At 33.4% G+C, this 461,373-nt stretch carries 398 protein-coding genes, 13 tRNA genes, 3 rRNA genes and 24 pseudogenes (2 of these 438 running past the window's edge); 190 read left to right on the top strand and 248 right to left on the bottom strand.

What is annotated here, in order from left to right; genetic code table 11:
* The 5 genes and pseudogenes from dnaB to tgt form a co-directional block, all read right to left on the bottom strand.
* A protein-coding gene (gene dnaB, locus P5P90_RS13530; protein ID WP_278035155.1) for a replicative DNA helicase crosses the window boundary here: on the bottom strand, window positions 1-617 show its start. The gene continues 928 nt to the left of window position 1, outside the view; 617 of the gene's 1,545 nt are visible here — the first part of the coding sequence; the start codon lies at window positions 615-617; its stop codon lies off the left edge, out of view.
* Window positions 618-760: 143 nt separating this feature from the next.
* Entirely contained in the window at window positions 761-1,714 is a 954-nt protein-coding gene (locus tag P5P90_RS13525) for an acetyl-CoA carboxylase carboxyltransferase subunit alpha (protein ID WP_278035154.1), read from the bottom strand.
* Window positions 1,715-1,931: 217 nt separating this feature from the next.
* A pseudogene (locus P5P90_RS13520) lies at window positions 1,932-2,818 on the bottom strand (DMT family transporter).
* Window positions 2,805-3,893 carry an LptF/LptG family permease gene (locus P5P90_RS13515; protein WP_278035153.1) on the bottom strand — a complete coding sequence of 363 codons (1,089 nt, stop codon included), beginning with the start codon at window positions 3,891-3,893 and terminating at the stop codon, window positions 2,805-2,807. The pseudogene P5P90_RS13520 and the gene P5P90_RS13515 overlap by 14 nt, the downstream one beginning before the upstream one ends.
* Window positions 3,894-3,966: 73 nt before the next feature.
* Window positions 3,967-5,097 carry a tRNA guanosine(34) transglycosylase Tgt gene (tgt, locus tag P5P90_RS13510; protein ID WP_278035152.1) on the bottom strand — a complete coding sequence of 377 codons (1,131 nt, stop codon included), beginning with the start codon at window positions 5,095-5,097 and terminating at the stop codon, window positions 3,967-3,969.
* A gap of 441 nt (window positions 5,098-5,538) precedes the next feature.
* On the opposite strand from tgt, the gene P5P90_RS13505 reads away from it, so the two are divergent.
* Entirely contained in the window at window positions 5,539-7,101 is a 1,563-nt protein-coding gene (locus tag P5P90_RS13505) for a protein adenylyltransferase SelO (RefSeq protein ID WP_278035151.1), read from the top strand.
* 27 nt (window positions 7,102-7,128) lie between these two features.
* Here P5P90_RS13505 and P5P90_RS13500 read toward each other — a convergent pair.
* Window positions 7,129-8,013, bottom strand: a pseudogene (locus tag P5P90_RS13500) (IS982 family transposase).
* A gap of 147 nt (window positions 8,014-8,160) precedes the next feature.
* Between P5P90_RS13500 and P5P90_RS13495 the strand changes: the two are divergent.
* The 7 genes and pseudogenes from P5P90_RS13495 to P5P90_RS13465 all read left to right on the top strand — a co-directional run bounded on the left by P5P90_RS13495 (window position 8,161) and on the right by P5P90_RS13465 (window position 13,869).
* The gene (locus P5P90_RS13495; protein WP_278035150.1) at window positions 8,161-8,721 is read left to right on the top strand and encodes an RBBP9/YdeN family alpha/beta hydrolase; all 561 of its coding nucleotides are present in this window, start codon (window positions 8,161-8,163) and stop codon (window positions 8,719-8,721) included.
* Window positions 8,722-8,906: 185 nt separating this feature from the next.
* Window positions 8,907-9,383, top strand: coding sequence for a serine protease (locus tag P5P90_RS13490; protein WP_340696411.1), 477 nt, complete (start codon window positions 8,907-8,909; stop codon window positions 9,381-9,383).
* A 9-nt stretch (window positions 9,384-9,392) separates the two neighbouring features.
* Window positions 9,393-10,907 (top strand): annotated as a pseudogene (locus tag P5P90_RS13485) (flotillin family protein).
* Window positions 10,908-11,029: 122 nt separating this feature from the next.
* Complete coding sequence (locus P5P90_RS13480; RefSeq protein WP_278035149.1) at window positions 11,030-11,311, top strand: rhodanese-like domain-containing protein; 282 nt, start codon at window positions 11,030-11,032, stop codon at window positions 11,309-11,311.
* 3 nt (window positions 11,312-11,314) lie between these two features.
* On the top strand, window positions 11,315-11,629 hold the full coding sequence (locus P5P90_RS13475; protein ID WP_278035148.1) for a rhodanese-like domain-containing protein: 315 nt from the start codon (window positions 11,315-11,317) through the stop codon (window positions 11,627-11,629).
* 379 nt (window positions 11,630-12,008) lie between these two features.
* Window positions 12,009-12,857: a transketolase gene (locus P5P90_RS13470; protein WP_278035147.1), complete on the top strand. Its 849-nt coding sequence runs from the start codon at window positions 12,009-12,011 to the stop codon at window positions 12,855-12,857.
* Window positions 12,858-12,912: 55 nt separating this feature from the next.
* A complete protein-coding gene (locus P5P90_RS13465; protein ID WP_278035146.1) occupies window positions 12,913-13,869 on the top strand; it encodes a transketolase family protein in 957 nt (318 codons plus the stop codon).
* 173 nt (window positions 13,870-14,042) lie between these two features.
* On the opposite strand, the gene P5P90_RS13460 is transcribed toward P5P90_RS13465, so the two are convergent.
* On the bottom strand, window positions 14,043-14,543 hold the full coding sequence (locus P5P90_RS13460; RefSeq protein WP_278035145.1) for a hypothetical protein: 501 nt from the start codon (window positions 14,541-14,543) through the stop codon (window positions 14,043-14,045).
* 10 nt (window positions 14,544-14,553) lie between these two features.
* On the bottom strand, window positions 14,554-15,318 hold the full coding sequence (locus tag P5P90_RS13455; RefSeq protein WP_278035144.1) for an MBL fold metallo-hydrolase: 765 nt from the start codon (window positions 15,316-15,318) through the stop codon (window positions 14,554-14,556).
* 102 nt (window positions 15,319-15,420) lie between these two features.
* Between P5P90_RS13455 and P5P90_RS13450 the strand changes: the two genes are divergently transcribed.
* Window positions 15,421-16,875, top strand: coding sequence for a TonB-dependent receptor (locus tag P5P90_RS13450; RefSeq protein ID WP_278035143.1), 1,455 nt, complete (start codon window positions 15,421-15,423; stop codon window positions 16,873-16,875).
* Between the two features lie 80 nt (window positions 16,876-16,955).
* On the opposite strand, the gene P5P90_RS13445 is transcribed toward P5P90_RS13450, so the two are convergent.
* The gene (locus P5P90_RS13445; protein WP_278035142.1) at window positions 16,956-17,420 is read right to left on the bottom strand and encodes a hypothetical protein; all 465 of its coding nucleotides are present in this window, start codon (window positions 17,418-17,420) and stop codon (window positions 16,956-16,958) included.
* Between the two features lie 178 nt (window positions 17,421-17,598).
* Between P5P90_RS13445 and P5P90_RS13440 the strand changes: the two genes are divergently transcribed.
* The 8 genes from P5P90_RS13440 (at window position 17,599) to P5P90_RS13405 (ending at window position 24,260) form a co-directional block, all read left to right on the top strand.
* Window positions 17,599-17,838, top strand: coding sequence for a hypothetical protein (locus tag P5P90_RS13440; RefSeq protein WP_278035141.1), 240 nt, complete (start codon window positions 17,599-17,601; stop codon window positions 17,836-17,838).
* 69 nt (window positions 17,839-17,907) lie between these two features.
* The gene (locus P5P90_RS13435) at window positions 17,908-18,990 is read left to right on the top strand and encodes a DUF1800 family protein (RefSeq protein ID WP_278035140.1); all 1,083 of its coding nucleotides are present in this window, start codon (window positions 17,908-17,910) and stop codon (window positions 18,988-18,990) included.
* A 23-nt stretch (window positions 18,991-19,013) separates the two neighbouring features.
* Window positions 19,014-20,180 carry a DUF1501 domain-containing protein gene (locus tag P5P90_RS13430; RefSeq protein WP_278035139.1) on the top strand — a complete coding sequence of 389 codons (1,167 nt, stop codon included), beginning with the start codon at window positions 19,014-19,016 and terminating at the stop codon, window positions 20,178-20,180.
* Between the two features lie 490 nt (window positions 20,181-20,670).
* Entirely contained in the window at window positions 20,671-20,949 is a 279-nt protein-coding gene (locus tag P5P90_RS13425; RefSeq protein WP_278035138.1) for a DUF2805 domain-containing protein, read from the top strand.
* Between the two features lie 91 nt (window positions 20,950-21,040).
* Complete coding sequence (locus P5P90_RS13420; RefSeq protein WP_278035137.1) at window positions 21,041-22,900, top strand: M61 family metallopeptidase; 1,860 nt, start codon at window positions 21,041-21,043, stop codon at window positions 22,898-22,900.
* A gap of 87 nt (window positions 22,901-22,987) precedes the next feature.
* Window positions 22,988-23,698 (top strand): DUF4369 domain-containing protein, encoded by a 711-nt coding sequence (locus P5P90_RS13415; protein ID WP_278035136.1) that lies wholly within the window; start codon window positions 22,988-22,990, stop codon window positions 23,696-23,698.
* Between the two features lie 100 nt (window positions 23,699-23,798).
* Window positions 23,799-24,035 carry an ATP-binding protein gene (locus P5P90_RS13410; RefSeq protein WP_278035135.1) on the top strand — a complete coding sequence of 79 codons (237 nt, stop codon included), beginning with the start codon at window positions 23,799-23,801 and terminating at the stop codon, window positions 24,033-24,035.
* Window positions 24,036-24,260 carry an ATP-binding protein gene (locus P5P90_RS13405; RefSeq protein ID WP_340696474.1) on the top strand — a complete coding sequence of 75 codons (225 nt, stop codon included), beginning with the start codon at window positions 24,036-24,038 and terminating at the stop codon, window positions 24,258-24,260.
* Window positions 24,261-24,303: 43 nt separating this feature from the next.
* Here the strand turns inward: P5P90_RS13405 and P5P90_RS13400 are convergent, their stop codons facing one another.
* The 4 genes from P5P90_RS13400 to gyrB all read right to left on the bottom strand — a co-directional run bounded on the left by P5P90_RS13400 (window position 24,304) and on the right by gyrB (window position 32,779).
* Complete coding sequence (locus P5P90_RS13400; protein WP_278035134.1) at window positions 24,304-26,433, bottom strand: T9SS type B sorting domain-containing protein; 2,130 nt, start codon at window positions 26,431-26,433, stop codon at window positions 24,304-24,306.
* 181 nt (window positions 26,434-26,614) lie between these two features.
* Window positions 26,615-29,587 (bottom strand): protein translocase subunit SecDF, encoded by a 2,973-nt coding sequence (secDF, locus tag P5P90_RS13395; protein WP_278035133.1) that lies wholly within the window; start codon window positions 29,585-29,587, stop codon window positions 26,615-26,617.
* A 221-nt stretch (window positions 29,588-29,808) separates the two neighbouring features.
* The gene (gene mdh, locus P5P90_RS13390) at window positions 29,809-30,744 is read right to left on the bottom strand and encodes a malate dehydrogenase (protein ID WP_278035132.1); all 936 of its coding nucleotides are present in this window, start codon (window positions 30,742-30,744) and stop codon (window positions 29,809-29,811) included.
* 94 nt (window positions 30,745-30,838) lie between these two features.
* Window positions 30,839-32,779: a DNA topoisomerase (ATP-hydrolyzing) subunit B gene (gene gyrB, locus P5P90_RS13385; RefSeq protein ID WP_278035131.1), complete on the bottom strand. Its 1,941-nt coding sequence runs from the start codon at window positions 32,777-32,779 to the stop codon at window positions 30,839-30,841.
* A 190-nt stretch (window positions 32,780-32,969) separates the two neighbouring features.
* On the opposite strand from gyrB, the gene P5P90_RS13380 reads away from it, so the two are divergent.
* Entirely contained in the window at window positions 32,970-33,428 is a 459-nt protein-coding gene (locus P5P90_RS13380) for an RNA methyltransferase (protein ID WP_278035130.1), read from the top strand.
* A 79-nt stretch (window positions 33,429-33,507) separates the two neighbouring features.
* Here the strand turns inward: P5P90_RS13380 and gatB/aspS are convergent, their stop codons facing one another.
* The 4 genes from gatB/aspS to P5P90_RS13360 form a co-directional block, all read right to left on the bottom strand.
* Entirely contained in the window at window positions 33,508-36,840 is a 3,333-nt protein-coding gene (gatB/aspS, locus tag P5P90_RS13375; protein ID WP_278035129.1) for a bifunctional amidotransferase subunit GatB/aspartate--tRNA ligase AspS, read from the bottom strand.
* Entirely contained in the window at window positions 36,840-38,237 is a 1,398-nt protein-coding gene (locus P5P90_RS13370) for an amidase family protein (protein ID WP_278035128.1), read from the bottom strand. The genes gatB/aspS and P5P90_RS13370 overlap by 1 nt, the downstream gene beginning before the upstream one ends.
* A gap of 1 nt (window position 38,238) precedes the next feature.
* Window positions 38,239-38,508, bottom strand: coding sequence for an Asp-tRNA(Asn)/Glu-tRNA(Gln) amidotransferase subunit GatC (locus tag P5P90_RS13365; RefSeq protein ID WP_278035127.1), 270 nt, complete (start codon window positions 38,506-38,508; stop codon window positions 38,239-38,241).
* Between the two features lie 398 nt (window positions 38,509-38,906).
* On the bottom strand, window positions 38,907-39,356 hold the full coding sequence (locus P5P90_RS13360) for a hypothetical protein (protein ID WP_278035126.1): 450 nt from the start codon (window positions 39,354-39,356) through the stop codon (window positions 38,907-38,909).
* Between the two features lie 173 nt (window positions 39,357-39,529).
* Here P5P90_RS13360 and P5P90_RS13355 point away from each other — a divergent pair, with 173 nt between their 5' ends.
* The gene (locus P5P90_RS13355) at window positions 39,530-40,075 is read left to right on the top strand and encodes a DUF2911 domain-containing protein (RefSeq protein ID WP_278035125.1); all 546 of its coding nucleotides are present in this window, start codon (window positions 39,530-39,532) and stop codon (window positions 40,073-40,075) included.
* Window positions 40,076-40,220: 145 nt separating this feature from the next.
* Here P5P90_RS13355 and P5P90_RS13350 read toward each other — a convergent pair whose 3' ends face one another.
* On the bottom strand, window positions 40,221-41,981 hold the full coding sequence (locus tag P5P90_RS13350) for a porin family protein (protein WP_278035124.1): 1,761 nt from the start codon (window positions 41,979-41,981) through the stop codon (window positions 40,221-40,223).
* A gap of 103 nt (window positions 41,982-42,084) precedes the next feature.
* A complete protein-coding gene (locus tag P5P90_RS13345) occupies window positions 42,085-45,084 on the bottom strand; it encodes a tetratricopeptide repeat protein (protein WP_278035123.1) in 3,000 nt (999 codons plus the stop codon).
* Window positions 45,085-45,264: 180 nt separating this feature from the next.
* On the opposite strand from P5P90_RS13345, the gene P5P90_RS13340 reads away from it, so the two are divergent.
* The 7 genes from P5P90_RS13340 to nudK all read left to right on the top strand — a co-directional run bounded on the left by P5P90_RS13340 (window position 45,265) and on the right by nudK (window position 52,780).
* Window positions 45,265-45,948 (top strand): cell division ATP-binding protein FtsE, encoded by a 684-nt coding sequence (locus P5P90_RS13340; RefSeq protein WP_278035122.1) that lies wholly within the window; start codon window positions 45,265-45,267, stop codon window positions 45,946-45,948.
* Window positions 45,949-45,979: 31 nt separating this feature from the next.
* A complete protein-coding gene (locus P5P90_RS13335) occupies window positions 45,980-46,765 on the top strand; it encodes a TrmH family RNA methyltransferase (RefSeq protein ID WP_278035121.1) in 786 nt (261 codons plus the stop codon).
* A 108-nt stretch (window positions 46,766-46,873) separates the two neighbouring features.
* Window positions 46,874-49,096 carry a RelA/SpoT family protein gene (locus P5P90_RS13330; RefSeq protein WP_278036534.1) on the top strand — a complete coding sequence of 741 codons (2,223 nt, stop codon included), beginning with the start codon at window positions 46,874-46,876 and terminating at the stop codon, window positions 49,094-49,096.
* A 125-nt stretch (window positions 49,097-49,221) separates the two neighbouring features.
* A complete protein-coding gene (locus tag P5P90_RS13325; RefSeq protein ID WP_278035120.1) occupies window positions 49,222-49,707 on the top strand; it encodes a Fur family transcriptional regulator in 486 nt (161 codons plus the stop codon).
* Between the two features lie 70 nt (window positions 49,708-49,777).
* A complete protein-coding gene (locus tag P5P90_RS13320) occupies window positions 49,778-51,049 on the top strand; it encodes an adenylosuccinate synthase (protein WP_278035119.1) in 1,272 nt (423 codons plus the stop codon).
* An 86-nt stretch (window positions 51,050-51,135) separates the two neighbouring features.
* Complete coding sequence (locus tag P5P90_RS13315; protein ID WP_278035118.1) at window positions 51,136-52,170, top strand: cellulase family glycosylhydrolase; 1,035 nt, start codon at window positions 51,136-51,138, stop codon at window positions 52,168-52,170.
* 28 nt (window positions 52,171-52,198) lie between these two features.
* Complete coding sequence (gene nudK, locus P5P90_RS13310; protein ID WP_278035117.1) at window positions 52,199-52,780, top strand: GDP-mannose pyrophosphatase NudK; 582 nt, start codon at window positions 52,199-52,201, stop codon at window positions 52,778-52,780.
* A 115-nt stretch (window positions 52,781-52,895) separates the two neighbouring features.
* Here nudK and P5P90_RS13305 read toward each other — a convergent pair whose 3' ends face one another.
* Window positions 52,896-53,534, bottom strand: coding sequence for a peroxiredoxin (locus tag P5P90_RS13305; RefSeq protein ID WP_278035116.1), 639 nt, complete (start codon window positions 53,532-53,534; stop codon window positions 52,896-52,898).
* A gap of 632 nt (window positions 53,535-54,166) precedes the next feature.
* Complete coding sequence (locus tag P5P90_RS13300; protein ID WP_340696410.1) at window positions 54,167-54,847, bottom strand: AEC family transporter; 681 nt, start codon at window positions 54,845-54,847, stop codon at window positions 54,167-54,169.
* Window positions 54,848-55,326: 479 nt separating this feature from the next.
* Here P5P90_RS13300 and meaB point away from each other — a divergent pair.
* Window positions 55,327-56,334, top strand: a pseudogene (gene meaB, locus P5P90_RS13295) (methylmalonyl Co-A mutase-associated GTPase MeaB); the annotation flags it as partial.
* Window positions 56,335-56,351: 17 nt separating this feature from the next.
* Here meaB and P5P90_RS13290 read toward each other — a convergent pair.
* The 3 genes from P5P90_RS13290 to P5P90_RS13280 form a co-directional block, all read right to left on the bottom strand.
* Window positions 56,352-57,095: a hypothetical protein gene (locus P5P90_RS13290; RefSeq protein ID WP_278035115.1), complete on the bottom strand. Its 744-nt coding sequence runs from the start codon at window positions 57,093-57,095 to the stop codon at window positions 56,352-56,354.
* A 139-nt stretch (window positions 57,096-57,234) separates the two neighbouring features.
* Window positions 57,235-57,465: a hypothetical protein gene (locus P5P90_RS13285; protein WP_026713350.1), complete on the bottom strand. Its 231-nt coding sequence runs from the start codon at window positions 57,463-57,465 to the stop codon at window positions 57,235-57,237.
* A gap of 66 nt (window positions 57,466-57,531) precedes the next feature.
* A complete protein-coding gene (locus P5P90_RS13280) occupies window positions 57,532-58,908 on the bottom strand; it encodes an MATE family efflux transporter (protein ID WP_278036533.1) in 1,377 nt (458 codons plus the stop codon).
* Window positions 58,909-59,193: 285 nt separating this feature from the next.
* On the opposite strand from P5P90_RS13280, the gene P5P90_RS13275 reads away from it, so the two are divergent.
* A complete protein-coding gene (locus P5P90_RS13275) occupies window positions 59,194-59,736 on the top strand; it encodes a hypothetical protein (protein ID WP_422851716.1) in 543 nt (180 codons plus the stop codon).
* A gap of 135 nt (window positions 59,737-59,871) precedes the next feature.
* On the opposite strand, the gene P5P90_RS13270 is transcribed toward P5P90_RS13275, so the two are convergent.
* Window positions 59,872-60,750 (bottom strand): PPK2 family polyphosphate kinase, encoded by an 879-nt coding sequence (locus tag P5P90_RS13270; protein WP_278035114.1) that lies wholly within the window; start codon window positions 60,748-60,750, stop codon window positions 59,872-59,874.
* Window positions 60,751-60,889: 139 nt separating this feature from the next.
* On the opposite strand from P5P90_RS13270, the gene P5P90_RS13265 reads away from it, so the two are divergent.
* Window positions 60,890-61,606: a 3-ketoacyl-ACP reductase gene (locus P5P90_RS13265; protein ID WP_278035113.1), complete on the top strand. Its 717-nt coding sequence runs from the start codon at window positions 60,890-60,892 to the stop codon at window positions 61,604-61,606.
* A gap of 178 nt (window positions 61,607-61,784) precedes the next feature.
* Here P5P90_RS13265 and mtaB read toward each other — a convergent pair whose 3' ends face one another.
* The gene (gene mtaB, locus P5P90_RS13260) at window positions 61,785-63,113 is read right to left on the bottom strand and encodes a tRNA (N(6)-L-threonylcarbamoyladenosine(37)-C(2))-methylthiotransferase MtaB (protein ID WP_278035112.1); all 1,329 of its coding nucleotides are present in this window, start codon (window positions 63,111-63,113) and stop codon (window positions 61,785-61,787) included.
* Between the two features lie 122 nt (window positions 63,114-63,235).
* On the opposite strand from mtaB, the gene P5P90_RS13255 reads away from it, so the two are divergent.
* Window positions 63,236-63,760, top strand: a complete 525-nt coding sequence (locus P5P90_RS13255; protein ID WP_278035111.1) for a type II toxin-antitoxin system RelE/ParE family toxin — start codon at window positions 63,236-63,238, stop codon at window positions 63,758-63,760.
* A gap of 230 nt (window positions 63,761-63,990) precedes the next feature.
* A complete protein-coding gene (locus P5P90_RS13250) occupies window positions 63,991-64,533 on the top strand; it encodes a hypothetical protein (protein ID WP_278035110.1) in 543 nt (180 codons plus the stop codon).
* 456 nt (window positions 64,534-64,989) lie between these two features.
* On the opposite strand, the gene P5P90_RS13245 is transcribed toward P5P90_RS13250, so the two are convergent.
* From P5P90_RS13245 to P5P90_RS13200, 10 genes and pseudogenes are all read right to left on the bottom strand, one after another.
* The gene (locus P5P90_RS13245) at window positions 64,990-65,787 is read right to left on the bottom strand and encodes a Cof-type HAD-IIB family hydrolase (protein ID WP_278035109.1); all 798 of its coding nucleotides are present in this window, start codon (window positions 65,785-65,787) and stop codon (window positions 64,990-64,992) included.
* Window positions 65,788-65,908: 121 nt separating this feature from the next.
* Entirely contained in the window at window positions 65,909-66,829 is a 921-nt protein-coding gene (locus tag P5P90_RS13240) for a glycerophosphodiester phosphodiesterase family protein (protein WP_278035108.1), read from the bottom strand.
* Between the two features lie 63 nt (window positions 66,830-66,892).
* Window positions 66,893-68,475: pseudogene (locus tag P5P90_RS13235) on the bottom strand (calcineurin-like phosphoesterase C-terminal domain-containing protein).
* A gap of 21 nt (window positions 68,476-68,496) precedes the next feature.
* Complete coding sequence (locus tag P5P90_RS13230) at window positions 68,497-70,476, bottom strand: calcineurin-like phosphoesterase family protein (RefSeq protein ID WP_278035107.1); 1,980 nt, start codon at window positions 70,474-70,476, stop codon at window positions 68,497-68,499.
* 7 nt (window positions 70,477-70,483) lie between these two features.
* Window positions 70,484-71,710, bottom strand: coding sequence for a BACON domain-containing protein (locus P5P90_RS13225; RefSeq protein WP_278035106.1), 1,227 nt, complete (start codon window positions 71,708-71,710; stop codon window positions 70,484-70,486).
* Window positions 71,711-71,723: 13 nt separating this feature from the next.
* On the bottom strand, window positions 71,724-73,292 hold the full coding sequence (locus tag P5P90_RS13220) for a SusD/RagB family nutrient-binding outer membrane lipoprotein (RefSeq protein WP_278035105.1): 1,569 nt from the start codon (window positions 73,290-73,292) through the stop codon (window positions 71,724-71,726).
* Between the two features lie 10 nt (window positions 73,293-73,302).
* On the bottom strand, window positions 73,303-76,827 hold the full coding sequence (locus P5P90_RS13215; RefSeq protein WP_278035104.1) for a SusC/RagA family TonB-linked outer membrane protein: 3,525 nt from the start codon (window positions 76,825-76,827) through the stop codon (window positions 73,303-73,305).
* Between the two features lie 171 nt (window positions 76,828-76,998).
* Entirely contained in the window at window positions 76,999-77,442 is a 444-nt protein-coding gene (locus P5P90_RS13210) for a FecR family protein (RefSeq protein WP_278035103.1), read from the bottom strand.
* A complete protein-coding gene (locus P5P90_RS13205; protein ID WP_278035102.1) occupies window positions 77,409-77,963 on the bottom strand; it encodes a FecR family protein in 555 nt (184 codons plus the stop codon). Before P5P90_RS13205 ends, P5P90_RS13210 begins: the two co-directional genes overlap by 34 nt.
* Before the next feature lie 82 nt (window positions 77,964-78,045).
* The gene (locus tag P5P90_RS13200; RefSeq protein ID WP_278035101.1) at window positions 78,046-78,612 is read right to left on the bottom strand and encodes an RNA polymerase sigma-70 factor; all 567 of its coding nucleotides are present in this window, start codon (window positions 78,610-78,612) and stop codon (window positions 78,046-78,048) included.
* 195 nt (window positions 78,613-78,807) lie between these two features.
* On the opposite strand from P5P90_RS13200, the gene P5P90_RS13195 reads away from it, so the two are divergent.
* Window positions 78,808-79,982, top strand: a protein-coding gene (locus P5P90_RS13195; RefSeq protein ID WP_278035100.1) for an IS3 family transposase whose coding sequence is annotated in 2 segments (ribosomal slippage) — window positions 78,808-79,075 and window positions 79,075-79,982 — 1,176 coding nt in all. Because the reading frame shifts where the segments join, the coding sequence is not laid out codon by codon here.
* A 288-nt stretch (window positions 79,983-80,270) separates the two neighbouring features.
* Here P5P90_RS13195 and P5P90_RS13190 read toward each other — a convergent pair.
* From P5P90_RS13190 to hisS, 8 genes and pseudogenes are all read right to left on the bottom strand, one after another.
* Window positions 80,271-80,489, bottom strand: coding sequence for a DUF2007 domain-containing protein (locus tag P5P90_RS13190; protein WP_278035099.1), 219 nt, complete (start codon window positions 80,487-80,489; stop codon window positions 80,271-80,273).
* Between the two features lie 11 nt (window positions 80,490-80,500).
* On the bottom strand, window positions 80,501-81,175 hold the full coding sequence (locus P5P90_RS13185; protein ID WP_278035098.1) for a DEAD/DEAH box helicase: 675 nt from the start codon (window positions 81,173-81,175) through the stop codon (window positions 80,501-80,503).
* Between the two features lie 85 nt (window positions 81,176-81,260).
* Window positions 81,261-82,424, bottom strand: a complete 1,164-nt coding sequence (locus P5P90_RS13180) for a sigma-54-dependent transcriptional regulator (protein WP_278035097.1) — start codon at window positions 82,422-82,424, stop codon at window positions 81,261-81,263.
* Between the two features lie 96 nt (window positions 82,425-82,520).
* Window positions 82,521-83,837, bottom strand: a complete 1,317-nt coding sequence (locus tag P5P90_RS13175) for an ABC transporter permease (RefSeq protein WP_278035096.1) — start codon at window positions 83,835-83,837, stop codon at window positions 82,521-82,523.
* Window positions 83,838-83,906: 69 nt separating this feature from the next.
* Window positions 83,907-84,833 (bottom strand): ABC transporter ATP-binding protein, encoded by a 927-nt coding sequence (locus P5P90_RS13170; RefSeq protein WP_278035095.1) that lies wholly within the window; start codon window positions 84,831-84,833, stop codon window positions 83,907-83,909.
* 159 nt (window positions 84,834-84,992) lie between these two features.
* Window positions 84,993-86,102 carry a molecular chaperone DnaJ gene (dnaJ, locus tag P5P90_RS13165; RefSeq protein ID WP_278035094.1) on the bottom strand — a complete coding sequence of 370 codons (1,110 nt, stop codon included), beginning with the start codon at window positions 86,100-86,102 and terminating at the stop codon, window positions 84,993-84,995.
* 54 nt (window positions 86,103-86,156) lie between these two features.
* Window positions 86,157-86,736: pseudogene (locus tag P5P90_RS13160) on the bottom strand (nucleotide exchange factor GrpE).
* A gap of 327 nt (window positions 86,737-87,063) precedes the next feature.
* Window positions 87,064-88,434, bottom strand: a complete 1,371-nt coding sequence (gene hisS, locus P5P90_RS13155; protein WP_278035093.1) for a histidine--tRNA ligase — start codon at window positions 88,432-88,434, stop codon at window positions 87,064-87,066.
* A 179-nt stretch (window positions 88,435-88,613) separates the two neighbouring features.
* On the opposite strand from hisS, the gene P5P90_RS13150 reads away from it, so the two are divergent.
* Window positions 88,614-89,855, top strand: a complete 1,242-nt coding sequence (locus P5P90_RS13150) for an ABC transporter permease (RefSeq protein ID WP_278035092.1) — start codon at window positions 88,614-88,616, stop codon at window positions 89,853-89,855.
* 112 nt (window positions 89,856-89,967) lie between these two features.
* A complete protein-coding gene (locus P5P90_RS13145; RefSeq protein WP_278035091.1) occupies window positions 89,968-90,327 on the top strand; it encodes a four helix bundle protein in 360 nt (119 codons plus the stop codon).
* Between the two features lie 105 nt (window positions 90,328-90,432).
* On the opposite strand, the gene prmC is transcribed toward P5P90_RS13145, so the two are convergent.
* Entirely contained in the window at window positions 90,433-91,317 is an 885-nt protein-coding gene (gene prmC / locus P5P90_RS13140) for a peptide chain release factor N(5)-glutamine methyltransferase (protein WP_278035090.1), read from the bottom strand.
* Window positions 91,318-91,516: 199 nt separating this feature from the next.
* On the opposite strand from prmC, the gene ribD reads away from it, so the two are divergent.
* The 3 genes from ribD (at window position 91,517) to P5P90_RS13125 (ending at window position 93,851) form a co-directional block, all read left to right on the top strand.
* Window positions 91,517-92,560: a bifunctional diaminohydroxyphosphoribosylaminopyrimidine deaminase/5-amino-6-(5-phosphoribosylamino)uracil reductase RibD gene (ribD, locus tag P5P90_RS13135; RefSeq protein ID WP_278035089.1), complete on the top strand. Its 1,044-nt coding sequence runs from the start codon at window positions 91,517-91,519 to the stop codon at window positions 92,558-92,560.
* Window positions 92,553-93,155, top strand: a complete 603-nt coding sequence (locus tag P5P90_RS13130; RefSeq protein WP_278035088.1) for an HAD family hydrolase — start codon at window positions 92,553-92,555, stop codon at window positions 93,153-93,155. Before ribD ends, P5P90_RS13130 begins: the two co-directional genes overlap by 8 nt.
* Window positions 93,156-93,245: 90 nt before the next feature.
* The gene (locus P5P90_RS13125; protein WP_422851715.1) at window positions 93,246-93,851 is read left to right on the top strand and encodes an IMPACT family protein; all 606 of its coding nucleotides are present in this window, start codon (window positions 93,246-93,248) and stop codon (window positions 93,849-93,851) included.
* A 21-nt stretch (window positions 93,852-93,872) separates the two neighbouring features.
* Here P5P90_RS13125 and P5P90_RS13120 read toward each other — a convergent pair whose 3' ends face one another.
* On the bottom strand, window positions 93,873-94,274 hold the full coding sequence (locus P5P90_RS13120; protein WP_278035087.1) for an acyl-CoA thioesterase: 402 nt from the start codon (window positions 94,272-94,274) through the stop codon (window positions 93,873-93,875).
* Window positions 94,275-94,462: 188 nt separating this feature from the next.
* Between P5P90_RS13120 and dnaA the strand changes: the two genes are divergently transcribed.
* The 13 genes from dnaA to scpA all read left to right on the top strand — a co-directional run bounded on the left by dnaA (window position 94,463) and on the right by scpA (window position 106,632).
* Window positions 94,463-95,890 (top strand): chromosomal replication initiator protein DnaA, encoded by a 1,428-nt coding sequence (gene dnaA, locus P5P90_RS13115; RefSeq protein ID WP_278035086.1) that lies wholly within the window; start codon window positions 94,463-94,465, stop codon window positions 95,888-95,890.
* 4 nt (window positions 95,891-95,894) lie between these two features.
* Entirely contained in the window at window positions 95,895-96,362 is a 468-nt protein-coding gene (locus P5P90_RS13110) for a low molecular weight protein-tyrosine-phosphatase (RefSeq protein ID WP_278035085.1), read from the top strand.
* 31 nt (window positions 96,363-96,393) lie between these two features.
* Window positions 96,394-97,116: an SAM-dependent methyltransferase gene (locus tag P5P90_RS13105; protein ID WP_278035084.1), complete on the top strand. Its 723-nt coding sequence runs from the start codon at window positions 96,394-96,396 to the stop codon at window positions 97,114-97,116.
* 237 nt (window positions 97,117-97,353) lie between these two features.
* Window positions 97,354-98,259, top strand: a complete 906-nt coding sequence (locus P5P90_RS13100; RefSeq protein ID WP_340696409.1) for an aminotransferase class I/II-fold pyridoxal phosphate-dependent enzyme — start codon at window positions 97,354-97,356, stop codon at window positions 98,257-98,259.
* The gene (locus P5P90_RS14260) at window positions 98,259-98,480 is read left to right on the top strand and encodes an aminotransferase class I/II-fold pyridoxal phosphate-dependent enzyme (RefSeq protein ID WP_340696408.1); all 222 of its coding nucleotides are present in this window, start codon (window positions 98,259-98,261) and stop codon (window positions 98,478-98,480) included. Before P5P90_RS13100 ends, P5P90_RS14260 begins: the two co-directional genes overlap by 1 nt.
* Before the next feature lie 247 nt (window positions 98,481-98,727).
* Window positions 98,728-99,609 (top strand): SDR family oxidoreductase, encoded by an 882-nt coding sequence (locus tag P5P90_RS13095; protein ID WP_278035083.1) that lies wholly within the window; start codon window positions 98,728-98,730, stop codon window positions 99,607-99,609.
* Window positions 99,610-100,095: 486 nt separating this feature from the next.
* Window positions 100,096-100,365, top strand: coding sequence for a DUF4304 domain-containing protein (locus P5P90_RS14380; protein WP_479724212.1), 270 nt, complete (start codon window positions 100,096-100,098; stop codon window positions 100,363-100,365).
* Window positions 100,278-100,706, top strand: a complete 429-nt coding sequence (locus P5P90_RS13090) for a hypothetical protein (protein ID WP_278035082.1) — start codon at window positions 100,278-100,280, stop codon at window positions 100,704-100,706. The genes P5P90_RS14380 and P5P90_RS13090 overlap by 88 nt, the downstream gene beginning before the upstream one ends.
* A gap of 408 nt (window positions 100,707-101,114) precedes the next feature.
* The gene (locus tag P5P90_RS13085; RefSeq protein WP_278035081.1) at window positions 101,115-101,495 is read left to right on the top strand and encodes a hypothetical protein; all 381 of its coding nucleotides are present in this window, start codon (window positions 101,115-101,117) and stop codon (window positions 101,493-101,495) included.
* A gap of 316 nt (window positions 101,496-101,811) precedes the next feature.
* Window positions 101,812-102,420, top strand: a complete 609-nt coding sequence (gene udk, locus P5P90_RS13080) for a uridine kinase (RefSeq protein ID WP_278035080.1) — start codon at window positions 101,812-101,814, stop codon at window positions 102,418-102,420.
* Window positions 102,421-102,563: 143 nt separating this feature from the next.
* Window positions 102,564-102,887: an FtsB family cell division protein gene (locus P5P90_RS13075; RefSeq protein ID WP_278035079.1), complete on the top strand. Its 324-nt coding sequence runs from the start codon at window positions 102,564-102,566 to the stop codon at window positions 102,885-102,887.
* 168 nt (window positions 102,888-103,055) lie between these two features.
* Complete coding sequence (locus P5P90_RS13070; protein WP_278035078.1) at window positions 103,056-104,426, top strand: methylmalonyl-CoA mutase subunit beta; 1,371 nt, start codon at window positions 103,056-103,058, stop codon at window positions 104,424-104,426.
* 40 nt (window positions 104,427-104,466) lie between these two features.
* A complete protein-coding gene (gene scpA, locus P5P90_RS13065; protein ID WP_278035077.1) occupies window positions 104,467-106,632 on the top strand; it encodes a methylmalonyl-CoA mutase in 2,166 nt (721 codons plus the stop codon).
* Between the two features lie 50 nt (window positions 106,633-106,682).
* Here scpA and P5P90_RS13060 read toward each other — a convergent pair whose 3' ends face one another.
* The 5 genes from P5P90_RS13060 to dapF all read right to left on the bottom strand — a co-directional run bounded on the left by P5P90_RS13060 (window position 106,683) and on the right by dapF (window position 110,727).
* Entirely contained in the window at window positions 106,683-107,321 is a 639-nt protein-coding gene (locus P5P90_RS13060; RefSeq protein WP_278035076.1) for a peptidoglycan-binding protein LysM, read from the bottom strand.
* A 96-nt stretch (window positions 107,322-107,417) separates the two neighbouring features.
* Window positions 107,418-108,332, bottom strand: a complete 915-nt coding sequence (locus P5P90_RS13055; RefSeq protein ID WP_278036530.1) for a DUF2279 domain-containing protein — start codon at window positions 108,330-108,332, stop codon at window positions 107,418-107,420.
* A gap of 1 nt (window position 108,333) precedes the next feature.
* Window positions 108,334-109,359, bottom strand: a complete 1,026-nt coding sequence (mltG, locus tag P5P90_RS13050; protein ID WP_422851714.1) for an endolytic transglycosylase MltG — start codon at window positions 109,357-109,359, stop codon at window positions 108,334-108,336.
* Window positions 109,360-109,385: 26 nt separating this feature from the next.
* Window positions 109,386-109,919, bottom strand: a complete 534-nt coding sequence (locus P5P90_RS13045; RefSeq protein ID WP_278035074.1) for a GNAT family N-acetyltransferase — start codon at window positions 109,917-109,919, stop codon at window positions 109,386-109,388.
* Between the two features lie 25 nt (window positions 109,920-109,944).
* Window positions 109,945-110,727: a diaminopimelate epimerase gene (gene dapF, locus P5P90_RS13040; protein WP_278035073.1), complete on the bottom strand. Its 783-nt coding sequence runs from the start codon at window positions 110,725-110,727 to the stop codon at window positions 109,945-109,947.
* A 135-nt stretch (window positions 110,728-110,862) separates the two neighbouring features.
* On the opposite strand from dapF, the gene P5P90_RS13035 reads away from it, so the two are divergent.
* Window positions 110,863-112,263, top strand: coding sequence for a Do family serine endopeptidase (locus tag P5P90_RS13035; protein WP_278035072.1), 1,401 nt, complete (start codon window positions 110,863-110,865; stop codon window positions 112,261-112,263).
* 320 nt (window positions 112,264-112,583) lie between these two features.
* Here the strand turns inward: P5P90_RS13035 and P5P90_RS13030 are convergent, their stop codons facing one another.
* The 5 genes and pseudogenes from P5P90_RS13030 to P5P90_RS13010 all read right to left on the bottom strand — a co-directional run bounded on the left by P5P90_RS13030 (window position 112,584) and on the right by P5P90_RS13010 (window position 122,218).
* Complete coding sequence (locus tag P5P90_RS13030; protein ID WP_278035071.1) at window positions 112,584-114,107, bottom strand: C40 family peptidase; 1,524 nt, start codon at window positions 114,105-114,107, stop codon at window positions 112,584-112,586.
* A 219-nt stretch (window positions 114,108-114,326) separates the two neighbouring features.
* Window positions 114,327-116,589 (bottom strand): annotated as a pseudogene (locus P5P90_RS13025) (aconitate hydratase).
* A gap of 113 nt (window positions 116,590-116,702) precedes the next feature.
* Window positions 116,703-119,474: a bifunctional aconitate hydratase 2/2-methylisocitrate dehydratase gene (locus P5P90_RS13020; RefSeq protein ID WP_278035070.1), complete on the bottom strand. Its 2,772-nt coding sequence runs from the start codon at window positions 119,472-119,474 to the stop codon at window positions 116,703-116,705.
* 317 nt (window positions 119,475-119,791) lie between these two features.
* The gene (locus tag P5P90_RS13015; protein ID WP_278035069.1) at window positions 119,792-120,745 is read right to left on the bottom strand and encodes an AAA family ATPase; all 954 of its coding nucleotides are present in this window, start codon (window positions 120,743-120,745) and stop codon (window positions 119,792-119,794) included.
* A 78-nt stretch (window positions 120,746-120,823) separates the two neighbouring features.
* Window positions 120,824-122,218 (bottom strand): peptidylprolyl isomerase, encoded by a 1,395-nt coding sequence (locus tag P5P90_RS13010; protein WP_422851743.1) that lies wholly within the window; start codon window positions 122,216-122,218, stop codon window positions 120,824-120,826.
* Window positions 122,219-122,582: 364 nt separating this feature from the next.
* Here P5P90_RS13010 and P5P90_RS13005 point away from each other — a divergent pair, with 364 nt between their 5' ends.
* A complete protein-coding gene (locus P5P90_RS13005) occupies window positions 122,583-124,172 on the top strand; it encodes a peptide chain release factor 3 (RefSeq protein ID WP_278035067.1) in 1,590 nt (529 codons plus the stop codon).
* Between the two features lie 76 nt (window positions 124,173-124,248).
* Here the strand turns inward: P5P90_RS13005 and P5P90_RS13000 are convergent, their stop codons facing one another.
* The 20 genes and pseudogenes from P5P90_RS13000 to P5P90_RS12905 form a co-directional block, all read right to left on the bottom strand.
* Complete coding sequence (locus P5P90_RS13000) at window positions 124,249-124,602, bottom strand: hypothetical protein (protein WP_278035066.1); 354 nt, start codon at window positions 124,600-124,602, stop codon at window positions 124,249-124,251.
* A 173-nt stretch (window positions 124,603-124,775) separates the two neighbouring features.
* Complete coding sequence (locus tag P5P90_RS12995; protein WP_278035065.1) at window positions 124,776-125,078, bottom strand: DUF3467 domain-containing protein; 303 nt, start codon at window positions 125,076-125,078, stop codon at window positions 124,776-124,778.
* Between the two features lie 90 nt (window positions 125,079-125,168).
* Window positions 125,169-129,476, bottom strand: coding sequence for a DNA-directed RNA polymerase subunit beta' (gene rpoC / locus P5P90_RS12990; protein ID WP_278035064.1), 4,308 nt, complete (start codon window positions 129,474-129,476; stop codon window positions 125,169-125,171).
* A 282-nt stretch (window positions 129,477-129,758) separates the two neighbouring features.
* Window positions 129,759-133,571, bottom strand: a complete 3,813-nt coding sequence (rpoB, locus tag P5P90_RS12985) for a DNA-directed RNA polymerase subunit beta (protein ID WP_278035063.1) — start codon at window positions 133,569-133,571, stop codon at window positions 129,759-129,761.
* A 263-nt stretch (window positions 133,572-133,834) separates the two neighbouring features.
* Window positions 133,835-134,206 (bottom strand): 50S ribosomal protein L7/L12, encoded by a 372-nt coding sequence (gene rplL, locus P5P90_RS12980; protein ID WP_066324984.1) that lies wholly within the window; start codon window positions 134,204-134,206, stop codon window positions 133,835-133,837.
* A gap of 87 nt (window positions 134,207-134,293) precedes the next feature.
* Window positions 134,294-134,791, bottom strand: coding sequence for a 50S ribosomal protein L10 (gene rplJ, locus P5P90_RS12975; protein ID WP_278035062.1), 498 nt, complete (start codon window positions 134,789-134,791; stop codon window positions 134,294-134,296).
* A 22-nt stretch (window positions 134,792-134,813) separates the two neighbouring features.
* Window positions 134,814-135,503, bottom strand: coding sequence for a 50S ribosomal protein L1 (rplA, locus tag P5P90_RS12970; RefSeq protein WP_278035061.1), 690 nt, complete (start codon window positions 135,501-135,503; stop codon window positions 134,814-134,816).
* A 13-nt stretch (window positions 135,504-135,516) separates the two neighbouring features.
* Entirely contained in the window at window positions 135,517-135,954 is a 438-nt protein-coding gene (gene rplK / locus P5P90_RS12965) for a 50S ribosomal protein L11 (RefSeq protein ID WP_066324992.1), read from the bottom strand.
* Between the two features lie 66 nt (window positions 135,955-136,020).
* Entirely contained in the window at window positions 136,021-136,572 is a 552-nt protein-coding gene (gene nusG / locus P5P90_RS12960; RefSeq protein ID WP_278035060.1) for a transcription termination/antitermination protein NusG, read from the bottom strand.
* Between the two features lie 9 nt (window positions 136,573-136,581).
* Window positions 136,582-136,779: a preprotein translocase subunit SecE gene (secE, locus tag P5P90_RS12955; protein WP_278035059.1), complete on the bottom strand. Its 198-nt coding sequence runs from the start codon at window positions 136,777-136,779 to the stop codon at window positions 136,582-136,584.
* Between the two features lie 15 nt (window positions 136,780-136,794).
* Window positions 136,795-136,865: transfer RNA gene (locus P5P90_RS12950), tRNA-Trp, on the bottom strand.
* A gap of 54 nt (window positions 136,866-136,919) precedes the next feature.
* Window positions 136,920-138,107 (bottom strand): elongation factor Tu, encoded by a 1,188-nt coding sequence (tuf, locus tag P5P90_RS12945; RefSeq protein WP_278035058.1) that lies wholly within the window; start codon window positions 138,105-138,107, stop codon window positions 136,920-136,922.
* Between the two features lie 54 nt (window positions 138,108-138,161).
* A tRNA-Thr gene (locus P5P90_RS12940) sits at window positions 138,162-138,233 on the bottom strand.
* A gap of 50 nt (window positions 138,234-138,283) precedes the next feature.
* Window positions 138,284-138,364 (bottom strand) — tRNA-Tyr (locus tag P5P90_RS12935).
* 28 nt (window positions 138,365-138,392) lie between these two features.
* Window positions 138,393-138,466 (bottom strand) — tRNA-Thr (locus tag P5P90_RS12930).
* A 93-nt stretch (window positions 138,467-138,559) separates the two neighbouring features.
* Entirely contained in the window at window positions 138,560-138,862 is a 303-nt protein-coding gene (gene hpf, locus P5P90_RS12925; protein ID WP_278035057.1) for a ribosome hibernation-promoting factor, HPF/YfiA family, read from the bottom strand.
* Window positions 138,863-138,880: 18 nt separating this feature from the next.
* Window positions 138,881-139,788, bottom strand: a pseudogene (locus P5P90_RS12920) (tyrosine-type recombinase/integrase).
* Window positions 139,789-139,861: 73 nt separating this feature from the next.
* Window positions 139,862-140,056 carry a 30S ribosomal protein S21 gene (rpsU, locus tag P5P90_RS12915; protein WP_026713289.1) on the bottom strand — a complete coding sequence of 65 codons (195 nt, stop codon included), beginning with the start codon at window positions 140,054-140,056 and terminating at the stop codon, window positions 139,862-139,864.
* 146 nt (window positions 140,057-140,202) lie between these two features.
* Window positions 140,203-141,345 carry an acyl-CoA dehydrogenase family protein gene (locus P5P90_RS12910; RefSeq protein WP_278036529.1) on the bottom strand — a complete coding sequence of 381 codons (1,143 nt, stop codon included), beginning with the start codon at window positions 141,343-141,345 and terminating at the stop codon, window positions 140,203-140,205.
* Window positions 141,346-141,363: 18 nt separating this feature from the next.
* Complete coding sequence (locus tag P5P90_RS12905; protein ID WP_340696407.1) at window positions 141,364-141,984, bottom strand: ComEA family DNA-binding protein; 621 nt, start codon at window positions 141,982-141,984, stop codon at window positions 141,364-141,366.
* Between the two features lie 403 nt (window positions 141,985-142,387).
* Between P5P90_RS12905 and P5P90_RS12900 the strand changes: the two genes are divergently transcribed.
* Window positions 142,388-143,869: an amino acid permease gene (locus P5P90_RS12900; RefSeq protein ID WP_278035056.1), complete on the top strand. Its 1,482-nt coding sequence runs from the start codon at window positions 142,388-142,390 to the stop codon at window positions 143,867-143,869.
* Window positions 143,870-143,925: 56 nt separating this feature from the next.
* On the opposite strand, the gene P5P90_RS12895 is transcribed toward P5P90_RS12900, so the two are convergent.
* The 4 genes from P5P90_RS12895 to P5P90_RS12880 form a co-directional block, all read right to left on the bottom strand.
* On the bottom strand, window positions 143,926-144,153 hold the full coding sequence (locus tag P5P90_RS12895; RefSeq protein WP_278035055.1) for a PspC domain-containing protein: 228 nt from the start codon (window positions 144,151-144,153) through the stop codon (window positions 143,926-143,928).
* A gap of 59 nt (window positions 144,154-144,212) precedes the next feature.
* Window positions 144,213-145,484, bottom strand: coding sequence for a DUF2851 family protein (locus tag P5P90_RS12890; RefSeq protein WP_278036528.1), 1,272 nt, complete (start codon window positions 145,482-145,484; stop codon window positions 144,213-144,215).
* Between the two features lie 75 nt (window positions 145,485-145,559).
* The gene (locus tag P5P90_RS12885) at window positions 145,560-146,042 is read right to left on the bottom strand and encodes a 3'-5' exonuclease (RefSeq protein ID WP_278035054.1); all 483 of its coding nucleotides are present in this window, start codon (window positions 146,040-146,042) and stop codon (window positions 145,560-145,562) included.
* A gap of 8 nt (window positions 146,043-146,050) precedes the next feature.
* Complete coding sequence (locus P5P90_RS12880; RefSeq protein WP_278035053.1) at window positions 146,051-147,964, bottom strand: putative porin; 1,914 nt, start codon at window positions 147,962-147,964, stop codon at window positions 146,051-146,053.
* 215 nt (window positions 147,965-148,179) lie between these two features.
* Here P5P90_RS12880 and P5P90_RS12875 point away from each other — a divergent pair, with 215 nt between their 5' ends.
* Complete coding sequence (locus P5P90_RS12875) at window positions 148,180-148,839, top strand: ribonuclease HII (RefSeq protein WP_278035052.1); 660 nt, start codon at window positions 148,180-148,182, stop codon at window positions 148,837-148,839.
* Window positions 148,840-148,974: 135 nt separating this feature from the next.
* On the opposite strand, the gene lipB is transcribed toward P5P90_RS12875, so the two are convergent.
* The 3 genes from lipB to P5P90_RS12860 form a co-directional block, all read right to left on the bottom strand.
* Entirely contained in the window at window positions 148,975-149,679 is a 705-nt protein-coding gene (gene lipB / locus P5P90_RS12870; protein ID WP_278035051.1) for a lipoyl(octanoyl) transferase LipB, read from the bottom strand.
* Between the two features lie 137 nt (window positions 149,680-149,816).
* On the bottom strand, window positions 149,817-150,572 hold the full coding sequence (locus tag P5P90_RS12865) for a hypothetical protein (RefSeq protein WP_278035050.1): 756 nt from the start codon (window positions 150,570-150,572) through the stop codon (window positions 149,817-149,819).
* A gap of 29 nt (window positions 150,573-150,601) precedes the next feature.
* Window positions 150,602-151,123: a hypothetical protein gene (locus P5P90_RS12860; protein ID WP_278035049.1), complete on the bottom strand. Its 522-nt coding sequence runs from the start codon at window positions 151,121-151,123 to the stop codon at window positions 150,602-150,604.
* A 307-nt stretch (window positions 151,124-151,430) separates the two neighbouring features.
* Here P5P90_RS12860 and lysS point away from each other — a divergent pair, with 307 nt between their 5' ends.
* Window positions 151,431-153,131 carry a lysine--tRNA ligase gene (gene lysS, locus P5P90_RS12855; protein WP_278035048.1) on the top strand — a complete coding sequence of 567 codons (1,701 nt, stop codon included), beginning with the start codon at window positions 151,431-151,433 and terminating at the stop codon, window positions 153,129-153,131.
* 103 nt (window positions 153,132-153,234) lie between these two features.
* On the opposite strand, the gene P5P90_RS12850 is transcribed toward lysS, so the two are convergent.
* Complete coding sequence (locus P5P90_RS12850) at window positions 153,235-154,260, bottom strand: 2-hydroxyacid dehydrogenase (protein ID WP_278035047.1); 1,026 nt, start codon at window positions 154,258-154,260, stop codon at window positions 153,235-153,237.
* 237 nt (window positions 154,261-154,497) lie between these two features.
* On the opposite strand from P5P90_RS12850, the gene P5P90_RS12845 reads away from it, so the two are divergent.
* From P5P90_RS12845 to P5P90_RS12835, 3 genes are all read left to right on the top strand, one after another.
* A complete protein-coding gene (locus tag P5P90_RS12845) occupies window positions 154,498-154,977 on the top strand; it encodes a hypothetical protein (protein WP_278035046.1) in 480 nt (159 codons plus the stop codon).
* A gap of 696 nt (window positions 154,978-155,673) precedes the next feature.
* The gene (locus P5P90_RS12840) at window positions 155,674-156,951 is read left to right on the top strand and encodes a TonB-dependent receptor (protein WP_278035045.1); all 1,278 of its coding nucleotides are present in this window, start codon (window positions 155,674-155,676) and stop codon (window positions 156,949-156,951) included.
* 76 nt (window positions 156,952-157,027) lie between these two features.
* On the top strand, window positions 157,028-157,525 hold the full coding sequence (locus P5P90_RS12835; protein ID WP_278035044.1) for a hypothetical protein: 498 nt from the start codon (window positions 157,028-157,030) through the stop codon (window positions 157,523-157,525).
* A 75-nt stretch (window positions 157,526-157,600) separates the two neighbouring features.
* Here P5P90_RS12835 and P5P90_RS12830 read toward each other — a convergent pair whose 3' ends face one another.
* The 20 genes and pseudogenes from P5P90_RS12830 to P5P90_RS12735 form a co-directional block, all read right to left on the bottom strand.
* The gene (locus P5P90_RS12830; protein WP_278035043.1) at window positions 157,601-157,855 is read right to left on the bottom strand and encodes a DUF6755 family protein; all 255 of its coding nucleotides are present in this window, start codon (window positions 157,853-157,855) and stop codon (window positions 157,601-157,603) included.
* A 19-nt stretch (window positions 157,856-157,874) separates the two neighbouring features.
* Window positions 157,875-158,396 (bottom strand): Rieske (2Fe-2S) protein, encoded by a 522-nt coding sequence (locus tag P5P90_RS12825; protein ID WP_278035042.1) that lies wholly within the window; start codon window positions 158,394-158,396, stop codon window positions 157,875-157,877.
* Window positions 158,397-158,482: 86 nt separating this feature from the next.
* Window positions 158,483-159,052 (bottom strand): 4Fe-4S dicluster domain-containing protein, encoded by a 570-nt coding sequence (locus tag P5P90_RS12820; RefSeq protein ID WP_140485015.1) that lies wholly within the window; start codon window positions 159,050-159,052, stop codon window positions 158,483-158,485.
* Between the two features lie 21 nt (window positions 159,053-159,073).
* Window positions 159,074-161,289 (bottom strand): annotated as a pseudogene (locus P5P90_RS12815) (molybdopterin oxidoreductase family protein).
* Window positions 161,290-161,368: 79 nt separating this feature from the next.
* Window positions 161,369-162,367, bottom strand: a complete 999-nt coding sequence (locus P5P90_RS12810) for an MFS transporter (RefSeq protein WP_340696406.1) — start codon at window positions 162,365-162,367, stop codon at window positions 161,369-161,371.
* A 523-nt stretch (window positions 162,368-162,890) separates the two neighbouring features.
* Entirely contained in the window at window positions 162,891-164,552 is a 1,662-nt protein-coding gene (locus P5P90_RS12805; protein WP_278035040.1) for an MFS transporter, read from the bottom strand.
* Between the two features lie 27 nt (window positions 164,553-164,579).
* Window positions 164,580-166,055, bottom strand: a complete 1,476-nt coding sequence (locus P5P90_RS12800; RefSeq protein WP_140485012.1) for an MFS transporter — start codon at window positions 166,053-166,055, stop codon at window positions 164,580-164,582.
* 190 nt (window positions 166,056-166,245) lie between these two features.
* Window positions 166,246-167,034 (bottom strand): alginate export family protein, encoded by a 789-nt coding sequence (locus P5P90_RS12795; protein ID WP_278035039.1) that lies wholly within the window; start codon window positions 167,032-167,034, stop codon window positions 166,246-166,248.
* Window positions 167,018-167,509, bottom strand: a complete 492-nt coding sequence (locus P5P90_RS12790; protein WP_278035038.1) for an alginate export family protein — start codon at window positions 167,507-167,509, stop codon at window positions 167,018-167,020. Before P5P90_RS12790 ends, P5P90_RS12795 begins: the two co-directional genes overlap by 17 nt.
* Before the next feature lie 7 nt (window positions 167,510-167,516).
* The gene (locus P5P90_RS12785; protein ID WP_422851742.1) at window positions 167,517-168,119 is read right to left on the bottom strand and encodes an SCO family protein; all 603 of its coding nucleotides are present in this window, start codon (window positions 168,117-168,119) and stop codon (window positions 167,517-167,519) included.
* A 26-nt stretch (window positions 168,120-168,145) separates the two neighbouring features.
* On the bottom strand, window positions 168,146-168,949 hold the full coding sequence (locus tag P5P90_RS12780) for a formylglycine-generating enzyme family protein (RefSeq protein WP_422851713.1): 804 nt from the start codon (window positions 168,947-168,949) through the stop codon (window positions 168,146-168,148).
* A gap of 26 nt (window positions 168,950-168,975) precedes the next feature.
* A pseudogene (locus tag P5P90_RS12775) lies at window positions 168,976-169,299 on the bottom strand (c-type cytochrome); the annotation flags it as partial.
* Window positions 169,300-169,377: 78 nt separating this feature from the next.
* Window positions 169,378-170,808 carry a copper-containing nitrite reductase gene (gene nirK, locus P5P90_RS12770; protein WP_422851741.1) on the bottom strand — a complete coding sequence of 477 codons (1,431 nt, stop codon included), beginning with the start codon at window positions 170,806-170,808 and terminating at the stop codon, window positions 169,378-169,380.
* Between the two features lie 205 nt (window positions 170,809-171,013).
* Complete coding sequence (locus P5P90_RS12765) at window positions 171,014-171,208, bottom strand: cytochrome C oxidase subunit IV family protein (RefSeq protein ID WP_278035035.1); 195 nt, start codon at window positions 171,206-171,208, stop codon at window positions 171,014-171,016.
* A gap of 3 nt (window positions 171,209-171,211) precedes the next feature.
* Window positions 171,212-171,793: a cytochrome c oxidase subunit 3 gene (locus tag P5P90_RS12760; protein WP_278035034.1), complete on the bottom strand. Its 582-nt coding sequence runs from the start codon at window positions 171,791-171,793 to the stop codon at window positions 171,212-171,214.
* Between the two features lie 117 nt (window positions 171,794-171,910).
* A complete protein-coding gene (locus P5P90_RS12755; protein ID WP_278035033.1) occupies window positions 171,911-172,876 on the bottom strand; it encodes a DUF438 domain-containing protein in 966 nt (321 codons plus the stop codon).
* A 108-nt stretch (window positions 172,877-172,984) separates the two neighbouring features.
* Window positions 172,985-174,619 carry a nitric oxide reductase activation protein NorD gene (locus tag P5P90_RS12750; protein WP_278035032.1) on the bottom strand — a complete coding sequence of 545 codons (1,635 nt, stop codon included), beginning with the start codon at window positions 174,617-174,619 and terminating at the stop codon, window positions 172,985-172,987.
* A gap of 247 nt (window positions 174,620-174,866) precedes the next feature.
* Window positions 174,867-175,658: a CbbQ/NirQ/NorQ/GpvN family protein gene (locus P5P90_RS12745; RefSeq protein ID WP_278035031.1), complete on the bottom strand. Its 792-nt coding sequence runs from the start codon at window positions 175,656-175,658 to the stop codon at window positions 174,867-174,869.
* A 115-nt stretch (window positions 175,659-175,773) separates the two neighbouring features.
* Window positions 175,774-177,108: a cbb3-type cytochrome c oxidase subunit I gene (locus P5P90_RS12740; protein ID WP_278035030.1), complete on the bottom strand. Its 1,335-nt coding sequence runs from the start codon at window positions 177,106-177,108 to the stop codon at window positions 175,774-175,776.
* Between the two features lie 11 nt (window positions 177,109-177,119).
* A complete protein-coding gene (locus tag P5P90_RS12735) occupies window positions 177,120-177,554 on the bottom strand; it encodes a c-type cytochrome (RefSeq protein ID WP_278035029.1) in 435 nt (144 codons plus the stop codon).
* Window positions 177,555-177,859: 305 nt separating this feature from the next.
* Between P5P90_RS12735 and ric the strand changes: the two genes are divergently transcribed.
* The 13 genes from ric to P5P90_RS12670 all read left to right on the top strand — a co-directional run bounded on the left by ric (window position 177,860) and on the right by P5P90_RS12670 (window position 189,451).
* On the top strand, window positions 177,860-178,588 hold the full coding sequence (gene ric, locus P5P90_RS12730) for an iron-sulfur cluster repair di-iron protein (protein WP_278035028.1): 729 nt from the start codon (window positions 177,860-177,862) through the stop codon (window positions 178,586-178,588).
* Between the two features lie 185 nt (window positions 178,589-178,773).
* Window positions 178,774-180,864 carry a ribonucleoside triphosphate reductase gene (locus P5P90_RS12725; protein WP_278035027.1) on the top strand — a complete coding sequence of 697 codons (2,091 nt, stop codon included), beginning with the start codon at window positions 178,774-178,776 and terminating at the stop codon, window positions 180,862-180,864.
* 102 nt (window positions 180,865-180,966) lie between these two features.
* Window positions 180,967-181,131 (top strand): anaerobic ribonucleoside-triphosphate reductase, encoded by a 165-nt coding sequence (nrdD, locus tag P5P90_RS12720; protein WP_155960748.1) that lies wholly within the window; start codon window positions 180,967-180,969, stop codon window positions 181,129-181,131.
* Complete coding sequence (locus P5P90_RS12715) at window positions 181,115-181,804, top strand: anaerobic ribonucleoside-triphosphate reductase activating protein (protein WP_278035026.1); 690 nt, start codon at window positions 181,115-181,117, stop codon at window positions 181,802-181,804. Before nrdD ends, P5P90_RS12715 begins: the two co-directional genes overlap by 17 nt.
* An 11-nt stretch (window positions 181,805-181,815) precedes the next feature.
* Window positions 181,816-182,265, top strand: coding sequence for a CopD family protein (locus P5P90_RS12710; protein ID WP_278035025.1), 450 nt, complete (start codon window positions 181,816-181,818; stop codon window positions 182,263-182,265).
* Between the two features lie 43 nt (window positions 182,266-182,308).
* Complete coding sequence (locus P5P90_RS12705; RefSeq protein WP_278035024.1) at window positions 182,309-183,520, top strand: hypothetical protein; 1,212 nt, start codon at window positions 182,309-182,311, stop codon at window positions 183,518-183,520.
* A 135-nt stretch (window positions 183,521-183,655) separates the two neighbouring features.
* The gene (locus tag P5P90_RS12700; RefSeq protein ID WP_278035023.1) at window positions 183,656-184,090 is read left to right on the top strand and encodes an RrF2 family transcriptional regulator; all 435 of its coding nucleotides are present in this window, start codon (window positions 183,656-183,658) and stop codon (window positions 184,088-184,090) included.
* Between the two features lie 202 nt (window positions 184,091-184,292).
* Window positions 184,293-185,438, top strand: a complete 1,146-nt coding sequence (locus tag P5P90_RS12695; RefSeq protein WP_278035022.1) for a GAF domain-containing protein — start codon at window positions 184,293-184,295, stop codon at window positions 185,436-185,438.
* Between the two features lie 453 nt (window positions 185,439-185,891).
* Window positions 185,892-186,326: an RrF2 family transcriptional regulator gene (locus tag P5P90_RS12690; RefSeq protein WP_278035021.1), complete on the top strand. Its 435-nt coding sequence runs from the start codon at window positions 185,892-185,894 to the stop codon at window positions 186,324-186,326.
* Between the two features lie 69 nt (window positions 186,327-186,395).
* Window positions 186,396-187,340: a quinolinate synthase NadA gene (nadA, locus tag P5P90_RS12685; protein ID WP_278035020.1), complete on the top strand. Its 945-nt coding sequence runs from the start codon at window positions 186,396-186,398 to the stop codon at window positions 187,338-187,340.
* Window positions 187,340-188,974 carry an L-aspartate oxidase gene (nadB, locus tag P5P90_RS12680; protein ID WP_278035019.1) on the top strand — a complete coding sequence of 545 codons (1,635 nt, stop codon included), beginning with the start codon at window positions 187,340-187,342 and terminating at the stop codon, window positions 188,972-188,974. The genes nadA and nadB overlap by 1 nt, the downstream gene beginning before the upstream one ends.
* Before the next feature lie 23 nt (window positions 188,975-188,997).
* On the top strand, window positions 188,998-189,195 hold the full coding sequence (locus P5P90_RS12675; RefSeq protein WP_278035018.1) for a hypothetical protein: 198 nt from the start codon (window positions 188,998-189,000) through the stop codon (window positions 189,193-189,195).
* A 25-nt stretch (window positions 189,196-189,220) separates the two neighbouring features.
* A complete protein-coding gene (locus tag P5P90_RS12670) occupies window positions 189,221-189,451 on the top strand; it encodes a hypothetical protein (RefSeq protein ID WP_278035017.1) in 231 nt (76 codons plus the stop codon).
* Between the two features lie 54 nt (window positions 189,452-189,505).
* On the opposite strand, the gene hemL is transcribed toward P5P90_RS12670, so the two are convergent.
* The 4 genes from hemL to P5P90_RS12650 form a co-directional block, all read right to left on the bottom strand.
* Entirely contained in the window at window positions 189,506-190,792 is a 1,287-nt protein-coding gene (gene hemL / locus P5P90_RS12665) for a glutamate-1-semialdehyde 2,1-aminomutase (RefSeq protein WP_278035016.1), read from the bottom strand.
* A gap of 101 nt (window positions 190,793-190,893) precedes the next feature.
* The gene (locus P5P90_RS12660) at window positions 190,894-191,712 is read right to left on the bottom strand and encodes a glucosaminidase domain-containing protein (RefSeq protein WP_278035015.1); all 819 of its coding nucleotides are present in this window, start codon (window positions 191,710-191,712) and stop codon (window positions 190,894-190,896) included.
* Window positions 191,705-192,601 (bottom strand): 1-aminocyclopropane-1-carboxylate deaminase/D-cysteine desulfhydrase, encoded by an 897-nt coding sequence (locus tag P5P90_RS12655; RefSeq protein WP_278035014.1) that lies wholly within the window; start codon window positions 192,599-192,601, stop codon window positions 191,705-191,707. The genes P5P90_RS12660 and P5P90_RS12655 overlap by 8 nt, the downstream gene beginning before the upstream one ends.
* Before the next feature lie 493 nt (window positions 192,602-193,094).
* Window positions 193,095-193,430, bottom strand: a complete 336-nt coding sequence (locus tag P5P90_RS12650; RefSeq protein ID WP_278035013.1) for a hypothetical protein — start codon at window positions 193,428-193,430, stop codon at window positions 193,095-193,097.
* A gap of 44 nt (window positions 193,431-193,474) precedes the next feature.
* Here P5P90_RS12650 and P5P90_RS12645 point away from each other — a divergent pair, with 44 nt between their 5' ends.
* The 4 genes from P5P90_RS12645 to P5P90_RS12630 all read left to right on the top strand — a co-directional run bounded on the left by P5P90_RS12645 (window position 193,475) and on the right by P5P90_RS12630 (window position 196,145).
* Entirely contained in the window at window positions 193,475-193,651 is a 177-nt protein-coding gene (locus P5P90_RS12645; RefSeq protein WP_278035012.1) for a C1orf53 family protein, read from the top strand.
* Window positions 193,652-193,736: 85 nt separating this feature from the next.
* Window positions 193,737-194,279 carry a DUF4136 domain-containing protein gene (locus P5P90_RS12640; protein ID WP_278035011.1) on the top strand — a complete coding sequence of 181 codons (543 nt, stop codon included), beginning with the start codon at window positions 193,737-193,739 and terminating at the stop codon, window positions 194,277-194,279.
* Window positions 194,280-194,467: 188 nt separating this feature from the next.
* The gene (gene ilvA, locus P5P90_RS12635; protein WP_278035010.1) at window positions 194,468-195,712 is read left to right on the top strand and encodes a threonine ammonia-lyase IlvA; all 1,245 of its coding nucleotides are present in this window, start codon (window positions 194,468-194,470) and stop codon (window positions 195,710-195,712) included.
* Window positions 195,713-195,746: 34 nt separating this feature from the next.
* Complete coding sequence (locus P5P90_RS12630; RefSeq protein ID WP_278035009.1) at window positions 195,747-196,145, top strand: group III truncated hemoglobin; 399 nt, start codon at window positions 195,747-195,749, stop codon at window positions 196,143-196,145.
* Window positions 196,146-196,148: 3 nt separating this feature from the next.
* Here P5P90_RS12630 and P5P90_RS12625 read toward each other — a convergent pair whose 3' ends face one another.
* The 12 genes from P5P90_RS12625 to P5P90_RS12570 form a co-directional block, all read right to left on the bottom strand.
* Window positions 196,149-196,772, bottom strand: coding sequence for a DUF4230 domain-containing protein (locus tag P5P90_RS12625; protein ID WP_278035008.1), 624 nt, complete (start codon window positions 196,770-196,772; stop codon window positions 196,149-196,151).
* A gap of 245 nt (window positions 196,773-197,017) precedes the next feature.
* The gene (locus tag P5P90_RS12620; protein ID WP_278035007.1) at window positions 197,018-197,527 is read right to left on the bottom strand and encodes a fibrobacter succinogenes major paralogous domain-containing protein; all 510 of its coding nucleotides are present in this window, start codon (window positions 197,525-197,527) and stop codon (window positions 197,018-197,020) included.
* 15 nt (window positions 197,528-197,542) lie between these two features.
* Window positions 197,543-198,850: a hypothetical protein gene (locus P5P90_RS12615; RefSeq protein ID WP_278035006.1), complete on the bottom strand. Its 1,308-nt coding sequence runs from the start codon at window positions 198,848-198,850 to the stop codon at window positions 197,543-197,545.
* Between the two features lie 12 nt (window positions 198,851-198,862).
* On the bottom strand, window positions 198,863-199,579 hold the full coding sequence (locus P5P90_RS12610) for a hypothetical protein (protein ID WP_278035005.1): 717 nt from the start codon (window positions 199,577-199,579) through the stop codon (window positions 198,863-198,865).
* Window positions 199,580-199,664: 85 nt separating this feature from the next.
* Window positions 199,665-200,312, bottom strand: a complete 648-nt coding sequence (locus tag P5P90_RS12605) for a response regulator (RefSeq protein WP_278035004.1) — start codon at window positions 200,310-200,312, stop codon at window positions 199,665-199,667.
* A 1-nt stretch (window position 200,313) separates the two neighbouring features.
* Window positions 200,314-202,239 carry a tetratricopeptide repeat-containing sensor histidine kinase gene (locus P5P90_RS12600; RefSeq protein WP_278035003.1) on the bottom strand — a complete coding sequence of 642 codons (1,926 nt, stop codon included), beginning with the start codon at window positions 202,237-202,239 and terminating at the stop codon, window positions 200,314-200,316.
* Window positions 202,240-202,593: 354 nt separating this feature from the next.
* Window positions 202,594-203,625: a hypothetical protein gene (locus tag P5P90_RS12595; RefSeq protein WP_278035002.1), complete on the bottom strand. Its 1,032-nt coding sequence runs from the start codon at window positions 203,623-203,625 to the stop codon at window positions 202,594-202,596.
* The gene (locus P5P90_RS12590) at window positions 203,567-204,022 is read right to left on the bottom strand and encodes a hypothetical protein (protein WP_278035001.1); all 456 of its coding nucleotides are present in this window, start codon (window positions 204,020-204,022) and stop codon (window positions 203,567-203,569) included. Before P5P90_RS12590 ends, P5P90_RS12595 begins: the two co-directional genes overlap by 59 nt.
* Before the next feature lie 67 nt (window positions 204,023-204,089).
* Window positions 204,090-205,913: an outer membrane protein assembly factor BamB family protein gene (locus P5P90_RS12585; protein ID WP_278035000.1), complete on the bottom strand. Its 1,824-nt coding sequence runs from the start codon at window positions 205,911-205,913 to the stop codon at window positions 204,090-204,092.
* A gap of 62 nt (window positions 205,914-205,975) precedes the next feature.
* Window positions 205,976-206,350, bottom strand: a complete 375-nt coding sequence (locus P5P90_RS12580) for a hypothetical protein (RefSeq protein ID WP_278034999.1) — start codon at window positions 206,348-206,350, stop codon at window positions 205,976-205,978.
* A 74-nt stretch (window positions 206,351-206,424) separates the two neighbouring features.
* Entirely contained in the window at window positions 206,425-207,387 is a 963-nt protein-coding gene (locus P5P90_RS12575) for a GSCFA domain-containing protein (RefSeq protein WP_278036526.1), read from the bottom strand.
* Window positions 207,388-207,419: 32 nt separating this feature from the next.
* Window positions 207,420-208,190, bottom strand: coding sequence for a hypothetical protein (locus P5P90_RS12570; protein ID WP_278034998.1), 771 nt, complete (start codon window positions 208,188-208,190; stop codon window positions 207,420-207,422).
* Between the two features lie 353 nt (window positions 208,191-208,543).
* On the opposite strand from P5P90_RS12570, the gene P5P90_RS12565 reads away from it, so the two are divergent.
* Window positions 208,544-208,924: a hypothetical protein gene (locus tag P5P90_RS12565; RefSeq protein ID WP_278034997.1), complete on the top strand. Its 381-nt coding sequence runs from the start codon at window positions 208,544-208,546 to the stop codon at window positions 208,922-208,924.
* Window positions 208,925-209,006: 82 nt separating this feature from the next.
* Here P5P90_RS12565 and alaS read toward each other — a convergent pair.
* Window positions 209,007-211,641 (bottom strand): annotated as a pseudogene (alaS, locus tag P5P90_RS12560) (alanine--tRNA ligase).
* A 219-nt stretch (window positions 211,642-211,860) separates the two neighbouring features.
* Here alaS and P5P90_RS12555 point away from each other — a divergent pair.
* The 7 genes from P5P90_RS12555 to P5P90_RS12525 all read left to right on the top strand — a co-directional run bounded on the left by P5P90_RS12555 (window position 211,861) and on the right by P5P90_RS12525 (window position 217,062).
* The gene (locus tag P5P90_RS12555; protein WP_278034996.1) at window positions 211,861-212,838 is read left to right on the top strand and encodes a M23 family metallopeptidase; all 978 of its coding nucleotides are present in this window, start codon (window positions 211,861-211,863) and stop codon (window positions 212,836-212,838) included.
* A gap of 120 nt (window positions 212,839-212,958) precedes the next feature.
* A complete protein-coding gene (locus P5P90_RS12550; protein ID WP_278034995.1) occupies window positions 212,959-213,291 on the top strand; it encodes a MerR family transcriptional regulator in 333 nt (110 codons plus the stop codon).
* An 80-nt stretch (window positions 213,292-213,371) separates the two neighbouring features.
* On the top strand, window positions 213,372-213,965 hold the full coding sequence (locus P5P90_RS12545) for a LemA family protein (protein WP_278034994.1): 594 nt from the start codon (window positions 213,372-213,374) through the stop codon (window positions 213,963-213,965).
* 91 nt (window positions 213,966-214,056) lie between these two features.
* The gene (locus P5P90_RS12540) at window positions 214,057-214,494 is read left to right on the top strand and encodes a TPM domain-containing protein (protein ID WP_278034993.1); all 438 of its coding nucleotides are present in this window, start codon (window positions 214,057-214,059) and stop codon (window positions 214,492-214,494) included.
* A gap of 3 nt (window positions 214,495-214,497) precedes the next feature.
* Complete coding sequence (locus P5P90_RS12535) at window positions 214,498-215,328, top strand: TPM domain-containing protein (RefSeq protein WP_278034992.1); 831 nt, start codon at window positions 214,498-214,500, stop codon at window positions 215,326-215,328.
* Between the two features lie 205 nt (window positions 215,329-215,533).
* Window positions 215,534-216,361, top strand: a complete 828-nt coding sequence (locus P5P90_RS12530; RefSeq protein WP_278034991.1) for a tetratricopeptide repeat protein — start codon at window positions 215,534-215,536, stop codon at window positions 216,359-216,361.
* Between the two features lie 98 nt (window positions 216,362-216,459).
* Window positions 216,460-217,062, top strand: a complete 603-nt coding sequence (locus P5P90_RS12525) for a hypothetical protein (RefSeq protein ID WP_278034990.1) — start codon at window positions 216,460-216,462, stop codon at window positions 217,060-217,062.
* Between the two features lie 39 nt (window positions 217,063-217,101).
* On the opposite strand, the gene P5P90_RS12520 is transcribed toward P5P90_RS12525, so the two are convergent.
* Window positions 217,102-217,986, bottom strand: coding sequence for an IS982 family transposase (locus P5P90_RS12520; protein ID WP_422851712.1), 885 nt, complete (start codon window positions 217,984-217,986; stop codon window positions 217,102-217,104).
* A 170-nt stretch (window positions 217,987-218,156) separates the two neighbouring features.
* A pseudogene (locus tag P5P90_RS12515) lies at window positions 218,157-218,309 on the bottom strand (IS256 family transposase); the annotation flags it as partial.
* A gap of 160 nt (window positions 218,310-218,469) precedes the next feature.
* Here P5P90_RS12515 and P5P90_RS12510 point away from each other — a divergent pair.
* The 3 genes from P5P90_RS12510 (at window position 218,470) to P5P90_RS12500 (ending at window position 222,033) form a co-directional block, all read left to right on the top strand.
* Window positions 218,470-218,883 (top strand): RrF2 family transcriptional regulator, encoded by a 414-nt coding sequence (locus P5P90_RS12510; RefSeq protein WP_278034989.1) that lies wholly within the window; start codon window positions 218,470-218,472, stop codon window positions 218,881-218,883.
* Between the two features lie 282 nt (window positions 218,884-219,165).
* Complete coding sequence (locus tag P5P90_RS12505) at window positions 219,166-221,709, top strand: TonB-dependent receptor (RefSeq protein ID WP_278034988.1); 2,544 nt, start codon at window positions 219,166-219,168, stop codon at window positions 221,707-221,709.
* Window positions 221,710-221,793: 84 nt separating this feature from the next.
* Window positions 221,794-222,033: a hypothetical protein gene (locus P5P90_RS12500; protein WP_278034987.1), complete on the top strand. Its 240-nt coding sequence runs from the start codon at window positions 221,794-221,796 to the stop codon at window positions 222,031-222,033.
* 64 nt (window positions 222,034-222,097) lie between these two features.
* On the opposite strand, the gene der is transcribed toward P5P90_RS12500, so the two are convergent.
* Complete coding sequence (der, locus tag P5P90_RS12495; protein WP_278034986.1) at window positions 222,098-223,408, bottom strand: ribosome biogenesis GTPase Der; 1,311 nt, start codon at window positions 223,406-223,408, stop codon at window positions 222,098-222,100.
* Between the two features lie 199 nt (window positions 223,409-223,607).
* The gene (era, locus tag P5P90_RS12490; RefSeq protein ID WP_278034985.1) at window positions 223,608-224,495 is read right to left on the bottom strand and encodes a GTPase Era; all 888 of its coding nucleotides are present in this window, start codon (window positions 224,493-224,495) and stop codon (window positions 223,608-223,610) included.
* A 118-nt stretch (window positions 224,496-224,613) separates the two neighbouring features.
* On the opposite strand from era, the gene P5P90_RS12485 reads away from it, so the two are divergent.
* The 5 genes from P5P90_RS12485 (at window position 224,614) to P5P90_RS14365 (ending at window position 228,197) form a co-directional block, all read left to right on the top strand.
* Window positions 224,614-224,686: transfer RNA gene (locus tag P5P90_RS12485), tRNA-Met, on the top strand.
* Between the two features lie 504 nt (window positions 224,687-225,190).
* Window positions 225,191-226,351 carry an acyltransferase family protein gene (locus P5P90_RS12480; protein ID WP_278034984.1) on the top strand — a complete coding sequence of 387 codons (1,161 nt, stop codon included), beginning with the start codon at window positions 225,191-225,193 and terminating at the stop codon, window positions 226,349-226,351.
* Between the two features lie 344 nt (window positions 226,352-226,695).
* Window positions 226,696-226,768, top strand: a tRNA-Met gene (locus tag P5P90_RS12475).
* Between the two features lie 227 nt (window positions 226,769-226,995).
* A complete protein-coding gene (locus P5P90_RS14255; protein WP_340696405.1) occupies window positions 226,996-227,475 on the top strand; it encodes an Arm DNA-binding domain-containing protein in 480 nt (159 codons plus the stop codon).
* The gene (locus P5P90_RS14365; RefSeq protein WP_422851740.1) at window positions 227,451-228,197 is read left to right on the top strand and encodes a tyrosine-type recombinase/integrase; all 747 of its coding nucleotides are present in this window, start codon (window positions 227,451-227,453) and stop codon (window positions 228,195-228,197) included. The genes P5P90_RS14255 and P5P90_RS14365 overlap by 25 nt, the downstream gene beginning before the upstream one ends.
* Window positions 228,198-228,207: 10 nt before the next feature.
* Here the strand turns inward: P5P90_RS14365 and P5P90_RS12465 are convergent, their stop codons facing one another.
* Both P5P90_RS12465 and P5P90_RS12460 read right to left on the bottom strand, forming a co-directional pair.
* On the bottom strand, window positions 228,208-228,810 hold the full coding sequence (locus tag P5P90_RS12465; protein ID WP_278034983.1) for a hypothetical protein: 603 nt from the start codon (window positions 228,808-228,810) through the stop codon (window positions 228,208-228,210).
* A 210-nt stretch (window positions 228,811-229,020) separates the two neighbouring features.
* A complete protein-coding gene (locus P5P90_RS12460; protein ID WP_278034982.1) occupies window positions 229,021-229,194 on the bottom strand; it encodes a helix-turn-helix domain-containing protein in 174 nt (57 codons plus the stop codon).
* A 154-nt stretch (window positions 229,195-229,348) separates the two neighbouring features.
* On the opposite strand from P5P90_RS12460, the gene P5P90_RS12455 reads away from it, so the two are divergent.
* The 9 genes from P5P90_RS12455 (at window position 229,349) to P5P90_RS12415 (ending at window position 237,160) form a co-directional block, all read left to right on the top strand.
* A complete protein-coding gene (locus P5P90_RS12455; protein ID WP_278034981.1) occupies window positions 229,349-230,005 on the top strand; it encodes a DUF4919 domain-containing protein in 657 nt (218 codons plus the stop codon).
* A 226-nt stretch (window positions 230,006-230,231) separates the two neighbouring features.
* Entirely contained in the window at window positions 230,232-231,209 is a 978-nt protein-coding gene (locus P5P90_RS12450) for a hypothetical protein (protein ID WP_278034980.1), read from the top strand.
* The gene (locus P5P90_RS12445; RefSeq protein ID WP_278034979.1) at window positions 231,190-231,606 is read left to right on the top strand and encodes a hypothetical protein; all 417 of its coding nucleotides are present in this window, start codon (window positions 231,190-231,192) and stop codon (window positions 231,604-231,606) included. Before P5P90_RS12450 ends, P5P90_RS12445 begins: the two co-directional genes overlap by 20 nt.
* A 226-nt stretch (window positions 231,607-231,832) precedes the next feature.
* Window positions 231,833-232,177 (top strand): hypothetical protein, encoded by a 345-nt coding sequence (locus P5P90_RS12440; protein ID WP_278034978.1) that lies wholly within the window; start codon window positions 231,833-231,835, stop codon window positions 232,175-232,177.
* A gap of 121 nt (window positions 232,178-232,298) precedes the next feature.
* On the top strand, window positions 232,299-232,754 hold the full coding sequence (locus tag P5P90_RS12435) for an AAA family ATPase (RefSeq protein ID WP_278034977.1): 456 nt from the start codon (window positions 232,299-232,301) through the stop codon (window positions 232,752-232,754).
* 202 nt (window positions 232,755-232,956) lie between these two features.
* Window positions 232,957-234,150 carry a DUF3871 family protein gene (locus P5P90_RS12430; protein WP_278034976.1) on the top strand — a complete coding sequence of 398 codons (1,194 nt, stop codon included), beginning with the start codon at window positions 232,957-232,959 and terminating at the stop codon, window positions 234,148-234,150.
* A gap of 56 nt (window positions 234,151-234,206) precedes the next feature.
* Window positions 234,207-234,455: a hypothetical protein gene (locus P5P90_RS12425; RefSeq protein WP_278034975.1), complete on the top strand. Its 249-nt coding sequence runs from the start codon at window positions 234,207-234,209 to the stop codon at window positions 234,453-234,455.
* Window positions 234,456-234,948: 493 nt separating this feature from the next.
* A complete protein-coding gene (locus P5P90_RS12420) occupies window positions 234,949-236,484 on the top strand; it encodes a hypothetical protein (RefSeq protein ID WP_278034974.1) in 1,536 nt (511 codons plus the stop codon).
* 16 nt (window positions 236,485-236,500) lie between these two features.
* Window positions 236,501-237,160 carry an NUMOD1 domain-containing DNA-binding protein gene (locus P5P90_RS12415; protein WP_278034973.1) on the top strand — a complete coding sequence of 220 codons (660 nt, stop codon included), beginning with the start codon at window positions 236,501-236,503 and terminating at the stop codon, window positions 237,158-237,160.
* A gap of 88 nt (window positions 237,161-237,248) precedes the next feature.
* Here the strand turns inward: P5P90_RS12415 and P5P90_RS12410 are convergent, their stop codons facing one another.
* From P5P90_RS12410 to P5P90_RS12395, 4 genes are all read right to left on the bottom strand, one after another.
* Window positions 237,249-240,419, bottom strand: a complete 3,171-nt coding sequence (locus P5P90_RS12410) for an SIR2 family protein (RefSeq protein ID WP_278034972.1) — start codon at window positions 240,417-240,419, stop codon at window positions 237,249-237,251.
* Window positions 240,420-240,597: 178 nt separating this feature from the next.
* Window positions 240,598-243,084 carry a DEAD/DEAH box helicase gene (locus P5P90_RS12405; protein WP_278034971.1) on the bottom strand — a complete coding sequence of 829 codons (2,487 nt, stop codon included), beginning with the start codon at window positions 243,082-243,084 and terminating at the stop codon, window positions 240,598-240,600.
* A gap of 9 nt (window positions 243,085-243,093) precedes the next feature.
* The gene (locus tag P5P90_RS12400) at window positions 243,094-244,671 is read right to left on the bottom strand and encodes a site-specific DNA-methyltransferase (protein WP_278034970.1); all 1,578 of its coding nucleotides are present in this window, start codon (window positions 244,669-244,671) and stop codon (window positions 243,094-243,096) included.
* Window positions 244,672-244,768: 97 nt separating this feature from the next.
* On the bottom strand, window positions 244,769-245,782 hold the full coding sequence (locus P5P90_RS12395; RefSeq protein WP_278034969.1) for an AAA family ATPase: 1,014 nt from the start codon (window positions 245,780-245,782) through the stop codon (window positions 244,769-244,771).
* A 452-nt stretch (window positions 245,783-246,234) separates the two neighbouring features.
* On the opposite strand from P5P90_RS12395, the gene P5P90_RS14240 reads away from it, so the two are divergent.
* The 7 genes from P5P90_RS14240 to P5P90_RS12365 all read left to right on the top strand — a co-directional run bounded on the left by P5P90_RS14240 (window position 246,235) and on the right by P5P90_RS12365 (window position 250,981).
* Window positions 246,235-246,837 carry an Arm DNA-binding domain-containing protein gene (locus tag P5P90_RS14240; protein ID WP_340696403.1) on the top strand — a complete coding sequence of 201 codons (603 nt, stop codon included), beginning with the start codon at window positions 246,235-246,237 and terminating at the stop codon, window positions 246,835-246,837.
* Between the two features lie 188 nt (window positions 246,838-247,025).
* A complete protein-coding gene (locus P5P90_RS14235; RefSeq protein WP_340696402.1) occupies window positions 247,026-247,442 on the top strand; it encodes a site-specific integrase in 417 nt (138 codons plus the stop codon).
* Between the two features lie 142 nt (window positions 247,443-247,584).
* Window positions 247,585-248,106 (top strand): hypothetical protein, encoded by a 522-nt coding sequence (locus P5P90_RS12385; protein WP_278034968.1) that lies wholly within the window; start codon window positions 247,585-247,587, stop codon window positions 248,104-248,106.
* Between the two features lie 8 nt (window positions 248,107-248,114).
* The gene (locus tag P5P90_RS12380) at window positions 248,115-248,564 is read left to right on the top strand and encodes a LexA family protein (protein ID WP_278034967.1); all 450 of its coding nucleotides are present in this window, start codon (window positions 248,115-248,117) and stop codon (window positions 248,562-248,564) included.
* Window positions 248,565-248,592: 28 nt separating this feature from the next.
* On the top strand, window positions 248,593-249,852 hold the full coding sequence (locus P5P90_RS12375; RefSeq protein ID WP_278034966.1) for a Y-family DNA polymerase: 1,260 nt from the start codon (window positions 248,593-248,595) through the stop codon (window positions 249,850-249,852).
* 6 nt (window positions 249,853-249,858) lie between these two features.
* On the top strand, window positions 249,859-250,293 hold the full coding sequence (locus P5P90_RS12370) for a DUF1810 domain-containing protein (protein WP_278034965.1): 435 nt from the start codon (window positions 249,859-249,861) through the stop codon (window positions 250,291-250,293).
* Between the two features lie 49 nt (window positions 250,294-250,342).
* Window positions 250,343-250,981: an SOS response-associated peptidase gene (locus tag P5P90_RS12365; protein WP_278034964.1), complete on the top strand. Its 639-nt coding sequence runs from the start codon at window positions 250,343-250,345 to the stop codon at window positions 250,979-250,981.
* 6 nt (window positions 250,982-250,987) lie between these two features.
* Here P5P90_RS12365 and P5P90_RS12360 read toward each other — a convergent pair whose 3' ends face one another.
* The gene (locus tag P5P90_RS12360) at window positions 250,988-251,224 is read right to left on the bottom strand and encodes a helix-turn-helix domain-containing protein (RefSeq protein ID WP_278034963.1); all 237 of its coding nucleotides are present in this window, start codon (window positions 251,222-251,224) and stop codon (window positions 250,988-250,990) included.
* A gap of 946 nt (window positions 251,225-252,170) precedes the next feature.
* On the opposite strand from P5P90_RS12360, the gene P5P90_RS12355 reads away from it, so the two are divergent.
* Genes P5P90_RS12355 through P5P90_RS12340 form a run of 4 tightly spaced genes read left to right on the top strand, consistent with a single transcriptional unit; the run spans window position 252,171 to window position 253,712 of the window.
* A complete protein-coding gene (locus P5P90_RS12355; protein ID WP_278034962.1) occupies window positions 252,171-252,929 on the top strand; it encodes a hypothetical protein in 759 nt (252 codons plus the stop codon).
* Entirely contained in the window at window positions 252,929-253,330 is a 402-nt protein-coding gene (locus P5P90_RS12350) for a DUF5675 family protein (RefSeq protein ID WP_278034961.1), read from the top strand. Before P5P90_RS12355 ends, P5P90_RS12350 begins: the two co-directional genes overlap by 1 nt.
* 3 nt (window positions 253,331-253,333) lie before the next feature.
* Window positions 253,334-253,549 (top strand): hypothetical protein, encoded by a 216-nt coding sequence (locus P5P90_RS12345; protein ID WP_278034960.1) that lies wholly within the window; start codon window positions 253,334-253,336, stop codon window positions 253,547-253,549.
* Complete coding sequence (locus P5P90_RS12340) at window positions 253,536-253,712, top strand: hypothetical protein (protein WP_278034959.1); 177 nt, start codon at window positions 253,536-253,538, stop codon at window positions 253,710-253,712. Before P5P90_RS12345 ends, P5P90_RS12340 begins: the two co-directional genes overlap by 14 nt.
* A 69-nt stretch (window positions 253,713-253,781) precedes the next feature.
* Here the strand turns inward: P5P90_RS12340 and P5P90_RS12335 are convergent, their stop codons facing one another.
* Both P5P90_RS12335 and P5P90_RS12330 read right to left on the bottom strand, forming a co-directional pair.
* The gene (locus P5P90_RS12335; RefSeq protein WP_278034958.1) at window positions 253,782-254,204 is read right to left on the bottom strand and encodes a DUF6943 family protein; all 423 of its coding nucleotides are present in this window, start codon (window positions 254,202-254,204) and stop codon (window positions 253,782-253,784) included.
* 968 nt (window positions 254,205-255,172) lie between these two features.
* Window positions 255,173-256,054: an IS982 family transposase gene (locus tag P5P90_RS12330; RefSeq protein ID WP_278036511.1), complete on the bottom strand. Its 882-nt coding sequence runs from the start codon at window positions 256,052-256,054 to the stop codon at window positions 255,173-255,175.
* Between the two features lie 530 nt (window positions 256,055-256,584).
* On the opposite strand from P5P90_RS12330, the gene P5P90_RS12325 reads away from it, so the two are divergent.
* Together P5P90_RS12325 and P5P90_RS12320 are read left to right on the top strand one after the other, a co-directional pair.
* On the top strand, window positions 256,585-256,737 hold the full coding sequence (locus P5P90_RS12325) for a DUF4172 domain-containing protein (protein WP_278034957.1): 153 nt from the start codon (window positions 256,585-256,587) through the stop codon (window positions 256,735-256,737).
* Complete coding sequence (locus P5P90_RS12320; RefSeq protein ID WP_278034956.1) at window positions 256,715-257,671, top strand: Fic family protein; 957 nt, start codon at window positions 256,715-256,717, stop codon at window positions 257,669-257,671. Before P5P90_RS12325 ends, P5P90_RS12320 begins: the two co-directional genes overlap by 23 nt.
* Before the next feature lie 36 nt (window positions 257,672-257,707).
* Here P5P90_RS12320 and P5P90_RS12315 read toward each other — a convergent pair whose 3' ends face one another.
* Both P5P90_RS12315 and P5P90_RS12310 read right to left on the bottom strand, forming a co-directional pair.
* Window positions 257,708-258,028: a hypothetical protein gene (locus P5P90_RS12315; RefSeq protein WP_278034955.1), complete on the bottom strand. Its 321-nt coding sequence runs from the start codon at window positions 258,026-258,028 to the stop codon at window positions 257,708-257,710.
* Window positions 258,029-258,041: 13 nt separating this feature from the next.
* Complete coding sequence (locus P5P90_RS12310) at window positions 258,042-259,334, bottom strand: 3'-5' exonuclease (protein WP_278036524.1); 1,293 nt, start codon at window positions 259,332-259,334, stop codon at window positions 258,042-258,044.
* Between the two features lie 89 nt (window positions 259,335-259,423).
* Here P5P90_RS12310 and P5P90_RS12305 point away from each other — a divergent pair, with 89 nt between their 5' ends.
* Complete coding sequence (locus P5P90_RS12305; protein WP_278034954.1) at window positions 259,424-259,705, top strand: hypothetical protein; 282 nt, start codon at window positions 259,424-259,426, stop codon at window positions 259,703-259,705.
* Window positions 259,706-259,797: 92 nt separating this feature from the next.
* On the opposite strand, the gene P5P90_RS12300 is transcribed toward P5P90_RS12305, so the two are convergent.
* From P5P90_RS12300 to P5P90_RS12255, 10 genes and pseudogenes are all read right to left on the bottom strand, one after another.
* Window positions 259,798-260,451 (bottom strand): P-loop NTPase family protein, encoded by a 654-nt coding sequence (locus tag P5P90_RS12300; RefSeq protein ID WP_278034953.1) that lies wholly within the window; start codon window positions 260,449-260,451, stop codon window positions 259,798-259,800.
* A 15-nt stretch (window positions 260,452-260,466) separates the two neighbouring features.
* Window positions 260,467-261,264: a transcriptional regulator gene (locus P5P90_RS12295; protein WP_278034952.1), complete on the bottom strand. Its 798-nt coding sequence runs from the start codon at window positions 261,262-261,264 to the stop codon at window positions 260,467-260,469.
* A gap of 35 nt (window positions 261,265-261,299) precedes the next feature.
* Window positions 261,300-261,599: a helix-turn-helix domain-containing protein gene (locus P5P90_RS12290; RefSeq protein ID WP_278034951.1), complete on the bottom strand. Its 300-nt coding sequence runs from the start codon at window positions 261,597-261,599 to the stop codon at window positions 261,300-261,302.
* A gap of 275 nt (window positions 261,600-261,874) precedes the next feature.
* Window positions 261,875-262,500 (bottom strand): annotated as a pseudogene (locus P5P90_RS12285) (RteC domain-containing protein).
* Window positions 262,501-262,806: 306 nt separating this feature from the next.
* A complete protein-coding gene (locus tag P5P90_RS12280; RefSeq protein ID WP_278034950.1) occupies window positions 262,807-264,054 on the bottom strand; it encodes a site-specific integrase in 1,248 nt (415 codons plus the stop codon).
* Window positions 264,055-264,305: 251 nt separating this feature from the next.
* Window positions 264,306-264,390: transfer RNA gene (locus tag P5P90_RS12275), tRNA-Ser, on the bottom strand.
* Window positions 264,391-264,555: 165 nt separating this feature from the next.
* Window positions 264,556-266,109: a glycerol-3-phosphate dehydrogenase/oxidase gene (locus P5P90_RS12270; RefSeq protein ID WP_278034949.1), complete on the bottom strand. Its 1,554-nt coding sequence runs from the start codon at window positions 266,107-266,109 to the stop codon at window positions 264,556-264,558.
* Window positions 266,110-266,224: 115 nt separating this feature from the next.
* Complete coding sequence (locus P5P90_RS12265; protein WP_278034948.1) at window positions 266,225-267,511, bottom strand: UDP-N-acetylmuramoyl-tripeptide--D-alanyl-D-alanine ligase; 1,287 nt, start codon at window positions 267,509-267,511, stop codon at window positions 266,225-266,227.
* Window positions 267,512-267,573: 62 nt separating this feature from the next.
* On the bottom strand, window positions 267,574-269,238 hold the full coding sequence (gene gldJ / locus P5P90_RS12260) for a gliding motility lipoprotein GldJ (protein WP_278034947.1): 1,665 nt from the start codon (window positions 269,236-269,238) through the stop codon (window positions 267,574-267,576).
* A 227-nt stretch (window positions 269,239-269,465) separates the two neighbouring features.
* Window positions 269,466-270,295 (bottom strand): annotated as a pseudogene (locus P5P90_RS12255) (IS982 family transposase).
* A gap of 303 nt (window positions 270,296-270,598) precedes the next feature.
* Here P5P90_RS12255 and porV point away from each other — a divergent pair.
* From porV to P5P90_RS12235, 4 genes are all read left to right on the top strand, one after another.
* On the top strand, window positions 270,599-271,768 hold the full coding sequence (porV, locus tag P5P90_RS12250; RefSeq protein ID WP_278034945.1) for a type IX secretion system outer membrane channel protein PorV: 1,170 nt from the start codon (window positions 270,599-270,601) through the stop codon (window positions 271,766-271,768).
* 75 nt (window positions 271,769-271,843) lie between these two features.
* Window positions 271,844-272,326 (top strand): cytidine deaminase, encoded by a 483-nt coding sequence (gene cdd, locus P5P90_RS12245; RefSeq protein WP_278034944.1) that lies wholly within the window; start codon window positions 271,844-271,846, stop codon window positions 272,324-272,326.
* A 143-nt stretch (window positions 272,327-272,469) separates the two neighbouring features.
* A complete protein-coding gene (gene pdhA, locus P5P90_RS12240; protein ID WP_278034943.1) occupies window positions 272,470-273,468 on the top strand; it encodes a pyruvate dehydrogenase (acetyl-transferring) E1 component subunit alpha in 999 nt (332 codons plus the stop codon).
* A gap of 7 nt (window positions 273,469-273,475) precedes the next feature.
* Window positions 273,476-275,113 carry a pyruvate dehydrogenase complex dihydrolipoamide acetyltransferase gene (locus tag P5P90_RS12235; protein WP_278034942.1) on the top strand — a complete coding sequence of 546 codons (1,638 nt, stop codon included), beginning with the start codon at window positions 273,476-273,478 and terminating at the stop codon, window positions 275,111-275,113.
* A 730-nt stretch (window positions 275,114-275,843) separates the two neighbouring features.
* On the opposite strand, the gene P5P90_RS12230 is transcribed toward P5P90_RS12235, so the two are convergent.
* Entirely contained in the window at window positions 275,844-277,085 is a 1,242-nt protein-coding gene (locus P5P90_RS12230; protein WP_278034941.1) for a glycosyltransferase, read from the bottom strand.
* A 108-nt stretch (window positions 277,086-277,193) separates the two neighbouring features.
* Here P5P90_RS12230 and P5P90_RS12225 point away from each other — a divergent pair, with 108 nt between their 5' ends.
* From P5P90_RS12225 to P5P90_RS12210, 4 genes are all read left to right on the top strand, one after another.
* Complete coding sequence (locus tag P5P90_RS12225; RefSeq protein ID WP_278034940.1) at window positions 277,194-277,775, top strand: MiaE family protein; 582 nt, start codon at window positions 277,194-277,196, stop codon at window positions 277,773-277,775.
* A 45-nt stretch (window positions 277,776-277,820) separates the two neighbouring features.
* Window positions 277,821-278,087, top strand: a complete 267-nt coding sequence (locus tag P5P90_RS12220; protein ID WP_278034939.1) for a hypothetical protein — start codon at window positions 277,821-277,823, stop codon at window positions 278,085-278,087.
* Between the two features lie 281 nt (window positions 278,088-278,368).
* A complete protein-coding gene (locus P5P90_RS12215) occupies window positions 278,369-279,550 on the top strand; it encodes a translocation/assembly module TamB domain-containing protein (RefSeq protein WP_278034938.1) in 1,182 nt (393 codons plus the stop codon).
* Between the two features lie 35 nt (window positions 279,551-279,585).
* Window positions 279,586-280,563, top strand: coding sequence for an AsmA-like C-terminal region-containing protein (locus tag P5P90_RS12210; protein WP_278034937.1), 978 nt, complete (start codon window positions 279,586-279,588; stop codon window positions 280,561-280,563).
* Between the two features lie 433 nt (window positions 280,564-280,996).
* On the opposite strand, the gene rrf is transcribed toward P5P90_RS12210, so the two are convergent.
* From rrf to P5P90_RS12175, 7 genes are all read right to left on the bottom strand, one after another.
* A 5S ribosomal RNA gene (gene rrf / locus P5P90_RS12205) occupies window positions 280,997-281,105 on the bottom strand.
* Between the two features lie 148 nt (window positions 281,106-281,253).
* Window positions 281,254-284,137, bottom strand: a 23S ribosomal RNA gene (locus P5P90_RS12200).
* A 159-nt stretch (window positions 284,138-284,296) separates the two neighbouring features.
* A tRNA-Ala gene (locus P5P90_RS12195) sits at window positions 284,297-284,373 on the bottom strand.
* A gap of 101 nt (window positions 284,374-284,474) precedes the next feature.
* A tRNA-Ile gene (locus P5P90_RS12190) sits at window positions 284,475-284,548 on the bottom strand.
* 129 nt (window positions 284,549-284,677) lie between these two features.
* Window positions 284,678-286,191 (bottom strand): 16S ribosomal RNA (locus P5P90_RS12185).
* The 16S, 23S and 5S rRNA genes sit together here with 2 tRNA genes alongside, the layout of an rRNA operon.
* An 887-nt stretch (window positions 286,192-287,078) precedes the next feature.
* Complete coding sequence (locus P5P90_RS12180) at window positions 287,079-288,314, bottom strand: ABC transporter permease (RefSeq protein WP_278034936.1); 1,236 nt, start codon at window positions 288,312-288,314, stop codon at window positions 287,079-287,081.
* A gap of 71 nt (window positions 288,315-288,385) precedes the next feature.
* A complete protein-coding gene (locus P5P90_RS12175) occupies window positions 288,386-288,880 on the bottom strand; it encodes a YkgJ family cysteine cluster protein (RefSeq protein ID WP_278034935.1) in 495 nt (164 codons plus the stop codon).
* A 74-nt stretch (window positions 288,881-288,954) separates the two neighbouring features.
* On the opposite strand from P5P90_RS12175, the gene P5P90_RS12170 reads away from it, so the two are divergent.
* Complete coding sequence (locus P5P90_RS12170) at window positions 288,955-289,659, top strand: class I SAM-dependent methyltransferase (RefSeq protein WP_278034934.1); 705 nt, start codon at window positions 288,955-288,957, stop codon at window positions 289,657-289,659.
* Between the two features lie 57 nt (window positions 289,660-289,716).
* Here the strand turns inward: P5P90_RS12170 and P5P90_RS12165 are convergent, their stop codons facing one another.
* The 7 genes from P5P90_RS12165 to P5P90_RS12130 form a co-directional block, all read right to left on the bottom strand.
* The gene (locus P5P90_RS12165; RefSeq protein ID WP_278034933.1) at window positions 289,717-290,349 is read right to left on the bottom strand and encodes a 7-carboxy-7-deazaguanine synthase QueE; all 633 of its coding nucleotides are present in this window, start codon (window positions 290,347-290,349) and stop codon (window positions 289,717-289,719) included.
* Window positions 290,350-290,473: 124 nt separating this feature from the next.
* Window positions 290,474-292,117, bottom strand: a complete 1,644-nt coding sequence (locus tag P5P90_RS12160) for a tetratricopeptide repeat protein (RefSeq protein WP_340696401.1) — start codon at window positions 292,115-292,117, stop codon at window positions 290,474-290,476.
* Window positions 292,118-292,189: 72 nt separating this feature from the next.
* The gene (locus P5P90_RS12155; RefSeq protein WP_278034932.1) at window positions 292,190-293,098 is read right to left on the bottom strand and encodes a PstS family phosphate ABC transporter substrate-binding protein; all 909 of its coding nucleotides are present in this window, start codon (window positions 293,096-293,098) and stop codon (window positions 292,190-292,192) included.
* A 232-nt stretch (window positions 293,099-293,330) separates the two neighbouring features.
* Window positions 293,331-294,143: an energy transducer TonB gene (locus P5P90_RS12145; RefSeq protein ID WP_278034930.1), complete on the bottom strand. Its 813-nt coding sequence runs from the start codon at window positions 294,141-294,143 to the stop codon at window positions 293,331-293,333.
* A gap of 40 nt (window positions 294,144-294,183) precedes the next feature.
* Window positions 294,184-294,732, bottom strand: coding sequence for an ExbD/TolR family protein (locus P5P90_RS12140; protein ID WP_278034929.1), 549 nt, complete (start codon window positions 294,730-294,732; stop codon window positions 294,184-294,186).
* Window positions 294,733-294,751: 19 nt separating this feature from the next.
* Window positions 294,752-295,390, bottom strand: a complete 639-nt coding sequence (locus tag P5P90_RS12135) for an ExbD/TolR family protein (RefSeq protein WP_278034928.1) — start codon at window positions 295,388-295,390, stop codon at window positions 294,752-294,754.
* A 40-nt stretch (window positions 295,391-295,430) separates the two neighbouring features.
* The gene (locus P5P90_RS12130; protein WP_278034927.1) at window positions 295,431-296,249 is read right to left on the bottom strand and encodes a MotA/TolQ/ExbB proton channel family protein; all 819 of its coding nucleotides are present in this window, start codon (window positions 296,247-296,249) and stop codon (window positions 295,431-295,433) included.
* Window positions 296,250-296,614: 365 nt separating this feature from the next.
* Here P5P90_RS12130 and P5P90_RS12125 point away from each other — a divergent pair.
* Window positions 296,615-298,139: pseudogene (locus tag P5P90_RS12125) on the top strand (helicase HerA-like domain-containing protein).
* A 70-nt stretch (window positions 298,140-298,209) separates the two neighbouring features.
* On the opposite strand, the gene P5P90_RS12120 reads toward P5P90_RS12125, so the two are convergent.
* Entirely contained in the window at window positions 298,210-299,547 is a 1,338-nt protein-coding gene (locus P5P90_RS12120) for an FAD-dependent oxidoreductase (RefSeq protein ID WP_278034926.1), read from the bottom strand.
* 243 nt (window positions 299,548-299,790) lie between these two features.
* On the opposite strand from P5P90_RS12120, the gene P5P90_RS12115 reads away from it, so the two are divergent.
* Window positions 299,791-301,614 carry a hypothetical protein gene (locus P5P90_RS12115; RefSeq protein WP_278034925.1) on the top strand — a complete coding sequence of 608 codons (1,824 nt, stop codon included), beginning with the start codon at window positions 299,791-299,793 and terminating at the stop codon, window positions 301,612-301,614.
* Between the two features lie 72 nt (window positions 301,615-301,686).
* Here P5P90_RS12115 and gldC read toward each other — a convergent pair whose 3' ends face one another.
* Window positions 301,687-302,022, bottom strand: a complete 336-nt coding sequence (gene gldC, locus P5P90_RS12110) for a gliding motility protein GldC (RefSeq protein ID WP_278034924.1) — start codon at window positions 302,020-302,022, stop codon at window positions 301,687-301,689.
* A complete protein-coding gene (gene gldB / locus P5P90_RS12105) occupies window positions 302,022-302,984 on the bottom strand; it encodes a gliding motility lipoprotein GldB (RefSeq protein ID WP_278034923.1) in 963 nt (320 codons plus the stop codon). The genes gldC and gldB overlap by 1 nt, the downstream gene beginning before the upstream one ends.
* Window positions 302,985-303,084: 100 nt before the next feature.
* Here gldB and nadE point away from each other — a divergent pair, with 100 nt between their 5' ends.
* Window positions 303,085-303,885, top strand: a complete 801-nt coding sequence (nadE, locus tag P5P90_RS12100; protein ID WP_278034922.1) for an NAD(+) synthase — start codon at window positions 303,085-303,087, stop codon at window positions 303,883-303,885.
* Window positions 303,886-303,977: 92 nt separating this feature from the next.
* Window positions 303,978-304,607 carry a response regulator transcription factor gene (locus tag P5P90_RS12095; RefSeq protein ID WP_278034921.1) on the top strand — a complete coding sequence of 210 codons (630 nt, stop codon included), beginning with the start codon at window positions 303,978-303,980 and terminating at the stop codon, window positions 304,605-304,607.
* A gap of 1 nt (window position 304,608) precedes the next feature.
* On the opposite strand, the gene dnaG is transcribed toward P5P90_RS12095, so the two are convergent.
* Both dnaG and P5P90_RS12085 read right to left on the bottom strand, forming a co-directional pair.
* A complete protein-coding gene (dnaG, locus tag P5P90_RS12090) occupies window positions 304,609-306,663 on the bottom strand; it encodes a DNA primase (RefSeq protein ID WP_278034920.1) in 2,055 nt (684 codons plus the stop codon).
* A gap of 79 nt (window positions 306,664-306,742) precedes the next feature.
* The gene (locus tag P5P90_RS12085; protein ID WP_278034919.1) at window positions 306,743-307,720 is read right to left on the bottom strand and encodes a polyprenyl synthetase family protein; all 978 of its coding nucleotides are present in this window, start codon (window positions 307,718-307,720) and stop codon (window positions 306,743-306,745) included.
* A gap of 206 nt (window positions 307,721-307,926) precedes the next feature.
* Between P5P90_RS12085 and P5P90_RS12080 the strand changes: the two genes are divergently transcribed.
* Window positions 307,927-309,009: a sulfatase-like hydrolase/transferase gene (locus P5P90_RS12080; RefSeq protein WP_278034918.1), complete on the top strand. Its 1,083-nt coding sequence runs from the start codon at window positions 307,927-307,929 to the stop codon at window positions 309,007-309,009.
* A 64-nt stretch (window positions 309,010-309,073) separates the two neighbouring features.
* Here P5P90_RS12080 and rlmN read toward each other — a convergent pair whose 3' ends face one another.
* Window positions 309,074-310,117, bottom strand: a complete 1,044-nt coding sequence (gene rlmN, locus P5P90_RS12075; RefSeq protein ID WP_278034917.1) for a dual-specificity RNA methyltransferase RlmN — start codon at window positions 310,115-310,117, stop codon at window positions 309,074-309,076.
* Between the two features lie 109 nt (window positions 310,118-310,226).
* Here rlmN and P5P90_RS12070 point away from each other — a divergent pair, with 109 nt between their 5' ends.
* Window positions 310,227-310,868, top strand: a complete 642-nt coding sequence (locus tag P5P90_RS12070; RefSeq protein WP_278034916.1) for an O-methyltransferase — start codon at window positions 310,227-310,229, stop codon at window positions 310,866-310,868.
* Between the two features lie 67 nt (window positions 310,869-310,935).
* Here the strand turns inward: P5P90_RS12070 and P5P90_RS12065 are convergent, their stop codons facing one another.
* The 3 genes from P5P90_RS12065 to P5P90_RS12055 form a co-directional block, all read right to left on the bottom strand.
* Entirely contained in the window at window positions 310,936-311,499 is a 564-nt protein-coding gene (locus P5P90_RS12065; RefSeq protein WP_278034915.1) for a phosphatase PAP2 family protein, read from the bottom strand.
* A complete protein-coding gene (locus P5P90_RS12060) occupies window positions 311,499-311,825 on the bottom strand; it encodes a Sec-independent protein translocase subunit TatA/TatB (protein ID WP_278034914.1) in 327 nt (108 codons plus the stop codon). The genes P5P90_RS12065 and P5P90_RS12060 overlap by 1 nt, the downstream gene beginning before the upstream one ends.
* 186 nt (window positions 311,826-312,011) lie before the next feature.
* Window positions 312,012-312,683, bottom strand: coding sequence for a hypothetical protein (locus P5P90_RS12055; RefSeq protein WP_278034913.1), 672 nt, complete (start codon window positions 312,681-312,683; stop codon window positions 312,012-312,014).
* A 202-nt stretch (window positions 312,684-312,885) separates the two neighbouring features.
* Between P5P90_RS12055 and pepE the strand changes: the two genes are divergently transcribed.
* Entirely contained in the window at window positions 312,886-313,593 is a 708-nt protein-coding gene (gene pepE / locus P5P90_RS12050; protein WP_278034912.1) for a dipeptidase PepE, read from the top strand.
* Between the two features lie 89 nt (window positions 313,594-313,682).
* Here pepE and P5P90_RS12045 read toward each other — a convergent pair.
* The 3 genes from P5P90_RS12045 to P5P90_RS12035 all read right to left on the bottom strand — a co-directional run bounded on the left by P5P90_RS12045 (window position 313,683) and on the right by P5P90_RS12035 (window position 314,673).
* Window positions 313,683-313,755, bottom strand: a tRNA-Gly gene (locus P5P90_RS12045).
* An 83-nt stretch (window positions 313,756-313,838) separates the two neighbouring features.
* A tRNA-Gly gene (locus tag P5P90_RS12040) sits at window positions 313,839-313,911 on the bottom strand.
* A gap of 141 nt (window positions 313,912-314,052) precedes the next feature.
* Window positions 314,053-314,673 carry a murein L,D-transpeptidase catalytic domain family protein gene (locus tag P5P90_RS12035; protein WP_278034911.1) on the bottom strand — a complete coding sequence of 207 codons (621 nt, stop codon included), beginning with the start codon at window positions 314,671-314,673 and terminating at the stop codon, window positions 314,053-314,055.
* A gap of 364 nt (window positions 314,674-315,037) precedes the next feature.
* On the opposite strand from P5P90_RS12035, the gene P5P90_RS12030 reads away from it, so the two are divergent.
* Both P5P90_RS12030 and gpmI read left to right on the top strand, forming a co-directional pair.
* The gene (locus P5P90_RS12030) at window positions 315,038-317,380 is read left to right on the top strand and encodes a DUF5916 domain-containing protein (RefSeq protein WP_340696472.1); all 2,343 of its coding nucleotides are present in this window, start codon (window positions 315,038-315,040) and stop codon (window positions 317,378-317,380) included.
* 141 nt (window positions 317,381-317,521) lie between these two features.
* Window positions 317,522-319,045 carry a 2,3-bisphosphoglycerate-independent phosphoglycerate mutase gene (gpmI, locus tag P5P90_RS12025; protein ID WP_278034910.1) on the top strand — a complete coding sequence of 508 codons (1,524 nt, stop codon included), beginning with the start codon at window positions 317,522-317,524 and terminating at the stop codon, window positions 319,043-319,045.
* Window positions 319,046-319,121: 76 nt separating this feature from the next.
* Here the strand turns inward: gpmI and P5P90_RS12020 are convergent.
* Window positions 319,122-320,044, bottom strand: a pseudogene (locus tag P5P90_RS12020) (LysR family transcriptional regulator).
* Window positions 320,045-320,169: 125 nt separating this feature from the next.
* Here P5P90_RS12020 and P5P90_RS12015 point away from each other — a divergent pair.
* The 9 genes and pseudogenes from P5P90_RS12015 (at window position 320,170) to pruA (ending at window position 331,047) form a co-directional block, all read left to right on the top strand.
* Window positions 320,170-321,132 (top strand): sodium-dependent bicarbonate transport family permease, encoded by a 963-nt coding sequence (locus P5P90_RS12015; RefSeq protein ID WP_278034909.1) that lies wholly within the window; start codon window positions 320,170-320,172, stop codon window positions 321,130-321,132.
* 171 nt (window positions 321,133-321,303) lie between these two features.
* Window positions 321,304-322,965, top strand: coding sequence for a peptidase domain-containing ABC transporter (locus P5P90_RS12010; protein WP_278034908.1), 1,662 nt, complete (start codon window positions 321,304-321,306; stop codon window positions 322,963-322,965).
* Between the two features lie 2 nt (window positions 322,966-322,967).
* Window positions 322,968-324,314, top strand: coding sequence for an HlyD family secretion protein (locus tag P5P90_RS12005; protein ID WP_278034907.1), 1,347 nt, complete (start codon window positions 322,968-322,970; stop codon window positions 324,312-324,314).
* Complete coding sequence (locus tag P5P90_RS12000; protein WP_278034906.1) at window positions 324,314-325,702, top strand: TolC family protein; 1,389 nt, start codon at window positions 324,314-324,316, stop codon at window positions 325,700-325,702. Before P5P90_RS12005 ends, P5P90_RS12000 begins: the two co-directional genes overlap by 1 nt.
* A gap of 44 nt (window positions 325,703-325,746) precedes the next feature.
* Complete coding sequence (gene map, locus P5P90_RS11995; protein ID WP_278034905.1) at window positions 325,747-326,565, top strand: type I methionyl aminopeptidase; 819 nt, start codon at window positions 325,747-325,749, stop codon at window positions 326,563-326,565.
* A gap of 121 nt (window positions 326,566-326,686) precedes the next feature.
* Window positions 326,687-327,451 carry a class I SAM-dependent methyltransferase gene (locus P5P90_RS11990; protein WP_278034904.1) on the top strand — a complete coding sequence of 255 codons (765 nt, stop codon included), beginning with the start codon at window positions 326,687-326,689 and terminating at the stop codon, window positions 327,449-327,451.
* Between the two features lie 78 nt (window positions 327,452-327,529).
* A complete protein-coding gene (locus P5P90_RS11985; RefSeq protein ID WP_278034903.1) occupies window positions 327,530-328,786 on the top strand; it encodes a type IX secretion system plug protein in 1,257 nt (418 codons plus the stop codon).
* Between the two features lie 79 nt (window positions 328,787-328,865).
* The gene (gene apaG / locus P5P90_RS11980) at window positions 328,866-329,252 is read left to right on the top strand and encodes a Co2+/Mg2+ efflux protein ApaG (RefSeq protein WP_278034902.1); all 387 of its coding nucleotides are present in this window, start codon (window positions 328,866-328,868) and stop codon (window positions 329,250-329,252) included.
* Window positions 329,253-329,417: 165 nt separating this feature from the next.
* A pseudogene (pruA, locus tag P5P90_RS11975) lies at window positions 329,418-331,047 on the top strand (L-glutamate gamma-semialdehyde dehydrogenase).
* A 97-nt stretch (window positions 331,048-331,144) separates the two neighbouring features.
* Here the strand turns inward: pruA and rsmG are convergent.
* Entirely contained in the window at window positions 331,145-331,774 is a 630-nt protein-coding gene (gene rsmG, locus P5P90_RS11970) for a 16S rRNA (guanine(527)-N(7))-methyltransferase RsmG (RefSeq protein ID WP_278034901.1), read from the bottom strand.
* Window positions 331,775-331,882: 108 nt separating this feature from the next.
* Here rsmG and P5P90_RS11965 point away from each other — a divergent pair, with 108 nt between their 5' ends.
* Both P5P90_RS11965 and P5P90_RS11960 read left to right on the top strand, forming a co-directional pair.
* A complete protein-coding gene (locus tag P5P90_RS11965; RefSeq protein WP_278034900.1) occupies window positions 331,883-332,977 on the top strand; it encodes a fatty acid desaturase family protein in 1,095 nt (364 codons plus the stop codon).
* Window positions 332,978-333,053: 76 nt separating this feature from the next.
* A complete protein-coding gene (locus P5P90_RS11960) occupies window positions 333,054-334,244 on the top strand; it encodes a pyridoxal phosphate-dependent aminotransferase (RefSeq protein ID WP_278034899.1) in 1,191 nt (396 codons plus the stop codon).
* 91 nt (window positions 334,245-334,335) lie between these two features.
* Here P5P90_RS11960 and P5P90_RS11955 read toward each other — a convergent pair whose 3' ends face one another.
* Window positions 334,336-334,590: a helix-turn-helix domain-containing protein gene (locus tag P5P90_RS11955; protein ID WP_278034898.1), complete on the bottom strand. Its 255-nt coding sequence runs from the start codon at window positions 334,588-334,590 to the stop codon at window positions 334,336-334,338.
* A 38-nt stretch (window positions 334,591-334,628) separates the two neighbouring features.
* On the opposite strand from P5P90_RS11955, the gene P5P90_RS11950 reads away from it, so the two are divergent.
* Window positions 334,629-334,868: a nitroreductase family protein gene (locus P5P90_RS11950; RefSeq protein ID WP_278034897.1), complete on the top strand. Its 240-nt coding sequence runs from the start codon at window positions 334,629-334,631 to the stop codon at window positions 334,866-334,868.
* A 147-nt stretch (window positions 334,869-335,015) separates the two neighbouring features.
* Here the strand turns inward: P5P90_RS11950 and P5P90_RS11945 are convergent, their stop codons facing one another.
* Window positions 335,016-335,879 carry a helix-turn-helix domain-containing protein gene (locus tag P5P90_RS11945; RefSeq protein ID WP_278034896.1) on the bottom strand — a complete coding sequence of 288 codons (864 nt, stop codon included), beginning with the start codon at window positions 335,877-335,879 and terminating at the stop codon, window positions 335,016-335,018.
* A gap of 94 nt (window positions 335,880-335,973) precedes the next feature.
* Between P5P90_RS11945 and P5P90_RS11940 the strand changes: the two genes are divergently transcribed.
* The 5 genes from P5P90_RS11940 (at window position 335,974) to P5P90_RS11920 (ending at window position 338,594) form a co-directional block, all read left to right on the top strand.
* Window positions 335,974-336,336: a DUF983 domain-containing protein gene (locus P5P90_RS11940; protein WP_278034895.1), complete on the top strand. Its 363-nt coding sequence runs from the start codon at window positions 335,974-335,976 to the stop codon at window positions 336,334-336,336.
* Between the two features lie 53 nt (window positions 336,337-336,389).
* Window positions 336,390-336,968 (top strand): Crp/Fnr family transcriptional regulator, encoded by a 579-nt coding sequence (locus P5P90_RS11935; protein ID WP_278034894.1) that lies wholly within the window; start codon window positions 336,390-336,392, stop codon window positions 336,966-336,968.
* A gap of 178 nt (window positions 336,969-337,146) precedes the next feature.
* On the top strand, window positions 337,147-337,863 hold the full coding sequence (locus tag P5P90_RS11930; protein WP_278034893.1) for a pirin family protein: 717 nt from the start codon (window positions 337,147-337,149) through the stop codon (window positions 337,861-337,863).
* A gap of 11 nt (window positions 337,864-337,874) precedes the next feature.
* Window positions 337,875-338,159 (top strand): GNAT family N-acetyltransferase, encoded by a 285-nt coding sequence (locus P5P90_RS11925; RefSeq protein ID WP_278034892.1) that lies wholly within the window; start codon window positions 337,875-337,877, stop codon window positions 338,157-338,159.
* A gap of 27 nt (window positions 338,160-338,186) precedes the next feature.
* On the top strand, window positions 338,187-338,594 hold the full coding sequence (locus tag P5P90_RS11920; RefSeq protein WP_278034891.1) for an OsmC family protein: 408 nt from the start codon (window positions 338,187-338,189) through the stop codon (window positions 338,592-338,594).
* 305 nt (window positions 338,595-338,899) lie between these two features.
* Here P5P90_RS11920 and P5P90_RS11915 read toward each other — a convergent pair whose 3' ends face one another.
* Window positions 338,900-339,403: a CAP domain-containing protein gene (locus P5P90_RS11915; protein ID WP_278034890.1), complete on the bottom strand. Its 504-nt coding sequence runs from the start codon at window positions 339,401-339,403 to the stop codon at window positions 338,900-338,902.
* A 539-nt stretch (window positions 339,404-339,942) separates the two neighbouring features.
* Window positions 339,943-340,446, bottom strand: coding sequence for a CAP domain-containing protein (locus tag P5P90_RS11910; protein ID WP_278034890.1), 504 nt, complete (start codon window positions 340,444-340,446; stop codon window positions 339,943-339,945).
* Between the two features lie 540 nt (window positions 340,447-340,986).
* Between P5P90_RS11910 and P5P90_RS11905 the strand changes: the two genes are divergently transcribed.
* The 7 genes from P5P90_RS11905 (at window position 340,987) to P5P90_RS11875 (ending at window position 346,073) form a co-directional block, all read left to right on the top strand.
* Window positions 340,987-341,661: a response regulator transcription factor gene (locus tag P5P90_RS11905; RefSeq protein WP_278034889.1), complete on the top strand. Its 675-nt coding sequence runs from the start codon at window positions 340,987-340,989 to the stop codon at window positions 341,659-341,661.
* Window positions 341,662-341,664: 3 nt separating this feature from the next.
* Window positions 341,665-342,186: a hypothetical protein gene (locus P5P90_RS11900; RefSeq protein WP_278034888.1), complete on the top strand. Its 522-nt coding sequence runs from the start codon at window positions 341,665-341,667 to the stop codon at window positions 342,184-342,186.
* Window positions 342,135-343,043, top strand: coding sequence for a HAMP domain-containing sensor histidine kinase (locus P5P90_RS11895; RefSeq protein WP_340696471.1), 909 nt, complete (start codon window positions 342,135-342,137; stop codon window positions 343,041-343,043). Before P5P90_RS11900 ends, P5P90_RS11895 begins: the two co-directional genes overlap by 52 nt.
* Before the next feature lie 145 nt (window positions 343,044-343,188).
* Window positions 343,189-343,716: a YceI family protein gene (locus P5P90_RS11890; RefSeq protein WP_278034887.1), complete on the top strand. Its 528-nt coding sequence runs from the start codon at window positions 343,189-343,191 to the stop codon at window positions 343,714-343,716.
* A gap of 175 nt (window positions 343,717-343,891) precedes the next feature.
* Window positions 343,892-344,764 carry an ACP S-malonyltransferase gene (gene fabD, locus P5P90_RS11885; protein WP_278034886.1) on the top strand — a complete coding sequence of 291 codons (873 nt, stop codon included), beginning with the start codon at window positions 343,892-343,894 and terminating at the stop codon, window positions 344,762-344,764.
* Between the two features lie 159 nt (window positions 344,765-344,923).
* On the top strand, window positions 344,924-345,712 hold the full coding sequence (locus P5P90_RS11880; protein WP_278034885.1) for a HipA family kinase: 789 nt from the start codon (window positions 344,924-344,926) through the stop codon (window positions 345,710-345,712).
* A complete protein-coding gene (locus tag P5P90_RS11875; RefSeq protein ID WP_278034884.1) occupies window positions 345,690-346,073 on the top strand; it encodes a DUF3037 domain-containing protein in 384 nt (127 codons plus the stop codon). Before P5P90_RS11880 ends, P5P90_RS11875 begins: the two co-directional genes overlap by 23 nt.
* Before the next feature lie 36 nt (window positions 346,074-346,109).
* Here P5P90_RS11875 and P5P90_RS11870 read toward each other — a convergent pair whose 3' ends face one another.
* From P5P90_RS11870 to P5P90_RS11855, 4 genes are all read right to left on the bottom strand, one after another.
* Window positions 346,110-346,430 (bottom strand): hypothetical protein, encoded by a 321-nt coding sequence (locus P5P90_RS11870; protein WP_278034883.1) that lies wholly within the window; start codon window positions 346,428-346,430, stop codon window positions 346,110-346,112.
* The gene (locus P5P90_RS11865) at window positions 346,418-346,615 is read right to left on the bottom strand and encodes a hypothetical protein (RefSeq protein ID WP_278034882.1); all 198 of its coding nucleotides are present in this window, start codon (window positions 346,613-346,615) and stop codon (window positions 346,418-346,420) included. Before P5P90_RS11865 ends, P5P90_RS11870 begins: the two co-directional genes overlap by 13 nt.
* A 105-nt stretch (window positions 346,616-346,720) precedes the next feature.
* Complete coding sequence (locus P5P90_RS11860; RefSeq protein WP_278034881.1) at window positions 346,721-347,164, bottom strand: nuclear transport factor 2 family protein; 444 nt, start codon at window positions 347,162-347,164, stop codon at window positions 346,721-346,723.
* Window positions 347,165-347,166: 2 nt separating this feature from the next.
* A complete protein-coding gene (locus P5P90_RS11855) occupies window positions 347,167-348,300 on the bottom strand; it encodes a DegT/DnrJ/EryC1/StrS family aminotransferase (protein ID WP_278034880.1) in 1,134 nt (377 codons plus the stop codon).
* Between the two features lie 155 nt (window positions 348,301-348,455).
* Between P5P90_RS11855 and P5P90_RS11850 the strand changes: the two genes are divergently transcribed.
* The 3 genes and pseudogenes from P5P90_RS11850 (at window position 348,456) to P5P90_RS11840 (ending at window position 352,287) form a co-directional block, all read left to right on the top strand.
* The gene (locus P5P90_RS11850; protein WP_278036521.1) at window positions 348,456-349,688 is read left to right on the top strand and encodes a 3-deoxy-D-manno-octulosonic acid transferase; all 1,233 of its coding nucleotides are present in this window, start codon (window positions 348,456-348,458) and stop codon (window positions 349,686-349,688) included.
* A 39-nt stretch (window positions 349,689-349,727) separates the two neighbouring features.
* A pseudogene (locus tag P5P90_RS14360) lies at window positions 349,728-351,901 on the top strand (S46 family peptidase).
* Between the two features lie 179 nt (window positions 351,902-352,080).
* Complete coding sequence (locus P5P90_RS11840) at window positions 352,081-352,287, top strand: hypothetical protein (RefSeq protein WP_278034879.1); 207 nt, start codon at window positions 352,081-352,083, stop codon at window positions 352,285-352,287.
* A gap of 99 nt (window positions 352,288-352,386) precedes the next feature.
* Here P5P90_RS11840 and P5P90_RS11835 read toward each other — a convergent pair whose 3' ends face one another.
* The 4 genes from P5P90_RS11835 to mutS all read right to left on the bottom strand — a co-directional run bounded on the left by P5P90_RS11835 (window position 352,387) and on the right by mutS (window position 355,818).
* Window positions 352,387-352,734 (bottom strand): YegP family protein, encoded by a 348-nt coding sequence (locus tag P5P90_RS11835; RefSeq protein ID WP_278034878.1) that lies wholly within the window; start codon window positions 352,732-352,734, stop codon window positions 352,387-352,389.
* A 161-nt stretch (window positions 352,735-352,895) separates the two neighbouring features.
* Window positions 352,896-352,981: transfer RNA gene (locus P5P90_RS11830), tRNA-Leu, on the bottom strand.
* 13 nt (window positions 352,982-352,994) lie between these two features.
* A tRNA-Gly gene (locus tag P5P90_RS11825) sits at window positions 352,995-353,067 on the bottom strand.
* 144 nt (window positions 353,068-353,211) lie between these two features.
* The gene (gene mutS / locus P5P90_RS11820; RefSeq protein ID WP_278034877.1) at window positions 353,212-355,818 is read right to left on the bottom strand and encodes a DNA mismatch repair protein MutS; all 2,607 of its coding nucleotides are present in this window, start codon (window positions 355,816-355,818) and stop codon (window positions 353,212-353,214) included.
* Between the two features lie 164 nt (window positions 355,819-355,982).
* Between mutS and P5P90_RS11815 the strand changes: the two genes are divergently transcribed.
* The 3 genes and pseudogenes from P5P90_RS11815 to P5P90_RS11805 all read left to right on the top strand — a co-directional run bounded on the left by P5P90_RS11815 (window position 355,983) and on the right by P5P90_RS11805 (window position 361,016).
* Window positions 355,983-356,411 (top strand): DUF1573 domain-containing protein, encoded by a 429-nt coding sequence (locus P5P90_RS11815; protein ID WP_278034876.1) that lies wholly within the window; start codon window positions 355,983-355,985, stop codon window positions 356,409-356,411.
* An 88-nt stretch (window positions 356,412-356,499) separates the two neighbouring features.
* Window positions 356,500-357,037: pseudogene (locus P5P90_RS11810) on the top strand (RNA methyltransferase).
* A gap of 274 nt (window positions 357,038-357,311) precedes the next feature.
* The gene (locus P5P90_RS11805; protein ID WP_278034875.1) at window positions 357,312-361,016 is read left to right on the top strand and encodes an Ig-like domain-containing protein; all 3,705 of its coding nucleotides are present in this window, start codon (window positions 357,312-357,314) and stop codon (window positions 361,014-361,016) included.
* A gap of 1 nt (window position 361,017) precedes the next feature.
* On the opposite strand, the gene folK is transcribed toward P5P90_RS11805, so the two are convergent.
* Complete coding sequence (gene folK, locus P5P90_RS11800; protein WP_278034874.1) at window positions 361,018-362,154, bottom strand: 2-amino-4-hydroxy-6-hydroxymethyldihydropteridine diphosphokinase; 1,137 nt, start codon at window positions 362,152-362,154, stop codon at window positions 361,018-361,020.
* 108 nt (window positions 362,155-362,262) lie between these two features.
* Between folK and sppA the strand changes: the two genes are divergently transcribed.
* The 11 genes from sppA to P5P90_RS11750 all read left to right on the top strand — a co-directional run bounded on the left by sppA (window position 362,263) and on the right by P5P90_RS11750 (window position 374,347).
* The gene (gene sppA / locus P5P90_RS11795; RefSeq protein WP_278034873.1) at window positions 362,263-364,023 is read left to right on the top strand and encodes a signal peptide peptidase SppA; all 1,761 of its coding nucleotides are present in this window, start codon (window positions 362,263-362,265) and stop codon (window positions 364,021-364,023) included.
* Between the two features lie 180 nt (window positions 364,024-364,203).
* Window positions 364,204-366,864 (top strand): AsmA family protein, encoded by a 2,661-nt coding sequence (locus P5P90_RS11790; protein ID WP_278034872.1) that lies wholly within the window; start codon window positions 364,204-364,206, stop codon window positions 366,862-366,864.
* Between the two features lie 217 nt (window positions 366,865-367,081).
* Window positions 367,082-367,966 carry an IS982 family transposase gene (locus P5P90_RS11785; protein WP_479724208.1) on the top strand — a complete coding sequence of 295 codons (885 nt, stop codon included), beginning with the start codon at window positions 367,082-367,084 and terminating at the stop codon, window positions 367,964-367,966.
* A gap of 104 nt (window positions 367,967-368,070) precedes the next feature.
* The gene (locus tag P5P90_RS11780) at window positions 368,071-368,409 is read left to right on the top strand and encodes a hypothetical protein (RefSeq protein ID WP_278034871.1); all 339 of its coding nucleotides are present in this window, start codon (window positions 368,071-368,073) and stop codon (window positions 368,407-368,409) included.
* Window positions 368,410-368,558: 149 nt separating this feature from the next.
* Window positions 368,559-369,578, top strand: coding sequence for a sensor histidine kinase (locus tag P5P90_RS11775; protein WP_278034870.1), 1,020 nt, complete (start codon window positions 368,559-368,561; stop codon window positions 369,576-369,578).
* Window positions 369,521-369,784 carry a sensor histidine kinase gene (locus P5P90_RS14355; protein ID WP_422851739.1) on the top strand — a complete coding sequence of 88 codons (264 nt, stop codon included), beginning with the start codon at window positions 369,521-369,523 and terminating at the stop codon, window positions 369,782-369,784. The genes P5P90_RS11775 and P5P90_RS14355 overlap by 58 nt, the downstream gene beginning before the upstream one ends.
* 680 nt (window positions 369,785-370,464) lie before the next feature.
* On the top strand, window positions 370,465-370,974 hold the full coding sequence (locus P5P90_RS11770) for a GAF domain-containing protein (protein WP_278034869.1): 510 nt from the start codon (window positions 370,465-370,467) through the stop codon (window positions 370,972-370,974).
* Window positions 370,896-372,851, top strand: a complete 1,956-nt coding sequence (locus P5P90_RS11765; protein ID WP_340696469.1) for a PAS domain S-box protein — start codon at window positions 370,896-370,898, stop codon at window positions 372,849-372,851. Before P5P90_RS11770 ends, P5P90_RS11765 begins: the two co-directional genes overlap by 79 nt.
* The gene (locus P5P90_RS11760; protein ID WP_278034868.1) at window positions 372,845-373,660 is read left to right on the top strand and encodes a PAS domain S-box protein; all 816 of its coding nucleotides are present in this window, start codon (window positions 372,845-372,847) and stop codon (window positions 373,658-373,660) included. Before P5P90_RS11765 ends, P5P90_RS11760 begins: the two co-directional genes overlap by 7 nt.
* Complete coding sequence (locus P5P90_RS11755; RefSeq protein ID WP_278034867.1) at window positions 373,660-373,986, top strand: sensor histidine kinase; 327 nt, start codon at window positions 373,660-373,662, stop codon at window positions 373,984-373,986. Before P5P90_RS11760 ends, P5P90_RS11755 begins: the two co-directional genes overlap by 1 nt.
* A gap of 1 nt (window position 373,987) precedes the next feature.
* Window positions 373,988-374,347: a response regulator transcription factor gene (locus P5P90_RS11750; protein WP_278034866.1), complete on the top strand. Its 360-nt coding sequence runs from the start codon at window positions 373,988-373,990 to the stop codon at window positions 374,345-374,347.
* An 11-nt stretch (window positions 374,348-374,358) separates the two neighbouring features.
* Here P5P90_RS11750 and P5P90_RS11745 read toward each other — a convergent pair whose 3' ends face one another.
* The 3 genes from P5P90_RS11745 to P5P90_RS11735 all read right to left on the bottom strand — a co-directional run bounded on the left by P5P90_RS11745 (window position 374,359) and on the right by P5P90_RS11735 (window position 376,115).
* Window positions 374,359-374,784: a hypothetical protein gene (locus P5P90_RS11745; protein ID WP_278034865.1), complete on the bottom strand. Its 426-nt coding sequence runs from the start codon at window positions 374,782-374,784 to the stop codon at window positions 374,359-374,361.
* 573 nt (window positions 374,785-375,357) lie between these two features.
* Entirely contained in the window at window positions 375,358-375,930 is a 573-nt protein-coding gene (locus P5P90_RS11740; RefSeq protein ID WP_278034864.1) for a response regulator transcription factor, read from the bottom strand.
* Window positions 375,931-375,953: 23 nt separating this feature from the next.
* Window positions 375,954-376,115, bottom strand: a complete 162-nt coding sequence (locus tag P5P90_RS11735; protein ID WP_278034863.1) for a response regulator — start codon at window positions 376,113-376,115, stop codon at window positions 375,954-375,956.
* A gap of 147 nt (window positions 376,116-376,262) precedes the next feature.
* Between P5P90_RS11735 and P5P90_RS11730 the strand changes: the two genes are divergently transcribed.
* From P5P90_RS11730 to P5P90_RS11720, 3 genes and pseudogenes are all read left to right on the top strand, one after another.
* The gene (locus P5P90_RS11730; RefSeq protein WP_278034862.1) at window positions 376,263-378,260 is read left to right on the top strand and encodes a sensor histidine kinase; all 1,998 of its coding nucleotides are present in this window, start codon (window positions 376,263-376,265) and stop codon (window positions 378,258-378,260) included.
* Entirely contained in the window at window positions 378,247-379,323 is a 1,077-nt protein-coding gene (locus P5P90_RS11725) for an ATP-binding response regulator (RefSeq protein ID WP_278034861.1), read from the top strand. Before P5P90_RS11730 ends, P5P90_RS11725 begins: the two co-directional genes overlap by 14 nt.
* A 261-nt stretch (window positions 379,324-379,584) precedes the next feature.
* A pseudogene (locus P5P90_RS11720) lies at window positions 379,585-380,526 on the top strand (IS256 family transposase, variant Zn-binding type); the annotation flags it as partial.
* Between the two features lie 218 nt (window positions 380,527-380,744).
* On the opposite strand, the gene P5P90_RS11715 reads toward P5P90_RS11720, so the two are convergent.
* The 3 genes and pseudogenes from P5P90_RS11715 to P5P90_RS11705 form a co-directional block, all read right to left on the bottom strand.
* Window positions 380,745-381,068, bottom strand: a complete 324-nt coding sequence (locus P5P90_RS11715; protein WP_278034859.1) for a HepT-like ribonuclease domain-containing protein — start codon at window positions 381,066-381,068, stop codon at window positions 380,745-380,747.
* Window positions 381,049-381,309 carry a nucleotidyltransferase family protein gene (locus tag P5P90_RS11710; protein ID WP_278034858.1) on the bottom strand — a complete coding sequence of 87 codons (261 nt, stop codon included), beginning with the start codon at window positions 381,307-381,309 and terminating at the stop codon, window positions 381,049-381,051. Before P5P90_RS11710 ends, P5P90_RS11715 begins: the two co-directional genes overlap by 20 nt.
* A 130-nt stretch (window positions 381,310-381,439) precedes the next feature.
* Window positions 381,440-382,235 (bottom strand): annotated as a pseudogene (locus P5P90_RS11705) (DUF2797 domain-containing protein).
* Between the two features lie 97 nt (window positions 382,236-382,332).
* Between P5P90_RS11705 and P5P90_RS11700 the strand changes: the two are divergent.
* A pseudogene (locus P5P90_RS11700) lies at window positions 382,333-383,867 on the top strand (GH3 auxin-responsive promoter family protein).
* Window positions 383,868-384,115: 248 nt separating this feature from the next.
* Here P5P90_RS11700 and P5P90_RS11695 read toward each other — a convergent pair.
* The 7 genes from P5P90_RS11695 to P5P90_RS11665 all read right to left on the bottom strand — a co-directional run bounded on the left by P5P90_RS11695 (window position 384,116) and on the right by P5P90_RS11665 (window position 390,444).
* Window positions 384,116-384,550 (bottom strand): VOC family protein, encoded by a 435-nt coding sequence (locus tag P5P90_RS11695; RefSeq protein WP_278034857.1) that lies wholly within the window; start codon window positions 384,548-384,550, stop codon window positions 384,116-384,118.
* A gap of 46 nt (window positions 384,551-384,596) precedes the next feature.
* Entirely contained in the window at window positions 384,597-385,004 is a 408-nt protein-coding gene (locus P5P90_RS11690; RefSeq protein WP_278034856.1) for a VOC family protein, read from the bottom strand.
* A gap of 10 nt (window positions 385,005-385,014) precedes the next feature.
* Window positions 385,015-385,428, bottom strand: a complete 414-nt coding sequence (locus P5P90_RS11685; protein ID WP_278034855.1) for an SRPBCC domain-containing protein — start codon at window positions 385,426-385,428, stop codon at window positions 385,015-385,017.
* A 112-nt stretch (window positions 385,429-385,540) separates the two neighbouring features.
* Complete coding sequence (serB, locus tag P5P90_RS11680) at window positions 385,541-386,779, bottom strand: phosphoserine phosphatase SerB (protein ID WP_278034854.1); 1,239 nt, start codon at window positions 386,777-386,779, stop codon at window positions 385,541-385,543.
* Window positions 386,780-386,931: 152 nt separating this feature from the next.
* Window positions 386,932-388,164: an ATP-dependent Clp protease ATP-binding subunit ClpX gene (gene clpX / locus P5P90_RS11675; RefSeq protein WP_278034853.1), complete on the bottom strand. Its 1,233-nt coding sequence runs from the start codon at window positions 388,162-388,164 to the stop codon at window positions 386,932-386,934.
* Between the two features lie 75 nt (window positions 388,165-388,239).
* Complete coding sequence (gene clpP, locus P5P90_RS11670; RefSeq protein ID WP_278034852.1) at window positions 388,240-388,917, bottom strand: ATP-dependent Clp endopeptidase proteolytic subunit ClpP; 678 nt, start codon at window positions 388,915-388,917, stop codon at window positions 388,240-388,242.
* A 201-nt stretch (window positions 388,918-389,118) separates the two neighbouring features.
* The gene (locus P5P90_RS11665) at window positions 389,119-390,444 is read right to left on the bottom strand and encodes a trigger factor (protein ID WP_278034851.1); all 1,326 of its coding nucleotides are present in this window, start codon (window positions 390,442-390,444) and stop codon (window positions 389,119-389,121) included.
* Between the two features lie 448 nt (window positions 390,445-390,892).
* Between P5P90_RS11665 and P5P90_RS11660 the strand changes: the two genes are divergently transcribed.
* The 3 genes from P5P90_RS11660 to P5P90_RS11650 all read left to right on the top strand — a co-directional run bounded on the left by P5P90_RS11660 (window position 390,893) and on the right by P5P90_RS11650 (window position 394,432).
* Complete coding sequence (locus P5P90_RS11660) at window positions 390,893-391,252, top strand: hypothetical protein (RefSeq protein WP_278034850.1); 360 nt, start codon at window positions 390,893-390,895, stop codon at window positions 391,250-391,252.
* Window positions 391,253-391,392: 140 nt separating this feature from the next.
* Window positions 391,393-394,044, top strand: a complete 2,652-nt coding sequence (locus P5P90_RS11655) for a PAS domain S-box protein (protein WP_278034849.1) — start codon at window positions 391,393-391,395, stop codon at window positions 394,042-394,044.
* A 52-nt stretch (window positions 394,045-394,096) separates the two neighbouring features.
* Window positions 394,097-394,432: a response regulator gene (locus P5P90_RS11650; RefSeq protein WP_278034848.1), complete on the top strand. Its 336-nt coding sequence runs from the start codon at window positions 394,097-394,099 to the stop codon at window positions 394,430-394,432.
* 22 nt (window positions 394,433-394,454) lie between these two features.
* Here the strand turns inward: P5P90_RS11650 and P5P90_RS11645 are convergent, their stop codons facing one another.
* The 14 genes from P5P90_RS11645 to P5P90_RS11580 all read right to left on the bottom strand — a co-directional run bounded on the left by P5P90_RS11645 (window position 394,455) and on the right by P5P90_RS11580 (window position 407,953).
* Entirely contained in the window at window positions 394,455-395,261 is an 807-nt protein-coding gene (locus tag P5P90_RS11645) for an MOSC domain-containing protein (protein ID WP_278034847.1), read from the bottom strand.
* A 36-nt stretch (window positions 395,262-395,297) separates the two neighbouring features.
* Window positions 395,298-397,796, bottom strand: coding sequence for a multicopper oxidase domain-containing protein (locus tag P5P90_RS11640; protein ID WP_278034846.1), 2,499 nt, complete (start codon window positions 397,794-397,796; stop codon window positions 395,298-395,300).
* Between the two features lie 5 nt (window positions 397,797-397,801).
* Entirely contained in the window at window positions 397,802-400,342 is a 2,541-nt protein-coding gene (locus P5P90_RS11635) for a heavy metal translocating P-type ATPase (RefSeq protein ID WP_278034845.1), read from the bottom strand.
* 87 nt (window positions 400,343-400,429) lie between these two features.
* A complete protein-coding gene (locus P5P90_RS11630) occupies window positions 400,430-400,990 on the bottom strand; it encodes a helix-turn-helix domain-containing protein (RefSeq protein ID WP_278034844.1) in 561 nt (186 codons plus the stop codon).
* A gap of 101 nt (window positions 400,991-401,091) precedes the next feature.
* Window positions 401,092-401,787, bottom strand: coding sequence for a DUF3347 domain-containing protein (locus P5P90_RS11625; RefSeq protein WP_278034843.1), 696 nt, complete (start codon window positions 401,785-401,787; stop codon window positions 401,092-401,094).
* A gap of 28 nt (window positions 401,788-401,815) precedes the next feature.
* Window positions 401,816-402,244 (bottom strand): heavy-metal-associated domain-containing protein, encoded by a 429-nt coding sequence (locus P5P90_RS11620; RefSeq protein ID WP_278034842.1) that lies wholly within the window; start codon window positions 402,242-402,244, stop codon window positions 401,816-401,818.
* 146 nt (window positions 402,245-402,390) lie between these two features.
* Window positions 402,391-402,729: a hypothetical protein gene (locus P5P90_RS11615; protein ID WP_278034841.1), complete on the bottom strand. Its 339-nt coding sequence runs from the start codon at window positions 402,727-402,729 to the stop codon at window positions 402,391-402,393.
* 112 nt (window positions 402,730-402,841) lie between these two features.
* Window positions 402,842-403,183: a phage holin family protein gene (locus P5P90_RS11610; protein ID WP_278034840.1), complete on the bottom strand. Its 342-nt coding sequence runs from the start codon at window positions 403,181-403,183 to the stop codon at window positions 402,842-402,844.
* Window positions 403,184-403,254: 71 nt separating this feature from the next.
* On the bottom strand, window positions 403,255-405,174 hold the full coding sequence (locus P5P90_RS11605; RefSeq protein WP_278034839.1) for a family 43 glycosylhydrolase: 1,920 nt from the start codon (window positions 405,172-405,174) through the stop codon (window positions 403,255-403,257).
* Between the two features lie 2 nt (window positions 405,175-405,176).
* Window positions 405,177-405,485, bottom strand: a complete 309-nt coding sequence (locus P5P90_RS11600) for a glycoside hydrolase family protein (protein WP_278034838.1) — start codon at window positions 405,483-405,485, stop codon at window positions 405,177-405,179.
* A 6-nt stretch (window positions 405,486-405,491) separates the two neighbouring features.
* The gene (locus P5P90_RS11595) at window positions 405,492-405,962 is read right to left on the bottom strand and encodes a glycoside hydrolase family protein (RefSeq protein ID WP_278034837.1); all 471 of its coding nucleotides are present in this window, start codon (window positions 405,960-405,962) and stop codon (window positions 405,492-405,494) included.
* On the bottom strand, window positions 405,953-406,279 hold the full coding sequence (locus P5P90_RS11590) for a hypothetical protein (protein WP_278034836.1): 327 nt from the start codon (window positions 406,277-406,279) through the stop codon (window positions 405,953-405,955). The genes P5P90_RS11595 and P5P90_RS11590 overlap by 10 nt, the downstream gene beginning before the upstream one ends.
* Before the next feature lie 123 nt (window positions 406,280-406,402).
* The gene (locus P5P90_RS11585) at window positions 406,403-407,164 is read right to left on the bottom strand and encodes an alpha/beta fold hydrolase (RefSeq protein WP_278034835.1); all 762 of its coding nucleotides are present in this window, start codon (window positions 407,162-407,164) and stop codon (window positions 406,403-406,405) included.
* Between the two features lie 75 nt (window positions 407,165-407,239).
* Window positions 407,240-407,953 carry a pyridoxine 5'-phosphate synthase gene (locus tag P5P90_RS11580; RefSeq protein WP_278034834.1) on the bottom strand — a complete coding sequence of 238 codons (714 nt, stop codon included), beginning with the start codon at window positions 407,951-407,953 and terminating at the stop codon, window positions 407,240-407,242.
* Between the two features lie 115 nt (window positions 407,954-408,068).
* On the opposite strand from P5P90_RS11580, the gene P5P90_RS11575 reads away from it, so the two are divergent.
* The 8 genes and pseudogenes from P5P90_RS11575 to murI all read left to right on the top strand — a co-directional run bounded on the left by P5P90_RS11575 (window position 408,069) and on the right by murI (window position 416,554).
* Window positions 408,069-408,725 (top strand): CBS domain-containing protein, encoded by a 657-nt coding sequence (locus P5P90_RS11575; RefSeq protein ID WP_278034833.1) that lies wholly within the window; start codon window positions 408,069-408,071, stop codon window positions 408,723-408,725.
* A gap of 5 nt (window positions 408,726-408,730) precedes the next feature.
* A pseudogene (locus P5P90_RS11570) lies at window positions 408,731-409,614 on the top strand (NAD kinase).
* A gap of 165 nt (window positions 409,615-409,779) precedes the next feature.
* Window positions 409,780-410,463 carry a type IX secretion system protein PorG gene (gene porG, locus P5P90_RS11565; protein WP_278034832.1) on the top strand — a complete coding sequence of 228 codons (684 nt, stop codon included), beginning with the start codon at window positions 409,780-409,782 and terminating at the stop codon, window positions 410,461-410,463.
* Window positions 410,464-410,467: 4 nt separating this feature from the next.
* Window positions 410,468-411,208, top strand: coding sequence for an isoprenyl transferase (locus tag P5P90_RS11560; RefSeq protein ID WP_278034831.1), 741 nt, complete (start codon window positions 410,468-410,470; stop codon window positions 411,206-411,208).
* Window positions 411,141-413,882 (top strand): outer membrane protein assembly factor BamA, encoded by a 2,742-nt coding sequence (bamA, locus tag P5P90_RS11555; RefSeq protein ID WP_278034830.1) that lies wholly within the window; start codon window positions 411,141-411,143, stop codon window positions 413,880-413,882. The genes P5P90_RS11560 and bamA overlap by 68 nt, the downstream gene beginning before the upstream one ends.
* A 35-nt stretch (window positions 413,883-413,917) precedes the next feature.
* A complete protein-coding gene (locus P5P90_RS11550; protein ID WP_278034829.1) occupies window positions 413,918-415,063 on the top strand; it encodes an OmpH/Skp family outer membrane protein in 1,146 nt (381 codons plus the stop codon).
* A gap of 101 nt (window positions 415,064-415,164) precedes the next feature.
* Entirely contained in the window at window positions 415,165-415,665 is a 501-nt protein-coding gene (locus tag P5P90_RS11545) for an OmpH/Skp family outer membrane protein (protein WP_278034828.1), read from the top strand.
* A 115-nt stretch (window positions 415,666-415,780) separates the two neighbouring features.
* Window positions 415,781-416,554, top strand: a complete 774-nt coding sequence (murI, locus tag P5P90_RS11540; protein WP_278034827.1) for a glutamate racemase — start codon at window positions 415,781-415,783, stop codon at window positions 416,552-416,554.
* Window positions 416,555-417,120: 566 nt separating this feature from the next.
* On the opposite strand, the gene P5P90_RS11535 is transcribed toward murI, so the two are convergent.
* Together P5P90_RS11535 and P5P90_RS11530 are read right to left on the bottom strand one after the other, a co-directional pair.
* Complete coding sequence (locus P5P90_RS11535; protein ID WP_278034826.1) at window positions 417,121-417,633, bottom strand: gamma carbonic anhydrase family protein; 513 nt, start codon at window positions 417,631-417,633, stop codon at window positions 417,121-417,123.
* Window positions 417,634-417,651: 18 nt separating this feature from the next.
* The gene (locus tag P5P90_RS11530) at window positions 417,652-418,650 is read right to left on the bottom strand and encodes a PorP/SprF family type IX secretion system membrane protein (RefSeq protein WP_278034825.1); all 999 of its coding nucleotides are present in this window, start codon (window positions 418,648-418,650) and stop codon (window positions 417,652-417,654) included.
* A 147-nt stretch (window positions 418,651-418,797) separates the two neighbouring features.
* Here P5P90_RS11530 and P5P90_RS11525 point away from each other — a divergent pair, with 147 nt between their 5' ends.
* Entirely contained in the window at window positions 418,798-419,697 is a 900-nt protein-coding gene (locus P5P90_RS11525) for a NifU family protein (protein ID WP_278034824.1), read from the top strand.
* A gap of 95 nt (window positions 419,698-419,792) precedes the next feature.
* Here the strand turns inward: P5P90_RS11525 and tsaB are convergent, their stop codons facing one another.
* The 3 genes and pseudogenes from tsaB to P5P90_RS11510 form a co-directional block, all read right to left on the bottom strand.
* The gene (tsaB, locus tag P5P90_RS11520) at window positions 419,793-420,461 is read right to left on the bottom strand and encodes a tRNA (adenosine(37)-N6)-threonylcarbamoyltransferase complex dimerization subunit type 1 TsaB (protein ID WP_278034823.1); all 669 of its coding nucleotides are present in this window, start codon (window positions 420,459-420,461) and stop codon (window positions 419,793-419,795) included.
* A gap of 64 nt (window positions 420,462-420,525) precedes the next feature.
* A pseudogene (locus P5P90_RS11515) lies at window positions 420,526-421,822 on the bottom strand (efflux RND transporter periplasmic adaptor subunit).
* A gap of 6 nt (window positions 421,823-421,828) precedes the next feature.
* Entirely contained in the window at window positions 421,829-423,202 is a 1,374-nt protein-coding gene (locus tag P5P90_RS11510) for a TolC family protein (RefSeq protein ID WP_278034822.1), read from the bottom strand.
* A 177-nt stretch (window positions 423,203-423,379) separates the two neighbouring features.
* Here P5P90_RS11510 and P5P90_RS11505 point away from each other — a divergent pair, with 177 nt between their 5' ends.
* Window positions 423,380-424,786 carry a DUF4403 family protein gene (locus P5P90_RS11505; RefSeq protein ID WP_278034821.1) on the top strand — a complete coding sequence of 469 codons (1,407 nt, stop codon included), beginning with the start codon at window positions 423,380-423,382 and terminating at the stop codon, window positions 424,784-424,786.
* Between the two features lie 8 nt (window positions 424,787-424,794).
* On the opposite strand, the gene P5P90_RS11500 is transcribed toward P5P90_RS11505, so the two are convergent.
* The 28 genes from P5P90_RS11500 to P5P90_RS11370 form a co-directional block, all read right to left on the bottom strand.
* On the bottom strand, window positions 424,795-425,007 hold the full coding sequence (locus P5P90_RS11500; RefSeq protein WP_278034820.1) for a hypothetical protein: 213 nt from the start codon (window positions 425,005-425,007) through the stop codon (window positions 424,795-424,797).
* 49 nt (window positions 425,008-425,056) lie between these two features.
* On the bottom strand, window positions 425,057-425,596 hold the full coding sequence (locus P5P90_RS11495) for a DUF420 domain-containing protein (protein ID WP_278034819.1): 540 nt from the start codon (window positions 425,594-425,596) through the stop codon (window positions 425,057-425,059).
* 3 nt (window positions 425,597-425,599) lie between these two features.
* Complete coding sequence (locus P5P90_RS11490) at window positions 425,600-426,286, bottom strand: SCO family protein (protein ID WP_278034818.1); 687 nt, start codon at window positions 426,284-426,286, stop codon at window positions 425,600-425,602.
* 11 nt (window positions 426,287-426,297) lie between these two features.
* Entirely contained in the window at window positions 426,298-426,939 is a 642-nt protein-coding gene (locus P5P90_RS11485) for a hypothetical protein (protein WP_278034817.1), read from the bottom strand.
* Window positions 426,940-427,017: 78 nt separating this feature from the next.
* Window positions 427,018-427,368, bottom strand: a complete 351-nt coding sequence (locus P5P90_RS11480) for a cytochrome C oxidase subunit IV family protein (protein ID WP_278034816.1) — start codon at window positions 427,366-427,368, stop codon at window positions 427,018-427,020.
* Between the two features lie 19 nt (window positions 427,369-427,387).
* Entirely contained in the window at window positions 427,388-428,362 is a 975-nt protein-coding gene (locus P5P90_RS11475; protein ID WP_278034815.1) for a cytochrome c oxidase subunit 3, read from the bottom strand.
* A 42-nt stretch (window positions 428,363-428,404) separates the two neighbouring features.
* A complete protein-coding gene (locus P5P90_RS11470; protein ID WP_278034814.1) occupies window positions 428,405-428,992 on the bottom strand; it encodes a cytochrome c oxidase subunit 3 in 588 nt (195 codons plus the stop codon).
* Window positions 428,993-428,994: 2 nt separating this feature from the next.
* Window positions 428,995-429,897: a heme o synthase gene (cyoE, locus tag P5P90_RS11465; RefSeq protein WP_278034813.1), complete on the bottom strand. Its 903-nt coding sequence runs from the start codon at window positions 429,895-429,897 to the stop codon at window positions 428,995-428,997.
* A 204-nt stretch (window positions 429,898-430,101) separates the two neighbouring features.
* A complete protein-coding gene (locus P5P90_RS11460; RefSeq protein ID WP_278034812.1) occupies window positions 430,102-430,551 on the bottom strand; it encodes a hypothetical protein in 450 nt (149 codons plus the stop codon).
* Between the two features lie 68 nt (window positions 430,552-430,619).
* Window positions 430,620-432,725, bottom strand: coding sequence for a gliding motility protein RemB (locus tag P5P90_RS11455; RefSeq protein WP_278034811.1), 2,106 nt, complete (start codon window positions 432,723-432,725; stop codon window positions 430,620-430,622).
* A gap of 18 nt (window positions 432,726-432,743) precedes the next feature.
* Window positions 432,744-433,487, bottom strand: a complete 744-nt coding sequence (gene deoC, locus P5P90_RS11450; protein ID WP_278034810.1) for a deoxyribose-phosphate aldolase — start codon at window positions 433,485-433,487, stop codon at window positions 432,744-432,746.
* A 135-nt stretch (window positions 433,488-433,622) separates the two neighbouring features.
* A complete protein-coding gene (locus P5P90_RS11445; RefSeq protein ID WP_278034809.1) occupies window positions 433,623-433,976 on the bottom strand; it encodes a VanZ family protein in 354 nt (117 codons plus the stop codon).
* 27 nt (window positions 433,977-434,003) lie between these two features.
* Complete coding sequence (gene gcvH / locus P5P90_RS11440; RefSeq protein WP_278034808.1) at window positions 434,004-434,384, bottom strand: glycine cleavage system protein GcvH; 381 nt, start codon at window positions 434,382-434,384, stop codon at window positions 434,004-434,006.
* 83 nt (window positions 434,385-434,467) lie between these two features.
* Window positions 434,468-441,439, bottom strand: coding sequence for a T9SS outer membrane translocon Sov/SprA (gene sov / locus P5P90_RS11435; protein ID WP_278036518.1), 6,972 nt, complete (start codon window positions 441,437-441,439; stop codon window positions 434,468-434,470).
* Between the two features lie 284 nt (window positions 441,440-441,723).
* Window positions 441,724-442,305 (bottom strand): Holliday junction branch migration protein RuvA, encoded by a 582-nt coding sequence (ruvA, locus tag P5P90_RS11430; RefSeq protein WP_278034807.1) that lies wholly within the window; start codon window positions 442,303-442,305, stop codon window positions 441,724-441,726.
* Window positions 442,306-442,626: 321 nt separating this feature from the next.
* Window positions 442,627-443,061: a CBS domain-containing protein gene (locus tag P5P90_RS11425; RefSeq protein WP_278034806.1), complete on the bottom strand. Its 435-nt coding sequence runs from the start codon at window positions 443,059-443,061 to the stop codon at window positions 442,627-442,629.
* A 74-nt stretch (window positions 443,062-443,135) separates the two neighbouring features.
* Window positions 443,136-445,004 (bottom strand): trehalase family glycosidase, encoded by a 1,869-nt coding sequence (locus P5P90_RS11420; RefSeq protein ID WP_278034805.1) that lies wholly within the window; start codon window positions 445,002-445,004, stop codon window positions 443,136-443,138.
* 19 nt (window positions 445,005-445,023) lie between these two features.
* The gene (locus P5P90_RS11415; RefSeq protein ID WP_278034804.1) at window positions 445,024-446,271 is read right to left on the bottom strand and encodes an MFS transporter; all 1,248 of its coding nucleotides are present in this window, start codon (window positions 446,269-446,271) and stop codon (window positions 445,024-445,026) included.
* A gap of 86 nt (window positions 446,272-446,357) precedes the next feature.
* Window positions 446,358-448,094, bottom strand: coding sequence for an alpha-amylase family protein (locus tag P5P90_RS11410; RefSeq protein ID WP_278034803.1), 1,737 nt, complete (start codon window positions 448,092-448,094; stop codon window positions 446,358-446,360).
* A gap of 6 nt (window positions 448,095-448,100) precedes the next feature.
* Window positions 448,101-448,436, bottom strand: coding sequence for a carbohydrate kinase family protein (locus P5P90_RS14220; protein ID WP_340696399.1), 336 nt, complete (start codon window positions 448,434-448,436; stop codon window positions 448,101-448,103).
* Window positions 448,437-448,456: 20 nt separating this feature from the next.
* Window positions 448,457-449,026: a carbohydrate kinase family protein gene (locus P5P90_RS14215; RefSeq protein ID WP_340696398.1), complete on the bottom strand. Its 570-nt coding sequence runs from the start codon at window positions 449,024-449,026 to the stop codon at window positions 448,457-448,459.
* 17 nt (window positions 449,027-449,043) lie between these two features.
* Window positions 449,044-450,351, bottom strand: coding sequence for an MFS transporter (locus P5P90_RS11400; RefSeq protein ID WP_278034802.1), 1,308 nt, complete (start codon window positions 450,349-450,351; stop codon window positions 449,044-449,046).
* 143 nt (window positions 450,352-450,494) lie between these two features.
* Window positions 450,495-451,409, bottom strand: coding sequence for a GyrI-like domain-containing protein (locus P5P90_RS11395; protein WP_278034801.1), 915 nt, complete (start codon window positions 451,407-451,409; stop codon window positions 450,495-450,497).
* Between the two features lie 15 nt (window positions 451,410-451,424).
* A complete protein-coding gene (locus P5P90_RS11390; RefSeq protein WP_278034800.1) occupies window positions 451,425-452,783 on the bottom strand; it encodes a vanadium-dependent haloperoxidase in 1,359 nt (452 codons plus the stop codon).
* 5 nt (window positions 452,784-452,788) lie between these two features.
* The gene (locus P5P90_RS11385) at window positions 452,789-456,058 is read right to left on the bottom strand and encodes a VCBS repeat-containing protein (RefSeq protein WP_278034799.1); all 3,270 of its coding nucleotides are present in this window, start codon (window positions 456,056-456,058) and stop codon (window positions 452,789-452,791) included.
* Window positions 456,051-459,353 (bottom strand): VCBS repeat-containing protein, encoded by a 3,303-nt coding sequence (locus P5P90_RS11380; RefSeq protein WP_278034798.1) that lies wholly within the window; start codon window positions 459,351-459,353, stop codon window positions 456,051-456,053. Before P5P90_RS11380 ends, P5P90_RS11385 begins: the two co-directional genes overlap by 8 nt.
* A gap of 186 nt (window positions 459,354-459,539) precedes the next feature.
* Window positions 459,540-461,105, bottom strand: coding sequence for a RagB/SusD family nutrient uptake outer membrane protein (locus P5P90_RS11375; protein ID WP_278034797.1), 1,566 nt, complete (start codon window positions 461,103-461,105; stop codon window positions 459,540-459,542).
* Window positions 461,106-461,116: 11 nt separating this feature from the next.
* Window positions 461,117-461,373, bottom strand: partial view of a SusC/RagA family TonB-linked outer membrane protein gene (locus P5P90_RS11370; RefSeq protein ID WP_278034796.1) — the final stretch only. The gene runs 2,698 nt beyond the window's last position; only the last 257 of its 2,955 coding nucleotides appear in the window; its start codon lies off the right edge, out of view; its stop codon occupies window positions 461,117-461,119.

Here is a 461,373-nt window from a genome sequence, read left to right as displayed (position 1 = left end):
GTAAACCCAGTTTCAACACCACTTAAACCTTCTTTTTTACTAATCTCTTCAATTTTCTTTTTTGCTTGTAAAACTAAACTTTGAGCTGTTTCAGAACTACGTTTGATATTCCCCTGAGTTACTTCATATAATTTAGATTCCGCTTTATCTAATAAATCAAATACATCAGTAGTTTCATCATAAGATTCTTCAATAATTTCGTTTGAAATTCGAATCAAACTTCGTTGGATAAATTTCTGAAGAATAATCCTTGAGTGAAATTCAATATGTGCAGAAGAGGAAATTTTTTGTGTAAGCTGAATTAAATAAAAATCACCACCCGCAACATCTAATTTTCCATTCTTCTTCAATTGGGCAGAAACAGTTAATAAGTCAATTGGTTGTGTTTCTGTAAACAATTGAACAATAGCCTCAAAAATATGTCTATGAGCATCTTTGTAAAATGCATCTGGTTGTAGAATATCAATTACATCATCTACTCCTTTTTTATCAATCATCATTGCTCCAAGCACAGCTTCCTCTAAATCAACAGCTTGCGGAGGTAACTTCCCTTTTTCCAGGTTTATTATTGTAGATTTATCGACCTTAACCGGTTTTACATTTTTGAAATTTTCCATACAACGAAAGTAACACAAATTTTAAAAAAAACACACTTTAGTTATTACTAGAACTTGTTTATAACTGAAGTTTTTTTGTTTATAACCCAAAAAAATCCGTCTCGTTCAGGAACGAGACGGATTGTATATTTAAAATGTAGTTGTTATTCTTTAAACTCCCCCATTTTAGTGTATTTATCCATTCTCTGAGCAATTAATTCAGCTGTTGATAAATCTTTCAATTCATTGTATCCTTTCAAGATATATTCTTCAACTGTTTTAAAAGTAGTTTCTCTATCATAGTGAGCACCTCCTAGTGGTTCTGGAATTACATCATCCACTAATTCTTGTTTTTTCATGTCGGCAGAAGTCAACTTTAAAGCTTCCGCAGCTTTCTCTTTGTATTCCCAGCTTTTCCATAAAATTGAAGAACAAGATTCTGGTGAAATTACAGAATACCAAGTGTTTTCTAACATATAAACGCGGTCTCCTACTCCAATTCCCAAAGCTCCACCCGAAGCACCTTCACCTACAATGATAGAGATAATAGGCACTTTAAGCAAAACCATTTCGTAAATATTTCTTGCAATAGCTTCACCTTGTCCACGCTCTTCAGCTTCTAATCCTGGGTATGCTCCTGGAGTATCAATTAAAGTCACTACTGGAATTCCAAACTTTTCTGCCATTTTCATCAATCGTAAAGCTTTACGATATCCTTCAGGATTAGCCATCCCGAAATTTCTATATTGACGTGTTTTAGTATTGTATCCTTTTTGTTGACCAATAATCATAAAAGATTGACCGCCAATTTTCCCTAAACCACCTACCATCGCTTTATCATCCTTGAAACCTCGATCTCCATGAAGCTCTAAAAAAGTATCACCGCAAAGACCTCTTATATGATCCAAAGTATAAGGACGACTTGGATGCCTTGATAATTGTACACGTTGCCAAGCGGTTAGATTTTCGTAAATCTTCTTTTTGGTTTCAATTAATTTATCATTAATCTGATTACATGTAGCAGTCACATCAACATCTGATTCTTGTCCAATAATTTGGCATTTTTCTAATTGCTCTTCTAGTTCTTTTATTGGAAGCTCAAAATCTAAATATTCCATAGGATTTGTGCGTTATTATTTTATTTGGAAGTGCAAATATAAAACTTTAAATCATTTACACCTGCTAATTTTTTTTTGTATTGGATGGCAAAGATACAAGCTGTTTAATAATCCTTAAATAAAAAAGTAAAAAACATTATTAGACTAATTTTCAAAGAATAACAAAAAATATCCATTTAATCATCTCATTTAACAACTAACTTTTTATGAAAAAAAGCTATTGTTTTTTACCCGAATTTTTATATTTTAAAATTCCATTCAAAATCACTACGGCTATTATTAGCAGCGCACCTCCATAGAAAGAAACACTCATCTTTTCTTTTTCACCAATAATGAAAAAAGCCAAAATAATACCATAAACGGGTTCCAAATTCGTTGTTAGCATTACTGTATATGGGCTTAATTGTTTCATCACCTTTACAGAGGCGGTAAAAGCGTATGCAGTACAAATGGACGACAAAAGAAACAACAATGACCAATTAGTCAGTGAAACATTAAAAAAATCAAGCGTAAACTTATTTTGAAAAACAAAATAGCAGCTAATAAATAAAACCCCAGCCAAAAACTCATAAAAAGTAATTACTGCCGAATCGTGTTTTTGAATCAATTTCCCATTAAATAAGGTAAATAGCACTCCTAAAACAATAGAAACAAATGCGTAAATCATTCCTTTTAAATACCCCATCTCAACTTGCATAATAATTGAAAGCGCTACTAATATAATGACACCAAAAAACACTTCGTACCACAATACTTTTCTACCATAAAACAAAGGTTCTAAGAGGGATGCTAAAAAAGCCCCTAATGAAAAGACAGACAAGGTTATTGAAACATTTGAAACATGAATAGCATGAAAGAAAAAATCCAATGCAAAGCGATTAATAAACCTACAAAAGTTAACTGCAACAGTGAAGTCCAAGTAATACGGAATGATTTTTTAGAAAAACCAATATAAAATCCTAAAAAAATAGAAGCCATAAGCATTCTATACCATACAATTTCATCGGCTGGAATAGAAATCAAAGCTCCCAAAACAGCTGTAAAACCCCAAATAAAAACGATTAAATGAAGGTGTAAATAACTTTTAAGTTTATCGTTTGGCATTGCGAAGTAAATAAACAGCCAGTATACTGAAAATGAAATTTGAAAACCATACGGCTACAAAAGGTGAAAATGTAGATTTTTCAGCCAATACTCCAAAAATTTTATCAAAAAACACAAATCCGAATGCTACGGCTATACCAATACTAAGGTTCATACCCATACCTCCTCGCCTTTTCATAGAAGAAACGGCAACGGCTATAATTGTCAAAATAAACGCCGATACAGGAACACTAAATTTTTTATATAAAACTACCATGTAGGTATTTATATTAGATGAACCACGCTTTTTTTCTTTATCAATAAAATCGAATAATTCATCCAAACGCAGCGTCTCGGCAATGTAAACTACCGGTGTTAAATCCTCTAATTCAAATTTAAATTTTACATTTTTTTCAGCTGCGGTTTCAAGTTTATCATCTACTTTACCTACTGTCCTTTTAGTATAATCAAACAAGGTGTAAGTACTATCTTTTTCATTCCATCTGATTCTGCTGGCCGTAATTTTGGAAACCATTTTTTCCTTCTCAAATTTTTCCAAAGCAAAATTAAAAGCCATCTTAGAAGCTGGATTAAAATTACTTACATACAAAAACTCTTTATCGTTGAGTCTTCTATACACATCCGTATTATCCCCTCTCATACGTTCTTTTCCATCTCTTCGCAGATAGGTGTAACGAAAATTATTAAAACCTTCGCTCGACACTGGAACTACATAAAATCCCATCAATAAGACAAAAATCGAAATTATGGTAGCGCCAATAAAATATGGTCTTAAAAATCGTGTAAACGAAATCCCTGAACTTAAAATTGCAATAATTTCGGTATTATTAGCCAATTTTGAAGTAAACCAAATTATCGATAAGAAAAGAAATATCGGAAATAAGGCATTTGCAAAATAAATGGTAAAATGATAATAATAAATAACAATGGCTAGAAATGGAACTTTATTCTCGATCATAAAGTTAATTTTCTCCGAGACATCAATGATAATTCCAATAGGAATAAACATCAACAACATAGCCGCAAACGTGGCTAAATATCTTTTTAAGATGTACTTATCTAGTATTGTTAACATATTTTCAAGTTAGAGGTTAGAGGTTAGAAGTTAGAAGTTAGAAAACCTCCAGCTCCAAGCTTCCAGCTTTGTTTTACAACCGTTGACTCATATTTTTCACCATCATTTCTTTCCATGGTCTAAAATCACCAGCTAAGATATGTTTTCTTGCCTCGCGAACTAGCCACATATAAAAACCTAAATTGTGAATGGTGGCAATTTGCTTTCCTAAAAATTCATTTGCAGCAAAAAGATGACGCAAATAAGCCTTAGTATATTCTGTATCTACAAATGTAATTCCCATTTCATCAATTGGCGAAAAATCATTTTCCCATTTTTTATTTTTGATATTAATGGTACCATTAGCAGTAAATAACATTCCGTTACGGGCATTACGTGTAGGCATTACACAATCAAACATATCAATTCCTAGAGCAATATTCTCTAAAATATTAATTGGTGTACCCACTCCCATCAAGTAACGAGGTTTGTCTTCTGGTAAAATTTCTGTAACCACTTCAGTCATAGCATACATTTCTTCGGCTGGTTCTCCTACAGAAAGACCTCCAATAGCATTTCCGACTTGACCTGAATTAGCAATATATTCTGCCGACTGACGTCTTAAATCTTTATAAGTACTTCCTTGAACGATAGGAAAAAAAGCTTGGTCATAACCATATTTCACGGGTACTTTTTCTAAATGATTAATACAACGATCCAACCATCGGTGCGTCATGTGCATCGAACGCTTTGCATAATTGTAATCACATGGATAAGGTGTACACTCGTCAAAGGCCATGATAATATCAGCCCCAATTGTGCGCTGAATTTCCATTACATTCTCTGGCGTAAAAGTGTGATAGGAACCATCAATATGCGATTTAAACTTTACTCCTTCTTCCTTAATTTTTCGGCTATTAGAAAGCGAATACACTTGATAACCTCCTGAATCAGTCAAAATATTACGATCCCAGTTCATGAATTTATGCAATCCGCCTGCTTCCTCTAAAATTTTAGTCTGCGGACGTAAATACAAATGATACGTATTCCCTAGAATAATATCTGGATTAATATCATTTTTTAATTCTCTTTGGTGCACTCCTTTTACCGAAGCAACGGTGCCCACTGGCATAAAAATAGGCGTTTCAATTACACCGTGATCTGTGGTAATACTTCCTGCTCTGGCTTTAGAAAGTGGGTCTTTTTGTAATAAATCAAACTTCATATTAAGGTTTTATCCCAATTGTTTTCCCGACTATTCGGGTGCGCAAAGATAGTCTAATTTATAAAAACATAATCATATTTAACAGCAAACTAAGACTTCTCAAAAAGCATTTGGGCGTATCCCTGCCTCCACTTCGTTCCTGTAGGGTCGGGCTATCCGTTTCAATCTTTTATTTTTCTTTTTTTCAAAGAAAAATAAAAGGATTTCCACTGCTATCCCTTACGCAAAAAAAGCAACGTTTTTTTCACCATTATAAAATTAAGCCTTCCCTAATCTTTCACAACTTATATTAACTTTTAAAAAACCTAATTCTTAAAATAAGCTTATATGACTCCTGTCTCGCCAAGAAGCGGATATATGATTTAAAAAAACTCTTAATCGCCTTAATTATTAATGATGAATATAAATGCTAACTTTGTAATACCAATAATTACAATCACAATGAAACTCAACATCCAAGATACCTTCAACAAAGAACTACCCGCCGACCCAATTACAGAAAACTACGTTCGTCAAGTCGAGCAGGCTTGTTTTTCATTTGTTACCCCAACACAAACTGCTAATCCTGAAATTATTCATATTTCTCCTGAGATGCTGGAAAATTTAGGATTATCTTCAGATGATGCTTTATCAGAGGAATTCAAAAAAATATTCACTGGAAACCTAGTTTTAGCCAATACTCAACCTTATGCGATGTGCTACGGCGGACATCAATTTGGCAACTGGGCCGGACAATTAGGCGATGGTCGCGCAATAAATTTAACCGAGATTGTTCACAATGATAAACGCTGGGCAATCCAACTTAAAGGAGCTGGAAAAACTCCCTATTCCAGAACTGCCGATGGTTTAGCCGTTTTGCGTTCTTCGATACGGGAATATTTATGCAGCGAAGCCATGTTTCATCTTGGCGTTCCTACTACCAGAGCTTTATCTCTGGCTTTATCAGGCGATGAAGTTTTAAGAGACGTACTATACAATGGTAATCCTGCATACGAAAAAGGAGCCATTGTTAGTCGCATTGCACCTAGTTTTTTACGTTTTGGAAACTACCAAATCCTAGCGGTTCGCAATGATATTGAAACTTTAAAAACATTGGTTAACTATACCATAAAACATTTCTATCTCGAAATTGAAGAACCATCCAAAGAAAATTATTTGAAATTTTTCAAAAAAGTGGCCGAAAATAGCCTTGAAATGGTCATTCACTGGCAACGCGTGGGTTTTGTACACGGCGTAATGAACACCGATAATATGTCTATTCTAGGCTTGACTATTGATTATGGTCCTTATGGCTGGCTGGAAGGTTACGATTATGGCTGGACTCCTAATACTACCGACTCCCAACACAAACGTTACCGTTATGGAAACCAACCCAATATAGTACTTTGGAATTTGTACCAATTAGCGAATGCTTTATATCCATTAATCGAAGAAACAGAAGGATTAGAGCAAGTTTTAGCTGATTTTGGTACTAATTTCGAAAACAAGTATTTAGACATGATGCGTTCTAAAATTGGCCTTTTCACTCAAGATGAAAACGATCAAAAACTCATTCAGGAATTAGAGAACAATTTGCATTTGACGGAAACTGACATGACAATTTTCTATAGAAACCTAAGTCGTTTCCAAAAAGAAAAACCAGAACAAGGTATCACGATTATTCAGGATGCTTTTTATAGTTCCATCGAAGAATTTCCTAAAATTACGGAAGCTTGGACAAAATGGTTTGAAAAATACAGCCTTCGTTTGCAATTAGAAAAAGAAACAGATACCGAACGTGCTGAAAAAATGAATCTTGTTAATCCAAAATATGTGCTTCGTAATTACATGGCGCAACTTGCTATTGATGCAGCCGACAAAGGAGATTACAGCCTGATTAACGAACTTTTCAATTTACTTAAAAATCCATATTCTGAACAAGAAGACCAGAAAAAATGGTTCGCTAAACGTCCTGATTGGGCAAGAAACAAAGTAGGTTGTTCGATGTTGTCGTGTAGTTCTTAATCTATTTCTATTACCCGTTGGGTGAAATTAAATAATTTGATTTTTAATATTATTTATAGGTCTATCAAATATGAATTTATTGATATATTGAATTAGAGTCATTGCTGTTATTTTTGCTAAAATTCTTGTTTTAAAACCAGCAAAAGATTTAGCATAATTTCTTCGAATTAAAAACTGGTCGCATAATTGTGAAAACTGGGTTTCAATTCTTTTTCTTGATTTTCTAAAAATATATGGTTGAGGCTTATAGTTTTTTTGATTGGATCTCATTGGTGTTTCTAATTGGATTTTTACTGTTCGAAATAGGTCTAGCCTAATCGATTCTGACAAATACCCTCTATCTCCAAGTAATACACAATCAGATAATTGTTGTTTTATATTCTTTAGAAAATGAACATCATGAACTTCTGCTTTTGTAATCTCTAAAGAATGGAAAACACCATCTACAGAAAAAACTCCATGTAATTTATATCCATAAAACCAATTGTTTTGTGAGGCACAAAAACCTTTGGAAGGAGCTGTTTAAAAATGCTCTTTACATATTTTAATTCGGCAATGACGAGAAAATTTACAGATTTCCAACGGCATACTGTCAACAATAAAATAATTCTCAAACTCAAGAAATCGACTCGCTAGTTTGCTTCGGACTTCTTCAGAAAACAAAAACAGTTTTCTTCTTCTTTTGTTGAATTGACTGCGTTCAATTAAGTTAGGAATTAAATCTGGACTAATTTGTTTGAAAAGTGAGTTTTCACTATCAATAGACATAAATTCAGCAGTTAAACTAAGTGCTACGACCTCTAAATCAGACATCTTGCCGCTTCTTCCAACTCTTGATTTAAATAATGAATCATAATTCAAAGAACTTATAACTTCTAAAACCTTAAAATAATTTTTAACTATATTTGACATGGATGTTGGTTGTTTAGCGACTTCAAGATACTGCTTTGCAGTGTCTTGACCAATATCTAATCAATTTAATTTACTTCAAATAATTTCACCCAACGGGTTTTCTATTAAGTAAATTCAAATCATTACCCTATTTTAGTTTCAATTTCTATGCAACACACCTTATTAATAGTCCCTGGATTAGGCGATTCAACAGTAGGACATTGGCAGGACAATTGGTTACAACATTTTCCAAATGCAAAAAAAGTAGTACAGAACAATTGGAACCAACCGCAATTAAAGGATTGGTTACACAATTTAGATACAACTATAAAAGCTATTGAAACTCCCATTGTAATTGTAGCACATAGTTTAGCCGTTTCTCTTGTAATGCATTGGTCGCAACAAAATGATACAACTAAAATTGCAGGGGCTTTACTAGTAGCTCCCGCCGATGTAGAATCATCCGAACATACTCCAGAAGAAATTTGGAACTTCGCTCCTATCCCTTTAGAACCATTAAAATATCCTTCTATTGTAATTACCAGTTCTAACGATCCTTATATTTCAGTTGAAAGAGCGGAATTTTTAGCTAAAAACTGGGGAAGCCTTTTTTATAATGTTGGTCCCAAAGGACATCTTAATTTAGCATCACAATTAGGACTTTGGGAAGAAGGACAAAAATTCCTTGAAATTTTACTTCAGGAAATCCAAGAAAGCGAACAAAATTAAAAATCATACTATTTTTTTTACACACATATACCGATTTGGTAAGTAATTTCATTATGTTTGTATAACTACTAATAAAACAATAAAAAGTTATACTCATGGAATTACTAGAATCCCTAGACCCTGTACTTAAAACCTTTTAGTATATTGCTATCCCGACAACCTTAATTTTTGCGATTTAAACTGTAATGACATTTTTAGGTGTTGATTCGACAGATGTCCTTCAAGCTGATTTTGATAGTGACCTTAGCGGTGGCGATACTACTTTTCAATTATTTTCTTTGCGAAACCTCATCAACTTTTTATTAGGTTTTAGTTGGACCGGTATATCATTTTTCAATATCATAAACAATACTATTGTATTGATTAGTGTTGCCTTTTTTGTCGGCTGCGTATTTGTTTTTTTATTTTTTATTATCATCAAACAAGTCCAAAAATTAGAAGAAGACAACTCCTTTAAAATCGAAAACACCCTAAATAAATCAGCGGAAGTATACCTAACAATTCCTGAAAAAAAAGCAGGAAAAGGGAAAATCATGATTAGCATCAATGGAAGCTTTCATGAGTTGGAAGCTATGACAGAACATACTGAGAAAATTACTTCAGGCAATGTGGTAAAAATCATAAAAATTGAAAACAATATTATAATCGTTCAACCTATTTAAACACAATCAATGACACCTATTTTTATTATTGCAGTAGCAGCTGTTGTCTTTTTTGCAACTATTTCAGCCCTAATATCCAGATACAAACGATGTCCATCGGATAAAATATTAGTTATTTACGGAAAAACTGGAGGAACTTCTGCCAAATGTGTTCACGGTGGAGGAGCTTTTATCTGGCCTGTGATTCAAGATTATGCTTTCTTGGATTTATAACCTTTATCTATTGAAGCTAATTTGACCAATGCTTTGAGTAGACAAAATATCCGTGTGAATGTTCCTTGTCGTTTTACCATTGCCATCTCTACAGAAGCCGATAGCATGAATACGGCAGCTGAACGATTATTAGGTTTAAGTTCTGAACAAATTCAAGAATTAGCTAAGGATATTTTATTCGGGCAATTACGTTTGGTTATCGCAACGATGACTATTGAAGAAATTAACTCTGACCGAGATAAATTTTTAGATAATATTTCGAAAAACGTAGATAGCGAGTTGCGCAAAATTGGTCTTAAACTGATTAACGTAAACGTAACCGATATCAAAGACGAATCAGGCTATATTGAAGCTCTTGGAAAAGAAGCTGCCGCAAAAGCCATCAATGAAGCTAAAATTTCTGTTGCTGAACAGGAAAAAATTGGGGAAACCGGAAAAGCTTTGGCCGATAGAGAAAAAGACACTCAAATTGCCGAAACGCACAGAGATCGTGACGTAAAAATTGCCATCACTCAAAAAGACCGAGAAATCAGTATTGCTGCAGCTTCAAAAGATGAAGCTATTGGAAAAGCCGAAGCCGAAAGAGATACCAGAGTTAAAACTTCGGAAGCGAATGCAATTGCTATCAAAGGAGAAAATCAAGCCAAAATTGCTATTGCTAATTCGGAAGCAATTCGTAGAGAAAAAGAGACTGAATCCCTACGTATTGCAATTGCTGCCGAAAAAGTACAACAAGCAAAAGCCTTAGAAGAATCTTACATTGCAGAACAAAAAGCCGAAACAGCTCGTTCTGAAAGAGAGCGCTCTACACAAATTGCCAATGTGGTAATTCCTGCCTAAATCGCAAAACAACGTGCTATTATTGAAGCACAAGCCGAAGCCGAAAGAATTAGAGAAAGTGCAAAAGGAGAAGCCGATGCGATTTATGCAAAAATGGAAGCCGAAGCAAAAGGATTATACGAAATCCTTACCAAACAAGCTGAAGGTTATGAACAAGTGGTAGAAGCCGCAGGTGGCGACCCTGGTCAAGCATTCCAATTACTATTAATTGAAAAATTACCTGAATTGGTTAAAACCCAAGTGGAAGCGGTTAAAAACATCAAAATTGACAAAATTACTGTTTGGGATTCAGGAAATGGAACCGACGGAAATGGCTCTACAGCAAATTTTGTTTCAGGAATGATGAAAACAGTTCCACCACTAAACGATTTATTCAATATGGCTGGATTAAATTTACCGAGCTACTTAAAAGGAGAAAATCAAGTAATCCCGGAAAACACCAATTTAGACAAAGAAGAAGAAATTAAATAAATCAAGAATTACAAAAACCAAAGCCTTGCTCAGTCAAGGCTTTTTCATTTATAACTCGTTTGTAACAAAAGTTACTGTTTAAGCTGTTTAGTTCAATTAGTTTTGCTCAAAAAATATAAATAATGAACTTAGAAAATATACTAAAGCAAAACCTAGGAACAATAGTGGATGTTCGCTCTTATGGAGAATTCATGGGAGGTCATGTCTCTGGCGCTATTAACATTAGCCTGAATCAAATAGCTGAAAAACTAGAAGAAATAAAGCAACTTAAAACACCTTTAATCTTATGTTGCGCCTCGGGTTACAGAAGCGGACAAGCACAAAATTTTCTCTCCCAACACAACATTGAATGCTACAATGGCGGTTCATGGTTAGAAGTAAACTATTATCAATCAAAACAATAAAAAATGATGCAATTCTTAAAAAAAATATTTGGTAATACTACCCAAATTAATTTTAGCGATTTACTCAAAGAAGGCGCAATTATATTAGATGTTCGAACAGCTGCCGAATTCAAACAAGGTCACATTAGTGGTGCCATAAACGTACCTCTAAATGAACTAGAAAATTATATTTTGAAACTAAAAAAAGATCAAACTATTATCACTTGTTGTGCATCTGGAATGAGAAGTGCATCGGCTGTAAAATTTTTAAAAGCAAATAATTTTTCACAAGTTCACAATGGTGGTGGATGGAATAATTTAGCAAAAAAACTAGCCTAAAGGTTTATTTTAACCAACGAAACCGATTGCATTTTGCAACAATAGTCAATTAAATTGTTAAAATATCACAAAAAAATCTACAAGAGATACTCACAAATAAATTTCATTTTTTTAAAAAGCGTTTCAAAAAAATAAAACATTCAAAAAATACCTTCTATTTCATCAATTCAGTAATTACAATTGTTAGCTGAGTATTCAATTAAAACAATTAGTGTGTTTTTTACATTTACAAATTAAAACTTCTCTATTTGTACTAAAAAAAAAAAACTAAACTTACCGATGTATTGCGAATACATTTGAAATCAAACTATTCCAAAAATCATTTGTCTTACGGCAAAATAAAAATTACATTTGCAGCAGTTTAACTTTTACGATCAAAATGAAACCTAACACTCAACAATTAAACGATTTAATTATCCAAGTAAGAAGAGACATCCTTCGAATGGTACACGCTGTTAACTCAGGTCACCCAGGAGGTTCTCTTGGTTGTACCGAATTTTTGGTAGCCTTGTATCAAAATATAATGCGCCGCAAAGAAGGTTGGGACATGGACGGTATTGGTGAAGATTTATTCTTCTTATCAAACGGTCATATCTCTCCAGTATTCTATAGTGTTCTTGCACGTAGTGGTTATTTTCCAGTATCAGAATTAGCGACTTTCCGTTTGTTAAATTCTAGATTACAAGGACACCCAACTACACATGAAAACTTACCTGGAGTACGTATTGCATCTGGATCTTTAGGTCAAGGGATGTCAGTTGCAATTGGAGCTGCTCAAGCCAAAAAATTAAACAACGACAATCACCTTGTTTATACACTTCATGGAGATGGTGAATTGCAAGAAGGTCAAAACTGGGAAGCTATCATGTATGCTTCTGCAAAAGGAGTTGACAATTTAATTGCCACTGTTGACCTTAACGGAAAACAAATCGACGGAACAACAGACGAAGTTTTATGTATGGGAAGTCTTCGCGCTAAATTTGAAGCATTTGATTGGGATGTTCTTGAAATTAAAGAAGGAAATAATCTTGAAGCAATTATTGCTGGAATGAATGAGGCAAAATCTAGAACAGGAAAAGGTAAACCAGTATGTGTTTTACTATACACTGAAATGGGTAATGGTGTAGATTACATGATGTACAGTCATGCATGGCACGGTAAAGCACCTAATGATGCTCAACTAGAAAATGCTTTAGCTCAAAATCCTGAAACTTTAGGAGATTACTAAAAAGTATCCAGTAATTAGTGTTCTGCAGAATGCTATCAAAAATCTAAATTAGAAAATGAAAAAATATATAAATACAGGAAGTAAAGATACTCGTTCAGGTTTTGGAGTGGGTATGACTGAATTAGGTCAAAAAAATGAAAACGTAGTAGCACTTTGTGCGGATTTAATTGGATCATTAAAATTTGATGATTTCAAAAAAAATCACCCAGAGCGTTTTTTCCAAATCGGAATCGCTGAAGCAAACATGATTGGAATTGCTGCTGGTTTAACTATCGGTGGAAAAATTCCGTTCACTGGAACTTTCGCTAGCTTCTCAACAGGAAGGGTTTACGACCAAATTCGTCAATCAGTTGCTTATTCAGATAAAAACGTAAAAATCTGTGCTTCTCACGCTGGTTTAACTTTAGGAGAAGACGGTGCAACTCACCAAATCCTTGAAGATATCGGTTTGATGAAAATGTTACCAGGAATGACTGTTATCAACACTTGTGACCACAACCAAACAAAAGCGGCTACAATTGCTCTTGCAGATCACCATGGTCCAGCATATTTGCGTTTTGGTCGTCCAGTAGTTCCTAACTTTACTCCTGCTGACGAACCTTTCATCATTGGAAAAGCAATCATGTTAAACGAAGGAACTGATGTAACAATTGTTGCTACTGGTCATTTAGTTTGGGAAGCTTTAATTGCTGCTGAAAAATTAGAAGAAAAAGGAATTTCTGCTGAAGTAATCAACATTCATACTATTAAACCATTAGACGAAGAAGCAATTTTAAAATCGGTGGCTAAAACAGGATGTATTGTTACTGCTGAAGAACACAACTACCTTGGAGGACTTGGAGAGAGCATTGCTGGTGTATTAGCCGTAAACAATCCAACTCCACAAGAATTTGTTGCTGTTAAAGATAGTTTCGGTGAATCTGGAACTCCAGAGCAATTAATGGAAAAATACAAATTAAACAATCAGGCAATTTTTGAAGCTGCTGAAAAAGTGTTAGCTAGAAAAAAATAGTTTGATTCAACCTATATCACAAAAAATCCCGTTCAGTTGATGAACGGGATTTTTTTGTATCAAATCAATTCTAAATTGTACTTATATTTTCTAAACTCAAAACCAATTAAAAACCAAGACTTAAAAAACTTATATGACTTATATGTTTTAAGAATCAAGAGCAGGAAAAGATTTTATTTCGCATATAAAAAAGACTGCATCACTTCAAAAGAAACACTTTCGTCTTCGTTTACAAAATATTTCAACAAAACTTCACCCCACATTTTTCCATCACTATAATCTGCAATAATCCATCGGTGGTTTAAAACTTTCACCTTATTGATAACAAACTTGTTCTCCCCTATTTGATCTTGCCCTACATAAGGATTCCCTTTAGGATTCGAATTCAAATCCATTAATTTTTCGGTTACTATAGGAATTAACTTCTCGTAAGCTATGGTTTTATTGGCTACAGCCGAATCAAAATAGTTTTGAGCATTTTCATTTTTTTCTAACGAAAAATAATTAGCATCATTTAATTTCAAAGTCAGCGAATTCAAACTATCTTTTAATCTCTTAGTTGTTCTTTTATAGCGTTCTTGTTCAAATTTGACTTCATTACTTAAAAACGAATACGTAAAAACATTAATTAGCACTAATAAAATAAAGGCATATATTAAAAATGATCTTTTCATTGTATAAAATTTATAGGTTGATTTCTAAATTATCGTAGGCAAGGAATACGTTTTCAGGAAGATTTTGCTGTACTTCTTCATGAAAACCCATAATATGACTTATATGAGTTAAATAAGCCTTTTCGGGCTTTACTAGAGCAATAAAGGCCAAAGCTTCTTCTAAATTAAAATGGGAAAAATGAGGTTCTTCGCGTAATGCATTTACCACCAAAACTTTTAAATTTTTAAGTTTATCTACCTCAGCGGTTTCGATAGTCTTTACATCCGTTAAATAAGCAAAATCATCAATACGATAACCAAAAACTTGTAAATCGCCATGCATCACATTAATAGGAACAGCTACTTTATCTCCAATTGAAAAAGGTTCATCATTACTTACCTCTATCGTTTTTACAGATGGTGCGCCTGGATATTTATTAACCGTTTCAAATACATAATCAAAACGACTTTTCATATTAGCAATTACTCTTTCGTGTGCATAAATAGGCATTTCACCTTGTCTAAAATTAAACGGTCTTATATCATCTAATCCAGCAGTATGATCTGCATGTTCATGGGTAAAAATAATACCATCTACTTTATGACAATTAGAAGCCAACATTTGTTGTCTAAAATCAGGACCACAATCAATTACATACGAATATTCATCCCAACGAATCAATACAGAAACCCGAAGACGTTTGTCTTTACTATCTGAACTTTTACATACGGGATGATCACTCCCAATAACTGGAATTCCCTGAGAAGTACCTGTACCTAAAAAATATACCTTCAAATCCTAAATTTTTCACAAAAATAGGATTATTTATCTTTTATTAGGCTAGCTATTTAATTAACTTTGTAACATCAGGCAAAAACATAAATTTAAACTAAAAAAATGGGTAGCGAAATAAAACTAAAAGGAGACCGAATTATAGCACAAGTCCCTTCGATAAAAGATAAGGCACTACGTATCAATTTAAACGAAAATATTTATGGAACATTTGCCGAAATTGGCGCTGGACAGGAAACCGTAAGACATTTTTTTAGAGCTGGAGGTTCTTCTGGTACTATAGCAAAAGCAATGTCGGCCTATGATAAAGACTTTAGTGATGCCGTTTATGGTGTTGAAAAAGACGGAAGATATGTGACAGAAAACAGACTAAAAAAAATGCTTTCGCACGAGGTTAGCCTTATTGAAAAGCGACTAAATCGTGACAAACATCCCAACAAATTATTTTTTAGCTACGCCAATACGGTTGCCACAATCGATTTTGCAAAACAATTTAAAGGACATGGATGGGTAGGAATCAGCTACCAACTAGACCCTAACGAAGATTACAACGAAATAATTCTTCATATTCGTTTTAAAGAAACAGATGCCCGATTACAACAAGAAACACTCGGTATTTTAGGGGTTAACCTAATTTACGGTGCTTTTTACAAATATGATGATCCTAAAAAATTATTACGCTATTTATACGACCATTTAGATAAAGACCAACTAGAAATAGACACTATCAATTTTTCGGGTCCTCGATTTGCAGAAGTAGACAATCGTTTAATCAGTTTACAATTAGTAAAAAATGGTATGACTGATGCCGTAATGTTCAATCCTAAAGGTAAAAACATTCTACCAGCTGCTGTATTATACAAAAAAAACATCTTAGCTATACGAGGAAGTTTCCGTCCTGTTACTAAAGTGAACATGGACATGTACGAGAAATCGCTGAAGATGTTCCTTGAAGAAAATAAGGTAGAAAAAGAAAATACCTTGGTTGTTTTTGAAATTACTTTATCAAACTTGCGTTCGGATGGTGAAATTGATGAAAGAGATTTTATGGATCGTGCCGAATTACTGTGCTCTCTGGGGCAAACTGTAATGATTTCTAATTTCCAGGAATACTATAAAGTAGTAGAATATTTTGCTAATTATACAAAAGCCCGCATGGGACTTGCCATGGGAGTTAACAACTTAGTAGATATTTTTGACGAAAAATACTATCGTCACCTAAGTGGGGGGATTTTGGAAGCTTTTGGTAAATTATTCTTCCGTGACATGAAAGTTTTATTGTACCCAATGCTAGATGAAAACGGAGAAGTAACCACTTCGGAAAATTTAAAAGTTCATCCTCGAATGAAAGAATTATACAAATTCTTCAAGTTTAACGGTAAAGTTATCGATGTAGAAGATTACAATCCAGAAAACCTTAAAATATTCTCTCGTGAAGTTCTTAAAATGATAAATAGAGGAAAAACAGGATGGGAACCAATGTTACCGAAAGGAGTTGCTGAAATTATCAAAGAGAAAAAACTATTTGGTTACGACCCAAATAAAGTTTATGTAGAATAAGCGTCAAATTAATAAACAAAGAAGCCGTCTTAAGCAATAATTTAAGACGGCTTCTTTTTTTGTTTACAAGATTAAAAATATTAAAGCCCTAATCGCAAACTAGGTGTTCCCACACTAATTCTTGTACTTACTGAGCTAGGACTACTATAGGTTCTTTGATAATAAGGTCTTTCATAACCATAGTAATAAAAACTCGCATGACTGTAAAACATAGAATCATGATTACAGTGCCCATTACAATGATCATAATGTTCGCTATAGGCTTCTTTTTTACTAGCAATATAAGCACGATAGGCTTTTCGATCTTTGGCTTTCAAGTTCTTTTCATATTCCTTTTGTTCTTTCCAAAAAGCTTTCTCATCAGCCTTTGTTTTTGCTGTAAATGTCAATTCGTATCGCGCATCTTCTGCACCACGTTTTTGATAATAACTCATTTTATCTGTGGAAATATTGGCTTTAGTTTCATTTTCTACGTTAACCTCTTGAGCTTCAACTGCAAATAATCCTAGAAAAATAAATGCAATTACTGTTTTTATTGTCTTCATAATAGTACTTTTTTAATGATTAATAAAACTACTTGTGATAATAAGACAACTAAAAACTCGTTTTCCCTACCCAAGTACTTCCGATTTTTATTAAAAAAACTCAATTAAACCTTTTGCGTTATTAATTATCTTAACCAAAACAACCATTAAAAAACCACAAATCTAAATGCAACTGCTTATGAATCCTAATTCACTTTGGTCTCTCCGTTTAGGTTTTTCAAACCAACAAGCTCAAAAAATTGAAAAAATGGGAATATCAAAATTCCTGCAGGCTTCTTTCGAAACAGAATATGAAAATAGTATCCCTGACTTTCTAAAAGACAGCCCAAAATCATTAGCTGATTTAAGAGCGCTCCGAAAAAAATCAATAGCACTTACTGAAGATAAAAAAAGGAATTTCTTAGACAGGAAGCGCTAACTTCATTAGCAATGAAATCATGGTGGATAGACAAAATGAAAAACGATAATTTCCCTCTTAGGGAAAAAAATGACCTTACTATTACACAATCATTTTGTGGCAACATTTCAAAAAGTAAAGGTTAATTATTGGGTTTTTGAACACAATCAATTACTAAGGAAACATGCTTTTGGGAACTTTAAAGAATTAACTAAAGCGATTATCAAAAATAATGCAATGCTTCGCTATTTAGATAATGTAGATAATAGAAAAGGGAAAATCAATGAAAATCTTAGCCGAGAATTACTCGAGCTTTTTACTCTAGGCATAGGTAATTATACCGAAGACGATATTAAAAATGGAGCAAAAGCTTTAGCAGGACTTGGACTTGGAGAAAATGGAGGTATTTATCGCGACCGAATTGCTGATAACGATGAAATTGTATATTTTGGCAAAAAAGGACATTTCAAAGCAGATGATTTAGTAGATATTATTTTCAAACAAAAAAACAGCCCCTATCTTTTTACTCGAAAAATTTTGGAATGGTTTATTTACGATACACCGAGTGAAACACTAGTAACCTACTATGGAGATTATTTCAGAAAGCAAAATTTTGAAATAAAACCCCTATTAGAAAAAATAGTCATGGAAGAATTTGATAAAAAAACGGCGGGTTCTAAAATCAAAAACCCTTTAGAATACAGCCTCCAAATACTTTCAGAATTACAAATAAACCCAAGGTCAAACCGTCCTCTGGTCGCTTTCCTGAAGGCACAAGGAATGGATTTATTTAACCAACCAAACGTAAAAGGCTGGGAAGGTGGTAAATCTTGGCTGACTTCTCAAATTTATTTTCAACGTAACAATCTGGCTGATTTGTATTGCAGTGGAAGAGAAATTTTCAACCAAAAAACCAAAGAAAATAGGATGGAAGAAAATAATAGTCCCAATTTTAGAAATACGATGGTCAATTTAAGTTGGAAAACAGGAACAAACAAACAAATTATCCGTGAATTATCAGATAGACTACTATTCCAAGTTGACAATGAAAGCCAAAAAGACTTTGAAACAATTTTAAAATACGATTTTGATTCACAAGCTCAAAATGCCAACCAAGCAGTTTTAAGACTATTCAATGCAATGGTAAAAGAACCTGAATTTCAATTGATTTAAAAACCTCCTAAAATAATCAATTTATGAACAGAAGAAATTTTCTATCACTTACAGGAACATTAACAGGAGGAACATTGTTACTTCCTAACTTTTTGTTCTCTTATGGTTGTCAAAAAAATTTAATGATTGGAGAACAATGTTTGGTTTTCATACAATTAAATGGAGGAAATGATGGTTTAAACACTTTTATTCCTTTTGAAGATCCATTGTATTATGATTTACGCCCCAATATTGCCATTTCCAAAAACGAAGTAATTTCGACTACTAAAGGAATGGGATTTCATCCTTCTTTGAAAGGATTTGCTCAAATGCAACAAAATGGTGATTTATCGGTAATTCAAAACGTAGGATATCCTGAACCTAATCGTTCCCATTTTAGAAGTCAAGAAATTTGGCAAACCGCTACCGACTTTAATCAATACCTTAATGAAGGATGGTTAGGACGTTATCTTGATTTACAATGTGTCACTCATAACCCAACTGCAGGAATTAATATTGACTCTATCGATAATCTTTCTTTAAAAGGAGACAACCCAAATTCAATAACCGTAAAAGATCCAGACCGCTTTAAAATAAAAAACAATAAAGAAGAAACCGATGTTTTATCTTCAAATCCTTCGTTGGATTTTGTTCGAAAAGTAGCCAATTCAGTTTTGGAAGGTTCCGAAGATATTCAAAAAGCACTGAGTAAATCGAGTACTCAAACCAGCTATCCTAAAAATGCTTTAGGGAAAAATTTAGAATGGATTGCGCGTTTAATAAAAGGAAATTTAAATTCAAAAGTATATTACACCTCTCAAAGTGGGTATGATACACATGACAACCAATTGGCCATCCAAAACAATAAATTCAAGGAATTAGACTCGGCATTATACAGTTTTTACCAAGATTTAAAACAAGGCAATTTATTGCAAAATGTAACAATCGTGGTGTTTTCGGAATTTGGAAGAAGAGTTAAAGACAATGGAAATGGAACAGATCACGGAACTGCCGCTCCAATGTTTGTCATTGGTGGACAAAACCGCGGAAAAGTAATAGGCAACAACCCAAATCTAAGCGATTTATCACAAGGAGATTTAAAATACCAAATCGATTTTAGATCCGTTTATGCTAGTCTATTGAAAGAAAAAATGGCTTTTGACTACCAAAAAATCGGGATTAAAAGTCCTCCTTTACAAGGATTGTTTTAACTTTTTTTTGCATTAGAACCACCCGATTGTAATTATTATGATTTATCTCTTTTGTTTTAAAAAGTTACAGTTTGGAAAATGGATATCGTTTTTTATACTTTTTTCTGTCATCAAAGTAGTGAATGTGCAACAAAAGAAGAGTCATTTTAAAGTAAAAAAAATCAAATCAAAACGTAAAAGAGACCATTTTACCATACAAAAACGTAAGAGTACGCTATAAAAGAAAGCGCACACATTTATTTTTCAAATAAAGAACTATACATCGCTATTTTTTATAGCTCCAAAAATTACAAAAAGCTTATTATTCAAAAGTTTAAACACCAATTATTCAAAAAATCATCTTTCTAAATACTCCATTTGCCAACTAAAAAAATCTCGACAAAAAAAAACATCGAAAATGTGAAGTAATTATTTTTTTTATTAATATTGAAATCTGTTACAAGATCATTTTTAATTTAAAAAAAACCTATTTAGAATAAATTTTCACGTGATGAAAAAGAGTAACCGTAAAGAACTGAGCTTTGAACAAACTGAAAAGCTTGTTACACTAGCCCTAGAGGAAAGAAATCCATTCGAAATTATAAAAAAAGAATTTGGATTGGCTGAAAAAGAAGTTCTGGAAATCATGAAAAAAAAGATGCCTCTAGAAAAATTTGAAATGTGGAAAAAGAAAGCTTCGGCTAGTAAACCTAAACCTAAACCTCTTAAAATTGATGATTTTGATGACGATTTAGATGGAAAATACTATATTAAAAATAAACTAGACTAACGCTACGAAACACTCTCAAGAACGGGTGTTTTTTTTATACCTTTTGCGCTGTTTAAAAACAAGGCTAAACCACTTAATTCCAAAACATTATATGAAAAAATTATTATTAGCATTTGCCTTCACTTCTTTGGTTTGGAGTTGTAAGTCTGTTCAAACTAGCAAAAACACACTAGCCACAATTGAGGCTACCATCAATTTAAATGAAGTAAAAAACGATCAAGTTTTAGTTACTATTAAAGCCCCTAAAATAAAAAGCACTGAAATCAGTTATCGAATACCAAAAACAGTTCCCGGAACCTACTCCGAGAGCAATTATGGAATATACATCGAAGATTTAAAGGCATATGATAAAAAAGGGAATTTATTGTTAGTCAAAAAAACAGATGAAAACACTTGGACAATATCAAATGCTAAATCTTTGAGTAAAATAACCTATTTAGTAAATGACACTTTTGACATTGAAAAAGGAACTAGTTTTGGCAACGAAGATGTTTTTTCACCAGCAGGTTCAAATATTATTGCTGGTGAAAATTTCATGATTAACACTCATTGTTTCATAGGTTATTTTGACAATTATCTTTCAAATCCTTACCAATTAAGTATAAATCATCCAAAAACATTATGGGGAGCAACATCATTGACAGACATCGATTCTAGCGATACCAATGATGTGTACACAACATCACGTTATGCGGATCTTGTAGAAAATCCTATCATGTATTCAAAACCGGATTATACTACTTTTACAGTTGATGGGATGGATATTCAAATTTGTGTGTATTCCCCAACAAGAAAATATACTGCCGAAAGCATTACTCCAGAAATGAAAACCATGATGATTGCCCAAAAGAAATTCTTAGGCAAAATCAATTCTACAAAAAAATACAGCGTTCTTTTATACTTATCAAGTCTAAAAGAGGATGATGCACATGGTTTTGGAGCACTTGAACACCCAACAGCAACTACAGTTGTTTTACCTGAAATAATGGATAAAGAAGAATTAGTAAAATCGATGATGGACGTAGTTTCTCATGAATTTTTCCATATAGTTACACCACTTACTATTCATTCGAAAGAAATTCAAGATTTTGATTATAATGCACCCAAAATGTCCGAACATTTATGGATGTATGAAGGTGTGACCGAATATTTTGCTAATCTTTTTCAAATCAACCAAGGTCTAATCTCTGAATCCGATTTTTACAATCGAATTGCAGAAAAAATAGAAGAATCGAAAGCACTCAACGACACAATGCCTTTTACAACAATGAGTGCTAATGTATTAAAAGAACCTTATAAAGAACAGTATTTAAATGTTTACCAAAAAGGAGCATTAATTGGAATGTGTATCGACATTATTATCAGAGAAAAAAGCAATGGTCAACGTGGAATTCTAGATTTAATGCAAAAATTATCAAATGAATACGGAGTTTTAAAAGCTTTTAATGATGAAGAACTTTTTGGCAAAATAACAGAACTAACTTATCCTGAAGTGGGTGACTTCCTTAAAACGTATGTAGCTGGCCCTACCCCTATTCCATATGATGTATTTTTGGGTAAAGTTGGTGTTGAAAAATATAAAACAGAGCAAGCAGCTGCCGTTTTTCTAAAAGACAATAACACGCCATACATTAATGTTAACCCTGCATCAAAAGAAATTTTTGTAGCTCCAAATATGGAATTAAATATTTTCTTTGACCATCTAGGGCTAAAAGGGAATGAAATACTTTTAAGCATTAACGATAAAAACTACAATCTAGACAACATCTATGATTTAATCAGTCAAAGTACTAAATGGAAGGAAAATGAAGCCATTACAATAAAAATAAAACGTAATGGTAAAGAAGAAACCATAAAAGGAATAGTAAAATTGCCTATGATTGAAAAAGAAACTTTGAAAGTTTTTGATGAATCTAAAAAACAATTAAAAGAAGCTTGGTTAAAAGGTTAATATTTTTTTAAACCTATTAAAACAGAATTGTATCAACTATTCGGTTTCTCAACTATTTTCTTTACTTTGCACAAAATATTTTAACTAATGAAAAAATCAATTCTTGCATTCGTTGCTTTACTAGCAATAGCGGCATGTGACAAAAAAGAACCAAAAGGAAATTTACACATTACAGGAAATGTAAAAGGACTAAAAGACGGAACTTTATACATTCAAAAATTTGTTGACACTTCACTAATTGCAATTGACACTATAATAATTGAAGGTGATTCGAAATTTGAAAGTTATTTAGATTTAAAATCTCCAGAAATGCTTTATTTATTTGTGGACAGAGGTGTTTCTAATTCATTAGACAACAACCTTATGTTTTTTGCCGAACCAGGCAAAATGACCTTAGAAACTAATCTGGATGCATTTCTCTCTGATGCAAAAATTACAGGTTCTAAAAACCACGAATTATATGAAGAGTATAAAAAAACAACTGAAAGATATAAAGATCAAAATTTAAGTCTTATTGAACAAAAATTTAAAGCAATTAAACGCAAAGACACTAAAGCAGTAGATAGTCTTAGTCAATTGCAGGAATTAAACATGAAACGCAAGTACCTATTTGCTGTTAACTATGCCATGAACAATAAAGACCATGAAATTGCTCCCTATATTGCCTTAGCAGAAGTTTACGATATCAACGTAAAATTTTTAGACACCATAGCAAAATCGATGAGTCCGAAAATAAAGGAATCCATGTATGGAAAAAAATTAACACAATACATCAAAGCTTTAAAAACTACTAACTAATATATTAAGAATAGCACATTAATACAAAAGCATTTCAGTTTATTTGAAATGCTTTTTTTATTTATAATTCAACTAAAATCATCATTTCTTTTTATACCATTTGTCAAAACAGAAAATCATCATTTCGATTAAAATCCTTAACAAAGTAAATACGGTTATCAAACTGATAAATCCAAACAGCGATATCAAAACAAACAAGCTTAACCTGAATAACCACATTAGTTTTCAAACGGTAGCATTCAAACAAATTATTCAAAATTTATTGTCGAATGCAATTAAATACAATGACAAAGAAATTACAGAAATAACCATTACCTACAACGAAACATTACAATAAATAGCTATCAGTGACAATGGTCCGGGAATTCCTAAAAGTCAGGCAGAAAAAATAGTCCAAATGTTCTATACATTAGGACAAAAATCTAGAGGAGAATCAGGAACAGGAATGGGATTAAATCTGGTTAGAAAACTAGCCGAAAGAAATGATGTAAAAGTTTTTTACAATACCAATTACAAGGAAGGTTCTGAATTTATAATAGGCGAAATTAAAACTGGAAATTAACACAAAAAAATTGAGGAATTACTATTAGCAATTCCTCAATTTTTTATCTCTTTAAAGCAAAATGGGATTTAAATTCCTTAACTACATCATTTTCCATATAATGAATAACAAACCAGTAATCATCAGCAGGTAAAAAATGTCCATTATAAGTTCCATTCCAGCCTGTACCATTAGGGCTTATTTGTTTTAAAAACTTTCCATAACGATCAAATATTCGGATATATGCATAAGGCTGTGAAGCCAATTCTTTTATGTTCCAATAATCATTATATCCATCATTATTTGGCGTGAAATACTTTGGATAATTAATAACCAAAATATCGGTTTTGGTTATCGGATTACTACATCCGGAATTTTCCACTACAGTAACCGAATGTAAACCTGAAGATACATATTCAAAAACCGGACTCGATTGCAAAGGACCATCATCCAATTGATAAGAATAATCTCCATTGGCAGCATCGGCAGTAATAGTAATTTTTTGATTTTCAACAAAAGCCTCTGTAACCGTCCAGCTAAAATCAGTCAAAGTATTAGAAGGTAAAACCGTTACATCAATTGTCTGCACTACGGCACATTGCCCTGGATCGGGAGTAAAAGTATAAGAATCACTATTCAAATTATCTACAGCTGACGGATTCCAGGTTCCTGTTACACCATAAGGAGAAGTTGTATCTAAATTAGGCGCTACACTTCCTGAACAAATAGTATAATCATTAAACCCCGGATTTATAGGCTGATTTACAATAATATTCATCGTTTGTACTATAGCACATTCATTTGAATTGGGAGTAAAAATATATGTCCCACTGGCCATATTGTCAACTACAGTTGGCGACCAACTACCTGATACTCCATTTGGAGATGTTGTTCCCAAAGTAGGCGCTGTACTTCCGGCACAAAATGGAGCAATTTGAGTAAAATTGGTTACCGTCTTTGGAGTTATGGTTACACTCAATGTTTGCTGTACCGCACACTGATTAGGATCGGGCGTAAAAGTATAAGAACTAGTTCCGGCAGCTGTAGTACTAATTGTTGAAGGTGACCAAGTACCCACAATTCCTGCTGGTGAAACCGTACTTAAAGTTGGAGGATTGCTTCCAATACAAATGGGTGAAATCGGAGCAAAATTGGGATTAACTGCATTAGGTAAAACGGTGATTGTAGCCGTTGTTGGAGTTACAACCACACATTGCCCTGCATTAGGAGTAAAAGTATAAGTTACAGGCCCTAAAATAGCTGTATTAACAGCGCTCGGTGTCCATGTTCCAGTAATAGGTGTTGCATTATCTGATGTCAAAGGCAATACCGGTGCTGTAGCACTCTGACAAACCGTTGATGGAATAGAATTAAATACAGGTGTTGCTTTAGCATTAATTGTAATATTCATCACTTGTTGATTGGCACAAGGAAAGCTAGTCGGATTGGGTGTAAATGTATAAGCTACTGTACCAGGAAGAGCGGTATTAATCGTAGCCGGGGACCAAGTACCTGAAATTCCATTGGGAGATGTCGGACCTAAAACGGGTGCCACCGAACCTTCACACAATGGACCGATAGCTGCAAAATTGGGTGTTGTAACGGTAGCTGAACAAATCGTTTTACAACTAGTTGTTTCTGGTGTTACACAAGCTTTGGCTCCTACCGCAGTAAGTGTAAACACAACTGTCTGACCTTCATTTAAGCCTGAAACCATTAAATTAGAAGGGGAATTATGTGTCCCCGTAATAGGAGTTCCCCCATCAATAGTATAACTATAAGTAAAGCTTGATTGACCTGTATTAGCAAAATCAAAAAAAATCGAATTTGTTCCTGCGACACAAAATAAAGACAAATGCTGTTCTACATAAACATCAATTTCAGTTCGAGGAGTACTTTCAACTCCTCCAATCACTTGGGTAACAAAATACTTAAGATGATTTGATCCTGTAGCTGCCACATTTGTAGGTGGCGTTGGTGCTGTAGTAGAAAAAGTTCCTCCTGTCAAGGTTGTGTACCATCTCAAGGTTCCTCCTCCTGATGGAGTTGCCGACAATGGAGCCGCTGTTTCATTGAGACAATAATACAAAAATGCAGGAGTTGGTGTAGGTGCTGGTGTTTGAGCCGACATTCGCGTAGCGAAGAACAAATCAATTAGACAGACAAAGACTAATACTATTATATTCTTTTTCATTGTATCGATTTTAAAAAAAGATTCGATTTGGGAAAATCTTAATATTTCGTAAATATATTAAAAAAGCAAGCTTTATAAAAGGGAAACACGAATATAAAAACTATTATTTGTAGTACTATCGATTACAAAAAAAAGACCCAACTAAAAGTTGGGTCTTTTCTAATATATGTAACAAACAGAATTAAGCTGCTTTATGTTGCTCTTCGATTTGCTTTTTATCTTCTATTGAAATAGTATCTACCAATACCGGAGTTGCGATAAATAATGAAGAATAAGTTCCCACTACAATACCTACCAACATAGCAAAGATAAATCCTCGGATAGACTCACCTCCAAAAATAAACATCGTTAATAACACAAGAATCATCATTAATGAAGTATTCAATGTTCTTGATAATGTTGTATTAATAGAAGCATTAACAATTTCTTCGAAAGTACCTTTACGGTTACCAATAATAAATTCTCTAATTCTATCAAATACAATTACTGTATCATTCATCGAATATCCAATTACAGTAAGTATTGCTGCGATAAAATGTTGGTCCATTTCCATGTGGAAAGGCATGAATTTATAACATAAAGAGTAGATACCCAATACAAAGATTACGTCATGAGCAACAGCTGCAACAGCACCTAATGAATACTGCCATTTACGGAATGAAATCATCAAGTATAAGAAAATAACAGCCATAGCACCTAAAACTGCCCAATAAGAGTTTGTTTTAATATCTTCTGAAATCGAAGCTCCTACTTTCGATGCTTGTAATACCCCTACTTTTTTACCATCAAACGTATTAGTGAATTTATCATAAGAAACATTAGTGTAATATTTAGATAATGCCTTGTATAATTTTTGATTCACTTCCTCGTCAACAGCAACACCGTCTTCTTTAATTTTATACTTAGTAGTAATTTTTAATTGATCAGCATCTCCTAAAACTTTAGCTTCAACTGGCGTACCAAATGCAGCTGATAATTCTTCAGAAACAACTGCCGCGTCTACAGGCTTTTCAAACTTAACTTGGAATGTTCTACCTCCAACAAAGTCTACACCTTCATCTAATCCATTTACAAAGAAGATAGAAATCAAACTCACGATTACTACTAATGAAGAGAAAACATAAGTGAATTTCTTAATCTTGATGAAATCGAAGTGGAAATTAGTAAACCAGTTTTTTGTAATATTCGTAGAGAACGTCAAAGTAGCTTTTCCTAAAATGTTTCTGTCGATGAATATTCTAGCAATGAAAATTGATGTAAATAACGAAGTAACGATACCAATAAGTAATGTTAAAGCGAAACCTTTAATTGGTCCTGTTCCAAAAATAAACAAGATAGCTCCAGTCAAAACGTGAGTCACGTTAGCATCAATGATTGAACGCATCGCTCCATGCCATCCGTAAGACGAAATTACAGCATCTGATAAAGATTTACCTTCACGCAATTCTTCTTTTGCTCTTTCATAGATAATGATGTTAGCATCTACCGCAGTACCTAATGTTAACACGATACCTGCAATACCTGGTAATGTTAATACAAAACCAAAACTTGCCATAATTCCGAATAAGAAAAGTAAGTTTAATAATAACGCTAAGTTAGCATACCAACCTGCTTTACCATAATAGAATACCATCCATAAACATACCAAAACAAATCCTACAATAGAAGAAATCATACCTGCATCAATAGAAGCCTGTCCTAAAGATGGTCCAACTACTGTAGATTGAATAATATCAGCAGAAGCTGGTAATTTACCTGCGTTTAATACGTTAGCTAAATCTTTAGTTTCTGTAATATCAAAAGAACCTGTAATTTCAGATCTACCACCTGCAATTGGTCCACTAGTAACACCAGGAGCAGAATAAACTACATTATCCAAAACGATAGCAATATAACTTTTTTGAGCAAAAGCTCTTCCTGTTAATTCCTCCCATACTTTAGCACCTTGTGGACTCATTTGCATAGAAACAGCAGGTTTACCCATTTGGTCAAAAGTATCATTTGCATCCGTAACTAGACCTCCGTTCATCGCTGGAACATTGTCTCTGTTACCTTTTAAAGCATATAATTCTACAGCTTCAATTTGTTTACCCTCTTTGTCAGTCAAATTTGTTGGTTTACTCCAAACAAATTTTGCATAACGTTGGTCAGCAGCTAATAAATTTCTAATTTCTGGTCTTTTGAAATAAGCATTGATTACCGCTGTATCTTTTGGTGCAAATAAACCTAATACAGGTCCACCACCTTGACCAATCATCTTGTCTAATAAAGGATTATTTCCTTTTTTAGCAGTAGCTGTATCTTTTGCATCCGTTAATAAAGCACTTAATGAATCTTTAACGACTGGTTTCGCTTCTTTTTTAGTAACCTCTGTTTTTTTCAAAGTTTCATTGGCAGCCATCAAGAAGTTACCAACTTCTTCTATTTTATAAGTTTCCCAGAACTCTAATTGTGCTTTTCCACCCAATAATTTTTTAATTCTATCCACATCTTTAGCACCTGGAAGCTCTACTAAGATTCTTCCTGATTCTCCTAATTTTTGGATATTTGGCTGAGTTACTCCAAATTTATCGATACGCTCTCTTAATACTTTGTAAGCACTTTCGATAGATTCACCAACTTTTCTTTTGATTACTTTTTGAACCTGAGCATCGGTCATTTGAAAATCAACACCACCTTCACCCTGCATACTTCTGTTTGCAAAAATATCTGGAGAAGCTAATTTTACTGTACCTTTTGAATTCGCTTCAAAAGCTTCAAAAAACTTATCTAAGTAATTTTTATTTCCTTCTAAATTAGCAGTTGCATCTGCCAATGACTTATTAAAAACTGGATTTTTAGAATTATTAGCTAATCCTTTCAATACATCTTTGATAGAAATTTGAAGAATTACATTGATTCCTCCTTCTAAGTCCAGACCTTTATTTAATTGTTTGTTTTTTACCTCATCATATGTAAATTCAGTAAAACCTAGATTCAACACAGGAACTTTACCTATAGAATCTAAATATTTTAACTCTTTATCAGGATTATCCCCTGCGAAAGCTTTAGCTTCACTCTTAACGCCATTAGCAACGAAAGTGAACGTGAGTTGGTAAATACTTACCAATGCAAATAGAATTGCGAAAAATTTAATAAGTCCTTTATTCTGCATTATTACTAAAAATTAATTATTTTAAATTTATTTTTTCATCAAGCCTTAATAACCAATACTTTAGCTATTACTATCTTTCCAAATTGAACAAAAATGGCTATAAATCTTTTTTTAAACCGAGCAAATATATAATTCTGGTTAAGATTAACCAATTTATTTATTAATTAATCTCAAAAAAAAGACTGCAAAATTGCAGTCTTCACTCTATTATGTGAAATTTGTTAAGCCAAAATACCTTTTAAAGCATCATTCATAGCTCTAACTGCATCAGCACTCTTCGCAAATAAAGCTTTTTCATTATCATCTAATTGAATATCGATAATCTCCTCAACTCCATTTTTCCCAATAATACATGGCACTCCAATACAAATATCATTTTGACCGTATTCGCCCTCAACATAAACAGAACAAGCAATCATTCTTTTTTGATCATTTAAAATACTGTCTACCAAAAACGCTACAGAAGCTCCCGGTGCATACCAAGCTGATGTCCCCAAAAGCCCTGTAAGAGTCGCTCCTCCTACCATGGTATCTGCAGCCACTTTTTGCAACACCTCTTTCGACAAAAACTGACTAACAGGTATTCCGTTATAAGCAGCCAAACGTGTTAAAGGAATCATCGTTGTATCACCATGACCACCTATTACCATTCCTGATATATCATTAGCTGGTTTATCCAAAGCAAGAGAGAGATAAGTTCTAAATCGAGAACTATCTAAAATACCTCCCATACCTATTATCCTATTTTTAGGAAGACCTGTTGACTTTAATGCTAAATAGGTCATTGTATCCATTGGATTTGAAACCATTACAATAATAGTGTCTGGAGAATAGGTTAAAATATTTTCCACAACCGATTTAACAATGCCTGCATTAATACCTATCAACTCCTCACGAGTCATTCCTGGTTTTCTAGGAATTCCAGAAGTTACAACCACCACATCACTGTTTGCGGTTTTTGAATAATCATTCGTAACTCCTATTACACGAGTATTGAACCCGGTATCTGTAGCACATTGCATGATATCTAGAGCCTTACCTTCGGCAAAACCTTCTTTGATATCCAACAAAACTACTTCACTAGCAATTCCACGATAAGATATAACGTCTGCACAGGTTGCGCCAACATTTCCTGCTCCTACAATAGTAACTTTCATATTAAAACGTTTATTCGGTTAAGTAAAAAAAATTGGTTAACTCTCGCTAATCTACAATTTATTACTCAAAATAACCACCGAAAAAACTATTTTTTTACGCATCAATATTAGCATAAACTGCATTTTTCTCGATAAATTCCCTACGTGGCGGTACTTCATCCCCCATTAACATAGAAAACACACGATCAGCTTCTGCTAAACTCTCTATAGTTACCTGACGTAACGTTCTGAAATTTGGATCCATTGTAGTTTCCCACAACTGCTCAGCATTCATCTCTCCAAGACCTTTATAACGTTGGATATTAGCACTTCCTCCCATTCTTTCATTTGCCTGATCACGTTGAACATCGTTCCAAGCATACTCTTTCTTATTTCCTTTTTTAACCAAGTATAAAGGCGGAGCAGCAATATAAACATGCCCTTCTTCGATCAATTCTTTCATAAAACGGAAGAAGAATGTCAAAATCAATGTAGAAATATGACTACCATCGACATCGGCATCACACATGATGATTACTTTATGGTAACGTAATTTTGAAATATTCAAAGCTTTACTATCTTCTTCTGTCCCAATAGTAACCCCTAAAGCAGTAAAGATGTTTCTAATCTCTTCGTTTTCGAAAACTTTGTGGTGCATTGCTTTTTCAACATTCAAAATCTTACCTCTTAATGGTAAAATCGCTTGAAAGTTACGGTCACGACCTTGTTTAGCCGTTCCACCCGCAGAATCTCCCTCGACAAGATACACCTCACATTTTGCAGGATCTTGCTCCGAACAATCGGATAATTTCCCTGGCAATCCACCGCCACCCATCACGGTTTTACGCTGCACCATTTCACGCGCTTTTTTAGCTGCGTGACGCGCCTGAGCTGCCAAAATTACTTTTTGAACGATGATTTTAGCATCATTTGGATTTTCTTCCAAATAAGTCTCCACCATCTCACTTACCGCCTGACTCACAGGAGAAACAACCTCTCTGTTACCCAATTTGGTTTTTGTTTGTCCTTCAAATTGTGGCTCAGAAACTTTTACCGAAATAATAGCGGTCAATCCCTCACGGAAATCATCTCCGGAAATGTCAAATTTTAATTTATCCAACATTCCAGAAGCATCGGCATATTTCTTCAAAGAACGAGTTAATCCCATTCTAAATCCTTGTAAATGCGTTCCTCCCTCGTGTGTGTTGATATTATTTACATAAGAAAAAATATTCTCTGAGTAACTCGTATTATAAATTAAAGCCACCTCAACCGGAATCTCGGCTTTTTGATTATCCATAGAAATTACATGACCAATAATAGGCTCACGGTTTCCATCCAAATAACGGATATATTCCTTTAATCCTTCCTGAGAATGAAACACTTCCCCAACAGGATTTCCATTTTCGTCTAATTGTCTTTTATCACAGAAATTAATTGTAATCCCTTTGTTCAAATAAGCCAACTCACGCATACGAGCCGACAAAGTATCATAAGAATACTCTGTTGTTTGCGTGAAAATTGTTGGATCTGGATAAAAAGTAACGATAGTACCTCTTTTTGAAGTATCTCCAATTTGTTTTACAGGATATAAAGCCTTACCTCTTTCATACTCTTGTTGATAAATTTTACCATCACTACTATGAACTGTAGCTGTTAAATGAGTTGACAATGCGTTCACACAAGATACACCTACCCCGTGTAAACCTCCAGAAACTTTATAGGAATCTTTATCAAATTTACCTCCAGCACCAATTTTAGTCATTACAACTTCCAATGCCGAAACACCTTCTTTTTTGTGAATTCCAACAGGAATACCACGTCCATTATCTTCTACTGTAATAGAACCATCTTCATTAATAGCAACACTGATGGTATCACAGTGACCACCCATTGCCTCATCAATAGAGTTATCAACAACTTCATATACTAAATGGTGAAGTCCACGAACTCCAACATCACCAATATACATCGATGGACGCATTCTTACGTGCTCCATTCCCTCTAATGCTTGAATACTATCCGCTGAATAATTGTTCTTGATTTCTTCGCTCATATGTTCTATTCTAAATGTATTTTTGTCTAACACGCAAATATATAAAAACGCAATTTATATAGCGTTAAAATTACCCTTATATAGTCTTAAGTTATCAACAAAATATGTCAATTTCAACAATGAAACCCTTATTTTTTTTCATTAGAATTTAAAATTTGACAATACTACTAACTGTTCGTATTTTTGCAGCATGAACGACAATTTTAAAAACGAATTTTTCGGAATCGGAATACAGAATGGTAAAACCCCTGAAAACTTAGGCGTTTTATGGAGAACAGCTCAAAATTTAGGAGCCAGTTATATATTCACCATTGGAAATAGATACGCTAAACAAGCCTGCGACACGCACAATGCCGTGAAGTCAATTCCCTATTTTCATTACGAAACCTTTGAAGATTTCTTCAACAATCTACCTAAAGGCGCACGATTGGTCGGTGTTGAATTAGACGACAGAGCCGTTGATTTAGAAACTTTTGAACATCCAAGACGCTGTGTGTATTTATTAGGCGCAGAAGATAATGGTCTATCCAAAAAAGCAATGGAAAAATGCCATTTTTTAGTCAAATTCAAATCAGAGAAAAGTTTAAATGTTTCTGTAGCAGGAAGCATCGTACTTTATGACAGAGGGCTTAACAAGCCTCGTTCCTAAACTTAAAAACAAAATCTTACATATAAAAAAGCGGATTGATACTTCTACCAATCCGCTTTCTTTTTATTATTATAGAAAACTATTTATTAATAATCCTCACATTCATTTCCTCTACCTTTTTATCAGAAAGTGGCGATGGAGCTCCAAATAATAAATCCTCACTGGTTCCTGTTTTAGGAAAAGCCATAACTTCACGAATAGAGGCTTTTTTCTCTAAAATCATCATTAAACGATCAATTCCCCAAGCGATTCCTCCATGTGGCGGCGCTCCATACTGGAAAGCCTTATACATCGTTCCTACACTCTTAATCATCTCTTCTTTGTTGTAACCCATATTTCTATAAGTTGCTTCCAAAATTTCCGATTTATGAGCACGAACAGAACCTCCTCCAATTTCGTATCCGTTCAGGATAATATCGTATTGCTGCGCAATGATTGTACCGATTTCTTCTTCCTTACCATCCATGTGTTTTTGCAAATCATAAATTGCCGGCATAGAGAATGGATTATGTGTAAAGGTCCATCGACCTTCATCTGTTTTTTCAAACATAGGGAAATCAACAACCCAAGCCGGACGCAATTCTTTAGCATTAATCAAATGAAGCATTCTACCCATTTCCTGACGCACTGCATCCAAAGCCTTATTTGCCGTAGCATAATCAGCCGCCGAGAAGAATACAATATCACCCACCTGAGCATTCGTAGCCTGAATGATTCCTGCTGCAATTTCCTCTCCTAAAAACTTAATAATTGGCGATTGCAATTCGTCTTCATTTACGATGATATATGCTAATCCTCCTAAACCGTGTTGTTGTGCAATAGCCGTCAAAGCTTCTATTTGACCTTTAGACATACGCTTGTTTCCTTGCTCTTGAGCCGAAACTTTGATACATTTTACAATTCCACCTTCTTCAATTGGTTTAGAGAAAACTTGGAATGTAGTTTCTTTTACAATTTCGGTAATGTCTTGCATTTTTAATCCAAAACGCAAATCAGGACGGTCACAACCGTAATAATCCATCGCTTCTTTATACGTAAGCACTTCAAACGGATGTAAAATCCATTTGTTACCATATACTTTTTTTACTACTTCATTGAACAATTTCGTATTCAAATCGATAATTTGTTGCATGCTCGCATACGCCATTTCCATATCCAACTGTGTAAACTCAGGCTGACGATCCCCTCGAGAATCCTCATCTCTAAAACAACGCGCTACTTGGAAATATTTCTCATAACCACTTACCATCAACATTTGTTTAAACTGTTGCGGCGCCTGTGGTAAGGTATAAAACGAACCTGCTTGTTTACGAGTAGGAACAATAAATTCACGTGCTCCCTCATCTGTTCCTGCACTCAAAATAGGTGTTTCAATTTCTAAAAACTCCTCTGCATCCAGAATATCACGGATTAACTTAATCACTTTATGACGGTTTACAATCGCACGACGTACCTCATCATTTCTGTGATCTAAGAACTTGTATTGGAAACGAGTTGCCTCATTGGTTTTTGCCGCTCTTTTAATTTCGAAAGGCAACGTTTTTGACAAGTTTAATATCTCTAATTCGGATGTTTCTAATTCAATTTTACCAGTACGCAATCCCGCATTATAATCATCTTCATTACGCCCAACAACCTTTCCTTTTACAGAAATAACCGTTTCAGGCTTCAATTTTACTAATTCATCGATATTAGGAAATGTTTCTCTACTGATATTAACCTGGAAAATTTCATAACTCGAATCACGTAAATCAATAAACATCAATTCTCCGTGGTCACGCACACTCGCTACCCATCCTGACAATAACACTTCTTCTCCAACATTCGCTTCAGATAATTGCGAAATCTTATGTGTTCTATAGATATCTTTTACAACGATTGGAATTTCCGGCAATGCTTCTTCCTGACTTTCTTTTTGTTCAGCAATAGCTTCTTTCGCCACTTTTTCCTGCGCTTCATTTTTCTCCGAAACCGCTGCAGCACCTAATTTGTCTAAGATAATCTGGCGAATTACTTTTCCGTTGGCACCTTTACCAATAACACCTAAAACTTTACCAACTAAAATACCTGCTTTTCCTTGGTCACCAGCCTTAATATCATTTGCAACAGCTTCATTTTCTGCAATAACCTTAGCAATTACTTCTTGAATTTTATCTTCAGAAATAGTATTCTCTTCAAAGTATTTTTTATAGTCAAAAGCAGCGTCTTTCAAATAACTCGCTAATGCATTTTGCACTAAAACCGCTGTAATTTTCTCTGCTTTAAACAACTGAAAAATGGCAATAATATCCTGAACATTATTGATTTTATCATAATCTTCCGCCTTGATATTATTAGCTAATGTTTTAGCCACAAACGAAGGATCATTGATTTCATGGTTTATTGCCACAAAAGTTCTGGAACGCAAACTATCTGCCGTGAAGAATTTAGCATCCTGAGGCAAAACACCTCCACCAATCAAAATAGATTCTACCGCAAAAGGCAAAGCAGAGGTATCCACTTTAATTCCTTCTACTTCTTTTTTGATGTTTACAAAAGGTAAATCCGGTTCAGAAATAAAACGATAATCTGCCTCAAATTCCTTTTTACGCATGGTTTTTGTTTGCTTCAAATCGGCATCCCATAAAACCGTAGTTTGATCAGGACGAAACTCTTTGTGCTCAATATAATAATTGAATTGTTTCTCTACCTCTTCTTTCAAAGCTTCCACCATAAACTTAAACGAGTTCAAGTTTTTGATTTCTGTTCTTGGATTCAAATCGTATGAATGTTTTTTACGCAAAGACACCGATACATCCGACTTAAATTCCCCTTTTTCTAAGTTAGCTTCAGAAATACCTAAATTCTGAACAATACGCTGAATGTATTGCGCATAGGTTGAAGCATCTTCGATATTACGAATACAAGGCTCCGTTACAATTTCGATCAACGGAACTCCTGCTTTATTAAAATCCACTAAGGAAATTTTCTTTTCGTGCATCAATTTCGCAGCATCCTCTTCGATATGTACCTGAGTCAAATTTACAGTAAACTGCGTACCATCATTTCGATAACATGAAACGTGACCATCAGGAATAATCGGATTGTGAAACTGCGTAATTTGGATATTTTTCGGGTTATCTGGATACTCATAGTGCTTTCTATCCCAAGAAATCACTTCATTACTAAAAGAAGAATCTACCGCTTTACCGAAATAAATAGCCTTCATTACCGCTTCTTTATTTACAGCTGGTAAAACTCCCATTTGTCCGGTACAAACCGAACATATATTTTGGTTAGGTGTTTCAATTTCTTGATTTGGACAAGAACAAAACAACTTGGTTTTGGTATTTAATCGAACGTGCGTTTCCAGTCCGATAACCAATTCTAAATCGTGGGCCTTAATAGCCGCTGTTAATTGTTCCAATTCCATTATAAAATATCTTTTAAGAAGTTAGCAAATTGCATCACTAATTCATCATTATTCTTTGCTGCTGTAATTTGCAGACCTGTACTTGTTCCTTGTGGCACGGTTAAAGTTGGTAATTGTCCTAAACTAAAACCAACTGTGTATGCATCTGATAAATACATCGCCAAAGGATCTTTTAAACTATCTCCGATTTTTGGTGGTGTACTAGGTGTTACCGGCGATAAAACAATATCCACTTCTTCAAAATCCTTACTGAAGTTTTCAGAAATTTGGTCTCTTAAAGCCAAACCTTTCAAATAGATTTCATCGGAGAAACCTTGAGATAACACTTGGTTTCCTCCCACAATTCTACGTTTGGTTTCTTCAGAGAAATTCTCAGAACGGGTAACCGCATAACTGTCAATCAAATTTTCTCCTTCAATTCGGTTTCCATAATTGGTTCCGTCCAGACGAGATAAGTTTGATGCTGTTTCGGCCATTGCCAAGGTATAATAAGTAGAAACTAAAATATCCGATTTGAAGAAATCTAATTCTTTTACTTCAATTCCTTTAGCTTTAATTTTTTCGATAGCAGCTAAGAAATCAGCTTTTATTTGTGCATCAATCGCTTCGCTATCGATGAAATTTTTAAAATACCCAATTGTTTTTACTGAAGAATTAGCAAGAGCTTCTTCCGTAATTTCGCTTGAGGCTACCGAAGTTTGATCTTTTGGATCCTTTCCGCTCATTACGTTCAACACGATACGAATATCCTCAATTGATTTAGCCAATGGACCAACACAATCCGTAGAAGAAGCATAAGCCATCAAACCGTATCTAGAAATTCTTCCGTAAGAAGGTTTCAAACCATAAATATGATTGTATCCCGCAGGCTGACGGATAGAACCTCCCGTATCTCCTCCAATAGAAAACACCGTATATTCTTTAGCCACGTTCACTGCAGAACCTCCACTTGAACCTCCACCCACTAATTCCGGATTGATTGCATTTTTTACCGCTCCAAAAATGGTATTTTCACTAGAAGAACCATGACCAAAACTATCACAGTTTTCTTTAACCAATGGAATAGCTCCCGCATCCAATAATTTTTGGATAGCCGTTGCTGTATAAGGCGCTTTGTAGTTTTTTAATAATTCAGAACTCGCAGTCGTGTACGTTCCTTGTACCATGTACACATCTTTAATTCCAAAAGGAATACCTTCAAGCAGGCCGATAGATTCTCCCTTTGCAATCTTAGCATCTACCTTAGCCGCTAATTCAAGCGCCATGGAATCCAGAGTACTATTTACTGAATTGTATTCATTTTGCTTCAATAAATCTAATTTTTCCTGAACTAAAGCGGTACAACTTATTTGTTTAGACACCAGTTGTTGGTGTATTTTTTTTATCTGAGAATCCATTTTATCCTTCTATAACTTTAGCAACAACTAAAAAACCATTTTTCTTGTTCGGGAAGTTTTCTAAAATAATTTGTTTTTCAATAGCCGAACTCTCTACCACAACATCTTCTCTTAAATCACTAACAGACACACAATTATGATTGACATTATTTAAGGAATTATTATTTGCTGGAATTGCATTTTTAATTACATCAAATAATTGGTTCACGCTCTCCGATGGCTGTGCTCCCTTAATACTCGACAAAACGTCGACTGTCATTATCTTACTCATAATTTTTAATATGTTTTAAAGTCAAACTTCTAAGCGGGCGAATTTACGAAAGTTTTTTTAGGGAATTCGATTTTTTTTAAATGAATTCAAATGCATAAAAACCAAAGCGATCAGGCTTAAGCTAACTTAAAATGTAAATCGGATTGGAAAAATACAAACAACACAGATTATAACTGATTTATATAAAATTCAGCCTATTGCTTTAAAAAAACAAACTATTCCCATAATTATAAGTATTATAATTCCCATCCATTTTTAAATTCCCAACTTTTACCTGAAACTTATAAAGCTTATCATTTTCAATAACATCCTTATACCAAAGCTTGTGAATTTTATAAAAAGCAAAAGCTGACACAAACCAAGAGAAACTACATATTAAATACCAATAATCCATAATATCAATTAATTTCTTCAATCAAATATTGAGTTCCATTAATTTCGAAAGTAAATCCAATGGTATTCCCCATTAATTTATTTCCCAAAGGTGATTGTGGAGAAAGCGCTATTACATTGATTCCGTCAATAGTTATTTTTGGCAAAGCCAAAGACAGGTACAAATAAATCCCATTGGCTTTCACCAAACTTCCTAAAGTAATCGATTTTGAACTTATTTCCGGATTTATTTTTTCCAAAATCGCTTTTTGGTTCAAAACTTCACGCAACTTCGTATTAAATTTTTCTTGTTCCAAATGCATCATCGATAAAGCGGTTTCGTGTTTATCACCTGCCGAACCTTTGGCATCATTTTTAGAATCTTCGGTCAAAGCCGAAATCATATCCCGAAAAGCATCTATTCGATCCTCTAGCATGCGAGAGTAGTATTGATGTATTTTTTGTTTAAAAGTCATTTTGCATTTTTATTTCATATTAATCCAAATGATGATTTGAACGGCTCACAAATTTAATTGATTATATTCATCTCACACTATTTTAATTGTATTTGACAAACCTATTTATCTGAAACAAGGATTTTTTATTTAACTTCGTAAACACTTTTATTAATCTTATTCTTTAAACTATTATGAAAAAAACAAAAATCTTATCTACAATTGCTTTTGGATTGTTATTATTTACAGCTACCAGCATTCAAGCTCAAAAATTCCCAGGAATTGACAAAAGCCCAATGGATGCTACTTCATACCCAAATGATTATAAAATCCCTGTAAAAATTGCCAAAGTAGTGTATAGTCGTCCACAACTTAAAGGACGTAGTTTAAACGAACTAGCTCCTAATGGAAAAGTTTGGAGAACAGGTGCTAACGAAGCAACCGAAATTACATTTTACAAAGATGTCTTTTTAGGAAAAACTAAAATTAAGGCTGGAACCTATTCTTTATTCACCATTCCTGGAGAAAAAGAATGGACAATCATTTTAAACAAAGACCTTAATGCTTGGGGATCTTATTCGTATAAAGAAGCTAATGATGTCGCTAGACTAAATGTTCCTACAACACAATCAGAAGAATCACTGGAAGCTTTTTCTATGGTTTTCACCAATGCTGAAAAAGGAATGATCTTAAATTTGGGTTGGGATAAAACAAGAGTAGCGATTCCTTTTACAGAGTAATTCTTTTCAACCACAAGGACTTTAGTTTAACCGCAAAGAGCGCTAAGTTTTTCGCCATGTTCGCAGAGTTTATGAATCTGCGTTGCCTTGGAAAACTTAGCGCTCTTTGCGTATACTTTGTTTTCTTTGCGGTTAAAAAAACTTCTTAGAAATCGAATTTAAAATTAGCACCTACTAACACCTGAAAACCTTGTACTGGATAGTTCATCCATTTTTGATAAGAGTTATTCGAAATATTATTCAACTTTAAAAATCCCGTTATTTGCGAATTATGTTTATAACCTAGATGTGCATTGACATCAAAATAACTTTTTAAAGTTGTTGGACCTGGTTGCACTACATAAACAACATTCGGATTTAATTGCATATCTTTTCTTTCCCCTACATAAAATACTTTTGCACCAGCAAACCATTTAGGTGTAATATTAAAATCTAAAGTTGAATTAACCTCTACTGTTGGTAAATTCCATACCTCTTGCTGGCTATTACTTTTATAATTACTAAATGTCCCGCCAATTCCAAAACTTACATTTTTAGAAAAATCAGCTTTTAAATCGCCTGACAAACTAAAAGTTCGCACATCATCATAGACCACCTGGAAAGAATTCCCAAAAGCATAGTCCTGATTAGTTTCATTTTCGGTATAGTTTTGACTTTTATACAAAGCTTTACCGCGTTCGTTCACATAAGAACCTTTGATATTATAACTTATACTTGAGGCTAACTTTCCTTTTAATCCTGCAAAAATATCATATTGTTGATCCGTTGGCGCAATAGTCAAAGTAGGCGACATAAAAGGATTTTCTTTTACAAAATCCATATAGGAGTTTTGCTCTAAACTTCCTTCAGCACCAGCGTAAAATATCATCAAATCCTTTACTACAGGATAAGAAACATTAATATTAGGATATACTAAAAACTTACTATCATTTCCTTGATTATCCACACTATAAAAAAGTTTTACCCCCAAGTTTACATCCCAACCCTTTTCGTTAATGTAAAAACTAGGTGCTAGCCCCACATTAGTAAAACCGTATTTTATAGATTCTAAGTTCGAATTTTCATAATTTTTTCGAAAAGTACCGCCTACATAATCTACAATAATATCTGTTTTAACGGTTTGTTCAGAGACATCAAACTTTAAAGAAGGATTAAAATAAAACCTATTTTCAGCCGAATCAAAACTATCGGTAAAATGACTAAATTTTGTCGCTAATTCTTTGAAAGCTCCTTCATTAAAACTCAATTTCCCTCCTAATGAAATACCATTATAGCTATGTTTAGAATCAACACTTCCAATCAAAGTATTTTGATCAGCGGCACTCAACGAACCCCCAAAACCCATTGGCAATCCATACCAATTGTATATTTGGTTTTGATAACCCAAATCAATATTCCATGACATACTATCATTATTTGCTCCATAAAAGGCATCCAAAGCCGTATCGTAAAACCAATTATCCAATTTCACATCATTTATTCCTCCTTGTGATGAAAAATGACGAAACATCCCTCCAACATAATCATTAGCTCCTAAATTTTGATTTATAAACAACTCGGCATTTAAATTACCATAGTTACCATAACCCAAAGTCACATAATTATTATAAAATTTTTCTTTTGCTTCTTTATCTACACCTTCTGCTTTTCCTTTTGCAGGCATAAAAGTAGAAGCAACAGGAAAGGAAAAAATGGTGTATTTTATTGTTTCCTTTTTTGCATTACCTTCATCATCCAGAACTGGGGCTTCTTGAATTTTAGAAGCATCCGAAACAGTTGGCGTATATGGTTTTACCACATTTACAACCTCTGAACCAATATTTTCATCTTTTTTCTGTGCCCAAGAAACCTGTAAAGCCATTAGAAACAGCCCTATTATTATTTTATTTTGGAAATTGAAATTCATATTTTATTTTTTACTCTGCTTTCTAAACCTTTAAACCAAAATGACTATAAGCAGATAATTAGTTTTTTTAATCTCTTCTCTTTATTCTTTTATCTATTTCTAATTAATTACCAATAGAAGAATTCGTTCTTGATTCCTCTGATTTCACTCGATTTAACTCCGTTTGTGCTTCTTGAACAACTTCTGGGAAATCTGAAAAATTTTGAATCACACTATCCAAAATATAGGTAGCCTGAAAACTATCTTTCAATCCATAGAAGTTTTTAGCCATTACGATCAAACCTTTTGCACCATAATAACGATAAGCAGCATAACTCTTTGCTAATTTTTGCACAACGGTATTTGAAGCGTCAAACTTCCCTTCTTGGTTTTTAAAATAAGCATCGTAGTACAGGGCTTCAGCTGCTAATTCTCCTTTTGCAATTGGCAGCACTTTTGCGTAAGCTGATTTTGCCTTAAGATCATCTCCTGTTTGCATAGCCGAACGAGCAATTATAATTTGCGCATCACTTTTTACACTATCATCCGTTTTAGGATTCGCCAATACTTTTTCGGCATAAACTACCGCATTAGCATATTCTTTACCCTCATAATAACATTTCATTAAATTGGATTGCGCAAAGACTTTATTCTGAAACAAATCAGCTTCATTTTCTAAACGAAGCAAAACAGGAATCGCTTTTTCTTTATTTCCACTCTCTAATAAAATCTGTCCTAATCGAGACAAAGATTGTTCGGTGTATTCATTCCTTGGTTCGTTAATTACATATTGGTAATTCGGTATTGCTTTGTCTTTTTGTCCTTCTGCATAATAAGCTTGTGCCAACTGGAAATTAGCTTTCAAAGCATGAATACCATTAGGAAAACTAGCTATATAAGCTCTGAATCCGGAAATTGCCTGAGCCGTATTATTTTGCTCATATTGCTTCATCGCCGATTCGAAAGTATCGTTATCCAAATCAGCATCGGTAACCGCTACAAAATCTAATGTTCTAACCCAATTAGAATATTCTGCTACCTTACCACTATCAACATAAATTAATCGCGCTGTCGCTACCGCTTCTAGAGCTTCTGGTGTTTTAGGATATTCGGCAGCTACTTTTTTGAATTTTACCAATGCTTCAGCATTTCTATCTGAATTGTAATACACTAAACCTTGACGCAAAATTGCTCTAGAAATAAAGGCACTATTTTTATATTCATTAATCAATCTGTCGTATGATTTTAATGCCGCATCTTGCTTGCTAGTAGCTACATAAGTATTACCTAATTCAAACATTGCATCATCACGGTAGCTTGATTTAGGATAAGCTTGTATAAAAGCATTCAAATCATCAATTTTCTTATCGTTTCGAGACACAAAACCATAACACATTGCTTTTTGAAAATAGGCATAATCAGCATCAACACTTTTTAATTCAATCACTTTATTGTAAGCATCCATAGCTGGCCAATATTTTGTGGTCACAAATCGGCAATCTGCCAATCGTAAATAAGCATCTGTAATTCTTGTTTTATCGTCTTTTACTTTTTCGATAAACTTTTGAAAAGCATCTCCAGCCGCTTCATATTCTTTTAATTTAAAATAAGCATAAGCAATATTATAACTACTGTTTTTATATTCTGGAGTTGAAGCCGCAGTAGTCATGCCTACAAATTGTTTAAAACTCAATAACGACTTATCATAATCTTCTAACACATATTCTGTTTCTCCTTTCCAGAAAGTAGCTCTGGCGGTAAATTGCGCATCTACTCCATTAGCTAATGATTTCTGAAACATTGGTAAAGCTTGAGTATAATTTCTATCTGTATACAATTCTAAACCTCTGTAAAATGTCACTTTTTGGTAAGCCAATTTATTCTCTGGACTTTTATTTTTTTCCAATAAAATCATCGCTTCTTTGTAGTTTTTTGAAGAGATGTAAGAATCTATCAAAAGTTTTTCTACTACTGAACGATTTGCGTTATTAGGATACTTATCCATAAAAGCTAACAAAACCGAAGGAACACTTTGATACGAATTCCCCAATTCATAACTTAGTTTTGCATAATTCAAATGAGCATCTTCCTGGATTGCTTCATCAAAAGACATTTCTGAAGCATTTTTAAAAGCATTTAATGCTTGTTGTTTTTGATTTAATTTCAAATAGCTTTCACCCAAATGATAATAAGCATTTTGAGCAACTCCGTCTTTTCCTCCTACGATTTTATTAAACTGAGCAATTGCTTTCTCATAATCGTCTTGCTTATAATAAGCGTAACCTAATTGGTAATAATCCGTATTACTCCATTTGCCATTTTTACCTTTGTAGGCTACTAAATGAGGAATAGCTTCATTGTATTTTTTTAAATTAAAATAACTCTCCCCAATTATCTTGTGTAATTCTGATTGTTCCGCAGGTGTTGATTTGGCCATTGCTTTTTGCCCCTGCTCTATTGCTTTTTCAAAATTACCCGACTTAAAGCTCATATCCGCTTGATAATAAGACAGTTTTTCGGAGTATTTTTCTTCTTTTGCCACTGCATCAAAATACTTGTTAGCTTCTTGATAATTATCGCCTTCATAAGCCATAAAACCCAGATAGTATTTAGCTTGCGAACCATACACTTCTGAATTTAAAACTTTATTAAAATATTTTGTTGCTTCTTTTTTATTTTTTGAACTGAAGAAACTATAGCCTTTTTGAAAGTTAAAACGATCTTTTTCGGTAGCATTTAACTGATTCTCATCTACTTTCTCAAACCAATTTAAGGCCTCCGAATAATTACCTTGATTGAAATAATAATGCGCTACTTCGGTGTAAGCTTGGTTGCTTTTTGAACTTGTTGGATAAGTTTCTAAAAAGGATTCCATCAACACATCAGCATTAGCATGTCCTAACCGAACGGCACAACTAGCATCGTAATACGCACAATCCGATTTGGTTTCCTCATCATGTGTCGCCATTTTTACTTTTTCAAAAAGGTATTGTGCCGATACATATTGATTATCCTTATACAAAGAAATGGCACGATCAAAATCTTTTAAATCAGTAGTATATATTGTTGATTTCTGTGCTGATAGCGTATTGGTTTTAACTAAAACCAACAAAAAAAGAGCCAAGAAAATTTACGCATTTTATCTGTTTTTTAATATCCAAATATATTATAATATAGGCTTTATAACGTGGCACAAACCGCTTTTATTATGAACAAATCTTTTAACAAACCACAAAAAACTATGAGATTGATATTGCTATTTCATAATTGATAATTACTTTTACACCATAAACAATCGTTAATTATGTCTCAAGCTGTACTGTCATTAAAAAACGCAACCATTTATCAAGGAGATAAAGTAATCTTATCAAACGTAAACCTAGAAGTAAACCAGGGCGAGTTTCTGTACATCATTGGAAAAACAGGTTCCGGAAAAAGTAGTTTTATGAAAACACTTTATGCCGATTTGCCTTTAACAGAAGGTCAAGGACATGTAGTAGACTTTGATTTAGAAACACTTAAAGAAAATGACATTCCGTTTTTAAGACGTAAAATTGGTATTGTTTTCCAAGATTTCAAACTCTTACCAGATCGTTCCATTCAAGACAACATGCTTTTTGTATTGAAAGCAACTGGCTGGACAGACAAAGACGAAATGGAGCGTAAAATTGAAGAAGTTTTAGACAAGGTAGGCATGAAAAACCATGCTTCAAAAATGCCTCATCAAATTTCAGGAGGAGAACAACAACGTGTTGCGATTGCTAGAGCACTTTTGAACGATCCAGAACTAATCTTAGCCGATGAACCTACAGGAAACTTAGATCCTCAAACCAGCGTTGAAGTTTTAGATGTTTTGAAAAAAATTAATGCCAATGGTAAAACCATTATCATGGCAACACACGACTATGCTCTATTGATGAAATTCCCTTCAAAGACCTTAAAATGCGAGGATTCTAAAATTTTTGAAGTAGTACAAAGAACTATTTAATTTTCATTACAATACTAAAATTTAGAATCGCTTGAAACAAATAACATCCATTCAAAACCCATTCATAAAATCTTTAGTATTATTACAAGAAAAAGCTAAAAACAGAAAACAAACAGGTACTTTTTTAATTGAAGGAGTGCGCGAAATTTCATTAGCTATAAAAGGCAATTATGAAATTGAAACGATACTGTTTTGTCCCGATATTTGTAGTGAAACAGAAGCCAAAAAACTGGCTCCTAAAACCGATTTCATTGAAATCAACACAGCCGTTTACCAAAAATTAAGCTATCGAGAAACAACCGAAGGAATTTTGGCTATAGCCAAATCCAAGTCATTACAACTTTCGGATTTACAACTTTCGGAAAACCCATTAATTTTAGTAGCCGAAGCCCCAGAAAAACCAGGAAACATTGGTGCACTTTTACGCACTGCTGATGCTGCCAATCTAGATGCCGTAATCATTGCTAATCCAAAAAGTGATTTATACAACCCAAACATTGTTCGTTCCAGCGTAGGTTGTTTATTTACCAATCAAATTGCAAGTGCAAGTACCTCAGAAATCATAGCTTTTTTAAAAGAAAAAAACATCAATTTCTATTGTGCTACCTTGCAAAATTCAACTAGTTACCACACTCAAGACTATACAAAACCTACAGCCTTAGTTGTTGGTACTGAAGCCACCGGACTTACTCAAGAATGGCGCGATGCCGCTACACAAAATATCATAATCCCTATGCAAGGAGAAATAGACAGTATGAATGTATCGGTTGCTGCAGCTATTTTAATTTTTGAAGCCAAAAGACAACGAGGTTTTTAGATTACAGAATCCGTTCTGAAATCTGAAATTTGCATTCTAAAATCTGAAATCCCAACTCTTGCATATATGCAAACTTATCTTTATTTTTAGAAAATGAACACTGGAAATATGACCGAAATAGAAATCGAAAAAGAAAATAAAGCAATTGCTCAAGAATATAAAGAATTACTTCGTATTAGTTACCAAACTTTAACTCCTGAAGACAAGAAACTAATCCGTAAGGCCTTTGATGTTGCCGTAGATGCCCATAAAGAACAAAGAAGAAAATCAGGAGAAGCCTATATTTTTCATCCAATTGCTGTTGCTAAAATTGTAGCATCAGAAATTGGTCTTGGCGCTACCTCAATTGCGGCAGCCTTATTACACGACGTAGTTGAAGACACACCAATAACTGTCAAAGATATTGAAAGCATGTTCAATCCTAAAGTTGCCCAACTGGTTGAAGGGTTGACTAAAATTTCTATCGTACAAAAAGACATGAATGTATCTATGCAAGCCGAAAACTTCCGTAAGATGCTTTTGACTTTGTACGATGATGTTCGTGTAATCTTAATAAAAATTGCCGACAGATTGCACAACATGCAAACAATGGAATCGATGGACGACCATAAGCAAATTAAAATTGCTTCGGAAACCTTGTATATTTATGCCCCATTAGCGCATCGATTAGGACTTTACAACATCAAAACTAAGCTAGAAGATTTAGGATTAAAATACACCGAGCCATCTGTTTACAATGATATTGCCAGTAAAATCAAAGAAACCAAGGAACAACAAGACGCTTATATCAAAGATATTTCGGATATATTAAAAGCTTCTCTGGATGCAGAAGGCATTGACTATATCATCAAAGGCCGCCCTAAATCAATCTACTCTATTCGTAGAAAAATGAAAACACAAAACGTAACTTTTGACGAGGTTTACGATAAATTCGCCCTCCGAATTGTTTATAAATCGGCCCCACACGACGAAAAATTCATCGCCTGGAAAATATACTCCATTGTTACAGACCATTATAGACCAAGCCCGAGCCGTTTAAGAGATTGGATTTCCTCGCCTAAATCAACAGGTTACGAAGCGCTCCACATTACCGTAATGGGACCAAAAGGGCGATGGGTTGAAATCCAAGTACGTAGTGAGCGTATGGATGAAATTGCCGAGAAAGGCTATGCAGCACACTATAAATACAAAAATGGAGATTCAGAAGAAGGTGGATTAGATGTTTGGCTTAACCTATTGAGGGAAGCTCTAGAAAACTCAGAGACCAATGCCATTGACTTTGTAGAAGATTTCAAAATGAATTTATATTCGAAAGAAATCTATGTGTTTACTCCAAAAGGAGATATTAAATCCCTACCTAAAGGAGCTACTTCTTTGGATTTTGCTTTCAGTATCCACTCTGAAATAGGAGTCAAAACCCGAGGAACCAGAGTGAATGGTAAATTAGTACCCTTGAACTACAAATTAAAAAGCGGTGATCAAGTAGAAATTATCACTTCGCCTAACCAAAAACCTACCGCTAACTGGTTAGACTATGTAACTACTTCGAGAGCAAAGAATAAAATAAAAAATGTTCTTAATGAGAACACGAAGAAAATCGCCGAAGAAGGAAAAGAATTACTGACACGTAAATTAAAACATTTAAAAATCACTTTGAATGAAACGGTTACTAATGAATTAGTTAACTTTTTCCATCTTAAAACCAGTTTGGATTTATTTTATCGAGTAGGTTTAGGTACGATTGACAACCAACAATTAAAAGATTTTGCCGCTCAAAAAAGCAACTCATTAATTAATTTCTTTAAAAACAAAATTAAACGAGGCGGAAATAATACTGCTGATGCCGACATTCACAAACCTATACTTCACAACAATTATGACTTGCTCGTTTTTGGAAAAGAACAAGACAAATTAGATTACAAACTAGCGAGCTGTTGTAACCCAATTCCAGGAGATCAGGTTTTTGGATTTGTAACCATCAACGAAGGAATAAAAGTACACAAAAAAGATTGTCCTAATGCCATTTCGCTACAATCGAATTATGCATACCGAATTATGCAGGCAAAATGGATTGATTCTTCACAACAAGAATTCAAAGCTACTTTGAACATAACCGGAATGGACAGTATTGGTTTAACAAACGAGCTTACCAAAGTTATTTCAAACAACATGAACGTCAACATCCAAAGTATTTCTTTGAGCGGAGAAGCCGGACTTTTTAAAGGACAATTAACCGTTGTTGTTCGAAACATCACAATTTTGAAAAAACTAATTGAAAACATTAAAAAAATTGACGGAATTGATCGAGTGACTCGAGTTTACAAAAATTAGAGACTTATAATTTCTAATCCTTTTTTTAGTTTGGCATCTGCAGTTCTAAAAAAAAGAACAAAATTATTCTCTTATAAGTACTTAAACTTGAAAACTATTAAAATAAAAAATTATCTTTGCCGAATATGACACTCATTTCAACAAATAACAATAAAAACCAAGAAATTGTAAAAAATGTTTTTACAATGTATCTTGAAAAAAATGGCCATAGAAAAACGCCTGAACGTTACTCTATACTTCAGGAAATCTATGAAAGCGAAGAACATTTTGATATAGAAAATCTATATATCAAAATGAAAAATAAAAACTACCGTGTCAGTAGAGCTACTTTATACAATACCATCGAATTGTTATTAGATTGTGCTTTAGTTCGTAAGCATCAGTTTGGACAAAATCAGGCGCATTATGAAAAATCCTATTTTGACAAACAACACGATCACATTATTATGACCGATACTGGTGAAGTGATCGAATTTTGTGACCCAAGAATACAAACCATCAAAAAAACAATTGAAGAGATTTTTGATGTAGAAATTAACAATCATTCCTTGTATTTCTATGGCACAAAGAAAAAAAGCAATACGGAAGAAAAACAACAAGAAAATCAATAAAAATTTTAGTTAAATAGGCGCAAAATCAAAATCGCCAAAACAAATTAAGGATTAAATAAATAAATTAAAAATGACCGTAGATTTATTACTAGGATTACAATGGGGAGATGAAGGAAAAGGAAAAATTGTTGACGTTCTTACCTCAAATTACGATATTATTGCCCGTTTTCAAGGTGGACCAAATGCTGGACATACTTTAGAATTTGACGGAATAAAACACGTACTTAGAACCATTCCTTCAGGAATTTTCCATAAATCAGCGGTAAATGTTATTGGAAACGGTGTTGTAATTGACCCTGTTGTATTTCAAAAAGAAATCGAAGGATTAGCTAAATTTGACATCGATATCAAAAAGAAATTAATTATATCTAGAAAAGCACACTTAATCTTACCTACGCACCGTTTATTAGACGCTGCTTCTGAAGCTTCTAAAGGTAAGGCTAAAATTGGTTCAACACTTAAAGGAATTGGACCAACTTACATGGACAAAACCGGAAGAAACGGTTTACGTGTAGGGGATATTGAATTAGAAGATTTCAAAGAAAGATACCGTTCTCTTGCAGACAAACACGAAGCGATGATTGCATTCTACGGAGTAGAATTACAATATAACTTAGCCGAACTTGAGACTGAATTTTTTGAAGCAATCGAAGAAATCAAAAAATTAGACTTTATTGACAGTGAAGAATACATGTACCAAGCTCAAAAAGCTGGAAAATCAATCTTATGTGAAGGCGCTCAAGGATCTTTACTAGATGTTGATTTTGGTACTTACCCATTCGTAACTTCTTCTAACACTACTGCAGCAGGAGCTTGTACAGGTTTAGGAATTGCTCCTAACAAAATCAAAGAAGTTTACGGAATTTTCAAAGCTTACACTACTCGTGTAGGAAGCGGCCCTTTCCCAACTGAACTTTTTGACGAAGTAGGTTCAACAATGGCAAAAGTAGGTAACGAATTTGGTTCGGTAACTGGTAGAGCAAGACGTTGTGGATGGTTAGACTTAGTAGCTTTAAAATACGCTGTACAAGTTAACGGAGTTACACAATTAATGATGATGAAAGGTGATGTACTTTCTGGTTTTGACACATTAAAAATTTGTACTGAATACAATTATAAAGGAAAAAACATTGCTCATTTCCCATACAATGTAGAAGAAGAAAATGTTTCTCCAATTTACAAAGAATTCAAAGGATGGAAACAAGATTTAACCGGAATGACTACTTATGAAGAACTTCCAGTCGAATTAAAAGAATATATCGAGTTTATTGAAAAAGAGCTTGAAGTGCCAATTAAAATTGTTTCTGTTGGTCCGGATAGAAAACAAACTATTACAAAATAATAATAGAATTAACGCTCTGATTTTTCAGAGCGTTCTTTTTTATATATTTAAGAAATAATAGAAAGGAATATTAATATTTAAAATCAATGGTGTTCAATCGAAAGGTACTTATTAAAAATGTAACTATCATTTCTATAGTATTACTATTATTTCTTTCTTGTAACTATGAAAAAACACTCCCAAAAAGTACTAATTCAGAAAACTACACCATTAAGGGTTCTAGAATTTACAAGAACAACACTAAAATACAACTCATAGGGGTTAATTCTCTTCAAGTTTTTGGTATAACACCAGACTTATTAAAAGAATGGAAAATTGATATCAATAGAGAATTCATTGGAAATAGTAAAGAAAATCCAATAACTGGAAACCCCATAAAAGATGCTAACGGATCCTATCTTTATTCTCTACAAAACATTGTAGATAGTAACCGAAAAGAAAATAAAATTACTATAATTTGCCCATTTGGGTGGGACGGAAAAAGCGCAACATTATTTACAGGAAAAACACCAAAACAAACCTATTGGTGGAATGAATACAAACTAATATTAGAACAATGGGCTAAGCATTTTAAAGATCAATCTGATGTATGGATTGAAGTTTGGAATGAGCCCTATCGATATGACAAAACAGACGGATATACAGATGATATTTGGTTCAATGATATGAGTGAACTGACCAATATCATTAGATCAACAGGGAACAATAATATCATACTCATTCCATGTGCTGAACAAGGACAAGATGAAAGTGTACTTTTGCAAAAGGGATTAATTTTCATTCAAAACAAATCAAATATTCTATTCGATATACATGCTTATGAAAAATGGTTGTTAGATAGTAATGACAATCTAAATAATCGCTTAAATCAACTCAATAAACTAAACATACCCTTTATTTTTGGAGAAACTGCCCCAATGAATGCAGGTGTCCTCATGGATCCAAGACCTTTTTTAAACAACATATACAATCGAAACCTATCAATTTGCGCCTGGGTTTGCAAAAAAGATGAAAACGACATAGATGCCCTTTTAACATCTGAAGGTTTACCAAACGATTTAAATAACAACAATTGGGGAAGTTTTTTTAAGAATTTAAGTTTACAAAATAGAAACCCATAAACCCAAAATAAATTCAAGTAAAAAATAAATGAAAAATCCCGAAATTAAAATTACTCAAACCGAATTACTTTCAAACAACTGGTATATCTTAAACAAAGTAACTTTTGACTATCAAAAGGCTGACGATAGTTTTATTACTCAAAAAAGAGAAGTCTATGACCGGGGGAATGGAGCTTGTATTTTATTATATAACAAAGAAACCAAAAACATTATTCTGACTCGTCAATTCCGTTTACCAACCTATTTAAATGGTAATGAAAGCGGAATGATGATTGAAGTTTGCGCAGGATTACTAGACAAAGACGAACCCGAACAATGCATTATTAGAGAAACTGAAGAAGAAACAGGTTATCGTATTTCTAAGGTTCAAAAAATAATGGAAACCTACATGTCTCCTGGAGCTATTACTGAAATCTTATATTTATTTATTGGCGAATACGATGCTTCGATGAAAGTGAGTGAAGGTGGTGGACTTGAAGAAGAGCAAGAGAACATAGAAGTAATTGAGATGTCCTTTAACCAAGCTTATAACATGATTGCTAGCGGTGAAATCAATGATGCCAAAACGATAATGTTGTTACAATATGCAAAGATTAATTTAGGGCTTTAACTATATAACACCTCATTACAAGCTCTTAAAAATAATTCATTTATTATAGATTAAATAAATAAAAAAGGGAATTCACTATTAACGAATTCCCTTTTTCTATATCAAAAACCAAATCTTATTTATTCGGTTGAGGAGTCATTCTTAAATAATATTTAATTCTCTTAAATCCTTTTGGAAATTTAGCAGGAATATCTTCATCTTTTATAGCAGGTGCAATTACTACATCCTGACCATCTTTCCAGTTAGCTGGTGTAGCAACACTATAATTAGCCGTTAATTGTAAACTGTCTATTACACGTAATAATTCGTCAAAATTTCGTCCTGTTGATGCTGGATACGTCAAAATTAGTTTTACTTTTTTTTCAGCACCAATAATAAACACTGAACGAACCGTAAAAGTATCATTTGCATTTGGATGAATCATATCATACAAATTAGCTACTTCTTTGTTCTCATCAGCAATTATAGGGTATTGTAACGTTACGTTTTGAGTTTCTTCAATATCTTTGATCCAGTTTAAGTGCGACTCTAAACTATCCACACTTAATGCGATTACCTTCGTATTTCTTTTTTGGAATTCAGGAAAATAATTAGCCACAGTTCCCAACTCTGTTGTACAAACAGGAGTAAAATCAGCAGGATGCGAAAATAAAACACCCCAAGAATCTCCTAACCATTCATGAAATTGAACCGTACCTTGAGTGGTTTCTGCTTTAAAATCTGGAGCGATATCGCCTAATCGAATTGTTGCCATGATATATCTATTTTATATAAGTTCTATAAAATTAGTCAAAAAAAGCAATTCTCGTTATTTAATTAGAATAAATATTTGTTAAAGAACATGAACTGATTTAACAATTACTATTCATTATTCTCCCTTAACTACAATTTCAATTTAACATTGAATAGAAAATAACATCAAAAAAAAGTACACAAAGGTAATTACTGGAATCAAAGACAGAATTAGTGCTGGTAATTTACTCTTTAAATCACTCTTAAAAATCAAAACCAATATTAGACTTGCAATTACACAAGAGAACAGTACCGGAATCATCAAAATCATTGGATAGTTAAGCCATCCAAGATCGATATTCAGTATATCTGTCATATACAAAAGTAATAGGATAAGAAAGGACACTAGAAAAATTTGTTTTGCTCGTTTGCGTAGTTTATCCATAAAAAATAAAATTGCTTCAAATTAATATCTAACTATCCTTTATCAAATTATCTATTTACAAAAAAATATCTTGAAACGAAGAAGTTCTTAATAGCCCTGATAGAAGTGAAAATCCTTGTTTTTCTGGGGTTCAGAAAACAAGATTGTAACGAATAGCAGGAGAAAAAGTTATTATGAAAAGTAATAGTTCTGCTTCTAAAAAATTTAGTTTATATATACTGCAAAACGAAATACCAAAAAGCTAAAGTAACAAACGAAATCGGAATACCAAATCCTATCATCATACTACTTAATCGAGGTTTTAAGCCGTGTGAAGTTGCCACAATACAAGCCATAATCATAGGTGCCATGGCAGCCTCAATCAAAACTACCTGAATCATCAATCCGTTTTGTTTTAAAACAACAACATATAGCAAAAACAATAGCGCTGGTGTGAGGAACAATTTGTAAGCCAATCCAATCCACAAAAATTTCCAATGCTTACTTCTACTATCAAAATGTAATTGTAAACCAACAGAAATTATAGCCAAAGGAGTTAATAAGCTTCCTAATTTGGTCAAACCAAATTGAATATAATCATGAAAGTCTAAACCAAGTATATTAGCCAAACAAGCCACTAAAAAACAAATAAACGGAGGAAACAATATTACTTTTTTAAAAATAGTTCCTCCACTAGTTGCATCTTTTGAATACATAGTAGCCACCACTACTGCAAGCGTAGAAACTACTACGAAAGTACCCGGCTGATCGACTAAAATAGCCATTTTTAAACCTTCGGAACCATATAGTGCATTCACTATTGGAAAACCTAAGAAAGACGTATTACCTAAACCTGCGGTGATTATCAAACAACCAATTAATTTTTTAGACCAACCGTATTTTTTTCCCAAAAAGCGAAATAAAAAAAGGAAACTGTAAAACCAATCCATGTTACACCAATGAGATACAGCAACTTATTATCCCAATGAATTTTAGGAATGTAGTAAAGAGCCAATGCCGGAAGGCATACGTTAATTACAAACTTATTGATTAATTTATAACTAGTAGTAGGAAACCATTTTACGTATTGCAAAGCAACTCCAATAAGTAAATAGACAAAAATCAGGATTATATTTATCATAATGCTGCAAAGATATTCACTAATTTGGAGCTATCATAAAGCTTGTTAGAATTATCACAATTATTTTATTATCTCATAAATAACAAAGTTTTTAGAAGTTTCTAATGTATTATTTGTTACGATTTGGATAAAAAAAAAACAAATATTATATCTTAAATTTACATAAAGCAATTGGTAAAGTAGAAAAGTGAAAGCAAACAAAGACTCAAAAGAAAACAGTCCTAAAAAATTCAATGCTGCGATTTTAAAAAAATTCAGCAAGCCAGAAGAATTCAGCCTAATACTGAGGAACTCGTATCCCTCATATTGGCAGGAGATACTGTGGCATTAAGTAGAGCCATCACTTTAATCGAAAGTACAAATCCAGAGCATTTTGAGAACGCCAATACAGTAATAAACTTATGCTTGCCACATGCCAATAAATCAATCCGAATAGGAATTACTGGTGTTCCAGGAGTAGGCAAAAGTACTTTAATTGAAGCTTTTGGAAAACATCTAACGCAAAAAGGTAAAAAAGTAGCTGTACTTACCATTGATCCCAGTAGTGCTATTTCACACGGAAGCATTTTAGGAGATAAAACCCGTATGGAAGAATTGGCTAAAGATCCAAACGCCTATGTACGACCATCAGCATCAGGGGAAACACTGGGCGGTGTAGCCCGAAAAACCCGAGAAACAATTACACTCTGCGAAGCAGCAGGTTTTGACACTATAATCATAGAAACCGTAGGTGTAGGACAAAGTGAAACTGCTGTGCATAGTATGGTGGATTTTTTTTTACTGTTGCAAATAGCGGGAGCTGGTGACGAACTACAAGGCATTAAACGAGGTATTATAGAAATGGCCGATGCTATTGTGATCAATAAAGCAGATGGAGATACTATCGCTAAAGCAAAAATTGTTCAGACAGAAATGAGTCGCGCTTTGCATTATTTTCCTAGTAAAAAATCAGGATGGAAACCTTGTGTAAGCACTTGTAGTGCGATTACGAAAGCTGGAATTTTAGAAATAGAGCAAATCATTTTGCAATATATCGATACCGTTAAAGACAACGGCTATTTTGAGCGTAAAAGAGCGGAACAAAATGAATATTGGCTACTAGAAACCATCAATAATCAACTTAAAGAAGATTTCTTCAATTATCCTCAAATTCAAGAATTAGTAGACAAAACAAAAAAAGCGGTGCAAAATAATGAGTCTTCCCCATTTGCAGCCGCTAGATTATTAGTAGAAACCTATTTTAAAAACAAATCTTAATAAGGTGATTTTATAACTTATCGAATATTAGAAACAGAATTTTTAGCGGTGTCATGCTTTGTTTTTAAAATACCACTTTCAACCGTAAAACCTATTCTAACTTGTGTTTTCAGCGTATCTTTTAACCCAGAAGTTACTTTTTGCAAAACAACGAAAACCAATTCGTACTCACCATCAGACAACTCCATTATAGCATCAGAATCTTGATCTGGTATCGAAAAAACTTTTTTTGCATTTTTAGCATACGATGCAGCGGCAGCTCCACCTCCTGCTCCACCTGATAAATTACCCACACTAGAAACTGCTGCAGAAATAATAGATCCTCCAGGTAAAGCACCACCTAACAAAGAGGCACCTTGCGACAATGAACTACCAGCTGCATGTAAGCCTTGATTCACTTTTTCACCAAATGTATTTCGCTCATTAGCCGTTAAAAAAACAATACTATTCGCTTTTAAATTCACCTTATATCCCGCGTTGTTAGGAAATAAAACGATACAAGAATTCTCCATCAATCTCACATTGATTTGAGAGGCGCTTACTTTTTCGCCAAATGTAGCTCCTTGGGTCTGTTTAGGAACTGTAACATTCATTGAAATCCTATTAGGCATCGAATTAGAAATGGAATTGATTCCTTTCATTGTCGAAGAGGTAGAAAAACTTCCTTTTTCTGCTCCTTCTTTCGCTTTATTTATTTGTGCATTTACGAAACAAAAGCATCCTAAAGCAAAAACAACAGTTATTTTTTTTAAAGTTCTCATGGCGTATCATTTTTTGATTTTATACTATATCAATTAGAATCTAATTTTGTTACCCCTATTGAATAAAAAAGCTGCAAAACAATTAAAATTAATCATTTTACAGCTATTAAACTATTATTTCATTGCTTTTCAGCAGGAGTTAGTCTTGCTCGTAGCGTTCCATTTCTCTGTCGTAAAAAGCATTTGCTTGCTCAATTAGACTTTCCATTTCGGCATTTAATTCGGCTTCATCTAAATCTTCTGGTTCTTCCATAATTTCAACCTCATCATCTTTTAGGTTGATAATAAATCTTGGATAATCTAAATGGATGATAAAAATATCATCTGGGAAATCGGTATTGTCGCCGAGTACAAATTTTGGTAATTCCATCCTAAAATTAATTTGATTATTTACTAATTGTCCTAATTTATACAAACTGAACAACTATCTTGGTTTTTAATGCTTTTCTAAAATTAATTGCTTTGTCAATTTTAGAAAGCGAATATACAAAAATAAAGCTGCCGTTGTAAGACCTGACAAAAGTCCTATCCAAATTCCAACTGCCTTTAAATTAGTATATAATCCTAAATAAATTGACACTGGGAATCCCACTATCCAATAGGCTACAAAAGTGATATACATAGGAACTTTAGCATCTTGTAAGCCGCGCAAAGCACCCAAAACAACTACCTGAATCCCATCTGAAATTTGAAAAACAGCTGCCACTAACAATAATTGTGATGCAATCGAAACCACTTCGGTATTCGCAGTCAAATCGGTTAGACTATCCATATTGACAAATATTTTAGGCATTTGCTCATGAAATAAAACAAAAATTAAAGCAAAACCTATTTCTAACAAAACCGCCAATAAGAAAATAGAATACGCTACAATTTTCATTTTTCTAAAATCACCCAAACCTTTTTGATTCCCTACTCTAATCGTAGCAGCAACACTCAGTCCCATGGCAAACATAAAAGTAAAAGAAGCCAAACTTAACGCAATTTGATTTGCTGCCTGATTCGCCACTCCTATAGTTCCCGAAAGCCAAACTGCCCCCGTAAACAAACCTACTTCGAAAAACATTTGCATCGAAGAAGGACCTCCCAATCGAATGATTTTAAGATTCATTTCTTTTTTAATTTCTTTAAGGGAGAAGCCTTCAAAAAAGGGATGAAACTTGGCTTTTCGTTGCATTTTATAATGCATGAAACCTAACATCACAAATCGTGAAGCTATCGTTCCAACAGCAGCACCCACAATACCTAATTTAGGAAAAATCCAAATCCCATATATAAACAAATAATTAAGTACCACATTGACCACATTACCTAAAATAGTAGCCCACATAGCATATTTGGTTTCACTCATTCCATCAGCAAATTGTTTATATCCCTGAAACATTATCAAGGGAATTAATGAAAAAGCGACAATATCCAGATATGGTTTGGACAACTCCACCACATGGTCAGGTTGCCCCATAAAAGTGATTAATTGTTTAGCAAAAAAGACCAATACAAAAAGAGAAAAACCTAAAACCGTACACAAATACAAACCATGATGAAAAACACTTCTCCCTTTTTCAATATTTTTTTCACCATCAGCTTCTGCGGCTAGTGGAGTGATCGCTGTAGAAAAACCAATTCCCAAGGACATGGCTATAAACACAAAACTATTAGCTAGAGAAACGGCAGCTAATTCGGTTGGCCCTAGCTTCCCTACCATTACATTATCTACAATTCCAACAATGGTATGCCCAAGCATTCCTAAAATAATTGGATATGCCAAACGGAGATTATAAGAGAACTCTTTGGTGTAAGTAGCTAAAGTCATTTTCATTTTTTTGGGCGACAAAGGTAAGCAGAAGCAAATCGATAGCAAGTTTATTTAACATTAATATTTAGAACACAATACTATTAACGGAGCAAAAATTAGCAAGTCACCTCAATAAATTAATCAACTGTAAATCAAACCTCTAACTAAATTATATTTTTTTTAACAGCCCTAAAAAGGTCTATTTTATACCAATAACAAAAGATCAAACGTTAATTAGCCTTAGTAAAAAAGCAAAAGTTTCAATTTGTAAAATCAATTTAGTAACGTTTACCCCCCCAAATTATGAAAACAACACAAAAATTTACGACAGCGATAATGCTTGCCCTAGCTTTATGCTCATTTAACGGAGTTAATGCTCAAGAAAAAGCTAAATACGATCAAGGATTTCGATTAGGCTTTGGTCTTAATGCTGGTTATGCTACCAAAAACCCCTACAAACTAACCCTTGGAGGTGATGCAAGATTGCAATACGATCTTAGTAAGCGGTATTCTATAACCCTAACAACAGGTTATACTAACTTATTTGTAAGTGAGAGTGATGGAAAAGATTTAGGTTTTATTCCAGCCAAAGCTGGTCTAAAAGCCTTTGTGTGGAATGATCAATTTTATCTAACGGGAGAGGCAGGAGCTGCTATTCCTGTAACAAATAATTACAAAAAAACTTCCTTATTACTCTCTCCAGGTATAGGTTATGCGAATAAATACATCGACATTTCTGCTCGTTACGAACATTATTCTGATTTTCCAACGATCAATACTGATGGTACTCCAGGAAAAGGCGCCGGACAGGTATCTCTGAGACTGGCATATGGCTTTAAATTGTAATAGCTATAAAAACTAACTGTTTTTTGAAACCTGTTAGTTTTAAAATCACCGCAAATTCGCAAATTACACTTATATAATTTGGGAATTTGCGGTAAAATAAAAATGTGACTATCCTGAAATATAGGGCTTAAAGCCTTATTCTTTTGCTAACTGTTCTTTATAACTATCAAAATTAGCTTTTACTTTTACATCTAAATCCGGTACTTTAATATCGGTTCGTTTTTGTAATTCCTCCCAAATAATTTTAGCGACAATATATCGTGCCATTTCTTTATCATCTGCTGGGACAATGTACCAAGGTGCATTTTCAGTTGCCGTTTTATTGATGGCTTCTTCGTAGTATTGCATATAAGTATCCCAATGTTCACGCTCTTTTAAATCCCCTGGCGAAAATTTCCAATGATGTTCCCTGTTTTCTAAACGGCGTAACAGACGTATTCGTTGTTCTTCTTTACTCAAATGAAAATAAAATTTGAACACAATAGTACCATTTTGAGAAATGTGTTTTTCAAAATTCCGAATTTGCTCCATTCGACTTTCCCAAAATTCAGGCGTAATATCTTCCACTTTTTCGATTCCGGGTAAATTTTCATTTAAAACATATTCGGGATGTACACGAGTAACCAAAACATTTTCATAATGTGTACGGTTAAAAACAGCAAACTTTCCTTTTTCCGGCAAAGCCAAATAATGCCTCCACAAATAATCATGTTCTAATTCGGTTGAATTAGGTGTTTTAAAACTATGTACCACTACCCCACGCGGATTGAATTCTTTAAAAACTTCACGAATCAAACTATCTTTACCTGAAGTATCCATTCCCTGCAAACAAATTAAAACCCCATAACGGTTATGCGCATACATCACATCCTGCAAAGCACTTAATTTTTCCTGAACTTTTTCTAGCTTTTCTTCCTTATCATCGTCACTCGCTTTGTTGTTTAAATTCGTAGGGATTTCAGATAGCTTAATAGGAACGGTTACTTTAAATTCTTCTGGATCAATTGATTTCATGGAGTGTGATTTAATAGATATTCTCAAATATAAGGATTATAAACAATAATTTAATTCTTTAATAAAGCATTAACAGCCATTTTGTCTTCTATTCTATTATCTTTAACGTTTATAAAAATTCAATCAATCTCAAAACATCATGACCGATTTAAAAAATAAAAATGCCCTGATTACAGGTGCTGGAAAAGGAATAGGAAAAGCAATCGCTTTGGCTTTAGCTAAAGAAGGTGCGAATGTTATTTTAATAGCTAGAACTCAGGAAGAAATTGATAATGTAGCAGCCAAAGCACGTTCGCTTAGGGTAAAAGCACTAGCCTTAACGGCTGATGTTGCCGATATCGATTCGGTAAATGCCGCCGTAGAAAAAGCATTAGCTGAATTTAAAACTATAGACATCGTAGTGAATAATGCTGGAATAGCTGCTTTTGGTAAATTTTTAGAATTAGAGCCTAAAGAATGGGAACGTATCATACAAGTAAACCTTATGGGGGCTTATTATGTAACTAGAGCCGTACTTCCTGGTATGATGGAAAGACAAACCGGAGACATTATTAATATTTCATCCACAGCTGGATTAGCCGGAAATGCGATGACTAGTGCTTATAGTGCCTCTAAATTTGCTTTGCTAGGCATGACTGATTCTTTAATGCAAGAAATGCGCAAATACAACATTCGTGTTACTGCATTAACTCCTAGTACCGTTGCAACTGATATGGCTAAAAACCTCAATCTAACGGATGGAAACCCTGAAAAAGTAATGCAATCTGAGGATATGGCCGAGTTAATTATAGCGCAACTCAAACTAAACCGACGCGTATTTATCAAAAACAGTAGCATTTGGTCTACTAATCCTTAAATTGTAATTAAACATATACCTGTCTGCCGACAGGCAGGAGTCATATAAGTTTTCTCTTTTGAAGACTTATATGACTTATTTGGTTAAAAATGATAAAACCATTAAGATATTAAGCAAATTAAGCAAAAAACTTAACTAAACTTAATCCCTTAATGGTTTAATTTTTTATCGTAATTGATTAAACTAAAGCCGCAACAAAATCCATTCGTACGCTTCCGTCTTCGTCAATATGTGTTAAGTTCACTTCGTGTAACGTATTCACTAATTCCGGATTCCAAGGCGTTTTTACCTTTACATAATTCTCAGTAAATCCGTGGATGTAACCTTCCTTGTTCTCTCCTTCAAAAAGTACTGTTCTGTTAGTACCTAACTGACTTTCATAGAAAGCACGACGTTTTTTTACCGATAAACTACGCAACATTTTGCTGCGTTTCGCGCGTACATTACCCGGAACCACTCCTTCCATTGCAGCAGCTTCCGTATTATCACGCTCCGAATACGTAAAAACGTGTAAATACGAAATATCCAAATCATTCAGGAAATGATAAGTTTCCAAGAAATGTTCGTCCGTTTCTCCGGGGAAACCAACAATCACATCTACACCAATACAAGCATGTGGCATCACTTCTCTTATTTTATTAACTCTTTCGGTATATACCTCACGCAAATAACGGCGTTTCATCAGTTTCAGAATATCATTGCTTCCTGATTGTAGCGGAATATGAAAATGCGGAACAAAAGTTCTACTTTTCGAAACAAACTCAATCGTTTCGTTCTTCAATAAATTAGGCTCGATGGACGAAATACGCAAACGCTCAATTCCTTCTACTTCATCCAAAGCCTGAACCAATTCTAGAAAAGTATGTTCGTGTTTTTTGTTACCAAATTCCCCCTTACCGTAATCCCCAATGTTCACTCCGGTAAGCACAATTTCTTTGATATTTTGCGCCGAAATTTCTTTGGCATTTTTTAGCACATTTTGCAATTCGTCACTACGCGAAATTCCACGAGCCAACGGAATCGTACAATAGGTACATTTATAATCGCAACCATCCTGCACCTTCAAGAAAGCACGGGTACGGTCGCCAATAGAATAACTGCCTACATAGAAATCGGCTTCGGCAATCTCGCAAGAGTGCACCTCACCCATATCATTTTTAGACAAATCATTGATGTAATCGTTCAGTTTGAATTTCTCGGTCGCTCCCAGAACCAAATCCACACCATCAACAGCGGCCAATTCTTCCGGTTTCAATTGGGCATAACAACCCACCGCAGCAACAAAAGCCTTATCATTGAGCTTCATTGCTTTGCGCACGACTTGTTTAAATTGTTTATCGGCATTTTCGGTTACCGAGCAAGTGTTGATAACATACATATCCGCCACTTCCTCAAAATCCACACGGTCAAAACCTTCGTCCTGTAAGTTACGGGCAATTGTCGAAGTTTCTGAAAAATTCAGTTTACAGCCTAAGGTATGGAAGGCCACTTTTTTTCTTTTTTCCATAAGTAAGCGCTATCTAATGAAATCGTTGTCAAAAAAATAGCGTGTGCAAATTTACAAACAAATACGGGAATTTAAAATACGATTATCATTATATTTGTAAATAGATTTTAAATTAAAAAATCATGCAATCACCTAATTTACAAAAGGATAAACTGGAGTTAATCGAAAAGATTATTCATATTGAAGATAAATCCGTTTTGGACTATATCAAAAGTATCTTAACCGAAGATTCTTCCGAATACGAATTGACCGATGAACAAAAGCAAATCGTAGAAGAAGCTACGACAAAATACTACTCCGGCGAAGAACCTTCTTTTACTTGGGAAGAGGTAAAAAACAATGCCAGAAAAAATTCAATGAAAAGAAATCTTAAATTTACTTTTCGGGCAAATATTGATACTATCGTAGCTTACGAATTCTACGAATCCAGACGTAAAAATCTGGGTGAACAATTCTTAGAAGAATTAGATAATTGTTACCAATCTATTGTTCTAAATTACACTACTTACAAAGTTGTTCACAGCATTTACCGACAAGCTGTCGTAAATAAATTCCCTTTTGTGGTTATCTACAGTGTTGATGAAAAAGACATTATCATCACAGCCATTTTCCACACCAGCAAAAATCCAAATAAAAAGTTGAAATAAGTTTTTTGGATATTTACCTGACAGCCACTGGCTGTCCTCCTTTTAATTTCAAATCTCACGCGGTCTCGTTTAGTAAGAAAAATTTGATTTTAAAAGAGCGTTTTGTAGTTGTTTATTGATATATTTGAATATTAAAAATCTGAATATTCTCAATTTGCACAAAAAACAATTATTTTATATAAAAAGATATAAACTCTTAAACCTCAACAGAACGTAAATTTCAAGTAACAATGAAACACATCAAAAAAAAATATTTATTTGAAAAACAACTTAAAGCATTAGACATTGAAAAAAGTTCAAACTATATAGCCGGAGAAAAAATCACTAAAGAGAAATTAAAAAATGTAATTAAATCTCATAATGTAATTTTAAACACTTCTGACCATGGTGCTCTATTTGCTTTTATATATAATGACAATGGACATCATATTACTATGCCTTTACCAGATTTCGCTCTTGTACATTTTGATTTTTCATATAGACAAAATATCGAAAGAAAAATTAGCAAAACTGAATTGCTATCAAAATTAAAAGATGTTGAAAAGTTTAATGAAATGAATAGTGAAGTACTTTATAAGTTTTATGGATATTCAAGTTCATGCATTATAAATCTGTTTACTTCTATTGAATGTTTTATAAATCATTTATTACCCGAAAATAAAGTTTATTCAGAGAAAAAAAATAACATAACTGAAATTTATAATAAAACCCAAATTCAAGAACATATCCCATTTTGGGATAAACTAAAAAAAATTTTTACCTCAATTTTATGACAATAAAAATTTCTTCTCAAAGTCAACACCAACAAACAATCATATAACCAAGTTAAAAGAATTGAGAGACAAAATAATTCATACAAAATCGGATAATACTGGAGAACTACAAATAGATTTATTCAAACAAATTCTCAACTTCAAATATGATGAAACATTTAATGCACTAAGTTAGCACGTCCAAATGATGGAAGAAAGAAAAAGGTATTTATGACTTTAGAATAATCCGCTCCACCTTGCGCATGCGTCACGCTCGTGCGTCTAAGATATTCATCAACATATAATAGATACTTCACTTAAATACTTTCTAGAAATACTTGATGAGATTGCTTCGTCCCGAAGTGTCGGGACTCGCAATGACCACAAATTGAAAAAAAAACATTAAGCAATTAAGTTTTAAGAATTACACTTAAATTCCCTTAATTCCTTAATGGTTTTAAAATAGAATATAAAATCTTAAGCCAGAATAAAACGTTGAATCACCTCAGCTACACCGTGGTCGTTGTTAGAAGCTACCACCACATCGCCTTTATCTCTTAAATGCGCATCCACATTATCTACCCAAACCCCCAAACCTGCATATTCAATCATCGATAAATCATTTCCGGCGTTTCCAACAGCAATAACCTCAGCCTGATCAATATTTAATTTTTCAGCTAAGAATTTCACACTCGCTCCTTTGTCAATTCCGGTTTGAGCTGCTTCTAAGAAGAATGGTTTTGACATACACACACTTAAATGCGGCATGGCTACTTTTAAATCGGCTTCTACTTCTTTTAGGTAACTTGGTTCTTCCAGCAAAATACATTTAATTGCCGAAGTTTGCACACGCTCTTTAAAATTAGGCACTACTTCGTGTTCCAAGCCCGTGATATTCACCTCAACATCAATATATTCTGAATGGGTTTCGCTCACCACTTTTCCGTCCAAATAGGTAATAATATGCGTTTTCTTTTCCTTGCTGTAATCATACAAGTTATGAATTTGCTCTTGAGTTAAACTTTGTTCGAAGATTACTTCGTCATTTTTTAAATCGGTAATTACGGCTCCGTTAAACGAAATCATATACGAATCCATTAATCCCAAATCCCTAGCATATTCAATCATTGCTGGCGTTGGTCGCCCAGAAGCCAAAATGATTTTCACTCCTTTTTCTTTTGCCTTTGCCAACATGGCTCTGTTTTCTTCCGAAATGATATGGTCGTCATTCAACAGGGTATCATCCATGTCCAGAACCAACATTTTGTATTTCATTCTTCTCTTTTAAATTATTAACAAATACTAAAAATCCCTAATAATTGGGTCATCGGTATTATAACGGCAAAACTAAGAAATAGTTGGAAAAAATTGGTCTAAAAACAATAAACTCTGTCCTTCAGAAGTCGTTTTTTATTTGAGTCATTACTCTTTCTGGATAATCGGTTATAATACCATCAACCCCCAATTGAATTTGTTGTTTTATATCCTGTTCTTCATTAACTGTCCATGGAATCAATTTTATATGCATCGATTTCAAAGAATCAACTGGTTGCTTATTTTTTATTAATTTAAAATTAGGACTGTAAATGTTGGGTTTAAAATCTAGCTGTTTTAAATTATTTTGAATACTGCCTTTTGAAACCAAATAAGCAATTTCGATAGTAGGATACTTTTGGTGCAAAATATTAAGAATCACGGGATCAAACGACTGAATATTGATTCGGTTCTCCATGTGATTATCCTTAACAAGCTGCATGACTAAATCAACAAATTCCTCTGGTTGTGGCTGATAAATTCCATACACCTCTTTCTCTGATTTTATTTCAATGTTGTATTTTATCTTATTTAACTTTTTAGTCTTAATTTCGGATTCAATTACCTTAAAAACTTCGCTTAAAAGCGGTTTGTAAGTCTTCCTTTTTTGCTGATTAGGGAATTTTAAGTTTCCTCTGGAACCTCCATCAAATGCCTTAATGCTATCATAAGTCATTTGATATAAATTGAAGTTTTTTTCCTCTTCTTTACTCACAGCTTCACCTGAAGGTTTCGACATATATTCCGAAGACATAAAAGGTTCGTGAGATACTACTACTTTTCGGTCCTTGGAAATTACAACATCTAATTCCAACACATCAACCCCTTTATGAAGTGCTCCAACAAATGCTTCGATAGTATTTTCAGGTAGATTCCCTCGTTCTCCACGATGTCCCTGAACTTCAATTTTTCGAGCTTTCTCAGATATTACTTTGTCATTTTTAGCTTTACAGGAAACGATTGTAATAACAACGCAAAGCAGTAGGATTTTAATACATTTCATAATTTCATAATTAAAAAAACTTGCCTTTCCAGAGGCAAGTTTTAGTTTGTATTGTTTTTATGTTTAATTTAAAGTCTCTTCAATTCTATAGCTGCTTTTTTGGGTAAATTCGTTACCAAACATATCTTTAGCCTTAACTTCAATAGTATGTTCTCCTGAATTTAATTTGGTTGGAATATTCCCTCTCCAAAGGTGGTTACTAATAATAGGATTAGAACCTCTCTTTCCTGGCAATAATTTTTCTGACGTATCCCATTGGTTAACTAAAGAAGCATAGGACGGATCATATTCCTCCACATGCGTCATGGATTTCCATTCTCCATCATCTATTCTGAATACTACTTTATCCTGTGCATTCCCCATAAAAAAATTAGCATAAATCCCGGACTTTGTTCGTTTCCCTTTGGCAACAACTTTTGGGGCAAAAATTTCCACTTGATATTCTTTTGGCTTTCCAGCTACTTTGTATTCAACAGTATATGTATTGCCTTTAAAATGAATAAAAGCATAACCTTTAGGTGTTCCATCACGCATGGTTGATACAGGAACCCCTAACTCATTTAATTGACCTGAATACCAGTCTCCAGAGGTCGTACCAACGTTATACTCATGGTGCGGTTTATCTCTTAACCAACCTTCTTTTTTAGCAAAAAATCCTGTTTTTGAATGTGAGTATGTGCCGAAAGAGATAAGGTATTAGGGTAGTCTTTAAGTAAACTAAATAATCGATCTCTGTCGTAATCTCTAAACGAATCATTTTCTGGTTCACTCAAAGGAATATGGAAAGCCAATACGATTAGATAATCTTTAGGAACAAACTTTAAATCGTTTTCTATAAAGGCGATTTGATCTTCACGAAAACCGCCCCAATATTGTGTCAATCCTCGCGGATCAGGGTATAAAATATCGTCTAAAACAATTAAATGCACTTTCCCATAATTAAATGCATAATTTGCCGGACCAAAATGCGCTTCATAAGTTTCATCACTCCATTTATCCGTAGTAGCATCAAAGTTCATGTCATGGTTCCCCATCACATTATACCAAAGCACTCCTACCGCTTTTACAGCTTCAATATAAGGATTGAATAGATCTAAATCGTTCCCTACTAAATCGCCCAAACTGATTCCGAAAGGAATATTTTTAATGTCTTTAACTTCCTCAACAATTCCCTTTTTAAAATATTCTACTTCCTCTAAAGTATAAGGTTGTGGGTCTCCAAAAACCAAGGTTGTGAAATCATAACTTTCTTCCTTTTTAATCAAAGCAAAATCGACTGATTTGGGTAATTTCCCTGTTGGACTAACTCCTTTAAATTTTAATTGTGGAGATCCTTTGGGTTTATAGTTGTAAAAGAACTTTGGCAAGTTATTCTTGTCTACTGCAACTTGGTATCCCGTAGGTTTTATTACAGAAATAATATTATCGATTCCTAATGGAAGTTCGTATTTACCATTACTATCAGTAAGTACAACCTGCTCTCCGTTAGACACTGCTACATTACTGATACCTTGTTCTGTTTTATCCTTTAAATCGTTTTGGTTAAGATCGTTATAAACATAGCCCACAACCTTATCCTGTGCTATTGCATTATAACTTAGTGTACCAAAAACAGCTAAGGCAAATTTTATTTTTACGTATTTCATTGTCTTTATTTTATTAAAACATTATTTCATCCCCAAGGTTAATGCCTTTGGTCTTTCCATAATTTCGGTATAAACATTACCAAATCTGTCCGTCACTTTTATTGTCAAAGTTGAATTAACCGTAGTAGCTTTCACTTTAAAAAAGTGAGGTGTTTTTTCGGTTTCAAAAGCATCTGTTGGGGTTGCACCCGCATTTAAGCGTAATGCTTCGTATGAAATAATATGTAAAGGATCTTTTTCTTTTACTCGGCTAACCTTTAATGGTTGATTGTTTTCAGTAACTTCAATTTTCCATTGTACATCATATCCCCAAACATTAATTAATACTTCGTTATTAGAACTTGGAGCAGCATAAACATCCGAATATGGAGCTAATAGAGCATCGGTTGAATTGGGTGCATATTTAGCCGATGTGATATGAACACTATTTAAATCGTAAGCACGAAACTGATAATCTTCAGTGTAACCAATACTCTTATACAGCCATTTGATATCGTTGCCATTCATTTTCCAAATGCCATAACCTCCAGGACTTCCATCTTTACAGATATGATTATTAGCATAACCACTTTTACCCGTCCACCACCAAGTGGCACAAATAGCTGCTGTGTTATGTTCCATAATATTACCTTCTTCAACTGTGTAATTAATATGCGTATGACCTGACAACACATGAACTTTTGTAAATTCGCTTACGATATTCTTTAAAACATCTCCGTTTAATAAATCAACCGTATTTATCTGATTACCGTTAGCATCTAATGATGGCTGCTTGTATAATGGCGTATGTATTGCCAAAACGATAGGCGTACTCTTATCAGTAATTGTTGCCAAATCCTTTTTTAGCCATTCTAACTGATTATTAGTTAGTCGCTCATTGTAATTACGACTCCCAATAGTTCCCTGTGTTCCACCAGTATTGATGTATTCCACACTATCTAGCACCACATAATGTACTTTCCCTAAATTGAAAGAATAATACGTTGGACCTAAGACATCTCTATACTTATTTTCAGCATCCCAGTCGTTAGCAAAGTAGGGATCATTATCATGATTCCCAATAAGATTAAATACTGGTGCGTTTATTTTATTCATATAAGGCACATATTCATTTAATCCAAAATTATTACTGTACCAATAGCCATCCCAAGTCAAATCACCCAATGTTAGAGCGTATACTTTTGTCCCATCTGACGAATATTTATTGATCGTTGCATTGATATCAGGCAATACTTTTGAAGTAAACTGCTCTAAATCGTTGTTTCTATTTGCCAAATGCCAATCAGCTAAGGATAACACAACATGTTTATCATTATCTACTTTTAACAACGAAAAATCTCGTTGCTCAATAACGTCTAAACTATTACTTACTCTTTTAAAAAACTGTGGAGCACTTCCTGTATTTGTAACTTCATAATTTCCTGGAACAGAAATAAAAACAAAACCTGCTTTTTTTAATGATGATAAATAATATCGGCCTTCTGAGTCAGTAACTGTAACTTCATAACCATCAGAAACCACTACTCCTGGAACACCTTTTCCATTACTGTAAACGACACCTTTGATATTCTTACCTGAAATATCAGGTATGTTCGTATTCGCTACAACATTAAAAAGTATATTCCCTAAAATAAGAGCTTGAGCGTTTCTTATAACTTTTACTTTGTAGTTTCCTGATTCAAAATCAGAAGGTACTGAAAACGTAAATGTATTCTCGGTTACAGAAACCACAGTTCCTTTGAAAATTATATTTTTATTAATTAACGATTCAAACTCCATTGTATCGCCAACTCTAAACCCTTTTCCTGTTAGCATGACCTCGCCAGCTTTTGCTACATTGATAGAAGATGGTATAGAAACTCCTGAAATATTTAAGCTATTATTTTCATCGATAATACTACTATCACTACTACAACTAAGTAAGGTAAACCCTAAACCACTAAATCCTGCTATTGTGGTTAATCCACCTATTTTTATAAATTTTCTTCTTGATTGATTCATGATTGTATTATTCTATTATTTCGACTTTTACGTCATCAATGAAAATTCTGTTTTTACCAGCGCCCACACCTACAAGGTTAAAATCGCCACCTAGAAAACTAAGTTGAGTTTGCGATGTCGCCCCACTGATTGTAAATGAATAGGTTGCCGATGGGGATTTCCATATGTTAATACAATCTGGATCCAAAGTATAATCTGGCCAGTTATCAATTGTAAATGACGAAACACTTACAGTTCCAGGACCTACTACTCCGACTTTTAAAATATTATCATCCTTTGTTCCTGCTTTAGTTTGATAGGGAACTGCTTTAAAAGTAACCTTAACAGTTGTTGGTTCTTCAAGCATTTCAAATTTTGGTGAAATGAAATCCCCACCATACCCCGTTTTGCCTAATTTTACAAAACCTGTTCTTGCATAAACCAATTGTTCATTGTTACTAAATACATTTGATGTACTAGTCCACCCTTTTGCTTTTTCCTCAGTAGTCCAAGCATTGTCTATTCTAGCCTCTGCTGTTGTAGTATAAAAAATAGTGCTTCCATAAGCTAACCAATCGAAATGTTCCTCTAAAACAACACTACCATCAGATTGTATTATTGAAATCGTTTTTGTTAATGACGGATAATCGGCTGAACTAATTGTGAGTATAGTAGAACGTTTAACTCCTTTATTTTTTAAAGCAGAAAATTTAATTGATGTAGCACTTGCCTCGACAACTGAAAGCCAATTCGCATTCGACAAGCTATAAGTCCAATTTACATTGGCACTTATTTTCACTCCAAACTCTCCTCCATTTGATGTTACGCTGACACCTTCATCAGCTTTATCAACAATAATAAAAGGGACATTGGCTTGCTGCTCAACACGGAATAAAGCAGGTTGCTCCTTTCCGTCATTTATAAAAGTAAAATTTAATATTCGGCTGTCAAACGTATTGTTTTTATTTACAATAATTTTGAAAATCCCATCATCATCTCCTTCTGCTGGAAATACTTTAACCCAACTAGCTTCACCTTGTGGAACAATTTTCCAATGTCCTTTAGCTCGCACAATATAACTTTTTGTTAGTCCATTAACATCAACAGCAAGTCCTGTTGGATTTTCTTCAATAGTAAAATAAGGTTCTACAGAAGTTTCATTGTCATTAGCACATGACACCGATAAAAAAAGTATTGTTAAGAAAGTAAATAATACAAATACTTTGCTTTTGTGTAATTGATTTAAACTTTTCATTTTTTTTAAAATTTTAGATTCCGCTTTCAATAGCTTGTTTACTCCACCAAACTGGGGTTTTCATATTGTTTTCACCACCCATACGGCTTAATGCTTCACGAGCATTCGTATTGTTAGTTGCCATTGTAGTATTGGGATAAGCAAAACGGGTAGGTAAAATATAATCGTTAAATACAGTACCACGCCCAATTGTTAATTTAGGATAACCCGTACGACGGTATTCATGATAGGCTTCCATTCCTATCCAAAAAAGTGCTAGATATTTTTGATTAGCGATTAACTCATTTTTATCAGTGGCTAAATCCCATGATGCCAAATTTGAGTTTAAAAAAACGGTGATATTCTCCTGAGAAATGGTCACAGGAATTCCACTAAATTGACCTAATTCTGCCCATTTTTCGACAGATGCGGTAACTGCATTTTCATAATATTGCTTTGCAGCTGATTGTCCTCCCGAAATAGCTCCTTTCAAAGCTGCTTCGGCAAGAATGAACTGAACTTCGGCATAATCCATATAACTTGCCGGCATTTCGGCTCTACAAAAAACGGCTGCATTTAACCAAGATGTACCGCGGTCTGCTACACTTTGTTCTGATTCTGTACAACCAGCTATTGTTCCTTTCCAAACAGTTGTATTGTTTACTAAATAATTTGGATTCTTTTTTCCATAAATGGCTAAACGTGGGTCTTCATAAACTTGATTCCCATTTACATCTGTCATGACCGTCATTTTAATTAGCTGTTCGGCTAATTTTCGGCCTGAACTTGTAAAGGAACTCTCATTAGTATTTGCAAATTGACTACGATAAGGATCCGATCCAGTAAACTTTACTGTTGCATTATCGGCGTTAGAAATAAATACTGGATATTTTGCTGAATTATTTATAATATCCATCATTTTAGCAGCAGAATTCATTTCGGGACGACCACTAACACGGCATAACAACCTTAAGTACAATGAATTATTAAATTTCTGCCATTTTACCATATTGCCACCATACATTCCATCTAGAGCAGGCTTTCTAAAAACAGGTTTTTCTGCATACATGCTGTTGGCTTTTTCTAAATCAGCAAACATTTGTTGGTAAACTTCTTTTTGGGAATCAAACTTTGGCTTTGTAGTTCCTCCAGAAGTAACTTGAAAGGCTTCAGAATAAGGAATATCACCAAACATATCGGTAAGATTAGACATATACAATACTTTTAAAGTCAAAGCAATTGCCTGTAATGACTTATCATTTTGCTTTACACTTAAATCGTACATATGCAATACATTGTTAGTATAGCGAGAATAAGTATTCCAAACATTTTGCCAGTCTTGATCACCAATAAAGTAGCGATGTTCCTGACGGGTTCCCCCACCAGTGAAAGCAGTAAATTGCATCAACTCATTATTCCAATACCAGCTATAATTTTGCCAAGCATTAATACCATTGTATAATATAGGTTCAAACATACCGCTTGCCCTAATATCGCCTACATTGGTTCTGTTAGGATTTGTATTTATTTCCTCAAAATCAGAAGTACAGCTAGCAAAAACACTAAGAAATCCGATTATTAAAATTTTTATTATTGTTTTCATTACGTTATTTTTAGAAAGAAAGTTGAACGTTTAATCCGTAAGTTCTAGTCATTGGAAAAGTCATCGCTTCAATACCTTTATAAATATTTGAACCGTTTAACATTCCTGTGTCAGGATCATATTGAGGAAAATTGGAAATACTAAATAGATTTGTAGCATAAGCACCAAAACTCACTTTTTGGAATACCCCAATTTTGCTAACTAATTTTGCAGGTAAGTCGTAATCTAATCGTAACTCTCTTAATTTTAAATAAGAAGTATCGAAAGTATTCATTTCTGTATTATTACGGTTCCAGATATAATTATTGTAATAGGTTTGAATATTATTAGTCACCGTATTATTTTTAGTATACGTAACTGTTCCATCCGTATTTTGAATGGCATTTACTCCAGGATGCACTAAACCATCGTATCTACCTTCAATAGAATTGTTAAGTTTTCCTTGGTAGGATAAAGCAAAGTTGGTTACTGAAAAAGCATTCCCACCCATCTGAGCCGCAAAAGTAGCCGACAATGATAGATTTTTATACTTAATTCGTTGTACCATACCCGCTCTCCAATCTGGATTAACTTTTCCAATTTTTCTATCTGGAGAATTATCCAGTACTGGATAACCTTCAGAATTTACGATGTGCATCCCTGAAGCATCAATTTCATTTCCATTTTCATCAATATATGTTGCTCCTTCGGGTGCTCTTTGAAATCCTCGCCCGTAGATAACGTGCATTTCTTGTCCTACATAGGAATACACATAAGTTCTACTACCTATAGTAGTTCCCATATCGGTTTGTAGTGGCACACTTGGATCCCAACCTTCTTGAAGACTTTTTAATTTATTTTTGTTTTTTGACCAAGTAATATCAAAATCCCATTTAAAATTTTTAGTTCTGATAGGGGTAAAACTTGCTGATATTTCTAGTCCTTGATTTGAAATTTCTCCAGCGTTAATTGTCATTCCTGTTGCTCCAGTAATCTGATCGACATCAACTGAAACGATTTGATTAGTAGTTGAAGAATAGTAGGTAGTAACATCAAAACTTATTCTGTTTCTGAATAATTTGGCTTCAATTCCAGCTTCCCAACTTTCAACATTTTCGGGTTTTATTAATGGATTTGGAATATCCCCTGGTAAAGTATAACCTCCAGGAAACGATGTGTTACTGTATACCTGATCTAATGAATAAGCTGATGTATCATTACCCACATTTGCCCATGAAAATCGGGTTTTTAGCATATCAATCCAAGCTGCATTTTCCTTAAAATTAAATGTCTTATCTAATAAAACACTCGCTGCAACAGATGGGTAAAAATAAGACCAATTTCCTCTAGATAATGTACTTGACCAGTCATTACGACCTGTAATATCTAAGAAATAAGCATCATCCCAACTTAATGACACTAAACCATATAAACTATTAACCACTTTTTTACTTCTGTAGTTGTATGGATCTGGGTTAACGCCTGTTGGTAAATTTGTAGTATGGAAGATTCCTTCCTCACCTAATTGACTCAATGCTATTTTGTTATTAAAATATTCGTTAACACGATTATTTCCTCCTAACATCGTTGAAAGACCAAAGCGACCATTCTTGGATTCTTTGTTATAACGAAGCATAAAATCGTTATTATTTTCTACAGACCTTACAGTTTGTTCTCTGTAAAATCCATTTTCATAACCTTCGGTATAAAAAGGCTTACGTTGTGTTCTAAATTCATCAGACCAATCTAAACCAGAACGCAAATCAAGTGTCAAACCTTTCAAAATGTCAAAAGTTAAACCAATACTTCCAAATACTCGATTTTTATCTTGGGTATTCAATGCTTCATAAAGCGTACGGTATGGATTAAAAGATCCTGAAGCAGGGAAAACAAGTCCCATTCCGTTTTGACCAGCAGCAGACCAGTTTGCATAATTATAACGTCCATTAAAATATTCATTTTTCCAATCTTGAATACTACTTACATTAAATCCCCAAGCTAGAGCATACATCGGATTTGTTTCATCATAACCACTCACTGGCATATTGTCACTCGTCTTTTTATAATAATTAACTTTAGTATTTAATTTAATTTTGTCTGAAACCGGAGTATTAATAGCTAGCGAAATGGTATTTCGATTAAAACCTGTATTAGGCATTATCCAATCGTTTTTAAAATCAGTTACCGAAAAACGCGTAGATGTTCCTTTCCCGTTATTACCATTTATACTAATCGTTTTATCTACTGTTAAACCAGTTTTAAAAAGCCCTGTATACCAATCATCTTGATACACCCAAGGTAACTTAGTAAAAGTATTGTCATCCCAATTTTTTGAAGCATATAAATACCTAAGCTTGTTTGCATCAAACTTTTCTCCGAAAGTATATCTGGAATAATTACGTGATTGAGCAACGCCATCAGAAGCCATTTCTGAAGAAATATCCCAAAGTGAATATTCACTGGCTCCCATATCAGCACCATTTCCATACTGGGTTTGAAAATCGGGAAAATATCCTGCTCTTTCAAAAGTTACCGAAGAGTTTACACTAACACCAAGACCTTTAGTTGTTTTACCAGCTTTAGTTGTTATAAGAATTGCTCCATTAGCTGCTCTTGATCCATACAATGCAGCTGCTGCTGGACCTTTTAACACTGAAACAGATTCGATGTCATCAGGATTAATATCACTCATACCATCACCATAATCTACAGGGGCATCGGATTGAGCATAGTTACTTACAGCATTTGTAGAAGTCATTCCTGAATTTACGGGTACTCCATCGATAACGAACAATGCTTCATTATTACCATAATTCAAAGACTGATCTCCACGTAAAGTCACACGAATAGAACTACTTGGACCTGAATTAGCCGTAGTAAATGACAATCCTGCAACTTTACCATTCAAACTATTCAGCCAGTTTCCAGAAACCGTTTTGGTAATTTCATCACTTTTAACTTTAGCAACCGAATAACCCAAGGATTTCTCCTCGCGAGAAATATTCAATGCAGTAACCACTACCTCATCCATTGCAACTACATCTTCTTGCATGGTTACTTTATAAGCACCACCCGCCTTGATTGACTGCTCAAAATTTTGCATTCCTAAATAGGAAAAAACCAGAGTACTGTTTTCAGGAGCTTCTAAATTAAATTTCCCATCAAAATCTGTCAGGACTACTGTATTAGTCCCTTTGACAAGAACATTTACAGCAATTAACGGTAAACCATTTACATCTTTTACTTCACCATACACCTTTACTTTTTTTAAAGCTGTGAATGTGATTGTCGAGCCATTAATCATATAACTCAAGTGAGCATCGCGACTAATTTGATTTAAAACGGTTCTTAATTTTTGATTATTAAAATTATAAGTAAACAGCTTTTTATTGCTCAGGACTTCATCTGAAAAACTGAACTGACAGTTTGCTTCTTTTTCTAATTGATTAAAAAGATGTGGTAATGTGGCGTTTTTTACATTAAAACTGATTGTTTTTTCGAGAGTACTTTGAGCCATTACAGATTGTGAAGTCATTCCCCACAACGCAAATAGCATGATAAAAAGCTTTAAAATTGTAAAGGACTCTAAATTCCTTTTTTTGTATAAATTTAATTTCATAATTTAGTGTTTTCTATTAAGCAAATAGGATTTAAAAAATTTAAGCTGACTGGAATTGTTGACGCAATTCCAGTTTTTTTTTCTAATTCTGGATTTTATTCATAGTGTTTATTTAATTAGTATCGAGTCGTTTTTAATTGTATATTGAATACCAATCATAAATTCCATACTTTTAAGTACCGATTCAATTGGTTCATTTTTATAAGAAGCACGAATCTTTCGATTTAAAATTCTTTCGGATTTACAATCTACTTTTACGTTATACCATTGTTCAATTCTGTTAAAAGCTTCTTTAGCTGTTATTGCATCAAAACGCAGTATGTTTTTATGCCAATCTGTATAGACCGCAGCATCTACAGCTTCTTCAACCAAATCGCCTTCCACTGAATTGAAAACAACCTGAGTATTTTTTTCTAAAATGAAATGTTTTTTTGTTAATGTGTTTTCAACCCTAACCTTTCCGGATTTCACAATTACTTGAAATTGCTGTTTTTTATTGATAACATTAAAAGAGGTTCCTAAAACTGTTGTTTTGAAATTTCCAGATTGCACAATAAATGGTTTATTAGGATTCCTTTTAACTTGAAAAAACCCTCTCCTTTTAATTCCACATTCCGTTTATCATCTACAAATTGTTTTGGATATTTTAGTGTAGCTCCAGAATTTAAAAAAACTAAAGAACTATCAGGAAGTACTATATTGATGCGTTCACCTGTTCTACTAGTAACTGATATATATTGAATTTCTTGAGGATTAAAAATGGTAGATTTTAAAAGAATTCCTAAACCTAACAAAGTGACAATAGTTGCTGCAACAGCCCAACTTTTACTAAATTTAATTAGCTTTCTTTTTTCAGATTGTTCAATTTTATAGCGTAGCATTTTTAATCCACGCTCTAAACTAAATTCATCTTCAAAGTTTATTGATTTACCTTGAAAAGTATCAAGTAATATATTATACTTCTTACTATATTCATCATTCAAAAGATAGTGTTCAAGCAAATACTTTTCTTCTTCTGAAGCGGTATTATTCAAATATCGTAATGCAATTTCGTAAAAAACTTCGTCTTTCATTTAATTTGATCTTTTACTGTAAAGACCCTTTTTTGGCAGTAGACCTACCATTGAAAGATGTTACTAAATAGTTACCAAAACATCATGAAAATAAAATCAAAAGAATTGAGGAAATAAATTGCGATTCGTATTGCGAAACATGCTTTATCGCTTCAAGCATTTGTTTTTGAACTGTATTTACTGAAATACCTAATTTATCAGCTATCTCTTTGTATTTTAAGCCATCAATTCGATTTAATTTGAAAATTATCCTTCGTTGAGGTGGCAACTCATTTATAATTAATTCAATACGGTTTTTAACCTCGTTATATTCTAAGGAATCACTACTATAATAAGGTGAAAGTTTTAAATGTAAATTACTTAGATCTTCGTCAAAAGAAGTTGATTGTGTGTTTCTAATCACTTTTAATGATTGATTCTTTGTTGCTACAAATAAATAGGCTTTTAACGAACTGCTAATAGTTAGTGTTTTGCGATTTTGCCAGATGTTGAAGAACACATCTGAAACGACTTCTTCTGCCAAACTTGAATCGACAACATACTTTTTAGAAAATAAGCACAGACTAAAGTAATATTTTTGAAACAACTGTTCTAAAGCCAATTGGCTATCTTTTTTAACAGATTCAAACAGGATTTCATCTGGTTTCATTTATTCAAAAAATAGTATTATTATTTTCAGTAAAACTATTTCTTCAATTTATAATCCCTGTTATAATAAAATTAAATTAACGTTACTTAATTTCAACTCGAAAATTCCAACACACTAAAGATTCATAATATTTCAAAACTGGACGTGCTAACTTAGCCATCACATAAAGTTAAGAAATAATCTTAATTTTAACCTATGAAACAAGTCCGCAAAATTTATGACAAAGCTTTTAAAGAAAAAGCCGTTCAATTGAGTTATGAGAGAACAAATGTATCAGAACTCGCCAGAGAGTTGGGAATCACAGCACCACAGTTGTATAAATGGCGTAAAGAGTTCGAGGAATTTGGAGAAGGAAGTTTTCCTGGGAAAGGAAATTTAAAACTCACTCCCGAGCAAGAAAAAATTCACGAACTAAAGAAAAGACTCAAAGATGCCGAGTTAGAACGTGATATATTAAAAAAAGCAATCGGCATTTTTTCCAAGAGCGGTCGATGATTTATAGTTTCATAAAAAGCAATGAACAACTATTCCCGATCGAAAAAATGTGCAAAGTTCTAAAAGTGAGCAGCGGAAGTTATTACCGATGGAAAAAACAAGCAGTCACAGCAAGACAACAACTAAAAATTGCCATAAAAGAACAGATAACATTGATTTATTTTGGAGCCAAACAAAGATATGGAAGTCCTAGAATAACATTGGAACTGCAGTATTTAGGTTATAAAGTTTCACGAATTACAGTTGCAAAATATATGAAAGAACTTGGCTTACGAAGCAAATTAAGCAAGAAGTTCAAAGTTACAACCAACTCAAATCATAATTATTTAGTTGTCGAAAATGTATTAAACAGAGAGTTTATTGTAAAAATGCCTTCAAAAGTTTGGGTTTCGGATATTACATATATCCAAACTAAAGAGGGTTTTGTATACCTGACCACTATTATGGATTTATACGACAGAAAAATTATCGGTTGGAGTTTGAGTGACGGAATGAGTACAGAAGAAACTACGCTTGGAGCTTGGAAAATGGCGGTTAAAAACCGAGATATTGATCAAGGTTTGATTTTTCATTCTGACAGAGGTGTTCAATATGCCAGTAAAAAGTTTGTAAATGTTCTTGATTCCTATAAAAAAATAACCCGCAATATGAGTCGTAAAGGAAATTGCTGGGATAATGCTGTGGCGGAAAGCTTCTTCAAATCTTTGAAAACGGAATTAATTTATGGGAACAAACTGATTTCTAAAGAACAGATGAAACTGGAAATCTTTGAATATATTGAAATTTGGTACAACAGAAAAAGGAGACATTCCACTTTGAATTATGCAACTATTGAAGAATTTAACAATCAAATTAATTACAAAAATGTAGCTTAACTTAATGTGCCGTTTTTGTTTGCATATCCAAACCTAATGTGCTTAAAAACAAAATCTTACCAAATAACTAGCATTCCCTTTTAAAAACTTTACAAAATATCATATCGTATTTAGCAACTCATTCAGATGAAATTTAAGGAATTAAAAAAGAGTTTTAAAATGACTAATCTAATCATCTTAAAACTCTTCATTGAAATTATTTACAATTGTAAATCTAATTTGTTTCTATAATCTACAGTTATAGAATCTGAAACAAAATTTTTATTTGCTCATTAACTAAAAGCATCATTAAATATTCAATCGAAAGGCCTCAATAACAGGATTTACCTTAGCAAATTCGGTTTCCTGAACAAACAATTCAACAGCAGCGCCCATGCTCCCAAAACCTGCTAATCGCGCCGATTGAATGTTGTCTTTCATCAATACTTCCACACCTATGGCTTCTATTTTTTCCTTCAAAGCCAAAGCCAAAACTTCACTCCCCGAAAACACTTTCATCAATCCCATCTTATTCTTATTTAGTTATTAGCATTTTCTTCGTCACCTTCTTCTTCTTCAAAATCGTCATCCTCTTCCTCTCCCTCCTCGAAGTCAAATTCGTAAGGTTCAATTAACATTTTATCGGCTAATATTGCCACTCTTTCTGTATATAAATCCGAAAAAATGATACGTTGCGTTTTAGCAATGCTATCAGAAATACGCATAATTTTAGTCTCATGACGCGCTCGTAACAACACATCGGCATCGTCTATAACAAACATTTTCAAACGGTTCACATTATAACCCGCTGTTGAAAACATATCGCTTAACTTGGTAGGTGTACCAATTAAAACATCAATTCCAGTAGAAACATAATTCTTATCGTAATCCATGTCGCCTTTTTCATGAACACCATAGACTTCCAAGCTGGTATGTTTTCCGTACTTTTCGAAAAGCACTTCCATTTCCAGAACTTTAGCCTTGTCTTCCACCATTATCAAAGCTCGTGGCGATTCTTCATTGCTGCCTGCTAATCGCTGAATCACATTCATCACAATTGCTGTGGTTTTCCCGCTTCCTTTAGGTGCAAAAATCACACAATCTGCCCCACTTTTTAAGGTTGAAAAAGTTTCTTTTTGGACTTCATTTGCCTCGGTTAATCCGTTTTCAACTAATCCTAGTTGTAACTTTTCGTTTATTTTTTTTAGTTTCATTCAGTTAAGATTGAAAGATTAAAAGATTGAATAATTAAAAATTAAATCAGGAATCTTTAAATCTTTAAATTTTTAAATCATTCAATTATTTAGAAGCAAATAGCTTTACATCTGTTTCAGATATTTGGCTTCCGCCAAGGATAATAAGGCGTTCCACCACATTTCGTAATTCACGGATATTTCCCGTCCAATCGTAAGCCTGTAATAATTTGATCGCTTCATCGGAGAATTTCTTAACGGCTGTTCCTTGCTCTGATGCAATTTTTTCAGCAAAATGACTCACCAATAAAGGAATATCATCTCGACGGTCATTCAATGAAGGAACCTTGATTAAGATGACTGCCAATCGGTGGTACAAATCTTCTCTGAAACGTCCTTCTTCGATTTCTTTTTTCAAATCCTTGTTCGTTGCTGCTACCACGCGAACATCTACTTTGATGTCTTTATCGGCACCTACTCGAGTAATGATATTTTCCTGTAAAGCACGCAACACTTTGGCCTGAGCCGAAAGACTCATATCTCCAATTTCATCCAAAAAAATAGTTCCTTTATCTGCTGCTTCAAATTTACCAGCTCTATCTTTTACCGCCGAGGTAAAAGCTCCTTTTACGTGACCAAACAATTCGCTCTCTATCAATTCAGATGGAATTGCAGCACAGTTTACTTCTATTAAAGGAAAAGAAGCACGCTCACTCTTTTCATGCAATTGGTGCGCTACTAACTCTTTTCCGGTTCCATTAGGTCCCGTAATCAATACACGAGCTTCGGTTTGCGCCACCTTATCAATCATCATTTTGATATGATTAATAGCTTCGCTCTCCCCAATCATTTCGTAATTTTTGCTCACTTTTTTCTTTAGAATTTTATTTTCAACTACCAGCTGTTTTCTATCTAAAGCATTACGAACGGTATTTAACAGACGATTCAAATCAGGTGGTTTTGAAATATAATCAAACGCCCCTAAACGCATCGCTTGTATAGCTGTTTCCATGTCGCCATGTCCTGAAATCATGACGATTGGAATTTCGGCTTTTATTTTTTTGACTTCTTCCAGCAATTCGACCCCATCCATTTTAGGCATCTTGATGTCGCATATTACCAAGTCGTAATCGTTATTTTTAATTTTTTCGTAACCCGATACACCATCTTCAGCTTCTTCGACTTCATAAGTATCATTCTCCTCCGTAAGGATTCTTGTTAGTACTCTTCGAATAGCTGATTCGTCTTCGATTATTAATATTTTACTCATACTTTTTAGATTCTAAAGTTCTAAGTTACTAAGATTATATTTTCTTTTCTTACTATTATAGAAAACTTAACAACTTTGACACTTAGTTACTTCAAATTAATATTTTAACCATCGTAATAATTCTTTCCAAGTTGGCTTTTTACCATACATCAAAATTCCTACTCGGTAAATTTTAGCAGCAAACCAAACCACCAATAAGAAGGTTCCAAACAACAATAAAATTGAAACGGCAATTTGCCAAAAAGGAACTCCAAAAGGGAGTCGCATTAACATTACAATAGGCGAGGTAAGCGGAATCAAGGAAAAAGCAACTGCAATGTCACTATGCGGATCGTTTACAACACTAAAAAAACCAACATAAACACTCAACACCAAAGGCATTACAATAGGAAGAAGAAACTGTTGCGAGTCGGTTTGATTGTCTACAGCAGCACCAATTGCCGCATAAAACGAACTGTATAAAAAGTAACCACCAATAAAATAAACTACAAAACCAAGTAATATACTAGCAATAGGCAAATTCCATAATTCTTTAATGTACAACTGCGCCGTTCCTGCTAATTCTGTTGGCAACTGCCCTTCCATTGTTGGCGCTATTGTTGTCGATGCCCCTACATTTACTCGAAAAAATACTGAAGCTGTAAACAAGAGACTAAGTCCAATAACTACCCAAATAGTAAATTGTAAAATTCCCGCCAAAGAGGTTCCAATAATTTTCCCAATCATTAACTGAAAAGGTTTTACAGAAGAAATAATAATTTCTATAATTCGGTTCGTTTTCTCTTCAATTACAGAGCGCATCACCATATTTCCATAAATAATGATAAACATCATGATCAAGTAACCAAAAGCACCACCTATGGCAATTTTAGCCTCATTTAATCCTTTTAGACCTTGCTCTCCTGAAGTTTTAGCAATAGTAATATTGACATTAGCTTGCGCTTTTTGTATGGCTAAAGTATCTAAATGCGCTTTCTCCAAATTAATTTTGGTTAATTTTTGAGCAATAATTCCCTGTGTGTTTTCGATAAAAGAAATACTCGGACTCGCATTAGAAACAAATTCAATTTTATTTTCTAAGGTTTTTACATCCTCTGTTTTAGGAATAATCAAAATTCCTTCATAACTATGATTTACAATACTATCTTTTAAATATTGACTGTCTATTTGCGACAAATCTAGGTATTGATACTCATTCTCTTCTGTATTTTGAGCTAAAAATTCAGAAACAAACAAACCTGTTTCATCATGAATTGCCACCCTTTTTACATCGGCTTTCATGGAACTCAAATAACCAACAAAAACAGCAATAGCAACAAACAATAAAGGACTTAAAAAAGTCATTACAATAAAAGATTTGTTACGCACTTTGGCAAAAAACTCTCTTTTTATAATTAGTGATATTATGCTCATAATTTAAAATATTCAAATCTTAAATTCCAAATTCCAATGTGTATTGGGATTTGGAATTTTAAATATTGGTTATTGCTTTTCTGTTACAGTTTTAATAAAAATATCGTTTACACTCGGAATTTTTTCTACAAAATGAGTGACTTGACCTCGTTGTGTAATAAGATGCAATAATTCATTAGGAAGTGCATTTCCTATCTGAATTTCGAGCTTTAACTCATTATTTAAAGATTTAAAATTCGCTGGGCTAACAGTGAATTTTTGTGTGATGTCAAACATTAAACCTTCTACATTATCCGTAAGAATACCCACTTCAAAACTATTGGACTTATGTTGCCTTTTTACATCTTCTAATTTTCCTTCGATTAATTTATTCGATTTATGTATCAAAGCAATATGATCGCATAATTCCTCTACACTTTCCATTCGATGCGTCGAAAAAATTATCGTAGCTCCTTGTTCTTTCAATGCTAAAATTTCGTCTTTAATAATAGTAGCATTTACAGGATCAAAACCTGAAAAAGGCTCATCAAAAATCAATAATTTCGGTTGGTGCAATACGCAAACCACAAACTGGATTTTTTGCGCCATACCTTTAGAAAGTTCTTGAATTTTTTTGTTCCACCATCCTTGAATGCCTAAACGATCAAACCAATAATCCAACTGCTTTTTGGCTTCTGCCTTTGTCAATCCTTTCATTTGAGCCAAATACAAACATTGCTCTCCTACCTTCATACTTTGGTACAAACCTCTTTCTTCAGGTAAATAACCAATATGCTGAACGTGTTTAGGCTGTAATTTTTCGCCATCCAAAATAACTTGACCGCTATCTGGCATGGTTATTTGATTAATGATACGAATAAGAGATGTTTTTCCGGCACCATTTGGACCTAAAAGTCCATATATACTGCCTTTAGGAACAGACAAAGAAACTTCGTTAAGCGCTACATAATCTCCATATTGCTTAACTATTTTATTGACTTCTAATAAGGTACTCATGCTGATTTTTTTGAATTTAGCTCACCAATTAAGCCATTATGGCCTAGCGGTTGTAAAAGTAAATAATTACAAGCGAAATAGACGATAATTGTGTTATAAAAAAACCCACTCGCCGCAGCGAATGGGTTATAATTATTGATTTTGATTCACTCAAAAAATTTAAGAAAACATGTCTTTTACTTTTTCAAAGAATGATTTATCTGATTTTTCAGGATTTGGTGAAAAATTATCATCTTCCAAATATTTCTCAAAGAATTGTCGTTGTTCTTTATTTAATGTTTTTGGTGTCCAAACATTAATATGAACTAATAAATCTCCATTACCATATCCGTTGATACTAGGAATACCTTTTCCTTTTAATCGAAGGATTTTTCCCGATTGGATTCCTTCTTCTAATTTGATTCTTACTTTTCCATTGATTGCTTCGATATCTTTAGAAACCCCAAGAACCGCTTCAGGGAAACTCACATACAAATCATAGTGCAAGTTCTCACCTTCACGCTTTAAGAATTCATGTTCTAATTCTTCAATAGCTACAATCAAATCACCTGGAATACTATTACCTGGAGCATCGTTTCCTTTGTTTGAAACTTTTAATTGCATTCCATCCACTACACCAGCAGGGATTTTGATAGAAACTGTTTCGTCTTCTACGATCATTCCTTGCGCATCAGCATTAGACGGTTTATGATCTAAAATCTGACCAGAACCACCGCAACTAGGACAAGTTGAAGCCGATTGCATTCTTCCTAAAATAGTATTCGTTACACGCATTACCTGACCTTGTCCATTACAAGTTGAACACGTTTTGTAAGTAACTCCAGGAGCCTGAACTTTACGCTTTACTTTTACTTTCTTCTCAACACCATTAGCAATTTCTTCCAAAGTTAATTTCACTTTGATTCGTAAATTACTTCCTTTTGCACGACGAGGACCTCCACCGCGACTTCCTCCGCCAAAGCCACCAAAGCCACCGCCAAAAATGTCTCCAAATTGGCTAAAGATATCATCCATATTCATATGGTGACCACCAAAACCTCCAGAACCATCAAAAGCTTGGTGCCCAAATTGGTCATACTTTGCTTTTTTGTCAGGATCTCCTAAAACTTCATAAGCTTCAGCTGCCTCTTTGAATTTTTCTTCTGCCGCTTTGTCGCCCGGATTTTTGTCAGGATGGAACTCAATAGCTTTCTTTCTGTAGGCTTTCTTGATCGCCGCAGCATCAGCATTTTTAGAAACACCTAATATCTCGTAAAAATCTTTTTTCATTTGTATCTATTTTTTAGAAAAGTACTGATTAGCACTAGTACAGAACCCTATTTATTATTGTCCAATGACAACTTTTGGGAAACGAATAATTTTATCGCCTAGTTTATATCCTTTTTCAAGTACATCCACAATTTTTCCTTTTAATTCGTCAGATGGAGCTGGAATTTGAGTAATTGCTTCGGCAAAATCAGCATTAAAAGCGTCACCTGTTTTCACATCTACTAACTCTAAACCTTTAGAAGATAGCGTGCTTTTTAATTTTTCATGGATTAACTCTACTCCTTTTGTAAAAGTTTCATCTTCTAATTTAGCAATTTCAACAATAGCTCTGTCAAAATCGTCTAAAACTGGTAACATTGCTAATAAAACTTCTTGATTAGCTGTTTTAAACAAATCGATTCGCTCTTTTTGAAGTTCTTCTTTTGTAGTTTTCAAATTCAGCAAATAATCGTAAATATTTATCCTTTTCATTCGCTAAGTCTTGCGCTAATTGCTCCTCAACACTTAACTCCTCAGTAACTGCTTGCTCTTCACTAGCCTTGTTCTCCATAGTTACTTCATCCATCTCTTTATCGATTTCTGTATTCTCAGTACTCATACTTCCTTTATTTTTAAAAATATTCTTAAACTTCATTTTTACACTTTCCTTTGGATAGCAAAAGTACTGCCAAACCGTATCAAATGCCAAATTGTCACTCTTTTTCCTAATAAGCATTTTACAGGGTGGTTTTTTCCTGAATTTATTTTTTTTAGCCTTAAATTAAAATTTTAATACAATTTTAATACATATTTCAAATAGATTGTATATGTTTGTTACTAGGTTCTAATCAGTCTCTAATTTTCGTTCTAAAAAAAGACTGAAAATTAGAATTGATTTCTAAACAATTATTAATTCACGATTATTATACCAAAAAAAAGCTTTGTCGTTTGACAAAGCTTTTTTTATTGCTACAAGTAAATTTTATAGTAAAGCATTCTTTAAACCTTCAAAATCCAAGGTAATTTGTTCTCCTGAAACCAAATTTTTTAAAGAATAGGTATTTGAACTCATTTCTTCACCACCTACAACTACCGCAAACGGTATATTTCGCTTATCAGCATATTGAAATTGCTTCCCTACTTTTGCCTTATCTGGATACAGTTCTACTTTTATACCCTGCGCTCTCAAATTCTTAATCGCTTGTAAAGCATAAAAAGCTTCATCGTCGCCATAATTAACAAACAAAGCCTTTGAAGAAGCAGTTACGGTTTCTGGGAACAAATTTAATTCTTCCAAAACCAAATAAATACGATCCAATCCAAATGAGATTCCTACACCACTCATGTTCTTCAAACCAAAAATCCCTGTCAAATCATCGTATCTACCGCCTCCTCCTATGGAACCCATGGCAACACCTTTTGGTGCACCAACTTCAAAAATAGCTCCAGTATAATAATTTAGACCACGTGCTAAAGTTACATCCAAATCCAAAATGGCAGTAGACAAACCTAATTGAGTCACCTTGTCACAAATGAAGCGCAATTCTTCCACCCCTTTCATTCCTTCTTCTGAAGTTGCTAATAAACCTGAAAGTTGCTCGATTTTCTCCGAAATACTTCCTGAAAAAGAAAACAAAGGCTGCACTTTTACTAAAGCTTCTTCCGAAATTCCTTTTTCAATCATTTCTTTCTTCACTCCGTCTTCACCAATTTTATCCAGTTTATCCAAAGCCACTGTAAAATCAATCAACTTATCCGAAGCACCAATTACCTCAGCAATTCCAGACAACACTTTACGATTGTTAATCTTAACCGTCGCTCCGTTCAACCCTAAAGCTGTAAAAACAGTATCGTACAATTGTACTAACTCTACTTCCTGCCACAATGATTTTGACCCAACCACATCAGCATCACACTGAAAAAATTCTCTAAAACGTCCTTTTTGTGGTCTATCGGCACGCCAAACCGGTTGGATTTGATATCTTTTAAATGGAAATTCTATTTCGTTTTGGTGTTGTACAACGTAACGAGCAAAAGGAACAGTCAAATCATAACGCAGAGCTTTTTCAGAAATACTTGACGTTAATTTAGTACTATCCTTAGCTTCCAAATGGGCAGCATTGGCTTTCGCCAAATAATCTCCCGAATTCAAAATTTTAAAAATCAAACGATCACCTTCTTCTCCATATTTACCCATTAAGGTTTCTGAATTTTCAAACGAAGGCGTTTCAATTGGTTGGAAACCAAATTTTTCAAAATTACTTTTTATAGTCTGAATAATATATTGCCGTTTTGCCACCTCTGCTGGTGAAAAATCTCTTGTCCCTTTAGGAATACTTGGTTTTGATGCCATTTTTAAAAGTTAGAAGTTAGAAGTTGGAAGTTAGAAGTTAAAAATCTCAAGTACTACCACTTCTTATTTCTAACTTCTAACCTCTTATTTCGCTGTGCAAATATCTAATTTTTAAAATAAATAACTTGCCTTGAAAACAAACTTCTAGCAAAAATTGTATTTTCGTACAAACTATCCTCATGAACAGTCTTTTAAAAGAAAATATAAAAATCGCTTTTGGATCTATCAAAACCCAAATTCTACGCACGACTTTAACCGTACTAATTATTGCTATAGGGATTACAGCATTGGTTGGAATTCTGACTGTCGTTTCGGCATTAGAAAACACAATTTCGTCTGACTTTGCTTCAATGGGCGCCAACACATTCAACATAAATCGATATGAAAACACGATTAAAAGACGAGGCGGTGAAGAACGAACCATTATCAATCCCGTTATTAGCTATCCAGAAGCCGTAACTTTTAAAAACAAATACAATTTCCCCTTAGCGCAGACTTCACTTTCTTTCAAAGCCACTTCAACTGCCGAGGTAAAATTTGACACCGAAAAAACAGATCCTGAAATTACAATAATGGGAGTTGATGAGTATTTTGTACCTAATTCGGGATTAGAAACCAGTGTAGGTCGCAACTTTAACAACTTCGATATTAGCAACAACAACTATGTTTGTGTGGTAGGCTCTGACTTTTTGAAAGGCTTACTAAAAGATGTTAATCCCATCAATAAAATCATTTCGATACGTGGTGCTCGTTTTAAAGTCATCGGTGTACTTAAAGAAAAAGGCTCCACCTTTGGCAACAGTCAAGACTTGAGAGTTTTAATTCCTATCCAAGTAGCGCGTTCCTTATTTACAGCAGCTAACATTAATTATAGCGTAAGTGTGATGGTGAATAACAAAGAATTTTTAGATCAAGCTATTGACAATGCTATTAGTTCGATGCGTAGCATTCGCAAATTAAGTCCCATCAAAGAAAATAATTTTGCTGTAGTAAGAAGTGACGATTTGATCAACCGAATTCTAAGTATTACTCAATATTTAGGTTGGGCGTCATGGGTAATCGGAATTATAACCATTCTAGGTTCTTCCATTGCTTTAATGAATATTATGATTGTATCGGTTACAGAACGAACGCGTGAAATTGGCGTTAGAAAGTCATTAGGGGCAAAACGTTCTACGGTAGCCATCCAATTTTTTATTGAAACCTTACTTATAGGACAAATAGGCGGATTAGCCGGAATTATTTTTGGCATCCTCATTGGCTACGGAATTGCATCTGCCCTTAGTTTTGTGTTTGTAATTCCTTGGCAAGCTATTATGGCTGCTTTCTTAACTAGTTTTGCTGTAGCCATTGTTTCTGGTTTATACCCAGCAATTAAAGCCGCAATGCTCGATCCTATTGAGGCGCTACGTTACGAATAGTTTTCAGAAAGCAGAAATCAGAAGGCAGAAATCAGAAGGCAGAAATCAGAAGGCAAAAGGCCGATGGCAGAAAGCAGAAATCAGAAGGCAGATTTAATAAAAAAATGAAAAAATGAAATTTCAAGATTTACTAGCTTACAAAAAATCTTTCGAATTGTCAATGTTGATTTTCAAGACAACCAAAACATTTCCAATTGAAGAAAAATATTCATTAACTGACCAAATTCGACGTTCGTCAAGAAGTGTATCAGCTAACATTGCCGAAGCTTCACGGAAAATAAGATATAAAAAACATTTTATATTAAAACTTACAGACTCTGACGCTGAAAATGCAGAAACCCAAGCTTGGTTAGAGTATTCATTTGCTTGTAAATACATCTCTGAAGAATTATTCTCAGAATTAACCACAAAAAGTTTAGAGATTGGTAAGCTTATTAATTACATGATAAATAACCCAGATAAATTCTCGTAAAACACACAATTATCTTTACATTCTAAAATCTGCTCTATACTAACAATTTCTGCAATATGCCTTCTATAGTCTGCTTTATGCATTCTCAAATCTAATTTCTGAATTCTAAATTCTCCCTAAGGTCATCCTATCATTACCATATATATCCTTTCTCAACTCAACATTCTTGAAATTCATATTTTCGAGTAATACAATCATTTCTTTCCCTAAATATTGATTAATTTCGAAAAATAATTGTCCGTTTGGAGCTAGATTTTTTTGAGCCAATTCAGCTATTTTTCGATAAAAAATTAAAGCATTATCATCCGCAACAAAAAGTGCCAAATGTGGTTCGTAGTCCAAAACATTTTTCTTGATTTCCTCTTTTTCTAAATTTCGTACATAAGGAGGATTTGATACAATAATATCAAATTGAGTTGGAAGCTGGAAGTTGGAAGTTGGAAGATTCTCCAAATCGTCCGTTTTTAAAATGTCGGTTTTTATAAAATGCACTTCCGTTTGATTCATTTCAGCATTTTTTTGGGCTGTAGCCAAAGCCTTTTCAGAAACATCAATGGCAAAAACCTGAGCATTCGGAATATTTTTAGCCAATGAAATCGCAATACAACCACTTCCTGTCCCGATATCCAGAATTCTTAAATTCTTACTTCTAACCTCTGACTTCTTAGTTTCAATAATCCAATCCACTAACTCTTCCGTTTCTGGTCTTGGAATCAAAACATTTTCATTCACTTCAAACTCCAATCCGTAAAAATGGGCTTTGCCTAGCAAATATTGAACAGGAATCTCTTTTTTTAATTCATTCAAAACGCTATTCCAATAGTCTAAATCGGAATCCGAAAAAACCAAATCTGAATTCAAAGCCAAATCAATTCGCTTCAATTGTTTTTGATTTTCTAAAATCAAATAGAAAAAACTTTCTGCTTCCTCCACTCCATATATAGGTGAAAGTTCCTGAATAAATTGGGCTCTGTATTCTTTAATTCTCATAGTCAGATTCAGTTTAGAAATAAAACTGTTAACGTGCAAAATAACTAAAATTATTTTTAGCAAATGAATTCAAAACCAGATAACATCAAAACTTATACTCCCTTTCGTAAGTAAATCCCTTTTTAAAAAAAATAAGAATGTAAACTTATATGACTTATATGGTTTTAAAAAACAACTCAAAAATACCTATTTTTGCCCCGTGAAGAAACATGAAAAATACCTAGCACGTTGCATTGAATTAGCTCAAAATGGGCTTGGAACCACCTATCCTAATCCGATGGTAGGCAGTGTAATTGTTTATAAAGACCAAATTATAGGTGAAGGTTGGCACAAAAAAGCGGGAGAACCGCATGCCGAAGTCAATGCCGTAAATTCTGTTAAAGACAAATCTTTACTTAAAGAAGCCACAATTTATGTAAGCTTAGAACCTTGCAGTCATTTTGGAAAAACACCACCTTGTTGTGATTTAATTATTCAGCATCAAATTCCGAATGTAGTTATTGGAACTGTTGACCCGAATGAAAAAGTAGCCGGAAAAGGCATCAAAAAATTAATTGAAGCAGGAAGCAATGTGACCGTTGGTGTACTTGAAAGCGAATGCAACGAACTCAACAAACGTTTTTTTACTTTTCATCAAAAACAACGTCCTTATATCATACTAAAATGGGCCGAAAGCGCAGATGGATTTATTGCTCCAAATGAAAGAGACGAACAAAAACCAGTCTGGATTAGTAATCCGTATTCCAGACAATTGGTACACAAATGGCGTACTGAAGAACAAGCAATTCTTGTTGGTACTCAAACCGCAATAGACGACAATCCTAAATTAGATGTTCGTGATTGGACAGGGAAATCACCCGTGAGGATTGTTTTAGACCAAAATAATCGCATTCCAAAAACAAATCACCTATTGGATAACCAACAAAAAACCATTGTTTTTTGCCAATCAAACCAAAATACAAACCAAGAAAACCTTATCTTTGAGGTAATTGATTTTAATCAAAATATTGCCTCTCAAATTGCGCGAACATTATTTAATCACCAAATCCAATCTGTGATTATAGAAGGAGGAGGTCAAACCTTGCAAACTTTCATTGATACAAATCTTTGGGACGAAGCACGAATTTTTAAAGGACAAAATACTTTTAAAAATGGAACAAAAGCACCTATTATAAAACCAACTACAAACCAAACCCAGCTAATCCTTAAGGATGAACTTTTAATTTTTAGAAACCATGATTAATACTATCATTTTTGATTTTGGAGATATCTTTATAAACCTAGATAAAAAAACCACTATGGATGGTTTTAAAAATTTAGGACTAAAAGAATGGAATGAAGATCTTGACCAATTGAATATTCAATTTGAAAAAGGAAATATTTCAAGGAACGAATTCTTAGCTGGTTTTCAAAAACACATGCCTAACGCTTCCATCGAAGAAATTCAAGATGTTTGGAATACGATTCTAGCCGATTTCCCTTTGTACCGATTGGAATTTTTACAAATGCTGTCTAAAAAATACCGCTTGTTTTTATTGAGCAATACCGATTCGATTCACATCGAAACTTTCGAACAAAGAGTTGGTTCGTCCTTCTATGGCGATTTTTACCAATGTTTTGAAAAAGTATATTTTTCATTTGAAATGGGAATGCGCAAGCCTGATGCCGAAATTTACCAAGCGCTTTTAAACCAACACGAATTACAACCAAAGCGCACTTTATTTGTTGATGACAAAAAAGAAAATACCGATGCAGCAGCTGCATTAGGCATACAAGTTTGGAATCTACAAGTAGGCAAAGAAGACGTTGTCGATCTATTTGAAAAAAACATACTCTAACAATGATAATTTCAAAAGTCAAAGGCAATGGCAATGTTTTTTTAAATTGACTTTTATAATTGAAATTGATTTTTGCCATTGCCATTGATTATGAAAGACACCTATAACACGATTGCTTTTCCCTCAGAAGAAATTCTTTTTAAAGAGAAAGGAAGTAAATTCTTTGGCTATGCCTATCCTATAACTTCAGAAGAAGAAGTCAAACCTATTATTGATTCGCTTCGAAAAAAACACCCAACCGCTTGTCATTATTGCTACGCGTACCAAATTGGCGCTGAAAAAATCAGTTACCGAGCCAATGACGACGGAGAACCAAGTAATTCGGCTGGAATGCCAATCTATGGGCAAATCCAATCTTTTTCTGTTACCAATATTCTTATCGTTATTGTTCGCATTTTCGGCGGAACCAAATTAGGTGTTGGCGGACTAATTACAGCTTACAAAACCGCCGCTCAACTTACATTAGAAAATGCTACAATTATCGAAAAAACAATCGACACGCATTTTTTAATTTCATTTGACTACAAGAACATGAACAAAATAATGCGCATTATCAAAGAAAAAAACTTAGATATTGTACATCAAAAAATGGAAATGAGCTGCGAAATTGAGGTAAAAACGCGTAAAAAAAATGCCTCCCAACTATTCGAAATTTTAAATTCTCTATACGAAATAGAGGCAAAAATTAAAGAATAATCAATATCAGATTCTTAGATTTTACATTCGCAAAAGTTGCGTTTTAACATAGTCTGGGGCAGCTATTGGACGACCCGTTTTCATATCAACAAACACCAAAACCGAGTGTCCAATTGTTAATAACTCATCCTCTTCATTATAGATTTCATAATCGAATTCAATCTTAACTGATTTCTGACTTTTGAAAATCGTTTTTACTCTCAATATATCGTCATAACGAGCTGGTTTTTTATAATTCATTGTCAAGGACACCACTGGAAGCATCACACCATTTTCTTCCATCCATTTATAAGAAATCCCAATGTTTCTAAGCCATTCCACACGTCCCATCTCAAAATACTGCGCGTAATTTCCATGATAAACTACCCCCATTTGATCGGTTTCTGCATACCTTACTCTTACCTTAAACTCGTATTCTCTCATAATCTAATTTTATATTTTTTAAAATAATTTTACTATTACTTACAACAATATTTTTACAAAATCAACGCCCTTAAATTTTTTTTTAAAGAAATTTGTTCACATATTTGTTACCCCAAGAAATAACATCTTTTTTTGCTGTTATTTACTTCAAACAACCAAATACAAAATATAATAATTTAACAGAATTTATGAACAAAACTGCTCAATCAGTATGGGATAACTGTTTGTCTTTCATAAAAGACAATATTCAAGACCAAGCATACAAAACTTGGTTTGAACCAATCAAGTCAGTTGAACTTACCGATAATGCTTTATACATTCAGGTTCCTAGTAAATTTTTCTACGAATGGTTAGAAGAACACTATGTTAAATTATTGAAGGTCGCCCTTACTAAAGAACTTGGCAAAAATGCAAAGTTACTTTATAAAATTAAAATGGAGAACACCTATGGCAACAAACAACCGTTTACAGAACAGTTACCAAGTGCCAGTCGTCCTCCTGTAAAACCACAAAACGTAGATGCTCCGTTAAAAAACCTTGATCCTGAATTAAAAAATCCGTTTGTAATTCCTGGAATTAGAAATTTAAAAATTGAATCGCAATTAAATGCCAATTACAGTTTTGACAATTTCCTAGAAGGAGATTCAAATAGATTAGCACGTTCGGCTGGTATGGCTGTGGCCAATAAACCTGGTGGAACATCTTTCAATCCATTATTAATCTTTGGAGGAGTAGGATTAGGAAAAACACACCTTGCACACGCTATTGGGGTTGAAATTAAAGACAAATATCCTGAAAAAACAGTACTGTATATTTCTGCTGAAATATTCACACAACAATATATAGATTCTGTTAAGAAAAATAATCGAAATGATTTTATTCATTTCTATCAACTAATCGATGTATTAATCATTGATGACGTGCAATTCTTATCTGGAAAATCCGGTACACAAGACGTATTTTTCCATATTTTTAATTATTTGCATCAAAACGGAAAACAAGTAATCCTGACTTCTGACAAGGCTCCTGTTGATATGCAAGATATTGAGCAACGCTTATTATCTCGTTTCAAATGGGGATTATCTGCCGAATTACACCAACCGGATTATGAAACTAGAATTTCAATTCTAAAAAATATCTTATTCCGTGATGGGGTAGAAATGCCAGACGAAATTATCGAATATGTAGCTCGTAACATCAAGACCAATGTTCGTGAATTAGAAGGAGCGATTATTTCATTAATTGCACAATCTTCTTTTAACAAAAAAGAAGTAACTATCGAACTAGCCAAAAGCGTCGTAGAGAAATTCGTTAAAAATGTAAAACGCGAAATCTCTATCGATTATATTCAAAAAATTGTTTCCGATTATTTCCAATTGGACGTTGAAACCTTACAGTCAAAAACAAGAAAAAGACACGTTGTTCAAGCGAGACAGTTAGCGATGTTTTTTGCCAAAAAATTCACGAAATCGTCTTTGGCTAACATCGGTTCTCAAATAGGAGATCGTGACCACGCAACAGTGCTACACGCTTGTAAAACAGTTGATAATCTCGTTGCTACTGATAAACAGTTCAAAAAATTTGTAGAGGATATCCACAAAAAACTAACGCTCTAAAGAAATGTCTGTTAAAATTTTAATGGTATGTTTGGGTAACATTTGTAGATCACCTTTGGCCGAAGGAATTTTAGCCTCGAAACTACCAAAAGATAAATTCTTCGTTGATTCTGCTGGCACAGGAGCTTGGCATTCAGGAAGCCAACCAGATTCTCGTTCTATTGCTGTTGCTAAACAACATCATTTAGACATTTCTTCACAAAGAGCCCGACTATTCAAAGTAGAGGATTTCGAAACTTTTGATTACATCTATGTGATGGATAAATCCAACTATAGAGACGTAATCCGTTTAGCTGAAAATGATACACAAAAAGAAAAAGTTGAAATCATTATGAACGAGTTGTATCCAGATGAAAACGTAGATGTTCCTGATCCTTATTATGGCATATCCAATGGATTCGAGATGGTTTACCAAATGCTGGACGAAGCCTGCGAAATCATAGCCTCAAAATTAAAAGCTAATCACAACTAATTTTTAGCTGAATACTCCAAACACAAACAAAATGAAATCAAGCACGCTTTTTGGTAAACTCTATTTAATCCCAACAACAATGGGAGAATGCGACCCAATGGATGTTTTACCTCAAACCGTAAAAAGAACAATTGATTTCATAGACCATTATATTGTAGAAAACGAAAAAACAGCTAGAAAATCCATCAAAGCCGTTCATCCAGAAAAAAAACAATCGGATTTAGTGCTTTTTGCATTGAACAAACACACCGATGCTAAAGAACATCTAGACTTCATCAAACCTTTATTAGAAGGAAAAAATGTAGGCTTAATGAGCGAAGCAGGTTGTCCAGGCGTAGCCGATCCTGGTGCGGTGATTGTAAAACTGGCACACGACAAAGGAATTCAAGTTGTTCCTTTAGTAGGACCTTCTTCCATTTTATTAGCCATGATGGCTTCGGGAATGAACGGACAAAGTTTTACTTTCCACGGTTATTTACCTATTGAAAAAGACGACAAAAGAGCCGCACTAAAAAGTTTAGAACGTATTTCATTCGAAAAAAATCAATCTCAGATTTTTATCGAAACACCCTATCGCAACAACAAATTAGTAGAAGATTTAATTCAGATACTACATCCTGAAACTCATTTATGTATCGCGACTGATATCACGCTACCAACGGAATACATCAAAACCAAGAAAATTTCGGCCTGGAAAAAAGAAAATGTAGATTTACACAAACGCCCTACTATTTTTATTATTCATAAAATATAGTTTTCTTTTTTTTAAACATATAAGTTTTTTAGTTCTGAGTTATCATTTTTCAGAACACATTAGTTGAAATAAAATATTTTTTTTACAATCTCTTTATCTTATATGAACTTAAACAATTAACTATTAGACAATAAGCTTCATTAATATCAAAAACTTATATGACTTATATGTTTATAATAAACTCTTGTTAATTTTCTCAAGAGCTTTACTTATTTTTAGACTTTCAAAAAATAAGTCATGTCCAAACTTCCCAATATCACCACCAGCATTTTCACAGTAATGTCAAAAATGGCAGCTGAATACAATGCCATAAATTTATCACAAGGATTCCCAAATTTTCCAGTTGATCAAAAACTTACTGATATCGTGGCTCAACTGACCAAAGAAGATGTACATCAATACACTCCGATGGCAGGTTTTCCGCCATTACTAAATAAAATTGCTAAGCTGGTTAAGCATTCGTACCAAAGAACAATTCAACCTGAAACCGAAATATTGGTAACAGCTGGAGCCACACAGGGCATTTTCAGCAGTATTCAGGCTTTGGTAGGTAGCGGAGACGAAGTCATCATTTTAGATCCCAGTTACGACTCTTACGAACCCAATGTTTTATTATCCGGCGGAATTCCTATCCGAATCCCATTAAATGACGATTACACCCCAAATTGGGATTTAATCGAAAAAGGCTGTAATGACAACACCAAAATAATTGTTATTACCAATCCGCACAATCCTACGGGAAAGATTCTGTCATTGAACGATATCGAAAGACTGGAAAGCATCTTAGTAAAATTCCCCAATATCATTTTGTTATCAGACGAAGTTTACGAATACATTACTTTCGAACAAAAACACATCTCCATCCATACCCGTTCAGCTCTTCGTAATCGAGCAATAATTACCGCTTCTTTTGGAAAAAGTTTTCACGTTACCGGTTGGAAAATTGGCTATGTCGTAGCGCCTGAATATTTAATGTATGAAATCAAAAAAGTACATCAATTTCTGGTTTTCAGCGTCAACAGTATTTCGCAGGCAGCTATTAGTGAATATTTAGATTCGGTTTCTGTGGAAGAAATCAGTCCGTTTTATCAGGAAAAAGAGATTATTTCCAAAAACTACTCACCAACAGTCGTTTCGAATTAATGCCTTGCGAAGGCACTTATTTTCAGGTAGTGTCTTATAAGGCCATTTCAGATGAAAATGATGTGGATTTTTGCAAACGCCTCATTATCGAACACGGAGTTGCCGCCATTCCTATTTCTACTTTCTATGAAAATGGGAAAGATTTACGATTGATTCGTTTTTGTTTTGCCAAGGATAATGCGACTTTGGAAGAAGCTGCGAGACGACTTTGTGCTATTTAAACAAAATATTCAGAACAAACGCAGCTAAAAAACAGCCACAAATCACACGAAATAACACCAATTTAAATGTTATTTTATTATACGAATCTGCTAAAGGCAGATATAAATTCGTATAATTCATTTTAGAATCATACTATTTGTGGCAATTTGTGCAATTCGTGGCAAACTAATTAAATCAAATTATAAACGAAAAAACCAATTAAAACAAATCTCTGATTTCGTATATTTACCATAAAACCTCATCAAAATGAACTTTAGCCAAAAAATGTTACGAGACGATGCCTTGCAGGGCAAAGTAATTGTTGTTACCGGTGGTGGTAGCGGACTAGGGAAAGCCATGACGAAATATTTCTTAGAACTAGGCGCTAAAGTAGCCATCACTTCCCGCGATTTAAGCAAACTTACCAGTACAGCCACCGAACTGGAAACGCTAACTGGCGGTACCTGCCTGCCACTGCAATGCGACGTCCGTCATTATGAGGAAGTCGAAAACATGCTGCAACAAGTTTTAAAAAGCTTTGGAAAAGTTGATGTGCTATTGAACAATGCTGCGGGTAACTTTATCTCGCCTACCGAGCGCCTTTCGGCTAATGCTTTTGACACCATTATTGATATCGTTTTAAAAGGCACCAAAAACTGTACGCTGGCTTTTGGAAAACACTGGATTGACTCTAAGCAAACTTCGGCGACGGTTTTAAATATTGTCACTACTTATGCTTGGACGGGCTCGGCTTATGTGGTTCCCAGCGCCACGGCAAAGGCGGGCGTGCTTGCTATGACCCGAAGTCTGGCCGTAGAATGGGCTAAATACGGTATTCGCACCAATGCCATTGCTCCCGGACCTTTCCCTACCAAGGGCGCTTGGGACCGATTATTGCCGGGCGATTTGGCGCAAAAATTCGATTTGGCACAAAAAGTACCACTCAAACGTGTGGGTGATCATCAGGAATTAGCTAATTTGGCTGCCTATCTGGTTTCCGATTTTTCCGCTTATATCAATGGCGAAGTCATCGTGATTGACGGTGGCGAATGGCTCAAAGGCGCTGGCCAATTCAACCTACTGGAAGCCATTCCTGAGGAACTTTGGGACCAACTCGAAATGATGATTAAAGCCAAAAAGAACCAATAATTCCTTATTCTTTTTTGGGCGTTCCCTTCCCCACTCCGCAAAGCTCCGTGGCTCAGGTCAGGCTGTACGCTATATTCCCGATAAAAACTTCGGCAAAAGGCCTCGTTTTTGTATCGGGAGATACCGCTTCCATCCTTAACGCAAACCCCAATCCTCATCAAGTTTGTCATTGCGAAAAGCGACTTGTCCTCCCTGGCGGAAGCACACGAACGCAGCAAATTAAGCTTTAGCTAATCGCATCCAGCATTTCAAAATCAATTAAACATTAAAACACACACTTACATTTGTAAATATTTATTGATATATTTGAAAAACAGAAATCGCAAAAAAATTGCGCCAATTCAGCCAAATTAGGCAGATTGCCGCAACTATATTGCGAACATTTATGAGTTAGTGGTAATTTAAGAGACAACCTCTACAAATAAAATGAACGCAAGCGAATTCAAAAAGCTATCAACAAAATTTTTAGCTCCATGACTTAGGGAAATAAGTTGGAAAGGAAGTGGTTTTAATTTTTATAGAACTACCGAGAATAACATTATACAAATTTTAGGTATTCAAAGTTCGTGGCATGGAGGCTCCGTTTACTGTGAGACTGCCATTCACTTTGACTTTATTCCTGATTTAGCAGGTAAAACTGACCCAAGTAAAGTTTCTTATGCAAGTTCTTGGTTAGACAAAGACTTAGCCCAAAGGGAGAAGGCGATTATCACTGGACATTCCGAGACAATGCAGATGACAATATCAAGTCTTTAAATCAAATATTTGAAGCATTAGAAAAATTTGGAGAAAAATTCTATCAAGACTTCAATAATTTCCCCAGCCCATTTGACAGAATAAAACCTAATGATTTTTTGACTAAAGAGAGAGTTGTTCTTCTAGACAAATACTATGTTTATAATGAGTTCAATTTTATTTGGTTACTAAAAGAGATAAACTTAAAAATTAATAAACCAGAAATTGCAAGACAGTTTTCTGAAATAGTAATTGACAAGGCTTCAAAATACTATAATAAACTAATTGACGAAACGAAAAGTAAAAAGCAAAAAGAATTGACGAAGGTATATTTGGGCAATTTAATTAAACAATTAAAATAGAATAAACTGCCACTAACAGCTAAGGGATTCGTTGCGTGCGTAGCACGAACAATGAAGCCCGTGTTGAACGGAACCTCTCAACATCCATCCCTATGGAGTTTTCGACAAGCGAGTTAGATGAATTTCAAGAGGCTATTGTGCCTCTTTTTAGGATAAATTTTAAGCCGATTTATGACCTTATTTTTAATCCTAGAATTAAAATTATTTTTGACTAATAAATAAATTCTGTAAGCTAAATCAGCTATATTTACAGTATAATCAACAAAAAAAAACGTGGTCCGGTGGTTTTTAGACTAACTGACGTTGCCGATAATACTGAAAAATACTATGAGAAAAATATTGTTTTTAATTCCATTATTTTTAGCAGCTTGCTCAAAAAGTGATTTATAAAGTGACTTTCGAAATGTCATGATTGATTATCAAAAAACTTATCCTGTCAAAAATCCAAGTAAAGGAAATATTTACATATATAGTGTTTATTTCTTTAAAGAGAAAGCCGATACCATTTTCACAATCACTCGAAGTGGAGCTGGAATACCTGAATATGTAGCTAAATATAATTATAGATTCGGTGTGTATTCGGATAAAGAAATAAAAAACTTTTTTATAACTGATAGTTTTAAATTGAGTTCTAAACTTGTATTAAACTATAAGAGAAATTTTCCTGACAGTTTAATTTGGAAAAGAGAATCATTTCCCGAAAGTATAACACCGTTGTCAACATACAAATTGAAAAATGGTGTTCCAGTCCACATTAAAACTTATACGATATGGAATCATTGGGATTAAGAGTACTACCGCCAACAGCTAGAGTTTCGTTGGGCTCGCAGAGCCAACAATGAAACTCGTGTTGAACGGAACCGCTCTACATCCATCCCTATGGGGTTTTCGATAAATTAGTTAGAAGAATTTCAAGAGGCTATTCTGCCTCTTTTTTTGTAGGCTTTTAAATGTGGTTTTTGGGTTTTCCTTCCCACGCTGCCGTACGAATCCTTTTATATGGCACAAAAAAACAATTAAGAACACCTCAACTTTTCCCCACAAAATCCAAAATTCCTTTATATAAAATACCTATTTTTGTTAGCAAATCAAACAAAACCCTTTTATGCTTATTATAGGAATTACAGGCGGTACAGGAAGTGGAAAAACCACGGTGGTGCAGCAAATTATGAATCAGTTACCGGATGCCGAAGTAGGCGTACTTTCTCAGGATTCCTACTATAAACCTACAGGTCATTTGAGTTATGACGAACGTGCTTTGATTAACTTTGACCATCCCAGAGCCATTGATTTTGATTTATTGGTGGAACATCTTAACCAACTCAAAGCTGGCAAAACGATTCAGCAGCCCGTCTATTCCTTTGTGACACACAACCGTACGGAAGATACCATTAGCACCCATCCCAGAAAAGTAATGCTAGTAGAAGGTATTTTGATTTTGGTGCATGCCGAATTAAGAGATTTATTTGATATCAAGATCTTTGTTCACGCCGATGCCGATGAACGTTTAATCCGTCGTTTAAAAAGAGACATCGCCGAACGTGGTCGTGATATGGACGAGGTGTTAAACCGCTATCAAAAAACCTTAAAACCAATGCACGAACAATTTATTGAGCCTACTAAAGCCTACGCGGATATCATTATTCCAAACAATCATTACAACACTGTAGCCATTGACATGCTTCGCAGCGTAATTAATCAAAAAATTCTATAATTTTATTGTAATTTTATGACGCCGTAACGCGAATATTAAAAACGTCAATTCGAGTGTTTCTTATAGAATCCTGACTCTTCAGGATTCTATAAGAAATGTATCGAGAATCGTTTTTAATCATAATAATACACAAAGAACAACTCATGACAAACCCCTATAAAGAAAAAGCTTGGTTCAAATTTTTAAGTAACAAATACATTTGGTCCTTATTATTTTTCGTCGTTTGGATGTTATTTCTGGACAATTATTCTTATTTTGATCATCGTGTTTTAGACAATCAAATTGAAGAATTAGAAGACAACAAAAACTATTATCAGGAGGAAATTAAAAAAGATGAGTCACAAATAAAACAACTCAAAAATCCTGACCAAGTTGAAAAATACGCCCGCGAAAAATACTATATGAAAAAAGACAGCGAGGATATCTATATCATTGAATTTGAAGGCGACACGATTGAGAAAAAATAAACAATCAGGTTTACAATAAATTAAAAAACACACCCCTAACCCCTCTCAAGAGGGGAATAATGCCAAAACATCGATAAAATTCCCTCCTTGAGGAGGGCTAGGGAGGTGTTAAAGCATTTTTATAGAAATAATAAATCTTTCAAAAGGAAAAATTAAACCCAAACTAAAATGGCTACTCCACTATTCGAAGAATTCGATGCTGTTTCATCCAAACAATGGAAACAAAAAATCCAATTCGAATTGGATGGAGCCGACTATAATGAAAGTTTAGTTTGGAATTCACCCGAAGACATTAAAGTCAGACCTTTTTATCATGGGGACGACTATAGCCAAATTGCTACTGCTCCTACCCATGCCACCGAATTTAAAATATGCCAAAACATCTTTGTTTTTGATATCCAAAAATCGATAGACCGAGCTTTAGATTCACTCAATAGAGGTGCTGAAAGTTTGCGTTTTACCATAACCGATGAATCGCTGGATATTGCACAACTGCTTGCAAGTTTGCCATTAGAAAACACTCCGATCTATTTTGATTTCAAATTTCTATCGGTAGAATCTATTTCGAAAATAAATTCTATTGTTGCACAAAAAAAAGCGAAGGTTTTTTACAATCTGGATCCTATCGGACAATTAGCCCATGAAGGAAATTGGTTCCAGACCAAAGAAAAAAACAATTTCGAAAGCCTGCAAATCCTTTCCAAAAACACTCAAGAAAGTTCGTTGATAAGCATCGATATGGGCTTGTACCAAAATGCGGGTGCCAATATGGTGCAACAACTGGCTTATGGTTTGGCGCATGCCAATGAATATTTCAACCGTGTTCCTACGATTCATCAATCGATTGTTTTTGAAGTGGCCGTAGGCAGCAATTATTTTTTCGAAATTGCCAAGCTTCGTGCTTTGCGCTTACTATTTCATTTAATCGCCAAGGAATACTACCATGACAAAGATTGCCATCTTTTGGTAACCCCAACTAAACGCAACAAAACCTTGTACGATTACAATATGAATATGTTGCGCACCACTACCGAATGCATGACGGCCATAATAGGTGGTGCGGATGCTGTTGCCAATTTGCCTTACGATGCGATTTATCATAAAAGCAATGAATTTGGCGACCGAATGGCACGTAACCAATTGTTGATCCTGAAAGACGAAAGTTATTTTGACAAAGTCAACAATCCCGCTAACGGCAGTTATTATATCGAAACTTTGACACAACAACTGGCTGAAAAAGGGTTGCAATTGTTTAAAGAAATTGAAGCCAACGGAGGTTTTTTAAAACAACTGAATGAAGGTATTATCAAAAGAAAAATTCAAGAAAGCGCCGACAAAGAACAACAGCTTTTTGATTCGGATAAGGAAATCTTAATTGGAACTAACAAATACCAGAATCCAAAAGACAAAATGAAAGACAAAATCGAGTTGTATCCTTTTGTAAAAATAAAACCCCGAAAAACCCTGATAACACCTATAATTGAAAAACGTTTGGCTGAGAAAATTGAACAGGAACGACTCGCAGCCGAAGAAAAATAAAATTCAATTAGTAATTATACATTGGTAAAAAAGCACCCAAATGATTCGAAAAGACCTCCGACATATTCAACTCAAAACTCAGCCATCCGAAGCTAATTCTAGTTTCGAATATTCTTTTGCAAAAGAAAATTCGGCAACTGAAAATTTTGTTACAGCCGAAGGAATTGAGTTGAAACAAAACTATAAAGAAGAGGATATTGAAGATTTAGAACATTTGGATTTTGGGGCGGGTTTTCCTCCCTATCTTCGTGGCCCACACACGACCATGTACGTTCAAAAGCCCTGGACAATCCGACAGTATTCAGGTTTTTCAACCGCAGAAGAAAGCAATGCTTTTTACAAACGAAATCTCAAAGCAGGTCAGGAAGCACTTTCCATTGCTTTTGATTTAGCCACACATCGGGGCTATGATTCCGACCATGAACGTGTGGTAGGCGATGTTGGTAAAGCAGGCGTGGCAATTGATACCGTAGAAGATTTCAAAATTTTATTTGACCAAATTCCTTTGGATAAAATGTCGGTTTCCATGACGATGAACGGAGCCGTTTTACCTATAATGGCTTTTTATATTGTTGCTGCAGAAGAACAAGGTGTTCCTCCAGAACAACTTTCGGGAACGATTCAAAATGACATCCTAAAAGAATTCATGGTGCGCAACACTTACATTTATCCACCAGAAGCATCGATGAAAATTATTGCATCCATTTTTGAATATTGCAGCAAAAAAATGCCCAAATTTCATTCGATTTCCATTTCGGGTTATCACATTCAGGAAGCAGGAGGAACGGCCGATATTGAATTAGCCTACACCCTCGCCGATGGTATAGAATACGTGAGAACTGGATTGTCCACTGGAATGAAAATTGACGAATTTGCACCCAGATTATCTTTCTTTTGGGGTATTGGAATGAATCATTTTATGGAAATTGCCAAAATGAGAGCTGCCAGAATGATTTGGACCAAACTCATGAAAAGTTTTCATCCTAAAAATCCAAAATCACTGATTTTAAGAACCCATTGCCAAACTAGCGGATGGAGCTTGACTGCCCAAGATCCTTTTAATAATGTGGCTCGAACCTGTATTGAAGCTGCAGCCGCTGTTTTAGGTGGCACTCAGTCTTTACACACTAATGCCTTAGACGAGGCTATGGCTTTGCCAAGTGATTTTTCGGCACGAATAGCCCGAAACACGCAATTGTATTTATTAGAAGAAACAAAGATTACTAAAACGGTTGACCCTTGGGCTGGAAGCTATTATGTGGAAAGTTTGACACATAAAATAGCCCAAAAAGCCTGGAAACATATTGAAGAAATCGAATCCCTTGGCGGAATGACCAAAGCCTTAACTACTGGAATTCCAAAAATGCGAATTGAAGAAGCCGCTGCCCGAAAACAAGCCCGCATTGATAGCGAACAGGATATAATTGTGGGGGTTAATAAATTTCAAGCCAAAAAAGAAGTATCTTTAAATATCTTAAATATTGATATTGAAAAAGTTCGCAACCAACAATTGGAACGATTACGTCAGGTTAAAGCCAAACGCGATGCTTCGAAAGTAAAGGAAGCTATAGAAAAAATAAGACTTTGCGCCGAAAATGGAATTGGTAATTTACTAGAATTTGCCGTTGAAGCTGCACGAGAAAGAGCCACATTGGGCGAAATTAGTCAGGCATTAGAAACGGTTTACGGAAGACATAAAGCACAAATTAAATCGTTTAGTGGAGTGTATAGTAAGGAAATAAAAAAGAACAAACATTTTGAAAAAGCAAAACACCTAGCCGATGTTTTTGCTAAACAAGAAGGTCGTCGCCCTAGGATTATGGTTGCCAAAATGGGGCAAGATGGTCATGACCGTGGCGCTAAAGTAGTAGCTACTGCCTTTGCCGATATTGGTTTTGATGTAGATATTGCTCCAGTTTTTCAAACACCATTTGAAGTAGCGAAACAAGCCGTGGAAAATGACGTTCATATCTTAGGTGTTTCTTCACTTGCGGCTGGACACAAAACACTGGTTCCACAAGTAATCGAAGAATTAAAAAAATTAGGCCGTGAAGACATTATGGTCGTTGTAGGCGGAGTAATCCCTAATCAGGATTATCAATACTTATTTGATGCTGGAACAGCTGCTATTTTTGGACCTGGCACGAATATCAGTAAAATAGCTTGTAGCATTTTAAGCCTTTTTATTGACGAAATTAACTCCTAAAAAAAGAGCCATTTATAAACAAATGACTCTTATCTTTTTTTGGTTTACTATTAAAGGGAAACAACCGCATTTACATTGGGTTGAATGAACGAAGTATCATAACCTCCAAAAGCGATTAAATAACTACGAATCGAAGTTCCGTACGCATCTCGAATTTGTCGTTTACCCTTATTTTTAAAATAACGTTTTACAGATCCTGCACCTCCTAAATGAGCAGCAGCCAAGATACCTGATTCTGTGATCAAAACACCGCCTACAACTTTTCCGTCGTATTTCTCAATAATGTCTTTTAAAATGGATTTGTTTTTAGATAATAAAGCAACAAAGGCTCTTTCTTGTAGTTTAGGACTTCTTAAGAATTTTTGAGTGTCATGAATTCCAATAGACCTTAAAGTTTCGTTACCAAATTGATATTTCCCCAAATATCCTAACGAATTTACTTTTTTGTACTTGTTTTCGGATTCTCTTAATCCGATAGCTTCTTTAAAACCGATAAATAAATTCCCAGTAAAAGGAATATTTGAACTGGTATAAGCTTCTTCTTTAAGTGAAGGAAATTGGTATTGCATTCCTTCAACATTTTTCTTCAAAAACCACTCGTTTTCTTCTGTTTTTTGTGGTTTAAAACTGTAACTAATAAAGACTATTATTACAGTCAGACTGGTGTAAAAATACCATTTTTTTATCATAAATTAAATTTCTTCTAAACCTGTCACATTCAGAAATTTCTACACGCAAAGATACATCTTTTTTCATAAATCTGAAAATCAAGCAATTAATCCAGCTTAGAAATACAAGAGATGTCCCTTAATCCCTTTACCAACAATGTATTCGAGCGTAGGGGCTGGAATTTTCAAAACAGAAAAAACAGAAAAAAAAGTCTTTAAAAAATGCGATTGCGTTTCGATTTTTGTCAAATCAACATCAAAACTCAGATATAATTGACGTGTTCTAGAAGGATTTTCAGTTGCTAAAAAAATAGGATTTTCGCTTCTTCCAGTAATCATCCCATCAGCTCCATAACCTATGGCAATATTCAAAACTTTTGGGATTTTTGAAGCTTTAAAAAAAGATCTCAAATTAGCCGACAACCAATAGGTTTGTCCGTTGTAATCTTTTAATATTTGTTCAGCAAAATTTGCCCCCAAAACTTCAGGTCTTAAAGCGGAAAATCGTGTAGTGTGAAAAGAAAATTTTGGTGTAATGCGTTGTTCATTCCAAAGCAATGCCTGAGAAACATACAAAGCCGTTCCTGTAGCATTGGCAATAACATCACCTGAAGAAGCTCCCCATTGCGAAGAGAAACCATCTAAAACTTCAACAGCGGTCAAAAAAGCAAAGCCTAATCCTGCACCATAAACCAATTGTTTATTAGGTGAGGAACCACTCCATTGCAACATTTCGCTTCCTAATCGGCCCAGATGATAAGAGGAATAGAGATGCCCTAACTTATCCATTTGCAACCATTCCTGATTATCATTGATAAAATGAAATTTAGATCGAGGATAATCAGCGTACCATAATTGGTTTAAACCCACTAAACTTATAGCCGAAAAGGCTGCTTCCGAAACGAAAACAGCCTTTTGCCTTTTATTGTTTAAAGTATCTGAAGGTTTTAAAAAAGAAGTTATTCCACTTTGCGCTTTGCAATTTGAAATTGCCAGCAACAAACAAAAGAATATAATACTTTTAAATTTCAAACTATCTTGTAACACCTTGTGAACTAATCCAATCCGAATATTTCTTTGCATTTACGTTATGCTCTGCTAAAGTTGCTGCAAATTCGTGGTATCCAAAACGTTCTACAGAAGCACAGAAATAAATATAATCGTGTTTTTCAGGATTCAAAACTGCTTCTAATGCCGTAATATCAGGCATAGCTATAGGTCCTGGAGGTAGTCCAACCACTTTATAAGTATTATAAGGTGAATTTAAAAATAGGTCGTTGTACAAAACACGTTTAATCGTTTGATTAAAATCATTGTCCTTTTTCTTTTTAGCATAAATCACTGTTGGATCTGCCTGAAGAGGCATTCCTGCTTTCAATCGGTTCAAATAAACCCCTGCAATTCGAGGTCTTTCATCCTTTTTAACCGATTCTTTGTGCACAATAGAAGCTAAAATCGTAGCTTCAGTAGGTGTTAAACCTTGTTTTTGAGCACTAGCCGCACGTTCTTTGTTCCAAAAGTTACGGTATTCCTTAATCATCTTATCTCTAAACTTATCTGCCGATGTATTCCAATACACCTCATACGTATTGGGGATAAACATGGTTAAAATATTCTCTTCGGTAAAACCATTTTCTTTTAAAAAGATAGAATCTTTAAAAGAATTCATCAAAGAAGTACTATCGGCTTCGATTTGAGAACCTACACGAGCTGCTAAATTCTCAATTCTTTCTTGATTATTGAAAGCTAATTTTACTGGAATATTGTTTCTCATTGCTTTTACTAACTCGTAACTATTCATTCCTTTAGTCAATAAAAAGCGTCCCGATTTCACATTAGCAGGATAACTCATTTTATTAGCAACCATTTCAAAACGATCTAAATGAGTAATATAAGGTTTTACAGAATCCAAGGCCTGAGCATAGGTAGCGTCTGTTGGGATATGTACATAAACTTCCTCTTCCGAAAACTTGGTATTATTAGAAAATATTTGTCCTATTAGAACAAATCCATAAATCATCAATCCCGAAATAACAACAATCGCGGCGATTGAAAACATTTTTTTTGTGCTCAAAGCTAAAAAATTTAAAATTGTTGATTGATTAACTGATATATAGCTTCGTCCTGATATTCTCCATTAATTAGAATCCAATCTTTTTTAAGTCCTATATATTGGAAGCCAAATTTAGTAAAAAGTGCTACACTTGCGTCGTTTTTTAAACTAATATTAGCATATAATTGATGTAAATTTAAATGCACGAAAGAATAGCGAATTAACAAGTCCAACGCTTCTGATCCTATCCTAGCATTTCGATTGGCTTTATCATGAATTAAAATCCCAACACCCGCTCGATTGTTTCTAGGATCAAAATCAAATAAATCAATTAATCCAATGGGTGGAAAGTCCTGATCTTTGCAAATGGCCAATCGTAATTGCTTGGCATCATAGATATCTTGATGCGCATTTTCAAGATATTGCCTAATTAAAAAACGACTATAAGGAGTTTGCGTATTGCTCACTTCCCAAATAGTTTCATCATTTTCTATAGTGTAGATAAATTCCAAATCTTCGGGCTCCAGCGCTCTTAAGTAAATAGAATCTCCTTTTAGTGTTACCATGAGAAGTGAGTCGTATTTTCAGTAATTATATTTCGATGGTTCCCTCAAAAACAAATTTTGCAGGACCATTCAGGAAGACATCTACATATTTATCTCCTTCTTTTTTGAAAGAAACTGATAATTTACCTCCTTCGACATCCATATTAATGGCTGTTAAATTGGTTTGTCCCGTTGCATACATTGCAATAGCTGCTGCTGTAGCACCCGTTCCACAAGCTAAAGTTTCATCTTCAACTCCACGTTCATAGGTACGAAGTGCAAAAGTGGCATCATCTATTTTTTTTACAAAATTGATATTACTTCCTGCTTGACCATACAATTCACCATATCGAATGGCGGCTCCATTGTCTTTTACATTAAAATTTCTCAAATCATCCACTAATTGAACATGATGAGGCGAACCTGTATTTAAAAAACTATAATCGGGAGTAATTTTTACCGCATCCACATCAATCATTTGTAAAGAAACAATTCCATCTTCATTGACTGAGGCGTGATGTAAACCATCAACAGCATTAAAAGAAGTGGTATTACCAATTACATTAATTTGTTTAGCAAAAGCCACCAAACATCTGCCCCCATTACCACACATAGTACTTTGATTTCCATCAGAATTATAATAAACCATTTTAAAATCCGTTTCAGGATCATTTTCAAGCAGCATCAAGCCATCAGCTCCAATTCCAAATCGCCTGTCACACAAACGTTCAATTAATTTTGTATCTTCTTTTGGAAAAAATCCAGAACGATTATCAATGATTACGAAATCATTTCCTGTACCTTGGTATTTGTAAAAATGTAATTGCATTATATTAAGTTAAGATTCACAAAAGTACGAACTATTAATGAAATGTTAATCATTGTTAAACAGCGTTAAAGTGTTTTTTAACATTCGTTTTTCGTTTTAAATTTACTTTACAAAAACAAAAAAACAATCTGTATTATGAAACAAATATCTAATTTATTTTTAGTGTCTTTGCTAAGTGGAGCAACTACTTTAGGCGCTTACAAATTATTTTTTGACGATAATGGTTATTTTTCAAATAACAGAAAAACATTAACAACACTTGCTTCGGACAATTATACAAAAAGAGTTGGTTTAAACTCAGAAGTACTTGATTTTACTGAAGCCGCTGATAAAACCATTCACACAGTCGTACACGTTAAAAATGTTTCTCGTCAAAAAATCAACGACCCTATGTTGGAATTTTTCTTTGGTTACAGAGGAGGACAATCTCAAGAACAAGTGGGTACAGGTTCAGGAGTTATCATTTCTGAAGATGGTTACATTGTAACCAACAATCACGTAATTAAAGACGCTTCAGAAATCGAAATTACGCTGAACAATAAAAAATCATATAAAGCGAAACTTGTTGGTACCGATTCTAAAATGGACATAGCTCTTTTAAAAATTGATGCCGATGAAAAATTACCTTATACGCCTTTTGCCAATTCAGACGATGTAAAAGTAGGTGAATGGGTATTAGCGGTAGGAAATCCATACAACCTTACATCTACGGTAACCGCTGGTATTGTTTCGGCTAAAGCCAGAAATTTAAGTAATGACGGTATTCAATCGTTCATACAAACCGATGCTGCTGTAAACCCAGGAAATAGTGGTGGTGCCCTAGTGAACACACGTGGCGATTTAATTGGAATCAACACTATGATTAGTTCGATGACGGGATCTTATGTAGGTTATTCTTTTGCGGTTCCTTCAAATATTGCACGCAAAATAATTGAGGACATCATGGAATATGGAAATGTACAACGTGGAATTTTAGGAGTAGAAGGAGGCGAATTAAATTCTAAAGTTTCTAAAGAATTTGGTGTAAAACAAACAGAAGGTTTCTATATCAATAATGTTAGAAAAAATACTGGTGCTGATAAGGCTGGCTTGAAAAAAGGCGATGTTATCGTAAAAATTGACAATCAAAACATCACTTCATTTGCCGATCTTTCAGGTTACATTAATACCAAACGTCCAAATGACAAAGTAAATGTGGTCATTATAAGAGATAATGCAACAAAAACAGTTCCTGTGACATTAAGCAAAAACGAATTTTTCAGTGCTGAATTCAAAGGAATCGAATTAGAAAATATGTCTTCTGAAGACAAAAAGAAATTCCGCGTTGATTATGGTGTAAAAATTAAATCCATAAACAATGAAAACTTAAATCAATATGCAGATGAATTTTTAGGAAATATCATCTTAAGTATTGACAATGTAAAAATTAAAGATATTGAAAGTGCTTCAAAACTTTTAAACAACAAAAATGAAAATCAAAGCGTTAGAATTGAAATGCTTAGCAAAAATGGAGAAATTATTCGATTTATTATTTAAATAAATCAACCAAATTAAAAATTAAAACAACATTTAATTATTTAAACCAGTGGATTTATTCACTGGTTTTTTTTATATATTCAATATCAAACAACCTAATGATTAGAAACCTTTTAACAATAAAAAATCAACTACTACAAAAGATTTTTTTAAAAAAAGACTGTTTCTATTAACTTCGGATAAGAATAAAATCGTTTCGCTAAACAGCAAGATATCCCTTTTAATTCCAATATATTTTTTATCAGCCGGAAAATTTGGAACAAAAAAAACGCTTAATGAAAAGCGCCAATTATACTATTTTTTTCAAAATCGAATACTACTTATAGTACTCGATTTATTTGAGTAACTCTCTTACTGTAATATTCCTCTTTTAGAGAAGAAATAATAACCCCACTACTAGTAGAAGCATGAATAAATTTAATTTCCCCATCATCTGCAACCTCAACCACCATTCCTACATGGTTAATTTGTCTCCTGCCATTCGTCCTAAAGAAAATTAAATCTCCTTTTTTTACATCTTGTGTATTTATTTTTGTACCATACTGTGCTTGTTCAAAAGAAGATCTTGGCAATTGAATATCAAACAAACCAAAGGTTGAATACATCAAACCAGAACAATCAAAACCGTCTTTTGAAGTTCCTCCCGGTCTATAACGAACACCAATATTTTCAGAGGCTGTACATATCAATTGATCAATTAAATCACCCCCTTTATAGGATTTCACATTAAAACTCAAACCTTCGTCTCCCTCGAATGTATCGTCTTTAAAATCAAATTTAGCAGGTGTTTTAACATTCGATTTGGCGGTACGAATCGTTAACTTCTCCCCAACTAATAACCTATTAACAATCTTAGGATTTTGTTTTTCTAATTCTTTCACCGTCAAACCAAAGGCTTTGGCAATACCATATTTAGTTTCTTTAGCTAGAACCTCATGAACAACTTCTACTTCAGAATCTGTTTCGGTAGTGTTATCTGGAACATTAATTTTTGACTCAACTACAGTAGCACCCTTTACATTTGATTGTGGCAATTCGTCTTTTTTGATGTGTGTATTAGCCTCAATTTGTGATTCTTGAGTTAGAGCTGCTTTGGCTGTAGGTATAACGATACTCTGTCCAACACGTAAAGCTTGAACGGCTAGTATAGGATTGGCTTTTTCAATATCAGCAACAGTAACACCATATTGCTTTGCTATTCCATACAATGTTTCTTTGGCTAAAACTTCTCTAACTATATTTCCATTGGAACTTATTTGTTCTAATTTCTGAATATCTTTTCTATCAGCGGTAACTTCAGACGTAATATTCTTAGAATCCAAATTAGCTTCTAACTTAACTTCTGGTTTATCTGCGACATCTACGGCTGACTTTACGATTTCATTTTTAGGCTTTTCCAAAACTTCTGTTTTGGTTTCTAGTATTGGAACATTAATAACATCGCCTACCTTTAAAGCTTTATTTTCTAAAGATGGATTTATAGTATACAAATCGGCAACTTTTACTCCATATTGTTTTGCTATTCCATAAACGGTTTCTTTGGCTAGCACTTGATGCTGTCCTTGTTTAGCCTCTGCAACGACAGACTCATTGGTTTTTGAAATGTTTTTTTGATTTTTTTGAGAAGTAGTCGAAACTGGTATCAACAATACATCTTTGAATTTAATTCCCTTTTTTGCATCTGGATTTAGTTCATAAATGGCTGTTGCTTTTATTTTATAATGTTCTGCTATTTTGGATATATTCTCTCCTTTAGCAACTATATGTTGAATGAATTTTTCCTGAGAAAAAACATTAAACATACTAAATAGAACCAATAACACAATCCAAAACTTAAACCTCATAAAACTTTTTTAAATTAACACAGTCCTTAATTAATCAAGACCTTGAAGAATAAAAACAAAACGATCCCATTTTCTAGCACGAAAAGTAGACAAAAGCGAATTTAACATTTTAATACAATAAAACCAACTTTCACAACACTTTAAGTTCATTTTTTGCAGAAATATAAAAAAATTGCGTTCTGTTTAAACAGAACGCAATTTTTTAAGCAAAAAGATAAATTATGCTTCGGCAGCAATTAAATTTAATGCAGAACCCGCAACAAACCAACCAATCTGACTTTCATTATATGTATGATTTGCTAAAATTATATCTTTTGATCCATCTGTATGCACAAACTCTAATGTAATTGGTTTCCCTGGAGCAAAATCCACTAAATCAAGGAAGTTAATTGTGTCATCTTCCTGAATTTTATTATAATCGGCTTCATTAGCAAATGTAAGCGCCAGCATTCCTTGTTTCTTGAGATTCGTTTCATGAATACGAGCAAATGATTTCACCAATACTGCTTTCACACCTAAGAGAACGAGGTTCCATAGCCGCATGTTCACGCGAAGAACCTTCGCCATAGTTTTGATCACCAACAACAATCGAAGGAACTGCCGCTGCTTTGTATGCTCTAGCTACTGCAGGAACTGCATCATATTCTCCTGTCAATTGATTTTTCACTGAATTGGTCTTTTGATTAAAAGCATTTACAGCTCCAATCAACATATTATTGGAAATATTATCCAAGTGACCACGAAAACGCAACCAAGGTCCCGCCATCGAAATATGATCGGTAGTACATTTTCCATAAGCCTTAATCAATAATTTAGCTCCTGTAATATTCTTTTTATCCCAAGGTTCAAAAGGAGCTAATAATTGCAATCGATCAGATGATGGATCTACTACAATTTGAACAGATGAACCATCTTCAGCAGGAGGTTGAAAACCAGCATCTTCAACGTCAAAACCTCGATTAGGCAATTCATCCCCTGTTGGTGCTATCAATTTGACTTCTTCTCCATTGTCATTCAACAACGTATCTGTTATTGGATTAAAATCCAATCTACCTGAAATTGCTAGTGCAGCCACCATTTCAGGTGAAGTTACAAAGGCATGTGTATTAGGATTACCGTCGGCTCTTTTAGAAAAATTACGATTAAAAGAGTGCACTATTGTATTCTTCTCACCTTTATCGGCTCCTGCTCTATCCCATTGCCCTATACAAGGCCCGCAAGCATTTGTAAATACTTTAGTTCCCATTTTCTCAAAATCGGCAATAATACCATCTCTTTCAATTGTATATCGAATTTGTTCCGAACCTGGATTAATACCAAACTCCGCTTTTGGAGTAATTCCATGTTCCACAGCCTGCCTAACAATCGAGGCTGCACGAGACATATCTTCATAAGAGGAATTGGTACAGGAACCAATTAATCCCCATTCCACTTTTATTGGCCAACCATTTGCTTTTGCCTCTTCTTTCATTTTTAAAACTGGAGTACCTCTATCTGGCGTAAAAGGACCATTTATGTGAGGTTCTAACTCTGATAAATTAATTTCGATTAACTGATCAAAATAGTCAGAAGGGTTTTCATACACCTCTGGATCTCCTGTTAAATAAGATGCTACCGTATCTGCTGCATCCACCACATCTTGACGACCTGTAGCCGATAAATACCTTCTCATTGAATCATCATACCCAAAAGTTGATGTTGTCGCTCCAATTTCAGCACCCATATTACATATAGTTCCCTTACCTGTACAAGACATATTAGTTGCTCCTTCTCCAAAATATTCCACTACCGCTCCAGTTCCTCCTTTTACAGTAAGAATATCTGCTACTTTTAAAATCACATCTTTAGGCGCTGTCCAACCAGACAATTTCCCAGTTAATTTTACTCCGATTAATTTAGGAAATTTCAATTCCCATGACATTCCTGACATTACGTCCACTGCATCAGCTCCACCAACACCAATAGCAAGCATCCCTAATCCACCAGCATTTACTGTATGAGAATCAGTTCCAATCATCATCCCTCCTGGAAAAGCATAATTTTCCAAAACAATCTGATGAATAATCCCTGAACCCGGTTTCCAGAAACCTATACCATATTTATTAGAAACCGATGACAAGAAATCAAATACTTCCTTCGATTGTTTATTGGCCATCTCTAAATCAGATTTAGCACCATTTTTAGCTAAGATTAAGTGATCACAATGCACTGTGGTTGGCACAGCCACGGTTTTCTTTCCTGCGTGCATAAATTGCAACAAGGCCATTTGTGCTGTTGCATCTTGACATGCCACTCTATCAGGAGCAAAATCAACATAATCAACTCCACGCTTATAAGCTTCTTTAGGAACTCCATCCCAAAGGTGACTATACAAAATTTTCTCTGTTAGGGTAAGTGGACGACCAACAATGTCTCGTGCTGCATCAACACGAGAAGCCATGTTTGCGTACACTTTTTTAATCATTTCAATATCAAAAGCCATACGTTCTATATTTAAAATTGTATTACACCACAAGTTACAAAAAAATAGTGAAGCAATAAAAAAAGCCTAAGTCAATTAACTTAGGCTTTTAATTTATTTAACTAATCTTATGATTATTTCACTAGTAATTTGTGAGAAGGAGCAAACTTAGTTAAGTTAATACCTTTAACAGCGGCTGTATATTCTTCAATATTTGGCGTTCTACCTAAAATGGTTGATAACACTACAACTGGAGTTGAAGAAAGTAATGATTCTCCTTTTTTCTCCGCTGAATCCTCAACTACCCTTCCTTGGAATAAACGAGTTGATGTTGCCATAACAGTATCTCCCTTAGAAGCTTTCTCTTGGTTACCCATACAAAGGTTACAACCTGGACGCTCTAAGTATAACATTTTTTCATATTCAGTACGAGCAGCTCCTTTTGGTGCATTATCATCGAATTCAAAACCTGAATATTTTTGCAATACTTCCCAGTCACCTTCGGCTTTCAATTCATCAACAATGTTATAAGTAGGAGGAGCCACTACAAGAGGTGCTTGGAATTCTACTTTACCATTTTGAGCTTCGATATTTTTAAGCATTTGAGCTAGGATTTTCATATCTCCTTTGTGAACCATACAAGAACCAATAAATCCAAGATCTACTTTTTTCTCACCACCATAGTAAGAAAGAGGTCTGATTGTATCGTGCGTATAACGTTTAGAAACGTCAGCGTTATTTACATCTGGATCAGCAATCATTGGCTCAGCAATAACATCAAGATCAACTACCACTTCTGCATAATATTTAGCATTTGCATCCGGAGTTAAAGCTGGTTTTTCACCAGATCTAATCTCTGCAATTCTCTTATCAGCTTTAGCAATTAAACCTTTCAATACTTGCTTAGCATTATCCATACCTTTATCAATCATGATTTGGATTCTACCTTTAGCAATTTCTAACGATTCGATTAATGTCTCATCTTCAGAAATACAGATAGAAGCTTTAGCTTTCATTTCAGCAGTCCAATCTGTAAATGTAAACGCTTGGTCAGCAGTAAGTGTTCCTATGTGAACCTCGATAATTCTACCTTGGAATACATTCTCTCCACCAAATTGTTTCAACATTTGCGCTTGTGTAGCGTGAACCACATCACGGAAATCCATGTATGATTTCATTTCTCCTTTGAAAGTTACTTTTACAGACTCTGGAATTGGCATAGAAGCCTCACCAGTAGCTAAAGCTAAAGCAACAGTTCCTGAGTCAGCACCAAAAGCAACCCCTTTTGACATACGAGTGTGAGAGTCTCCACCAATGATTATCGCCCACTCATCAATAGTAATATCATTAAGTACTTTGTGGATAACGTCAGTCATTGCATGATACACTCCTTTAGGGTCACGAGCAGTAATCAAACCGAAATCATTCATAAATTTCATCAATTTAGGAATGTTAGCTTGTGCTTTTTTATCCCAAACTGAAGCAGTGTGACATCCTGATTGGTAAGCACCATCAACGATTGGAGAAATTACTGTAGCAGCCATAGATTCTAGCTCTTGAGCAGTCATCAAACCTGTTGTATCTTGAGAACCAACTATGTTTACTTCTACACGAACGTCAGAACCAGCATGCAATACTTTTCCTGGAGTTGTTCCTACCGCATTTCTGTTGAAGATTTTCTCAACAGCAGTAAGACCTTGTCCTTCATGTGAAATTTCTTTTGATGGAGCAAATACAGCAAGAGCTTCAACTCCTAATGTTTTAGCAGCGAAAGTTTGTAATTTTTTACCAAATACAATCGCGTAAGATCCACCCGCTTTAATGAATTCCATTTTTTGAGGAGTGAATGATCTTGAAATATCAATCAACTCTTGGTCTCCATTATATAATTTTTTAGTTTTTGTATTGATTGTTAAAACAGTACCTGTAGCAACAGAATATTTTTGCTCTAATACTGGCTCTCCATTAGCATCACGTACAATTTCACCGTTAGCATCTGTTTTTTTAACCCAGTTTTTAAGGTCAATTCCAATACCTCCAGTTACATCAACCGTAGTTAAGAAAATTGGAGAAATACCATTAGTACCTCCTACAATTGGAGCAAAGTTAACGAATGGAATATAAGGACTAGCTTGTTTACCTGTCCAAAGAGCAACGTTATTTACACCTGACATACGAGAAGAACCAACTCCCATTGTTCCTTTTTCAGCAATTAACATTACTGATTTATCAGGATGCTGGGCTTGTAAAGCTTTGATTTCTTCTTGAGCTTCAGCACTAATCATACATTTTCCGTGTAATTCACGGTCAGAACGAGAGTGTGCTTGGTTTCCTGGAGAAAGTAAATCCGTTGAGATATCTCCTTCACCTGCGATAAAAGTAACCACTTTAATTTCTTCTGCAACATCTGGAAGTTTAGTAAAGAACTCAGCTTTAGCATAACTTTCGATAATTTCTTTTGCGATAGCATTACCATTTTCAAAAGCTTCTTTTAAACGGCTAGTATCTGCATCATAAAGATACACTTGCGTTTTAAGAACATCTGCGGCTTGTTGAGCGATAGCGGCATCATTACCCAAGGCTAAATCAAGTAAAACTTTGATTGAAGCCCCACCCTTCATGTGAGATAACAACTCAAATGCAAATGTTGGAGTGATTTCTTTCACTACAGATTCACCTAAAATAATCTCTTTTAAAAACTTAGCCTTTTCACCAGCTGCACTTGTTGTACCCGGCAAAGTGTTGTAAATAAAAAATTGAAGAGAATCTTCTCTGTTTTCGTTATCTAAATCTTTAATTTGCGCAATGATTTCGCTTAACAATTGAGCATCATCAATTGGCTTTGGGTGAAGTCCCTGAATTTTTCTTTCTTCGATCTCCTTGATGTAATCGCTATAAATGTTCATAATTGAATTATTTTCAATGTTAATGGCAAATTTCTTAAATTATAAAACCTAAATGCCATAATTTTAGGTGTTTTTTTATAAACGGAATGCAAATTTAGTTATTTAAGACGATATTAAAAAAAATTTAATAGCCTCAACTAGACGAAAAACACATTATTAAATAATCTGCCTTCAAAGGCCGTTAAATAAAGAAAAAAAGCATTTTTTGACTTATTTTATAAACAATCAATAAATAGGCTAAATAATTTCTAACAAACTTAAAACTTGTTGTTACATAGAAAGGCCTTAATTTCCCTTATTCGACCAATTTTAAAGCACTAAAGAAGCTTTTGTATAATCATTTCTTCTGTAATTCCTTCGGCATCAGCTTTGTAATTTTTAATAATTCGATGTCTTAAAATCGAAGTAGCAACCACTGCAACATCTTCAATATCCGGTGAAAATTTTCCATTAAATGCTGCATGCGCTTTAGCTGCCAAAATCAAGTTTTGAGAAGCACGAGGACCAGCTCCCCAATCCAAGTAATTTTTCACATAATCCGTTGCCAAATAACTATCTGGTCGTGTTTTACCTACTAATCGCACTGCATATTCTACAACATTATCTGCAACAGGAATTCTTCGAATCAAATGTTGAAAATCGATAATTTCTTGTGCTGTAAACAATGGATTAATAGTTTGACTCACATCCGAAGTTGTTCTTTTAACCACCTGAACTTCTTCTTCAAAAGTTGGATAAGCCAATTTAACCGCAAACATAAAACGGTCTAATTGTGCCTCAGGTAAAGGATAAGTCCCCTCCTGCTCGATTGGATTTTGCGTAGCTAAAACAAAATAAGGCAAGTCCAATTTATGATTCACACCTGCAATAGTTACTGAACGTTCCTGCATGGCTTCTAACAAAGCTGCCTGTGTTTTCGGCGGGGTTCTGTTAATTTCATCAGCTAAAATAATATTAGAAAAAACAGGCCCTTTTACAAACTTAAACTGACGATTTTCATCTAAAATTTCACTTCCTAAAATATCCGAAGGCATCAAATCAGGTGTAAACTGAATTCTTTTAAACTGTAGCCCTAATGCTTCTGAAATAGCATTTACCATTAATGTTTTGGCTAATCCTGGAACCCCAACTAACAAAGCGTGCCCCCCTGAAAAAATGCATAACAATAACTGATTGATAACATCTTCCTGACCAACTATCTTTTTTGCAATTTCATTTTTTAATTCTATGCGTTTTTGTACTAAATTTTGTATTGCTGCAACATCCGACATTTTAAAACTATTTTAAATTAAAAAAGAGTCAACTTTATGAATTCATAAAGCTAACTCTTTTTATTTATTTTGAACAAATTATTTTTTTAACCAATTATTAGTAAAGCTACAATCTCTATATTCGCTAATAATTTTAATATAGGTTTCTTTAATTTTCTCATCAAACCATTTCCCGATAGCTTTAATTTGTTTTTCTTTCAAAGCCAACTCTTTAATTTTCACATAATCCTGTGCATAATCAGCAGTATGTTCATTAATTCTATTCGTAACGGTTATTATCTTATAAAACTTTTTACCTGATTGGGTTTCATCGACAATAGGCATCGAAATTTCATTGTCTTTTAAATTTGAAACTTGTGAATACAATGAAGCGTCCATTTTAGTTAATTCAAAACGGGTATCTTGAGTATTTGGATTTATTAAAATTCCACCATTAGCACGAGTTTCTTTTTGATCAGACATTGTTCTAGCTGCATCTGCAAAAGAAATCTCTTTATCCATAATACGCTTTCTTATCAATTCTATTTTCTCTTTGGCTTCGTCCATGGATTCCTTACTAATTGCAGGAGTCAATAAAATATGACGCAGCTCTAGTTCCTGACCTTTAATCTTCTCCAAATAAATGATATGGTATCCATATTCGGTTTCGAATGGCTCAGAAATCTCACCTTCTTGCAAACTAAAAGCCACATCTTTAAACTCTTTGACAAATGGCGTTTTTCTGGTCATTTTATAAAAACCACCACTTGATCTCGATCCTGGATCTTGGGAATACAAAACTGCTTTTGTAGCAAAACTAGAACCTTCCTGAATGTCTTTTTTAAAACCATTCAATCGATCAATAACCTTTTGTTTTTCTGCTTGGGTAATTTTAGGTTCTACCACAATTTGCGCAACTTCCATTTCGGCTCCAAAAACTGGCAATTCATCTTTTCCTAGTTTTTTAAAGAAATTACGAACCTCTTCCGGAGTAATTTGAACCTCGTCAACAATCTTTTTTTGCATTTCAGAACTTAACTTGTTCTCCTTCAAAATATCAAAAAAATAGGTTCTAAATTCTTCTTCAGTATCTTTTTTATAATATTTGACTACTTTTTCCATCGAACCAAGTTGCTGTAGCATAAAACCAAGTCTCTCGTCCATCAACGATTTAATTTCTGCGTCTGTTACTTTAACACTATCCTGAACAGCCTGATGTGCATATAATTTATCTTCCAAAAGTTTCCCTAACATTTGGCATCTGGTAATATCTTTAACAGAACCTCCCTGACTTGTAATTTCTAAAAAAGCCTTATCAATATCTGAATCCAAAACAATATAATCCCCAACAGTTGCAATAATTCCATCGATTTTTTGTCTTTGACCTGATGATTTTTGTTGCTTATCAACAACTACACTGTCTTTTATTATTTCTTGCGCATTCATTGCAGTATTTAAAAGTAACGCAATAAAAAACAGTAATGTATTCTTCATAGTTATGGATTTCATTCTTATTTTCTTTATAAATGTATTGTTTTATGTTTCAACAAAAGGCAAATGTATTTTGCCTAAACTTTAGATTGGCAAGATAATAACTTAAAACCAAAATCTTTGTGTTTTGTCATAGTAAAAGCGAACAAAAATAACAATTCAATTACATTAAACAAGTTTAGCTTTGAGTATTAACAAAAAATTATCTTCGAAAAGAAAACCTATTTAATAAAAAACTAATTGTCTTTCAAATCATGCTAAATATCAAAAGAAACTAGACTATCAATTGAAAGTAAAAACTTGAAAACGTATTTATTTTCAAATCGCATTTATAAATAGTACTTTTGCAAACCATTTAGAATTAGCTATGAGTTTTTTAGAAGAAATACAAAAAAGAAGAACATTCGGAATCATCTCGCATCCTGATGCTGGAAAAACAACCTTAACAGAAAAATTACTGCTTTTTGGAGGTGCTATCCAAGAAGCTGGCGCTGTAAAAAGCAACAAAATAAAAAAAGGGGCAACAAGTGACTTTATGGAAATTGAACGCCAAAGAGGGATTTCGGTTTCTACTTCTGTTTTGGCATTTAACTATAAGGACAAAAAAATTAATATTCTGGATACACCAGGGCACAAAGATTTTGCCGAAGACACTTTTAGAACGCTTACTGCAGTTGACAGTGTTATTGTGGTAATTGACGTTGCTAAAGGGGTTGAGGAACAAACTGAAAAGTTGGTTGCCGTATGTAGAATGCGTAAAATTCCAATCATTGTTTTCATTAACAAATTGGACCGTGAAGGAAATGATGCATTCGACCTCATGGACGAAGTGGAACAAAAATTAGGATTAAAAGTGACACCTTTAAGTTTCCCTATTGGTATGGGGTATGATTTTCAAGGAATCTACAACCTTTGGGAACAAAACATCAACCTTTTTAGTGGTGATAGCCGTAAAAACATTGAAGAAACGATTGCTTTTGAAGATGTTCAAAACCCTGAATTAGAAAAAATAATTGGCCAAAAACCGGCTGAAAGACTTCGCGAAGAATTAGAATTAATTGATGAAGTGTATCCAAAATTCAACCGTGAAGATTATTTAGAAGGAAAATTACAACCTGTATTCTTCGGTTCAGCATTAAATAATTTTGGAGTTAGGGAATTATTAGATTGTTTCATTACTATCGCTCCTTCTCCAAGAGTAAAAGATTCTGATACGCGCCCCGTGAAACCAGAAGAAGAAAAATTATCAGGTTTTGTATTTAAAATCCATGCTAATATGGATCCTAAACACCGTGACCGTTTGGCCTTCATCAAGATTGTTTCTGGGACTTTTGAAAGAAACAAACCATACTATCATGTTCGCCAAAAGAAAAACCTAAAATTCTCTAGTCCGAATGCCTTTTTTGCAGAGAAAAAAGAGATTGTAGATATTTCATATCCAGGCGATATTGTAGGACTTCACGACACAGGAAATTTCAAAATTGGCGATACTTTAACCGAAGGAGAAATTATGAATTTTAAAGGAATTCCAAGTTTCTCTCCGGAACACTTTAGATACATTAATAATGCTGACCCAATGAAAGCAAAACAATTGGACAAAGGGGTTGACCAGTTAATGGACGAGGGTGTAGCGCAGTTATTTACTTTAGAAATGAACAATCGTAAAGTAATAGGTACCGTTGGAGCACTTCAATATGAGGTTATCCAATACCGTTTAGAGCACGAATACGGTGCTAAATGTACTTATGAAAACTTCCCTGTACATAAAGCTTGTTGGGTAAAGCCTGATGATCCTAAAAACGATGAATTCAAAGAATTTAAACGTATCAAACAAAAATTCTTAGCAAAAGACAAATACGATCAATTGGTTTTCCTTGCTGATTCAGATTTTACCATTCAAATGACACAAAATAAATACCCTAGTGTCAAGTTGTACTTTACTTCTGAATTAGATTAGCAATAAAATTTATCATAACACAAAAAAAACGTCCCGATTTCTCGAGACGTTTTTTTTATATTTTTAATTTTTAAAATTATGATAATGCGTTTTCGTAGCTAACTACTTTTTTCAAAAAGGCTTTAATTAAAACACGATTTGGAGCGATTCCTGAAGTAATAATTACTTTTTTCGCATTAGCACCTTCTGAAGATATATTTGAATTTGGATCTTGTTTAGTACCCATAAACCAAAGAGCAAATTCCATATTAGAGGTAGCTCTAGTACTTTCTAATTTAACATTAGTAGCCGTTTCATTTCCTTTAATTTCGATAGCCTTAGCAGGTTGTGATTGGCTATAGCCCGAAAATGAAAACACGAAAAAGAACATAAAAAACAAAATTGACATCATCAATTTAGATTTTGTACTATTTGTGTTTAAGTGATTCATGACCTTTGTTTCTACTGTTTGTATTTAATTATGAAACAAATCTATAGCAATACAAAAGCAGTAAAAAAAATTTCCGACAAACAACTCTAAAACTCGTTTAGCTACTAAAAATTCAAAATTAAACATAGGAAAAAGCATAAAAAAAGGCTTTCAAATAGAAAACCTTTTAAAAATTATGCTTGACCGGCAGGCCCAAAATTTAATGGTATTGGAGTATGCTCGGTATCTTTAATTTCTCCATGAGCCAACTCATAACGGTGGATATTATCGCCAATTGCTTTCAATAATCTTTTTGCATGTTGTGGAGTCAAGACTATCCTCGATTTTACTTTAGCCTTTGGAACACCGGGCATTATACTTATAAAGTCTAATACAAACTCAGAAGCTGAGTGGTTAATAATCGCTAAATTAGAATAAATTCCTTCCGCTGTTTGTTCGTCTAATTCAATATTGATTTGTTCTTGTTGATCTTTCATCTTTTTCAATTTTTAAAGTGACAATATAAAAAAAATAGAAAGACTACACGAGGTAATCTTCCTATTTTTAATATTAAAGTATATTATTTACTAGTAAATATATTCTTCTTTGTTTGCCATCATATCGTTGTAATCTTCTTTAGAACCTACGATAGCGTTATCATACTCTCTCATACCTGTACCTGCAGGGATTCTGTGTCCTACGATAACATTTTCTTTCAATCCTTCCAATAGATCCACTTTACCAGCAACAGCAGCCTCGTTTAATACTTTTGTTGTTTCTTGGAACGAAGCAGCAGAAATAAACGATTTTGTTTGAAGTGAAGCTCTTGTAATACCTTGTAATACTGGAGTTGCAGTTGCAGTAACTACATCACGAGCAATAACTAGGTTTTTATCAGAACGTTTCAATAAAGAATTCTCATCTCTCAATTGACGTGGCGTAACGATTTGACCTTCTTTTAAGTTAGTAGAGTCACCAGCGTTTTCAACTACTTTCATTCCGTACAACTTATCGTTTTCTACGATAAAGTCTTTAGTATGAATCAATTGATCTTCTAAGAACAATGTATCTCCTGGATCTTGAACTTGAACTTTACGCATCATTTGACGAATTACAACCTCAAAGTGCTTATCGTTAATTTTTACCCCTTGTAAACGGTAAACCTCTTGAATTTCATTTACCAAATACTGTTGTACAGCAGATGGCCCTTGAATTCTTAAGATATCATCTGGTGTAATAGCACCATCAGATAATGGAGATCCAGCTCTTACGAAGTCATTTTCTTGAACAAGAATTTGGCTAGATAATTTCACCAAGTATTTCTTAATTTCTCCAAACTTAGATTCGATAATGATCTCACGGTTACCTCTTTTAATTTTACCAAAAGAAACAACTCCATCAATTTCAGAAACTACAGCTGGGTTAGAAGGATTACGAGCCTCTAAAAGCTCCGTAATTCTTGGTAAACCTCCCGTGATATCTCCAGATTTAGAAGAACGACGAGGGATTTTTACTAATACTTTACCTGCTTTAATTTTCTCACCATCTTCTACCATAAGGTGTGCACCTACTGGTAAGTTGTAAGAACGGATTAATTCACCATCTTTACCATATACTAATAAAGTTGGTATTAATTTTTTATTTCTAGCCTCAGAAATTACTTTTTCTTGGAATCCTGTTTGCTCATCGATTTCAACCATGAACGTTTGTCCTTGCTCTAAATCTTCGTAAGCTATTTTTCCTGTAAATTCAGAAACAATTACCCCGTTATATGGATCCCATTTACAGATAACCTCTCCTTTTCCAATAGAATCTCCGTCTTTCACGTAGATACTAGATCCATAAGGTATGTTATGTGTATTTAATACGATTCCAGTTTTCTCATCAACTAATTTCAATTCAGTAGAACGTGAAATAACGATATCCACTTCGTTTCCTTCGTTATCTTCTCCTTTAACTGTTTTCAAGTCTTCTACTTCTAATCTTCCTGGGAATTTAGCAATGATGCTAGACTCTTCAGAGATACCTCCTGCAACCCCTCCAACGTGGAACGTACGAAGTGTTAACTGTGTACCTGGCTCTCCAATAGACTGTGCAGCAATAACACCTACAGCCTCACCTCTTTGAGTCATTTTTCCAGTAGCTAAGTTACGTCCGTAACATTTAGCACAAATTCCTTTTAATGCCTCACAAGTTAATGGAGAACGAACTTCTACACTTTCTAATGGAGAAGCTTCAATAGCTTTAACGATCGATTCTGTGATTTGTTCACCAGAAGCAACTAATACTTCATTAGTTAACGGATTAATTACGTCTTGTAACGCAACACGTCCTAAAATTCTTTCTCCTAATGACTCAACAATTTCTTCATTCTTTTTCAATGCCGAAACTTCAACTCCTCTAAGGGTTCCACAATCCTCAAGATTAACAATAACGTCTTGAGAAACGTCATGTAATCTTCTTGTTAAGTAACCAGCATCGGCTGTTTTAAGAGCGGTATCGGCAAGACCTTTACGAGCCCCGTGAGTAGAGATAAAGTACTCAAGGATCGATAGACCTTCCTTAAAGTTAGAAAGAATCGGGTTTTCAATAATTTCACCACCACCAGCAGTCGATTTTTTAGGCTTAGCCATCAAACCACGCATACCAGTTAACTGACGAATTTGCTCTTTAGATCCACGAGCTCCAGAATCAAGCATCATATACACAGAGTTGAATCCTTGCTGGTCTTCTCTAATGTTTTTCATAGCTAACTCTGTTAATTGAGCATTTGCAGAAGTCCATACGTCAATTACTTGATTATAACGTTCGTTATTCGTAATAAGACCCATGTTATAGTTCATAGAAATTCCTTCTACTTGCTCTCTTGCGTCAGCGATCAATTGTGTTTTTTGCTCTGGAATTCTAATATCACCTAATGAGAATGATAATCCTCCGCGGAATGCGAATTTATATCCCATATCTTTCATGTTATCCAAGAAGGCAGCCGTTTCAGGTACACTTGTTGAATTTAATACGTGACCGATAATATCTCTTAAGTTTTTCTTAGTTAATACATCATTGATATATCCTGCAGCTTCTGGTACTACTTCATTAAACAATACACGTCCAGCAGTTGTTTGGATAATTTTATATACTAACTCTCCATTTTCATTTAAATCTTTTGCTCTAATTTTCACACGAGCATTCAATTCTAATCTTCCTTCGTTTAACGCGATGTTAACCTCTTCAGCAGAATAGAAAGTTAATCCTTCTCCTAAAATTTTCTTTTCCGGAGTTGATAAACGCTCTTTGGTCATATAATAAAGACCCAAAACCATGTCCTGAGAAGGTACTGTAATAGGAGCACCATTAGCAGGGTTCAAGATATTGTGAGAAGCAAGCATCAATAATTGCGCTTCAAGGATTGCTTCAGGTCCTAATGGCAAGTGAACTGCCATCTGGTCACCATCGAAATCCGCGTTGAAAGCCGTACACGTTAATGGGTGTAACTGAATCGCTTTTCCTTCAATTAATTTTGGTTGGAAAGCTTGGATACCCAAACGGTGCAATGTAGGAGCACGGTTCAGTAATACTGGGTGTCCTTTGATTACATTTTCAAGAATATCCCAAACTACCGGCTCTTTTTTATCGATGATTTTCTTAGCTGATTTAACTGTTTTTACAATACCTCTTTCGATCAATTTACGGATTACAAAAGGTTTGTACAATTCAGCAGCCATATCTTTTGGAAGACCACATTCAAACATTTTTAACTCCGGTCCAACAACAATTACCGAACGAGCAGAATAATCCACACGTTTACCTAATAAGTTTTGACGGAAACGTCCTTGCTTACCTTTTAATGAGTCCGATAATGATTTTAATGGTCTGTTAGATTCTGTTTTAACAGCAGAAGCTTTACGTGTGTTGTCAAATAATGAATCTACAGATTCTTGTAACATACGTTTTTCGTTTCTCAAGATTACTTCAGGAGCTTTAATCTCCATTAATCTTTTCAAACGGTTGTTACGTATAATTACACGACGGTATAAGTCATTTAAATCTGAAGTTGCAAAACGACCTCCATCAAGTGGAACTAACGGACGCAATTCTGGTGGAATAACTGGAACCACTTTCATGATCATCCATTCAGGACGGTTTTCGCGGTTTTCGTTAGACTCACGGAAAGATTCAACAACTTGTAATCTTTTTAACGCTTCTGTTTTACGTTGTTTAGATGTTTCGTTGTTAGCACTGTGTCTTAATTCATATGACAATGCATCTAAGTCAATACGAGCTAACAAGTCCATAATACACTCTGCCCCCATTTTGGCAACAAATTTATTAGGATCAAAATCATCTAAATATTGATTATCCTGAGGAAGTGTATCTAAAATATTTAAGTACTCTTCTTCAGTTAAGAAATCTAATCTTTGTAATGATTCACCATCAGCATTTTTAGCGATACCTGGTTGAATTACTACGTATCTTTCATAATAGATAATCATATCTAATTTCTTAGACGGAAGACCTAAAATGTATCCAATTTTATTTGGAAGAGAACGGAAATACCAAATGTGAGCAATTGGCACTACCAAGTTGATGTGTCCAACTCTATCTCTACGCACTTTTTTCTCTGTAACTTCAACTCCACAACGGTCACAAATGATTCCTTTATAACGGATTCTTTTGTATTTACCACAAGCACATTCAAAATCTTTTACTGGACCGAAAATTCTTTCGCAGAAAAGACCGTCACGTTCCGGTTTGTGCGTTCTATAATTGATAGTTTCTGGCTTCAAAACCTCACCTCTTGATTCTTTCAAGATAGATTCAGGAGAAGCTAATCCTATCGAAATTTTGTCAAACCTTTTTACTTGGTTTTTCTCTTTATTGTTTCTATTGTTCATCATAGTTTTTACTATTGATTTATTTGCAATTAAAAATTGATTCTTGTTGCAACTGAAAGCTTGATGTTTTTAAACTAACAATTACAACACTACCACGAATTACTTCTCTAAACTTTAATTCTTTATTAAAGTGCTAGTTATTAAAACTTCTTAGTTTCAATAAAAAATCGGAACGGTTTACGGGTATAAATCTTGAAAACTAATTTAAAAAAAGTGTTCAGTATTCAGTTTTTAGTTTGCAGTTTATCACTGATTACTAAAATACTGAACACTGAATACTATATACTATTCTTCTAAACGAATATCAAGTCCAAGACCTTTCAATTCATGCATCAATACATTGAATGATTCTGGTAATCCAGGTTCTGGCATTGTTTCACCTTTTACGATAGCTTCGTAAGTTTTAGCTCTTCCGATTACGTCATCCGACTTCACGGTTAAGATTTCTCTAAGTGTACTAGAAGCACCATAAGCCTCAAGTGCCCAAACCTCCATCTCTCCAAAACGTTGACCTCCAAATTGAGCCTTACCTCCAAGTGGTTGTTGTGTAATCAACGAGTATGGACCGATAGAACGTGCGTGCATCTTATCATCAACCATGTGTCCTAATTTCAACATATAGATAACCCCTACTGTTGCTGGTTGGTGGAAACGCTCTCCAGTACCTCCGTCATATAAATACGTATGACCGAATCTTGGAATTCCTGCCTCATCTGTTAAAGCATTAATTTGATCTAAAGTAGCACCGTCAAAAATTGGAGTAGCATATTTTCTACCTAATTTTTGCCCAGCCCATCCAAGAACCGTTTCGTAAATCTGACCAATGTTCATACGTGATGGTACTCCAAGTGGGTTCAACACGATATCAACTGGTGTTCCATCTTCTAAGAAAGGCATATCTTCGTGACGAACGATACGAGCAACGATACCTTTGTTACCGTGACGTCCCGCCATCTTATCCCCTACTTTCAACTTACGTTTCTTAGCAATGTAAACTTTAGCTAATTTCAAGATTCCTGATGGTAATTCATCTCCAACAGTGATCGTGAATTTCTCTCTTCTTAATGCTCCTTGTAAATCGTTCAACTTAATTTTATAGTTATGAATCAAATCATTAACTAATTTATTAGTTGCATCATCAGCTACCCATTGACCTTTGCTTAAGTGAGCAAAATCTTCAACAGCGTAAAGCATTTTTTGGGTATATTTTTTACCTTTTGGTAAAACTTCTTCACCCAAATCGTTCATTACACCTTGCGATGTTTTTCCATTTACGATTAAGAAAAGTTTCTCAATTAATCTATCTTTTAACTCTGTAAATTTAACTTCGAACTCCATTTCAAGTGCTCCTAGAGCATCTTTATCTTGAGTACGTTTACGTTTATCTTTTACAGCTCTTGCAAATAATTTTTTGTCTAAAACTACACCATGTAAAGATGGAGAAGCTTTCAATGAAGCATCCTTAACATCACCCGCTTTATCCCCGAAGATCGCTCTTAACAATTTCTCTTCCGGAGTTGGATCAGATTCTCCTTTAGGTGTAATTTTTCCGATAAGAATATCACCAGGTTTTACCTCGGCACCAATTCTAATCATACCGTTTTCATCTAAGTCTTTAGTAGCCTCTTCAGAAACGTTAGGAATATCGTTCGTTAGCTCTTCATTTCCTAATTTAGTATCTCTTACTTCTAATGAGTAATCGTCTACGTGGATTGAAGTAAAGATGTCATCACGAACTACTTTCTCAGAAATTACGATCGCATCCTCGAAGTTATACCCTTTCCATGGCATGAACGCTACTTTTAAGTTTCTACCTAAAGCTAGTTCTCCATTTTCAGTAGCATAACCTTCTGACAATACTTGTCCAGGAACTACTCTATCCCCTTTTCTTACGATAGGTTTCAAGTTGATACTTGTTCCTTGGTTCGTTTTTCTGAATTTAATTAAGTTATATGTTTTTTCATCTGGATCAAAACTTACCATTCTTTCTTCTTCAGAACGATCGTATTTGATTGTAATGATATTAGCATCAACATATTCTACAGTACCATGCCCTTCAGCATTGATTAATACTCTAGAGTCAGAAGCAACTTGACGCTCTAAACCAGTACCTACAATTGGAGCTTCAGGACGAATCAATGGAACGGCCTGACGCATCATGTTAGATCCCATCAACGCTCGGTTCGCATCATCATGCTCCAAGAAAGGAATCAAAGATGCCGAAATCGAAGCAATTTGATTAGGAGCAACGTCTGTATAGTGAACGCTAGATGGATCAACAACTGGGAAATCTCCTTCTTCACGAGCAATTACGTTTTCAGCAGTAATTTTTCCAGAATCTTCCATCTCGATGTTTGCTTGCGCAATTAACATCCCTTCTTCTTCTTCAGCACTTAAGTAAGTTGGTTCAGAAACTAAATCAACTACTCCATTAGTTACTTTACGGTAAGGAGTTTCAATAAATCCCATTCCGTTTACTTTAGCATAAACTCCAAGAGAAGAAATCAAACCAATGTTTGGTCCCTCTGGTGTTTCAATAGGACATAAACGTCCGTAGTGCGTATAGTGAACGTCACGAACCTCAAATCCAGCTCTCTCTCTCGAAAGTCCACCTGGTCCAAGTGCAGATAATCTTCTTTTGTGTGTAATCTCAGCTAATGGATTCGTTTGATCCATAAATTGAGATAACTGGTTAGTACCAAAGAAAGAGTTGATAACTGATGATAATGTTTTAGCATTAATCAAATCAATTGGTGTAAACACCTCGTTATCTCTAACGTTCATTCTCTCACGAATAGTTCTAGCCATACGTGCTAAACCAACACCGAATTGTTGAGACAATTGTTCACCAACTGTTCTTACACGACGGTTTGATAAGTGGTCAATATCATCGATATCTGCTTTCGCATTAATCAACTCAATTAAATACTTCACGATAGTAATGATATCTTCTTTGGTCAAAACTTGTTTGTCCATTGGGATATCAAGACTTAATTTTTTGTTCATTCTGTAACGACCTACTTCACCTAAGTTGTAACGTTGGTCAGAGAAGAATAATTTATCTATAATACCACGAGCAGTTTCTTCATCAGGCGGTTCTGCGTTACGCAATTGTCTGTAGATATGCTCAACAGCTTCTTTTTCAGAGTTTGTTGGATCTTTTTGTAACGTATTGTGGATGATAGCGTAATCCGCTTGATTAGCATCCTCTTTGTGTAACAAAATAGATTTTACGTTAGACTCGATAATCTCTTCAACATTATCTTTGTCGATAATAGTATCACGATCAAGGATGATCTCGTTACGTTCGATAGAAACTACCTCACCAGTATCCTCATCTACGAAATCCTCATGCCATGTATTCAAAACACGTGCAGCAAGTTTTCTACCGATGTATTTTTTAAGTCCTGTTTTAGACACTTTAATTTCTTCAGCAAGATCGAATATTTCAAGGATATCCTTATCTCTTTCAAAACCAATAGCACGGAATAAAGTAGTTACAGGTAATTTTTTCTTTCTATCGATATACGCGTACATTACGCTGTTGATATCAGTAGAGAATTCTATCCAAGATCCTTTAAAAGGAATTACTCTGGCAGAATATAATTTTGTTCCATTAGCGTGGAATGATTGTCCGAAGAAAACACCTGGAGAACGGTGAAGTTGTGATACAACTACACGCTCAGCACCGTTAATAACAAAAGTTCCACTTGGAGTCATGTAAGGAATTGTACCAAGATATACGTCTTGAACAATTGTTTCAAAATCCTCGTGTTCTGGGTCAGTACAGTATAGTTTTAACCTTGCTTTTAAAGGTACACTATGCGTTAAACCTCTTTCTATACATTCTTGTATTGTATAACGTGGCGGATCAACAAAATAATCCAGGAATTCCAATACAAAGTTATTTCTTGTATCTGTAATTGGGAAGTTTTCCATGAAGGTGTTGTATAACCCTTCATTGCCTCTTTCGTCTGATTTCGTTTCTAATTGAAAAAAATCTTGGAAAGACTTAACCTGAACATCCAAGAAATCTGGATACTGAGGAATGTTCTTTGTAGAGGCAAAATTCAATCTTTCAGTCTGATTTGTTATCATCAATGGACAAAATTTTGATTAAAAAAAGTAATTTTTTGTGTAAAACACATTGTTTAATGGATACTTTCTTTTTTTAAAACCAACACATCTTTAAAAATAAACAAAGTATCAGTCTATTTTCTTTCTTCGTATTGATCAAAAACTTTTTCGTATTTTAAACTAATATCTATAATAAAATTTGAACTATTTCATTATACGAAAAATGGTTTAGGCATTGAGTGATTAACTCAAGACCTAAACCTAGTTTTTAAAACTGTTTAAACTTATTTAAGCTCAACTACAGCTCCAGCTTCTTCTAAAGATTTTTTAAGACCTTCAGCCTCTTCTTTAGAAACACCTTCTTTAACGTTAGAAGGAGCACCGTCAACTACATCTTTAGCTTCTTTAAGACCTAAACCAGTTAATTCTTTTACTAATTTAACTACAGCTAATTTAGAAGCTCCAGCCTCTTTTAATACTACAGTGAATTCAGTTTGCTCTTCAACAGCTGCACCACCATCAGCACCACCAGCTACAACTACAGCAGCAGCTGCAGGCTCGATACCATACTCATCTTTTAATATTGTTGCTAATTCGTTAACTTCTTTAACTGTTAAGTTAACTAATTGTTCTGCGAATTGTTTCAAATCTGCCATTTTTTCTATCTTTTAAAATGATTTGTGAAATTATAATTTATTTATTGTGCGCAATTTTATATAAAACGGAGCGTTAACTCCATTTTATTATGCTTCTGTTTCTTCTCCAGCGAACTGGTTTTGAAGAGCAGAAATAATTCTTTGTGCAGGAGATTGAAGTAATCCGATGATTTCTCCAATAAGTTCTTCTTTAGATTTAATTGTAGCTAAAGCATCTAATTGCTCATCACCAATATAAATTTCAGAATTAATATAAGCTCCTTTTAAAATAGGTTTTGCTGCTTTTTTTCTGAAATCCTTAATAATTTTTCCAGGTGCATTAGCAACATCTGCAATAAGAATAGCGCTGTTACCAGTCAATACTGATGGTAAATCACCATAATCATTTTCAGAAGCTTCCATAGCTTTAGCAAGCAACGTATTCTTTACAACCTCTAATTTAACACCTGCTTTAAAACAAGCTCTTCTTAAGTTTGAAGTTGTTTCTGCATCAAGTCCAGAAATATCAGATACATAAATAATATTTGTACCAGCTAACTGTGCAGTTAAATTTTCAATCGCGATTGATTTTTCTTCTCTAGTCATACTAAAAATTTTTAACTACCAATTATACTGCTTTTGGGTCTAATGCAATAGCAGGACTCATTGTGCTTGTAAGGTGAATACCTTTAATATAGGTACCTTTAGCAGCAGTTGGCTTAAGTTTGATTAATGTTTGAATAATTTCGTGTGCGTTTTCAACGATTTGTTCAGCCCCGAAAGAAACTTTACCAATTCCTGCATGCACGATACCAGTTTTATCAACTTTAAAGTCAATTTTACCAGCTTTTACCTCTGCAACAGCTTTAGCAACATCCATAGTTACTGTACCTGTTTTAGGGTTAGGCATTAAACCTCTAGGTCCTAAAATACGACCTAATGGACCTAATTTACCCATAACAGCTGGCATAGTGATGATAACATCAACATCAGTCCAACCATCTTTAATTTTTTGTAAGTAATCATCAAGACCAACATAATCTGCACCAGCTTCCTTAGCTTCCGCTTCTTTATCTGGAGTAACTAATGCCAATACTTTTACATCTTTACCTGTTCCATGAGGCAATGTTACCACACCTCTAACCATTTGATTCGCTTTTCTTGGATCTACACCCAAACGTACTGCGATATCAACAGACTCATCAAATTTTGCAGAAGCAACCACTTTAATTAATGCAGCAGCATCTTTTAAAGAGTATAATTTGTTCTTTTCAATTTTTGAAGCAGCCTCTTTTTGCTTTTTTGTCAATTTTGCCATGTCTTTCTCTTAATTAAAAAGGAGCGTCTCCTGATACAGTTATACCCATAGATCTAGCTGTTCCAGCAACCATACTCATAGCTTTCTCAATTGTGAATGCATTTAAGTCTGGCATTTTGTCTTCAGCAATAGCTCTAATTTGTTCCCAAGTAACACTTGCTACTTTTTTACGATTAGGCTCACCTGAACCAGATTTTAGCTTTGCAGCTTCCAATAACTGAACTGCTGCAGGAGGAGTCTTAACAACAAAATCGAATGATTTGTCTTTATACACAGTGATTTGCACTGGGCATATTTTGCCAGGTTTATCTTGTGTTCTAGCATTAAATTGCTTACAGAACTCCATGATATTAACCCCAGCAGCTCCTAAAGCAGGTCCAACCGGTGGCGACGGATTCGCAGCACCTCCCTTAACTTGTAGTTTAACTACCTTACTAATTTCTTTAGCCATTTTTTAAAAAATTTAACACAACAACTTACGGAAGCAATTGAAGTGATTATTATAGTGTAACGAAAATTATACTTTTTCAACTTGCATAAAACTCAACTCTAATGGTGTTTTTCTTCCGAAAATCTTAACCATAACTTCAAGTTTACGCTTTTCTTCATTAATTTTTTCAACTGAACCATTGAAACCGTTGAAAGGCCCATCGATAACCTTAACTGTTTCGCCCAAGCTGAATGGGATTGCTTTTGTATCTGTATTCACAGCCAACTCATCAACCTTACCAAGCATTCTGTTAACTTCAGAAAGTCTTAAAGGAACAGGTTCTCCTCCTTTAGTCTCTCCCAAGAACCCAATAACACTTGTTACTGATTTAATAATATGAGGTATCTCCCCTATTAAATTAGCCTCTATCATAACATAGCCAGGAAAATACACTTTCTCCTTAACTAATTTCTTTCCGTCTTTTACTGATACTACTTTCTCTGTAGGAACAAGTACTTGTGACACATAATCAGACATCCCTAATCTAGCGATCTCAGTTTCTATATATGCCTTAACCTTATTTTCTTGCCCACTAACTGCACGAACAACATACCATTTTTTAACATTATTATCTGCCATAATATAAAACTACGCTTTTAACCAGTTAAAAAATCCTTCCAATGCATTTGCAAAAAACTCATCCACTCCCCAAGTTGCTAAAGCAAATAGTACCGAAAAAACAGCCACAATAATTGTTAGACTTTGCACCTCAGCCCATTCTGGCCAAGTTACATTTGACTTCAATTCTTCAAATGCTTCTGATATGTAATTAACAATTTTTGCCATTATGATATTTTTTTGCACGGGCGGAGGGATTCGAACCCCCATCAACGGTTTTGGAGACCGCTATTCTACCCTTGAACTACGCCCGTAAAAATTCAGTGTCATTACTAAAAACGACACTGAATACATTTATTAATTATAGATTACTCTACGATTTCAGTTACTTGACCAGCACCTACTGTTCTACCTCCTTCACGGATAGCAAAACGTAAACCTACATTCATAGCGATTGGGCTTAATAACTCAACATTGATAGTTAAGTTGTCCCCTGGCATAACCATCTCTACTCCTTCTGGTAAAGTGATAACTCCTGTTACGTCAGTTGTACGTACGTAGAACTGTGGACGGTAGTTATTGTGGAATGGAGTGTGACGTCCACCTTCTTCTTTTTTCAAGATATAAACCTCAGCTTTGAATTTTTTGTGTGGCTTAACAGATCCTGGCTTAATAATAACCATACCACGTTTGATATCAGCTTTATCAATACCTCTTAATAATAAACCTACGTTATCTCCAGCTTCACCTCTATCAAGGATTTTACGGAACATCTCAACTCCAGTAATTGTAGAAGTTAATTTTTCAGCCCCCATACCAATGATTTCAACAGGATCTCCAGTGTTAGCAACTCCAGTTTCGATACGACCTGTAGCAACAGTTCCACGACCTGTAATTGTAAATACGTCCTCAACTGGCATCAAGAATGGTTTAGCAACATCACGCTCTGGCTCTTCGATCCAAGCATCAACAGCTTCCATTAATTCGATAATTTTAGGTACCCAGTTTGGATCATTGTTTAATCCTCCTAAAGCTGAACCTTGAATTACTGGACAGTTGTCACCATCATACTCATAGAAAGATAATAAATCTCTGATTTCCATCTCTACAAGCTCTAATAACTCAGCATCATCAACCATATCCACTTTGTTCATGAAAACAACGATACGTGGAATACCTACTTGACGTCCTAAAAGGATGTGCTCACGAGTTTGTGGCATTGGACCATCTGTAGCAGCAACTACTAAGATGGCACCGTCCATTTGAGCAGCTCCAGTAACCATGTTCTTAACGTAATCCGCGTGACCTGGACAGTCTACGTGAGCGTAGTGACGGTTAGCTGTTTCATACTCTACGTGAGATGTATTGATAGTAATACCTCTTTCTTTCTCTTCTGGAGCGTTGTCAATTTGATCAAAAGACTTAGCTTGACAGTATCCTGCATCAGATAATACTTTAGTGATCGCAGCAGTCAAAGTAGTCTTTCCGTGATCTACGTGTCCGATAGTACCAATATTCAAGTGCGGTTTCGAACGATTAAAACTTTCTTTTGCCATTTTACTTAATTTTTAATCTTAGTTATATATTAATTTCAATTTCCTACTTAATTGAGCCAATGACGGGATTTGAACCCGTGACCTCTTCCTTACCAAGGAAGCACTCTACCCCTGAGCTACACCGGCAGAGAGATCGACTTAAAACCTAAACGCAAGGTTTTAAATATCTTTATTTGTGGGAAGAGCAGGATTCGAACCTGCGAAGGTTACCCAACGGATTTACAGTCCGTCCTCGTTGGCCGCTTGAGTATCTTCCCAATCCTTTATTCCAATATTTCAAAAAAGAGCCGATAGAGGGACTCGAACCCACGACCTGCTGATTACAAATCAGCTGCTCTAGCCAGCTGAGCTACATCGGCATTTATCTATAAAAAAAAGCCCGTTATTTCTAACGGACTGCAAATGTATAGATTTTATCTCTCAATCAAAACATTTTTTGAAAAAAATTTAAATTATATATATGCTCTGATTTTTTCTTTCCTTTTTACCAGCAAACGCTCTAATGATTCAGCCGACAATTCCACAGCTTCTTCAAAGCTTTTGCACTGTTTTTTTACCAAGAAGTCATCTCCCGGTACATTAATTTTAACCTCAACGATTTTATTTTCCTTCTCGCTCGTCTTTTCTACTTTTAAATAAACATCTGAAGAAACCACTCTGTCATAATACTTTTCTAATTTATCCATTCTTCCTTGAACAAAATCAACTAGCTTTCCGTCAACATTAAAGTTAACAGCATGAACATTTACCTTCATAATCATTTTTTTTAATGGTTAAACTTTAGAGTCATTATTCCCTCTTGGATGCGCTCCAACATATACTTTTTTTAATTCTAACAAACTATTATGAGTATAAACCTGAGTAGAAGCCAAACTTGAATGCCCTAACAACTCTTTCACTGAATTTAAATCAGCTCCGTTATTTAATAAATGAGTTGCAAACGTATGCCTTAACATATGCGGGCTTCTTTTTACCTTTTCGGAGACATCACTAAAATAAGAATTTATTAATCGATACACAAAAGATTCATTTAATTTTAACCCTTTTTTTGTTAAAAAAAATATTCCGGATCCTTAACAAAGAACAAACCTTCTCTTTCCTTGAGATACAAACGCATTTGATTCAAAACAATCTCCAAAACAGGAATAATACGCTCCTTATTTCTCTTCCCTAAAACCTTAATACTCTTATTCGAAAAATCAACCGCATCTAGTCTTAAATTTATCAATTCTGACCGTCTAATCCCTGTCGAATACAACAACTCAATCAACAACTTATCTCTAACTGCTTCAAAACCATCATTGAACTGAAAACCATCTAACACCATCTCTAATTCTTTCTCAGAAAAAGGAGTCTGAACTTTTTTAGACACCTTTAAGGAACGATGTTTAAGCAACGGACTCACTTCAATATATTTAATTTTCATTAAAAACTTATAAAAAGCTTTCAACGAAGCCACTTTTCGATTAACCGAAAGAGAAGATAACCCACTTTCTACCAGAAAAACCAACCAGGAACGAATTTGAGTATATTCAACTTTCACTATATCCTCCTGTTCAAAATTCACTTTATTGAAGTCTTGAAAATCAGACACATCCTTAACATAGGCACCTACCGTGTGAGGAGAATATTTTTTCTCCTTTTGTAAATAATCCGCAAATGCTTCTAAATTTGTAGCCATAAAAAAACCGTTAGCATCAAATTTATAAAAAATCTGACCACTAACGGTTATATTTGTTTCAAAAAGAAAACTATTAACTCTCCAAGCTGTCTTTCAAACTTTGGATGTAAGCCGCTTTTTGGAATTTCATTCTGTTTTTAACAGACGGTTTAATGAAAGCAGTTCTTGCTCTTAATTGACGAACTGTTCCAGTTTTATCAAATTTTCTTTTATAGCGCTTTAATGCTCTATCGATATTTTCTCCGTCTTTAATTGGTATAATTAACATAATTTTGACACCTCCTCTCGTTAAGGCTGCAAAAGTAAAAATTAATTACGAAATACAAAGGATATTTTATTTATTTTTTTGAATTAAGTTAGAGGTTGAAGGTTCTCAGTTATGGGTTACACAACTATACCCCTAACTTCTAACTCCTAACCTTTCAACAAATTTCTCGAAATAACCACTTTTTGAATTTCGGTGGTTCCCTCGCCTATCGTACACAATTTAGCATCGCGATAAAACTTCTCCACAGGAAAGTCTTTAGTAAAACCATAACCCCCATGAATCTGAACCGCATCATTTGCAACTCTAACACATACTTCTGAAGCATACATCTTAGCCATGGCACCCGCTGTAGTTACTGGACGATGTTGTTCTTTCAAAAAAGCCGCTTTATGCAATAACAATTCTGAAGCTTCTATTTCTGTTGCCATATCTACCAATTTAAACGAAATACCCTGAAATTCAGAAATAGCTTTCCCAAACTGATGTCTTTCTTTAGAATATTTCAAGGCTGCCTCATAAGCTCCTTTGGCTAACCCTAAAGACAAGGCTCCAATAGAAATGCGACCACCATCTAAAATTTTCATAGCCTGAATAAAACCTTCACCCACTTCACCTAATCTATTGGCATCCGGAATACGACAATTATCAAAAACTAATTCTGCTGTTTCACTAGCACGCATTCCTAATTTATTCTCTTTTTTACCCGAAGTAAATCCAGGCATCCCTTTTTCAAATACAAAAGCAGTCATTCCACGAGAATCTCCTTTTTCTCCAGTACGAACAACAACCACAGCTATATCGCCAGAAATTGCATGGGTTATAAAATTCTTTGCTCCATTAACTACCCAAAAATCGCCATCTCTTTTAGCAGTTGTATTCATACCTGCCGCATCCGAGCCGGTATTATGTTCCGTTAAGCCCCAAGCGCCAATATGTTCTCCAGAAGCTAATTTAGGAATCCATCTCTTTTTTTGTTCATCTGTACCAAAAGTCAAAATGTGATTAGTGCACAAAGAATTATGTGCTGCTACTGACAATCCTATGGACGGATCTACTTTTGACAACTCCTCTACAATAGTAATGTATTCATGATAACCTAATCCAGCTCCACCAAGTTCTTCAGGAACTAAAATCCCCATAAAACCCATCTCACCAAGCTTTTTAAACAAAGGAACAGGAAAAGTTTGAGCCTCATCCCATTCCATTATATATGGTCTTATATTTTTCTCTGCAAAATCCCTAATGGACTGAGCAATCATATTTTGTGTTTCACTCGAATCAAAATACATCATTGTGGTTTGTTTTTTTTAGAACTCCAAATATAAGGCTATAATATTTGCATTATCAATAGACAATCCTTTAATTTTTGTTAAATCGGCAGAATTTTTAATATCCCCATTCATAGTTCTATAGATTACAATTTCTCTCGCGATTGCATATTTGAAATACGGAAATTGCATTAATTCTTTAACCGAAGCATCATTAATAGGTATTTTTTTAATAGCACTTACCGATCCTATTTTGAAATTAGTTTTCAAACGCTCAATAACTTCAGGAGACAACCCCCAAACATCTTTCATTTGCTCCATCGAGACAAAAGCACCTAGACTTTCTTTGAACTTTAAAATCCGAGAGGAAAGCCCTTCTCCAATACCATATACAGCCATTAAATCTTGCTGACTCGCCAGATTAATATCTTTTACGATTAGTTTTTCTTTAATTGAATTAGGATACGAAGTAGTTTTCGAAAAATAACTTTTTTTAGCTACCGAATTATTTTTTACCCAATTTGGGAATTTAAAATAAGGTGCTATTTCAGCCAACAAAGAATCTGAAACTCCGGTTACTGTCTGAAATTCTTCAGAAGAATTGACATACTTATTTTGTTTTCTATATGCAAATAAGCGATCTACTTGTTCGACCGTCATCCCTAGCTTATAACCTTTATAATCTGAGATAAAATTTGGGTTAAAAGGATATAACTTTCCCTTTTGTTTATTCTGTGCTTGCTCAAGTTTACTAATTTCCGATTCAAATGAAAGCCACTTTTGCCCTTCAATATCTAATTGTGAAGCATTTCCAAAATCAACAAAAAAACAAGCAAATTGAACAACAATAATAATGAGAAAAAAACAAGAATTCCTCTTTGCTGTTCTTTAGAAAACTGATAATACATTTTGTTCATGACAAATGATTTAACCGAATTATTAGAATGACATGTTATAAAATTATAACTATTTTACCTAAATTCAATCCAATTTGATATAGATAATTATTGTTTTATCATAAAAAACTATACTTTTGATAAATAATAATCTAAAAACTGAACCTATGTCTATTTGGAAGAAGAAACCTTTAGTTAAACTTTTAGCCGAAGCTGAAGATAACGAAAAAGGATTAAAAAGAACACTTACTGCTTGGTCATTAATTGCTTTAGGAATCGGAGCAATCATTGGAGCAGGATTATTTGTCAGAACTGCCACAGCTGCCGCTCAAAGTGCTGGACCATCAGTAACATTAGCTTTCGTAGTAGCTGCTATTGGTTGTGCTTTAGCTGGACTTTGCTATGCTGAACTTTCTTCTTCAATCCCAATTTCAGGTAGTGCCTACACCTATACATACGCTACCATGGGAGAATTTCTAGCATGGATTATAGGTTGGGATTTAATTTTAGAATATGCTGTAGGAGCTGCAACAGTAGGAATAGCCTGGAGTGAATACCTCAATGATTTATTGGTCAATATATTGCACACTAGCCCAATTCCTTTTGAATACTCACATTCTCCTTTTCAAACTTCACCAGATGGCGTTCAGGGAATTATTAATTTACCTGCATTATTTATAGTAAGCATTATTAGCTTATTATTGATCAAGGGTATTCAGGAATCTGCCTTTGTAAACGGTTTAATTGTTATTGTAAAAGTTGCCATTGTAATCCTCATTATTGTTATTGGATGGAAATTCATCAACCCAGATAATCACACTCCTTATATCCCACAAAGTTCTGTTTTTACAGACGAACATGGTATAGATCATGCATTTGGAGGAATTATGGGAATCTTAGGTGCCGCTGGAACGGTTTTCTTTGCTTTTATTGGTTTTGATGCTGTAAGTACGGCCGCTCAAGAAACTAAAAATCCAAAAACAGCAATGCCTATCGGAATTTTAGGCTCACTAGCCATTTGTACTGTTCTATATATTTTATTTGCTCACGTTCTAACAGGAGTTGCAACAGTTGAAGATTTTAGAACAGGAGGAAAAGAAGCCTCTGTAGCTTTTGCCATTAACAAATATATGATAGGTTACGAATGGCTTGGAGAATTTGTAACCATAGCAATTCTTGCAGGGTTTTCTTCTGTAATTTTAGTGTTACTTCTAGGGCAATCAAGGGTTTTCTATGCTATGGGTAGAGACGGTTTATTACCTAAATTGTTTAGTGATGTTCACCCAAAATACAAAACTCCATACAAAGCTAATCTTGCAATCCTTTTAATTGTAGGTCTATTTGCTGCATTCATCCCAGGTGATATCGTAGGTGATATGACTAGTATTGGAACTTTATTTGCCTTTGCTTTAGTTTGTATTTCGGTAATTATTTTAAGAAAAAAAGAACCAGATATGATACGCGAATTTAAAACTCCTTTTGTACCTGTAGTACCTATTCTAGGAGCTTTAGTTTGTATGGCTATGATGTACGGCTTAGGTTGGACTAACTGGATTAGACTTTTTGCATGGATGGGACTTGGTATCATTGTTTATTTTACTTATGGTAGAAAAAACAGTGTTCTAAATAATCCTGATAAATCTGAATAAAAAAATAAACTTAAAAAAGTGAGCCATTTTAAAAAATTTTAAAATGGCTCTCTTTTTTATAAATCAAAAACAGAGGTTCGTTTTGAACGAATTAAATCCTTTAACCGAATCCAAAAAGCCAGAGTTAAATACACTCCAAACCCTAAACCAACCGTGACAAATGAAATATAAATAAAAAAAAGTCGGACACTTGTTACTCGCATTCCAAGTTTATCAGCAAGACGTGAAGAAACCTGAAATCCGTACTTTTCGAAAAAAAATTTAAGTTTTACTATTGCTGACATTGGCATCCTTTTTAAAGTCATCGACAAAATTACAAAATTATACCCATAGCTTAGGCAAATTAATGTTGCTTCAGCAATTCCATCCCTACAGCACAATGCAAACATTTACCGTGCAAGCAATATTCATTTTTTAATTGCAACAAGGATTGTGTTTCAAATGAATTAGCCGCCTTAATTCCGAAAGTATGAAACTTGTCTATTATTGAATTTTTTTCGGGAGCAACATCAACTAATAAATCAATCAAATCATCGGTGATTTCTTTTCCAAGGCTTTTTGCATAAGCAAACTGTATTGGTACAATGGTATTAATCAACAACAAATCGACAAATGCTTTTGAAAGCTTCTTTGCTTTTCTGGGACTTTCTTTGTCAAACTGATAATGATTTTCCCAATAGAATGATGGACCTACCTGAAACAAATCGTATGCCTTATCGATAGTATCAATAGTGCTAATTTTAGAAAATAAATTTTGATGTAAGTGATACAAATTGGCCAATTGCGACAAACGTATCGTAGGAAAATTATCCGGACGATGTTTAAAAAACTGCACTTGTCCCAGCAATTTAGATTCTAATTGGTATTTATGTAACAGAAAAAAATACCTAAACTGTATATTCTTAAAATAGTTATCTTCCTTTTCTGTTTCTAATAGATTAGCCTTGCCTAACAATAAAGCCTCAAGATTTTCTACCTCAAAACTTTCTTTTCTGATGACATCAAACGGAATGGATTGGGCTATTTTTAAAAAAATATCACCATTGGTATTTAAGCCAAAATTTTTAGCCAACATACGAAACAATACGGCTTCCCAATCATTATTGGTTTCCTCTAACAATTGATATATCGCTTTAGATTTTCGTTCCAAACGCTCAAAAAACAAACGTTCTTGCCAATTTTTAAAAAGAAATGCATCCAATTCCTTCAATTGTTTTTCGCAAAAAATCCAAGATTTTGGAGCAACTAATCTTTGATAATTCATTAAAACAGCTTTATCAGTGTAGTTTTTGAGCTCTAAGACAGGAATTTCAGAATTATCCTTTCTAAAAACGGCAGTATCATGTTCCCAAACAACATGTAAAATCACGTTTTCGTATGCTTCGTCTTTTTCATGATGATGCACATACCAATCGGAAGATTTTACATGAATTTCAACATTCCCTGCCCATTTTTGTGGACCAATTGTAATTTGAGCATTAAAAAAATCAGGCCCAGCTTGCTGTAGATATTGCCCAGCTTGAAGAACTGAAATAGTTTCTCCATTAGTGGTTTTCAAATCAAGTGTATTCCACTTTTTATATTTCCATAAATAGTGTAAAAAATCTTCCTTCATAGCTAAAGACATAAATTCATTATACTAAAATAATGAAAAAACTTACGTACTTAAACTTTTGAAAAAAAAAAAATCTTATTTCATCAAGTACAACTGTGCACAGGCTCGTGCATCCGATAATGCTTCGTGATGATTTAACTCGATATTCATCAACTTGCAACAATCACTTAATTTAGTTGGTTTTACACCTTTGGCTTTATAAATTTTAACTGTACATTCCCAACGAGCAGCAATATTTAGGTGCGAATACTCTAAACCATAATAAGCCATTGACTTCAGCAAAACATTACGATCAAAACTTTCATTATGAGCCACTACTACTCTGTTTTGTAGTCTTTTTTGAATTTCAGGAAATACTTGAAGAAAATTTTTAGCTCTAGCAGTATCACTTGGATAAATTCCATGCACCTGAATAGTAAATGGTGAATAAAGATTATTAGGAGGCTGAATCAAAGAAACAAATTCGTCTACCACTATTCCATTCTCTACCGTAACAATCCCCACTGAACAGGGATGAAATGAGGTAGCGGTTTCAAAATCAATCGCTGTAAAATTCATACCTAAACCTAATTAAAGAAATTCCAAATCACACCAAAACGAATGGCCATATCACGAAACGGATAAGAAGGCGAAGAATAGAAATTATTACCTGTATAAGCCGAATTAAAATGCTCTGCTTTTATATAAACTCTGGTTCTTTGAATTTTAGCATTAAAGAAAAAATCAAAATTAGGATAGTTCCCAATTTGTTTTTGTTGTTGCACAAAAAATTCACCAATTACTGGATTGTACTCATTAGCATAGTACTTAGTAAAATAATTAAATGTAATCCCTGTTTGAACAAACAAAGCCCTTTGAAAGAAATAGTTACTAAAATAAAAAGTATTACGAACTACTAAATCGGGTACATTTAATACGGCTTGACTTTGATCTACTTTTTGATACAAAACGGTATTATTCAGCGCAAATTTTCCAAATGTTATTTCCTTACTCAATTTAAGGGATAAGTATTTAATTGTTCCACCAAATTGATTAGGTGAAATTAATTGTTGTGAATTATCAGCCGACTTATTTTCAAAATACACATGATCCGTTAAAGTCGCTATTTGCATAGAACCATCTAACCAAGGCGTTACTGCTTCTCCACTGATTATATTGATTTTTTCGTTTGCAAAATTATTCGACCAATTGTAATTTTCATATTCACTTTGGTACAAATTATAAATATCATTAGGCAATTTACTTATATTTTGATAACCAAAAACAAACTGAAAATCCTCATTAAGATTATAGTCTAATTTTGCTTCAATGTTAGATATCGTTTGTTTGCTAATTGCTTTTGAAAGCAAAAATCTACCGTGCCATTTGTTTTTCCAATATTCATACTGACCTCCAACATTATTGATATTTCTTGACAAAACAGAAGGAATAACACCCTCATCCAAAATCAAAATTCTATTGTAATAAAAGTTGCTTCTAAAATCATCAATAAAAAATTGAAATTTACCTAAAGTAGTGTTTTCATAAACCAAGCCCGCTTTATTATACATTTTATTATAGTGGGTTTGATCAGACAAATTAGAGGTCACAATGGCATCACCAAATCGATAAACATTACGAGTTCCTACGCTAGAAAGCAAAGTAGGCTGATTGTATCTGTAAAATTTGTTTTCAAAATTAAATTGGTGTGTGACATACAAATTATTGGCTGCAGCATTAGGATTCACACGAAAAATATGATCCACAAAAAAACGTTTGGCCCTTAAAAAAGATTCCGCATCCGTTAAATAGACTTGCAAACGCTGTCTGTTTTTAAATTTAGCATCTTCGCTTTCAAAATCATTATTAGTTGTAATCCCTCCATTTTCTTCATTCAAAGCATCTTGAGAGGTAAAATGGGATTTGATAAGATAGCGTTTACTCGTAGTATTATAACTCATCATAAACCTGAAACTCCCCGTACTTGCCAATTCATTTATATATTTTCCCTCAGAACGTAATCCTTTATAAGCAATAGACAAATTCAAATTAGGAGATAAATTGACAGCAAAGAAAGAATCTACAGAATGACCTCTTGCCAAAATAGATTTAAAATACAATTCGGTTACAGGTGTTGCAACAGAGGCATATCGAATTTGATTCGCTTCTAAAAAATTAAAATGCTTGGCCTTAAATCCCATTTCAGGAAAAGGAGTATGCTGCGTTAAACTATATTGCAGTGTATTATATGCTTGTCCTTCGTTAGGAAAGGCTAGCAAACCAAAAAGATCTCTTCGAAGGTAATTATGACTATACTCTCTTTCTACCGTGAGAGCAGTATCTAAATAAGTTGTATCCCTTTCTAAGGTAATGAATCGATACATATCAATAGTAGCCACTTTACCAGTATCTTTTTCTTTAGCATTAGGTCCTCCTTTTAATCGGTCAGCAAAACTTCTCTTAGGCTCCTCACCTCTTGTATTGTTTTGAGAAAACAACATTATTGGCACAATTAAAAAGTATAGTAAAAAGAGAATTCTCATTCGGGATAGCTATATAATTTGGGTTTATTTCAAAACTAATATTTGAGACAAAGGTAAAGGATAAAACCGTATAAAAAAACAACTTAATTAGGACTAAATGATAAGTAAACGTTAGAATACAGCTCTATTATCTTAAAAATTTTATAATCTTTGCCGTTCAAACACCAATAGATATGCTTGCCTCTAACTATTCTACATTTATTCTTGAAGCAGGAACCGATGAAGCCGGTCGTGGTTGCTTGGCTGGTCCTGTAACCGCTGCGGCGATAATTCTTCCATCAGACTTCCATAATTCAACATTAAATGACAGTAAACAATTATCTGAAAAAGTTAGAGAAAAATTACGTCCCATAATAGAAGAACAAGCCGTGAGTTTTGCTGTTACTCATCTATTTCCAAATGAAATTGATGAAATCAACATCCTAAATGCTTCAATGAAAGGCATGCAAGAATCGGTTTTACAATTAAATCCAACTCCCGAATTTATTATTGTGGATGGTAACCGCTCTTTGAATGCCAAATTAGGATTAAAAAACGCTTATGGAAAACAATTTTCTCCTGATGAAATTCAACTTTTAAAGTCAATTCCAAATCAAAGTATTGTAAAAGGGGATTCTAAATATTTGAGCATTGCTGCCGCTTCTGTTTTGGCCAAAACCTATCGAGATGAATATATGGACAAAATTCACGAAGAATTCCCAATGTACAACTGGAAAAAAAATAAAGGCTACCCAACAACCGAACATCGGGAAGCCATCAAAAAATATGGGGTAACTAAGTACCACCGCATGAGTTTTAGATTATTGCCGGAACAACTAACCTTAGATTTGTGATTGTTGATTAACGATTTTTGATTGCAGATTTACTACTGCTTACTAAAATTTTACCGCAAAGTTCAGAAGGTTTTCGCAAAGAAATTAAGAAAAATCAGTGATAATCTGTTGCATCCGTGACATCCGTGTACCAAATTAAACAGTTACAAATTCCGCTTCAAACAATTGAATAAAATGCTTCAAGATTTTAGCTTTCACTTCTTCTTCATCTACTTTTTCAACACCTAATTCCACATTCAAAGTAGTAACCGCTTTTCCGCGAATACCACAAGGAATGATATTATCAAAATAACCCAAATCGGCATTGACATTTAGAGCAAATCCGTGCATGGTCACCCAACGCGAAGCACGAACCCCCATAGCACATATTTTACGAGCAAATGGCGTTCCTACCCCAAGCCAAACTCCAGTTTCCCCTTCACTTCTGCTGCAATCCAAACCATATTCCTGTAAAGTCAAGATAATGGTTTCTTCCAGCAAACGTAAATATTTATGAATATCAGTAAAGAAATTTTCTAAGTCTAAAATAGGATAACCTACTATTTGCCCCGGTCCGTGATAGGTAATATCACCACCTCGATTAATTTTATAAAAAGTAGCACCTTTGGCTTCTAATTGCTTTTCTGACAACAATAAATTTTCAAAATCACCGCTTTTTCCAAGCGTATATACATGAGGATGTTCCACAAAAAGAAAATAATTAGGCGTAGGCGTATTGGATTCTTCTCTTCGGTTTTGAATTTTAAGATCTACAATTCCTTTGAATAATTCCTCTTGAAATTCCCAAGTCGATTTATAATCTCTTTTTCCTAAGTCCTGAAGTTGGATTTTTTTGTTCATCGTATTACTTTGAGGCGCAAAAATACGATTAATTATTTTGATTTGCCACGAAGTCACAAAGACACAAAAAAAGATACTTCACCACAAATTACACAAATTTACACAAATGAATCTGTGACAATTTGTGAAATTGGTGTTTATTCAAAAACCACATCTAGGTTCAACTTTTCTGGATTTTCAGTATATTCCGTAAAAGGATATTCTACCGTAATTGTTTTGCGATCAGCACTGAATAGCGCATCCGGATTAGAAACTGATTTTACAGCTTTTGGGAAATGGTATTTCAAAGTATATTTGGAAGAAGCAAAAATCATCTTAGCCATTCCGGTTGAATCAGAGGCGAATGTATTTAAAGCGTTTTTATCAACAATTGCTTTTCGGCTAAAGTTTTTTCCATTATAACTAAAACTCAATTTAGAATTATCCATTCCAAGTCCGCTTAACATAGCAGTGCTTTTATCTGATTTTCCTTTTAAATCCTTCAGCGCCGACATACTTTCCATCAAACCACCCAAATCATTTACTTTTTTAAAAGGCGTATTCATTGAGAATAATAATTGTTGAGCTTCCGGATTCATTTTGATTTTCATCACAAAGTTTTCCAATTTCTTTAAAGCTTCTTGTTGTTCCGGAGCTAACTTAGCAATACTATCTTTCTTCGCTGCAAATATTTCTTTGAACGAAAAAGTAGAATCGATTGCCTTAGCGTTATTTTTCATTCCTAATTCATTTCCTAATTTATCTCCTGCCATTGCCAGCAAACCCGCCCCATCCATTTCTAAGGAATAATTCCCAGAACCATCAGGATGAACATCGATATTTTCCGTGAAGTTGCAGCTTGTAAGTGTTACTATTAAATATGAAACACACAGTATTTTGTATAATCTAATCATTTTTTTTTCAATTTATATTTATTTACAATCTAAAATGACATCACAAATCCATAATTCATTTGCCTATCATAATCAACTTTTAAACTAAAATTTATCTTATCATTTTGTTTTTCATTAAAAGTATTGACAAACTCATAATAATCTTTATTTTTAGGACTAATTATATATCCGATAATTGCTCCAGCAAGAGCAACCCCAAGACCTTTAAATAGATTTGTCTTATTATAAGTTTCTCCCTCTTCAGTAGTCATTACCTCATTTATCATAATTCCTGCCCCGGTTCCAAATCCTCCGTAAGTAAAAATTTTTGATGTTATTTTTTTATTCGAAATTTTTTTAATCTGTTCTTTCAAATCACCTTTTAATTCATCAGACATTTCCGTTTCTTCTACAAATTGTTTTAACCCACGAGGATTCGCATCATAATATTTATCATGATATTTCAATCTTTCGGGTTCGCTTTTACCTCCTCCAAAATAAAAATAATGAAACTGTGAAAAAGTATAATTTGAAAAAAGCAGTACCAACAATACAATCATTTTCTTTAGCATACGAAATTTATTGAATGTGACTTTTAATTTGAATTCAACTCTATTAAAGCAAATTTAAAACTTTTTCTTACTTAACAAATATCTTTATTTATAACCCACCTTGATTAAAAAAAACAAAATCTTTGTCGAATAGCCCCGATAGTAGTGGAAATCCTACTGTGCCAGTGTTTGGCGCAATAGATTGCAACGAATAGCGGGACAAAACGTCCTTAAAATTCGGGGAATTTCTGCTCCTAAAAATTCTGAAATCTGCTTTCTGTAATCTGTATTCTTTTGTTATCTTTGCGGTCTTAAAAATCAGACTATAATGGCATTATCAGAACAAGAAATCATCCGAAGAGAAAAACTGCAATCTTTACGCAACTTAGGAATTAACCCTTATCCTGCGAATCTTTTTCCTGTAAATCATACTTCAAAGCAAATTAAGGACAATTTTGAAGAAGGAAAACGTGTGATTGTTGCTGGTCGTTTGATGAGTGTGAGAGATCAAGGAAAGGCTTGTTTTGCTGAATTACAAGATAGCGAAGGACGTATTCAATTGTACGTGAACCGCGATGTTTTGTGCCCTGAAGAAGATAAAACCTTATACAACCAAGTTTTCAAAAAATTGACTGACTTAGGTGACTTTATTGGTATTGAAGGCGAATTATTTACGACACAAGTAGGTGCAAAATGTATTCGTGTAGAGGGCTTTACGTTTTTAAGTAAAACATTGCGTCCGTTACCATTACCAAAAGTAGATGAAGAAGGTAATGTTTATGATGCCTTTACTGATGCTGAATTGCGTTACCGTATGCGATATGTGGATTTAACGGTTAACCCAACGGTAAAAGAAACGTTTATCAAAAGAACAAAATTGTTCAGTGCGATGCGTGAATACTTTAACAATGCTGGCTATCTAGAGGTTGACACCCCAGTACTCCAATCGATTCCTGGTGGTGCTTCTGCAAGACCATTTATTACGCATCACAATTCGCTTGACATTCCGCTTTATATGCGTATTGCAAACGAATTATATTTAAAACGATTAATTGTTGGTGGATTTGAAGGTGTTTATGAATTTTCAAGAAACTTCCGTAACGAAGGAATGGACAGAACCCATAATCCTGAATTTACCGCAATGGAAATATATGTAGCCTACAAAGACTACAACTGGATGATGGATTTTGCTGAAGGTTTGTTAGAGCACTGTGCCATTGCAGTAAATGGCACAAGCGAAGTGACTTTTGGTGAGCATAAAATAAGTTTCAAAGCGCCATTTGCCCGTGTAACGATGACTGACTCAATTAAACATTTTACTGGTTTTGACATTTCTGGAAAAACAGAACAAGAATTGTTTGAAGCAGCCAAAGGAATGGGAATCGAGGTTGATGAAACAATGGGTAAAGGAAAATTAATCGATGAAATTTTTGGAGCAAAATGCGAAGGAAATTACATCCAACCAACATTCATTACTGATTATCCAAAAGAAATGTCGCCACTTTGTAAAGAGCACCGCGATAATCCTGAATTGACGGAGCGTTTTGAATTAATGGTTTGTGGTAAAGAAATTGCCAATGCTTATTCGGAATTGAATGACCCAATTGACCAAAGAGAGCGTTTTGAAGAACAAATGCGTTTATCAGAAAAAGGGGATGACGAAGCAAACGGAATTATCGATGAAGATTTCTTAAGAGCACTAGAATACGGTATGCCTCCAACTTCTGGAATGGGAATTGGAATGGATCGTTTAATTATGTATTTAACAAATAATGCTTCTATCCAAGAAGTATTGTTGTTCCCTCAAATGCGTCCTGAGAAAAAAATCACAGTTGAATTGACCGATGAAGAAAAATTCATTTTAGATGTATTAAAAGGAAATGAAAATAAAATGGATTTAACGCAACTTAAAATTGCTGCTAATTTAAGCGGTAAAAAATGGGATGCTGCCATGAAAGGTTTAGCAAAACATGGTTTGACTAAAGTAGCTGTTGACGGAGAAAGTAAAGTGGTGGAATTTGTAGGATAATTTATTAAAATTCCAATTGAAAAAATCCAAATTCCAAATTGGATAACATAATATTTAAACCCGACAGATTTCAATAAGCTGTCGGGTTTATTTTTTTAAATACTTACACCAACAAAGCCGCCTTATTATCAATTTCCTTTTTAGCTAATAAAGACTCAATATTACTCAAAGTAGTAATCGCTATTTGGGACAAGGCTTCATTCGTAAAAAACGCCTGATGTGCCGTAACCAACACATTTGGAAAACTCATTAAACGCTGTATTTGATCATCTTCAATAATATCTTCAGAGTGATCTTTGAAAAACAACTTATCTTCTTGTTCGTAAACATCAATTCCTAAATAACCTACTTTTCCTCTTTTCAAGGCGTGAATCACATCCAACGTTTGAATTAAAGCACCTCGACTTGTATTTATCAGCATGACATTATCTTGCATTAACGAAAGTGATTTTTCATTGATGATGTATTTCGTGGTATCATTCAAAGGACAATGCAGCGATATAATATTCGATTCTTTAAAAATAGTTTCTAAAGAAACATAATTTACACCTAAATCGACCAACTCTTCGTTGGGAACCAAATCAAAAGCCAATACTTTACAACCAAAACCTTTTACAATTTTAGCAAAAGCTTTTCCGATATTTCCTGTTCCTATAATTCCAACTGTTTTACCATGCAAATCAAACCCTAACAATCCGTTTAGGGAAAAATTTTGTTCACGCACCCGATTGTACGCTTTATGTGTTTTTCGGTTTAAAGTGAGAATCATCGCCATAGCATGTTCAGCAACTGCTTCTGGTGAATAAGCAGGAACTCGACACACTTTTAAATTGTATTTTTTAGCCGCTTCCAAATCGACATTATTAAAACCGGCACATCGCAAAGCGATAACTTTTACCTTTTTTTCAACCAATTGCTCAATAACCGATTGATTTACGATATCATTTACAAAAACACAAACCACATCGGTAGTTGCTATTAATTTAACCGTCTGTTCATTTAATTGACTTTCAAAAAAATCCAATTCATATCCAAAATCCGAATTGTATTTTTCAAAAAATGTTTTATCGTAAGCCTGAGTGGAGAAAAAAGCAACTTTAGGAATCTGTGTTAATTCATCTTGTTTCATACTAATTCTTTTTAGTTTGTAAGGCAATTTAGGGAATATTCAAAAAAGAAACCTGACAAATGTCTTATTCTCTTAAAAAATTACTTCATGTATGCGCTAATTTTTAAGAAAACCTACTTAACACAATTGTTTATTTAATTAAACCAAATACAAAAAAAAGAGTCTGTTATAATAAATAGATTACATTTACACTTTTAAACCAACAAAACAAACAAAGCAACCCAAGAAACTAATAGAATGGCAAAAAAAATAATGTTTATCCTAATTCTTTTTTTAGGAATAAGTACAAAAAACACGGCACAAGTACCTACCGACACTATTCAAAAAACAAAAACTACTCCACCAGAGATTGAAAAAGTTTACCTCCATACTGACAATAATTATTACACGGTTGGAGAATCATTATGGTACAAAGCCTATTCAGTCTATGCTTACACCAATCAACTTTTTGATCATAGCAAAATACTCTATGTAGAACTGATTTCGCCAGAATCTAAAATAATCAGTCGTAATATAACCAACCTTGAAGGCGGTCTTGGTCATGGGGATTTTGTATTGGCGGATTCTCTTGGTGTAAAACCAGGGACCTACCAGTTAAGAGCTTACACTAACTGGATGCGGAATTATGGAGATGATTTTGTTTTCAAAAAAGAAATCCAAATTATTACTCCTAACAAAGAGAATGCAATCCTATCTAAAGAAAACAATAACACATAAAAAGTCTCTAAGAGCAAAAAAGACAATTCAAAAGTTGAAAACACAGCAGTAGTACTAGTCGATTTTTTCCCCGAAGGCGGCTCTCTTGTAGAAGATGTAATTAGTAATGTAGCCTTCAAAGCAACGGATTCCTACGGAAATCCAATTGAAATAAAAGGGACTATTTTTGATACTAATGATAAACCAATCACTTTATTCAAAAGTATTCATGACGGCATGGGAAAATTTATATTACAACCCAAAAAAAACCAAAAGTATTATGCCAAAGTGACCACTCCTAACAATGAAGAAATTAAAATAAACTTACCCGAAGTTCAAAAAACAGGCTACACATAAACTGTTAATAAAGTTGATGAAAAAAAAATAGTCTCTATTAAAACCAATGCAGCTACTCTTAATCAAAACCCGGATGCTGATTTAACACTTATTTGCACCACAAGAGGTATTACTTATTTTGAAGGAACTCAACCCTTAAAAGACACTAAACTTTCGTTTATATTACCCGAGGAAAATTTTCCGGAAGGTATTGCACAAATCACACTTTATGATAAACTCTCCCGACCACAAAGCGAACGATTAGTTTACATTGAAAAAAACAATGATATTACAGTTTCCTTATCAACTGATAAAAAACAATATCTTCCAAAAGAAAAAGTAAACCTCAACCTTTCGGCAAAAGACAAACAAGGAAATCCTTTGATAGCTAACTTTTCAATAGCTGCAACGGACACTAATGGTATAAACGAAAATTTTGACAGCACATTGAATGTTTGTTCTTATTTCCTCATGGATTCGGATATTAAAGGAAAAGTACACAATCCAAATTATTATTTCAACAATTCAAATCCTGCAAGACTAAATCATTTAGATTTACTTTTATTAACCCAAGGATGGCGAGATTTTGTTTGGAAAAAATTCCCAAACCTCAACGTAAATAAAAACTTTAAAGTAGAAAAAGGAATTTCTATTACTGGAAAAGTGGAGAATTTATTTGGCACTACTGCCAAAGAAAATAATCAAGTTCAAATGATACTTTTAAATAACAAAGCTACCGCAATGCTAAATGGCACTACTGATGTGAATGGAAAATTTGAATTTAATAATATTGTTTTCAAAGGCACCGCTACCATGCTACTCAATACAAAAAATCAAAAAGGAAAAAACAGTGGCGAATTTGTATTGGACTCCATTTACAATCCGCCCATGGCTGTCGATTTTAAAGCTTTTAAACCTCTGAATGAAGAAGAAAGCCAAATATCTCAGCTTAAAACCAACCTTCGTAATAAAAACATTCTATTTAATATTCCTGAAGAAAATCAATTGAAAGATGTAATTATTACTGCAAAAAAGAAAAAAGATGACACCACTGAAAGTCGCTACGGTTTTGCCGATTTCACTTATATTCCTGAAGAAAAAGGCCCTCGATCTTCTAATATTTTTATACTGCTGCAAATTGCCATTCCTAATCTAACAGCTACTGCTAATTCAGTTCGTTTTAACCGTTATAATGGCCCACCAATTATTTTAGTTGATGGAATAGAAACGGATATGAATCTTTTGTCTTCTATTTCTACCGATGATATTGCTAAAATTGAAGCTATAAAAGGCCCTGGAGCTGCTGTTTATGGTTCACAAGGTGCCAATGGAGCCTTAATTATCTATACCAAACTTGGAAAAGGAAGCACTACAAGTAAAAAAGTTTTTCACTCTATAGCCATGCCTATCGATGGATATCAAAATACCCAATTTTTCTACTCTCCAGATTACAGTCAACCAAAGCCATTAGAAAATAATAAAGCTGATATTCGAAACACCTTATATTGGAATCCTTACGTTAAGCCTGATGAAAAAGGAAACGCTACAATTTCGTATTATAACAATGAAGTTGACACAACTGTAAATATCGATTTAGAAAGAATAACCAATAATGGCATCCCTATAGTAATTAAAAGCAGTTATCAAATTAAAAAATAAAATCACAATTTCTTCTTAACAATTAAACTTTAAACAGCATCAGCAGTCTTATTTCAAAAATACAAACCTATTGACTATGAAAAATTTAATCACTGCAGCATTGATCGTTATGGTAAGCGTATCTTCTTATGCACAAGAAGAACAACAAAGACCAGCGAGACACGATGGTAATCCGATGGAAAAATTCACGCCGGAACAGCGTAATCAACTAATGTTGAAAAAAATGACATTAGATCTTGATTTGAATGATTCCCAACAAAAAGAAATGGGAAAAATTATTGCAGAACAAAGTGCAAAAAGAGAGGCTCATTTGAAGGACAGAAAAGCTAAGACCGGAAAACCAACTTCGGACGAAATTTTCCAAATGAAAAGCAAAATGCTCGATGAACAAATTGCTATGAATGCAAAAATGAAAAAAGTCCTTTTGCCAGATCAATTCAAAAAATGGGGAGAAATGAAAAAACACCACCGTGAAGATTTCAGAAAAAAACACCGCCCTGAAATGAGACAACACGACCGTTATACCATGAAAAAAGGAATGAAGCATAAAGATAGTACTACGATAAAAAAGTAACTGTGTTCAAAATACAAAAAAGGGATTAACTTTTATAATTGAGTTAATCCCTTTTTTGTTGATATATGATTCTGTTTATTTTTTAGCATGACCGTTATTTCCTGTTGGCAAATAATACAACCAGCTAAAACCTATCAAAAACAAAATTAAAGAGGCCACAAATGCAGGAATAAGAATCTCTTTATTGTTATCCAAAGCATTATTCAATGAAGCATACAACAACCAAATTTGGATACTCACATTCAGTATTAATATAAAAATTAACGACGAAAGAATGGCGTTTAATTTATTAGGATTGGATTGATTCTGACTTCTTCTAAAATTACTCATAGCGATTTATTTTAATAATTTATCCTTGTTTTGCTTGCTGCATTGCTGTTGCTGCTTTAACATATATATCATTTCCTTTGAAAAATACATCTAAACTTGGCAAAGCTCTAGGCGGAGGCCCTGCAATAACATCACCTGTATTAGCATCAAACGACCCCTCGTGACATGGACAATGAATAATTCCGGTTCCTGGCTTGTAAAAAACAGAACAAGAAAGGTGGGTACATTTCTGTTCGTATGCTTTAAACTCGCCAGTTTCCAGATGAATCAATATATAAGGAATTGTGCTTCCATCGATTACAAAAGCACGTGTTCCTCCTAGCGGAACTTCCTCTTTTTTGCATACAAAATGTTCTCCTTCTACTTCTTCTTTTGGATACATATAAGCTTTAGCGGCAACTAATCCACTACCTACCATCAATCCCCCGGATACTAAAGTTAGGAACTTAGCAAAGTCACGACGACTTACATTAGTAGCTTGTTGTTTTTCAATTGGAAAATCCTTTTTCCAATTTTTATTTAAATTATCTTCTTTTGACATTTTTTTATGTTCTAAAAAGTTTATGTTTCCAATTTCAAGTTTTAGCTTTCAAGTTGAGATATTTCTAACTTCCCACTTCTAACTTCTTAATATATTATCAGTTCTGTACTTCCTTTAGGCATCATGATATTAACCTTAGTATTCACCACTTCTTTTCCAAATATGAAACTATTTACCGGAGTACTATTCGGACGCATTTCCTGGATTTCATCTTTAGTACCATAGAACAAAGCCCCACTTGGACAAACTGTAGCACACATTGGTTTTTTGCCCACACTGGTTCGATCGTAACACATGGTACATTTCATCATCAAATCGTAATTTTCTTCTTTCTTTGGCACACCAAAAGGACAAGCCATCACACAGTTAGAGCATCCAATACATCTTTCGGTATTAGCAGTGTGAACAATTCCGAATTCGTCTTTTGAAATTGCATCGGCCGGACACACATTAGCACATACCGGATCGTCACAATGCATACACACCTGAACTGTAGTTTGCACGGTCGAAGCTCTGTCTACGTAATTAACATGTATCATCGAATCCTGACCGTTAGTCTCGCATTCGGCACAAGCCATTTCACAAGCTTTACAGCCAATGCAACGTTGCATATCTACAAAAAACTCTTCATTTTTATTGAAACTGGTATAGTTCATTTTATATCATTTTTTTATAGATTAAATACTAGCGTAAGCCTTTGATTCTTTTGAAGGCGGAGCTATTTCCTTAAGCGGTTCCAAATGACAGGCACAAACTTTAAATTCAGGTATTTTAGAAATTGGATCTAATGTTCCCGGCGTCAATTGGTTCGCTGATTTTTTCCGGACCAGTGGTACGGAATAAAAACAGTATCTTCCCGAATGGTTTCTACAATATTAGCCGGAAAAATTCCTTCTCCTCTTCGGGTAGAAACCTTAATTAATTCTCTTTGCTTGATTCCGTATTGTTGTGCCAATTTAGGATGAATTTCCAATAAAGGCTCCGGAAACTGATCTACTAATTTTCCAATTCTACGGGTTTGCGTTCCACTTAAATATTGTGATACCACGCGGCCGGTAGTTAAAATCACCGGATAATCTACGCAGGTTACTTCACCAGGAAGTTTATAAGGTGCCGGATTAAAATGGGCTTTCCCATCAGGAGTTTTAAACTTTCTGTCTTCCCACAAACGCGGAGTTCCGGGATGGTCTTCTGTTGGACACGGCCAAAAAACACCCATATTGTCTTCTACTTTTTTATAGGTAATCCCATAATAATCGGCTGTTCCACCTTTAGAAGCAACCCTTAATTCATTAAAAATGGCTTCACTGTTTTCATAAGTAAATTTATCCTTCACTCCTAAACGTTTAGCTATTTCTAAGATAATAGAAGTATCTGTTCTGGCATCTCCCGGAGGAGTAACCGCCTGACGAATTCTAATGACTCTACCTTCGGCAGAAGTAGTGGTACCTTCTTCTTCTTCCTGTAAAGAACCTGCTAAAACAATATCGGCATGGCGGGCTGTTTCGTTTAAGAAAAAGTCAATACAAACATAAAACTCTAACTTTTCCAGTGCTTCTCTAACATAATTACTGTTTGGTAAAGAAACCAAAGGATTGAAACAAATAGACAACAGTCCTTTGATTTCTCCCCTGTGAATGGCTTCGATAATTTCATAAGCTGACAGACCTTTACCCGGTAAATCTTTCTCATCGATTCCCCAAACATCTGAAATATACTTACGGTGTTCCGGATTTTCTATATCCCTGTTTCCAGGCAATTGGTCACATTTGTGACCGTGTTCTCTACCTCCTTGTCCATTTCCTTGTCCAGTAATAGTTGCATAGCCACAATAAGGTTTACCAATTCTTCCCGTTGCCAAGACTAAATTGATACATCCCAAAACATTATCTATACCTTTAGAATGGTGCTCGATTCCGCGGGCATGAAGCAGGAAACTGGTATTGGCTTTTCCCCATAACTCAGCTGCCTGTTGTATTTTTTCTTTCTTAATTCCGGTAATTTCTTCAGCCCATTCCAGCGTATTGTCTTTTACAGCATCTAAAGTTTCCTGAAATCCTGAAGTATGATTATCAATAAAATCATGGTCTAACATATCATGATCGGCCAAATATTTCAACATCGCACCATACAAAGCCGAATCGGTTCCCGGACGCACATCTAAGTGAAGATCAGCTGTTCTGGCCAGCGGAATCATCCTTGGATCGATTACGATTAATTTTGCACCTCTGTCTCTGGCTTTCCAAATCCAATGCGTCAGCGTTGGAAATGTTTCGCTAATATTGGCTCCGGCTACAATAATCACCTCAGCATATTCTAAATCCGAATAGTTGTTAGAACCTCTGTCTAAACCAAATGCTTTTTTATTTCCGGCTCCGGCACTTACCATGCACAAACGCCCGTTATAATCCAGGTTTTTGGTTTTTAAAGCGACTCTGGCAAATTTCCCAACTAAATAACTTTTCTCATTGGTCAATGAAACTCCCGAAAGCATCGAAAAAGCATCATTCCCATAAGTTTCCTGAATACGTTTTATTTCAGAAACCGTTTTTTCCATAGCCACATCCCAGGAAGTAGGTACAAATCCTTGTCCTTCTACCCTTTTCAACGGACCTAAAAGTCGGTCCGGGTGATTGTTTTGCAAATAACGTTGTACTCCTTTTGGACATAATCTTCCTTCGTTGAAAGGGAATTCCATCCAGGGTTCAAACCCTACCACTTTATTTTCTTTTACAGATAATTGAATTCCACATTGCATTCCGCAAAAACAACAATGCGTTTTTACCAACTCATCCGGTTCATCTCTTCCTTCATAACCTTCTTTTGGGCTATAATTAAGATGTGGTCCAAATTGTGCAACAATATTTTCTTCTGAAACAGGTAATTTTGCCATGTTTATATGCTTTTATCTTTTTTTTAAATCTATCCAAATAATTGACCACCTTCTTGCCTGGCCTTCAAATGAGCTTGTGCTAATCTGGATCTTTTTCCTCCGGACTCAAATCCAAATGGGATGTTCCATCTTCCTTTGAAAAATCGAATCCTAGTTGTTCCGTTACTGTTTTCAAATCCTGGATATGCAATTTAGTTGCAAATTCCTCTCCCGTATGCGGACAAACCGCCATTCCCATTTTCATTCCCTGCTTCTTGTAAATATGTGCTCCAATTTGAGCAGGACGCTGAATGATGTGAAAAAACTTCCCGAATGGAATCCAAATCAAGAACATAATTACCGTAACGGCATGCAAAACGGCTAAGAAATCAAAGGCAAAACCTTTCATAAATTGGTACGAATAAGTCAATCCTAATCCTGTGGCAGAAATTGCAATTAATAAAATCAATGGTAATAAATCGCCTTCAAAAGTCTGAGTTGCAATCAATCCCGGATTAGTTAATCGTCTTCTTAAATAATACAATGAACCAAAAATCACTAAATAAGAAGACCAGTTCAACGCATGAAATGTCAGGAATGCCATGATAGAATCCAATTCAAAATCCATTACCTTGAAACCAAAGAAATGTGCTTCGTAAACCGAAATAGAATTAGGAGCCATCGCAAAGTGGATCCAACCAAAAGTTAATGGTATTGTTATTAAAAATGCCGAAGTACAGCCCAAAGCAATCATAAAATGTGCTACCCAACGGTATTTTCCTCTGGGATAGATGAATTTTTGAAATGCTATATTCTCTACTGTTTCTTTAGTTGCAAACCAAAAATGTGAAAATACTTTTCCGGTCACCAAATACGTAATTCCTCTCTTGAAATAAATCCACGTAGGTGGTCTTTGCAACCACACCGTATAACGATAAACAATCCCAAAGAAAGCGAATACAGTCCCAAACAAGTAGGTAATTAAAGCTGCATCAAAATTTTGCAATTCTCTTGAACCATAAAACACTAACACAATCATAAATACTGAAAGTAGTGTGGCAATGAGCAATGCTTTTACATTATATGTTCTGTTTTTCATTTTAATTTTAGTATTACACGCTTACAATTACAAATCTATTTTTATCCAAAAATCCAAAGGTTTTTCTTCGGGAGTAAAATTAAACAAAAGAAAAACTAAGTGAAACTACTTAAGTATTTTTCTAAAGTACAAAAACACTTAAATATGTTATAATTCATGTACAAATCACTAATTTACAACAATAATTTCAATCGAATGTCATCAAACTATTAATTTTCGATATAAAATTGTAAAAAACGTACTGCTTTATTGAATATCAACTGAGTTCCAATTATTTTTCAAATTAAGTATCCTTCAGGGCAAACGCACGAGTTTTATTTTTGCCACAAATTACACTAATTAGCACAAATAGTATTGATTCTAAAATAAATTACACAAATTTTTATCTGCCTTTGGTAGATTTGTGGAATATTATAACATCCAAATTAGTGTTATTTCGTGTAACCTGCCTGTCCGGCAGACAGGTTCGTGGCTACTTTTTTTATTTCTGGAACTGGTGCGTTTGCCATGAGTATTCCTTCATTTAACTTGGTCTCTCACATCCTTTTCGATTGTAAAACCACCAGTTAATAACAGTAGCTAATATTGTAAAAACAATAAGCCCCATGAAGAATTGTATCACAGTTCCATTGGCAGAAATGTTATTCCCTATTAATTTTGAAAAAATAAAAGGACCAAAAGCGGCAATGGCTGCTGTCCAACCAATAACACCTGCTGCCTGTCTCTGATTTTCTGAAAAGATAATTGGAAACTGTCTAAAAGTTCCGGCATTTCCAATACCAGTAAAGAAAAACATCGCTAAAATTACTCCAACAAATAACGGAAACTGATCCATACTGGTAGGAGATACTAATCCCTGAGTGATTAAAATAACAGCTCCTGCTAAAATTCCAATACCTGTAATAGTTGTCAAGATGGCTCCTCCTACTTTATCTGCAATAAATCCAAAAGCTATTCTGCTGGTAGAACCAATAAGCGGACCATAAAAAGCATACACTAACGGATCCGGAGCATTTGGAAAATCACCATATAAAAATTTTATCATCAAAGGAAAAGCTGCTGACAAACCGGCAAAAGTTCCAAAAGTCATTAGATAAGTAATTGTACAATACCAGGTATGTTTGTTTTTAAAAATATCCATCTGCTCTTTTACTGAAGCCTGCATTGGGATACTTTTTAAAAAGAACCAACTCATACATGCCAAAACTAAGAGAAAACCAATATACCAAAATGCAGCAGATTGAATATAGATACTGCTTTTATTTACCGCCTCATTTTTGGGGCTTATTTTGTTTAATATTTTTTCAGCTAACTTAGGATTTGCATTAGCTATGGCTTTCGATTTTACTTCCAAAGGCAAAGCTGCAAAAACTACTGTATTATCTGCTGATTTTACGGCAGTTGTTACTGAATCTAAAAGCGGTTTCTTTACAGTAGCCAAAATTATATTTTGCGTTTTAACGTCCAAAGCGGCAAAAACTTCTTTTTGCTTTTCAATTGTTGAGTCTGTTAAAACATTTTGTGTTTCTTTGGCATCGATACTTGTAAATACCGAAGTGGTCCCGTAAATACTAACACTCAAAATAATCGGAGTAATAAACTGAGCTAAAGAAACCCCAAAATTCCCAATACCCGCTTGGATTCCCAACGCTGTTCCTTTTAATCTTTTTGGAAAAAACAAACTAGTGCTAGGCATAAAAGATGAAAAATCTCCGCCACCAAAACCAGTGGTAATAGCCAAAAGAACAAATACCCAAAATGGAGTAGAGGTATCCATCACTGCAAACCCGATTCCAATTGCTGGAATTAATTTGAGTAAAGTTGCCACAGTCACTACATGCCTTGTTCCGAAAATAGGCAGAATAAAGGTGTGTATAATTCGTAAAAAACCCGCAGCTAATCCAGGAATAGCCACCAACCAAAAAAGCTGATCTTTAGAAAATGAAAAACCAAGTCCAGGAAGTTTCACCGCAATGACACTCATCATAAACCAGGAAGCAAATGATAAGATTAATGAAAGAGTGGTTACTGTTAATGTTTTCCAGGCAATTTTACTACCTGTTGCCGCCCAGAATGCTTCATCCTCAGGCTCCCACTTGGTCAACCACGTATTACTTTTATTGGTTTGCGTTTCGTTAGATACATTTTCAGGCTCTGATCCTATTTTTTTTAAGTAAGTATCCATAATATTATTTTTTAAAATTATTCTATTTTATTGGTTGCGCTCAATTCCTTTGGTAAACTGAGGCATCTTTTCTCTCATAATGTTAATAATGGTTCGGTGCATCCATAATAAACAGCCCACAGAAATCAGGAAAATAAATATCCAGGAACTCGTCCATAAGCCAGTTGCATTCAATAAGTATCCGAATAATATTGGCCCTATAAATCCGCCTAAACCACCTATTAAACCCACCATTCCTCCTACAACTCCCACCTCGTTAGGGAAATATTCCGGGATGTGTTTGAAAACGGCTGCCTTTCCAATTCCCCATGAAATCCCGATTAAAACTACCAATACCAAATAAATCCACATATTGGCATTAAATTTTATTTGGGTGATTCCTTCTGCCAAAAGTTCTTTCTTTTTGACTTCCTGATTTTGTTGTACTACAATTTCCTGCCATGAATTTCGAACAGGCAAAATATCCGAATCAGATGAACTAATTGTTGATTTTGCATTAACATTGTAAGTTCTTTCTCCTACTTTAATTTCAGAGGCTGAAACTTGGGTAACCACTCCATTATTAGTTGCTAAAACTCCGGGACCCGATGTAAAAACTTCCATTTTAGGAAACATCAATAAAAAACTAATGGCAATTGAAGAACCTAAAACCCAATACATAACTGCTCTTGCTCCATATTTATCAGACAAATAACCCCCAAAAGCCCTGATTACACCGGATGGCAAACTAAATAAAGTGGCAAACATTCCTCCCATTACTAAGGTTGTGTGATACACATTCATAAAATTAGGTAACAACCATTGTGAGTAAGCAACGAAACATCCAAAGACTAAGAAATAATAAGCCCCAAATCGCCAAACACGGACATTTTTTAAAGGAGCTAATAATTCGGATGTTGATCTGGCCACTGTTGCTGCTTTTTTATTTTTAGCAAAAAACACAAACAATAATCCAATTGCTACCAATACCACTCCGTAAATTACAGGAAGCATTTTCCAGCCGTTCTCCGTATCTGTTTCGGATAAAAAATTGAGTAAGCTTGGCGCAAAAAAAGTAGTGACGGCAGCACCGGCATTTCCCATTCCGAAAATCCCTAAGGCCCTCCCCTGCCATTCTTTAGGATACCAAACTGAAGTATATCCTACTCCAACAGCAAAACTGGTTCCTACCAATCCAAACAAAAAACTTAATACTGCAAATTCCCAAAATGAACCGGCAAAAGGCAATAAAAACAATGGAATAGAACAAAGTAACAACAATGTAGAGAATACTTTTTTTCCTCCGTATTTATCGGTTAAAATTCCTATTGGTAAACGAAAAACAGCTCCCGATAAAATAGGCAATCCTAACAACCATCCTACCTCAACAACTGACCAATTGAAAATTCCTCTATCTACTAAAAAAGTAACTAAAACACCATTTAAAGTCCAACAGGCAAAACTGATTGTAAATGCCAGTGTATTCAAAAATAAAATACGATGTGACTGTGATAAATTGCTCATAAATTCCCTAAATCAATTATGATGCAAAGATATAATAGTCCTTTATCTATAAATATGATAAATATCAGCAAGTTTTATATTCTTACTAAATTCAACTAACTCATATATAATTCATTTTTTAACACAAAAAAACCTCTATCAAAAGCTTAAAGCTTTCATATAGAGGTTCAATGAACAGAATTAATACAATTTATTTGGATGAAAATAGTTTTGGTTGAAATGAAATCATAAGCCAAGCCCAATTGTTAGAATTTGCTGCATCAGTTACATTTTTAAGTCTTTCTAAAGTTTCGGAAGCAAACATCTGAGAATATCCGGCTGAAACCTGAATATCTTTTTGAACAGCGTAGCCCAAGGTAAAATCAAGCTCTGTTCCTAAATAGCTTTCCTTTTTTTGATTGGAAGCATCCAAAACCGTATTGGGCGCATTGAAAATATGTGGTGTTAACGAAAATTGCCATTTTTTGGAAGCATAATTTAATTTCAAATAAGCATCCTGTAATCCCACACTATTTTGATGATTCCCAACATAGAAATAATCCATAAAACCATTAAAAGCGTGATTGGTTCCAAAAATAGGACTGAACGATTTAATTGCTAAACTGCTATCATTTTGATCTTTCCCTGATAAAAATTCATATCCCAAAGTTGCTTTAAAAGCATCAGTCAAGGCATAACCTACATTGGCTCCTGCATACCAGGCACTGACATTCTTATCGGTACTTTTTCCTGTTTGTCCGTACAAACCTAAATTGCTATCCCATTTTTTATCTTTAAAAACAAGATAAGTTCCAAAAGTTTGTTTGTAATCGACTTCTAAATTCCCAACCGATTTTTCAAATTCATAACCCGTATTCAACAATAAAAAACTGCTACTTATTTTACCAAATTGCGTATGATACCAGGCATATTGCATCGATTTATAATTAGTGGTATAAGGCGTTTTAGGAGCAACCAAATTTTCAGCATTGGCATTCATAGCGAGAACCTAAATCCAGTTGATGTTTTTCCTTATGGAAAGAAAACAAGGCGGCATCATGGCTTTGTCCTTGTTGCAACCAATCGATTTCTCCAAAAATACGCTGATTGTCATAGGAAATCACCTGACGACCAAAACGAGCAGACCAATTGGGACTAAATTCATATTGCGCCCAGGCTTCAAAAACAGCTACTCCATTTTCATCCGCTGTGGTTGTGGTAGCAACATCGCCCCAGCTTCGAATATTCTGTAAAGTCAGTTTGGCTTTTAATTTTTCCTGTTTGAAATTGAAATTCAATCGGGAACGCTGTGAGACAAATGAAGTCGCATCTTCTCCGTTTGACATCGGGCTTTTAAAACCGTTTCGGTATTCGTAACGAGGTCTTATTTGTAAATTGGCATCCAATTCCTGTGCATAAGTTCCCAGACTTAGTATTCCTGTTAATGCCAGGCCAATTATTTTTAGTGCTTTCATCGTTAATTTATTTTTGAGCTTCCTCTTTAATTTTGGCTATCGTTGCATCCGAATTAACACCCAAACCTTCTTGTTGATATGTCAGTTCTCCGTCGGCATTGAATACGCTGATAATATTGGAATGAGAAAAATCAATAGGGGATATTTTTTTATAATTTACTGCCAAAACTGCTGCAAACTCCCGGGTATTTTCTTCGGTTGAACGCAGGAAAACCCACTGATTACTATTCATTTTATTTTCGATAGCAAAAGCTTTGAGACGTTTAGGTGTGTCTGTTTCCGGGTCAATACTCACTAAAACCATTTTCACCTTGTCTTTGATACTTTCCGGTAAACGCTGCTCGATATTACGCATATCAGCAACCAAACGCGGACAAGCTGCTTTGCAAGAAGTATAAATCATCACCATGACTAAAACTTTTCCTTTCATATCTTTCATTTCGATATGCTGTCCGTTTTGATTAGTCCATTTTGAAGGAAGATTATAAATAGATAAATCAGAAATCGATTTGTCTTCTTCAGCAGCTTTTGCTTTTTGGTTACAGGATTGCAGTGCTAATGTCGCGACAAACATTCCTAGAAAAAGCATACTAAGGATTCCTTTTTTTATTTTCTGGCATTCCAATTTTGATTTCATCATCTTAAATTTTGAATGGGTTTCACTATAGCAACTTTATCTTTAGCACAACGAAATCCAAGATTTCTTGTAGTGTATCTTGCTTTCAAACTGCCTCTGAAAGCATAGCGCATAAAAGCAGCATAATTCATTAAATCGGTAGCATTTACTGAGCCGCTTCCGCAAAAGAGATTCTTATCGGTATCCTTGTCTTTTCTGGATTCACCCGAAAGAAAAATACTATTGAAATCGGCTGTCCATTCCCAAACCAGTCCGTGCATATCATAAACGCCCCAATAATTTTTGAAGGTCTGCCCTATCGGATTAGCATAGGTTTTCGGCTTTTCATACCAGGACATAATGTATTTATTAAAAGCTTCTTTGGTTCTGGCATCGATTCGTTTTTCATCAGCCATCGCCACATATTCCCATTCGTCCATTGTAGGCAAACGTTTCCCCTGACATTCACAATATTTTTTAGCAGCAAACCAGGAAACATTGGTAACCGGTGCATCATCTAAATTATTTTTTCCGTAATTAAAATCACTCTGCCAATGGGACAAATAACTTTTATCAGCAAAGATGCCTTTCATTTTAGAACGGCTGTATTCAGGATATTTTTTCAAAAAAGCCAAATATTGTGCATTGGTAACCGGATACACATCCATTTCAAAAGCAGCAATTGCAACCGGCTTTCTATCAACAGTTCCATAAAGAGGAACATAAGCTCCTCTTTTTATTGAAACCATTGGTGTTTGCTGAGCCCACAGTGATCCTCCTATTCCGAAGAGAAATGAGAATAAAACTATTTTTATCTGTATCATGGCTCAGTGTTTTTATAATGACTATTTTATTTTCTTTGGGCTTTTACCATGGCTGCTGTCACTACTGTTTTGCTATTTCCCCAACTTGAATAGACATAAGTTAGTACATCGGCAATTTGTTGATCACTTAATGCCTGAGCTGGCATGGCTCCGCTAAACTTTTTCCCGTTTACAACTATAGGTCCATTTAATCCTTTTACCACTCCTTTGATGGCCCTGTTTACATCTTTGTTAAGATAATCGGATTTAGCTAAAGGAGGAAAGGCTCCCGGAACTCCCACTCCTGTTGCCTGATGACAAGCAACACAGGTTTGCATATAAATTGATTTTCCCTTGGTGGCATTTTGGCTATAACCACATAAACCTATTCCTATCATTAGGATACTGAATACATACTTTTTCATTGGTCTTTATTATTTATTTTATTATTAATGTTCTGCTTTTAGTTTTGGTGCAGGCTTGGCTCTGATAGCTTTTACTTTAGCCGGACTCACCACTGTTTTATTGTTTCCCCAGCTATTATACACATAGGTTAAAACATCGGCTACTTGTTCATCAGTCAAATTTTGACTGGTCATTACGTTGTTGAATTTCTTGCCATTTACGGTAATTTCTCCACTCAATCCATGTAATACAGCACTAATTGCTCTATCAGGATTGGCATTCAGGAAATCGGATTTTGCTAATGGTGGAAAAGCATTCGGTACTCCTTGTCCTTCCGATTGATGACAGGCAAAACAGGTTCTTCCATACAATTCTCTACCTGATTTAATTTGTTCCGGAACACTTTTGACTACATTGGTTTTTACAATACCGTTCTCTTTTGGCATATTTTGTATCGTTCCACCTTCAGGCAAATAAATTCCTTCCTGAGTTGTGCCTGAATACACCTTTTTATTTTCATTTCCTTCTACTTTTAGCATTCCTAAAGCTCCTTTATTGAATGCCCTGAAAATAGAATGATCTACCAAGATAAAAGTTCCCGGAACATCCACTTTGAACTCGACTATGGCCGAACCTCCAGCAGGAATCAAAGTAGTTTGTACATTTTTATTAATCACATCTCCTCCTTCAATATGAACTTTATCAAAGATTTCCCCAATAACATGGAATGAAGAAACCAAGTTAGGTCCACCATTACCCATATAAAGACGCACCGTTTCGCCCACTTTGGCCGTTATGGCTTTATCGCCTGCAATTGCACCTACCTTACCATTAAAAACCACATAATCGGCTTGTTCTTTGATTGCTTTATCCATATCAAAGGGTTGTTTTCCCTGTTCTCCATAACTTCCTTTGGTATAAAAGTCTCCCTGCATCACATAGTATTCTTTATCCACCGGCGGCAAACCTCCTTCGGGCTCGACCAAAATCAAACCATACATTCCGTTTGCAATGTGCATACCAACAGGTGCCGTAGCACAGTGATACACATACAAACCGGGATTTATTGTCTTGAAGTTGAATACTTTTTCGTGTCCCGGTGCTACCAAAGAAGAAGTTGCTCCTCCTCCCGGGCCGGTCACCGCATGCAAATCGATGTTGTGCGGCATTTTGTTATCGGGATGATTTTTTAGGTGAAATTCGACTTCGTCACCCACTCTGGTTCTAATGAAACTACCCGGAACAGAACCTCCAAAAGTCCAATAGGTATATTTTACTCCATCAACCATTTCTCCTTCTTCTTCCTTAATTTCCATGTTGACTATCAATTTCATCGCCGCTCGGTCTCCCACTGGTTTAGGAACCAATGGCGGCGCCGTAAGCTCCGCTTCTTTTTGACCATCTGTTTTAATACTCTGATAATACTGAGCATCTTTGTCTTCTTTTTTGGCACAAGAAAACAAACCAAAAGCCATTGCAATTACTACAGCAATTCTCAAGCTTTGTTTCTTTAAATTTAGTTTGGGTTTCATCGTTATTTGGTGTTAAATTCCTCTTGATTTGTATTACAAATATAAAAGACAAAAACATCCTTTATCATGATATTTGTCATGTTTGCCCTTTTTATTCTGATTTATTTCATCAAAAAAATAACTAAAACTAATACTCCTAAAACCAAACTTAAACTGATTTTCCAAAAAAATTTGCCTTCTTTAATTCCATAAACTGAAAAGCAACTAACAGGAATTTAACCGAAGAAAAAAACAGAATTAAAAGGATTACACTACCCGAAAAAAGGGCTGATTTTGAAATAAAAGCAGTAATCAAAGTCAGGACAATCAATAATCCATACGTAAATGTTAGTGATTTTTTCATTTTCTAAAAGATTAAATAGAGAATCGGGAACAACAACAGCCAGATCAAATCGCACATGTGCCAGAAAGCAGCACAGGCTTCTACATCTTCAATTTGAGTATCCGAATTTTTCTTTGTCATTCCGTAATTCGTCCAGATTAAAATGACCAAACCAATAATAACATGGATAAGGTGAAATCCCGTTAACAACCAATAAAAAGTAAAAAACATATTGGTTTCCAATGAAATTCCGGACTCCATTTTATGGTAATATTCCAGACATTTCAATGCCAAAAAAAACAATCCGCCCAGCATTGTCAGTTTAAAATAGAACGATGATTTTTGAATGTTTTTCTCTTTGAACTGATGCACAGCATTGGCCATAAAAAAACCACTCGACAAGAGAAAAACGGTATTTATCGCTCCAAAAGTCGTATTCAGCTGTAATCTTGATTGATGGAAAATTTCTGCTTGTTCATTTCCGTAAAAAACAAATGCAATCATTGCCATCCCAAAAGTGATTAACTCCAGATAAATAATAATCCACATCAGAATCCCTCCCGGTGGATAATAAATGTTTTTGTAATTTATTTTTAGTGTTTCCATATACATAATTTTAGATTGCAGATTTTTAATTTTAGATTGTAAAATGAAAAAAATAAAAAGTTATACAATTACACACAGATAAATCTAAAATCTAAAATCTGAATTCTTAAGTCATACCTACTCCCAATCCAGCAGTCGTTTTTCGCCTTCAATTTTCTTTATATCAGTTATATCCTGAGACATTTCGATGACTCCTTTGTAATTTTTATCAGCATCACGAACAGCGAAATAGCGAATGTAAATCAGGCGTTCTTTATAATTAATCCAAAAAGAAGATTCGTTTTTGGTCCCTTTTCGAAATTCTTCCAGGATTCTAAGAACCGTTCCCACACTCTTCGGCGGATGGCAAAACTTCACTTCACGACCAATGATTCCGGCACTTCTTGGAAAAACGCGTTCTTCACCACGGTTGTAGAAAATCACTCTGTCGTTTTCATCCACATATGTCAAATCCAAAGGCATCGTTCTAAAAAGCAGATTCACCTGCTCTACAGTCATGTAACCTTCGTCAAAATGAGAAGTATTTTCAAGAGAGAAAGGCAGTTCTCTCTGGGTAAAATCCTGACTCGGATGAATGTATTCTTCCTGAGGAAAAGGCGCAGGATTTTGCGGTAACATCCAGCCTATTTCTTCCTCGCCGGCACGCATTTTTATCCATTCTTCTTCAGTAAGCAAGTCCAACGCATTAGGAAACAAAACGGTTTCTTCCACGTGCATCAACCTGTAAATCCCATCCACCAGAAAAGGAGTATTGACACTAATTTTTTCGAAATTTTCATTTCGAAGATAATAACGAATCAAACGAAATTGATCTCTCAAATTATCATGAAAAGACCACATTCCCTGCGAAGGACCAACCCAATTTTTCTTTTCTAAAAACGGAAAAAGCTGATTTTCTTTTCGGGCAAATCGTTTTTCAATCGTAGATAATTGATTGAAAATATTGGTGTATTTTTGAAAATCCTCTTCAGGATTGGCATTCGATAATTCTTCTAAAAGAGAATGAATCAAATCGTTTTCCTGAAAATACACCCGAATGGGGTGTCCTTCAGGAAGCTTTGTAGTATTTGTTGTTTCTGTCATTGTAATTATTTTTTACCACCCCGCCTTTCAGACACCCCTCCAGAGGAGGGGAATTTAAGCGACTTCCCCTCCTCTGGAGGGGTGCCCAACGGGTGGGGTGGATTGTAGCTATTTTTGATGTTTAATTTTTTCGTACAGCTTTACCAGAGATTGTAATAAAGCTGATGACGAAGTGAGAATCTGATAATGATTTTGCCCAAACATTTGTGGCAAATAATATTTAGCCTCGGCTTCAATTGCCAAAGCATAAGAATTGATATTTTTACTATTCAATTCCCGAAGAGCTTGTTTGACATCATTAATACCATATTTCCCTTCGTATTTATCGTAATCATTTGGTTTCCCATCTGAAATCAGAATCACCCATTTATTTTTGGTTTTTCTTTGATCTAGTCGGGCACCGGCGTGTCGCAACGCAGCTCCAATTCGGGTGTAACCGCTGGGTTCAACAGCACCAATTTTATGTTTGCCAATATTCCAATTTTCATCAAAATCCTTAACTGTCAAATAGGTCGAATAGTTTCGGGTTTTCGAATAAAAACTGTCGATAGAAAAGTCGATATTAAATTCATTCAGAATTTCTCCAAAGAGAATTGAAACCTCTTTTTCAACATCAATCACACGGTTTCCGGCCGCATAACTATCACTGGAAAGGCTGATGTCTAAAAGAATAAGAATGGATAAATCTTTCTCTTTTTTACGATTAGAAACATACACTTTCTCCGAAGGCGTTCTTTTCGAATGCAGATCGACATACAAATCGGTAATAGCATCAATATCGAATTCATCACCTTGCGTCTGACGCTTTTGCTGCTGCATTTTGTTGTTAACATTCGTCAACATTTTGCGCAGGCCTAATAAGGTAGAAGCGTTTTTAGTGATCGTTTTTTTGTAATAATCAGCATCCGTTTTTTGCTGTAATTTGGGATAGACTTTACAGAAATTTTCTTTATAAACGCCTTTGCCAAAATCCCATTCGTCATACAGCAGATGAAAACCTTTGCTGTCAGTTTCTGCGCTTTCGGATATGGAAGTATTTTCGATAAAATCAGCCTGATACACCGAATGTGCCGTATCATCCACACGAACAGTGAATTTCATATTCAATTCTTCCAGCGCATCCTGATGTTCTTCGAGTTCATCACTGCCATCAAAATCCCGCCAGACTCCATTGAATTCTTCAGCCGTTTCTACCTTTTCAAAATTATGCAGCATGACATAATCTTCCTGTTGTTTTTTATCCAATTCCACTGTTACCACTTCTTCCACTGCTGTTGCCTTCAATGTAGTTGTCGGCTGGTTTTCAAATGCTTTTTTAGTCAAATCCGAGAAATTTTCCAGCACTTTTTCAGGATTTTGTTCTGGTTCATTTTGCATCCATTTGCCATAAATCCAGGAAAAATCAGGCGCTTTCTTTTCAGTTGCTTGTTCGATAAAATGTTGCTTTAGCCGCGAATGAAAATCTTTATCAATGGCGTATTCTTCGAAAATAATTTTCAAAATCACATCGGCACTTTCGAATGCTTTTTGCTGCGAAAGCTCTAATGAAGGTTCATTTTCTTCAGAAGTCCAATTAAGATTTAATCGTTGCTGAACGCTTAAAAATAGTGTTCGAAAAAGATAAAAAGTCAGATTTTCTTCTTTCGTGGCTAATTCGGCAAAGGAAATCGGGAGAAAGAAATTATTATTTTTATAACCTCCTTCCCTTTCAGCAGGAAAAATATCGATAGCTTTTCCTGTCAATGCCCGTGCCAGAATGGTCAGTCGCGGTTTGATATCATTTAGAAAAACCGTTTTTTCTAAAATTTCGGGAGCTGTTTTTTTCTTTTTTTCAATTGCTTGAAAAACTTCCCAACTAAATATTCGTCTAATTCAAATCCCATATTTTTTAGTATTCAGTGTTCGGTTTATTAGTGATCAGTGATTTAGAATAGTCCATATTTTCGCCAGTTAACTGAACACTAAAAACCTGACCACTGACCACTCTTTTCTATATCATCAAATCACACAAATCCTTCAAAGCCTGAATGGTTTGCAAATCATCTGTCAATGGTTCGACAATTGCCACATGAACAGACAATCTTTTAGGTAATCCACTCTGAATGATTTTAGCGGCATCGACTAACAATCGGGTTGAAACCGTTTCGGTCAGTCCCAATTCAGTTAAGTTTCTGATTTTATTTCCAATCGCGACTAATTTCTTGGCGGTATCCGAATCAATTTCAGTTTCGTTTACCAAAATTTCTGCTTCAATTTTAGCTTCGGGATAATCAAAAGAAACTGCAATAAATCGCTGGCGTGTGGAAGGTTTCAACTCTTTAAAACCTCTTTGATAACCCGGATTAAAAGAAGCAACCAACATAAAATCCTCGTGTGCTTTCACCGTTTCGCCCAGTTTGTCGATAAACAATTCGCGTCGGTGATCAGTCAGAGAGTGGATTGCCACAATCACATCAGGACGGGCTTCGGCAACCTCATCGAGATAAAGGATAGAACCTTCTTTTACAGCTGTGGTTAATGGGCCGTCAAGCCAGACGGTTTCGGCTCCTTTGATAATAAATCGCCCAATTAAATCAGTCGAAGAAGTTTCTTCATGGCAACTGATGGTAATGAGTTTTTTATCCAATTGATGCGCCATGTATTCTATAAAACGAGATTTCCCCGTTCCTGTTGGGCCTTTTAATAAAATGGGAATTTTGTTTTTATAAGCATGGTTAAAAACATCCATTTCTTTGCCAACAGAATGATAATACGGTATATTTATTAAAGTATCTACTAACATATTTTTAAAAATTTTTAGAAAAAAAACCGGAATTCCCAACAAAGGTTTTCATGGAAATGCAGTAACTAAGAAACAGTTGTTAAAGTCTTCCGGTTAAAAAAAGGGATTTCGTTAGTTATTTTATTTCTAAAGCTTCATCCGTAGGACGTCCGTATTTAAAGAAATCATAAATAAACAGACTTATTCCGGTGGTAAACATGGTAGCACAAATGAGCAACACAACAAAATGAATACTGATTTCGTTTTGAACCACCATAAATTCCATTTTCATTTTGCGCTCTAAATACACCTGAGCAACACCAGCCACTCCAAAAGCAGTTGTCATTCCCAGCATTCCAACATTGGACAACCAAAATGCTACATTTCCCTGTGTACTATTGTAGCGTTTGCGTCCGGTTAAATTTGGAAGTGCATAACTGATAATTGCCAAAACAATCATCGCATAAGCTCCCCAAAAAGCGTAATGTCCGTGCATAGCCGTTACTAATGTTCCGTGTGTGTACAAATTAGTTTGAGGTAAAGTATGCGCAAAACCCAATAATCCGGCACCAATAAATGAAACAATAGATGCGCCAATAGTCCAGAATAAAGCTATTTTGTTAGGATGACTTTTTTCTCCTTTTCGATACATATTTACTGCGAACAATGCCATTGCCAGGAAAGCCAAAGGTTCTAAGGCAGAGAAAATCCCACCAACAATCAGCCAAATTTTATTCACCCCGATGTAATAATAGTGATGTCCTGTTCCTAAAACTCCTGAAAGGAAAGTCAAACCAACAATTACGTACAGCCATTTTTCGATAACCTCTCTGTCAACTCCGGTTAGTTTGATAAGCAGGAATGAAAGAATCCCTCCCATAATTAACTCCCAAACTCCTTCAACCCATAAATGAACTACCCACCAACGGAAGAAAGAATCCATTACCTGACTGTCAAACCAAATCATTCCCGGGATATAAAGTAAAGCAGCAAAGAATAAACCCATGACCAGCACTATTGCCGTAGTCGTTTTTTGTTTTCCTTTATACAGCGTTCCTATTATTAGGGATAAGAAAAGTAAAACGTTGACTACTACTAAATAATCCAGTTCTCGTGGAATCTCCAGAAATTTTCTTCCTTCCCAATGATTGAAGTGAAAACCAACAATAGCAATAACGCCAACAACGGCCAGAGAAATCAATTGTACATAAGCCCATTTTACGCTTATGAGTTCGTGCTGCGCTTCTTCGGGAATAATATAATAAGCTGCTCCCATAAAGCCCGTTAGCAACCACACCACCAGCAAATTAGTATGTACGGCACGTGCTGTATTAAACGGAATTATATCGTGTAATCCCTGAATTCCTATTCGGTCAAAGCCCATGATAAAGCCATAAACAATTTGCAGTGAGAACAAAAGCATGCACAATGAAAAAAACCAATAGGCGACTTTTTGTGATTTATATTTCATATTTGTTTTATTTAATTATTTTCTTTAGCTAATGGTGAAACCACTCGGTCAAAACCATTCAAATCAATTTTCCCAACCCATTTTAAGTAGGCAACAACGGCATCGGCGTCTTTTTCATTCATTTTATAGGCTACCATTTTTCGTCCGTTTGGTGCCCAGGGTACAGGTGACATCAGCGCTGCTTTGATATATCCTTCTCCTCTTCGTTCTACTACTTTTGTCAATTCGGGAGCATAATAACCTCCTTCTCCCATAATGGAATGGCATCCCATACAATTATTGGTTTCCCAAAGCTCCTTTCCCCGTACTACCTGTTTATCAATTTTGGTATAATTTGTTTGGTCATTTCGGGGCATGAACGAATAAACAGTCAATCCTATAAAAATTAAAAAGGTGACCAGGGTTCCTCCCAAAAAAAATGCTCTTGCTTGTGATTTTGAAAGCATAATTACTTGTTTTTGTTTGTTAATAAAATTACTCGAATTCAAATTAAGGATAAATTTGTCTTTTATTTGATATTACAAAGAAAAGGCTGATATGAAATTTAAAATATGATTTAAATCATATTCTGTCTTTTTTATTCTTCTTAAAATTACATTCTCAAATAAGAGTATCCAAAGCAATCCTAAACCATTAATTAAAAACGAATTAGAAAACAGAATTTCATATATAATAATTTAGGACAATTTTATCCTTTTTATTCAAAATCATTATTTATATCAAAAAAATTAAAACTTAAAAAACAACAATCATGGAAACATTAGAAAAAACAACAATCGGAGAATATGTAGCAAAAGATTTCAGAACAGCAGCCATTTTTTCAAAATATGGCATCGATTTTTGCTGCAAAGGAAACAGAACAATCGAAGAAGCCTGTGACAAAAAAGGACACGATTCTGAAACTATTTTAAACGAAATCAATGCCGTTTTAAACACTAAAAATGATAACAATATCGATTTTCAATCTTGGCCTCTGGATTTATTAGCCGATTATATCGAGAAAACCCATCATCGTTATGTAGAGGAAAAAACGCAAATCTTACTTCCTTTTTTAGACAAATTGTGCCGAGTACACGGAGCATCTCATCCTGAATTATTTGCCATCAATGAATTGTTCATTGGCTGTGCAGGTGAACTGGCGCAGCACATGAAAAAAGAAGAACTGATTTTATTTCCTTTTATCAAAAAAATGGTCAAAGCAACACTACAGGATGAGCTGGTAGAACAACCTCATTTTGGAACTGTCGAAAACCCTATAGCTATGATGATGCACGAACACGACGCCGAAGGGGAACGTTTTAGAAAAATAGCCGCGTTAACTAATGATTACACACCACCGGCAGATGCTTGTAATACCTATAAAGTAACATTCGCAATGCTTCAGGAATTCGAACAGGATTTACACAAACACATTCATTTGGAAAACAATATTTTATTTCCAAAAGCAGTCGAATTAGAGAAAAAATTTTCAGCTCAATAATAAAAACAAATAAGTAAACAGGAGATTCGTATTGAAAAAAAGTTAGACACAAATTTCACTGATTGTCACTAATTCTAATCAATTAAAATTTAAATGACACAAATTTCTATCTGCCTTTGGCAGATTCGTGTTGAAAATTTTTAAATGCGAATGACCTCATAATTAAACCAAAATCATCAAATGCTATGGAAAAATATGTTATCAAAAGAAACGGCGAATACAAGCCTTTTGAACCTTTTAAAATAAAAGACGCTATCGAAAAAAGCTTCCTGAGTGTTTCCATAGCAATTGATGAAAGTATTTTTGAAAATGTTATTCGGGACTTACAAACCAAAGAAACCTGGGCGGTAGAAGAAATTCAGGATTTAATCGAGAAAAATCTTTTCGAAAAAAAACATTTTGATGTTATGCGCTCTTTCATGTTGTTCCGTCATACCCGCAAACTGCAACGGGAACATATTGATGGTTTAAATGAAGACACCACTTATGTTGACAGCACCCAGACTATCGAAGAATACATTGAACAAACCGACTGGCGCATTAATGCCAATGCCAATACCTCCTACTCTAACGCGGGTTTGGTCAATAATGTGGCGGGAAAAATCATTGCTAATTATTGGCTAGATAAAGTTTATACCAAAGAAGAAGGTTATGCGCACCGCAACGGAGATATTCATATTCACGATTTGGATTGCCTGACTGGCTATTGTGCCGGCTGGAGTTTACGGGTATTATTGAACGAAGGTTTTAATGGAGTTCGCGGTCGTGTAGAAAGCAAAGCGCCTTCGCATTTCAGAGAAGCTCTGGGACAAATGGCTAATTTTCTGGGAATTTTACAAAGCGAATGGGCTGGCGCACAAGCTTTCAGTTCTTTCGATACTTACCTGGCGCCTTATGTCTTCAAAGACAATCTCTCTTTTGATGATGTACTCAAAGCGGTTCGCAGTTTTGTTTACAATTTGAATGTTCCTGCGCGTTGGGGACAATCGCCTTTTACTAACATTACTTTGGATTGGGTTGTTCCCGAAGATTTGAAAACGCAAATCCCAACTAAAAATGATTTACACTTTTTTGAAGGAAACTTTAATTATGATCTATTGGTCAGAGCCAAAGAACGAGGCGTAACTAAATTAACCGATTTGCGTTACGAGCATTTTCAAGCCGAAATGAACCTCATCAACAAAGCTTATTACACCGTAATGACCGAAGGCGACGCGAATGGACAGCCTTTTACTTTCCCGATTCCAACGGTAAATATCACCGAAGAATTTGATTGGAACGGCGAAAATACCGATTTACTTTTCGAAAATACAGCCAAAATTGGATCTTCCTATTTCCAGAATTTCATCGGGAGCCAATATGTTTTAGATGAAAACGGAAATAAATCGGAAAACCCGAATGCGTATAAACCCAATGCAGTGCGCTCCATGTGCTGTCGTTTGCAATTAGACTTACGCGAATTGTTAAAACGTGGAAACGGTCTTTTTGGAAGTGCCGAAATGACCGGAAGTATTGGTGTGGTGACCATCAATATGGCGCGTTTGGGTTATTTATTCAAAGGAAACAAAGCCGAATTATTTAAACAACTAGACCGATTATTATACATTTCGAAATCGACTTTAGAGAAAAAAAGAATCTTTATTCAGGAAATGTATGACCGAGGTTTGTATCCGTATACCAAACGTTATTTACAGCATTTCAGGAATCACTTTTCTACCATTGGTGTAAACGGAATCAACGAAATGATTGTGAATTTTTCCGAAAATCAAGATAGCATAACTTCCAACTCTGGAATTGCGTTGGCTTCTGAAATTCTGGATCACATTCGCAATCGAATGAAAGAATTTCAGGAAGAAACTGGAAATTTATACAATCTGGAAGCTACACCTGCCGAAGGAACCACTTATCGATTTGCCAAAGAAGACCGAAAACGATTTGCCGATATTTATCAGGCGGGACAGGAAGAAAATATTTATTATACCAATAGTTCACAAATTCCGGTAAATCATACCGAAGATCCATTTGAAGCCTTGTTTTTACAAGATGAATTACAATGTAAATACACTGGCGGAACCGTTCTGCACTTGTACATGAGTGAAAAAATCAGTTCGCCCGAAGCCTGTAAACAATTTGTAAAAAAGGTATTATCGAATTTCAAACTGCCTTATATTACCGTAACGCCGGTATTTAGTGTTTGTCCGGTACATGGTTATTTAACCGGCGAACATGAATATTGCCCAAAATGTGATGATCTTTTATTAATGCAACAAAGTTAAAAGTTATGAGTTAAGCGTCAGATATCTAAAAATTCGTAACTAACTCATAACACATAACTCATAACACATAACCCTTAACACATAACTTATAATCCATAAATCATGAAAACAGCCACTAATCCTATTTTAGAAGAAAAACAGCATTTAAGAACCAAATGCTTAGTGTACACCAGAGTAATGGGCTATCACCGACCTGTAGAAAGCTTCAACATTGGAAAAAAAGGAGAACACAAACAACGCACTCATTTCAATGAAGGAAAATGTTAGTACACCCATTTACAGCATAACTCCTTTCACGTTATTAGATTATGCGCATCAATCAGCCTGTATTCTTTGGTTTGCAGGCTGTAATATGCGCTGTTTGTATTGTTACAATCCCGAAATTGTTCTTGGAAAAGGAACTATTTCTTTCGAAAAAACACTCGCTTTTCTTCATTCGCGTAAAAATTTACTCGATGCCGTAGTTTTTAGCGGAGGTGAATGCTTGTTACACAAAAACATCACAGAGCTCATTTTTGAAGTCAAAAAAATGGGATTTCTGGTAAAAATTGACACTAACGGTTCCCAACCCAAAGTCTTAAAAACACTAATCGAAAACCAATTAATTGATTATATAGCTTTAGATTTTAAGGCTCTGCCCGAGCACTTCGAAAAAATAACCCAATCCACACTTTTTTCTGCTTTTGAAAAGTCCTTACATTTATTACTGGAAAGCCAGCTTCCGTTCGAGGTTCGTACTACTGTTCATTCGGAATTAATTAGAGAAAAAGACATTCAACTAATGATTGCGTATTTAGAAAATAAAAAATATTCTGGGAATTATTACATCCAGTATTTTGTAAATGATGTAAAAACCTTGGCCAAATTAGGACATTCGTTCCGGGAATTAGACAGTCAAAAACTCTCTACTTCAAAAATTAAAGTTTGTATTAGAAAATAATTTCTAAAAAAATGAATCATCATCTGCTATTAATCATTCATCTCTTAAGTGCCGCAATATGGGTTGGCGGACATTTATTACTTTGTTTTGCCTATTTACCTCAGGCATTCAGGGAAAAAGACCCAAAAATCATTTTAAATTACGAAAGGAAATACGAGGCAGTAGGAATGACTTCGCTCTTTTTCTTAGTAACTACCGGCATTATGATAGCTTACAAATACGGTGTGAGCATCCATTTTTGGTTTCAATTTGCTTCACCCATTGAGAAAGTTGTCTCTTCAAAATTGATTTTATTATTGCTAACCGTAGCCTTTGCATTAAGCGCACAATTTAGAGTGATACCAAGATTAAAAAATGATTCCACTCACTTAACCGAAATGATTTTTCATATTGTATCGGTGACAACAATTGGTGTTTTAATGCTTATTTTTGGATCATTCATACGATTTGGAGGTTTTTAAAAATTGCTACACCAATAGGCAATATTTATTTTAGAGGATAACTATGCAAAAATCTTGGCTTTTAACCTGCTTTTTCAATTTCTTTATTGCAGCATTCATGGGATTGCTGCTTCGGTTGCTCTATGTGTTCCCTGTTGAAATTATAAATTATCAGTTTTTATTACACGGACATTCTCATGTTGCCATGCTAGGCTGGGTTTATCTGATGATTTACAGTTTGATTGTTCATTTTTTTATTCCAAAAACAACACAACAAAAACCCGTTTACAACCGATTATTTTGGCTAACTGAAATAGCCGTTATTGGCATGATGTTTCGTTTTCCTGTTGAAGGATATGCTTTCTTTTCGATTGCATTTTCTACACTTCATATTTTTTGCAGTTATTATTTCTGCCGATTGGTATGGAAAGACGCCCATACCGATTCGCTACCGGAAAAATTACTTTTGAAAACTGCTTTATTTTTCATGATTTTATCGACTCTGGGGGTTTGGTGTTTGGGACCGGCAGTTGGATTGCTTGGTAAAGCCAGTGCTTTTTACCAAATTGCCATTCAGTTCTTCCTGCATTTCCAATTCAACGGATGGTTTCTTTTTGCCATTTTAGTCTTATTTTTTAATCAATTAAAAGCCAATACCAACGAAAAGCAATTTCGATTATTCTATAATTTACTGGTCACAGCCACCATTTTAACCCTGGCTCTGCCTATAAGTTGGTATCTTCCTAATCCTGTTTTCCATTGGATTAACAGCATCGGAGTTCTATTGCAACTGCTTTCTTTTATCATTTTTATTCAAATAATCCGACCTTATTTTCAAACTTTCTTCGCAGCTTTAAAACCCATTGAAAAACTGGTTTATGGCTTTGCGTTGACATCATTATTCTTAAAAGTGATTATCCAATTAGTGGTTTTAATTCCTGAATTGGCCCAAATTTCACATCAGATTCGAAATTTTGTAATTGGTTATATTCACCTGACTATGTTAGGGGTTATCAGCGGTTTTTTGTTTGCTTTTCTCTTTAAAAATTCTTTTTTAAACGGACAGAAAAAATTATCCAATTGGGGAATAAAACTATTCATTTTAGGTTTTGTACTAACCGAATTGCTGTTATTTGGACAAGGCATTTATCTCTTTTTAGGCAAGGGACAATTCCCTATGTATTTCCAGAATCTGTTTTGGGCCAGTATCTTTTTACCAACAGGACTTTTAATGCTCATTATGAATCAATGCAAGATATCGTTCAAAAAAAGATAGAAATATTTCACAAATTAACTTGACCAAAATACCATTAAATAAATTTATATTAAAAAGTTTGAAAATCAATCCGCATGATAATAGTCATAAAAGGAGCAAACTTATTTCTATAAATTTATACAAAAAAAGCAAGTTATGTTTTCTAAAACCTGTGAATATGGTATTCGTGCCACAATTTTTATAGCTTCCCAATCGTATCAGAATCATCGGGTGGGACTGAAAGATATTGCAAAAAAAATAGATTCCCCAGAGGCTTTTACCGCCAAAATCCTGCAAATACTTTCCAAAAATAATATTATTCATTCTATCAAAGGAGTTGGTGGTGGTTTTGATATTCCGAAAGACATGATGAAGCAAATCACCTTGGCTCAGATAGTAATAGCCTTAGAAGGAAATCAGGTTTTTACTGGCTGCGGACTGGGATTACACCATTGTTCTGAAGAACATCCCTGCCCGGTTCACGAAAAATTCAAATTCATTCGCAATGAATTATCATATATGCTTGAAACTACCAATCTTGAAGAATTGGCACAAGGAATTAAATCCGGAGACACTTTTTTGAGATATTAATTCACAAAAACGATAATCTCTTAGCATAAAAAACGAATTCTATTTCGATAAATTACTAACACTTATAGCAATACAAATAATTGAAATAAAAAATTCTAAAAAACAACTTAAAAACATACTTTTTTTAGTAAATTTACTATAATAATCCCTTAAAAAACTTAGGAATTGGCAGACATTCAACAAAAAATTAATTTCATGAAATATGAATGAGCTATCAAGATTAAAAGAATTATACCGTTACCACATCCTCGATACTAAGCCCGAAGCAGAGTTGGATGAATTAGCAGAAATTGCATCGGTAATTTGTGACACTCCCATGTCCTTAATTACCATGGTAGACAAAGACCGTTCCTGGCACAAATCAACATATGGCCTTAATGTAGAACAAGTCAGAAGAAAAGACTCTTTCTGCCAACATACAATAAACAATCCTTCCGAAATTTTGATTGTTGAAGATGCTCAATTAGATAAAAAATTCGTAGATAATCCCTTTACCAAAGGAGAGAATGCAATACGTTTTTATGCCGGAGCGCCTTTAGTCACTCCTAAAGGATACGTATTAGGAACCCTTTGTGTAGTAGACACTAAACCCCGAAAAATAACAACCATTCAAAAAAGAGCCCTGCAAATTCTCTCAAAAAAAGCAATGGATTATCTTAATTCCAGAAAGTTAATCTTACTACAAAACAATAATATCGAGTTGAATGCTCTCAAATTAAAAAAACTTACCGACTTTGCTCCTTGTATTATTTTTCAGCTACACATGTCTAAAAATGGCAAAATCAAAATTGACTTTTTAAGCCAAGTAATTAATAGTGCAATTTCAAATTTTGACTCAGAACTTTTGAAAAAATCTTCTAAATTATTTTTTGATAATATCCATCCGGACGATTTGCCTTATGTTAAACAAAGTATCAAAGAATCATCTAATAATCTTACCGAATGGCATATTGCTTACAGGGTCAAAATTTCTGAGGATAAAACAGAATGGCATTTGGGCAGAGCTTTACCAGAAAAAACAAAAGACGGTAATGTTATTTGGTATGGTACTATTCAAAACATAACCAATTACATTGAATATGAAAAAACAATGGAGCAAATTATGTTTGACATTTCTCATGTTTTAAGAAAACCTGTAGCCAATCTTTTAGGATTGACCACTATGATTGAAAATGAAAATTTTAACGAAATCAATTTCAGAGAGTATATAGATTACATTAAAACTGTATCTAACGAACTCGATAACTTCACCCGAAAATTAAATGAAACTTATAGTTTGAAAAACAAAAAAATAGCTGATAAAAGCAACACTTTACCGAAAGCAGGAAGCAAAAAGAAAGACAACTAAAGAATATTTATATCCTCATCAGAAAACGGTCAATTAACTCAAAGAGAACCTAAAAATAATTGACAACTTTCGGATAAAATCATATTAACCCGCGGGATTTCTTTGCTTTTTTTAATTTCTGAAACCGGCGTGTTCACCTTCCAACTTAAATAAGAGGCCTTTAGAATTTGAAAATATTCATAGAGTCTTTAAGCATTTTCAAATTTAATATTCGGAATCAGCCCTTGTAATATTAGCAAAGTGAATAACATTTTATACAATCAGAAATAAAGCTATTGATATTAGATTTTCTGCTATTTACAAAAGAGAAACCTACATAATCTCATTACAACTACCATTTTCTTAACTAATACGTTTTAATACGTATTTTGAGAACATAATTAAATCACATAAATACTGAAAATTGAGTCGAATAATAACGCTTATTTTCTATAAATTTGTAAAAAACTAATTATGTTCTCTAAAACCTGCGAATATGGGATTCGAGCAACTATTTTTATTGCATCGGAATCCTATCAAAACAATAGAGTCGGACTGAAAGATATTGCCAAAAAGATAGATTCTCCAGAGGCTTTTACTGCTAAGATTTTACAGATTTTAACTAAAAGCAATATTATCAATTCGATCAAAGGTGTGGGTGGCGGATTTGAAATTCCAAAAGAAAAAATGAGCCAAATCAAATTGTCTCAGATTGTAACCGCACTCGAAGGTGATGCTGTTTTTACAGGATGTGGTTTGGGTTTAAGCCATTGCTCAGAAACGCACCCTTGTCCGGTACATGAAAAATTCAAATCTATCCGAAATGAATTGGCTTTTATGTTAAAAAATACTAATTTGGAGGAATTAGCAATGGGAATTAAATCAGGAGATACTTTTTTAAGGTATTAACTTTTTAAACTAAATTAGCTTTACAAAACAACAACATATTACAATTAAACACTTGTTATCAATATTAAAATGGATACAAACAAAATAAAAGACCTGAAAGAAAGAATATTAAAATTAAAAAAAGAGAAAAATGCGGTTCTTTTAGCGCATTATTATCAGGAAAATGATATTCAGGATATCGCGGATTATGTAGGGGACAGCTTGGGATTATCACAAGAAGCAATGAAAGTGGATGCCGATATTATTCTTTTTGCAGGAGTCCATTTTATGGCAGAAACGGCCAAAATTTTAAATCCAAACAAAAAAGTAATCCTTCCCGATGTGAATGCAGGATGTTCTTTAGCAGAATCTTGTCCTCCGGATTTATTCAAAGAATTTATCGATCAGCATCCTGACCATACGGTTATAACTTATGTAAATTGTTCTGCCGAAGTAAAAGCATTGACTGACATTGTGGTTACTTCTGCAAATGCAGTGAAAATTGTAGAATCGATTCCAAAAGACAAGCCAATTATCTTTGCTCCGGACAAAAATTTAGGAAAATATGTGATGAGCAAAACAGGTCGTGACATGTTACTTTGGGATGGTTCCTGCGTAGTACACGAAGCTTTTTCATTGGATAAATTAATCGAATTACACAAACAACATCCAGATGCAAAAATCATTGCGCATCCGGAATCTGAAACTCATATCCTGGCTACTGCAAGCTATATTGGTTCGACTTCAGGAATGATTGATTATGTAAAAAATAATCCTAACAATAAATTTATTGTAGCTACTGAATTTGGTATTTTACACAAAATGCAACAGGAAGTGCCTGATAAAATCTTAATTCCAGCTCCGGCAAAAGAAGACAATACTTGTGCCTGCAGCGAATGTGGTTACATGAAAATGAACACCCTGCAAAAAGTATACGACTGCTTAGTAAATGAAAGTCCTGAAGTTCACGTAGCAGAAGATATTATCCAAAAAGCATTAATTCCAATTGAGAGAATGCTTGAATTATCTAAATAATGACAAATACCAATTACTTGATTATAGGTTCTGGTGTTGCCGGTTTGACATTTGCGCTTCGAATAGCAGAACAATTTCCTGACAAAAAGATAACCATTGTAACAAAGGCCAATGCCGACGAATCAAATACCAAATATGCCCAGGGTGGCATAGCCATTGTTACCGATAAAAACGAAGATTCATACCAAAAACACATCGAAGACACTTTGATTTGTGGTGATGGATTATGTGATGAAGTCGTTGTAAAAATGGTCGTTACCGAAGGTCCGAAGCGATTAAAAGAATTAATTGAATGGGGAGCTAAATTTGATAAAAACTCCGATGGCAACCTCAATTTAGGCAAAGAAGGAGGACATTCTGAAAATCGTGTGGTACATCACAAAGACCAAACCGGTCATGAGATTGAACGCGCTATTTTGATGCAGGTTTATCAAAAAGACAATATTACGGTTCTGGATCATCATTTTGCAGCCGATTTAATTACAGCCGATAATTACTGTTTAGGAGCAATTGTTCTGGACGAAAAAACTAAACAAATAAGCACTTACCTATCTGATATCACACTATTAGCTACTGGCGGAATAGGACATCTTTACGGACACACCACTAATCCGGTAATAGCAACCGGAGACGGAATCGCAATGGCATATAGAGCGCACGCCAAGATTAAAGAAATGGAATTCATCCAATTTCATCCTACCGCTTTCTATGACACATCTACTGGTTCAAAATTTTTAATTTCTGAAGCAGTTCGTGGTTTTGGTGCTTATTTGCGTACCAAAAAAGGACATCGCTTTATGATTGATTATGATGCCCGTGAAGAATTGGCATCCAGAGATATTGTATCCCAAAGCATTGATTTGGAACTAAAAAAATCAGGTGATGATTGTGTCTATTTAGACTGTACTCATCTGGATATAGAAGCTTTCAAAAAGCATTTCCCAATGATTTACAATCATTGCCTAAAAGCAGGAATTGATATTGCAAAAGACTGGATTCCTGTAGTTCCTGCTCAACATTACATTTGTGGCGGAATTGTAGTTGACACTGACGGAAAAACATCGGTAAACAATTTATTTGCCTGTGGCGAATGCTCACAAACCGGCTTGCACGGAGCTAACCGGCTAGCATCCAACTCATTGTTAGAAGCATTAGTCTATTCGAGCAGAATTTACGAATACCTGGCCAATCCTAATTTAGAAATAAAAACAATAAAAAAGGATATTCAGGAAATAGACGCAACAGAAAAACCGGAAATTGAAACTAACTATTTAGTAAAATTAAAAGCAAATCTTCAGCATTTAATGAGACAAAATGCAGGTATTGTTAGATATGACTCGGATTTGATTAAAGCTAAAGAACAACTTTTAAACTGGAAACAAGAAATAGAAGCAATTGGTAAAACACATCAAATCAACACTTCCTATTACGAATTATTAAACATGATTACCATAGGATATTTGATTGTAACCCAATCTATTGAAAGACATGAAAATCGTGGTGGTTTTGTAAAATTCGAATCAGCTTCATTCGTCAAAAAAATTCCTAAGTCAATTTTAGTATTTAAAAATCATTCAATATTTTTTTTATTAATAATTAAACCTTTTACTCTTTTTATTATCTTACTGCAATAACTTTTAACATAAATCCAGAAAAAATGAAAAAATTAATTATTGCCGCATTATTAGTTGTTGGAGTATCCAGTTTTGCTCAAGACAACAATGACAGACCACAAAGAGGTAACATGGGAAACATGACTCCTGAACAGCGTACAGAACAACGTGTTGCAAGAATGACTAAAGATTTAAACTTAGACGCTGAAACAACAGGAACAGCTAAAACAACTTTACGCTGACGAAGCTAAAAACAGAGAAGCCAGAATGGCCGAAATGAAAGATAAAAAAGGTCAAGGCAGAGGAGAAATGATGGCTGAACAAAGAAAAGCAATGGAAGGAAAAATGGCTGCTATCTTAACTCCTGAGCAATTGGCAAAATGGAAAAGCAATCAGGAAAAAATGCAACAAAGAATGCAACAAAGAATGAATGAGAGACAAGGTGGAGGAATGGGAGATGACAGACCACAAGGTGGTGGCGGTAATATGGAAAACTAATAAAAAAAAGCTTCGAGAGATAACTCGAAGCTTTTTTTTGCTCTTTAGTTATTTTTATAATGTTTTCGAAACTTTATCAATTGCATTGATTGTAAAATCCAAATCTTCATAAGTTAAAGCATCTGTTATGAACCAGGTTTCATAAGCTGAAGGCGCAATGTAAACACCTTCCTGCAATAAACCGTGGAAGAATTTCTTAAACGTATCATTATCTCCTTTTGCCGCAGTTTGAAAATCGACAACAGGACTGGCATCAAAATGCACCGAAATCATAGAACCAACTCTATTAATAGTATAAACAATATTATTTGCCTTTAATACTTTATGAATTCCAGCTTCTAAATAAGCTGTTTTTTCTTCTAATCTTTGAAAAATAGCCGCATCATTATTTAAAGATTCCAACATCGCTTTACCGGCAGCCATAGCTAATGGATTTCCTGATAAAGTTCCCGCCTGATAAACAGGTCCAAGTGGAGCCAAATAATTCATGATTTCTTCACGGGCAGCAAATGCACCTACCGGCAATCCACCACCAATTACTTTTCCGAAACAAACAATATCAGCATTGATATTTAGCAATTCCTGAGCACCACCTTTGGCTAATCGGAAACCGGTCATTACCTCATCAAAAATCAGTAAAATTCCGTTTTCAGAACACAATTGACGTACACCTTCTAAAAAACCTTTGATTGGCGGTACACAACCCATATTTCCGGCAACCGGCTCTACAATAATTGCTGCAATTTCGTTAGGATTCGCTTCGATTAAACTACGTACATTTTCTAAATCATTGTATTTAGCCAATAAAGTATCCTTAGCTGTTCCTGCAGTAACACCTGGGCTGTTAGGAGTTCCAAAAGTCATTGCACCACTTCCGGCCTGAATCAGGAAAGAATCAGAATGTCCGTGATAGCAACCTGAAAACTTAATGATTTTATCTCTTTTTGTAAATCCACGCGCTAATCTTACCGCACTCATACAGGCTTCGGTACCTGAATTTACAAAACGAATTTTATCAATATTAGGAACCATCGATACTGCCAAAGCAGCAATTTGAGTTTCCAATTCAGTAGGCATCCCAAAAGAAGTTCCTAGTTTAGCTTTCTCAGTTACCGCCTGAACTACCGGTTCGAAAGCATGTCCCAAAATCATTGGCCCCCAGGAATTAATATAATCAATCAATCGGTTTCCGTCTTCATCATACAAATAAGCCCCTTTGGCTTGTTTTACAAAAATAGGCGTTCCCCCTACTGATTTGAATGCTCTAACTGGCGAATTTACTCCTCCCGGAATTACTTTTTCTGCTTCAGCAAAAAGCTGACTACTTCTTTGATATAACATTTAATTTGTAATTTCTAATTTGTAATTGTAGACATCGTTATCATTTTTCATAATAATCCCTTCAACGTCTAGCACTTAACCTTCTTAATTCTTAATTCTCCCTAATTTACTTTCAATTTCTGACCTATATAAAGTGTATTATCAGACAATTTATTTTTTTGCTTTAAATCCTCAACTAAAAGGTTGTATTTTTTAGATATCGAATATAATGTATCTCCTTTTTGAACTTCATAGTACCCTTCGCTTCTGGAACTTACACTTGATATTCGCTCACTTTTATTCTCATTAGCAACATATTTTTTACCGAGAACCTGTGCGTCATATTGAGCCAAATCGTAACGCTCAATATAAGAAATTAACTTTTCAGGATAACTAGGATCTGTTGCATATCCGGCTTTTCTTAAACCTCTTGCCCAAGCTTCATAATCATCTTTGTCTAGTTCAAACAAACTAGCATATCTTGTTTTTCCTTTTAAAAAAAGGGCATGATCGCGATAAGACTCTGCTACTTTATTGTATTTCCGAAAGCATTCTTGCTTTTCATCATCATCATGCTTTACACTGTCTCCTGTCCAATCTGAATGGCATTTAATCCCAAAATGATTATTAGCACTCATTGCCAATTCTCCTCTCCCCGCCCCAGACTCTAAAATTCCCTGTGCCAAAATAATACTTGCAGGAATACCATAATTTTTCATATTACTCATGGCTACATCCTTGTATTGTAAGACATAATTACTAACAACACTATTGGTAACTGTAGTTCTAGAGGAAGAAACAATTACTTCATCCTTTTTTTGATTTGTTTTTTTGTTTTTTGAAGAATAGGAATTATTTTTAGTTGAACCAATTGGAGATTTGGTAGTATGACAACTAACAAGCATCAAAATAATCCATAAGAGTAGGCTTTTCTTAAACATCAACAGTTAGTATTGGTAAATTCTTATTTTTTAATTTAACATTCATTCCGTAAATTCCTTGTAAACCGCCAGTATGAATAAGCAAAATATTCGAATATGCAGGAAAATAATTCTTTTGAATCAAGTCGAAAACACCATACACCATTTTCCCAGTATATACAGGATCTAACGGAATTTTAGTATCTTGATAAAATTGATTAATAAAATGAATTAATTCTTCATTTACCTTACCATATCCACCAAAATGATACTTAGTATTGAGCTCCCAATTTTCATTCTGCACAAAAATACGGATTTCATCTTGTAAAAAATCGCCTTTAAGAGCTGGAAATCCCATTACTTTTTGATGTGGCAAGGTGCTATTAATAATACCCGAAATCGTTCCGCCTGTTCCCACAGCACAACAAATATAATCAAACTTACTATCTTCTGGTGTTAAAATCTCCTCACAGCCTTTTACAGCTTGAGGATTCGTGCCACCTTCAGGAACCAAATAAAAATCACCAAAATGTTTTTGTATACTCGTCAAAAAAGAAGTTTCTTTTTTTAAACGATACACTTCGCGGGAAACAAATTCAAATTGCATTCCGCATTCCTGAGCAAATTGAAGCGTAGGATTGTTTTCTATTTTATCTCGTAATTCATCACCTCTAATAATACCTATAGATTGAAAACCATTTTCCTGAGCAGCATAAGCTACGGCAGCAATGTGATTTGAAAAAGCACCACCAAAAGTGAGTAGTGTTTTTTTATTTTCACATTTTGCTTGAAGCAAATTGTATTTTAATTTCCTAAACTTATTTCCCGAAACAACAGGATGCAATAAATCATCCCTTTTGATGGTAACCGAAATGGAATTAGGAAATTGTATTTGTACTTCTTGATTCAAAACTTATAATTTTTGCAAAGGTAAAACTTCTAAGGATTCACCATCCTTTTCGACCTCAAATTCATAAATTATTTTCAATTTAAACTTTGAGAACTTTACAACATTATTTTTGCCACAGACCTGCCTCGCTGGCAGGCGGGTTACACAGATTATCACAGATTTTTTTTGTCTTCTTTGCTGTTAATAACTGCCACGAATGCACTAATTGATTTTTAAAATCTTTGAGTTCAAAATTCCACGGATTTATATTTTCATAAATGAAAATAAACTTATCTAAACTTTACATCGTTATTTACACCACAGATTAAAAGGATTTCACCAAAGTTTTCATTGATGAAAACAACTTAAAAGTACTTAACTGCTTTTTAAACTTTCAACATACGTATATGACTTATATGTTTAAAAAATTGCACGCAGATTTTGCAGATAAACGCCGATTTTTTTCTTAGTGCGCTTTGTAAAAACTTTTTCTTCTTTGCGGTTAAAATCATTTTTAGGACTTTCTCAAATACCTTAAAAAACTAAAAAGCTTTCTTTTTTTAAGATATTCTAAATCAGTCTCATTGCTATAGGCCTCTCTTTCAAAAGAAATACTTCGATAGGCATGATTTTTGTTGTTGTATTTTAACAACAAAAACAGATATTCTGTACCATACCAAATAAAAAAAGGAAAAAGTAACATTTCTATTTGTTGTTGTAAATGAATACGTTCATGATTGATTAAAACAGCATTAGATTTGTCTTCTTTGTATTTTAAAATCACAAAGGGATACAGAGTTAAACCACGAAATCCTTTGGGTATTAAATACTTGTTAACGAAGAGAAACATTGCGTTTTAAATTTTAAATTTGTAGAAATGAACAACAAAAATTAATGATTGGGCAAAGTAATGAAAATAAATTAATAGAAGGTGAAGATTTCTATTACACTCCAGAAGGATACAAATGTTTTACAGAAAAATATCATTTAAAAAGAGGTTATTGTTGTAAAAGCGGTTGTCGACATTGTCCTTATGGATATGATAAAAAAACAGGAACAAACAAGAAATAGAGGTATTAACAAAACTTTTTCCTGTTTTATAGTTCAAATAAACACCTAAATTTTAATTATAGATTAATAATCAAAAAATTGCACTATGAAAACAATAAAAATACTACCGCTCTTATTTCTTTTTCTATTCAATGCCTGTAGTTCTGTAAGAGTAAATTCTGACTACGATAGCCATGTAGATTTTAAACAATACAAAACCTATGCCTTCCATAAAAAAGGAATTGACAAAGTTGAAATATCTGATTTAGATAAAAGAAGAATTTTACACGCAATAGACAATTCGTTAAGCCAAAAAGGAATGACTAAAAGTGATAACCCAGATTTACTCATTAATTTTTTCACTAAAGAAAGAGAACAAATTGATGTAAACCAATTCAATATGGGTTGGGGTTATGGCTGGGGATGGGGATGGAATCCTTATTTTTGGGGTGGAGGAAACACCTTTGTCTCTTCTTCAACTCAAGGAACTCTTTTCATCGACTTAATTGATACCAAGAAAAAAGAATTGGTTTGGCAAGGACAAGGAATAGGAACTCTTTCGGAAAACAGAATAGAAAAGGAAAAACAGATTAATGACTTTGTATCAAAAATCTTAGCACAATTCCCTCCTGGAGAAGAAAAAAAATAGGACTTTTATATTGATCCAAATAATTACGCTATCTTTGTAGACAGAAAATCAAACATGAAAAACACGTTTAACATTCAAATCTCAATTATCATTATTATTCCATAATAATGCAGGAGGTTTATGTAAATCAATTATAGTATTACAATTTATAAAACCTCCTACAAAGGAGGTTTTTTTATTTAGAAGACATGGATTTATTTCAACAAATACAAGAAGCAAAAAAACAATTAGAAGGTGTCGTAATGCAAACACCTTTGACCGAAAATTTAAATCTTTCTAATGAATTTAATACTCGCATTTTATTAAAAAGAGAGGATTTACAAACGGTTCGTTCTTATAAAATAAGAGGTGCTTACAATAAAATCAGCACACTAAGTCCTGGAGAAAAAGCGCAAGGGGTAATTTGCGCCAGTGCTGGAAACCATGCTCAGGGCGTAGCATATTCCTGTAAATTACTTCAAATAAAAGGCAAAATATACATGCCTAAAACCACTCCGAAACAAAAAGTAAAACAAGTAACTCTTTTTGGAGGTTCCTTTGTTGAAATTGTGCTTACAGGAGATACTTTTGACGATGCTTATGCAGCTGCAATGATAGATGCCACTACTAACAAAATGGCTTTTATTCACCCATTTGACGATGAAAAAGTAATTGCTGGTCAAGGAACAGTAGGTTTAGAAATTTTAGAAAGTTACACTCAGCCTATTGATTATGTTTTTGTTCCACTGGGCGGCGGAGGATTATCTGCAGGACTTTCAGAAGTATTCAAACATTTGAGTCCTAAAACTAAAATCATAGGAATCGAACCTGAAGGAGCACCTTCGATGAAGACTTCAATTGCCAATGGCGAAGTAACCGTTTTGGAAAACATCAACAAGTTTGTAGATGGAGCCGCCGTGAAACAAGTAGGGAAAATCACTTTTGAAATCTGCAAAAAAAACCTAAGTGATATCATTTTAGTTCCTGAAGGAAAAGTGTGTACCACTATTTTACGTTTATACAATGAAGAAGCAATGGTAGTAGAACCTGCTGGTGCATTGTCTATTGCCGCTTTGGATTTTTATAAAGAAGAAATCAAAGGAAAAACAGTTGTTTGTATCGTAAGCGGAAGCAACAACGATATTGAACGTACTGCCGAAATCAAAGAACGTTCTTTACTTTACGAAGGATTGATGCATTATTTTATGATCCAATTTCCGCAACGTCCCGGAGCATTAAAAGAATTTGTTAATGACATTTTAGGACCTGAAGACGACATTACCTATTTCCAGTTTACTAAAAAAAACAATCGTGAGGTAGGCCCAGCAGTTGTAGGTCTTGAATTGAAAAACAGAAACGACATTGTTGCTATCAAAACAAAAATGAAAGAAAAAGGTTTTCAGTATGAATACCTAAACGAAAAACAAGATTTATTCAACCAATTAATCGGTTAAGAACCTCAAAATTCTAATCTCAAATTTAAAAAAAATGACAGCATTAAGCGATATCAAAACTCTTGACGACATCAAATTATTGGTTGACACCTTCTATGGAAAAGTGCAAAAAGACACACTTATTGGCCCAATTTTTAATGAAAAAATTGGCAACAATTGGCCTTCACATTTAGAAAGAATGTATCGCTTTTGGCAAACTATCTTACTGGAAGAACATACCTATTCAGGAAGTCCTTTTCCTCCTCATAAACATCTGCCTGTAGAAAAAACACATTTTAATCGTTGGATGGAAATTTTTACCGAAACCATTGATAGTCTTTATACCGGAGCATTAGCCGAAGAAGCTAAACTTCGTGCTAAAAACATGGCTGAAATGTTCTTTTACAAAATAGAATACTTTAGAACAGGAGGTCGCAATTTTTTTGAAAGTTGATCACTATAATTTAATATTTTGTCTTAAATCAGTTTCGTTTTCAATTACTTTGTTTTCGTATTGCAACTTCCAACCCATGCTATTGGTTAAAATCAGCATTTTAGAAAGTTCGGAAATCAAGCGGTTTTGAGCATTTTTCTTTAAGGAAGATTTTTCAATTTTTTTGGCCAAATTAGCTCTAACCTGTTTGTTGATTTTATTGTAATCTTCTCCTGTAAAAGGATTCAATTTGCTTTGTTCTACATCATAAAACTGAATATCTGGACTAATTTTGATTTCTTCCTTTGGTATATTCAAAATAGTGATTGTTTTATTTGCTTCATCAATATCGTATTTCATTTGATGCAAATCGTAGGCTACCGTCACATCCGCATTAACAACTAAAAGTGCTTTCTTTTCAAATGAAAGCATATTCATCAAATATTTTTGTTGGTTCTTATACGTAATCACCTCAGCAAAATGCCCTTCGGTTACGACTAATTTCCCCACATTTACAATTTGCTGCTGGATTAAGTTAGTATTATAGCTAATACCTGCCGATTCATCCTCTTTCTTGAAATCACAGTATTTGAATAATAAGACTATTATTGCTATTAGTACTATCCCTAAAAGTATTTTTCTTTGCATTTATGTTTTTTTATAAAAGTATTAAAAATACCAAACACCAGAAACATCATTTCTAATAAAAATAAATGGGTTCAAATACACAATAACTACTAAATCATTAATCCTTTATACATCGAACTGAAAATCCATTCCCTTTAAAACTAGAGGCTGAATCAAAAGGAGAATTATCCATTGATAAATTTCTATTCAAGCCTAAACCATCAGATTCGGAAGAACTCCACCAATATCCATAAAAACTCAAATCTTCATAAGACCCTTCGGGTGTTATTTTTTCTTCCCGGATAACCCGAAAAACCGCTCACATTACTTCCTCCTTCATAAACTTCCCAACCTATACGTAGCGAATCACTTTTTAATTTATCTGTCGCTAATTTTGTACCTCCAAGAAAATTAGCTAAAATAGTCCATTCCTTATCTGATGGAATATGCCATCCTTTAGGAGCAAAACCTCTTTTATCGGTAATGGCATACCAGTTATATAGATTTCCATAGTCTTTAATATCCGAAGATTTGTCCCATGAAATAAACATTGGCTTTCCTTCCTTTCCTGCTTTTATCCAATCTTCTACATTTTTAGCCTCAGGAATTAGATCTCCGTTTTGAAAAGTGGTTGTCTTCACATTCTCGGACATCCAAATTTGAGTGCCAATTTTTACTGTTTTGTAAACAATGCCATTTTTATCTGTCACCTGTGCATTAATTGAAAAACCGATAAAGTAAACTGTCATTGTAATTAATAAGATTTTTGCTTTCATTTTTTTTAAATATTTTTAATTAGGAATTAAAACCACGTCCGAAACCATTTTAGGTTGTGGTGTAGACAAAATTGATTTTACGATTGAAACCAAGATTCCATTTGATGTACTTTCCAAAGCTGAAATTGTTTCGTTTGCCTGTGTTAAGTTTGGTTTATCCACAACAAAAGTATTTCCAGACAATTTATACAAGTATTTATCTTTTCCGGTTATGAGATAAATAGAACTACCTGAAAAAACAATCTCTTTATAAACACGTGTTGTCCCAGATGTTATTGGTATCATTACAGGCAAACTAATCCCTGTTTTAACCACCTCTATTGCAGTTCCTGTGAATTTATAAATATCTAAAACATCCGTATTGTATCTACGAACTACCATGTAAGGATTGGATAAATTGTTTGGATTTTTACACAAATGAATACTATGCTTATATTCCATACTCAAACCTGTGCCTACACTTCCTATTCCATCTAGTGAAGTTACTGCGCTAAACGCTGAACCGTTGTAATTAATGATATTAATTTTACCATTATCTGTAGTTGTATTAAAACTCAACCATGCCCAAAAGATTTTATCAGTATTACCTGCTTTTGAAGCATGATTAGTTGTAGGAAGATTTGTCATCACTCCCTGTACCCAATCCATTTGACTTACTGCTGTACCACTCCAAGCTCCTGTATTAGGATTATAATTATTATACAACATAGGGTGCCCATAATTAGAATTCAAACCCATACTCAGCATAAAAAACTGATTATTGAACTGCCCCATATACCCTTGATTAGTACTAGCTGAAGTTGGTCCATTATGAGTATTTAACGTGTGGTTGTGATAACTTGCACCTGCATAGCCATAATTCCCCTCAAATGAGGAATTAGAATGACTATAGGAAACCAGATTATTATTTGCTAAAACCTCAAAATCATCATTGAAGTATTGCGATTGTAATCCAACAGCTGTCGAAGTTTGCGGAGAAATAAAATCCCCCTGACAATTTACAACTGCCCCATAACTTTGAATACTTTGGGCAAACAATGTGTATTTTGCGATGACAGAAATAATTCCATTATAATCTAATATTTTATTGATTTCGGCCGCTTGATTATTGTTATTGGTAGTACTTCCTTCAGAGGGGGGAAAATAATACAATCTAAACTTAAAAGCACCTCCATTATCACTATAAAACTGCTTTGCTTGTGTAATTTCCTGAATATTTGAACCCATGCTGGTTCCATTGGTAGAATCAGAGTCTAAATCTGATGAACATGAAAAATTAAAATACAAACTAGTCATTATAAGGATTAAATAAATCTTTCTCATTTTTTTTCGGGATTAAAAATTATATTGAAAACCAAAACCTACATGATTCCTTTTAAAAGAAGATGTACCTCCAGCAGCATTTGTCCATTTATATTTTCCAAAATCGAAAACTGCATTTACTGTCCATTTGCTTGATTCTGATTGATAAATTTGTGGCTGAAGCCCCCAACCCGAATACCTCATAGTTCTTTTGACTGTTTCATCCTGAAAATTTACCTCATCGATATAAGCTGTTTCTAAAATTTTACCAGCCCCTACACCATAATCAAAATGCAAACTATTGAAAATAGAATAGACCCCTATCCAAACAGGCACTTCAATTAAAAAAGGAAGCCCTTTTGGCAGTATTTGTTCTAAACCTTCCTCTAAAGAGCCATTAAAAGATATTGGATAAACACGTAATGCAACACTTGGAACGGAAATTTTAAGCTCTGTACTTCTGTCACTAGCCAAAAAATTAGCCCACTCCTGACTTAGTACAACAGCTCCTTTCATTCCAAATTTAGTATTCTTTGAAAAATTCTGATGATATGATGTTTCTACAGCGGCAAATAATTGCATAGCTCTGCCTTTATCTGCAACCTTTCCCAAATCATCTCCAGGTTTTGAAAAAGACATCCCTGTATTAAATTTTACTGCTATATTTTTTTCCTGTGCGAAAACACTATTCGTTCTTAAGAAAGTAAAGGATAACAAAACAACGACACTTATTCTAATAAAACATCTCATACTTTTAACATTTTTGTTAATTGGTTATGAGACAAAACTACTTTAAACTAAGTTTTAAGAAAATACGTAAAATTTCGTATTTAAACTATATCAAATTATTATTCCTCGCCTTCTGGATAGCTTCTAGCTTATTATGAACTTGAAGTTTAGTATATATATTCTCTACATGTTTACGAATTGTACCTGCAGAAAGAAATAAATTATCAGCTATTGTATTGTACTTCAAACCTTTGCTCAATTGTTCTAAAACTTCAATTTCACGGCTTGTTAAATTATAGGTTTCACTATCAACAACCGATTCAAATGACATTGGATTTCTAAATAATTTTAGCGTTTTCATGGCTATTGACGGAGTCATTGTAGCCCCTCCATTAAGTGTTTCTAAAATACCTTGCTGTAAATCTTTTGGGTTTACTTCTTTTAACAAATACCCATCGGCACCTGCTTTAATAGATTTGAAAATATTTTCATCGTTATCAAAAACGGTAAGCATTATTATTTTAATATTGGGATATCTATTTTTCACCTGTTCTGTGGCTTCAATTCCATTCATCTTAGGCATTTCAATATCCATCAAAATCAAATCTACATTGTGATTTTTATCTAGTTTTTGAATTAAATCCTGCCCATTCATAGCCGTAAATTGCACTTTAAAATCATCAAAAAAAGATAATTTTTGCAGAACAGATTTCATTAAAAAAGTATTATCATCAACAATAACCAATTTTTTCATTTTAGGCTTTTTTGGTAAACAACAAATTAATACTAGTTCCTTTTCCGGGTTGTGATACTAAATTAAATTCACCTCCCATAGCTTCGATTCGATCTTGCATGTTTTGTAAACCATTACCCTTTTCAATATTTTCATAGTCAAAACCAGAACCATTATCTTGAATTGTTAGTTGAATATGCTTCTCTACTTGAACAACATGAATAGAAATTGATGTAGCTTCCGAATATTTAATGCTATTATTGACTGCTTCCTGAATAATCCTGTAAAGATTCATCCCCTCTACAGAACTTAATTTGACCTTCATGACATCATTAGAAATACTAAATAAAAAATTGATTTGATCTTTTGCCTCTTTCGCCTTCTCTATAAAATTATGTATTCGAATTTTTAAATCTTCAAATGTAATCTCACTAGAATTCATAGCCCAAATTGTATCCCTTAGTTCAACGATTGTAGATTTAGTAAAAGAACTAATCGTGGATAATTTATCATCTAACTTTTTATTAGTAATATCAAAAGCATATTTAATTGTATCTATGGAAGAAATAATAAATATTAACTGAGCTCCAATATTATCATGTAAATCTCTTGAGATATCTAATCGCTGTTGTTGCAACTTATTTTGAGTTTCTATTTCCTGAATGGCATTTTTAAGTTCAAATTCTTGTTCCTGTTGTTTGTTTCTAAGTCTCTGTTGGCGGTAAATTAAAAACCCGATGAGTCCAACCAATACTGCTAAAACTGAAACCCCTATCAACAAAATATTTTTTTGTTTGGTTTCGGCTTCTTTTTGAATCAATAATTGTTCTTTTTTTGCTGTTTGATATTTGGTTTCTAAATCGAAGATAATTTTGGTTTTATCAGATTCAAACAAACTATCTTTTCCTGAAATATACAAACCGGCAAAATGATTCGCTTTATGATATTCCTTTAATTGAGAATGCGCTTTGTGCAAATTTTTATAGGCATAAACTTCTAATAAATTGGCTTTTGATTTTTTAGCAAAAGACAATGCCTTTAAGGAAAACGCAATACTTTCTCTATACTTCTTTTGTTTAATCAAACAGAGTGCAAATGCATTTGCATTTTCGGCTACTTCAAATGAGTTCTTAAATTGCTCATGTAATTGTATTACTTTCAGATAATTTTTTTCAGCAAAATCATACTTATGCAAACTATCATAAACTATAGCAATATTCGATAACGGATAGGCTACAAATCGTTCACAACCTAATTGAAGATATCCTTTTTTAGCCATAAAAGAATATTTTAACGATTCTTGATATTTTTTAAAATTAATCAATAATCCTCCTAAATTTCCTACCGCCATAGTTTGCCCTAATTTGTCGCTTGTTTTGAAATACAAAGCGATGGCTCTTCTGTAATACAACAAGGCTTTTGAATATTCCTTCTGAGCTTTATAAATAATTCCAATATTAGTATTGGTCATAGCTTGCTTTACATTATCCTTTTTCTTTTCATAAAAATACAGTGCTTTAAAATAATATTTCAAAGCAGCATCAAATTGGCCTTTACTATCATACACAATACCAATATTGTTATAGGTATCTGCCATACCTAGAGAATCATTAATGGATTTTCGGATGCTCAATGCTTTTTTATGAAAATACAAAGCCGAATCCAATTCGCTTTTATATTGATGGACATTCGCAATACAGTTGAATGCCATTGCGATATAAGTTGGATTATTTTGCAACCTAGATTGACTGAGGGCTAAATAGGATATTTTCTTTGATTGTTCCAAGTCTATATTACTATACTCGTCTGAAAGCTGAATCAAAGTTTTTAATTTTTCTAATTTATTACAAATTTTAAGTGCATTTTTTAAACTATCAATTGCATGATTAGACTTTTGAGAAAAAGTAATACCTGTGCATAGCAAAAAAATAAATAGCGTTTTACTCATGGGCTAATTTTACACACTAAAGATAAAAAAAATAGGATTAACTTTTTTAATGTAAGTCTTTTTTGGGATATAATTCTCCAAACAAATTGGAATTCAAATCAAAAATAGCTTCGTTTAAAAAAGCATTTGATGCTTTTATTTGTTCCAACAGCATTGTACATAGCAATATCTGGTTTTCGAAATGGCTGTTTTTTTGTGTTTTTTGCCTAAGTTGTGCCTCTAACATGGTAATTCTATTTTCAAAATCTTTTTTTCTCTCTTAATTTCAACCCAACAATTACAAAAAATAATCATCCCTAAAAATAACAATATCAATACCAGTACCTCCATCACATTTCACCATTAGATTTCACTTTAATTCCCTTTCATTAAAACACTTTTAGGTATCTTAATAGAACTACAAGTTGTTTTTCCATTTACAATACTCGAGAAATAGAACAACTCCTTATCTTCATCATAAAATGGAGAACCTTCAAAATCGGGTGAATTAATCTTACTCCCTAAATTTATTGGTTCTGACCATTTTTTCCAGGTATCATCTAAGCGATAAGTCACAAAAAGATCAAAATCACCATAAACACTATACCCATTGCTGCTAAAAATAAGTGTGGTATTGTCAGATAACAATTGTGGTAACAATTCATGGCCTGCAGAATTCACACTTTTACCTAAATTTTGAAGTAAACCAAATGTTCCATCTTCTTTTTTAGTTGCAAAATACAAATCAGCTCCTCCTTGAGTAAAATCGGTTTCTATACCCATAATAATCGTTTTTCCATCTTTCGAAACACTTAAATCAGCTGTGTCGTTGTAATTATTATAAGCTGTTATTTTAAGCGGAGAAACTATCTGATAATTACCGTCTTTAAATTCATATAAGGTAAAACCTGTTTCGGTCGAATTTCTCGTATAATTTGCCCCTCCTTTTATAAGGAAATTGGAATTAGAACTCACAACATAATTATAGGATTCATTTTTACTTAAACTAGGTACTAACTGAGGTTCAGCCCATTTTCCATCGCTTAATTTTTGACTAATAAAAACCTGATCTGCCTCTTCTGTTTTATTAGTTAAAAAAAGTTTTTGTCCATCATCCGATAACATAAAACTGCTTAATTCGGCTACTTGAAAATCCAATATATTTTTATCACCTAAATTTTCAAACGCTGGTTTTGTATGTATCATTGCTTGAATTGGGATTTCAGAATCCGATATTCCTATGGCATCAATTTGTTTTTGACCTGGTAGTAGAGCAAAATTAAATTCGACTCTAACTGCTACAACATTAGCTACAGCATTATCTAAAATAGCATACTCAATGCCAGGATTAAAAACATCCGGTGCTTCCTGAATTTTTTCTCCTTTTTCGTTTAAAATAATAATCATGATCCGTTCTAGCTGTTGATTTAAAAGTGGGTGTTCTCCAATCACTTTTCCGAGTCCAGACCGCATCATAACTACCAGAGCCTTTGTCTACTAAAATACGCGTGACACAACCTGCATTTAAATTTTCAAATACAGCAATTTGCTTTACAATTTGTGGTTTTTCAAATCCTACTTCGACAATTTCTCTACCATCAAGAGCATTTTTAGGAGTCCAAGCATTTCCACTATTTCCACCTTGCGGGAATACATCAGGTTTACCTAAAATTCGTTTTATACCGTTTTGCTTTCCCCCTAAATCGGAAGAAAACTTAATAACTTTTGATGCCCACTGAATTTGTTGTGCTTCGGTAGTCCAAAAAACAAAACAAATCCCACACAACAGTATTATTTTTTTCATCGCTTGATACATTTAGAAAGGGGCTATGAAAAAATTCACACCCCCTTTCAATTACAACTAAAAACGCTTAATTGTTTACTTTGATTTTTTCTACTTTTCTTCCTTTGAAAGCGAAGATGTACTCTCCGTCTTTAGTAATATCAATACCATCACCATATTGGGGACTACCTCCTTTACCTTTTGATTGAACAGAACCTTTAGTTTCTCCGTTAGTCATATCAATTCCATAAATGATGTTTTTGCTGTCTCTTTGGTCTCTCAAGAAATAATTATCCCCAATGTGATAGAAAAAATCTACCCCTTTTATTTTCTCCGTAGCATAAACTCTTGAACCATCTTTTTTATGGTAAGAAGCTAATCCTTTTTCGGACAACACAACCACTTTATCTCCAAAATCAATCACGTCAGTTGCTTTACCAACCTTGGCATCATTGTGTTTTACATCAAATAATTGTTTGCCAGAAGCAATGTCATAACCGTAAAATTCATCCCCATCGCCTACAAAAACCGTCTTATCAGAATCAATAATTAAGTCTGTTATACGTTTGTCAAATTTTTCAGATCTCCAAGCGGTTTTTCCAGTTGCATCATCAAGTGAAAGCAAACTATTTTTTTGAGCTTTATAATCCCAAAAGATATAAGGCACCCATTCTTTGACTGTACTTCCCATACCATATGAAGTTGTCTCTAATCTATATTCCTGAACTTGCACTTTCCCTCCTACTTGGACCATTATTTTATCCCCTGTTTTGTAGATATTTGGCATACACAAAGCGCCCGTAATTTTCTCAGAAGCCCAAAGCAATTTTCCCGATTCTAAGTCATGTTTTTCAACATATTTAGTTCTGTCTCTAGTTCCCAAAATCACAATATAAACAGCGTCATCCGTAAAAAGCGGTTGTGCTAAGGTTCTATAAATTTTAGAACGTTTTCCGCCACTAAACATTCCTCCATTAGCACCCTGCATATCATTTTCATAAATTGCTTCCCATAACTTTTGTCCGTTATTGATATTGTATGCCTGAATTCCATCCAAATACATGAATAACTTATCTCCTTTAATCCATAAATCAATAATAGCACGACGTGTTACCAACTCTTTTTCTACGGTCCCTCTAAAAGTGGCATCCCAAACTACATCTCCATTAGTAGCATTAATTTTTACTAATTGGTTTTTAAAACCCGTAAATAAAGCGCCTAGTGCAGTAGGTTTAAAATTGACCATTATGATTTCGTTTCTTTTAGCATCATAAATATATTTTCCAACCCCACCTTTGAACCGATTGGTTTCCCAAATTTTCTCACCATTTTTAGCTTTAACTAAAATTACCGATGCACGTTGAGAAATTAAAAAAGCATCCAATTCAAAAATATACTTTACAGTTTCTAATTCGCCTTGATCCAAACCTTCTTCGGCTTTAGTTCCTTTTGGAATCAAATCCTGATAAGCTTCAGAATTCCACAATTCTTTTCCTGATTTAATATCAATACAAGCAACTCTATCCGTTCCTAATTTTCTTTGGTCAAAAAGAAACAAATAACCGCCGTTTTCAGTAAAAATAGTGTACTGCAATTCGGATTTATTAGTACTATTAGTTGTTATTTTCTTGTAATCACCATTCCATATTGGTTTACCATCTTTGTCTAAAACGGAACTAGAATTATCATCAGTTCCTACAATTAATTCTCCATTACTGTTTACAACTGCTAATCTGGTTGCTTTGTTATCGAATTCCGATTCCCAAACAGTTGAAAAACTTCCTGTTTTTTTTCCGGCACTTCCTCCTGAAACGGCACTCTTAGCCTTTTCTAATAATTTCCCAAATTGGGCAAAAGCTGGTAATGTACTTCCGACACAGAAAGCCAGCATCACTAAAGTAATTTTTTTCATTTTTTGCGTTTTTAAGTTGTTTTATAAATGTTTATTGCGTTTTACATCTAGACTATTTTCTATCAAAATGTTATTGAATAGCGAATTTTATAGCGCTGTTGTTTTTGAAGCTTAAAATTGAATTTGTGTTCTAAAATGTATTCCGAAATAAAATTGGTAAACATTGCATTATCAATGTCGCTATCTACTTTGAAGAATGTAGCTACTTTACCATTTTGAATCACTCCAATGTCGGCAACAATAGTTCCTTTTACCTCATTGAATTTTTTGGTTTTCTTTTTTAAAAAATCTTCCGATTTAAAAACTGCATCCACCTCGGCAGTTACAGCCTCGGCAACAACTTCTTCGTCAGTAAGAACTTTTCTTTGAGCAAAAACTGAAGTAGAGAAGAAAAGTTGGAGTATCCCCAATAACAATGTGTATCGAATCAATTTCATCTAAGTTTTTTTAATGTTACTTAGCAAAATTGAACCAATAATAAGAGGCAATCAATACGAAAAATTACGTATTTTTAAAATTGAATGTGAGAAAATTGAGTTTGAAGTAATGCAATTTTAGCTTGTAGTTTAGCTACAAACTTAAGATGACTTTCTGATTCAGGATTAAAAGGACGATGGTTTAACCCGCTCTGAATACTGCCAATCTCTTCCAATACTGGCAATGCCGATTTTGAAACTGTTGTTTCTTTAAATCGTTGCCAGATGTAATCAATAGCAACCTGATTAGGATGCAACATATCTTCGGCATAAAAACGATAATCACGCAGCTCGTCCATCATAATTTCGTAACTCGGAAAATAGATTGAAGATTTTAGATTATAGATAGTAGAATCCTCTAAAACTTGACGAATGGCACTAATTAAATGCGCTTTACTTAGCGTATTTTCTACAAAACCATCTTTGATGTGGCGCACTGGCGAAACCGTAAATATAAATTTGACATTAGGATTTACTTTTTGAATTAGCGCAATTGTATTTAGGATGGAATTTTGAATAACCTCAACCGAAAGCAGTTCTTTTAAAAACTGTTTTTGAGGCACTTTATGACAATTGGCTACAATTTGCTCACTTTCTATATGGCGATACACCCAAGAAGTTCCATAGGTAATTAAGAAATGCGTTGATTTTGTTATTTGGTTATTTGTTGCAACAACTAATTCATTTAATAATTTCAAAAAAGTTGCTTTATCTGGATTTGAAAGTTCCGAATGAACTTCAAAAGAATGCCATAAATCATTGTGAAAAAAAACATCTTTTTCGGTAAAAAAATCTTTATTTACGGCTCTTTCGATTAATTTTCCGATAGAAACAGGATTAAAAATAATACCAAATGGATTACAGGAATGCTGAAATTTATAATAATCCAATTGGGCCGCCATATTTACCGCAAAACAGGAACCCAGACTTAGAATTCTGGAATGATAATCAATAGGAAATGAATTTTCAGCAATTGGAATTACGGTACGAAACAGCATTACATTTTTTTCCAAAAATAAGTATTAAAATATTAATACAAATATTGGATTTTAGAATAATTAGGATTATTCAAACTTGACTCTGATTCTTGCTCCGTTGGATTATTGTCTTTGTCGTATTTATAAGCTATAGTATGCATTTTTGCCGAAGAAATTGTTTGATCACCTACTACAACCGCTGTTTCAGCAACAATCATAACAACATTGTTTTTTGACACAATAGCAGCTTTATCTAATAATTTATTATAACCTACAATACTATTATATGGGTTATTATAAGTATCGTATTCGTATGATATTGTAGTAGTGGTTACTTTGTCCTCTGCGATTACATCGACAACATTCTCACTCTTAACCAAATTATCATTTTTAAAATACAAAACACCATGACTTAGTTTTTGTCCTTCTTCCTTTGAAGAACCCGAAAATTTCTCATATGAAATTTTACCATCACTAGCATGAGTATAATAAATCACATAATTTTCAGAAGAAGTAAGTTTGACTAATTGCTCATTTTCATAAGTATACTCTAAAACAACACTCGATTCATTTAGCTTATTATAGCTTACAATTTTAGTAATTAAACCATTGTTGTAGGTATATTCAATTTTTTGTTTTGAATTTTCAGAGCTTATGATTTGATTGTCAAGATACTTAAAAATGGAATTTTCAGAAACACCATTTTCAGTAGTTTCTATCATTTTGATAAAAATTTTCCCCTTATCGTCCTTATCATTTGCACAAGAAGTCAAAAGAATCGCTACGGTAGCAATCAAAAAAAATAGTTGGGTAATTTTTTGCATCACGAAATAGGTTAATTAAACTAAAAATTTGGGATTTCAAAACTATATATTTAACATGGCTATAGCAACAAAATAAGTTTAACGACTAAAAAACTCGTTAAAAAGTGCTTTTTTACCTCTAAAATTCACCAAATTATTATTGCACAGAATATATTCAAAATGAAGATGATTTTAGCTAAAAAAACAGCACAAAGCGTTGCTTTTTTACACGAAATCAGCCAATTTTAAAACCCTTTTTTTACGACCAAATGCACTCGCAAAGCGGTTTAAAGAGTTTTTTTCCTTTCAACGATTTTAAGTTGTATAGTTCGTATTTGCTTCTACATTTGACTTGTATACCAGTAAAATATATTATGAAAAACATTTTCAACCCTATTTACAGACAGGACTATTTAGAAGGCTATTCTAAAGGACAAAATCCTCATACTAAAGTAAAAATTTCAACTAGCACGGCTTTTAATGAAGGTTTTAAATCTGGTAGACTTGACTATGAGAGTCTTAATGGAAACATCCTTGATGGCATTCCTAAAAAAATTGTAAACGAAAAAGTCCTAGATGAATTTCTACTTGCTGGATTATTAGGTATTAATGTTGATACCGATGGCTATAATCATTATCAAATAAGTGTTTTATTGAAATGGTATCAAAGCGGTATTGAACAATACGACCCAAAAGAAAACAATTATTTATTAGACATTTTAGAAGACAACGGAATAGAAACCAGTCACAACTAATTATATAAATAACCAAAAACGAAAAACCCTTTTAGTTTGCTTTCAAACTAAAAGGGTTTTCTATTTTAGTGTACTTTGCAATTTATTTCACAAAATCAATAGCTTTTGCTAAAGCTTCTGGAATGCCAGCTGCATTTTTACCTCCTGCAGTAGCAAAGAACGGCTGTCCACCACCACCACCTTGGATAAACTTTCCTAACTCACGAACAACTTGTCCAGCATTTAAGTTTTTCTCCGCTACTAATTCTTTCGAAATATAGCAGCTTAACATTGGTTTTCCTTCTTCGGCAGTAGCCAAAACTAAAAACAAATTATTCCCTAAATTACCCAACTCATACGCTAAATCTTTCGCCCCCTCTGGGTTCAAATCTACTTGTTTTGCTAAGAATTGAACTCCGTTTACTTCTTGTAATTCCTGAGCCAATTCGGCTTTCATATTTTTAGCTTTCTCTTTCAACAAAGCTTCTACTTGTTTTTTCAACTTCGCATTTTCATCCTGTAAAGAAACCACCGCTTTTACAGCGTCCTGAGGATTTTTTAATGCCGATTTAATTTCGCTCAACAATTCTTCTTGCGAAGCAAAAATTGTCTTACACCCTCACCTGTAATCGCTTCAATACGACGAATTCCAGCTGCCACAGCACCTTCCGAAACAATTTTGAAAGACCAGATATCAGCTGTGTTGTTTACGTGAATACCTCCACACAACTCCATACTGTCTCCAAATTTAATCGCTCGAACATTATCACCATATTTTTCACCAAACAAAGCCATTGCACCTTCGTCTAAAGCTTGTTGGATAGGAATACTTCTTCTTTCAATCAAAGGCAATTGCTCCTGGATTCTTGCATTCACAAAATCTTCCACCTGTTGCAATTCCTCATCCGTTACCTTTGAGAAATGAGAAAAGTCAAAACGTAAATTTTTAGGATTTACCAATGATCCTTTTTGTTCCACATGAGTTCCTAAAATAGCACGCAAGGCCTGATGCATCAAGTGAGTAGCCGAGTGATTTTTAGAAGTATTCGTTCTTAAATCTGTATTTACTTTTGCAACGAATGAAGCTGTAAGATTTTCAGGCAATTTTTTAGCAAAATGCAAAATCAAATTGTTTTCTTTCTTAGTATCAATGATTTCGATTGTTTCATTTGCCGAAACTAAAACTCCTTTATCTCCTACTTGCCCTCCTCCTTCTGGATAAAACGGTGTAGCATCTAACACAATCTGGTACATAACACCATCTTTTTTAGAATCTACTTTACGGATACGAGTAATTTTGACCTCATTTTCTACTTGGTCATAACCCACAAAAGATTCTACGTTACCATCTACTAAAACCTTCCAGTCATCGGTAGAAACTTCAGAAGCTGCGCGGGAACGGTTCTTTTGTTCCTGCATCGAAGCATCAAATTCTTCTTCATTGAATGACATGCCTTTCTCTTTCAAAATCAAAGCTGTCAAATCTTTTGGAAAACCAAAAGTATCGTATAATTCGAATGCTTTTACTCCAGAAACTTCCGTTCCTTTTGTTTCAGCCACTACATTTTCCAATAATTGCAATCCTTGATCTAAAGTTCTCAAGAAAGAAGCTTCTTCTTCACGAATGACATTTGTAACCAAAGTTTGTTGTTTTTTGATTTCTGGGAAAAACTCACCCATTTGATCCGCTAAAACAGCGACTAATTGGTTAATAAAAGGCTCTTTAGTATTCAAGAAAGTAAATCCGTAACGAATCGCACGACGTAAAATACGACGAATTACATAACCCGCTCCGTTGTTTGATGGCAATTGTCCATCGGCAATCGCAAAGGCTACCGCACGCACGTGATCTACAATAACACGAATTGCAATGTTGATTTTGTTTTGCTCTTCGCTAATATTTTTAACTTCGTTTGAAGTATATTTTAATCCTGTAATTTGCTCTACTTTTTCAATCAGCGGTGTAAATACATCCGTATCGTAGTTTGATGTTACTCCTTGCATCGCCATACACAAACGCTCAAATCCCATTCCGGTATCAACGTGTTGTGCTGGTAATTTTTCTAACGAACCATCGGCTTTACGGTTGAATTCCATAAATACATTGTTCCAAATTTCCACTACCTGCGGATGATCGGCATTTACTAAGCTAAAACCTGAAATAGCCGCTCTTTCGTCGTCTGAACGTAAATCGATGTGAATTTCTGAACAAGGCCCGCATGGTCCCTGATCCCCCATTTCCCAGAAATTGTCTTTTTTGTTTCCAAGGATAATGCGGTCTTCCGAAACGAATTGTTTCCAAATATCAAAAGCATCTTGGTCAAAAGGCACATTCTCCGCTTCGTTTCCTTCAAAAACAGAAACATACAAACGGTCTTTGTCTAATTTCAACACTTCAGTCAAAAATTCCCAAGCCCATGGAATAGCCTCTTTTTTGAAATAATCTCCAAAAGACCAGTTTCCAAGCATTTCAAACATAGTGTGATGATACGTATCAAAACCTACATCCTCTAAATCGTTGTGCTTTCCTGAAACACGAAGACATTTTTGCGTATCGGCAATACGATTACTTTTTGGAGTGGCGTTTCTAAGAAATACTCTTTAAACTGTGCCATACCTGAGTTATTAAACATCAAAGTAGGGTCGTCTTTTAGAACAATAGGAGCCGAAGGAACAATTAAATGTCCTTTACTTTCAAAGAATTGTAAATACGCTTTGCGAATGTCTTGTGATTTCATTTTTATTTTTTTTTGCCACTAAGGCGCTAAGGCACAAAGTTTTTATTTGTTTTTTTTAAAACTCCTAAATTCAACAATTTTTAAATCACTGAATTTTTAGCTCTTTCAATCAATTTTATATTATATTTAATACTAAAAAAAGGGTCGAACAACTAAAACATTTATTAAATTTGTTCAATGCGCTTTTTTTGGAGCTGCAAAAATAGGGTATTTTAAAATATGGCGAAAGTAAAATATTATTACGATTCTGAAAATCTGGCATATCGCAAAATTAAAGTCAAGAAAAGAAAAAAAGTAGGCTTTGTAGCCTTGTTTTTACTGGCTTCAGCTTTATTTGGATTTCTCAGCTTTGTTCTTTTATTAAACACTCCCTATTTTGACACCCCAAAAGACCGTTTATTACTTCGTGAAATTGAGAATCTGAAGCTAAATTATGCCGTTTTGAATAAAAAAATGGATCAGGTTGATAATGCCATCGAAGCCATTGAAGAACGAGACAATAATTTATACCGCACTTATTTCAATACGGCTCCTATTCCTGCAGAAGAAAGAAAAGCAGGTTTTACTGATGTAAATCGATACAAAGCGCTGGAAGGTTATGACAATACCCAACTGGTTTTACAAACAACTAAACGAGTGGATGTATTGACCAAAGAATTAGCTATACAATCCAAATCCTTAGATTATATTTTAAAACTCGCTAAAGAAAAAAACAAATTATTAGCTGCCATTCCTGCCATCCAACCTGTCAGAAATGAAAATTTAAAACAAATGGCATCTGGTTTCGGTTATCGCACAGACCCTTTTACCAAAGTAAGAAAAATGCACGAAGGCATGGATTTTACAGCAAAAAAAGGAACTCCTGTTTTTGCCACAGGTGACGGAGTTGTAAAACAAGCTGACAACAGAGCGTCTGGATATGGTAATCATATTGTGATTAGGCACGGTTATGGATACGAAACTTTGTATGCGCATTTGAGCAAATACAATTGCAAACCAGGACAACGAATAAAACGTGGAGACATTATTGGTTATGTAGGAAGCACGGGACGATCAGAAGCGCCACATTTGCATTATGAAGTACATAAAGATGGTCGTGTCGTAAATCCGCTTAATTTTTATTATGGTAATATTTCTGCTGCAGAATACGTTGCTATATCTAAATTAGCTAACCAAGAAAATCAATCTCTGGATTAGTATTCAGTGTTCAGCTTTAGAGTAATCAGTCACTTGATTAACGTTTTTTGACTGTTAATTGCTCATTTTAGAATTAAAATATTGGATTTTGAAATTTATTAATTTGGAATTTAAAAAAACATGCACATAGAATTACAACCAGGAAAAAGATACTATAGCATTGGTGAAGTGGCCAAAGCATTTGATGTCAATGCTTCATTGATTCGTTTTTGGGATAGTGAGTTTGACATTTTAAAGCCTAAAAAGAACGCCAAGGGCAATCGAATGTTTACACCCGAAGACATCAAGAACCTTCAGCTCATTTACCATTTGGTTAAAGAAAGAGGTTTTACACTGGAAGGAGCTAAGACCCATTTGAAAGAAGGACAAAAGAAAACCTTAGACAAATTTGAAATTATTAGCAAACTAGAAGCTATAAAAGTACAGTTGAATAATATAAAAAATGAGTTATGAGTTATGAGTTATGAGTCATGAGTTAGAAATAAATAAATAAATAAATAAAAATAAATTAATAAACTTTAAATTAAACAAACATGGATTTTAAAAGATTTTTACCTTGGATTATAGGTGCAGTTATTATTTTTGGAATTTACGGCTGGGTTAAAGGAATCAACAACACAGCAGTAACTTTAAGTCAAGACATTGAAGAATCTTGGGGAAATGTACAAACAGCTTATCAAAGACGAAATGATCTTATTCCAAACATTGTAAGTACCGTAAAAGGTTATGCAGAGCATGAAAAAAGTACTTTGACAGCAGTAATTGAGGCTCGTGCCAAAGCTACCCAAACTACGGTAGATCCAACCAATATTACACCAGAACAACTAGAAGCTTTCAACAAAGCGCAAAGCGGAGTAAGTAGTTCACTTTCAAGATTATTAGTATCAGTAGAACAATATCCTAACTTAAAAGCAGACCAAAATTTCTTGAAATTACAAGATGAATTAGCTAGTACAGAAAATCAAATTTTAACGGCTCGTACTCGCTTTAACGAAGCTGTTAAACCATATAACACCCACATCAAAACCTTTCCAAATTCATTGTTTGCAGGTATGTTTGGTTTTAAAGAAAAAGCCTATTTCAATGCTGTTGAAGGTGCTGATAAAGCTCCGGAAGTAAAATTCTAAAAGATTTCAGATTTTCGATTAACGATTTTTGATTGCAGAATATAAACTTCTACAATCAAAAATCGTTAATCTTCATTCAAAAATAATTCCCATGTCAAAAGTAGAAGATTTTTTAACTCCAGCAGAAGAACTCGAAATTGTTGAAGCTATACGAATAGCCGAAAAAAATACTTCTGGTGAAATTAGAGTGCACATCGAACGAACTACCACTATGGACGCTTACGAACGTGCCAAAGAGGTGTTCCATGAATTAAAAATGGATGAAACAGCTCTTAAAAATGGCGTTTTAATTTATCTAGCGGTTGACGATCATAACTTTGTGATTTGTGGTGATAAAGGAATCAACGATGTTGTTGGTACTGATTTTTGGAACTGTACCCGTGATGCTATGGTAGTGCAATTCAAACAAAACAATTTTAAACAAGGACTTGTTGACGGAATTTTAAGAGCCGGAGAACAGCTTAAAAAATATTTCCCTTGGCAAGAAGGCGACACCAATGAATTATCTAACGAAATCTCAAAAGGATAAATAATGAAAATTCCAACTCAGAAAAACTCAAATTCCAAAGGAATTTTTCAATTTGTACTCTTACTATTTGTACTTTTTTCTAGCAATTGTATCTTTTCACAATTTACCATTCCGGAAAAACCTAGTTTGCAAACTTCGGTTTATGATTACGCCAAACTCTTTAACGAGAATGAAAAAACGCAACTGGAAGAAAAACTCATTCGCTATTCTGACACTACAACTACACAAATTGTAGTCATTACCATAGAAAGCTTAAAAGGCGAAGATGTTAGTTTACTGGCAACCAAATGGGGTCAAACCTGGGGAGTTGGAGGCACTGCCAAAGACGACAACGGAGTGATTATTCTGATTTCTAAAACCGATAGAAAAATAGCCATTAATCCTGGCTACGGTTTAGAAGATAGATTGACAGCAGGAATTGGTGGTGAAATCATTAGAAATATTATTATTCCTGAGTTCAAAGCAGGTAGTTATTATAATGGAGTTGACAAAGGAACCGATGCTTTATTTGACGTTTTTAAAGGCAAATACAAAGGGACTCGAAAACAAAACCAACAAAAACAAGATTTTCCCATCCTGCCATTCATTATCATCATTGTTTTTATCATCATTTTAGCTTCCAGAAATAAAGGTGGTGGCGGAAATTCAGGCAATAATGGCGGTGGCGGCCCTAGCTTATTAGATGTGATTATCTTAAGCAATCTAGGTCGAAACAGCGGTGGTTTCGGTGGAGGCTTTGGAGGTTCTTCTGGCGGTGGTTTTGGTGGAGGCGGCTTCGGAGGAGGATTTGGCGGCGGAGGTTTCTCTGGCGGTGGTTCTAGCGGAAGTTGGTAAAATCCAGTTTCAATTTGCACCTAACATAATTTTACTTTTCGAGGAAAGCATTCGACAATAAAAAACAAACAATAAAATTACAAATAAACCACTTCAAAGCGAAGTGGTTTTTTAGTATCAAAAAAGTTCTTTACTAATATGACTTTCTTATTAAAAATCAGGAGGCATTTAAATGACAAAATCTTAGTACTTATTTTTCTAAAAAATGAAAGATAAATACCCTACATTTGAAAAACTTACAGTCCTAATGATTACTTCTATGAAAAACGTTATTTTCCTTTTTTTACTTTGTTTTAGCCTTACAATGCAATCTCAAGACTTCTCAGATATTGATGAAAATGAAATGCCCCAAGAAATTGAAAAAATAAATGACGAAATCCTCAAGAACCCAAGCGGTGATAATTACTACCTAAGAGGCTACTATTATTATCTAAACAAAGATTATCTTGCGGCCATAGCCGATTATAACAAAGCTATATCTTTAGATCCGAATAACTATAGATTCTATTATAGCAAAGGAAATACAATCATTAAATTAAAAGATTACAAACAAGCGATTGAATGTTATACAAAAAGTATCGCTTTAAACAATACTATACAAAAAGCCTACTTCAACAGAGCGTATTCTAAAACAATGATCGACGATGCAAAAGGTGCAATTGATGACTATACCAAAAGCATTTCCATCAATCCCAAATACCTTCAGGCATATCAAAACAGAGGGATCATAAGATCAAAATTAAACCTGCACAAAGAAGCCATCCTTGATTTTGACAAAGTCATCGAAATTGATCCAAAATTTGTGGAAGCGTACCAAAACAGAGCCATTTCGAAAGCTATGGTTAATATCGATGCCAAAAGCGATTTTGACCAAGTAGTAAATCTAACGCCCGATGATCCTGAAGCCTATTACAATAGAGCCATCTATTTTATTAATTTTAAAATTAAAGGCGATTATTGCTCCGATATAAAAAAATCGGTTAGCTTTCACTTCGACGCTGCGGTGGAATTATTAAGTAAGTATTGTAAATAACACATGTCTTAATTACTCTCCAAATATATTTTTAAGTACCTATTTATAACAAAACCCAATAGAAAAGAAATCAACAAACTTTAAAAAAAGAAAGTAAAATGACAAACAAAATATTAATTACAACCGGTATTTTATTTTCATTGATATTTCTTTCCTGCAATAATACAGAAGCAATTAAAGTAAAAAATATTTATTACAAATTATATTCTGAAAAAGATAGTTTGATTGGATTCTCTTTAAGAAAATATGTATTTAGTCAAGATACAATCAGTGAAAAATATTTAACTATTGACTTAAAGGGGAAAAAGAAATATGATTACAAACAATCGTTTTATAAAAAGGATGGAGCTGTTTTTATTTTTTCAAACATAAAAAATGACACTACTAAATTTCTATATTTCTCTCCTGCTAAAAAAGACACTTGCATTCATATAGATAGGATGTTAGGAAATTTTCATCTTTGCAACAAAGGAAAAGTAAAATTCAAAAAATATAATGATGCATATAAAGTTCTTTACAATGAGAGAGGTTATGATTCGAGAAAAGAGACTTTAATATTAGATAGAGATTATACAATATTAGCTAGATTTGAAGATTGTTATGACTATAGAAAAGAAATTATTGTAGAAAATAATGCTATTAATGACAATGTAAAATTACAACTTGATAAAGCGAGCAAAGAACTTTTATGGTGGGAATAGTCAAGATATTTTATTGCTAAGAGAACCCGTTGGGTGAAATTAAATAATTTGATTTTTAATATTATTTATAGGTCTATCAAATATGAATTTATTGATATATTGAATTAGAGTCATTGCTGTTATTTTTGCTAAAATTCTTGTTTTAAAACCAGCAAAAGATTTAGCATAATTTCTTCGAATTAAAAACTGGTCGCATAATTGTGAAAACTGGGTTTCAATTCTTTTTCTTGATTTTCTAAAAATATATGGTTGAGGCTTATAGTTTTTTTGATTGGATCTCATTGGTGTTTCTAATTGGATTTTTACTGTTCGAAATAGGTCTAGCCTAATCGATTCTGACAAATACCCTCTATCTCCAAGTAATACACAATCAGATAATTGTTGTTTTATATTCTTTAGAAAATGAACATCATGAACTTCTGCTTTTGTAATCTCTAAAGAATGGAAAACACCATCTACAGAACAAACTCCATGTAATTTATATCCATAAAACCAATTGTTTTGTGAGGCACAAAAACCTTTGGAAGGAGCTGTTTCAAAATGCTCTTTACATATTTTAATTCGGCAATGACGAGAAAATTTACAGATTTCCAACGGCATACTGTCAACAATAAAATAATTCTCAAACTCAAGAAATCGACTCGCTAGTTTGCTTCGGACTTCTTCAGAAAACAAAAACAGTTTTCTTCTTCTTTTGTTGAATTGACTGCGTTCAATTAAGTTAGGAATTAAATCTGGACTAATTTGTTTGAAAAGTGAGTTTTCACTATCAATAGACATAAATTCAGCAGTTAAACTAAGTGCTACGACCTCTAAATCAGACATCTTGCCGCTTCTTCCAACTCTTGATTTAAATAATGAATCATAATTCAAAGAACTTATAACTTCTAAAACCTTAAAATAATTTTTAACTATATTTGACATGGATGTTGGTTGTTTAGCGACTTCAAGATACTGCTTTGCAGTGTCTTGACCAATATCTAATCAATTTAATTTACTTCAAATAATTTCACCCAACGGGTTAAGAGAATAAATAGTTTATGAATGGACACTATCCCAAAAAGTGTGTAAGTTGAAAAGTTAAGGCTTCGTTTTTATAATCGGAGCCTTTTTTCAAATATAAGGGTAAATTGGTTTAAAACAATTCCCCAATTTTGAATAGGCATTGACCATTTTTTGGTCGCTTCTCTTAAAGCCAAAAATACCGATTTTAATACAGCATCATCTGTTGGGAACGACATTTTGGATATCCAAACAATAAGTTTACAACTTTAATATAGTGTTCATAATATTTAATAAAATCCCTTACTAAATTTCACAAAAACATTATTGAAATTTCTTGACTGATTTATAAATTTATTTATCTTTATCCTGATTTTAATTTAAACCAGCCAGATACAACCGTATATGCTTTCACAAAAAACCAAATACGCTCTCAAAGCCCTACTCTATCTAGCGCAACAGGAAGCGAATCATATTTCTAAAACTACTGATATTGCCGAATCGGCTAATATCCCTAAAAAGTTTTTAGAACAGATTTTATTGGATTTAAAACGTGGGCATTTAGTAGGCAGTAAACAAGGAAAATTAGGCGGATACTACCTTTTAAAATCCAAAGATGAAATCACTTTAGCCGATATTCACCGATTATTTGATGGTGCTATCGCATTATTACCCTGTGCTTCTTTAAATTTTTACGAACGTTGTTCGGATTGTACGGACGAGTCAGAATGCCTGCTACGACACGGCTTGATGACCATTAGAGACGAAACTTTAAAGGCCATGCAAGGGATTACTATCGCTTCTCTAGTGAACAAATAAAAAAATAGCTCTTTAATTCTACTATTTTTATAGAATTTATATATATTTGCATCGATTTACAATTATCATTATAATTATTAAACGATGAAAACAATTCAAACAAGCTTCATTCAAAAAAGCTTCATTCAAAAAAGCTTCATTCAAAAAAGCTTCATTCAAAAAAGCGCAAAAAAAGAAACATTATCAAATTCAAATACAACAATTCATTATTGCATGATGTGTATGTGTCAGTAAAAAAAATTTAGGTTTAAGTTCTACTAATCATATATAATTACTAAAATAATGAAAACAATCATAAAAAATACATTTGCAACTCTTTTATTACTAAGTCTTTCAAGCACATTGGCACAAACCATTACGGGACGTGTAAATACAATAGATAACAATCCTTTAGAATCAGCTAATGCTGTGATAAACGGAACAACAATTAGCACAACAACTGATAAAAACGGTGATTTTACTATTGATACACAAGGAAAATTACCCATTACCCTGTCTATCCAATACACAGGATATAAAACCGAAAAAATTTACTTAACCGCAATACCTTCTACTCCATTAACAATTATTTTAAAAGAAGACAACCAACTTGCCGAAGTGGTCATTTCTTCCAGAAGGAAAATTGAAAAAGCACAAAATGTCCCGATTCCTATTTCGGTAGTAAGTGGAAAACAAGCCGAACAAGCGGGCGCTTTTAATGTGAATCGAATCAAAGAACTCATCCCTTCGGTACAATTATATTCATCCAATCCAAGAAATACAGGAATCAACATTCGAAGTTTAGGTTCGCCTTTTGGATTGACCAATGACGGAATTGATCCTGGAGTAGGTTTTTATGTTGACGGTGTGTATTATGCACGTCCAGCTGCTACGACTTTAGACTTTGTCGACATCAGTCAGATTGAAGTATTACGTGGACCACAGGGAACTTTATTTGGAAAAAACACCACCGCAGGTGCCTTTAACATTACGACTCGCAAACCTAGTTTCATACCGGGAGCAAATTTTGAAGTGAGCTATGGAAATTACACATTCTTACAAGCAAAAGCATCGGTAACAGGCGGATTAACTAAAAAAATTGCGGGGCGTATATCCTTTTCAGGAACCCAAAGAGATGGACTAATTGACAATGTGGCTACAGGAAAATCGACAAACACTTTGAACAATTTAGGGATTAAAGGACAATTATTGTATACCCCAACGGCCAATACTAATGTCTTATTCTCGGCAGATATTACTACCCAACGTCCTGACGGTTATGCCCAAGTTATTGCAGGAGTTGCTCCAACCCAAAGAGCCGCTTACCGACAATTCAACCAAATCATTGCCGATTTAAATTATCAATTACCAAGTACTAATCCATTTGACCGAAAAATCGATCATGATACCCCTTGGCGTTCAGGACAAGATTTAGGAGGTGCTTCTTTAAATATCGACACTAAAATTGGCGAAGGAACACTAACTTCAACTACGGCTTGGCGTTTTTGGAACTGGGATCCATCTAATGATAGAGATTTTACAGGATTACAAGTTTTGGCTAAATCACAAAATCCTACCAGACAAACGCAATTCACGCAAGAAATACGTTATGCAGGACAAATCGCTTCAAACATTAGTGCTGTGGGAGGTATCTTTTTTATCGACCAAAATTCACACACCACCGGAACAGAAGAATCAGGAAATGCACAATGGCGTTTTTCACAAAGTACAACAACTTCTAAATGGGCTACTCCTGGTTTATTTGAAGGTTACGGAATTAATACTGACGCTAGTATTCATGCCGTATCAGCAGCTATTTTTGGACAAATAGACTGGACAATTTCGGAAAAATTACATCTTTTACCAGGAGTACGATACAATTACGATAAAAAAGACGCTACTTACAACCGTAGTACTTATGGCGGTTTACAAACGAACGACCCTGAATTAATTGCCATAAAAAAATTAGTATACAGCGACCAAAATTTTGCTAAAAATACCGATGCTACCGACTTTTCAGGTAACCTAACACTATCTTATAAACCAACTGACCGAGTAAATACTTACGCAACTTACGCTAAAAGTTACAAACCTGTTGGCGTAAACGTTGCTGGTCTTCCTACTGTTAACGGTCAACCAGCACTGGATTTGGCTGTTATTAAACCAGAAAGAGTAAATCATTATGAAATTGGTGCTAAAACAACGCCGTTCAACAATACGATTTTCAACATTACTTTCTTTAATACAGATATTACCGATTACCAAACCAATGTTCAGGCGGCTGAATTAGGTGTCAACCGTGGTTATTTGGCCAATGCGGATAAAGTACGAGTAAGAGGTGCCGAAGTTGATTTTAGCGTTACTATCAACTCCCATTTTAGCATCAATGGTGCAGCCACCTATACCGATGGAAAATACATCAAATTTATCAATGCCCCACTACCCTTAGAAGAAACAGGATCTTCCATTTCATTTAAAGATGTTTCAGGAACGAGTTTGCCTGGGGTTTCAAAATGGGCAGGAAGTCTTGGCGGCGAATACACAAAAGACGCTAAATTATTTGGCAACCTAGGGAAATTCTTTGTTGGATTAGATGCCTACTCTCGTACGGAATTTTCATCCAGTCCCTCTGCTTCCAAATATTTAATTGTTCCCGGTTATGCGATTTTTAACGGTCGTTTGGGTTTCCGAGTAGCAGAAGGTTTATCGGCTCATATTTGGGGACGTAACCTTTTCAATAAAGATTATTTCGAACAACTATTACCTGCAGGTGGAAATGCAGGACATTATGCAGGTGTATTGGGTGACCAAAGAACCTATGGTATTACTTTGAAATACACGTTGTAAAACAAAAAAAACCAAAACACTAATTACCAACAACTTAACAGCCTATTCAGCATAAAAATCGTAACTTTAAGAGAAAATGGAGCTATGAAAAATTTTGCAATGAAACTGCTAGGATTTACCACGGCTTATGTATTTGTATTTGCTACATTGAATCAAACCAATGTCAATATCCGAATACTATTAATGATGCACAGTATAGGATTTATTTTAATCCCATTGATGAGCTATACTGTTTTGACCGATAACTACACTACCAATAAAACTTTTAAAGATTGGTACGAAGATCATCCTATGGACACGCTGGAAGACGAAGAAGACAATTAAATCCTTAATCATTTTATTCCAAAAAAAAGTCCCAATTCCGATTGTTCAGAACGGGACTTTTCTATTATTTCTCTCTAATATAAATATCAATTGGCACTCCTGAAAAGTCCCAATTGTCTCTGATTTTATTTTCAAGGTAACGTTTGTAAGGTTCTTTTACGTACTGCGGTAAGTTGGCAAAAAACACAAACTGAGGCGTTGGTGATGGCAACTGCATACAATATTTAATTTTCACATACTTCCCTTTGGTCGCTGGTGGCGGATAAGCCTCAATCACCTTCAACATATACTCGTTGAATTTAGAAGTTGGAATACGTTGTTGTCTGTTTTCAAACACCTGAACTGAAGCTTCCAACGCTTTCAACAAACGTTGTTTAGTCAATGCCGAAACGAAAAGAATAGGCACATCGGTAAATGGCATTAATTCTTTCTTGATTTTCTCTTCATAATCACGGGTTGACATAGTATCTTTTTCAACCAAATCCCATTTATTTACCAAAATCACCACACCTTTTCGGTTCTTTTGTGCCAACCAAAAGATATTTTGGTCCTGACTTTCAAATCCTCTGGTCGCATCGATAACCAAGATACAAATATCAGCATGCTCAATCGCACGTACCGAACGCATTACGGAATAGAATTCTAAATCTTCCTTTACCTTAGCCTTACGACGAATTCCGGCAGTATCGACCAAGTTAAATTCGAAACCAAAACGGTCAAACTTTGTATCAATCGCATCACGAGTCGTTCCTGCGATGTCTGTAACCATAAATCGGTCTTTACCAATCAAGGCATTGATAAAACTTGATTTTCCCGCATTAGGACGTCCCACCACTGCAAAACGAGGCAATACTTTTTCTTCTTCTACCACTTCTGGTTTTTCAGGAAAAGCTTCAATCAAAGCATCTAGCAAATCTCCTGTTCCACTTCCTGAAATACTGGCAAATGTGTAATAATCACCTAAACCAAGGTTGTAAAACTCCACCGCATCTTTCTCACGCATGGCATTATCAACCTTATTTACGGCTAATAAAACAGGCTTAGTCACTTTACGCAACAACTTAGCCACTGTTTCATCCATAGGTGTAATACCTTCTTCAACATCAACCACAAAAATGATTACATCCGCTTCGTCGATAGCCAATTCTACCTGCTTACGAATTTCGCCTTCAAAAACATCCTCTGATCCACGCACATATCCTCCCGTATCAATTACAGAGAATTCCTTTCCATTCCATTCACTTTTTCCGTAGTTTCTGTCACGGGTAACTCCCGAAACCGAATCTACAATCGCTTCCCTTCTTTGAATCAATCGATTAAAAAGCGTCGATTTACCTACGTTTGGTCTTCCTACAATGGCAACAATGTTGTTCATTTCTTTTATTTTTAATACTGTCTCCCGACAGCTTGGTTTCAGACTTTAGAGCTTTTCTTTCAGATTCCTGAAAATGGCATTCCATTGTACATCTAAAATCCGGTATTTTTATTTTTTTTTTGCAAAGGTACACTTTTAGTTTGCAGTATTCAGCATTAAGTATTCAGTAATTATAATGTTTCAAACTGACCACTGAATACTATTTCTGGTTATACCCAAATCGTTTTAACATATTGGTGTTAGTCCTCCAGTTTTTATTCACTTTCACATACATCTCAATATGAATTTGTTTACCAAAGAATTTCTCTAAATCTTCACGGGCTTCCACCCCTACTTTTTTCAATGCTGCACCTTTATGACCAATGATAATTCCTTTTTGTGTATCGCGCTCCACCATAATCAGCGAACGAATTCGAATAATGTTATCGGTTTCAATAAATTCCTCCGTTACAATTTCTACCGCATACGGAATTTCTTTGCTGTAATTCAATAAGATTTTCTCACGGATAATTTCATTCACAAAGAAACGTTCCGGTTTATCGGTCAATTGGTCTTTTGGATAATAAGGAGGTGAGTCGGGCAATAACGAAATGATTCTTTGAAAAACTTCCGGCACATTGAAATTCTGTAAAGCCGATATTGGGTAAATTTCTGCATTCGGCACTTTCTCAGTCCAGAAAGCCACCTGCTGTTCTAATTGCTCTTGATTTGAATTATCAATTTTGTTCAATAACAACAAAACCGGAATTTTGGAATGGATAATTTTATTAAAAAAAGCTTCGTCTTTCAATTCCTGCTCTCCTATTTCCACCATATAAATCAACACATCTGCATCTTCAAAAGCTGATTTTACAAAATCCATCATCGATTCCTGCATTTCGTATGCCGGTTTAATGATTCCAGGCGTGTCGGAAAGTACCATCTGAAAATCATCTCCATTTACAATCCCAAGAATTCTATGACGGGTAGTTTGCGCTTTTGAGGTAATAATAGACAATCTTTCTCCCACAAAGGCATTCATCAATGTCGATTTCCCTACATTAGGATTCCCTATAATATTTACAAAACCTGCTTTATGTGCTGTCATTCTATTTAATTTAATGCTGCAAAGGTAGTCATATCAAGCCAATAGACGAAATAAAAAGATTTTTTTAAATTTAACATTGGAAATGTGGAATTTAATCGTATCTTTGCACCCGAAACATCGCGGGATAGAGCAGTAGGCAGCTCGTCGGGCTCATAACCCGAAGGTCACAGGTTCGAGTCCTGTTCCCGCTACTAGTTGAACCAATAACCTCAAGAGTCTTCTTGAGGTTTTTTTGTGCTCTCAAATAAGTCAACAAAATCATCCATCTCATCTATCAAAGATTCGATTTTCCGGTCTGAATAGTCTACTAAGAAAAAGCTTCTGAAAAATCTGAAGCTTTTTTGTTTACAAAATCACAGGTTATCCCGATTCCGACGCTTCGGAACGGAACTGTTCCTGTTACCAAGAAAAACTTCATATTCAATATGAGTTTTTTTGTTTAAAAAGCAAATCTTTTTTTACTTCCTTATCTATCCCGTTTAACCCTACAACATCTCTATTGAAAGGTATTAAATCTTTTAATAACAATATCATTTTACCCCACTGTACCTTATTTTTAAAATCTTAAAGCTTTTATTATTACTCAATAAAATAATAGAATATTTTTACAATAAATAAAAATATTATTATTTAATTTACTGACTACTAACATAAAACAATCTAATTAACAACCAAAACTACCATTTATTTAAATTATGAACCAAAATAACAGCAATTATATCGGTTTTTCAGACTCAAAAAAACATTACGAAATTTTAGACGGACTTCGTGGCATTGCAGCTATTTTAGTTGTGATGTTTCACATATTGGAGTCTTTTTCATTAGGCAATCCTTTTACACAATTAATAAATCACGGTTACTTAGCCGTTGATTTTTTCTTTGCTTTATCAGGATTTGTTATAGGTTATGCCTATGACGATCGTTGGAACAAGATGTCGCTAAAAGATTTTTTCAAACGAAGATTGATTCGACTACACCCGATGATTATTATTGGATCTATTTTGGGCGCACTGACATTCTATTTTCAGGGTAGTGTCGATTTTCCTATGATTAACACCATTCCGATAGGAAGAATGATGATCTTTATGCTTATAGGTATGTTTTTGATTCCGGTTCCCATTTCTATGGACATTAGAGGATGGCAAGAAATGTATCCTCTGAACGGTCCGGCCTGGTCACTTTTTTTTGAATATGTTGCCAATATTCTTTATGCCTTAATTATTAGAAAATTCTCTAACAAATTACTGGGATTTTTAGCACTAATTTCCGGCATACTACTGATTCATTTTGCAGTTACAAGTCCTTCCGGAAATGTAACAGGAGGATGGTCTTTGAATTCCACCCAGCTTCAAATTGGACTTACAAGACTTTTATACCCTTTCTTTATTGGATTATTGATTTCAAGGGTTGTTAAACCCGGTCATATAAAAAACGCCTTCTTATGGAGTTGCATTTTAATAATTGTACCTTTATCAATCCCAAGAATTGGAGACCAAACAAACGTATGGATAAACGGCCTTTATGAAGCACTTATCATTGTTTTTGTTTTCCCTTTTGTAATTTACATTGGAGCTAGTGGTTCTATAACCAATAAATTAGCAAGCAAGTTTAACCGCTTTTTAGGCAACATCTCATATCCTTTATACATTACTCATTACCCTTTAATCTATATGCAAATGGCCTATATAGCCAATCATAAAGAAAGCATGAAGGAATCACAATTCTCTATGATATTAGTCTCTGTAAGCGTGCTAATAATGGGAATTTTAATTGCTTGGGCAAGTTTTAAATTTTACGATGTCCCAATAAGGAAATGGTTATCGAAAAAATCGTTGAAAAAACATCTAATTCTTTGAGCAAAGAATAGAAATTTGAAGTTTTAAATAACTAAACTTACTTTTTTAGTTTACAATTACTTTCGCTAAATATTTTCTTTAAATTACAAAGTAATTGTGAAACCATAATGCATAAACCGTATTCCATATATAAATAAACAAAGCGTAGATATCCATATAAAAAAGGCTCTTTTCGTTTGATTAATGATTCCATCTAAGTCATCAAATCAAAACTAACAACTAACTTTTTACCCCACAAAACACAAAACAAAAAACTGTAATCCAGGCATTTACGAAACAGATTAAAATATTTTCAATAATCACTTGCATTACAACTATTAATAGTTGTACATTTGCACCCACATCGCGGGATAGAGCAGTAGGCAGCTCGTCGGGCTCATAACCCGAAGGTCACAGGTTCGAGTCCTGTTCCCGCTACTAAGAAAAAGCTTCCTAGAAATAGGAGGCTTTTTTTATGGAGTAAAATCAAGTACTTCCACTACTCTCCTATTTTTCGAATACTTCAAAATTCCCAAAACAAGGCTAACTTTTAGGTTGCAATCCATTTTTTATTTGGGTTGCAAAAAGGCTAACATTCGGGTTGCATAAGAAAATTCCGAGGGTTGCATTTTTTAAAACTATCACTCACCATTAAATATTCACCTATGACAACACAATCAATTAAAATATTATTCCTTATTTCCGTTACCAGAAAAAACAAAAAAGGATTTGTTCCATTAATTTGCAGAATTACATATTTAGGAAAAAGAAAACCATTTGCAACTGGAATATACATTGATCCCGATAATTGGGACAGTAGCTACCAATTGACTAAACCCAACAACGAACATAACAACCAAATTAACACCCAACTAAGCCTGATTAAACAAGAAATTAATCAGGCTTTTTTATTTTTACAAGTTCAAAAAGAGCGATTTGATGTTGAGGATATATACTTAAAATACAAAGGAACAGACACAAAACAATCTAAAACCTTAATTGAAGTATTTACATTACACAATACTAAAATGAATTCTCTTGTTGGCATTGAATACACCAAATCCACTTATTCTAAATTTATTGAAGCCAAACAACATACTGAGGACTTCCTTTTCTACCAATACAAGAAAAAAATATTTTACTAGAAAATATAAATCTGAAATTTTTAGATGATTTTGATTATTACCTTAAAACACAAAAAAAGTTTAAACAAATCACAATAAACAAAAGCATTCAAAGAATTAGAAAAATTATAAAATTAGCTATTGCAGAAGGCTATATTATTACAGATCCATTTTTACTTTATAAACCCAAAAAAGTAATCAACACTATAACCTATTTAACAACAGAAGAACTAATTAAATTAGAAAATCAATCTTTCTCACAAATCAGATTAACCCAAGTAAGAGATTTGTTTTTATTCTGTTGTTATACCGGTTTACCATTTCAGGAAATGGCTTCTTTAACCAAGAAAAACATTGTTACAAAATTTGACAACAAACCTTGGATTGATATTTATAGACTGAAAACAAAAAAACAGCTGTCCGTACCGTTACTTCCAAAAGCAATTTCAATTTTGGAAAAGTACCAAAACAATAAATGTTTACTACCTAAAATTAGCAATCAAAAATTTAATTCCTATATCAAAGAGATTGCAGAAATCATTGGAATCGAAAAAAGACTTACCCATCACGTTGCCAGAAAAACATTTGCCTCAACAGTATTATTGTATAACGATGTACCGATGGAAATTGTATCTGAACTATTAGGTCATTCTAATATGGCTATTACACAAGAACACTACGGTAAAATAGTTCAAAAGAAAATAAGTGAAGAAATGAGTAAACTCACTAAAAAACTACTGTAATATTTAAAATTTATAATGCTTCAAATATATACTCCCATTTAAAATAAATATTTTCTTTAGGTTTTTTGTATAGTTTTTTAAACCATCCGTAGGGTTTGTTTACTTTCCACAAAGACCATACAAAAGACTCCATCTTATTTTTGTAATGATTTATCACAACTTTAGCTCCCTCTTTCTTCGATTCTAATATACCATATCCTTCAGGCGCACATTTTTTAGGGATTTTTTGTTTAGTAATTTCAGCAAGTTGAACCAATAAAAAAGGTAAATTTTTATTACTGATTGTTTCGAATTCAGATACAAGTAAGCTTTGAATATCCTTTAATAAGTCTAATTCATGAATAGGTCTTCCAAAAATTGAATATGATGGATCACTATAAGAATAAACTCCCTGATTAATTACAATTGGGGAGTTAAAACCTAAAGCATCACTTCTTAAAATTCTTATATCATTACGGATTGTTCTTTCAGAAACACTATTTACACCCTGAAATTCAGATAATTTTTCAGAACATTTTTCAATTAGTACTTCAATTGTACAACTCAATTGTGGATTAGACAAACATTCGTCTATAATCTTGTAACGTAATAACGCATTTAAATTTGTAGGCATATTTTAAAATTGCAGATAGACTGCATTTAAATTAAATACTATTGTCAATAATTAATAAAAGTAAAAAAATAACACATAAAATACGAATGGAAGAATAAAAAAATATCACTAAAAGTGGGTATTGTCATAATAGAGCAATACCGTTTTCTTTGTGTTTAATACATTGAAAAAATAATAAAAGAAATACTTATTAATATTTAAAGTGGAAATTTAAGATTCAGCATTTAAAATAAAAAACTCTGAAATATCAATTTTTAAAGTCATTGAAATAGCATAAAGAGTAGTTATCGAAGTATTGATAACACCTCTTTCTATTCTGCTTATTTGAGAGATCTCTATACCTAACTCATTTGCCAATTGTTCTTGTGTGTAACCTTTTGACAAACGTAGTTTTCAGAAGATTTTCTCCAAAGTTGATTAATATGCTTTTTTTATTCAGATTATCCACGAAATAAAATTCGTTGAATAATACTTTTATACAATAGGCATATTTGCCTATATTTGAAAATGAATAACCGTTAAAATTAAATCTCTAAAAATGAAAAAATCAATTACACAATTTGTATTAATACTCTCCTTTATAGGTTATTCTCAAAATCGTATCGCTTACGATTTAATTGGAAAAAACATCAAAAACAGTAAATCTGAATTTTATTATCCTGATTTGTTAGAAAGATTCCAAAAAGGTGATACAACGCTTACGTTGAATCAAAAAAGGCATTTGTACTATGGATACACTTTTCAAGAAAATTTCAAAAATTTTAAGTTTAATGGATTACTGGATAGTATTTCAAAATATGAGCAACTAAATACCAATGAAGCTCTATTAAAAGCCTTGGATTTCAGAAAAAAAGTCCTTGAAAGAAATCCATTTGAAACAGGAATAATTGATGGTAAACTTGCAATTTATAAAATGCAAAATAATAAAGAGGAGTTTATAAAAGGTATACATCAAATCTCATTAATCTTTGATGCAATCTTAAGTTCTGGAGACGGGCTCTCTAAAGAAACTGCATTAGTGGTAAACACTGTGTCATCGGAGCTTGAAATCATATCAATATTAGGTTTTCAACCCATTAAAAACCCTGTAGTTATTGATGAAAATTATGAATTCATTGAAGTTAAACCAAATGATAAAAACGTAAAAGGAATCTACTTTGATGTCTCTAGGACTACTTACAGAATGTATTATTAAAAAAAATAACAAATTATGAATAGTAAAAATGAACTAAATATTGGGCTCTTAATGGGGTATCTATATTTAATTGTTAGTCAATTTGCAGCAATTTACTTTTGGTGGCAATGGGCAAATGATAATAGTTTTCTGTCTTCTTTAATAATTGGACCTCTGATTGGCGAGATAAAAGGACTACTATGGATATTCTTTGTATGGTAAAATAATAAATCAAAAGTTACAAATTATGAAAAAAATCATCCAGATATTCTTCTTAGGTATCATTATTTCATGCAACAAAACAGGTAAAACTTCAATATCCGACATAATTGATTGTGATGAAACTGCAAATTATATTTCATATTTTAATGCTCTATCCGATGAGTATAAAATCTTATTAAAAGAAGATTATAAAACTATTAATGAAAAAATTATAATCGAAAAAATAAAACAAGAAAGGATTTCTAATTATAACGCCATTAAAGAGGGAAGCATTATTGTAAAAAGCAAAATATTAACAGAAAAAAAGTCAAGCATTCCTAATATTACTATAATAAAATATAGAAGGACAATATATGATACTAAACAAGAAAACGCTTATTACAATGATAATGTAGTTATCAAAATATCAAATTCTGAAAAAGACACTTTTTTCCCTTATAACAAAAGTTCATTACCAAAAACAGATTCTATTTTAAATAAAAAATACAGCCCTGTTTTAATAAATGAAATTAATTCTATTTTAAAAAGGAAACAATTCTCATCAATTGACGTAAATTTCCCAAAAGTAAAAGAAAGACTAAATACTTACATGACATATTTAGAAAATAATAACCCAGCATTTATCGATATGGTTTATCCTCCAGTTTTTAAAATATTCTGTGCAGAAAATGATAGAAGTTGTATAAATGAAATTAAAAAAGAATTAGCCAATAGCTTTATTAATAGTACAAAATATTTTAAACCTACTGATTTTGTAATAGAGTCGTTTGAACAAATTAAAAATAACAAAAACATTTATTTTTTAAATTACTCATATCTTTATGAAGATGGCAGGCATTTTATTAATAAAACAATTGTGTTTAAGTATGCTGATGAAATTTATTTTTTAGAATATTCGAAAGAGCAAATGAAAACGTATTCCAATCTATTTAGCGACTTAACTCTCAATGCAATTGTCGAATTAGCTGAAAAAATTAAACCTCATGAACTACAAAAACTGTAAACATTATAATGAAATTGTTCGGGTTTTAGCTGAAAATTTAAGTTTAGAAGATATTAATTTCGAAATCGATGAAACTGAAGGCTGTGAATGTAAACAAAATGAACATTCCGTTTGTGAATTATGGGTTACTTTAGCATTAGCTCACGATATGGCTCCTCAATTAGGAATAGAACATGCAGAGCAAACTATTTCTAATCTTGATTCAAGAATGAAAGAGATAGCTACTTTGCTTGTTTCCAGTGTTGGTAATAAAACAGAACCTATAGATGAGCCTGAAATTCTCCCTGAACCCATAATCGACAATCAGTGGTATGAATCACTAACTCCAGAACAAAAAAAATCAATTGACCTGATTAAAGAATTGGACAATACAACAGATGAAACAGAAAGACTATAATCTGTAAAAACATATTTTTAATTTTATAGGTATAATAACCATTAAGGTTCAGCTTTTCAATTAAAGTTGAGCCTTTTTTATTTTTCTAAATTTAAAATATTTTTAAAATTTCTGAATGCGTGACATAAACAATCAGCCCCACCCCACACTTATAAACATTGGGTAATCCCCCCTTGATTGGTAAAGGGAATTATTTTAAATGTATAATCTTTTAAATTTAAAAACTATGGTTACAATTGTAGATTACAAGACATTCTCAAAAGAAAATGGAGAAAATTTCTTTGGATTAGTTGTCCAAGGAGGTGTGGAAGCAGTAAGAAGCACACAAACAGGTAAAATGTATTTTACTTCAAAAACAGCAACAGTACCAACAACATTTAATGAAATAACATGTAAAAGTTTAGTTGGAACAACACTTGAAGGTGCTGTAAAGAAAGTAGAATGCGATGATTATGAATATACCGTTAAGGAAACAGGTGAGGTAATTACACTTTCTCATCGATATGAGTACGTAACTGCTGAAGAAGAAATTCTAAACAACAACTTAGTTCCAAAAGAAATGGTTGCTTAGTTACTGTGTTATTTTAAATATTTAATAAGGGGTTCCACATATGGGAATCCCTTTTTTTATTACACGAACTTAAATTATCCCATATAATCCATAAAAATTACAAACCTTAAAAACATAAATTATGAAGCTACAAAAAGCAACAAGACACCAAGTCAAGTTACGCATTGGACTATCAGGACCGTCAGGATTTGGCAAAACCTATTCTGCATTATTATTAGCTTACGGAATGACTAATGATTGGAAAAAAATTGCCATAATCGATACTGAAAACAACAGTGCCAGTCTGTATTCCCATTTAGGAGATTTTAATGTTTTAACATTAGAAGAACCATTTAGTCCTGAACGTTACATTAAAGCTATTCAGGTATGTGAAGAAGCTGATATGGAAGTAATAATCATTGATAGTATTAGCCATGAATGGCAATCTAAAGGCGGATGCCTAGAGATCCATGAACAATTAGGGGGGCGATTCCAAGATTGGGCAAAAGTAACACCAAGACATAACGCTTTTATTGATGCAATAATTCTTTCCAAATGTCATATTATCACAACAAGCAGAAGAAAAAGTAGATTATAGTATTGATAAGGATTCAGATGGCAAAACTAAGGTAAGTAAACTTGGACTTAAAGAGGTTACTCGGGAAGGTTTTGAATACGAATTAACAGTCAATTTTGAGTTTTTAAATGACAATCATCTAGTACAAGCTTCTAAGGACAGAACTGAATTATTTTCAGGTAAACCAGAATTTATTATCAATTCTGCTACAGGTAAACGTTTAATGGAATGGTGCAAACAAGGTATATCTATTGAGGATATTAAAAACCAAATTAATTCCTGTACAACAGAAGAAGGTTTGAAAATATTATATGCTCAATATTCCAATTTTAGTAAAGAGTTATATCCTTTAATAGTTGAAAGAAAAGAATCACTTGATAAATTGAACAATCAAATTATTTCAAACGAACAAATAATCCAACAACCAAATCTCCAAAAAATGAATTTAGCCATAAATAATCCAATCCAACAAGTCATCAACGAAGAGGAAATAATTGTATTCCCAAGAAGAAACTTTATTGAAGCTAATACCCTAAGTGTAGACATAAAACATTTACAAAAAGACTGTATTGTTCCTGTATTTTGCAAGGATAACGAATGCACAATAAGCCATTATGAATTTATCAATAGCACTAAAGAAGTAGTTGAAGACATATTAAACTATAATGGTGTTTTAAAACCTGATATCAGAGTTTCCCATGTTATTAAAGGAAGAACACCCAATGCAATTGGGAAACCTGCAAAAGAACTATTGGAACATGAAAAAACCATTTATTATGAGCGAATGGCATTTGTAATTGAAATACCGGAAATAAGTGAGGTTATCAATGGGAATAAACTTAATTTGACAATTGGAGGTGTTCGTAGTTATAATCAGGAAAATCTTTTCAGCAAAAAATCCCTAGAAAAATTCAAGGTTTTTATAGGCTTTCAAAATACTGTTTGTACCAACTTATGTATTTCTACTGATGGTCTTAAAGAAGATATAAAAGTAGGATCAGTTTTGGAACTAAAATCCAAAATATATGAACTGATCAACAGCTACAAAAAGAAAGAGCATTTAATTCTATTAGAAAAAATGAATGATTTCAGCTTAAATGAAACCCAATTTTGTCACCTTATTGGAAAAATGAAGTTGTACTCCCATTTAAGCAAAGAAGAGAAACAGCATTTATTTCCATTAGCTTTAAATGATAGCCAATTAAATATTGTTCTAAAAGACTACAATACAGATCCATATTTCAGTAAATCGGAAGATAAAACTATTAACTTTTGGAAACTGTACAATTTGCTTACTGAAGCCAACAAAAGCACTTATATAGATTCTAATCTAGAAAGGAATGTCAATGCGTACGAGTTTATCAATCACCTCGCAAAAAGCATAGAAAATCAATCTACAAATTGGTTCTTAAATTAGTATATATAGCTAAAAAATCGTTTTGGAACTGTATAATTATTTTAAATTAATAATACATGAAAGACCATGATTTGGCTGAATTACTCAAATACAGTTCACCAAAAGAAATCTATGTTATCACATGGAATAACCTATTAATCCAATTAAAATGCCCTTTTAGAGTAATTGTCCTTAACGATATAGGCTGGCTTAAAAAAGGGCAAATTGTTTTAGTTAGTGAAATTAGGGTTACCAATGATATTAAAACGGTATTTATTATCGAAATGAACGCTTATTATTACTTCCATTTTGATATCCTTATTTAAAATAGCTAAAAGGAGTTATGCTTTTTTGTTAACCAATCTTTTGAAACTGTTTCTCCTACATCAAAAAACAATTGAAAACGTATTGTCTAGACCATAAAGCGAGTTTTTATAAATAGAAAAACTAAATATTTGTAAAATCTCGCTTTTATAATCTAAAAAAATTATGAAGTCCCATTAGAAAATATTAGAAAAAAATTAAGAAAAAACTTGCTTTTTTAGAAAAAATGTTGTATATTTATATTTATTGAAACTTTACTCGCACTTCTAGTAAAGTGATTATTCCAAATCAAAAAACTGTAGTGACTAATTTACCTAAAAATCAAGTTTTCTTCAGTTGAACAATTTCAATTTTGCAATTTATTTAAGAAATAAAATTCTTTAAGACTTCACTACCAATTCAAAAAAAATCATTCCTGTAAAAAACTGATAAACACTAACTACCAATTCTTAAGTAATTGCATTTCATATTATTACATTAATTAAATAATTCTAAATGACAATTCAAACTAACAACGCTCAAAATATTGGGCAGATTACTTCTTGTATTACGAAAAAACCAAATCTAACCGGGAAAATTAAATCCAAACTATTAACTACTAGAATTAAGTCTAATACTAATATTAATAACAATATAAACTTCATATATGTTACTGATAGTAATAATGCAAGTAATATTAAAGAAAACCCTTTAAATACAAAGCATTCAGAGTTATATTGCACTGAAGATATTAGTGATTTAAATTCCACTTTTCCGCTATTTTTTCAAAATATAGATAAAATATACATTCCAAAAAAATCTAAAAGACATCTTGAAAAATGTATTCCTATAGAATATTTAAGAGCTATCGACAATAATACGGATATAGCTATTGAAAAATGTCTAATTCTACTTTCAAATTTATCCTCAACAATATATTCTGAGAATAAATGGAAAGAACTATCATCTAGAATTATGGACTTACAAACTAAAAAAGGAAAAGACAATACAATAATTTACTCTAAAATCATAAAAGCTCTTAAATACTGCACAAATACAACAGATGCATTGATTCAAATAAAAACTAATGGATTGGGAAATGAAACCTATCAAGAAGGAATTGTATGTAAATCATACAGTTTAACAAATACCTATTATAATTCAGGTCTTGTAGAATATAGCATTAAAGATAAAGATATTCTTCAAAAAAGAAATGAGTTTTTTTACAGCCAATTAAATAAAGCACAGACCAATATTATAGCAAATAACCTTATTGGACTATATTCAAAAATAGAGCTTCCTACATTGGACGATTTAAAAATAGAAGCAAAAAAACTTGTAAAAGCCAAACACAAAACTAAAAAAGGTAAAATTCTAACTTTTTTAAATAAACATAATAAATCCTACTTTAAAGATGCTTCATCAAGAAGTTTTGTAGAAGAAAACATAAAATTATTTGAATTCTTAACTAAAAGAAGCTTTTTAATACCAATTATTGGCGATGAAAAATCTGGTGGAAGAGTTGTAGATAGTTTTACATTGATGCCTAGTTGGATAAGAAATCAACTTAAAATTGATGATGAACCAATAGTTGAAGTAGATTATAAAGCTCTACATCCAAATATTGCAATGACAATTTATGGAGGTTCTAAGAAATATATAACACATGAAATAGTTGCCAATGAAACAAATTATAAAAAGGAAGATGTAAAAATAGAACATCTTTCATTTTTTAATAAAACACAAAGAGACATGAGATCAAGTATTCTTTATAAATATTATGAATCTTCAGAACCTCAAATGCTCAATGCAATAGTACAAGACAAATGGAGTAGTAATAAAAAACATAAAATTACATCAATGAAGTTTTTTGCAAAGGAAGTAGAAATTATGACTGAATGTATTAGGTTGTTAAATGCAGAAGGAATCAATGTTGGTTATGTATATGATGCTCTATTCTGTAAAAAAAGTGATGCTGAAAAGGTTAAATCAATTATGGATAAAGTTGTATTACAATGCAATGTTTATACCACAGCACAAATAAATTATTAATAATGAAAATGATTAAATGGAGAACACGATTAATAAGTATATTATTTACAAAGCAGAAAATGTTAAAACAGGAGAAATCTATATCGGAGCAACTACTCAATCTATTGAAAGTAGAAAAAATGATCATATTCAAAAATCAAAATCAGGAAGTAACAACAAATTTCATATTGCAATTAACAAATATGGAAGTGATTCCTTTAATTGGGTTCAAATTGATACAGCAACTACTCCAGATGAATTAGCCTCAAAAGAAATCAAATATATTTCAGAAAACAACTCATTTGAGAATGGTTATAATTCAGATAAAGGTGGTGGAATAAAGAAAAGTATATATCAATATAACTTAGATGGAAAATTGATTAACACTTTTAAAGATTTAAAATCAGCAGCCCAAATTATTAATGTAAAAAAACAATATCTTTCAAGAGCTTGTTGGAATAACAATCATACTTTAAGAGGATATTTATGGAGCTATGAATATAAAGAACCTTTTTTAACTATAACTGACAAAAGAAAAAAACAGGTAATTCAGTATAATTTAAATGGTGAGGAAATTACTCGATTTAAATCTGTTACTGATGCTTCGAAAGAAACTGGCATTTCCAATACAGGTATAGCAAAATGTTGCCGTGGTGAACGCAAAACTTCGGGAGGATTTATTTGGAATTATATATAAGAAAAAAGACAGCTCAAAAGGCTGTCTTTTTTATCTAGATTATTTTGTATTTATTAATTTAGAATTAAATTTCAAAAAAGTTTATTTGTCAATCTTTTACTTCTTCGAAATTAACAGAACAGATACCTTTGGGAGTAAAAGTTAAATTTGCAAAATATTTTGTATTCTTTTTAACTTTTAAATAATCTGATTTGCTTATTCTAAATTTACTTGATAAACCAAACAATCGGACATTAAATACTAGTTGTTCTTTAAAATGAATTACGGTACCTTCAAATTTTTTAGGTGTAAAATCATCATCATCAATCCAGAACTCTTTAATTGTTAAATTTAGATATTTAAAATTTTTACTAATTTCTTTTAAATGTTTGTCTGCATATGAAAACTGGTGATCATAACATTCTTTTCTAAAAAAAGTATAATGATAATTAAATAAATCTTTTTTAATAACAGTATCATTTTTGTACTTATTGATTACCATTCTGGAATCTAAATCATATAATCTTTTAGAATGAAAATTAAAAATAGTTTCTTTAACAGAATCAATATGCAAATAATTTTCAAGTTCATTTATTATATCAAATTCTGAATATCCTTTTAACAAATTCTTGCCAAAATTGAAATAATCATTTTCAATTGTATTAAGCTTAAATATTAAAGCAAAAGGTCTAGTCTCTGAATTTTCATATAAACTTTCAAAATGCTTAATTATCTCAACTTGAGTTATATGATTAGTTTTAATATCCTTTATGTAACTCTCTTTAAGTTTTAAAATTCTATCAATATTTTCATACACAGATTGAATTGCCTTAATAAATAAATCTTGAATTATTGTGTGTTGTTTTAATATTTCATCTTCATCAACAAGTACATTTTGAAGAGTCCACAATTCTAATTTTATGTAATCATAATAACTGTAAGAACTGAATCTATCAATACTTAATTTTATTTCAAAAAAGTCTCTAGCACTTTCTAAACTTTCATTTCTTAAATAAAACTCTTTCTCTTTATGATAAATTCTAGCAAGATTAAATTCTATCGAACCTCTTCTATGTGTAATATGAGAATTTCTTTTTTCATAAAAAGAATCAATATATTGCAATTTTGTTGCTGCTTTTTCTAAACTTTTCTTGTCTTTTCTTGATTCTAAATTTATTGCATAATGTATATTGAAATTTTGAATAGTATCAAAAATTAAACTTGCTTCATCATAAAGTTTATTGATTTTTTCATTTTGAAAAACATCATTAACTTTTAGTGATTTTAATAAATCAACACATATTCTTGAATGATCATCATTTGGATTAAATTGTCTAATTATCTTCAAATAATCATTAAATAATTTTTCATTATTCTTATATGATATTGAAATGCATTTTTCAGAAATTATGCTGTGTTTTGTTTTAAAAAATAAGTCTTCTTTAGTGTCAAATGGTTTTTCAATTTCATTAATTAGCAAGCCTTTACAATCCACTTCCAAAACATTTTTCTTAAAATCATCCCAGCTTCTAGAAACTAATTTCTTTAAAATGCTACCTGGCATTGGTATTTTGTATTGATATAAAAGAGATGTGAAAATAAAAGCAGTTTTTGCTTCAACATCAATCAAATTTAATACACTATCAATAATCTTCTCAAGCTTATTACCCTCAACAATAGATAACATTGCTACATATGGGTCAGAATTAAATTCAAATTTTATTCTTTCAAAATATCTTTTCTCTTCATTTTTATCTCTTACACTTATCAGATTATAGAGTTTTAATTTTTGTATTAAAGTAGTGATTTCAGAATCTTCTAATTTATGATTAATCTCTATTACATTGATGTTTTTGTATGTGTAAGCAACCAAATATTTTTTCAAAATATTTTCCCTTATTGGTGCTAAAAAAGAAATATTATATGGTAGCTGTTCTTCACTTAATCTGATTCTAAAATTAATAAAATCTTTAAAAGTTGAATTGCGCTCTATTGTGTCAATTAATAAAACTATGTTTTTAGCATTACTCTTTTTAATTATTTCTTCAATATCTTGAGTTCTTATATCACTAGGGTCAATAATTTCTATACATAAGTAATCTAAATCATTAGTAAATTCTTTTAGAACCCTGTAAGAAATTGTTGATTTGCCTATACCATAATTACCCGATAAAAAATTTATTGGAATTAGACCATTATTAGTATTTGATGCTAAAATTTGTTCTGTAATTTTTTTGTTTACTTTAGATTTAATTACATCATAGTCTTTGAGAATTATGGAATAATTGGGAGAATGCCCTTTGTAAAAATCTTCTGGTTTAATTGTTTCATCTTCTATTGCAGATTTAAGCTGCTTAATTTTGCCATTCAATCTTATTTGAAGCTTAGGGTCAAGAGTAATTTTAATATTATCCTTATTGTAAAATTTAGTAGCTGATTTAGATGCTATTCTGTCTAATTTTTCACTTTCCCATTTCTCGTAATATTCAATGAATTTTGAAGATGTCAATTTTATTGTTATCACATTATTACTCTCCAAAAATGGTATTAAACTCTCATTAGGAAAAGGGTCAACATTGTAAATTACTTTTTCTTTTTGAATATTATCTTTTCTCATAGTCTCAAGCAATTGTTTAGCTAGACCATCTGTAAAAGAATATCCTATGGATAAGAAATTTACATTAGTGGAAAGGTTGTTCAAGTTTTTTAAAACAGTATTGTAAAATTTTTTGCTTTTTGTAAAATCATCTGATGAAAAAACAAAATTATATTTACTGATATTACTTATACATCCATTTAATTTTACATACTTAATTTGGTCATTTGAAACGCCCAAATTATATTCATTTATATTTCTGACTGGTAAAATTTCCTTATGTTCCTCAGTAGTTCCTTTAATATCATCATAAGCATTTTCCAGTATTAAATCAAGATTAGTTGTTATAATTTGTCTCCAATCTAATCCAGCAATAACTTTATGAAATCTTTCAGGTTTTATCTTAACTAAAATAGATTTAATATATTGGTCAAATTCATATCTGTTGAACTTATCCAATGTAGAAGCCCTATCAAGAAATTCAACTAAATCATTAGTGTCAAGATTTACTTGTAATTTTTCTTGGTAGTATGAAATTATTTCAGAACCTAAATATTTTTTCTTATCAGTCACGGAAAATCCCGCTCCTAGAAATAGGATTGTATTTCCATTATGAATTTTAGGGAAAATATTTTGCTCTAAAAACTCTATTGTTTCTGAATTGTCTTCTAATAAACCTTTCATATCTACAACCTCTTTAAAACTTCAATTATTGTATTTGCTGTATAGCAATCTTCTACATTTTTGGTTTGAAAAACCATAAAATACTTGTACTTCTCTCCTGATTTTTCAGCCCATATTTTGCCTAACTTATTTTTATCTTTACTATCATCATTATCCAAATAGTCTCCTTTAGTTTCAATTAAAACAATGTTTCCTTTTTTGGTATAAATAATAAAGTCAGGGTAATGGTCTCTATAATATCCATTGATAAAAACCCTTTGCCACGTGTTAAGTTTCTATGCCAAAATATTACATTATCCATTGTTGCAATGGTCATAATCATATCTTGTTCAAATCCATTCATAGTATCTTCACGTTCATATAATGATTTCCCAATTGCAGTGCTTAAGTTGATAGGGTTGATACTTTCACTAAATAAAAAATTCTCTTTTACAAAAACCTCATTGGAATCAAGCAATATCTTAAATCTTTGTTTTGAATATGCAGAACTTAAGTCGTTGATTTTGTTTTTAATTTTTTGAATGTAAATAAACTCATTATGGATAATGTCTCTGATTTGATCATTAGATAAACTTTCGAATACCCTACCTACATAACGCTTTAAATCTTGCTCTGAAATAGGTGTCATATCACCTAATTTGCTTACAATAAACTTACTTACATCTTTAATTTGGTTTTCTTTTGGTTTAGACAAAATAGTATCTACTAATATATTTTTTGCTCTTTGTGAAACTTTATTAGCAGTTGCAGTTCCTTTACTACTATCAAAATCTACAGAATAAATCTCAGCAGAAATTTCATCAAAATTAATTTTAGTATCACACTCTAGTAAGTTGAAACCTTTTAACAAACTATTTTTGTTTAGTAAATAATCACTTTCTGTTAGCTCTTCAAACAAAATATTTTGAGCTAATTCATCTGTTTCAGTTTTTAAGAAAAATTGAGGTAATACAATAGTTTTTGTAATAGATTCAAATTGTTTATCTATTACATATCTTTTTGGAGTTTGCTTCATAACTTCTGTAAAAAAGGTGGTATTATCATCAATCTCTATGCTGTTTACTTTTTCTTCAAAAACTTTACTCTCTATTACAGCTTTTTCAGTAATGTGTCCTATAACTGTTATGTTATTAGTATAGCTTTCTAAAGTAACTTCTTCATCAGGGTTAAAGTCAATAGCATTTATATTAAAATCATCATCAGATTTTACTTCTGTAACAACAGGATTTTCAAACAAATCTTGTTGTAAAATTTCTTCATTGGTTAATTTTGGTACTGGTAATTCCTCTGCAAAATAATCTTCTTTAGAAAATCCAGCATCTTGTAATCCTTTTACAATATTATTTAAAGTATCATTGAATCTAGCAGATGCAGTTAATACAAAAGACATGTTCAATAAAGGACTATTATGTTTTGTTACATAAGGCTGTCTTAATACCCTACCTAAAATTTGCTCTACTTCTACAGGAGAAGATTTATCTGCCAAAGAAGCTAAAATATAAGCATTAGGACAATCCCAACCCTCTTTAAGTGCATTTACAGTTATTATGTATCTAACTGGGCAATTTCTATCCATTAAATTAATTCCTTTTAACTCATCGATACCACTAACTTTGATTTTGATTTGTTCTTCAGGTATTCTTAACTTAACTAATTGCTCCTTAATTTTTTGAAAGGTTGTATTATCTTTCCCTTTGATATTAGACTGAGCTTGAAATAAAATGATAGGTCTTATATATTTTCCTGTGATAGTTTCTTCTTCTTTGGCTAATAATTCTAGTTGTCTTTGAAGATGTAATGCACTATTGATAACTTCTTCTTTTTTGTGATGATTGTAAACCACAACAGGTAATTTTACCATATGCTCTTGCTTTAATTTTAAAGCACTAACAAAACTAATAATATTACTATTCTCCTTTGGTGTAGCTGTTAAATCTAGAACCATAGAGGGGTTTAAATTTTTGAGCATTTCTACACTCAAATCACTTTCTGCATTGTGGCTTTCATCAACAATCACAATAGGATTTAAACTCCTAATAACATTGATTAAAGCAGTTTCATCTGTATCTTCAAGTACTAAATCTTTATTTATAATAGTCTCTCTAAAAGCTTCTAAAGCACCATTTTCTTGAAATATCTTCCTATCTTCTTTTTTAGCTTTATCAATTCTTAAACTACTAAAATTCAATACAAAAATATTCAGTTGTTCAGTTGCAGAAGTTGGATTGAAATTAGCTCCTTGCAAAAGTTGGTCTTTTTGATATACTTCTACTTTATGACCAAAAAGACTATTGATTTTCTCTCTGTATGGATGACTAGGGTTATTTAAATTGTTATAAGTTTGCTGTAACAAATTACTCCAAGGCACAAGCCAAACTACAGCTTTTGCATTTCCTTGATTGAAAAATTTATTTATAGTGTATAAGGCATTGCAAGCTATGAAAGTTTTACCACCAGCAGTTGGAACTTTTACAGCAATATGTACTGCTCCGGGAATGTTGTCTTTATAGGGTTTCATTCCAGATTGTGTAAGTGGATTATATGCACCCACTCTGTCAGTCCAAAACTCATTAAAAGCTTTAGCTGGATTGGTATGTTGTTGTAGATAAGAAAGGTAATTTTCTAAATCTTTTATTACGTCTTGTTGGTATGGCTTTAGCTCCATTGTATCTATTTAAAACCTAGTTATATCTCTTGGTATTTTTTTGAAAATAATGTGATATTTACTCATTAGTTTTTCATCTAACAAACAATTATCTGCATAAATTATATATTGCTCTGCCTTAGTTTTTAATTTTCTTAAAAAACTTTCATCTAATGTGGTCATAGCATCTTTATCATAATAGAAATAATAGGCAGTTTGTTCTTTAACTCCTAGTAAGTACTGTTCATTTTGCTTTATGTAATTAGATTTTGTTTCAGAAAACCACACATACTCATTAATTCTTTCTATACCAATAGCCTCATTTAATAAGTCATTCTCTAAGAATATAGGTTCTCCTAATTCATAAAAACTAAAATCACCACCTGTTCCCTCTATAGGTTTAGCTTCTGAGCCATAACCTTTGATTACTCTTTTTACTCTTTCAGCAGTAATAGTGTTGGCATAATCTTCCATTTCAATTAAAATGAATTTCCTGTTACCTCCATCTTGTTTATTAAGGTTTAAAACTGCATGAGCTGTTGTGCCTGAACCTGCAAAGGAATCTAGGATAATGGAGTTTTTATCAGTTGACAAATCAATTATTTGTTTAATGAACGTAGTTGGCTTTGGAGTATCAAAAACTTTTGAACCAAAAATATCTTGAATTTCTTGTGTTCCATTAGTTGCAGTACCCACATTATCCCAAATTGATTTAGGTGTTTTACCTCTTTCCTCAGCTTCTGAATAGAACCTTTTTAATTGTGGCTTAGACTTTCCATTTTTACCAAATACAATTCTATTATCTTTTAAAAAATCTAAATATTCTTTTTCTCCTGTTCTCCAACATCTTCCTTTTGGAGGCAAAAATACTTCTCCTGTGTTTGGGTTTTCAATTTCATAGGTTAAATTGGGTCTAATTCCAGGGGAATCAAATGGGTCAGCTTTCCATATACCTCTTATGTCATTATCAGGATTAGAAAATCCATCTGAATCTAGCTTTAACGTAAACTTACTTTTATTACTATAGAATACTTGTATATCTTTGCAATATACTAATGTATGATTGTGATTTAATGAAATAACAGCATCATTTGAAACAGACTTTCTAGAGTTCCAAATTATATCTGAGAGAAAACTCCTAATGCCAAAAATCTCATTTATAATTTGAATTAAGTTTGAAACTTCAACATCATCAATAGATATAAAAATCACACCATCATCAGCCAATAATTTATGAAGTAATTTTAATCTTGGGTACATCATACAGAGCCACTTATCATGCCTAGATAAATCTTCACTTTCTTTACCTACCACTTGCCCTAACCACTTTTTTATTTTAGGGTCATTTACATTATCATTATATACCCAGCCTTCATTTCCTGTATTATAAGGAGGGTCAATATAAATACACTTTATTTTGCCCTCATATTGTGGAAGTAAGCTTTTTAAAGCCTCTAGGTTATCTCCGTGAATAATTTTGTTTTTACTAACAAAAGCATCTGTTTCAGAACCATTGCTATAAGTGTATTGCTGTTCTAAAATTTTATAAGGTACATCTTGATGATGGTTAATTACTTTGTCTTTTCCTATCCAATTGAGTGTTGGCATATATGTTAAAATTTAAAATGCTAAATGTACTTTTTTTTTACGCTTTTAAAATATTTCTATCAATTAAGAAAAATATTTTATGATTTAAAAAAATTCGTTACTTCTTGTTTTTATTGATAATTTCAGATATAACAGACTTACTCACCCTAAATTCAGTATCTTTTAATTTTGCTTCAATTTGTCTTACTGAAAGACCTTTGTTTTTAAGTTCTAAAACTTTATCAATAATTACTGTATTGTCTTTTTTGGAATTTTGAATTTTACTATTTCTTTCTCCTGTTTCTCTAAAAATTAAATTCTTGTTCATCTCTAAAACATAACTTTTAGATTTATGAGAGCTATCTAAAAAATTAGCTTTCAACACCCATAAATCTTTGTAATTATCTTTGAAATGATTAGGTCTAAGTTCAATTACAGATCTCATTTTAGCTTCAAATGCTTGCGAGCCTATTATACTGTCTTTACTTGGACTATTCTTTTGGGTATTTTTTCCAATATGATGTAGAAATAAAATTAAACAGCCATATTTTTTGGCAAGTTTATCATATTCATTTAGAAACTGGCGAACTTGAGTATTTGCATTTATCTCTTTAGCAAATACATCCGTAAAAGCATCTATAACAATTAGGTCACAAGGTTCTTTTTCTAAAATTTTCTTTAATCTCTCTAAAAGATTTTCTGTATCAAAAATAAATTGTAAATTTTTTAATAAAGAAAAATCTAAATTAGGATCTTCAATCTGTAAATATTGAATTTGCTTTCTAATTGCAGCACTTACAGAATTTGAATCGTCTTCAGTACTAACATATATAACCTTATTGCTTTTACAATTCAATTTACATCCAATAAAAGTTTCTTTTTGTAAAACAACACTCAAACTAAGTTGTCTAAGAAAAGTTGATTTACCACTATCAGAAGTACCTACTAAAGATGCTAGTCCTACTTTTTGAAAAAAAGGATCAAGTAATTTTGGTAAAGTTTCTATTTCAAGGTTATATAATTCAAGTGCATCAAATGTACTTTTGTATTCCTCAATAATTTCTGAAGTAGAAGCAGGGGTATTTTCTAAAATCACATCATTGATATTATTTGGGGTAGATTCAATTTTCATTAAATAAACATTTATAGTACAACCTTAAAACAAGTCATGTGTTAAAACACAATGTCCTAACAGTATAATATATTTAGGACAGGACAATATTAAAATATTTTTATTAATTTTAAAGTACAAACAACATGAAAAGGTATACTTTTAGGCATACAAAGATTCAGAAATCTTGTAAAGTGCCGTTATTGCTACATCCAATACAACAGGTTCGAGTCCTGTTCCCGCTACTAAGAAAAAGTTTCACAATTGTGGAGCTTTTTTTATTTACAAAATAACAGCTCTTCTTTTAAAATAGCTATCCTAAAAAATTCCTTCCAAAACTCAATTTTTAACTAAACAAATAAGCAATCCCTTTTTCAAGGTGTGCATTTAGGTGTGCAACTTTTTAAAAAAGGTAGACTTTTAGGTGTGCAAATGTTAAAAAAAGGTGTGCAACTTTTTAAAATCTAAAAACCATGAATACTTCTAAAATCACAATAACTTTTGTCATCGTAAAAAACAGGATAAATAAAGCCGGTAAGTGTTCTCTAAAATGTAGAATAACCTACCAAAAATCAAGACACGAATTCTCAACAGGTCTTTTTGTTTTCCCTGATGATTGGATAAACAACCTACAAGAAGTTGCCACTTCAAACAAAGAAAGCGACTATATAAATACTGAAATTAGCCTGATTAAGAATAAAATTAATCAGGCTTTTTTATTGCTGAAAATTCAAAATTCCAATTTCAATGTTGAAGATATTTACCTATCCTTTAAGGGAGAAAATATTAAAACTGAAAAAACTGTTCTTGAAGTGTTTGAATTACATAATACTAAAATGTATAAGCTTATTGGAAAAAGCTACTCAATTGCAACATATTACAAATTCAAAGAATCCAAAAATCATATAAAAAATTTCATAAAACATGAATATAAAAAAAAAGACTACCTACTTACTAACCTAAACTTAAATTTCCTTGAAAAGTTTGATTTCTATCTTAGTTCAGAAGTCCGACAAAACAAATTACAATTAATAAAACAATTCAAAGACTACGTAAAATTATTAAACTTGCAATAAGTGAAGGATACATAATTAGAGATCCATTTATACTTTATACTCCCAAAAGATTCGAGAAATCAGTTATTTTTTTAAATAATGAAGAATTAAAACTACTAAAAGATTATCATTTTACAAACAACCCAAGATTACAAAAAGTCAAAGATTGCTTTATATTTTGTTGCTTTACAGGTCTAGCATTTGCAGAAATGGAAGAATTTAAAAGGGAACATCTTAAAGTTGAATTTGATGGCAATATCTGGATTAAAATGACTAGAAAAAAAACTAAAGGAATAGTTAGCGTTCCCCTCCTACAGCCAGCAAAGGAAATTTTAAATAAGTATCAACTTGATAAAAAACCTTTACCAATAGTTTCAAACCAAAAATTCAATTCTTATCTCAAAGAAATAGCTGAAATAACAGGAATAGAAAAAAGGTTAACACACCACATTGCGAGAAAAACATTTGCTTCAACCGTATTATTATACAATGAAGTACCAATGGAAATTGTATCTGAGCTATTAGGGCATTCTAATATGGCTATTACACAAGTACACTATGGTAAAATAGTTCAAAAGAAAATAAGTGAAGAAATGAGTAAATTATCAAATAAATTAGATAAATAAAAAAAACATTAAACCTATATAAATCATTTAAAAAGCCAGTCTGAATCATTTAATAAAATAATTATTTCATCCTCATTAACATTAAAAGCAATAAGACTTATGTAATTTTGTATTATATAAAATTCTTAGACCTATACTAAATATGAATGCAGAAGCAAAAATCATCAGTCAACATAATTTAGATTGTTCCAGTCTTGAAAATTTAGCCAATGACATTGCAAACCGTTTGAATTGTAATATAGAATTTGGTCAATATCAAAATTTGAATGGCAAACATGAGTTCATAAAATTGGGTACAGTTACTTTAAATTCCAAAGGAATAATAACTACACTTTACGACATGACTAATGATAATGTTTCAGAATACAATTATGTTTTAGAATTGGGTGAAGAAGCAAAATTAATTTACAGTGACATTATCAATATCCTTCCCCCTTGGGAAGAAGATTTTGATAGGATATTTAACATTTTCAATTCTCAGGAGTTCATTGAAGAACCATATTATACAGGTGTCTTTGATGAACTCAGGAAATTGGGAAGTGATAAAGTATATTTTATAAAAGACAATAACGAACCTGAAATTACTATTAAAACCAAATCAAGCACTCAGGATTACATTCAACAAATCAAAGACAAGGTGACTTTTTTTGAAGTGGCTTTATAGTTTAAATTATGAAATTAAGAAGTTTACATACTACTCAAACATTGGAATTTTATATCCCAGACTATTCTTCAAAATTAGAATTACCTTTTTTTGACGTAGGTATTAGTGCAGGATTCCCATCACCTGCTGATGATTTCATTGAACTTACCATTGATTTAAACAAACACTTAATAAAGCATAAAGACTCTACTTTTTTTGCAAAAGTTAAAGGTAACTCGATGATTAATGCAGGAATATATGATGGAGATTTATTAGTAATTGATAAAAGTCTTGAACCACAAAACAACAAAATAGCAGTTTGTCAAATTGATGGTGAATTTACCGTTAAAAGAATTAAAAAAGAAAAAGATATTGTTTGGCTTATAGCTGAAAATGAAGAATATGAACCAATAAAAGTTACCCCTGAAAATGAATTAATGATTTGGGGTATTGTGATACATAGTATAAAAACTTTCTAAGACCAATTAGTAATATAAAATATTAAAAATGTTTGCTTTAGTAGACTGCAATAATTTCTATGCCTCATGTCAAAGGGTATTTGAACCTCATTTAATTGGCAAACCTATAGTAGTTTTATCCAATAATGATGGTTGTGTTATTGCACGTTCTAATGAAGCTAAAGCATTGGGAATTCCTATGGGTGCTCCAGCATTTGAATTTAAAAAAGTTTTTGAGGATAATAATGTTTTTGTCTTTTCATCTAATTACGCATTATATGGCGATATGAGTTCCCGAGTTATGAATATACTTTCTACTTATACACCAGATATTGAAATTTACAGCATTGACGAAGCATTCTTAAAATTCAAAGGTTTTGATTTATTTGACTTCAATGAGTATGGTTTAAAAATTCAACGTACAGTCACAAAAAGTACTGGAATACCTATTAGTATTGGTTTTGCTCCAACAAAAGCTTTAGCTAAAGTTGCTAATAAAATAGCTAAAAAATTTCCTGAACGAACTAAAAGTGTGTATGTAATAAATGATGAAGAAAAAAGAATTAAAGCCCTCAAATGGACTAAAATTGAAGATGTTTGGGGTATAGGAAGAAAGCATACTAAGCGTTTACAAGCAAAAAAAGTATTTACAGCCTATCAATTTACTCAGCTTCCAGATGAATGGGTTCGTAAAGAAATGGCTGTTGTTGGGCTAAGAATTAAACACGAATTGGAAGGTAAACAAACACTGGATTTGGAAACTCCTAAGAATAAAAAAATGATTGCTACTACACGTTCATTTGAAAAATCACTAATAAGTTTTGATGATGTTTCAGAAAGAATCTCAACTTTTACAGCATCATGTTCTGAAAAATTAAGAAAACAAGGAAGTCATTGCAATATGGTTATGGTTTTTCTTCAAACAAACTATCATCGACAGGATCAAAAGCAATATTCTAGAAATATTGTTATCAATACAGACTTCCCAACCAACTCAACTATTGAGCTAAATCATTATACTCAAATTGGATTAAAAGCTATTTTCAAGGAAGGATTTCAATACAAAAAGGCAGGTGTTATTGTTATGGGATTAACCCCAAATGATAAAATACAATTGTCATTATTTAACACTTCCAATCCAAAGCACCAACCATTAATGTCTGTAATAGACAAACTCAATAAGAGCTACGGAACTAACAAAATAAAATTTGCAACACAATCACTTGGTAGACAATGGAAAATGCGTCAGGAAAAACTATCTCCATCTTACACCACTAGAATCAAGGATATTATTACCATAAAAGTATAATTAAGCATGGCTAATTCATACGATTTATCAAGATATTTAGAGGGACAAAAAAGTACTTATAATAATGCTTTGGCAGAAATCCAACAGGGTAAAAAACAATCTCATTGGATGTGGTTTATATTTCCTCAAATTATTGGATTAGGTTTTACTGACTATAATATTTTCTATGCCATTAAAAATATTGAAGAAGCAAAAGAATACTATTATCATCCTGTTCTTGGTAAAAGACTAATCGAAATAACAACAGCATTTTTAAATATCAAAAATAAAACAGCTTTAGATATTTTAGGTAAACCTGATACACGCAAACTAAAATCGTGTATGACTTTATTTTTGCAAGTACCAAATGCTTCAACTATATTCCAAGATGTCCTTGACAAATTTTATGATGGAGAACAAGATCAAAAAACTTTAGAAATTCTACAAAAACAAATTAATTAACCTTTGATATTTTTTTGTAATTTTAAGACTAATGCAAAATAAATAAAAGATGTGTTTTCATTCCAAACAAACAAAATTAGCATTAGAGGTACAATCTCGCTTTAAAGCTAAAATTAAAGACTTAGCTGTTTTTAAACCATCTGAACACATCAATGGATTTGAATTTCCTAAAACTCCAATTATTATAGATGAAAACCCAACTGAAATTTTGCATTACGATTGGGGGTTGATACCGAATTGGGCTAAAGATCAAAGCATTCAAAAAATGACGTTAAATGCAAGAATAGAAACCGTAGATGAAAAACCTTCATTTAGGGATTCTGTTAGTAAAAGATGCCTAGTAATAGCGAATGGATTTTATGAATGGCAATGGCACGATACAAAAGGGAAAAACAAAACAAAATATGAAATAGGAATTGGCAACGACGATTTGTATGCTTATGCAGGCTTATATTCTCAATGGACTGATAAAAACACTGGAGAGATAAAAAACACCTACACAATTGTTACAACAAAAGCTAATCCTCTTATGGCTGAAATCCATAACATAAAAAAAAGAATGCCTATTATTTTGAAACCTGAAGATGAAATAAAATGGTTAAGCCATGATCCTATTGAAAAATACTCGTATCCTTATGAAGTCAATTTAGTAGCAACAAAAATTGATTCGCCATTGACTCTATTTTAAAATAAATTAATCGTTTTCATTTTGAAAAGTTACTAATTCCTTTAATGGAACTTCAAGAGCTTGACTGATTCTGTATAAGCTATATAGTGTTGGGTTAGTTCTTCCTGATTCAATTCTTGAGATATTAGTAGTGTCAATTTTACGTTCTATCAACCCCACTAAATCCACTTGAGACATACCTCTTTCTGTTCTTAATTTTTGGATTTTTTTACCCACTAACTTCAACAATTCAGACTTTTCCATTCTTGACATATTTGACAAGTCAAGAAAAAACTTATATTTGTTGTTGTTAATGCCATATATGACAAGTCTAAAATTGTTTTTAAGTATCGAAATCAAATCAAACTAGAGGTATATTTTAAAATTATCAATATGAAAAAATTAATGATAACGAAATCATTCTGAAGAAGCACAAAAAAAGAACGACTGACAAATATAAAAATAAAAAAACCCGAAACTTTCGTTTCGGGTTTTTGCGGAGAAAGAGGGATTTATGTATTCTTTCTAACGCTAGTATTTTCAAGTGTTTTTATATAAAACTTTTCTAAGTACTCCTAATTGTACCCCTATGAAAAAATCGTAGTTTCTCATATGTGTTGATTGTGCTAATTTACGAAAATAAGTCCATAAATTTCTAATATACTAACCAAATTTTGAACTAGTTAAGTGAAAAATTTAATCAACGATTAGAGTAATTACTTGTTCGTGTTTTAAACTGGTATAATTGCAGAATTCTTCAACACTTACAAACTCATTTTCAAGCTTATTAAGGTCCTTTCTAATCTTTTGTAACAATCGAATACTTTGGCGATAACTCTTTCCAGTAATACGCTGTATGTCCTTTGGATAGATACATAATCTCTTTTTTTCTGTTTTCATACTTTATCTATGGCTTTGATTAGGCTTTGAGTAGCATTAAGATATTTTATTACAAATATCTTGAAACTATAAAATTAAAGAATAAACCATTTAGTTTTAAGTGGGGAATTTTCATATTCGATACTACAATTTGATTGTCAAATGAGAAGATTATTGCCATTTATGTCAAATTGTGACATTTGGAACTAAGCTCATTTACTTGTTACGATTAACTTTTAAATTTTGTATTGAAATCATTCAAAAATGTGGTTGCAACTGATTGAAAGAATGAAGGAGTTTTTAATTGAATGTTTAACAAAATTTTGAAGTTATGGCTAGACAGAAAGGCATAATTAAATTGAAAGGTACTATCGGGGATATTACTTTTTACAAAACGCAAGATGGACATTTGGCGAGAGAAAAAGGCGGTATTGACGCTAGCAGAATTGCCAATGATCCTGCGTTTCAAAGAACTCGAGAGAATGGTTCCGAGTTTGGAAGAGCTGGAAAAGCAGGAAAGCTTTTAAGAACAGCTTTCAGACCTATGCTATTAAATTCTGCAGATAGCAGAATGGTGAGTAGACTTACTCAAAGAATGGTAAAGGTTATTCAAGCGGATTTAGTAAGTGAAAGAGGTTTACGTAACGTGATTGATGGAGAAACTGAATTGTTATTCGGTTTTGAATTTAATATTCGTGGTAAGCTTGGTACTTCTTTGTTTGCTCCTTTTGTGCCTTCTATTGACCGAGTTACAGGAGAGATTAAAGTTGATTTAGCATCATTTATTCCATCGAATATGATTGCAGCTCCAAGCGGAACAACTCACTTTAAAATCATCTCTGGTGGTGCTGAAGTAGATTTTGAAGCTGAAACCTATGCGGTTGCTACTTCTGAAACTGCAATTTTAGCTTGGGATGGAACAGCTACGGCTGTGATTAGTCAAACCAATGCGGTTACTGCAAACTCAACAAAGCCATTGTTTTTGGCTTTAGGTGTTGAATTCTATCAGGAGATTAATGGGCAAATGTATCCTTTGAAAAATGGTGCTTTTAATCCATTAGCGATTGCAATGGTTGATAGTGGAGTGTAATGGTTATTGAATTATCCAGAACTTATTTCCCTGAAGGAACAAACGGAAAACTCACGTGTGAAGGTAAATTGATTTGCAACGTTATTGAATTACCTTGGAAGAAGAATGAAAAGAGAGTTTCTTGTATTCCTGAAGGGAAATATTTTATTAGAAAGCGGTATAGTCAGAAATTCAAATGGCATCTTGAAATTACTGGTGTTGAAAATAGAAGTTTGATTTTGTTTCATCCTGCCAATAATGCATTGAAAGAATTGAATGGTTGTATTGCTCCGGTTACTAAACTTTCTGGTCCAGGACTTGGATTACTTTCGAGAAAAGCTTTTGAGAAGTTAAAAGTGATGGTTTATTCAGTTTTGGACAAACAGGAAAGTGTTATGTTATTAATTACATCTAATTTATAGATTATGAAAAATATAGTTAATAGAGTTTCAGCTCCCACACCTAAGTTTTTTAAAGTGCTTCGTACTATTGGTTTGGCATTAGCAGCAGTTGGTGGAACTATTTTAGCAGCACCAGTCGCTTTGCCAGTTGTTGTTACAACCATTGGTGGTTATGTTACGGTTGCCGGAAGTGTTTTGACAGCTGCAAGTCAGTTGACAATTCCAAATGACAGCGAATAATCACACGCTAATAGGTACTGCAAGTGGTACATTTTTAAGTATTGCACCCAATATTCAATCTGAAGATATTGCAAAAACGGTTATCTTAGCCACTATTGGTGCTGTAGTTAGTTTTACTATTTCGTTAGTACTTAAAAGTCTGAATAAGAAGCACAAAAAATAAGTTTAGCCCTAGTTGTGGTGACCTTTGGGTTAAACAAATTGAAAGCCTAGTCGTTAGACCAGGCTTTTATTATTTATTGCAATACCTATACAATATAACCCTTCTCATATCATTGATAAGGTTGATATTTTCATGGAATTGCTTTTCTTTTTGTTCCAGTAGCTTCAATGCCTCAATGTGTTTGAGGTGCTGCTCATGCTCTTGCATCAGTGCAGCTACTTTGGGTGAAAACTCGTTTTTGAACTCGTGTAAGCGAATAAAGGGTATAACGGAACCGATTAAATGCTGATGCCAGAATTTTGATTTCCATAAGCTGAACGCTATCCAATAGACGTTCTCGCGGTCGGTTTCGCTTTGGCAGATGATTACAAAGCTGTTGGTAAATGGCTCGTTTTTGGGCTTTCCGCTGTTCATACCTTTGTTAAGAATGAAAAAATGAGGTTTGGCGTAAATAGTGCCTTTGCGGTGGGTTTTAATGATGAAAGTAAGCATAATACAGGACTTTAAGATTAGCTTTTCTTCTCTTTCCGGATGGTTTCCCCTTTGAAATGCACTGGTGCTCCGCTACGCTTCGCACACAAAATTTTTCAAAAGAAAAAAAAGAAAAAAGAAAGCCGGTCGTCCAAGTGAAAGGTTTCAGAAAAACAAGTTTTTTTTAAAAAAATACTACCCGATATATGATAGAAGCAATCAGCGTCAAGGCAAAATCAAATTGTGTTTTGAAACTGTTTGGGTGGAGATTTTTTTTAAAACCGGAGGCTTGAACTTGTTTTTCTGAATACCTGGAACTTATCTTCGCTTCCTTTTTTTTTATTTTTTTGTTTTGTATCCAAATTTGAATTGTCTGTATTTAATCGGAGGTAAATTGAAGCAGGGATTTTTTAGGGATGGTTGTCGTTAGCAGGTGCGTTGTTTGGGCAAGTGTATCGTTTTTTATTGGCTTTATAGGGATGTTGTGATTGGTTTTGTGAAAAGCTGATGCCCTGAGTAGTGTTCAGTATTCAGTAATCAGTTGACAGTATTCAAAGCGTGTTATGGAACTGTTTGGGCATCAGCTTTTCGGAAAACCAATGTATTAGAGGTTTCTGAGCCAATAAAACAACGATACTCTTGCTGTGGTTTGGTTTTATGGGTGCCCTAAATAGTGTTCAGTAATCAGTCGTAGTCGGCAGTGTAGTTAGGTGTTTTGAAACAAGTAAAGGCACTCATAAAAGCAAATCGAATACTTCCTATGTTTACCGTTTGCTGATAAAGACAGTTACCGTTAAGGTTCTGAGGAATGCTTAAAATCGAGGTCTTTCTGCTGAAATGCAGGTCTTTCTTTCTGGCGGTGGCGAAGGGTGTTTTTTTTAAAAACCGGCTGGTGCGAGGAAGTTTTTAAAAAAGTTGCCCTGGAGCCACCGCCTAAAAAAGCGTTGGATGAGCGGCTTTTTTACATAATGTTAACCCGTAGTGCATTATTAAGTTAAATTAATTTTCAGATTATTGAGGTTTCTTCCAAAGACGAATTTGTTTAAATATTGTATAGTGGTTAATGTCGTTATTTTAGAAAGAATCCTTGTTTTAAATCCTTTAAAAGATTTAGCATAATTACGCCTAATCATAAACTGATCACACAATTGAGAGAATAAGGTTTCTATACGTTTTCTAAACTTTTTAAATTGATAAAACTGTGGTTTATAGTCTTTTTGATTCACCCGTTTCGGAGTTTCCAATTCGATATTTACCTCATTAAACAAATCAAGTTGGATGGTTTGAGAGAGGTATCCTCTATCTCCAAGCAACACACAATCTGATAATTGCGATTTTATATCTTTTAGATAATGAATATCATGAACCGAAGCAGGAGTTAAATCAAAACTTTGAAAAACTCCTTCAATAGAACATACAGCATGCAATTTGTATCCGTAATAGTGTAAATTTTGAGAGGCGCAAAATCCTTTATTTGGAAGGGCATAATCTTCTTCTTTACAAATTTTACTTCTTGAAGAACGAGCTATTTTGCAAACCTCTAAAGGCATACTATCAACCACAAAATAATTTTCAAATTCATTAAATTTTTCAACCATTTTCATTCTTATTTCTTCAATATGAAAAAACAACTGTCGTTTTCTTCTGTTATAAACAGTACGTTCGATTTTTGAACTAATATCAAGACCCTTTATTTCTCTAAAAAGCTGATGTTCAGAATCAATAGATTTAAATTCTGCCAAAACAATTAAGCTAATCAGTTCAATGTCAGATAATTTTGGTTTTATAGGTTTGAAATAAAAATTTTCTGTTTTTGTTAGTTTTCGTAATTCCGTAAGAATTAATTCGTAATTTGCCTCTAAGTTGCTCATAGCTGTAATTGACTGGTAATCATTACAATTTAACACTTTTTGGTGTTTTGAGCAACTTCTTTTTATAATGCACTACGGGTTAATGTTATTATAGTGCATCCGAGTTTTGATTAGTAGCAGGATAGTTCTTTATGCACTATAATGCCACATTATGTAAAGAAGCTTGGGAGAAAAAATTACTGGCATGAGTTGCGTAGCGTACGTGTTTTTGTTTTGAGCGTTGGGCAAGCTCTTGACTGATGGCTTTATTGGTTTTCATTATTAAACAGAAAGTTTTAGCCAACAGGCAAAGTGCTTGAAGCTTGTTGGAGCAAAAACCATGACAGTAATTTTTTTAGGAGCGTTGGGAAGGAGTGGCAATTGGAAGACAAACGTTCTCTATAAATAACTGAGCTTTCTCTTTTTTTATTGCTATGCGGTAATTTTGATCTATATTTGCCGCAAAAATGCGGTGATAATATAAAATAATCGCCGCATAATTTGTTATTTGCGGTAAAATAGGTTTATATTTACCGCAAAAATGCGGTGTTATGTATATTCATCAACGAAAAGACTGGACAAAATTTACCTGGGATGCGGAAGTAATTACTTCTTTGCTTGGGGAAGTTAGACATAGACAAGGCAAGATACTGGGTGTAATGCAAGGACTTGGATTTCTGAATGCAAGAGGAAACTGTGCTTAAAACCTTGACTTTGGATGTTGTGAAGTCGAGTGAAATTGAAGGAGAGCAACTGAACCCAGAACAAGTACGTTCTTCAATTGCAAGACGTTTGGGTATTGAAATAGCCGGAGCTGTAGCTGCAGAACGCAATGTTGAAGGTGTAGTAGAAATGTTATTGGATGCAACACAACGCTATGATGAACCTTTAAGTGAAGACCGTTTGTTTGGATGGCATGCAGCACTGTTTCCGACCGGGCGAAGTGGTATGTATAAAATAAAGACTGCAGCTTGGCGTGATGATGCGATGCAGGTTACTTCGGGACCAATGGGAAAGGAAACGGTACATTTTGAAGCACCGAGTGCAGAGAAAGTGCCGGCAGAAATGAATGCTTTTTTGGATTGGTTTAATTCTAGTCAAGAAATTGATCCTGTGCTTAAAGCTGCTTTTGCGCATTTGTGGTTTGTTACGATACACCCTTTTGACGATGGTAATGGTCGTATTACGCGTGCGATAACCGATATGCAATTGGCACGAGCCGACCAAAGCAAACAACGGTTTTATTCGATGTCGGCACAAATACAGGCTGACAGAAAAACCTATTATGAAATATTGGAAAGCACCCAAAAAGGAGATTTGGATATCACACCATGGCTTAGATGGTTTCTTGAATGCTTGTTGCACTCGATGGCACAGACTGATGAAACGATAGCAGCCACTTTAAAACGTGCTCGTTTTTGGGAAACTCACCACGCTACAGACTTTAACCCGCGTCAACAAAAAATACTTCAATTGTTGCTTGATGACTTTTTTGGTAAATTGACTGTTTCTAAGTATGCCAAAATAACTAAAGTATCTACGGATACCTCACTTAGGGATATACAGGATTTAATGGGTAAAGGTATACTATCACAAGAAGGTAGTGGAAGAGGAACCTCGTATAAGTTGATACATTAAATTTCAGTATGTGATAATTACATGTGCATTTTTTAATCAATCTGTAAACATAGTTATTCTAAAATCTAAAGATTTTTCTTTACAACTAGGACAATAATTATTGACCATATTTAATTTCAAATCAAAGTTATTGATTGTGTTATTTTCAAAATTATTTCCTTTTAATATTTTATCAGTATAAAATAGGTATTTGTCAGAATCCTTATGTTCAAAATAGTTAATGTTTTCAAATTCTAAAGTTTCTTTATTAATTGCAGGAACAGGGCAATGTTTTTGATAACTAAATCTTCCACCACCGTATCTGAATTCATTAGAAAAACCACAAGATTTACATTTTGTTGCTATTATATTTCCCATTTATTGTTTTATATTAATTACCAAATCCTGAAAAATCAATCAAGTAAATATAACCTCTTTCTTTAGCTGCTTGAGTCCAATTATTTGAATAAGTTGTACCGTTTTTTTCATCAGATAGTTTAGTTTCTTCATATGTGTTTACATAAACGGAAGAGACTACAAAACCCGATAATATTTCTATACCCATTAGTTGATTAACCATTGCTCTTGATAATTGTGCAATTTTTTGATTATTGTGGATAACATACCAAAATGTGAAAGCTCCTATCTCTTTAGTTAAAAAAATTTGATCTCCTACTTTAACATTATCTCTGATGTACTCAAATGAATTAAGCCCAAAATTGCTTGCACTCCAATACATAGTAAACTTATCTATTCCTTCTTTAATTTTTAAACCGTAATTTGCTTTAATAGTTGTTTCGGAATATTTATGAGAGTTACCTGTGTCTAAGGCATTTTCTCTTTTATGCTTGATTACAAAAAGCTGTTTTTTTGCTCTTGTATAAGCTACATAATACAATCTTCTTTCTTCTTCGATATAATCTTTAATTTTAACATCAGAAACAGTTGTTGTTGATGGTAAATTGGAAAGAGAAGCTGGTATAATTACTGCATCATATTCAATTCCTTTTACCTTATGCATAGTAGTCACAATAATTTCTTGATTAATAAAATCAGATTTTATTAAGTTTATATTTTGATCGTATATTTTACCATATTGTCCATCATCTTTTTGACTTATTTCTTTTATAAAATCAATCAAGTCTTGATAGGTTGATTCATCTTCTCTTTCTTTATTGAATTCTAAAAGGATACAGTGAAAAATATCTAAAAAGTATTCCTCCCAATTTGGATGGTTTACTATGATTTCTTTTTTGAAATTGGCGACTGTTTCAAGATAATTTTTTTCTAATACTACTGTTGCTTGTTTTTCAAATCTTGAAATTAAATAGTGAAATTCCCGAGTTTTATATAGTGAACCATTTGCTCCTTGTATTCTAATTTTTACATCTGGGATATTTTCATTTTTAAGAATATTGAAAGCTCTGTAGACTTCATCATTAGATCTGAACATTACTGCAATTTGTTTGTATTTTTGATTATCCTCATCTCTATATTTGACGAAATCGTTTACTTTCTGCTTCCAATCAATTCTAGTTTCAGCTAATCCAACTATGTTACAAGAGTCTTCTTTCATTGAAGGTTGCAAAAAAGCCTCTAATTTAGGCATCTCATATTTGGTATAATTTAGTGCTAAAAGTCTTTCTGCTTCTTCAAGAATCAGTGGATAAGAACGATAATTAATGCTTAAATTTAATTCTACAGGCTTGTATATTTCTTTGAATTTCTCATAATAGGGTTTAGGATCTGGAAGCAGAAATAGGGCTATTAGTCATGTCATTTCAAGAGAGTTTTGCTAAAAAATCCTATTCTGTTTTAAATGCTGAAAAGTTTGTTGATGGAGACATTACAATAGAAACTGAAAATATTAATGCAGATTCCTATTTATTATCTGAATTGACTCAAGCAAATGAATTATTTAAATTAAGGATATTAGGGAAGTTGAAAAATTTTAATGTTATCTCAAAATTTGAAATTGAAAAATTAGATTTTATTGATAAAGTAATGTGGGAACGGTTTTTAAGATTATACTCACTACTTAAATTAATAAAATAAAAATTAATCAATTATAATAAATCTTACTATTGAGATATGAACATATCTTTATAGTAAGATTTTTTTGTTGTTATCCCCATTACTCAGGTCATTTATCTTTTGTCCTTGGAATTAGTATTAAAAGAAATCACATTGAACATGTTTCTCATCCTAGAGCGTAACCGGTTTCCATATAGTTTTTCGATTTCTGTTGCTGATAAGTTAGTAGTGATGTGCGTTATAGATTTGTTATCGATAAAATGTTCGTAACGAGTTATCAGAATTTCAGCCATTACATTGCAATCGTTACCAAAGTGTTTTATTTGTTGTTCGGCACCTAAGTCATCAAAGCAAAAACCTGAAAATCTGATTTGGTTATTGGATTTGTGCGTGTAAGGATTTAACGCTTCGTAACCTTGTTTTGCAAATTCAAATGAAATTTCTCTGCAGGTTTTGATTTTATAGTTTGTGTAATGATTTGAGAAAGGTTTTAGTAATTGCATGATAGATGTTTTTCCGCAACCAATTGGACCCGATAACAAAATACCTTTGGAAAGATTGATTTGTAATTTATCTGCTATTTTTTGGTCTTTGATCATATAAATAATCAGCTTGTAGATTGTTGGAATATCTTCTTTACAAATTTTAAAAGATTGGCCATAACGGATTTTTCCTTGATGGTTTATGAATAGTAAACAGTTGTTGAAGTCGTATATTTTTTGATTGTTCTTGATGATGAAACAATCGGTTATGTTTGTAATGTTCATTGTTTCAAGTTTTTGTTATAAAGGTTCTGAATAGTTTTTTTCGTTAGGTACGTGCAAGTGATTTGGTTTTATTTTTTCAGAATTTTGAATCTTAAACTTTTCTGAATTTAAAATCCAATTTCGAGCTGCAGCTTTCCAGTCTTTCATTTTAGATTTTCCGCCAACAAGCCACCCGTTGCTTTGGAAGTGGTTGTAGAATTTTTCAGCATCGATTTGGGTTACGTTTTTTTCTTTGAAAAAAGCAATCACATTTGACATTTCTGGAGGAATTGTATTTTCTAAATTTTTTCCTTCGCCAAGCTCAGGATGACAAAGTGGATCATAATTTTTAAACGGGTTATTTTTTTTATTTTTTGCTTGTTCTTCTATGTTTACATTGTTTATACTGTTTGTATTGTTTATAATGTTTATAGAAGATACCAGTGCTTGTTTATCACTTGTTTTATTCTTGTTTACTGCTTGTTCATTAGCTTGTTTAGTTTTAAGTTGGGTTACTTCTTTTTTTCGAAGTGGTTTTAACTCATTTGAAAGGTTTACCATTCTGACCATACTTCCTCGAAATGGATTATAGGATGGTTCGTAAATAACATACCCTTTTTCATGTAACTCTCTCATGCATTTGTGGTAAGTGGCTTTTGAGCAAATTTTACTTATTCTCATTACCTCATCACGAGTTATACTTATTGGGTTTTCAAAGCGGTTGAGGTTCCAAAATTGAAATAGTGAAATGTATAGACTTACATGGGTAGGGTTGAGGTCGTAATCATGGACTAGTTTGTCGAAAAAGCCAGTAAGGTGTTTTATATAGTTCATTTTTTAGTAATTAGCGATTAGTAACTAGTGATTAGCTATTGGTTTAGCATTTTATGGATGTCCTCGTATTTGTAGTAAATGATACCACCAATGCGTTTGAATTTAAGTGTTCCGTTTATACGTAGATTTTGAAGTGTTCCTGGAGAGATTTTAAGTAGTTTACGAACTTCAGAAGACTTTAGCCATTGTGGTATTTCTTCTTTTTGAGAAGATGATTTTATTTCGTTTAGTAGTAAGTTACCAAAGTTTAGTAAATCACGTTTTGTTACTACTTGATGGTTTAATAATTCGATGTTGTCGATTTCTGGGAAAAGCTTTTTAGGATGTAAATTCATGATGAAAGTATTTGATTTGTTATAGTACAAATTACTTTCAATTGGTTGTTTTTAATTCACAAGGTGTACTCAAGTTGGGAATGATTTTTTATTAAATAGTTTGTTAAACCTTATTATTGTTGGGTTTGAGTATTTAACTTTATGAGGAGTGAAAATTTACATCATTCTAAATTTGAGAAAAACACGTTGGAAACTCTGAAAAGAGTATACCTGTATAACTTTTCACAAGTTGTACACAAGTTGGGAAAAAAATCCAAGGTTTTAGCCTTGGATTTTTATAGTTCATCTTCTTTCATTTTACGGTTGAGGTTCTCCGTAATGGAGTTCAAGAATTTGGTTTGGATGGTTTTTCGTGACTTGATATCAATAAACGCCCTGTAGATATTGTCTTCAATATCCACATTAAACATTTTACCGAAATATGTTGCTATCTCTTTTACATCACAATTTCCAGCATTAATTGCTCCAGAAAGTTGTAGTGCATAGATTAATTCTACTAAATCTACTTTGGAAGCGGTCCAGTTGAGGTTGCTGTTTAATAAAGAGTTGTTGATTAAATGATTCCCATTTAATTCTTGTAATTTCTTTTCTAAATAACCTTCAAGAATTTCGTTGGCAATAAATGTTGCTAAAATGAAATCATGTGATGTACATAATTTTGAATCTGAAATTAAATGCGAACAGTTATCCCATAAGTTTTTGTATTGCTTACGGACAAAATATTCTTCGTCTTTATAAGATCCTTTTGAACGATAGTATTCATAGAATTCTTTGTTACTCATACCATACTCGTAGAGTTTTACTAATTCCTTTTCATAGTGCTTTTTTTCTTCTTTTTTGTAGGTGGTAATGAGCCTTCAATTTTTAATAGTTGCTGATGGTATATTATTTTAGAAACCAATTTTGGTTTTAGTTCTTTGAAGAACTGAATTTCCTCTTGAATGGTGTTAAAAATGTGGTTTTTAAGTCATTTTCCAAGCTCTTTAAGTTTTTCTTGAATGAATTCAATCATCTTGTGACAAAGCTCTAAAACATCAGATTTAGTATTTTTTAATGCTTCATATTCGCATTCAAATTCGTAAAAATAGTTGAAATCATAGGGCTTCATAAAACGACAAAATGGTTAAGTTTAGAGTATCAAATTAAACCATTTTGTATTAAATTTTTATCTTGTTTTATGTTAAAAAGTTATCAACATCGAACCAAATCAGACAGCACCTAGCTTTTTATTATTTTCTGCTTTAGATGCAAATTTTGATTTTAAAATCATCATGTCTTCGCTGATTTTTTTATCTAAAATTTTAGCATAATGTTGGGTTGTTTTTAGATTGGTATGACCAAGCATTTTGCTTACTGTTTCTAAAGGTACACCATTTGATAAAGTTACTGTTGTTGCAAAAGTATGTCGTGCAATATGAAATGTTAAGTCTTTGTTGATTTCACAAACATCTACAATTTCTTTTAGGTATGCATTCATTTTTTGATTGGATAATATAGGAAGTAGACGATTTTCATTTTTGCAAACAGGATGTTCAACATATTTATTAATGATTTCTTGTGCTACTGGTAATAATGGAATTTTAGAGGTTGTCTCTGTTTTTTGTCGGTTTTTGAAAATCCATTTATCGCCATCAATCCCCAATGAAATATTATCCAAGGTTAATTGCTTTACATCGATATAAGCTAGTCCGGTAAAGCAGCTAAAAATGAAAATATCGCGAACAAGTTCTAATCGTTCTGAAACAAATCGTTTGTTTAATATTGTTTCAATTTCTTTTTCAGTTAGGAATTCACGAGTTACTTCTTTTACTTTTGATTTGTAGTTTGCAAAAGGATCTTTATTTAGCCATCCATTGGCCAAACATTGGTTAATGATTTTGTGAAAGTTCTTGATGTACTTTACAGCTGTGTTATTAGCACACTTTCTGACACTACGCAAATAGAATTCGTATTCCATAATAAATGAATGGTCTATCTTTTCAATATTGATATCCGAAATGTTATACTTCCAGAAGAGAAAGTCTTTTGTATGCTTTAAAGAAGTTTGATACCGTTCTAATGTTCCTGGAGCATATTCTTGTCCAACTAGTTCTTTAATTTTACGGTTGTGTTCTTCGAAGATTGGAACAAGCATTCGCTCGCGTTCTTTTTTGCCTTGTATCTCGTTCTTGAAGTTTTCATATGTTATTGGTATTTGTTTCATGAACAATTTTTTCTCAATTTCATAAACTTTAGCTCGTAACATTTCAAGATGACTATTTACCGTTCTAGTCTCTTCTGAGTTACCTTTCATTTTCGACATTTCTGTGGACCATCTTTCAGGATTTATGTATTTACCTGTGCTGCTTTCTAATCTTTTCCCTTCAATAGTTATTCTTTGGAAAATTGGTGCTAAGCCTAGGGTATTGGCTTTGGCTCTTTTTAAGTAAAAAAGAATAGTGATTGTTGTGTTCATGGTGGTGACCTTTTTAATTAGTAATTAATTTAAAATTATTACCAACACAAAACAAGATGTCTGTTATTTGAACCCTTTGTTTTTAAAGGGTTACAAGAGATAGGGGTACCTATTTTAAACAAGTATTCTAGTACCCCGAATTGTACACCTTTAAAATGAGAAACTATGAATATTTTGAATATGGGTAAAATGGAAAAACCCTCTAAATCATACGATTTAAAGGGTTTTGATTAGGTTTTTTAGAAACCCAGCGGAGAAAGAGGGATTCGAACCCCCGGACCTGTTACAGTCAACAGTTTTCAAGACTGCCGCATTCGACCGCTCTGCCATTTCTCCAATAAGGCACAATCGTTTTGCGATTGCGAGTGCAAATATAGAATGTTTTTCCCGATAAAAAAACATTTTAGAGAAACTAAAAAGAAAAAAAATTAACTAAAAAAACAAAAAGCCGAACACCAAAACACAAACAACTGAATGTAAAATATTTACAGATTTGAAATATTAAACCAATAAATAATTTTTAGCTATATTTTTAAAAAACAATAGCTGTTCTTCTTCCCAAATTGCATCTTTTCCTAATTCAAAAGCTAAAATTCGAGCTACCATTGGTGCAGCTTCTATCGCTGCCCTGGCATCTAAAAACAATAAACGTACTCTCCTTGCCAATACATCTTCTACAGTCATAGCCATTTCTTTTCGAACAGCCCAAACCACCTCAGCTTTCGTATAGGGATACTTAGGATGGATTTTTTCTGATATCGAAATATCATCAGCTATCATATTTTCAATCGCAATTGCATCAGCACCGTAGATGGCTAAATGAGAAATAGATTTTGCATTAGCGTAACCATGAATCTTTAGATGACGCGTTTTTGAACGAATAAAATCCAAACCCGAAAGCGGTATCGCTTTATTTATCGATTGTTCAGCCATAGTTCTATAAGTAGTCCACTTTCCTCCTATAATAGTCAACAAACCAGATGGAAACACCTTAAGCAAATGCTCTCTAGACAAAATAGCAGTGTTTTTTACAGAAGCTGTTTTCACCAATGGCCTCAAACCTACAAATACACTATCTACATCACTTTTTTGAATTGTCTTAAGCGCATATTTATTAAAATGATTAATGATGAAATTTATTTCTTCTTCAAATGCTTTTGGCTCCAATGCGACATTTTTTACTGGTGTATCAGTCGTACCCAATAATAATTTATTATGCCAAGGAATTAAGAATAAAACCCTGCCATCTGAGGTTTTCGGAATTAACATTGCAGATGAACTATGAAAAAAGGAACTATCTACAACTAAATGTATGCCTTGAGATGGAGCTACAATAGGTTCTAAATTCTCTTCTGATTTTTGCAAAACAGCATCCGAAAAAACTCCAGTTGCATTAATTACCACCTTAGATTTAACTAAAAAATCCGCATTAGTCAATTCATCTTGAAGATGGACTCCAATAATTTTTCCATTTTCTTTTATAAATTTTGAAACGCCGCAATAATTCAATACTAAAGCACCTTGTTCCGATGCTGTTTGAGCTAAATTAATTGCCAACCTACTATCATCAAATTGACCATCATAATATAGAATACCGCCTTTTAATTGAGTCGCATCTAAATCAGGCAGATGTTCTAAGGTTTCTTCTTTTGAAAGTAATTTGGTTTTACCCAAACTAAATTTTGCTGATAAAAAATCATACATCCACAAACCAAAACCATAATAGAATTTATCCCAATAATTATACACTGGAACCACAAATCCTAAAGCATGACAAACATGTGGCGCATTACGCAACATTCGACCACGTTCCAATAAGGCTTCTCGAACAAGATGAATATTTCCCTGAGCCAAATACCTTACCCCTCCATGAACCAACTTGGTTGATCGACTTGAAGTCCCTTTTGCAAAATCATATTTCTCTACAAGCAATGTTTTATAACCTCGGCTAGCCGCATCCACAGCACAACCTAAACCTGTTGCCCCTCCCCCAATTATAACAAAATCAAATTCAGAAGTAGTACGAAGCTGATTAAACTTTTCTGTTCTATCCATCAAAATAAAAAAACTTTAGACTTGTAGTTGTTTCATCAACTCAAATCTAAAGTTAACTTTTTATATTAGAAAACAGTTATAATTCTATTTCAAAATTAAACTCGGTTTCCTTAAATTATTTGATAAAATCCAAAGTACGTTCCAAAGCCATTCCTCTAGAACCTTTGATTAAAATAGTATTATTTGCAAAAGCAACTGAAGTTAAAGCTGCAGAAAACAATTCGAATGTTTCATAAAAATGAAAATTAGCTTTTTCCCTAGCGCATTCATTAAAAGCTTTACCCACAAAATAACATTTCACTCTATCTTCATTTTTCAAAGAATCGACTAAAGCTTCATGTTCTTTTTGGCTCTCTTCTCCAAGTTCAAACATATCACCTAAAACCATGATTTTATTAGGCTTTTCAAGCTGTAAAAAATTAGTAATAGCCACCACCATACTACTAGGATTAGCATTATAAGCATCTAATATAATTTCATTAGACCCTTTTTGCAGAATCTGCGATCGATTATTTGCAGGCACATAACTTTCCAATGCTTCTTTAATCGCTACAGCATCTATTTCGAAAAACCTTCCAATAGTTAGAGCTGCATTAATATTATTAGCGTTATACAAACCAATCAAATGCGTTTTTATATCCAAACCATCAAAACTAATTTCAACAAAAGGGTTAGCTCTAATTCCAGCTATTTGTACATCTGCTTCCTCCTTATTTACACCAAAAGAATAATGATTTAAAACTTTTGATTTTTCAACCTGAATAGCATCATCAAGATTAATAAAAGCCAATTTATCATTTTTTGAAATATAATGATACATCTCGCTTTTTCCTTTTATAACGCCTTGAACACCACCAAAACCCTCTAAATGCGCCTTACCAAAATTAGTTATATACCCATAATCTGGCTGAGCAATTTCGCAAAGAAATTCAATTTCTTTTTGATGATTAGCACCCATTTCAACAATACCCATTTCAGTATTTTCATCAAAAGACAATAAAGTCAAAGGCACACCAATATGATTATTTAAATTACCAACAGTTGCCTTAGTCTTGAATTTTTTAGATAAAACAACATTAATCAATTCTTTTGTTGTTGTCTTACCATTACTCCCTGTTAATGCAACAATAGGAACTTTTAAATAATTTCTATGAAACTTAGCTAATTCTTGTAGCGCAAGCAAACTATCTTCAACTAAAACTGTTCGCTCATCAATATAATAATTTTGATTGTCAATTAGCACAGAAGAAGCACCTTTTTCTAGGGCCTCTTTAGCAAAAGTATTAGCATCAAAACGCTCGCCTTTAATAGCAACAAACATTGATCCTTTTTCAATTTTACGAGTATCTATAGACACTCCTGAAGATTTTAAAAATAAATTATGAATGTAATTGATATCCATATTAAACTGATTAAAAAACAAAAGCCCTAATCAAAGGGCTTTTAGTTATTATGTTTTAGAAATTAATTTCTTGGTGATTTTCTTTTATCTGATTTAGATCCTACTCTTGACATCGCGCATCTAAATCCTATATAATCAGTTGCCATGTCTTGAGGAAAATACCTTCTTTGAGCTGGATCTAACCAATAGGCTCTATCTCTCCAAGAACCACCTTTGTACACTCTAATTTTATCATTGATTAAAGTAGTTCTCTTACTTGATTTATCGTAACTTCTTACCATATTCCCTAAACTATCTGTTGTTACATTATGTTTAGGCGAGTTATACATTGTAGCAATCTCTTTTTCTTTAGCATTATCAGCTTCAGACGAACCAAAGTTATAATATCTTGAAGATTGCTTATCTCCATCTCTATAACTGATATTATTACTCTTATCGAAATTTTGCCTTAAGTAAGTTTCCTTTTCATCAACTGCCACCTGTGCAATTTGACCTGGAAAACTTCTAGCTATAACTTTACCGTTACTTAAGGTATCATATTTCATATTTTCTTTAGTCACCACTTCAATTTTTCCATCAGCACCAATTTTATTTTTATAATAAACGTTACCTCTAAAATAATTGAAATCATTCATTTCGTTATCTACAATAGGACGGTAAACATCAGCAACCCATTCAGCAACGTTACCTGCCATATCGTATAATCCAAAATCATTAGGCGCATAAGATTTCACTGCGTTTGTAATATCAGCACCATCATCAGACCAACCTGCAATTCCACCATAATCTCCATTTCCTTGCTTAAAGTTTGCTAATTGATCCCCTTTACTTTGTCTTTTTCCAGAACGTGTATATTCACCTGACCAAGGATATTTCTTTTGACCTTTATAAATATTATACTCTCTTTGACCTACATCGGCAGCTGCTGCATATTCCCATTCAGCCTCTGTTGGAAGTCTATATTCTGGCATAATAATTCCTGAAGAACGTTGTGCGTACACATTTTTTTGACCTGAAGTACTTCCATCTTTACCTTTTACAGCTCTTCCTTTTGTTTTTTGCAATACAATTTCTGAACTACCACCACGAGCAGTTGATGGCGACATCAAATAAGCTTCGGTATTAAAAGCATTCTCAGCTGTAACATCTTCTGTTTTTGCATTCTTTTTCAAATAACCATTTTGTTCCAAAACAGCCTCATTAACACGATCTGTTCTCCATTTAGCAAAATCAACTGCTTGGATCCAATTAACACCTACTACAGGATATTCTGCATAAGCAGGATGCCTTAAGTAGTTATTTGTCATCGTTTCGTTATATCCTAATCGATTTCTCCAAACTAATGTATCTGGTACCGCACCATCATAAACCTCTTTGTATTCATCTGGTGGAAATACTAACTTTACCCAGTCCAAATATTCTAAATACATAAAATTAGTAACCTCCGTTTCATCCATATAAAAGGATTGAACATGTTGCTGAGTGGCAGTATTATTCCAATCATGCATTACATCGTCCTGTACTTTACCCATGGTAAATGTTCCTCCTTCAACAAAAACTAAACCTGGACCAGCTTCTTGTTTTTTAGCAACTGTTTTATTGTCCACATTCCAACCAGTAGCTCTAGAAGAACCTTTAGAACTAGATTTTTTACTACAACTAGCAAAACCTAAAGTTACTATCACTGACAACAGTAATCGAAAAACTATAATTTTATTTACTTTCATACTCTTTTCAAGGTGTCTTTAACGGCTGCAATATAATAATTAACGATTAACCAACAAGCACACTGTAAATTATTATATCAAAATTTTAAATTTAACGCAAATTTATACTTTTTATTATTCAAACGCATACTTAATACCTTTTTTTTAGAATTTTGGTTTTTTTAATAAAAATGCCTTTATACAATCCGATTATCTACAATTATTGTTTCATTAATTAATTCAAGTTGCTAGTTTATTGATTTATTTAATTGCAATCCGAATACAAACAAAGTTAGCTTTATTAAAAAACCCTCCAAAGTCACTGCATGTATAGTTCTTGGGAAAAGTTTTTTAATATCGCTAATTTTAGTTTCTACTCTTTTTCTCATTTTTAATTTTTCGTTTTTTTGTTCTAAAGTGTCTATCCTTTTAGAATTTGACTTTCTTTGGATCTTTAGTAAAATACATTTTCTCTCAAATGCGCTGTCTTCCAAGCCATAATCTAAGTAAGCACTATCTCCATAAATAGAGGCTTCTGCGGGTAATTTATCTATCATTTTTCCAAGTGCTTTTGCATCGGCTGTTTTCCCAGGGGTAAAGTGAAAAGCTATTGGAATACCGTCCTTTGTAGTAATCAGTTGTACTTTAATCCCATAAAAATAGTTCCGCATACTAGCGGTGTAACCTCTCCATTTTTTATCCTTAAGAATTTTACAATTATGGATTCTCATATTGTTACATACTGCAACAGGAAAGGAATCAATAATATATTGCATTTCACAGCAAATGCTTTTAAAATAAGAACTTACAATTTCAAATAGCTCATAAAGTAGCTTACCAACTTTATGAAGTCGTCGGTTAAATCGGCTTTCTTCCAGCATATTGGGAATAAAACCGTATTGTTTCATAAAACGAATCGCGGAGGCATGATTCCCATAAAAACTTGTTGATGATACTATTGCTGTCAATATGATTTCACTATCACTTACTTGTCGTCTTTTGTCTTCTTTGTGTTCAATTCCTTGTAATATATCATCGATTAAACAAAAATTGAGATAATTTTGTCTTTGCAAAGCATTGGTAAAGTTTTTATGTCGGCAAAACAAATTTACTTATCCTTTGCTTTGCTTTTTTATCTACTTTAAACTAGCAACTTGAATTAATTATTGAATTTTAAAAAAAACAACATCCATCAATATCTTTGAAACACCTATACAATATAAATCAGTTTTTGCAGTTATAGAGAAAACATTCACTAAGAAACAACCAAACTATCTAACCATCAAAACAATGCATACTTTAAAGAAAGAAGCATTCAAAATAAAAAGCTTGCCTCTTTTTAATAAAGTACTATATTTGTTTTAAAATTTTTTATTCGTCGATGAAAAAAACAATACTTTTAACCCTCTCTTTGTTATCTTTCTCACTAATTAAAGCGCAAGAACAAAGAACAATAACGACAGCTGTTCCATTTTTATCAGTAAGTGCCGATGCTCGATCAGCAGGTATGGCTGATATAGGTGTGGCGACTTCATCGGATGTGTTTTCACAACAATGGAACCCAGCAAAATATGCTTTCGCAATAGATAAACAAGGTTTTAGTGTGAGTTACACTCCATATTTAACGGGTCTTGCAAATGATATTTCTTTAGGGCAAGCTACTTACTATAATAAAATTTCAGACCGAAGTGCATTTGGCGCTAGTATTCGCTATTTTGGTTTTGGAGATATTGAATTAAGACAGTCAGCTGAACAGACTAACCCTCCAATAGTTGCCCCAAATGAATTTGCAATAGACGGATCTTATTCTCTTAAACTAAGCGAGAAATTCTCAATGGCAGTGGGAGCTAGATTCATCCGTTCAAATTTGAAAGTAGCTATTGATAATAATGATGCCACAGCAGCAAGTTCGTTCGCAATTGATGTAGCTGGTTTTTACCAATCGGAAGAAATCGCCTATAACAGTTTTAATGGAAGATGGAGAGCTGGTTTTAATTTTCAAAACTTAGGCCCAAAACTAAGTTATGATAATGATGAAATTAGCGCAAATTTTCTTCCAGCTAACTTAAAGTTCGGAACTGGATTTGATTTCATTCTTGACGACTACAACAAATTTGGATTAAACTTAGAACTAAATAAACTATTAGTTCCTACCCCTCAAAATCCAGATTTAAATGGAGATGGAACAATTACAAGTGAAGAAAGAAGTAAAAATCTAAATGATTACCGCTCTATAGGATGGGTTCCTGGAATTTTTAAATCATTTGGTGACGCACCTGATGGCTTCAAAGAAGAACTCAAAGAGGTAATTTATTCTTTAGGTGCTGAATACTCTTATCAAGATGCATTTGCAATGCGTTTAGGATACCACCACGAGAACGTTAGCAAAAGTGGTTTACGATATTTCTCTTTAGGAGCAGGCTTTAAATACACCTCTGTAAAAGTTGATGTATCGTATTTATTCTCTGCTTCAAAAATCCCAAATCCATTAGAAAACACTTTACGTTTTTCATTGACATTTAATTTTGGAGACAAATACGAACAATATTAATTTCAAATTACCAACAAAATATAAAATCCAAATTTCCTCTTTCCGAAATTTGGATTTTTTTTACCCTAAAACAAAATGGAAGAAATCATTATCACAAACAGATTCTTCACTTATGATACTATTGAAGAATTACCTAGTAACATCCAAAATCTTTTCAAAAAAGCTACATCAGCACAAAAAAATGCTTATGCGCCTTATTCGAAATTTAGAGTTGGAGCAGCTATCGAACTAGATAATGGAGAAATTATTTTGGGGACCAACCAAGAAAACGCCGCTTTTCCATCAGGACTTTGCGCCGAGAGAGTAGCATTATACCAAGCTGTTTCCAATTTTCCTGATGCAAAAATTGTATCCATCATCATTACGGCATCTCCAGAATCTACAGGATTATCTGTCCCAATAACACCTTGCGGTTCTTGCAGACAATCTATTGCTGAATACGAATCCAAACAAGACAGTCCAATTGCAATCTATTTTAAAGGAGAATCAGGTAAAATATACAAATCAGCATCTTCAAACAATCTACTCCCCTTAATATTTAACAAAAAACTGCTCTAACAAAACTAAAAATTAGCTTTATAATTTTAGTACTTAGTTGGAATGTTCTATTTTTGCATTTCGCAAATTCGACCTAAATTGAAGAATTTGCAAAAAATACTAATTTACAACACAATAAAAACTTTAGTAAAAGAACACTTGAGATGAAAGAAGTTACAAAAGAAGTATATTTAAAGTGGTATGAAGACATGCTACTTTGGAGAAAGTTTGAGGATAAACTAGCTGCGTTATACATCCAACAAAAAATTAGAGGATTTCTGCATTTATACAATGGTCAGGAAGCTGTACTTGCAGGAGCATTGCACGCAATGGATTTAACCAAAGACAAAATGATTACTGCTTACAGAAACCACGTTCAGCCAATTGGAATGGGAACTGACCCAAGAAGAGTTATGGCGGAATTACTAGGTAAAGCAACTGGAACTTCTAAGGGAATGGGTGGTTCAATGCACATCTTTTCAAAAGAGCACGGTTTTTATGGTGGTCACGGAATTGTGGGTGCACAAATTCCTGTAGGAGCTGGAATCGCTTTTGGAGATAAATACAACAATACAGGAGGTGTTACCTTAACTTATTTTGGTGATGGTGCTGCTCGTCAAGGTTCTTTACACGAAGCTTTCAACATGGCTATGTTATGGAAATTACCAGTAGTATTTATTGTTGAGAACAATGGATATGCAATGGGAACTTCTGTTGAAAGAACAGCTAACCATACTGATATCTGGAAATTAGGTTTAGGATACGAAATGCCTTGCGGACCAGTAGACGGAATGAACCCTGTAAAAGTTGCGGAAGCAATGACAGAAGCTATCGAAAGAGCGCGTCGTGGTGACGGACCAACTTTCTTAGAAATGAAAACATACCGTTATAGAGGTCACTCTATGTCGGATGCTCAATTGTATCGTACTAAAGAAGAAGTTGAAGAATACAAAAAGATAGATCCAATCACTCAGGTTTTGGATATTATCAAAGAAAAAAAATACGCTACAGATGCTGAAATCGAAGCTATCGATGAAAGAGTAAAAGATTTAGTTCAAGAATGTGTTGATTTTGCCGAATCATCTCCATATCCTGAATTAGAGCAATTATACGATGTAGTATACGCACAAGAAGATTATCCATTTACACCTCATAAACTATAATATCAATATGGCAACAATTATTACAATGCCTCGTTTGAGCGATACAATGACGGAAGGAACGGTAGCGACTTGGCTAAAAAAAGTAGGAGACAAAATAAGCGAAGGAGATATCCTTGCAGAAATTGAAACTGACAAAGCTACTATGGAATTTGAGTCTTTCAACGAAGGAACTCTTTTACACATTGGTATTCCTGAAGGAGAAACTGCTCCAGTTGACTCATTATTAGCAATCATAGGAAACGAAGGTGAAGAAATTTCAGCTTTATTAGCCGGAGGTGCTGCTCCAGCAGCTGCTGCTCCAGCTGTAGCTGAAAATAAAAAAGAAGAAGCAGCTGCTCCAGCTGCCACTAAAACAGCTGCTGCATTACCAGCTGGAGTAATCGTGGTTACAATGCCTCGTTTGAGCGACACCATGACTGAAGGAACTGTAGCTACCTGGTTGAAAAAAGTAGGTGACTCAGTTGCCGAAGGAGACATTCTTGCTGAAATCGAAACCGATAAAGCAACAATGGAATTTGAATCTTTCAACGAAGGAACATTATTATACATTGGAATCCAAGAAGGAAACACAGCTCCAGTTGATAGCCTTTTAGCTATTATCGGACCTGCTGGAACTGACATCAGCGGAATTGCTGACGGTTTCGTTGCTGGTGCTGCTCCACAAGCAGCTGCTCCTGCAGAAGAAACTAAAGCTGCTGCTCCAGCTGCTGCTGCAGAACCAGTTGTTCAGGAAGCTGCTGCTGACGGAAAAAGAATCCTTGCTTCTCCATTAGCTAAGAAAATTGCTTCTGACAAAGGAATCCAATTGAACCAAGTAAAAGGATCTGGAGAAAACGGACGTATTGTAAAAAGCGATATCGAAAACTTTACTCCTGCTGCTGCCGCTCCTCAGGCTGCTGCATCATCTGCTGCTCCTGCAAAAGCAGAAGCTGCTGCTCCAAAAGTATTTGTACCTGCCGGAGAAGTGTACACAGAAGAAATCAAAAATTCGCAAATGCGTAAAATCATTGCGAAACGTTTATCGGAATCTTTATTCACTGCACCTCACTACAACTTAGTTATCGAGGTAAGCATGGACGAAGCAATGAAATCAAGAGCTACTATCAATACCGTTCCTGATACAAAAGTATCTTTTAACGATATGGTAATCAAAGCTTGTGCATTAGCATTGAAAAAACACCCAAAAATCAACTCTACTTGGAAAGAAGATGCTATCATCATCAATCACCACGTAAACATTGGAGTTGCTGTAGCTGTTGAAGACGGATTAGTGGTACCTGTATTACGATTCACTGACGCTATGAGTTTATCTCAAATTGGTGCTAGTGTAAGAGACTTAGCAGGTAGAGCTAAAAACAAAAAATTAGGACCACAGGAAATGGAAGGAAGCACATTTACAGTTTCTAACCTTGGAATGTTTGGAATCACTGAATTCAACTCTATCATCAACCAACCTAACTCAGCTATCCTTTCTGTAGGAGCTATCGTTGAGAAACCAGTGGTTAAAAACGGACAAATTGTTGTAGGTAACACCATGATGTTATCTCTAGCTTGCGACCACCGTACTATCGATGGAGCAACTGGAGCTCAGTTCTTACAAACATTAAAACAATACATTGAAAGCCCAGTAACAATGCTTGCATAATTACTGATTCAATATATAAAATAAAAACCCGTCTTGTGTAAAACTTGACGGGTTTTTTATTTGGTTTTATTTGGGCATGCCCTCACTTCCGCTATGGCTGCAGTGCGGTCGGGCTGTCCGCTATATTCCCGAATATGAAAAACTACGGTTAAAAAACCTTGATTTTCTATTTCGGGAGATGCCGCTTCCATCCCTTATGCGAAACAACGCACTTTTAATAATTTACCAATTTTGTTTAAATCTAATTCTCATTTATTTACTCAATAACAAAGATTTAAATTCTTCATAAAAATTAAAACATAAAAAAGCTATAACAAGAATTGTTATAATACCGACAATAAAAGCAAATGAATAATTATCAATACATTCTTTTAAAGAACCTTTAAATCCTTTAAAAATCCAAATAACAAAACCTCCAATAATTCTAATATCACCTGTACCGCCCAACATAATACCGTTAATTATAAATCATAAAGATAACTAATAAAAAAATAATTAATCCGAATATAATAACTCCGATCATATGATTCAATTCGGAATTCTCATCTCTCTTTTTTACACTAACTTTTGGCGACCATAATTGAGAAAACGGAATATAATTTACATTCTTAAAGAGACCTAATATATTAAAATAAACATATCTAAGTAATGCTCCCAAAAACTCTAACAAAAATCTCCCAATTATTATTTGTAATATATCCATTTATAAAATTCAACATCTAAATATAACTCATTTATTCTTCTCCTCAATCCATTTCGACATATACTTCGTACTTCGCAAAGTATGATGTTGTAACAACTCACCCATAAAATTATTCAAGCGATGTTGTTTTAAATTCGCAACTAAAAAATCAATTTGCTTAGCAAAATCATCTTCAAACGATTCTCTTAAATAACGTTGCTTAATAATTGCAACTCCGTTTTCCTGAGCTTGAAGCCAAATTTCTTTAACCTGATATAATTGTACTGCTTTTTTAGCAAAAATTTCAGGATTGTCTTCTACTAAACCATTCCATTCTAAATCTCCTTGCATGGATTCGGCTCCAATAGAAGTCGTAACACTTGGAGTTCCGCATTGCATGGCTTCTATTAATTTCCCTTTTATTCCTGCGCCAAAGCGTAAAGGAGCTAAAACCACTCTGGTATTTTGAACTACTTCAAAAGCACTTTCGGCACGCCCATGAATTAAAAAACCTTCTTTTAGATTATGCAATTGCAGTACTTTTTGCGTGGGATAAGCGCCGTAAATATTCAAAACCGTTTCAGGCAATTGCTTTTTTATCAATGGCCATATTGTTTCTTTCAAATATTGAACCGCATTCCAATTAGGCTCATGATAAAAATTCCCAATTATAACAAAATCTTTTCGTTCTTCATAAGAAGGCAATTTTTCTAATTCGGGAACAGCATTCGATGCTAATAAAAGCGGTAAATAATACAACAAAGAACTATCAATCTTAAAAAAATTGGTCAATAATTCCATTTCGTACTCCGAAATCATTAGAGATAAATCACAACGCAAAATACTGGCAATTTCTCTTTTGGCAACTTCTTCAACTAATAAATCAGAAATTTGAAAGTCACGTTTTGCTTTCAAAGCTTTTTGTCTTGCTGTGCGTAAACAATGTAAATCTTCGGTATCTAAAATTCGTAAAGCATCCGGACAATTTTCGGCCACACGCCAGCCAAATTGCTCTTCAACCATAAATCGGTCAAACAAAACAATATCTGGATTTAATTCTTTTGCGAAAGCATCAAAACTGGAACAATTTAAAGCAATGTCTTTCTTCGTCACATTAAAGTCACTTAAATCCACCATAAACTCAGAATCCTGAGCTGGACTAGCAAAAGTAATGGCATAACCCTGATTTTGAAACAACGAGATTAACTGTATCATCCTTCCACCTGCTGCGGAAGAATTGGGTTCTGGCCAAACCGATCCAATAATTAAAAGCCTTCGATTATCATCCATAGTATCACAAAATTACCGTCACAAAATAATGCTAAATTTCTTAAAAAAGAGATTCAAGAAGAATAAACCTTTAAAATAAAGATTAATTTTGCATAAAATTAGAAAGATATGTTGGGATTAAAATTAGCCACTGACCCACGATGGGTAAATATAGTAGAATCTAATATCGAAGAAATTTTGACCGATCACGCCTGGTGCGAACAAAAAGCAGCTTCCAATGCTATTAGTCTTATCACACAAAACTCTGAAAAGCAAGAACTAGTTGACGAACTAATTCTAATTGCTCAGGAAGAAATGGAGCATTTCAAAATGGTTTATGACTTAATCAAAGAAAGAGGTTTGACTTTTGGTCGCGAACGCAAAGACAGCTACGTAAACGAACTCTTCAAATTTATGAAAAAGGACGGAAGCCGTAATGATGCTTTGTGCGAGCGATTATTGTTTTCAGCCATGATTGAAGCCAGAAGTTGTGAGCGTTTCAAAGTGCTATCAGAAAACATTAAAGACCCTGAATTATCCAAATTTTATCGCGATTTGATGATTAGTGAAGCGGGACATTATACTACTTTTTTAAAATTTGCAAAGAAATATGCTGATAATGTTGACGTAGACAAACGCTGGGCAGCGTGGATTGAATATGAAACAACTATCATTACCCATTATGGTAAAAGCGAAACCGTTCACGGATAGTGATAAAAACCATCATAAAATACACTCAATACAACTTCATTAATTATGTCTACAACAAAAGTGATTTTTATTAAAATCGGTAAATATATTGGTACCACAATAATTGCATTATTGGCCTTCATGTGTATAGCACCACTAATTTTTGAAGACAAATTAAATGAAAAAATAAAAAAAGTAGCCAATCAAAAACTGAATGCAAAATTGGATTATTCTAAATCTAACATTTCGTTTTTCACACATTTCCCATCATTAACTGTAAGTTTAGAAAACTTTAGTCTTAATGGATCTAAACCATTGATAATGAAAAATTAATTACGGCTAAAGAAGTTGCTTTTGGAATTAATGTTTATAGTTTAATTTTTGGAAAAGCAATTAATATTGATAAAATATTCCTATCGAATGCCGACATCAATGTTAAGGTAAACAAAGAAGGATTTGCTAACTACTATGTATACAAATCCAGCAAAACTCAAACCGAAGAAAAGGAATCAGACAATTCATTAAAACTGGAAAGTATTGAAATCAATAACAGTAAAATTGTTTATGATGATTTATCTACAAAATTACACTTTGACATTTTTGGTTTCGACTATTTGGGTAAAGGCGATTTAAGCAAGGCTATCTTTGATTTATCATCTAAGGCAAAAATTGCCAAACTCAATCTGTTATATGATAATGAACCTTATTTGATGAATAAAAAAGTGAATGCAGACCTTATCACAAAGGTCAATGTGAATTCGCTATCTTTTATTTTTCAGCAGAATGATTTAAAAATCAACAATCTTATTGTTGACTTTAAGGAAAAATTTGACTTCCTAAAAGAAGGTTACAACATGGATTTTATCCTAAAAACAACTAATAGTAATCTTCATGATTTCTTTACTGCTTTTCCTCCAAAATTCATTACTTGGCTCGATAAAACCCAATTAACTGGAAAAACCGACTTTAATTTGACCTTAAAAGGGAATTATATCGCCTCAAAAAATATTGCACCTAACCTTGAATTCGATTTTAAAATTAAAGAGAGTAGCTTAAATTATAATCAAAGCCCAGCCACAATAAGCAATTTAAATATGGATTTTGATACCCAATTGCCATCTTTAAATCCTGATTCGTTAATTATAGACCTAAGAAACCTTTCGCTTTCGATAGGAAAAGAAACACTTCATGCCAAATTATACAGCACTGGAACAGAAGTTTTAGATATCAATGCAGCAATTAAAGCAAAAATAGATTTAGAAAAATTAAATCGTGCTATTGGAATTCCTGATTTAGAATTGAAAGGAATGCTTATTGCAGATGGAACTGCTAAAGGAAAATTCGACAAGAAAAAAGGAACATTCCCTATCCCTAATGCGGTTATTAATCTACAAAATGGGTATATTAAAACACCGTATTATCCAAATCCAATAAGTAATATCGAAATAGTTTCGACCATTTCTAATCCAAAAGGTACGTTTGAAGATTTAAAAGTAGTCTTACAACCTGCTCAATTTACTTTTGAAGAAAACCCAGTTTTTGTAAAAGCCAATTTAAGCAACTTTGACAATCTTATTTATGACATCAATGCAAAAGGAACTTTAGATGTAGGAAAAATACATAAAGTGTTTTCTCAAAAAGGTTTGGATGTTGATGGCTTCATCAAAACTAATCTTGCATTAAAAGGAAAACAAAGCGATGCCGAAAGAGGCAATTATACGAAGCTTAGAAATTCTGGAACTCTGGAGATTAGAAATATTCAATTAACTTCAGAATATTTGCCAAAAAAATCCTAATTAAAGAAGGTGTTTTCAAATTCAACAATGACAAAATGAGTTTCAATACTTTCTTAGCATCTTATGGACAATCTGATTTTAAACTAAATGGTTACTTACGAAATGTATTTAACTATATTACTTCAAAAGACGGTGTTTTAAAAGGGTCCTTTACCATGAGTTCTAAATTCATCAATGCTGATGAATTCATGTCACAAACAACAGTAAACACAAACGAAACAAAATCCACAACTGCCCCTGCATCTACAGCCAAAACAGAAACGGGAGTAATTGTAATTCCGCCTAATTTAGATTTACAATTTATAGCCAATGCTCAAAAAGTAAACTTTAACGGTTTGACATTGAAAAATGCAAAAGGAAGTTTACAAATGAAAAACGGTTTACTGACAATGCACAATACCGGATTTGATTTAATTGGTTGTAATGTTACCATGGATGCTACTTATAAAAGTGTTTCTCCTAAAAATACTCAATTTGGCTACCATATTAAAGCCAATGAATTCGATATTAAACGTGCTTATAATAAAGTTAAAATTTTTAGAGAAATGGCTAGTGCAGCCGAAAAAGCTCAAGGAATTATCTCTTTAGATTATACGCTAAAAGGACGATTGAACGAAAATATAGAGCCTGTGTTTCCATCCTTAACAGGAAATGGAGTGATTTCAGTAAAAAATGTCAAAATGTACGGCATGAAAATGTTTAGCAGTGTTGCTAAGAAAACAGATAAAGAAAGTATTAAAAATCCAGAATTAAACAAGGTTGATATTAAAACTTCTATCAAAAACAACATCATCACTGTAGAACGTTTTAAATTTAAATTTGCGGGATTCAGACCAAGAATTGAAGGAACAAGTAGTCTAGTCGGAAGATTAAATCTTAAAATGAGACTTGGTTTACCTCCATTACGAATACTGGGAATTCCACTAACTATTACAGGAAATAAAGACAATCCGAAAATAAAATTAGGAAGACAATCCGAAGATTTAGAAGAAACAAAAGATTCCATTCAATAATCTATATAAGAGAAAACCATCTCAATGATATGTTTTTCTTTTTATATAAGTTTTCAAAATTAAAACTTAATATCACTTATATAAAAAAAAAAAAATTAGAACTAAACTTTTCAATTAAAAAAAACAAGCCTTAAAACTCTCCCAAATAACTACAATTTAATTGAATACCTCTCTAAAAAAATATAATTGAACCAAATGAAATCAGATTTATATTTTAGATATTTCTAACAACATTAAATAAAGAGATTATAATTTTTTATATCTAGTTTATATATAACCATCAAACCCTATCCAAAAATGGATAGGGTTTGATGGTTTGCAAAATTTATTTCAAAAATTTGATTATACAATTTGCAAAAAAAGTATCTATATTCAATTCTGGAATGTATATAAAACAAGAAAGCCCAGCTTTTACAAGCTGGGCTTCACTAAAGAAAGGCGACGACATACTCTCCCACAAAATGCAGTACCATCTGCGCAGGCGGGCTTAACTTCTCTGTTCGGGATGGGAAGAGGTGAGCCCCGCCGCAATAACCACCTTAAGGTTGTTCGTTGCTTGGGCAACTTTTAATCATTAATTATCAATTATAAATTGTTAATTATCAATTAAACAATATTTTAACATACTGAGATAAAGAATTTTAATTCATTTAGAAAGTTTCCTCCCCCGATTTACATCGGGGGAAAAGCGTACATAAGCTTACGGATTATTAGTACTACTCGACTATGACATTACTGCCTTTACATCTATAGCCTATCAACGTGGTCATCTCCCACGATCCTTAAAAGAAATCTCATCTTGTGGTGGGTTTCGCGCTTATATGCTTTCAGCGCTTATCCCTTCCAAACGTAGCTACTCTGCAGTGCCCCTGGCGGGACAACAGATACACTAGAGGTTTGTCCAATTCGGTCCTCTCGTACTAGAATCAGATCCACTCAAATTTCTAACGCCCACAGTAGATAGAGACCGAACTGTCTCACGACGTTCTGAACCCAGCTCGCGTGCCACTTTAATGGGCGAACAGCCCAACCCTTGGGACCTTCTCCAGCCCCAGGATGTGACGAGCCGACATCGAGGTGCCAAACCCCCCCGTCGATATGAGCTCTTGGGGGAGATCAGCCTGTTATCCCCGGCGTACCTTTTATCCTTTGAGCGATGGCCCTTCCATGCGGAACCACCGGATCACTATGCTCTACTTTCGTACCTGATCGACCTGTATGTCTCTCAGTCAAGCTCCCTTATGCCATTGCACTCTTCGCACGGTTACCAAGCGTACTGAGGGAACCTTTAGAAGCCTCCGTTACTCTTTTGGAGGCGACCACCCCAGTCAAACTACCCACCAAGCAATGTCCCCCGCAGTGCGGGGTTAGGCCTCAGATAAACAAAGGGTTGTATTTCAACAATGACTCCACAACGCCTGGCGACGCCACTTCACAGTCTCCAACCTATCCTACACATCATTTATCCAAGGTCAATACTAAGCTATAGTAAAGGTGCACAGGGTCTTTTCGTCCCACTGCGGGTAAACGGCATCTTCACCGTTACTACAATTTCACCGAGCTCATGGCTGAGACAGTGTCCAGATCGTTACACCATTCGTGCAGGTCGGAACTTACCCGACAAGGAATTTCGCTACCTTAGGACCGTTATAGTTACGGCCGCCGTTTACTGGGGCTTCAATTCAATGCTTCTCCGAAGATAACATCTCCTCTTAACCTTCCAGCACCGGGCAGGTGTCAGGCCCTATACTTCATCTTACGATTTTGCAGAGCCCTGTGTTTTTGATAAACAGTCGCCTGGACCTCTTCACTGCGGCCCTGATTACTCAGGGCGACCCTTCTCCCGAAGTTACGGGTCTATTTTGCCTAATTCCTTAGCCATGAATCTCTCGAGCACCTTAGAATTCTCATCCCAACTACCTGTGTCGGTTTACGGTACGGGTACTAAATACCTGAAGTTTAGAGGTTTTTCTTGGAAGCCCTTAGGCGCACTATCACTTCAACCGAAGTCTCTGTGTACTATCGTATTTCACCAGTTCCTGCGCATTTAACTACAGGACCTATAGCTAGGTACTTTAACGAACTATTCCGTCAGTTCGCGGCGCTTTCATCACTCCGTCACCCCATCACAGTATTTAGTAGTACGGGAATATTAACCCGTTGGCCATCGACTATCCCCTTCGGGTTCGCCTTAGGTCCCGACTAACCCACAGCTGATTAGCATAGCTGTGGAAACCTTAGTCTTTCGGTGTGCGGGTTTCTCGCCCGCATTATCGTTACTTATGCCTACATTTTCTTTTCTAACCAGTCCAGCATGCTTTACAACACACCTTCAACCCTGTTAGAATGCTCCCCTACCACTTTGTATTACTACAAAATCCATAGCTTCGGTAATATGCTTATGCCCGATTATTATCCATGCTCGTCCGCTCGACTAGTGAGCTGTTACGCACTCTTTAAATGAATGGCTGCTTCCAAGCCAACATCCTAGCTGTCTGGGCAGACAAACCGCGTTCTTTCAACTTAGCATATATTTGGGGACCTTAGCTGATGGTCTGGGTTCTTTCCCTCTCGGACTTGGACCTTAGCACCCAAGCCCTCACTGCTGAGAAACATTATATAGCATTCGGAGTTTGTCAGGAATTGGTAGGCGGTGAAGCCCCCGCATCCAATCAGTAGCTCTACCTCTATATAACTTTATGCTCAGCGCTGCACCTAAATGCATTTCGGGGAGTACGAGCTATTTCCGAGTTTGATTGGCCTTTCACCCCTACCCACAGGTCATCCGAAGACTTTTCAACGTCAACCGGTTCGGTCCTCCACTGTGTGTTACCACAGCTTCAACCTGCCCATGGGTAGATCACACGGTTTCGCGTCTAACACTACTGACTAAAGCGCCCTATTCAGACTCGCTTTCGCTACGGATCCATACCTGAAGTACTTATCCTTGCCAGCAACGTTAACTCGTAGGCTCATTATGCAAAAGGCACGCCGTCACTTCACGAAGAAGCTCCGACCGCTTGTAAGCGTATGGTTTCAAGATCTATTTCACTCCGTTATTCACGGTTCTTTTCACCTTTCCTTCACAGTACTGGTTCACTATCGGTCTCTCAGGAGTATTTAGCCTTAGCGGATGGTCCCGCCAAATTCAGACAGGGTTTCACGTGCCCCGCCCTACTCAGGATACCACTATTCTTTACATTCATTACTTATACGAGGCTATCACTCTCTATGGCTCTACTTTCCAGTAAATTCTAATTCTTCATGCAAGAAATGTCGTGGTCCTACAACCCCAACATTGCCGTAACAACATTGGTTTGGGCTAATCCGCGTTCGCTCGCCACTACTTACGGAATCACTTTTGTTTTCTTCTCCTCCGCCTACTTAGATGTTTCAGTTCAGCGGGTTTGCCCACCTATCGGTGTACTATGTCTTCAACATAGTGGGTTGCCCCATTCGGATATCTACGGATCAAGTCTTGTGTGCAGATCCCCGTAGCTTTTCGCAGCTTATCACGTCCTTCTTCGCCTCTGAGAGCCTAGGCATCCCCCATACGCCCTTATTTTGCTTATTGTACTTATAATTATGCCTAATGATAAACATAATTACGTGTTCTTTCTACTTTTTTAATATTTTTATCTCAATATGTCAATGAACTTTAATCAGTTTTAAGATTTTTGTATTAAGTATTAAGACTTATCCTTATACTTTGTACTCTTATCTCTGTACTTCTTGGTGGAGAATAACGGAGTCGAACCGTTGACCTCCTGCGTGCAAGGCAGGCGCTCTAGCCAGCTGAGCTAATCCCCCGTATCTAGTTGTCAGTTAACAGTTATAAGTTAACAGTTTTTTGAAACGGTTCACTTTAAGTGTAACTCAACCTCTAAAATTTCCTATTTAAGTTTAAAAAGTAGTCCCGGGCAGACTCGAACTGCCGACCCCTACATTATCAGTGTAGTACTCTAACCAGCTGAGCTACGAGACTCTGTTTTTTACTTAAATTCTTTATTCTTTTTTTAAATTAACAGCAAGAGTAATACAATCTTAATTTTTGACCTTTAGTACCTTTTCATCTTTATCCTTAGCCTGCACTTGGCTAAAACTAAGGCTCTAGAAAGGAGGTGTTCCAGCCGCACCTTCCGGTACGGCTACCTTGTTACGACTTAGCCCTAGTTACCAGTTTTACCCTAGGCAGCTCCTTGCGGTCACCGACTTCAGGCACCCCCAGCTTCCATGGCTTGACGGGCGGTGTGTACAAGGCCCGGGAACGTATTCACCGGATCATGGCTGATATCCGATTACTAGCGATTCCAGCTTCACGGAGTCGAGTTGCAGACTCCGATCCGAACTGTGACCGGCTTTATAGATTCGCTCCTGGTCGCCCAGTGGCTGCTCTCTGTACCGGCCATTGTAGCACGTGTGTAGCCCAAGGCGTAAGGGCCGTGATGATTTGACGTCATCCCCACCTTCCTCACAGTTTGCACTGGCAGTCTCGTTAGAGTTCCCGACATGACTCGCTGGCAACTAACAACAGGGGTTGCGCTCGTTATAGGACTTAACCTGACACCTCACGGCACGAGCTGACGACAACCATGCAGCACCTTGTAAATTGTCTTGCGAAAGTTCTGTTTCCAAAACGGTCAATCTACATTTAAGCCTTGGTAAGGTTCCTCGCGTATCATCGAATTAAACCACATGCTCCACCGCTTGTGCGGGCCCCCGTCAATTCCTTTGAGTTTCAGGCTTGCGCCCGTACTCCCCAGGTGGGATACTTATCACTTTCGCTTAGCCACTGAAGTTGCCCCCAACAGCTAGTATCCATCGTTTACGGCGTGGACTACCAGGGTATCTAATCCTGTTCGCTCCCCACGCTTTCGTCCATCAGCGTCAATCAATTAGTAGTAACCTGCCTTCGCAATTGGTATTCCATGTAATCTCTAAGCATTTCACCGCTACACTACATATTCTAGTTACTTCCTAATAATTCAAGTCTAGCAGTATCAATGGCCGTTCCACCGTTGAGCGATGGGCTTTCACCACTGACTTACTAAACCGCCTACGGACCCTTTAAACCCAATGATTCCGGATAACGCTTGGATCCTCCGTATTACCGCGGCTGCTGGCACGGAGTTAGCCGATCCTTATTCTTACGATACCGTCAAGACATTACACGTAATGTTGTTTCTTCTCGTACAAAAGCAGTTTACAATCCATAGGACCGTCATCCTGCACGCGGCATGGCTGGTTCAGACTTGCGTCCATTGACCAATATTCCTCACTGCTGCCTCCCGTAGGAGTCTGGTCCGTGTCTCAGTACCAGTGTGGGGGATCTCCCTCTCAGGACCCCTACCCATCGTAGCCATGGTAAGCCGTTACCTTACCATCTAGCTAATGGGACGCATGCTCATCTTTCACCGTTGGAACTTTAATAGTGGTTTCATGCGAAACTGCTATACTATGAGGTATTAATCCAAATTTCTCTGGGCTATCCCTCTGTGAAAGGTAGATTGCATACGCGTTACGCACCCGTGCGCCGGTCTCTGCCGATAAATCGGCATACCCCTCGACTTGCATGTGTTAAGCCTGCCGCTAGCGTTCATCCTGAGCCAGGATCAAACTCTTCATCGTATATTGTTTGAACTTATAAAAGTTCTTGTTTTATATTGACTCCAAGTTACTATCGGTTTATTCAAATCTCGCGATTCTATTACTCTTATTTTTTTTGTCCCGTTTTTAAAACGAGACGGCTGTCAATTCAATATGTCTAGGAACGTGTCTTTTTGTTTTTCGCTTGTCTCTCAAAGCGGCTGCAAAACTACAACTTATTTCTTTACTCACAAGAAAAATTTAAAGTTTTTTTTTCGATTTATTTACCGAAACTTAACTCCTTTTCTCTTGTCAATATCTCAAATAACTTTGCGTGTTTTGCGGGGTGCAAATGTAAATCGCTTTTTCAAATCTCACAAGCTTTTTTCAAACTTTTTTTTCAAACTTTCGTCCGAATCATTCTTCTTAGCCTGCCAGTATTTAATAGAACGTTTTCGCTGTTGCGGGTGCAAAAGTAGAACCTTTATTCGATTAAACAAGACCTTTTTGAAACTATTTTTGGTTTATTTTTTAATCAACTGATAACATGAAGTTTAATTTTTAAGAAATTTTCGGTTTTGTAGGAATTTGGAGTTTAAGACATTACTTTAACCGCAAAGAGCGGAAAGTTTCTTAGCAAAGAACACTAAGAAAAAACAGATATTACTATACTTCATAGTAGAAAAAGAGATTTTAAACACATAAGTCACTTAAGAAAACCAAAGAACACAAAGGATTTTACATTATATAACTGTAGAAACAGCATTTTAAGCAACTGCCCTAGCCTTGATAGAAATGGAAATCCTTATTGTTTTTTCTTTAAAAACAATAAGATTGAAATGAATAGCGGGAAATAGCTCCAAAGAAAAAGAGGCTAAAACAGCATACAAACCGTTTTAACCTCTTGCTTTTTATTTTTATGTAAGATTCTAATCGAAACGTATTGCTTTTACAGGAGTAATCTTTGTAATAATATAAGAAGGTATCAGCAAAACCACAAAGCAAACCACAACTGTCAAAACATTTAATAGTAAAATATAAAAGACATTTATATATACAGGCGCTTCGTTTACATAGTAATTTTCAGGATTAAGTTCTACAACCCCAAAATACTTTTGAATTAAAAGAATTGCAACACCAATAAGATTCCCCCACAACAATCCTCTGTATATTAAATAAGATGCATTATAGAGAAACATTTTTCGAATTGACCAATTATTTGCTCCAATTGCTTTCATAATCCCAATCATTTGAGTACGCTCCAATATCAAAACCAACAAAGCAACTACCATATTAATAGTCGCTACCAATATCATCACGATAAGAATCACCACAATATTAAAATCGAACAACTGAAGCCATTCAAAAATATAACTGTATTTCTGCACTATAGTTTGGGAATCCAAAGTTGAAGCTGTATGCTCATACACTTGTTCGCCTACCGTACTGATATTATCAAAATCATCTACAAAAACTTCAAAAGCACCAATCTGATCAGACTTCCATTTATTAATTCTTTGAACATGCCTTATATCACCCAAAACATAAGTAGCATCAAATTCCTGGAAACCCGAACTAAAAACCCCTACAATCTTAAAACGTCTTATGTTTGGCAATTTATTTTGACCTTCTTTCATAAAGAAAGTATTGAACTCGTCACCTACTTTCAATTTCAATCTGTTAGCTAGATATTGAGAAATAATTACTTCCGGATTAAGTGAAGCTAACAGATTAGGTAATCTACCCGACACTAAATACTCCTTAATATTATCCCAACGATAATCAGCACCGACCCCTTTAAAAACTATTCCTTCGAAGGCATCAGCAGTTCTAATAATTCCCGCCTTAGTTGCTACAGCCTGTATATGATCCACATCGGGCACAGAAGTAAACTTGGGATAAAATTTTTGATTTTTAGAAACCGGAACCAAAGTAGCATCGGATTGATTATTATCATAATTAGCAATAATAATATGTCCGTTGAATGCTGAAATTTTCTCTCTAATCTTTTGTTGAAGACCAATTCCAGTTGCCACCGAAACAATCATCATGATCATACCGATAGCAATAGCCGAAATAGCAATTTTTATAATTGGCGCTGATATACTACTTTTATTATCCTTTGCAGTAATAAGCCTTTTAGCAATAAAGTATTCTAGATTCAATTGATTTGGTTTGCGAAATTGATGTTCAAAAATACAGTTTTATTCTTAGCTAACCACATAATAAATAAACATTAAAGAGGCATTTTCTTTTTCATTTCTTCTACAATATTATATACTGCGGGACAAATTGGAATATTCTTTAAAGTAATATTGGTTATTTGTTGAAACTTCTTCCTATCGGTATGCGGAAATTCACGACAAGCCTTAGGACGGACATCATAAATAAAACAAGTATTATCTGTATCCAAAAAAGAGCAAGGTACTTTTTGCAAAACATAGTCATTATCCTCATCAATTCGCAAATATTGTTCGATAAACTGTTGCGGTTTTTGACGCAAATGTTTTGAGATTCGTTCAATATCTGCCGATGTAAATAAAGGCCCGGTTGTTTTACAACAATTAGCACATTGTAAACAATCCGTTTTTTCAAATTCAGCATCATGCAAATCTTGCATGATATAATCTAAATTCTTAGGCGCTTTCTTTTTAAGCTTATCGAAATACTTTTTGTTTTCAACTTGCTTATCTTTGGCCAACTTATTTAAGTTATTTAAAATTTCTTTCAAGTTTAAAATTTAAAATTGAACAGCAAAATTAAACAACTTTAAACTTTAAACCATAAACTTTGAATCATAATACAATGAAAGACCTTTTTGGCAAAGCTATTCTTGATTACCAAACCAATAATTCACCTCAAAATATTATTACTGAAACTACGATTTCTGAAGAAGACGAAATGAGCATTGCTTATTTATTTAGAAGCTTTGATGAAATGCCCGCTATTGAACAGAAAGCATTAGAGCTCGCAAAAGGCAAAATACTGGATGTAGGATGCGGAGCAGGAAGTCATAGTTTATATCTTCAAAACCACAAGCAACTTGACACAACTGCAATTGATATATCGGCTAATGCAATCAAAACATGCAAACTTAGAGGTATTCAAAAGACTTTTGTTCAGGACATCTTAACTATAGAAAATGAAAAATTCGACAGCATTTTACTCCTAATGAATGGAACAGGGATTTTTGGAACATTAGAAAACACTCCTAAATTTCTTCAAAAACTAAAATCTTTATTAAATCCGGGTGGACAAATCTTAATTGACAGCTCCGATATTATTTATATGTTTGACCAAGATGAAGATGGTGCTTTTGAAGTTCCAGCCAATGGTTATTATGGTGAATTAGAATTCACTATAAGCTACAAAGGAGAAACTGAAGATTCTTTCCCTTGGTTATACCTTGATTACAATACTCTACAAAATGCCGCTTTAGACAACGGACTCCAATGTGAATTAATTTTAGAAGGAGAACATTATGATTATTTAGCAAAATTAACCCTCTAAATTTTAGCGCACAAAAAAACCAGAAAAGATTACTTTCTGGTTTTTATCTCAATGTACTTAAGGAATATTTAAGTATTTATGCGTCTGAAGTGAAACTCTCCATTTTGGATTATTCATAACATAATCTACAATTAACGGAGTCATTTCTTCTTTTTTACTCCATTCTGGTTGCAAAAACAATTTGGCATTACTATTTACTTTCTCAGCTTGTTCTTCTGCAAAAATAAAATCATGCTTATTATGAATTATCACCTTCAATTCATCAGCATTATCATAAACGGTTTCGGTGGGTAATTTATTTTTTTTAGGAGAAAGACAAATCCAATCCCAAGTTCCTGATAAAGGATAAGCACCTGATGTTTCAATATGCACTCTTAAATTACTTTCTTTTAATTTCGAAGTCAACAAACTCATGTCCCACATTAAAGGTTCACCACCAGTAATCACAATCGTGTCTGCATATTTAGCTGCATTATCTACAATTTGTTCAATTTTTGTTGGAGGATGTAACTCAGCATTCCAACTTTCTTTTACATCACACCAATGACAACCTACATCACAACCTCCAATTCTTATAAAATAAGCTGCTGTTCCCGTATGAAATCCTTCACCTTGTATGGTATAAAACTCCTCCATTAAAGGTAACATCGCACCTTTATTTACTTCTAATTGAATTTCTTTTGATAGCATTTTAATAATTTAGGGTGCAAAGATACATATTTTGCATTGGGTTTGTTTAATTTATGAATTGCTTAACAACGAACCATAAAAAAAGCCAGTATTGCTACTGGCCTCAATTATTTTTTTTAATCAACTATTGTAGTGATTTAAGTGCTTGTATTGCATATTTATTTGCAGGATCAATCTCTAAAGCTTTATTAAAATGCTCTATTGCTTTTGCTTTATCAAAATTAGCATAACCAGCCCCCATCGTACTGTAGGCTTCAACTAATTTAGTTTTAACAGTAGGCTTAGCTAATTCCTCAGCACCTTTAGCATTTACATGATCTATATACTCTTGATAATACTTAATCATCGCTTGATCATCTTCTAACAAACTATTTGTTCTTGCACGAGAAATATAAGCATCAATAGTTTCTGGAGAAGCTGTCAAAACATTTCCGTAAGCCACATCTGCTTTTTTCAATGCCTCCATATCTCTATCAGCAACAGCTTTACCAGCATTAGCGAAGTAAATAGAGTTACCTAAATAATAATTGTCAAGCAAGAACGATTTACTTTCTTTATATGAAGTTGCTAACTCAAGAATAGCAGCCGCCTCTTTAAACATTTTTTTAGAATATAAATTTTGACCAAACTCTCCTAAACCATCAACCACTGAAGGCTCAAGTTCTGCGCCTTTTTTAATTAAACCAACTCCTTCTTGAAATAATGTAGGGTCAATTGCAGATTCATCAGCATTTGTTCCTTTTTTAATTTTGGCTTGACCTAAATATAAATAATCTAATGAAATAACTTTATTAGATGGATTATTGATAAATTCTTGCAAAGAAGCAATTGCATCATCAATATGTCCATTTTCATAAGCTGCATAACCTAAATATCTTAAAATTCTTGGATTTACTTTGTCCAATTCCTTCATCTTATTAGCTTCGATTTCAAGTGCTTTATAATCTTTTGCTAAAATCAAGAAATCAGCATGACGCATACGAGAAGCTAAAGAATAATCCGTCATTGCCATATACTTTTCATAAAAAGACAAAGCCTCTTTCATATATTGATCATAACGACCAGGAACATTCAATGCCCAATAATAATAAGTCTCCGCTAATTCTCTATAAACAGGACCATAGTTCGGACTTAATGCAATTACTTCATTATAAGCAGCAACAGCTTCTTTGTATGCTTTTGCACCTTTCAACAAAACACCTAATTGAACTTTAGCTCTAATTAAAGAATTATCAGCCTGAAAAGCATTACGATATGCTGAGAATGCTTCATTTTGATTTTTATCACCATAATGAGCATCTCCTAAAGCTAATAGAACTTGTGGTTCAGCAGCATTCTTTTCTTTTGCCAACTCTAAAGTAGCCAAAGCAGCTTTGTAATCAGGATGAGCATTATTCATATAAGCACTTGCAATATAAACCAACTCCTCAAAGTCTTTTTTACGCATTTCACTTTTCGCAGATTCAAACTTAGCTTTAGCAGCGGTTACATCATTTTTTTCTAAATCTAATTGACCCAAGCCAATGTAGTTAAAATGTGCTGCTTCTTTAGCTTTTAAACCTTCATCATAAGAGATTTTAGCAGAATCTAATACACTCTGATTTAAATAAATATTACCTAAAAGGAAATAAGCTTTACCTTGAGATGGATTAGATTTAATTATAGATTTTAAAGACGTTTTAGCCTTTTGGAATTGTTCAGCATCAATTTGTTTTTTTACTTCATTAATATCTTGTGCCTGTACAGCAAAAGCAGAAGAAAAAAGCAATACTTAAAATTTTAAATTTGTTCATTTTAATTTTATTTAATTTATTCATTTTCATTGTTTCTTAGCGCAACACTATATTCTATTCTTAATCAAAATTTTTCTACCAGGCATTACAGCAGGCAACATACCTGATTTTAAAACAATTCTTTGCCCTATTTCACCGGCTAAAAAAGAAGCAAATCCCATTCCTAAACCTGTTGTTCCTTGACAGTTAACAATAAACAAATCACGTGCCAAAGGATAAGTTCCCTCTGCTAGATTATTTTGAGTTGGTGCAAAATAAGATTTTTTATTCAAACCTTCAACGTTTAAAACGTTAATATTAGTTAAAAAACCTTTAATTTCAGAAGAAGGTTGTAATAACCAATTAAGACCTACTACTCCAATCATACCATCATTTTCGGCAACAAATTTCACTACTTCTTCATTTGATTTAAATGAATAAACCTCTTTTTGAGGCACTTGCTGCACACCTGAGAGATTTGTTAAATAGCGAACAGTACTAGAATTTGGATTATCGAAAACTAAACCCTTTATTCTAGATTGAGAATTACCCTTTAAAAAAGATACAACATCATTTAAAGCAATTAAACTATCCAAATCCTTTTTATTAGAGATTAAAGCAATTGCATCTGTAGCAAATTTAGTAACTCTTGGTTTAATTTTAGAGCGTTCAAAAAATTTAATTTCTGTCGAATCTAATGGTCTAGAAAGAATTACAACTCCAGATGTATCTTTCATGAAAGATTGCAATAATTCTTTTTCAGATTTAGCCACAAGAGTAATTTTAGCATTGTAGGTACTTTCAAATACGGCTATCTGATCTTCAATCAGAGGCTTAACAGTCTCATCAACTAAAATTGTAATCTTACCCTTCAAAATCGACTCTTTTTCTTTTTTTGTTTCGGATTGTTTACAAGAAACAAATAACGCAAAAACAGAAAAAACAGAAACTACAACTAACAACACGATTTTTTTCATTCTTCTTCTTTATTATCATTAATAATTCTGACACAACGAATAAAAGCATACACAATTAAAAGTGCTCCAAAAGCCAATCTATAATTGGTAGGTAAGGCTATAGGCAAATTTTTCATAAAAATAACTATAAGTCCCAATATGAAATAGAGTAGAAAAAACAAAATGCCTATAACGAAAAGAAATCGCTCTTTGAGCGATTTCTTTTGAATATTTGTAATAAATTTTCGTAGCATTATTCTGCACTTTGAATAGAAATCGGTAAAGAGTAAAGTACCCTAACTGGCTTTCCATTTTGAATACCTGGATTCCATTTTGGACATTTTTGCAACACTCTTATAGCTTCTTTTCCTGTTCCGTAACCAATATCTCTTAAAACTTTAATATCTGTTAACGAACCATCTTTCTCAACTACGAAAGTAACATACACTTTACCTTTCAAACCTTCTTCTTCAGGAGTACGATAGTTTTTACCCACAAAAGAATAAAACTTTTCCATACCACCTGGAAATTCAGGTTTTACCTCAATACCTGCAGTATTGTATACTTGATCATCTACTTCCTCAACAACTTGAGATGTTTTAGGACCATTTCCAGCTGGAGCTACAGTTAAAGCAGCATCTGGATCTCCTTTAATTGTTTCCGTACCTGTTTTTTTATCTTTGATTTCTTCAATCTTAGGTGGTTCTTCAACTACTTCTTCAGCTTTAGCAACCACAGGTTTAACAAACTTCACCTGATCTACTGCTGGTGGAGGTGGTGGCGGCGGTGGTGCATTTAACTTAGGCGGTTCCACTTTCTTTGGAGGTAACTTTACATTTGTAAGCTTTACCTCATTGATAGAGTTGTCTTCATCATCAGTAGATTTAGGAATCAAACTAATGATAAGAGGAGCACTAACAGCTAAACTAAAGAAGAAAGCACCAATAAGAAGGGCCTTAACAGTAGTCTTGCGGTTAGATTTTCTCAAATCGTAAGCTCCATAAAGTTTATTACGACCTTCGAAAACAATCTCAACCCATTGGTTTTTTAATATGTCTAATTTCATTTTTCTTAATTATTAGGTTATTAAGAAAACAAGATTGCTCTTATTTTCCCTCTAACAATTTTTGTTCGTCCGGTAAAAAATCGTTAACGATAGTATAGGTAGGAATTGAATTAATTGCCATCTCATCTAATACATCTACTACGTTCTTGTAATTTGATTTTTTACCAGGTTTGATAATTACAATCATACCTTGTTCAGGCTTTCCTTTAGAAGCAGTGTAAGCAGCCACTTCTTTTTTTCTCTTTATCAATTCTTTACGAATCCCATCCTTACCATAAGCGATAAGTTTTGGTGCCATAGGTGTATTAATAATACCCATGTAAAAGTACATTTGATCGTTATCTCCTAACAAAATAGTCATAGTACGATTTTCATCTACTTTCATATCATCAACCTTTTCATTTGGATCTTTATCTGGCAAGCCCAAACTCATTGCTTGAGGTTTTGACAACGAGGTAGTAAGCATAAAGAAAGTGATCAATAAGAACGCTAAATCCACCATGGCAGTTAAATCCACCTTCGAACTCTGCTTCTTACTTCTTACCTTGCCGCCTTTATCACCACCACTGTCGGTATTTAATTCAGCCATTTTAGTATATTTTTTTAAATTAAAAATCTTTTCCTCTCAATCCTGTTACCAAACTAAAAGAATTGATATGTTGATCCTGCAAAATATCCATTACTTTTTTAATAACCGGATACTCTTCTTTAGCATCACCTTTAATCGCGATTTGTAATTCTTGTTTGCTACCTTTTGCATTATTAAATTCATTGTTAGCAATACGAGCATTATAAATCCACTCTTTTAATTGATTGTCCGTTGAATCCATCGGTATACCCGGCTGTTCAGCCTTAACACGATCAGAAGACTTCATATCAATTATTTGCTTAAGACTAGCAATTGGCACTCCAAAATCAGTCATTAAAGCAAACTTCTCTTTATCTTCTTCAGAAAAAGTCACACCATACTTATCCCCCATTAATTCTAGGGTTCTTTTACGAACATCTCTACCTTTTAAATCAAAGAAAATTTTATCTTTTCCATCTTTATTACCAACTGTTAAAGTTGCTAAATCAGACTCCGGTAATTTTGTTTGTACAGTAGACGCTGGTGTATCCACAGGCAACGCCTCAGGAACTTTAGCTGTAGCTGTCAAAATAAAGAAGGTAAGCAAAAGAAACGCAACGTCACACATCGCAGTCATATCTGTCGATGTCGACTTCTTTTTCATTTTTATTTTAGCCATTCTTTGTATTTTTTATTTTGATACAATTATATCAAAATGATTATTGTTTTAAACTTCCTCTAAATTTTCTGTAAGTATTTACAATTGTAGTACCTGCTTCGTCAATTGAATATGTTAAATCATCAATTTTTGCAGTAAAGAAGTTGTAAGCCACAATAGCTAAGATAGATGTCGAGATACCTGTTGCAGTATTGATAAGTGCCTCAGAGATACCTGTTGCAAGAGCAGCTTGGTCAGGAGTTCCAGCAGAAGCTAACGCACCAAACGCTTTAATCATCCCCGATACAGTTCCTAATAACCCTCCAAGAGTTCCTAAAGATACTAAAGAAGAAATAATAGTCATGTTTTTCTCTAACATTGGCATCTCAAGAGATGTAACCTCTTCGATTTCTTTATGGATAGTTTCAGAAGCTTCTTCACTATTGAATCCTTCTTTTTTAACATCTTGGTATTTTACCAAAGCAGATTTAATAGCGTTTGCTACTGAACCTTGTTGTTTATCACAAGCAGCAATAGCCTCTTCAATTTGACCACCTTTGATACTAGCTTGAACATTTGACATGAAAGCGTCTAAGTTTCCTTTTCCAGCAGCTTTAGTAATTACAAAAAATCTTTCTAATGAAAAAGTAATTACCATTAACAACATACCTAATAATACAGGTACAATGAATCCTCCTTTGTAAACTTGTCCTAAAGTATTAATTGGGTGTCCAGTTTCAGGATTTCCACCCTCAAAGTTAGCAGGAGATCCCATGATGAATTTCCAAATCACAACTCCAACCGCCACACATAATAAAATAATGATTCCTGAAATCATTCCTCCTCCTTTTGAACTGCTCTCTTTTTTAACGTTTGCCATTTTTTTTTAAATTTTAATAGTTTTAAATAATTTATATTAGTTATAATTAACTTGTAGTTGCGCAAATTTATAGGTTTCGTTCAAATAAAAAAATTTTTTTCGTTATATTCAAACTATCCAAACAAAAATTAACACTTAAGAAATATTAGGTTTGTTTTTTTATTAATATGATTATGTTTTTTCGGAGATATTAATAAAATTACATGTCAAATAGCTGATTTATATAATAATATTTCAACAAATAAAAAAATGACTTTTTTTCACATTTAACAAATAAAAACACTTAAAATTACAAAAAAAATAAAAAGAAGCACACAATTATACCATTTAAAAACAATTACTAAAACCGAAACAACAAAATTCCTATGAATACTATTGAAAATTTCATCCAAACAATCAACCTGGGGCACGAATTCAAAGGTGAAAGCATATTACTAGGAACTGCCATTCTGGATGGACAAACTATTCCTAAAGCACAAATAAAAGTTCCATTAAAAACATTAAACAGACACGGCTTAATTGCTGGAGCTACCGGAACAGGAAAAACTAAAACCATTCAAGTTCTTTCTGAACAGCTATCAACTTATGGTATTCCTGTATTAATGATGGATATTAAAGGTGATTTTAGCGGTATTGCAAAAGAAGGTGAAGAAAAATCATTTATCACCGAAAGACACCAAAAAATCAACATTCCTTACACAACCACCTCTTTCCCCGTTGAATTATTGAGCCTATCAGAACAAAGCGGAGTCCGTCTTAGAGCGACTATTTCCGAATTTGGCCCCGTTTTATTTTCTAGAATTCTAGATTTAAACGATACACAAGCCGGTGTAGTTGCTATCCTATTTAAATATTGTGATGACAACAAAATGCCATTGCTAGACTTGAAAGATTTCAAAAAAGTCATCAACTACATTACAGAAGAAGGCAAAGATGAAATCACAGAAAGCTACGGAAAAATATCCACTTCTACCACAGGAATCATCCTCCGAAAAATAATCGAACTAGAACAACAAGGTGGCGATTTGTTTTTTGGGGAAAGATCTTTCTGAAATTGATGATTTAATGCGAATAGACGAAAACGGAAAGGGCTATGTCAATATCCTTCGCCTGACCGACATTCAAGATAAACCCAAATTATTCTCAACTTTCATGCTTAGTTTATTAGCCGAAGTATACCAACAAATGCCTGAAAAGGGAGATACAGATCAACCAGAATTAGTCATTTTCATTGATGAAGCACACTTACTATTCAAAGAAGCAAGCAAAACGCTATTAGAACAAATTGAAACCATTGTGAAATTGATTCGCTCAAAAGGGATTGGAATCTATTTCATCACTCAAAATCCAATGGATGTTCCTAGTGGTATCTTGGCACAATTAGGACTTAAAATTCAACATGCCTTGAGAGCTTTTACCGCCAATGATAGACAAGCTATTAAACAAACTGCCGATAATTATCCAACTTCTGATTTTTATAACACCAGCGAAATATTAACCAGTTTAGGGATTGGAGAAGCATTTGTAACAGCTTTGAATGAAAAAGGAATTCCTACTCCACTAGCTGCCACCATGCTAAGAGCTCCTATGAGTCGTATGGATATTTTAACAGACAATGAAATACAAGAAATTATAAGCAAATCTAAATTAGTAAAAAAATACAATGAAGAAGTTGATCGCGAAAGTGCTTATGAAATGCTCAATAAAAAAATTGCCACAATAGAAACAGAAACAGAAAAAAGAGAAGCCGAAGAAATAGAACAAAGTAAAAAAACCAGACAAGAACCTAGTACTACAGAAATTGTGGGTAAATCGGTGATAAAAGTACTCACAAGTGCCACATTTATTAGAGGTGCTTTTGGAATTCTATCAAAAATTCTTAAAAAATAAGGAACGATTTCAATACCAAAAATTAATAGCAATTTCGAAAAGCAAAAACTACTTTGAAATTGCTATTTTTTTATTGCAATAGTTCTAAAATTTTATTTTCTACTTGCTCACTATCCCAAATCGTTTCAATGTTCTCCATTCTCAAAACTTCTTCCATTATAGTATTTTGAAAATCTCCCAATGCTAGCGCTTCTACATATGGACGATCACTAAAAGTCACTCTACTATACAAAGGTATCCATTTATCAGGATGTTTTTCTGAAAACCATTTTTCAATTTTCTTTTGCAACAAAAACTTATCATCCGCCGTTTTTGTACTCATTTCCATAAAGTTTCGATACGAAAGTTCAGCAATTGCATCAGCATTAGGTTTTCTAGATTTTTCATACTCTGAGAATACTTTTTCCCAATCATCACCATATTTCTCCATCATTTCATAAAGCACCGTAATATCCTCAAAACCCGCATTCATTCCTTGACCATAAAAAGGCACAATGGCATGACAAGCATCACCAATTAAGGCAATTTTATCGGTATAAGCCCAAGGAAAACATTTCATTGTAACCAGTGTACTGGTGGGATTTTTAAAGAAATCTTCGGCTAAATTAGGAATCACTTCTACCGAATCGGGGAAATTCTTTTCAAAAAAGGCTTCCACTTCTTTTCGATCTGTTAAAGAAGCAAATGAATTTTCTCCTTCAAATGGCATAAACAATGTACAAGTAAAACTTCCGTCTAAATTAGAAAGCGCAATTAGCATATACTCTCCACGAGGCCATATATGAAATGAGTTTTTATCTAATTTATGAGAACCATCTGCATTAGCAGGAATATTCAATTCTTTGTAACCTATATTTAAAAATTCCTGAGAATAATTAAACATACTTTGACGCTGCATACGATGACGAATTCTGGAAAAAGCGCCATCAGCACCAAAAACCATATCGTATTTTCGTTCTTCCCATTCGCCTCTTTCGGTCTCACCAATATGCAAAGTCGCAGTTGCCAAAGTAACATCCCAAATTCTTTGTTCAAAGAAAAATTCAGCACCTGCTGCTTCAGCAAGATCAATCATCTTACGATTCAAAGTTCCTCTCGAAATCGAATAGATAGATTCGCCCTCTTGTCCGTAATTTTGAAACTTCAAACTATCTACCAGATGGATGGCACGTTTATCCATTGGGATAGCAATTTCTCGCACTGCATCACCTACACCTACTCCATCTAGCGCTTTCCAACCTCGGTTTGACATTGCCAAATTAATGGATCTACCCGAAAACTTTATTTTTCTTATATCCGGACTTCTATCGTAAATATGAACTGTATGACCAGCTTTTTTTAAGTAAATAGCTAATAAAGATCCCACTAAACCAGAACCTACAACTGCTATTTTTTGGGGAGTTTGCATTGTTTTTTATATAAAAAGTAGGCAAAATTACTGATTTATTATTTGAACAAGCCTGAAAAAGGATAGTTTTTACCGCTTGAAAATATATATTTTGTTGGATATATCCAAAACCCAACTTCGAATTTGCAACTAAATCATTTTACCATTTGCAAAAATACCAAACAATATAAGGTACTAATATGATAATTATCAGTTTTTAAAAGAGAGATAATTCTAAAATTTGCACAAATTATTATTACAGGTATGAACAAAACAAAAAATCAACAAACAATTCATAATTTCCATATTCCCGTTATGGGACTTGCCTACACTATTGACACTCCTATTAGAGTGGCACATTATGGAATTTCATCCGTAATTTCAATTGCAGACGATGAATTAATTGAAAAAATGAGTGCATTTTACCATCAAAAATTCAACTTACCGTATCAAGAAATTACAAAAAAAGTAGCAGATTATAGAGCAAAACGTATTACTTCTTATTTAAATCTAGTTGATACGATTGTAAAAGAGAAATTTGATAAATTTAAAAACGAATTAGCAGAAAGCAAGGAAGCTTTAGAAAACTACATTGCAATTCTACCTAACAAATCAGAAATCAAAAAAGGGCTTGAATCGTTTATTGAAGGAGGAATAAATTGGAAGGAGAATGTTAAAAATTATATCGAAAAACACCTAACTCCTGGGGCAATTGATGTCAATATTATGACAAAATTAGACAAAGACAACTTTGTAAAAAACGAACAATTGCCTGTTATTTTCAATGATGCGCACGCTGCCTTGAGAGGTTTTGCAAATAGTACTGTAAATTCCTCTATTGTACTTTCGGCGGGGATGAATCCAAGATTGTACAGCTACTTTGAAAATTTTGACAATTTTTACCCTGACGAAAACAACTGCTTAAAAAAGAAAATCACCTTGAAAGTGAGCGATTTTCGTTCGGCTATGATTCAAGGAAACTTTCTAGCAAAAAAAGGACTTTGGGTTTCAGAATACCGCATCGAATCAGGATTAAATTGTGGTGGGCACGCATTTGCTACAGACGGCTATTTATTAGGTCCAATTTTAGAAGAGTTCAAACAAAAAAAAGACCAACTAGTTCAATCTGCCTATGAATTGATGATTAAAGCTTTGGAACAAAAAGGAAAATTAATTCCAAACGAACCTTTAGAATTAAAAATCACAGTTCAGGGAGGTGTTGGCACTTCTGAGGAGCACGATTTTTTATTAGAATACTACAATGTAGATTCGGTAGGTTGGGGATCGCCATTTTTATTAGTTCCAGAAGCTACTTCGGTAGACAAAGCCACTCGCAACCTATTAATTAATGCTAAGGAAGAAGATTTATATTTAAGCCAAATATCTCCTTTAGGGGTTCCTTTTAACACTTTAAGAGGTACAACGAATGAAAAAATAAAGCAAAAACGTATCCAAGAAAGTAAAGCCGGAAGTTCTTGTCCCAAAAAATACTTGGCTTTAAATAAAGACGCTGAAGGTAATGGAATTTGCACAGCATCAAAAAAATTCCAAGATTCTAAATTAGAAGAATTGGAAGCCAATCGAAATACAATTTCTAAGGAGAATTACGAAAAAGCTAAACAAGCCATCACTGAAAAATCTTGTCTTTGTGTAGGTTTAGCCAATGCTTCTTATCTAGAGAACAACATTAAAATAAAAGGACAAGATCAAGGTGTCGTTGTGTGCCCAGGACCAAATATGGCTTATTTTGATCAAGAAGTATCGCTGTCTAAAATGATTCAACACATATATGGTTATACTTCTGTTTTAAGAACTCCAAATCGTCCTCATTTTTTTGCCAAAGAATTAAAAATGTATATTGACTATTTAAAAAATGACATTCAATCCATTAGTGACGAAATCAACAATGCGAAAACAAAAAAATTAGAATCTTTTAAAGCTAATCTTTTAGAAGGAATCAACTATTATCAAACATTATTTTCAAATATTCCAAATTTTGAATCCATCAAACAGGAAATTAATAAGCAGATTGAAAATTGTAAAAATGAAATCAATGCTATTGAAATTCCAAAATTACAACTGACATAACAACAAAAAAGCAGCCTTCTCTATCTAATATTGAGAGGGCTGCTCTTTTTATAAAAACAACTTATTGCAATTTTAGTTTGTCAAATCTAATTTTTCAGCAAAATATTCACAAAAATCTTTCATTGTAGCCGCCATTTTTTCATCACCAGTAGCGCGGTGAAAAGTATCGGACATAGCGACTAAAGTTTGATGAAAGAAAATTTTCATTTCATCTACAGGCATATCTTTAGTCCACAAATCAATACGCATACTTTCTTTAGCTTTACTATCCCAAACAGAAAGCATAATTGCTTTTGATTCTTCTAATTCTATTCCCCCGTCTTTAGCCGTCCAATATAGTTTTTCCGGAATACGGTTTTCATCTAATTCTACTAGAAAATTAATTTCTGATTTATGTGTATTTGACATTATTTCTTAGGTTTATAATTTGATTTCTCGAAAATTTCTTTTGCTGATAATTGCATTAATTGAGGCAAAGATACTTCATTATTTTTCATAAACGAACGAACAATTTGCCAGCCTAACCAAGCCCCCACCCTTCCTGGTGATTCATTATCAATTTCTAAATAAAATTTTGAAAAAGGAGCCGGACTTATAAAACGAGGTATCAACTTTTGATCGTCATCATACAGCAATTGTCCATCAATAAAGTAGCGCCAAATATAGCTTTCATTTTCCTGACACCATTGTAATTGTTCTTTAGTATAACCCATTTTTTCGGCATCGGTATATTCCTCTTCTAAAAGTGCATCTTTAAGATACAAGCCTTTTCCTGTATCAATCATTGCTGACAAGAACGATTTATCTCTTGTAGGCATTACTTGTCTTCTAGCAAAACTTTCTACCACATCAGGCAGCAATTGTCTCGGTTCAAAATTTTGTTTTATGTAGTTTGGAAATTGATAAAACTTATGGTCTTTACCTAAATACATTTCTAAGGAAATAATCATCAAACTATCAGCGTAAATCACCTTATTCGTATAATCCATTTCCGAGATAATAGTAAAAACCCTTTTAGGTGTTTGTACTTTTGGAAATTCATATTTAATCCTTTTTAAAACCCCTTCAATTTCTAATTGATATGGTTCAAAATCAGAGAATTTTTTTTCAACTTCGGCATACAATTCTCTCCATAGAGGGTTTTGCATTTTTTCTAACCAAACGGAATCATCATTACCTTCAGGGAAGAAAAAAGGGTACTCTTGTTTTATTTTTGATAAATCCTTAGGAGCCGTTTCAAAGAAGATTTTATCAAATCGAACTAGCTGAACATCCATAGGAATAGCCTCTATTTCTTGTTTTAACTTGTTTTTGGTTTCACAAGAACAAAAAAAGGAAAATAGAACTAAGGAAATTACACATGTTTTCATTTTATTTTAATTAAATTTGCAGCAATATATTGAGATAAACAGTAGTTTACATAAAATTTTGCCCAAAGATACGTCCCTAACGACTAAAATTTAAACTATAATGACTAAAAAAAGCAATATAAAAGTTGAAGAAGTTAATAACCAAATTATCAATTGGTTAAAAAGCTATGCAGAAAATTCTAAAGTTAACGGTTTTGTTGTTGGAATTTCTGGAGGTGTAGATTCTGCTGTAACCTCAACCTTATGTGCTCAAACTGGACTTCAGGTTTTATGCGTTGAAATGCCCATTCACCAACACCAAAGTCATGTAAGTCGTGCGAAAGAACATATCGAACAACTCAAAAAACGTTTTACTAACGTAAGTAGTGTACAAAGTGACCTTACCTCTGTTTTCGAAGCTTTTAAAAAGGAAGTCCCTACGGATTTTGATGAATACAAACTTAATTTGACACTAGCCAATACTCGTGCACGTCTTAGAATGACAACCTTATATTATTACGCAGGAGTACATGGACTTTTAGTTGCAGGAACTGGAAATAAAGTTGAAGATTTTGGTGTAGGTTTCTACACTAAATATGGAGATGGAGGTGTTGATCTAAGTCCTATAGCCGATTTAATGAAATCTGATGTTTTTGCTTTAGCAGCCTACTTAGGCGTACCACAATCTATTTTAGAAGCACAGCCTTCAGATGGTTTATTTGGTGATGAAAAAACCGATGAACAACAGCTAGGTGCCAGTTATGATGAATTAGAGTGGGCTATGCTGGAAGACGAAAACAAAAATTCTCAAGAGAACTATTCAGAAAGACAAAAAGAAGTATTTAAAATCTACAAAAAATTAAACACAAACAACCAACATAAGATGAATCCTATACCTGTTTGTGTAATTAATCGATATTAATATGATTTTATCTTTAAAATGTAGTATTATACTTTTTTTTCCTACTTTTAGAATACAATTCACACAAAAATTAAACCCTAAAAAAAAAAATCATGATTAAAGTTTGTCTAGCCGATAATTATCCGGTAGTACATTTTGGAGTAAAGTCTTACTTCAAGGACCATTCAGACATCTCAATTGCTGCCAATGTAGGTAGTTTTTTGATGATTAGAGATATCCTTCAAACAAAGGATATAGATGTTCTAATTTTAGATTTAGAATTAGAAGGTCTATCAAGTATCTTTGAGGTAAAATCACTTTTAAAAGATTTCCCAAAGACTAAAATTATTATTTTCAGTAGTCTTTCTGAACAAATTTATGCGCCAAATGCAATCAAAGCTGGTGTTGCTGGATATGTTCATAAAAAAGAAAAATTAGAGACTCTTGGACAATCAATAATCAAAGTACATCAAGGTAAGGTTGTTATGAATGAAACAATCAAGAAAAACCTTGCTCTAATTGCTAAACAAAGTAAAAGCGAGCGCTTGTATCGTAAACTTTCTAACCGTGAAGTAGAGGTTTTACGTTATTTAAGTGGTGGAAAGAAAAACCATGAGATTGCAGAGATCTTAGGCTTAAACGAAAAAACAATTAGTACTTACAAACTACGTTTATTAACTAAATTAAATGTTACTAACCTAGTTGATTTAGTTAACAAAGCTAAGAGTTTAGAGATCGTTTAATTCAAAAACGAGACATGACTCTACCCAGCTTTTTTGAAAAAGCACGAGTTAGTTCATTATAGTCTCTTATCATCATCAAAGACTCCATATTATCCTGATCAGGAGATATGGAGTTTTTTAATTCCTCTATAATTCGACCAACTAAATACCACCTTAGAGTTAAAATTGTCTCCGAAACATTTTGAGCTACCGTTTCCTGCTTGGACTTTGGAAAAATATTTTGCCCTTCCCAATTATGCATTACTAATCGTTCATCCTCCATTAAAATATCCGTCACTTCTTGAGCATACTCGGAAGGCAAACGCATTAAATATTGTTCCAAACTGAACTTATCATTTTGAAGATAATAATTAATTAAATCATTAAAAATTCCTTTAAATAAAGGATTTGCTAATTCTACCTCATCCTCTTGCAAACTCAAATAAATACGTTGAAAAACTTTATAGGATTTCACTTCTGTGACAGTTACAATCTCACCATCATCATTCGTTTTCATCAAAACATCTTCAAAATCTTCGGTTTTATTACCGTACAAAAGTAAAATTTCAATTATTTTTCGTTCCAAACGGTACAGAACATCAACTTTTTCTGTTGACTCACCTGAAAAATTAGACTCCCCAGGATAATCCTCTGGAGGCCCAAATCTAGGATCCTCAGGATCTCCTCCAGAAAAGCCAGTAGTATTTGGATTTTGATTTCTATGAACTTCAAAAGGTTTTTGTTCCTGCTTTTGTTTCTTTGCAACTTCAGCAGCATCTTTTTGAATCAATTGAGCCAAAGTACTAATCAAAACCTGCTCCGAAATATCCATAATACGGGAACATTCCTGAATATAAACTTCGCGCTGAATACGGTCAGGAATTTTAGAAATACTACCTACCATATCTCGAATCAAATCGGCTTTCTTGATCGGATCATTTTTAGCTTCATCCATCAAAAGTGAAGCCTTAAATTGTATAAAGTCTTTAGCGTTATTTTCTAAATAGGCTACTAAATCGTCATGAGGTGTTTTTTTGGCAAAACTATCCGGGTCATCTCCATCAGGAAATGTACAAACTTTAACGTTCATACCCTCTTCCAGAATCAAATCGATTCCACGAATAGAAGCACGAAGTCCAGCTGCATCCCCATCAAAAAGTACCGTTATATTTTTAGTCAAACGGTTAATTAATCGAATTTGGTCTGGAGTCAAAGCTGTTCCTGAAGAAGCAACAACATTCTCTATACCCGCTTGATTAAATTGGATCACATCTGTATAACCTTCAACCAAAAAACAGTTATTCAACTTGGCGATAGATTGTTTCGCTTGAAAAATTCCGTATAAAACCTTACTCTTATGATAAATTTCACTTTCAGGTGAATTGAGGTATTTAGCCGCTTTTTTATCATTAGTTAATATTCGACCTCCAAATCCTAAAATACGTCCCGACATACTTTGGATAGGGAACATCACACGACCTTTAAATCGATCAAAAGGGCGATCTTCTCTTGGAATTGTCAAACCGGTACTTTCCAGAAATTCTAGTTTATATCCTTTTCCTAGCGCTTCCTTAGTCAAAGCATCCCAAGTTTCTGGAGAATAACCTAAACTAAACTTTTTTATAGTTTCAAGAGTAAAACCTCTTTCTTTAAAATAAGAAAGCCCTATTGCTTTTCCTTCTTCAGTATTTAAAAGGGTTTTATGAAAATAATCTTTCGCAAATTCAGAAACCAAATACATACTTTCGCGCGCATCCATATTGGCTTTTTCAGCGTCCGTTTGCTCCGTTTCTTCGATTTCGATATTGTATTTTTTAGCCAAATAGCGAATGGCTTCCGGATACGTAAAATGGGAGTGCTCCATAAGGAAAGCGACTGCGTTTCCTCCCTTACCCGAACTAAAATCTTTCCAAATCCCCTTAGCTGGCGACACCATAAAGGAAGGCGAACGCTCATCAGAAAACGGACTCAAACCTTTAAAATTACTTCCCGCACGTTTTAATTGCACAAAATCACCAATAACCTCCTCAACACGGGCAGTTTCGAAAACAGTATCTATTGTAGCTTTTGATATCAATTTATTTGGAAATTTTAAAAAATTGAAAGATTTAAGAATTTAAAGATTGTAAAATTACACAATCCGAATCAAAAAAAATCTATTTCTTTCTTTCAATCACATAATTCACCATTAGAGTCAAGGCGTCTTTGAATTCAGAATCGGGGTAATTTTCCAGTAATTGGAGCGCTTCTTGCTGAAATTGAATCATTTTATTTTCGGCATAAGTCAAACCATTATTGTTTTTGACAAAGGCAATTACTTCTTTGACGCGTTTTTTGTCTTTGTTATGGTTTTTAATCGAATTGATGAGCCAACTCTTTTCTTTTGAAGTACAAGTATTCAAGACATGAATTAAAGGCAAAGTCATTTTTTGCTCTTTGATATCAATTCCGGTAGGTTTACCAATGGCATCATCAGTATAGTCAAATAAATCGTCTTTGATTTGGAAAGCCATTCCGATTAGCTCTCCAAACTTGCGCATATTTTCTACCTGAACTACATCTTCAGAAACTGATTTCGCTCCTAATGCACAACAAGCCGCAATAAGTGTAGCGGTCTTTTTTCGAATAATTTCGTAATATACATCTTCGGTAATATCTAATCTTCTGGCTTTTTCTATTTGCAATAATTCTCCTTCACTCATTTCGCGAACAGCGACTGAAATAATCTGAAGCAAATCAAAATCGCCATTATCTATAGATAGCAACAATCCTTTGGACAATAAATAATCCCCAACTAATACCGCAATTTTATTTTTCCAAAGCGCATTAATAGAAAAAAATCCACGACGACGATTACTATCGTCCACCACATCATCATGCACTAAAGTGGCTGTATGAATCAACTCAATTACCGATGCTCCGCGGTAGGTTCTTTCATTTACATTTCCTCCCGAAATCATCTTAGCCGTTAGAAAAACAAACATAGGACGCATTTGTTTTCCCTTACGATTTACGATATAATAAGTAATACGGTTTAACAACGCCACTTGAGAGGACATCGACTCATAGAACTTTTTTTCAAAAAGTTCCATTTCTTTAAATATGGGTTGTTTTATTTGAGAAGTAACATTCATTTGGAATTCAAAGGTACATTTTTTTAATAAATTAAAACAAAAATTAGCTTTTGATAAATTATTAAAAAATACTTAAAAATCCGGATGCAATAAAATATCTTTATAATGTTGGTTAGAAAAGTTAACCTCTCAATGCTGTAAATTAAACTTTTCTTAATAACACACCAATAAAAAGAACTCTATTTTTACCAACAAATAACTATTACATGAAAAAATTACTGATTGCATTATTGATTTTATTTAGCTCAATTAGCAATGCTCAAAATGCAGAAAACATTATTATCATTACCACAGACGGTTTAAGATGGCAAGAAGTTTTTGGCGGAATGGATGAAGTTCTAGCTCGAGATCCAAAATTCAACCAGAATGACAGCACCTATATTTTTAATACCTATTGGGACAAAAACCCAATTGAACGCAGAAAAAAACTAATGCCTTTTTTATGGAGCAATTTTGCAGCTCAGGGACAAATATATGGTAATCGAAACTATGAAAACAACGTTAACAATGCCAATAAATATTGGTTTAGCTACCCTGGCTACAGCGAAATCATGACAGGATATGCAGACACACTAGTCAATTCTAATGCTTATCCCCCAAATCCACATGTCAATGTTTTAGAATTTCTAAACAAACAATCAAAAATTAAGGGTAAAGTAGCCGCTTTTGGAGCATGGGATGCGTTTGATCGTATTTTGAATGAAAAAAGATGTGGATTCCCAGTAATCTCGGCTTTTGACAAAGTAGGCGGTAACAAACCTACTGAAAACCAAAAACTAATAAATGCAATGCTAGAAGATTCATTTAGACCTTTTCATAATAATGAATGTTTAGATGTTTACACCCATTATGAAGCTTTGGAAGAATTGAAAACAAACAAACCACGTGTGTTGTATATTGCTTACGGCGAAACTGATGAATGGGCTCATGAAGGTTCTTACCGTTATTATCTGGATGCAGCACATCAAGTTGATGCCTGGATGAAACAACTTTGGGAATTGATTCAAAAAGACCCTCAATATAAAAACAAAACAGCTGTCGTTTTCACCACTGACCACGGCCGAGGTGATGCCATAAAATCCCAATGGACTAGCCATGGTAGTCAAATTAAAGGAGCTTCCGAAATTTGGTTTGCAGCAATGGGGCCTAATATTCAAGCTAAGGGAGAAATACAGGAAAAAGGACAAATTTACCAAGAGCAATTTGCCCATACTATAGCAAAAATTTTAGGCTATACTTTCAATGCTAATCACCCCATAGCAAAAGAAATCCTTGGAGTTTTTAAATAAGCTAACTAAAAACAATAAAGGGGTTGCCTAAAAAGCAAACCCTTTATTGTTCTTACATTTAAAACTAAGCTTCTTTATTAGCCAATTGTCCACAGGCAGCATCAATATCTTTACCTCTACTTCTTCTCACTTTTACCACCACACCTATAGACTCTAATCCTTTTATATAAGCATTAATTGCTTCTTGGGATGCTTGTTGAAATTCTCCATCGTCAATAGGATTGTACTCAATCAGATTCACCTTACAAGGAACATATTTGCAAAATTTTACTAAAGCATCTACTGAAGCTTTATTATCATTAATTCCTTTCCAAACCACATATTCATAAGAGACTTTACTCTTTGTTTTTCGGTACCAATATTCCAAAGCTTCACGCAAATCAGCCAAAGGAAAATTTTTAGAAAAAGGCATAATTCGTGCTCTCACCTCATCAATTGCCGAATGTAAAGAGACTGCTAATTTGAATTTTACCTCATCATCAGCCATTTTCTTAATCATTTTAGGAATTCCTGAAGTCGAAACCACAATACGTTTAGGCGACATCCCCAATCCTTCTTCCGAAGTAATCATATCAATAGCCTTAATAACATTATTATAATTCATCAATGGTTCGCCCATTCCCATGAAAACAATATTCGACAACGGATGATTAAAATACAAGCGACTTTCTCTATCTATAGCAAGAACCTGATCGTAAATTTCGGCAGGTTCCAGATTTCGCATTCTTTTTAATAGAGCAGTTGCACAAAAATTACAATCTAAACTACAACCTACCTGACTGGAAACACAAGCAGTAGTACGGGTTTCGGTAGGAATCAATACCGATTCTACTACCAATCCATCGTGCAAACGAACCGCATTTTTAACCGTTCCGTCATCCGAACGTTGCATCGTATCAACCTTGATATGATTGATAACAAAATTATCTTCCAGCATCGCACGTGTACCTTTGGAGATATTGGTCATATCCTCAAAACTGTGTGCTCCTTTGCTCCACAACCATTCATAAACTTGATTTCCACGAAAGGCTTTATCCTTATTGGTCACAAAAAAATTGCGCAATTCCTCTTTAGATAGGGCTCGTATGTCTTTTTTCTCAATTTGCATACTGCAAATTTAATGACTATTTGTTTATTTATTACATCAATTCAAATAAATGCTCGTGTGTTGTTTTGATAATTTGGTAACTTTGCCCAAAATTGAAAAAAATCAAAAAATGCATTTCATATCTCCAGAATTAGAGGATTATATTGAACAACATTCTGAAAATGAACCCGAATTATTAAAAGCGTTAAACAAAGAGACTTACCAAAAAATTCTTTTGCCTCGAATGCTAAGTGGCCATTTTCAGGGGCGCGTGTTAAGTATGCTTTCCAAATTAATTCGACCTGTTAACATTCTTGAAATTGGCACTTATACAGGATATTCTGCGCTTTGTCTATGCGAAGGAATGCGAGAAAACGGTATTTTGCATACTATCGATATCAAGGAAGAGCTAGTAGATTTTCAAAGAAAACATTTTGATAAATCCCCTTGGGGAAAGCAAATCGTGCAGCATTTAGGAGAAGCTGTTGCTATTATCCCAACATTAGATGTGAAATTTGATTTGGTTTTTATTGATGCCGACAAAGAAAATTACCTGAATTATTTTGAAATGATTGTTCCAAGAATGAATAAAGGCGGTATTATTTTATCTGATAATGTGCTTTGGAGCGGTAAAGTACTAGAACCTTTAAACCCTAAAGACATTAGTACCAAAGTACTATTAGAATACAATCAAAAATTGAAAGAAGATCCAAGAGTTGAGACCGTATTACTTCCTATTCGCGATGGATTAACGGTTAGTAGAGTATTATAAAAGAGTACTCAACAAAAAACGCACATCTAAACTTTTAAATGTGCGTTTTTTGTATATCGTTTCACACCTACAACGGGAAATATTTAATTTGGGTAAACTTATATATTTTGTAAGCCAAGAAACCTGCAGTCATTCCAAAGATATAACCACTCAAAATATCCAGTGGGTAATGCAATCCTAAATAAATACGGCTGTAAGCAAAAATTAACGGCCATAAAAACAAAAAAATTGCATCTCTAAAATAAGGCTTGATAACATGATAAATAAACATGGCTGCAGCCATACTATTAGCGGCATGTCCTGAAAAGTAACTAAATGATGATCGTGATTGTACAATCCTAATGTAAGACTTGATATCAGGATTATTACATGGACGCAATCTTTCTACTCCAAACTTCACCAAATTAGTGATTTGATCTGTTACCAGCAACAATAAAGCTATTGATAAAACCACATACAAGGTTTGTTTACCACCTATTTTTTTATAAATAATATAGAGCAATAGTAGAAAAAAAGGAGTCCAATTGATTTGTCGGGTAATAAAAAGCCACAACCCATCAAAAGTCTCAGAGCCAAGTCCGTTTAAATAAACGAATAATCGAACATCGAGTGCTAAAAGTTTATCTAACATTAAAGACTACGTTTTACAGGACCTGTTATATCTTCTATATTCTCTTTTAGTTTAGTAACCTGAGTCACCGAATCCCCTAAAAGATCCTCTTTTACTTTATCAATTTGTGTATTTATACCACCTGTCATTTCTGATAAAGATTTTGCATCTAAACCATTTTCTTCAGCTCCTTTTTGGATTTCGCTCTTTATATCGTTAGTAGCATTTTTTAATTGAGCCATTGCTTTACCCATAGTACGTGCCACTTCTGGTATCTTGTCTGATCCAAAAAGCAACAATACCACAAACATTATAAAGACTAATTCTCCTCCTCCTATACCAAACATATTCTGCGTATTTTTTTGGCAAATATACCAATTTTAAAAAAGCCTACTTTAAAATTTTTCATAAATTAAACTCTTTGACAGACTTATAAAAAAGTGATTTAAAATGGAAATACTATCTGTTATTTTTATTTTTTAAAGACTAGCTTATTTAAAAAAAGAAACAAACACACTTCAAAATACACTAACTTATTTTATATCTTCTACTGCAATAATCGCTTTGTATTTTTCAGCTAATTCTGCTAACAAAAACTCTATTGAGGTCCTGTTTTTTGTATCCAAAACTCGCGTAAATTTTTGATTATCGACCACATAATATTCAAAACCTTTTATATACTCCGATGGCAAACCTAATTTATTTACAAAATATTCATCGGTAAACATTTTCTCAAGTGTCCCCATGTAGGTCTCCTTCTTTTCGATTGCAATACCTTTTTTTAACATTGCACTTCTACCAGATATAAGATTTATTATTGGATCTAAACCCAGTGGATTTTGACGAAACGAACTTGCAGAAGCGTATTTTCGCTCAGCGGGAGTATATTTTTTTTGATTAGGAGAAATAATACCTAAGGAAACCGCATTAATATTGCTGTAATTAATAATTGTAACTTCGTTCAATTCGCGAGCAACCGCTACTAAATGAACATCTAAAATTTTATTACAAAAATCATCTTCACACAACACTACTTCTTTTCTTTTAAACTGCAAACCTGAAAATACTAAAGTATCTGCTTCTTGAGCGTTAATAGAAAAATCACCCATTTGATTTGTAAAAACAGCTTGTTCAGTCCTTTTATTAATAATACATACTCCTTCTAAATTCGATATATAGGCATTGATTTTTCCTTTCAAGACCAAGGAATCCCTTTTTTGTCCAAAACAAAAAACGGAATACAACCCAAGAAAAAAAGTAAATATTTATGCATTATTCTGAATTTCAACAGGGTAAAAGTAACACAGAGCTATCCCAATTTGTTATTAAGAAGCTGATAAAAATATGTTAATACTAAACCCTTTTCACATGAGCTATCCCTACCTTTATTGAAAAAAAATCAAAAGAATGAAGAATTTACTTTTAGCTAGTACTTCTACTTTGCATGGGACAGAGTATTTAGAATACTTGCTTCCTGAATTAAAAATACATTTCAAGAATTGCAAAAACCTTTTATTTATTCCATACGCCAGACCTAGTGGAATTTCACATGAAGAATACACACAAAAGACAGCGCAAGCTTTCGCCAAAATAGACATAAATATCAAAGGTATTCATGAATTTGAAGATCCCGCTTTTGCTATCAAACAGGCAGAAGGTATCTTTACAGGTGGAGGAAATACTTTTTTACTCGTTAGCCAATTATACCAGCATAAAATCATGACTGTTCTAAAGGAAACCCTAGAAAATGGAACGCCATATCTAGGAACAAGTGCAGGAAGTAATATTGGCGGCTTAAGCATGCAAACTACAAATGATATGCCTATAATTTACCCACCTAGCTTTCAAACTTTAGGGCTTATTCCTTTTAATTTAAATGTGCATTATTTAGATAAAGATACCCAATCAACTCACATGGGGGAATCACGAGAAACCAGAATTAATGAATTTCATCAATTTAATAATTTTCCCGTTTTAGGATTAAAAGAAGGCAGTTGGCTCGAGATTAAAAATAACACCATCATTTTAAAGGGAGGACTAACAGCCAAACTTTTCAGAAAAAATCGCGAAGTTATTGAAATCGAACCCAATTCTAATTTAGATTTTATTCAATAAAAATTTTCAGTAATAATTCATAAAAGGTTTTGAATTCAAACTAAAAACTCTTGAAAAAAAAACCCCAAACAATAGTTTGGGGTTTATAGAGCGGAAGACGAGGCTCGAACTCGCGACAACCAGCTTGGAAGGCTGGAGCTCTACCAACTGAGCTACTTCCGCATAACGGGTGCAAAGATAAATTTTATTTCTACACCTCCAAATTTTATTTCAAAAAAACCAAAACTCTAGTTGGTTTCTACTAGAGCGGAAGACGAGGCTCGAACTCGCGACAACCAGCTTGGAAGGCTGGAGCTCTACCAACTGAGCTACTTCCGCATTGCGAGTGCAAATATAAAGAATAAGTTAAGTTTAAAACAAATTTTTTTGACACATTTTTTCGCAGAATTCACTATTTAAAATCTAACTTTTTTAAAACTAAACCATTAGAGCTCTATTTTTTTTATAAAAAATGACTTCCTAGCTCTGTATAAACTTCGAAGATCTTAAATAGCTTACCGAAGGATAATAAATAAAAAGGCAGGATTTATTTTTTATTGTATCTATTAAACCATCTGTAATTTCAAGTGGTACTGCAGGACAGCCCAAACTTCTTCCTAAACGCTTATTATTTTGTATAAAAGTATCCGAAACATAATTAGCACCATGAACCACAACAGCTCTATTTCGAGCATTATCATTTATACCTTTTTCCAAACCGTCCAATCGTAAAGATTTACCATGCTTTCCATTGTAAACCTCAGCTGTTATATAAAAACCTAAGCTGCTTTTGAATGATTCCGCTTTGTTAGAAAAGCTATTAGCATATTCATCACCCGTATTTTTCCCATGAGCAACAAGAGAGTGAAGCAAAACAGTTTCTGCATCCAAATCAATCACCCAAAGTCTTTTCACATTTGCCGACAAACTAAAGTCGATTAATGTTAAAATATTTTTCGTTACTAAGCCCTGTGTTTTCAATTTATTAAAACCTTGTAGCGCCATTTTAAAACTCTCCAACCTTGGCAATCCAAAACCTTCGCTGTGTAAATTATGATAAACTTGTTCAATGTTTAATTCCTCATCACCATTCAAACTCATTTTGTTTTTTAATTCTTTTTTTCATTGACAACTTTTGGCAAAAAGGAAGTTGTAGATATCAATAAAAACACTAAAACTAAAAAACCTAAAAATCTCCTATAAACCATTGATTACTATTTAAATACAATTAATTAAATCCTGTCAAAAATATAAAAAATAATTACAGAACAAAACCCAAATCAATGCATTATAACAGCTTTAACTAAATAGTAGTTTTTTAACTACAAAATTTCGCTGTTAAATAATTGTTAATCGTATCAATTTTATTATTTTTGCTTTCATATTAATGATTCATGAATCTATTCCGACTAACTACTTATTGTTTTTTCATATTCCTAAATTTTAGCCTCTTTGCTCAAAAAAAATTCTTGTAGCAAAACCTAAACAAGGGAATATCAATATTGACGGAAAAACGGATGATGAAGAATGGCTTAAAAACAATGAAGTCGCAACAGATTTCATTATGTTTAATCCTGACAACGGCAAAGCAATTGATACCGAAAAAGCAACCTCAGTAAAGGTAATTTACGACAACGATGCTATATATATATCAGCCGTTTTAAAAGACAATGAACCTGACAAAATACAACGCGAATTAACAGAAAGAGATGTTTTTGGTATAGCTGATAATTTTGCCGTATTTATCAACGGCTTTAATGATGGCCAACAAGATTATCGCTTTTATGTAAGTGCTGCGGGAACTCAAATGGATTGCCTAGCCACCGAAGATAATGAAGATTTTACTTGGGATGCCATTTGGCAAAGCAGTGTAAAAATCACAGATTTTGGCTGGACTGTTGAAATGAAAATCCCTTATGCAGCTATCCGTTTTCCAAGAAACAAAAAACAAACTTGGGGTATTAATTTTTTGCGCGAAATTAAAAGAACGACACAAAAATTCACCTGGAATCATATCAACACAAAGATTGGAGCTGTTTTAACACAAACAGGACAATTAGATGGAATAGAAAATACAAGCCCATCCACTCGGCTTTTCTTTATCCCCTATACTTCAGCTTATTACCAAACTGACAAATTCACTTCTGACAAAACTCTTAAAGCTGGTTTAGATATCAAATACGGTATTAATGATGCTTTTACATTAGACGCTATTTTAGTTCCTGATTTTGGACAAACCAAATTTGATAATGCCATACTTAACCTAGAGCCTTTTGAACAAAAACTTAACGAAAATAGACCTTTTTTTACCGAAGGAACGAACCTTTTTAACATTGGTAATCTTTTTTATTCCAGAAGGATTGGAGGGAATTCGATTGTAAGTAAAGAAGAAATAGAAAGCAAATTAAGCACATCGGAAGAAATCACAGAATACCCCAACACTGTTGAGTTAATCAATGCTGTAAAATTATCAGGAAGAACTGAAAAAGGTCTTGGTATTGGTTTTTTAAACGCAGTTACCGAAAAAACATTCGCTTCTATAAAAGATAATGAAAATAACTCTACGAGAAAAGAAGTAATTAACCCTTTAACTAATTACAACATATTAGTATTTGACCAACGCTTTAGACAAAATTCATCCGTTTCATTTATAAATACAAACACCAGTAGAAATGGAAATTATAGAGATGCTAATGTTACTGGATTAATTTTTGATTTAAATACTAAAGCTAATACCTATAATCTTTCAGGAGATTTTAAATACGCTACTATCAATGACATTGAAGATTATGACGGATTTAAATCTTCTCTAAGCTTTGCAAGGACTAGCGGAAAATTTCGATACATCTTTACTGGTAAATATACTTCTAAAAAATACGATACAAATGACTTAGGTATTTTATACTATTACAATTACCATAGTGGTTATGTAAACGGAAGTTATAGAATTTTGAACCCAAATAAACTATTCAATAGTTTTCTTTTTGAACAGGAAGTAAACTTAGATATAGACAACAGTACAAATAAAATACAAAATACAAGCTGGATTCAAACTATTGTCACAGTTACGACACTAAACCTATGTTATTTTCAATTTGGTTTAAACATAGTTCCTTTTGAAACATTTGATTTTTATCTTCCTCAAGAAGATGGAAGATATATATACAATCCTCGAAAAATCAGTGGTTATTTAGAAATCGAAACCAATAAAAATAAAAATTTCACTTTCGATTTCACTCCATCATTTGTTAAATATGATGAAGACAATCGATTTACTTATAAATTCTACGCTGGACCAAAATACCGATTTAACGATAAATTTTCATTAGCATTTGCTACCGAATATACAAACGAGAACAGTAATATTGGAAGAATAGGAACAAGTAATTCAGACATTATTTTTGCGCGACGAGACAGAGAAATTATTGAATCAGAATTGACCGGAAAATACGCGATTAATGACCGAATGACTTTTAATCTTAAAGCCCGATATTATTGGTCCTATTCAGATAACAAACATTTCTTTACTCTTAATGATGACGGACATCTTTCTCACAATGAAACCTATAATATGAATAAAAATAGAAATTTAAACTCTTGGAATTTAGACTTTTCCTATTCATGGTGGTTTGCACCAGGTAGTCAATTATCGATTTTGTATCGAAATTATGCACAAGAAGACACTAATTTAGTCGAAAAAAATCTATCTAAGAACATCAAAACTATCTTCAATTCTAATATGACGAATATTTTCTCGATTAGTCTTCGCTACTTTATTGATTACAACAATGTAAAACACAAATTATAAACTGCATTTATTTTAATAAAAGAGTCATTCTGTAATAAAATTATCATTTTTGACCTAACTAAATTTTAGAAACCATAATAGTTATTTTATTCCTAACGAAGATTTTATAAAAAATTTATCTTTGTAGAAAATTAACTAAAAATGAACAAAAAAGTAATCTTAATGATTTTGGATGGTTGGGGAAAATCTCCTGACCCAAAAGTATCTGCAATTGATAATGCAAACGTTCCATTTATAAACAGTCTTTACCAAAAATACCCAAGCGCACAACTTAGAACAGATGGTTTACATGTAGGTTTACCAGATGGTCAAATGGGTAATTCAGAAGTGGGACACATGAATTTAGGTGCTGGAAGAATTGTATACCAAGACTTAGCCAAAATCAATTTAGCTGTTGCCAATAAAACTTTAGCTCAAGAACAAGTATTAAAAGATGCTTTTCAGTATGCAAAAGACAACAATAAAAAAGTACACTTCTTAGGATTAGTTTCTGATGGAGGTGTTCACTCGCATACTTCTCACTTACGCGGATTAATTGATGCCACTCAGGATTATGGGTTAGATGAAGTTTTTATTCATGCTTTTACCGATGGTAGAGATGTTGATCCTAAATCTGGAAAAAAATACATTCAGGATTTAAGCAATTATATTGCTCAAACACCGGTTAAAATTGCTTCGGTTATTGGTCGTTATTATGCAATGGACCGTGATAAACGTTGGGAAAGAGTTAAACTCGCCTATGATTTAGTAGTTCATGGAAAAGGGACTCCTACTCATGATGTAGTTACTTCAATCGCTACAAGTTACGGTAATGATATTACAGATGAATTCATCGAGCCGTTAGTTGTTGTTGACGCTGAAAACAAAGCATTAGCCACCATCCAGGATGATGATGTGGTTATCTTCTTTAACTTCAGAACTGATAGAGGACGTGAATTAACAGAAGCATTATCACAACAAGATTTCCACGAACAAAACATGCATAAATTAGACTTGTACTATGTTACATTGACTAATTATGATGAAACTTACCAAAATGTAAAAGTTGTATACAACAAAGACAACATCACAGAAACACTTGGAGAAGTATTAGAAAAAGCAGGTAAAAAACAAATACGTATAGCTGAAACTGAAAAATACCCTCACGTAACATTCTTTTTCTCAGGTGGTAGAGAAACCCCTTTTGAAGGAGAATCTCGTATTTTAAGAAACTCACCTAAGGTTGCCACTTACGATTTACAACCAGAAATGAGCGCCTATGAATTAGCCGATGCTTTATGTCCTGAACTTGAAAAAGGAGAAGTAGATTTTGTGTGTTTAAACTTTGCAAATGGTGATATGGTAGGACATACAGGAATTATGGAAGCGGCTATCAAAGCTTGTGAGGCAGTAGACAAATGTGCCGAAAAAGTGATTACAACTGCTTTAGCAAATGGTTATTCAACTATTGTTATTGCAGATCATGGTAACTGCGAAACTATGATTAATCCTGACGGAACACCAAATACAGCGCACACCACAAATCCTGTTCCTTTCATTTTAGTTGACAATGAACAAGTAGCTATTCAAGATGGTGTTTTAGGTGATATCGCTCCTACAATTTTAGACTTAATGGGAGTAAAGCAACCAGATGCCATGTCTAGTCACTCTTTATTAGTGAAATAATTTTTTTGAAATTTACCATAAAAAAGAGCTGTTTTTATCATGTAAAACAGCTCTTTTTACATTCTATAAAAACTCATTAATAGCTTTCGTTCCAGCTAAAATTTTCTTGAATTATCTTATCTTTCTCTTCTTTTAAAAAATCCAAGTAAGCCTTAGCAACCGGTGAAAGCTTTTTTTCTTTCAACCAAATTAAACTCCAAGTCGTTTTAATAGGGAGTCCACTCACTGGAATAATACTTAATTCATTATTTTGTAATTCGGTTCGAATTCCAATTAAGGGCATAATCGAATACCCAAAACCAGCCAACAAGGCTTGCTTTATCGCTTCATTAGAAGTTAGTGTTAACTTTTTCAAAACTGGAACCGAATTGTTTTTAAAAATTCTTCCATTGTTTGTCTTGTTCCCGAACCTTTTTCTCTAAATATTAATGGTAATTCCTTAAAAATATCCCTAGAATATTCACTGTTAATGTCGTCTAATTTGGCGTTGCCAACAAGAAATAACTTATTCGGTATTAAATCTAATTTTTCCAATTGAAGTGAGGTAGGCATAACGGATACCAAAGCAAAATCCACCTCATTATTTTCCAAACTTCGTATTACTTTATTTTTATTGGTCACATCCATTAATAACTCTATAGCTGGATTGGCTTTAATAAAATTTGAAAGAAAAAAAGGCATCACATACTTACCCGTAGACACTACCGAAATCTTGAGTCTTCCTGACAAAAGCCCTTTATAAGAGTGACTTTTATAATTAATAGCATACACTTGATTGATTATATTCTCGGCCAGTTGTGCTATCTCCAACCCGAAATCAGTTATAAAAATCTGTCGACCAATCACTTCCGTCAAAGGAATATCAAACTGATTTTGAAAATTCCTTAATTGAATAGAAACAGCCGGTTGGGTTAAATGTAAATCTTCAGAAGCTTTTGTAATACTTCTAGTCTCAACGATTTTGAGAAATATTTGGAGTTGATTTAAAGTATAATTCATAAAATATATTTATGCTTTAGATTACAAATATAAATAAAAATATATGGAATTAAATAATCAATTTTGCAATGTTTAAACCGAGAAATAGCTATAAATACCATTTGTCCTAACCAAATTTATTGAAAATGAACTTTAACTTACTCATTGAAAATCTTACAAACCCTGCCCTACTCTTTTTTGTACTGGGAATTGTTGCTGTATGTTTAAAAAGTGATTTAGAAATACCGCAAAACTCCTCAAAATTCATTTCCTTATATTTATTGTTCGCAATAGGTTTTAAAGGAGGACAAGAATTATCACACGAAACCTTTAGCACCGAAATTGCTTGGTCAATATTATTTGGAGTAGGAATTTCAGTAACAATCCCATTGTATACCTTCTTTATCTTAAATAAAAAATTAAACATCTTTGATTCTGGAGCAATTGCTGCAGCATACGGATCTGTTAGTGCCGTTACCTTTGTTACGGCGGTTTCATTTTTGGAATCGCAACAATTAAATCTCCACGGGCACATGGTTGCGATAATGGCATTAATGGAATCGCCAGCAATAATCATTGGTCTAATTTTAATATCTACTTTTAATAAAAAAGAAACAAAAACAATTAAAAAAAGATCCATACTCATTCATTCGTTAACTAATGGAAGTGTCCTGTTAATCCTTGGAAGTCTGTTAATAGGTTATATTGCCAATGATAAACAAGCCGAAGGTATAGCGCCTTTTACCAATGATTTATTTAAAGGATTCCTTGCTATATTTCTTCTTGATATGGGGATTACAAGTGGAAAAAAATTAAAATCCTTCTTCTCTTTTGGTCTCTTCCCTACTCTATTTGCTATAATTATACCCTTATTTAATGGTTGTCTATTCGCGATACTGAGCGCCTTAGTGACAGATGACATAAGCAATAGATTCATTTTTTCAATATTAGCTGCGAGTGCATCGTATATTGCAGTCCCTGCAGCCATGAAAATCACTGTCCCTCAAGCCAATCCTGGGTTATTTTTACCCATGACTCTTGCCATAACTTTCCCAATTAACATAACCATTGGAATGCCATTGTATTTTTTAATCATTAATACGTTCTAAATTTGACCTAACTTAGCAAACCAACTGTAACATTAAAAAATTGGTATTCAAAATTAAAATAACATTAGAATTACTTCTCTATTGACTTAATTTATTGTTAAAACACAAAAAATAAAAGTATTGCTATTAATTTTGTTCAAATAACATAAGAATAATAAACCAACAAAAAATATGACACCTTTAAAACGTTTTTTTAACTTACTGAAATTAGACAGAAGAGATGTCTCGCAAATATTTTTCTATGCCATCTTTGCGGGATTAATCAGTTTGTCATTGCCTTTGGGAATTCAGGCTATCACCAATTTGATACAATCAGGAAGAGTAAGTGCTTCTTGGGTAGCGCTAATCATTTTGGTGGTTTTTGGGGTAATACTAGTAGGGATATTATCATTAATGCAGTTGCGTATAACAGAAAATTTACAACAAAAAATATTTGTACGTTCTTCATTTGATTTTGCTGCGCGCTTGCCTAAAATTAAAATAAACCAACTTTATAACAGCTATCCACCTGAATTAGCGAATCGCTTTTTTGACACCTTAACCATTCAAAAAGGAACTTCAAAATTGCTAATCGATTTTTCGGCTGCTATTTTACAAATTGTTTTTGGTATCATTTTATTATCCCTCTACCACCCTTATTTTATTGTCTTTGGAATTTTATTATTTGGATTTTTATACTTCATCTTCAAATTCTCCTACCAAGCTGGACTTGAAACGAGCTTGAAAGAATCCAAATTCAAATATAAAGTTGCGAGCTGGTTACAGGAAATTGCCCGAAACAATTACAGCTTTAAAAACGAACTTAACTACGATTACAGCTTGCAAAAAAACAATAATCTTGTAGCAGATTATTTAAACTATAGAGAAAAACACTTTAATGTCATAAAAAGTCAATTTTCTCAATTAATTGTTTTCAAAGTTATAATCACTGCTAGTTTATTATTGATCGGAGGATTTCTTGTGCTTTCTCAAGAAATGAATATTGGACAATTTGTTGCCGCTGAAATCATTATTTTATTAGTAATCAACTCTTCTGAGAAAATCATATTTGGCTTAGAAACCTTTTACGATGTCCTTACTTCTATTGAAAAAATAGGTCAGGTCACCGATTTAGAATTGGAGGATGAAAATGTGTCCGATATTGATTATTGCTACACTAACATTTCTATAGAAACGGAGAATCTTTGTTTCAAATTTCCGGATTCTGACACAGAAATTTTAAAATCCATATCCTTAAAAATAGAACAAGGAGAGAAAATTGTCATTGAAGGAGAAAATGGTTCTGGTAAAACAACACTTATTAGAATCCTTTCTGGTTTGTTACAAAAAACCTCTGGATCATTTTTTATCAATGATGACACATTCAAGAAAATAAACCTTAAACAATACCGCTCTCAAATAGGAAGTATTATTCATAGCGAAAGTCCTTTTGAAGGTACTTTGCTAGAAAACATCACTTTCAATGACAAAACTATTAAGTCCGAAGATTTAAAATGGGCCATTGATGGTGTTCAACTAACTTCTTTTGTTAAATCTTTACCTAAAGGATTAGACACTCGTATTTTTCCTGAAGGAAGACAATTATCTTCTTCTAACGCTCAAAAGTTATTGTTAGCAAGAAGTATCATTCACAAACCTAAAATACTATTTTACGAAGACCCAACAGACATGATGGATGAAAAAGTAGCTAATGAAATCATCGATTTCATCACCTCTGATAAATTCAATTGGACAATCATTGTTTCTTCAAAAAATCCATATTGGAGAACAAAATGCAACCGAAGAATTATTATGCAAAATGGAGCTATTCAACTTGATTCAAAAAACAATTAAGCATGTTAAACATCTCAAACAATAAAACTAAACTGCAATCGCTAGAGCGATATGAAACAGTTAAAAACTTGAGCAACAGACCTCACTATAAAATTTTAAACCGAATTATAGCAGGAGTTTCTATTATTGGTCTTGCTGCACTTTTTTTACCGTGGACACAAACCATTTCTGGTTCTGGAAACGTAACCACTTTAAAACCCAATCAACGACCACAATCGATACAAAGTGTCATCTCGGGTCGTATAGAAAAATGGTATGTTCAAGAAGGTGATTATGTAAAAAAAGGAGACACTATCTTATTTATCTCGGAGATAAAAGAAGATTATATGGATCCAAATTTAGTTGAAAATACTAGAAACCAAATGGAAGCCAAACAACAATCTTTAGCATCTTATGACTCCAAAGTTGATATGCTTTCTAACCAAATTGTTGCTATCGAGAATGAACGAAAATTAAAATTAGAACAAGCTAAAAACAAAGTCCAACAATCGATCTTGAAAATCAAAAGCGATAGTATGGATCTTGCAGCGGTAAAAACACAGTTACGAATTGCTACTACCCAGTACAATCGTACTGTACAATTAAACAAAGAAGGTTTAAAACCACTTACCGACATTGAGGAAAAAAGACTCAAATTGCAAGAAGTAGAAGCCAAAATCATTACTCAAGAAAACAAATACCTAACCAGCAAAAATGAATTAATTAATGCTAAGGTAGAAATCAACCGAATCAATGCTGAATATTCAGAAAAAGTATCAAAAGCAAACAGTGACAAGTATACCGCTTTAAGCAGTCAATTTGATACCGATGCTCAAGTGAACAAATTAAAAAATCAATACACCAATTACAGCATTCGTAATGGAATGTATTACATCAAAGCATCACAAAATGGATATATAAACAGGGCATTACAATCTGGAATTGGTGAAACAATAAAAGAAGGAACACCAATTGCAACGATTATGCCTTCAGAATATGACATCGCGGTAGAAACTTACGTAAACCCTATTGATTTACCTTTAATTACTAAAGGGGAAAAAGTTCGTGTATGGTTTGACGGATGGCCTACCATTGTCTTTTCGGGTTGGCCTAATATGTCTTATGGAACTTTTGGTGGAGAAATCGTTGCTATCGAAAACTTTATTAGTGAAAACGGAAAATACCGTGTTTTGATTGCGCCAGACAAAAACGAGCACAAATGGCCAGCACAATTAAGTATTGGTGCCGGAGCACAAACTATAGCTTTACTAGATAATGTTCCCGTGTGGTTTGAAATATGGAGAACTCTAAATGGTTTCCCTCCTAACTACTACAAACCAACAGCTAAAACTACAAAAGAGAAAAAATAATGAAACATATTTTCTTCGCCTTTTTATTCTTCGGTTTTACTTTATCAGCCCAAGAAATCAACTCAAAAGAACTTACATACAATGAGTTTTTGGGCTTTGTAAAAAAGTATCATCCATTGGTTAAAAATGCCAATCTAGAAATCAGTAAATCTCAAGCCAATTTAATGATGGCTCGCGGGGGATTTGACCCAAAAATTGAGGTTGATTTTAGTAAAAAGCAATTCAAAGACAAAGAATATTATTCCATTTTAAACAGTAGCTTTAAAATTCCAACTTGGTATGGAATCGAAATTAAAGCAGGTTTTGATAATAATGAAGGAATCTACCTTAATCCAGAAAACACAGTTCCCAATCAAGGATTAACTTCACTTGGAATAAGCGTACCTTTAGGACAAGGCTTATTCATCAATCAAAGAATGGCCGATTTAAAAAAGGCAAAAATACAACTTCAATTAAGTCAAGCAGAACGAAAACTTCAAGCTATTGCTATCTTATACGATGCTTCTATTGCCTATTTTAACTGGAAAAAAAGTTATAACGAGGTTGTATTGTATAAAGAATATAAAGAAAATGCTGAAATAAGATTTAAAGGAATACAAACCTCTATCAAAGAAGGTGATAAACGTGCCATAGATAGTGTCGAAGCTGGAATGACTGTAAAAAACAGAACCTTGAATTTAATTGATTCAGAATTAAAATTAGCAAAAGCTAAATTAGAGCTTTCTAATTTTCTTTGGTTAGAAAACAACATTCCTTTAGAATTAGCCGAGAGCATTATTCCGGAAACGCAACTAGAATTTACAATTCAGGAAACCTTAAAAACAAACGCACTATTAAATCCCGATTTTTCGATTAGTAATCATCCAAAAATCAATGCCCTACAAAGCAAAATTGACATTTTAAATGTAGAGAAAAAATTAAAAGCCAATATGCTTTTGCCTAAAATTGACATTGGCTATTCTTATTTATCAGAACCAAGTTATATTGACAATTACCGTTTTGAAGATTATAAAATAGGTCTGAACTTCTATTTCCCTTTATTTCTAAGAAAAGAAAGAGGTAGTTTAAAATTAGCTAAATACAAAGTACAAGAAACTGAATTTGCATTAGACCTAGAAAAGGTTCAATTAAGCAATAAAATAAATGCTCAAAAATTAGAAATTGAAGCTTTGACCAAGCAAAAAAATTTGATTAAAAGTGTTGTTGAAGATTATGCAACCATGTTAAAATCGGAAGAAAAATTATTTTCTTTTGGGGAGAGTTCGCTATTTTTAATCAATAGTAGAGAAAATAATTTAGTAAGTGCACAGCTTTCTAAAATAGCTTTAGAGAACCGTTTTTTCGTATCTAATTCGGAGCTTTTTAAAATAATGGCGAATCCGGATTAAATAATTCAGAAAATTGTACTTTTGCATTTCGAAAAATAAAAAGTATGATTGTAGTTAAATCCCGTGAAGAAATAGAATTAATGCGCGAAAGTGCCTTAATCGTATCGAAAACATTAGGAATGCTTGCTTCTGAAGTGAAAGAAGGAGTAACCACTTTAAACCTTGATAAATTAGCCGAAGAATTCATTCGTGACCATGGTGCGGTTCCAAGTTTCCTTGGTTTATACGGTTTCCCTAATTCACTTTGCATGAGTCCAAATGCACAAGTAGTTCACGGAATTCCAAACAACACTCCTCTTGTAAGTGGTGATATTATCTCTATTGACTGTGGTGCCTATAAAAATGGCTATCATGGAGATCATGCATATACGTTTGAAGTAGGAGAAGTAGCTCCAGAAACTAAAAAATTATTAAAAGTTACTAAAGAATCCTTATATGTGGGTATGCGTGAATTCCGTGCTGGAAATCGCGTGGAAGATGTAGGGAATGCGATTCAAAAATATACCGAATCTCACGGCTATGGAGTTGTTCGTGAATTAGTAGGTCACGGATTAGGTCAAAAAATGCACGAAGAACCAGAAATGCCTAACTATGGTAAAAAAGGTCGAGGTAAACTATTAATAGAAGGAATGGTGGTGGCACTTGAACCAATGATTAATCAAGGCACTCGAAATATCAAACAATTAAAAGACGGTTGGACAATTCTTACTGCCGATGGTAAGCCTTCGGCGCACTTTGAACATGATGTAGCTATTGTTGATGGCAAACCGGAGTTACTTTCTACTTTTGCTTATATCTACAAAGCACTTGGAATTGAAAGTAATGAAGAAGATGAATTTAGAAAAGTGCCTTTAGTTATCTAATCTCGCAAAGAAACTCACAAAAACAGCTCTGAGATTATCAAAGTTCACATTCATTTGAGAATCACTTTGTAAATGTTTAAGAATTCCTTGTAAACCCATTCGAATCTTGGTGTAACAACTCATGAAAAAAGCTTTTAAAACGATACTTAATACCATTCCTCGTCCTCTACTTATTCGTTTAAGTTATGTAGCACGGCCAATCATAGCATTTACTTTAAAAGGAGATCGATATACCGATCCAATTGATGGTAAAAGTTTCAAATCAATGCTGCCTTATGGATATGAAACCCAAAGAGAGAATGTTTTATCACCAAGTACACTTTCATTAGAAAGACATCGTTTGTTATGGTTGTATTTGAATGAAAAAACAGATTTTTTTACAGCGCCAAAAAAGGTATTGCATTTTGCTCCTGAACAGGCTTTTTACAAATTGTTTCGAAAGCAAAAAAATCTAGATTACACAACAACTGATTTATTTTCACCATTGGCTGATGTAAAAGCCGATATCTGTAATTTACCTTTTGAGGACAATCAATACGATGTAATTTTATGCAATCACGTTTTAGAACACATTCCTGATGATACTAAAGCCATGCAGGAATTATATCGTGTTTTAAAACCAGGAGGGATGGCTATTTTACAAATTCCGCAAGACTTAAAAAGGGAAGTTACTTTTGCCGATGATAGCATCACCGACCCAAAAGAACGTGCTAAAATATTTGGCCAATACGATCACGTGCGTATTTATGGGCGTGACTATTTTGACAAATTAAGAAGTATTGGTTTCAAAGTCTTAGAGGAAGATTACACAAACGAAATTGACCCTAAATTAGTCGATAAATACTGCTTGGCAAAAGGAGAAATCATCCCTGTTTGTTTTAAATAATTCGCACAAAGAGATTGCAAATCCATACGATTTTGTTGCTTATTTTGTTATATTTACACAATAGCAATTATTAAAATTATGGCTAAATCTTTTCTGTTTGGAATCTTATTTCTTTTGTTTTTTAATTTGGCTTCAGCCCAAGTTCAAAATGAAGTGATTCCGCCATACCATATCAAAACCGTTTGTTTTGTCCAAAACAATCAAAATGCTATCCCAATTTTCGAATTAGGGAGTGGTTTTCAATTTCAGTTTGATGACCTTTTTGGAAATGAAGCCAATTATTATTACGAAATTATTCATTGTGATTATAATTGGAATCCTTCAAACATCCAAAAAAACGAATACCTTCAAGGATTTGACAACCAAAGAATTCAAAACTACACTAACTCTTTCAACACCTTACAAATCTATAGTCATTACAATCTAAGTCTTCCTAATCAGTTTACACAGCAATTACGACTTAGTGGTAATTATATTTTAAAGATCCTCAATGATGACAAAGAAGTTGTGTTTTCAAGAAAATTTATGCTATATGAAAACAACGCTACTGTTCCCATTCAGGTAAAAAGAGCTCGAAATGTAAGTGTTATAGAACAGAAACACAATTTGGACTTTGCCATTAAATCCAGCACAATAAACTTTCAAAATCCGCTAAAAAACATTAAAGTTAGCCTTATTCAGAATGGCGATTTTAATACCGAAATAAAAAATATCCAACCCCAATACACCATCGGCAATGATTTAATTTACAAATACGATACCGAAACCCAATTTTGGGCAGGCAATGAATTTTTGTATTTTGAAAATAAAGACATTAGAATAGCCAGCAACAATATTGCCCGAGTAGACTCAAGTACTGATATTTATAACTGCCTTTTATATACTAACAATGCAAGAGCAAACTTCCCTTATACGCTTTATCAAGATATAAACGGAAATTTTGTAGTAAAAAATTCCAATGCCAGTAATAACGAGGTTGAAGCCGATTACGCCTGGATCTATTTTAGCCTTTCAGCCCCTACTTTCCGACTAAATAAAGATATTTACGTATGCGGAATGTTTAACAACTATTCATTATCGCCTGAATACAAAATGGACTATAACGAGAAAAAAGGAATTTATGAAAAGGCCATACTCATCAAACAAGGATTTACCAATTATAAATATGTAATTGCTGATAGCAAAGGAAACATTGACAATGAAAATGCAATAGACGGAAATTTCTATCAAACTGAAAACGAATATACTATTTTAACCTACTACAAAGAAAATACTGGACGTTATGATCGAATCATAGGAAAAGGCACCGCTAATTCCCTGAACATCATTAATTAAAAAAACAGTTAAAAATAAATGAAAGCAAATAAATTTTCGTAATTTTGCTCCTATTAAACATAGATTAAACAGTTTAATCATGGTTTCTCAAATAACAAGAGGTATAAAAATAACGGTTTTGACTAGTTTTGAAGGCACTTACTTCAAAAACTACAAAATCCATTTTGCCTTTAGTTACCACATTACCATCGAAAACCACAGTAAAGATTCTGTACAATTAACTTCGCGTCACTGGGAAATATTTGATTCTTTAAACAATTTAGAAATTGTTGATGGCGAAGGAATTATTGGTAAAAAACCAGTATTAAAACCAGGCGAAAATCATACTTACAGCTCTGGATGCTTACTTTCTTCTCCTTATGGAGCAATGAAAGGACATTTTAATATGATTAATTTCACCAACACCAAAACCTTCAAAGTAATCATCCCTACTTTTAGATTATGCGCACCATTTGCACTAAACTAAAAAATTCTTAATTTTAACTAATTTGCAATTTATTATAATTTTATTACGATAAATTCAATTTAGCTTTTGTACCTTTGCCTTAAAGTATTTTATTCTCAATCATACAGCCTTATTCTTTTTCTAGATTTAATACTGTATTATCTAATACATTAAAAAAATAACATTATGCTTAAAGGATTTTTTAAAGTACCCAAAGCAATCAATGAAGCTGTAAAAAGCTACGCTCCTAATTCATCAGAAAAAGAAGCCGTTCTTGCTGCATACAAAAAAATGTGGAACGAAAAAATTGACGTTCCTTTATACATTGGTAGTAAAGAGATTCGAACTGGAAACACTCGAGAACATCACTCCTCCACACGATCACAAACATATTGTAGGCAGTTATCATCTTGCCGAAAAAGCACATATCGAAGAAGCTATTACTAATGCCTTAGAATCCCGAACAGCATGGGCAAATATGGCTTGGGAACAACGAGCTGCTATTTTCTTAAAAGCAGCAGAACTAATCGCAGGTCCTTACAGAGCAAGGATTAATGCAGCAACCATGATTGGTCAATCTAAAAACATTCACCAAGCAGAAATTGATGCAGCTTGCGAGTTAATTGATTTTTTACGTTTCAATGTAGAGTTCATGACTCAAATTTATGCTGACCAACCTTATTCGGATTCAAGCGTATGGAATCGTTTAGAATACCGTCCATTAGAAGGTTTCATTTATGCAATCACTCCTTTTAACTTTACTGCTATTGCGGCTAATCTTCCTGCAAGTGCTGCCATGATGGGTAACGTTGTTGTATGGAAACCAAGTGATAGCCAAGTTTTCTCAGCAAAAATCATCATCGACATATTCAAAGAAGCTGGTCTTCCTGATGGAGTTATAAATGTAGTTTTTGGAGACGCTTTAATGGTAACAGATACTATTTTAGCTAGTCGTGATTTTGCCGGTTTACATTTCACAGGTTCTACCCATGTATTTAAAGATCTTTGGGCAAAAATTGGAGCTAATATCCATAATTACAAAACCTATCCAAGAATCGTTGGAGAAACCGGTGGGAAAGATTTTGTAATGGTTCATCCAAGTGCCAATGTAAAACAAGCAGCAACAGGAATTGTTCGTGGCGCATTTGAATTCCAAGGACAAAAATGTTCAGCAGCATCCAGAGCTTACATACCACAAAGTTTATGGCCAGCCATCAAAGAACAAATCATCACTGATGTACAATCTATGAAAATGGGTTCACCAGAAGATTTTAGCAACTTTATTACAGCAGTAATCCACGAAGGTTCTTTTGACAAATTAGCTAGTTATATTGACCAAGCGAAAAAAGATAGCGATGCAGAGATTATTGTTGGTGGGAACTACGACAAATCCGTAGGTTATTTTATAGAACCAACCGTTATCTTGACAACAAACCCAAAATACGTTACTATGGAAACTGAATTATTTGGTCCCGTATTAACTATTTACGTCTATGAAGATGCCAAATGGATTGAAACCTTAGAATTAGTAGATCAAACATCAGAATACGCATTAACCGGAGCAATTTTCAGTCAGGATCGTTACGCTATTGAAGAAGCGACTGTTAAACTTCAAAATGCTGCTGGAAACTTTTATATCAATGACAAATGCACAGGAGCAGTAGTTGGTCAACAACCATTTGGGGGAGCAAGAGCTTCAGGAACAAATGACAAAGCGGGTTCTATCCTGAATTTATTACGTTGGGTTTCACCAAGAACCATCAAAGAAATATTAGTTTCTCCAGAAGATTACAGATATCCATTTTTAGGAGAATAAACTAAGATTTCAGAAATCAAAATTTAGATTTCAGACAATAAAAAACCCACAGCATTTATTTAATACTGTGGGTTTCTTATTTAAAAAATTTCATTTATTACACTACAAACTTCAAGGGCAAGTGCACCACTTTTTTGGTTTCAAAAAATTCATCCTCGAAAAAATTAGCTAAGTCGTATTGAGTCGCTTTCGGAAAATCTTTTAATTCCTCAGTTAAATCGCCTCCTTTTAAATACAAAATACCATTTTTTAATTCGTGTTTATGTTGTTTTTTAATTTTAGTTTTCACCCAAGAAACAAAATCAGGCATATTCGTCACGGCACGACTTACAATAAAATCGAAATCACCTTTTACATTTTCGGCACGAATTTGCTCTGCTTTTACATTTTTTAAACCCAAAGCATCCACAACTCCTTGAACTACTCTTATTTTTTTTGCAATAACATCAATGAGGTAAAAACGGGTTTCAGGAAACAAAATAGCCAATGGAATTCCGGGAAATCCGCCACCAGTTCCTACATCTAACACATAAGTTCCTGGTTCAAACTTCATGATTTTAGCGATTCCTAAGGAATGCAAAACATGTTTAGTATATAAAGAATCAATATCTTTTCTTGAGATTACATTTATTTTTTCATTCCAATCATGGTATAAAAAATCTAATTTTTGGAATTGCTCTTTTTGTATTTCGGTCAAATCCGGAAAATAGCGCAGTATTTCGTCCATCGTTTTATTTTTTTAACAAAAGTACTATTTTTAAGTTTGAATATTTAACTCAATTTTGCTGCGTTAAAAATTATAAATAATTATCTTTGAACGCTATTTTTTAATTGTATGAGTACAACCCAACCAACATTTGCCAAGCAAGATAAACTAAAGTTTTTTAGAACGCTTAACTCGCGAGTGAACAATTACTTCAAAGAAAACAACCTTTCTAAAGCAGGTAATTGGCAACTGCATTTAAAAGCGGTAATTCTATTTACGGTCTTTTTAGTTCCTTACTTTTTAATCCTAACTTTAGATATGCCTTTTTGGACCCATTTACTTTTAACGATTGTTATGGGAATAGGTATGGCAGGATTAGGAATGAATGTCATGCACGATGGGAATCACGGTTCGTATTCCAATAAAAAATGGGTGAATAAAATTATGGGCGGAACCATTTATGTTTTGGCTGGAAATGTATACAACTGGCAGGTGCAACATAATGTTTTACATCACACCTACACCAATATTCCGGGACATGATGAAGATTTAGAAGCGGGTAGAATTATTCGTTTTACTAAAAGTGCCAAATGGTATCGTTTTCATCGTTTTCAACATTATTATTCTGTATTTCTATACGGATTACTGACTTTCAATTGGGCACTTACAACCGATTTTAAGCAAATGAGAAATTACATCAAAAGAAAATTATCTTACGGCGAACCTAAAAGCCCTAAAATTCTATGGACGACTTTGATTATTACTAAAATTATTTATGCTACCATTTGGATCATATTACCCATAATCATCGGAATCGTTTGGTGGAAAGTGCTAATAGGTTTCTTCGTAATGCATTATACGGCAGGATTAATTTTAAGTATCGTTTTCCAATTGGCTCACGTAGTGGAAGAAACCGACAATCCTTCTCCAAATGAATTAGGCGAAATGGAAAACACTTGGGCTATACACCAATTGTTTACTACGACTAATTTTGCTCCAAAAAACTGGTTAGTAAATTGGTACACTGGAGGATTAAATCACCAAATTGAACATCATATTTTTCCAAATATCAGTCATATTCATTACGGTAAAATTGCAAAAATTGTTCGCGAGACTGCCCAAGAATGCAACTTACCTTATTATGAATATAAAACGATGAGAAGTGCTATTATTGCACATTTCAAACATTTAAAAGATTTAGGAACAAATCCAGAAATGGCTTAAATAAAAAATTAATTAAAATAAATAATTAACCTCCCAACGTTCAATTACCGAATTCGGGACTATCAACACTTTATTAATGAGTAATCCACTTTCAGACAGAATTAACAATCTTGCTACATCACAAACATTAGCAATGGCAGCTTTGGCTAGAGAATTAAAAGCCCAAGGTAAAGACATTATCAGTTTAAGTTTAGGAGAACCTGACTTTAACACGCCAGACTTCATCAAAGAAGCCGCTAAAAAAGCAATTGACGACAACTACAGCACTTATTCTCCAGTGGATGGATATGCTGATTTGAAAGAAGCTATTTGTAGAAAATTCAAAAGAGATAACGGTTTAGATTACAAACCTGCAAACATCGTAGTTTCTACAGGTGCTAAACAATCTTTATACAACATTGCACAGGTAATGTTAAACGATGGTGACGAAGTAATCTTACCAGCTCCTTACTGGGTTTCTTACTTCGAAATCGTAAAATTATCAGGTGGAGTTCCTGTAGAAGTACCAACTTCTGTAGAAACAGATTTCAAAATCACTCCTGAGCAGTTAGAAGCGGCTATCACACCAAAAACTAAAATGATGTGGTTCTCGTCTCCATGTAACCCTTCGGGATCAGTGTACAGCAGAGAAGAATTGACAGCTATTGCTAAAGTTTTAGAAAAACATCCAAATATCTACGTGGTTGCTGACGAAATCTATGAGCACATCAACTTCTCTGGAACTTTCTGCAGCATCGCTTCTATTCCGGGAATGTTTGAAAAAACAATCACTGTAAACGGAGTAGCGAAAGCTTTTGCCATGACAGGATACAGAATTGGATACATTGGAGCACCAGAATTTATTGCTAAGGCTTGTACTAAAATCCAAGGACAAGTAACTTCTGGAGCTAACTCTATTGCGCAACGTGCTACTATCACTGCAGTTGATGCTGATCCATCAGTATTGAACCACATGGTACAGGCATTCCACAAACGTAGAGATTTAGTAGTTGGATTATTGAAAGAAATTCCTGGAGTAAAAATCAACGTTCCAGAAGGTGCTTTCTACGTATTTCCAGACGTTTCTTCTTTCTTCGGAAAAACATTAAGAGGAAAAGAAATCAAAGATGCTAACGATGTTTCGATGTATCTTTTAGCAGAGGCTAACGTAGCTACTGTAACTGGAGATGCTTTTGGTAACCCAAATTGTATCCGTTTCTCTTATGCAACTAGTGACGAATTGTTGAAAGAAGCATTAAAAAGAATTAAAGATGCTTTAGCAGGATAATCTAAAGTTAGAAATAAGAACGCAGAAGTTAGAAGTTTTATAACTAACTGTAAATAATAGAAATGCCTCAAGGAAACTTGAGGTTTTTTTATCATATCCCCCGATACATTTTTCGGTATTGAGAAGGCGTCATTTTTACAAACTTATGGAATTGTCTATTGAAGAAACTCAAATTATTATAACCCACTTTATAACCAATTTCAGAAGCAGTCAAATCGGTAGCAATTAGCATTTTGCTAGCCATACTAATTTTATACTCATTGATAAATTCAAAAAAAGATTTACGAAAGGTCTTTTTAAAAAAGCGACAAAAAGAATCTTTGTTCATTCCTATCTTTTTTGACACCTCTTCTAGACTGATTTGTTGGCTGTATCAAATCTTGGTTGCAACACCAAGTGTATCTTTCACTTGGATTTTTCCTTTCAGCTTGTGCGAATTTAGAAATTGACAGTACACCAATTGAAGGACTTAAAACCGAAGAATATAACAAAATTCTCCAACTGAAAGGCTACAAAACCTTGTTTACCGTTGCTATCGGTTATAGAAATCCCGAAGACACAAATCAACCATCAGTCAAACCAAAATCACGTTTGGCATTAGAAAACATCATCAAATCTATATAAAACAATAAAAATTTACATTATCATAATATGTATTTTGACAAACAAAAATGCCCTGTGCTCGTCACGTTCAAACAAAAACGGTCTTGTCCTAAAATAAGTTTACATATTTATACTTAAACTTAAATAGGTTTACGCAAAAGAGTAAAATCACTTTTTCAATAATCGGAAAGCAGTAGGTGTCATGGCGGTGTGTTTTTTAAACAAACGACTGAAATACGAGTAATCTTCGTAACCCAACTCGGTTGCGATTTCATTTACCGTCCAGTTTTCATCCAGCAGCATGCGTTTGGCTTCCAATATCACACGATCTACGACCACTTCGGTGGTTGTTTTTTTTAGAATCTCATTGCATATTCGGTTCAGGTGTTTCAAACTCACATTCAATCCTGAAGCATAAAAAGCAGCCGTTTTGTGTTCTTTATAATTTTGCTCTAACAATTGCTCCAATTTTTTAATTTTCACATTATAAGAATGCGCCTGATGAACATGGATTTCGCTATACTTTCGAGCCAACTCAATGTGAATACTGTCCAATAAGTTCATTATTTTATCCTGGCTGCCTAATTGTTTGTTTTGCATTTCGCTGATGAGATGGTCAAAATAAGGCAAAATACTTTTTACCTCCCTTGCCTCTAAGACTATTTCAGGATTATTTTGGACAGAAAAATAAAAAGGATAATCTTCAATATTCTTATTTCCAAAATACAAATTGTACCTCTCAGCCGTATAAAAAACGATATAACCTTCTATATCCTCAGACAAAACCCAATGGTGCATTTGCCCTGGCTGCAAAACAAAAACACTTCCTGGCTGAATGTCAAATCGGTCAAAATCGACTTCGTGAACTCCAGAGCCCTTGGTAAAAAAAACCAAGAGATAAAAATTATGTCGGTGGGGTTTTTCAACAAAACTATGATTGACCAAATGATTTTTAAAGGTATTTATATACAAGTCGCTACTAACGGAATTGCAATTAAACTGTTCGATACTATAAATAGGATACTTTTTCATCTTGCCAAAATGTCTTTTTTGTGCTACAATAAGCGAATATACCAAATAATTAACATTTGAATATCAAATACCTTTGTGAAAAAAATTAGAAATCATGTATACAATACTCAGCCACATCCTAAATAATGATTGTCCACATTGTCATCAAGGTAAAGTTTTCAAAGAAAAATCCATTTTCTTCAAATTTAGTTTTCCTAAAATGAATGAATATTGCAGCCATTGCCATCAAAAATTTCAAAAGGAACCAGGTTATTTTTTTGGCGCTATGTATGTCAATTATGGATTAACGGTTGCACAGGCAATTACAACCTATTGTATTGCGCATTTTTTCTTTAAACAAAATTTCGATTTAAGAATCATTCCCATAATCATGGTTGTCATTGTAACTTTATCACCATTAAACATCCGATTATCCAGACTTTTATGGTTGTATATGTTTAGGAATTATTCGAAATAAGAAATCCATCCCAATAAAATTGTTATATTGCATGACAAACAATAGTACATGTCATGTCTTTAATTATCGACAATATTGAAAAACACGTTTCACTTACGGTTGAAGAAAAAGAACTGTTCCTGAGCAAAACCGAAATTCAACTCCATAAAGCCAAAACCATTTTAGTAAGCCCAGGTGAAATTTGCAAATACTCTTATTTTGTAAATTCTGGTATTTTAAGAAGTTTTAATATCAACGACAATATTGTAGAACATGTATTAAACTTTGCTTGTGAAGGATGGTGGATTGGCGACATGTATAGCCTAATCTCTCAAAAACCGGGAAATCTCTTTATTGAAGTTTTAGAAGATGCCGAGCTAGTCTTACTTTCTAAAGAAAACCAAGAACAACTGTATACTGAAATCCCTAAGTTGGAGCGTTTTTTTAGAATTCTTACCCAAAATGCCTTGGTTGCCAATCAAGAACGCATCATGGATAATTTGAGTTTATCGGCCGAAGAACGCTTTGATAAATTTTGCAAACGCTATACTGGATTGACGCATAAAATACCTCAAAAACAAATCGCCTCTTATATAGGAGTTACCCCTGAATTTTTTAGTAAAATGAAAAGCAAAATGCTACGAAAAAATTAGTTTGAATTCGTAGTTTGCAGTCACAGTGATAATTTTATAATAATTACAACTTTAAACCTTAAACTTTAAACAACAAACCATAAACCATAAACTTCTTAATCTAAGTTAAGCGCAAAAGAACTACTAGGGTTGTACATTTGTAATGTAATAATTTAATAACCAATAAAACATATACAATATGGCAACTACAGTTTTACATAAAGCAGATACAAGAGGAAATGCAAATCACGGATGGTTAAACGCTTACCACAGTTTTAGCTTTGCTAGCTGGTACAATCCTGACAGAGTAAATTTTGGCGCTCTTCGTGTATTAAATGATGATACAATTGCCCCGGGAATGGGTTTTGGAACACATCCTCATGATAATATGGAAATCATCACTATTCCACTTGAAGGCGATTTAGCACACAAAGACAGCATGGGAAATGAATCTACCATTAAAAATGGTGATGTTCAGGTAATGAGCGCCGGAACTGGAATCAGACACAGTGAATTTAACCCAAATGCTGATCAAAGAACCAAACTTTTCCAAATATGGTTATTTCCTAAAAAACGTGATGTAGCGCCTCGTTACCAACAAATCACTTTAGACAAATCATTAGAAAAAAATGATTTTGCTCAGATATTATCTCCAAATTCTGATGATGCCGGAGTTTGGATTCATCAGGATGCCTGGTTTTATTTAAGCGATTTCGACAAAGATTTCTCTAAAAAACTGGCGCTAAAAAAAGAAGGAAATGGTTTTTACATCTTCAATATCGAAGGAGAAATTGAAGTGAATGGTCAAAAATTAGAAACCAGAGACGGATTAGGAATTTCAGATATTGCTGAGATTGAAATCAAAGCAAACAATGCCGCTAAATTCTTAGTAATGGAAGTTCCTATGCAATACTAAAAAAGGAAGTAATGGAAGAAAACTTAGGTTTAGAATACAACGAAAAAAAAGGTTATTTTTATATAAATGTAAACGATAAAACAGAAGCAAAAATGACCTTTGTTTTTGCCGGACCGCATAAAATAATCATAGATCACACCGAAGTAAATCCAGGTAACAACGGAAAAAACTTTGGAAAAAAAATGGTCGAAAAAGCGGTTGAATTTGCCAGAGAAATGAACTTAAAAATTCTTCCTCTTTGCCCTTTTGCCAAAAAAGTTTTTGAAAAAACTCCTGAATATGGAGATGTTTTGTAATCAACCTTAAAAGATTCAGAAAGAACTATGGGAAATTTAATCGAAAAAGACATTGTTGGACATATTGATACCCAGAAATATTTATGCACTATCAACTGGAGAAATGGCCAGTTGATTATGGATGAACCCCTGAGCAATGAAGGAAAGGATTTAGGACCTGATCCTTTTTCAACCCTTTTAGCTTCATTAGCAGGTTGTACACTAGCAACTTTGAGAATGTACATCGACCGAAAAGGCTGGGATATTCCTGAGATTACAATTTCTCTAAATGCAACACAAGAATCAGAAGGCGAATTGGAAACCATTTTTTCAAGACAAATTTCATTCTCGAAAGATATTCCTAATGAACAAAAAGAACGTTTATTGCTAATTGCCGATAAATGTCCTGTTTCTAAAATACTAAAAGGAAAAGTAACTATTAACACAATGCTGTAATTATAATCTAAAAGACATTACAAAAGAATACATCGATTTAAATTACATCTAAAATGAAAACTAAAAAGTTATTTAAACATATAAATAAGAAAAAAATCACCGATTCAGCTTAAGATTAAAGCTTTTAATTAAAGACGAAAAACAAGCTGTTTCGAATTAAAAAAAACATTATTTAAAACACACAACGGTATTACAGCATAAAAAAGAAGGTTGCATTTGGGGGAATGCAACCTCTTTTTTTATAAATAACTAAGAGAATATAATTGGGGGATTATTGCCCTTTTATATTTATACGAAAAACTAATTTACATTTTCACAAAAATGTTAGTGTAATACTTTTTACCTGTAGCGGCATCCTCTCTGATAGAAATCCCAAAATGAGTATAATTACCAACAATGTTTTCTTTATGCGCAGGACTATTCAACCATGCTGTCACAGCTGCTTTTGGGCTATTATAATTATAGGCTATATTTTCTCCCACACTTTTAGCTCCTAATACTTTCATAATATTATTGGCTCTATCTGTAAAACCATCATGACTCACCACTTTTTTGTCAATCATATAATAATCATGCTCTTCTGATTTAAATGAAATATGATTTATTTTTTCTAATGGATTTAAACCAACACTTACTCTATAATCATTAACCAACTTCAACGTCTCTAATTCGATATCACTATAAGTATAATTTTCAACAATTACTGCACTGGTAGAATCTGCAGTTGCTTCTGATGAATCAGAAGAACATGAATTCATTGTAAATAATACTGCTGGAAACAAAATTAAATAAGCAAGTGTTTTTCTCATTTTAAAAAATAATTAATTTAATAAATCAAAAATATTTTGTTAGAACTATCTGTTGTAATTCGAGTACAAACCTAATAATAATATCGATAAAAAGCATAAAAAAATCGATGAAATGCATGTTTTTTATATTTAAATCACTTTTTTCTTTCAGAATAATTATATTTTGACACTAAAAAAAATCTTTACCTAAAATCACATTACCTGAAAAACAACTATTTTTATAACACTCCTATTATCAAACAGATAACACCACAAATAAAAACTTATAACAAAAAAATTGCGATTTTGATACTGTGTCTGGTAAAAAGTCAATTAATAGCTCTTAGCTGCTTATACAGTCTCTCAATTTTAGAGATAGGAAAAACAGAAATCCTGAATTAAACATTTTATAGAGTGTCTTTTTTTTTTGATGAAGAAATGGCAATTACACATAAAAAAAGAAGGTTGCATTTGGGGGAATGCAACCTCTTTTTTTATAAATAACTAAGAGAATATAATTGGGGGATTATTGCCCTTTTATATTTATACGAAAAACTAATTTACATTTTCACAAAAATGTTAGTGTAATACTTTTTACCTGTAGCAGCATCCTCTCTGATAGAAATCCCAAAATGAGTATAATTACCAACAATGTTTTCTTTATGCGCAGGACTATTCAACCATGCTGTCACAGCTGCTTTTGGGCTATTATAATTATAGGCTATATTTTCTCCCACACTTTTAGCTCCTAATACTTTCATAATATTATTGGCTCTATCTGTAAAACCATCATGACTCACCACTTTTTTGTCAATCATATAATAATCATGCTCTTCTGATTTAAATGAAATATGATTTATTTTTTCTAATGGATTTAAACCAACACTTACTCTATAATCATTAACCAACTTCAACGTCTCTAATTCGATATCACTATAAGTATAATTTTCAACAATTACTGCACTGGTAGAATCTGCAGTTGCTTCTGATGAATCAGAAGAACATGAATTCATTGTAAATAATACTGCTGGAAACAAAATTAAATAAGCAAGTGTTTTTCTCATTTTAAAAAATAATTAATTTAATAAATCAAAAATATTTTGTTAGAACTATCTGTTTTAATTCGAGTACAAACCTAACAATAATATCGATAAAAAGCGTAAAAAAATCGATGAAATGCATGTTTTTTATATTTAAATCACTTTTTTCTTTCAGAATAATTATATTTTGACACTAAAAAAAATCTTTACCTAAAATCACATTACCTGAAAAACGACTATTTTTATAACACTCCTATTATCAAACAGATAACACCACAAATAAAGATTAACAACAAAAAAACATCACTTTAAATACTTCGTCTGGTATAATGGAGTACACGCAACAATTCACAAAAATTTTTAGGGGTTTTCCTGGATTGATTGAAAATTTAGAACCTGAAATACTTTTCGGCTTATGATTTCTTTACCGTTTTTAAGTACTGGAATATCTGTTTTATAAATAGATTTCAACTCAAAACTTTTTAATAAATGAAAAAGATAAAAACCATTTTTGCTAATTATTAAGAAGACAATATTTATTTTTGAAAAGAAAAAAATCAATTTATGAAACTACTCATTGTTGAAGACGAACCCAATCTTTTATCTATTTTACGAAAAGGACTTTCGGAAAAAGACAATGACGTAAGCGTAGCTCTTGACGGAACTACCGCATTAGAAATGATTTCGAATACTAATTTTGATGTTGTTGTTATGGATATTATGCTTCCTGATAGCAACGGGATCGATATTTGCCACCGATTAAGAGCCGAAAAAAACTTTGTTCCTATTCTGCTTTTAACAGCACTGGGAACAACCGAAAACATTGTTACAGGTCTCAATTCCGGTGCCGACGATTACCTTGTAAAACCTTTTAAATTTTCTGAATTAGAAGCCAGAATTGCAGCTCTAGCTAGAAGATCAACTCAGGAACACCGCCCTAACAGTTTGATTCAAATTGAGGATTTAGAAATTGACAATCGAGCGAAATCAGTTAAAAGGAAAGGCGAAATCATACAGCTCACCGCTAAAGAATTTAATTTATTGTATTATTTGGCCCGTAATGCTGGAAAAATTTTGTCCCGAGAAAACATATTAGAAAATGTTTGGGATATTAATTTTGACATGAACACCAATGTAGTCGATGTGTATATCAACTACTTGAGAAACAAAATAGACAAACCTTATTCGGTTAAATTAATTCAAACTATCAAAGGTTTGGGCTACATCATTAAATCCTAACACATGCAAATTAGAAAAAAAATAACGATTACTTATATTGCGCTTTCGAGTTTTAGCACCTTGCTTTTATGCATTGTTATTTTTTCGCTGTTCAAACAAAATAACCAATATTATTTTATCAAAAGGCTTCAGGACAGGGCTAAAATTGCCTCATCAGCTTATTACCAAAAAAATCAAGAACACAAACAATATCTCAAAGATTTTAGAAAAAAAGGCCTTGAGGAATTAGTCGAAGAAAAAGATTTTATTTTAAAAGTAAATAGCGAAAACACTTTTGAATACAATACTAACTTACACCTTCCTCCTGAATTTTATAGCACCATAATGAAAAACGGTTCTAGCTGGATCGAGGAAAATCACCGTTATTATTATGGCCAAATTTTTAACGAAGCAAATCAAAAACACATAGTAATTGTTACAGCTATAGACCGTAGAGGAAATACTAACACCATTTATATTTTACAAATTTTAATATTTGGTGGTATCGCTTTTATAGTTTTAGCTTTCTTTTTGGAAAATTCTTAGCCCGAAGAGTCATTGACCCTATCGCCAGAATCACAAACGAAGTACACCGCATAAGCGCGTCCAACCTACACAATCGCTTGGCCGACACGGATGGAAAGGATGAGATTTCCGATTTGACAAAAACCTTCAACGATATGCTCGACCGATTGGAAACTTCGTTTGAAATCCAAGCTAACTTTATTAATAATGCATCGCATGAACTCAAAACACCAATTACGACCATTATTGCCGAAACCGAAATCATGCTCTTGAAAGAAAGAGAAACAGAAGAATATGTGACTTCTCTTGAAAACATTAACAAACAAGCCTCCAAGTTAGGCAAGCTTACAGAAAGTCTTTTAAAACTGACTCAAACAGGATATGACGGCACCAAACAAGTGCTCGACGAAGCTCGCATAGACGAGATTTTGCTGGAAGTAAAAGCATCTATTGACACTTTGTTCCCAAACAACCGAGTGAATATTAAATTAAATTCGATACCGGAAAACGAAGCGTTATTGACCATTCCTTGCAACATTCCATTGCTGGAATTAGCCTTAAATAATATTATTTCGAATGCAGTAAAATATTCCGATAATGACGAAGTATTTGTAAATCTAATGGTTGATGATTCTCGAATTAAAATTGTCATAACCGATATAGGAATTGGAATTCCACCAGAGGATGTACCTTACCTTTACGAACCCTTCTTTAGAGGAAAAATCGCTTCTAAATACAATGGCTATGGATTAGGTTTGCCCCTTGCTATGAAAATTATCAGAATGCATAATGGCGAATTACAAATTCAATCAGAAACAGGAAAAGGAACCGTAGTTACTATCACATTTGAAAAAAGCAATCGTAAACCCAAAAAATAATTGGACACTACTACTTAACATCTTAAAACTATCTAACTCCCATATTAGGTAGTTTTTTCATTTCTTAATCTAGGTTAAGTGTCCTACTGCTATTGCCGTAGTAAATTTGTTTTATCAAATTAAAACAATATTAAAACATATAATTATGGCAACTACAAAATGGGCAATTGACGCTACTCACTCAGAAATTGGATTTAAAGTTAAACACATGATGTTTACTAATGTTTCGGGAAAATTCAACGAATACGAAGCAACTATTACTACAGAAGATGACAACTTCGAAACCGCAACAATTGAATTTGAAGCCAACATCGATTCTATCAATACAAATAATACAGATAGAGATAATCACCTTAAAAGTGCTGATTTTTTTGACGCCGAAAACCATCCTAAACTAACTTTCAAAGCTACTTCATTTACCAAAAAAGGAGATGATTATGAACTAGCTGGTGATTTAAGTATTAAAGGAATAACAAAATCGGTAATACTTCCAGCAGAATTTAGCGGTTTAATGAAAGATCCTTGGGGAAATACAAAAGCAGGATTGAATATCGGTGGAAAAATAAATCGTAAAGACTGGGGTTTAAACTGGAACTCTGCATTAGAAACAGGTGGTGTTTTGGTAGGGGAAGAAGTTAAATTTAACATCGAATTGCAAGTAATAAAACTATAAATTAAATTCAAACCCTTTTAATTTATCCTAAAACCTCTAGACTTCAAGAAGAAGTGTAGAGGTTTATTTTTTTGCTCCAACTAGATGATTCACTATAAATTCTAAAAAAATAGTACTTTTGCATCCCATTTGAATCTAAAATTCAATCTTTTTATAAAAAATTAAATAAATACAGATGAAAGCATACGTATTTCCAGGACAAGGAGCTCAGTTTACCGGAATGGGTAAAGACTTATATGAAAAGTCTCCTTTGGCAAAAGAATTGTTTGAGAAAGCAAACGAAATATTAGGTTTCCGCATTACAGACATCATGTTTGAAGGGACTGCAGAAGAATTGAAAGAAACTAAAGTAACACAACCAGCGGTATTTTTACACTCTGTAATTTTAGCTAAAACTTTAGAAGATTTCAAACCAGAAATGGTAGCAGGTCACTCATTAGGAGAATTTTCAGCTTTAGTGGCTAATGGTGCTTTGTCTTTTGAAGACGGATTAAAATTAGTTTCTCAAAGAGCTTTAGCGATGCAAAAAGCTTGCGAAATAACGCCTTCAACTATGGCTGCTGTTTTAGGATTAGCTGATAATGTTGTAGAAGAAGTTTGTGCATCAATCGACGGTGTAGTCGTGGCAGCTAACTATAACTGCCCTGGACAATTAGTAATTTCAGGAGAATTTAAAGCAGTTGAATTGGCTTGCGAAAAAATGAAAGAAGCAGGTGCAAAACGTGCTTTATTATTGCCAGTTGGTGGTGCTTTTCACTCTCCAATGATGGAACCAGCAAGAGAAGAATTAGCTGCTGCAATTGAAGCAACTACTTTCTCTACTCCCATTTGTCCCGTGTACCAAAACGTAACTGCATCGGCTGTTTCGGATGCAGATGAAATCAAAAAAAACTTAATTATTCAATTGACTGCTCCTGTAAAATGGACACAATCTGTACAACAAATGATTGCTGATGGTGCTACTTTGTTTACTGAAGTGGGACCAGGAAAAGTATTAACGGGATTAATTGGTAAAATCAATAAAGAAGCGGCTACCGCAAATGCTTAAATAGTATTCAGTGATCAGTTTTTAGTGATCAGTTAATAAAATTATGAATCCTCACGAACTTAGTTTGATGAGGATTTTTATTTTAAAACAGTTTACAACGGAATCCTTAATAGAATAACAGCTGTAATTTTAGCTATCTTTGTTCTAAGCATTTTTTTTATGATTTCAAATTTACGAACTGTAAACGTTATCCGTTATATCACTCCATTGCGAGAGGGAGGTTCCTTACCTGCCTTGGCAGAAGCGGATGACGATTTTAAATATGTACTAAAATTTAGAGGAGCTGGTCATGGTGTAAAAGCATTAATTGCCGAATTTTTAGGAGGTCAAATTGCAAAATTTCTTGGACTACCCGTTCCTGAATTGGTTTTCTGTGAACTTGACGAAGCTTTTGGTAGAACAGAAGCCGATGAAGAAATTCAAGATTTATTAAAATTTAGCCAAGGACTAAATCTTGGTTTGCATTATTTGTCTGGAGCTATCTCTTATGATGCCGCAGCCAATGAATGTGAAGCTTTATTAGCATCTAAAATTGTTTGGTTAGATGCCTTTATAACCAATGTTGATAGAACCTTCAAAAATACCAATCTTTTAATTTGGAAAAAAGAACTTTGGTTAATTGACCATGGCGCTTCTTTTTACTTTCATCATTCATGGACGAATTGGGAAAAAACAGCCACTACTCCGTTTGCTTTAATAAAAGATCATGTTTTGTTACCGAAGGCCTCAAAACTAGAAGAAACACATCAAGAATTTACGAAATTATTGAACGATTCTTTTTTGAAAGAAATCGTAAATCAGATACCAGAAGACTGGTTACAATGGGACGACCAATCCATAACAGCTGAAGAAATTAAAGCAATTTATTTTCAGTTTTTAAGCCTACGCTTACAAAACGCAGAAGTATTTTTAAAACAAGCTCAAGATGCACGAAAAACACTTATATGATTATGCTGTCCTTCGTGTAGTACCCAGAGTAGAACGCGAAGAATTTATCAATGTCGGTTTGATGCTATATTGCAAGCGTCAAAAATATTTACGTATTCAATATCAAATCCCATCTGAAAAAATCAGTTCTTTTTGTAAAGAATTTGATCTAGACCAACTCAAGATTAATTTAGATTCTTTTGTTGCCATTTGCGAAGGCAAAAAAAATGCTGGCCCTATTGCTCAATTAGAAAAAGACGAACGCTTTAGATGGTTAACAGCGGTAAAAAGCTCAAGTATCCAGACCTCAAGACCGCATTCTGGATTTAGTACGGATTTAGACAAAACCTTTGACAAATTATACAACGAATTAGTAATATAAAAAAGATTCCTCTTGACCTAAGGTTTGGAGGAATTTTCATTTAAACTCTTTTGCTTCTTCACAATGATTATTGATTATTCCGGTAATCAAAAAATTAGTAGCTCTTTTTTCAAAGAAAATATACCAAGTGGTTCTGGTATTCGATTTATAAAAAATGTAATTAGAGCCTAAGTATTGTAATTTTGAAGGTGATTTTTTCGAGGGAAAACTTGAAATATCATTAATAATAAAATTTACAATTTTATCAACGTATTGTTGCGCATTTTCGACATAACCGAAATACTCTTCCAAGAAAAGAATATAGATTAATTCATCAAAATAAATTAATATTTCCTCTTTAAATATTATTTTTTCCAAGGATATGCCTTAATTCGTTTCAACATTTCCTCTTTGAATTCCTCAGGAGTATAGCCTTTTTTAAATTCAGCATCAAAATCAAAAGCTTCAGGATTAATTCCTTTTTGTTTAGTTATAATTCGTTCGTAAGAAGTGATTTCCTCCTCGACTTGATCTATTTTAGATTTTTTCCCTTTGGCATTCATAATCTTCTTATTTTTAAACTATAACGAAGTTACAACTATTTCCTTTAACGAAAAAATCCCAAATTGGCAGTGGCTAATTTGGGATTTAAAAAATACTATTATATTTTAGGAAGGTAATTTAAACGCTTGTCTGGCGATTAACAACCATTTTCCTTTTATTTTTTGCCAAATTAAAACATTACCAATTTTGATATCCTTCTCTACTCCGCTATCTTTAGTATGTGCAAGCAGATTGTGTCTAACTACAGCAACATCTCCACTAATTTGGATAGTTTGGTTTTGAAATTCAATAGATACAAAATCCGATTCGCCGTTCATTAATTTTTCAATAAAGGCTTCCTGATTTTGTAAAATTCCGCTAGAATGTCCATAACTTAAATCTTTCGACGTTATTTCTTTTAAAGATGTAACCGCCGGGTCAATCAAGACTTTACGAAAAGCCTCTACTCTATTAGCAACCGCAGTTTCTTCGTTTGAAATACTTGAAGATTGCGCCCAATTTGAAAAGCTAATCACAAACAAGGCTATCACTAATAAAGACTTTTTCATAATTATTGATTTAAAAATTCTAAAACAGAATCGGTAATAAATTGAATTTGTTCATCGTCTAATTCGGTGTGCATTGGTAACGAAATTACCTCTTTAACCAACTGATTAGTCACAGGAAAATCTTCTTCTTTATAACGCACATCAACATAGGCTTTTTGCGAATGCAAAGGAATTGGATAATAAATAGCACAAGGAATTCCTTTGCTCAACAAATGCTGCATCAAACCATTTCTGTCTTTATCGATAATTCGTAATGTATATTGATGAAAAACGTGATTGTTCTCATTAGCATCAAATGAAGGCGTAATAATGTTAGGATGCGATGACAATGCTGCATTGTACTTTGTTGCAGCTTCACGACGCGCTTTGTTATAATCATTCAAAAAAGGCAATTTTGCATTCAAAACAGCAGCCTGAATACTATCTAATCTTGAATTAACGCCTACTACATCATGGTGGTAACGCTCGTACATTCCATGATTTACAATCCCACGAATCGTATGTGCTAAAGCATCATCATTGGTAAAAATAGCTCCACCATCTCCGTAACATCCTAAGTTTTTAGACGGAAAGAACGAAGTCGCTGCTACATGACCAATAGTTCCAATTTTTGATTTTGTCCCTTCAGCCGAAACATAATCGGCACCTATTGCCTGTGCATTATCTTCGATAACAAACAAATTATGTTCTGCAGCTAATTCCATAATTTCATCCATATTAGCCGCACGACCAAATAAATGAACAGGAACAATTGCTTTGGTTTTAGGAGTAATTGCTGCTTTAATTCTTTCTAATGAAATATTCATGCTATCCACATCCACATCTACTAAAACTGGAGTTAATTGCAACAAAGCAATCACTTCAACAGTTGCCGCAAAAGTAAAATCGGCAGTTATTACCTCATCACCCGGTTGCAAACCTAATCCCATCATTGCAATTTGCAACGCATCGGTACCATTAGCACATGGAATTACATGTTTTACACCCAAATAATCCTCCAAGGATTTTTGAAATTGTTGCACCTGAGGCCCATTGATATAAGTGTTAGTATCCAAAACTTCTTGGATAGAAGTATTAACAGTAGTAGCAATTTTATCGTATTGACTCTTCAAGTCAACCATTTGAATTTTCTTCATTTCAATTTTATTAAATAGTTTCAAAAGTTGTTGTTTTTACACGAATTAGGAAACAACAAAACTTTCACAAAAGGGAAACAAAAATAGCTAATATTGATTTCAAACCAATGATTTTAAGCCAAAGAAAACGTAATTTAGCCGCAAAAATTACACAAATGCTTTTTCTCTACAATTTCATCATAACAATTGCTGACTTTTTCTTAAAAATAGTCGCCTTTTTTAATCCTAAAATAAAGCTGTTCGTTTTAGGAAGAAAAGAGGTATTTATTACGCTTTCGCAAAAAATAAGCAAAAACGACAAAACGATTTGGTTTCATGCTGCCTCTTTAGGCGAATACGAACAAGGACTACCCGTTATTGAAAAAATAAAAGAAAAATATCCTTCGCATAAAATAGTTCTTAGCTTTTTTTCTCCATCAGGTTATGAAGTTCGAAAAAACAACACCATTGCTGATGCAACTGTTTATCTGCCGATGGACACTAAAGGTAATGCACAAAAATTCCTCAAACTCGTTCATCCTGAAATGGCATTTTTTATCAAATACGAATATTGGCCAAACTATCTCAACGAACTTAAAAAATCAAACATTCCAACCTATTTGATTTCTGGTATTTTCAGAGAAAACCAAATGTTTTTTAAATGGTACGGTCAGTTTTACAGAAAGGCTTTAGATACGTTTACATTCTTTTTTGTTCAGAATGAAAGCTCTAAAAAGCTACTCAATCAATTAGGAAAAACGAATGTCATTGTTTCTGGCGACACCCGTTTTGACCGAGTTGCTGCAATTTTAGAAAAAGACAATTCCCTTGTCTTTATCGATCAATTTAAAAACAACACAACTACGATAGTCATCGGGAGTTCGTGGCCTAAAGACGAAGAATTACTAATAGATTACATCAATTCGTGTGAGGATAAGATAAAATTCATTATTGCACCCCATAACATCAAAGGGGAGCAAATTCAACAATTAAAAAATAATATTCGCAAAAAAACGGTCCTTTTTAGCGAAAGAGAAAACAAAAGTCTATCTGAATTTGAGGTGTTTATCATTGACACTATTGGTATCCTAACTAAAATATACAGTTATGCCGATATTGCCTATGTAGGAGGAGGATTTGGCAATCCTGGAGTACACAATCTCTTAGAACCTGCAACCTTTGGCGTTCCAATCGTTATTGGTCCAAATTACTCTCATTTTGCCGAAGCCATTTCTCTTGTAAACATTAAAGGCTGTATTTCTATTCATAACCAAGAGGAATTAAAAAGCATTTTTGATAATTTAATTACCGATAGTAATCTGCGAAAAAACAAAGGAAAAATTTGTAAAGAATTTGTATCACAAAACAAAGGAGCAACAAACTTAATATTGAAAATAATTACAAAATAACCGCAAAAATATTTTTGAAAAACAACTCAATTTAAACCTATGAATTTTTTAAAACTTATACTTGTCCTATTCGTAATTCAAACCCAAGCGCAACAGGGCGGGATGTGGATACCCTCTTTATTAGACGGCATGAATGCAACTGAAATGAAGAATTTAGGAATGAAAATGTCTATCAAAGATATTTATGATGTGAATCAATCCAGTTTAAAAGATGCTGTTCCTCAATTTAATGGAGGTTGTACCTCTGAGGTGATTTCGCCTAAAGGATTATTACTTACTAATCACCATTGTGGATATGCACAAATTCAATCGCATTCAACAGTAGAACACGATTATCTTGCGGATGGTTTTTGGGCATTTAAAACGGAAGACGAATTGCCTAACAAAGACTTGTATGTAACTTTTATAGTAAAAATAGAAGATGTAACAAATATGGTTTTAGAGGGAACGGCTTCTATTACAAACGAAGCTGAAAAACAGAAAAAAATCCAAAATAACATCGCTGCAATTAGCAAAAATTTCCCAAAAGAAAGTTGGCAAGAAAACAAAATTCGTACGTTTTACGAAGGGAATCAATACATGCTTTTTGTAACGGAAACCTTTACCGATGTTCGTTTGGTAGGCGCACCACCATCTTCTATCGGAAAATTTGGTTCTGATACAGACAACTGGGTTTGGCCACGTCACACAGGCGATTTTTCAATTTTCAGAATTTACGCTGACAAAAACAACAAACCAGCTCCGTATTCGAAAGACAATGTTCCTTATACTCCCAAACATTTTTTACCAATTTCGTTGGACGGTGTAGCCGAAGACGATTTTACCCTAGTTTTTGGATATCCAGGTAACACAAACGAATACCTAGCTGCTGTTGCCATCAACCAGATAGTTAACGAATTAAATCCTGCAAAAATTGAAATCAGAGATAAAGCACTCAAAGTAGCCGACGGTTATATGAGAGAAGACAACGCTATAAAAATTCAGTACGCTTCAAAATATGCCAGTATTGCCAATTATTGGAAAAAATGGATTGGTGAAAGCCAAGGAATAAAAAAATCAAATGCAATAGCCAAAAAACAAGAAGCAGAAAAAAATTCCTTGACAAAGTTATCCAAGCAGGAAAGCAAAAAGAATATGGAAATCTTTTAAATGATTTCGAAAAAAACTATACTGAAATAGCTCCTTATGCCTTAGCCAGAGATTATTTCCAAGAAATAGTATTACGAAATACAGAGTTATTGAAAGTTGCTTACAATTTATACCAATTAGAGCAAGTCTACCTAATTCAAGGTGAACAATCATTTAATGATCGTAAAAACAATTTAATTGCAGGGCTTTCTGGTTTCTACAAAAATTTCAGTGCTAAAGTTGACAGAGATGTTTTTGAACAGCTTATTAGTTTATATGCAACTAAATCACCTAAATCATTTTTACCACAAAGTCTAAACAATGTAGATGCTAAAAAACTTACTACAGAAATTTATACATCAACAAAATTATCCAACTACGAAGATTTCAAACAATTATTGACTGGAGATGCTAAAACAGTTCTTAATGCGATTAATCAAGACAAAGCATTCCAGCTCGTAAAAGAATTAAGTATTAAATACCATTCTGAAATTCTTCCAAAATACGATGCTTTGAATTTAAAGATAACTTCTTTACAAAGAAGCTACATGAAAGCACAATTAAAACTTAACAAAGACAGCCGTATTTTTCCAGATGCCAATGGCACATTAAGAGTTACTTATGGGAAAGTAAAAGGATACGAACCGAAAGACGCTACTATTTATAAACCCATTAGTTACTTAGATGGTGTAATGGAAAAATATATTCCAGGAGATTATGAATTTGATGTATCACCAAAACTAATCGATTTATTCAACAAAAAGGATTATGGAATCTATGGCGAAAATGGCCAAATGCCTTTGAATTTTATTGGAACCAATCATACTACCGGAGGAAATTCAGGTAGTCCCGCTATTGATGCCAAAGGGAATCTTATAGGACTCAATTTTGACCGTGTTTGGGAAGGAACCATGAGTGATATCTACTACGATCCTAGTATTTGCAGAAACATAATGGTAGACGCTCGCTACATTTTATTTATCATCGACAAATACGCTGGAGCTCAAAATTTAATTAACGAATTAAAATTAGTGCATCCTAAAAAGAAAAGAACCGTAAAACATAGTAAGCTCAAATTAAAATAGAACTTACAATCTACTGTATATCAAAAAAAAGAAACTAAAAGCTAAACACAAGGAGGCACTAAGATACACGAGAAATTTGGCTCATTATTTTTTCAAAAAAAAGCGAAAAAATATTTTACATATTAAAAATTTTATATCTTTGCCACGAATTAATAATTAACCTTTTATAATAAAGTAAGATGAAAAAAGTATTTTTAAGTTTAGCTGTAGTTGCTGTATTATCTGTTGTATCTTGTAAAAAAGCTGAGGCTGCTACTGAAGAAGTTGCTGCTGATACAACTGCTGTAGAAACTGTTGACACAACTGCTGTTGCTGCTGACACTGCTGCTGCTGCTGCTGATACAACTGCTGCTGCTCCAGCTGCTGAAGCTCCAGCTGCTGAGTAATTTTAAATTACAGTAAAAAAATAAGCCGTTCACATTGTGACGGCTTTTTTTATACCCATAAGTCAAATTACATTCTAAACAAGAACGACCTGAATTAAATCAATCAATAAATTCAAAATCATTGTTCGCAAAGTCCAGTATCTCTGACTTAGCTCCATATTTTACAATCTCATCAATACCTTTTTGCACCATCAATTCAGTACTGTATTTTCTACTTACAGCCATCACTTTGCCATCTACTACCACACGAAAGAAAAACTTCCCTTTAGAAGTCTTAAATTTCACAAAAGAACAGGAATCAAATACAGATCGCAAATACTCTGCATCTGCCTCACAATCCATTCTTAATTCATACGCATTACTCGTAAATATAGTTTTCCCTTTTCTAGAAGTAAACTCAAATTTATAATCCCCGCTAAATCTTTTACTAATAACAAAAGTCCCCATATTTTATTAAATTCCAATTTTTAAAAATTCCAGATCCCAAGGATTCAGAATTCACAAAGCTCACCTTTACTTCTAAACCTCTCACAAGATTCAAAACAAACCACAAAACTAATTTTGATATAAAATAAAAAAGCTCCAAACATTTGTTTGAAGCTTTATTGTACTCAGAGCGGGACTTGAACCCGCACGAACATTGCTGTTCACTGGATTTTAAGTCCAGCGTGTCTACCAATTTCACCATCCGAGCATGATGTAAATCGAGCGAAAAACGGGGCTCGAACCCGCGACCTCGACCTTGGCAAGGTCGCGCTCTACCAACTGAGCTATTTTCGCATTAACAATTCTCAAAAAGAACCGCGATACTTGTTCTGTATTGCGGATGCAAATTTAAGACCTTTTTCCGATTACGCAAGCCTTTTTTGAAAAAAAATTGAATAATTATACTAAGCTTTTGATTTACTTTAAATTAAAAATAAATTATTTTCGGGTTAACATTCTTTTAATTTCATTCAACTTCATCAAAGCCTCTACTGGCGTAACCGAATTTATATCGATATTCAAAATTTCCTCTTTTATCTCTTCTAATAAAGGATCATCCAAATTAAAGAAACTCATTTGCATTTCCTCTTTCTCTGACTTAATACCCGTTAAAGCATCACCAGAATGATCTTTCTCTAACTTTTTCAAAATCTTTTGCGCTTTCAAAATCACAATTTGAGGCATTCCCGCCATTTTAGCCACATGTATACCAAAACTGTGCGCACTTCCACCCTTTACTAATTTTCGAATAAAAAGCACATTGTCCTTTAACTCTTTTACCGAAACATTATAATTTTGAATGCGAGTCAACAATTCACTCATTTCATTTAATTCATGGTAATGCGTTGCAAATAAAGTTTTAGGTTTTGACGGATGTTCATGTAAAAATTCAGCAATAGCCCAAGCGATAGATATACCATCATAAGTGCTGGTTCCACGACCTATTTCATCCAACAAAACCAAACTTCTATCTGAGATATTATTCAAAATTGAAGCCGTTTCATTCATCTCTACCATAAAAGTAGATTCGCCCATCGAAATGTTATCACTCGCACCAACACGGGTAAATATTTTATCCACCACACCCATTTTTACACTATCAGCAGGAACAAAACTTCCCATTTGAGCCAATAGTACAATCAAAGCGGTTTGACGCAATATTGCCGACTTACCCGACATGTTAGGCCCGGTAATCATAATAATTTGCTGTGTTTCTCTATTCAGAAAAACATCATTTGCAATATAAGGAACACCTACTGGCAACTGTTTTTCAATTACTGGGTGTCGACCGTTTTTAATATCCAATTCGAATGTTTCATCTAATTCTGGACATACATATTTATTTTCAATAGCTAATTGCGTGAAAGAACACAAACAGTCTAACTGAGCCACCAAATTTGCATTCAACTGAACTGGCTTGATATATGTAGCAATCCAAGCCACTAATTGCTCGAACAATTCGGATTCTATTTTATGAATTTTTTCCTCAGCACCCAGAATTTTAGATTCATATTCTTTTAATTCTTCGGTAATATAACGCTCGGCATTAACCAGCGTTTGTTTTCTAATCCATTCGGCTGGCACTTTGTCTTTGTGTGTATTTCTAACTTCGATATAATAACCAAAAACATTATTAAAAGATATTTTTAAAGAAGAAATACCCGTGCGTTCCGACTCTCTAGCTTCAATACCTTCTAAAAATTCTTTACCAGAAGTCGAAATAGCCCGTAATTCGTCCAATTCATGATTCACTCCTTTAGCAATAGCATTCCCTTTTGCAATAGCAACTGGCGCATCTTGATTTAAAGTTGTTTTAATTTTCTCACGCAATAAATCACAACTATGCAAATTATCTCCAATTATTTTAACCGCTTCTTGTTTACTTTCCAAAGCCAATGTTTTAATTGGAATAATAGCATCTAACGACTCTTTCAAATAAATTACTTCACGAGGCGAAACTTTCCCTGTAGCTATTTTAGAAATCAAACGCTCTAAATCGGAAATTTGTTTGATTTGGTACTGCATTTTTTGCAATACTTCTTGACTATCCTTCAAATAAGAAACCACTTCATGTCGACTTCTTACCTTATTTATATCTTTTAATGGTAAAGCTAACCAACGTTTTAACAAACGTCCACCCATTGGCGAAAGCGTTTTATCAATAACATCTAAAAGTGTAACCGCATTGGGATTATAACTATGATACAATTCCAGATTGCGAATAGTAAATCGATCCATCCAAACATAAGCATCTTCGGCTATACGTTGAATAGAAGTAATATGTTGTACTTTGTTATGTTGTGTTTCTGATAAATAATATAAAATTGCTCCCGAAGCAATAATTCCTTCTTTTAAATCCTCAACTCCAAATCCTTTCAAGGATATAGTTTGAAAATGCTTAGTTAAAGACTCAAAAGCATAATCTTCTTTATAAACCCAGTCTTCAAGGTAAAAACAATGGTAATCTTCTCCAAAATGGTTTTTAAAATCATTCTTGTTATTCTTTTGAATCAACACCTCACTTGGACTAAAATTCTGCAAAAGCTTATCAATATACTCTGCATTACCCTGAGCAGTTAAAAACTCACCTGTAGAAACATCTAAAAATGAGATACCAATAGATTTATTAGCAAAGTAAACCGAGGCTAAGAAGTTATTCGTTTTAGATTGTAAAACCTCATCGTTCATAGAAACTCCAGGAGTTACTAATTCTGTCACACCTCGCTTTACAATCGTTTTGGTCATTTTTGGATCTTCCAATTGATCACAAATCGCTACACGAAGACCTGCTTTTACTAATTTTGGCAAATACGTATTGATAGAGTGATGAGGAAATCCTGCTAAAGCAGTTTCATTATCAGAGCCTGCTCCACGTTTAGTCAAAGTTATTCCTAATATTTTTGCTGATCGAATAGCATCCTCTCCAAATGTTTCATAAAAATCACCAACCCTAAACAACAAACAAGCATCTGGATATTTTCTCTTAATCTCATTATACTGCTTCATTAATGGGGTTTCCTTAACCGCTTTTTCTTTAGATGCCAATGTATTTTATATTTAAATTTATTAGAAAAATATGAAAGCGAATTTAAAAATTTTATAATGAATAACTATCCCCTCAAAAATTAAATACATATTTTAAGTAAATTTTAATTCGTTGGCATGATTTTTTTCTTTAGTTTTGTTGTACAAAACCTAAAAATTAAAAAATGAAAAAAATACTTTTACTTGCGGCACTTGTTGTATTTGGAATTACTTCATCTAAAGCACAAGAAACATCTAAAAAAATTAAAGCTACTGCTGCTAAAACAGCAAAAGTAAATGGAGCAGGAATGGTTTTTGAGTCTGAAACTATTGACTACGGAACTATTGCTCACAACGCTGATGGAAGACGTGAATTTGTTTTTAGAAACAATGGTAACAAACCATTAATCATTACAAATGCTGTAGGTTCTTGCGGATGTACTGTTCCAACTTTCCCTAAAGAGCCTATTGCTCCGGGAGCTAAGGCAGTAATCAATGTAAAATATGCAACTGACAGAGTAGGTCAATTTTCTAAGACAGTTACTGTTACTTCTAATGCAGAAGGTCAAACTACAAAAGTTTTAACAATTAAAGGAAATGTACTTCCTAACTAATTGATTTTTTAAATTAAAAGTACGCAAAAGAGCTTCCTTTCTTAAAATCGGAAGCTTTTTTTATTAAAACAATTGCCATCACTTAAAAATGAGAAAACTAGAAAACAACGAACTGGAACGAAAAACTATTGAAGACTTCAAAAAATCAGAGAAAACACCTCTAATTTTAGTTCTTGACGATGTGCGTAGTTTACACAATATTGGTTCTGTATTTAGAACTGCTGATGCTTTTTTAATTGAAAAAATTTATTTGTGTGGTATCACCGCAACACCACCCAATAAAGAAATTCACAAAACAGCCTTAGGAGCCACCGAAACAGTAACATGGGAACATAACGAAAGCTGTCTTAGCCACCATACAATCTTTAAAACAAGAAGGTGTAATTACGTTAGCTATCGAACAAGTTGAAAGCGCTATTTTTCTTCAAGATTTTGAAATAGAAAAAAATCAAAAATACGCTTTGGTATTTGGCAACGAAGTTCATGGAGTAGCACAAGAAGCAGTTGCCTTATGTGATGGCTGTATCGAAATCCCGCAATTAGGAACCAAACATTCTTTGAACATTTCTGTAAGTGCCGGAATCGTTGTTTGGGATTTATTTAAAAAAATAAATTGGCCTAAATAACGCTATATTCAAAAAAATAATATTTTTACAATATGATAAACAAAACTTTACATATTGTAATTGTATTATTTTTTTTTACAATCATAATTATTCCGCTACTATCTCAACTGTAATTGATCCTCCATCAATAACAGCTGAAAGCTATGATGTATACTGCCCTCAAACGTATCAAAAAATTGCAAAAAATGTTACTATCAAACACGACCCATCTGAAACGAGTACTAATGCAGTTTACATTCAAATTTCGTCTGGTTATAGTATTGGACAAGATCGATTGCAATTAAGCAAAGATTACAAATTAAACAATCCTTCTATTTCAAGCACATTTATTGATTCTGAAGGAAAACTAAAAATTTTTAATTCTTCTGGCAATTTAATACCCTATTCAGATTTAAAATTTGCCATAGAAGCAGTTGAATTTTACAATTCCTCTCCTAACCCTTCTGGAACAAGAAGTTTTTCTATAAGTATTGGTAATGGACAGGTAAGCTATTTACCCAGTAATGGACATTATTATGAATATGTAAGCAAAGATGGGATTTCTTGGACTGCTGCCAGAGATGCAGCAGCTCTAAAAAAACACTATGGCCTACAGGGATATTTAGCTACACTAACCTCTGAAGAAGAAGCTCAATTAGCCGGTGCTCAAGCCCCAGGAACTGGATGGATAGGAGGAAGCGATGCTGAAACAGAAGGAACATGGAAATGGGTTACAGGACCAGAGGCAGGAACAATTTTTTGGAGAGGAGAAGGCAATGGAACAACAACAGCGCCTTTTAATTACGCCAATTGGAATGCTCCAAACGAACCCAATGACACTGGGGATAATGAAGATTATGCACACATAACCGCTCCAGCGGTAGGGAATCTGGGAACATGGAATGACTTACCTTTAGAAGGTAATCCTATAACTACAGCCAATGGCAATTACTTCCCTCGAGGCTACATTGTAGAATATGGAGGCACGACTGGAGACCCTACTTTGCTACTTTCAGCAAGTACGACGCTAAAAATGGCAAAAATCACAAAAACGACACCAGCTACAAGATGTGGAAATGGAACGGTAATACTACAAGCAACTGCCGAAAATGGAACAGTGTACTGGTACGATTCACAAACTGCAACAACACCAATTGCAACCGGAAACAGTTTCTCTACACCTACTTTATCCTCAACCACTAGCTTTTATGTAGATGCCGGATGTATTTCCAGCAGAGTTCCTATTATTGCCACTATCAACTCTATGCCGGATTATCCACAAATAGGAACAAACACAACCAATCCAGTTGCCTACTGCCTAAATAAAACTGCAATGCCTTTAGAAGCTATTGCATCCACAAATTGTGTTTTAAATTGGTACACATCGGCCACAGGAGGAACAGCAAGTGCAATCAGCCCTACTCCATCAACAACAATGGTAGGAACTACAAAATACTATGTAAGTCAAACTGACAAAACTACTGGATGCGAAGGACCCAGAGCTGAAATTATTGTAACCGTAAATCCTTTACCTACTGCAGTTTTAACGAACAATATCTCTTATTGTCAAAACCAAAATACAAGCCCTTTAGTGGCAACCGCAGCTGCAAACTGCAGTTTAAATTGGTATAATACAGCTACCGGAGGCATTCCAAGTTCAACCAGCCCGACACCTTCAAGTGCAGTTATAGGAACTACCAAATTTTATGTCAGTCAAACTGAAAACACTACAGGATGTGAAGGACCAAGAACTGAAATTACAGTAACGATTAATCCTCTAGCTGTTGCACCAACAGTAAACAATAAATCGTATTGCAATAATGAAATAACATCACCTCTTACTGCAACGGCATCTGCCAACTGTAGTCTAAACTGGTATACATCGGCCACAGGAGGAACAGCAAGTGCAACAAGCCCTACACCATCATCAGCAACAGTAGGAATAACAAAATACTATGTAAGTCAAACTGACAAAACTACTGGGTGCGAAGGTTCCAGATCCGAAATTATTGTTACTGTAAATCCTTTACCAATCGTCAACAATATCAGCATCTTCCAATGTGATGGCGATTTAATTCCGGATGGGAAAACACTTTTTAATTTAACAGTGAAAAATGATGCTATTTCGGGTAATTACAATAACGAAATTTTCACCTATTACACTACTTTAAATGGTGCAAATAATGCATTAGCTTCTGATTTAATTGCAAATGAACTGGCTTTTGAAAATACAACACCAACTTCTATGGATATTTGGGCAAGGGTAACCAATAAACTTACAGGATGTTTTAGTGTTGCCAAAATCAGCTTAATAGTTTCTGCGACCAACATCCCTGCAAATTTTAAAATTATAGTCCCTCCTGTTTGTGATGATTTATTAGATAGTAATGGTAATAATAACACGAACAATAACGACAGAGACGGTATTAGTTCCTTTGATCTTTCGGCAACAAAAGTAACTATTCAAGGACTATTACCAACCACCGAAATATACAACATCAACTATTACAGAAATGAAGCAGACGCTTTAGCAGAAATAAATAATATCACAGACATTACGAACTACCGAAACATTGGCTATCCAAATACCCAAGATATTTGGGTGCGGGTAGATAGTCAAATCGAAAATGCCTGTTTTGGACTTGGCCCATACATCAATTTAAAAGTTGAGGCCTTACCTATTGCCAATCCAGTAATAATTAGTCGCCAATGTGATGACAATGATGATGGTATTTTAACATTTAATACATCAACTTTAGAATCTGATTTATTACAAGGACAAACCAATGTAACCGTAACCTATTTCGATTCGAACAACAATCCTCTAAAAGATGCTAACGGAGTATCTATTTCAAGTCCTTTTCCGCCAAATTTCACAACGACATCACAACTAATAAAAGCAGTAGTAACCAATAACACTCCAGCACAATGCTATGACGAAACTACTATTGAATTTATTGTCGACAAAACGCCGCAAGCTTTCCCTATAAATTCAGCATTAACAACTAGCTGTGATGATGAAATCAATCCGTTAGAACAAGACGGAAAATATGCATTTGACACCACTGGTTTTGACACCACAATTTTAGGTGGACAAACAGGAATGACTCTAAAATTTTATGATGAAAATGGTGCTTTGCTACCTAGTCCACTACCTAATCCATTTGTAACTGGAACACAAAAGATTACTGCAAAAGTTGAAAACCCGAACAATCCAAACTGTACTGCTTTGACAATAATTGAATTTAATGTACAACCTCTTCCTAAAATTGATATTAACCTTGACGGGAGTGCTAATGAATTAGTATGTTCTAACCTATCTACTTTTTATGTGACTTTGGATGCCGGTATTACCGATAACACTCCAACTTCGGATTATAATTATATTTGGGAAAAAGACGGAACCGATTTAGGCATCAACGCGCCAACATTAGACGTAAATAAAATTGGAAATTACACTGTCGAAGTTATCAATAATGTAGGCTGTAGCAGAAGAAGAACAATTAACGTAAATGCTTCTAACATTGCTACTATTACATCAATAGACATCGTTGAATTGTCCGATGAAAATTCTATTACGGTAAATGTAACCGGACCTGGAGATTATGAATTCAGTTTAGATGAGCCAACCAATTTTTGGCAGGATTCTAATCAATTTAATAATATCCCAGCGGGAATTCACGAAGTTTATATTAATGACAAAAACGGCTGTGGTGTTGTTTCTAAAAGTGTAATTGTGGTTGGAATTCCAAAATATTTCACACCAAACAATGACTCTTATAATGACTATTGGGGAATCAAAGGAATGATAAAATACCCTAACGCCTATGTACAAATCTTTGATCGTTACGGAAAACTTATTAAATACTTAAACAATGCTAATCCCAATTGGGACGGGACTTTTAACGGAGCCCTATTACCAGCAAATGATTATTGGTATGTGATAAAATTAGAAGAAGGAAGACCAGAAATCCGAGGACATTTTACCTTAAAAAGATAGACTACAAATGAACAAGCTTTTGAATTTCCTCTAAAATAAAAAGATAATCCGATTGATGGTTCACAAAATCCCGATTGGTTACATCGATAATTACAACATTCAAATCTTTTTGCAAGTCTAAATAAGCTATGTAAGCGTTATTGATTTGTTCTAAATAGTCAGCAGAAATTTCTTGTTCGTAATCTCTGCCACGTTTTTTTATGTTTTCCAATAAGCGTTCAGGATGCTGAAGTAGAAATACATACAAGTCTGGTTTTGGAATTTCTTTATAAATAATTTCAAATAGATTTTTGTACAACAGATACTCCTCTTCCTCCAAAGTAACTTTAGCAAAAATCAATGACTTAAAAACATGATAATCTGCAACTAAAAAATCCTTTTGCAAATTCAATGTTCTCAACTCATCAGCAATTTGCTGATAACGATCAACTAAAAAAGAAAGTTCTAAAGGCAAAGCGTAGCGCTCCTGATTTTTATAAAACTTTTCCAAAAATGAATTCTCTGCAAAACGCTCCAACAAAGTTTTAGCCCCAAAATCTTCAGCAATTTTTGTTGCCAAAGTTGTTTTTCCAGCTCCGATGTTGCCTTCAAACGCAATGTATCGCAAGTTACCAAAATCTATTTTTTGCAACGGATTTTCAACTGTTTCCACCGCCACACATTCGCCATCATCAGGACAATCTAAAACTAATTGCGCAATGTTTTTTCCTAAAACAGGATGAGTCCAATTAATTCCTAAATCTTGAAAAGGAAGCAACACAAACTTTCGGTTTTGCATTAATGGATGAGGAACACTAAGATTTTCAGTATCTATAATCTGTTCGTCAAAAGCGATCATATCTATATCAATAACACGTGATTGATATCCATCTGTAGTATTTCGAATTCGACCTAATTTTTGTTCAATGGCTAAGGCTTTCAAAAGGACTTCAGAAGCCGAAAGATGAGAGTGCAAAACCAAAGCACAATTGTAAAAAGAATCACTATCAAAACCCCAGGCAGCAGTTTCATAAACCTTAGAAACTTGTATTACCGTTCCTATTTCTTGATGAATTAACGCAATACATTTTTTTATAGTTTCAAGACGGTTGCCTTGATTACTACCAATAGATAAAATAACTTGATGTTGTGCTCTCATATTAAGCACAAATTAACTAAAGAATTTTAGAAATAGCAATATATTTGCAGTAAGTGCCTTAGTAAATCATCATAAAAAAGTCGCTCCTCTACAATTAAAAATACTATTATGAAGTTTTTAAGCAATGTAATCGCTACCGTTGTTGGTCTATTTGTTTTTTTAATGTTATCCTTTTTCGGAATCATTTTTATTGCTGCTATTTTTGGAAGTGATAATGAATCTCCAACACTAAAAAGCAATTCTGTATTAGAATTAAATCTGGAAAATATTAAATTCGATTATGCCGGAAAATACAAAGATCCTTGGATGAGTTTTTTCTCAGAAGAGGAAAGCATAGGACTTTCGGATGTTATCAACGCCATTGATATGGCTTCAATGGATGACAATATTGAAGGAATTTCTATTTTAAACAATACCTCAGAATTAGGTATGGCACAAAGCAAGGATCTAAGAAATGCTTTGGAAAACTTTAAAAAATCAGGCAAGTTTGTTATGGCCTACGCCAATACATTTTCGCAAAAAGAGTACTATTTGAACTCGGTTGCCTCTAAAATTTATCTCAATCCAGTAGGTGAATTGGATTTTAAAGGACTTTCTTCTGAAATCATGTTCTATAAAGATTTACAAGAAAAAACAGGGGTAAAAATGGAAGTATTACGACACGGAAAATATAAAAGTGCCGTAGAACCCTTCCTTGAAAACAAGATGAGTGAGGCTAATAGAGAGCAAACAACAGCCTTATTACAATCTATTTGGAATTCTGTAGCCGCTGACATTGCTAAAAGTAGAAACATCACGGTTGCGAAACTGAACGAAATTGCTAATGGGCTTTTGGCTAGAACACCTGAAATGGCCAAAAAACAAAATCTGATTGATTATATTGCCTATGAAGACGTTTACCACAACGATATTAAAAAGGCATTAAAATTAAGTCCAAACAAAGAATATAACAAAATATCCATTAGCGACTACACTAATCAAATGATTTCCAGTACTATACTAACCGAAAGTGAAGATAAAATTGCGATTATCTATGCACAAGGGGAAATTTTAAGTGGCGAAGGAGACGTAAACACCATTGGAGAAGGTTCTATGCGTCGTTCACTTCAAGAAGCTCGTAATGACAAAAATGTAAAGGCAATTGTGTTGCGAATTGATAGTCCGGGTGGAAACGCATTAACATCTGATTTGATTTGGAGAGAAATTGAATTAACTAAAAAAGAAAAACCTGTAGTAGTTTCTATGGGTAATTATGCGGCTTCTGGTGGCTATTACATTGCATGTAATGCCAATACTATTTTCGCGCAAGAAAACACTATCACTGGCTCAATTGGCGTATTTGGCATTTTACCTAATTTCAGTCAGTTGACAAAAAAAGTCGGAATTAATATTGAACAAGTAAAAACACATAGTAATGCCAATGATTACAGCCCTTTTGTACCTATGGAAGACAACTTTAAAGCGGTTACACTGGAAGGAATTGAGCATGTATACAAAACTTTTGTAAGCCATGTAGCCCAAGGTCGAAAAATGAATTTTGCAGCTGTAGATTCTATTGCGCAAGGAAGAGTTTGGTCGGGTTCTGAAGCTTTAAAAATTGGGCTTGTTGATAAAATTGGCGGCCTGAATGCAGCTATTGTCGAAGCCGCACGTTTGGGAAAAACTCAAAATTACAGTACTCAAAATTACCCAGAATATGAAAAAAGTATCGATGATGTGTTATCAAAATTCCCATTTGGAAGCTCAAAAGCTTCTATCATAAAAGAGGAAATTGGGAACGAAAATTACCAACTTTTACAGCAAATCAAAAAAGTACAATCTCGAAGAGGAATTCAAGCCTTATTACCTTTTGAGATCGCTATATATTAAACCATTTGCTTAAAATATTCACTTCAAAACTCCGTTTTAAGGTTACTACTTAAATGGAGTTTTTTTACTTTTAAAAGTATCTTGAAATGCTGTAACTTAACCCAAGAATATTATAATTTTCTTTCAATCAATTAATTTATTTTTATATCAATAATACTTAATCTTATAAATCCCAAAGCCATGTTACAAAAAGCACTAAAAATCTTTGGAGTTACGATTCTTCTTTTGGCAGGATCGCTATTTGCCATCCCTTATTTCTTTAAGGATCAAATTAAAGCTAAAATCACACAGGCTATCAATGAAAAAGTAGATGCAAAAGTGAGCTTTGCCGATGCTGATTTAAGTTTGTTTAAAAATTTCCCTAACGCTAATGTTACTATTGAAAAATTAGCCATAATCAATAAAGCGCCTTTTGAAGGAGACACCTTAGTTGATCTGGGCGAATTAAACCTAAAAATGTCTATCAAAGAACTTTTTAAAGGAGAAAATGAGCCAATCAATATTGACGGAATATATTCGAAAGACGGTTTGATTAATATTATTTTCAACAAAGACGGTGTTGGAAATTATGATATTGCTATCAAGGACGATAAAACAGCTACTGGTGATGCTAAAAGCAAACCTTTATCTTTAAACATTCAGAATTACAAAATTGAAAATTTTCAATTCCGCTATTTTGACGAAAGTTCCAAAATAAAAATGCTTATCGACAGCCTGAATCATGAAGGAACCGGAGATTTTGCAGCATCTAAATTAGATTTAAATACCAAATCAACAGCCAAAATCAGTCTGGATATGGACAAGGTAAATTACATGAAAAATGTTGCTTTGACTCTAGATGCTGTTCTTGGAATCGATTTAGAAAAAAGCAAATATACTTTTAAAGAAAATAAGGCTTTAATCAATCAATTGCCTTTAGAATTTGACGGATATATTCAATTAGTCGATGCTGGTCAGGAATACGATTTAAAATTTAAAACGCCTACTTCCTCTTTTAAAAATTTCTTAGGTATAATACCTGCCGCCTATGCTGCCAATATTAACAATGTGAAAACCACAGGAGATTTCACAGTTGCTGGTTTTGCCAAAGGATTGTATTCGGATAAGACAGTACCCAAATTCAATATCGAAATCGCCTCGAATAATGCTTCTTTCCAATATCCAGATTTACCAAAATCGGTACAAAACATTATTATCGATACTAAAATTATCAATCAAACGGGAATCTTAAACGATACTTATGTCAACCTGGACAAACTCTCTTTTCGCATAGATCAAGATGTTTTTAATGCAAAGGCCAACATTAAAAACATCACTCAAAATGCCTTAGTTGATGCGATGCTGAAAGGAACAATCAACTTAGGAAACCTATCGAAAGCCTACCCTATCAAATTGGACAAACCTTTAAGCGGAATTCTAAAAGCAGATGTAACGACCAAATTTGACATGCAATCGGTAGAAAAAAGCCAATATGAAAACATAAAAAACTCAGGAACAATGAGTTTGTCTGGCTTTAAATACATGGATGAAAATGGCAAATCAATGAATATTAGTAAGGCCGAAATTGCTTTCAATCCATCTCGAGTGATTTTAAAACAATTTAATGCTTCGACCGGAAAAAGCGATTTGAGTGTTACGGGTGTTTTAGAAAATTTCTACGGTTTTATATTTAAAAATCAAAACCTGCGAGGAAACTTCAACCTAACTTCCAATCAATTAGCGGTTAATGATTTTGTAACTTCGGAAGAAACTCCAAAAACAGCAGCTGTAAAAACAGAAACCAGCGATACAAAAACAAAGAAAACCGAAGCTATGAAAATTCCCGCTTTCTTAGATTGTACGCTTACTGCAAAAGCCAATACGGTATTGTATGATAATTTAACCTTAGAAAATGTTTCCGGAAAATTAATCGTTAAAGACGAAAAACTAACGATGGAGAATATTAAAACAAACATTTTTGGCGGTTCTATCGGTTTAAACGGTGCCGTTTCTACCAAAGAAAAAACACCAACATTCAATATGAATTTAGGTTTAAACCAAGTTGACATTGCACAATCTTTCACCCAATTAGACATGCTTAAAAAACTGGCTCCAATTGCTGGAATTGTCAATGGAAAAATCAATTCGACCATCAAATTAAATGGAAATCTGGATGCTAATGAACTCACTCCCGATTTAAAAACCATCACAGGAGATTTACTAGGTCAGTTTCTTTCTACGACCATCAATTCCAGTAATTCGACGCTGTTGACAGCTCTGACTTCGAATATTAAATTCTTAGACATGAGTAAAATTAATTTGAACGATTTGAAAGCAGCAATTACATTCAAAGACGGAAAAGTAAATGTAAAACCTTTCACTATCAAATACCAGGACATTCAAGCTAATATTGGCGGAACACATGGTTTTGACCAAAGCATGAATTACAACATCAAATTCAATGTTCCGGCAAAATACCTGGGAACTGAAGTCAATACGTTAATTTCAAAATTATCTGCTGCCGATGCTCAAAAACTGGAAAACATTCCAATTAATGCTATTTTAACAGGTAACTTTTCGAAACCTAAAATCACCACCGATTTAAAAACTGCAGCTACTAATTTGACCAATCAGTTAATCCAGCAACAAAAAACTAAATTAGTGAACAAAGGAACCTCAGCCCTAACCGATATTATCAATAAGAACAAAAAAGCCGGAGACACGACTAAAACAACCATTCCTGCCACCAAAGCGGAAGCGCAAACTAAGGCTAAAGAGGAAGTCAAAGCAAAGGCTACCGACTTATTAAACAATCTCTTCAACAAAAAGAAAAAAGTAGTCGATACTATAAAAACGAATTAGGAATACTCTTTTTTAAACAAACAAGCCGTCTCAAAATATGAAACGGCTTGTTTGTTTTTTTCTAACACAAGTTAAAACGACAATTACTACTACACTAACGTTAGTTTTTATTCTTTTAACCCGTTGGGTGTAATTATTTGAAGTAGAAAATATTGACTAGATATTGGTCAAGATACTGAAATTCAGCATCTTGATGTCGCCAAACAAACCAATATCTATGTCAAATATAGTGAAAAATTATTTTAGAGTTTTAGAAGTTATAAGTTCTTTGAATTGTGAATTGGAATATAAATCAGACGTAGGAATAAAACGTAAAATGCCTGATTTAGAGGTCATTGCATTGAGTTTAACTGCTGAATTTATGTCTATTGATAGTGAAAATTCTTTATTTAAGGAGATTAATAAGCAACAAATTCCAAACCTAATTGAACGAAGTCAGTTCAATAAAAGAAGGCGAAAATTGTTTTTCTTTTTAGAAGAAGTAAGGACAAAATTAGCATCTCGGTTTTTAGAATTTGAAGATCATTTTATCGTGGATAGTATGCCGTTGGAGATTTGCAAATTTGCACGTCATAGGAGAATAAAAATCTGTAAAAACGAGTTTGAAACTGCTCCCTCAAAAGGGTTTTGTGCTTCTCAAAACAACTGGTTTTATGGATATAAATTGCACGGAGTTTGTTCTATAAATGGAATTTTCCATTCATTGGATATTACAAAAGCAGAGGTTCACGATGTTCATTTTTTGAAAAACATAAAACAACAAATGTCTGATTGTGTGTTGCTTGGTGATAGAGGTTACTTATCTCAAAGCATTCAATTAGACTTGTTTCAAACGGTAAATATCAAATTAGAAACACCAAAAAGAACTAATCAAAAAGATTATAGGCCACAGCCTTATATCTTTAGGAAGTCAAGAAAAAGAATTGAAACATTATTTTCACAACTATGTGACCAGTTCAGAATTAGAAACAATTATGCTAAAACTTTTGAAGGTTTTAAAACAAGAATTTTAGCAAAAATAACAGCATTAACATTGATTCAGTATATCAATAAATTCATATTTGACAGACCAATAAACAATATTAAAAATCAAACAATTTAATTACACCCAACGGGTTAACTCCATATATCAATAGTCCTATCCTTAGTGGATTAAGCTATGATGAATTTCCAGGACTTTATAATATCCTTTCAAGGAACGAACCTTTGTACGGAATTGTCAGAGAAAGCACCAATGATTTGTTTAAGGAAATAATGACCATGCAAAACATAAAATCGTATTTGTTTACTCCTATTTTTAGAGAAAAGAAATTTTGGGGCTGGATTGGTTATGATAATTGCAAGGAAGAAAAAACTTGGCATCATAACAAAGTCGTCGCATTACATACAGTTGCAAAAAACATAGGTTTACGATTAAATGAACATAAAAAAACAAAAAAATTAAAGAAAGGTCTTAATCTTCTAGAAAATCATATTAAAGGAACCAAACAAGCGGTATGGGAATATAATATTAAAAAAAACAAAGCGAAGTTTTCTTACGCTTGAGGCAGTATGTTAGGGTATAAAGAAAATGAAATTGAACATAATTATGAATTCTGGAAAAAAATATTCATCCAGACGACGTAGAAATTCTGGAAAACAAATTTGCTAACTTCATAAATGGAAAAATTGAAATTTACGAAGGAATCACCCGAATGTCTCACGTAAATAATCAATATTTACACATTAAATATTCAGGTACAAAAATATTTAATCGTCAAGGTGAACTGAAAAAAATAGTAGGCACACACATAGATTTAACAGAACTCATTCAAAACAAAAATGAATTAATAAAATCAGAAGAAAAATATCGCTTTTTAACCGAAAACACTTCTGATATAATATGCCAACATTTGCCTTGTGGAGAAATCAAATATATTTCAAAATCTTCACAGGAAATACTAGGGTACAAACCTGAGGAATTAATCAATAAAACTCCATTTGATTTCATACAAAAAAAAGACCATTGGATTTTCAAAAAACATGCTAAAACTAAAGACCTAAACCCTAATAAAAACAGAATAACTTTCAGATTTCAGAAAAAAGACAAAAATTTCATTTGGCTAGAAAGTATAATCAGTCCTATAATAATAGACAATATTCAGATAGGGTATCAAAGTGCTAGTCGAGACATCACTGAAAGAGTGAAAGCAACACAAAAAACAAAAGAGGCCTTACTAAAAGAGAAAAAATTCAATGATTTAAAATCAGAATTTGTTTCTATGGCATCACATCAATTTCGTACACCTTTGACAGTTATTTATTCTAATGCTGAGCTCATTGAAATGAAATCTTATACTGCTAATAATGGATCTTTTTCTAACGTAAAACCAATAACAGATAGAATCAAAACTGAGGTAGATCGTATGACCGAATTGATGAACAATATTTTAATTTTTGGTAAACACGAATTAAGCAAATCTAAAACGAAATTAAAATCTATCAATTATACCAAATTCATTAAGAATATCATTACAGTTTATTTTAGCAATGAAGATGATGGACGAAAAATTCAATTAATTGTCCATGGTGATGTAAAAAATATCGTCACAGATGAAACATTAATGCTGCACATTATGACCAATTTAATTAGTAATGCCTACAAATATTCTAAAAACTGTCAAGAACCTATCATTCAATTAACATACTTAGATTCAACAATCAAAATAGGATAATTGATTTTGGTATTGGAATACCTGAAGACGAGATTAAACTTTTATTTACTTCATTTTACAGAGCAACAAATACATCAACAATTATTGGCTCCGGGCTAGGTTTAACTATTGTAAAACAATTTACGGAACAACTTAAAGGTAATATAAAATTAGAAAGCAAAGAAAATAGTAAAACAAATTTCACGCTATGTTTTCCCTATGAATAAAGGTGAAAAATCATCTGCCTAACAACAAATTAGAAAAACACTAAAAATGCCCACTATTTAAACAGTAAGATAAAAAACAGCCTTAGCTGGAATAAGCATAAACATGATCAAAGTCTAGTTCGAAAATCTTGCTACAAATAATTGAAACCTTGATTCTGAATTTAATAAACAATTAAGCTTAACAGGTGTTTCTACTCTTTTTTTCTGAATAATGACACCATCCTAAAAAGTGTGTAAATTAGCTTTTTATAAAAAGTTTAAAAAATTGCTGTTATCATAACTAGGCACATTCATAATACTCAGGCAAACGAATCAGTTTTAGCAATAAAAAATCAGCCACGAATTGCACGAATTTAGTAAAGGATGATTAAAACCATATAATTCGCGGCAAAAATAAAACTCTTGAGTTTGCTCCATTTGCCTGCATTTTGACAAAAAAACAAATAAATTCTATACTTTTGTTTTTTGTTAATACAATAAATACTCAACAATTCTCCCCACTATTTAGCAAAAAACTATTTATTTTATCCATATTGTTATTCAACGGAAAATTATAAAAACTTAAAATAAATTTAAACAGTAAAACATTTGATTTTTAACAGAATAAGCATTTATTTTACACTCATATATTTGTGAAATTTTGTTTTCCAATAGATTTTAAATACCACTATAATTGTTTTATGTCCTTATTACAAATTAACGAGAAATTAGACTTTTTATTTAATGATTTAAGTTTTTCTCAGGAACTTCAAAAAAGTCTTTTATTTGCTTTAGAAATTAGTGAAGTTTCTTTTGCACACATTTCAATTTTAGATTCTTCAAAACAATTCATAAAAAACAATTCTGGTGTTGATTTTGATATGTTCTCTGAATATATATCACAATGGAATTCTATAGTTATCGAAAACAAAGAGCCTTATTTTATTTCTGAAGATATAATAAATTCTAAGCAAATAGAAATTCCATTACAATTTTATGCAGGATTTCCATTAATATATGATGATAAGGTAATTGGTATATTCTGTTTGGCCGATTTTAAGAATAAAATTCTTTCGGATTCACAATTAAAAGTTTTGAATTATGTTTTAGGTCAAATTCAAAGCAGTTTAGAATCACAAATCCGTGTTTATCAAAAAGAAAAAAATTTGAATTATTTGTTGAAAATTCAAAGGAGATTCTTTACGAGTTAGATAAAGAAGGGATTATTACTTTTGCTTCAAAAAATTGGGTGGATCTTTTGGGGTATGAAGCAGAGGAAATTTTAGGTAAATCGATTGCGGCTTTAATACATCCGGATGATTTAGAGATGTGTTTGGAATATCTGATTCATTCTGTTGGAGAGAAAAAATCCGACAAAGATCTTGTGTTTAGAGTTAGACATAAAGTGGGACATTATGTTTGGCTTGCTTCAAATTTGATAGCCTCTGAAAAAAATGGAGAAGTTATTTTTATAGGAAATTGCAGGGATGTTACCGAACATATCCAAACCCAACAAAAACTCGAAAAACAGAAAGATTTTTATGGAAAAATTTTAGAGCGTATTCCTACGGATTTAGCTGTTTTTGATGAGAATCATAAATATATCTATTTGAATCCTTTAGCGATAAAGAATGACGAACTTAGAAAATTTATCATAGGAAAAGATGATTTCGAATATGCTGATTATACGGGAAGAACTTATGAATTTGCCGAAGACAGAAGAGGTAAATTTATTAAATCTTTAGAAGATAAAAAATTGGTTGAATGGGAGGAAGTAATGAAACATCCCAACGGAATAACAAGTGTTTACAATCGCAAATTTAATCCTGTTTTTAAAGAGGACGGATCATTTGAAATGATGGTAGGTTTTGGGGTTGACATTACTGAGATTAAACGATTTCAGGATGAGATTCTAAAAAGCAGGCAGTTAATCAATAGTATATTACAAAATGTTGCCGTAGGTATTTTGGTTCAGGGACCTCAGTCTGAAATATTAGAGAATAATAAAACGGCATGTGAAATGCTAGGTTTAACCGAGGATCAATTATTGGGTAAAACTTCGTTTGATGAACATTGGAAAGTAATTCATCTTGATGGAACTAATTTTAAACCCGAAGATCATCCGGTTCCTCAGGCTATTAAAACATTAAAACCTATTAATAATATAGTAATGGGAGTGCATCGTCCAACTAAAAATGATTTAGTTTGGTTATTAGTTGATGCCATCCCTGTATTTGATAAAGAGGATACGTTGCTTTATGTGGTTTGTTCTTTTAATGATATTACGGCCAGAAAAAAGGCAGAAGATGATTTGAAAGTAAGTAATGAACGTTTTGCATATTCAAACAAAGCAAGCTTTGATGCCATTTGGGACTGGGATTTAATATCTGACAAAATTTTTGTTGGAGATGGTTTTACATCGCTTTTTGGATATCAATTTGAAACCAATTATATAGACGCTGTTGTTTGTGAAAATTTTGTGCATCCGGAAGACAGGAATGCTACTTTTGAAAGTTTTGATGAAGCTGTTGCTAGTAAAAAAGAAATGTGGTCTTATGAATATCGTTATTTAAAAGCAGACGGTACATATGCTCATGTTAATGATAAAGCGATTATAATACGTGATGAAAATGGAGAAGCAATCCGTGTGATTGGGACAATGAAAGACATCACGAAAGAAAAAGAACTGACAAATAAATTAAAGGAAAGTGAACAAACATTTAAAAATGCTTTTAAAAATTCTGCAGCCGGAATGGCTTTAGTAAATGTAGAAGGATTTTATACCGAAGTTAATGAACGACTTTGTGAGATGTTTGGGTATACCATTGAAGAAATGAAAGCCTTTAGATTTCAGGATATTACCTATTTTAAAGATCTTAAGGAAGATTTAGGACATAAGGAAAAGTTAGATTCCGGAGAAATATCTCATTTTAGTTCAGAGAAAAGATTTATTCATAAAAACGGTAGTCTGGTTTGGACCTATATGTCAGTGTCTTTAGTGCAAAACAATAAAATTCCTTTTTACATAGTTCAGTTGATTGATATTACTGAAAGAAAAAAATCGAAAGACACAATCAATTATTGCTAACAGAGAACAATAGAAATAAGGCTATTCAGTTAAAAGAAGCTAAAAACATGTATCGTTTTTTAGCAGATAATACAGCCGATTTAATTTGTGTTCATGGTTTAGATACTACTTTTCAGTATGTTTCTCCTTCAGCAACAAAACTCTTGGGGTATACTCCGGAAGAAATGATTGGTACCTCTCCTTTAGATTATGCTTTTCCTGAAGAAATAAAGTACTTAATGAACAGTTTGACTGATTTTATAGATGAAAAAGTTGATGACACTACTACGGCAAGATTTAAAACCAAAAGTGGTGAATTTATTTGGTTAGAAACTAAAGCAAATTTGATTAGACAAAGAGGAGTGGTTGTTGGGTTTCAAACTAGCTCCAGAGATATTACAGAACGAAAAAAAGCCGAAATGGTTTTAGAAAATGCATTGAATCAGGAAAGAGAGTTGAATGAATTGCGTACTAATTTAGTATCAACCATTTCTCATGAATTCAGGACTCCAATGACTACTATTCGTACTAGTGCCGAACTTATAGGGATGTATTTAGAGAATCAGAAATTAGAAAATGCCCCTCTTTTACAAAAAAGGGTTTCTATTATTACCGAAGAAATTGACCGTATTGTTGGTTTGATGGAAGCGGTATTGACTATTTCAAGAGAAGATTCAGGTAAAACAAATTTTAATCCGGTATTCTTTGATTTAAGAGAGCTTTGTTGCAATATCCTTGAGATAAATTACGATAATCAAAATAACAAGCAAAAGATTGTGTTGGATTTCACCAATGAAAGTTTCATGGTGCATATGCAGATGTTAAGCTAATGGAATATTCTATTTTGAATATTTTAAATAATGCTGTGAAATACTCTAAAGGAGTTGGTGATATTATTTTTAATATTAAAAAGATAGAGGATGCTATACAAATAGAAATTATAGATTTTGGTATTGGAATTCCCGAAGAAGAACAGTCTAAATTGTTTAATACTTTTTTCCGTGCAAGTAACACAAATGGATATCAGGGAACAGGTTTGGGACTTTATATTGTAAAAACTTTTACCGAGAAAAACTCAGGTACCATTAAATTAAAAAGCACACTAGGAAAAGGAACACAAGTAAAATTTGAATTTCCAATAGCTAAACAAGATTGAAATGAAAAAAATTTTAATTATAGACGATGAAATCACTCTAAGAGAAACAGTAGCTGAATTGTTGATAGTTATTGGATTTAATGTATTTGAAGCACAAAATGGTGAAGAAGGATTGAAAAAAGTACAGGAAATAAAACCTAATCTTACAATATGTGATATTATGATGCCGGTTTTAGATGGTTACGGATTTATGAAGGCTCATATGGAATCTGAATTTTCTAAAATTCCTGTTCTGTTACTTTCTGCAAAAGTGGAGAAAGAGGATAAGGAAAAAGGGGTGAATTTAGGTGCTAAAGGTTATATTAGTAAACCTTTTGTATTTAGTGAATTAAAAAGTATAGTGGATTTTTATATTCAATAAATGTTTTTTTATTAAATACTCAGTCTTTGTCGTTTTTTATACAATGTCATAAAATATTGAGCATGATTGATATTTTGTGAAGAAACTTTTAACTCATGAAAAACTAAATTTTCATTGTTTATGAGCAATTTGTATGAAAATTGTTTGTATAAAAAAGAGAAGTATATTATCCCTAAAAACACAACTGAAAAATAAATAGGAGACAGGTAGATGTTGAATTTATTTTTTACAAAATAAAAAAATGTAAAGCCTGTAAAAGCAAAAATGTAATTGATAAAAAACACTCTGTTTTCTATAATTTGAACATTAGAAATAAGATTGAAATCAAAATGCAATTCTTCTCTTTTAAAATAAAAAGATACTTTCGAATTCATAATGCTGAAAAGAGGAGTTTTTAGATAGGTATCATTTGTCTTGTTGGAAATTATATCATTCATAATTTATAACATGATTTATTCATTTAAAATACTTACCAAAACAGCATGATTTTTTAACAAAATTGTAATCATTAAGTGAAATTGCCCCCAAATTCAATACATGCTGTTTGGTAAGAAAACCTACAGCTGTAAAATTAGAATAGATTTGTTTCGTTTTGCTTTTATTGAGCTATAAGTTTAAAAAGTATATACATAATTTAAACTGGAAACATTAATTGTTTTTACAGAATATTAAACAGTAAGTAAAGTAAAGAAAAAAATAAAAATAAATTTGCTAAGATAATAACAAATATTACTATCAAAAATTCAGGATTAGACCGAAGTCTTGTATCTACTTTTTCCCAATGTTCTTCAGTGGGTCTAATTTTAAAATTCAAATTATTAATTTTCATGCTGTTTATTAATTCATTATTTTAGATAATAGAAGCAAGGTGTTTGTGTAATAAATTTGCAATTTATGGGTATATTGAAATAAGAAAATTAAAAAATAAGTAACTTATAATTTTAATTTTAAGCTATAAATTAAAATAAAATGCGGATAAGAAAAATATTTAAATAAAAAACAACTTGCTTTTAAAGGTTGTTAATATATTCCCTGGGACTAATTCCTTTATATTTTTTAAAACTGGTGGAGAAATACGAAAAAGAATTAAATCCGGATTCCTCAACTAGAAACTGAATATTTTTTTCTCCTGCAGTAATAAGCTTTATGGTGTAATCTAATTTAAACTCTCTAATATATTGAGTGATGTTTTTATTGGTTCTTTTTCTTATTTTTTTATCTAAAGTTGATTTACTTATGTGCAATTCAGCAGCTAATTCTACAACATTGACTTTTGATTTCATGTTTTTCAGTAAAATTTCATTAACAGAAACTAAAAAATCTTTGTTTGATAATTTAATGGTAACTTTTGAGAAAGGATCAGGTATAAATTTTTTCTCAATGCTATTTTTAAGAGCCAATAAATTTTTAATTTTCAGAAGTAGCTCTTTTACTTTAAAAGGCTTAATAATAAAATCATGAACACCATTTTCTAATTGCCTGTATTTAGTTTCGGCATCAATATTTGCAGTAATCATAATAAACGGAATAGAGTTAAATTTTTTATTCTTTTGAATTTCCAAAAACAATTCTTCACCATCCATTAAAGGCATCATTAAATCACTAATTATGATGTCAGGAGTATTTTTTTAAGATAATTAATCGCTTCCTGTCCATCTTTTAGCCAGCATACATTGTAATTATTAAGTGTGAGTAATTCTACAATAGAATCTCCTATTAATAAATCATCTTCAATTAATACTACATTTAATTTATTGGGGTTTTTCATGGGAGCAAATCTAATAAATACTTTTTTTAAATTATAAATCTACTAATTTAAACTATAAATATTTATGGTTCTGTTAAAAGTTATATCATTTTAATTTGCCCACATTTTTTTTGCTACTTTAAAAACACAAAAAAGCATTCTTAAACTATGAAGAATATCTCCCTGAATGTTTCGGCGGCTAATCATATTCTTATTGAAGAAGAAGAATTAGATTCTGCTCTGAATTCCTGTTTGGCTGTTTTGGGAGAAAGTCTAAAAGCTTGCAGAAGTTATATTTACACAATCGAAAACGAATCTGTAAGAGAATCCTATTCGTGGATTAATCCTGAGTTAAAAAAGAATGATGCTCCACTTTTTGATTATTTGTGTAAATCTATTCCGGAAATAATCACACCATTGCGTAAAGGGTTTCATCTTGTTGGTTTTACAAATGAGATAAAAGAACCGTTTTTTAAGCAGATAATGTTTGAACGTAAAGTAGAAACTTATTTGTTTATACCCATATTTGAAAATGATATTTTTTGGGGTTTTTTAAGTTTTGAACATTGTTATGCTGCACAATGGGATTCGGAAATAATAGAATTAATTAAACTCTTTACTAAAAATATTTCTATCAAAATTAATGAGATTAGATATAAGAAGAATATTGGGCCAAGTTTTGATATTTTTAATTACTATGACCAGGGATCTTTTGAAGGAATATGGGAATTAGATATTAATACTAATGAGGCCAAAATGTCTAATAACTGGGCTAGAATTTTAGGTTTTTCTATTTTTGAAGTGGAGCAAAACTATGAATTTTGGAGAAGCAGAGTCCATTCTGATGATTTAGTTAGAGTTGAAAAACAGCTTCAGGAATATATTTTAGGCAAGCTTGATGAATGTTTTGGTAAATACAGAATTAAGAATAAAAAAGGAAAATTCATTTGGTTACAATATTCAGGTACCATCAAGCGAAATAAAAAAGGCAAACCTTTAAAAATTATAGGGACAATTGTTGATATTAATGAGATTGAAACTAATAAAATAGCACTGGAAGAATCTGAAAAGAAATTGAGATTCATTTTAGAGAATTCATCTGATTTAATTACTCAAAGAGATATTAAAGGAAATTATACTTACATATCAGAATCTTCAAAAGAAATTTTAGGTTATACACCTCAGGAATTAATGGAATTGAATTTAGATTATGAATTATTTCATCCGGATGATTTTGAAAATGTATTAACAGAGCGGTCTAATTTCATTAATGACAGAGATTCAATTAGAAATATTTTTAATGTCCGGGTAAAGAAAAAGGATGGAAATTATATTTGGATGGAAGTAGTATCCAAAAAAATAGAGGTAAATAATACTCTGATTAGTATACAAAGTACGGCAAGAGATATAACTCTTAGGAAAAATTTAGAAAAACAAAATGAAAAAGCGATAAAGCGGGAAAAAGAATTGTATGATTTGAAAGCTAATTTCATAGCCATGGCTTCACATCAATTTAAAACACCTTTAACGGTAATTTATTCTAACGCTGAATTAATAGGAATAAAATCTAAGAGTATCGAAAACAAAATAGCTAAAAATTTCAACACAATATCGAACAGAATAAAATTTGAAATTGAACGAATGTCTGAATTGATAGATAATATTCTGGTTTTTGGAAAATATAGTGCCAAAGAAAATTTCAGACTTAAAATCGAAGCTATCGATTTTGATGAGTTTATAGCAAATTTGATTGTTACCTATTTTAATCATGAAGCTGATGGAAGGGAGGTAAAGGTTGTTACTATTGGTTCTTCAAAACCAGTACAGTCTGATACTTCACTTTTAATACATATCTTTACAAATTTATTGAATAATGCTTTTAAATATTCCAAAGGAAAACCAAATCCTGTCCTTAAGATTGGTTATTTAAAAGAAAATATTCAAATAGAGGTAATAGATTACGGGATTGGTATTCCTGATCAGGATATCAAAAATCTATTTAAGTCTTTTTTTAGGGCTTCTAATACAACCACAATTGTTGGTTCAGGATTAGGATTAACAATTGTTAAACAATTTACCCGAATGCTAAAAGGAAAAATTAAGCTAAAAACAAAACAAAATTCAGGAACTAAAATAACTATAACTTTCCCTTATGAACAAAAATAAAATACTGTTGGTTGAAGATGAAATAAATTTAAGAGAAACTATTTGTGAATATTTGAAATATGAAGACTATGATGTTGTATCAGCAGAAAACGGACAAGAAGCTTTGGATATATTAGATTACTGGATTCCGGATTTAATTCTTTGTGATATCATGATGCCGGTAATGGATGGTCATCAATTTCATGAAATTTTAATGCAAAACACTACTCTTAATGCAATACCATTTATTTTTCTGACTGCAAAAAAGGAAGATAATATTAGAGAAAAATGTATTTATGATGGAGTAGATGAGTTTATTTCAAAGCCATTTAAATTTGATGAATTGACAAAAATGGTAAATGCTAAAATTAAACGATTTAAGAAGATAAAAAAATCCTATAATAATGTATATACGGGATCTAAAAATGTTTTTTTACATGAAATTAATACTCCTTTAAATGGGATTTTAGGTTCTATTGAACTTTTGATTGAAAATGAAGAAAGTTTTGATAAGGATGATAAAGCGACCTTTTATGAAGCAATTAAAATTTCTGGAGAACGCTTAAATAGAACCATGCGAAATGTGATATTATTTCAAAACATAAAAAACAATACTATTGAATTTAATGAGGATGAACAAAGTAATTTATTAGATTGTTTTGCTAAAGTAAGAAAAGCTCTTTCGCCTTATTATGAGAATTCTAAAAAAAGACTTAGGGCAGACCTGGTTAATGTGGAGATAAAAATGAATTCGGAGTTTTTGGAATTTGTACTTTATGAATTAATAGATAATGCATTGAAATTTTCAAATACCGGCAAACAGGTGAGTGTTGCCGGTAGTATTTACAATGATAAATATTACGAATTAAATATTACAGATTATGGACTTGGTTTTAAACCGGAAGAATTAAAATCAATTGAGCCAAATAAACAATTTAATAGAGAACAAATGGAGCAGCAGGGTTTAGGTTTAGGTTTGTACTTAAGTCGAATAGTTGTTTTAAAATCAAAAGGGCTTTTTAGTATTGTTTCAAAGGAAGGAGAAGGAACTAAAATTACATTGTTATTACCTATTAGTAAATAAAGATTGGATATGCAAATAAAAACTGCACATTAAGTTAAGCTACATTTTTGTAATTAATTTGATTGTTAAATTCTTCAATAGTTGCAAACAATTTAATTACACCCAACGGGTTCTTTTATTAAAAATGGTTTAATAGTCAAAAATGGTTGGTAAAAACGCTGCAAAGCATTGTGAAATATGATGTTTCCGAAAGTTTATTGAAATTCGTTTCAATAAACTTTTTTTATTTATGAATAACTCAAAAAAAAGCGCTGTCCCACATGTAAAAGTCTTCAAACTATTAAATGGGGAAAAAGAGAAAATAAACAACGATTTAAGTGCAAAGATTGCGGACAATTATTTACATCAAATAATAAATCAGTTTCGGATTCTAATAAAGAAATTTGGTTTAGAAACTGGGTAATAGGGAAAGATACATTTGATAAAATATCGGTCGAATCAGGGTATAGCAAAAGTACATTACAACGTTATTTTTCTAAAATGCTATCCAAAGCTCCAATTTTAGAATTTAGTTCAACAGATGAAATTTACCTGGTAATTGATGGAACTTATTTTCCTAACGATATTTGTCTGGTGGTTTATAGAAACTTTCATTTAAAGTCGACACAGCTTTATAGAATGACTAATGGAGAGCATTTTGAAGAAATAGCAGAAGACTTGCAAAATTTATTAAGTCTAGGAATCAAAATAAAAAGCATTACATCTGATGGAGATAAATCATCTATAAAGGCCATTAAAAAAGTTTGTCCAAGAGTACCTTTTCAACGATGTTTAGTCCATGTTTCAAGAATGTGTAGAATATGGCTTACACAGAACCCTAAACATAAATCAGGTTTTGAACTCAAACAAATAGCAATAAAAATCCATCATATTGATTCTGAATACAAACGACAATTATGGCTAATAGAACTCATTCAATGGGAAGAACGATATAGAGATTTTATTAACCAAAAATCATCTAATATTGAAACAGGAAGATATTGGTATACTCATAAAATGGTTAGAAGATCATTTAATGTAATCAAAAAAGCTATACCTAATATGTTCCTGTACTTGAAGGATGACAAAATACCCAACTCAACAAACTCTCTAGAATCCTTTTTTGGACACTTAAAAGGCAACTTGAATATCCATAGAGGATTAAGTTTAGCCAATAGGAAGAACTTCTTGAAATGGTATTTATATTATAAAAACCAAATCTGAAATAGGTTTTTCTAAGCCATATCAGATTGCCGATAATTAAACAAAAAAAGGATAGCTAAAAACTATCCTTTTAATTATCGTATAATCATCAAATTTATTGCTGGTTGGTTGCTCCTCAGCAGAGCCAACTTCCTCTTCAATTTGACAGCCTAATTTAACTAATCCAAAATGAAAAATCACCAACCATTTTTGACCACATTACCTTAAAATTCAGAAATTTATCTTTGCATATTGAGAATTTTATTTTTCATAACATCCCAAACAATCACATAATTCACTCCCATATAATCATGGATTAATCTATCTCGCATTCCTGCCATATTTTTCCATTGAATAGAAATCCATTTTTCTTTATATTCGGCTGGAATTTTCTTTGTAGCTTCTCCTATAATTTCCAAACTCCTTACTACAGCTTTTTTCAAAGTTTCATCTTCTACGAAATCTTCAAACAATAAATTATCGCTAACAGAAAGAATATATGAACATTCATCTAGAATATGTCTAAGATATTCTTCTGGAAATTTAGACATACTGAACTTCATTTAGGATTTTAGATCCAATATAAGGGCTCAAACCATTTTTAGTAACCAATTCAATTTTTTCGTTTTTGAAGATTTTTTCAAACAAATCGTAAGCTGCCATATAATTATCAAAATTTTCTTTTTCAGGCTCAAAATCTATCAGCAAATCAATATCACTTTCGCTGGATTGCTCATTACGAATATACGATCCAAACAAACCAATATTTCGAATCCCTAATTTCGAAAATTGTAGTTTATTCAATTTTAGCTTGTTTAATATATTTTCTTTGGTCGTCATTTTAAAACTTTTATCTAATATACAAAAGTTTAGCTTTTTGAAAATCAAGGAATCAACAAATTAACCGTAAACTAAAACTCAATAAAAATATTTTTTAAACCTCAATACGCACCACATAACCTTCCGAACCCCGAACATTAAAAACAGTTCCGTCTTCAAATAACAAATATTGTCCTTTTATCCCGATTAATTTCCCTTCGTAATTTGGAGTTTTATCTAAGCTCAAACTCTTCACTTTTGAAGGATATTGCAAAACAGGATAATCCATTTGGTACAAATCATTTTTATTCGAATAAAAATATTCCTGAACTTCGGCTGGAATTAAATCCTGCAATATCAATCGTTCGGCAACCAAATCGACCGCTTCAATATCATTAGTAAGCATTTTTTCGCCAATTGGTTTTGTCAGCATAATGGTCTTTCAAAGCCACCTCGGTAATTCCGGCTAAGTAACGATTAGGAACTTCGACGATGGCAATAGCTTCGTTTGCTCCCTGATCAATCCATCGGGTTGGCACTTGAGTTTTGCGTGTCACACCTACTTTTATCTCACTGGACAAAGCCAAATAAACAATATGCGGTTGCAATTGCACCTTTTCTTCATAAGCCAAATCTCTATCCGCAATTCCTAGATGCGCCGTACTCAGTTCGGGTTTCATAATCCAGTCGCCCACAGCTGCACTCGAATAAAAGCAATCGTAACAAAATCCCTGACGGTAAATTTTCTTTTTCTTATTGCAATTCAAACATTGAAAACCTACAAATTCAATGGCAATATCTTTACCAATCAACTGATTAACATTTAAAAAACTAGTTTCAAAAACCAAGTAGTATTGAATAGGTTTACCATATTCGGTTTCCATTTTAGTAAGTACGCCTTCGTATTGCATTAAGATTGAATTTTTAAGTTTTGCTATTTCGTAAATTTTGCTATTTTTGGTAAAGTTATTATTCCTAAGGTAAATTTCATAACCCTATTTTTTAAAAATGCCAACACAGCTCATCAATTCATTTGCTTCCTGGGTTTTAAAACAACGAATCCATCAGATTGAACTTTTCCTGAAATACCCAAATGAGGTTCAGGAAGAATTACTTATGAATTTAATTGCTGCAGCAAAAAATACGGTATTGGGCAAAAAATACGATTATGCTTCGATTCATTCCTATGCTACTTTTGCAGAAAGAATCCCGATTTCTACCTACGAACAATTACAGCCTTTAATTGAAAGAACCCGTCAGGGAGAACAAAATGTTTTTGGGAATCGCCTATCAAATGGTTTGCAAAATCAAGCGGAACCACTAATGCCAAAAGCAAATTTATACCTGTAAGCAACGAAGCTTTAGAAGACTGTCATTACAAAGGCAGCAAAGATTTATTGTGTTTGTACTTGAGCAACAATGAAAATTCCGAACTCTTTACAGGCAAAAGTTTACGCTTAGGCGGAAGTTCCCAAATTTATGAAGACAACAATAGCTACTTTGGCGACTTATCGGCTATTTTAATTGAAAACATGCCTATTTGGGCTGAATTTAGTAGTACACCCAGCAACAAAACCTCGTTAATGAGCGAATGGGAAACCAAAATGAAAGCAATAATTAACGAAACCAAAAGAGAAAATGTAACCAGTTTTGCCGGAGTTCCTTCTTGGATGTTGGTTTTAATGAACAAAATGCTCGAAGAAACGGGCCGAGGAAATTTATTAGAAATTTGGCCAAATCTAGAAGTCTATTTTCATGGAGGGGTAAGTTTCAATCCTTACCGTGAACAATACCAACGTTTACTTCCTAAAAAAGAATTTAAATATTACGAAATATACAATGCTTCCGAAGGCTTTTTTGCCATACAGGACATCAACAATTCGAGTGATTTATTGCTAATGCTAGATTATGGCATTTTTTATGAATTTATTCCAATGGATACTTTTGGCACTATGAATCAAAAAGTAATCCGTCTGGCTGATGTCGAATTAAACAAAAACTATGCAGTAGTTATCACTACAAATTCTGGTTTGTTTCGTTATTTAGTGGGAGATACCGTTCGTTTTACCTCATTAAAACCCTTTAGAATCAGGGTTACCGGAAGAACTAAACATCATATTAATGTATTTGGTGAAGAATTAATGGTTGAAAACACGGATCAAGCTTTAGCCAAAGCTTGTGGTCTAACTCATGCCGAAATAGTTGATTATACGGTGGCACCAATTTTCATGAAAGATAAAGAAAAAGGCGCACACGAATGGATGATTGAATTTAAGAAAAAACCTGTCGACATGGCTGTTTTCCAAAAAGCCTTAGACGAAACCTTGCAAACCTTAAATTCCGATTACGAAGCCAAACGTTACAACAACATGACGCTAAATCCTTTGGTGATCAATGTGGCCCGAGAAAATTTATTTTACGATTGGCTCAAAGACAATAACAAACTTGGTGGTCAACACAAAATCCCGAGATTGTCTAATGAAAGAGATTATTTGGAACAGTTGAAAAGTATGCAAGAAAAAAATAATTGCCTAGCATCATAAAAAAAACCTTTATGACTATCCGTTTCTTATAACCAACCATTAAGAATGGCACACAGATGAAACGGATTTTAACAGATTATCGCAGATTGTGATTCACAAAGAGCGACAAAAATCCGTTTTTATCTGTTAAATCAGTGTCACCTGCCTGTCGGCAGGCAGGTCTGTGGTCTATTTTTTATTTAGTCCGCATAGCGGACAGCCATAAAACCTTAGTTATAGAGCAGGTTTTTATTTTTAACATCAATAGATTATTGTTTTTCGTTTTCATCAAAATTAACCATCCAGTTAACACCAAATTTATCGGTAAACATTCCAAAATAAGCACCCCAAAAAGTATCCGCCATCGGCATAAAAGCATTGCCTTCTGCTGACAATCCATTAAAGATTCGATCGGCTTCTGCTTTACTTTCTACATTAATTGAAATAGACATATTCCCTCCAAAAACCACATCGCCACTTGCCGAATTACTATCACTTCCCATTAATATTGTTTCGCCAATAGGCAAACAAACATGCATGATTCTATTGGCATCTTCTTCAGATAATTTTGGAGAATTAGTATCCGATGGCATATCACTAAATTTTCCGATATAAGGAAATTCTCCACCAAAAACGGATTTATAGAACAAAAATGCTTCTTCACAATTACCATTAAAAACCAAGTAAGGATTGATTGTTGCCATAACTTTTTATTTTTTTTAATTAAATATTATTTCGGAAATAATCGAATTAAGACAATTTGCTATAGTCCATATGCAAAACACTCCAACGGTGACCATCGATATCAACAAAACCAAAACCATACATCCAAGCCTGACTTAACGTTGGTTCCGAAAAAATCACACCACCTGCCTCTTCCACTTTATATGCCATAGCATCTACTTCTTCCCAACTTTCCACATCGACAGACAATAATACTTCCGAACCCTTACTAGCATCAATAATTGGATTTTTTATAAAATCTGTAAACATAGATTCTTCAAAAAGCATGATTTCAAAATTATTCGTACCTGCTAACATACAGGTTGAAAATTCAGTATCGTGTTCTTCATCAAATGCAAAACCAATTTGAGAATAAAATTGCTTCGCTTTTTGTATATCTTTTACTGGAAGATTAAGCCATATCTGTTTTATCATGGTTACTCATTTAGCTCCGATTATTTTCAACATATCGCTTAAAGTTCTCCAAAATAGACAGCCAGCCTTGATATTGTAATTCCTCTGGATGCACAGATTCTGGTTCAAAATACTCTCTAACTTCAAAACCATCTTCCAATTCATCAAAAACTACCATCACACTTCTACCATCTTCTATGGTATACGCAATCAATTTTTTATCCAAAATAACTTCATATGTTCCCACAAAATCAAAACTCATTGTCCCGTCTTTTGAAGCCATCGTTGATTTAAATTTTCCGCCAACCTTCAAATCATTTTCTGCATAGGGTGTATGCCAATCTTCCGAAGCCGCATTCCATTGAATAATGTGCTCTGGCTTTGTCCACAAATCCCATATTATAGCTATAGGAGCCTGAATTTTTGTTTGAACTATAATCATCATTACCTTTTATTAAGATTCGCTTTATAAAAATACAATTTTAAACGAAACAAAATAAAAAAACCTTAGTTCAAAAAGAAGAACTAAGGTTTATAACTTACTTTAAAATAACTATTTAGATATTGTCCATCATATCAATATGGCGGTCGTGATACCCTAACAAATACAAAACACCATCAAGACCTAAACTCGAAATTGAAGTCGCTGCACTTTCTTTCACCTTAGGTTTGGCATGAAATGCAATTCCTAATCCTGCGAGGTTAATCATTGGCAAATCGTTAGCACCATCACCCACCGCAATAGTTTGATTGATATGAATTCCTTCTTTTTCGGCAATGGCTCTTAAATATTCCGCTTTCTTTTGACCATCAACAATTTCGCCTAAATAGTTTCCGGTTAATTTTCCATCTTTAATTTCCAATTGATTAGCGTATACATAATCAATTCCTAATTCTTTTTGTAAATAATTTCCAAAATAGGTAAATCCTCCCGACAAAATCGCAGTTTTATAACCGTAGTATTTCAAAGCTTTCATCAATCGGTGTGCGCCTTTTGTTATTGGCAAATTGATAGCTACATTATGTAATACATCTTCGCTTAAACCTTCCAGCAAAGCCATACGTTTTTTAAAGCTTTCGCTAAAATCAATCTCACCATTCATCGCCGATTCGGTAATCGCCTTCACTTGTTCACCCACACCAGCCAGTTCGGCCAATTCATCAATAACTTCCGTTTGAATCAATGTAGAATCCATATCAAAACACACCAAACGGCGGTTTCTTCTGTAAATAGTATCTTCCTGGAAAGAAATATCAACATCTAAGGTTCTGGAAATTTCCATAAAACTGGCAGTTAATACACTTTTGTCTTCAAGCTCTCCGGAAACCGACAATTGCACACAGGAACGGGGATATACTTCTGTTTCTACAATAGAAGTTCTTCCTGTTAATCTTTTTATGGAATCAATATTTAAATTATGATCCGACATTATCTTAGTCACGGCAGCCAGTTGTGCCGCAGCCAATGTCTCACCTAAAATATTAATGATATAGCGTTGTTTAGATTGTGCTTTTACCCATTTTTCATAATCATCAATAGTGATTGGAATAAATTTCACTTTAATCCCTAATTCGTAGGCTTTAAACAACAAGTCTTTTAAAACCGGAGCCGAAGAAGAACCGGCTTCGATTTCGAATAATATCCCTAAAGACAGTGTATCGTGAATATCGGCTTGACCAATATCTAAAACAATGGCATTATAGGTTGCCAATACTGATGTTAAACCAGCAGTTACACCTGGTTTATCTTGACCTGAAACTTTTAATAAAATTATCTCTTTATCTTCAACTGCCATTTTTATCTATATTGATTTAGAAGCGACAAAAATCGACAATATATTGCTTAAAAAAAGGAGATTTTGTGTTTTTTACGTTAATAATTTGTCCATATAAAAAAACCTGTTCAAACTAAAGAACAGGTTTTAAAAATGAAATGAATATTATTTTTCTAAGAAGCAATTTCTAGACGCTTCAATAAATTTTTGTTCAAGGTTTCTTTGGCGTAATCTACGTCGATTTCCAAAACTTTATCATCCGAACTTGGTAATTCGTACATCGCATCGGTTAAAATAGCTTCACAAAGCGAACGCAATCCACGAGCCCCTAATTTGTACTCTAAAGCTTTATCTACAATAAAATCCAAGGCTTCATCTGTAATCGAAAACTCAACTTCATCCATTAAAAACAACTTTTCATATTGCTTGATTAAGGCATTTTTAGGTTGTGTTAAAATAGAACGCAAAGTGGCTCTATCTAATGGGTCCATGTGCGTTAACACCGGCAAACGACCTATGATTTCAGGAATCAACCCAAAATCTTTGATGTCTTTTGGTATGATGTATTGCAATAAATTTTCTTTGTCGATATTATCTTCATTTTTTGAAGTGGAATATCCTACCGCCTGACGATTTAAACGCTTAGAAATAATTCTTTCGATACCATCAAAAGCACCTCCTGCAATAAACAGAATGTTTTGCGTATTTACTTCTACAAATTTTTGATCAGGGTGTTTACGACCTCCTTTAGGCGGAACATTCACCACAGTTCCTTCTAATAATTTTAACAAGGCCTGTTGCACTCCTTCACCCGATACATCACGCGTAATGGATGGATTATCACTCTTACGAGCAATTTTATCAATTTCATCAATAAAAACGATTCCACGTTCGGCTTTTGCTACATCATAATCAGCTGCTTGTAAAAGACGTGTCAAAATAGTTTCCACATCTTCACCTACATAACCTGCTTCGGTAAGCACTGTAGCATCAACAATAGCCAAAGGAACATCTAACATTTTTGCAATGGTTTTAGCTACCAATGTTTTTCCTGTTCCTGTTTGTCCCACCATGATGATGTTACTTTTTTCAATCTCAACCTCATCGTCTAATTGTTGTTGCATTAAACGCTTATAGTGATTGTACACCGCCACCGACATTACTTTCTTGGTTTGATCTTGTCCTATCACATATTGATCTAAGAAAGCTCTAATTTCTTTTGGCTTTTGCAAAATCAAATCACCAACTAATTTTGAACTTCCGCTTGATTTCAATTCTTCTAGAACAATTCCGTGAGCCTGTTCGATACATCTATCGCAAATGTGCGCATTAATACCAGCAATCAATAAATTGGTTTCTGGTTTTTTTCTTCCACAAAACGAACACTCTAATACTACTTTTGCCATCTTTTTAAGTTAGAAGTCAGAAGTTAGAAGTCAGAAGTTTCTATTCGTACCTCTAACTTCTAACCTCTAACTTTTTTATTTTTCTCTAATTAAAACTTCATCAATCATTCCGTACTGTTTTGCTTCTTCAGCAATCATCCAGTAATCACGCTCGCTATCTGCATATACTTTATCAAATGTTTGTCCTGAATGATGAGAGATAATACGATACAACTCATCTTTCAATTTCAACATTTCACGTAAGTTGATTTCCATATCCGAAGCAACTCCTTGAGCACCTCCTGAAGGCTGGTGAATCATTACTCTTGAATGCGGCAAAGCCGAACGTTTACCTGCTGCTCCAGCACATAACAATACCGCTCCCATAGAAGCTGCCATTCCTGTACAAATAGTTGCTACATCAGGTCTAATGTATTGCATCGTGTCATAAATCCCTAAACCAGCATAGACACTTCCACCAGGAGAATTTAAATAAATTTGGATATCCTTAGAAGCATCCGCACTTTCTAAGAATAATAATTGTGCTTGAACAATATTTGCAATTTGGTCGTCAATCCCTGTTCCTAAAAAGATAATTCTATCCATCATCAAACGAGAGAAAACGTCTAATTGCGAAATATTTAATTGGCGTTCTTCAATAATATAAGGAGTCATGTTTGTTGGTGTCATTGCATTTACGATTTTATCGTAATACATAGCATTTACTCCTTGGTGCTTTGTAGCAAACTTTTTAAATTCCTTACCGTAGTTCATATTAATTTTTTCTAAGTTTAATGTTATACCCAGTTTTATTGTATTTAACAAAGGTTATACCTCTTTGTAAACAATGCCATTCTGTCTTGTTTTCGCTCTTAAACTTCTTAAAACAAAAGAGCGTCAAAAGTAACTTCTGACGCTCAAATATAACTATTTTTTTAACTATTGGCTAATGCCTACAGCCATTCCAGAAATTATTTATTCTCCGTAAGAAGCAGCAATAAATTCTTCGTAAGTCACTTCTTTAGTTGTTGGATTTGCTTTCTCTTTGAACAATTCCAATAATTTTTCTGCAACTACTTGATCAGAAAGTCTTTTCACCTCATCTTGGTTTGACAAAACTCTAGCTACAATTCCATCTACTTCTTCATCAGTTGGATTTGTTTGACCAAATTGAGCCATTTGGATTCTGATATTTTTAGCTGTAAATGCTTTTAAATCTTCAAAAGTAATTTTGATATCGTTTTGAGCTAAAGCTTTTCCTTCGATTAATTGGAAACGCAATCCTTTTTCAGAACGAGCATATTCTACTTCAGCTTCTTCAGCAGTCATTTTTTTCTCTCCTACAGTTTGCAACCATTTTTTCAAGAATTCAGCAGGCAAATCGAATTTTGTGTTTTCGATTAAAAACTCTGTTACATCTCCTAATAATTTTTGGTCCGCTTGTTGCGCAAATTGAGACTCAGCATCTTCTTTGATTTTCGCTTTCAATTCTTCAAGAGAAGCTACTTTTCCTTCTCCGAATAATTTATCGAACAACTCTTGATTTAATTCAGCTGGTTCAGAAACAGTGATAGCTTCAATTGTAAAGTCAACATCAACAGCTAAAGTATGAACCACATCATGACTTACTTTTAAATAATCCATTAATTGGTGATCATCTTCAAATAAACCTTGAGTATTTACAGTTACCACATCACCAACTTTTTTACCGATGAATTTATCAGCAGTAGCTTTGTCTTTGAAAACTGATAATGAAATAGTAGTTGTATTACCAATTCCTTCTGCTTCGTTAGAAAAAATTCCTTTTAAATCAGCACCTTCAACTACAGCGTCTTGTGGAATTGCGTTACCAAATTGTTTTTGAATACGCTCTACTTGTCCATCGATTAATTTATCGTCAGCAGTAACCACATATTTTACGATATCATTTTTAGCATCTAAATCTAATTCGAAGTTTGGCACTAAACCAATTTCATATTCGAATACTAATTCTTCAGCATCCCAATCTAAATTTTCATTTGCTTTAAGAAGTGGAGTTCCTAAAAGATTCAATCTTTCTGATTGAATGTAACGCTCAAGAGCTAAATCAACTACCTTTTTAACTTCTTCTTTCTTGATTGCTTTACCGTATTGTTTTTCAACTAAGTCTTTAGGTACTTGTCCTTTTCTAAAACCTTTAACTTGTGCCAATGGCATTTTTTCGTTGATTCTTTTAGCTACTTGCCCTTTGTAATCCATGTGAACCACAGTCATTACAATGGTTTCGTTTACAGCATCTATCGCTACTCTTTTAATATCCATCTTCTTCTTTAATTTACGTAATAAAATTGGACGGCAAAATTATAAATTTTTTAGTCGTCATCCAAGCTTTTTTCCCTAAGCTTCGGGATTGAATTTCAAGGACTTTAAGCTTCAAAATTAGAATATCTGGTTTTGTTTCGAAATCAATTCAAAAACTAATTTTTATTTCAACGGTAATCAAAATATTTTCAAATTTCAAAAAACCAAAACAATCCGTAACAAATAGTATGGAAATACCAACTCATTTCTAATCAGAAAAAAAAAAAAACAAAACAGCGCCTTTAATCAACAATCATACCTTTTTAAACACTTGAAACCGTTTTAACATTTGTACACTTATTTTGAAAATATTTCTTGCATTTACACAGCAATATTTATAATTTTAGTCCTGAAAAGGCGTTGAAATACCAATCAATGCAACCCTTTGTCCCAAAAACAATTAACCAAGATGAAAATACCATACATCCCGAAAAATGAAAAGGAAAGACTTAATGAGCTACATTCTTATAAAATAATTGGGGCATTAGAACATGACAATTACGACTTTTTAACAAAAATGGCTGCCGAAATTTGTGGTACCAAAATTTCATTAATAAGTCTGGTGACTGAGGACAAGCAATGGTTTTTATCACATCATGGTATAAAAGAAAGGGAAACACCTAAAGTATTAGCTTTTTGTGCACATGCTATCAATGAACCAGAGGACGTTTTTATAATTGAAGACAGTACAAAGGATGAGCGTTTTTATGACAATCCATTGGTAACCGGGCATCCTAGGGTAATATATTCTATGCTGGAATTCCTCTAGTTAATGATAATGGTTATCCCTTAGGAACGCTGTGTGTAATAGACGATAAACCTAAAAAAATCTCTGACAAAAAAATAGATTACCTAAAATTACTAGCGAATCAAGTAATTAAACTTCTTGAGCTTAGAAAAAAATCCCTATTGTCAAAAGAACAAAATGAGGAATTGAATAAAATAAACCTTTTATTCAATGAAAGCCAGAGAATAAACAATATTGGCGCTTGGAAACTGGATGTAATTAGCGGAGATATTTTTTGGACCGATGAAGTTTACCACATTCATGAAGTACCAAACGATTTCACATTTGACAAAACAACGGCAATTGAGTTTTATCATCCTGAAGACAGACAAATTATCATAAATGCATTAGAGAAAACGATTAACACCCAAGAAGATTTTGACGTTCAATGTCGTTTTATCACAGCAAACAATAATCTGAAGTGGGTTCGCTCTTCAGGTAAAGCATTAGTAGAAAACGGAAAAACAATAAAAGTTTTTGGTACTTTCCAAGATATCACCAAGAAAAAAGAATCGAAACAAAAATACCAAGGTATCTTTAACTCTACTTTTTCATTTATTGGACTTTTAGACAAAAATGGAGTTTTAATTGAGGCTAATGACACCGCAATTAAAACGGCCGGAATACAATCAAAGGATGTGATTGGAAAGCTATTTTGGGATTGTTATTGGTGGCAAATCTCTAAAGAAACTCAAAACGAATTAAAAGAAAATTTCAAAAAAGCGCTACAAGGAGAAGAAATATCATATGAAGTAAGCATTTGGATTGCAAATCATATCCCAATGACAATTCTTTTCAGTATGCGACCTGTTTTTGATGAATACAATAAAGTAAAATTTATTGTTCCTGAAGGCCGTCCTATTCAAGAAATTGTAGACGATCGTTTCCGTTACAAAGCCGTTTTAGAAGGAACTAATGTAGGGACATGGGAATGGAATGTTCAAACTGGCGAAACTGTATTTAATGAACGATGGGCTGAAATTGTGGGTTACACACTGGAAGAATTAGCACCTATCAATATCGACACATGGATAAAATTGGCACATCCTGAGGATTTAGAAGAATCAGGACGAAGATTAAATTTATGTTTTGAAGGAAAAGCCGAATTTTATGAACTAGAAGCCCGCATGAAACATAAAGACGGTAGTTGGGTTTGGGTCCATGATAGAGGAAAAGATTTCAGTTGGACTGAAGATGGAAAACCTCTCATGATGTACGGAACTCATAAAGACATTACCGAGAGAAAAATAAAAGAAGAAAAGCTACGCATCAACGAAGAAGCCTTTAGAGGCAACTTTGAGCAAGCTGCTATTGGGATGGCCTTACTAGATGAAAAAGGAAAATGGCTTAAAGTAAATCGAAAACTTTGTGCAATTTTAGGTTATACAGAAGAGGAACTAAAAGACCTTACTTTTCAAAACATCACACATCCCGAGGATCTAGAAACTGATTTAAGTTTACTAGAAGAATTAATTATAGGGAAACGTGATAGCTATACTATGGAAAAACGATATTTCAACAAAAAAGGAGATATCGTATATATTATCCTTGGAGTTTTAATGGTAAAAGATTCTTATGGTAATATTTTATATTTCATTTCTCAAATAGTAGATATAACCGCTCAAAAAACATTCGAAATTCAGCTAGCAAAAACCATAGCTTACAACCAAGCTTTAATGGATGCTAGCACTCAAGTAGCAATTATAGGTACTGACATCAACGGTATCATAACGACTTTCAACGAAGGAGCAGAACAAATGTTAGGCTATAAAGCCGATGAATTAATCCATAAAGAAACATCTCAACTTATTCATGTTGCAGATGAAGTGGAAAATGCAGCCCAAAAACACTGGGAAGAAACTGGTGAAAAAATTACTGGATTTGATGTTTTCGTTCATCGAGCAAAAAAAGGAAAAGCCGAAACACGTGAATGGACTTACATAAGAAAAGATGGGACTGCATTTCCTGTTCTACTTTCGGTTACAGCAATTAAACAAAAAGACACTATTACAGGTTTTTTAGGAATTGCAACCGATATTACCCAAATGAAGCAAGTAGAAAAAGAAACACTAGCTTTACTTGCAATTGCTGAATCACAAAATGAAAGATTAAATAACTTTGCTTATATCGTTTCGCATAACTTACATTCTCATTCTGGTGGAATTAGCACCCTAATTGAATTAATAGAAAGTAATTTTACTGAATTTAGCCAAAGCGAATTTTTTGATTATCTAAAAAAATCATCGGTTAATCTTTCTGAAACTATCAAACATATAATGGATGTAGTTCAAATTAATTTATCTACAAAAGAAAAACTAGAACTTATTGATTTAAAAACAGTTATTGAAAATAATATTAGTAGTTTAGTAGCTCAAGACAAAAAAGAAAAAATCACAATAATAAACGAAGTTGAAAATAACACTCCTGTAAAAGGTATCCCTGCTTATTTTAATAGTATCGTTATGAATTTTATTACTAATGCTATCAAATACAGTTCAAAAGAAAGAGAAAGTTATTTGAAAATTGAAACCGAAAAAACCAACAACCATGTCATCCTAAAATTTACGGATAATGGCTTAGGTATTGATTTACGAAAACATGGAGATAAGCTTTTTGGAATGTATAAAACCTTTCACAACCATAGCGACTCTGGAGGAATAGGTTTATTTATTACCAAAAACCAAATTGAATCCATGAATGGTAAAATTGAAGTAGAAAGCGAAGTTAATATTGGTACAACATTTAAGATATATCTAGAAAATGAAAAAAATTGATCTTTTGTGCATTATAGAAGACGATCCTACACATTAGTTTATTACTAAAAAAATGGTTGAAATGTCCGGACTTGTAGAAAACATTATGGTCTACAAAAATGGTAAAGAAGCCTATGATAAATTAAAAGCTATTTTTCTAAACAGTGAAACACTGCCAGAAATTATCTTACTGGATTTAAATATGTCCATTTGGGATGGATGGCAATTTTTAGACGAATTCACTAAAATTCCAATTAGGACTAAAATTATTGTTTATATACTAACCAGTTCAAATAGTGAAGACGATAAAAAAAGAGCCGAAACATACAATTTAAATGATAATTATCTAGTAAAACCAATAACACTGAAAGAAATCAAAACAATTCTGGATGAAATTACCCGAGAATAAGTCAAGAATTTCGTTAACTCTTTTAGCACAGTCGAATACGCTCCAAAACTTTTACCTCACCTTGTTGTTTTGCAATAACATTTTGACCAAAGAGAACCTTATTTCCTTTTTTTCTATAGGTTGATAAGGTAGAAAGGGGTTCTTTACCTGAAAAATTCCCCTTTTGTGCATCTACAGTAGTCATTATACAACGTCCGCAAGGCTTTACTCCATGAAATACAAGATTTCCAATACGGAATTCTTTCCATTGTTCTTCCTCATAAGCTTCCCCTCCCGAAAACACAAAATTGGGTCGGAAACGCTCCATTCTCACTTTTTCCTGCAACCTCGTATTCAAATCATCTAATGATGCCTGACCAATAATTAAAAACGGAAAACCATCCGAAAAAGAAGTCATATCATCAGGGGCCACAGCATAATCTGGATCTACTTTACGCAGACTCTCATCAGGCATAAACACTAATCTAACATTAAACCCAAGAATTTCTGAAAACCAAGACGAAACCTGCTCACTAACCTCAATAGCGCTCACACTATCTTCCCAAACCTGTACCTCTATTGGTTGGTTTTCATTATTTTGCGAAAGCGAAAAAGACACATTCCCTTTAGTTGCATCTTTATGAGAAATTTGCATAAAACCCCCATCAATTTTAGGCTGAAACAACACTAGTTGAGGATATTTTCTTTGAGTGACAAAAACACCTTTTTCATCCACTAACATCCATCTTCGGTCGTATTCTAAACCTCTTTGAGTAACTCTAGATTTTTCTAATCGAATCCCTGCTAAAGATTTTACGGGATAAATCCAAATTTCTGAAAGTTGTAACATGGTCCTAATTTTTTATCAAAAATACAAACAATGACTTTAGTAATTCAAATTCAAACCAAAACCAAAGCCCATATCACTATCATAATGTGTGGTTAACCCCATGTTTTTACCAATGATGTATTTTAATCCTGCCATATATTCTTTATCGGTATTGACCATAAATGCCATTCGCAATCGTTTTGATACGGGTATATCCTCACGCATTAATTGAAAACGAAGATTCCCATCATGATAAACCTCAGCTTGAGCGATTACTAGCAAAGGTAAAGTATAACTAACTCCTAAACTTACTTGCAATCTTTTATCCTTAGTATTCATTTGGCCAAAGAGGTTTTTTTCCATTTCACCATGCTCTAATTTTCTATATCGGGCATCAAAACCTATAAAAGGCATCAACCATTGATTTCTTCCTATGTACCTCCCAATGTGAGTTTCTGTTTCATACCCATGATGATCATTATAGCCCAATCTCCATTCTGTACCAAAACTCCATCTGGTATTTTGCAACATTGCCATACCATCATTACCATTAGTGGCAAAATCATTTTCGGCCATAAAATGCAAACTATTACTTTCGGCTTGTAATTTCTTATAAGCTGCTTCTTTATTAGGCAAAAGTGGATTTTCCGGTGAATTTTCATAACTCAAAACACGATTCATTCCTGCCATCATGTGATATAAAATATGACAATGAAAAAACCAATCCCCATCTGTATTAGCTGCAAATTCTATCACATCGGTCTCCATAGGCATGATATCCAGCACATTTTTCAATGGCGAATAATCTCCTTGACCATTCAACACTCTAAAATCATGACCGTGCAAATGCATGGGATGACGCATCATCGAATTGTTATATATTGTAATTCGAACAATTTCTCCTTTTTTAATCAAAATTTTATCCGTTTCCGAAAGGACCTTATTATCCATACTCCACACATAACGATTCATGTTTCCTGTTAATTCAAATTTCAATTCGCGCACTGGAGCATCGGCTGGAAGTGTAGTTTTTGTGGGTGATTTTAACATCGAATAATTCAATGTAACCAACTTTGCACTTTTAGAATTCATAGTATGTCCTGCATGATCTTTATGGGACGAAGCAGTTGATAATTCCGGATACATCACCGAATTCATATCCATTTGCTGAAAACTCATATCCATCCCCATGTCATCCATAGTTCCGTCCATATTCATCATTTCGTTCATCATTTTCATCCCTTCAAAATACTTCAGTTTTGGCATAGGCGTTGCTTCCTTTCTTGTTCCTTCACCAATATAAATCGAAGTCGATTTGGTTCGGTCTTCAGGTGTTGCCAAAAAAGCATACGAAGTATTTTTTTCGGGGATACTAACAATCACATCATAGGTTTCAGACACTCCAATGATTAATCGATCAACCTCAACAGCTTCAACATCGTTACCATCATTAGCCACAACAGTCATTTTACCGCCTGCATAAGTCAACCAAAAATAAGAGGAAGCTCCTGCATTCGAAATTCTTAAGCGAACTCTATCCCCTGCTTTAAACTGAGACAACTGACTTTCATTTTGTCCATTAATTAAAAATTTATCGTAATACACATCACTTACATCCATGGCTAACATACGTTTCCATTCGTTAGTCAATTTAGTTTTAAAATGCCCTTGTTTGATTGCTTCGGCATAACTTTGAGTAGTCCCTTTTTTAATAGCAAACCAGTCCGAAGCATTATGCAGCATTCGGTGTACATTATTAGGATTATAATTCGTCCATTCGCTTAAAATAATAGGCACTTGTGGAATATCGTCTATTCCTTTTCTAAATGTTGGGTCTTCCGGTTTTTTCTTCAAAATCATGGCACCATACATCCCTATTTGCTCCTGCAATCCCGAATGACTATGATACCAATGCGTTCCGTTTTGAATAATTGGAAAACTATATTTATAAGTTGTTCCCGGTTCAATTGGCATCTGAGTTAAAAAAGGAACTCCGTCTTCTTTGTTTGGGACAAATAAACCATGCCAGTGCAAAGAGGTACTTTCTTTTAATTTATTATGAACATAAATTTCGGCAGTATCACCTTCGGTAAATGTTAATGTTGGCATAGGAATTTGGCCGTTTACCGCAATAGCACGTTTGGGTTTATCACCAATTGTAACTAGGGTATCACGAACATATAAATCATAGCGAACCTTTTTCGAAATAGTCTTTGGTAATTTGGGCTGTACTTCTTTTACCTCTTCTTTCACCATTGTAACAGTTTCTTTTTCTGGCTCTTTAGGAGTTACTACTGTTTTCTTTGGAACAACCTCAGCGTTTTTTTTAGGAATTGATCCTGACGAAGTTTCTTTTTTAATTACTTCTTTTTTTGTTTTTTTCTCTTTTGCTTTTATCAAATCCATGCCACATTTTGGGCATTTACCAGGTTTGGCTTCATGGATTTCTGGATGCATTACACAAGTATAATAAAAGTCTTGTCTAGCCTTTTTATCCTGCGCTTTTACCATTACTGATAAAGTCAAAAAGCACAATAAGAATAGTATTTTTTTCATCATTTTTAAATTTTAAATGTTCGTAATCTTAGGGCATTAGAAATTACGGAAACCGAACTCAAACTCATTGCTAAAGCAGCAATCATAGGTGATAATAAAATTCCGAAAACAGGATATAAAACTCCCGCTGCAACTGGAATTCCGATTACATTATAGAAAAAGGCAAAAAACAAATTCTGATGAATATTTTTCATCACCGCGTGACTTAATTCTTTTGCTTTTACTATACCTTGCAAATCGCCTTTAACCAAAGTAATCTTGGCACTTTCTATGGCCACATCCGTTCCGGTTCCCATAGCTATCCCTACATCCGATTGAGCCAAAGCAGGTGCATCATTAATTCCGTCACCAGCCATTGCAACAATCTTCCCTTCCGATTGTAATTTTTTAATTACTTTCAATTTGTCTTCTGGTAAGCACCCAGCCTGAAACGAACTTAATTGTAATTCGTCTGCCACTGCCTGAGCTGTATTGTGGTTGTCTCCAGTAAGCATTATTACTTCGACTCCTTTTCGCATCAATTCTTTTACTGCCGAGGCACTATTGATTTTTATAGCGTCTTTAATGGTTACAAATCCCAAAACCTTTTGATCAATAGCAATATAAGAAACCGTTTTTCCCAATTTTTGCTCAGCAATTACTTGTTTTTCCATTTCAGGAGAAATAGAAGCATTCATTTGCTCTATAAGTTTAGCATTCCCTAAAGCGACTTGTTTCGCTGCTACAATTCCTACCACTCCTTTACCGGTAATTGCTTCAAAATTTTCGGTATTTAAAAGAGTAATTTTTTTCGCTTTCGCAAATTGGACTACGGCCTGCGCCAAAGGATGCTCACTGTATTGATTTACAGAAGCAATGTTTTGTAACAATTCCTCCTCTTGTCCATTTGAAGCTACAATTTTTTCAACCGAAGGCTTTCCCTCTGTAAGCGTACCTGTTTTATCGGTAATCAAAACATTAACCTTATTCATGTTTTCCAAGGCTTCGGCATTTTTAATCAAAACACCCAATTGAGCCCCTTTTCCCACTCCCACCATTACTGACATGGGCGTAGCTAAACCTAAAGCACATGGACAAGCAATAATCAAGACCGCTACAGCATTGATGAATCCGTACACTAACGCATTTTCGGCAGATCCCCATTGTACCCAAGCAAAAAATGTTAGTATTGCTACCACAACTACAATGGGCACAAAATATTTGGAAATTGTATCGGCTAATTTTTGAATTGGCGCTCTGGATCGACTAGCATCATTCACCATTTGTACAATTTGCGAAAGCAAGGTTTCGGCACCTACCTTTTCGGCCATCATCATAAAACTTTTATTCCCGTTAATTGTTCCTGCAACAACAGCATCCTCTTTCTTTTTATCTACTGGAATAGGCTCACCCGTAATCATAGACTCGTCAATGGTACTTTCTCCTTCGATTATTTTTCCATCAACCGGAATTTTATCCCCTGGTTTCACTCGTAACAAATCTCCTTTTTTAATCGCGTCAATGGCTATTATTTTTTCAATACCATTTTCAACTAAAACTGCTTCGGTGGGTGCTAATTTTAGCAACTCTTTTATCGCTCCACTAGTCCTACTGTGTGCCTTAGCTTCCAACAATTGCCCTAGTAATACTAAAGTTAAAATAACGGTAGTCGCCTCAAAATACAAATGAACCGTTCCTTCAGCGGTTTTGAATTCTGCTGGAAATACATCGGGAAAAAACAAGCCAACCAAACTAAATAAAAATGCAACACCAGCACCAATACCAATAAGTGTAAACATATTGAGATTCCATGTCATCAACGATTTCCAAGCACGTTTAAAAAACATCCAAGTAGCATAAAAGACTACAGGAATTGATAATACAAACTGAACCCAATTCCATATTTTCATATCCAATAAATGCATCAAAGGATTGTGTGGAATCATCTCCGACATCGAAATAATGAAAATAGGAACTGTAAAAAGTACCGCTATTTTCATTTTATGAACCAAGTCTAAATAACTTTTATTTTCTTCGTTTTCTACTGGCTTCATTGGCACCAAATCCATTCCGCAAATAGGACAAGAACCTGGTTCGTTTTGAACCACTTCGGGATGCATCGGGCAAGTATATTGGACTTTAGTTATTTCTAATTCGGGTGCTTTTACTAAATCCATTCCGCATACAGGGCAATCTCCAGCTTTGTCGTACATCTTATCGCCTTCGCAAAACATAGGGCAATAATATTTACCTGCTACAACTTTAGGATTGCTTTTCGGTTCATGGTTATGGGCGTGAGCGACACTACAACAAGTTTTTTTTGCTACCACTTCTTCATGATCCGAATCCTTTGAAGGTGTTGTTTCCATTGCTATGGTATATTTCCCAACAGCTGATAAAGCTTCTTGCAATTCATTCGTAGGTACATGTTTCTCCATCGTTATGGTTGCCTGAGGAGGATTTAAAGTTACCTGAGCTTCAATCCCTGAAATAGTATTCAAGGTTTTCTCCACTTTGGCTCTGCAACCGTCACATGACATTCCTGATATTTTATAAGTATGTTTCATCGTTATTATTATTTAAAAGTACTTATACAAATTTCCGAATCTCGTATGTCTTAACAGTTGCACAATCTTGGAAAAGATTTACATCATTTATAAATCGTCAATTTGTTTTCTCTTTTTTTCTTTCAACTGTTTGAACTGAGTAGGTGTGATACCCGTTGTCTTTTTAAATTGATTACTCAAATGAGCAACACTACTATAGTTTAATTGAAACGCAATTTCGCTCAAACTAAGTTCGTTATAAATCAACAATTCTTTGACTCTTTCTATTTTTTGAGCAATAAAATAATGTTCAATAGTGATGCCTTCTGTCTCAGAAAATAAATTACTCAAAGCACTATAATCTTGGTTTAAATCTTCAGAAAGATAACTTGACAAATTAATTTTAAGCTGTTCATTTTGATGATGAACTAAATCGATAATACGATTTTTAATTCGCTCAATAGTCTTACTTATTTTATCGTCTAATAATTCAAAACCTAAAGATTTTAATTTTTCCGATAATTGTTTTTTTTCAAGATTCTCTAAAGTTTTAGAAAGTTCGACTTCGCCTAATTTAATAGAAAGTACCGAAATTTTCATTTCATCAAAAAGAGTTCTCACTGCCATTTCGCAACGAGAGCAAACCATATTCTTAATGTAAATTTTCATTTAAAAAAAGGATTTAACTAGCATTTTTGAACAAAAAAATCCTAACTTAAAATGAGTTAGGATTTTAATAGTTTCATAAGCTAATGAATAATTACGTGAAATTATTTGATTTCTTTAATCATCCCTCCACATTCCAACATTTCGGAACCAAAATAAGGATTTTTAATTTCTTTCATCTCACTAATCCAATATCCGCTTTTTCCTTCGTTATACATTGGACAATAATCTTGGTACAAATGTTTAGTTGTGCCAAAATTAGCTATCAAAGTCGATATATCTTTACTTAAAGCTGCAAAGTAGGCTCTTTGTTGATCGATATCACTCTTGTTTTTAGCGATTAATTCTGCTTGTTTTTTTGCGTCATCAGTACTACTTCTAAATTTAGCCAATAATTTGGAATCGATTTTAGAAGTATTAGTAGCTGAAACGGCTTTAATGAAATCATTGGCAGCTGTTGCAGCCTCTTCCGAATTATCATTTGCCAAAGCATTTTTAACTTTCAAATAACCATTAACAATAGCTTCAGTAGAAACAGTCGATTTTACTGCCTCAGTAACTTCTGGAATATCTACTTTGGTATCTTCAACAATTTCTGTTGACTTTGCTTCCAGTTCCATACCGCATTCACTACATACATCTCCTGCTTTTCCCGTGATTTCTGGATGCATCGGACAACTATATTGAGCCTCAGTATTTACAACTTCTTGTCCTTCTGCCGCTTTTACTTCTTTATTTTTCGAATTACAACTAAGCATTACCAAAGCTAATACGAATGTGAAAAGGATTATTTTTTTCATCTTATTGATTTAAATTCAACTAATTATCTTATATAAAAAATGCTACTGCATTAGTGTTTATGCTCTTCATGGTTTTCTTTTTTTCAGATTTATCTGTCTCTGTACTTGTTGCAGCTTCTCTATCGTATTGACAACATTTACTTAGCTTATTGTATTGCTCCTCAGTTGCTTTAAACTTTTCACTATCATATCCTGCATTTGCAATACGTTTTAAAATAGCATCTTGATTTGTTTTAGTCGAATCATAACTAATTTTGGCTATTTTAGTTTTGGTATCCCATACTACAGCTGATTCTTTGTTTACATTCGCTGCTTTTTCTATATTTTTCTTGCACATCCCACAGTTACCAGAAATTTTTACTTCTGCTGTTTTTTCATTTTTAATTTGTGCTTTTAGACTCACTGATGACAACAATACTAGTACTGCTGCGATCATTATTTTGTTTAATGATTTCATGATTGTATTTTTTTAAAATTGTGAAAATGTCAACCGAGTAACAATAGTTCAAAACCTATTATACTATCGGATTAACTGTAAAATAAATAATTTTAGAAAGCAAAAATTGCTTGTAATTTGATACACCTTTGGCTATCAAGAAAAGTTCAACCTATTTTTGGAATCACCCATAAGCTAGTATAACCATCCGAAGGAACAGACAATACTTGCGAAAAATTTTGCTTGATTTTTAAAATATTGAATAATGGTCTATATAAATCATATTGTACAGATATCGAAATTCCAGATCCTAAAGAAGAAACGCTGCACATTGCTTGTCCACATTTACCTGTACACCTCTTATTTGAAGATTTTGATTGTTTTTTACAACAATCGTGATTCTTAGATTTTGTAGCGATTTCCATCTTACAAGAATGTCCTTTAGAGGCCAATCCACAAGCATAAGTAGTGCTTGGCATCATTAAGAAACCGAGCAATAGTAACAATATGAAGTAGATTTTGTTCATCATAAAACGATTACATACACAAATTTAAACAATATATCCTTTAATGTCGAATAGCATTACCTTTTTATGATTTATTTAGAACTTCTAAAGCTTACTTTTTACCTAAAAACAAATTCACTAAGGATTGAGAAACAGATAAAATAATACTAAACAACAAAGCTGTAAAGAAATTATCTACATCAAAACCGCCTACAATTTTATCGCATATAATAATAATCAACCCATTGATGATTAATAAAAATAGTCCAAGTGTAAAAAAAGTAATTGGTAAAGTAAATAAAACCAAAATAGGCTTTATAAAAATATTAAGCAAACCTAAAACGATAGCTACCAAAAGTGAGGTTGTAAAACTGTCCACATCTACCCCATCCATAAAATGAGAGATAAGCAAAACTAATATGGATGTAGTTAGGATTCGAACGAGTGTTTTCATTTACTTAATATTTAAAATTCAAAAATACTACTATTTTAACAATGTCAATTTGTTTGAATAAGAAATTTTATCTAATGTTGAGAAACTCCCTCGGTAGTCATACTAACGCGCTTGATGGATCCATCATTATTATATTGTAAATTATCAATACAAACCGAACGACTGTAACTACCGCCATTAGTTTGAATTGCGCCATTGTGATAAATAAAATACGATTGTCCTTTAAAATCTAGTATTGCTTGATGATTCGTATTTGAATTTCCTGCAATTTCATTCAAAATCCCTTTAAACTCATAGGGTCCCTCTATATTTTTAGACATTGCGTAGGCTATTTTTTCGGGAAACCCAGTAGCATAACTCAAATAATAATAACCATTATGCTTATGAATCCATGGTGCCTCAGTAAATTGTAATCCTTCAAAATCGAACTTCTTAATTGGTCCTTCAATTTCAATCATATTCGCTTTCAACTTCGCATAATAACACACTCCATTACCCCAAAACAACCATGCTTGTCCATCATCATCAATAAAAACAGCAGGATCAATACAAGTCCATGAATGTGTAGAAGCAAAACAATCAGCATTGGTTAGAAGTGGTTTTCCAATGGCATCTTTATAAGGTCCTTGCGGCTTGTCGGCAACGGCAACCCCAATTCCTGAACCATTAGTACTGATATACCAATAGTATTTACCGTTTCTCTTTATGGCTTGACCAGCGTATGCATCATTTGTTTTATCCCACTTAAAATCTTCAACTTTTAAAGGAATTGGATACTCTGTCCAATTTTTTAAATCGGTGGTTGAAAATACCAACCAATCTTTCAACTTATATCCTTTTTGACCGCCTTCAAAATCATGTCCTGTAAATAACCAAAGCGTATCTTTTTCCACAAAAGCAGCAGGATCAGCCGTGAATTTATGCTTGATTATTGGATTCCCTTCCGATTTAAACCGATAAGTTCCATCTTTAGCAGTTAATAAGCTTTGAGGTACTCCACCCCATTTTTCATTTAATAGTTGTGCTTCTTCTTTTGTAATACTCACAACACTACCATGTCTTGGAAAGAAATCTTTGGTAAACGATTCCGTTTTATCTGTAAATTGATATAAATCTTTAGATCGTTGAAATTCATAACGACCACTCGAATACAAATCATACATTAAAATATAATCATCGCTATTATTCAATTTAAATACATAAGTACCTTCAACACCTGTTTTTTTATCTGCATAATAATCCAAATACTCAAAACTTTCCTTCCAAGGTCCTAACAATTTTTTGCTCGTTGCCTGTTTAATTCCGTTTTTAATTTCTTTACCGTTTTCATCCTTGGTATTTCCTTTGTAAAACATATGATAAACACCGTCTTTGTATATGATGTCTCCATCAATGGCGCCATCTTTAGGACTGAATAGTAATTTTGGTTCGGCCTCAAAGGCCGTAAAATCTTTATTAGCATATGCACAATAAAAATCTAATTTTTCATTGTATCTAAAACGAACCGTGAAATACACCAAATACTTTTTAGTCTTTGTATCATAAAAAGTTTGTGGTGCCCATACCCATTTAATGTCTTTAAATTTCTTTGGATACAATTTCTCTAAATCAATTACGGATGATTTCCAATCCAAAAGATTTTTAGAATGCATCAAAACAATTCCCGGATTGTAATCCCATCCATTTTTTACGGTATAAATATCCGTGGCAACAATGTAAAAACTATAGCCATCAGCACCTCTTAAAATATGAGGGTCACGAATTCCTCCTGTATTTGAAATATCTTTAGAAGCGATTATCGGTTCATTATTATTCAAAGCTTTCCAATTAACTGCATCATCACTCACGGCAAAACGAAGCTGTTCTTGTTTTTCAGCAGGTCCTTTACCCTCGAAATAAGCAAAAAGATATCCCTTATAATCTTTCTTTTGCGCACTTATGTTTGTAACAAAGAACAAACTACACAACACTATCTTTAAGAATAACTTCATGACTATTTGGTATTTTTAGGAGTAAAATTCATTCCCCAATGTTTAGCCAAACGTTCCGCTTCCTTTTTAGTTAAATGAATAACCGAACCATGCTTTTGAACCGAAAAATTAGTACGTTTCATTACCCCTTCGTCAAAATGTCCCAAATTGTTAAACGTTTTAAAATCAGTTGTCTCAGCAAAACCGAAATTATGCGGATTGACACTAAAAATATCGTACATCAACACCCATTTATCATCACTTAAACGTTTAAAAACATTAGGTGCTTCGCATGATTTTTTCTCAAAATCAATTTGTTCTGGTTGGTACACATAACCCTAATTGACCTTGTCTGAAAAAGCAATTTTAATTCCACCCGGATTTTCCTGTGCCACATACATCATACAAAATCTCCCATCAGGCAATTTAGTAATATCAGCATCTAAAATTTGTTTACTACTATCTGGATATTCAAATAAAATTTCGGGAGTAGATTCCAAAGCAGTAAAAGCATCATTCATATAAGCATAATACAACTTCGTTTTTCCTTTTCGCATCGTGAAATATATCATGATTTTACCTTTGGCTTCGTCAAAAATCAATTCAGGAGCCCAAACACAACCTACGTTCCATTCCGGATACATCTTATCAATGTCTAAAATAGAATGCGTCCAATGAATTAAATCTTTTGATTTCATCAAAACTAAATCACGGTTATTTCCCCAGTCATATTTATCTCCAGGACGTTCCCATTCGGTATCTCGATAGCCTTTTTGTTTTCCATAAATATGCAAATCAGTCATTGCCATATAAAATAACCATCATTGCCACGCATGATATAAGGATCACGAATTCCTTTTTGCTCTACAATAGTATCACCTGCAATAACTGGTTTTCCATTATTCACATCGGAAATCGTATAACTATCATTACTTAATGCAAAATACAAACTGTGGGTATCATCTTTAAAATACACCATTAAATAAGCACTCAACTTTTCTTTTAACGATTTCTGTGTGGAGTCTTTAGTCGTTTTGCAGGCAGAAAACAGGAATACAGAGAGTAACAATAAAACAAGTTGTTTGTTTAATTTATTTTTTTGAATTGAAAAAAGATGTGGTTTCATATTATTTTAGTTGGTTTGTATGTTTTTAATGCAAACAACAAACATAAGTGTTTTTTACACATTTATCCAAATTCAAACAAAAAAACAGCAACCCAATGTTACTGTTTCTATTTTAATCGACTTTTAATTCAAAAAAGAAATAACCATTTGATAAAACAAAGACGGATTTTCGGCATGGAGCCAGTGTCCAGCATTAGGAATCGTTTCTAACTTCATCATTGGAAAATGCATCGCAATATTTTCAATGTCAGAATCTAAAATATAATTTGAATTTCCTCCACGTATGAAAAGAGTTGGTTTTTCAAACACTAACTCCTCAGGCAATGTAACTCCAATCTCTTCTATTTTTTCATTGAAAACTGCCAAATTGAATCGGAAAGCCAATTGTCCAGGTTCCACCCAATATAAATTTTTCAGCAAAAATTGTTTGGTGCCAAAATCGTGAATATACTCACCAATTGTCGCTTCAACTTGTGCACGACTTGGCTTAATTGAAAAATCTACCGCATTCAAAGCCGCTAAAATAGTCTGATGATGTGGCGCATAATATTTCGGTCCAATATCGGCAACTATTAATTTATCGACCATTTCTGGATAACGAGTTGCGAACAGCATAGCGATTTTTCCTCCCATAGAATGACCTAGAATATGAATGGTTTTCAATGAATGTTCCTGACAATAGCCATAAACATCCTTAACCATCAACTCATAACTAAATTCATCCGATTGAAAACTACGACCATGATTGCGCATATCTAGCATGTGAACCTGAAAACCATCTTCGACAAATTGCTGTCCTAAGGTTTTCCAATTGTCGGACATTCCAAGAAATCCATGTATAATTAAAAATGGTTTTCCCTCCCCTTCTATTTTTGAATAAAGCATTAGATTTTAGATTTTAGATTGCAGATTTTAGATTGCAGAAAATAGCTAGGCAACCAAATCTTCCAACCAATTATATTATTTTAATTTTCGCAAATACATATTGACAACGTTATCCAATCCTAAATACAAGGCTTCTGAAATCAATGCATGACCAATAGAAACTTCTAATAATCCAGGAATATTTTGTTTGAAAAACTGAATATTATCCAAACTTAAATCGTGTCCGGCATTGATTCCCAAACCTAATTCGTTTGCCAAAACAGCTGCTTCCACGTAAGGAGTAATTCCCTTTTCATTTCCCAAACTGTATTGGTGCGCAAACGACTCTGTATACAATTCAATTCTGTCTGTTCCTGTTTTCTTAGCTCCTTCAATCATTTCTAAAACTGGATCCACAAAGATAGAAGTACGGATTCCGTTGCGTTGAAATTCCTGAATCATTTCAGATAAATAATCCTGATACTGAATCGTATCCCAACCTGCTGATGAAGTAATCGCTCCAATAGCGTCTGGGACTAGAGTCACTTGGTCTGGTTTGCATTCTAAAACCAAATCCACAAAATTATGTTGCGGATTTCCTTCGATATTATATTCGGTATAAACAATCGATTTCAAATCGCGGGCATCCTGGTAACGAATGTGTCGCTCATCAGGACGAGGATGAATGGTGATTCCTTCTCCTCCAAATTTCTGAATATCGGTCGCTACTTTTAATAAATCAGGCACATTACCGCCACGAGCATTACGTAAAGTAGCTATTTTATTGATGTTTACACTTAACTTTGTCATTGGAACAATTTTTGATTACGAAAAACAATATTTTGGCAGCAAAAATACAAAGTAAAAGCTAGGGGTTTTTGCCTTTTTTTGATTATTTTGCATAAAAATTGAGTACTCACACAAAATGGAAATTACAAACTACATAACAGCTGATTTTAAACCTATTGATAGCCAAGAATCTATTGCGGTGGTGAGAGATTTTTTAGGAGATTTCAATTTTTCTCATTTCCCAGTAACTGAAGACGGTATTTATATTGGTAGTATTTCTGCAGAAGATGTAGAAACTTTTGAAGAACAGAAAAAAGTAGCCGACTACAAATACAGTTTAGAAACTTTTTTTATCAGTACAAATGCGCTTTGGCTTGAAGTTTTAGAGGTTTTTGCCAAAAACCATTCTAATTTAATTCCGATATTAGACGAAAACAATAAATACGTAGGTTACTATGAACTAGAAGACATTATTATTTTCCTTAACCAAACCCCTTTTATCAAAGAACAAGGAGCCGTTGTGAAAGTAAGAAAAGGAATTCTGGATTATTCTATGAGCCAAATCGCTCAAATTGTGGAAAGCAATAATGGTAAGCTATTAGGAGTATTCATCTCTGAATCGGATATTAGTAGCGTAGAAGTTACTATCAAAATAAGTTCTGGTGCTATTAATGAAATTATACAAACTTTCAGAAGATACAATTACGAAATCATATCAGAACACCACGAAGATTCTTATATCGCTAACCTAAAAGAACGTTCCGACTATTTGGACAAATACCTAAACATGTAATTTCAATGAAAATAGCCATTTACGGTCAATATTATCAAAATAGTACAGAACCTATCATAAAAGACATCTTCGTATTTTTTAATAAAAGAAATATCGAAATTGTAATCGAAGCTAATTTTTTAGCATTAATTCAAGAAAAAAAATTATCGAAAAGGAATACAAAACCTTTTCCTCACATACCGAACTAGACGCTAGTTTTTCGATGCTACTAAGCATTGGGGGCGACGGAACCATTTTAAGAGCAGCTACACTGGTTCGAGATTCTGGAATCCCAATTTTAGGAATCAATGCAGGTAGATTAGGTTTTTTAGCAACAGTTCAAAAAGAAAATATTGACGAATTTCTGCAACTGGTTATTGACGAAAAATACAGTCTGTCTAAAAGAACGCTTTTAAGCTTGACTTCTTCACCAGAAAATGAGGCATTAAAGGACATCAATTTTGCGATGAACGAAGTTTCAGTGAGCCGTAAGGACACTACATCGATGATTACGATTGAAACCTACTTAAATGGCGAAATTTTAAATTCATATTGGGCTGATGGCTTAATTATCTCTACTCCTACTGGTTCAACGGGTTACTCGTTAAGTTGTGGCGGACCTATTTTAACTCCTGATGTAAAAAGCTTAGTAATTACACCTATTGCTCCACACAACCTTAATGCTCGCCCATTAGTAATCCCAGACGAAACAGAAATTACTTTAAAAGTATCTGGTCGTGAAGAAAACTATTTAGTTTCATTAGACTCCCGAATCACTTCCGTTAAAAACGAAACCATATTAACCGTTAAAAAGACACCGTTCCAAATTAATATGGTAGAAATTCCAAATGAAACTTTCTTAAAAACATTACGAAGTAAATTGCTTTGGGGAGAAGATAAAAGAAATTAAATTTTTATTATTCCCAACACCACACAATACAATAGAAGTTTTCCGTTTTAATGGAAAGATTCTCATTAGAATAAATCAACTATTTTTTTAAAAAAAGTACATTTATTTTAATGCGCATTGTTTGGTATTGATAATTATTATATTTGCAAGCAATTTTCGATGAAAATGAAAAAAAATTTAAGCATACTAGTTTGTTTATTTCTTAGTATCTATTCACAAGCTCAGATTCATGAAATAGGTGTTTTTTTAGGAGGAAGCAACTATATAGGCGACGTAGGAAACACAACCTATATTGCTCCAAATGAGCCTGCTTTTGGAATAGTATACAAATGGAATCGAAGTCCTAGACATGCTTGGAGAATTTCCTATACTCAATCTACAATAAGTGCTGACGACTTTAATTCAGAAGAACCAAGCAGAAGACTGAGAGGATATCATTTTGAAAATAGCATAAAAGAACTATCTTTAGGCCTTGAATTCAATTTTTTTGATTTTAATCTTCATACATTAGCCCACAAATTTACACCGTATGTGGCTTCGGGAATAAATTTTTTCGCGTATGACGATTTATATGTCGAATTAGGAGAAACAATAAAAAACAGAGGAAAAAACGCCATCGCAATACCTATGATTCTGGGAATAAAAACAAATATCTCAAGAAGCTTGGTACTGGGAGCAGAAGTAGGAGCACGCTACACCTATACAGATAATCTGGACGGAAGTAATCCTAAAGACACCAATTTGAGTGTTTTGCGTTTTGGAAATTTAAATAATAATGATTGGTATGTCTTCTCAGGGATAACTGTTACTTATACCTTTGGAGAAAAACCTTGCTATTGTGCAGAATAAAAAAATGAGTGTATTAGATACCATAAATAAAGAAAATCTACCCAAACACCTTGCTATTATTATGGATGGCAATGGCCGTTGGGCAAAAAAACAAGGATTATTAAGAACCATCGGTCATGAAAGTGGTACTAAATCGGTACGTATAACTATCGAAAATTGCGCAAAATTAGGAATTGAAAACCTAACCTTATATGCTTTTTCTACTGAAAACTGGAACCGCCCTAAACTTGAGGTAGAAACCTTGATGAAGCTGCTAATTAAATCGCTACAAAAAGAATTAATTACGTTGCAAAACAACAACATCAAACTGAATGCCATAGGAAATATCGAAATGATGCCTAAAACAGCTCAAAAAGAACTCCTAGAGGTAATGGAAAAAACCAAAAACAACACTCGAATGACCTTAACACTTGCCCTAAGTTATGGTTCTAGAGAAGAGATAGTAAATGCTGTAAAAAGGATTTCTGATAAAGTTAAAAATAATATAATTTCAATAGACGCTATTGACGATTCAATTATAAATCAGCATCTTTACACGCAAAATTTACCTGATGTAGATTTATTAATCAGAACAAGTGGAGAACACAGGATAAGCAATTTCCTCCTCTGGCAAATTGCTTATGCTGAATTGTTTTTTTCTGAAGTTATGTGGCCTGATTTCAGAGAAGAGCACCTATATGAGGCGCTTATTAGTTATCAAAAAAGAGAACGTAGATTTGGAAAAACAAGTGAACAAATTAAATAATTTTTTAGTGTTGAATAAAAGTATAAAAGCATTACTTACCCTTGTATTACTGGGTAGTTTCTCACAAATTAAGGCACAAGACAGAGTACCATTTGATCAGGGAAAAAGATATATTTTAGCTAAGGTTGAACTAACTAACAAACTTAGTTTTAACAACCAAACAGTTGTAACATTTGCTGGCTTACAAAAAGGTCAAGAAATCACTGTACCTGGGGAGGAAATTAGTGCAGCGATTAAAAAACTTGGTAAACTAGGGCTTTTTGATGAAATTGCTTTTTATGTAAACCGAATAGACAATGACAGTATCTATCTTGACTTAGACATTAAAGAGCTTCCTAAACTAAATGATGTAAAATTTGTAGGAGTAAAAAAAGGAAAAGTTGAAACTTTTATCAAAGATAATGGTCTTACAAAAGGAAAAGTAGTCAACGAAAACCTTATAACTACGACAAAGAACTACATTGAAAACAAGTATAAAAAAGACGGTTTTTTCAATACAAAAACCAATATTAATATTGTAAAAGATACTTCTGCCACTAACCAAGTTAACATGGTTGTTAGTGTAGACAAAGGAGATAAAATAAAAATTAGCAGCATCGATTTTGTAAATAACAGTAAGATTACTGATAAAAAATTACGTAAAGCGATGAAAAACACCAAACAAAGAAATCCTATACGTGTTTTAAAAGCTTCCAAATTCATTAAAGACAAATACAAAGAAGATTTAGAAAAAGTAATTGAAGCCTACAAAGAAAAAGGTTATAGAGATGCCCGCATTGTTTCGGATACTGTTGCATACAATAAAGAAAAAAATGCCCTTGCAATAAAAATCAATGTTGAAGAAGGAAACAAGTATTATTTTGGTACAATTAAATTCTTAGGTAACTCGGTATATCCTGATCAATTTTTAAATCGATATGTTGGGATCAAAAAAGGAGAAACCTACAACGGAGTATTACTTGAAAAGAGAATAGCTGATAAATCGAAACCAGACGGTGAGGATATTACCAATTTATACCAAAACAATGGATACCTTTTCTCAAATATCAATGCGGTAGAGGTAAAAACGGCTAATGACACCATCGATTTTGAAATTAGAATTACAGAAGGTCCTATTGCATATTTCAATCACATTACTGTAGTAGGAAATGACAAAACGAACGACCGTGTTATCTATCGTGAACTACGAACAAAACCAGGTGAAAAATACAATAAGGAAGAACTTATTAGAACCGTACGAGAAATTGGTCAATTAGGCTATTTTGACCCAGAAGCGATTGATCCTAAATTCAAGAATGTAGATGGAGCAGCTGGAACTGTTGATATTGAATACAATCTGGTAGAAAAAGGATCTAGCCAGATCGAACTTCAGGGAGGTTACGGAGGAGGAGGTTTCATTGGAACCTTAGGACTTTCATTTAATAACTTCTCGGCAAGAAATATTGGAAACAAATCTGCTTACAAACCACTTCCTATGGGAGACGGTCAAAAAGTAGCCTTGCGTTTACAAGGAAGTACCTATTTCCAAACCTATAGTTTATCGTTCTCGGAACCTTGGTTTGGACAAAAGAAACCGGTACAATTTAGCTCTTCTATTTCCTACAGTAAACAATTTGCAAATAACTTTACAACATTCACAGTAGACAAGAGCCGAAGTTTTAATATTTTCACAGTATCGGTAGGTTTAGCCAAAAGATTAACTGTACCTGATGATTTCTTTGTATTATCTCAATCAATCAGTTACCAAAGCTATGACTTGAATAATTACAATGTTGGATTATTCACTTTCGGAGATGGATCTTCAAAAAACATAGCCTACACAGTAGGACTATCCAGAAGCAATAAAGGGGTAAATCCTATTTTCCCAACATATGGTTCTGAATTTAGTATATCAGCAAAATTTACCCCTCCATATTCATTATTTAATGGAATTGATTATGGTGATTTGAAGAATCAAGATGCATACAAATTAAAATACGATTCAAATTCAGGAATAACAGTTGATGAAAGCAATGGAGTTCCAATTTCGGGAGTTGATTACTTAAAAAGAACGGAATCTGGGATTTATATAAAAGCAAATTCAGTATCGGATGCTTCTGCTGATCAGTCTAAAGTAGACCAAAAAAAATACGATTGGTTAGAATATTACAAAATTAAATTCAAAGCAGACTGGTATACAAAAGTTTATGGTAAATTTGTATTAAGAACACTAACTGAATTTGGATTCTTAGGTGCTTATAACCAAGACCGAGGATTAGTACCTTTTGAAAGATTTTTTGTTGGAGGAGATGGTATGGCTAACTACTCAATGGATGGTAGAGAAACCGTACAATTAAGAGGGTATCCAAACAACTCCTTAACACCTGTTGAAAATGGGACACAAGCTGGAGCAACGGTATACAATAAATTCTCTATGGAATTACGTTATCCCATAACATTGAAAGCTGCGGCCTCTATTTATGCCTTAGCATTTTTAGAAGCAGGAAATTCTTTTTCAAATTTCAAAAGTTATAATCCTTTTGATATTAAGCGTTCAGCAGGATTTGGTTTAAGAGTATTCATGCCTGCATTTGGATTATTAGGAATCGATTTTGGACATGGATTTGATGGCGTACCAGGATCTAATACTCCAAATGGTTGGGAAACCCATTTCATAATTGGACAACAATTCTAATACAATTGATTGTTGATTTTCTAAAACTTTAAATTATGAGAAAACATTTTTTATTTCTATTACTTGTACAAATTACCTTCAATAGTATTTGTGCACAAACCAACCGAGGTAATCGAGTGGGTTTTATTGATATGGAGTATATCTTGGAAAATGTAAATAGTTATAAAGAATCAAATGCTCTACTGGAAGAGAAAGCCGAAAAATGGAAACAAGAAATTGAAGCAAAGAAAGTAGAAATCAAAAAAATCAAAGATGCGCTTTCTGCAGAAAAACCGCTTTTAACAAAATCATTAATTGAAGAACGTGAAACAGAAATTAGTTTTTTAGAAAATGATTTATTAGAATTGCAACAAAAAAGATTTGGTCCAAATGGCTTGTTAATGACCCAAAAGGCTTTATTAGTAAAACCTATTCAAGACCAAGTTTTTACAGCAGTTCAAGACATTGCAGAAGCTAAAAAATTTGATTTCATATTTGATAAATCATCCGATTTAAGCTTGCTTTTTGCAGATAAAAGATATGATGTAAGTGAACAAGTATTGCGAATTATCAACCGAACAGAAAAAAGAGAGCAATTAAGTAAAAAAGAATTAGCTGCAGAACAGGAAAAAGAAAGTAAAGAAGATGCAATAAACAATAATCCTGAACTTGCTGAAAGACAAAAAATATTAGACGAGAGAAAGGCTACGAGAGAAAAAATCATGGCCGACAGAAAAGCAGCCGTAGAACAAAAGAAAAAAGAGTACGAAGAGAGAAGACAGAAACACCTAGACGAAAGAGCTGCTAAAAAAAATGGCACGGTTTCTGAATCAGCTAAAAATGAGACTCAAAAAGTTGCAACATCTGACTCTCCAACTGAAGCTGAATTAGCCAAACAAAAAGCTGCCGATGCTAAAGCAAAAGCAATTGAAGAAAGAAACAAAACAATAGAAGATCGAAAAAAAGCCTTAGAAGAAAGAAGACAACAAATTATAAACGAAAGAGAAGCTAAAAAAACAACTACTGTTTCTGAAACAGCTAAGAAAGCCGAAAGTACTAACAGCGCTAAAACGGAGGTATTAAAAACAAACGATACCAATAAAACAACAGAAGCCGATTTAGCAAAACAAAAAATAGAAGAGGCAAAAGCTAAAACTATTGAAGAAAGAAAAAAATTATTGAAGATCGCAAAAAAGAATTAGAAGAAAGAAGATTAAAAATTATTCAACAAAGAGACTCTATCAAAAAAGCTAGAGAAGGAAATTTAAAAACTATAAATTAATTACTTAATATTTTAAAACCAATGAAACAAGTTAAATCTTTATTAATTGCTGCTGTATTATTTTTAGGAGCAAACCAAACCATCAATGCACAAGCAAAGGTAGCCCATGTAGATGTAAGTGAGATCATGTCAAAAATGCCAGCTATGCTAGATGCTCAAAATCAACTTGAGAAATTAAGCACTACATATGACGCAGATTACAAAAAAATGGTAGAAGAATACCAAGCTAAATTAAAAAAATACGAAGCTGAATCAACTACAGTAACTGAAGCTGTTAATACAGAGCGTGGTAAAGAAGTACAAGATATGCAAAAAAGAATTGTAGACTTTAGAGATAACGCTCAAAAAGAATTACAACAAAAAGAATCTGACATCGTAAAACCATTAATGGAAAAAGTGAGAGCTGCAATCCAAAAAGTAGGTAAAGCAAAAGGTTTCCAATACATTTTAGATGGTTCTTCTCTTTTATTAGCTGATGGTCCAAACATTACTGCTGATGTTAAAAAAGACTTAGGATTCTAAGAGTTACAACTCATAAAACTTAAAACAAACCGCTCTTCTTTGTACACAGAATTGAGCGGTTTTTTTATACCATATTTTTTAGGAAAATTAATTCCTAGCTATTAAATTTGTTTTAATGGATAACAAGCAACCCATAGGCGTTTTTGACTCAGGCATTGGAGGCACTTCAATTTGGAAAGAGATTCACAATCTTTTACCTACCGAAAAAACCATCTATTTAGCCGATAGTAAAAATGCTCCCTACGGCGAAAAATCTAAAGAGGAAATCATTCGATTAAGCATGAAAAACACCGATTTTCTGCTTGATATGAATTGCAAGTTGATTGTGGTGGCATGCAACACCGCAACCACTAATGCCATTAGGGAATTAAGAGCAAAATACAATGTGCCTTTTATAGGAATTGAACCTGCAATTAAACCGGCAGCAATCAATTCAAAAACACAGGTAATAGGCATATTAGCTACTAAAGGCACTTTAAATAGCGAATTATTCAACAAAACCACCGAAATGTTCTATGAAACCAAAATCATTGAACAAATAGGCTATGGATTAGTTGAACTCATTGAAAATGGACAAATCGATTCGCCTGAAATGGATCAGTTACTTCACTCCTACCTTGAACCAATGATTGAAGCCAACATTGATTTTCTTGTACTAGGCTGTAGTCATTATCCCTATCTCATCCCTCAAATAAGAAAAATTATCCCCAATCATATTCAAATAATTGATTCCGGTTTGGCCGTGGCAAGACAAACACAAAATGTATTAAAAGAAATCGGTTTTAATCCTGGTAATGACCACGAGCCCATTTTTTACACCAATACCAATCCTAAAGTTTTAGAAAAAATTTTAGGAGGTAAATATGTTGTACAAGAAAAAGATTTTTAAACTATTGATTTTTTATTTTACATATCGACATAACAAAGTTATTCCGGAAGAACCAATACTAGAAATCGAACAAAAATCAGACTCATACTAGTATCCTAAATAAAAATTGAATAGCGAGAACTGAAAGAAGCCAACAGCAAAAAGCGTATTGTTTATTTTTATTACCAATAAAACCTAAAACTTAGAAAGAATACAAACTACAATTCTAATTAAATACCATCATTTGGTGTTCTACTATTACTGCTTCCTTATTACCTTTTGATCAAAATTTTACCAGTATTAATACAGAATTTATGCTCAATGATCAAGTACATTCTATTATTTTACGATAATTATTTCTGTTTTGTACCTAATTTTATTTTGAAAAAGAGATACACGCTCTATCTAACAATAGCTATAACCATTGTTACGATTTTAATACGTATTAAATTTTCCATTTGGTCCTAAATTTCATAACATACGCCATCAAAGAACATTTGATAATAACAGAAACGAAATTATAATTTGAATAAAATCCTATTAAAAAAGCTGACATATTTTTTCAAAATGAATAAACATAAAGTTTATTATTCCTTGAACCAGCTGGAATATTTCAAATAATTATTAGCAATTCGTTCAATCTCTCCTGCAAAACCGGATTGATTTAAGTCTTTTACTTTTTTGGCTGGTACTCCTGCCCAGATAGACCCCGAAGTAATTACAGTATTTTGAGTAACAACTGCTCCAGCTGCAATAATAGAATTACTTTCTACAATACAATTATCCATAACGATAGCACCCATTCCTATCAAAACATTGTCGTGAACCACACAGCCGTGTACAATGGCATTGTGCCCAATAGAAACATTATTTCCTATAATGGTTGGGTATTTTTGATACGTACAATGAATCACAGCACCGTCCTGAATATTAACTTTGTTACCAATTTTGATATAATTGACATCGCCTCTAATTACAGCGTTAAACCAAACACTACAAGAGTTTCCAAAACTAACATCGCCAACAATAGTAGCATTTTCGGCTACATAACAATCCTCAGGAATACTAGGTGATTTTCCATTAACCGATTTTATTACCATTTCTAAATGTAAATTATTTTAGTTGATTGCAGGACAGTGACATTCGTATTTCTCACGTTTGCAAAACAAATTAAGTCCTAATGTAATTTGGTGAAAACCTCCTGTGCCAAATTTCACATCTCCCCCTAAATGAGAATAAGTATAAGCGAACATAAAATTATTGTAATTCACACCTAAAATTGGCGAAATAGACTGGTATCTTTGTCTTGATGTACCATTTCCGTTATTAAATTCGGCTTCGTCAAAACTGGTTCTATAAGAAAGTCCGCCCCATACAGTACCAAAATCCATAGCTTTATAAGCTTTCAAATTAAGATCGACTGCCTTTTCGGTAGTTTGACTGGTATATTGAAACAATACCGAAGGCTCCCATAAAATTCGATCTCTGTCTCCAAAAATATAACCCGTACTCAAGATAAACTTTCTCAAATTATCACTTTCATATCCTGAATAGATTTTACGTCGGGTTTCAATAGCATTTTTAATGGTTCCATGAACATAAAAATCCAAATAGTTGTAAGACATTCCTATATCGACATTAAAATAAGACGATTTTTGAACAATTGTCCCATCTACAATTGGATCAAAATCTCCTGATTGCAGAAAAGAAGTTTCATCTAACTGACTCTGAATCAAACCTCCGCTAATACCAAAAGACAGCTGATTCAAATCAATTTCATCTCTGGAAAACATCAAATGATAGGCATACGTCAACTTCACTCCTTTTTGTGAATGATAACCATTTTTATCATTAAAAAGAATAATACCTCCACCGGCTTTCTCTCCTATTCTGCCATTATAACTTAGCGTTTGCAGCGAAGGTGCATCTTCCTGATCGAACCATTGTTTACGGGCAGTCAGTCTTAATTTAGCACAATTAGAAGCTCCGGCCATCGACGGATGAAGCAGATAGTAATTATCCGAAAGATAATCTGAATATACCGGAATTCCTTCTTGAGAATAAGAATACAAACCAATAAAAAAACAGATTAAAAAATAGTTGAATTTAGTATTCATGTAATAGATGATGTTAATCAGGATGCTCGATAAAACAACCTAAATTTTGTCCAAAAACTAAAGTTAAGTTAATTTATTCATTAATAATTCAAATATAGTTAATCATAGAAAATAACTTTAGTAAATTTGTGAAAATTTACAAACATCATGACAAAAATAACCGTTAAAGAAACACAAAACCCTACGATATTAAAGTTTGAATTTGAGGATTTTATCACCAGAAACGAAAGTTTTGAGTTTAAAAACATAGATGAAGCCAAATCTTCTCCTCTTGCTCAACAATTATTTTACTTACCATTTGTGAAAACTGTTTACATTTCGGGCAATTTTATTGCTATTGAAAGATTTAGCATTGTAGAATGGGACGACGTTAAAGAAGCTGTTGCTGAGCAAATTGAAAACTTTGTAAACAATGGCGGCGTTATCATCAACCTTGATGAGAACAAACCTAAAAAACAACCCATTACGGTTTACGGAGAAACTACTCCTAATCCTTCGGCTTTGAAGTTTGTTGTGAGCCGAATGCTGACTAAAAATGCTATTGAATTCAAAAATATCGATCAAACAGCTTCTTCGCCTTTGGCAAAAGAATTATTCAAATTCCCTTATGTAAAAGAAATTTTCATTGACGAAAATTACATTTCGATTACAAAATACGAATTGAACAGCTGGGACGAAATCACACTGGAACTGAGAACATTTATCAAACAATACATTGAGAATGGCGGAATTGTTCTTGACGACAGCGTGGTAATCAATGCCGAAAAACAAGAACAAATTAAAACCGAAGAATTTGACAAACTGGATGTTACTTCGCAACAAATTATCAATATCTTAGAAGAATATGTAAAACCGGCCGTTGCTGCCGATGGTGGAAATATTGCTTTTGAATCTTTTGATGAGGAAAGCAAAATTGTAAAAGTGATTCTGCAAGGTGCTTGTAGTGGTTGTCCATCTTCTACTTTTACCCTAAAATCAGGAATCGAAAACATGTTAAAAAGCATGCTTAACGATGAAAAAATTCAGGTGGAAGCGATTAATGCTTAAAACAAACTCAACTTATAAAGACAAAAAAAGCGTTTCGATTGAAACGCTTTTTTTGTCTTTATGATTCTTAAATGTAAACACAACATTTAGTTTTACTATTTCTTCGAAGTTGTCATCATAAAATCTTTCAGATAATAAGGCTCAAAATAAGCTACATCTGCAAAGTCTTCATTTAAGTATTTTTCATAGCTAAAAGCGCTCATTTCCTTTGCAGAAGGATAGACTACATCTTCTAAAAACACAAAATTAGATTTGGTTAAAACCGTTTTGCATTTTGCTGCACAATCACCTACAAAACATAAGGTTTCATCAAATTCCCGAAAAGAATCTTCAGTAATTATCTCAGCCTGAATTGCTCTTTTAGACTCTAAACCGGCTGAAAAAACAGCACTATACACTTCCATTCTTCGAGCATCCAGCATGGGAACAATTAAACCACTAGCAACGCTTGCCTGAGCTGCTAAAGCCTGTAAAGTATCCACAGCAATCAACGGAATTCCTAGCGCAAAACACAATCCTTTTGCTGCCGAAACTCCTATTCGAAGTCCTGTATAAGAACCTGGTCCTTGACTAACGGCAATAGCAGCTAAGTCTTTATAACTAATTCCGGCTTCTTTTACACAATCTTCAATAAATACATGCAAACGCTCGGCATGAGAATACCCTTCTTCGGCAATTTCATTGCAAACAATTGTTTTTCCTTCTTTAGCAATTGAAACCGAACATTGTTTAGTTGCTGTTTCTATGTTAAGTATATAGTTCAATGGTATTTGTTTTATTTGACAAAATTCAGAAAAAAATCAAAAAAAGCGGTGATAATCTTGAAATTTATTTCTCCGATTCTTTGGATTTGAGTTTTACCATATCACCAGAATTCAACTCTTTACTCACTGTTGTATAAGGCCCAGTAATCACTACATCTCCATTTTTAACACCACTTAAAACCTCAATATTAGTATCATCTTGAATACCTGTTTTTATAATTTTAATTTTAGCTTTGTCGCCTACTTTTAAGAAAACACATTCTAATTTTTTCTCATTTTTAGGAACTACATTTTTATCTTCTTTCGGATCGGGTATTTTTTTATCCGAGATAGAAACTGCTGTCGTATCTGATTTAACTACAACTGCACTAATAGGCACAGCCAAAACATTTCTTTTTGTTTTTGTAATAATATCAACTGTGGCTGTCATTCCTGGTCTAAATGGAGAATAGGTTGCTGGTTTACCCACTAATAAATCCTGATAAGATTCTTTTACTATTCGAACCTTTACTTTAAAATTAGTTACTTGATCAGCTGTTAAGGTAGAACTAGCCGAATTAGAAATACTGGTTACTACTCCTTTGAATTTCTTCTTCAAATAAGCATCTACTTCTACATCAGCCAAGTCACCTTCTTTAATTTTGACAATATCATTTTCGTTGACATCTACTTCCACTTCCATATTGTTCAAATTGGCTACACGCATCAATTCGGTTCCAGCCATTTGCTGTGTACCCAATACTCTCTCGCCCAACTCAACATTTAATACCGAAATAGTACCATCGGCAGGAGCATAAATAGAGGTTCTTCCCAAATTATCTTTTGCTTCATTAACCGAAGCAGAAGCACTCTGAACACTATAATAAGCAGATTGACGTCGTCGCTTTAGCTACCTCAAACGAAGCAACCGATTTATCCCAATCTGATTTGGAAATTATACCTTTTTCAAACAAAACCTTATTTCGTTCATAACTTGATTTTGTTTCTTTGAACTGTGCTTCACTTTGGGTTAAGCCTGCTTTTGACCCCGATAATCCTGCCACTGTTCTATTCAAGCTTGACAAATACAAATCAGGATTGATTTTTACTAGCAAGTCGCCTTTTTTAACAACCTGACCTTCTTTGACTGGCAAAGCAATAATTTCTCCTGAAACCATCGAAGCTATCTTAACTTCAATTTCAGGTTGGATTTTTCCAGTCGCCGAAACCGTTTCCACAATAGTCATTGGAACTATTTTGGCTATTTCAATTTCTTTTGCATCCGTTTTATTACCTAGAATCCCTTTTTTACCTAAGTAAAGCAACACTCCTATTACAACAACAAAAACAGCAATTAGGATATAAATATTCTTTTTTGACATAAGGTTTTAATTTTTTATGATAGGAATTCCAAAATAGAATTCCAATATTTTTGTTTTAAAAATATAATCGTATTTGGTTCTCAATACTTCTGATTGTGCTGTAGAAAGTAAGGTTTGCGACTGACTCAATTCGAACGCATTCATTAAACCAACTTCAAATTTATCTTTCGAATAATTGTAAGATTGTGTTCTAGCATCCAAAGCTTCAATTGCCGATTCATAAGCTTTCAAAGCTCCTCTAGCATCGGTAAAAGCCGTATATACGTTGCGTTGTAAATCCAATTCCTGTTGTTCTAAAGCAATTTTTGATTTCTCAAAATTCACTTTGGAACGTTCTACATTATTTCGCACAGCAAAACCACTAAAAATGGGAATATTCAATTGAGCACCAAAGGACTGTCCTTTATTATCACTAAACTGATCAAAAAACTTAGGTGGCGCTTGCGTTCCAATAACCGCACCAGTAGTAGGATCTCTTAAAGCAACATCGGCATAAGAAACACGACTATTAAAATTATAAAAGCCTCTCAAAGTAGGCTGGTAAGCACCTTTAGCAATCAGAACATTTTTTTGTGCAATTTCTAGATTAGTCTGCGCAATTTTTAATTCCACGCGTTCTAGTTTTGCTTTCTCATAGATAGATGTTGGTGTTTGCCCCAATATATTTTGATCCATTTGAAAAGTACTGGCGTCATCTACATCAAAGTTTTCAAAACTGTCTAATTGTAACAACTGAGCAAGACTTAATTTAGCAATCAACAAAGCATTTTCGGCAGCAATTACTTTTTGATTATCCGAAGCTATGGTCGCTTTAACATCCAACAAATCACCTTTAGGCAAATTACCCGCATTGACTAATTCTTCCGTTCTATTCAATTGTTTTTTATCGATAACCAATTGCTCATTTTGAACTTTTAAATTTTCCTTATTAAATAAAACTTGTAAAAATGCATTAGCCACATTCAAAGCGATATCTTCTTTCATTTTTTGCAGCTGATATTTAGAAGCCAAAACCGAAAGTGTAGTTCTTCTTAAGGTGTTCAAATTTTGTAAACCTTTATAAATATCAATCCCAATATTAGCTCCAGCTGAAGTAAATTGAGTTGTTTGATTTTTTAAAAGTCCAGTAGTAATATCTTGATTCAAACCAATATTCCAAGAATGAGAAGCTGAGGCCGAAATGGAAGGCAAAAAATTACCAAAAGCGTCTTTTTTATCAATTACTGCATTTTGAGTATCCAACTCCGATTGACGAATGGATATATTATGATCAAGAGCATATTTTACGCACTCTTCTAATGACCATTTTTTTATTTGTCCGTTGGAGTAAAAACTAAGAAAAAACAAAAGTAGCAAACTACCATATTTGGCTAGATTCATATCAATCGAATAAATGAAGTAAAGTTACTACACAAAAATAGCTTTTTTATAGTTAGAAATCTCACATAGTAACAAACATTTATATCTTAAAAAAAGTATATGCATAATTTAACATTTACATTTTCAAATATAAAAATTCAATGCTTTTCCTAAATTTACACTATCAAATAAACCTAAATGAAAAAAATAGCCCTCTCTTTACTAACTTTCGCTTTTCTATGTCTACTAAGCTGTTCTACATCGCACAAACTGGCCACTTTAAAACCAGAACCAGACGATGCCAGCCCAATTATATATCAAAATGTCCCTTCTTTTATTAGCTTACCTATCAATGTAAAGCTTAAAGACATTGAAAATAAAACCAATAGTTATTTAAATGGTTTGATTTACGAAGACAATGACATCGAAGATGATGACATTGAAATGAAGATATGGAAATTAGCACCTATCACTATAAAAAACAGCAAAGAAACCAATGCTGAAAAAATCACAACCATCCTCCCTTTAAAAGCGACCATAAAATATCGAATTGGCACCAAAACAATGGGCCTAAATCTCTATAACACCAAAGAATTTCATCTAAATGGAATTGTAACCCTAAATAGTAAAGTAAATTTAAACAACTGGAGACTTAAAACCGAAACAGAACTAATTGGATTAGATTGGAACGAAAGTCCTACGATGACCGTTTTTGGTAAAAACATGCCTGTTACTTATTTAATCAATCCTTCCATAAAATTATTCAAAGCTAAAATTCAGAAAAAAATTGACGAAGCTATCGAAAAAGCAACCAATTTTAAACCGAATGTATTTGCTGTCTTAGAAAAAATTTGCACGCCATTTCAAATGAATGAAGCTTATGAAAGCTGGTTACGAATTGTCCCTCAAGAAATATACACGACAAGCTCACATTTAAAAAACGATTCCTTCTTACTTCAAATGGGAATAAAATGCAATATGGAAACCATTATCGGGCAGGTACCCGAAACTAAATTTGACGCTAACAAAATAGCTTTAAAGATAGTAAACAAAATTCCAAGTCACGTAAATGCCAATATTGTAGCGGTTTCCAGTTATCAGGACGCATCCAGAATTATGAAGAAGAATTTTGCTGGTCAAGAATTTACATCTGGCTCTAAAAAAGTAACAGTACAGGATGTCAATATTTGGCACAAAAGTGGCAAAATGGTCATTGGTCTTGATTTAACAGGTTCTTTAAACGGAACCATCTATTTAGCAGGATTTCCAAAATACAATGCAGAGAAAAAAGAAATTTATTTTGACGAGTTAGATTATGTATTGGACACCAAAAACAAATTATTACGCACTGCTAACTGGCTGGCACAAGGTTTAATTTTGAAAAAAATCCAACAAAATTGCCGTTATTCCATAAAACCTAACCTGGAGGAAGGCAAAAAAACAACGCTGAATTACCTAAACAATTATTCACCTATGACTGGAGTTTTTGTAAATGGAAAAATGGACGATATTCAATTCCAGAAAATTGAATTAAGTCAAAACGCAATTATTGCCTTCATAAAAGTAAATGGCGAAATCAACATCACAGTAGATGGCTTAGAATAAACTAATCACTAATCTACTTTTGTTTTGGATTTTCTCATTTTATAAATAAAATAACCCACAATAGCAACCAATAGATAAGGAACAGCCATCAAAAAAACGATACCGTCATTGACTGCTTTAGCTTGTTCTACATTCGCATCATTATTTAATGCCGCACGACACATGGCGCATTGTGCATAAGTTGAAATTCCAAAAAACAAAAAACAAATTCCAAAAAACATCTTCTTAGTCTTGGAATTTGGAATTTTAAAATTGAGATTTTGTATTTCTTTACACATAATAAGGAGCAATCATTAAATAAACAATCACACCTGTTACAGCCACATATAACCAAATTGGAAATGTAATTTTTGCTATTTTTTTGTGCTTATCAAATACTTGTGCCAAAGCTCTAACATAGGTAATCAATACTAAAGGAATAATTATTACCGAAAGAATGATGTGTGTAATAAGAATAAAATAATAGACATACTTAATGGCACCTTCACCACCAAATTTAGTAGAATCTGAAGTCATATGATATGCCACATACATCCCTAAAAAAGCTACCGAACAAGCAATAGCCGTTTTCATAAGATTTTCGTGAAGTGTTACTTTTCCCTTTTTAATCGCTACTACTGCCAACACTAACAAAACAGCTGTGATACCATTAATAGTTGCGTAGATAGGAGGTAAAAAAGAAAGAGGCTCAACATCATAACCTAGTTTACGTAAATTAACTCCAAAAAGTAATGCTACTACCAAAGGAATAGCAACAGATAAAACTACAATCCACTTATTATATTTTGTTTCTAAATTTTGTTTTTCCATGATCTATTCTGCTAATAAAATACTTATATCTTGTTGTATATCTCTAACGCCCGCTTTTTCTAACCCATCGTAATATAAAATAGGATTACCAAACTCATCTTTTCTACAACGAATGTTTCCGTTTTTATCAATTAGAGCAAACATTCCAGAATGCTCAAATCCACCGTTTACTTTACTATTTTCTCCAGCATATAAATTATAACCTTTATTAGCCAAATCAAAAATAGTTTGCCTGTCACCTGTTAAAAAATTCCAATTAGATGATTTAACACCTAACAACACTGCATGGGATTTTAAGACTGCGGGAGTATCATGTACAGGGTCAATGGTTATTGAAACAATTCCAAAATTAGGATTACCAAAAAATTTCTTTTCAATAATCAACATACTTTGATTCATTTTTGGACAAATAGACGGACAAGTCGTAAAGAAAAATTCTAAAACATATACTTTGCCTTTGTAAGTGTCGTTTGTAATTTTTTCTCCATTTTGATTCGTTAGTTCAAATTTAGGAGCTGGTCCTATTTTAACTAAAGCATCTTCAGCACTAGAAGATGAAGAAACTTTATCCAAACGATCGCCTTTTACAACATCGCTATTTTGAATTCTGGAAACAATTTTTGGAACGGCATAAATTCCAAAAATCAGGATAATAAAGGCAATTCCAATAAAGGATTTATTTTTAATCATAACTAAACTATTTACAATTGCTTAGTAGCATTATTATTTTTTTTAAGAGCGGCACGGTATTCATACAAAATGATTTTAAAATCATCTAGCATTTCATTACTTAATTCCGAAGGATGAAAAGTGTCATAACCTTCTTTATATTCTTTCTTATCTTTTCGCCCTCTTAAATTTCGCTCTTTATCAATGATAAAAACATTAGAAGTACCGTAATTAGCATCTAACTTATTAACTAAATGCAATTGATTATAATAGCTTTTAATTTCATCTGGCGTAGTAAAAACAAAATACCAATGTGAAACATCCGTAAAATCATCAAAAGCATCCATAATACTTTTAACATCCTTTTCTGTCCCAAGAGGACAAATCATAACAAATTGCAAATCTTTAAATCCATGATAACGTTGATAGATTTTTTCGTTTAGATTAAAAAGATTTCCTCGATTTTTTAATAGCTGTGTACCCGAAAACCCTAAAATGGTAATTTTTTTATCTAAAGTAACCTTTTCACCATTTAAAGAAGTCCAATTCCCTATATCGGCAATTTTAGGAGTAATTATTGGAAGTTTTATAAAACTATTTACACCAGAGGCAAAAAACAAATAGGCAACAATAGGTAGGATAAAAAGAACAAAAAGAACTATATTTTTTTTCATCTGGGGAAGTACATTTATTAAGTGCAAAAATAAAAAAAGGCACGCAATAGCGTGCCCTTTTTTTGAATTAATATAGTGTTAAAAATTCCATTTAATAGTTGAATCTTTAAAAACCCCATAAATATAATCCCCTTCAGTCAACAGAATGAAAAGTAAGTATAAGACAAGAAAAACAATAGGTAAAACGATAGACCATTTAAGACTAGATTTTTCACCTTCTATGTGCATAAATGCCCAAACAATATAATATGCCTTAAAAATTGTAAGTGCATAAAATATCCAATTTAACAAACTCATACCAAGTAAATACCCTCGGTGTAAAGCATCTGGTTTGTAAATCCCTAATATTACCTCTATAATTGTAACTACTGATAAAATTGCAAATACTTTCCAGATTCTACCTGCATTTGATTCATGTGCATGTGCCATAATATAAAACTTTAAAAAATTAAACTAGATAGAAAACTGTAAATACAAATACCCACACTAAGTCTACAAAGTGCCAGTACAATCCAACTTTTTCTACCATTTCATAACTTTTTCTTTTCTCGTATGTTCCTAGTAACACATTGAAGAAAATGATAATATTAATAATAACTCCAGAAAATACGTGGAATCCGTGGAAACCTGTAATAAAGAAAAAGAAATCAGCAAATAATTTACTTCCGTACTCATTTCTTACCAAGTTAGCTCCTTCTACAACATAAGCAGCATCTTTTAATCTAGCTTCAGACTCTGCTCTTGAAAGGATTGTTTTTTGCTTGTCTTTGATTACTTCGGTTCTTATTAACACATCCGGATGTGCTTTGAAACCAGCTTGAACTTCAGCTACTGAATAAGTAGGCAAAGTAGCCTCTTCCATAAACCAAGTTGCTTTACTTCTTGACAATTGCTCTCTTTCTTCAGGTAATTTTACAGCAAAATCAGCAAGAGCAATTTGTTTTCCTTCTTTATTAACAAATTGTAAAATACTTCCACCTTTAGTTTCAATAGCTCCGTACTCTCCTTTAATGAAGTTTTTCCACTCCCAGGCTTGAGAACCAACGAAAATCAAACCACCAATAATAGTTAAAAACATGTAGATTATCACTTTATTTTTCTTCATTTGGTGACCTGCGTCAACAGCTAATACCATTGTTACAGATGAAAAAATCAAAATAAAAGTCATAAATGCCACATAATACATAGGAGCAGTTACTCCGTGCATAAATGGGAAGTGAGTAAACACTTCATCGGCCAATGGCCAAGTTTCAATAAATTTAAATCTTGAAAAACCGTAAGCTGCTAAGAATCCAGAAAAAGTCAAGGCATCAGACATGATAAAGAACCACATCATCATTTTACCATAACTTGCTCCCATTGGCTCATTGCCGCCTCCCCAAGTTGTTTCTTCGTTATTTGCAGTAGTAACTGTCGCTTCCATAAAAGTTATTCGTTAAAAAGTTCCCAAATTTACGTTTTTTTCTTATTTAAAGAAATATATAAATAAAAATAATAAAACCCATAGTAAATCCAGAAAGTGCCAATACATTGCACCTAGTTCTATACCAAGAGTTTGAGTCGAATTGTATTTTTGTTTAAAATGATTATAAATTATAATTAAAAGCGAAATTAAGCCTCCAGCCAAGTGCAATAAGTGCATAAAAGCTATAATGTATAAGAAAGTCACCGTAATTGAACTCCCTTGTCCTGTCATATAATATCCACTAGCTATTATCTGCCCAAAACCTTCAAATTGTGAAACAACAAATGACACTCCTAATAACAACGTCGCTAATAACATCATCATTGTTAGACTACGATTGTCTTTTTGAATTGCTTTTTTAGCCAAATGAAAAGTAACACTACAAGCCACAATTAAAACTGTACTGACATAAAAAGCGGTTGGCAACTGAAAATCTTTCAACCAGTCTACTCTTGACTTACTCACAATAAAAGCACTAGTTAAACCGGCAAACATCATAAACATACTCACCATAGCAAACAACAAAATCATCTTAGACGACCTTGCACTTCTTATTTTTTGCTCTTCTGCTGTAAAAGTAACACCCATAATTATCTTAAAAATTTATCAATTATATATACTAATTGTAATAATGAAATATAAGACACACTTACTAACATTAATGTACGAGCTGCTTTGGCTGTTTTAATTTTATATAGCCGTACTGCATAATACAACATCCAAAGTCCCAATAAAAAAACAACAACGGCAGCAATTTCCGAGATAAATAATTTTCCCGTATAGCCTAAACAAGGTAATAATGAAGCTATAATTAACCAAACTGTATACAAAATAACCTGCAAAGCCGTTCCGTTATCTTTTTTCCCTGTAGGCAACATATAAAAACCAGCCTTAGCATAGTCGTCATACAAAAACCAACCAATAGCCCAGAAATGAGGGAATTGCCAGAAAAACTGAATTAAAAACAAGGTTCCTGCCTCAATACCAAAATCACCCGTAGCTGCTACCCAACCTAACATAAAGGGTATAGCACCTGGAAAAGCCCCCACAAATACCGATAAAGAGGTTATTGTTTTAAGCGGAGTATAAACACAGGTATATAAAAAAATAGAAATCGCCCCAAACATCGCTGTTTTAGGATTAATCATATATAGCAACACTAACCCAATAATCGTAAGCAAACTCGCCACAAAAACCGCCATTGTCGAAGACATTCTTCCTGAAGGAACCGGACGATTCTTTGTACGATCCATCAAAATATCCAAATCTTTTTCAATTACCTGATTAAAGGCGTTAGAAGCCCCTACCATGCAATAGCCACCTACACACAACATCAATAAAACAGACCATTGAAAAGGTTGCGAATCATTGAAACCCAAAAAATAACCCGCAATGGAAGAAAACAACACACTAATAGCTAATCCAGCTTTGGTGATTTCTTTAAAATCGGTAAAAATTGCTTTAAGGGAAAATGTATTTGTGGTTGCGCTCAATGCCTTTTCTATTAGGTTTTTGTAAAACTGCTGCAAAAGTAAGGCATCGAAAGGGAATTGACAAAAAACTAATCATAAAATATTGTTGAAGAAAAATTTAAGTTTTTTCAAAACAAAATTTTCAAAAAAACCAATTAACCAAATTGAGAACGTTAAAATTTATTTTTAATTAAACAGTTAAGTGTAAAAAACTCTCCATTTAAACTATTTATTAAAACCATCGCATATTTTTAAAGTACTCAAAATAATTTTACTCGTACTTTCATCATATCTTTTCAAATAACATTCTAACTCCTTAACATTCTTTTCATCAAAATAAAATAGAAATTTACTCTTATTTTCAAGCAAACCCCAATAAGAAAGAGCATGACTACCTAAAGAATAAAACCGAACTAGTAAAACTTTATCCCTATTGGGTTCTACGGGAAAAATTTCTAAATATTTTGCTACACCCATACTCCCTGAATAATTATCAACATCTATCTTACCAGTTTCTTTCTTTTCCAACAATTTATCTTCAATTAAAAAAAGTATCATATCTTTTTGATATTTTTTAATTCTAGAATCTTTTTGAACATAAAATCCTTTTTGAGAAAAACCAACACTTGAGATTAACACAAATAAGAGAATAAAGAAATACCTATTTTTATTCATTTTTATAATTAATTATAAAATTTAGCTGATTTAAAAGTTAATAACACAAAACAAGGAAAATCTGAAAATCAATAATCAAAATACCAATTAAAAATATCCGAACGCACTCCTATTGAGAACCAATTAGTACTCTCTTTAAATGTAGTTAGAGTATTCTGCATTGGGTTAAAATTTCTGTAGATATAACTCCCAAACAATTTCAAATTAGTGTATGGATTAATCAAATAGCCACCCTGAACATCCGTCATAAAGAAATTGGTTTTATTTCCTTGTCCTACTTTCACATTCTTATCAGCAAAACGTTCCAAATCGTAATCGCGGTAAATATTCGTTCCATAATTAGAATTAGCCCCCGAAGCAGCAAAATCAAAACCTCTAACAGCACTGGTTATTTTCATATCGGCAAACCATCTACCTTGATGGTAACGAGCAATAGCAACAAATTCACCAAAATTTGCACCCCACTGATGCCCTAAACTTTGATTGTTATGACCATAATTTGTGATAGGTTCGCTATGCGAATACACATAAGGTCTCACTCTATTGTATTCCAATTGCACTAACAAATTAGGCACATTGAAGGCATTGTAATACTTCGCTCCTATTTGATACCCATATTTGTTTTTCCAACTTCCATCACCTTCCTTCATATCATTCAACGAAAATTCATCTAAAAGAAACTGTCCGTAAAAATTAATTTGGTTATCCCATTTGTATTTGAATGTCAAACCAAGAAGTGCATTTCCGGACTTAGAAGAAGAACCAAACTCAACGGCACGATAAAAAATAATAGGATTTACAAAACTAGCATCAAACCCTCTGTCATTGCTATTTGTCCAAACAACAGATTCAAAGAAGCCTAAATTCAATCGATTGGAGACATTCCAACTCAAGTAATGATTTGCCATAAATTTAGTGGCATACGTTTTATCCACCGTCACTTCTGGACGCACATCTTTGAGCCACATAAAAGTATTGGTGTATTTTATTTTCCAAAACTTGGTATTCAACTTAAAATACGGATACGGACTTGCACCATCACTTTCCAACAAAGAACGATAGCCATCCCCAATAAAATTTCTACCATACCCTAATTGCATATCCATAAATTGATTAGGTGCAAAAGTTATATTGGCTTCCGCCAAAGGAAAATCATAAGCATCTGATTTGAATCCTTTAGCAATACCTATCCCTGGAATAATGGCAGGATTTCCCCCAGATGGCAAAATAGACTCGGCATAACGATTGTAATAATCTGCAAATCGACCTTGACTTTCAAATAAAGTAGTTGAAAAATTAAGTTTATCACCCAATCCTCCTCTAAAGTTAATTGCTCTGGTATTCACAAAAGTATTGACAGATGTAGCACCAGATGCCCTTCCTACTTGTAAATCCAAAACTGGATTCAGCGTAAACCAATAATCCTCACCACGAATTTCAACTGTATTCTCATTCCATAATTTTCTCGACCACCAATCAGAGGCTTTCTTTTTTAATTTTTCATTTTCTTGTTTAAAATTAAAATAACGCGCTACCTCCGAATAATTATAGGGTTTTGAAGCCGTATGATTATTACTTCCCACCTTATTCATTTCGGCATCAAAGTGCGCATAATAACTATGAGAGAATGGAATATTTAAGTGACTTTCAAACTCTGGATTATTGTATTTTTTATACACAATACTATCCAATTCAGTTAATGGTTCATTTGTATTTCTGATTACATTGGCTTTTGCTAAATTTTCAGCTTCTAAAGTAGCTGAACTTTTTAAAGGAATCGCAATTGTTATATTATAAGTAGAATAAGTAGGTTTACCATTGTAAGTAGCAGGAGCAATTATTGGAAACTTTGCAAAAACCCGCTTGGTTTCTGTCATCAATTTTTCATCAACTGCATTGACATATATCACTTTAAAAGCACCATTGGCATCCACTTCAAAAAGGACTTTTACATTCCCATTGAATTTATTTTGAACCAATGATTCTGGAACAACAAAATTTTGAAAAATGAATTCTTGTACTTCTGTATAAAAACATTTTTCTAATGCTTTGTCTTCCCAATTACTACAGTTAGGAAATACAGGAAATCGTTCTGCCGATGAAGGCTTGTCAGTCTGGGCATTACTAACAAAAGCAGAAATACAGAACAATAAAATTAATCCAACTTTATTCATAGGAATGAGGGTCATTATTTAATATTCATTTTGATTATGCCTTCTATGGACAATTTCTTTTGCCGATGAAGTTCCAATTCTTTTTACACCCAATTGTATCATGGCTACTGCATCTTCATAGGTACGAACACCTCCTGCTGCTTTTACTGGCAAAGGAGAAGCATTTTCTAACATCATAATTATTGATTGGATGGTAGCACCATTAGGTTCATTATTAGCCGTTTTATAAAATCCAGTAGAAGATTTGACAAAAACAGCATTATAATCCGCTTCTGAAAAATGAGTCAAAACTACATTTTTTATCAAAGCCGATAATTGAATAATCTGTTGGTCCGTCAAAGCTGCTACTTCAATAATCCATTTGATGATTTTATTATTAGCTAATGCCAATTGAGTTCCCTTTAAAATTTCGCTTTTAACCAAATCAATTTCTCCATTTATGAAGGCTTCGTAGTTACATACAAAATCCAATTCATCGGCGCCCTCTGTAATGGCTTGACTGGCTTCATTTAATTTAGTTTCGATAGTTGAATTTCCAGATGGAAAATCGATTACGGTTCCTATCAAAAGCTTAGCCGAAGTATCTAAAACAATTTTTCTGGCTAAAGAAACCATTTCTGGTCGAATCATTATCAACTTAAAACCTTCCTGTATCGCTTCGTTTACAAATGTCTTAAGAACTTCTTGATTTTGATTCTCGTCAAGTCCAGCTTGAGCCGCTGTCTTTAAATAAGTGGAATCTATAAACGATTTAATATCCATTAATTAGCTTTTTGTCTTTAGTTGATTCACAAAAATACATTTAAAATTCTAAAGCCTAAATGAAATATTTTTAGATTATCCGATTTTTCAATTCAAAACAGGCATAAATAACAAATCCCGCCTAAGCGGGATTCATTATATCTCAATTTTACTTAAAAAGTCATTCTTATCTAATAAACAAATAGCTATTAACGCCAGTAAAGATCCCGCTGTATTAGCGATTACATCGGTTAAATCGCCACTTCTGTAAGCTGTAAAATAGGTTTGAAATAATTCTATTGCCGATCCAAATAATAGCGACATCATAAATACTATCCCTAAAAGATTGGTTCTTTTTTGTGTTTTTAAATAAAAACGCAAGGCATAAAACCACAAAACACTAAATACAAAATAAAAGAAAGCATGTATGTATTTATCAATGTAAGCAATCTTAATTTCAGGTAACTCACTTATTTTTTTAGGCAGAAATACAAAATAATGACTGCCCAAAAAATAGCAGCCCCTAAACTAATTTTCTTAAGCACCGATAAGTTCTTGATAAGCTTCACTACTTAACAAACTATCGATTTCGGATGCATCAGAAATTTTAACTTTAATCATCCATCCATCTCCATAAGGATCAGAATTTACTAATTCTGGAGCGTCTTCTAAACCAGTATTGAATTCGATAATTTCACCAGATAATGGTAAAAACAAATCAGAAACTGTTTTTACAGCTTCTACAGTACCAAAAACTTCATCTTTATCAAGTGTTTGATCTAAAGTTTCCACTTCAACATAAACGATATCACCCAACTCTTTTTGAGCAAAATGTGTGATTCCTACAGTAGCAACATCACCCTCTATACTTACCCATTCGTGGTCTTTAGTGTATTTTAAATTTGCTGGTATGCTCATAATAATAAGTATTTATAGTATAAAATATATTTTTTTTGCAAATGTAACAATCTTCCAATTAAATTTTACTTCTAAATTAGAAATTAATTACCAAAATTATATCTAAGAGTAAATCCGGAACGAATATTAGTAATCGGATAAGAAGTTGAAATTACCGCTTGAGAAAAAGAATGATCATAGTAAAAAATAGCCGTAAGGTTTTTACTAAACGAATAATCAGCTGTGACTTTTAATGACCATAAATTTTGTCCTCCTCCCAACTGATTGTTATCGTAATCCAAATAGCGAACTATAGTTTGATTGTTACGATAAGACAAATCGGCTTTCAAATTAATATCACCTTTAATAACACCTGTTGGATTATCGGCCAATCTTGACGAAAAAACGACATTTTTGAAACGATATCCTAAACCAACTATGTATTCAACCCCTTTTACTTCCGTCAATAAGTTATTATCAAAACTCATGGACAAAGCACGGTCTTTTTTAATCTCAGTAAGCACTTTTAGCGAATTTTTCAACTCAAAATCCAATCTAACTAAAGGGCTAAATTGCTCCACCAAATTGACATTAGAAATTAATGTCTTATTATAAAAATTACCACTATCGTCTACTCCTGAAGGATCTTTGTCAAAATCAAAATTAGATCTAAATTGATTGATGGTATAAGAGGCTCTATAGGCGTGTTGTAAAGAAAAACGTCGGAACGTTTTCTTGAATACCTCATAACGCATCAAGCCATTGTATTTTACATTCCAGTTTGGAATTGGGAAACTTCTAAAAATACCTTTGGATACACTCGTCGCATCCGAACCAGTATAAGCAGCTACAAATGCTGGCAATAATACCGACTGACTGTTCTTTCCAAAACCTATTGGATAACCTTGATTATTCGTATATATCTCTCTTTTCTTTTGTTCAGGATCATTGTTTGGGTCTATTGGATCAGTTGGTATCGGATTAGCACTATCACCATATCTTGGAATTGGATTTCCTGCCCCATAATAATCTTCGGCTAAGCGATTAGCAATAATCAAACGATTGTTTCTAAATTCATCAAAAGCAACTGAAGAAAACTCATCACTTTTAGAAAAAGCAGTCTTAATCAACACAGTCGAAATAGAGAACATACCGTAATTGTAGGGTGAACGCGAATTGTAAGTCCCATCAGAAGCAATATCATATTGTTCTGAAAAATTATTCGAATACGATCGATCCATATTCAAATCAATTTTGAAATCTGGAAATAAATCCACGTTAGCTGTGGCTCGCAACACCTTATTGGTTACCTGAGTATAATTTTGATTAAACTCTTGGTAATTAGTCAACCATCCATTTTTAGCCGCTTCATAACGCACATCATCTTGACTTCCAAAAATAAAACCTAATGAAGGTCTTGAAGAACCTAAGAAACCTATACTTGGCGTATATCCAGGTAAGAGAGTTCCGCTATTTTCAGTATAATTGATTTGAACATTTTTAATACTCGTTAATACCCCTAACAATCCATCCACAAATTCATTTGATTGTGCTTGCGGTTTAGGCGCAGCAGCTATTTTTTGTCCTGGTTTAGGGACTACTGCTGGAGGTCTTCTCACAGGAGCTTTTGATTTAGTCAAGCCTAAATACTTATACAAGGTTTCCATATTGAAACTCGCATTCAAGGCATTAGTTCGTGCATTTTGAACTGTATTTCCTAAATTATAATTAACTCCATCAACTATAATTTCCGAAAGTGCATTTGCTGATTTTTGCCAACTATAATCTCCTGTGTAAGAATAATTTGCTTTTACAAAACTAAACAACGGTATTTTATTAATTGGAAGATCATAATTTAAAACCACCTGTTGTGTATGACGGTTAGGATCGCCAATGTCCCAATAGCTATCCCAAATTGTAAAATCTTCTATAGGTTGGTCAAGATCATTCAAATAATTTTTAACCAAATTATTAGTGGTTGCTGCATAACTAAACTTCAATGATTTAGTCAAATTAAAATTGAAACCATAGTTATAATTAAATCCAAAATTTCTTCGGTACAAAGGTTGTAATTCTAAACCAGGAACATTATCCACCTGTCTAAATTGTTGACGATTGTATTGTCTGTTAATATTGGTATTAAAAGTAACATTAGAAGGTAAGTAATTAAAATTAAAATCACTCAACAACTTCCAATAGCTACTTTTTTTCATGAATTTTGTTTTCTTGAAAGGCTCTACCGGTTTATTATCAAAACTGTACGCATAATCTACTGACGTACTTGCCTGTTGATCCAAATAATCTTCAATTTCATAATCATGTCGTTCTACTTTATTAAACGATTGTGAAAAAGTAAAATTTTCTGGGTCATAAATATGAGGCTTTTGTTCGGCTCCTCTTTGTTTTCTTACCCCAATAAAATTAATACTTGTACGTTTCGTATAATCAATAGCGCGATTTCTTAAATTAGCTCTAACATCTGCATCATCCGTTTCACTTAAAAGTTGTTTCAACTTGATATCTTGATTAAAAGGATCGTACTCCGGTTTAATAGTTTCTTCACCTACACTATAATTGAAAGGCAAATTAACACCCCATTTGTTTGGTAGCAGTTTCCCCAAATTAATATTGGTTACAATATTATACTGCTGAATATCTTCTCTACTTCTCTCATTTGGTCCTTGTTCAATGGTTCCAAAACCTACCGTACTCATTTTCCCTGTTGCAGAAACAGTGGCAAAATCGGCAAAATTTGTATCCACATTCAATACAGCAGCCATCCCTCCGTGATTGTCCATCTCAGCCAAACGAAGTTCATTGAACCAAACTTCTCCTTTAATTTTCTGATGAGTTTCATTGCTTTTTACCCCCACCATCAAAGTACGCACCATTCCAAAATTAGGATTTCCTTTTATTCCTAATTTCAATTTACTATCACCATCACGTTCATTAGGATTCCCGGGAACATTAGTATCATCATCTAAATAATAAACACCTTCCAAAGGCAGTGAACTTGCATCTACACTCATGGATTTGACTTTTAACTTAGTCAGTAATGCTAAAGACAAATCGATTTCATTGGCTTCAGGCCAAACTTCTTCTGCTGTATATTTACAATTACCATCCGTTGCAGCCGTAACTTTTAATGGAATTTCAACCTGATAGAAATTTTGCGTAAAATCATTACCAAAACGAATAAATCCAACCATTTGATTATCTGTTAAAGGAATCTCTCCTTTTAAAGATTCAGCATGTAAAAACATTTGCAGTTTTTTAAACTGACGCATATCTACACTTACATTTTTAAAAACCGCTCTTGAATCTCCAATTTCTAAACCATCTCCTGCAACTCTTAACGATAATGATTGCTCATTTTGATTAATCAAGGTATTGTTATTATACAATTGTTCTCTTGTAACACCTGGCGGTGTTATATAATTAACAGGACATCTGGTGTCATTTTCCTGAATATTAACAGCTGTAATATCTAACTCTGTATTATCATTATCCACATTTGTATCAGTAGGATCTAGTGTACTCGTATATCTTCTCCATTCTCCTCTAACCAAATCCAATGCTCCAAAACGCATGGTTACTTCTTCATCAAAACCTGTCATGAACATTCTCATAAAACGAATCGATCTAAAATCACTAATATTCCCAATAACATTTTGCGGTTGTGAAACCGGTATTTTAAATTGGATCCATCTGGCATTAATCATTTCTCCATTTGGTAAAGGCTCATCATTTACTACACGAATATCAGTAACATAATTTTCCCCTACTTGCATCCCCGGCTTCATATCAATACTGTATTCATAATAAGCATTAATAGTATTCATTGTATTATCTCTGTTGATATCTTCAACATCAGGAACGGTGGAGGCTCCCCTATTAGGATCATTGATATCAACAGCCGAGTTACCATCAACTCCGTTATAATTTTTATAACGCTCTTTAATTCCACCTGAAGTATTCAAATAATAAGTATAATCATCCGCTGCCGGATCTGATTCTCCGGCAAAATTAGTATATACTGTTGCCTCTCCATTATTAGATAAACCATCTAAACCAACATCTTGATTTTTTCTACTATCAGCATTAGCATCAAAAGCATAAATTAATGATTGGGAAGCAGGAACATCTCCCCAAATTGGTCTTGGATTTACTAAAATTTGATCAGGTCCTAATCCATTTTCATACTGTTTCCTTCCGTCTTTCAAAATATCTTCTGAAATTTCCCCAAGATTGAAATAAATTTTACCTGTATTAGTAGGCGTTGTACTTCCATTACCCACATAAGGATCTAATACCCAAAACTGAATGTATTCCACATTTCCCTGTTCGAAATTAGTAGAGCTTAACGAACGCATAATTCCTCCGTAATTCTCTTTAGGAGTTAAACCAAAATTTGAATTATTATTATACGGTCCTCTTTCGGATGGGAAATAAGTTAAATCCAGGGTATTAATTACCTGTGTTTGTCCCTGAGCTATATCCAATGTTGGATACAACTCTTTGCTATAAATTCTTCTGGTTGAGTTCAAAGAAATATCATCATTTGAAACGCCAGAGGGTTTTTGAACATAAAAAACAGGATCTATAGTGTACCAAGCTAATTTTGCTCTTTTATGCCCATAGGACAAATCATTCGACGTTCCATTAAACTCATACGCCGTTGGAAACTTAGCATCTTGATTAGTAGGTGTTGAAGCTAAACTCCAGGCATAAGCCGAACGCATATCGATAGATGATTGAGTACCTTCAAAATCATCTACATACAATGTTGATTGTCCTTGAAATTGATCTGCTTTCGGGGTATCAGGTTTTAAGAACGCAATTTCACCTCTAACGGATAAATTTGATGGCACATCAGTATCAACATTAGGAAGCATATTTACTAATCTTGTAAAAAAAGGAACCTCAGTTGAGAAATTAGTATTGAATCCAAAAATAGTATTGTTTACAGATTCCTGACCATAATTCGATTTTTGGGTAAATGGTTTTTCAGTCATCTTCAAAAAGGTTCCACCTAATGTAAAATTATCCGAAAATTTATGTTCTACATTCACTCCCATAAATCGTCTAGTTTGTTGACCAAAAATGGAATTATTTTCCAAAGAAACATTAATAGGCGTATTGGAAGCTTGTAATGATGGATCCAGAATCTGAACTCTCCCCAATTGATAGTTAACACTATAATCTACTCCTTCAACTAAAACTCTTCCTCCGGCGGTTACTACAACCGAACCCTGAGGCACATTGAATGCTCCAATAGGAATACCATCACCACTGGATGATTTGTATTTTCCTCTTAATAAAAATTTATTTTTATCACTATCTTCTAATGCCTTGGCCTGTGTTTTTCGATACATGGCTCCAAAAACGTATTTACTTTGGTTAGGATTATATGTAGCTGTATTACTATAATCTTCAACTGTATTAGTAGTCAACTTATTAAATAACAACTCCCCAAAAGGTTCTTTAGTAGTAAAAATGATACGTCCATTTTGAGTATCCATTGTCAATCCGGAAACAAAATCAAAAAACCCATCACCACCCGTTTGACGATCATTGTTATAATTTAACTTATCTAAATTAAACACATTCAACAATGGAGTTTCGGCCACCTTATCATCCGGAGAAGGATTCACGGGAAATGGATTTCCTGTTACGGGAGTTATATAATTTAAAGGTGAAGGATCAGTATAAAGGATATTAAATCTAAAATCTTCTTGTTTGATTTGGTAAGCACCAGGGATTTGATAAATATTCTTCATCATCAAATTCCACACAGGATTAGAAACATTAGTCAGATTACTTTTCAACATTTTTAACACCAAACTTTGAGTCACAACAGCCTGCGTTGATTGTGGTGTTCCGGTAACAAGCGTTGCATCCACGCCATCATTACCAAACTCTCCCACTTGATAAACCTGATCACCTATTGTATATTCATAAGCTACAGCCAAAATTTCATCATTCGACAATCTTTGTTGCAGAGAAATATATCCTAATTGTGGATGATAGGTAAATTCATTAGTCGTTAATTTACGAGCATTCTCCAGTTTTGAATAGTCTTGTCCTTCACTTACAGACACTTTAAAACCTGCACTAGCGGTAGCAATTTCACGAATATCTGTTTTTAAATAACCATCTGCGAGTCCAATTTTTGCAGGATCATATTTATTATTTGCATTATCTGATGGAGTATCAGCGGGAGTATTAAACATTCCTGTCGAAGGATTTAAAACCACCACTTCATTATCATTTAAACCCGTTAACTGTGCTTCTCCTAAATCCTGGATTGCGATTACGTTTCTTAAATTATTAGCCGTGGTATTAAGACGTGTTTGCTTATTAGTTACCCAAACCTCAATTCTTGTAATTTGTACTCTACTATCAATAAATGGATAATTTTTTAAAGCCGCATCGTATCGATTTCTAAAGTATTGCGATAAGAAAAAGTGTCTGTCGTTATCATAATCCAAAGCATAGAGATCAAAATCCTGAATAGTTCCTCCTCCTTGTGAAACCACTGTCTTAGTCTGGGATTTTTGTTCAGAGAAAACACCTGTTACCATTGTTTTACCAAATTGTAACTGTGCCTTGACACCAAACAAACTCTGTGCTCCTCTAATTAAAGAACTGTTTAAAGGCATACTCACATTTCCAACTTCAATTTTTTGAATAATATCATCTTCAGTTGGCGCATATTCTAATTTCAGTAAGTTTTGAAAAGCAAATGTAGATTGGGTGTCATAATTAGCATTTACATTCAGTCGGGTTCCCACTTTCCCCATCAAACTCATGCTAATTCTTTGATCAAAATCAAAAGCAAGATTAGACCTGTTTCTGGGAGAAAAGGAAGGATTGTCCTGTTTGGTATATCGAACACCCATATCCATTTCAACGGAACCGGTAGGCTTTACATCAATTGTATTACTACCAAAAATAGATTCAAACAATCCCGAATTGACATAATATCTGGGTAATAAATCTTTTTTATCAGCTTCACTACCTTTTTTCTTCCCATCAATTGCATCCGATTTTTTTTGAAATAATCCTTCATAGATTCTTTCAAAACTAAATTTTCGTATTCTTTTGGAGTTAGTATAATGGGGTACTTGATAGAAAATCCATCTACCGAATGGGTGTAAATATATCTATCTGTTTTTGGGTCATAAGTATAAGCAGAAAGGATACTCTTAGGGTCCTTCATTTGAACTTTCCCTATTGAATATCTTCTTTTTGTTGTATCCTGAACTGGTTCATTAACCTGAGCCAAAGACACAAAACCGCATAATAAAACTGCCCAAACAATACAAATTTTATGCATACAATTGGTTTTTGCTGTGCTTTATAAGCTTTTTAATGCTTGTTTAATAATCGATTCAACTGATGCCTCAGGATTTTCTTTTACAATTTTATCTATCACTTTTTCAGAAGCTTTTCTAACAAAACCTAAAACTTCTAATGCAGATAACGCTTCATCTCTATTTGTATTGCTTTGCGACACAGAAACTTCGTCTAAATCATACAACTTCAAAACTTTTTCCTTTAAATCCAAAATAACTCTTTGCGCTGTTTTACTTCCAATTCCCTTGATGGTTTGAATAGTAGTAACATCCCCAGATGCAATAGCGTGAGTAATTTGTTTTGGATCAAGCGAAGACAACATTGTTCGGGCAATACCTGCTCCAATACCAGAAACCGACAACAACAATTTAAATATTTCTCTTTCTGATTTCTCTACAAAACCAAAAATAGTATGTGCATCTTCTTTGATTTGAAGATGAGTAAATACTTTTATGAAATCAGAATTAGGAAGTAATGAAAAGGTGTACAATGATATATGAACTTCATAACCTACTCCTCCACAATCAATAACCAAATGTGTAGGTGTTTTTTCAACTAACTTTCCTTGTAAATGCGCAATCATCTAATGTTTATTTTTTGAAAAAGTTTAATTAAGATTGTTTTAGCCTCTCCTTAGCAACTTAAAAACAAGTTATTCATAACAACACTTTGTTACAAACGTGTACTTCCTTTGCATTGAAACATTTTTTTACTATTACATCTTTTTAATTCTAAAAAAATAGAATAGCAGTTTTATCTTATATACAAAGATAGAAGTCTTAACTTAAATAGTTAACATTTTATTAATTCTTTTAAAAAAACAAGGAAAATAATTCCCCAAAAAAAACCACTCAAAAGAGTGGCTATACAATATATCTGATTTAAAATATTCATTTTCTTTAAATCAAGATTGTGTTCCGTTTATATATGAATCTAATAACTGAATAGTTTCTTTTTGTTTTTCAATAATACATTTTACCACGTCTCCGATTGAAATCAGTCCAATAACTTTATCATCTTCTACAACAGGTAAATGTCTAATCCTTCTTGAAATCATCATTTCCATACAATTATCCAAATCATCAGTAGGCTGCACAGTAAACACATTACTCACCATGATTTCTTGAACCATAGTTGTCTTAGACGACTTATCTTTCAGAATAATTTTTCGGGCATAATCCCTTTCTGAGAAAATTCCTTTTAGCTGACCTTCTTCAATGACTAAGATTGCTCCAACATTTTTCTCACTCATTATTTTAATAGCGTCATATACGCTAATAGTAGAAACAACCGAATACACATCGTTTCCTTTCGTGCTTAATATTTGATTTACAGTCATATTAAAAAATTTAAAGAAATATAAATTTAAAAAAAAATAACATACAAACCTTAAGCTTATTACAAAAAAAACGATTAAAATAAATCTTCCGGCGAAGTCATTTTATTTAATTCCTGTTTCAAACTACAATTTAAAATCTGTAATCCCAATTGATAGGAAGCATTTACCCAGCCAAATCCTTCTTTGGCAATATAATCAAACTCTGTCCCCACATTACCATATTCAGCAAATACTTTATGGGAACTAATTTCTAAATCAAACTTTTCAGGAATGGTTCCATTGTATTCTACAGCATTTTTGGTAATTAACCAAAGCCATCTGTAGACCATTTCTTGTGCTTTATCCAAATAATTATAATTAATCAGTCCTTCCCATAATAACATTTGGTGTGGTGCCCACCCAAAAGGATAATCCCATTGTCTTTGCGGAGCATTTTCATGAGAATATGCAATACTGCTTGTTTTTGTACTTCCGGTAATCCCCCCTGTTTTTACAAATTTTGGCAAAGCAATTTCCAACAATTGTTTGGCTTGTTCCTCGCTGCACAATTTTGCCCACAAAGGGAAAAAGGTTGTTGCAGCCTCAAAAGGAAGCTGTTTTTTATTCACAAAGTCATAATCAAAATACATTCCTGCCTTTTCATTCCAACACAACTCATTCATTTTTTCTTTTCTGGCAAGGGCTTTTTGCTCCCATTGCTCAGAGGTGTGAACCAAATTATCTGATAAAAAAGCATTATCAAAATACTCTTTAATCAGGTAAGCGATATCTTTTTCATATTTATAAAGAAAACTGTTGATATCTACAGAATTTAAATTGGCACAGGTATTTATCAATCTATCGGTTGTATCATGTCCACTTTCTCTCAAACTACGGTCATGAACAAAATACATATCGAGTTCCGCATCAACTAATGTCCTGTTCAAATACTGTTTTTCAAATTCCCTAATAGGTAAGTTATATTTTTTAGCATACGAAATTAATACATCATCAAAGTGACCTGGTTCCACTTCAAAAGGCATTCCCACTCCATCTGCTTTATACCGATTCAAAGCTGTTGAAGTCAACCTTCCTCCTTGAACCATCCAAACGGTATTATATTCTAATATCACTGTTTCCAAATGCAGCCTCAACCAATTCAAATCAGGTATTTTTTGTTTGGATATATCAACCAGCAAAGAAGAGTATAACGGAGGCTGAGTCCTTGTTAAATAATAACTCCTGTTAGCATTTAAAATTTTACCATAATGAATGATTTGGTATCTAAAATTCTCAGCAATAGCCATGGCTTTATCCAATTGATTGTCTATTAACAATCCAACAGCAATAAAATAACTATCCCAGCCATACATCTCATTAAATCGACCACCGGGAACAACAAAAGGGACTCCCTGTAATTCTGATTTATTTTTTTCTAATGCCAGCGCTAAAATACCTGGTTTTGAATTTAAAGTATCCACATAATCCATTGTATAATTCTCTGGCAAAATGGCTACTTTAAAACTTTTTAATTCTTTTTCTAATTCTTGAAAATAAGCAACTCCTTGTTTATCTTTGGCCGAAACGTATAGTGTTGCAATATCATTAGATGTTTTTTCATCTTTTAGAATTTGTTCCAACCCTTTTTTATCAATTGTACGGGTGAGTTCATTCCAATAATCATCTCTTATCTTTCTCGATATTCTTTGAACAGGTTCTTCTATAATAGAATCTAAATCAACTTCTGCAGTTATTTCTCCTTTCTCTTTAAGTGTTGCCAATTCCTGAAGCAAATTAGACAAATGATAGGTTCCTTCTATAATTTGTTCTTTTTTAGATAATTCATCCACCAGAACAAATCTTTTAGGACCAAGATCGTCTTTTGTAATTTTTTTATCTTGATCAGTATCCTCTTGCTGCAAAAGTTCTCTGAATGTCTTTTCTATATTAAGTAAAATTTTCATTTTGAAACACTAATTACTATTAATGACTAAAGTTTTTAAACTTCAATTCCTGAGTATTATTTGAAGTAAGTTTTTTTAGAATAAAAAAAGAAACAAACAACAAGGACATCGGAATCAACGTATAATAAAATGCATTTTCCGGACCTTCATTTTTAAACAAATAACCAATAATTCTGGAACCGAGAGTCCCTCCCAAGGCAGAAAAAACCACAATCAAACCAGTCATGGAACTATGCATTTTTTGTGGTAAAGCGCTCAAAACAACCGAATTTAAAAGTGGGTAAATAGGCGCAATAAATAGTCCTACTAATGGAAATGCGAATCCTATCAAAGGAATATCACCAAGTGAATTAATTTCTTTCACTTCTAATCCAACAGCTTTAGGGAGAATAAAAATCACAATCAACATTGCAATTAGAATGCAAAAACTCAACACCCAAATCCAGTTGATTTTTTGTGTCAAAACACCGGCAAGAAGCCGTCCTATTGCCAAGGACACTGCCAATATACTTGCCATCATGATACTTATATTCTGCGGAAGATGCAGCACTTTACTATTAAAAGTAGGTAACCAAGACATGATTCCTTGTTCAATCATTACAAACAAAAAAGCACTAATTACAAAAACAATCGTTAAAAGCTTAGCCAATAGTTTCAACATTTGAGCAAAATCATCTGCTAAATTCACTCCTGGAATTTCCATCTGATTCTCAAATTTTGTAAAAAACAAAAACACAAAAGAAACCAATGAAATCCCTGCCAATAACCAATACACATTTAACCATGAATCAGGATTCGTATCTGAATTGAAAGCTGGAAACAAGAAATACGCTAATGCAATCCCTATCATAAAAACCCCTTCAATACTGCTCATCAAACTATTGTGTTCTTTTTGACTCTCTGTTACTGTTCCTATAAGAGAATAAACAGAAACTTTAATCAAAGCAAAAGAAACACCAACCGTTGCAAAAAGAATTTTAGCAGCTGTAAAAGAATTTCCAAAATACATACTAACACACGCTAAAGCAACTAATCCCAAACCAATAAGCATGGCTCTTTTGTATCCAATTCTAGGCAAAAAAGAAGCCACCAAAAAAGACACAATTGCTATAGGTAAATCCTTAAATGCTTCCAGAATACTGGCTTGCAATTCATCGACCCCATAATTAGCCTGAGACTTTAGAATTACAATTCCTACGCTATTTAGCAAAATTGCAAACACAAAATAATTGAGATACATAGCAATCTTAACGGTGCTTTTCTTCATTTTTAATCCTTTTTATAATTATGATTTCAATATTTTATGCAGCCACTACCGACTTGCAATTTTAAATTTTGGATACATTATGAGATTCAAAAACTCATATTATTTGTGATCCCATTCTCTGTATGCTGTATTGTAAAACCAGTAGTTTGAAGATTTGCCTTTAAGTGTACAACTGCATCACCATTTACCCATTTGATATCTATAACTTCGTCAATAGTATCATTTATTTCTACTTGACCTAAAAATGCATTTGAGGTATTTCTTAAACGAATAATTTCTAATTGTTTTTTTACAACTTCTGTTTCTAACCCTCGCTCAATGTCGAGCATTGATAATGTGGTACGATTAATTTCCTTATGACCTGCACTACCACCATTATCTGCCGCTTCATAATTATTTTTACCCGCAAAAATATCCAGATACCAAACCTGTGGTATTCCCGGCATAAACATTTGAATGACTCTGGCAAGAAGTAACTTTTGTTCCTCTTCACCAAGAGCACTAAAAAATGTCGCATTTATTTGATAATAAGAAATCTTCTTTCCTGATGGATCGTAAAGATTTTTTACGCGACCACCACGTTCCATGATTTTGTTCATGATACTTTCTATCTCAGCATCTTCCAACAATCCTTTGTTGTAAACTCCATTTACCTCCTTGCCTTTCAAATCCAGAACAGGAATTCCATCATGACAACCAAGCATGTTTACTGTTTTGTATCCTTTAGCTACAATTTCTTTAGCCCAACTTAATAACGCTTTACTTGTTTTATTTTCAATTGTATGTATCGTTAGACCAGGTAAGAAAAAGTCATAGATATAATATCCTTCATTGGCCACTTCATCATGTAAATGCAAACCATACTCCGCATGAATTTCTGGTAACAGTATCAAGTCGTTTTTTTGCGCTATTTGTTTGATACGCTCTAAATATTCCCAAGTTCCCGGTTTATTAAAAAAATTAGATTCCCCTACTTGTTTATGCAAATAAGCAAAAGCATCTAAGCGAAGAATATTACAACCGTAACCATTTAATTTTTTTAATGTTTCTTCATAGAAATCCCATACTAAAGGCGATGTAGCATTGACATCCATTTGTCCTAAGTAAGAACGCTTTTGTTCTACAATTGCTACAATTTCTTGTTTTAAAGCACTGCAATCTTCAAAATTAACGGTCGTAAAATCCTGATTATGGGCTATCGCTTCATTAATTTTAGTAACTATAAATAAACTTTGCGCTTCAGTTAAGCCTTTTATATTTTGTAAATCCTGAACAGTAATTGGATTATAAGTTACTTGTTGATAAAAAGTATTCCAATAAGGTTGTTCTGTACCATCAGGAAAACGCACTTTTAATATTGGCAAACCTGACTTTCTCATAAACAGTTTATCTAGAAACTCTGGTTCAGGAATTACAATTCCATCATCATTTTTTATTCCATTTCCCTCCCAAAACTCATTCCAATTGATAAAAAAATCTTTGAATTTAGATTCATTTCCGTGTTGTAATAAATCTTTAAATTGAGGTGAAGCTACAGAAAGGTGGTTTAATACAATATCAAATTTCAGCTTTATATTAAGCTCATTTAAATCCTTTAAATCTTTTGGGTTTACTAAATCCTTATTTATATTGTAATCAATAATAGAAAAACCTCTGTCTAAATCACTATTAAAAAAGGTAGGCAATACGTATAACAAAGAAAATACATCCTTAAACTCGTTCATTTTAAGCATGTCAACTGTATCACTAAATTTTTCACCAATACTGTCTGGATATGCATTAAGCATTACTCCATTAATGATATTTTTATTATTCTGTTGCATTGTTTTTTATAAAAGTTTAGATAAGATATTGATGTTATCCGGTAATCGACCAACATTTTGCAGTTTTAAAGCTGCTAATTTTAACGCGATATCCAAACATTCATTAATTGTTTTTTTCTTGATATACGCAAATAAAAATCCAGACCAAAAAGCATCACCCGCTCCGGTGGAGTCCATAACTCTATCTATTTTAATAGCTGGCAATTGTATCACTTCTTTTCCTTTTTGAGATAATTTTACTCCTTTACTACCTAAAGTTAAGCAAACAGTATCTACTCCCTGATCGTGAAAAAATTGAAATATCTCTTCATGAGGAAGTTCCTTTTCAAAAAGACGCAACATATCATCTTCACTAATTTTTATTAAAGGATTGAATTGGCAATAGGTTTTGATAACCTTGAACGCTTTTTTTGACTCTTCCAAAGCTTTCTGGCATAATTTACATCAATACTTAATTTACAGCCTAAATCATAAGCTTCTTGAGCCTTTTTTAAAATTGTTTTTTGTGCAGGATTTTTGCTTAAGGCGAAACAAGTGGTATGAAATATAGTAGTATTAGATAATATTTCGCTTGAAATTTGTTCTTCATAAATGCAACAATCTGCTGCACGATATGGAATAAAATCTGGCGTCCCCTGAGATCTTGAAACAAAAATTACACTAGTCGATTTATCATCTAATATTTTAATGTGGCTTGTGTTTATACCAACACTAGTTAATCGTTCTGTAATGTAGGAACCAAAACCATCATTACCTACCGTTGCAACCATTATAGTATTTAAACCTAATCGTGTTGAATTCATTGCTACATTAGTAGGAGACCCCCCTAAATACCTATGATAATCTCTAGTCTCATTAATAAGAACACCTTCCTGATGTCCAATAAAATCTACTAGCACTTCTCCAACACAAAGGATATCTATTTTATCCATCTCATTATTTATTTGAATTATTCACTTAATTTTGCTTTTTTTGTTTTAATCAATAATGTACAGACAGCACTCAAAATCAATAATACCCCTGCAAAAGTTATTGCCAGTCTGGAGTCATTATTTAAAAAATGTTTTAGGATAAAACCAAATGAGAGATTTTGGATAATCATTGGGATAACAATCATCATATTAATAATCCCCATATATACACCATACCTTTCTTTGGGAATCTCAGAAACAACCAACAGATAAGGAATCCCCATCATACTTGCCCAACCTATCCCAAAACCGGTTATTGCAAAAAACAAAAAGTTCTTATCATGTATATTTGGAAAAGCTAAAAATCCAAGTGCTGCCAATAACAAACAGAAAGCATGAACCGTTTTAGGACTATATTTTTTAGTAAATCCAACTAAAGCAAAAGCCGAGATGAATGTGACCACATTATACCATCCGTTCACTAAACCAGTCCAGCTCACTGCTTCCTCATATGCTACAGGATTATTCTGAGGAGTAGCATTCCAAACGGATAAAGCGATACTTTTGGAAGAATTTTGCCAATAGCAGAATAATGCATACCATTGAAACAAATACACCAATGCCAGTTGCCACATTACTTTGGGCATTTCTCCAATGGCTGAAAAAATTTCTATCAATGGATCAAATAAGCCTCCTTTATTTTCCTTTAAATGAGCAAGTTCTTCTGCTGTGGGAGGAATTTCCTGTGTTGTTCTCATACTCCACCAAATTGTCCCAATAGAACAAATAGCCCCGAGAAAAAAAGAAGCATAAACCCAAGTGGGCAGAGACCCTGTTTTGCCAATAAAAATCATTGGAAAAATAAACAATGAAATATTAGCTAATGTTTGTCCAAAACCAGTAAAAAAGCTCTGCATTTGAAAACCTAAAGGCAATTGCTCATCATCTAATTTATCTGCAATAAAGGCTCTGTAAGGCTCCATCGCTGTATTATTACCAGCGTCTAAAATCCATAATAAACCTGCCGCCATCCATAATGAACTACTGAAAGGAAACAATAATAAGGCTATACTACACAAAATAGCTCCTATTAAAAAATAAGGTTTTCTCCTTCCCCATCTTGGGCTCCAGGTTTTATCACTTAATGCACCTATTAAAGGTTGAACTAATAATCCTGTCATTGGCCCCGCCAAATTCAACAAGGGTATTTGATCAGGGCTTGCCCCTAAAAAATCATAAATAGGATTTACCGCACTTTGTTGTAATCCAAAACTATATTGAATACCAAAAAATCCGACATTCATATTCCAGATTTGCCAAAAACTAAGTTTGTATTTATATCCCATTATTCCGACTATTTATTAAATGACATTAAATTATTTTTTTAAAATTAATTTAAAAAAAATAACATGGTCATTATTTAAAATAAAAAACGTTTTCGTTAAACCCGAAAACGTTATCGAAACATTAATAAAAATTTAAACTTAAGTTATTTATCTTCAAATGGAATAATAATTTTAGCCTCCCATTCTAACTCATTTCCACCATTAAATGGGTTAGCTAAAAAATGTTCTAAAACCCTATTTTGTAGTTTTATTTTATTTCGTTTTGCATAATCTAAAATGGCAAACCAAGCTCTATCTGATGTCCTATAATTCCCAAAATACGTTGCCTGAATACCTCTCATTGCTGGGATTTTTTTAAACTTAACATGTTGATCCGGAATATATTTTGTGTTTTTAGGTATTGGAAAACAATAATTAAATTTTAATAATTCTTTTTCCTGATTCCAATCAACAATTTCTAAATAGGGTCTAAATCCAATAATCTTAATTTTATTTCTATCCAAATAACCAACAATATCTATATCATTCATAATCATTTTCTGAGCTTTTTCCTGCAAAACACTTTCCATCGATATATAGGCAACAAAAATTTCTTCTGAAGTAGTTTCACCATCAATTTTCACTTTAAAATTACTGATATGTTCTACAAGACCTCTCTTGAAATTTCTAATTTTCTCTATTTGCTCTTCTGTAAATTTTGTTGAAATAAAAGGCACAGTCAACCTATTGTATATTGAATGATTTAAATCTTTTATACCAACAGTAACTGAAGTTACACTATCATTCAATGACTTTAATTCCCAGGTATAAACAAATTCCTCATTATCTTTTACCATTGATTGTTTTATGAAATCAAAATTTCTTTTTTCTAAAACAGTATAAATCTCATTTTGGTTTTTAGATTGAGCTGATGTCCATTCCGCAATCCCTTGAAAAATAGTTCCTGTAGCGGTATTAACTTTAAAAGTAATAGTATAATCCGATTGCTTTAATACAAAATACCATCCTAAAAAAGAAAGTAAAACTACAACTGACAACCTCTTTAACTTAGTATTCATTTTAATATGTTTGATTTATTTAGATTTAAAAAATTTGATTTTACTATTAATATAGTTTCCAATATTTGTTCCTTGGACTACACCATTCTCAATTGCGGCTCTGTAATGAATTCCTCCATACAACCTGCTAATAGATGCTTCCGAAGCTGCTTGTTTAAAGGATTGAAAACTTCTTTTTGGCAAACCAAAAGGGATTTCAGAATCATCAATATAACTGAAATTATCTCCAAAAATAGAGGTTAAAATAATGGACGAACAAGACGAAACGACAGAATGCCCACTGGTATATTCTGGAAAAGGAGGCGTTTGCAATTGTGGTTTCCAATTTTCATCAATATATAAATTAATATAGGTTTCTGGGCGAATCACATTGGTTCTGTATTTTTCATGCCAACAGCTAATAAAACTTTCAAAAATACCTATTGATGCTTTTGTATAAGCAAAAACCGTAGTCTCAAAATTTGATTTTGTTTTCTTTAAAGCAATCTTAGTAATATTGATCCAGTGTGCATCGGGTGTGTTTTTCTTTTTTGCAAACATCATGTGACCCTGTGTTACTGTCGCATACGGGTTGCAATCCCAAAAAGTAGCAATAGCTGATTCTTCCGGAATTACATTTGTCTTGGCGTTTTCAATGGCTAATAATTTTTTAGACATTTCATTACCTACATCATAGGTTTCTTTAGCTTCTTTGTAAAACAAAGAGTTTTTATCAGTAGAAAAAGGATGAGGCGCTTTTGGTTTAAATTGTGAAGCAGAATCCATTACTAAAGTTCGTATTTCTCCCCAATGTGGCTCAACTCCATCCATATAAGCGGGAGGAGTGGGTTGCCATCTTCCTGCTTGATCCGTATGAACAGAATACTTAGGAAAGGTTCGGGTTTGTTTGTAATTGTCTTTTCCCATCCACGCTTTAATTCTATCTACTACTTTTAGCGCATAGTCTTTTGATACTTCAAATTCTTTTTGGTTTTCGGAACCCCATTTTTCATACAAACTATCCCTATATTTTTCCAATGCTTGTTCTGAAAAAATAAGCTGTTTACTTATTTCCATGTGAGCAATCAAAGCTGCTAATTTTTGGTTGACTCCACTTTTAGGATCTAAAACTGGAATAGAATCCAATCCTTTTAACTGCCCCTGAAGACTTTCATATTTATTACTGTTTTGTGCAATAATCTCATAAGCTGCCACATTAGGATAAACATAAATTCTACTAGCCACAGGAGGAGAAAAAATATCATGAACCATAATTCCTGTTACTGTATCAACAGCTGAACAATAATCATTGGCTGTAATAACAATGGATTTTTCTTTTTTACAAGACGTTAAAAAAAGAATCACAATTCCTAAAAGAAAAATTTTAGCTTTCATTTTTATTATTTGATTGTTTTATTTTTTTTCATTGGAAGTTCATATACTTCTGCTTTTTTATTATTTACCGTCACCAACAAATAGTTTTTACCATTAAATGGAATAATATCTAAGTGACGTACTGCTTTTTGTGTCAAATCAATTCCGATTTGATTTCCTAAATAGATTGTTTTTTGATTTTTAATTAACGCTCCCGAAAAGCCATCAAATCGGCTATGATAGGGTGTCACACCAAAATAATTCCCTGCGGTAAATACTTCGTCTTGTCCATCTCCATCAAAATCAGCTTTTACAAAACTTGTTATAGGACTTACTTGCATTTTATTTGAAAAGGGAACAAAAGTAAATTTCCCCTTGTCATTTCTCAAATAGCCTGATTTTAAATTATGAACTTCATACAATTTTGCTTTTTCTAACATTTTGGTATCAAAAACTTCATCAACAGTTTTACCTGCAAAAGATTTATAGGTGTTGAATTTCTTTTTTAACATACCACTGAACTCTTCTGCTAATTCATCTAATCCCATTGTGGTATAGTATTTCCCATTTTTCTCAACAGTAACAATGGTTTCGAACATATCGTTAGTATCAAAATCATCATAATACATTTTCATGGGGAATTCTTGAGAAGCCTTAAATTTTGAATTCATCCCCCAATTACCCACTAAATAGTCTTGGTCACCATCATGATCAATGTCAAATGCACAAATAGACTGCCACAACCCATTTTGTTTTCCAGGCAAAAGATTTTCTGTAACTTCTTTGAAGATTCCTTTTTTATTGGCGAAAAATTTTGGTTTCATCCATTCCCCCACTACAATCAAATCTGGGGTTCCGTCATTATTAAAATCGGTAACTAACGCATTGGTAACCATTCCGATTTCTTCAAAAATCTTGTTTTGAACAATCGAAAAGACTCCTTTGTTATTATTTAACAAGTAACAATCCGGCATTCGTCCAAAACTATTATACTTTGAATTATTTCCGATGAATAAATCCAAATCACCATCTTTATCATAATCAATGGTTTTAATTACAGAAGCATTCATTGCTTTGGTGTCTGGAAAAGTACTCTTATTAAACGCATTTCCTAAATACAATCTGTGAACTAAATCAGCTGCATATTGCCCACTTCCAGATGCAACTATCAAATCATTTTGTCTATCTCCATTGAAATCAGCAATCACAGCCGACGCATCTTCATAAATGGAATCTGAGGAAATGGAATGGAATGTTTTTTTAGAAAATCCTTTTCCGCTTTGAAGGTAAACTGCGGCTAATTTTCCTTGCGAACCTCCAAAGAAAACATCTTCTTTACCATCATTATTCATGTCTCCAACAACAGTTGCAGGACCTCGATCAGAACGTTGATACGGTATCAGTTTTTGAGCTGTAAAATCAACAAAGTTATTTTCCTGATGTATAAAATCGAGTCCCAAATTATTGGCAACTTTTTTGAAAACAGGCAAAACCAAAGGATGTAATTTTCTATAATCAAAAGCTTTTCTACTATTATTGGCTTTTATAGTAAGAGTTTGATTTGTTTTTACATTTTTAAGGGTTTGAATCGTTTTATCTGGCCAAATTACCTGTATAGAATCTACTTTATTTATTTTCCCGTAGCCAAAATGAATTATCGGCTCTGAGCTCGATTGAAAACCACGAGTCGTTTGAATTTCTTTAAATTGTTTTTTGCCCTTTACATACGAAATCACTTTACTTCCAATTCCGAAAGTGTTCTTTCCGCCAAAACGCAATTTTAATTTCAAATAATGCGCTTTATCATTCGTCTTGTTAATATAGATTGAAGCAATATTGTTTAAATTATTAGTTACTACATCTAAATCCCCATCATTATCTAAATCGGCATAAGCACCACCATTCGAAATAATCGAATCATTTTCTATCCATTCCTTAGATTTGTTTTTAAATTGTAAATCTTTACCCCCTTGAAATACATAATTGGTTACATTACCTTTAGGCATTTTGTTCAACGCCTGTTTATCTAATAACTTAGTGGTGCTAAGTTTGGTTTTGACATTGTCATTTGAAAAATACTTTATGTAATCTAGATCATTTGGTCGTTTTGGAATTCCATTACAAATAAAAATATCTTGTTCCCCATCTTGATCATAATCCGCAAATAATGAACTCCAACTCCAATCTGATGCCGCTACTCCACTCAACAAGGCCGTTTCTGTATAGTGATTCCCTCCTTGATTGATTTGCAACATATTTCGGGTATACTGATAATGATACCCTAATCTTTCTGTTCTCACCTTCAACATTTGAGGATTATCATCACCGGCTGAAGATTTTAAAACTTTTTCATCCTCTGGCAACATATCTAAGGTTATTATATCTGGAAAACCATCGTGATTAATATCAGCCACATCAACTCCCATAGAGAATCGACTCGTATGTCCAAAATAATTTTTCATACATTCTGTAAATGTACCATCCCCATTATTCAAGTAATAATAATCGTCTTCATGGAAATCATTACAGATATAAATGTCTTGATTACCATCCAAATTAAAATCAGAAACTGCAATTCCTAAACCGTATCCGTTCGCTCCTCCAAAAATTCCTGCTTGCTCACTTACATCAACAAATTTACCAGCATCATTTCTAAATAATTTATCACCACTTTCATAATTTCTTTTATTTCGAATTTCTGCTTTACCATAAGATAATTCGGAGTGTATTGCGTGATTTAATAAATACATGTCTAAATCGCCGTCATTATCATAATCAAAGAAAGCCACTGAACTGCAATAATTATCAATATCCAAACCATATTCGGCGGCACTTTCGGTAAACGTATTATCTCCATTATTAATATACAATTCGTTATGACCTTCAAAACCATTAATACCAACGACCGCACAAACATAAATATCAAGATATCCGTCTCCATTGACATCAGCCATAATAGAACCCGTTTCCCAGTCACTTTCCCCTTCTACTCCTGCTTTTACGGAAATATCTTCAAAAACATTCCCTCCTTTGTTGAGATATAATTTATTTTTTCCCTGATTAGATGTAAAATAAATATCAACTAATCCATCATTATTAATATCTCCTAAAGCTACTCCACCACCATTGTAATAATACAAATAGTCTAAAATTGAAATATTTTTAGAAGCATCTAATTTATTATTAAACTTAACATTACTTTTTTCAGATGAAAGTTTTTCAAATAATTGATTTTCGTTTCTTGAGCAATTAATGAAAAGAAATGTAAACAGACCTGCTATAATAATTTTATTCATTACTTATAAATAGTTTTGGTGTATTATTATTTACAACAGCTAGTACAGCTATCGAATTGTTTTTAGATTTAATACATTTAATTTTTTGTACTTCTCCAGTTATAAATAATCCAGATTTATCATAGGGCAACCAAGAAAAATCACCTTTTTTATCTCCTAATAAGAGACTACCAAAACTGGCATCTAAACGATTATATTGTGGCTTATACTCGTATTGATTTCCTCCTAGAATTAGATCTAAATTCCCATCATGATTCACATCAGTAACACAAATAGTATTAACTGATGAAAGCTGGACAGGAGTTGGTAATTTTTTTACTTTAAAATTCCCTTTTCCATTATTTATTGCCACAACACTTTCCTGAATTACAGCCGTTTTTTTCAATGAACTGTTTATTACATCAGTAGAAAATATTTCCTGAACAGATTTTTTGGCATAATCTGCATAACTCAAATTTTTCTTCTTAATTGAAGGAATTTGTTTCGCCATTTCCTGTTTAAGATTAATAGGTTTATCCTTTCCATCTATATATCTGGTAGAAATTTGTTCAATAGTACCATTTCCATCAAAATCATTTGTAAACAATCTCATAGGGTTTTTAACCGTTGCTTTATAAGAAGTATTTGTACCCTTATTACCCAAAATTAAATCTTTTTTGCCGTCATTATTCAAATCCACACATTGTACTGAATTCCAAAAACCTGAAAACCCTGCCAAATTTGAATTAAATACTGCTAAACGTCTGCCAGTATTTTTAAAAATTTGTGGCGCCATCCAATCTCCTACAATTATCAAATCTTTCTTCCCATCATTATCGATATCCTCCCAAACAGCATCGGTAATCATTCCAACCGAATTCACCTTAAAGGCTTTTTTATCAATAACATTAACAAAATTTCCTTTTCCATCATTTTCCAACAAAAGATGTTTCGGATCTATTCCATATATTCCCGGTACACTTCTACTTCCAACAAAAACATCCATATCGCCATCATTATCAAAATCATAAGGTGTAACTACCGAAACATTGGTATTAGCTGTAGGTATTTTGGAAGTGGATTTAGTGAATATACCTTTCCCGTTGTTCAAATACAAGCGGTTAGAATAATTAGCAATATCAATATTTTCATTACCTCCCGACCCTACAAACAGGTCCAGATCTCCGTCATTATCGACATCAAAAAAACTTGCAGCTGTATCTTCAAAAGCAGAATCTAATTCAAATACTTTTTGATTGGTAATGGCAAAATTATTAGCAGCATTATTAAGATAGATTTTACCGGATTGTCCTTTTCCCCCTCCAATAAAAACATCTTCATTCCCATCACCATTAACATCACCAATTGCAAGTGATGGTCCCTCCTGAGAGAGCATTTTTGAAATTAAACCTTCATAATCAAAATCTATATAATCATTTTCCTTATGAGTTAAGAAATTTGTTTTAACAGACTTAAGTAAAGGTTTTGATTTATTCGCTTTTACCAAATAATTCGTTTTGGCATTTCCAATTGATAAGTTAAGTGTATAATTTTGACGTGGTTGCTTTACAATTTGAGTTTTCCCATTAGGCCAGATAACCTGCAAAGAATCAATTTTTTTAGTACCCAAACCAAATGTCATTACATAATCTACTGAAGATTGAAACCCTCTTGAAGGAATTAGTTCTTGACGAATAATCTCCTTCCCACTATACAATTCAACAACACTTCCAATAGCAAATGTATTTTGTTTATCTCCTTTTAATTTGACTTTAAGATAATGATTTGCTTTGTTTTTCTCTGAATTATTTCTATAAACAAACGATTCCATATTCACATTATTGACTACTAAATCTAAGTCGCCATCATTATCTAAATCCCCATAAGCAGCACCGTTTGAAAAACTTGGTGTAGCTAACCCCCAGTTAGTTGCTTTATTTGTAAAAGAAAGATTGCCGTTGTTTAGAAATGCATAATTAGAAATAGGCGTACTTGGCATTTTGGCAATTATCGTCTCCATTTCTTCTTTTTTACCCGTAACCACCATTTTTTGCATCAATTCATTAGCAAAAAAATCCATAAAATCCTGATTAGTCAAATCATTGTAAATACCATTACAAACATAAATGTCTTTGTAGCCATCATTGTTCATATCAAATATTAATGCTCCCCAACTCCAATCTGTTTTACTTACACCAGCATAATTTGCAATTTCAGTAAAGCGGTCTCCATCATTAAGCTGCAAGGCATTAGACATATATTGATTATAAAAATCCATGCTCAACTTACGAGTCAAAAGATCATAATTATCAAAACTTGTGGTATTTTTAAGTCGTTCATCTCCTTCAGGTAACATATCTGTTGTAAAAATATCACCCCGACCATCATTATTAATATCTGCAAAATCAGCTCCCATTGACGACTGACTAATGTGTGTAGTCATATCTTGGATTTTTTCAGAGAAAGTACCATTTGTATTGTTTATATATAAATAATCTCTCTCATAAAAATCATTTGAAATATAAATATCTGGGTATGTATCTCCATTAACATCACCTACAGTAACTCCTAAACCAAAACCAATTAGGCTTCCAAATATACCAGATTCTTCACTTACATCAACAAATTTACCCCCATCGTTTCTAAGCAATTTATCACCACCTCCTTTTAGAATTTCAGGTACATCCCAGTCTTTATCTCGTAGTTCACGTTTATTAGAGTAATTTAAAGAACTTACCGGAATAAAACTATTATTCAATATATAACAATCTAAATCTCCATCTTTATCATAATCAAAAAATGCTGCATGTGTAGTAATTCCTGTATCGGCTAAATTATATTCTGCTGCTTTTTCAGTGAATGTATTATTGCCATTATTAATATATAATTGACTTTTTCTGATTGCATCAATATTACTTCCGGCATCACATACATAAATATCTAAAAAACCATCGTTGTTAATATCAACCATAACCACACCGGTAGACCATGCTTTTTTCCCTTCAATTCCAGACTTAGCTGATATATCTTCAAATTTAAAATTACCTTTATTCAGATATAATTTATTTTTACCTTGATTTGAAGTAAAAAAAACATCGGCTAAACCATCATTGTTTATATCCCCAATAGCAACGCCTCCTCCATTATAAAAATTACGATATTTGAATATATTCATATTCTTCTCATTTTTAACCTCGTTTACGAATTGAATTCCTGTTTCAGAAGAATCTAATTTGCTAAAAAGTGTATCCTCATTATCTTTGGAACAACTCAAAATAGTATTTAATAAAATAAAAAGTAGAAGAATCCTGTACATTTTAAAATCGTTTAATTTATAATTAATTACACTTGCAATTTATGGATATTGTTATTCAAAAAAATAAAATTCACACAGAAATACTTATTTAATAGTAAAAAAAATGGTAAATAAATTTCTATAAAAAAACAAGGAGGGCAATGATTGCCCTCCTTTTCACACTAACTAACCAATTTTAAACAAATACTAATAACCAGGATTTTGTTTAATATTTGGATTTAATAAAGCAGTCGTTGGAATAGGTAACAACACTCTATATGCATCTGTGTTTGTCATAGTTGCTCTAGATGTAGTATACTTACCAAAACGAATCATATCATTTCTTCTCCAACCTTCTTCCCATAATTCAGTAGCTCTAGCTTTATACAAACCATCTAATGTTGACAAATCAACAATAGTAGTAATTCCTTGACGACTTTGTAATTGAGCTGCGATTGCTGTTGTAGTTGTAGTACTAGTTCCTCCTCTTAAGATAGCCTCAGCTTTCATCAACAATGCATCTGCATAACGGAATAAAACATAATCATTTTCTGGTTTATCCATATTAGAAACATCCGGAATATATTTTTGAGGACGGATACCCCATCTTTCTAACCAGTCTTCGGCAACAATTTTTCCGTCTGCTGGCAAACCAGCAAGGTCACTCTGAAAGTTCAATGGACGATCACCATTTTGACCTCTGGTTTTTAAAGCAACAGTACCACCTGGAGCATATTGTTGACCAATACGCATTCCTAAAGGACTTCCAAAAGTTTTGATAATTGCTTCATCATTATTCAAAATACGTCTATCAGTAGGATTGAATTGATTATAGTATTCTTGTAATACTGAAAATCCATTCCATCCTGAAGGCACTTGATTATAGTGGTTAGCCATATACCATCTTGATCTCATACCATTTACTCCTAAACCAGCAACAGCATCAACACCTAAAACGTTTCTAGCAGTTAAAATTAACTCTGGAGAAGTATTATTAGAAGGCTTAAAGTTATCCCAATAATCATTAGCTAAAGTTACAGAAGAAGAAATTTGATCAACATACTGAATAACTTTGTTCATATTATCAGCATTGTTAGCATTAAAACCTGTATGTGAAGGCGAATCAAAAACTGCCTTGTTCAAATAAATTTTAGCCAACAAAAATCTTGCAGCATCTTTATTTGCGATTGAAGGATCTGATGCATTTTTATCAGGTAAATTTGGCAAAGCCTCTTCTAACAAAGCAATAATTTGAGCAGTCGCAGTAGGAGAGTCCCATACTTTTGGAAAATCATTAGGATCACTACCTGCTTCACGATAAGGAACTTGACCATACATATCGATAGCCATGTAATAATAGAACGCTTTCAAAAATTGAGCTTGCGCTTTATTTGAAGGAGTGATTGTTTTCAGACTTAATGCCAAATCACAATTATAAACACTTGATAACATATGTTTCCAAGCTGTATTCACTTCTCTACTATTAGCTGTCCATGTATGAAAGTGATTTTCTAACCATGCTCCACCATCACCCCAGTCACCTGCACGGGTTGGAACAATAACAAAGTCAGTAGTTACTTCTTGAACCGCAAAAACACCATCTTGAGTTTGTATTTTAAGAAGACCGCTATATGCCGAATTAATTACTGCATCCGCATTTGCGTTTTCAGTTAAAGTTGCGTCTAGCACTTTTTCATCTAAATCAGTACAACTAACTCCAAGAACCAATGCTCCTGCATAAATACTGTACTTTAAAAATTTTATATTTTTCATTTTTATTCTAATTAAAATGTTACATTAAGACCTACCGAGAAAGTTCTTGCTCTTGGATAAGACAAATAATCAATACCAGCTGATGGAATACCATCTTTAACTTTGTTTGTGTCAACTTCCGGATCAAAACCTGAATATTTAGTAATTACAAATAAGTTTGATCCATTTACATATAAACGAGCTGATTTCATTTTAAAACGTTCTAAAAGATTGCTTTTAAAAGTATAACCAAGAGTCAACTGTCCTAATCTCAAGAAATCACCTTTTT

Source organism: Flavobacterium nitratireducens (genome assembly GCF_029625335.1).
GTDB lineage: Bacteria > Bacteroidota > Bacteroidia > Flavobacteriales > Flavobacteriaceae > Flavobacterium > Flavobacterium nitratireducens.
This window is presented reverse-complemented; position numbering and strand designations above follow the sequence as displayed.

Coding starts and splice junctions, on each gene's coding strand:
- P5P90_RS13525 (WP_278035154.1), bottom strand. CDS start 1,714: ATGGAATATTTAGATTTTGAGCTTCCAATAAAAGAACTAGAAGAGCAA.
- P5P90_RS13515 (WP_278035153.1), bottom strand. CDS start 3,893: ATGTTAACAATACTAGATAAGTACATCTTAAAAAGATATTTAGCCACG.
- tgt (WP_278035152.1), bottom strand. CDS start 5,097: ATGAAGTTTGATTTATTACAAAAAGACCCACTTTCTAAAGCCAGAGCA.
- P5P90_RS13505 (WP_278035151.1), top strand. CDS start 5,539: ATGAAACTCAACATCCAAGATACCTTCAACAAAGAACTACCCGCCGAC.
- P5P90_RS13495 (WP_278035150.1), top strand. CDS start 8,161: ATGCAACACACCTTATTAATAGTCCCTGGATTAGGCGATTCAACAGTA.
- P5P90_RS13490 (WP_340696411.1), top strand. CDS start 8,907: ATGACATTTTTAGGTGTTGATTCGACAGATGTCCTTCAAGCTGATTTT.
- P5P90_RS13480 (WP_278035149.1), top strand. CDS start 11,030: ATGAACTTAGAAAATATACTAAAGCAAAACCTAGGAACAATAGTGGAT.
- P5P90_RS13475 (WP_278035148.1), top strand. CDS start 11,315: ATGATGCAATTCTTAAAAAAAATATTTGGTAATACTACCCAAATTAAT.
- P5P90_RS13470 (WP_278035147.1), top strand. CDS start 12,009: ATGAAACCTAACACTCAACAATTAAACGATTTAATTATCCAAGTAAGA.
- P5P90_RS13465 (WP_278035146.1), top strand. CDS start 12,913: ATGAAAAAATATATAAATACAGGAAGTAAAGATACTCGTTCAGGTTTT.
- P5P90_RS13460 (WP_278035145.1), bottom strand. CDS start 14,543: ATGAAAAGATCATTTTTAATATATGCCTTTATTTTATTAGTGCTAATT.
- P5P90_RS13450 (WP_278035143.1), top strand. CDS start 15,421: ATGGGTAGCGAAATAAAACTAAAAGGAGACCGAATTATAGCACAAGTC.
- P5P90_RS13445 (WP_278035142.1), bottom strand. CDS start 17,420: ATGAAGACAATAAAAACAGTAATTGCATTTATTTTTCTAGGATTATTT.
- P5P90_RS13440 (WP_278035141.1), top strand. CDS start 17,599: ATGAATCCTAATTCACTTTGGTCTCTCCGTTTAGGTTTTTCAAACCAA.
- P5P90_RS13435 (WP_278035140.1), top strand. CDS start 17,908: ATGACCTTACTATTACACAATCATTTTGTGGCAACATTTCAAAAAGTA.
- P5P90_RS13430 (WP_278035139.1), top strand. CDS start 19,014: ATGAACAGAAGAAATTTTCTATCACTTACAGGAACATTAACAGGAGGA.
- P5P90_RS13425 (WP_278035138.1), top strand. CDS start 20,671: ATGAAAAAGAGTAACCGTAAAGAACTGAGCTTTGAACAAACTGAAAAG.
- P5P90_RS13420 (WP_278035137.1), top strand. CDS start 21,041: ATGAAAAAATTATTATTAGCATTTGCCTTCACTTCTTTGGTTTGGAGT.
- P5P90_RS13415 (WP_278035136.1), top strand. CDS start 22,988: ATGAAAAAATCAATTCTTGCATTCGTTGCTTTACTAGCAATAGCGGCA.
- P5P90_RS13400 (WP_278035134.1), bottom strand. CDS start 26,433: ATGAAAAAGAATATAATAGTATTAGTCTTTGTCTGTCTAATTGATTTG.
- secDF (WP_278035133.1), bottom strand. CDS start 29,587: ATGCAGAATAAAGGACTTATTAAATTTTTCGCAATTCTATTTGCATTG.
- mdh (WP_278035132.1), bottom strand. CDS start 30,744: ATGAAAGTTACTATTGTAGGAGCAGGAAATGTTGGCGCAACCTGTGCA.
- gyrB (WP_278035131.1), bottom strand. CDS start 32,779: ATGAGCGAAGAAATCAAGAACAATTATTCAGCGGATAGTATTCAAGCA.
- P5P90_RS13380 (WP_278035130.1), top strand. CDS start 32,970: ATGAACGACAATTTTAAAAACGAATTTTTCGGAATCGGAATACAGAAT.
- gatB/aspS (WP_278035129.1), bottom strand. CDS start 36,840: ATGGAATTGGAACAATTAACAGCGGCTATTAAGGCCCACGATTTAGAA.
- P5P90_RS13370 (WP_278035128.1), bottom strand. CDS start 38,237: ATGGATTCTCAGATAAAAAAAATACACCAACAACTGGTGTCTAAACAA.
- P5P90_RS13365 (WP_278035127.1), bottom strand. CDS start 38,508: ATGAGTAAGATAATGACAGTCGACGTTTTGTCGAGTATTAAGGGAGCA.
- P5P90_RS13360 (WP_278035126.1), bottom strand. CDS start 39,356: ATGACTTTTAAACAAAAAATACATCAATACTACTCTCGCATGCTAGAG.
- P5P90_RS13355 (WP_278035125.1), top strand. CDS start 39,530: ATGAAAAAAACAAAAATCTTATCTACAATTGCTTTTGGATTGTTATTA.
- P5P90_RS13350 (WP_278035124.1), bottom strand. CDS start 41,981: ATGAATTTCAATTTCCAAAATAAAATAATAATAGGGCTGTTTCTAATG.
- P5P90_RS13340 (WP_278035122.1), top strand. CDS start 45,265: ATGTCTCAAGCTGTACTGTCATTAAAAAACGCAACCATTTATCAAGGA.
- P5P90_RS13330 (WP_278036534.1), top strand. CDS start 46,874: ATGACCGAAATAGAAATCGAAAAAGAAAATAAAGCAATTGCTCAAGAA.
- P5P90_RS13325 (WP_278035120.1), top strand. CDS start 49,222: ATGACACTCATTTCAACAAATAACAATAAAAACCAAGAAATTGTAAAA.
- P5P90_RS13320 (WP_278035119.1), top strand. CDS start 49,778: ATGACCGTAGATTTATTACTAGGATTACAATGGGGAGATGAAGGAAAA.
- P5P90_RS13315 (WP_278035118.1), top strand. CDS start 51,136: ATGGTGTTCAATCGAAAGGTACTTATTAAAAATGTAACTATCATTTCT.
- nudK (WP_278035117.1), top strand. CDS start 52,199: ATGAAAAATCCCGAAATTAAAATTACTCAAACCGAATTACTTTCAAAC.
- P5P90_RS13305 (WP_278035116.1), bottom strand. CDS start 53,534: ATGGCAACAATTCGATTAGGCGATATCGCTCCAGATTTTAAAGCAGAA.
- P5P90_RS13290 (WP_278035115.1), bottom strand. CDS start 57,095: ATGAGAACTTTAAAAAAAATAACTGTTGTTTTTGCTTTAGGATGCTTT.
- P5P90_RS13285 (WP_026713350.1), bottom strand. CDS start 57,465: ATGGAATTACCAAAATTTGTACTCGGCGACAATACCGATTTCCCAGAT.
- P5P90_RS13280 (WP_278036533.1), bottom strand. CDS start 58,908: ATGACTTTAGCTACTTACACCAAAGAGTTCTCTTATAATCTCCGTTTG.
- P5P90_RS13275 (WP_422851716.1), top strand. CDS start 59,194: ATGAAAACAACACAAAAATTTACGACAGCGATAATGCTTGCCCTAGCT.
- P5P90_RS13270 (WP_278035114.1), bottom strand. CDS start 60,750: ATGAAATCAATTGATCCAGAAGAATTTAAAGTAACCGTTCCTATTAAG.
- P5P90_RS13265 (WP_278035113.1), top strand. CDS start 60,890: ATGACCGATTTAAAAAATAAAAATGCCCTGATTACAGGTGCTGGAAAA.
- mtaB (WP_278035112.1), bottom strand. CDS start 63,113: ATGGAAAAAAGAAAAAAAGTGGCCTTCCATACCTTAGGCTGTAAACTG.
- P5P90_RS13255 (WP_278035111.1), top strand. CDS start 63,236: ATGCAATCACCTAATTTACAAAAGGATAAACTGGAGTTAATCGAAAAG.
- P5P90_RS13250 (WP_278035110.1), top strand. CDS start 63,991: ATGAAACACATCAAAAAAAAATATTTATTTGAAAAACAACTTAAAGCA.
- P5P90_RS13245 (WP_278035109.1), bottom strand. CDS start 65,787: ATGAAATACAAAATGTTGGTTCTGGACATGGATGATACCCTGTTGAAT.
- P5P90_RS13240 (WP_278035108.1), bottom strand. CDS start 66,829: ATGAAATGTATTAAAATCCTACTGCTTTGCGTTGTTATTACAATCGTT.
- P5P90_RS13230 (WP_278035107.1), bottom strand. CDS start 70,476: ATGAATCAATCAAGAAGAAAATTTATAAAAATAGGTGGATTAACCACA.
- P5P90_RS13225 (WP_278035106.1), bottom strand. CDS start 71,710: ATGAAAAGTTTAAATCAATTACACAAAAGCAAAGTATTTGTATTATTT.
- P5P90_RS13220 (WP_278035105.1), bottom strand. CDS start 73,292: ATGAAAACAATAATAAAAATTTTAATAATCGGATTTCTTAGTGTTTTT.
- P5P90_RS13215 (WP_278035104.1), bottom strand. CDS start 76,827: ATGCTATTTGCGTTGTGGGGAATGACTTCACAATCTGTAATGGCTCAA.
- P5P90_RS13205 (WP_278035102.1), bottom strand. CDS start 77,963: ATGAAAGACGAAGTTTTTTACGAAATTGCATTACGATATTTGAATAAT.
- P5P90_RS13200 (WP_278035101.1), bottom strand. CDS start 78,612: ATGAAACCAGATGAAATCCTGTTTGAATCTGTTAAAAAAGATAGCCAA.
- P5P90_RS13190 (WP_278035099.1), bottom strand. CDS start 80,489: ATGGGATTGATGAAAGTGTTTTCGGGGAGTGAAGTTTTGGCTTTGGCT.
- P5P90_RS13185 (WP_278035098.1), bottom strand. CDS start 81,175: ATGAAACTAAAAAAAATAAACGAAAAGTTACAACTAGGATTAGTTGAA.
- P5P90_RS13180 (WP_278035097.1), bottom strand. CDS start 82,424: ATGAGTAAAATATTAATAATCGAAGACGAATCAGCTATTCGAAGAGTA.
- P5P90_RS13175 (WP_278035096.1), bottom strand. CDS start 83,837: ATGAGCATAATATCACTAATTATAAAAAGAGAGTTTTTTGCCAAAGTG.
- P5P90_RS13170 (WP_278035095.1), bottom strand. CDS start 84,833: ATGAGTACCTTATTAGAAGTCAATAAAATAGTTAAGCAATATGGAGAT.
- dnaJ (WP_278035094.1), bottom strand. CDS start 86,102: ATGAAAAAAGATTTTTACGAGATATTAGGTGTTTCTAAAAATGCTGAT.
- hisS (WP_278035093.1), bottom strand. CDS start 88,434: ATGGCATCAAAACCAAGTATTCCTAAAGGGACAAGAGATTTTTCACCA.
- P5P90_RS13150 (WP_278035092.1), top strand. CDS start 88,614: ATGAACAGTCTTTTAAAAGAAAATATAAAAATCGCTTTTGGATCTATC.
- P5P90_RS13145 (WP_278035091.1), top strand. CDS start 89,968: ATGAAATTTCAAGATTTACTAGCTTACAAAAAATCTTTCGAATTGTCA.
- prmC (WP_278035090.1), bottom strand. CDS start 91,317: ATGAGAATTAAAGAATACAGAGCCCAATTTATTCAGGAACTTTCACCT.
- P5P90_RS13130 (WP_278035088.1), top strand. CDS start 92,553: ATGATTAATACTATCATTTTTGATTTTGGAGATATCTTTATAAACCTA.
- P5P90_RS13125 (WP_422851715.1), top strand. CDS start 93,246: ATGAAAGACACCTATAACACGATTGCTTTTCCCTCAGAAGAAATTCTT.
- P5P90_RS13120 (WP_278035087.1), bottom strand. CDS start 94,274: ATGAGAGAATACGAGTTTAAGGTAAGAGTAAGGTATGCAGAAACCGAT.
- dnaA (WP_278035086.1), top strand. CDS start 94,463: ATGAACAAAACTGCTCAATCAGTATGGGATAACTGTTTGTCTTTCATA.
- P5P90_RS13110 (WP_278035085.1), top strand. CDS start 95,895: ATGTCTGTTAAAATTTTAATGGTATGTTTGGGTAACATTTGTAGATCA.
- P5P90_RS13105 (WP_278035084.1), top strand. CDS start 96,394: ATGAAATCAAGCACGCTTTTTGGTAAACTCTATTTAATCCCAACAACA.
- P5P90_RS13100 (WP_340696409.1), top strand. CDS start 97,354: ATGTCCAAACTTCCCAATATCACCACCAGCATTTTCACAGTAATGTCA.
- P5P90_RS14260 (WP_340696408.1), top strand. CDS start 98,259: ATGCCTTGCGAAGGCACTTATTTTCAGGTAGTGTCTTATAAGGCCATT.
- P5P90_RS13095 (WP_278035083.1), top strand. CDS start 98,728: ATGAACTTTAGCCAAAAAATGTTACGAGACGATGCCTTGCAGGGCAAA.
- P5P90_RS13085 (WP_278035081.1), top strand. CDS start 101,115: ATGATTGATTATCAAAAAACTTATCCTGTCAAAAATCCAAGTAAAGGA.
- udk (WP_278035080.1), top strand. CDS start 101,812: ATGCTTATTATAGGAATTACAGGCGGTACAGGAAGTGGAAAAACCACG.
- P5P90_RS13075 (WP_278035079.1), top strand. CDS start 102,564: ATGACAAACCCCTATAAAGAAAAAGCTTGGTTCAAATTTTTAAGTAAC.
- P5P90_RS13070 (WP_278035078.1), top strand. CDS start 103,056: ATGGCTACTCCACTATTCGAAGAATTCGATGCTGTTTCATCCAAACAA.
- scpA (WP_278035077.1), top strand. CDS start 104,467: ATGATTCGAAAAGACCTCCGACATATTCAACTCAAAACTCAGCCATCC.
- P5P90_RS13060 (WP_278035076.1), bottom strand. CDS start 107,321: ATGATAAAAAAATGGTATTTTTACACCAGTCTGACTGTAATAATAGTC.
- mltG (WP_422851714.1), bottom strand. CDS start 109,359: ATGTTTTCAATCGCCGCGATTGTTGTTATTTCGGGATTGATGATTTAT.
- P5P90_RS13045 (WP_278035074.1), bottom strand. CDS start 109,919: ATGGTAACACTAAAAGGAGATTCTATTTACTTAAGAGCGCTGGAGCCC.
- dapF (WP_278035073.1), bottom strand. CDS start 110,727: ATGCAATTACATTTTTACAAATACCAAGGTACAGGAAATGATTTCGTA.
- P5P90_RS13035 (WP_278035072.1), top strand. CDS start 110,863: ATGAAACAAATATCTAATTTATTTTTAGTGTCTTTGCTAAGTGGAGCA.
- P5P90_RS13030 (WP_278035071.1), bottom strand. CDS start 114,107: ATGAGGTTTAAGTTTTGGATTGTGTTATTGGTTCTATTTAGTATGTTT.
- P5P90_RS13020 (WP_278035070.1), bottom strand. CDS start 119,474: ATGAACATTTATAGCGATTACATCAAGGAGATCGAAGAAAGAAAAATT.
- P5P90_RS13015 (WP_278035069.1), bottom strand. CDS start 120,745: ATGTCGGATGTTGCAGCAATACAAAATTTAGTACAAAAACGCATAGAA.
- P5P90_RS13010 (WP_422851743.1), bottom strand. CDS start 122,218: ATGAAGAATACATTACTGTTTTTTATTGCGTTACTTTTAAATACTGCA.
- P5P90_RS13005 (WP_278035067.1), top strand. CDS start 122,583: ATGAGTTTTTTAGAAGAAATACAAAAAAGAAGAACATTCGGAATCATC.
- P5P90_RS13000 (WP_278035066.1), bottom strand. CDS start 124,602: ATGAATCACTTAAACACAAATAGTACAAAATCTAAATTGATGATGTCA.
- P5P90_RS12995 (WP_278035065.1), bottom strand. CDS start 125,078: ATGAAAGATCAACAAGAACAAATCAATATTGAATTAGACGAACAAACA.
- rpoC (WP_278035064.1), bottom strand. CDS start 129,476: ATGATGAACAATAGAAACAATAAAGAGAAAAACCAAGTAAAAAGGTTT.
- rpoB (WP_278035063.1), bottom strand. CDS start 133,571: ATGATAACAAATCAGACTGAAAGATTGAATTTTGCCTCTACAAAGAAC.
- rplL (WP_066324984.1), bottom strand. CDS start 134,206: ATGGCAGATTTGAAACAATTCGCAGAACAATTAGTTAACTTAACAGTT.
- rplJ (WP_278035062.1), bottom strand. CDS start 134,791: ATGACTAGAGAAGAAAAATCAATCGCGATTGAAAATTTAACTGCACAG.
- rplA (WP_278035061.1), bottom strand. CDS start 135,503: ATGGCAAAATTGACAAAAAAGCAAAAAGAGGCTGCTTCAAAAATTGAA.
- rplK (WP_066324992.1), bottom strand. CDS start 135,954: ATGGCTAAAGAAATTAGTAAGGTAGTTAAACTACAAGTTAAGGGAGGT.
- nusG (WP_278035060.1), bottom strand. CDS start 136,572: ATGGCAGATAATAATGTTAAAAAATGGTATGTTGTTCGTGCAGTTAGT.
- secE (WP_278035059.1), bottom strand. CDS start 136,779: ATGGCAAAAATTGTTAATTACATATCAGAAGCATTTGAAGAATTGAAG.
- tuf (WP_278035058.1), bottom strand. CDS start 138,107: ATGGCAAAAGAAAGTTTTAATCGTTCGAAACCGCACTTGAATATTGGT.
- hpf (WP_278035057.1), bottom strand. CDS start 138,862: ATGAAGGTAAATGTTCATGCTGTTAACTTTAATGTTGACGGAAAGCTA.
- rpsU (WP_026713289.1), bottom strand. CDS start 140,056: ATGTTAATTATACCAATTAAAGACGGAGAAAATATCGATAGAGCATTA.
- P5P90_RS12910 (WP_278036529.1), bottom strand. CDS start 141,345: ATGTATTTTGATTCGAGTGAAACACAAAATATGATTGCTCAGTCCATT.
- P5P90_RS12905 (WP_340696407.1), bottom strand. CDS start 141,984: ATGACGGTCGAACAAGTAGATCGCTTATTTGCATATAGAAAACAAAAT.
- P5P90_RS12900 (WP_278035056.1), top strand. CDS start 142,388: ATGTCTATTTGGAAGAAGAAACCTTTAGTTAAACTTTTAGCCGAAGCT.
- P5P90_RS12895 (WP_278035055.1), bottom strand. CDS start 144,153: ATGTCAGCAATAGTAAAACTTAAATTTTTTTTCGAAAAGTACGGATTT.
- P5P90_RS12890 (WP_278036528.1), bottom strand. CDS start 145,484: ATGAAGGAAGATTTTTTACACTATTTATGGAAATATAAAAAGTGGAAT.
- P5P90_RS12885 (WP_278035054.1), bottom strand. CDS start 146,042: ATGAATTTTACAGCGATTGATTTTGAAACCGCTACCTCATTTCATCCC.
- P5P90_RS12880 (WP_278035053.1), bottom strand. CDS start 147,964: ATGTTGTTTTCTCAAAACAATACAAGAGGTGAGGAGCCTAAGAGAAGT.
- P5P90_RS12875 (WP_278035052.1), top strand. CDS start 148,180: ATGCTTGCCTCTAACTATTCTACATTTATTCTTGAAGCAGGAACCGAT.
- lipB (WP_278035051.1), bottom strand. CDS start 149,679: ATGAACAAAAAAATCCAACTTCAGGACTTAGGAAAAAGAGATTATAAA.
- P5P90_RS12865 (WP_278035050.1), bottom strand. CDS start 150,572: ATGATTAGATTATACAAAATACTGTGTGTTTCATATTTAATAGTAACA.
- P5P90_RS12860 (WP_278035049.1), bottom strand. CDS start 151,123: ATGCTAAAGAAAATGATTGTATTGTTGGTACTGCTTTTTTCAAATTAT.
- lysS (WP_278035048.1), top strand. CDS start 151,431: ATGGCATTATCAGAACAAGAAATCATCCGAAGAGAAAAACTGCAATCT.
- P5P90_RS12850 (WP_278035047.1), bottom strand. CDS start 154,260: ATGAAACAAGATGAATTAACACAGATTCCTAAAGTTGCTTTTTTCTCC.
- P5P90_RS12845 (WP_278035046.1), top strand. CDS start 154,498: ATGGCAAAAAAAATAATGTTTATCCTAATTCTTTTTTTAGGAATAAGT.
- P5P90_RS12835 (WP_278035044.1), top strand. CDS start 157,028: ATGAAAAATTTAATCACTGCAGCATTGATCGTTATGGTAAGCGTATCT.
- P5P90_RS12830 (WP_278035043.1), bottom strand. CDS start 157,855: ATGAGTAATTTTAGAAGAAGTCAGAATCAATCCAATCCTAATAAATTA.
- P5P90_RS12825 (WP_278035042.1), bottom strand. CDS start 158,396: ATGTCAAAAGAAGATAATTTAAATAAAAATTGGAAAAAGGATTTTCCA.
- P5P90_RS12820 (WP_140485015.1), bottom strand. CDS start 159,052: ATGAACTATACCAGTTTCAATAAAAATGAAGAGTTTTTTGTAGATATG.
- P5P90_RS12810 (WP_340696406.1), bottom strand. CDS start 162,367: ATGAAAAACAGAACATATAATGTAAAAGCATTGCTCATTGCCACACTA.
- P5P90_RS12805 (WP_278035040.1), bottom strand. CDS start 164,552: ATGGATACTTACTTAAAAAAAATAGGATCAGAGCCTGAAAATGTATCT.
- P5P90_RS12800 (WP_140485012.1), bottom strand. CDS start 166,055: ATGAGCAATTTATCACAGTCACATCGTATTTTATTTTTGAATACACTG.
- P5P90_RS12795 (WP_278035039.1), bottom strand. CDS start 167,034: ATGAATGCCAATGCTGAAAATTTGGTTGCTCCTAAAACGCCTTATACC.
- P5P90_RS12790 (WP_278035038.1), bottom strand. CDS start 167,509: ATGAAAGCACTAAAAATAATTGGCCTGGCATTAACAGGAATACTAAGT.
- P5P90_RS12780 (WP_422851713.1), bottom strand. CDS start 168,949: ATGATACAGATAAAAATAGTTTTATTCTCATTTCTCTTCGGAATAGGA.
- nirK (WP_422851741.1), bottom strand. CDS start 170,808: ATGGCTTTTGGTTTGTTTTCTTGTGCCAAAAAAGAAGACAAAGATGCT.
- P5P90_RS12765 (WP_278035035.1), bottom strand. CDS start 171,208: ATGAAAAAATCACTAACATTTACGTATGGATTATTGATTGTCCTGACT.
- P5P90_RS12760 (WP_278035034.1), bottom strand. CDS start 171,793: ATGGAAACACTAAAAATAAATTACAAAAACATTTATTATCCACCGGGA.
- P5P90_RS12755 (WP_278035033.1), bottom strand. CDS start 172,876: ATGACAGAAACAACAAATACTACAAAGCTTCCTGAAGGACACCCCATT.
- P5P90_RS12745 (WP_278035031.1), bottom strand. CDS start 175,658: ATGTTAGTAGATACTTTAATAAATATACCGTATTATCATTCTGTTGGC.
- P5P90_RS12740 (WP_278035030.1), bottom strand. CDS start 177,108: ATGAAATATAAATCACAAAAAGTCGCCTATTGGTTTTTTTCATTGTGC.
- P5P90_RS12735 (WP_278035029.1), bottom strand. CDS start 177,554: ATGCTTTCAAAATCACAAGCAAGAGCATTTTTTTTGGGAGGAACCCTG.
- ric (WP_278035028.1), top strand. CDS start 177,860: ATGGAAACATTAGAAAAAACAACAATCGGAGAATATGTAGCAAAAGAT.
- P5P90_RS12725 (WP_278035027.1), top strand. CDS start 178,774: ATGGAAAAATATGTTATCAAAAGAAACGGCGAATACAAGCCTTTTGAA.
- nrdD (WP_155960748.1), top strand. CDS start 180,967: ATGAAAACAGCCACTAATCCTATTTTAGAAGAAAAACAGCATTTAAGA.
- P5P90_RS12715 (WP_278035026.1), top strand. CDS start 181,115: ATGAAGGAAAATGTTAGTACACCCATTTACAGCATAACTCCTTTCACG.
- P5P90_RS12710 (WP_278035025.1), top strand. CDS start 181,816: ATGAATCATCATCTGCTATTAATCATTCATCTCTTAAGTGCCGCAATA.
- P5P90_RS12705 (WP_278035024.1), top strand. CDS start 182,309: ATGCAAAAATCTTGGCTTTTAACCTGCTTTTTCAATTTCTTTATTGCA.
- P5P90_RS12700 (WP_278035023.1), top strand. CDS start 183,656: ATGTTTTCTAAAACCTGTGAATATGGTATTCGTGCCACAATTTTTATA.
- P5P90_RS12695 (WP_278035022.1), top strand. CDS start 184,293: ATGAATGAGCTATCAAGATTAAAAGAATTATACCGTTACCACATCCTC.
- P5P90_RS12690 (WP_278035021.1), top strand. CDS start 185,892: ATGTTCTCTAAAACCTGCGAATATGGGATTCGAGCAACTATTTTTATT.
- nadA (WP_278035020.1), top strand. CDS start 186,396: ATGGATACAAACAAAATAAAAGACCTGAAAGAAAGAATATTAAAATTA.
- nadB (WP_278035019.1), top strand. CDS start 187,340: ATGACAAATACCAATTACTTGATTATAGGTTCTGGTGTTGCCGGTTTG.
- P5P90_RS12675 (WP_278035018.1), top strand. CDS start 188,998: ATGAAAAAATTAATTATTGCCGCATTATTAGTTGTTGGAGTATCCAGT.
- P5P90_RS12670 (WP_278035017.1), top strand. CDS start 189,221: ATGGCCGAAATGAAAGATAAAAAAGGTCAAGGCAGAGGAGAAATGATG.
- hemL (WP_278035016.1), bottom strand. CDS start 190,792: ATGTTATATCAAAGAAGTAGTCAGCTTTTTGCTGAAGCAGAAAAAGTA.
- P5P90_RS12660 (WP_278035015.1), bottom strand. CDS start 191,712: ATGTTTAAGAAAAGCCTACTCTTATGGATTATTTTGATGCTTGTTAGT.
- P5P90_RS12650 (WP_278035013.1), bottom strand. CDS start 193,430: ATGTTTCTCTTCGTTAACAAGTATTTAATACCCAAAGGATTTCGTGGT.
- P5P90_RS12645 (WP_278035012.1), top strand. CDS start 193,475: ATGATTGGGCAAAGTAATGAAAATAAATTAATAGAAGGTGAAGATTTC.
- P5P90_RS12640 (WP_278035011.1), top strand. CDS start 193,737: ATGAAAACAATAAAAATACTACCGCTCTTATTTCTTTTTCTATTCAAT.
- ilvA (WP_278035010.1), top strand. CDS start 194,468: ATGGATTTATTTCAACAAATACAAGAAGCAAAAAAACAATTAGAAGGT.
- P5P90_RS12630 (WP_278035009.1), top strand. CDS start 195,747: ATGACAGCATTAAGCGATATCAAAACTCTTGACGACATCAAATTATTG.
- P5P90_RS12625 (WP_278035008.1), bottom strand. CDS start 196,772: ATGCAAAGAAAAATACTTTTAGGGATAGTACTAATAGCAATAATAGTC.
- P5P90_RS12620 (WP_278035007.1), bottom strand. CDS start 197,527: ATGAAAGCAAAAATCTTATTAATTACAATGACAGTTTACTTTATCGGT.
- P5P90_RS12615 (WP_278035006.1), bottom strand. CDS start 198,850: ATGAGAAAGATTTATTTAATCCTTATAATGACTAGTTTGTATTTTAAT.
- P5P90_RS12610 (WP_278035005.1), bottom strand. CDS start 199,579: ATGAGATGTTTTATTAGAATAAGTGTCGTTGTTTTGTTATCCTTTACT.
- P5P90_RS12605 (WP_278035004.1), bottom strand. CDS start 200,312: ATGAAAAAATTGGTTATTGTTGATGATAATACTTTTTTAATGAAATCT.
- P5P90_RS12600 (WP_278035003.1), bottom strand. CDS start 202,239: ATGAGTAAAACGCTATTTATTTTTTTGCTATGCACAGGTATTACTTTT.
- P5P90_RS12595 (WP_278035002.1), bottom strand. CDS start 203,625: ATGATTATTATTTTAAACGAAAAAGGAGAAAAAATTCAGGAAGCACCG.
- P5P90_RS12590 (WP_278035001.1), bottom strand. CDS start 204,022: ATGAAAAAAATAATACTGTTGTGTGGGATTTGTTTTGTTTTTTGGACT.
- P5P90_RS12585 (WP_278035000.1), bottom strand. CDS start 205,913: ATGAAAAAAATTACTTTAGTGATGCTGGCTTTCTGTGTCGGAAGTACA.
- P5P90_RS12580 (WP_278034999.1), bottom strand. CDS start 206,350: ATGAAATTGATTCGATACACATTGTTATTGGGGATACTCCAACTTTTC.
- P5P90_RS12575 (WP_278036526.1), bottom strand. CDS start 207,387: ATGCTGTTTCGTACCGTAATTCCAATTGCTGAAAATTCATTTCCTATT.
- P5P90_RS12570 (WP_278034998.1), bottom strand. CDS start 208,190: ATGCAAAAAATTACCCAACTATTTTTTTTGATTGCTACCGTAGCGATT.
- P5P90_RS12565 (WP_278034997.1), top strand. CDS start 208,544: ATGAAAAACATTTTCAACCCTATTTACAGACAGGACTATTTAGAAGGC.
- P5P90_RS12555 (WP_278034996.1), top strand. CDS start 211,861: ATGGCGAAAGTAAAATATTATTACGATTCTGAAAATCTGGCATATCGC.
- P5P90_RS12550 (WP_278034995.1), top strand. CDS start 212,959: ATGCACATAGAATTACAACCAGGAAAAAGATACTATAGCATTGGTGAA.
- P5P90_RS12545 (WP_278034994.1), top strand. CDS start 213,372: ATGGATTTTAAAAGATTTTTACCTTGGATTATAGGTGCAGTTATTATT.
- P5P90_RS12540 (WP_278034993.1), top strand. CDS start 214,057: ATGTCAAAAGTAGAAGATTTTTTAACTCCAGCAGAAGAACTCGAAATT.
- P5P90_RS12535 (WP_278034992.1), top strand. CDS start 214,498: ATGAAAATTCCAACTCAGAAAAACTCAAATTCCAAAGGAATTTTTCAA.
- P5P90_RS12530 (WP_278034991.1), top strand. CDS start 215,534: ATGAAAGATAAATACCCTACATTTGAAAAACTTACAGTCCTAATGATT.
- P5P90_RS12525 (WP_278034990.1), top strand. CDS start 216,460: ATGACAAACAAAATATTAATTACAACCGGTATTTTATTTTCATTGATA.
- P5P90_RS12520 (WP_422851712.1), bottom strand. CDS start 217,986: ATGTCAAATATAGTTAAAAATTATTTTAAGGTTTTAGAAGTTATAAGT.
- P5P90_RS12510 (WP_278034989.1), top strand. CDS start 218,470: ATGCTTTCACAAAAAACCAAATACGCTCTCAAAGCCCTACTCTATCTA.
- P5P90_RS12505 (WP_278034988.1), top strand. CDS start 219,166: ATGAAAACAATCATAAAAAATACATTTGCAACTCTTTTATTACTAAGT.
- P5P90_RS12500 (WP_278034987.1), top strand. CDS start 221,794: ATGAAAAATTTTGCAATGAAACTGCTAGGATTTACCACGGCTTATGTA.
- der (WP_278034986.1), bottom strand. CDS start 223,408: ATGAACAACATTGTTGCCATTGTAGGAAGACCAAACGTAGGTAAATCG.
- era (WP_278034985.1), bottom strand. CDS start 224,495: ATGACAGCACATAAAGCAGGTTTTGTAAATATTATAGGGAATCCTAAT.
- P5P90_RS12480 (WP_278034984.1), top strand. CDS start 225,191: ATGAACCAAAATAACAGCAATTATATCGGTTTTTCAGACTCAAAAAAA.
- P5P90_RS14255 (WP_340696405.1), top strand. CDS start 226,996: ATGACAACACAATCAATTAAAATATTATTCCTTATTTCCGTTACCAGA.
- P5P90_RS12465 (WP_278034983.1), bottom strand. CDS start 228,810: ATGCCTACAAATTTAAATGCGTTATTACGTTACAAGATTATAGACGAA.
- P5P90_RS12455 (WP_278034981.1), top strand. CDS start 229,349: ATGAAAAAATCAATTACACAATTTGTATTAATACTCTCCTTTATAGGT.
- P5P90_RS12450 (WP_278034980.1), top strand. CDS start 230,232: ATGAAAAAAATCATCCAGATATTCTTCTTAGGTATCATTATTTCATGC.
- P5P90_RS12445 (WP_278034979.1), top strand. CDS start 231,190: ATGAACTACAAAAACTGTAAACATTATAATGAAATTGTTCGGGTTTTA.
- P5P90_RS12440 (WP_278034978.1), top strand. CDS start 231,833: ATGGTTACAATTGTAGATTACAAGACATTCTCAAAAGAAAATGGAGAA.
- P5P90_RS12435 (WP_278034977.1), top strand. CDS start 232,299: ATGAAGCTACAAAAAGCAACAAGACACCAAGTCAAGTTACGCATTGGA.
- P5P90_RS12430 (WP_278034976.1), top strand. CDS start 232,957: ATGGAATGGTGCAAACAAGGTATATCTATTGAGGATATTAAAAACCAA.
- P5P90_RS12425 (WP_278034975.1), top strand. CDS start 234,207: ATGAAAGACCATGATTTGGCTGAATTACTCAAATACAGTTCACCAAAA.
- P5P90_RS12420 (WP_278034974.1), top strand. CDS start 234,949: ATGACAATTCAAACTAACAACGCTCAAAATATTGGGCAGATTACTTCT.
- P5P90_RS12415 (WP_278034973.1), top strand. CDS start 236,501: ATGGAGAACACGATTAATAAGTATATTATTTACAAAGCAGAAAATGTT.
- P5P90_RS12410 (WP_278034972.1), bottom strand. CDS start 240,419: ATGAAAGGTTTATTAGAAGACAATTCAGAAACAATAGAGTTTTTAGAG.
- P5P90_RS12405 (WP_278034971.1), bottom strand. CDS start 243,084: ATGGAGCTAAAGCCATACCAACAAGACGTAATAAAAGATTTAGAAAAT.
- P5P90_RS12400 (WP_278034970.1), bottom strand. CDS start 244,671: ATGCCAACACTCAATTGGATAGGAAAAGACAAAGTAATTAACCATCAT.
- P5P90_RS12395 (WP_278034969.1), bottom strand. CDS start 245,782: ATGAAAATTGAATCTACCCCAAATAATATCAATGATGTGATTTTAGAA.
- P5P90_RS14240 (WP_340696403.1), top strand. CDS start 246,235: ATGAATACTTCTAAAATCACAATAACTTTTGTCATCGTAAAAAACAGG.
- P5P90_RS14235 (WP_340696402.1), top strand. CDS start 247,026: ATGGAAGAATTTAAAAGGGAACATCTTAAAGTTGAATTTGATGGCAAT.
- P5P90_RS12385 (WP_278034968.1), top strand. CDS start 247,585: ATGAATGCAGAAGCAAAAATCATCAGTCAACATAATTTAGATTGTTCC.
- P5P90_RS12380 (WP_278034967.1), top strand. CDS start 248,115: ATGAAATTAAGAAGTTTACATACTACTCAAACATTGGAATTTTATATC.
- P5P90_RS12375 (WP_278034966.1), top strand. CDS start 248,593: ATGTTTGCTTTAGTAGACTGCAATAATTTCTATGCCTCATGTCAAAGG.
- P5P90_RS12370 (WP_278034965.1), top strand. CDS start 249,859: ATGGCTAATTCATACGATTTATCAAGATATTTAGAGGGACAAAAAAGT.
- P5P90_RS12365 (WP_278034964.1), top strand. CDS start 250,343: ATGTGTTTTCATTCCAAACAAACAAAATTAGCATTAGAGGTACAATCT.
- P5P90_RS12360 (WP_278034963.1), bottom strand. CDS start 251,224: ATGGAAAAGTCTGAATTGTTGAAGTTAGTGGGTAAAAAAATCCAAAAA.
- P5P90_RS12355 (WP_278034962.1), top strand. CDS start 252,171: ATGGCTAGACAGAAAGGCATAATTAAATTGAAAGGTACTATCGGGGAT.
- P5P90_RS12350 (WP_278034961.1), top strand. CDS start 252,929: ATGGTTATTGAATTATCCAGAACTTATTTCCCTGAAGGAACAAACGGA.
- P5P90_RS12345 (WP_278034960.1), top strand. CDS start 253,334: ATGAAAAATATAGTTAATAGAGTTTCAGCTCCCACACCTAAGTTTTTT.
- P5P90_RS12340 (WP_278034959.1), top strand. CDS start 253,536: ATGACAGCGAATAATCACACGCTAATAGGTACTGCAAGTGGTACATTT.
- P5P90_RS12335 (WP_278034958.1), bottom strand. CDS start 254,204: ATGCTTACTTTCATCATTAAAACCCACCGCAAAGGCACTATTTACGCC.
- P5P90_RS12330 (WP_278036511.1), bottom strand. CDS start 256,054: ATGAGCAACTTAGAGGCAAATTACGAATTAATTCTTACGGAATTACGA.
- P5P90_RS12325 (WP_278034957.1), top strand. CDS start 256,585: ATGTATATTCATCAACGAAAAGACTGGACAAAATTTACCTGGGATGCG.
- P5P90_RS12320 (WP_278034956.1), top strand. CDS start 256,715: ATGCAAGAGGAAACTGTGCTTAAAACCTTGACTTTGGATGTTGTGAAG.
- P5P90_RS12315 (WP_278034955.1), bottom strand. CDS start 258,028: ATGGGAAATATAATAGCAACAAAATGTAAATCTTGTGGTTTTTCTAAT.
- P5P90_RS12305 (WP_278034954.1), top strand. CDS start 259,424: ATGTCATTTCAAGAGAGTTTTGCTAAAAAATCCTATTCTGTTTTAAAT.
- P5P90_RS12300 (WP_278034953.1), bottom strand. CDS start 260,451: ATGAACATTACAAACATAACCGATTGTTTCATCATCAAGAACAATCAA.
- P5P90_RS12295 (WP_278034952.1), bottom strand. CDS start 261,264: ATGAACTATATAAAACACCTTACTGGCTTTTTCGACAAACTAGTCCAT.
- P5P90_RS12290 (WP_278034951.1), bottom strand. CDS start 261,599: ATGAATTTACATCCTAAAAAGCTTTTCCCAGAAATCGACAACATCGAA.
- P5P90_RS12280 (WP_278034950.1), bottom strand. CDS start 264,054: ATGAACACAACAATCACTATTCTTTTTTACTTAAAAAGAGCCAAAGCC.
- P5P90_RS12270 (WP_278034949.1), bottom strand. CDS start 266,109: ATGGATAGAACAGAAAAGTTTAATCAGCTTCGTACTACTTCTGAATTT.
- P5P90_RS12265 (WP_278034948.1), bottom strand. CDS start 267,511: ATGGATATCAATTACATTCATAATTTATTTTTAAAATCTTCAGGAGTG.
- gldJ (WP_278034947.1), bottom strand. CDS start 269,238: ATGAAAGTAAATAAAATTATAGTTTTTCGATTACTGTTGTCAGTGATA.
- porV (WP_278034945.1), top strand. CDS start 270,599: ATGAAAAAAACAATACTTTTAACCCTCTCTTTGTTATCTTTCTCACTA.
- cdd (WP_278034944.1), top strand. CDS start 271,844: ATGGAAGAAATCATTATCACAAACAGATTCTTCACTTATGATACTATT.
- pdhA (WP_278034943.1), top strand. CDS start 272,470: ATGAAAGAAGTTACAAAAGAAGTATATTTAAAGTGGTATGAAGACATG.
- P5P90_RS12235 (WP_278034942.1), top strand. CDS start 273,476: ATGGCAACAATTATTACAATGCCTCGTTTGAGCGATACAATGACGGAA.
- P5P90_RS12230 (WP_278034941.1), bottom strand. CDS start 277,085: ATGGATGATAATCGAAGGCTTTTAATTATTGGATCGGTTTGGCCAGAA.
- P5P90_RS12225 (WP_278034940.1), top strand. CDS start 277,194: ATGTTGGGATTAAAATTAGCCACTGACCCACGATGGGTAAATATAGTA.
- P5P90_RS12220 (WP_278034939.1), top strand. CDS start 277,821: ATGTCTACAACAAAAGTGATTTTTATTAAAATCGGTAAATATATTGGT.
- P5P90_RS12210 (WP_278034937.1), top strand. CDS start 279,586: ATGAGTTTCAATACTTTCTTAGCATCTTATGGACAATCTGATTTTAAA.
- P5P90_RS12170 (WP_278034934.1), top strand. CDS start 288,955: ATGAAAGACCTTTTTGGCAAAGCTATTCTTGATTACCAAACCAATAAT.
- P5P90_RS12165 (WP_278034933.1), bottom strand. CDS start 290,349: ATGCTATCAAAAGAAATTCAATTAGAAGTAAATAAAGGTGCGATGTTA.
- P5P90_RS12155 (WP_278034932.1), bottom strand. CDS start 293,098: ATGAAAAAAATCGTGTTGTTAGTTGTAGTTTCTGTTTTTTCTGTTTTT.
- P5P90_RS12145 (WP_278034930.1), bottom strand. CDS start 294,143: ATGAAATTAGACATATTAAAAAACCAATGGGTTGAGATTGTTTTCGAA.
- P5P90_RS12140 (WP_278034929.1), bottom strand. CDS start 294,732: ATGGCTGAATTAAATACCGACAGTGGTGGTGATAAAGGCGGCAAGGTA.
- P5P90_RS12135 (WP_278034928.1), bottom strand. CDS start 295,390: ATGGCTAAAATAAAAATGAAAAAGAAGTCGACATCGACAGATATGACT.
- P5P90_RS12130 (WP_278034927.1), bottom strand. CDS start 296,249: ATGGCAAACGTTAAAAAAGAGAGCAGTTCAAAAGGAGGAGGAATGATT.
- P5P90_RS12120 (WP_278034926.1), bottom strand. CDS start 299,547: ATGCAAACTCCCCAAAAAATAGCAGTTGTAGGTTCTGGTTTAGTGGGA.
- P5P90_RS12115 (WP_278034925.1), top strand. CDS start 299,791: ATGAACAAAACAAAAAATCAACAAACAATTCATAATTTCCATATTCCC.
- gldC (WP_278034924.1), bottom strand. CDS start 302,022: ATGTCAAATACACATAAATCAGAAATTAATTTTCTAGTAGAATTAGAT.
- gldB (WP_278034923.1), bottom strand. CDS start 302,984: ATGAAAACATGTGTAATTTCCTTAGTTCTATTTTCCTTTTTTTGTTCT.
- nadE (WP_278034922.1), top strand. CDS start 303,085: ATGACTAAAAAAAGCAATATAAAAGTTGAAGAAGTTAATAACCAAATT.
- P5P90_RS12095 (WP_278034921.1), top strand. CDS start 303,978: ATGATTAAAGTTTGTCTAGCCGATAATTATCCGGTAGTACATTTTGGA.
- P5P90_RS12085 (WP_278034919.1), bottom strand. CDS start 307,720: ATGAATGTTACTTCTCAAATAAAACAACCCATATTTAAAGAAATGGAA.
- P5P90_RS12080 (WP_278034918.1), top strand. CDS start 307,927: ATGAAAAAATTACTGATTGCATTATTGATTTTATTTAGCTCAATTAGC.
- rlmN (WP_278034917.1), bottom strand. CDS start 310,117: ATGCAAATTGAGAAAAAAGACATACGAGCCCTATCTAAAGAGGAATTG.
- P5P90_RS12070 (WP_278034916.1), top strand. CDS start 310,227: ATGCATTTCATATCTCCAGAATTAGAGGATTATATTGAACAACATTCT.
- P5P90_RS12065 (WP_278034915.1), bottom strand. CDS start 311,499: ATGTTAGATAAACTTTTAGCACTCGATGTTCGATTATTCGTTTATTTA.
- P5P90_RS12060 (WP_278034914.1), bottom strand. CDS start 311,825: ATGTTTGGTATAGGAGGAGGAGAATTAGTCTTTATAATGTTTGTGGTA.
- pepE (WP_278034912.1), top strand. CDS start 312,886: ATGAAGAATTTACTTTTAGCTAGTACTTCTACTTTGCATGGGACAGAG.
- P5P90_RS12035 (WP_278034911.1), bottom strand. CDS start 314,673: ATGAGTTTGAATGGTGATGAGGAATTAAACATTGAACAAGTTTATCAT.
- gpmI (WP_278034910.1), top strand. CDS start 317,522: ATGAACAAAAAAGTAATCTTAATGATTTTGGATGGTTGGGGAAAATCT.
- P5P90_RS12015 (WP_278034909.1), top strand. CDS start 320,170: ATGAACTTTAACTTACTCATTGAAAATCTTACAAACCCTGCCCTACTC.
- P5P90_RS12010 (WP_278034908.1), top strand. CDS start 321,304: ATGACACCTTTAAAACGTTTTTTTAACTTACTGAAATTAGACAGAAGA.
- P5P90_RS12005 (WP_278034907.1), top strand. CDS start 322,968: ATGTTAAACATCTCAAACAATAAAACTAAACTGCAATCGCTAGAGCGA.
- P5P90_RS12000 (WP_278034906.1), top strand. CDS start 324,314: ATGAAACATATTTTCTTCGCCTTTTTATTCTTCGGTTTTACTTTATCA.
- map (WP_278034905.1), top strand. CDS start 325,747: ATGATTGTAGTTAAATCCCGTGAAGAAATAGAATTAATGCGCGAAAGT.
- P5P90_RS11990 (WP_278034904.1), top strand. CDS start 326,687: ATGAAAAAAGCTTTTAAAACGATACTTAATACCATTCCTCGTCCTCTA.
- P5P90_RS11985 (WP_278034903.1), top strand. CDS start 327,530: ATGGCTAAATCTTTTCTGTTTGGAATCTTATTTCTTTTGTTTTTTAAT.
- apaG (WP_278034902.1), top strand. CDS start 328,866: ATGGTTTCTCAAATAACAAGAGGTATAAAAATAACGGTTTTGACTAGT.
- rsmG (WP_278034901.1), bottom strand. CDS start 331,774: ATGGACGAAATACTGCGCTATTTTCCGGATTTGACCGAAATACAAAAA.
- P5P90_RS11965 (WP_278034900.1), top strand. CDS start 331,883: ATGAGTACAACCCAACCAACATTTGCCAAGCAAGATAAACTAAAGTTT.
- P5P90_RS11960 (WP_278034899.1), top strand. CDS start 333,054: ATGAGTAATCCACTTTCAGACAGAATTAACAATCTTGCTACATCACAA.
- P5P90_RS11945 (WP_278034896.1), bottom strand. CDS start 335,879: ATGAAAAAGTATCCTATTTATAGTATCGAACAGTTTAATTGCAATTCC.
- P5P90_RS11940 (WP_278034895.1), top strand. CDS start 335,974: ATGTATACAATACTCAGCCACATCCTAAATAATGATTGTCCACATTGT.
- P5P90_RS11935 (WP_278034894.1), top strand. CDS start 336,390: ATGTCTTTAATTATCGACAATATTGAAAAACACGTTTCACTTACGGTT.
- P5P90_RS11930 (WP_278034893.1), top strand. CDS start 337,147: ATGGCAACTACAGTTTTACATAAAGCAGATACAAGAGGAAATGCAAAT.
- P5P90_RS11925 (WP_278034892.1), top strand. CDS start 337,875: ATGGAAGAAAACTTAGGTTTAGAATACAACGAAAAAAAAGGTTATTTT.
- P5P90_RS11920 (WP_278034891.1), top strand. CDS start 338,187: ATGGGAAATTTAATCGAAAAAGACATTGTTGGACATATTGATACCCAG.
- P5P90_RS11915 (WP_278034890.1), bottom strand. CDS start 339,403: ATGAGAAAAACACTTGCTTATTTAATTTTGTTTCCAGCAGTATTATTT.
- P5P90_RS11910 (WP_278034890.1), bottom strand. CDS start 340,446: ATGAGAAAAACACTTGCTTATTTAATTTTGTTTCCAGCAGTATTATTT.
- P5P90_RS11905 (WP_278034889.1), top strand. CDS start 340,987: ATGAAACTACTCATTGTTGAAGACGAACCCAATCTTTTATCTATTTTA.
- P5P90_RS11900 (WP_278034888.1), top strand. CDS start 341,665: ATGCAAATTAGAAAAAAAATAACGATTACTTATATTGCGCTTTCGAGT.
- P5P90_RS11890 (WP_278034887.1), top strand. CDS start 343,189: ATGGCAACTACAAAATGGGCAATTGACGCTACTCACTCAGAAATTGGA.
- fabD (WP_278034886.1), top strand. CDS start 343,892: ATGAAAGCATACGTATTTCCAGGACAAGGAGCTCAGTTTACCGGAATG.
- P5P90_RS11880 (WP_278034885.1), top strand. CDS start 344,924: ATGATTTCAAATTTACGAACTGTAAACGTTATCCGTTATATCACTCCA.
- P5P90_RS11875 (WP_278034884.1), top strand. CDS start 345,690: ATGCACGAAAAACACTTATATGATTATGCTGTCCTTCGTGTAGTACCC.
- P5P90_RS11865 (WP_278034882.1), bottom strand. CDS start 346,615: ATGAATGCCAAAGGGAAAAAATCTAAAATAGATCAAGTCGAGGAGGAA.
- P5P90_RS11860 (WP_278034881.1), bottom strand. CDS start 347,164: ATGAAAAAGTCTTTATTAGTGATAGCCTTGTTTGTGATTAGCTTTTCA.
- P5P90_RS11855 (WP_278034880.1), bottom strand. CDS start 348,300: ATGAAGAAAATTCAAATGGTTGACTTGAAGAGTCAATACGATAAAATT.
- P5P90_RS11850 (WP_278036521.1), top strand. CDS start 348,456: ATGCTTTTTCTCTACAATTTCATCATAACAATTGCTGACTTTTTCTTA.
- P5P90_RS11840 (WP_278034879.1), top strand. CDS start 352,081: ATGAAAAAAGTATTTTTAAGTTTAGCTGTAGTTGCTGTATTATCTGTT.
- P5P90_RS11835 (WP_278034878.1), bottom strand. CDS start 352,734: ATGGGGACTTTTGTTATTAGTAAAAGATTTAGCGGGGATTATAAATTT.
- P5P90_RS11815 (WP_278034876.1), top strand. CDS start 355,983: ATGAAAAAAATACTTTTACTTGCGGCACTTGTTGTATTTGGAATTACT.
- folK (WP_278034874.1), bottom strand. CDS start 362,154: ATGAGAGCACAACATCAAGTTATTTTATCTATTGGTAGTAATCAAGGC.
- sppA (WP_278034873.1), top strand. CDS start 362,263: ATGAAGTTTTTAAGCAATGTAATCGCTACCGTTGTTGGTCTATTTGTT.
- P5P90_RS11790 (WP_278034872.1), top strand. CDS start 364,204: ATGTTACAAAAAGCACTAAAAATCTTTGGAGTTACGATTCTTCTTTTG.
- P5P90_RS11785 (WP_479724208.1), top strand. CDS start 367,082: ATGTCAAATATAGTGAAAAATTATTTTAGAGTTTTAGAAGTTATAAGT.
- P5P90_RS11775 (WP_278034870.1), top strand. CDS start 368,559: ATGTCTCACGTAAATAATCAATATTTACACATTAAATATTCAGGTACA.
- P5P90_RS11770 (WP_278034869.1), top strand. CDS start 370,465: ATGTCCTTATTACAAATTAACGAGAAATTAGACTTTTTATTTAATGAT.
- P5P90_RS11755 (WP_278034867.1), top strand. CDS start 373,660: ATGGAATATTCTATTTTGAATATTTTAAATAATGCTGTGAAATACTCT.
- P5P90_RS11750 (WP_278034866.1), top strand. CDS start 373,988: ATGAAAAAAATTTTAATTATAGACGATGAAATCACTCTAAGAGAAACA.
- P5P90_RS11745 (WP_278034865.1), bottom strand. CDS start 374,784: ATGAATGATATAATTTCCAACAAGACAAATGATACCTATCTAAAAACT.
- P5P90_RS11740 (WP_278034864.1), bottom strand. CDS start 375,930: ATGGATGGTGAAGAATTGTTTTTGGAAATTCAAAAGAATAAAAAATTT.
- P5P90_RS11735 (WP_278034863.1), bottom strand. CDS start 376,115: ATGAAAAACCCCAATAAATTAAATGTAGTATTAATTGAAGATGATTTA.
- P5P90_RS11730 (WP_278034862.1), top strand. CDS start 376,263: ATGAAGAATATCTCCCTGAATGTTTCGGCGGCTAATCATATTCTTATT.
- P5P90_RS11725 (WP_278034861.1), top strand. CDS start 378,247: ATGAACAAAAATAAAATACTGTTGGTTGAAGATGAAATAAATTTAAGA.
- P5P90_RS11715 (WP_278034859.1), bottom strand. CDS start 381,068: ATGAAGTTCAGTATGTCTAAATTTCCAGAAGAATATCTTAGACATATT.
- P5P90_RS11695 (WP_278034857.1), bottom strand. CDS start 384,550: ATGGCAACAATCAATCCTTACTTGGTTTTTAATGGTAATTGTGAAGAA.
- P5P90_RS11690 (WP_278034856.1), bottom strand. CDS start 385,004: ATGATAAAACAGATATGGCTTAATCTTCCAGTAAAAGATATACAAAAA.
- P5P90_RS11685 (WP_278034855.1), bottom strand. CDS start 385,428: ATGATGATTATAGTTCAAACAAAAATTCAGGCTCCTATAGCTATAATA.
- serB (WP_278034854.1), bottom strand. CDS start 386,779: ATGGCAGTTGAAGATAAAGAGATAATTTTATTAAAAGTTTCAGGTCAA.
- clpX (WP_278034853.1), bottom strand. CDS start 388,164: ATGGCAAAAGTAGTATTAGAGTGTTCGTTTTGTGGAAGAAAAAAACCA.
- clpP (WP_278034852.1), bottom strand. CDS start 388,917: ATGAACTACGGTAAGGAATTTAAAAAGTTTGCTACAAAGCACCAAGGA.
- P5P90_RS11665 (WP_278034851.1), bottom strand. CDS start 390,444: ATGGATATTAAAAGAGTAGCGATAGATGCTGTAAACGAAACCATTGTA.
- P5P90_RS11660 (WP_278034850.1), top strand. CDS start 390,893: ATGAAAATACCATACATCCCGAAAAATGAAAAGGAAAGACTTAATGAG.
- P5P90_RS11650 (WP_278034848.1), top strand. CDS start 394,097: ATGGTTGAAATGTCCGGACTTGTAGAAAACATTATGGTCTACAAAAAT.
- P5P90_RS11645 (WP_278034847.1), bottom strand. CDS start 395,261: ATGTTACAACTTTCAGAAATTTGGATTTATCCCGTAAAATCTTTAGCA.
- P5P90_RS11640 (WP_278034846.1), bottom strand. CDS start 397,796: ATGAAAAAAATACTATTCTTATTGTGCTTTTTGACTTTATCAGTAATG.
- P5P90_RS11635 (WP_278034845.1), bottom strand. CDS start 400,342: ATGAAACATACTTATAAAATATCAGGAATGTCATGTGACGGTTGCAGA.
- P5P90_RS11630 (WP_278034844.1), bottom strand. CDS start 400,990: ATGAAAATTTACATTAAGAATATGGTTTGCTCTCGTTGCGAAATGGCA.
- P5P90_RS11625 (WP_278034843.1), bottom strand. CDS start 401,787: ATGAAAAAAATAATCCTTTTCACATTCGTATTAGCTTTGGTAATGCTT.
- P5P90_RS11620 (WP_278034842.1), bottom strand. CDS start 402,244: ATGAAATCATTAAACAAAATAATGATCGCAGCAGTACTAGTATTGTTG.
- P5P90_RS11610 (WP_278034840.1), bottom strand. CDS start 403,183: ATGAAAACACTCGTTCGAATCCTAACTACATCCATATTAGTTTTGCTT.
- P5P90_RS11605 (WP_278034839.1), bottom strand. CDS start 405,174: ATGAAGTTATTCTTAAAGATAGTGTTGTGTAGTTTGTTCTTTGTTACA.
- P5P90_RS11595 (WP_278034837.1), bottom strand. CDS start 405,962: ATGGCAATGACTGATTTGCATATTTATGGAAAACAAAAAGGCTATCGA.
- P5P90_RS11590 (WP_278034836.1), bottom strand. CDS start 406,279: ATGAAACCACATCTTTTTTCAATTCAAAAAAATAAATTAAACAAACAA.
- P5P90_RS11585 (WP_278034835.1), bottom strand. CDS start 407,164: ATGCTTTATTCAAAAATAGAAGGGGAGGGAAAACCATTTTTAATTATA.
- P5P90_RS11580 (WP_278034834.1), bottom strand. CDS start 407,953: ATGACAAAGTTAAGTGTAAACATCAATAAAATAGCTACTTTACGTAAT.
- P5P90_RS11575 (WP_278034833.1), top strand. CDS start 408,069: ATGGAAATTACAAACTACATAACAGCTGATTTTAAACCTATTGATAGC.
- porG (WP_278034832.1), top strand. CDS start 409,780: ATGAAAAAAAATTTAAGCATACTAGTTTGTTTATTTCTTAGTATCTAT.
- P5P90_RS11560 (WP_278034831.1), top strand. CDS start 410,468: ATGAGTGTATTAGATACCATAAATAAAGAAAATCTACCCAAACACCTT.
- bamA (WP_278034830.1), top strand. CDS start 411,141: ATGAGGCGCTTATTAGTTATCAAAAAAGAGAACGTAGATTTGGAAAAA.
- P5P90_RS11550 (WP_278034829.1), top strand. CDS start 413,918: ATGAGAAAACATTTTTTATTTCTATTACTTGTACAAATTACCTTCAAT.
- P5P90_RS11545 (WP_278034828.1), top strand. CDS start 415,165: ATGAAACAAGTTAAATCTTTATTAATTGCTGCTGTATTATTTTTAGGA.
- murI (WP_278034827.1), top strand. CDS start 415,781: ATGGATAACAAGCAACCCATAGGCGTTTTTGACTCAGGCATTGGAGGC.
- P5P90_RS11535 (WP_278034826.1), bottom strand. CDS start 417,633: ATGGTAATAAAATCGGTTAATGGAAAATCACCTAGTATTCCTGAGGAT.
- P5P90_RS11530 (WP_278034825.1), bottom strand. CDS start 418,650: ATGAATACTAAATTCAACTATTTTTTAATCTGTTTTTTTATTGGTTTG.
- P5P90_RS11525 (WP_278034824.1), top strand. CDS start 418,798: ATGACAAAAATAACCGTTAAAGAAACACAAAACCCTACGATATTAAAG.
- P5P90_RS11510 (WP_278034822.1), bottom strand. CDS start 423,202: ATGAATCTAGCCAAATATGGTAGTTTGCTACTTTTGTTTTTTCTTAGT.
- P5P90_RS11505 (WP_278034821.1), top strand. CDS start 423,380: ATGAAAAAAATAGCCCTCTCTTTACTAACTTTCGCTTTTCTATGTCTA.
- P5P90_RS11500 (WP_278034820.1), bottom strand. CDS start 425,007: ATGTTTTTTGGAATTTGTTTTTTGTTTTTTGGAATTTCAACTTATGCA.
- P5P90_RS11495 (WP_278034819.1), bottom strand. CDS start 425,596: ATGGAAAAACAAAATTTAGAAACAAAATATAATAAGTGGATTGTAGTT.
- P5P90_RS11490 (WP_278034818.1), bottom strand. CDS start 426,286: ATGATTAAAAATAAATCCTTTATTGGAATTGCCTTTATTATCCTGATT.
- P5P90_RS11485 (WP_278034817.1), bottom strand. CDS start 426,939: ATGAAAAAAAATATAGTTCTTTTTGTTCTTTTTATCCTACCTATTGTT.
- P5P90_RS11480 (WP_278034816.1), bottom strand. CDS start 427,368: ATGGCACATGCACATGAATCAAATGCAGGTAGAATCTGGAAAGTATTT.
- P5P90_RS11475 (WP_278034815.1), bottom strand. CDS start 428,362: ATGGAAGCGACAGTTACTACTGCAAATAACGAAGAAACAACTTGGGGA.
- P5P90_RS11470 (WP_278034814.1), bottom strand. CDS start 428,992: ATGGGTGTTACTTTTACAGCAGAAGAGCAAAAAATAAGAAGTGCAAGG.
- P5P90_RS11460 (WP_278034812.1), bottom strand. CDS start 430,551: ATGAATAAAAATAGGTATTTCTTTATTCTCTTATTTGTGTTAATCTCA.
- P5P90_RS11455 (WP_278034811.1), bottom strand. CDS start 432,725: ATGAATAAAGTTGGATTAATTTTATTGTTCTGTATTTCTGCTTTTGTT.
- deoC (WP_278034810.1), bottom strand. CDS start 433,487: ATGGATATTAAATCGTTTATAGATTCCACTTATTTAAAGACAGCGGCT.
- gcvH (WP_278034808.1), bottom strand. CDS start 434,384: ATGAGCATACCAGCAAATTTAAAATACACTAAAGACCACGAATGGGTA.
- ruvA (WP_278034807.1), bottom strand. CDS start 442,305: ATGATTGCGCATTTACAAGGAAAGTTAGTTGAAAAAACACCTACACAT.
- P5P90_RS11425 (WP_278034806.1), bottom strand. CDS start 443,061: ATGACTGTAAATCAAATATTAAGCACGAAAGGAAACGATGTGTATTCG.
- P5P90_RS11420 (WP_278034805.1), bottom strand. CDS start 445,004: ATGAAAATTTTACTTAATATAGAAAAGACATTCAGAGAACTTTTGCAG.
- P5P90_RS11415 (WP_278034804.1), bottom strand. CDS start 446,271: ATGAAGAAAAGCACCGTTAAGATTGCTATGTATCTCAATTATTTTGTG.
- P5P90_RS11410 (WP_278034803.1), bottom strand. CDS start 448,094: ATGCAACAGAATAATAAAAATATCATTAATGGAGTAATGCTTAATGCA.
- P5P90_RS14220 (WP_340696399.1), bottom strand. CDS start 448,436: ATGTTGCGTCTTTTTGAAAAGGAACTTCCTCATGAAGAGATATTTCAA.
- P5P90_RS14215 (WP_340696398.1), bottom strand. CDS start 449,026: ATGGATAAAATAGATATCCTTTGTGTTGGAGAAGTGCTAGTAGATTTT.
- P5P90_RS11400 (WP_278034802.1), bottom strand. CDS start 450,351: ATGGGATATAAATACAAACTTAGTTTTTGGCAAATCTGGAATATGAAT.
- P5P90_RS11395 (WP_278034801.1), bottom strand. CDS start 451,409: ATGAATACTAAGTTAAAGAGGTTGTCAGTTGTAGTTTTACTTTCTTTT.
- P5P90_RS11390 (WP_278034800.1), bottom strand. CDS start 452,783: ATGAAAGCTAAAATTTTTCTTTTAGGAATTGTGATTCTTTTTTTAACG.
- P5P90_RS11385 (WP_278034799.1), bottom strand. CDS start 456,058: ATGAATAAAATTATTATAGCAGGTCTGTTTACATTTCTTTTCATTAAT.
- P5P90_RS11380 (WP_278034798.1), bottom strand. CDS start 459,353: ATGTACAGGATTCTTCTACTTTTTATTTTATTAAATACTATTTTGAGT.
- P5P90_RS11375 (WP_278034797.1), bottom strand. CDS start 461,105: ATGAAAAATATAAAATTTTTAAAGTACAGTATTTATGCAGGAGCATTG.